At 59.3% G+C, this 458,836-nt stretch carries 427 protein-coding genes, 6 tRNA genes, 1 other RNA gene and 1 riboswitch (1 of these 435 cut by a window edge); of the genes, 261 read left to right on the top strand and 173 right to left on the bottom strand.

Going from position 1 to position 458,836, the window contains the following annotated elements; translation table 11 throughout:
• Together WC392_02170 and WC392_02165 are read left to right on the top strand one after the other, a co-directional pair.
• Nucleotides 1–475, top strand: partial view of a c-type cytochrome gene (locus tag WC392_02170; protein MFA5241161.1) — the 3' portion only. Its footprint begins 248 nt before the window's first position; 475 of the gene's 723 nt are visible here — the last part of the coding sequence; its start codon lies beyond the left edge, outside the window; the stop codon is at nucleotides 473–475.
• A gap of 6 nt (nucleotides 476–481) precedes the next feature.
• Nucleotides 482–1,252, top strand: a complete 771-nt coding sequence (locus tag WC392_02165) for a hypothetical protein (GenBank protein ID MFA5241160.1) — start codon at nucleotides 482–484, stop codon at nucleotides 1,250–1,252.
• On the opposite strand, the gene menD is transcribed toward WC392_02165, so the two are convergent.
• The 35 genes from menD to WC392_01990 all read right to left on the bottom strand — a co-directional run bounded on the left by menD (nucleotide 1,206) and on the right by WC392_01990 (nucleotide 33,637).
• Nucleotides 1,206–2,891, bottom strand: a complete 1,686-nt coding sequence (gene menD, locus WC392_02160) for a 2-succinyl-5-enolpyruvyl-6-hydroxy-3-cyclohexene-1-carboxylic-acid synthase (protein ID MFA5241159.1) — start codon at nucleotides 2,889–2,891, stop codon at nucleotides 1,206–1,208. The two genes, WC392_02165 and menD, sit on opposite strands and share 47 nt — an antisense overlap.
• A complete protein-coding gene (locus WC392_02155; protein MFA5241158.1) occupies nucleotides 2,884–4,209 on the bottom strand; it encodes an isochorismate synthase in 1,326 nt (441 codons plus the stop codon). Before WC392_02155 ends, menD begins: the two co-directional genes overlap by 8 nt.
• Nucleotides 4,210–4,235: 26 nt before the next feature.
• A complete protein-coding gene (locus WC392_02150; GenBank protein MFA5241157.1) occupies nucleotides 4,236–5,468 on the bottom strand; it encodes a fatty acid--CoA ligase family protein in 1,233 nt (410 codons plus the stop codon).
• Nucleotides 5,469–5,471: 3 nt separating this feature from the next.
• On the bottom strand, nucleotides 5,472–6,203 hold the full coding sequence (locus WC392_02145; protein MFA5241156.1) for a class I SAM-dependent methyltransferase: 732 nt from the start codon (nucleotides 6,201–6,203) through the stop codon (nucleotides 5,472–5,474).
• A 39-nt stretch (nucleotides 6,204–6,242) separates the two neighbouring features.
• Nucleotides 6,243–7,070, bottom strand: a complete 828-nt coding sequence (locus tag WC392_02140; protein MFA5241155.1) for an ABC transporter permease subunit — start codon at nucleotides 7,068–7,070, stop codon at nucleotides 6,243–6,245.
• A gap of 118 nt (nucleotides 7,071–7,188) precedes the next feature.
• On the bottom strand, nucleotides 7,189–7,620 hold the full coding sequence (locus WC392_02135) for a nitrous oxide reductase accessory protein NosL (GenBank protein ID MFA5241154.1): 432 nt from the start codon (nucleotides 7,618–7,620) through the stop codon (nucleotides 7,189–7,191).
• A complete protein-coding gene (locus WC392_02130; protein MFA5241153.1) occupies nucleotides 7,617–8,483 on the bottom strand; it encodes an ABC transporter ATP-binding protein in 867 nt (288 codons plus the stop codon). Before WC392_02130 ends, WC392_02135 begins: the two co-directional genes overlap by 4 nt.
• A gap of 82 nt (nucleotides 8,484–8,565) precedes the next feature.
• Complete coding sequence (locus WC392_02125) at nucleotides 8,566–9,534, bottom strand: NapH/MauN family ferredoxin-type protein (protein MFA5241152.1); 969 nt, start codon at nucleotides 9,532–9,534, stop codon at nucleotides 8,566–8,568.
• Entirely contained in the window at nucleotides 9,534–10,373 is an 840-nt protein-coding gene (locus WC392_02120; protein MFA5241151.1) for a 4Fe-4S dicluster domain-containing protein, read from the bottom strand. Before WC392_02120 ends, WC392_02125 begins: the two co-directional genes overlap by 1 nt.
• A complete protein-coding gene (gene nosD, locus WC392_02115; protein ID MFA5241150.1) occupies nucleotides 10,370–11,713 on the bottom strand; it encodes a nitrous oxide reductase family maturation protein NosD in 1,344 nt (447 codons plus the stop codon). The genes WC392_02120 and nosD overlap by 4 nt, the downstream gene beginning before the upstream one ends.
• Before the next feature lie 170 nt (nucleotides 11,714–11,883).
• The gene (locus tag WC392_02110) at nucleotides 11,884–12,858 is read right to left on the bottom strand and encodes a hypothetical protein (GenBank protein ID MFA5241149.1); all 975 of its coding nucleotides are present in this window, start codon (nucleotides 12,856–12,858) and stop codon (nucleotides 11,884–11,886) included.
• A 156-nt stretch (nucleotides 12,859–13,014) separates the two neighbouring features.
• Nucleotides 13,015–13,746 carry a c-type cytochrome gene (locus tag WC392_02105; GenBank protein ID MFA5241148.1) on the bottom strand — a complete coding sequence of 244 codons (732 nt, stop codon included), beginning with the start codon at nucleotides 13,744–13,746 and terminating at the stop codon, nucleotides 13,015–13,017.
• A 65-nt stretch (nucleotides 13,747–13,811) separates the two neighbouring features.
• The gene (locus WC392_02100; protein ID MFA5241147.1) at nucleotides 13,812–14,132 is read right to left on the bottom strand and encodes a cytochrome c; all 321 of its coding nucleotides are present in this window, start codon (nucleotides 14,130–14,132) and stop codon (nucleotides 13,812–13,814) included.
• A 161-nt stretch (nucleotides 14,133–14,293) separates the two neighbouring features.
• The gene (gene nosZ, locus WC392_02095) at nucleotides 14,294–16,588 is read right to left on the bottom strand and encodes a Sec-dependent nitrous-oxide reductase (protein MFA5241146.1); all 2,295 of its coding nucleotides are present in this window, start codon (nucleotides 16,586–16,588) and stop codon (nucleotides 14,294–14,296) included.
• Between the two features lie 173 nt (nucleotides 16,589–16,761).
• Entirely contained in the window at nucleotides 16,762–17,175 is a 414-nt protein-coding gene (locus WC392_02090; GenBank protein MFA5241145.1) for a thioesterase family protein, read from the bottom strand.
• Between the two features lie 28 nt (nucleotides 17,176–17,203).
• Nucleotides 17,204–17,686 carry a hypothetical protein gene (locus WC392_02085; protein MFA5241144.1) on the bottom strand — a complete coding sequence of 161 codons (483 nt, stop codon included), beginning with the start codon at nucleotides 17,684–17,686 and terminating at the stop codon, nucleotides 17,204–17,206.
• 99 nt (nucleotides 17,687–17,785) lie between these two features.
• Nucleotides 17,786–18,847 carry an o-succinylbenzoate synthase gene (gene menC, locus WC392_02080; GenBank protein MFA5241143.1) on the bottom strand — a complete coding sequence of 354 codons (1,062 nt, stop codon included), beginning with the start codon at nucleotides 18,845–18,847 and terminating at the stop codon, nucleotides 17,786–17,788.
• Nucleotides 18,831–19,355, bottom strand: coding sequence for a TlpA disulfide reductase family protein (locus WC392_02075; GenBank protein MFA5241142.1), 525 nt, complete (start codon nucleotides 19,353–19,355; stop codon nucleotides 18,831–18,833). Before WC392_02075 ends, menC begins: the two co-directional genes overlap by 17 nt.
• Nucleotides 19,352–20,233, bottom strand: coding sequence for a 1,4-dihydroxy-2-naphthoate polyprenyltransferase (locus WC392_02070; GenBank protein ID MFA5241141.1), 882 nt, complete (start codon nucleotides 20,231–20,233; stop codon nucleotides 19,352–19,354). Before WC392_02070 ends, WC392_02075 begins: the two co-directional genes overlap by 4 nt.
• Before the next feature lie 2 nt (nucleotides 20,234–20,235).
• The gene (locus tag WC392_02065) at nucleotides 20,236–20,523 is read right to left on the bottom strand and encodes a HigA family addiction module antitoxin (GenBank protein ID MFA5241140.1); all 288 of its coding nucleotides are present in this window, start codon (nucleotides 20,521–20,523) and stop codon (nucleotides 20,236–20,238) included.
• A gap of 9 nt (nucleotides 20,524–20,532) precedes the next feature.
• Nucleotides 20,533–20,811 (bottom strand): type II toxin-antitoxin system RelE/ParE family toxin, encoded by a 279-nt coding sequence (locus WC392_02060; GenBank protein ID MFA5241139.1) that lies wholly within the window; start codon nucleotides 20,809–20,811, stop codon nucleotides 20,533–20,535.
• A gap of 28 nt (nucleotides 20,812–20,839) precedes the next feature.
• The gene (locus WC392_02055) at nucleotides 20,840–21,112 is read right to left on the bottom strand and encodes a hypothetical protein (GenBank protein MFA5241138.1); all 273 of its coding nucleotides are present in this window, start codon (nucleotides 21,110–21,112) and stop codon (nucleotides 20,840–20,842) included.
• Nucleotides 21,109–24,012, bottom strand: a complete 2,904-nt coding sequence (locus tag WC392_02050) for a DNA methyltransferase (protein MFA5241137.1) — start codon at nucleotides 24,010–24,012, stop codon at nucleotides 21,109–21,111. Before WC392_02050 ends, WC392_02055 begins: the two co-directional genes overlap by 4 nt.
• 179 nt (nucleotides 24,013–24,191) lie before the next feature.
• Nucleotides 24,192–25,013, bottom strand: coding sequence for a 1,4-dihydroxy-2-naphthoyl-CoA synthase (gene menB, locus WC392_02045; GenBank protein ID MFA5241136.1), 822 nt, complete (start codon nucleotides 25,011–25,013; stop codon nucleotides 24,192–24,194).
• 107 nt (nucleotides 25,014–25,120) lie between these two features.
• A complete protein-coding gene (locus WC392_02040; protein MFA5241135.1) occupies nucleotides 25,121–26,950 on the bottom strand; it encodes a VWA domain-containing protein in 1,830 nt (609 codons plus the stop codon).
• Nucleotides 26,951–27,100: 150 nt separating this feature from the next.
• Entirely contained in the window at nucleotides 27,101–27,553 is a 453-nt protein-coding gene (locus tag WC392_02035) for a CBS domain-containing protein (protein ID MFA5241134.1), read from the bottom strand.
• Nucleotides 27,554–27,880: 327 nt separating this feature from the next.
• The gene (locus tag WC392_02030) at nucleotides 27,881–28,267 is read right to left on the bottom strand and encodes a type II toxin-antitoxin system VapC family toxin (GenBank protein MFA5241133.1); all 387 of its coding nucleotides are present in this window, start codon (nucleotides 28,265–28,267) and stop codon (nucleotides 27,881–27,883) included.
• On the bottom strand, nucleotides 28,264–28,506 hold the full coding sequence (locus WC392_02025; GenBank protein ID MFA5241132.1) for a type II toxin-antitoxin system Phd/YefM family antitoxin: 243 nt from the start codon (nucleotides 28,504–28,506) through the stop codon (nucleotides 28,264–28,266). The genes WC392_02030 and WC392_02025 overlap by 4 nt, the downstream gene beginning before the upstream one ends.
• A 69-nt stretch (nucleotides 28,507–28,575) precedes the next feature.
• A complete protein-coding gene (locus tag WC392_02020) occupies nucleotides 28,576–29,544 on the bottom strand; it encodes a 4Fe-4S binding protein (protein ID MFA5241131.1) in 969 nt (322 codons plus the stop codon).
• Nucleotides 29,535–29,963: a hypothetical protein gene (locus WC392_02015; GenBank protein MFA5241130.1), complete on the bottom strand. Its 429-nt coding sequence runs from the start codon at nucleotides 29,961–29,963 to the stop codon at nucleotides 29,535–29,537. Before WC392_02015 ends, WC392_02020 begins: the two co-directional genes overlap by 10 nt.
• Entirely contained in the window at nucleotides 29,944–30,726 is a 783-nt protein-coding gene (locus WC392_02010) for a CbbQ/NirQ/NorQ/GpvN family protein (GenBank protein MFA5241129.1), read from the bottom strand. Before WC392_02010 ends, WC392_02015 begins: the two co-directional genes overlap by 20 nt.
• A 122-nt stretch (nucleotides 30,727–30,848) precedes the next feature.
• The gene (locus WC392_02005; GenBank protein ID MFA5241128.1) at nucleotides 30,849–31,130 is read right to left on the bottom strand and encodes a cytochrome C oxidase subunit IV family protein; all 282 of its coding nucleotides are present in this window, start codon (nucleotides 31,128–31,130) and stop codon (nucleotides 30,849–30,851) included.
• Nucleotides 31,131–31,140: 10 nt separating this feature from the next.
• A complete protein-coding gene (locus WC392_02000; GenBank protein MFA5241127.1) occupies nucleotides 31,141–31,728 on the bottom strand; it encodes a cytochrome c oxidase subunit 3 family protein in 588 nt (195 codons plus the stop codon).
• Between the two features lie 59 nt (nucleotides 31,729–31,787).
• Nucleotides 31,788–33,167, bottom strand: coding sequence for a cbb3-type cytochrome c oxidase subunit I (locus tag WC392_01995; GenBank protein MFA5241126.1), 1,380 nt, complete (start codon nucleotides 33,165–33,167; stop codon nucleotides 31,788–31,790).
• Between the two features lie 44 nt (nucleotides 33,168–33,211).
• Complete coding sequence (locus WC392_01990; protein MFA5241125.1) at nucleotides 33,212–33,637, bottom strand: cytochrome c; 426 nt, start codon at nucleotides 33,635–33,637, stop codon at nucleotides 33,212–33,214.
• Nucleotides 33,638–33,878: 241 nt separating this feature from the next.
• On the opposite strand from WC392_01990, the gene WC392_01985 reads away from it, so the two are divergent.
• Together WC392_01985 and WC392_01980 are read left to right on the top strand one after the other, a co-directional pair.
• A complete protein-coding gene (locus WC392_01985; GenBank protein MFA5241124.1) occupies nucleotides 33,879–35,003 on the top strand; it encodes a hypothetical protein in 1,125 nt (374 codons plus the stop codon).
• Nucleotides 35,004–35,073: 70 nt separating this feature from the next.
• Entirely contained in the window at nucleotides 35,074–35,328 is a 255-nt protein-coding gene (locus WC392_01980) for a DUF2249 domain-containing protein (GenBank protein MFA5241123.1), read from the top strand.
• Here WC392_01980 and WC392_01975 read toward each other — a convergent pair.
• From WC392_01975 to WC392_01955, 5 genes are all read right to left on the bottom strand, one after another.
• Nucleotides 35,315–36,625 (bottom strand): hypothetical protein, encoded by a 1,311-nt coding sequence (locus WC392_01975; GenBank protein ID MFA5241122.1) that lies wholly within the window; start codon nucleotides 36,623–36,625, stop codon nucleotides 35,315–35,317. The genes WC392_01980 and WC392_01975 overlap by 14 nt on opposite strands.
• Before the next feature lie 124 nt (nucleotides 36,626–36,749).
• Complete coding sequence (locus tag WC392_01970) at nucleotides 36,750–37,004, bottom strand: DUF2249 domain-containing protein (GenBank protein MFA5241121.1); 255 nt, start codon at nucleotides 37,002–37,004, stop codon at nucleotides 36,750–36,752.
• Between the two features lies 1 nt (nucleotide 37,005).
• Nucleotides 37,006–37,446 (bottom strand): hemerythrin domain-containing protein, encoded by a 441-nt coding sequence (locus WC392_01965; GenBank protein ID MFA5241120.1) that lies wholly within the window; start codon nucleotides 37,444–37,446, stop codon nucleotides 37,006–37,008.
• 116 nt (nucleotides 37,447–37,562) lie between these two features.
• Entirely contained in the window at nucleotides 37,563–38,786 is a 1,224-nt protein-coding gene (locus tag WC392_01960; GenBank protein MFA5241119.1) for an NnrS family protein, read from the bottom strand.
• An 84-nt stretch (nucleotides 38,787–38,870) separates the two neighbouring features.
• Nucleotides 38,871–39,986: a GGDEF domain-containing protein gene (locus WC392_01955; GenBank protein ID MFA5241118.1), complete on the bottom strand. Its 1,116-nt coding sequence runs from the start codon at nucleotides 39,984–39,986 to the stop codon at nucleotides 38,871–38,873.
• Between the two features lie 190 nt (nucleotides 39,987–40,176).
• Between WC392_01955 and WC392_01950 the strand changes: the two genes are divergently transcribed.
• From WC392_01950 to WC392_01930, 5 genes are all read left to right on the top strand, one after another.
• A complete protein-coding gene (locus WC392_01950) occupies nucleotides 40,177–42,207 on the top strand; it encodes a ribonucleoside triphosphate reductase (protein MFA5241117.1) in 2,031 nt (676 codons plus the stop codon).
• A gap of 9 nt (nucleotides 42,208–42,216) precedes the next feature.
• Nucleotides 42,217–42,408 (top strand): anaerobic ribonucleoside-triphosphate reductase, encoded by a 192-nt coding sequence (gene nrdD, locus WC392_01945; GenBank protein ID MFA5241116.1) that lies wholly within the window; start codon nucleotides 42,217–42,219, stop codon nucleotides 42,406–42,408.
• Nucleotides 42,353–43,171: an anaerobic ribonucleoside-triphosphate reductase activating protein gene (locus tag WC392_01940; GenBank protein ID MFA5241115.1), complete on the top strand. Its 819-nt coding sequence runs from the start codon at nucleotides 42,353–42,355 to the stop codon at nucleotides 43,169–43,171. The genes nrdD and WC392_01940 overlap by 56 nt, the downstream gene beginning before the upstream one ends.
• A gap of 47 nt (nucleotides 43,172–43,218) precedes the next feature.
• Nucleotides 43,219–43,905, top strand: a complete 687-nt coding sequence (locus WC392_01935; protein ID MFA5241114.1) for a Crp/Fnr family transcriptional regulator — start codon at nucleotides 43,219–43,221, stop codon at nucleotides 43,903–43,905.
• Between the two features lie 221 nt (nucleotides 43,906–44,126).
• Nucleotides 44,127–45,662, top strand: coding sequence for a 2-isopropylmalate synthase (locus WC392_01930; GenBank protein MFA5241113.1), 1,536 nt, complete (start codon nucleotides 44,127–44,129; stop codon nucleotides 45,660–45,662).
• 106 nt (nucleotides 45,663–45,768) lie between these two features.
• On the opposite strand, the gene WC392_01925 is transcribed toward WC392_01930, so the two are convergent.
• Together WC392_01925 and wrbA (WC392_01920) are read right to left on the bottom strand one after the other, a co-directional pair.
• Nucleotides 45,769–46,140, bottom strand: a complete 372-nt coding sequence (locus tag WC392_01925; protein ID MFA5241112.1) for a DUF2069 domain-containing protein — start codon at nucleotides 46,138–46,140, stop codon at nucleotides 45,769–45,771.
• Nucleotides 46,141–46,165: 25 nt separating this feature from the next.
• Nucleotides 46,166–46,765, bottom strand: coding sequence for an NAD(P)H:quinone oxidoreductase (gene wrbA, locus WC392_01920; GenBank protein ID MFA5241111.1), 600 nt, complete (start codon nucleotides 46,763–46,765; stop codon nucleotides 46,166–46,168).
• A 62-nt stretch (nucleotides 46,766–46,827) separates the two neighbouring features.
• On the opposite strand from wrbA (WC392_01920), the gene WC392_01915 reads away from it, so the two are divergent.
• Nucleotides 46,828–48,054, top strand: coding sequence for a YihY family inner membrane protein (locus tag WC392_01915; GenBank protein MFA5241110.1), 1,227 nt, complete (start codon nucleotides 46,828–46,830; stop codon nucleotides 48,052–48,054).
• Nucleotides 48,055–48,167: 113 nt separating this feature from the next.
• On the opposite strand, the gene WC392_01910 is transcribed toward WC392_01915, so the two are convergent.
• Entirely contained in the window at nucleotides 48,168–49,781 is a 1,614-nt protein-coding gene (locus WC392_01910; GenBank protein MFA5241109.1) for a hypothetical protein, read from the bottom strand.
• Nucleotides 49,782–50,017: 236 nt separating this feature from the next.
• On the opposite strand from WC392_01910, the gene WC392_01905 reads away from it, so the two are divergent.
• The 5 genes from WC392_01905 to WC392_01885 are packed head-to-tail and all read left to right on the top strand — an operon-like array spanning nucleotide 50,018 to nucleotide 53,598.
• Nucleotides 50,018–50,587 (top strand): YqhA family protein, encoded by a 570-nt coding sequence (locus tag WC392_01905; protein ID MFA5241108.1) that lies wholly within the window; start codon nucleotides 50,018–50,020, stop codon nucleotides 50,585–50,587.
• A complete protein-coding gene (locus WC392_01900; protein ID MFA5241107.1) occupies nucleotides 50,577–51,038 on the top strand; it encodes a TlpA disulfide reductase family protein in 462 nt (153 codons plus the stop codon). The genes WC392_01905 and WC392_01900 overlap by 11 nt, the downstream gene beginning before the upstream one ends.
• Nucleotides 51,039–51,047: 9 nt before the next feature.
• Nucleotides 51,048–51,563 carry a thioredoxin family protein gene (locus WC392_01895; GenBank protein ID MFA5241106.1) on the top strand — a complete coding sequence of 172 codons (516 nt, stop codon included), beginning with the start codon at nucleotides 51,048–51,050 and terminating at the stop codon, nucleotides 51,561–51,563.
• On the top strand, nucleotides 51,560–52,840 hold the full coding sequence (locus WC392_01890) for a TolC family protein (protein MFA5241105.1): 1,281 nt from the start codon (nucleotides 51,560–51,562) through the stop codon (nucleotides 52,838–52,840). The genes WC392_01895 and WC392_01890 overlap by 4 nt, the downstream gene beginning before the upstream one ends.
• Nucleotides 52,837–53,598 carry an efflux RND transporter periplasmic adaptor subunit gene (locus WC392_01885; GenBank protein ID MFA5241104.1) on the top strand — a complete coding sequence of 254 codons (762 nt, stop codon included), beginning with the start codon at nucleotides 52,837–52,839 and terminating at the stop codon, nucleotides 53,596–53,598. Before WC392_01890 ends, WC392_01885 begins: the two co-directional genes overlap by 4 nt.
• Here the strand turns inward: WC392_01885 and WC392_01880 are convergent.
• From WC392_01880 to WC392_01870, 3 genes are all read right to left on the bottom strand, one after another.
• A complete protein-coding gene (locus WC392_01880) occupies nucleotides 53,585–54,007 on the bottom strand; it encodes a bacteriohemerythrin (GenBank protein ID MFA5241103.1) in 423 nt (140 codons plus the stop codon). The two genes, WC392_01885 and WC392_01880, sit on opposite strands and share 14 nt — an antisense overlap.
• 33 nt (nucleotides 54,008–54,040) lie before the next feature.
• On the bottom strand, nucleotides 54,041–54,649 hold the full coding sequence (locus tag WC392_01875; protein ID MFA5241102.1) for a lytic transglycosylase domain-containing protein: 609 nt from the start codon (nucleotides 54,647–54,649) through the stop codon (nucleotides 54,041–54,043).
• An 83-nt stretch (nucleotides 54,650–54,732) separates the two neighbouring features.
• A complete protein-coding gene (locus WC392_01870) occupies nucleotides 54,733–56,451 on the bottom strand; it encodes a proline--tRNA ligase (GenBank protein MFA5241101.1) in 1,719 nt (572 codons plus the stop codon).
• Nucleotides 56,452–56,652: 201 nt separating this feature from the next.
• Between WC392_01870 and WC392_01865 the strand changes: the two genes are divergently transcribed.
• Genes WC392_01865 through WC392_01845 form a run of 5 tightly spaced genes read left to right on the top strand, consistent with a single transcriptional unit; the run spans nucleotide 56,653 to nucleotide 67,677 of the window.
• Complete coding sequence (locus tag WC392_01865) at nucleotides 56,653–62,268, top strand: hypothetical protein (protein ID MFA5241100.1); 5,616 nt, start codon at nucleotides 56,653–56,655, stop codon at nucleotides 62,266–62,268.
• Nucleotides 62,269–62,280: 12 nt separating this feature from the next.
• Nucleotides 62,281–64,254, top strand: coding sequence for a fibronectin type III domain-containing protein (locus WC392_01860; GenBank protein ID MFA5241099.1), 1,974 nt, complete (start codon nucleotides 62,281–62,283; stop codon nucleotides 64,252–64,254).
• Nucleotides 64,255–64,280: 26 nt separating this feature from the next.
• Nucleotides 64,281–65,996 carry a hypothetical protein gene (locus tag WC392_01855; GenBank protein MFA5241098.1) on the top strand — a complete coding sequence of 572 codons (1,716 nt, stop codon included), beginning with the start codon at nucleotides 64,281–64,283 and terminating at the stop codon, nucleotides 65,994–65,996.
• A 20-nt stretch (nucleotides 65,997–66,016) separates the two neighbouring features.
• Entirely contained in the window at nucleotides 66,017–66,886 is an 870-nt protein-coding gene (locus tag WC392_01850; GenBank protein ID MFA5241097.1) for a hypothetical protein, read from the top strand.
• A 2-nt stretch (nucleotides 66,887–66,888) separates the two neighbouring features.
• The gene (locus WC392_01845) at nucleotides 66,889–67,677 is read left to right on the top strand and encodes a polyamine aminopropyltransferase (GenBank protein ID MFA5241096.1); all 789 of its coding nucleotides are present in this window, start codon (nucleotides 66,889–66,891) and stop codon (nucleotides 67,675–67,677) included.
• 56 nt (nucleotides 67,678–67,733) lie between these two features.
• Here WC392_01845 and WC392_01840 read toward each other — a convergent pair whose 3' ends face one another.
• The 9 genes from WC392_01840 to WC392_01800 form a co-directional block, all read right to left on the bottom strand.
• The gene (locus WC392_01840) at nucleotides 67,734–68,642 is read right to left on the bottom strand and encodes a diguanylate cyclase (protein MFA5241095.1); all 909 of its coding nucleotides are present in this window, start codon (nucleotides 68,640–68,642) and stop codon (nucleotides 67,734–67,736) included.
• A 30-nt stretch (nucleotides 68,643–68,672) separates the two neighbouring features.
• Nucleotides 68,673–69,860: an iron-containing alcohol dehydrogenase gene (locus tag WC392_01835; protein ID MFA5241094.1), complete on the bottom strand. Its 1,188-nt coding sequence runs from the start codon at nucleotides 69,858–69,860 to the stop codon at nucleotides 68,673–68,675.
• A gap of 205 nt (nucleotides 69,861–70,065) precedes the next feature.
• The gene (locus WC392_01830; protein MFA5241093.1) at nucleotides 70,066–71,268 is read right to left on the bottom strand and encodes an ABC transporter permease; all 1,203 of its coding nucleotides are present in this window, start codon (nucleotides 71,266–71,268) and stop codon (nucleotides 70,066–70,068) included.
• A gap of 12 nt (nucleotides 71,269–71,280) precedes the next feature.
• Nucleotides 71,281–72,486: an ABC transporter permease gene (locus WC392_01825; GenBank protein MFA5241092.1), complete on the bottom strand. Its 1,206-nt coding sequence runs from the start codon at nucleotides 72,484–72,486 to the stop codon at nucleotides 71,281–71,283.
• Nucleotides 72,483–73,157 carry an ABC transporter ATP-binding protein gene (locus WC392_01820; protein ID MFA5241091.1) on the bottom strand — a complete coding sequence of 225 codons (675 nt, stop codon included), beginning with the start codon at nucleotides 73,155–73,157 and terminating at the stop codon, nucleotides 72,483–72,485. The genes WC392_01825 and WC392_01820 overlap by 4 nt, the downstream gene beginning before the upstream one ends.
• Nucleotides 73,154–74,335 (bottom strand): efflux RND transporter periplasmic adaptor subunit, encoded by a 1,182-nt coding sequence (locus WC392_01815; GenBank protein MFA5241090.1) that lies wholly within the window; start codon nucleotides 74,333–74,335, stop codon nucleotides 73,154–73,156. Before WC392_01815 ends, WC392_01820 begins: the two co-directional genes overlap by 4 nt.
• A gap of 84 nt (nucleotides 74,336–74,419) precedes the next feature.
• On the bottom strand, nucleotides 74,420–75,019 hold the full coding sequence (locus WC392_01810) for a CBS domain-containing protein (protein MFA5241089.1): 600 nt from the start codon (nucleotides 75,017–75,019) through the stop codon (nucleotides 74,420–74,422).
• Between the two features lie 181 nt (nucleotides 75,020–75,200).
• Entirely contained in the window at nucleotides 75,201–75,701 is a 501-nt protein-coding gene (locus WC392_01805) for an RNA pyrophosphohydrolase (GenBank protein ID MFA5241088.1), read from the bottom strand.
• Between the two features lie 103 nt (nucleotides 75,702–75,804).
• Nucleotides 75,805–76,041 carry a VF530 family protein gene (locus WC392_01800; GenBank protein MFA5241087.1) on the bottom strand — a complete coding sequence of 79 codons (237 nt, stop codon included), beginning with the start codon at nucleotides 76,039–76,041 and terminating at the stop codon, nucleotides 75,805–75,807.
• 73 nt (nucleotides 76,042–76,114) lie between these two features.
• On the opposite strand from WC392_01800, the gene WC392_01795 reads away from it, so the two are divergent.
• The 35 genes from WC392_01795 (at nucleotide 76,115) to WC392_01625 (ending at nucleotide 121,918) form a co-directional block, all read left to right on the top strand.
• Nucleotides 76,115–76,819, top strand: a complete 705-nt coding sequence (locus WC392_01795; GenBank protein MFA5241086.1) for an rRNA pseudouridine synthase — start codon at nucleotides 76,115–76,117, stop codon at nucleotides 76,817–76,819.
• A 505-nt stretch (nucleotides 76,820–77,324) separates the two neighbouring features.
• On the top strand, nucleotides 77,325–79,238 hold the full coding sequence (locus WC392_01790) for a phage tail sheath subtilisin-like domain-containing protein (protein ID MFA5241085.1): 1,914 nt from the start codon (nucleotides 77,325–77,327) through the stop codon (nucleotides 79,236–79,238).
• A 170-nt stretch (nucleotides 79,239–79,408) separates the two neighbouring features.
• Nucleotides 79,409–79,918: a phage tail protein gene (locus WC392_01785; protein MFA5241084.1), complete on the top strand. Its 510-nt coding sequence runs from the start codon at nucleotides 79,409–79,411 to the stop codon at nucleotides 79,916–79,918.
• Nucleotides 79,918–80,721, top strand: coding sequence for a hypothetical protein (locus WC392_01780; GenBank protein MFA5241083.1), 804 nt, complete (start codon nucleotides 79,918–79,920; stop codon nucleotides 80,719–80,721). The genes WC392_01785 and WC392_01780 overlap by 1 nt, the downstream gene beginning before the upstream one ends.
• 9 nt (nucleotides 80,722–80,730) lie before the next feature.
• A complete protein-coding gene (locus WC392_01775; protein MFA5241082.1) occupies nucleotides 80,731–81,651 on the top strand; it encodes a hypothetical protein in 921 nt (306 codons plus the stop codon).
• Between the two features lie 3 nt (nucleotides 81,652–81,654).
• Entirely contained in the window at nucleotides 81,655–82,680 is a 1,026-nt protein-coding gene (locus WC392_01770; GenBank protein MFA5241081.1) for a DUF4255 domain-containing protein, read from the top strand.
• The gene (locus WC392_01765; GenBank protein ID MFA5241080.1) at nucleotides 82,677–84,023 is read left to right on the top strand and encodes an ATP-binding protein; all 1,347 of its coding nucleotides are present in this window, start codon (nucleotides 82,677–82,679) and stop codon (nucleotides 84,021–84,023) included. Before WC392_01770 ends, WC392_01765 begins: the two co-directional genes overlap by 4 nt.
• The gene (locus WC392_01760; protein ID MFA5241079.1) at nucleotides 84,011–84,265 is read left to right on the top strand and encodes a hypothetical protein; all 255 of its coding nucleotides are present in this window, start codon (nucleotides 84,011–84,013) and stop codon (nucleotides 84,263–84,265) included. Before WC392_01765 ends, WC392_01760 begins: the two co-directional genes overlap by 13 nt.
• Nucleotides 84,259–84,903: a hypothetical protein gene (locus WC392_01755; protein ID MFA5241078.1), complete on the top strand. Its 645-nt coding sequence runs from the start codon at nucleotides 84,259–84,261 to the stop codon at nucleotides 84,901–84,903. Before WC392_01760 ends, WC392_01755 begins: the two co-directional genes overlap by 7 nt.
• Nucleotides 84,904–85,191, top strand: coding sequence for a hypothetical protein (locus tag WC392_01750; GenBank protein ID MFA5241077.1), 288 nt, complete (start codon nucleotides 84,904–84,906; stop codon nucleotides 85,189–85,191).
• Nucleotides 85,192–85,194: 3 nt separating this feature from the next.
• On the top strand, nucleotides 85,195–86,325 hold the full coding sequence (locus WC392_01745) for a hypothetical protein (protein MFA5241076.1): 1,131 nt from the start codon (nucleotides 85,195–85,197) through the stop codon (nucleotides 86,323–86,325).
• Between the two features lie 7 nt (nucleotides 86,326–86,332).
• Nucleotides 86,333–87,151, top strand: a complete 819-nt coding sequence (locus WC392_01740) for a phage baseplate assembly protein V (protein MFA5241075.1) — start codon at nucleotides 86,333–86,335, stop codon at nucleotides 87,149–87,151.
• A 13-nt stretch (nucleotides 87,152–87,164) separates the two neighbouring features.
• Nucleotides 87,165–87,542 (top strand): GPW/gp25 family protein, encoded by a 378-nt coding sequence (locus tag WC392_01735; protein ID MFA5241074.1) that lies wholly within the window; start codon nucleotides 87,165–87,167, stop codon nucleotides 87,540–87,542.
• Nucleotides 87,543–87,549: 7 nt separating this feature from the next.
• On the top strand, nucleotides 87,550–88,725 hold the full coding sequence (locus WC392_01730; GenBank protein ID MFA5241073.1) for a hypothetical protein: 1,176 nt from the start codon (nucleotides 87,550–87,552) through the stop codon (nucleotides 88,723–88,725).
• Entirely contained in the window at nucleotides 88,722–91,460 is a 2,739-nt protein-coding gene (locus WC392_01725; protein ID MFA5241072.1) for a putative baseplate assembly protein, read from the top strand. The genes WC392_01730 and WC392_01725 overlap by 4 nt, the downstream gene beginning before the upstream one ends.
• A complete protein-coding gene (locus WC392_01720; GenBank protein ID MFA5241071.1) occupies nucleotides 91,457–92,950 on the top strand; it encodes a phage tail protein in 1,494 nt (497 codons plus the stop codon). The genes WC392_01725 and WC392_01720 overlap by 4 nt, the downstream gene beginning before the upstream one ends.
• A gap of 264 nt (nucleotides 92,951–93,214) precedes the next feature.
• Nucleotides 93,215–97,585 (top strand): DUF6519 domain-containing protein, encoded by a 4,371-nt coding sequence (locus WC392_01715; GenBank protein MFA5241070.1) that lies wholly within the window; start codon nucleotides 93,215–93,217, stop codon nucleotides 97,583–97,585.
• Between the two features lie 34 nt (nucleotides 97,586–97,619).
• Entirely contained in the window at nucleotides 97,620–98,879 is a 1,260-nt protein-coding gene (locus tag WC392_01710; protein MFA5241069.1) for a DUF4157 domain-containing protein, read from the top strand.
• 182 nt (nucleotides 98,880–99,061) lie between these two features.
• A complete protein-coding gene (locus tag WC392_01705) occupies nucleotides 99,062–101,332 on the top strand; it encodes a DUF4157 domain-containing protein (protein ID MFA5241068.1) in 2,271 nt (756 codons plus the stop codon).
• A 58-nt stretch (nucleotides 101,333–101,390) separates the two neighbouring features.
• On the top strand, nucleotides 101,391–103,889 hold the full coding sequence (locus WC392_01700; GenBank protein MFA5241067.1) for a DUF4157 domain-containing protein: 2,499 nt from the start codon (nucleotides 101,391–101,393) through the stop codon (nucleotides 103,887–103,889).
• A complete protein-coding gene (locus WC392_01695; GenBank protein MFA5241066.1) occupies nucleotides 103,886–104,302 on the top strand; it encodes a hypothetical protein in 417 nt (138 codons plus the stop codon). The genes WC392_01700 and WC392_01695 overlap by 4 nt, the downstream gene beginning before the upstream one ends.
• 260 nt (nucleotides 104,303–104,562) lie before the next feature.
• The gene (locus WC392_01690; GenBank protein ID MFA5241065.1) at nucleotides 104,563–104,853 is read left to right on the top strand and encodes a co-chaperone GroES; all 291 of its coding nucleotides are present in this window, start codon (nucleotides 104,563–104,565) and stop codon (nucleotides 104,851–104,853) included.
• 114 nt (nucleotides 104,854–104,967) lie between these two features.
• A complete protein-coding gene (gene groL, locus WC392_01685) occupies nucleotides 104,968–106,614 on the top strand; it encodes a chaperonin GroEL (GenBank protein ID MFA5241064.1) in 1,647 nt (548 codons plus the stop codon).
• A gap of 156 nt (nucleotides 106,615–106,770) precedes the next feature.
• Nucleotides 106,771–106,983: a 30S ribosomal protein S21 gene (gene rpsU, locus WC392_01680; protein ID MFA5241063.1), complete on the top strand. Its 213-nt coding sequence runs from the start codon at nucleotides 106,771–106,773 to the stop codon at nucleotides 106,981–106,983.
• An 18-nt stretch (nucleotides 106,984–107,001) separates the two neighbouring features.
• Nucleotides 107,002–107,448 (top strand): GatB/YqeY domain-containing protein, encoded by a 447-nt coding sequence (locus tag WC392_01675; GenBank protein MFA5241062.1) that lies wholly within the window; start codon nucleotides 107,002–107,004, stop codon nucleotides 107,446–107,448.
• A gap of 84 nt (nucleotides 107,449–107,532) precedes the next feature.
• Nucleotides 107,533–109,257 (top strand): DNA primase, encoded by a 1,725-nt coding sequence (gene dnaG, locus WC392_01670; GenBank protein ID MFA5241061.1) that lies wholly within the window; start codon nucleotides 107,533–107,535, stop codon nucleotides 109,255–109,257.
• A 61-nt stretch (nucleotides 109,258–109,318) separates the two neighbouring features.
• Entirely contained in the window at nucleotides 109,319–111,226 is a 1,908-nt protein-coding gene (gene rpoD / locus WC392_01665; protein MFA5241060.1) for an RNA polymerase sigma factor RpoD, read from the top strand.
• An 8-nt stretch (nucleotides 111,227–111,234) separates the two neighbouring features.
• Nucleotides 111,235–111,311, top strand: a tRNA-Ile gene (locus WC392_01660).
• A 277-nt stretch (nucleotides 111,312–111,588) separates the two neighbouring features.
• Complete coding sequence (locus WC392_01655; protein MFA5241059.1) at nucleotides 111,589–113,028, top strand: ATP-binding protein; 1,440 nt, start codon at nucleotides 111,589–111,591, stop codon at nucleotides 113,026–113,028.
• Complete coding sequence (locus WC392_01650) at nucleotides 113,025–115,076, top strand: N-6 DNA methylase (protein ID MFA5241058.1); 2,052 nt, start codon at nucleotides 113,025–113,027, stop codon at nucleotides 115,074–115,076. The genes WC392_01655 and WC392_01650 overlap by 4 nt, the downstream gene beginning before the upstream one ends.
• Nucleotides 115,070–116,383, top strand: coding sequence for a hypothetical protein (locus tag WC392_01645; GenBank protein ID MFA5241057.1), 1,314 nt, complete (start codon nucleotides 115,070–115,072; stop codon nucleotides 116,381–116,383). The genes WC392_01650 and WC392_01645 overlap by 7 nt, the downstream gene beginning before the upstream one ends.
• A complete protein-coding gene (locus WC392_01640; protein MFA5241056.1) occupies nucleotides 116,380–119,535 on the top strand; it encodes an HsdR family type I site-specific deoxyribonuclease in 3,156 nt (1,051 codons plus the stop codon). The genes WC392_01645 and WC392_01640 overlap by 4 nt, the downstream gene beginning before the upstream one ends.
• Nucleotides 119,522–120,295 (top strand): SprT family zinc-dependent metalloprotease, encoded by a 774-nt coding sequence (locus tag WC392_01635; protein ID MFA5241055.1) that lies wholly within the window; start codon nucleotides 119,522–119,524, stop codon nucleotides 120,293–120,295. Before WC392_01640 ends, WC392_01635 begins: the two co-directional genes overlap by 14 nt.
• A 25-nt stretch (nucleotides 120,296–120,320) precedes the next feature.
• Nucleotides 120,321–120,914 carry a hypothetical protein gene (locus tag WC392_01630; protein ID MFA5241054.1) on the top strand — a complete coding sequence of 198 codons (594 nt, stop codon included), beginning with the start codon at nucleotides 120,321–120,323 and terminating at the stop codon, nucleotides 120,912–120,914.
• On the top strand, nucleotides 120,911–121,918 hold the full coding sequence (locus WC392_01625; GenBank protein MFA5241053.1) for a DUF262 domain-containing protein: 1,008 nt from the start codon (nucleotides 120,911–120,913) through the stop codon (nucleotides 121,916–121,918). Before WC392_01630 ends, WC392_01625 begins: the two co-directional genes overlap by 4 nt.
• Before the next feature lie 576 nt (nucleotides 121,919–122,494).
• On the opposite strand, the gene lepB is transcribed toward WC392_01625, so the two are convergent.
• The 3 genes from lepB to WC392_01610 all read right to left on the bottom strand — a co-directional run bounded on the left by lepB (nucleotide 122,495) and on the right by WC392_01610 (nucleotide 125,306).
• Nucleotides 122,495–123,400 carry a signal peptidase I gene (lepB, locus tag WC392_01620; GenBank protein MFA5241052.1) on the bottom strand — a complete coding sequence of 302 codons (906 nt, stop codon included), beginning with the start codon at nucleotides 123,398–123,400 and terminating at the stop codon, nucleotides 122,495–122,497.
• Between the two features lie 214 nt (nucleotides 123,401–123,614).
• Nucleotides 123,615–124,061 (bottom strand): peptide-methionine (R)-S-oxide reductase MsrB, encoded by a 447-nt coding sequence (gene msrB, locus WC392_01615; protein MFA5241051.1) that lies wholly within the window; start codon nucleotides 124,059–124,061, stop codon nucleotides 123,615–123,617.
• A 102-nt stretch (nucleotides 124,062–124,163) separates the two neighbouring features.
• On the bottom strand, nucleotides 124,164–125,306 hold the full coding sequence (locus WC392_01610) for a GNAT family N-acetyltransferase (GenBank protein ID MFA5241050.1): 1,143 nt from the start codon (nucleotides 125,304–125,306) through the stop codon (nucleotides 124,164–124,166).
• Between the two features lie 83 nt (nucleotides 125,307–125,389).
• Between WC392_01610 and WC392_01605 the strand changes: the two genes are divergently transcribed.
• Complete coding sequence (locus WC392_01605; GenBank protein ID MFA5241049.1) at nucleotides 125,390–126,859, top strand: YdiU family protein; 1,470 nt, start codon at nucleotides 125,390–125,392, stop codon at nucleotides 126,857–126,859.
• Nucleotides 126,860–127,042: 183 nt separating this feature from the next.
• Nucleotides 127,043–127,645 (top strand): DUF938 domain-containing protein, encoded by a 603-nt coding sequence (locus tag WC392_01600; GenBank protein MFA5241048.1) that lies wholly within the window; start codon nucleotides 127,043–127,045, stop codon nucleotides 127,643–127,645.
• Between the two features lie 91 nt (nucleotides 127,646–127,736).
• Here WC392_01600 and WC392_01595 read toward each other — a convergent pair whose 3' ends face one another.
• From WC392_01595 to WC392_01580, 4 genes are all read right to left on the bottom strand, one after another.
• The gene (locus tag WC392_01595; protein MFA5241047.1) at nucleotides 127,737–127,949 is read right to left on the bottom strand and encodes a type II toxin-antitoxin system HicB family antitoxin; all 213 of its coding nucleotides are present in this window, start codon (nucleotides 127,947–127,949) and stop codon (nucleotides 127,737–127,739) included.
• A gap of 4 nt (nucleotides 127,950–127,953) precedes the next feature.
• Nucleotides 127,954–128,250: a type II toxin-antitoxin system HicA family toxin gene (locus tag WC392_01590; protein ID MFA5241046.1), complete on the bottom strand. Its 297-nt coding sequence runs from the start codon at nucleotides 128,248–128,250 to the stop codon at nucleotides 127,954–127,956.
• A gap of 78 nt (nucleotides 128,251–128,328) precedes the next feature.
• Nucleotides 128,329–128,742 (bottom strand): type II toxin-antitoxin system VapC family toxin, encoded by a 414-nt coding sequence (locus WC392_01585; GenBank protein MFA5241045.1) that lies wholly within the window; start codon nucleotides 128,740–128,742, stop codon nucleotides 128,329–128,331.
• Complete coding sequence (locus WC392_01580; protein MFA5241044.1) at nucleotides 128,742–128,969, bottom strand: type II toxin-antitoxin system prevent-host-death family antitoxin; 228 nt, start codon at nucleotides 128,967–128,969, stop codon at nucleotides 128,742–128,744. Before WC392_01580 ends, WC392_01585 begins: the two co-directional genes overlap by 1 nt.
• Before the next feature lie 134 nt (nucleotides 128,970–129,103).
• Here WC392_01580 and WC392_01575 point away from each other — a divergent pair, with 134 nt between their 5' ends.
• Together WC392_01575 and clsB are read left to right on the top strand one after the other, a co-directional pair.
• Nucleotides 129,104–129,898 carry an endonuclease/exonuclease/phosphatase family protein gene (locus WC392_01575; GenBank protein ID MFA5241043.1) on the top strand — a complete coding sequence of 265 codons (795 nt, stop codon included), beginning with the start codon at nucleotides 129,104–129,106 and terminating at the stop codon, nucleotides 129,896–129,898.
• The gene (clsB, locus tag WC392_01570) at nucleotides 129,895–131,049 is read left to right on the top strand and encodes a cardiolipin synthase ClsB (protein MFA5241042.1); all 1,155 of its coding nucleotides are present in this window, start codon (nucleotides 129,895–129,897) and stop codon (nucleotides 131,047–131,049) included. The genes WC392_01575 and clsB overlap by 4 nt, the downstream gene beginning before the upstream one ends.
• A gap of 12 nt (nucleotides 131,050–131,061) precedes the next feature.
• Here clsB and WC392_01565 read toward each other — a convergent pair whose 3' ends face one another.
• From WC392_01565 to aroC, 7 genes are all read right to left on the bottom strand, one after another.
• Nucleotides 131,062–131,670 (bottom strand): TetR/AcrR family transcriptional regulator, encoded by a 609-nt coding sequence (locus tag WC392_01565; GenBank protein ID MFA5241041.1) that lies wholly within the window; start codon nucleotides 131,668–131,670, stop codon nucleotides 131,062–131,064.
• Nucleotides 131,671–131,803: 133 nt separating this feature from the next.
• Entirely contained in the window at nucleotides 131,804–132,007 is a 204-nt protein-coding gene (locus WC392_01560) for a DUF2892 domain-containing protein (protein ID MFA5241040.1), read from the bottom strand.
• A gap of 12 nt (nucleotides 132,008–132,019) precedes the next feature.
• Complete coding sequence (locus WC392_01555; protein ID MFA5241039.1) at nucleotides 132,020–133,186, bottom strand: outer membrane protein transport protein; 1,167 nt, start codon at nucleotides 133,184–133,186, stop codon at nucleotides 132,020–132,022.
• 36 nt (nucleotides 133,187–133,222) lie between these two features.
• Nucleotides 133,223–133,819 carry a hypothetical protein gene (locus WC392_01550; protein MFA5241038.1) on the bottom strand — a complete coding sequence of 199 codons (597 nt, stop codon included), beginning with the start codon at nucleotides 133,817–133,819 and terminating at the stop codon, nucleotides 133,223–133,225.
• 256 nt (nucleotides 133,820–134,075) lie between these two features.
• The gene (locus tag WC392_01545; GenBank protein ID MFA5241037.1) at nucleotides 134,076–135,230 is read right to left on the bottom strand and encodes an MFS transporter; all 1,155 of its coding nucleotides are present in this window, start codon (nucleotides 135,228–135,230) and stop codon (nucleotides 134,076–134,078) included.
• Between the two features lie 75 nt (nucleotides 135,231–135,305).
• Entirely contained in the window at nucleotides 135,306–135,878 is a 573-nt protein-coding gene (locus WC392_01540; protein MFA5241036.1) for a Uma2 family endonuclease, read from the bottom strand.
• 17 nt (nucleotides 135,879–135,895) lie between these two features.
• Entirely contained in the window at nucleotides 135,896–136,996 is a 1,101-nt protein-coding gene (aroC, locus tag WC392_01535) for a chorismate synthase (GenBank protein ID MFA5241035.1), read from the bottom strand.
• A 65-nt stretch (nucleotides 136,997–137,061) separates the two neighbouring features.
• On the opposite strand from aroC, the gene WC392_01530 reads away from it, so the two are divergent.
• Genes WC392_01530 through WC392_01520 form a run of 3 tightly spaced genes read left to right on the top strand, consistent with a single transcriptional unit; the run spans nucleotide 137,062 to nucleotide 138,214 of the window.
• The gene (locus WC392_01530; protein ID MFA5241034.1) at nucleotides 137,062–137,226 is read left to right on the top strand and encodes a hypothetical protein; all 165 of its coding nucleotides are present in this window, start codon (nucleotides 137,062–137,064) and stop codon (nucleotides 137,224–137,226) included.
• The gene (locus WC392_01525; protein MFA5241033.1) at nucleotides 137,223–137,354 is read left to right on the top strand and encodes a hypothetical protein; all 132 of its coding nucleotides are present in this window, start codon (nucleotides 137,223–137,225) and stop codon (nucleotides 137,352–137,354) included. The genes WC392_01530 and WC392_01525 overlap by 4 nt, the downstream gene beginning before the upstream one ends.
• 14 nt (nucleotides 137,355–137,368) lie before the next feature.
• On the top strand, nucleotides 137,369–138,214 hold the full coding sequence (locus tag WC392_01520) for an SDR family NAD(P)-dependent oxidoreductase (protein MFA5241032.1): 846 nt from the start codon (nucleotides 137,369–137,371) through the stop codon (nucleotides 138,212–138,214).
• A gap of 42 nt (nucleotides 138,215–138,256) precedes the next feature.
• Here the strand turns inward: WC392_01520 and WC392_01515 are convergent, their stop codons facing one another.
• From WC392_01515 to WC392_01495, 5 genes are all read right to left on the bottom strand, one after another.
• Nucleotides 138,257–139,882 (bottom strand): methyl-accepting chemotaxis protein, encoded by a 1,626-nt coding sequence (locus WC392_01515; GenBank protein ID MFA5241031.1) that lies wholly within the window; start codon nucleotides 139,880–139,882, stop codon nucleotides 138,257–138,259.
• A gap of 449 nt (nucleotides 139,883–140,331) precedes the next feature.
• Entirely contained in the window at nucleotides 140,332–141,987 is a 1,656-nt protein-coding gene (locus WC392_01510) for a FecR family protein (protein MFA5241030.1), read from the bottom strand.
• Nucleotides 141,988–142,015: 28 nt separating this feature from the next.
• Nucleotides 142,016–143,368, bottom strand: a complete 1,353-nt coding sequence (locus WC392_01505; protein ID MFA5241029.1) for a porin family protein — start codon at nucleotides 143,366–143,368, stop codon at nucleotides 142,016–142,018.
• Nucleotides 143,369–143,470: 102 nt separating this feature from the next.
• Nucleotides 143,471–145,684 carry an adenylate/guanylate cyclase domain-containing protein gene (locus WC392_01500; GenBank protein ID MFA5241028.1) on the bottom strand — a complete coding sequence of 738 codons (2,214 nt, stop codon included), beginning with the start codon at nucleotides 145,682–145,684 and terminating at the stop codon, nucleotides 143,471–143,473.
• Between the two features lie 71 nt (nucleotides 145,685–145,755).
• Nucleotides 145,756–146,622, bottom strand: coding sequence for a YicC/YloC family endoribonuclease (locus WC392_01495; protein MFA5241027.1), 867 nt, complete (start codon nucleotides 146,620–146,622; stop codon nucleotides 145,756–145,758).
• A 72-nt stretch (nucleotides 146,623–146,694) separates the two neighbouring features.
• Here WC392_01495 and WC392_01490 point away from each other — a divergent pair, with 72 nt between their 5' ends.
• From WC392_01490 to WC392_01445, 10 genes are all read left to right on the top strand, one after another.
• A complete protein-coding gene (locus WC392_01490; protein MFA5241026.1) occupies nucleotides 146,695–147,645 on the top strand; it encodes a serine/threonine-protein kinase in 951 nt (316 codons plus the stop codon).
• Between the two features lie 7 nt (nucleotides 147,646–147,652).
• Nucleotides 147,653–147,970, top strand: coding sequence for a protein phosphatase 2C domain-containing protein (locus WC392_01485; protein ID MFA5241025.1), 318 nt, complete (start codon nucleotides 147,653–147,655; stop codon nucleotides 147,968–147,970).
• Nucleotides 147,892–148,569, top strand: a complete 678-nt coding sequence (locus WC392_01480) for a protein phosphatase 2C domain-containing protein (protein MFA5241024.1) — start codon at nucleotides 147,892–147,894, stop codon at nucleotides 148,567–148,569. Before WC392_01485 ends, WC392_01480 begins: the two co-directional genes overlap by 79 nt.
• A 67-nt stretch (nucleotides 148,570–148,636) precedes the next feature.
• Nucleotides 148,637–149,353: a ribonuclease PH gene (gene rph / locus WC392_01475; GenBank protein MFA5241023.1), complete on the top strand. Its 717-nt coding sequence runs from the start codon at nucleotides 148,637–148,639 to the stop codon at nucleotides 149,351–149,353.
• 182 nt (nucleotides 149,354–149,535) lie between these two features.
• Nucleotides 149,536–150,126 (top strand): RdgB/HAM1 family non-canonical purine NTP pyrophosphatase, encoded by a 591-nt coding sequence (gene rdgB, locus WC392_01470; GenBank protein ID MFA5241022.1) that lies wholly within the window; start codon nucleotides 149,536–149,538, stop codon nucleotides 150,124–150,126.
• Nucleotides 150,123–150,611 carry an isochorismatase family protein gene (locus WC392_01465; protein MFA5241021.1) on the top strand — a complete coding sequence of 163 codons (489 nt, stop codon included), beginning with the start codon at nucleotides 150,123–150,125 and terminating at the stop codon, nucleotides 150,609–150,611. The genes rdgB and WC392_01465 overlap by 4 nt, the downstream gene beginning before the upstream one ends.
• 16 nt (nucleotides 150,612–150,627) lie before the next feature.
• Nucleotides 150,628–151,818, top strand: coding sequence for a radical SAM family heme chaperone HemW (hemW, locus tag WC392_01460; protein MFA5241020.1), 1,191 nt, complete (start codon nucleotides 150,628–150,630; stop codon nucleotides 151,816–151,818).
• A gap of 71 nt (nucleotides 151,819–151,889) precedes the next feature.
• Complete coding sequence (locus tag WC392_01455; GenBank protein ID MFA5241019.1) at nucleotides 151,890–152,501, top strand: TetR family transcriptional regulator C-terminal domain-containing protein; 612 nt, start codon at nucleotides 151,890–151,892, stop codon at nucleotides 152,499–152,501.
• A 62-nt stretch (nucleotides 152,502–152,563) separates the two neighbouring features.
• Nucleotides 152,564–153,166 (top strand): nitroreductase family protein, encoded by a 603-nt coding sequence (locus WC392_01450; GenBank protein MFA5241018.1) that lies wholly within the window; start codon nucleotides 152,564–152,566, stop codon nucleotides 153,164–153,166.
• Between the two features lie 264 nt (nucleotides 153,167–153,430).
• Nucleotides 153,431–153,850: a hypothetical protein gene (locus WC392_01445; protein ID MFA5241017.1), complete on the top strand. Its 420-nt coding sequence runs from the start codon at nucleotides 153,431–153,433 to the stop codon at nucleotides 153,848–153,850.
• 88 nt (nucleotides 153,851–153,938) lie between these two features.
• On the opposite strand, the gene WC392_01440 is transcribed toward WC392_01445, so the two are convergent.
• A complete protein-coding gene (locus tag WC392_01440; GenBank protein MFA5241016.1) occupies nucleotides 153,939–157,277 on the bottom strand; it encodes an EAL domain-containing protein in 3,339 nt (1,112 codons plus the stop codon).
• A 305-nt stretch (nucleotides 157,278–157,582) separates the two neighbouring features.
• Here WC392_01440 and WC392_01435 point away from each other — a divergent pair, with 305 nt between their 5' ends.
• From WC392_01435 to folE, 3 genes are all read left to right on the top strand, one after another.
• Complete coding sequence (locus tag WC392_01435) at nucleotides 157,583–162,700, top strand: PAS domain S-box protein (protein MFA5241015.1); 5,118 nt, start codon at nucleotides 157,583–157,585, stop codon at nucleotides 162,698–162,700.
• Nucleotides 162,697–163,824 carry a two-component system response regulator gene (locus WC392_01430; protein MFA5241014.1) on the top strand — a complete coding sequence of 376 codons (1,128 nt, stop codon included), beginning with the start codon at nucleotides 162,697–162,699 and terminating at the stop codon, nucleotides 163,822–163,824. The genes WC392_01435 and WC392_01430 overlap by 4 nt, the downstream gene beginning before the upstream one ends.
• A gap of 89 nt (nucleotides 163,825–163,913) precedes the next feature.
• Complete coding sequence (folE, locus tag WC392_01425) at nucleotides 163,914–164,555, top strand: GTP cyclohydrolase I FolE (GenBank protein ID MFA5241013.1); 642 nt, start codon at nucleotides 163,914–163,916, stop codon at nucleotides 164,553–164,555.
• A gap of 6 nt (nucleotides 164,556–164,561) precedes the next feature.
• Here folE and WC392_01420 read toward each other — a convergent pair whose 3' ends face one another.
• Nucleotides 164,562–164,981, bottom strand: coding sequence for a transcriptional repressor (locus WC392_01420; GenBank protein MFA5241012.1), 420 nt, complete (start codon nucleotides 164,979–164,981; stop codon nucleotides 164,562–164,564).
• A gap of 124 nt (nucleotides 164,982–165,105) precedes the next feature.
• Between WC392_01420 and WC392_01415 the strand changes: the two genes are divergently transcribed.
• Nucleotides 165,106–165,336, top strand: a complete 231-nt coding sequence (locus WC392_01415) for a hypothetical protein (GenBank protein ID MFA5241011.1) — start codon at nucleotides 165,106–165,108, stop codon at nucleotides 165,334–165,336.
• A gap of 3 nt (nucleotides 165,337–165,339) precedes the next feature.
• Nucleotides 165,340–165,780, top strand: a complete 441-nt coding sequence (locus WC392_01410) for a hypothetical protein (GenBank protein MFA5241010.1) — start codon at nucleotides 165,340–165,342, stop codon at nucleotides 165,778–165,780.
• 6 nt (nucleotides 165,781–165,786) lie between these two features.
• Here WC392_01410 and WC392_01405 read toward each other — a convergent pair whose 3' ends face one another.
• Entirely contained in the window at nucleotides 165,787–165,969 is a 183-nt protein-coding gene (locus tag WC392_01405; GenBank protein MFA5241009.1) for a hypothetical protein, read from the bottom strand.
• Nucleotides 165,970–166,066: 97 nt separating this feature from the next.
• Here WC392_01405 and tpiA point away from each other — a divergent pair, with 97 nt between their 5' ends.
• The 24 genes from tpiA to hemF all read left to right on the top strand — a co-directional run bounded on the left by tpiA (nucleotide 166,067) and on the right by hemF (nucleotide 187,679).
• Nucleotides 166,067–166,825 carry a triose-phosphate isomerase gene (gene tpiA, locus WC392_01400; GenBank protein MFA5241008.1) on the top strand — a complete coding sequence of 253 codons (759 nt, stop codon included), beginning with the start codon at nucleotides 166,067–166,069 and terminating at the stop codon, nucleotides 166,823–166,825.
• Nucleotides 166,826–166,854: 29 nt separating this feature from the next.
• Nucleotides 166,855–167,190, top strand: coding sequence for a preprotein translocase subunit SecG (secG, locus tag WC392_01395; protein ID MFA5241007.1), 336 nt, complete (start codon nucleotides 166,855–166,857; stop codon nucleotides 167,188–167,190).
• A gap of 44 nt (nucleotides 167,191–167,234) precedes the next feature.
• Nucleotides 167,235–167,319, top strand: a tRNA-Leu gene (locus tag WC392_01390).
• A gap of 152 nt (nucleotides 167,320–167,471) precedes the next feature.
• A complete protein-coding gene (locus WC392_01385; GenBank protein ID MFA5241006.1) occupies nucleotides 167,472–167,828 on the top strand; it encodes an NADH-quinone oxidoreductase subunit A in 357 nt (118 codons plus the stop codon).
• Nucleotides 167,819–168,295, top strand: a complete 477-nt coding sequence (locus tag WC392_01380; GenBank protein ID MFA5241005.1) for an NADH-quinone oxidoreductase subunit B family protein — start codon at nucleotides 167,819–167,821, stop codon at nucleotides 168,293–168,295. Before WC392_01385 ends, WC392_01380 begins: the two co-directional genes overlap by 10 nt.
• 22 nt (nucleotides 168,296–168,317) lie before the next feature.
• Nucleotides 168,318–168,911 (top strand): NADH-quinone oxidoreductase subunit C, encoded by a 594-nt coding sequence (locus WC392_01375; protein MFA5241004.1) that lies wholly within the window; start codon nucleotides 168,318–168,320, stop codon nucleotides 168,909–168,911.
• On the top strand, nucleotides 168,904–170,163 hold the full coding sequence (locus WC392_01370; protein MFA5241003.1) for an NADH-quinone oxidoreductase subunit D: 1,260 nt from the start codon (nucleotides 168,904–168,906) through the stop codon (nucleotides 170,161–170,163). The genes WC392_01375 and WC392_01370 overlap by 8 nt, the downstream gene beginning before the upstream one ends.
• Nucleotides 170,164–170,171: 8 nt before the next feature.
• Nucleotides 170,172–170,645, top strand: coding sequence for an NADH-quinone oxidoreductase subunit NuoE (gene nuoE, locus WC392_01365; protein ID MFA5241002.1), 474 nt, complete (start codon nucleotides 170,172–170,174; stop codon nucleotides 170,643–170,645).
• Nucleotides 170,645–171,910 (top strand): NADH-quinone oxidoreductase subunit NuoF, encoded by a 1,266-nt coding sequence (gene nuoF, locus WC392_01360; GenBank protein MFA5241001.1) that lies wholly within the window; start codon nucleotides 170,645–170,647, stop codon nucleotides 171,908–171,910. The genes nuoE and nuoF overlap by 1 nt, the downstream gene beginning before the upstream one ends.
• A 30-nt stretch (nucleotides 171,911–171,940) precedes the next feature.
• The gene (gene nuoG, locus WC392_01355; GenBank protein MFA5241000.1) at nucleotides 171,941–174,301 is read left to right on the top strand and encodes an NADH-quinone oxidoreductase subunit NuoG; all 2,361 of its coding nucleotides are present in this window, start codon (nucleotides 171,941–171,943) and stop codon (nucleotides 174,299–174,301) included.
• A gap of 4 nt (nucleotides 174,302–174,305) precedes the next feature.
• Nucleotides 174,306–175,334, top strand: a complete 1,029-nt coding sequence (gene nuoH / locus WC392_01350) for an NADH-quinone oxidoreductase subunit NuoH (GenBank protein MFA5240999.1) — start codon at nucleotides 174,306–174,308, stop codon at nucleotides 175,332–175,334.
• 22 nt (nucleotides 175,335–175,356) lie between these two features.
• Nucleotides 175,357–175,845: an NADH-quinone oxidoreductase subunit NuoI gene (nuoI, locus tag WC392_01345; protein MFA5240998.1), complete on the top strand. Its 489-nt coding sequence runs from the start codon at nucleotides 175,357–175,359 to the stop codon at nucleotides 175,843–175,845.
• 21 nt (nucleotides 175,846–175,866) lie between these two features.
• Entirely contained in the window at nucleotides 175,867–176,514 is a 648-nt protein-coding gene (locus WC392_01340) for an NADH-quinone oxidoreductase subunit J (GenBank protein ID MFA5240997.1), read from the top strand.
• 10 nt (nucleotides 176,515–176,524) lie between these two features.
• Nucleotides 176,525–176,830, top strand: coding sequence for an NADH-quinone oxidoreductase subunit NuoK (gene nuoK / locus WC392_01335; GenBank protein MFA5240996.1), 306 nt, complete (start codon nucleotides 176,525–176,527; stop codon nucleotides 176,828–176,830).
• A gap of 64 nt (nucleotides 176,831–176,894) precedes the next feature.
• A complete protein-coding gene (gene nuoL / locus WC392_01330) occupies nucleotides 176,895–178,886 on the top strand; it encodes an NADH-quinone oxidoreductase subunit L (protein MFA5240995.1) in 1,992 nt (663 codons plus the stop codon).
• 25 nt (nucleotides 178,887–178,911) lie between these two features.
• Nucleotides 178,912–180,396 carry an NADH-quinone oxidoreductase subunit M gene (locus tag WC392_01325; protein ID MFA5240994.1) on the top strand — a complete coding sequence of 495 codons (1,485 nt, stop codon included), beginning with the start codon at nucleotides 178,912–178,914 and terminating at the stop codon, nucleotides 180,394–180,396.
• Between the two features lie 11 nt (nucleotides 180,397–180,407).
• Complete coding sequence (gene nuoN / locus WC392_01320; GenBank protein MFA5240993.1) at nucleotides 180,408–181,856, top strand: NADH-quinone oxidoreductase subunit NuoN; 1,449 nt, start codon at nucleotides 180,408–180,410, stop codon at nucleotides 181,854–181,856.
• Nucleotides 181,853–182,146, top strand: a complete 294-nt coding sequence (locus WC392_01315; protein MFA5240992.1) for a DUF2818 family protein — start codon at nucleotides 181,853–181,855, stop codon at nucleotides 182,144–182,146. The genes nuoN and WC392_01315 overlap by 4 nt, the downstream gene beginning before the upstream one ends.
• Nucleotides 182,147–182,318: 172 nt before the next feature.
• Nucleotides 182,319–182,903: an NUDIX hydrolase gene (locus tag WC392_01310; GenBank protein ID MFA5240991.1), complete on the top strand. Its 585-nt coding sequence runs from the start codon at nucleotides 182,319–182,321 to the stop codon at nucleotides 182,901–182,903.
• Nucleotides 182,904–182,941: 38 nt separating this feature from the next.
• The gene (locus WC392_01305; protein MFA5240990.1) at nucleotides 182,942–184,066 is read left to right on the top strand and encodes an MlaE family lipid ABC transporter permease subunit; all 1,125 of its coding nucleotides are present in this window, start codon (nucleotides 182,942–182,944) and stop codon (nucleotides 184,064–184,066) included.
• Complete coding sequence (locus WC392_01300; protein ID MFA5240989.1) at nucleotides 184,066–184,848, top strand: ATP-binding cassette domain-containing protein; 783 nt, start codon at nucleotides 184,066–184,068, stop codon at nucleotides 184,846–184,848. The genes WC392_01305 and WC392_01300 overlap by 1 nt, the downstream gene beginning before the upstream one ends.
• Nucleotides 184,833–185,753, top strand: a complete 921-nt coding sequence (locus WC392_01295) for an MlaD family protein (protein ID MFA5240988.1) — start codon at nucleotides 184,833–184,835, stop codon at nucleotides 185,751–185,753. Before WC392_01300 ends, WC392_01295 begins: the two co-directional genes overlap by 16 nt.
• A gap of 10 nt (nucleotides 185,754–185,763) precedes the next feature.
• On the top strand, nucleotides 185,764–186,381 hold the full coding sequence (locus WC392_01290; protein MFA5240987.1) for an ABC-type transport auxiliary lipoprotein family protein: 618 nt from the start codon (nucleotides 185,764–185,766) through the stop codon (nucleotides 186,379–186,381).
• Between the two features lie 377 nt (nucleotides 186,382–186,758).
• Nucleotides 186,759–187,679, top strand: coding sequence for an oxygen-dependent coproporphyrinogen oxidase (hemF, locus tag WC392_01285; GenBank protein MFA5240986.1), 921 nt, complete (start codon nucleotides 186,759–186,761; stop codon nucleotides 187,677–187,679).
• Here hemF and purB read toward each other — a convergent pair.
• Both purB and WC392_01275 read right to left on the bottom strand, forming a co-directional pair.
• Complete coding sequence (gene purB, locus WC392_01280) at nucleotides 187,676–189,046, bottom strand: adenylosuccinate lyase (protein ID MFA5240985.1); 1,371 nt, start codon at nucleotides 189,044–189,046, stop codon at nucleotides 187,676–187,678. The genes hemF and purB overlap by 4 nt on opposite strands.
• Nucleotides 189,047–189,304: 258 nt before the next feature.
• Nucleotides 189,305–189,943 carry a hypothetical protein gene (locus tag WC392_01275; GenBank protein MFA5240984.1) on the bottom strand — a complete coding sequence of 213 codons (639 nt, stop codon included), beginning with the start codon at nucleotides 189,941–189,943 and terminating at the stop codon, nucleotides 189,305–189,307.
• Between the two features lie 202 nt (nucleotides 189,944–190,145).
• On the opposite strand from WC392_01275, the gene WC392_01270 reads away from it, so the two are divergent.
• The 6 genes from WC392_01270 (at nucleotide 190,146) to WC392_01245 (ending at nucleotide 194,970) form a co-directional block, all read left to right on the top strand.
• Nucleotides 190,146–190,454 (top strand): hypothetical protein, encoded by a 309-nt coding sequence (locus tag WC392_01270; protein ID MFA5240983.1) that lies wholly within the window; start codon nucleotides 190,146–190,148, stop codon nucleotides 190,452–190,454.
• A gap of 259 nt (nucleotides 190,455–190,713) precedes the next feature.
• Nucleotides 190,714–191,316: a restriction endonuclease gene (locus WC392_01265; protein MFA5240982.1), complete on the top strand. Its 603-nt coding sequence runs from the start codon at nucleotides 190,714–190,716 to the stop codon at nucleotides 191,314–191,316.
• Nucleotides 191,309–192,136, top strand: a complete 828-nt coding sequence (locus WC392_01260) for a tetratricopeptide repeat protein (GenBank protein ID MFA5240981.1) — start codon at nucleotides 191,309–191,311, stop codon at nucleotides 192,134–192,136. The genes WC392_01265 and WC392_01260 overlap by 8 nt, the downstream gene beginning before the upstream one ends.
• A complete protein-coding gene (locus WC392_01255; protein MFA5240980.1) occupies nucleotides 192,136–192,885 on the top strand; it encodes a J domain-containing protein in 750 nt (249 codons plus the stop codon). The genes WC392_01260 and WC392_01255 overlap by 1 nt, the downstream gene beginning before the upstream one ends.
• Before the next feature lie 26 nt (nucleotides 192,886–192,911).
• Nucleotides 192,912–193,451 carry a phosphoribosyltransferase family protein gene (locus WC392_01250; GenBank protein ID MFA5240979.1) on the top strand — a complete coding sequence of 180 codons (540 nt, stop codon included), beginning with the start codon at nucleotides 192,912–192,914 and terminating at the stop codon, nucleotides 193,449–193,451.
• Nucleotides 193,452–194,541: 1,090 nt separating this feature from the next.
• Complete coding sequence (locus WC392_01245) at nucleotides 194,542–194,970, top strand: EamA family transporter (protein ID MFA5240978.1); 429 nt, start codon at nucleotides 194,542–194,544, stop codon at nucleotides 194,968–194,970.
• A gap of 222 nt (nucleotides 194,971–195,192) precedes the next feature.
• Here WC392_01245 and WC392_01240 read toward each other — a convergent pair whose 3' ends face one another.
• From WC392_01240 to WC392_01215, 6 genes are all read right to left on the bottom strand, one after another.
• A complete protein-coding gene (locus WC392_01240; protein ID MFA5240977.1) occupies nucleotides 195,193–195,501 on the bottom strand; it encodes a type II toxin-antitoxin system PemK/MazF family toxin in 309 nt (102 codons plus the stop codon).
• A gap of 14 nt (nucleotides 195,502–195,515) precedes the next feature.
• Nucleotides 195,516–195,740, bottom strand: a complete 225-nt coding sequence (locus tag WC392_01235; GenBank protein ID MFA5240976.1) for an antitoxin MazE family protein — start codon at nucleotides 195,738–195,740, stop codon at nucleotides 195,516–195,518.
• Nucleotides 195,741–196,020: 280 nt separating this feature from the next.
• Entirely contained in the window at nucleotides 196,021–197,178 is a 1,158-nt protein-coding gene (locus tag WC392_01230; GenBank protein MFA5240975.1) for an HPP family protein, read from the bottom strand.
• Nucleotides 197,179–197,384: 206 nt separating this feature from the next.
• Nucleotides 197,385–198,950 (bottom strand): diguanylate cyclase, encoded by a 1,566-nt coding sequence (locus tag WC392_01225; protein MFA5240974.1) that lies wholly within the window; start codon nucleotides 198,948–198,950, stop codon nucleotides 197,385–197,387.
• A gap of 106 nt (nucleotides 198,951–199,056) precedes the next feature.
• On the bottom strand, nucleotides 199,057–199,464 hold the full coding sequence (locus WC392_01220) for a hypothetical protein (GenBank protein MFA5240973.1): 408 nt from the start codon (nucleotides 199,462–199,464) through the stop codon (nucleotides 199,057–199,059).
• Between the two features lie 115 nt (nucleotides 199,465–199,579).
• Nucleotides 199,580–199,655 (bottom strand) — tRNA-Lys (locus WC392_01215).
• 55 nt (nucleotides 199,656–199,710) lie between these two features.
• Here WC392_01215 and hslO point away from each other — a divergent pair.
• From hslO to ccmI, 12 genes are all read left to right on the top strand, one after another.
• Nucleotides 199,711–200,595, top strand: a complete 885-nt coding sequence (hslO, locus tag WC392_01210; protein MFA5240972.1) for an Hsp33 family molecular chaperone HslO — start codon at nucleotides 199,711–199,713, stop codon at nucleotides 200,593–200,595.
• A 20-nt stretch (nucleotides 200,596–200,615) separates the two neighbouring features.
• Nucleotides 200,616–201,008 carry a S4 domain-containing protein gene (locus tag WC392_01205; GenBank protein ID MFA5240971.1) on the top strand — a complete coding sequence of 131 codons (393 nt, stop codon included), beginning with the start codon at nucleotides 200,616–200,618 and terminating at the stop codon, nucleotides 201,006–201,008.
• A gap of 1 nt (nucleotide 201,009) precedes the next feature.
• Nucleotides 201,010–201,558, top strand: a complete 549-nt coding sequence (locus WC392_01200) for a hypothetical protein (protein MFA5240970.1) — start codon at nucleotides 201,010–201,012, stop codon at nucleotides 201,556–201,558.
• A 159-nt stretch (nucleotides 201,559–201,717) separates the two neighbouring features.
• Nucleotides 201,718–202,332 carry a cytochrome c biogenesis heme-transporting ATPase CcmA gene (gene ccmA / locus WC392_01195; protein ID MFA5240969.1) on the top strand — a complete coding sequence of 205 codons (615 nt, stop codon included), beginning with the start codon at nucleotides 201,718–201,720 and terminating at the stop codon, nucleotides 202,330–202,332.
• Between the two features lie 7 nt (nucleotides 202,333–202,339).
• The gene (ccmB, locus tag WC392_01190; GenBank protein ID MFA5240968.1) at nucleotides 202,340–203,008 is read left to right on the top strand and encodes a heme exporter protein CcmB; all 669 of its coding nucleotides are present in this window, start codon (nucleotides 202,340–202,342) and stop codon (nucleotides 203,006–203,008) included.
• Entirely contained in the window at nucleotides 203,008–203,751 is a 744-nt protein-coding gene (gene ccmC, locus WC392_01185) for a heme ABC transporter permease CcmC (GenBank protein ID MFA5240967.1), read from the top strand. The genes ccmB and ccmC overlap by 1 nt, the downstream gene beginning before the upstream one ends.
• A complete protein-coding gene (gene ccmD / locus WC392_01180) occupies nucleotides 203,748–203,942 on the top strand; it encodes a heme exporter protein CcmD (protein MFA5240966.1) in 195 nt (64 codons plus the stop codon). The genes ccmC and ccmD overlap by 4 nt, the downstream gene beginning before the upstream one ends.
• Entirely contained in the window at nucleotides 203,939–204,421 is a 483-nt protein-coding gene (gene ccmE / locus WC392_01175; protein ID MFA5240965.1) for a cytochrome c maturation protein CcmE, read from the top strand. The genes ccmD and ccmE overlap by 4 nt, the downstream gene beginning before the upstream one ends.
• The gene (locus WC392_01170; GenBank protein MFA5240964.1) at nucleotides 204,418–206,343 is read left to right on the top strand and encodes a heme lyase CcmF/NrfE family subunit; all 1,926 of its coding nucleotides are present in this window, start codon (nucleotides 204,418–204,420) and stop codon (nucleotides 206,341–206,343) included. The genes ccmE and WC392_01170 overlap by 4 nt, the downstream gene beginning before the upstream one ends.
• Complete coding sequence (locus WC392_01165) at nucleotides 206,340–206,864, top strand: DsbE family thiol:disulfide interchange protein (protein ID MFA5240963.1); 525 nt, start codon at nucleotides 206,340–206,342, stop codon at nucleotides 206,862–206,864. The genes WC392_01170 and WC392_01165 overlap by 4 nt, the downstream gene beginning before the upstream one ends.
• Entirely contained in the window at nucleotides 206,861–207,349 is a 489-nt protein-coding gene (locus WC392_01160; GenBank protein MFA5240962.1) for a cytochrome c-type biogenesis protein, read from the top strand. The genes WC392_01165 and WC392_01160 overlap by 4 nt, the downstream gene beginning before the upstream one ends.
• The gene (gene ccmI, locus WC392_01155; GenBank protein MFA5240961.1) at nucleotides 207,346–208,623 is read left to right on the top strand and encodes a c-type cytochrome biogenesis protein CcmI; all 1,278 of its coding nucleotides are present in this window, start codon (nucleotides 207,346–207,348) and stop codon (nucleotides 208,621–208,623) included. Before WC392_01160 ends, ccmI begins: the two co-directional genes overlap by 4 nt.
• 249 nt (nucleotides 208,624–208,872) lie before the next feature.
• On the opposite strand, the gene WC392_01150 is transcribed toward ccmI, so the two are convergent.
• Entirely contained in the window at nucleotides 208,873–209,802 is a 930-nt protein-coding gene (locus WC392_01150; protein ID MFA5240960.1) for a tRNA-dihydrouridine synthase family protein, read from the bottom strand.
• A gap of 282 nt (nucleotides 209,803–210,084) precedes the next feature.
• Here WC392_01150 and WC392_01145 point away from each other — a divergent pair, with 282 nt between their 5' ends.
• Complete coding sequence (locus WC392_01145; GenBank protein ID MFA5240959.1) at nucleotides 210,085–210,261, top strand: hypothetical protein; 177 nt, start codon at nucleotides 210,085–210,087, stop codon at nucleotides 210,259–210,261.
• 95 nt (nucleotides 210,262–210,356) lie between these two features.
• Here the strand turns inward: WC392_01145 and WC392_01140 are convergent, their stop codons facing one another.
• The gene (locus tag WC392_01140) at nucleotides 210,357–210,947 is read right to left on the bottom strand and encodes a hypothetical protein (protein ID MFA5240958.1); all 591 of its coding nucleotides are present in this window, start codon (nucleotides 210,945–210,947) and stop codon (nucleotides 210,357–210,359) included.
• Nucleotides 210,948–211,128: 181 nt separating this feature from the next.
• Here WC392_01140 and WC392_01135 point away from each other — a divergent pair, with 181 nt between their 5' ends.
• Nucleotides 211,129–211,710: a uracil-DNA glycosylase family protein gene (locus WC392_01135; protein MFA5240957.1), complete on the top strand. Its 582-nt coding sequence runs from the start codon at nucleotides 211,129–211,131 to the stop codon at nucleotides 211,708–211,710.
• Here the strand turns inward: WC392_01135 and WC392_01130 are convergent.
• On the bottom strand, nucleotides 211,640–213,880 hold the full coding sequence (locus WC392_01130; GenBank protein ID MFA5240956.1) for a YgiQ family radical SAM protein: 2,241 nt from the start codon (nucleotides 213,878–213,880) through the stop codon (nucleotides 211,640–211,642). The genes WC392_01135 and WC392_01130 overlap by 71 nt on opposite strands.
• 254 nt (nucleotides 213,881–214,134) lie before the next feature.
• Between WC392_01130 and WC392_01125 the strand changes: the two genes are divergently transcribed.
• Nucleotides 214,135–214,899, top strand: a complete 765-nt coding sequence (locus WC392_01125; GenBank protein MFA5240955.1) for a GNAT family N-acyltransferase — start codon at nucleotides 214,135–214,137, stop codon at nucleotides 214,897–214,899.
• A gap of 21 nt (nucleotides 214,900–214,920) precedes the next feature.
• On the opposite strand, the gene cysS is transcribed toward WC392_01125, so the two are convergent.
• The 23 genes from cysS to gyrA all read right to left on the bottom strand — a co-directional run bounded on the left by cysS (nucleotide 214,921) and on the right by gyrA (nucleotide 239,086).
• Nucleotides 214,921–216,318, bottom strand: coding sequence for a cysteine--tRNA ligase (gene cysS / locus WC392_01120; GenBank protein MFA5240954.1), 1,398 nt, complete (start codon nucleotides 216,316–216,318; stop codon nucleotides 214,921–214,923).
• Between the two features lie 54 nt (nucleotides 216,319–216,372).
• Nucleotides 216,373–216,801, bottom strand: coding sequence for a type II toxin-antitoxin system VapC family toxin (locus tag WC392_01115; protein MFA5240953.1), 429 nt, complete (start codon nucleotides 216,799–216,801; stop codon nucleotides 216,373–216,375).
• On the bottom strand, nucleotides 216,785–217,060 hold the full coding sequence (locus WC392_01110; GenBank protein MFA5240952.1) for a hypothetical protein: 276 nt from the start codon (nucleotides 217,058–217,060) through the stop codon (nucleotides 216,785–216,787). Before WC392_01110 ends, WC392_01115 begins: the two co-directional genes overlap by 17 nt.
• A 115-nt stretch (nucleotides 217,061–217,175) precedes the next feature.
• A complete protein-coding gene (murJ, locus tag WC392_01105; GenBank protein ID MFA5240951.1) occupies nucleotides 217,176–218,714 on the bottom strand; it encodes a murein biosynthesis integral membrane protein MurJ in 1,539 nt (512 codons plus the stop codon).
• A gap of 3 nt (nucleotides 218,715–218,717) precedes the next feature.
• The gene (gene cysM, locus WC392_01100; GenBank protein ID MFA5240950.1) at nucleotides 218,718–219,608 is read right to left on the bottom strand and encodes a cysteine synthase CysM; all 891 of its coding nucleotides are present in this window, start codon (nucleotides 219,606–219,608) and stop codon (nucleotides 218,718–218,720) included.
• Between the two features lie 38 nt (nucleotides 219,609–219,646).
• The gene (locus WC392_01095) at nucleotides 219,647–220,642 is read right to left on the bottom strand and encodes a GGDEF domain-containing protein (protein MFA5240949.1); all 996 of its coding nucleotides are present in this window, start codon (nucleotides 220,640–220,642) and stop codon (nucleotides 219,647–219,649) included.
• A 22-nt stretch (nucleotides 220,643–220,664) separates the two neighbouring features.
• On the bottom strand, nucleotides 220,665–220,979 hold the full coding sequence (locus WC392_01090) for a ComEA family DNA-binding protein (protein MFA5240948.1): 315 nt from the start codon (nucleotides 220,977–220,979) through the stop codon (nucleotides 220,665–220,667).
• Nucleotides 220,980–221,006: 27 nt separating this feature from the next.
• The gene (rfaD, locus tag WC392_01085) at nucleotides 221,007–222,002 is read right to left on the bottom strand and encodes an ADP-glyceromanno-heptose 6-epimerase (protein ID MFA5240947.1); all 996 of its coding nucleotides are present in this window, start codon (nucleotides 222,000–222,002) and stop codon (nucleotides 221,007–221,009) included.
• A 117-nt stretch (nucleotides 222,003–222,119) separates the two neighbouring features.
• Nucleotides 222,120–223,043, bottom strand: coding sequence for a D-glycero-beta-D-manno-heptose-7-phosphate kinase (gene rfaE1 / locus WC392_01080; protein ID MFA5240946.1), 924 nt, complete (start codon nucleotides 223,041–223,043; stop codon nucleotides 222,120–222,122).
• A gap of 80 nt (nucleotides 223,044–223,123) precedes the next feature.
• Nucleotides 223,124–224,446, bottom strand: coding sequence for a UDP-glucose/GDP-mannose dehydrogenase family protein (locus WC392_01075; GenBank protein ID MFA5240945.1), 1,323 nt, complete (start codon nucleotides 224,444–224,446; stop codon nucleotides 223,124–223,126).
• Nucleotides 224,443–225,171, bottom strand: coding sequence for an orotidine-5'-phosphate decarboxylase (pyrF, locus tag WC392_01070; GenBank protein MFA5240944.1), 729 nt, complete (start codon nucleotides 225,169–225,171; stop codon nucleotides 224,443–224,445). The genes WC392_01075 and pyrF overlap by 4 nt, the downstream gene beginning before the upstream one ends.
• Nucleotides 225,168–226,343, bottom strand: a complete 1,176-nt coding sequence (gene lapB / locus WC392_01065) for a lipopolysaccharide assembly protein LapB (GenBank protein MFA5240943.1) — start codon at nucleotides 226,341–226,343, stop codon at nucleotides 225,168–225,170. The genes pyrF and lapB overlap by 4 nt, the downstream gene beginning before the upstream one ends.
• Before the next feature lie 12 nt (nucleotides 226,344–226,355).
• Entirely contained in the window at nucleotides 226,356–226,652 is a 297-nt protein-coding gene (locus WC392_01060) for a LapA family protein (protein ID MFA5240942.1), read from the bottom strand.
• 87 nt (nucleotides 226,653–226,739) lie between these two features.
• Complete coding sequence (locus tag WC392_01055; GenBank protein MFA5240941.1) at nucleotides 226,740–227,024, bottom strand: integration host factor subunit beta; 285 nt, start codon at nucleotides 227,022–227,024, stop codon at nucleotides 226,740–226,742.
• Nucleotides 227,025–227,083: 59 nt separating this feature from the next.
• Nucleotides 227,084–228,796: a 30S ribosomal protein S1 gene (rpsA, locus tag WC392_01050; protein ID MFA5240940.1), complete on the bottom strand. Its 1,713-nt coding sequence runs from the start codon at nucleotides 228,794–228,796 to the stop codon at nucleotides 227,084–227,086.
• Nucleotides 228,797–228,944: 148 nt separating this feature from the next.
• The gene (cmk, locus tag WC392_01045; protein ID MFA5240939.1) at nucleotides 228,945–229,646 is read right to left on the bottom strand and encodes a (d)CMP kinase; all 702 of its coding nucleotides are present in this window, start codon (nucleotides 229,644–229,646) and stop codon (nucleotides 228,945–228,947) included.
• A gap of 7 nt (nucleotides 229,647–229,653) precedes the next feature.
• Entirely contained in the window at nucleotides 229,654–231,012 is a 1,359-nt protein-coding gene (gene aroA, locus WC392_01040; protein ID MFA5240938.1) for a 3-phosphoshikimate 1-carboxyvinyltransferase, read from the bottom strand.
• 102 nt (nucleotides 231,013–231,114) lie between these two features.
• The gene (locus WC392_01035) at nucleotides 231,115–231,981 is read right to left on the bottom strand and encodes a prephenate dehydrogenase/arogenate dehydrogenase family protein (protein ID MFA5240937.1); all 867 of its coding nucleotides are present in this window, start codon (nucleotides 231,979–231,981) and stop codon (nucleotides 231,115–231,117) included.
• A gap of 88 nt (nucleotides 231,982–232,069) precedes the next feature.
• Nucleotides 232,070–233,086 carry a 3-deoxy-7-phosphoheptulonate synthase gene (aroF, locus tag WC392_01030; GenBank protein MFA5240936.1) on the bottom strand — a complete coding sequence of 339 codons (1,017 nt, stop codon included), beginning with the start codon at nucleotides 233,084–233,086 and terminating at the stop codon, nucleotides 232,070–232,072.
• 53 nt (nucleotides 233,087–233,139) lie between these two features.
• Nucleotides 233,140–234,246 carry a histidinol-phosphate transaminase gene (gene hisC / locus WC392_01025; protein ID MFA5240935.1) on the bottom strand — a complete coding sequence of 369 codons (1,107 nt, stop codon included), beginning with the start codon at nucleotides 234,244–234,246 and terminating at the stop codon, nucleotides 233,140–233,142.
• Between the two features lie 8 nt (nucleotides 234,247–234,254).
• Nucleotides 234,255–235,322 carry a prephenate dehydratase gene (gene pheA, locus WC392_01020; GenBank protein MFA5240934.1) on the bottom strand — a complete coding sequence of 356 codons (1,068 nt, stop codon included), beginning with the start codon at nucleotides 235,320–235,322 and terminating at the stop codon, nucleotides 234,255–234,257.
• 5 nt (nucleotides 235,323–235,327) lie between these two features.
• Nucleotides 235,328–236,410, bottom strand: a complete 1,083-nt coding sequence (serC, locus tag WC392_01015) for a 3-phosphoserine/phosphohydroxythreonine transaminase (GenBank protein MFA5240933.1) — start codon at nucleotides 236,408–236,410, stop codon at nucleotides 235,328–235,330.
• Between the two features lie 108 nt (nucleotides 236,411–236,518).
• Complete coding sequence (gene gyrA, locus WC392_01010; GenBank protein ID MFA5240932.1) at nucleotides 236,519–239,086, bottom strand: DNA gyrase subunit A; 2,568 nt, start codon at nucleotides 239,084–239,086, stop codon at nucleotides 236,519–236,521.
• 426 nt (nucleotides 239,087–239,512) lie between these two features.
• Here gyrA and WC392_01005 point away from each other — a divergent pair, with 426 nt between their 5' ends.
• The 3 genes from WC392_01005 (at nucleotide 239,513) to WC392_00995 (ending at nucleotide 243,325) form a co-directional block, all read left to right on the top strand.
• Entirely contained in the window at nucleotides 239,513–240,901 is a 1,389-nt protein-coding gene (locus WC392_01005; GenBank protein ID MFA5240931.1) for an outer membrane protein transport protein, read from the top strand.
• A 110-nt stretch (nucleotides 240,902–241,011) separates the two neighbouring features.
• Nucleotides 241,012–241,902 (top strand): hypothetical protein, encoded by an 891-nt coding sequence (locus WC392_01000; GenBank protein MFA5240930.1) that lies wholly within the window; start codon nucleotides 241,012–241,014, stop codon nucleotides 241,900–241,902.
• Between the two features lie 82 nt (nucleotides 241,903–241,984).
• Nucleotides 241,985–243,325: an outer membrane protein transport protein gene (locus WC392_00995; protein ID MFA5240929.1), complete on the top strand. Its 1,341-nt coding sequence runs from the start codon at nucleotides 241,985–241,987 to the stop codon at nucleotides 243,323–243,325.
• Nucleotides 243,326–243,716: 391 nt separating this feature from the next.
• Here WC392_00995 and hrpA read toward each other — a convergent pair whose 3' ends face one another.
• The gene (hrpA, locus tag WC392_00990; protein ID MFA5240928.1) at nucleotides 243,717–247,670 is read right to left on the bottom strand and encodes an ATP-dependent RNA helicase HrpA; all 3,954 of its coding nucleotides are present in this window, start codon (nucleotides 247,668–247,670) and stop codon (nucleotides 243,717–243,719) included.
• A 183-nt stretch (nucleotides 247,671–247,853) separates the two neighbouring features.
• Between hrpA and WC392_00985 the strand changes: the two genes are divergently transcribed.
• From WC392_00985 to WC392_00975, 3 genes are all read left to right on the top strand, one after another.
• Nucleotides 247,854–248,147 carry a TusE/DsrC/DsvC family sulfur relay protein gene (locus tag WC392_00985; protein ID MFA5240927.1) on the top strand — a complete coding sequence of 98 codons (294 nt, stop codon included), beginning with the start codon at nucleotides 247,854–247,856 and terminating at the stop codon, nucleotides 248,145–248,147.
• 102 nt (nucleotides 248,148–248,249) lie between these two features.
• The gene (locus WC392_00980) at nucleotides 248,250–248,600 is read left to right on the top strand and encodes an STAS/SEC14 domain-containing protein (GenBank protein ID MFA5240926.1); all 351 of its coding nucleotides are present in this window, start codon (nucleotides 248,250–248,252) and stop codon (nucleotides 248,598–248,600) included.
• A gap of 73 nt (nucleotides 248,601–248,673) precedes the next feature.
• Nucleotides 248,674–249,363, top strand: coding sequence for a Bax inhibitor-1/YccA family protein (locus WC392_00975; protein ID MFA5240925.1), 690 nt, complete (start codon nucleotides 248,674–248,676; stop codon nucleotides 249,361–249,363).
• A 62-nt stretch (nucleotides 249,364–249,425) separates the two neighbouring features.
• Here WC392_00975 and proB read toward each other — a convergent pair whose 3' ends face one another.
• The 4 genes from proB to rplU all read right to left on the bottom strand — a co-directional run bounded on the left by proB (nucleotide 249,426) and on the right by rplU (nucleotide 252,368).
• Nucleotides 249,426–250,544, bottom strand: coding sequence for a glutamate 5-kinase (gene proB, locus WC392_00970; protein MFA5240924.1), 1,119 nt, complete (start codon nucleotides 250,542–250,544; stop codon nucleotides 249,426–249,428).
• Nucleotides 250,545–250,547: 3 nt separating this feature from the next.
• The gene (obgE, locus tag WC392_00965) at nucleotides 250,548–251,645 is read right to left on the bottom strand and encodes a GTPase ObgE (GenBank protein ID MFA5240923.1); all 1,098 of its coding nucleotides are present in this window, start codon (nucleotides 251,643–251,645) and stop codon (nucleotides 250,548–250,550) included.
• Between the two features lie 113 nt (nucleotides 251,646–251,758).
• Nucleotides 251,759–252,019: a 50S ribosomal protein L27 gene (gene rpmA / locus WC392_00960; protein MFA5240922.1), complete on the bottom strand. Its 261-nt coding sequence runs from the start codon at nucleotides 252,017–252,019 to the stop codon at nucleotides 251,759–251,761.
• Between the two features lie 37 nt (nucleotides 252,020–252,056).
• The gene (gene rplU / locus WC392_00955; GenBank protein MFA5240921.1) at nucleotides 252,057–252,368 is read right to left on the bottom strand and encodes a 50S ribosomal protein L21; all 312 of its coding nucleotides are present in this window, start codon (nucleotides 252,366–252,368) and stop codon (nucleotides 252,057–252,059) included.
• Between the two features lie 168 nt (nucleotides 252,369–252,536).
• Between rplU and ispB the strand changes: the two genes are divergently transcribed.
• Together ispB and WC392_00945 are read left to right on the top strand one after the other, a co-directional pair.
• Nucleotides 252,537–253,505, top strand: a complete 969-nt coding sequence (ispB, locus tag WC392_00950) for an octaprenyl diphosphate synthase (GenBank protein ID MFA5240920.1) — start codon at nucleotides 252,537–252,539, stop codon at nucleotides 253,503–253,505.
• 16 nt (nucleotides 253,506–253,521) lie between these two features.
• Nucleotides 253,522–253,598 (top strand) — tRNA-Pro (locus WC392_00945).
• Between the two features lie 140 nt (nucleotides 253,599–253,738).
• On the opposite strand, the gene WC392_00940 is transcribed toward WC392_00945, so the two are convergent.
• Complete coding sequence (locus tag WC392_00940; protein MFA5240919.1) at nucleotides 253,739–255,085, bottom strand: sigma 54-interacting transcriptional regulator; 1,347 nt, start codon at nucleotides 255,083–255,085, stop codon at nucleotides 253,739–253,741.
• 333 nt (nucleotides 255,086–255,418) lie between these two features.
• On the opposite strand from WC392_00940, the gene WC392_00935 reads away from it, so the two are divergent.
• The 14 genes from WC392_00935 to WC392_00870 all read left to right on the top strand — a co-directional run bounded on the left by WC392_00935 (nucleotide 255,419) and on the right by WC392_00870 (nucleotide 267,652).
• Nucleotides 255,419–256,693, top strand: a complete 1,275-nt coding sequence (locus WC392_00935) for an FAD/NAD(P)-binding oxidoreductase (protein ID MFA5240918.1) — start codon at nucleotides 255,419–255,421, stop codon at nucleotides 256,691–256,693.
• 136 nt (nucleotides 256,694–256,829) lie between these two features.
• On the top strand, nucleotides 256,830–257,036 hold the full coding sequence (locus tag WC392_00930; GenBank protein ID MFA5240917.1) for a hypothetical protein: 207 nt from the start codon (nucleotides 256,830–256,832) through the stop codon (nucleotides 257,034–257,036).
• Nucleotides 257,037–257,082: 46 nt separating this feature from the next.
• Nucleotides 257,083–257,730, top strand: coding sequence for a rhodanese-like domain-containing protein (locus WC392_00925; GenBank protein ID MFA5240916.1), 648 nt, complete (start codon nucleotides 257,083–257,085; stop codon nucleotides 257,728–257,730).
• Nucleotides 257,731–257,772: 42 nt separating this feature from the next.
• Entirely contained in the window at nucleotides 257,773–258,456 is a 684-nt protein-coding gene (locus WC392_00920; GenBank protein ID MFA5240915.1) for a rhodanese-like domain-containing protein, read from the top strand.
• A gap of 87 nt (nucleotides 258,457–258,543) precedes the next feature.
• A complete protein-coding gene (locus WC392_00915; GenBank protein MFA5240914.1) occupies nucleotides 258,544–259,359 on the top strand; it encodes a PhnD/SsuA/transferrin family substrate-binding protein in 816 nt (271 codons plus the stop codon).
• 88 nt (nucleotides 259,360–259,447) lie between these two features.
• The gene (locus WC392_00910) at nucleotides 259,448–261,952 is read left to right on the top strand and encodes a heavy metal translocating P-type ATPase (protein ID MFA5240913.1); all 2,505 of its coding nucleotides are present in this window, start codon (nucleotides 259,448–259,450) and stop codon (nucleotides 261,950–261,952) included.
• Between the two features lie 2 nt (nucleotides 261,953–261,954).
• Nucleotides 261,955–262,119, top strand: coding sequence for a cbb3-type cytochrome oxidase assembly protein CcoS (ccoS, locus tag WC392_00905; protein MFA5240912.1), 165 nt, complete (start codon nucleotides 261,955–261,957; stop codon nucleotides 262,117–262,119).
• 144 nt (nucleotides 262,120–262,263) lie between these two features.
• Entirely contained in the window at nucleotides 262,264–263,694 is a 1,431-nt protein-coding gene (ccoN, locus tag WC392_00900; protein MFA5240911.1) for a cytochrome-c oxidase, cbb3-type subunit I, read from the top strand.
• A 20-nt stretch (nucleotides 263,695–263,714) separates the two neighbouring features.
• Nucleotides 263,715–264,335, top strand: a complete 621-nt coding sequence (ccoO, locus tag WC392_00895) for a cytochrome-c oxidase, cbb3-type subunit II (protein MFA5240910.1) — start codon at nucleotides 263,715–263,717, stop codon at nucleotides 264,333–264,335.
• A gap of 4 nt (nucleotides 264,336–264,339) precedes the next feature.
• The gene (locus tag WC392_00890; protein MFA5240909.1) at nucleotides 264,340–264,525 is read left to right on the top strand and encodes a cbb3-type cytochrome c oxidase subunit 3; all 186 of its coding nucleotides are present in this window, start codon (nucleotides 264,340–264,342) and stop codon (nucleotides 264,523–264,525) included.
• Between the two features lie 7 nt (nucleotides 264,526–264,532).
• Nucleotides 264,533–265,435, top strand: coding sequence for a cytochrome-c oxidase, cbb3-type subunit III (gene ccoP / locus WC392_00885; GenBank protein MFA5240908.1), 903 nt, complete (start codon nucleotides 264,533–264,535; stop codon nucleotides 265,433–265,435).
• A gap of 89 nt (nucleotides 265,436–265,524) precedes the next feature.
• Nucleotides 265,525–266,973, top strand: coding sequence for a cytochrome c oxidase accessory protein CcoG (gene ccoG / locus WC392_00880; protein ID MFA5240907.1), 1,449 nt, complete (start codon nucleotides 265,525–265,527; stop codon nucleotides 266,971–266,973).
• A complete protein-coding gene (locus WC392_00875) occupies nucleotides 266,973–267,488 on the top strand; it encodes a FixH family protein (protein ID MFA5240906.1) in 516 nt (171 codons plus the stop codon). Before ccoG ends, WC392_00875 begins: the two co-directional genes overlap by 1 nt.
• A 32-nt stretch (nucleotides 267,489–267,520) precedes the next feature.
• Nucleotides 267,521–267,652, top strand: coding sequence for a DUF3149 domain-containing protein (locus WC392_00870; GenBank protein MFA5240905.1), 132 nt, complete (start codon nucleotides 267,521–267,523; stop codon nucleotides 267,650–267,652).
• A gap of 15 nt (nucleotides 267,653–267,667) precedes the next feature.
• On the opposite strand, the gene fnr is transcribed toward WC392_00870, so the two are convergent.
• Both fnr and queG read right to left on the bottom strand, forming a co-directional pair.
• Nucleotides 267,668–268,435: a fumarate/nitrate reduction transcriptional regulator Fnr gene (fnr, locus tag WC392_00865; protein ID MFA5240904.1), complete on the bottom strand. Its 768-nt coding sequence runs from the start codon at nucleotides 268,433–268,435 to the stop codon at nucleotides 267,668–267,670.
• A 2-nt stretch (nucleotides 268,436–268,437) separates the two neighbouring features.
• Entirely contained in the window at nucleotides 268,438–269,547 is a 1,110-nt protein-coding gene (queG, locus tag WC392_00860; protein ID MFA5240903.1) for a tRNA epoxyqueuosine(34) reductase QueG, read from the bottom strand.
• On the opposite strand from queG, the gene tsaE reads away from it, so the two are divergent.
• Both tsaE and WC392_00850 read left to right on the top strand, forming a co-directional pair.
• Nucleotides 269,535–270,029, top strand: a complete 495-nt coding sequence (gene tsaE, locus WC392_00855; protein ID MFA5240902.1) for a tRNA (adenosine(37)-N6)-threonylcarbamoyltransferase complex ATPase subunit type 1 TsaE — start codon at nucleotides 269,535–269,537, stop codon at nucleotides 270,027–270,029. The two genes, queG and tsaE, sit on opposite strands and share 13 nt — an antisense overlap.
• Nucleotides 269,993–271,432 (top strand): N-acetylmuramoyl-L-alanine amidase, encoded by a 1,440-nt coding sequence (locus WC392_00850; GenBank protein ID MFA5240901.1) that lies wholly within the window; start codon nucleotides 269,993–269,995, stop codon nucleotides 271,430–271,432. Before tsaE ends, WC392_00850 begins: the two co-directional genes overlap by 37 nt.
• Nucleotides 271,433–271,562: 130 nt before the next feature.
• Here WC392_00850 and WC392_00845 read toward each other — a convergent pair whose 3' ends face one another.
• From WC392_00845 to WC392_00815, 7 genes are all read right to left on the bottom strand, one after another.
• Nucleotides 271,563–272,768 (bottom strand): NAD(P)/FAD-dependent oxidoreductase, encoded by a 1,206-nt coding sequence (locus WC392_00845; GenBank protein MFA5240900.1) that lies wholly within the window; start codon nucleotides 272,766–272,768, stop codon nucleotides 271,563–271,565.
• Nucleotides 272,765–272,998 (bottom strand): hypothetical protein, encoded by a 234-nt coding sequence (locus tag WC392_00840; protein MFA5240899.1) that lies wholly within the window; start codon nucleotides 272,996–272,998, stop codon nucleotides 272,765–272,767. The genes WC392_00845 and WC392_00840 overlap by 4 nt, the downstream gene beginning before the upstream one ends.
• A gap of 105 nt (nucleotides 272,999–273,103) precedes the next feature.
• Nucleotides 273,104–273,646, bottom strand: coding sequence for a hypothetical protein (locus WC392_00835; protein ID MFA5240898.1), 543 nt, complete (start codon nucleotides 273,644–273,646; stop codon nucleotides 273,104–273,106).
• A 348-nt stretch (nucleotides 273,647–273,994) separates the two neighbouring features.
• Entirely contained in the window at nucleotides 273,995–275,290 is a 1,296-nt protein-coding gene (locus WC392_00830) for a type II toxin-antitoxin system HipA family toxin (protein MFA5240897.1), read from the bottom strand.
• Nucleotides 275,280–275,540, bottom strand: coding sequence for a helix-turn-helix transcriptional regulator (locus WC392_00825; protein ID MFA5240896.1), 261 nt, complete (start codon nucleotides 275,538–275,540; stop codon nucleotides 275,280–275,282). Before WC392_00825 ends, WC392_00830 begins: the two co-directional genes overlap by 11 nt.
• 327 nt (nucleotides 275,541–275,867) lie before the next feature.
• Nucleotides 275,868–276,278 carry a type II toxin-antitoxin system VapC family toxin gene (locus WC392_00820; protein MFA5240895.1) on the bottom strand — a complete coding sequence of 137 codons (411 nt, stop codon included), beginning with the start codon at nucleotides 276,276–276,278 and terminating at the stop codon, nucleotides 275,868–275,870.
• Nucleotides 276,278–276,529 (bottom strand): AbrB/MazE/SpoVT family DNA-binding domain-containing protein, encoded by a 252-nt coding sequence (locus WC392_00815; protein ID MFA5240894.1) that lies wholly within the window; start codon nucleotides 276,527–276,529, stop codon nucleotides 276,278–276,280. Before WC392_00815 ends, WC392_00820 begins: the two co-directional genes overlap by 1 nt.
• 392 nt (nucleotides 276,530–276,921) lie before the next feature.
• Here WC392_00815 and WC392_00810 point away from each other — a divergent pair, with 392 nt between their 5' ends.
• Nucleotides 276,922–278,058: a Fic family protein gene (locus WC392_00810; GenBank protein MFA5240893.1), complete on the top strand. Its 1,137-nt coding sequence runs from the start codon at nucleotides 276,922–276,924 to the stop codon at nucleotides 278,056–278,058.
• Nucleotides 278,059–278,231: 173 nt separating this feature from the next.
• On the opposite strand, the gene WC392_00805 is transcribed toward WC392_00810, so the two are convergent.
• From WC392_00805 to amrB, 16 genes are all read right to left on the bottom strand, one after another.
• Nucleotides 278,232–279,131 (bottom strand): nucleotidyl transferase AbiEii/AbiGii toxin family protein, encoded by a 900-nt coding sequence (locus WC392_00805; GenBank protein MFA5240892.1) that lies wholly within the window; start codon nucleotides 279,129–279,131, stop codon nucleotides 278,232–278,234.
• A 110-nt stretch (nucleotides 279,132–279,241) separates the two neighbouring features.
• A complete protein-coding gene (locus WC392_00800; protein ID MFA5240891.1) occupies nucleotides 279,242–279,868 on the bottom strand; it encodes a DUF6088 family protein in 627 nt (208 codons plus the stop codon).
• 409 nt (nucleotides 279,869–280,277) lie between these two features.
• The gene (locus WC392_00795; GenBank protein MFA5240890.1) at nucleotides 280,278–282,245 is read right to left on the bottom strand and encodes a DUF2075 domain-containing protein; all 1,968 of its coding nucleotides are present in this window, start codon (nucleotides 282,243–282,245) and stop codon (nucleotides 280,278–280,280) included.
• 2 nt (nucleotides 282,246–282,247) lie between these two features.
• On the bottom strand, nucleotides 282,248–282,469 hold the full coding sequence (locus WC392_00790) for a helix-turn-helix transcriptional regulator (protein MFA5240889.1): 222 nt from the start codon (nucleotides 282,467–282,469) through the stop codon (nucleotides 282,248–282,250).
• 428 nt (nucleotides 282,470–282,897) lie between these two features.
• Nucleotides 282,898–283,257, bottom strand: a transfer-messenger RNA (tmRNA) gene (gene ssrA / locus WC392_00785).
• 67 nt (nucleotides 283,258–283,324) lie between these two features.
• Nucleotides 283,325–283,972, bottom strand: a complete 648-nt coding sequence (locus WC392_00780) for an HAD-IA family hydrolase (GenBank protein ID MFA5240888.1) — start codon at nucleotides 283,970–283,972, stop codon at nucleotides 283,325–283,327.
• Between the two features lie 13 nt (nucleotides 283,973–283,985).
• Nucleotides 283,986–284,705 carry a bifunctional 2-polyprenyl-6-hydroxyphenol methylase/3-demethylubiquinol 3-O-methyltransferase UbiG gene (gene ubiG, locus WC392_00775; protein ID MFA5240887.1) on the bottom strand — a complete coding sequence of 240 codons (720 nt, stop codon included), beginning with the start codon at nucleotides 284,703–284,705 and terminating at the stop codon, nucleotides 283,986–283,988.
• A complete protein-coding gene (locus tag WC392_00770; GenBank protein ID MFA5240886.1) occupies nucleotides 284,698–286,020 on the bottom strand; it encodes a TRZ/ATZ family hydrolase in 1,323 nt (440 codons plus the stop codon). The genes ubiG and WC392_00770 overlap by 8 nt, the downstream gene beginning before the upstream one ends.
• 63 nt (nucleotides 286,021–286,083) lie before the next feature.
• The gene (locus WC392_00765; protein MFA5240885.1) at nucleotides 286,084–286,764 is read right to left on the bottom strand and encodes an OmpA family protein; all 681 of its coding nucleotides are present in this window, start codon (nucleotides 286,762–286,764) and stop codon (nucleotides 286,084–286,086) included.
• 106 nt (nucleotides 286,765–286,870) lie between these two features.
• Nucleotides 286,871–288,454 carry a glycosyltransferase family 39 protein gene (locus WC392_00760; protein ID MFA5240884.1) on the bottom strand — a complete coding sequence of 528 codons (1,584 nt, stop codon included), beginning with the start codon at nucleotides 288,452–288,454 and terminating at the stop codon, nucleotides 286,871–286,873.
• A gap of 118 nt (nucleotides 288,455–288,572) precedes the next feature.
• The gene (rpmE, locus tag WC392_00755) at nucleotides 288,573–288,776 is read right to left on the bottom strand and encodes a 50S ribosomal protein L31 (protein MFA5240883.1); all 204 of its coding nucleotides are present in this window, start codon (nucleotides 288,774–288,776) and stop codon (nucleotides 288,573–288,575) included.
• A 116-nt stretch (nucleotides 288,777–288,892) separates the two neighbouring features.
• On the bottom strand, nucleotides 288,893–289,915 hold the full coding sequence (locus WC392_00750) for an AI-2E family transporter (protein MFA5240882.1): 1,023 nt from the start codon (nucleotides 289,913–289,915) through the stop codon (nucleotides 288,893–288,895).
• Nucleotides 289,902–290,945: a lipopolysaccharide heptosyltransferase II gene (gene waaF / locus WC392_00745; protein ID MFA5240881.1), complete on the bottom strand. Its 1,044-nt coding sequence runs from the start codon at nucleotides 290,943–290,945 to the stop codon at nucleotides 289,902–289,904. Before waaF ends, WC392_00750 begins: the two co-directional genes overlap by 14 nt.
• A gap of 22 nt (nucleotides 290,946–290,967) precedes the next feature.
• The gene (gene amrS / locus WC392_00740; protein ID MFA5240880.1) at nucleotides 290,968–292,074 is read right to left on the bottom strand and encodes an AmmeMemoRadiSam system radical SAM enzyme; all 1,107 of its coding nucleotides are present in this window, start codon (nucleotides 292,072–292,074) and stop codon (nucleotides 290,968–290,970) included.
• Complete coding sequence (gene amrA / locus WC392_00735) at nucleotides 292,071–292,685, bottom strand: AmmeMemoRadiSam system protein A (protein ID MFA5240879.1); 615 nt, start codon at nucleotides 292,683–292,685, stop codon at nucleotides 292,071–292,073. The genes amrS and amrA overlap by 4 nt, the downstream gene beginning before the upstream one ends.
• On the bottom strand, nucleotides 292,675–293,484 hold the full coding sequence (gene amrB / locus WC392_00730) for an AmmeMemoRadiSam system protein B (protein MFA5240878.1): 810 nt from the start codon (nucleotides 293,482–293,484) through the stop codon (nucleotides 292,675–292,677). The genes amrA and amrB overlap by 11 nt, the downstream gene beginning before the upstream one ends.
• Nucleotides 293,485–293,572: 88 nt before the next feature.
• Here amrB and ispD point away from each other — a divergent pair, with 88 nt between their 5' ends.
• From ispD to thpR, 3 genes are read left to right on the top strand one after another with little or no spacing between them, the layout of a single operon-like run.
• Nucleotides 293,573–294,268: a 2-C-methyl-D-erythritol 4-phosphate cytidylyltransferase gene (gene ispD, locus WC392_00725; GenBank protein ID MFA5240877.1), complete on the top strand. Its 696-nt coding sequence runs from the start codon at nucleotides 293,573–293,575 to the stop codon at nucleotides 294,266–294,268.
• A complete protein-coding gene (gene ispF, locus WC392_00720) occupies nucleotides 294,265–294,738 on the top strand; it encodes a 2-C-methyl-D-erythritol 2,4-cyclodiphosphate synthase (protein ID MFA5240876.1) in 474 nt (157 codons plus the stop codon). Before ispD ends, ispF begins: the two co-directional genes overlap by 4 nt.
• A 5-nt stretch (nucleotides 294,739–294,743) precedes the next feature.
• The gene (gene thpR / locus WC392_00715) at nucleotides 294,744–295,313 is read left to right on the top strand and encodes an RNA 2',3'-cyclic phosphodiesterase (GenBank protein ID MFA5240875.1); all 570 of its coding nucleotides are present in this window, start codon (nucleotides 294,744–294,746) and stop codon (nucleotides 295,311–295,313) included.
• Here the strand turns inward: thpR and WC392_00710 are convergent.
• Nucleotides 295,290–295,730, bottom strand: a complete 441-nt coding sequence (locus tag WC392_00710) for a host attachment protein (protein ID MFA5240874.1) — start codon at nucleotides 295,728–295,730, stop codon at nucleotides 295,290–295,292. The genes thpR and WC392_00710 overlap by 24 nt on opposite strands.
• Nucleotides 295,731–295,951: 221 nt before the next feature.
• Nucleotides 295,952–296,992, bottom strand: coding sequence for a tRNA 2-selenouridine(34) synthase MnmH (mnmH, locus tag WC392_00705; protein MFA5240873.1), 1,041 nt, complete (start codon nucleotides 296,990–296,992; stop codon nucleotides 295,952–295,954).
• Nucleotides 296,993–297,010: 18 nt separating this feature from the next.
• On the opposite strand from mnmH, the gene selD reads away from it, so the two are divergent.
• Nucleotides 297,011–298,051 (top strand): selenide, water dikinase SelD, encoded by a 1,041-nt coding sequence (gene selD / locus WC392_00700; GenBank protein MFA5240872.1) that lies wholly within the window; start codon nucleotides 297,011–297,013, stop codon nucleotides 298,049–298,051.
• 16 nt (nucleotides 298,052–298,067) lie between these two features.
• On the opposite strand, the gene WC392_00695 is transcribed toward selD, so the two are convergent.
• A complete protein-coding gene (locus WC392_00695) occupies nucleotides 298,068–298,247 on the bottom strand; it encodes a hypothetical protein (protein ID MFA5240871.1) in 180 nt (59 codons plus the stop codon).
• 141 nt (nucleotides 298,248–298,388) lie between these two features.
• Between WC392_00695 and WC392_00690 the strand changes: the two genes are divergently transcribed.
• The 3 genes from WC392_00690 (at nucleotide 298,389) to WC392_00680 (ending at nucleotide 302,631) form a co-directional block, all read left to right on the top strand.
• Nucleotides 298,389–299,066 (top strand): response regulator transcription factor, encoded by a 678-nt coding sequence (locus WC392_00690; GenBank protein ID MFA5240870.1) that lies wholly within the window; start codon nucleotides 298,389–298,391, stop codon nucleotides 299,064–299,066.
• Nucleotides 299,063–300,418 (top strand): ATP-binding protein, encoded by a 1,356-nt coding sequence (locus WC392_00685; protein MFA5240869.1) that lies wholly within the window; start codon nucleotides 299,063–299,065, stop codon nucleotides 300,416–300,418. The genes WC392_00690 and WC392_00685 overlap by 4 nt, the downstream gene beginning before the upstream one ends.
• Nucleotides 300,419–300,642: 224 nt before the next feature.
• A complete protein-coding gene (locus WC392_00680) occupies nucleotides 300,643–302,631 on the top strand; it encodes a TonB-dependent receptor (GenBank protein MFA5240868.1) in 1,989 nt (662 codons plus the stop codon).
• 158 nt (nucleotides 302,632–302,789) lie between these two features.
• Here WC392_00680 and WC392_00675 read toward each other — a convergent pair whose 3' ends face one another.
• From WC392_00675 to WC392_00665, 3 genes are read right to left on the bottom strand one after another with little or no spacing between them, the layout of a single operon-like run.
• Nucleotides 302,790–303,368: an FRG domain-containing protein gene (locus WC392_00675; protein ID MFA5240867.1), complete on the bottom strand. Its 579-nt coding sequence runs from the start codon at nucleotides 303,366–303,368 to the stop codon at nucleotides 302,790–302,792.
• Between the two features lie 33 nt (nucleotides 303,369–303,401).
• Entirely contained in the window at nucleotides 303,402–303,866 is a 465-nt protein-coding gene (locus WC392_00670) for a hypothetical protein (protein ID MFA5240866.1), read from the bottom strand.
• 27 nt (nucleotides 303,867–303,893) lie between these two features.
• Complete coding sequence (locus WC392_00665) at nucleotides 303,894–305,288, bottom strand: Fic family protein (GenBank protein MFA5240865.1); 1,395 nt, start codon at nucleotides 305,286–305,288, stop codon at nucleotides 303,894–303,896.
• A gap of 126 nt (nucleotides 305,289–305,414) precedes the next feature.
• On the opposite strand from WC392_00665, the gene WC392_00660 reads away from it, so the two are divergent.
• Together WC392_00660 and WC392_00655 are read left to right on the top strand one after the other, a co-directional pair.
• Complete coding sequence (locus tag WC392_00660; protein MFA5240864.1) at nucleotides 305,415–305,573, top strand: hypothetical protein; 159 nt, start codon at nucleotides 305,415–305,417, stop codon at nucleotides 305,571–305,573.
• Nucleotides 305,570–305,989, top strand: coding sequence for a site-specific recombinase resolvase (locus tag WC392_00655; protein MFA5240863.1), 420 nt, complete (start codon nucleotides 305,570–305,572; stop codon nucleotides 305,987–305,989). Before WC392_00660 ends, WC392_00655 begins: the two co-directional genes overlap by 4 nt.
• 250 nt (nucleotides 305,990–306,239) lie before the next feature.
• On the opposite strand, the gene WC392_00650 is transcribed toward WC392_00655, so the two are convergent.
• A tRNA-Met gene (locus WC392_00650) sits at nucleotides 306,240–306,316 on the bottom strand.
• Nucleotides 306,317–306,385: 69 nt separating this feature from the next.
• On the opposite strand from WC392_00650, the gene WC392_00645 reads away from it, so the two are divergent.
• From WC392_00645 to WC392_00585, 13 genes are all read left to right on the top strand, one after another.
• Nucleotides 306,386–306,462: transfer RNA gene (locus WC392_00645), tRNA-Arg, on the top strand.
• A 248-nt stretch (nucleotides 306,463–306,710) separates the two neighbouring features.
• Nucleotides 306,711–307,007, top strand: coding sequence for a helix-turn-helix transcriptional regulator (locus WC392_00640; protein MFA5240862.1), 297 nt, complete (start codon nucleotides 306,711–306,713; stop codon nucleotides 307,005–307,007).
• Complete coding sequence (locus WC392_00635; protein MFA5240861.1) at nucleotides 307,004–308,332, top strand: HipA domain-containing protein; 1,329 nt, start codon at nucleotides 307,004–307,006, stop codon at nucleotides 308,330–308,332. Before WC392_00640 ends, WC392_00635 begins: the two co-directional genes overlap by 4 nt.
• A gap of 245 nt (nucleotides 308,333–308,577) precedes the next feature.
• Nucleotides 308,578–309,012 carry a type II secretion system major pseudopilin GspG gene (gene gspG, locus WC392_00630; GenBank protein MFA5240860.1) on the top strand — a complete coding sequence of 145 codons (435 nt, stop codon included), beginning with the start codon at nucleotides 308,578–308,580 and terminating at the stop codon, nucleotides 309,010–309,012.
• Between the two features lie 6 nt (nucleotides 309,013–309,018).
• Nucleotides 309,019–310,209 (top strand): type II secretion system F family protein, encoded by a 1,191-nt coding sequence (locus tag WC392_00625; GenBank protein ID MFA5240859.1) that lies wholly within the window; start codon nucleotides 309,019–309,021, stop codon nucleotides 310,207–310,209.
• An 11-nt stretch (nucleotides 310,210–310,220) separates the two neighbouring features.
• A complete protein-coding gene (locus tag WC392_00620) occupies nucleotides 310,221–311,903 on the top strand; it encodes a GspE/PulE family protein (GenBank protein ID MFA5240858.1) in 1,683 nt (560 codons plus the stop codon).
• Nucleotides 311,884–312,711, top strand: coding sequence for a hypothetical protein (locus WC392_00615; GenBank protein ID MFA5240857.1), 828 nt, complete (start codon nucleotides 311,884–311,886; stop codon nucleotides 312,709–312,711). The genes WC392_00620 and WC392_00615 overlap by 20 nt, the downstream gene beginning before the upstream one ends.
• Nucleotides 312,712–312,713: 2 nt before the next feature.
• A complete protein-coding gene (locus WC392_00610) occupies nucleotides 312,714–313,247 on the top strand; it encodes a PilN domain-containing protein (protein ID MFA5240856.1) in 534 nt (177 codons plus the stop codon).
• Nucleotides 313,244–313,798, top strand: a complete 555-nt coding sequence (locus tag WC392_00605; protein MFA5240855.1) for a hypothetical protein — start codon at nucleotides 313,244–313,246, stop codon at nucleotides 313,796–313,798. Before WC392_00610 ends, WC392_00605 begins: the two co-directional genes overlap by 4 nt.
• Nucleotides 313,795–314,301 carry a hypothetical protein gene (locus WC392_00600; protein MFA5240854.1) on the top strand — a complete coding sequence of 169 codons (507 nt, stop codon included), beginning with the start codon at nucleotides 313,795–313,797 and terminating at the stop codon, nucleotides 314,299–314,301. The genes WC392_00605 and WC392_00600 overlap by 4 nt, the downstream gene beginning before the upstream one ends.
• Nucleotides 314,298–316,298 carry a secretin N-terminal domain-containing protein gene (locus WC392_00595; GenBank protein MFA5240853.1) on the top strand — a complete coding sequence of 667 codons (2,001 nt, stop codon included), beginning with the start codon at nucleotides 314,298–314,300 and terminating at the stop codon, nucleotides 316,296–316,298. Before WC392_00600 ends, WC392_00595 begins: the two co-directional genes overlap by 4 nt.
• A 1-nt stretch (nucleotide 316,299) precedes the next feature.
• On the top strand, nucleotides 316,300–316,803 hold the full coding sequence (locus tag WC392_00590) for a type II secretion system protein (GenBank protein ID MFA5240852.1): 504 nt from the start codon (nucleotides 316,300–316,302) through the stop codon (nucleotides 316,801–316,803).
• Nucleotides 316,778–317,212, top strand: a complete 435-nt coding sequence (locus WC392_00585) for a type II secretion system protein (protein ID MFA5240851.1) — start codon at nucleotides 316,778–316,780, stop codon at nucleotides 317,210–317,212. The genes WC392_00590 and WC392_00585 overlap by 26 nt, the downstream gene beginning before the upstream one ends.
• 325 nt (nucleotides 317,213–317,537) lie before the next feature.
• On the opposite strand, the gene WC392_00580 is transcribed toward WC392_00585, so the two are convergent.
• Both WC392_00580 and WC392_00575 read right to left on the bottom strand, forming a co-directional pair.
• A complete protein-coding gene (locus WC392_00580; protein ID MFA5240850.1) occupies nucleotides 317,538–319,010 on the bottom strand; it encodes an alkaline phosphatase PhoX in 1,473 nt (490 codons plus the stop codon).
• A gap of 541 nt (nucleotides 319,011–319,551) precedes the next feature.
• Nucleotides 319,552–320,589, bottom strand: a complete 1,038-nt coding sequence (locus WC392_00575; protein ID MFA5240849.1) for a metallophosphoesterase — start codon at nucleotides 320,587–320,589, stop codon at nucleotides 319,552–319,554.
• Between the two features lie 488 nt (nucleotides 320,590–321,077).
• Between WC392_00575 and WC392_00570 the strand changes: the two genes are divergently transcribed.
• Nucleotides 321,078–323,063: a bifunctional metallophosphatase/5'-nucleotidase gene (locus WC392_00570; GenBank protein ID MFA5240848.1), complete on the top strand. Its 1,986-nt coding sequence runs from the start codon at nucleotides 321,078–321,080 to the stop codon at nucleotides 323,061–323,063.
• Nucleotides 323,064–323,271: 208 nt separating this feature from the next.
• Here WC392_00570 and WC392_00565 read toward each other — a convergent pair whose 3' ends face one another.
• The 3 genes from WC392_00565 to WC392_00555 all read right to left on the bottom strand — a co-directional run bounded on the left by WC392_00565 (nucleotide 323,272) and on the right by WC392_00555 (nucleotide 326,514).
• Nucleotides 323,272–323,898: a lytic transglycosylase domain-containing protein gene (locus WC392_00565; protein MFA5240847.1), complete on the bottom strand. Its 627-nt coding sequence runs from the start codon at nucleotides 323,896–323,898 to the stop codon at nucleotides 323,272–323,274.
• A gap of 237 nt (nucleotides 323,899–324,135) precedes the next feature.
• Nucleotides 324,136–324,864 carry a hypothetical protein gene (locus WC392_00560; protein ID MFA5240846.1) on the bottom strand — a complete coding sequence of 243 codons (729 nt, stop codon included), beginning with the start codon at nucleotides 324,862–324,864 and terminating at the stop codon, nucleotides 324,136–324,138.
• A 66-nt stretch (nucleotides 324,865–324,930) separates the two neighbouring features.
• Nucleotides 324,931–326,514 carry an alkaline phosphatase gene (locus tag WC392_00555; GenBank protein ID MFA5240845.1) on the bottom strand — a complete coding sequence of 528 codons (1,584 nt, stop codon included), beginning with the start codon at nucleotides 326,512–326,514 and terminating at the stop codon, nucleotides 324,931–324,933.
• A 346-nt stretch (nucleotides 326,515–326,860) separates the two neighbouring features.
• On the opposite strand from WC392_00555, the gene WC392_00550 reads away from it, so the two are divergent.
• The 54 genes from WC392_00550 (at nucleotide 326,861) to WC392_00285 (ending at nucleotide 399,154) form a co-directional block, all read left to right on the top strand.
• Nucleotides 326,861–327,832 (top strand): EpsD family peptidyl-prolyl cis-trans isomerase, encoded by a 972-nt coding sequence (locus WC392_00550; protein ID MFA5240844.1) that lies wholly within the window; start codon nucleotides 326,861–326,863, stop codon nucleotides 327,830–327,832.
• A gap of 51 nt (nucleotides 327,833–327,883) precedes the next feature.
• On the top strand, nucleotides 327,884–328,585 hold the full coding sequence (locus tag WC392_00545; GenBank protein ID MFA5240843.1) for a CAAX prenyl protease-related protein: 702 nt from the start codon (nucleotides 327,884–327,886) through the stop codon (nucleotides 328,583–328,585).
• A gap of 65 nt (nucleotides 328,586–328,650) precedes the next feature.
• The gene (locus tag WC392_00540; GenBank protein MFA5240842.1) at nucleotides 328,651–329,748 is read left to right on the top strand and encodes an outer membrane beta-barrel protein; all 1,098 of its coding nucleotides are present in this window, start codon (nucleotides 328,651–328,653) and stop codon (nucleotides 329,746–329,748) included.
• Between the two features lie 444 nt (nucleotides 329,749–330,192).
• Nucleotides 330,193–330,987, top strand: coding sequence for a polysaccharide export protein EpsE (gene epsE, locus WC392_00535; protein MFA5240841.1), 795 nt, complete (start codon nucleotides 330,193–330,195; stop codon nucleotides 330,985–330,987).
• 17 nt (nucleotides 330,988–331,004) lie between these two features.
• On the top strand, nucleotides 331,005–332,393 hold the full coding sequence (gene epsF, locus WC392_00530) for a chain length determinant protein EpsF (GenBank protein MFA5240840.1): 1,389 nt from the start codon (nucleotides 331,005–331,007) through the stop codon (nucleotides 332,391–332,393).
• Nucleotides 332,393–333,343: a chain length determinant protein tyrosine kinase EpsG gene (gene epsG, locus WC392_00525; protein ID MFA5240839.1), complete on the top strand. Its 951-nt coding sequence runs from the start codon at nucleotides 332,393–332,395 to the stop codon at nucleotides 333,341–333,343. Before epsF ends, epsG begins: the two co-directional genes overlap by 1 nt.
• A gap of 5 nt (nucleotides 333,344–333,348) precedes the next feature.
• Nucleotides 333,349–334,251, top strand: a complete 903-nt coding sequence (xrtB, locus tag WC392_00520) for an exosortase B (protein ID MFA5240838.1) — start codon at nucleotides 333,349–333,351, stop codon at nucleotides 334,249–334,251.
• Nucleotides 334,252–334,287: 36 nt separating this feature from the next.
• Nucleotides 334,288–334,980 carry an exosortase-associated protein EpsI, B-type gene (gene epsI, locus WC392_00515; GenBank protein ID MFA5240837.1) on the top strand — a complete coding sequence of 231 codons (693 nt, stop codon included), beginning with the start codon at nucleotides 334,288–334,290 and terminating at the stop codon, nucleotides 334,978–334,980.
• 22 nt (nucleotides 334,981–335,002) lie between these two features.
• On the top strand, nucleotides 335,003–336,124 hold the full coding sequence (gmd, locus tag WC392_00510) for a GDP-mannose 4,6-dehydratase (protein ID MFA5240836.1): 1,122 nt from the start codon (nucleotides 335,003–335,005) through the stop codon (nucleotides 336,122–336,124).
• Nucleotides 336,125–336,134: 10 nt separating this feature from the next.
• Nucleotides 336,135–337,115 carry a GDP-L-fucose synthase gene (locus WC392_00505; protein MFA5240835.1) on the top strand — a complete coding sequence of 327 codons (981 nt, stop codon included), beginning with the start codon at nucleotides 336,135–336,137 and terminating at the stop codon, nucleotides 337,113–337,115.
• Between the two features lie 141 nt (nucleotides 337,116–337,256).
• The gene (locus WC392_00500; protein MFA5240834.1) at nucleotides 337,257–338,045 is read left to right on the top strand and encodes an FkbM family methyltransferase; all 789 of its coding nucleotides are present in this window, start codon (nucleotides 337,257–337,259) and stop codon (nucleotides 338,043–338,045) included.
• Between the two features lie 156 nt (nucleotides 338,046–338,201).
• A complete protein-coding gene (locus tag WC392_00495) occupies nucleotides 338,202–339,566 on the top strand; it encodes a glycosyltransferase family 4 protein (GenBank protein MFA5240833.1) in 1,365 nt (454 codons plus the stop codon).
• Nucleotides 339,563–340,696 (top strand): glycosyltransferase, encoded by a 1,134-nt coding sequence (locus WC392_00490; GenBank protein MFA5240832.1) that lies wholly within the window; start codon nucleotides 339,563–339,565, stop codon nucleotides 340,694–340,696. Before WC392_00495 ends, WC392_00490 begins: the two co-directional genes overlap by 4 nt.
• Nucleotides 340,693–341,982 carry a glycosyltransferase 87 family protein gene (locus WC392_00485; protein ID MFA5240831.1) on the top strand — a complete coding sequence of 430 codons (1,290 nt, stop codon included), beginning with the start codon at nucleotides 340,693–340,695 and terminating at the stop codon, nucleotides 341,980–341,982. Before WC392_00490 ends, WC392_00485 begins: the two co-directional genes overlap by 4 nt.
• A complete protein-coding gene (locus WC392_00480; GenBank protein MFA5240830.1) occupies nucleotides 341,969–343,105 on the top strand; it encodes a hypothetical protein in 1,137 nt (378 codons plus the stop codon). Before WC392_00485 ends, WC392_00480 begins: the two co-directional genes overlap by 14 nt.
• Nucleotides 343,106–343,130: 25 nt before the next feature.
• Nucleotides 343,131–344,591, top strand: coding sequence for a lipopolysaccharide biosynthesis protein (locus tag WC392_00475; GenBank protein MFA5240829.1), 1,461 nt, complete (start codon nucleotides 343,131–343,133; stop codon nucleotides 344,589–344,591).
• Between the two features lie 2 nt (nucleotides 344,592–344,593).
• On the top strand, nucleotides 344,594–345,997 hold the full coding sequence (locus tag WC392_00470) for an O-antigen ligase family protein (protein ID MFA5240828.1): 1,404 nt from the start codon (nucleotides 344,594–344,596) through the stop codon (nucleotides 345,995–345,997).
• A complete protein-coding gene (locus tag WC392_00465) occupies nucleotides 345,966–346,850 on the top strand; it encodes a glycosyltransferase family 2 protein (GenBank protein MFA5240827.1) in 885 nt (294 codons plus the stop codon). The genes WC392_00470 and WC392_00465 overlap by 32 nt, the downstream gene beginning before the upstream one ends.
• Before the next feature lie 2 nt (nucleotides 346,851–346,852).
• Entirely contained in the window at nucleotides 346,853–348,154 is a 1,302-nt protein-coding gene (locus WC392_00460) for an endo-1,4-beta-xylanase (protein ID MFA5240826.1), read from the top strand.
• A 27-nt stretch (nucleotides 348,155–348,181) separates the two neighbouring features.
• On the top strand, nucleotides 348,182–349,444 hold the full coding sequence (locus WC392_00455; GenBank protein MFA5240825.1) for a glycosyltransferase: 1,263 nt from the start codon (nucleotides 348,182–348,184) through the stop codon (nucleotides 349,442–349,444).
• 230 nt (nucleotides 349,445–349,674) lie between these two features.
• Nucleotides 349,675–350,910 carry a hypothetical protein gene (locus WC392_00450; protein MFA5240824.1) on the top strand — a complete coding sequence of 412 codons (1,236 nt, stop codon included), beginning with the start codon at nucleotides 349,675–349,677 and terminating at the stop codon, nucleotides 350,908–350,910.
• 386 nt (nucleotides 350,911–351,296) lie between these two features.
• Entirely contained in the window at nucleotides 351,297–352,727 is a 1,431-nt protein-coding gene (locus WC392_00445; GenBank protein ID MFA5240823.1) for a UbiA family prenyltransferase, read from the top strand.
• Nucleotides 352,728–352,824: 97 nt separating this feature from the next.
• On the top strand, nucleotides 352,825–353,190 hold the full coding sequence (locus tag WC392_00440) for an EamA family transporter (protein ID MFA5240822.1): 366 nt from the start codon (nucleotides 352,825–352,827) through the stop codon (nucleotides 353,188–353,190).
• Between the two features lie 10 nt (nucleotides 353,191–353,200).
• A complete protein-coding gene (locus WC392_00435) occupies nucleotides 353,201–354,340 on the top strand; it encodes a glycosyltransferase family 4 protein (GenBank protein ID MFA5240821.1) in 1,140 nt (379 codons plus the stop codon).
• A 26-nt stretch (nucleotides 354,341–354,366) separates the two neighbouring features.
• Complete coding sequence (locus tag WC392_00430; protein MFA5240820.1) at nucleotides 354,367–355,209, top strand: class I SAM-dependent methyltransferase; 843 nt, start codon at nucleotides 354,367–354,369, stop codon at nucleotides 355,207–355,209.
• Nucleotides 355,210–355,215: 6 nt separating this feature from the next.
• The gene (locus WC392_00425; protein ID MFA5240819.1) at nucleotides 355,216–356,394 is read left to right on the top strand and encodes a glycosyltransferase family 4 protein; all 1,179 of its coding nucleotides are present in this window, start codon (nucleotides 355,216–355,218) and stop codon (nucleotides 356,392–356,394) included.
• 148 nt (nucleotides 356,395–356,542) lie between these two features.
• Complete coding sequence (locus WC392_00420; protein ID MFA5240818.1) at nucleotides 356,543–357,310, top strand: WecB/TagA/CpsF family glycosyltransferase; 768 nt, start codon at nucleotides 356,543–356,545, stop codon at nucleotides 357,308–357,310.
• 42 nt (nucleotides 357,311–357,352) lie between these two features.
• A complete protein-coding gene (locus WC392_00415; GenBank protein ID MFA5240817.1) occupies nucleotides 357,353–358,519 on the top strand; it encodes a nucleotide sugar dehydrogenase in 1,167 nt (388 codons plus the stop codon).
• 42 nt (nucleotides 358,520–358,561) lie between these two features.
• Nucleotides 358,562–359,557 (top strand): NAD-dependent epimerase/dehydratase family protein, encoded by a 996-nt coding sequence (locus tag WC392_00410; GenBank protein ID MFA5240816.1) that lies wholly within the window; start codon nucleotides 358,562–358,564, stop codon nucleotides 359,555–359,557.
• A 253-nt stretch (nucleotides 359,558–359,810) separates the two neighbouring features.
• Entirely contained in the window at nucleotides 359,811–360,839 is a 1,029-nt protein-coding gene (galE, locus tag WC392_00405) for a UDP-glucose 4-epimerase GalE (GenBank protein MFA5240815.1), read from the top strand.
• 156 nt (nucleotides 360,840–360,995) lie between these two features.
• Nucleotides 360,996–361,562, top strand: coding sequence for an FxDxF family PEP-CTERM protein (locus WC392_00400; GenBank protein ID MFA5240814.1), 567 nt, complete (start codon nucleotides 360,996–360,998; stop codon nucleotides 361,560–361,562).
• A gap of 445 nt (nucleotides 361,563–362,007) precedes the next feature.
• Entirely contained in the window at nucleotides 362,008–363,339 is a 1,332-nt protein-coding gene (locus tag WC392_00395) for an undecaprenyl-phosphate glucose phosphotransferase (protein ID MFA5240813.1), read from the top strand.
• A gap of 26 nt (nucleotides 363,340–363,365) precedes the next feature.
• Nucleotides 363,366–364,826 (top strand): mannose-1-phosphate guanylyltransferase/mannose-6-phosphate isomerase, encoded by a 1,461-nt coding sequence (locus WC392_00390; GenBank protein ID MFA5240812.1) that lies wholly within the window; start codon nucleotides 363,366–363,368, stop codon nucleotides 364,824–364,826.
• Between the two features lie 31 nt (nucleotides 364,827–364,857).
• Complete coding sequence (locus WC392_00385; GenBank protein ID MFA5240811.1) at nucleotides 364,858–365,055, top strand: hypothetical protein; 198 nt, start codon at nucleotides 364,858–364,860, stop codon at nucleotides 365,053–365,055.
• Between the two features lie 27 nt (nucleotides 365,056–365,082).
• On the top strand, nucleotides 365,083–366,048 hold the full coding sequence (locus WC392_00380; protein ID MFA5240810.1) for a trypsin-like serine protease: 966 nt from the start codon (nucleotides 365,083–365,085) through the stop codon (nucleotides 366,046–366,048).
• Nucleotides 366,049–366,168: 120 nt separating this feature from the next.
• Nucleotides 366,169–367,092: a peptidyl-prolyl cis-trans isomerase gene (locus WC392_00375; GenBank protein ID MFA5240809.1), complete on the top strand. Its 924-nt coding sequence runs from the start codon at nucleotides 366,169–366,171 to the stop codon at nucleotides 367,090–367,092.
• Nucleotides 367,093–367,575: 483 nt separating this feature from the next.
• Nucleotides 367,576–369,768: a S8 family serine peptidase gene (locus WC392_00370; GenBank protein MFA5240808.1), complete on the top strand. Its 2,193-nt coding sequence runs from the start codon at nucleotides 367,576–367,578 to the stop codon at nucleotides 369,766–369,768.
• Nucleotides 369,765–370,367 (top strand): archaeosortase/exosortase family protein, encoded by a 603-nt coding sequence (locus WC392_00365; GenBank protein ID MFA5240807.1) that lies wholly within the window; start codon nucleotides 369,765–369,767, stop codon nucleotides 370,365–370,367. Before WC392_00370 ends, WC392_00365 begins: the two co-directional genes overlap by 4 nt.
• Nucleotides 370,345–370,968 (top strand): hypothetical protein, encoded by a 624-nt coding sequence (locus tag WC392_00360; protein ID MFA5240806.1) that lies wholly within the window; start codon nucleotides 370,345–370,347, stop codon nucleotides 370,966–370,968. Before WC392_00365 ends, WC392_00360 begins: the two co-directional genes overlap by 23 nt.
• Nucleotides 370,969–371,435: 467 nt before the next feature.
• Entirely contained in the window at nucleotides 371,436–372,206 is a 771-nt protein-coding gene (locus WC392_00355; protein MFA5240805.1) for an ankyrin repeat domain-containing protein, read from the top strand.
• A gap of 40 nt (nucleotides 372,207–372,246) precedes the next feature.
• Entirely contained in the window at nucleotides 372,247–373,032 is a 786-nt protein-coding gene (gene epsA, locus WC392_00350; GenBank protein ID MFA5240804.1) for an XrtB/PEP-CTERM-associated transcriptional regulator EpsA, read from the top strand.
• 79 nt (nucleotides 373,033–373,111) lie between these two features.
• Nucleotides 373,112–373,903: a DsbC family protein gene (locus WC392_00345; GenBank protein MFA5240803.1), complete on the top strand. Its 792-nt coding sequence runs from the start codon at nucleotides 373,112–373,114 to the stop codon at nucleotides 373,901–373,903.
• 68 nt (nucleotides 373,904–373,971) lie between these two features.
• On the top strand, nucleotides 373,972–374,688 hold the full coding sequence (locus WC392_00340) for a type II secretion system protein (protein ID MFA5240802.1): 717 nt from the start codon (nucleotides 373,972–373,974) through the stop codon (nucleotides 374,686–374,688).
• A gap of 710 nt (nucleotides 374,689–375,398) precedes the next feature.
• A riboswitch (cyclic di-GMP riboswitch) is annotated at nucleotides 375,399–375,475 on the top strand.
• A gap of 165 nt (nucleotides 375,476–375,640) precedes the next feature.
• Complete coding sequence (locus WC392_00335) at nucleotides 375,641–376,441, top strand: hypothetical protein (protein MFA5240801.1); 801 nt, start codon at nucleotides 375,641–375,643, stop codon at nucleotides 376,439–376,441.
• Nucleotides 376,442–376,592: 151 nt separating this feature from the next.
• Nucleotides 376,593–378,083, top strand: coding sequence for a hypothetical protein (locus WC392_00330; GenBank protein ID MFA5240800.1), 1,491 nt, complete (start codon nucleotides 376,593–376,595; stop codon nucleotides 378,081–378,083).
• A 175-nt stretch (nucleotides 378,084–378,258) separates the two neighbouring features.
• On the top strand, nucleotides 378,259–379,911 hold the full coding sequence (locus tag WC392_00325) for a POTRA domain-containing protein (protein ID MFA5240799.1): 1,653 nt from the start codon (nucleotides 378,259–378,261) through the stop codon (nucleotides 379,909–379,911).
• A 7-nt stretch (nucleotides 379,912–379,918) separates the two neighbouring features.
• A complete protein-coding gene (locus WC392_00320; GenBank protein ID MFA5240798.1) occupies nucleotides 379,919–390,661 on the top strand; it encodes a filamentous hemagglutinin family protein in 10,743 nt (3,580 codons plus the stop codon).
• Between the two features lie 203 nt (nucleotides 390,662–390,864).
• Nucleotides 390,865–392,682: a MotA/TolQ/ExbB proton channel family protein gene (locus tag WC392_00315; GenBank protein MFA5240797.1), complete on the top strand. Its 1,818-nt coding sequence runs from the start codon at nucleotides 390,865–390,867 to the stop codon at nucleotides 392,680–392,682.
• Between the two features lie 15 nt (nucleotides 392,683–392,697).
• Nucleotides 392,698–393,102, top strand: a complete 405-nt coding sequence (locus WC392_00310) for a biopolymer transporter ExbD (GenBank protein MFA5240796.1) — start codon at nucleotides 392,698–392,700, stop codon at nucleotides 393,100–393,102.
• A gap of 10 nt (nucleotides 393,103–393,112) precedes the next feature.
• Nucleotides 393,113–393,751 carry a TonB family protein gene (locus tag WC392_00305; GenBank protein MFA5240795.1) on the top strand — a complete coding sequence of 213 codons (639 nt, stop codon included), beginning with the start codon at nucleotides 393,113–393,115 and terminating at the stop codon, nucleotides 393,749–393,751.
• A gap of 107 nt (nucleotides 393,752–393,858) precedes the next feature.
• A complete protein-coding gene (locus tag WC392_00300) occupies nucleotides 393,859–395,394 on the top strand; it encodes a putative porin (GenBank protein MFA5240794.1) in 1,536 nt (511 codons plus the stop codon).
• A gap of 19 nt (nucleotides 395,395–395,413) precedes the next feature.
• Nucleotides 395,414–396,064: a hypothetical protein gene (locus tag WC392_00295; protein ID MFA5240793.1), complete on the top strand. Its 651-nt coding sequence runs from the start codon at nucleotides 395,414–395,416 to the stop codon at nucleotides 396,062–396,064.
• A gap of 370 nt (nucleotides 396,065–396,434) precedes the next feature.
• Complete coding sequence (locus WC392_00290; GenBank protein ID MFA5240792.1) at nucleotides 396,435–398,276, top strand: EAL domain-containing protein; 1,842 nt, start codon at nucleotides 396,435–396,437, stop codon at nucleotides 398,274–398,276.
• A gap of 113 nt (nucleotides 398,277–398,389) precedes the next feature.
• A complete protein-coding gene (locus WC392_00285; protein MFA5240791.1) occupies nucleotides 398,390–399,154 on the top strand; it encodes a hypothetical protein in 765 nt (254 codons plus the stop codon).
• Nucleotides 399,155–399,285: 131 nt separating this feature from the next.
• Here WC392_00285 and WC392_00280 read toward each other — a convergent pair whose 3' ends face one another.
• From WC392_00280 to WC392_00255, 6 genes are all read right to left on the bottom strand, one after another.
• Nucleotides 399,286–400,602: a TolC family protein gene (locus tag WC392_00280; protein MFA5240790.1), complete on the bottom strand. Its 1,317-nt coding sequence runs from the start codon at nucleotides 400,600–400,602 to the stop codon at nucleotides 399,286–399,288.
• A gap of 138 nt (nucleotides 400,603–400,740) precedes the next feature.
• Nucleotides 400,741–402,048 carry a glycosyltransferase family 2 protein gene (locus WC392_00275; protein MFA5240789.1) on the bottom strand — a complete coding sequence of 436 codons (1,308 nt, stop codon included), beginning with the start codon at nucleotides 402,046–402,048 and terminating at the stop codon, nucleotides 400,741–400,743.
• A complete protein-coding gene (locus WC392_00270) occupies nucleotides 402,036–403,025 on the bottom strand; it encodes a hypothetical protein (protein ID MFA5240788.1) in 990 nt (329 codons plus the stop codon). The genes WC392_00275 and WC392_00270 overlap by 13 nt, the downstream gene beginning before the upstream one ends.
• A gap of 163 nt (nucleotides 403,026–403,188) precedes the next feature.
• On the bottom strand, nucleotides 403,189–404,283 hold the full coding sequence (locus tag WC392_00265) for an HlyD family efflux transporter periplasmic adaptor subunit (GenBank protein MFA5240787.1): 1,095 nt from the start codon (nucleotides 404,281–404,283) through the stop codon (nucleotides 403,189–403,191).
• A 2-nt stretch (nucleotides 404,284–404,285) separates the two neighbouring features.
• Entirely contained in the window at nucleotides 404,286–405,272 is a 987-nt protein-coding gene (locus tag WC392_00260) for a hypothetical protein (GenBank protein ID MFA5240786.1), read from the bottom strand.
• A 61-nt stretch (nucleotides 405,273–405,333) separates the two neighbouring features.
• Complete coding sequence (locus WC392_00255; GenBank protein MFA5240785.1) at nucleotides 405,334–406,581, bottom strand: NAD-dependent epimerase/dehydratase family protein; 1,248 nt, start codon at nucleotides 406,579–406,581, stop codon at nucleotides 405,334–405,336.
• A gap of 382 nt (nucleotides 406,582–406,963) precedes the next feature.
• Between WC392_00255 and WC392_00250 the strand changes: the two genes are divergently transcribed.
• The 14 genes from WC392_00250 to WC392_00185 all read left to right on the top strand — a co-directional run bounded on the left by WC392_00250 (nucleotide 406,964) and on the right by WC392_00185 (nucleotide 425,322).
• Nucleotides 406,964–407,539, top strand: coding sequence for a PEP-CTERM sorting domain-containing protein (locus tag WC392_00250; protein MFA5240784.1), 576 nt, complete (start codon nucleotides 406,964–406,966; stop codon nucleotides 407,537–407,539).
• A gap of 222 nt (nucleotides 407,540–407,761) precedes the next feature.
• Nucleotides 407,762–408,382, top strand: a complete 621-nt coding sequence (locus WC392_00245) for a lytic transglycosylase domain-containing protein (protein MFA5240783.1) — start codon at nucleotides 407,762–407,764, stop codon at nucleotides 408,380–408,382.
• 9 nt (nucleotides 408,383–408,391) lie between these two features.
• The gene (locus WC392_00240; protein ID MFA5240782.1) at nucleotides 408,392–408,775 is read left to right on the top strand and encodes a response regulator transcription factor; all 384 of its coding nucleotides are present in this window, start codon (nucleotides 408,392–408,394) and stop codon (nucleotides 408,773–408,775) included.
• Between the two features lie 355 nt (nucleotides 408,776–409,130).
• On the top strand, nucleotides 409,131–414,224 hold the full coding sequence (locus tag WC392_00235) for an SdrD B-like domain-containing protein (protein ID MFA5240781.1): 5,094 nt from the start codon (nucleotides 409,131–409,133) through the stop codon (nucleotides 414,222–414,224).
• Nucleotides 414,225–414,285: 61 nt separating this feature from the next.
• Nucleotides 414,286–415,485, top strand: a complete 1,200-nt coding sequence (locus WC392_00230) for a multicopper oxidase domain-containing protein (protein MFA5240780.1) — start codon at nucleotides 414,286–414,288, stop codon at nucleotides 415,483–415,485.
• A gap of 20 nt (nucleotides 415,486–415,505) precedes the next feature.
• Nucleotides 415,506–416,798 (top strand): multicopper oxidase domain-containing protein, encoded by a 1,293-nt coding sequence (locus WC392_00225; GenBank protein ID MFA5240779.1) that lies wholly within the window; start codon nucleotides 415,506–415,508, stop codon nucleotides 416,796–416,798.
• Between the two features lie 17 nt (nucleotides 416,799–416,815).
• Nucleotides 416,816–418,729, top strand: coding sequence for an Ig-like domain-containing protein (locus tag WC392_00220; GenBank protein MFA5240778.1), 1,914 nt, complete (start codon nucleotides 416,816–416,818; stop codon nucleotides 418,727–418,729).
• A 256-nt stretch (nucleotides 418,730–418,985) separates the two neighbouring features.
• The gene (locus tag WC392_00215; GenBank protein ID MFA5240777.1) at nucleotides 418,986–419,495 is read left to right on the top strand and encodes a hypothetical protein; all 510 of its coding nucleotides are present in this window, start codon (nucleotides 418,986–418,988) and stop codon (nucleotides 419,493–419,495) included.
• Nucleotides 419,496–419,511: 16 nt separating this feature from the next.
• The gene (locus WC392_00210; GenBank protein MFA5240776.1) at nucleotides 419,512–421,497 is read left to right on the top strand and encodes a S8 family serine peptidase; all 1,986 of its coding nucleotides are present in this window, start codon (nucleotides 419,512–419,514) and stop codon (nucleotides 421,495–421,497) included.
• A gap of 227 nt (nucleotides 421,498–421,724) precedes the next feature.
• Nucleotides 421,725–422,351, top strand: a complete 627-nt coding sequence (locus WC392_00205; protein MFA5240775.1) for an SCO family protein — start codon at nucleotides 421,725–421,727, stop codon at nucleotides 422,349–422,351.
• Nucleotides 422,352–422,358: 7 nt separating this feature from the next.
• A complete protein-coding gene (locus tag WC392_00200) occupies nucleotides 422,359–423,984 on the top strand; it encodes an ABC transporter substrate-binding protein (protein ID MFA5240774.1) in 1,626 nt (541 codons plus the stop codon).
• Nucleotides 423,985–424,157: 173 nt separating this feature from the next.
• A complete protein-coding gene (locus WC392_00195) occupies nucleotides 424,158–424,544 on the top strand; it encodes a cupin domain-containing protein (protein ID MFA5240773.1) in 387 nt (128 codons plus the stop codon).
• Nucleotides 424,545–424,583: 39 nt separating this feature from the next.
• Nucleotides 424,584–424,928: a 4a-hydroxytetrahydrobiopterin dehydratase gene (locus WC392_00190; protein ID MFA5240772.1), complete on the top strand. Its 345-nt coding sequence runs from the start codon at nucleotides 424,584–424,586 to the stop codon at nucleotides 424,926–424,928.
• A gap of 163 nt (nucleotides 424,929–425,091) precedes the next feature.
• Nucleotides 425,092–425,322 carry a hypothetical protein gene (locus tag WC392_00185; protein MFA5240771.1) on the top strand — a complete coding sequence of 77 codons (231 nt, stop codon included), beginning with the start codon at nucleotides 425,092–425,094 and terminating at the stop codon, nucleotides 425,320–425,322.
• Between the two features lie 3 nt (nucleotides 425,323–425,325).
• On the opposite strand, the gene WC392_00180 is transcribed toward WC392_00185, so the two are convergent.
• The 3 genes from WC392_00180 to WC392_00170 all read right to left on the bottom strand — a co-directional run bounded on the left by WC392_00180 (nucleotide 425,326) and on the right by WC392_00170 (nucleotide 427,191).
• Nucleotides 425,326–426,246, bottom strand: coding sequence for a hypothetical protein (locus tag WC392_00180; protein MFA5240770.1), 921 nt, complete (start codon nucleotides 426,244–426,246; stop codon nucleotides 425,326–425,328).
• A gap of 416 nt (nucleotides 426,247–426,662) precedes the next feature.
• Nucleotides 426,663–426,938, bottom strand: a complete 276-nt coding sequence (locus WC392_00175; protein MFA5240769.1) for a BrnA antitoxin family protein — start codon at nucleotides 426,936–426,938, stop codon at nucleotides 426,663–426,665.
• Nucleotides 426,913–427,191, bottom strand: a complete 279-nt coding sequence (locus tag WC392_00170; GenBank protein ID MFA5240768.1) for a BrnT family toxin — start codon at nucleotides 427,189–427,191, stop codon at nucleotides 426,913–426,915. Before WC392_00170 ends, WC392_00175 begins: the two co-directional genes overlap by 26 nt.
• A gap of 231 nt (nucleotides 427,192–427,422) precedes the next feature.
• Here WC392_00170 and WC392_00165 point away from each other — a divergent pair, with 231 nt between their 5' ends.
• Nucleotides 427,423–428,619 carry an FAD-dependent oxidoreductase gene (locus WC392_00165; GenBank protein ID MFA5240767.1) on the top strand — a complete coding sequence of 399 codons (1,197 nt, stop codon included), beginning with the start codon at nucleotides 427,423–427,425 and terminating at the stop codon, nucleotides 428,617–428,619.
• Between the two features lie 210 nt (nucleotides 428,620–428,829).
• On the opposite strand, the gene WC392_00160 is transcribed toward WC392_00165, so the two are convergent.
• From WC392_00160 to WC392_00145, 4 genes are all read right to left on the bottom strand, one after another.
• On the bottom strand, nucleotides 428,830–430,287 hold the full coding sequence (locus WC392_00160) for a catalase (GenBank protein ID MFA5240766.1): 1,458 nt from the start codon (nucleotides 430,285–430,287) through the stop codon (nucleotides 428,830–428,832).
• Between the two features lie 31 nt (nucleotides 430,288–430,318).
• Entirely contained in the window at nucleotides 430,319–430,951 is a 633-nt protein-coding gene (gene wrbA / locus WC392_00155) for an NAD(P)H:quinone oxidoreductase (GenBank protein MFA5240765.1), read from the bottom strand.
• Nucleotides 430,952–430,959: 8 nt separating this feature from the next.
• Nucleotides 430,960–431,370 carry a hypothetical protein gene (locus WC392_00150; protein ID MFA5240764.1) on the bottom strand — a complete coding sequence of 137 codons (411 nt, stop codon included), beginning with the start codon at nucleotides 431,368–431,370 and terminating at the stop codon, nucleotides 430,960–430,962.
• 143 nt (nucleotides 431,371–431,513) lie between these two features.
• On the bottom strand, nucleotides 431,514–431,864 hold the full coding sequence (locus WC392_00145; GenBank protein MFA5240763.1) for a hypothetical protein: 351 nt from the start codon (nucleotides 431,862–431,864) through the stop codon (nucleotides 431,514–431,516).
• A 264-nt stretch (nucleotides 431,865–432,128) separates the two neighbouring features.
• On the opposite strand from WC392_00145, the gene WC392_00140 reads away from it, so the two are divergent.
• Nucleotides 432,129–432,566, top strand: coding sequence for a DUF4426 domain-containing protein (locus WC392_00140; protein MFA5240762.1), 438 nt, complete (start codon nucleotides 432,129–432,131; stop codon nucleotides 432,564–432,566).
• Between the two features lie 40 nt (nucleotides 432,567–432,606).
• On the opposite strand, the gene WC392_00135 is transcribed toward WC392_00140, so the two are convergent.
• Nucleotides 432,607–432,906 carry a TusE/DsrC/DsvC family sulfur relay protein gene (locus tag WC392_00135; protein ID MFA5240761.1) on the bottom strand — a complete coding sequence of 100 codons (300 nt, stop codon included), beginning with the start codon at nucleotides 432,904–432,906 and terminating at the stop codon, nucleotides 432,607–432,609.
• A 191-nt stretch (nucleotides 432,907–433,097) separates the two neighbouring features.
• Here WC392_00135 and WC392_00130 point away from each other — a divergent pair, with 191 nt between their 5' ends.
• From WC392_00130 to WC392_00095, 8 genes are all read left to right on the top strand, one after another.
• A complete protein-coding gene (locus tag WC392_00130) occupies nucleotides 433,098–435,206 on the top strand; it encodes a PAS domain S-box protein (protein ID MFA5240760.1) in 2,109 nt (702 codons plus the stop codon).
• Entirely contained in the window at nucleotides 435,199–435,822 is a 624-nt protein-coding gene (locus WC392_00125; protein ID MFA5240759.1) for a response regulator, read from the top strand. Before WC392_00130 ends, WC392_00125 begins: the two co-directional genes overlap by 8 nt.
• A 511-nt stretch (nucleotides 435,823–436,333) precedes the next feature.
• A complete protein-coding gene (locus WC392_00120; protein MFA5240758.1) occupies nucleotides 436,334–437,053 on the top strand; it encodes a sensor histidine kinase in 720 nt (239 codons plus the stop codon).
• 200 nt (nucleotides 437,054–437,253) lie between these two features.
• On the top strand, nucleotides 437,254–437,550 hold the full coding sequence (locus WC392_00115) for a DUF2282 domain-containing protein (protein MFA5240757.1): 297 nt from the start codon (nucleotides 437,254–437,256) through the stop codon (nucleotides 437,548–437,550).
• Nucleotides 437,551–437,557: 7 nt separating this feature from the next.
• Complete coding sequence (locus WC392_00110) at nucleotides 437,558–438,427, top strand: DUF692 domain-containing protein (GenBank protein MFA5240756.1); 870 nt, start codon at nucleotides 437,558–437,560, stop codon at nucleotides 438,425–438,427.
• Nucleotides 438,399–439,184 (top strand): DNA-binding domain-containing protein, encoded by a 786-nt coding sequence (locus tag WC392_00105; protein MFA5240755.1) that lies wholly within the window; start codon nucleotides 438,399–438,401, stop codon nucleotides 439,182–439,184. Before WC392_00110 ends, WC392_00105 begins: the two co-directional genes overlap by 29 nt.
• Entirely contained in the window at nucleotides 439,175–439,651 is a 477-nt protein-coding gene (locus tag WC392_00100; GenBank protein MFA5240754.1) for a DoxX family protein, read from the top strand. The genes WC392_00105 and WC392_00100 overlap by 10 nt, the downstream gene beginning before the upstream one ends.
• A gap of 25 nt (nucleotides 439,652–439,676) precedes the next feature.
• Nucleotides 439,677–441,959, top strand: a complete 2,283-nt coding sequence (locus WC392_00095; protein ID MFA5240753.1) for a bifunctional diguanylate cyclase/phosphodiesterase — start codon at nucleotides 439,677–439,679, stop codon at nucleotides 441,957–441,959.
• On the opposite strand, the gene WC392_00090 is transcribed toward WC392_00095, so the two are convergent.
• Nucleotides 441,956–443,380 carry a diguanylate cyclase gene (locus WC392_00090; protein ID MFA5240752.1) on the bottom strand — a complete coding sequence of 475 codons (1,425 nt, stop codon included), beginning with the start codon at nucleotides 443,378–443,380 and terminating at the stop codon, nucleotides 441,956–441,958. The two genes, WC392_00095 and WC392_00090, sit on opposite strands and share 4 nt — an antisense overlap.
• 47 nt (nucleotides 443,381–443,427) lie before the next feature.
• The gene (locus WC392_00085; GenBank protein MFA5240751.1) at nucleotides 443,428–443,652 is read right to left on the bottom strand and encodes a hypothetical protein; all 225 of its coding nucleotides are present in this window, start codon (nucleotides 443,650–443,652) and stop codon (nucleotides 443,428–443,430) included.
• 264 nt (nucleotides 443,653–443,916) lie between these two features.
• Between WC392_00085 and gspG (WC392_00080) the strand changes: the two genes are divergently transcribed.
• The 12 genes from gspG (WC392_00080) (at nucleotide 443,917) to WC392_00025 (ending at nucleotide 454,706) form a co-directional block, all read left to right on the top strand.
• The gene (gene gspG / locus WC392_00080; protein ID MFA5240750.1) at nucleotides 443,917–444,363 is read left to right on the top strand and encodes a type II secretion system major pseudopilin GspG; all 447 of its coding nucleotides are present in this window, start codon (nucleotides 443,917–443,919) and stop codon (nucleotides 444,361–444,363) included.
• A 24-nt stretch (nucleotides 444,364–444,387) separates the two neighbouring features.
• Nucleotides 444,388–445,578 (top strand): type II secretion system F family protein, encoded by a 1,191-nt coding sequence (locus WC392_00075; protein MFA5240749.1) that lies wholly within the window; start codon nucleotides 444,388–444,390, stop codon nucleotides 445,576–445,578.
• On the top strand, nucleotides 445,575–447,275 hold the full coding sequence (locus tag WC392_00070; protein ID MFA5240748.1) for a GspE/PulE family protein: 1,701 nt from the start codon (nucleotides 445,575–445,577) through the stop codon (nucleotides 447,273–447,275). Before WC392_00075 ends, WC392_00070 begins: the two co-directional genes overlap by 4 nt.
• On the top strand, nucleotides 447,256–448,101 hold the full coding sequence (locus WC392_00065; GenBank protein ID MFA5240747.1) for a hypothetical protein: 846 nt from the start codon (nucleotides 447,256–447,258) through the stop codon (nucleotides 448,099–448,101). The genes WC392_00070 and WC392_00065 overlap by 20 nt, the downstream gene beginning before the upstream one ends.
• Before the next feature lie 5 nt (nucleotides 448,102–448,106).
• The gene (locus WC392_00060) at nucleotides 448,107–448,640 is read left to right on the top strand and encodes a hypothetical protein (GenBank protein ID MFA5240746.1); all 534 of its coding nucleotides are present in this window, start codon (nucleotides 448,107–448,109) and stop codon (nucleotides 448,638–448,640) included.
• Entirely contained in the window at nucleotides 448,637–449,272 is a 636-nt protein-coding gene (locus tag WC392_00055; protein MFA5240745.1) for a GspMb/PilO family protein, read from the top strand. Before WC392_00060 ends, WC392_00055 begins: the two co-directional genes overlap by 4 nt.
• Nucleotides 449,269–449,802 (top strand): hypothetical protein, encoded by a 534-nt coding sequence (locus tag WC392_00050; GenBank protein MFA5240744.1) that lies wholly within the window; start codon nucleotides 449,269–449,271, stop codon nucleotides 449,800–449,802. Before WC392_00055 ends, WC392_00050 begins: the two co-directional genes overlap by 4 nt.
• A gap of 110 nt (nucleotides 449,803–449,912) precedes the next feature.
• Nucleotides 449,913–452,369, top strand: coding sequence for a cohesin domain-containing protein (locus tag WC392_00045; GenBank protein MFA5240743.1), 2,457 nt, complete (start codon nucleotides 449,913–449,915; stop codon nucleotides 452,367–452,369).
• The gene (locus WC392_00040) at nucleotides 452,366–452,848 is read left to right on the top strand and encodes a type II secretion system protein (GenBank protein MFA5240742.1); all 483 of its coding nucleotides are present in this window, start codon (nucleotides 452,366–452,368) and stop codon (nucleotides 452,846–452,848) included. The genes WC392_00045 and WC392_00040 overlap by 4 nt, the downstream gene beginning before the upstream one ends.
• Nucleotides 452,849–452,852: 4 nt before the next feature.
• Nucleotides 452,853–453,236, top strand: a complete 384-nt coding sequence (locus WC392_00035; GenBank protein ID MFA5240741.1) for a prepilin-type N-terminal cleavage/methylation domain-containing protein — start codon at nucleotides 452,853–452,855, stop codon at nucleotides 453,234–453,236.
• A complete protein-coding gene (locus WC392_00030) occupies nucleotides 453,236–453,772 on the top strand; it encodes a type II secretion system protein (protein MFA5240740.1) in 537 nt (178 codons plus the stop codon). Before WC392_00035 ends, WC392_00030 begins: the two co-directional genes overlap by 1 nt.
• A gap of 277 nt (nucleotides 453,773–454,049) precedes the next feature.
• Nucleotides 454,050–454,706: a response regulator transcription factor gene (locus WC392_00025; protein MFA5240739.1), complete on the top strand. Its 657-nt coding sequence runs from the start codon at nucleotides 454,050–454,052 to the stop codon at nucleotides 454,704–454,706.
• A 19-nt stretch (nucleotides 454,707–454,725) separates the two neighbouring features.
• On the opposite strand, the gene WC392_00020 is transcribed toward WC392_00025, so the two are convergent.
• From WC392_00020 to WC392_00010, 3 genes are all read right to left on the bottom strand, one after another.
• Nucleotides 454,726–456,081 carry a histidine kinase gene (locus WC392_00020; protein ID MFA5240738.1) on the bottom strand — a complete coding sequence of 452 codons (1,356 nt, stop codon included), beginning with the start codon at nucleotides 456,079–456,081 and terminating at the stop codon, nucleotides 454,726–454,728.
• A gap of 93 nt (nucleotides 456,082–456,174) precedes the next feature.
• Nucleotides 456,175–456,543: a hypothetical protein gene (locus WC392_00015; protein MFA5240737.1), complete on the bottom strand. Its 369-nt coding sequence runs from the start codon at nucleotides 456,541–456,543 to the stop codon at nucleotides 456,175–456,177.
• 77 nt (nucleotides 456,544–456,620) lie between these two features.
• Nucleotides 456,621–457,037 carry an AF1514 family protein gene (locus WC392_00010; GenBank protein ID MFA5240736.1) on the bottom strand — a complete coding sequence of 139 codons (417 nt, stop codon included), beginning with the start codon at nucleotides 457,035–457,037 and terminating at the stop codon, nucleotides 456,621–456,623.
• Between the two features lie 392 nt (nucleotides 457,038–457,429).
• Here WC392_00010 and WC392_00005 point away from each other — a divergent pair.
• Nucleotides 457,430–458,836: hypothetical protein (locus WC392_00005; protein ID MFA5240735.1), on the top strand; the 1,407-nt coding region annotated here is incomplete at its 3' end.

The raw sequence follows: 458,836 nt of genomic DNA, 5'->3' as shown, positions 1-458,836 counted from the left end.
GGCAAGCCAGCTGGAAAGTTTCCGTGCCCGGAAGCGCATCAACTTTCCAATGTTCCCCTATACAGAGGAACGCGATTTATCGGATGTGGATATCCACAACATTTCCGCCTATCTGGCATCCATCAAGCTACCTACCAAACCCCCCGTATTCAAGGGCGATGAGGATGGTTTGACCCGTTTGCAGATGATGGAAAAAGTCATGATCATCGGGCGCTCCGAAGGCGATATCGAGAATGGCGGCAAGGTCTACAAGAAGGAGTGTGCCTCCTGCCATGCCAAGGACGGAGGGGGGCGGGGATCGTTCCCGATGCTGGTGGGGCAGTACACCAATTACCTCATGAAGCAGATTACCGGCTATATCAACGGCGAGCGTCCGCACGATGAAGAGGATTCACGCGGCATCCTGGCCCAGTTGAAGGACACGGATATCCGCGACATTCTGGCCTATCTCACTTCGATCCAGCCGCAGGAATAAACCGGGATGGCGGGCAAGATATTTCTGGCGGTGCTTCTTAGCCTGTTTTCCTGCCTCGCTTGCGGGGATCAGCCCTTGCCCGGCGGCAATGCCGGTCAGGATATTGAAGAATGGTTCCACACGCTTTCCCGCATGGCGCCGGATCGCCTTGCGGAACTGGATGGGCGGACTTTTTCCTTTGCCGTGGATCTCGACAACAGCCCCGGCTTCAGCATGGATTTTGAAGCGGCAAGCGGCACGCTCACGCTGCTGTACCGCATGGCATTCAACAATGTCGCGGAAGGATGGAGCTGGGAACCGCTGGCCAATCCGGAAAGTAGCGATTATTACCGCGTCAAGTTTCTACCCCTGAAATCCACCCAGCAGGAAAAGGCCGGGCCGGTTGAAGTGGAAATTTATCCGGGGAAAAGGCTGGAAGTCCGGAATGTGTGGCGTTATGACTATTTCCTGGCCTTCGAAAATCTCTATGATTTTTATCCGCGCGCGGTGGATGACGATGCCGGTTTTGGTGCCAGGATCAAGACTTCTGGACTCCCCGCGCGGGCGCATCTGAAAATGCTCGCCGTGTTTCGTCTGAAAGCACCTTATCACTCCGAGAGCAACACGTTCTGGAAAGCCGATTTTGCCGATCCGGTGGACCTCACCCTGAGGAAGCGTTACCTGATCGGACAGCTCGAGGAAATCCGCTTTGTGGATAGCGAAACGGGGCAGGTCTACCTGCGCCAGCAACCTACTCCGCCACAGCCGCCCAGTAAGCCTGATGGCGCGCTACACTGACCTCCCGCTCAACCATCACCTCGATCAGATGCGCGCCGCCCGCGAGCGCACCCGCCAGGGCCGTAGGGAAATCCGCTGCCCGGTTGACCTTCTGATAGCCTAGCCCGTACATTCTGGCCGCATGGGCAAAATCCAGCCCGAGCGGCGTCAGCCAGGCTCGCTCGAAATGCTCCAGTCGAGACTGCGGCAGATATTCGAAAATTCCGCCACCGCCGTTGTTGCACACGACAAATACCACATCCAGTCCCCGTGCGGCCAGCAGGCCGTTCATATCGTGATAGAACGCCAGATCGCCGAGCAGCGCCACCACCGGTGAGCTGCTGCCGGCTGCCAGGCCAGCGGCGGTTGAGACGTTGCCGTCGATGCCGCTCGCGCCGCGATTGCCAATGATCCGCAACCGCTTGGCGCCGCTGCCGGAATAGGTATCGAGATCGCGGATTGCCATGGAGTTGCCGCTGAAAAGTGTAGCGCCATCGGGTAGCAGGTCCACTATGGCACGCACCACTCCGGCTTCCAGCGGCGCATCCTGCTGCGCCAGCCTGGCGGCTCGCTGCTCTCCGGCCTGAAATGACGCCAGCCAGGATGCGGGTGCGGCAAGTTCGATCGCTATTTCCAGCTGACGGCACAATACGGCGGGATCAGCCCTCAAGACTCGCGTGGCCTGATGCAGCGGATCGGGCCAGCGGCCGTGCGCATCCACCACGATGTGATCCATGCCCGGCTGTGCCACAAGAAACTGCTGCAAGGTTTTGGAGACCGGCATGGCGCCGAAGCGCAGCACCCAGTCCGGGCGCAGGCTATCGTGCGCACTGCCGCGGCGCAAAAAAGCGTCGTAACGGCAGAAGATGGATGCCTGCTCATGGCTGCCGAAGCGCAGGCCGGAAAGCGGATCGGCCAGCACCGGGCAGGCCAGTTTGCCAGCCAGTGCGGTGACTGCCGCAGGGAAGCCGGGGCCATGATCTCCGCCGCCGCACACGATCAGGCCTTTTCTTCCCGCCAGTTCGCGCGCCAGCGTTGCGGTTTCCTCGGCGGGCAGGGACAGGAGCGGATGGCTGACCATGACAGGTGCCATGCTTTCCGCTTGTACCGAAGCAAGGGGTACCAGCGGCTCGCGCAGCGGCACGTTGACATGCACCGGGCCGGGCAGGGGCCAGCGGCACTGGTCTGCCACCCGCGCGGTCAGCGTGCGCAAATATTTCAGCATTTCCTGTCGAACATCGGCCGGAGGCAGCTCGTGGAAGGCGCGCACATGGCCGCCGAAGAGGTGCATCTGGTCTATGGACTGGTTGGCGCCGCAATTGCGCAACTCGGCCGGGCGGTCGGCGCTGAGCAGGATCAGTGGAATTGCGCCCATGTCCGCTTCGATCACGGCGGGATACCAGTTGGCTGGTGCCGAGCCGGAAGTGCAGATCAGGATGACGGGTTGGCGGCAGGCCTTGGCCAGCCCCAGGGCAAAGAATGCGGCGCTGCGCTCGTCCACTTGTATCCAGTTTTTCAGACCTGTATGGTGCAGACAGGCCAGCGCCAGCGGCGTGGAGCGCGAGCCGGGCGAAATCACCGCATGCGTCACCCCGCCCGCGGTCAGACCATGGATCAGGTGGCTGGCCCAGACCAGGTTTTCGCTGGCTGCTTCAGCCATGCCCGGCTCCTAGCGCATGCAGCATGGCAGCGAACTTGGCTTCGGTTTCGGCCAGTTCCCGCTGCGGTTCGGAGCCGGCCACGATGCCTGCTCCGGCATAGAGGTGTGCCACTTTTCCCTGAAGATGGGCACAGCGCAGCGCCACTGCAAATTCGCCATCCCCGTTTGCATCCAGCCAGCCGATGGCGCCGGTATACCAGCCTTCGCGCTGTTCGCCCTGCTGCGTCAGCCAATCCAGTGCGGCCTGTCGCGGGTAACCGCCGACAGCAGGGGTGGGGTGCACGCGCTGCAGCAGATCAAGCAGGCTGACCCCCGTTTTCACGCGGCCGCGCAAGCTGCTCCACAAATGACGCAAATGACCAAGGTGCAGAATCCGCGGGGCATTGGGAACCTCCAGGCGGGCGCACAGTGGACGCAAGGCCTCGGCGATGGCCTGCACGACCAAGCGATGTTCGCGTCCGTTTTTCACGTCGGCGAGCAATTTCCGGTCTGCGGCTGGCGTGGCTTGCCCCTCGCCCCATGACGTGCCCGCGAGCGCATCGCAATACACTTCCCTGTCCTGTAGCCGCACCAGGGTTTCCGGGCTGGCGCCGAGGAACACGCCGCCATCCGCCGTGCCTGTGGCAAACAGGGTGCACGAGGGATAATGCTGTTCCAGATCCGCCATGGCCCGGGCCGGGTCGAAGTTCTGCCCGGTGCGAAACGATACCCGGCGGCTCAATACCACCTTGTCCAGCTTGCCCTTGCGAATATCGCGCACGGCCTGTGCGGCCCGCCCCAGCCATGCCTGATCAGTCTGGGCGTCGTCGAGGCGCTGTAAAGGGCCAGCCGCATGCGCATCGCCTTGCTGAACAAGCGCAGTCATCAGCTGGCGCAAGCGCGCAATGGCGGAGGCTGTGGCTGCGTCATCGGGGGGGGCAGGAAAAGTGAATGTCAGCGCACAAGTTTCACCTTGCCGGCGCAGCAGCAGTTCGGGCACGCTCAGCTGCGCGGATGGCAGTGATGCATGGCTGTCCGGCTTCGCCGCAAAGGCAAAACCGCCCAGTGCAAGAGGATGCAGACCGGTATGATCGGCGTCTTCATGGCGCCAGTGTTTGCGCCAATCATCGAATGTCCCGCTCAGCCTGGACCAGCGTTCCTCGCCTTCAGCCCGGAACGCCACTGCCGCGCCTAGCCCCAGAATTTCATGTTGTGCGGCCGGTCTGCTCCAGTAAAACAGTTCATGAAAGGCGCCGGGCAAGCCGGTGCAGTGGATTTCGGGTGCGGCCAGCGTGACGCTGAGGAGGCCGGTGCCGGTATTCTCCGCGTGCTGCAGCACGGCCTTGAGGCGGTTTTCGATCTGCGTCAGAAAGTCCGGGTCATCGGGGCGGAAACGTTTCGGCCTAGGGGCTGATTTTCCACGGCAAGGGCCAGTGCAGGCAAGTGCTTCCGCTCCAGCTTGCCCATGGCATTGCGCGGCAGCGCGGCAACGGCAACGAAGCGGCGAGGGCGCAAATGACTGGGGAGGTGTTTTCTGCACCAGTCCTGCACTGTGTTGCAAGTGACGCTGCCAACCAGCAGGGCGGTAAGGCGGTCGCCCCACACTTCGTCGCTCACGGCGGTGACCGCGACATCGCTTACGCCCGGGCAAGTGAGCAGCAGGCCTTCCACTTCGGCAGGGTGGATATTGACGCCCCCGCTCACCAGCATGTCGTCGTGGCGGCCCAATACCACCAGATTGCCGCGTTCATCGAAATAGCCCCGGTCGCCGCTGACAAACCAGCCATCAAGCAGGCCATGGCCGGCCTCATGCGCGGGATTGGCATACCCCCTCATCACGCTGGGTCCACGCACGCGGATGCGGCCTTCACCCTTTACCGGCTGTCCGTTTTTATCAATGATTTCTACGCTTATTCCCGGCAGCGGCGGGCCGGCCATGCCCTCGCACCAGTCGCCTGGAAATGCGGCCAGCGTTGCTATCTGCGAGGCAGCTTCGCTCATGCCGTAGCTGGGACAGATGGGCCAGCCTGCCTGATGTGCCCGCTGCGCCAGATTTGCCGATAAAGGGCCGCCGCCGATCAGGGCATATTTCAACTGTAGCGGCGGCGGGCCGGTTTCCAGCAGGCGGGCGAGCATGGCCGGCACCAGGGAGATATGGGTCACGCCATGGTGTTCCATGTCCTCTCTCACCCGCGCCGCATCAAACCCCTGGTGCACAAGTACGGTGGCGGCCGCTTCCGTGCAGCGGTAAAAAATGGCGATGCCGCCGATGTGATGAAAAGGCAGGCAGGCCAGCCAGATATCGCCCGGTTCCAGTGGAATCCGGCTGCGGCTGGCTCGCACCGATGCCTCCAGATTGGCCGCGCTCAGCATCACCTGTTTGGGCTCGCCCGTGCTGCCGCTGGTGGCGACAAGCAACTCGGCGCTGCCGGGCAGTTCCGCCTGTTTTAGCAACATTGCCAGGCGTTCCGGCAGGCAGTCCGGCCTGGCCGACAAGAGGGCCGAATAACTGAAAATCTGGCCCTCCACCATCAGCGCCGGGGCGTCCGGCTCGCTTGCTGCGGCACGCTCAAGCCAGCGGGTGAGCAGGGACTTCATGGTTCAGAAGGGTTTGCTGCCACGATGCAGGCAGGCGATGCCGAAGGACAGGTTACGGTAGTTCACCGTGGTAAAACCGGCCCGTTCCATGATGCGTTTCATTTCCTGCTGATCCGGAAAGCGGCGGATGGATTCGATCAGGTAGGTGTAGGCTTCCGGGTCGCGCGCCACCCAGGCGCCGAGGCGGGGTATCACGGTGAAGGAAAAGAGGTCGTAGAAAGGCTTGATGGGCGCCCAGGGGCGGGAGAATTCCAGGCACAGGAAGCGGCCTCCGGGCTTGAGCACCCGCAGTGCTTCCTTCAGCGCATCGTCCAGGCTGGTGACGTTGCGGATGCCGAAGGCGATGGTCATGGTATCCACCGTGTTGTCTGCCAGGGGAATGCGTTCCCCTGTGCCTGCCAGCCAGCGTAAGGCAGAAGGTTTGCCCATGCGGCCGGCATTCATCATCGCCAGGCTGGGATCGCACACCATGATTTCCGCCCCGCCCGCGGCCATGAGCGCGGCTACATCACCCGTGCCACCCGCGAGATCCACCACGAGCTGTCCCGGCAGCGCAGCGGCTTCGCGCGCCAGGCGCCGCTTCCACAGCCGGTGGATGCCCATGCTCATGAGGTCGTTCATCAGGTCGTAGCGCGGCGCCACGCTGGTGAATACGCGCCGGATCAGACGGGTGCGCTCGTCCTCGGCGACGCTCTGATTGCCGAATGTGCGTGAAATATCGTAGCGGTCAGCCATCAGCGATCAGCTTTCAGCAAAACCACCGCTGACAGCTACTCACGGCAGGTCGCCGCGACGGAACGTGAAGTAGCCGGCGGTTGCGCACAGGGTGCCGATGACAAAAGGGTAAACCAGGCCGTAGATCATGAAACCGGTTGTTCCCATCGTGTCCATGATCACGTAGGCAGCCGGCCCCAGTACGATCAATTGCGGATCGAACAGCATCAGCGCGGCGGTGCGGAATACCTGGAGCGGGTTGGCCAGCGCGACCATGACGGCCACTTCGGGAGCGGCATGGCCCTGGATCATCACGCCCAGCAGGATCAGGTCGAGGAACAGCAGCATCGCTAGCCATACGACGAAGGCGGCGCCCTGGGCCACGTCGGTGGACCGCGCCAGGGTGGAGATCAGCATGGCGATGCCGAGAAAACACCATGCCATCGCGGCCAGCAATCCGGTGTAGTAGAGGAACATGTTCCAGGGGACTTCGATGTTCTGCACCAGCGACCATAATGCAGCACCCAGCATGGCCAGGAACACCGGCAGGAAGACCACGAGGTAGCGCCCCAGCAGCTTGCCCCAGAACCAGGCGCCCAGCGATACCGGCAGGGAAAGCAGATATTCGAACACGCCTGCCTCGCGGTCGCCCGCGACCGAGCGCACGGTGGAAATGAGCACGAAAATGGGCAGGATGGCCATGCACAGCTGGATATAGGTCACCAGCAGGCGCGACAGCCCGATAAAGCCCAGCACGCGCGATTCGGTCAGGCCGAAGGCGAACAGCATGGCGACAATGCCGCCGAATACCAGGCTATAGATCATGAACCAGCGCGCGCGCAGCGATTCAACCACATCGAGTTTGGCGGTAAGCCATAAGTTTTTCATTCAAATTTCCCAAGACAATGATTCGAACCACGGAGCGCACGGAGAACACGGAGTCACAGCAGCAATACTCGTCTTTCTCAGTGCCCTCCGTGTTCTCCGTGGTTAATCGCTTTTAATGCTATTTCCCTTTTGCCAGAACCTGTTTTCTGGCTTCCTCGTAATTCACGCTGCCCGGCTCCGGCAGCGCCACCGCGCCGAAGCCGTAAGCCATGGGCGTCATCTTGTTGGGTATATACCAGGCTGTGCGAGCCTCAATCCACTTGTTGGAGCGCATGTCCATGACCCAGATCTCGGTGGCCGGATCATCGGCCCAGGGCTTGTCCTTGAGCCAGAACACCACGCAGCCGAAGTCGTCGAACTTGTAAGCCTGATGCTTCGGTCCGCCGCGTACCTGGGCGGCATAACGCTTGTCGCTCAGGGCCATGTTGCAGCGTACGCAGGTGTCGCGGTCCCATTTGACATCCACCGGCCCGGTTTTTGGTTCCTGCTGGCAGGCGCCCAGCAAGCCCAGCAACAGCGCCATGGCGGCCAGCCTGGGCAGATGGCTCACGCTTGCTCCCCAACATTTTCATCGAGGCTGATCTTGGTCAGAATGCCGACATAGCGAGACAGCATCCCGATAAAGCGCAGCCGATCCGGTCCGGCCACGCTGCCCTGCCATTCCAGTCCGTTGCCGATATCCTGGAAATTCCAGCCTAGCAGCGCTTTGGAAATGGACTCCTCGGTACGTCGCAAACTCAGGCGGCAGGCCAGCATGCCGGTCAGGGAAACATCGTCCGCCACGCGATCATCCAGCACTACCTTGCCACGGTCCAGCTCGATCACGCGATTGACCAGCGCCGAAACTTCATCCAGGCGGTGGCTGGAAATCAGCATGGTGGTGTTTTCCAGACGCTCGGCCAGCAGACCAAAGAAAATCTGGCGTGCTTCCGGGTCGAGGTTGGCGGCGGGTTCATCCATGATCAGGATGTTGCTGTCGCGTCCCAGGGCAATGGAGATCAGCAGTTTCTGTTTCTGCCCGCCGGAGAGTTTGACGAAAGGCTGGGATTTCATCTTGTCCAGATCCAGGCCAAGGCGCCGGGCAATTTCTTCCATGCGTTGTTTTTCGCTGTTGCACACCGCGGCTGAAAAAGTCAGCAACTGCCCCACCGGCATTTTTAGCGGTGGCGGCAACTGGGGCACGAAGCCTATTTTCCCGAGCACCTGCTGCCGGTTAGGGCGCGGGGCCAGTCCTTGCACCGACACGCTGCCATCGTAAGTGTATTCGCCCAGCAGGCAGCGAATCAGGGTGGTTTTCCCGGCGCCGTTGGAACCCACCAGCGCGATGCGCTCGCCCGGCATGATAGAGAGTTCGAGCTCATCCAGAACGCGGTTGCGCTTGAAGGTTTTGGAAACTTTCTTGAATTCGATCATTTTTTGGCTTTCGGCATTTGGCAATCAGCTGTCAGCTTCCAACTTTCAGCAATACCCCCGCTGACCGCTGACTGCTTGATTTTTACATCAGTTTTCTAAGACCCTTGATTTCGAAACTCAAGGCGCCGCTTGGGCAGACATCGATGCACATGCCGCAGCGGGTGCAGTCCGCACCGATGTCCAGCTGGGCCGCCGGCGCGCGCCCCTTGACGATGCAATCGAGCACGTGCGGCACTTCGCAGACCTTGCGGCATTCGCCTTCATGATGGCAATTGGCCAGTTTGTAGGTCACATGCAAGGGTGAAAACACGCCGGTTATGCCATAGGTCAGACCAATCGGGCAGACGTAGCGGCACCAGGCGCGGCGCGAGTAGAACACCTCGAACAGCAACAGCAAAAGTACCCAGCCCAGCGCCAGTCCCGGGCCGTAGATCAGGGCCCGGCTGACGATGCCGGTTGGCGAGATGGCTTCAAATACGGTGTAGCCGGTGATGAGCGCCATCAGGGCAAACAACACCCAGAACACCGTGCGTACGCCGCGATGAAAAGCATGGTCGGTAATCTTCTTTTTTTCCACCAGATACACATGCAGCCGTTCCGCATTTTCCGCCAGGAAATGGTAGGGGCAGACCCAGGAGCAGAAGGTGCGTCCGCCCAGCAGCAGCCACAGAACAAAAACCGTACCGGTGCCGATCAGCAGGTTCACGATGATGTGCTTGTGCGCCAGCATCACCTGCAGGGCGGAATTCAGGTCTATCAGGTGAAAGCCCAGCAGGCGCGATGCGGTCAGCGCGCCTTCCAGTATCTGGATGTCGAGCCAGAAGGACACGGTGAACAGAAGGTTGATTGCAAGCAGCGTAATCCAGCGGCGCTTGAGCCAGACATGTTTCTTCTGGTGCTCACGCGCCTCGAGCTTCAATGCCTCGAAATCCAGCTTCTCGTTTTTCTTGTAGAAATGTATGGTCTTGGCTTCTTCGGTGTATTCGACTGGCTCCGGTTTGCGCGGATCGCCACCCAGCATTACCCGTGCCGATTCAAGGTATTTATTCATCAGACACTCCACCCTTTGCGCGCTTCAACCACGATGGCCGCAGTCTCTGGCGGACACACCATTTCGCATACCCCGCAACCGACACATGGCTCGTGTACCACGGGTGTTTTGATCGAAACGCCTTTTTCGACCACGGTTTCAAGTGAGATCGCGCCCTTGATCGGACAGGTGCGCACGCACAGGTCGCAAAGTTCCAGATCGTAGGGATGATCACGCAGGGGGATGGGTTTCCAGCGGTCCACTTCCATGAATCGCATCGTTCCCTCGAATGCTGCTCCCCGTGCTGCGCCCTTGATGCCTTTCCCTTGCCGGGCCAGGCAATTCTCCGGCCGGACCAGTACGGCAAGCCCGGTGCGTTCCTTCAGGTTCAAAGTCGGTTCGGGGTCTTTTTCCTTGGCAAGCAGGATGGGCGGGTTCGCCATGACCATCTCGCCGCGGGTTGGCAGAAAACCGGGTTTGTCGTAGGCCAGCGAACCGGTGGGGCAGGCCAGAATGCACTGCACCGCATCGCAGGAGAAATCGCAAGCCTGGCTGCGCGAATCGATATAAGGCACCCCGACGCCGAAGCCCTGATCGAGATCGTCAAGCTTGATCGCCTGTACGGGACAAACCTGGACACACTGTCCGCACTTGATGCAGGACGAAAGGAAATCCGCCTCTTCCAGCGCGCCTGGCGGTCGCATGCGCTGTTTCCATGCCCGGGCCACCGGGATGTAGCCTACAGTGGAAATGCCCAGTATCGCTGTGCCCAGAACAATCGAGCGCAGAAAGCGCCGCCGGGCTTCCAGCTTGCGCTTGTTGATCAGGGGATTGCTTGGCTTTGGCTTCTCGGTATTCATTTTTTACCCCGCTTCCAGGGACTGTTAAACAGTGGTTTTTCATCTTTAAGCAACAGGGTCGGGCTTGAAAACGGCGCCAGACGTTCAAGGAAATCAAGTACCTCAAGCGCAGGCGATATCTTGAAAAAACGTGCCTGCGGGATTTCCATCCATAAGCGGTCCGCATAGTCATACAACTCATAGGAAGTATCACCGATGCCGTCGTTATTGCGGTCGAATCCCTCGTATTCATCCCAGAAATTCCCGCGCCAGGTATTGCGCTGGCCCGACCCGGCTCCGCCTACGGAAAGGGTGGAAATATTGCCTTCGAAGCTGTTGCCCACGACTTCATAGCCGGCAAGGTCGCTGTTGAAGGCAATGGCGATTCCGTTGTAGGCAAGCCGATTGTTCTTCAGGATGATCTTGCTGTCAGGCTGGAAGGGAGACAGGTCCGCCGACAGGCCGAGCGCGCAATAGATGATCTCATTGCCTTCGAGCAGTGCGTCGCTTGCTTCCTTGAAGCCGATGCCCATTCCGGTTGCGCCGGTGGCATGCGAAATCACGTTGTTGCGCACCAGCGAATGATCGCTGTACATCAGGTATACGCCCACCGCGTTATCGTAAAACCGGTTGCTTTCTACCACGTTGTTGTGGGCGAACATGAAATGGATCGAGTAACGGCTGCGCGCCCCGTAATTATGGTAAAACTTGTTGCCATTGGAGTACCAAACCACCATGTCGCGCGAATCAACCACCTGATTTTTTTCGATGCGGTTGTTCATGCTGTACCACAGGCGCAAGCCATCCCCCCGCACGCCCAGATCCGCCGGTTTGGAACGGATGCGATTGCCGCGCACCGTATTGTTGTTGGACTGTTTCAGGTCGATACCGAAAAGGCAGTCATCAATAACATTGTTTTCGATCAGATTGTGGTGGCCGCGCACATTCAGGCAGGCATCGTCGCTATCGTGCGAGCTTCCCGACCCCTTGAGGTGCAGTCCGCGCAGTGTGACACCATTGGTTTCAACCACGAACACCGTGCTCTTGTTGCCTCCATCGATGCTGACTTTGCCGCCGCCATCGATTGTCAGCGGCTTGGTAAGATGCACCGGGCCGGAGTAATTGCCAGGCTTGGGGCGCAGTATGGAACCGGCGGGCGCGGCATCCACCAGTTCCTGAAAAGGCCGAAGTCCGTGGATTCGTTTGTCGCGCAGATAAAGCGGAACCAGGTGCACCGGTTTGTCGACATCAACGCGTGGCATGTTGTTCATGTCGGCGCTCAGGCCGACGCTTCTTTCTGCTTCATCGTCACCGCCAATCACGTCGCTGCACAGCCCGGTCAGCGGTATCGCCGGTAGCAATAACAGAAAAAATAATCCCCACAACCTCATGGCTAATTCACACCCTCGATATGGGGACGTCTTTTACAAACAGATTGGTCTGTAGACATAGATGAAACTCGGAACAGATTCTGGATAAAGTCCATTTCTGTGCGGCAGGAGTTTGCCGCACAGAAACTCCTGGGATTCACCTAGTCAGTGCCTGGCTGTTCGCGCATCTGCTTGCGGCGGATCAGCAGGGCAAGCAAACTTGCCGCACTGGTGCCCAGCAGCATTGCATATCCGTAGTAGGGATAGGAATAGGTGCTGAATTGAGCCACTTTGCCTTCACCAAATACGGTCGGCATGAACGGCTTGACGGTAAATGCGCCCCAGGGATGCAGATTGTGGCCGAAGAACCACAGCCAGCCGGCATAATCCAGCACGAAGAAAACCGGCAACAATGCTGGAACCAGCGCCAGAATCAGGGTGAAGCCACGAATTTTCCATACGCCAAGCAGAAGAATCACCATGGCAACAATCAGCCCGCCAATCGAAACCTGGGTGGCCATTTTCAGATTCGCTACCCAGCGGCTCAGCACCTCGGGTTGATTGAAAAAAGTGGCTGCGGCATCGTGATAAACCACGGCAAATTTGTCCAGATTTCCCAGCACGAGCTGGTCAGTCACCATCCAGGCGCTCACGGCGGCAAAGCCTGCCCCAAGGACGATAATTCGCATCCTGCGTTGCGCCATCATGAAACCAAGCAGCATCACGGCCATGAAGCCGAAGATGAATTTGGCCAGGCGGAGTTCAACCGGGGAGCCGGTGAGAATGGGGTACATGCCTACGTAGTGGTTGATGGTGTTCATTTCATGCACGCAATCGAGGCCTACCTCTTGCTCTCCGGTCGAAGAAGAGCCATCGCGGTGCGACAGATCGTCGCCAAGATCGGCCTGAATGGTTTCCTGAGCCATCCGCGTGGATTCAGCAGGCGCTTTGCAGCCGTTGTAAACACCATCAAAGTGGAAATGTATGCGGATGCCGTCCGGGAAGGCTTCCTTGGGGTAGTTCGGGGCGGTTAGCGATACCCACCAGATCGGGCTGAAATAGGCCCCTATCATCAGAACAAGGGCAATAAGGGTTAGTATTCTGACTTGCGTCATCTGTTTTTGCGGACTGTTCATTTTTTATCTCTCGTTAGGCTTCAAGCGTTAAAACAGGTCGCCTCGCCTCCGTGGAAGTGGATTGCCGTGCGGGCCGGCATCCCTTCTCTGATATTTGGTGCTGCTTCCAGGCAACGGGGAGCGGAAGCGTGTCTCGCTTCCGTCCCGAAGTGGAGATTACTTCTTCTTGGCTTTGCCGCCTTTACACATTGCGCCCGGCATTGTCATGCTCGACTGGTAAGCGGAAATCGCTACCAGTTGCTCGTTGGTGTAAGGCTTGATGATCTTCACCATGTCAGGGTTGGCATTGCGGCGGTGCCCGTCACGGATCTCGGTCATCTGGCGCAGCAGATACTTGTAATGCTGGCCGGCGATCACTGGGTAGAATTTTTCCTTGTTGCCTTCGCCATTCTTGCCGTGGCATTCCTGGCATTGCTTCTCGTAGAGGTCCTTGCCCTTGGCAACCTGCATGGCGGCATCAGCACCTTCATATTTGCCATGGTCAACCGGGATACACAGTTTCTCGATATAAGCCGCCACGTCCGCCAGTTCCTGCGCGTCGGTCAGGGTCTGGGCGAATGGATACATGGTAGGGTTGTCGCGCAGGCCGGCACGAATGTCAGCCATCTGCTTGATGACTACGGTGGTGTGCTGACCAGCCAGTTGCGGGAAAGTACCATCGGGGCGGCCTGCGCCGGATGGCAGGTGGCAGGCGCCGCAGACTTCATAGGCTTCCTGGCCGGCTTTAACGTCGCCCTTTTTGTGCAACGCTTCAATTTTCTCGCCTTCCTGGGCGTTCCATACATAACCCTTGCCTTCGATACCCTCTTTCTTTGGTGCAGGGGCGCTTGCCAGTGCGATAGTTGGTGCCAGTACCAGTGCGATTGCTATTGCTAAGCTTTTTTTCATTTGGTTTCCTTTCTTGATTCGATTAAACGGTAATTACGGGCATTTTCCTGCCCAAGCGCCGAAGCTTAGGGTTTCAGCTTTGAAACATACTCGGCAATTGCTTTGATCTCTTCATCGCTCACGATGACCATCACGCCCTTCATGGCTGCGCTGTTACCGTTGGCACGCGTACCGCTCTTGATGTCCGCCATTTGTTTTTCAATGTACTTGAGATTCTGGCCGGCAATTTTCGGATAGTCAGGCATCAGTGTCTTTTTGCCGTCCTTGCCGTGGCAAGCGGAGCAGGTCTTTTCCGCATACAGCTTGGCACCATCCAGTGCATGGGCCGGTATTGCGGCAAGCGCCATTGGCAGGGCACATAGCGTCATCAGGGTCTTCATTTTCATTGCAGCGTTCCTCCTTTAGGAAAATATTAAAACAAAATTAACCACACTATAAACAATATAGCTTAGCCGCGCCACAAACATTGATATGAATCAATTATTCGGTGTCTGAAAAAGCAACGGGGAGCATCATGCTCCCCGCTACTTCAGGTATTACCTGTTACTTATTTCACTTTCTTGGCGCCATTCTGTTCCAGGAAAGTCTTGGCACGCAGACCGATGTCAGCAGCCTTGACCTGGTACTGCCACCACTGGCCAGCCCAGAGGGTTGCATTCTGCCAATCGCTCTTCTTGGCAGCTTCTTCCATCTTGGCCTTGGCTTCCTGCGCTTTGTTGAGCTGGTCGGTAGCGTCTTCAACCAGTGCAACTACCGGTGGGAAGTCCTTGTAGTTGACGCTGGTGATGTAACCCACCACGCTGTCGATCACGGCCTGGGTTTCTACGTTGGTCTTGACTTGCTTGTCGTAGTCAGCCTTGGTGTAAACGGCTTTTGCGTCAGCAACCTTGACTTCCTTGTAACCCTTAGGCTTGACCAGCAGGTAACCTTGCATCTCCAGGTGCAGCGCGGAGCAGAACTCGGTGCAGTAGTAAGGATACACACCTTCCTTGTCAGCCTTGAACTTCACCTGAACGGTCTTGCCCGGTTCGATCGAAGCATGCACGTTGTAGGTGCTCACCGCGAAGCCGTGGGTTTCGTCCTGAGCGCGCTCAAGGTTGGTCAGGTTGACGGTAACTTCGTCGCCCACTTCAACTTCAATGGTTTCAGGTGTGATGTGCGAACGGATCAAGGTGCCGAATACTTCGACCTTGTTGCCTTTCCTTACGGTCTTCTCTTCACCTGCGCGTACCATGCCTGGGTGCGGCTTGTCGGTACGGCTGTCAGTACCCACTTTGTAACGGATACCTGGCTTGAGCGTTTTTGCATCGATGGCTACTACATAGTGCGGCTCACCCAGCGGCAAAGGCATGTCGTACAGGAGTTGCATCTTGTCGTTGGCAATGTCGATCAACTGGTGGTTTTGCGGATGCAGAGGACCAACCGGATTGAAACGATCGATGGACAGCTTGTTCAGCGCCACCAGGTAACGGCCTTTAGGATCTGCCGAGTCGCCTTCCATGGTCATCAAGTGACCGATGTTGTAATGGATGGAGAGCTTGTCCAGTACCTTGCCTTCGCAGTAGTTCCACTTTGCTACCTGTGAATCCACATACAGGGAGGTGTAGGCCACGCACTGCTTGGAGTCATACTGGGTATGCAAAGGGCCCAGACCCAGTTGAACCTGCTTGTGCAGTGCGTCCTGCATGGCGATCACAGGGATGCCGTAGGGATCCTTGCTCTCGAACTTGCCAGCCTTGATTGCAGCCTGGATTTTCTCGAAGCTGAACACGGAAACGTGGGTGTCCAGTTTGCCGGAAACGGTGATGAACTTGCCGTCTGGAGTTACGTCCACGCCGTGCGGGCTCTTTGGTTCAGGAATCAGGAACAGGATGCCTTCCTTGATCGAGGTTTCCATCATCAGCACGTTGTGTCCGTTGATCTTCTTGGCTTTGCCTGCCTTGACCAGCTCGGCGGCTTTTTTCCAGTTGATCACGTGCATGTAGTCGGTGTCTTTTGCAGAGCAACCGGCTTCATAAGGTGGGCGGCCTTTTTCGATACCGCCAACATAACGCTCGGTACAGAAGGAGTTGGTGAAGGACCAGCCGTCGGATACCAGTTTGCCGGCATCGGACAAGTCCTGGCTATACGGTGGCAATTCGAGGGAGAAGGACTGCTTGGGATCGAGCTTGCCTTCCTTGCGGTCGAATTTCCAGTAAGTCACGCCGCCGCGGTATTCTTCGTTGAAGCGCTCCAGCGGAACAAATTTCTTGTTCGACAGCGGGGTTGCGTACTGAGCGGCTTCGATTACGTATTCGCTGTTCGGGGTAACGAAAGCGCCACCGTGCTCCGATTTGTAAATCGGGTTGACCACGATCTGCTTGGTTTCGAAATCGCGCAGGTCGATCACTGCCAGACGCGGGTTGGCCTTGTCGTTGATGAACAGGAACTGGCCGTCATACTTGCCGTTGGTTTCGGAAAGTGCCGGGTGGTGGGTGTCGCCCCAGTTGATTTCCTTGCCGTCGATATTGCCTTGACGCAGTACTTTCTTCGAGCTTTCATCGAAGCCGTAACCCTGCCATGGCTCAGGCGTGAACACGCCGATGTATTTCAGGATGCGCATGGACGGAATGCCATACACGATCACCTGGCCAGACTGACCGCCGGAGCTGAAGGCAATGAAATCATCGCGCTTGCCGGTGGGGACGTAGGTTTTGGATGCTGCCAGCAGGTCCTGTTGCGACAGGCCGCGGCGCTTCATGACATCCTGCAGTGACTCGGCGGCCCAGGCGCTGCTCGCAGCCCCCAGCCCCAATCCAGCTGCAACCAGCAGCGATGTCGTTCGTAGACTGAACGGTTTCATCTTTTAGGCTCCTTTTTTAAGTTGAACTTCTTGACGGTTCTGCATTACTAAATGCAGTGCGACATTTTGTCACAGCATTATGTCCGCCATTAGACACCCACTCCTTGATTCAGGTCAAGAATTGATGCGTTCTTGAACGTTCGCCTGGTTGGGCGGAATTGCCGGGAATAGGGTCAGGAAGTCAATTCTTTGCAGTAGGGCTGGAGTAAATGACGGAGGGATGGTGGCAATTTGCCGGCGGTATTGACGTGGGGGTCGAGATAAACATGCACGGTGCGGACCCTGGCAAGCAGGCCCGCGGCGGTTTGAAATGCATAAACTACGGAAAATGAGGTTTCACCCAGGGCTTCGATTTCCAGGATCACGGTGATCTGCTCCCCGTGACGCAGCGGCTGGAAGTAATCCGCGTCGGCATGAACAACCGGCAGCCGCTCACCGGCACTGATCATGGCGCAGAGATCCAGGCCCAGATGAGCCATGAACGCTTCATAGGCATCGTGCGCATGGACAAACAGGCGTGCGAAAAACATCACGCCGGCGTGATCCACGTCGTGCAGGCGCACCTCGAAAACGTATGAATGATTCATGCCAAAATTCCCTGTGCCAGGAAACGCCCTAGAATGCCGGTTGATCCTTTGGGAGTATAACCCTGCTCAGGAAATCCCAGTTCATCCGTATCAGGACATCGTTGCTCAAGCGCAAAGCTCTTTGCGCAGAGCGGATTTTGTCGAGCAAGCCGGTGATTTCGCCGGCGAATCCCGCGCTGGCGAAATGCTGGTGCCATTCATCGCCATCCAGGTCTTCCTCATCGATGTCGCGCCAGAAAAGCTTGGTGAAGCGCTCGTAGGGCACCGCTTTGCCGGCAAGGATGTCGTTCCTGATATCGCGCGCCCAGCGGCTTCGTCTCTTCATCAGCCCGCCCGCGCCCTGGTGAACGGTCACGGTCAGGTAGGCGTGGATATCCTCTGGCCGTTTTATCTGGACAAGTTCGAGGAAACGCGCCCTCTCCGTGGAATCCGCAATCAGGTCCCGAATCGCCGAGGTCGAGATTTCGAGGCTGACACCGGTTTGAAATGAGTGAATTTTGTCGAGGTACATCAGATTTTCCTCCGGAAAGAAAAATTCGATTGGAAAATCGTGGCAAGGTTCATTTTGGAAGAAATAAACCTGGGTCCTTGAAGAATGCGCGGCTGATGGTCAAGGCGAAAGAGGGGGGCAATGCGGCTTTTCAATCCCGGGTATAAAGCCAAGTCCGGGTCTTATGCCCACTATCAGCGCACCGCGTTCGGGACGCGGCGCGCAGCCGACATCCTGTTTCAGCCAGCTCGAAGTGGCAAGGCCGTGATGCAGGCCATTGTTCAAGGCCGCGGCAAGATGCAGCGCGGCGAGGGTGCCAGCAGCGCTGTCCACGCTGGTGGTCACCACGCAGGCCATGCCGGCCTTGCGTGCCCGTTGCGCCGTCTCCAGCGCAATCTGCAAGCCGCCCAGAAGCATGGGTTTGAGCACCAAACGCTGCACCGGCGCAGCGGAAAGCACCCGTTCCAGGTTCAGGTCAGGCAGGGATTCATCCAGTGCCAGCGGGATTGCAGTCTGCGCCTGCAGGGTTGCGAGACCGGTCAGGCCGGGCTGTGCCAGCGGCTCTTCCAGCATATCCAGCGGCAGGTCGGCCATGCCCGCGATAAAGCGCCGGGCATCCGCCATGTTCCAGGCGCGATTGGCATCCAGGCGCAGCGCGATGCCTGCCGGCAGATCCGCGGACAGCCGCCGCAGCATGGCCAGTTCATGCTCGACAGGCGCCATGCCGACTTTCAATTTGAGCACCTCAAAACCCTCGGCGATGGCAGCCAGAGCGCGCGGCAGCGTACCCGCATCCAGGGCGCCCAGGGCGGCATTGCAGCGCACCCGCTGCGCGGCATCAAGAGCCAGCCAGCACGCCAGGGGCTGACCGGCCTGCTGCGCGGCCAGGTCGCCGAGTGCCACATCGGCTGCGCAGCGCACGGCGGGGTGCAGGCGGGCGGGGAGCAGGCAGTGCCGGGCTGCTTCCATACCCATGCCCGTCAGGGCTCGCGCCAGTGCTTCCAGTTCTTTTCTGGCATCGTGCGCCGGCAGAGGGGCGCAATCGCCCCAGCCGGTCAGGCCCGCATCGGTTTCCAGCCGCAACAGCCAGCCATGCCGCGTGGTGAAACCGCCCTGCGCGCTGGCCCACTCTGCCCGTAACGGCAGGTGATAGGGGATGATCCGGCTAGCGCGTATCCGCACCAGCCTGCTCAGTACTTGCGAGTGCCGCCTGCAATGCCTGCTCGATGCGTGCGGCGCTCATTGGCCCGCGGCGGGTGTCGACAATATTGCCCTGTGCGTCGAGCACCAGGGTGAAGGGCAGGCCCGCCACCTGGTTGCCCAGCTTCTGCATCAGGGCGATGCCCCGCTCCTTGCCGGTCACCAGGGGGTAGTTGATGCCATAGGTGCGGGCAAAGTCCTGCACCAGTGCGTTGTTGTCCTCCACCGCAATGCCGAGAAAAGCCACGCCACGCTCGCGGTATTGCTCCTGTGCTTCTATCAGGTCCGGAATTTCCTTGCGGCAGGGCGGACACCAGGTCGCCCAGAAGTTGATCACCGCCACCTTGCCCCTGAGCTGCTCCAGCGCGAATGGCTGGCCCGCCAGATTATTGAAAGACGCCTGGTACAGCGGCGCCGAAGAAATCCCGTCCGCTGCCCGGACACCCGGAGAAAGGCACAGGGCCAGCAGCACAAAAATCACGAGTTTCATAACATCATTCCCATACTTAACAGAACACCAAACAGCAGCTGTAATTGCGCCGTCTGGGCCAGAATCTGGTTGAAAACCGGGCCCACTGGCTCGGTGGCAAAACGCTGCAGCAAGCGCATGGCCCAGGGCAGGGACAGGAAGGGCAAAGCCGCGCCCCACTGCATGCCGGTCAGATTGGACAGTACCGGCATCAGGAGATAGGGCAGAAATAGCAGCAGGCCATATTCGATCTGGCTGCGCCCGCGTCCCAGGCGCACCGCCAGGGTGTTTTTGCCGACCTCCCTATCCTTGTCCAGATCGCGGTAGTTGTTGACCACGATCACCGCTGCCGCCAGCATGCCAAGCATTGAGGCGGCGATGAAAGCGGCCCAGTCAAGGCGGAAAGTCTGTAGATAGAAGCTCCCCATCACCGCCCCGAGCCCAAAAAAGAGATACACGAACACCTCTCCCAGCCCGGTATAGGCCAGCGGGCGAGGGCCGCCGGTATAGGCCCAGCCGGAAGCCAGCGCCGCCAGGCCAAGCAGCACAATCGGCCAGCCACCATGCCAGACAAGATAAATGCCGCAGACAAATGCCAGGGCAAAGCAGCCAATCGCCGCCATTTCGGCCTGGCGTGCGGTCAGCCAGCCGGACGCCACCGCCCGGGCCGGGCCCAGCCGCTCCGGCGTATCCGCGCCGCGCGCGAAATCCGCCGCATCATTGTGCAGATTGGTGCCGATCTGGATCAGCAGCGCCGCGACCAGCGCCACGGAAGCGGGCAGCCATAGCACCGTGGCTGTTTCCAGCCAGGCCAGCGTGGTGCCGGCCAGTACCGGCGCAAAAGAAACCGAGAGCGTCTTGGGGCGTGCGGCCAGCAGCCAGGCGTGGAGCGGTTTCAACCTCAGGCTGCCACGCGCAGTGGCGCCACATGCTGGCGGGGGCGTTGTTCCGCTTGCCAGAGATCGTAGCTTGCCTGCATGCGCAGCCACAAACCGGGAGGCTGGCCGAGCGCTTCGGAAATTTTGATGTCCATTTCAGCCGTGATTCCGGCATGCTGGTTCAATAACCTGGAAAGGTGAGGCCGGGATAAGCCCAGGTGAGCAGCCAGCTCTCCCACGGTGAGACCGAGTTCCGGCAGCACATCCTCTTTCAGAATTTCGCCCGGATGGGGCGGATTGTGCATACGCATGGTGTGCTCCTAGTGATAGTCCAGATAATCCACGAGTTCAACTTCCCCGTTTTCGAAGCGAAAAATGACGCGCCAGTTCCCGCTCACCGTTACCGACCAGAAGCCGTTCAGAACCCCGCTGAGCTTGTGAAGCCTGAACCCCGGCACATCGACTTGCCCGATGACCAGAGCCGCATCCAGAACGCCGAGAATGCGCTTCAAGCGTGGCGCATGATCCGGGCGGATACCCGCTTTGGAGCCTGTTTCATAGAAAACCTGAAGCCCGGCATGGCGGAAGTTTTTAATCATGGCAAATTGTAGTCTGTATGCTTACACGTTACAAGCTCGGTGCCAGCATGTTCATGTTGTAGTGTTTGAGTTGGCGCTGCACCTGCCGCTTGCCTTCGGTTTGAACTGCTAAGAAATCCTTAGCAGTTGCCTCGGCGCTCAGCTCTTCGTCGCTGTAGATGTTGCGCAGGTGCATCAAAATGTTTTCGGGCGTGGTGCCTAGTAGCTCGGCCAATTGACGCTGCGTCAACCAGACGGTTTCCTGCGCCAGCTTGACGGACACGGCTCCATTTTCGGCTTCGTAAATGACGATGTCGCTCATGTGTTTTCTCCCCGCTGGCGTGGTTTTCTGGTTTTTCCGCTAGACGCTGCCGGGAGCAAGGACGTGAGTTGCTGATAGCGCTCGAACAGAAACGCCACGCGCTCGGCTTCGGTTTTGAAGCCGCTTTTGCCATAGGCGGCGTCAACCGCCTTATCCAGCGCCTGATGCGCCTTAAGCAGCGCGGGCGGCATGCTGAGCGGGTCGTAGAGATCGGCCAGGGTGGCTCCCCCATCCCCTGCCCTTCCCCCGGAGGGAGAAGGGTTCATATAGAGGGCGCGGGTGTCGAGGACGGCCTGGGCGGCGGCTTCGATCAAATCCCCCCTGCCCCCCTTTTTCAAAGGGGGGTGTGCTTCGTTCAAGGGCGCGGCAGTTCCCCCCTTTGCAAAAGGGGGGTTAGGGGGGATTTGGATTTCTGGCCAGGGGAAGTTGTTGTAAACGATGCTGGCGGAGTAACGGTAGCGGCTTTCCAGCCGCCCGCAAACAGCGCGCACCCAGGCGTTGTGCATGGTGGAGGTGAGGATGCCGAAGTGGTAAAGAGTGGCATTGGGAGCGATTTTAACCAGATTGCTGGCAAGCGTTTCGGGTTGCTCATAGCCAATAGGAATGAACAAACGGCGCTCCGAGGATACTTCCGGGAGCACCAGATAAGGCCCGGTCGGCATGTTCTCCACATGAAACCGCGTTGGCGTCTCCGCCAGTTTTTGCGTCGGCGCGCTCTTGCTGGCCAGGCGCAGCGCTTTGACCGCCAGCACCCGCTTCATCGCCTCCGGCATCGCGCGCAGCTGTTCCGGCGGGCAGTCACCCAGCCACAGGCACCAGCGCTCATAACCATTGATGAACTCGTCGGCGCCGATCCAGCGGCGGAAGAACGGTGCGGCGGCAGGCTCCTTTGCCACAAAGGCGGCTTTTTCATCGGAGGTAAACAGGTATTGCCCGCCATCGATGGGTTTGTTGCCGATGCCGATTTCCGGTGCCGCGCAAATTGGTTTCGAGCGGCGCGGCAGCACCATGTCCGGCGCATCCACCAGGTAGGGGTTGATGTTGGCCGCTCTGACGGCATGGGGTTCACCTTTGATGTCGTCATACTCGAACAGGGTTTTTGCCGCCACGTCGCCCAGCCCGAAACCGACGATGACGCAATGCACGGCGGCATTACCGCGCGCCTCGTTGTTCCAACTAAAGGTGCGGTGCGCGAAATGAATCTTGATGCCTTGCGCCAGTAGCCAGCTCCATAGCGCGCCGGCTTGTTCACCCTGGGTGATGCTGTTGGTGGAGACGAAGGCGGCACGGATGCACCCCCTCTCCCCCAACCCCTCCCCCGCAAGGGGGGAGGGGAGTTTCATGTACCTCGCCGCCTTGACATACCAGGCCGCGACAAAATCCAGCAGCCCCGCGTTATTGATGTTGCCAAAGGCGTGCGCCGCATCCGCGCGCTGGGTGTCGCTCATGTATTTGGCGCCGATGAACGGCGGGTTCCCCATCACGTAGCTGCATTTCTCCGCCGCCACCACCTCGTTCCAGTCCAGCGTCAAGGCGTTGCCGCACACGATGCTGGCGCTGGCTTTTAACGGGATGCGGGCGAAGTACATCCCGAACTCTTCCGACACGCGCAAATTCATCTGATGGTCCATCAGCCACATCGCGACCTGGGCGATCTGGGCGGGGAATTCCTCGATTTCGATGCCGTAGAATTGGTCCACATCGAGGTTGATGAGGCTGTGCACGTCCAGCGTGAGCTGTTCGCTGGCGCGCGAGGCGCGCAGGACTTCGAGTTCCAGCAGGCGCAGTTCGCGGTAGGCGATGACGAGGAAGTTGCCGCAGCCGCAGGCGGGGTCGAAAAATGTCAGGTCGCGCAGTTTCTTGTGAAATTCGAACAGCTTGTTCTTGTTGCTTTTGGCCTTGTTGAATTCGGCCCATAGCGCATCGAGGAACAGCGGCTTGATGAGCTTGAGGATGTTCTTTTCGCTGGTGTAGTGCGCGCCGAGATTGCGGCGCGCCTGTTTGTCCATGATGGACTGAAACAGCGAGCCGAAAATGGCGGGGGAAATGCGGCTCCAGTCGAGCGCGCAGCAGTCAAGCAGGGACTGGCGCATGGCGCTGTCGAAGCCGGCCATGGGCAGCGTTTCCTCGAACAGTTTGCCGTTGACGTAGGGAAAGGCGGCGAGTTGTTCGTCGAGATTTTTCAGACGCTGGGTTTCAGGGGTGTTGAGCACCTGAAACAGGGCGCTGAGGTGATAGGCCAGATCGCTGCCATCAGCGCTGGTGCGCTGTTCGATGTAGTCCTGAAACTGCTGGCGCTCGAAGATGCCGGTGTCTTCGCCAAACAGGCAGAACAGCAGGCGCACCAGGTAGAGTTCCAGCGGGTGGCCATCAAAGCCGGTTTCGCGCATCTGGTCGTGCAGCCTGCCCATGCGTTCGGCGGCCTTGATGTTGACCGGGTCCTGCTCCTGTATCTTGTGGGTCTGATACCCGGCGATGAAGCCGAACAGGCGCACGTTCTTGTGCAGGTCTTTGAGCTCGAATTCGTGCTGTTCGTTTTCTTCCAGATCGTAGAGGCGAAAGCGGGCGAAGTCGGAGACCAGCACATATTTGGGCAAGTCGCGTTCCACAATGCCGGGAAAGTAGTCCAGCGCCTGGGTGTAGGCCTTGTCGAGATTTTTGCCGCGCGATTTGTGTTCGACCAGCAGCACGCCTTTCCAGAACAGGTCGATGAAGCCCTGCTTGTCGCCCAGCTTTTTGACCGGCTCCTCGAACGAGGCAAGCCGTTTGCGGCTGATGCCGAAGATGTTGAAAAAGCCGTCCCAGAAGGATTTGGCTTCGGCATCTTCCGAGGATTCGTTTTGCCATTCCCGGGAAAACCCCAGGGCGCGGCTTTTGATTTCGTTCCAGCTTAGGGGCATGGTTTTAACTCGTTTATTAAGGCTGGCTACCCATGTCATGTAGGTTGGGTTAGGTGCGTTTTTTGCACCGTAACCCAACAAACCCAATTCTCCTTAAAAAAACCGGATTTGAATTTTTGGGTTTGTTGGGTTACGCGATAAGGCCGCTAACCCAACCTACATTTTGGTGCTCAGTTGGTTCATGGCCGGCGCGGGAATTTGCTGAAATCCGGCGCGCGTTTTTCCAGCCAGGCATTGCGGCCTTCCTGGCCTTCCGGGGTCATGTAGTAGAGGGCGGTGGCGTTGCCCGCCAGTTCCTGGATGCCGGCCAGGCCGTCGGTGTCGGCGTTGAAGGCGGCTTTCAGCATGCGCAGCGCGGTGGGCGAGTGCTGCAGCATTTCGCGGCACCATTTGACGGTTTCGGTTTCCAGTTCGGCCAGTGGCACTACCGCGTTCACCAGCCCCATCTCCAGCGCCTGACTGGCGTCGTACTGGCGGCACAGGAACCAGATTTCCTTGGCTTTTTTCAGCCCTACCGCGCGTGCCAGCAAGCCGGCGCCAAGGCCCGCATCAAAGCTGCCGACGCGCGGCCCGGTCTGGCCGAAGCGGGCGTTGCCGGCGGCGATGGTGAGGTCGCACACCAGGTGCAGCACGTGGCCGCCGCCGATGGCGTAGCCCGCCACCATTGCCACCACGGGCTTGGGCAGGCGGCGGATCTGCATTTGCAGGTCGAGCACATTGAGATGCGGCGTGCCTTCTTTATCGTGGTAGCCGCCATCGTCGCCGCGTATCTTCTGGTCGCCGCCGGAGCAGAAGGCCTGCTCACCCGCGCCGGTGAGGATGATGGCGCCGATTTCCGGGTCGAGATGCGCCTGCTGGAAGGCCTGCATCAGCTCCTGAACCGTCTGCGGGCGGAAGGCGTTGCGCACCTCGGGACGGTTGATGGTGATGCGGGCGATGCCTTCCGCCTGGTGATAGAGAATGTCCTGAAAACTGCCTGCTGGTTGCCAATCCATGTATATGCCTGAGTGCCCTTGAAAGGGGAAATTATGTCATAAAAGCTAACCCCTCCCTGCCTCCCCTTGTCAGGGGAGGAGCAAGCACCCCCCCTGACAAGGGGGATGAGGGGTTAGCTCGTCAGCTGCGCATACAGCATCGGCAGTTCGCGCGGCAGTTCTTCCGGTTTGCGGATCACCACGTAGCCGTTGACGCCGAACAGGTGCGGCAGATAGCTGCTGCCTTTTTCGTCGATGGTGACGCAGAAGGGGCGCAGGCCCATCTGGCGCGCCTCGTGGATGGCGACGCGGGTGTCTTCGACGCCGTAGCGGCCTTCGTACTGGTCGAGGTCGTTGGGCTTGCCGTCGGTGAGGATCAGCAGCAGGCGCTGCGTCGCCGCCTGTTTGACGAGCAGCTGGCTGGAGTGGCGGATGGCGGCGCCCATGCGGGTGTAGAAGCCGGGTTTGATGGCCTGGATGCGGCCGCGTACTTCAGCGTTGTATTTGTGCTCGAATTCCTTGAGTACATGAAAGCGAATGTTTTCGCGCTTGAGAGAGGAGAAGCCATAAAGCGCGAAACGGTCACCAGTGGCCGAAAGCGCTTCGGAAAACAGGAACAGGGTGTCGCGGATGACGTCGATGACGCGGGCGTGATCGCTGGCGTAGGCATCGGTGGAAAGCGACAGGTCCGCCAGCAGCAGGCAGGCGAGGTCGCGGTCGCGGTATTGATGCGCCTTGTATAGCCCCTGCTCGCGGGCCTGCAAACCGCCGATACGGTCGGCACTGAATTGCACGCAGGCATCGAGGTCGAGTTCAGTGCCGTCGAATTGTCCCTTGAGCCACACCTTGGCCGGGGCCAGCGCCTCGAACTGGCTGCGCAGGCGGCGTGCGGTGGCGCCGAGATGCGCCGGAAGCGGAAGTGGCTCGGCATTGCGTGCCACCATGGGCTGCAAGCGGCAGTGTCCGGGCTGCATGAGGCGCTTTTTGTAATGCCATTCCGGCAACAGGATGCCGCCGCCGAGCGGCTGGTCATCCGCTTGCTCGGAAGGCAGGTCCAGATCGAATCGCAGCCGTGAGGCAGTGGCCTTGCCATCCTGCGCCACGCTCAGGTTATCCAGATCTTCGGCGGCGCTTTCGTCGGGGGCTTCGTCTTCCTCGGTGGGGCGGTTGATCTTGATGTATTCGGCCCAGCTGAAAATACTTTCTGCGCGGAAAAACATCATGAAGCCATCTTTTCCATCCGGCATTTCGACCCGCTCCGCCTTGTAGCGGCGGTCTTTTTCGTTTTTCTTGCTCTCGCCGCCTTCATGGTTTTCGGGTTCGTTGCTGCTGCCGCCGCTGGCGGATGCGCTGGGGGGCGGGGTGGGGTGCAGCCACAGGTGGACCGGCTGGGGAGGGCGCTTGGCGCGGGCCATTCGCTCTACGCTGCCGGGGTGCCGCAGCGCAGCGCGAATGGCCGTCTCCTGTTCGCGTTCGCCCTGCGGCAGGCGTTCAGGCAGCGGGCGCTGGGCCAGCACGGCATCGACCAGGCGGTGGTAGCGGGGAGCCAGGCCGGGAAAGCGGGCCAGAACATCCAGTGTGGCTTGCTGGTTGCGCCGTATCCAGGGCTGTGCTGGATCGGATCCGGTGGCGGCCAGGGCAATCAGCCAGAGATATAAATCGCGGTTCAATCCGCGCTGGGGGAAAAGGTCGATTGACGTGGGCAGGTTCAGCGTTTCCCCATCCAGCCAGGTCAGTTCGGCTTTGGTATTGCTGCCGGCAATGCGTTGCAGCAGGCTGCGTTTTGCGCCGTGTTCTGTCGCGGTCGAGGATTTGACGGCCAGTCCGCTGTCGCCACCCCAGGCGCGGAACACGATGCCGGCGGTCTTGCTGATTTGCTCCAGCGTGACCGCTTCAAGGGGGTAGCGCTTGTCCGCCGCGCCGGTAATGAGTTTGTGCCAGAGGGCGCCGACCTGTTCTTCCATTTGCTCAAGCCGTCATGTGTGGGGAAGAAGGCAGTTTAAAGAATTCGGCGCGCGGTGCCTTGATGCAAAGCAAGGCGCCGGCAGTCTGTTGTGAACACCCCGCCCCGTCGTTGTGGCGGAATGCCTGTTCGCCGGCAGCGGAAAAATAAATCACTTTTCCGCTTCATCCTCCGGCCAATCCTTGATGTAGCGCTTGAGCAGCCTGTTTTCGAATTCCACATTGCTCAAGGCGGAACGGGCGACATCGTAGAAGGAAATAATGCCCATCAGCCCGTTTTCATCCACGACCGGCAAGTGGCTGATATGATTTTCGGTCATGACTTGCCGCACCTGGTCGACGGAATCCTCCGGGTGGCCGACGATGGGGGAGACGACCATCACATCGCGCACCAGGGTGTTGCACAGGTTGCACTTGGCCTTGCTCAGTCCGCGTACCAGGTGGCGGTCAGTGAGCAAACCGATCATCTTGTCGTGCTCTTTTACCACCAGGGAGCCGATGTCGTGCCGGGTCATGAGCGCAACCGCCTCATGGATGAACTGGTCGGGAGCGATGCTGTGGATTTCGACGTTTTTCTTTGCCGCCAGAATTTCGCGAATACTCATGGTTTGACCCTCCGGTAGTGACTCTTGAATCATGCCGAATATTCGGGCAGGAAGCAACGCGCCCTTTTTGCTGACGCATGGGGCCTGGATCAGCGCTTTTTTTTCGGTTGATAACAATGCGCCGGGATGTCGATGTGATGGCCGAAATCCCGTGCCGACTTGTCCAGCGAACATTCGTCCTGAACCCATTTCAGCAAGGGGCCGCGCGGGTTGTTGGCCTGCACCTGTGAGCCCGTGTAGGGCGGATTAGCGTAGCGTAATCCGCCGAATGTGCTCTACCATGCGGCGCAATGCCCTTCGGGTATTGACGCCCTGCGTTTCATTGCGTCAAACCACGCGTACAGTCGACCCGTAGCGGGCCAGTTTGGCGTCGCTCGTCAGCAGTACCAGCGGTTCCGTCCGGCTTTGCGCCACCAACAGGCGGTCGAACGGGTCGCGGTGGTCGTCGAAAAGCGGCAAGGCGGCAACGGACAAGAGATGCTCGTTCTTGATGTCCAGCCATTCGAAGCCGGAAGCTTCGGCCGTTTTGACGAATCGCGGCAAGTCGATCTCCAGCTTGCCGATGGAAATCTTGATCGCCATTTCCCATAGCGAGGCGCGGCTGATTGCCACCGGTTCGGCCGTGCTTTCGACCAGTTCCCGCGCCTCGGCGGGGACGCGCTGAGCGCGAATCAGCCACCACAGTGCCAAGTGGGTGTCGAGCAGCAATCTCATGCGGCATGATCTTTCAGGCAATTAAAAAGTTCGTCGATGGGTGCATCGAAATCGTCGGCGATCCTGCCTTCGCCCTCCATCGCGCCGGGTGGCGCGATCCTGCGCTTGGGCGGCGCGTAGGGGATGAGGCGGACGATGGGCGCACCGGCCTTGGCGATCACCACGTCCTCTCCGGCTTGCACTTGTTCGAGCAGCTTGGAAAGCTGGGTCTTGGCTTCGTGTATGTTGACGAGTTGCAAGGCAATCTCCCGAAATCGAGTTAGCTAGGTGTTAGTCTATCCGGGTTCTGCTTGCATGGCAAATACGTTTTATTTCTTTTTGCCCGGTTCGTAGCAATGCGCCGGGATGTCGATGTGATGGCCGAAATCCCGTGCCGACTTGTCCAGCGAACATTCGTCCTGAACCCATTTCAGCAAGGGGCCGCGCGGGTTGTTGGCCTGCACCTGTGAGCAGGCGTTGGCGCATTGCCCGCACTGGGTGCAGGTGAACATGAGGCGCTTGATGCTGCGCGGCCGGATGCGCATCGGGCAGACGTTGTCGCAGGCGGCGTTGCAGTCAATGCAGGAGGCCGCGCGGCGGCGGTCGAAGCCGATTACCATTGCCTTGTGGTTGCCCATCCAGGCGAGACTCTGAAACAGGCCGATGGCGCAGGCGTAGCGGCAGAAGAGGTGGCGCGCGAACATGAATTCGACGAAGAAGGCGAGGGTGGCCGCAGTGAGAAAAACGCTCTGGTTGCGGGTCAGCGTCCCGTTCCAGAGGTTGCCGTAGATTTCTGCCGGGGGGAGCAGGTAGGTCAATAGCGCGATGGCCCACAGGAAAGCGAAGCCGATCACCAGCGGCAGCAGCACCAGCCAGTAGAGGGGGTTGGCTTTGGTGAGGGTGCCGTCGGCATTCTTTTCCGGCAGCACGTGGTGGTCCCACAGGCTTTGCTTGCCCGTGGCGCGGCGCATGAGCTGGTTGATGGTCTCCACTACCGAGAAGTGGGGACACAGCCAGCCACAGTAGAGGCGGCCCCATTTCCAGGATATCCACACGCCGAGAGCGATCGTCCCGAGTATCGGCAGGCCGCCGCGCAGGATCAGGCGAATTGCGGCTTCAGTGGCGTCGATGCGCCCCGCGGCGAAGTCGTCCAGCCCCAGCGTCCAGTGCATGCCGAGGAAAAAGAAATGCTTGAGGTTGAGGTCGAGGCGGAACAGGTCGAATACCGGCGCCAGCAGGAACAGGATGAAAAACCCGGCCTGGAACATGAGCCGTTTTTGCTGGGTATTCAGCCGCACGGCCGACCGATCAGCGGATAGACATATTTCTGCCCCGCCATGGCCTTGGCGAGACCGAGTATGCCCAGCAGAACGAGAGTGGAATGACAGGTGGTGAAGTAGATGATAAGCACCGTCCAGGTATTGGCCGAGGTGTAGCCGCCAAGCAGCAGAATGGCGAGGTTGGCGATTACCAGCAAAATCCCGGCCCAGATGCTGGCGGAAACGGTCTGTTTCAAATGGCATACGGCGAGCGAGGGCGCGCTCGCACGGTGTTTGAAGTATAGCCAGACAAGAATGGCGAAGCTGAGACCGGGTGCCAGCAGCAGGTTGGCGATGTAGAGTGCTTCAGCCGCTACAGCAAGCGTTTGCCCGGGCGGGGCTTGATATGGATCACCACCTTCCGGGGGCGCTTCGCTATCATTTTCCAAAAGTGGCATAGACGATCTCCATCAGTGCTTCGGCGGTCTCCTCGTCGTCGGTAAGAGGTTCCACCAGCGCGGCCCGGCAGGCATCCACCGGGTCGAAGCCGCTGCCGATCAGGGTGGCGGTGTAGACCAGCAGGCGCGTGCTTGCCGCCTCTTCCAGATCGTGTTCCTTGAGCGCGCGCAGGCTGTTGGCGAGGTTGACCAGTCTCTTTGACAGCATGGCATCGGCTCCGGTTTCACCGATGACGATCTGCTGTTCCAGTTCGGCCCCCGGAAAATCGAAGCGCAGGCTGACGAAACGCTGGCGCGTGCTGGGTTTCATGCCCTTGAGGAAATTCTGGTAGCCGGGGTTGTAGGACACCACCAGCATGAATTCGGGCGGCGCTTCGAGAATTTCACCGGTGCGCTCGATCGGCAGGATGCGCCGGTCGTCGGATAGCGGATGCAGTACCACGGTGGTGTCCTTGCGCGCTTCCACCACTTCATCCAGATAGCAGATTCCCCCTTCGCGCACGGCGCGGGTGAGCGGGCCGTCGTTCCAGTAGGTCACCCCGTCGCCGATCAGATGGCGCCCAACCAGGTCGGCCGCGGTGAGGTCGTCGTGGCAGGCCACGGTGTAGAGCGGCAGCCCGAGCCGCGCCGCCATGTGCGCCACGAAGCGCGTCTTGCCGCAGCCGGTGGGGCCCTTGATCAGGAGCGGCAGATGGTTGCGGTAGGCGTGCTCGAACAGTTCGATTTCATTGCCGTGGGGTTTGTAGAAAGGTAGGTCGCTCATATTCAGTCGCCGAAAATTAAACACGGGGCTCACGGGGCTCACGGGGTTTCAAGGGTTTCCCCCGTGCTCCCCGTGAGCCCCGTGGTTTATTGCCGTTTAGACTAACTCAAAAAGATGGGCAGTTACTTGACCGTCATCAAGTAAGCAATGGTAATCAATGAAGATACCAGCAGCAGCCAGCCCAGCACAATGCCGCGCCACAGCCAGCGGGTGCGGCGCAGCCCCATGAAGTAGCTGGCGACCATTTCCACCTTGATCACGGCGGTGCCGAGAACGGTAAGCATGACTGCTGTGCCGCTCCAGCCGGTTTCGCCAATGGCGTAAGTAACGCAGGTAAGAATGATCAGCGCCAGCCAGATGAGCGTGCAGGGGCGGATGAAGTGGGGTTTGTGGGGAGTATTCATCTGTTTGCCTTTAGCGGATCACATAAACCAGCGGAAACAGGATGATCCACAGCAGATCCACCATGTGCCAGTAGGAGGCGCCGGTCTCCACGCCAATATGGTTTTCGGCAGAGTAGCCAGCGCGCAAGGCTTTCACCATGACCGCAGCCAGAATCACCATGCCGAGAATGACATGCATGAAATGGAAGATCGTCAGCGACAGGTAAAACATGTAGAAAGTGTTGGTGCTGAGCGAAATGCCGGCAGCAAACGTGGCGTTGAACTCGGCGATCTTGATGGCCAGGAACACGAACCCAAGCCCAATGGCGGAGGCGATCCAGCGTGCGCAGCTGTTTGACAGTCCCTGCTTGATGGCCGCGACCGCGCGTACCATGAAATAGCTGCTGGTGATCAGCACCAGGGTGTTGATCGCGCCGGAGGTGCGGTTGAGGTGCTGTTGCGATTCGTTGAACAGCTCCACATTGTTTGCCCGCGCGAAGGCGTAGGCAACGAAGAAGACGCCGAAAGCCAGCAGTTCGGCGAAGATGAAAACCCAGATTGCCAGATCGCCAGGTGGCGTGGCATGGATTTCATGAGTGGTTTTTGGATTGTTTATCAAAATAGTATGGTATTCAGGTAAAAAAAGAGGGGCCCGAAGGCCCCTCCCAGGAGGAACGATTAAGCAGCTGTGTGTGCTTCGCCTTTCTTGCAGAAGAAGCTCCAGATGTACAGCACCAGACCCAGCAGGAACACGAAGCCGGTGATCTCACGCAGCCAGTAGAAGATCATGATCTGATCCTGTGCCGCCATGAAGCCCATCGGTGTGTCACCCATGCGCTGCAGCCAGACTTGCAGGATGCCAGCGGCGGTGAGGAACAGCGTGATGAACACGATGGATACCGTCATCAGCCAGAACGCCCACATTTCCATGGTCTGCGCAGCACCGGAGTTGGCGGTGCGGCCGCGCATCATCGGCATGGCGTAGGAGATCATGGCCAGGGTCACCATCACGTAGGCGCCGTAGAACGCCATGTGGCCGTGGGCGGCGGTGATCTGCGTGCCGTGGGTGAAGAAGTTCACCGGAGCCAGGGTGTGCAGGAAGCCCCACACGCCAGCGCCGAGGAATGCCATCACGCCGGTTCCCAGGGCCCACAGGGTGGCGGCCTTGTTGGGGTGCTCGCGGCGGCGACGGTTCACCATGTTGAAGGCAAACACGGTCATCATGAAGAACGGGATGGGTTCCAGAGCGGAGAACACGGAACCGAACCACTGCCAGTATTCAGGCGTACCGATCCAGAAGTAGTGGTGACCAGTACCGATGATGCCGGTGATCAGGGTCATGGCAATGATGATATACAGCCATTTTTCGATCACTTCGCGGTCAACGCCCGTTACCTTGATCAGAACAAAAGCCAGCATCGCACCCAGGATCAGCTCCCACACGCCTTCCACCCAGAGATGCACGGTCCACCACCAGAAGAACTTGTCCAGTACCGGGTTGGATGGGTTGTAGAAGGAGAACAGGAAGAATATCGCCAAGCCCCACAGGCCAATCAACATCACCAGGCTGATAGAGGTTTTGCGTCCCTTCAACACGGTCATGCTGATATTGAACAGGAAGGCCAGTGCTACGATCACGATGCCAACCTTGGTGATTAGCGGTTGCTCGAGGAATTCCCGGCCCATGGTGGGCAGGAGATCGTTACCCGTCATCGAGGCCAGCGTGGCATAAGGCACCATCAGATAGCCGACGATGGTGAGCGCGCCCGCCACCAGGAAGATCCAGAACATGAGCAGCGCCAGCTTGGGACTGAACAGCTCGGTTTCGGATTCCTCCGGGATCATGTAATACGCCGCGCCCATGAAGCCGAACAGCAGCCATACGATCAGCAGGTTGGTGTGGACCATGCGGGCCACGTTGAAAGGGATCGCCGGGAACAGGAAGTCGCCGACAACATATTGGTAGCCCATGATCAGGCCGAACAGAATCTGTCCGACGAACAGGCCAATTGCGGCAATGAAGTAAGGCTTCGCCACCGCTTGGGATTGGTATTGCATATTAATTCCTCCTAAACCTTGAAATTGTCAGAGAATCCAGTGGATTAACCTTCAATGTTCGGCGGCCACTTGTTGGTGTTGACCTCGGACATCCATTTCAGGAATGCGACCATGTCATCCAGTTCCTGATCGTTCAGGTTGAAATTTGGCATCTGGCGGCGGCCAGGTACGCCGGTGGGCTGAGCCTGAATCCATGCCTTGATGAATGGGCCGCCACGACGGGCGTAGACATTGCCCAGTTCAGGAGCGAAATATGCGCCTTCTCCCAGCAGAGTATGGCAACCGATACAATTGCGTGTTTCCCATATATGTTTGCCTCGTACGACCGAATCGGTGATGTTTTCCCGGTGATCGCGCTGCGGCAGGGTCTGCATGGTGTCAAAGGTCAGGCCGAGAAACAACAGGAAGAAAAATACAGCTCCCCCGTAGAAGATGTTCCGCGCCATCGCCTTGGTAAATGTTTCGCTCATATTACCTCCTGATTAGCTTGTGGTTATTGGGTTCCAGGCTGTTTACGTGTTGCCGCCTCCCGCCGGTGTTCGTGACGGGCAGCCGCGTAACGAATCGCCTGGAACGCGGCATGGAAAGACTAACCGAGCATGAGGCCCGAATCCTTGACGTGGATCAAGGTTGATGGTCTTAAGGAACTTTTGCCAGTATTTTTTGACGCCGCGTTATGATGGCGGTGTTCTGTATTCGAGAGTTGGCTTCATGCTTCTGGTTTTTCTGGTCATTACGGCGGTTCTGGCGATGGCCGGCGCACTGGTGCTGCCGATTTTCACGGATCTGCACCGGGCTGTCCATATCCACCTGGTTTTTGCGTTGGGCGTGATGCCCATGATCATGGCGGCGATGACCCACTTTGTCCCGGTACTGACCCGAACCGGAGGTGCGGCGCGCCAGGTCGAGCTGCTGGCCGGCCTGGTCTGGCAGGCCGGGGTGCTGGCGACCGCCTTTTTTGCCTTCAGCCTGCCCGCATCTGTTCGCCTCCTGGCTGCCTTGCTTGCACTGCTTGCCGTTGCGCGCATGGCAGGCTGGCAGTGGATGCGCGCCCGGGCGGCGCTGGGTAGCCCTCACCCCGGCGTGTACTGGTATCTGGCGGCATTGCTCTGCCTGGCGGCAAGTCTGCTGGCCGTGGTGGCGATGGATGTGTGGCCGGAGCAATTGCTGGCTTTCAAACGCCTGCATTTGCATTTGAATCTGTTCGGTTTCGTCGGCCTGACGGCCATTGGAACCCTGCAAGTCCTGCTTCCTACCGCGGCGGGGCGGCCGGATCCCGGGGTGGCAGGGCGGCTGCGGGCTGATCTTCCGTTCGCGCTGGGCGGAACATTGTTGATCGGCTTCGGTGCCGCCTGGTTGCCGCTTCTGTCCTGGCCCGGACTGATTCTGTGGCTGTTGCCATTGGCTCGCCTGGGGCGCTCCTGGCAGCAGAATTTCCATGCCGGGATTTTTTCATGGCATGGCGCCACCCCTTTGCTTGCCATGGCAGGCGTGAGTTATTGCCTGGCGCTGCTGGCGGGTGGCCTGCATGCCGCCGGCTGGGTGGAGTCCGCTTCTGCCGGACATCTGCTGGTTTTTGCTTTCTTGTTTTCGCTGGTAAGCGGTGCCATCGGGCAATTGCTTCCTCTCTGGCTCAGGCCGGGGCGGCAGACTGAATGGCATGCTTTGGCTCGCCGGTGGTTGACTTATGGCGGCGGAGCAAGGGCGCTTCTGTTGCTGGCTGCTGGCCTGCTGGTGCTGGCCGGGGTGCGTTGGGGGGCTGTATTGGCGCTGGCAGGTTTGCTGCCCCTGGTGCTGACTGCCCTGTGGACGGTGCTTCAATCGCGGCGTGCTTGATTTTGATCAAGGAGGGAGGGTTGTTGTATGTTATACCCTACTGATTTGATCGTGAATAAAGGAAAGCACAATGGCACAGTTCAATATCCTCCAACCTGAATCCATATACCCTTTCGATGCACGCTGCGTGGCCAAGCGCTTTCGTCATGCGGCTATTTTCGGCGCCCTCGATGCGCTCAATCCAGGCGAGACCATGCGTTTCATGAATGATCACGACCCGCTGCCGTTGCTGGAGCAGATGCGGCAGCGTTATGGCGACGGAATTGAAATTCAGTATGTGGCGCGGGAGCCGGAGCTTATTTCGATCAATTTCACCCGGCGTTAGCCGTTTGCCGAGACTGCCTGATGAGAGCATTTGCATGGCGATAAATGCGCCAGGCGGATGCCAGGTTCAGCCATAGCCACAGGCTGGATGCGCCAAACAACACGGCGGCGGGGTAGAAAAATATCGAAGGTTGCAGTGCCGCGGCAATGAGTGCGGCGAGGGCAGTGAAATGCAGCCACATTTGCCGCCGTGTCCGGATTTCGGGCAATATCTGCCTGACATTGGGTGCGATGGGATCTCCCGGCTTGCGCTGGCTTTGCAGGTGAAACCACACCAGAAACGGCACGATCTTGTAGAGCATGCCGTTAACCAGCGACATGGCGAAGCCGACGATCATCAGCAATCCCAGCAGCAGCCCGTATTTCCCGCTTTCCCCCCATTGGAAAATTTGTCCCGCCAGCCAGAGGGTAATGGCGAGCAGCATGCACAACATGCCTCCACGCCAGAAGCTCATGGTCACGTCCGGCATCTTGCGCTTCCTCCTGCTTTGCAGGTGCAGGGTGGCGATGGCAAAAAAGGCGAGTCCGCTTGATAGGGCTATGCCCAGCGGCAGCCGCAATGCCGGAAAGCTCAGGCTAAGTGGCAGCAGGAGCAGGAGCAGGAAAAGAATGGTGGCGAGCCAGCGTGTCGCAAAGCTGGGGTAGGCAGGGGTGAGCTGGAACATGGGGACTACCTGGAATGCCACGCCGGCGACCAGTAGCCCGGCCCAGCCCAGCAGGCCCCAGCTGAGGTGCAGGTTGGTGAACGGTTCGCGTGCCTGTAACCACCAGGAATAGGCGTGGTTGCTCAGTAGCAGCAATCCGAGTATGGCTGTTGCGGCAAGCATCAGCGCGGCCAGGCGCATTGCACGGGCCGTCATGTTGTTTGCCTGTGCCTTGCGCAGGGTGAAGAGGATCAGCGCCGCGAATGCCGGCAGCGCTATTCCGAGCAGGGGCAGCGCCGCCCGGAGCGCCGGTTGTGAGCCAAGAACCAGGCCGGCGCAGAGCAGGATAATGCCTGCTGTGCCCAGTGTATGAATGATTCTTGCCGCCCATAATGGGTGGCGAATCGGTGTGCCGGCCACGACGGGCAGCATCTGCATGATGGCGCCCATCATGATCAGGCCCAGAAAGCCCAGTGTCAGCATGTGCGTTGCGCCCAGTAGCGCAGGGTGCCAGCGGCTCAGCAGCATGTCCGGTCCCTGCCACAGTAGCAGCAGGGCGGCGGCGATGGAAAACAGGGGGGCGCTCAGAAAGAAACGTAGCGGCACCGAAATCGGGGGCGCCTGGTCTAGCGATAAACCGGCCGGCTGATTCATCTTGTATTCGTGAGGGGTTAGGAGTGAGGTGTGAGGAGGAAATTCATAACCGAAAGAACCCCGCGCGCTCCATGTGATCTTGGCGTCAAAAGTACGTGCCTAACCCGTTTTTTCATCTCACTCCTCACTCCTCACTCCTCACTCCTCCCGGGCTTGCATCCTTGTGCCAGATGAGGATTTCGTAGGTGCCGTCTCCGCGATCCATTTTCTGATAGGCAAAACCCCACTCCTGCAGGATGGGAAAAAGCATTCTGGGCTCGCGATGAATCAGGAGTCGCAGACGCTCGCCCGGAGGCAGCTTTTCAATGGCTTCCAGTGTTAGCTCCAGCGGTTCCGGCGGTTCCAGCCAGAGCGCATCGAGGAGGTGCTCCCGTGCCATGCTATCCGTTTACGGCGCGCATGCGCATTATCATGTCCTCTGCCTCGCCAGCCAGGACCTGATCCGCCATGTGGTAGAGCATCTGCTCCTCTTTCATGTTGTGTTGCTGCATGATGATGAGCAGGGTTTCGCAGTCGCCGAGAAAGGCATCGGAATCCTGGCGTGCCAGCGCGTCGGCCAACTGGTTGAGCAGGTCGGTCATCTGGCGGTGCTCCATGCGCATCACCTGGGTGGGGCCCTGGGTCATGCCGGTACGAGCCTCGAAGGCCGGGAACAGCACTTCCTCTTCCATGGCGAAATGGTGCCGCAGCGCATCATGGAAGCGCGCCCAGGCCTCAGCCGCCACAAGCCAGTCCCCTTGCGCAACGGCAGCCTCGGCAGCGGAAAACAGCGTGTCGCAATGATGGTGGTCGGGCGTGAGAAAGGCGCTGATGCTGGTCATGGGTTCGGACTCCGGCGGAGAAATGCGATTCGTCATTGTCCATGCGCCAGATGTCAGGCGCATTGACTTGAATCAAGGAAGATGTGGCTGCGGGGAAGGGGCGGGTATAAAGGCGCTTAACCCGGTTTGTGATCGATTCGCGGGCGCCAGTAAAGCGGGCCATATTTGGCAAACCAGATCCCGTAAGCGGCGAGCCAGATTCCCGCTGCCAAGGGGTAAAACAGGCTGGCCGGGAGTCCTAGCAGGTCGGGGGCGATGCGCGCCGTGGCCGTGAACTGAAAACCCAGAAACAGGGCCCAGGTCGCGGCGTCAGCCTCGAGTTCCCTGCCGGAGTGGCCGAGGGTCACCCTGGAAGCCATGGCGAGGATCATCGAGGCGAAAAATCCTATGGTCAGGGCGTGCAGTGGGGCCAGTCCGAAAGGCGCCGAACCGGTGACAAAGAGCGTCAGGCTTTGCACGCCGTACAGCAGCATGGCGATTGAAAGCCAGGCGAGGCTGACATGCAGCACTGCCAGCAGCTTGATGCTGAAGCTGCGCAGCAGACCCCAGGTATAGGAAAAATAGAGTGAACAGGCGAGCAGGGGGAAGTCGGCCAGCCATAGCAACTGCGGCTGTTGCGCCAGTTCCAGCGCGCCATGCAGCGTGGCGCAGGCAAGCATGAAATACAGCGCCCAATAAGGACGTACCAGAGTGTAATTGTCCAGTACCCGGCTGGAGAAGAAGGGAATCATCTTGTGGGACACCGTGAGCAGGATCGGTAGCATGAACCACCAGATTCCAGCGTGGCGCGAGAATGCCAGGGCAGAGGAATTATCGCTGGCGAGCCAGATCAGATAGGAGAGAACGCCCAGCCAGCCCATGATCAGGGCCAGGCTGGTGACGACAGGGTGGCGCTTGTCGTTATGCCTTGCCGTGAACAGCACTCTCAGCAGTGCATATAGGGCGATGCCCCAGCCTGCCAGCAGAAACGCGGTGCCTGCAAGCAGCAATGCCTTGCCTGCAATTAGCCCGAGGTAGAACAGCGCCACCCCGCTGGCCAGGCACAGAAAAGAGGGTACGTAAAAGCGTGCCGGAATCTTTTCCCAGTTCATCCAGTTGGGATAGGTGGTCATTAGAAAACCAAAGATGAAGAACGGGAAAAATCCGTACAGCATCAGAAAAGCGTGAGCCCAGGTTGGGGCAATGCTCCAGACCGGTGCGGCATAGATGCCGCCATAGCGGCCGAGCAGGTCGAATATCCACCACAGCAGGGTAAGCACTCCCTGGGCGGCACCGCCCAGCATCATCATGCGGTGAGGGGCGGCGGTAAAGGTGTGCCAAGTTTTTTGGAAAGTTGTCATGGCGCGCATTCTAGTCCGATTCGGGGGGCTGGAAAATGAGCCAGGTCAATTCTCCAGAAAACAGCTTGTTTCCAGATGCGCCGGTCAATTTGCCGCGCAGGAGACGATGCGGTCCTTGCCGTTCTGTTTTGCCGTGTACATGCGCTGATCGGCAATTTCAACCAGTTTGCGCCAGTCGTTGGTGCTGTCCAGGGTACGTTCCGCGAGGCCGATGCTGGCCGTGACCGGGGCGCCGTCCGGGCGCGTGTTCAGCCCGCGCACGCGCAGGCGTTCGAGCACTTTCTCCGCCTCGCCGCAATAGGTGCTGGGCAGAATCAGCAGAAATTCCTCCCCGCCCCAGCGCACCAGCATGTCTCCGGTGCGCAGACCGGCCCGAATCGCGGTCGTGGCGGCGATCAGGACCTTGTCTCCGGCCTCGTGCCCGTAGTTGTCGTTGACGCTCTTGAAATTGTCCAGGTCGACGAAAGCCACCGATAGCGGCGAATTGCTGCGCGAGGCAATGATGAACTGGATTTCCAGCAGCTCCTCGCCGCTCATGCGGGAAAAGGAGCGGGTAAGGGGGTCGTGCACAGCCTGCCGCACCAGCGCGATCATGAATCCCAGCTGGCTCATGCCACTCATGGTCGCTACCGCGGCAATCATGCCGGACAGCCATACGGTGCTGATGAGATGGCTCAGATTGAGCATGTCCAGCCCCCACAGGCTGGAGGCCAGTTCGGCGCCGAGTACCGGCAGGGCGAACACCATGCCCTCGATCGCGGTCAGCGGGAACATGCCGAGACCGGCAACCATTACGAATGGCAGGAAGGCATACACGCCGGCGATGGTGGATGACAGTCCATTGACGTCGGTTTGCTGCATCACGGTGTAGGAAAAAATATAGAACGCGGTAGGGATGAGATACAGGGCCGTCAGGGCGATGTAGGTGTCGCTCACACGGGTGGAGCCGCGGAACGAGATGGCCAGCAATCCAAACGCCGCGCTGGCGGCAAGCCTGCCGATGGCCAGTTCACCCCAGGCGGGCCAGGGCAGGATGTAGGCATCGACAGCGATCCATAGCGAGGTGAGCAGCGCGAACAGCGCTGCGATGATGCGCACACGCAGCAGGATCATTTCGGCGCGCCGTGTTGCCAGGAGCGGCATGTGTTTGCCCGGCCAGAATAGCCAGATCAATTCTTCGTTCGCGAGATTTATTTTCATAAGACTGGTTTATGTATTTTGTTGTTAATGACTGTTTTTGGCAGGCTATCATAAAATTTATGAGCGCATTCGAGAAAAGTAAGCGGATAAAAATGTCACAAAATCTATTGACCTGATTACTACATGGAGTATATTTGAAAAAAAATATCGCAACATATTGTGTGTTGCGTTGTGTGGAGGAGACTAACAGATGAGTGTGGAGCTAGTGGATTCTGGGGTATTGAGCTTGCCACGTGCGGTAATCAAGCGCGATGGTTCGGTTGCGGTATTTGATGGCGACAAGATTCGTTCCGCCATTGCGCGCGCTGGCGCGGTCAGTGGTGAGTTCGACGCTGGCGAGGCGGCGCTTTTGAGCGCCCAGGTGGCCAAGGTGCTGATGCATAAGTACCGTAACGAGCCGCCCAGCATCGAAAATATCCAGGACGTGGTCGAGCAGGTGCTGATCTCCGCCAACCATCTCAAGACCGTTCGCGCTTATATCGTCTATCGCGAGCAGCACACCAAGCTGCGCCAGGACAAAAAGACGGTAGTGGATGTCGGCAGCTCCATCAACGAATACCTTGAACAGCTTGACTGGCGCGTCAACGCCAATGCCAATCAGGGTTACTCGCTGGGCGGCCTGATTCTCAATGTTTCCGGCAAGGTGGTGGCCAATTACTGGCTTAACCACGTCTATCCGCCGGAAGTGGGCGTGGCCCACCGCGAGGGCGACATTCATGTGCATGATCTGGACATGCTGGCAGGCTACTGCGCTGGCTGGTCGCTGCGCACCCTGCTGACAGAGGGCCTGAACGGCGTGCCGGGCAAGGTCGAGGCGGGACCGCCCAAGCACATGTCCAGCGCAGTGGGGCAGATTGTCAACTTCCTTGGCACGTTGCAGAATGAATGGGCCGGTGCCCAGGCATTCAGCTCCTTCGACACCTATATGGCGCCCTATATCCGCATAGATAATTTACCCTATGCGCAGGTCAAGCAATATATCCAGGAGCTGATCTATAACCTCAACGTGCCATCGCGCTGGGGTACGCAGACGCCATTTACCAACCTGACTTTTGACTGGACCTGCCCGGACGATCTGAAAGAGCAGGTGCCGCTCATCGGCGGCAAGGAGGTTTCATTTACCTATGGCGATTTGCAGGTTGAAATGGACATGATCAACCGCGCCTATATCGAGGTCATGACTACGGGCGACGCCAAGGGCCGGGTGTTTACTTTCCCCATCCCGACCTACAACATGACGCCGGATTTTCCTTGGGAATCGGAAAATGCCTCACTGTTGTTCGAAATGACCGCGAAATATGGCCTGCCGTATTTCCAGAACTTCATCAATTCCGAACTCAAGCCCAACATGATCCGCTCGATGTGCTGCCGCCTGCAGCTCGACCTGCGCGAGCTGCTGAAGCGCGGCAATGGCCTGTTTGGCAGCGCGGAGCAGACGGGTTCGGTCGGTGTGGTTACCATCAATTGCGCCCGTCTGGGCTTTCTTTATAAAGACAATGAGGCCGGCTTGCTGGCGCGCCTGGACGAGCTGCTGGAAATCGGCAAGAACAGTCTGGAAATCAAGCGCAAGGTGATCCAGCGCCATATGGACGCGGGGCTCTTCCCCTATACCAAGCGCTATCTCGGCACGCTGCGCAATCATTTCTCCACGCTGGGCGTGAACGGCATCAATGAAATGATCCGCAACTTCACCGATGACGAACACGATATCACCAGCGAATACGGTCACGCCTTTGCCGTGCGCTTGCTCGACCATGTGCGTACCCGGATGCTGGCTTTCCAGGACGAAACAGGCCACATGTACAACCTCGAGGCCACCCCGGCGGAAGGCACTACCTACCGCTTTGCCAGGGAGGACAGAAAGCGTTTCCCGGATATTATCCAGGCGGGTACGCGGGAAATGCCTTACTACACCAATTCTTCGCAACTGCCGGTGGGCTTTACCGATGATCCATTCGAGGCGTTGGAGCGGCAGGATGAGTTGCAGAAGAAATATACCGGCGGCACCGTGCTGCACCTCTACATGACCGAGCGCATTTCCAGTGCCGAGGCGTGCAAGAACCTGGTCAAGCGTTCGTTGGAGCGGTTCCGCCTGCCTTATATCACGATCACGCCGACTTTCTCGATTTGCCCGACACACGGCTATCTGGATGGGGAGCACAAATTCTGTCCCAAGTGCGACGAAGAAATTCTCGCCAAAAAACGTCAACAAACCGCCTAGGAGAACACCATGACCGATCTGTCCCAGCAAACCAACCTCAAACCCGAACTCGCCCTCAAGGATGAAGAGCGCCAGCCTTGCGAAGTCTGGACGCGAGTGATGGGCTACCATCGCCCGATGGCCTCTTTTAACGTGGGTAAAAAGGGTGAATTCCACGAACGCCAGTATTTCTGTGAATCCCGCGCAAATCTCGCCAACTGATAAAGCGCCGCAAGACGGCACTGCGTGCTCTTCTCCCCCTTGCGGGAGAGAGCCGGGGGAGAGGGGGGCTGAAGCCCTGCAAGTTGGCGGCCTGACGCCGCTCACTACGACCGACTATCCCGGGCAGCTTGCGGCGGTTGTTTTTTGCCAGGGCTGCCCTTGGCGTTGCGGCTATTGCCACAACCCCCATCTTATTCCACGCACCGGCGAGACAGGGGGATGGCTTGACGTCGTGTCCTTTCTGCGCAGGCGGCAGGGACTGCTGGATGCGGTGGTGTTTTCCGGCGGTGAGCCGACGCTGCAGTCCGGCTTGCCTGAAGCTTGCGCGGCTGTCCGGGAAATGGGTTTCAAGGTTGGGCTTCATACGGCCGGCCCCTATCCGGAGCGCCTGGGAGCCGTTCTGCCCCTGCTCGACTGGGTAGGGATGGATATCAAGGCGCCATTTTCGGTTTATGACCAGATCACCCAAGTGCCGGGAAGCGCTGCCCGCGCGCGCGAAAGCCTGCATCTGTTGCTCGGGAGCGGGGTCGAACATGAAATTCGTACTACCCTGCACACCGGTTTGCTGCGTCATGACCAGGTGCTGGAGCTGGCTCATGAACTGGCCGGGGCCGGCGTGCGGAATTTCGTTCTGCAGATATTTCGAACCCAGGGATGTGCCGAACCGCTTCTGTGCCGGGGTGATGGCGGGAATTTCGCATGGGATACATTACGCGCAGAGATTCAGCCCATGTTTCAGCGCTTTTCTATTCGAGGTGCTTGATCATATAATTCCGTTCGAGTTTGTATCTGCCACGGATCGGAATTGCCTTGAATAACCAAATCAAAATCCCTGCCATCCTGGCGAATATCCCCCTGTTCCGGGAGATGTCGCCCGCCGAGGTCGAGCGTATTGCCCAGGGAGCACGGGAGCAGCATTTGGCGCGCGGCGATATGCTGTTTCAGCGCGGCACGCCATCGACGGGCTTTTATGTGGTGGTTTACGGCCAGGTCAAACTGGCGCTCTCTTCGCCCCAGGGGGTGGAGAAGGTGGTGGAATTGTTCGGCCCCGGGCAAAGTTTCGGCGAGGCTGTCATGTTCATGGGCAAACCTTATCCGGTCTATGCCCAGACCCTGGCGGATTCGCTGTTGCTGCACATTTCCAAGGCCGTGGTATTCGAAGGTATCGATAACGACCCGGCCTTCTGCCGCAAGATGCTGGCTGGCCTGTCGATCCGCCTGCACCGCATGATTCATTATGTGGAGTCATTTTCCCTGCGCTCCTCCGAGCAGCGCGTGATTGGTTACCTGTTGCAGGATCTCGAGGAGATACGGGAAGGAAAGGACATTCATATTGCCCTGCCCGCCAACAAGAACGTGATTGCCTCGAACCTCAATATCACGCCCGAAACCTTTTCCCGTATCCTGCACCATCTGGCTGAAGCCGGGTTGATCGAGGTCAAGGGCAAGGACGTGTGCATCAGGGATGTGGCGAAACTGCGCGCTTATGACGAGTAATCATTGGCTTGCATGATTTCGCGAAACCATTTATATTTTTGTCCATGAACTTCCTTGCCCGCATCCAATCCGAATTCCTGCTTACAGCCGCCAGTGGTCTGGCTCTGCTGCTGCGCTTCGCGCGCTAATCACATCCCACCCCTCTCTTTAAGTTATACAATGCAGGCCTGAAACGCTGCCGTTTCCGGCTGATGATTTATAGATTTCCATTGGAGTCTGTCATGAAAGACAAATTGATCATATTCGACACCACCTTGCGTGATGGTGAGCAGAGTCCCGGCGCGTCCATGACGCGCGAAGAAAAGGTGCGCATCGCGCGGCAACTGGAGCGCATGCGGGTGGATGTCATCGAGGCCGGCTTCCCGGCAGCATCCAACGGCGATTTCGAGTCGGTCAAAGCGGTGGCCGACGCCATCAAGGACAGCACGGTGTGCGGTTTGGCACGCGCTCTGGAGCGTGATATCGACCGTGCCGGCGAGGCTTTGAAAGGCGCAAAATCCGGCCGCATCCATACCTTTATCGCGACTTCGCCCATCCACATGGAAAAGAAATTGCGCATGAGCCCCGACCAGGTGGTCGAGCAGGCGGTCAAGGCGGTGAAATGGGCGCGCAAGTGGACCGACAACGTCGAATTCTCCCCCGAGGACGCAGGCCGTTCCGACCCGGATTTTCTTTGCCGCGTGCTCGAAGCGGTAATCGATGCGGGAGCCGGCACCCTCAATATTCCCGATACCGTGGGCTACAACATGCCGCACCAGTTTGGCGCCCTGATTGCCAGCTTGCGTGAACGCATTCCCAATGCGGACAAGGCCGTTTTTTCGGTGCATTGCCACAACGACCTCGGCCTGGCCGTGGCCAATTCTCTTTCGGCCGTGCTCAACGGCGCACGCCAGGTGGAATGCACCATCAATGGCCTGGGTGAGCGCGCGGGCAATGCCTCTCTGGAGGAAATCGTGATGGCGGTGCGCACGCGCCAGGACGTGTTCAACTGCGATACCCAGATCGACACCACCCAGATCGTGCCCGCCAGCCGCCTGGTGGCGAGCGTGACCGGCTTCGCGGTGCAGCCCAACAAGGCCATCGTCGGCGCCAACGCTTTTGCGCACGAGTCCGGGATTCACCAGGACGGCGTGCTCAAACATCGCGAAACCTACGAAATCATGCGCGCCGAGGACGTGGGCTGGAGCGCCAACAAGATGGTGATGGGCAAGCATTCCGGCCGCAACGCCTTCAAGACCCGTTTGGCCGAGCTGGGCATCGAGCTGGATTCGGAAGAGGCGCTTAATGGCGCATTTGCCCGTTTCAAGGAACTGGCGGACAAGAAGCACGAAATATTCGACGAGGATTTGCAGGCGCTGGTGAGCGACGAAGCCGCCGCGCTGGAGCAGGAACACTTCAAGCTGGTGTCCTTGAAAGTGTGCTCGGAAACTGGCGAAACACCTCACGCCACGGTGGTGGTTGCCGTGAACGGGGCGGAAATACAGGCTGAAGCGGATGGCGGCGGGCCGGTGGATGCGGCCTTCAAGGCGATTGACTCGATCATCAAGAGCGGTGCCGAGCTACAGCTGTATTCGGTGAACAACATCACCAGCGGCACCGATGCGCAGGGTGAAGTGACCGTCCGGCTGTCCAGGGGCGGGCGCATCGTCAATGGCCAGGGTTCGGATACCGATATCGTGATTGCCTCGGCCAAGTCTTACCTGCACGCCCTCAACAAGCTGCACAGCAAGCTTGAGCGGGCGCACCCGCAGGTTTGAGAAAGGCCTGCAAGGCAGCGAGGGCGCTGGAAATTGGCGTCCTTTCCAGCGCCCTCGCTGACCTTCCTTTGTCCGGCACGGGCCAGCATTCTTGCAACCGCAGCAATTATTTGTGGTGTGCCTCGCTTACCGGGCCGCCGCCGTGAGTTTTGCTGAGCCGGGCGTAAAAAATCGCACTCAGATAAAACACGCTGCCCAGAAAGATTTCAATCCCGCCCAGCACCGCGCTCAGGCCTTGATCTGACCAGGCGCGCACCGCCCCCTCGGTGAGATAAAGCAGGATCAGCATCGAGGCCCACTGGTAGGTATAAACCTTGCCGCGCAGGATGCCGAACAGGGGCAGCAGGAGCGGTGCCGCCTTGATCACCAGCAGGGTTCCGCCGGGTCGCAGCGGCGCGAGCCAGCCTTCCCAGGCGAGGCATAGCATGATCAATGCGATCAGGCTGACGATAGCGGAGTAGTGAAGCGCGGTTTTCATGTGCCGGGGTTTCCGGTCAGGCCGGTCAGAGCGGACGCGACAATTTCAGTGCCGTTTCTGCCAGCCGCTTGCCGAGAGCAAGGCACAATTTGCGCTCTTCCTCAGTGAATGGTTTGTTGCCATCCACGCCAGCGACATGGCTTGCACCATAGGGGGTGCCACCGGAAGTGGTGGCGCTCAGCTCCGGGTTGGAGTAGGGCAGACCGGCAATCAGCATGCCGTGGTGCAGCAGCGGCACCATCATCGAGAAGAGCGTGCTTTCCTGCCCCCCGTGCATGCTGGCGGTCGAGGTGAACAGTGCAGCAGGCTTGCCGATCAGGGCGCCTTTCAGCCACAGCGGCGTGGTGCCGTCCCAGAAATGTTTCATTGGCGCTGCCATGTTGCCGAAACGGGTAGGGCTGCCCAACGCAAGGCCGGCGCATTCCTCCAGGTCTTTCAGTTCTGCGTAAGGCGCGCCGGAATCCGGGATGGCATCCTCCACCGCTTCGCATACCGTGGATACACGAGGCACGGTGCGAATGCGCGCCGTGGCGCCGGGCACCTGCTCCACTCCGCGCGCGATCAGTTGCGCCATTTCTTTCACCGAACCGTGCAGACTGTAATACAGCACCAGAATTTCATTCATTGCGCATTCTCAAGAACAGTTAATTTGCCTATTATACCCGGACCCACTTTTTGTATTTCTCCATGTCCCGCCCAATTCGCGAATTCCTCGGTTTCATGCGTTTTCTGGTGCAGCGCTTCGACGAAGATCGCTGCATACAGATTGCTTCCAGCCTGACATACACCACGCTGCTGTCGCTGGTGCCGTTGATGGTCATTGCGTTTACCGTGATTTCGGCGTTTCCGGTGTTTTCCGGGCTGATGGTGCAACTCAAGATTTTCCTGCTCACCAATATGGTGCCTGAAGTGGCGGGCAAGATCATCACGGTTTACATGCAGGAATTTTCCGAGAAGGCGGCGCGCCTGACCGCCGTGGGCGTCGCGGCCCTGGCGGTGACCGCCCTGATGTTGATGCAGACCATCGAGCATGCGTTTAACCTGATCTGGCGCGTGACAACGCGGCGCCGTCTGCTGCAGCGCGTGCTGACCTATTGGGCGGTACTGACCTTGGGGCCTTTGCTGCTTGGCGCCAGTCTTTCGCTGACTTCCTATCTGGTGAGTTATTCGCTGGGTTATGTGGAATTTATTCCGTCCCTGGGTGTGGGGGTTCTGAAGGTTGTGCCGCTGGTGATTACCTCTCTGGCGTTTTCCCTGCTTTATTTTGCCGTGCCCAACCGCTATGTGCCCTTTCGCCATGCCCTGGCGGGCGGGGTGGCGGCTGGGCTGGGGCTGGGGTTGATGAGCAAGGGGTTCACCGCCTATATTCTGCATTTTTCCGGCTACACGCTGGTGTACGGTGCCTTCGCCAGCCTGCCGGTATTTCTGTTGTGGGTTTATCTGTCCTGGCTGGTGGTGGTGAGCGGGGCAGTGTTGGCCGCCTCGCTTCCTTACTGGCAAGGCGGCATGTGGCAGGTCGAGCGTACTGCCGGGCGGCGTTACTTCGATGCCCTGCGTATATTGCAGGCGCTGTGTCATGCCCAGCACCGCGGCGAGATTTTGAACCTGGCCGCTTTACAGCGTGAAACCCGGGTGGCGCTGGAAGAGCTGGAAAATATTCTGCTTCGCTTGCTTGATGCCCGCTGGGTGGCACGCACGGCTGGCCAGCGCTGGCTGCTGTCGGCCCACCCGGGCGACATTGCGGTGCGGGAAGTGTTTCGCCGTTTTGTGTTCAAACCGGATGATGATCTGCCCGCCGAAAGTGATGCAAATCTTGCTGCATTGAGCGGGCGTACCGCGGCCAGCCTGGAGCTGGCCCTGGCCGGCTCGCTGGAAGATTTGTGCGCTACCTCTGCCGTCCAAGAGAAGATGTAAACGGCGTTTCACCGCAAGGGACGCAAAGGTTACGCAAGGTAAAACAGTGCAAGGTATCTGAAACCCCTCGCGCCCTTTGCGGTTCAAGGCTTTTCAGGTTTTTGAACGCCTGGTTAAGCCTGAACCTGGGTGAATTCGAACAGGTCGAAAGTGGCAGTCTGTTCCAGCAGCCGGGTGGCACGCACATTTTCCGGGGTGCCGTTCTGGTCCAGAAGAAATTCACGCTGCGGAAAAAAACCGCCGCGCAGGCAGACCAGGGTCGCGGGTTGCTTCAGGGCGGGAATCTCGGGCAGCAGCAGCGCGGGCTGAAACGGCGCGCCGCTGCTGCTGGTGATCAAAGGCCGCAGCATGACCGGGGTGGCGGTGGGCGCGAGCATCTGGGCGCCGAGTTGCAAATGGTTGGGGTTTTCGCTGCTGACCCAGCGCACCACGCCGATATTCCAGGCTTCATTGTCCTCGGGCCTGAGTCCGATGATTTCACCCACCCGTACCTGAACATCGGTTTTGGGGTCCTTGGCAAGCGCCAGTCCGCCTGCGCTTTCGTTGATGATCAGCCAGTTCCTGGATACATAAGTCTGGAGGCTGGTTTTGTCCAGCGGTGAATTCGCCAGTTCCAGGGTGATCCCCGTGGTTTCGCGCCCGGCAGCTTCGTCCGCCTTGCCAGCCACGCCGCCGCTGAGGTCTCCGCAGAGGAAGTGGTGGATGGAGCGGATGCCGGCACAGATTTCCATTTTGGCATCGTGCTGGGTGCGGTTGAACAGGCGCTTGGGCGCGATGCCCCAGTGTTTGAGCATGCGCCGCAGCAGGTTGGGATAGCCAAAATCCTTGGCGGCGTAAGGCAGAAGTAGCGTCTTGGGATTGGCGCCCGTTTCCAGCTGGTTGATCTGCTGGTGCAGCAGTCGCGCCAGTTCGAGGGTGTTGAGCAGGATGTCGGTGCGCGCATCGGTAACCGTGGAGTCATGCGCCAGCGCGCGCGGAGGTTTGTCGCTGTCCAGCCGCACCAGAAAGTAACCGGATGGGTTGCTGGTCTGCATCAGCGGTTGCAAATGCGCCTGGCCGCCAAATTGGGTGAGATACTCCAGCACCTTGTTGACTTCGCCCTGCATCAGCCGGTAGGGGTCGAGCAATGCGAGCAACAGGGCCTGCTTGTAGGCCAGATTGACGCTGCTCTGACGGCCTGGCTCGAAAATGGTTTCGTCCTGTATGCCCTGTTCCACGGCGTAGGTGAACAGGATATGCATTTCCGCCCAGACACCGGCGGGCGTCGGCGCGTAGGTCTGGTAACACACCACCAGCATCCGGCCCAGGCTACCGATAGCCCGTTCGACCACCAGCGGCAGTTGCTTGTTGCTGCCGAAGCTCAGCTTCCGGCTGGATTGCTCGAGCAGTATGATTTTGTAGCCATACGCCAGCTCGGTCTGCAACTGGCGTGCCTGGCTGGCCATGAGCCTGGATTTCTCCGGCAGCGGCAGGGGCTGGCCGGAAAACTGCGCCTCCAGTGCTGACATCTGGCTGGCGATCGCGGTGCGGTAGAGTTCGAGCAACTTGAGCCGGATGTCATCGGCAACCTTGCTGCGGTTCAGCGCGCTCAGTGCGTCCAGAATGGCGCGAGGGGTTTCATTCAGGTTGGTCAGCGGGAGTGCGGCCAGCCATTCTGCAACTTGCTTGGGCTGGGTTTCTACGGTTAAATTCTGTTCCAGTCCGGGAACCGATAGTTTAATGGCCATGAATTGCGCGTCTCCTGAATCCTGCCAGATTTATGTTTTTCTTGATTCTAGAAACAATTGCCGGGTTTGTAAAACATTAAGCAAGGTAAAATAAGCCGGAATGGCTCATTCGTGGATGAAATGGCTGTTTTTTTCATGGTGTGTTCTGGTATTGCCATTGGCGTGGCATCGCTGGATGTAGGGTGCGATTTTTGCCATCCTCTATTTTGAATATCTGCTTTAGGTGAAGCAACAACATGATGAATCTGCTTGAAAAAATTTTTGAAGGTGCTCTATGGCGCAGCCGCTACGTTGTCCTGTTTGCCGTGGTGGCGAGTTTGGCGGCGGGCTTTGCTATTTTTTACATGGCCACCGTGGATGTGTATTACCTGATCGTGCATATTTTCCACTATGCCGACCCCAGCCTCACGGGCGAGGCACGCAAGGTTCTGCACGATGACACCATTACCCACATCGTGGAGGTGGTGGATGGCTATCTTTTGGCCACGGTGATGCTGATTTTTTCCCTTGGCATGTATGAGTTGTTCATTAGCGATATCGATGAGGCGCATGGCAGCAAGACCTCGAGCAAGATACTGGTGATCGAAAGCCTGGACGATCTCAAGGCCCGCCTGGCGAAGGTAATTCTGATGATCCTGATCGTGACCCTGTTCGAGAGCGCGCTCAAGATGGAGATGAAAACCACGCTCGACCTGCTTTACCTGGGCGGCAGCCTGGCCTTGATCGGCTTGTCCTTGTACCTTACCCATGCCGCGGATTCACATGGTGGCGCGAAGCATGTGAGCGAGGCCGTGCATGAAAAATAAGCGGCTGATCCGGCTCTTGCTGGGATGCATATTGTTCGCCATGGCGGGGCTGGCCGCGGCAGCCGGCTTCACCTTCCAGGACACTCAGGGCAAGCAGCATTCCCTGGCCGGCTACAAGGGCAAATGGGTGCTGGTGAATTTCTGGGCTACCTGGTGCCCGCCTTGTGTGGAGGAAATCCCCGACCTGAGCGCCCTGCACGACAAGCACAAGGATCTGGTGGTGCTGGGGGTGGCCATGGATTACCGCAACGGGCAGGAGGTGAAGGATTTCGCCGAGCAATTGTTCGTTTCCTACCCCGTCATCCTTGGTACTCAAGCCTCTGCCTCGCAGGTGGGGCCGATCAGCGGCCTGCCGACCACGTATCTGTACAATCCCCAGGGCAAGCTGGTTGCGTACAATGTGGGCGCCATCACACGCAAGGCCGTAGAGAACTACATCACCAAGAAATAGGAGCGAGTCATGAAGAAAGTCCTTCTGGGCCTGATTTTTTGCCTGTTTGTGGCGCCAGCCTGGGCCGAGAGCCGCGATGTGCAGCAGCACTTCTTCAATCAGCATCTGGGTGATTTCAAGGCCGAGCTGGATGTGGCAAAAGCCGAGGGCAAGCAGGGCATTCTGCTGATGTTCGAGATGGAAGACTGCCCATTCTGCCATCGCATGAAGCAATCCATTCTCAACCAGTCAGAGGTGCAGGACTACTATCGCCAGCATTTCCTGATTTTCAGCGTCGATAGCGAAGGCGCCAATGCGCTGGTGGATTTTTCCGGCAAGGCGGCCACGGAAAAGCAGTTTGCCCTCGATCACCGGGTGCGTGCCACGCCGGTGTTCCTGTTCTTTGACCTCTCCGGCAAGATGCTGACCCGCTTTACTGGCGCCGCCAAGGACAGCAAGGAGTTCATGGCGCTGGGGCGCTATGTGGTGGACGGCGCATACAAGACCATGCCGTTTGCCAGATACAAGCAACAGGCCGCCAAATGAGGCGTGCGCTGCTGGCGATCGGCTTGTTGCTTGCCGGAGGCCAGGCGCTGGCGCAGCCCTTGACGCTGGAACAGGCGCTGGCCTCCGTGGCGGCAGCCCATCCTGACCTGCGCATGGCCGAAGCGGACCGCGCCATGGCGCTGGCCGAGCGCGACCTGGCCGGCGCGCGCGGCGACTGGAATCTCAACCTCGAGGCCGGCTTGCGCCAGGCAAAACCGAGCATCGGCCCGGATTCGGTGAGCGACAACACCCTGCGGCTCAGTGCGCGCAAATCCCTTTATGACTTTGGCCGCACCGCGCTGGCCGGGCAGGCAGCGGAGTCCATATTGGCGGCGCGCGAAGCGGCACTGCTGGATACCCTTTCGCGGCGTCGCCTGGATGTCATGACGCGGTTTTTCGATGTCTTGCTGGCGGACATGCAGTTTGCCGCCGACAACGAGTACATGGCCGTCGCCTACGTGAATCTGGACAACGCCCGCCATCGCCTGGAAGTGGGCCAGACCACCGCCGCCGATCTGGCCGAGGTCGAGAACGGATACCAGGACTCGCTGATGAGGCGTAATGCCAGCTTGTTGCGGCAGCGCATTTCCCGCGCACAGCTGGCCTCCGCCATGAACCGCTCCGGCCAGTTGAGTGCGGATCTGGCTGACCCGGAGCTGGCCGGGAATGATCGCCCCCTGCCCGAATATGAGGTGCTGCTGCCGCTGATGCGCGCGCACAACCCGCGCCTTGCCGCCATGCGCGCCCAGCTGGAAGGTGCCACACAGCGTATCGGGGCGGTGCGCGCGGATAAATCGCCTCTGCTCGATCTCGAACTGGAAGGCGGGGGGTACAGCCGTGAAGCCGCGACCCGCGATAATGTGCGAGCGGGTGTGGTGTTGACCTGGCCCTTCTACACCGGCCGCAGGGTGGATGCGCAGATGGCGAAGGAGCAGGCGCTGTTTCAGCGTCTTCAGGCGGAAACTGAAAAGCTGGCGCTGGAACTGGAACAGACGTTGCTGGAAAGCTGGCTGGAAATCGGCGAATTGCAGCGCACGACACGCACAGCAGCAAAAAAGCACAGCGACTATCGTGACCTGGCGCTGGAACGCGCACGCGGGCAGTACGAAGTGGAGCTGAAAACTAACCTGGGGGATGCCATGGCGGCAACCATGGTGGCGAAACTGCGTGAACGCAAAACCGAATATCAGCTTGCCCTGGCTTTTTCCAGGCTGGAGGCATTGCTCGGCCAGCCCATGGAACATGTCAGTACGGAAAATAAAGGACAAACCCAATGAAAAAATGGCTTTTGGCGGCAATCTGTTTCGCCGCTGGCGCGGCACAGGCTGCGGAAGTGACCGCAGTGTTGCAGTGGTCGCAGCGGGTCGAACTTTCTCCGCCGGTCTCGGGCGTGGTGCAGACTGTGAATGTGGTCGTGGGGGAGCGCGTGCGACAGGGGCAGGTGCTGCTCAGGCTGGATGAGCGGGTTTATGCCGGCCGGGCGGATGAAGCCGCCGCCATGGTTGCGCGTAACAAGGAAGATGCCGCCGAAGCGCAACGAGAGCTGAAGCGCGTACAGGAACTGTATGACCGCACCGTGATATCCGTCTCCGAGCTGGAGCAGGCCAGGTTGCGCCTGGCCAGGGCGGCTGCCCAGTTGAAGGAATCCCAGGCGCGTCAGCGGCAGGAGCAGAAAAACCGCGAAGATACTCAGTTGCGCGCCCCTTTCGATGCGGTAGTCGTGGTGCGTCAGGCGGAACCGGGGCAGGCCGTGGCGGCGGCATTGCAGCCGCAAAGCTTGCTGGTGGTGGCGCGGGCGGGCGAGATGCTGGCTCGGGCGCAAGTACAGGAGACGCAGCTGGCAGGCCTGAAAGCGGGCCAGGAAGTCGAAGTGAACGTAGGCAAACAGCGCTTTCGCGGCAAGGTCAGAACCATGGGGCTGGAGCCGACGACACGCGACAAGTCGGGACTGCCGCTTTATCCCCTGGATGTGATGTTTGTGCCGGGTGAAACACAATTACGCGCCGGTGCCGCGGCGACACTCAGTCTGCCTTGATTCCCCGTTCCGCGAAGTATTGGCTGATCGCCCGGTCTTCGTGCAGGATGTGATTTTCGGTGAAATCGGTGAGGAAGGCCGTGACCAGGAGGGTACGGTTGGCGTTCTCGGGCGTGATCGTTTCCATCAGATTGACGGCCTCACGCAGCAGCCTCTCATGCTCGGCCGCATGCTGTTCCACGCCGGGAAAGCCGTGTTGGCGCATCAGGTCTTCCTCGTGAGCAAAGTGTTCCGCGGCGAAATCGAGGGTTTTTTCCATCTGCCGGCGCACCTGTTCGCAATCGCAGCCATGCGCCACTGCGTCCGATAGTTCATTGACCAGATTTATCAGCCCGCGATGTTCGCTGTCCATGGAAGGGATGCCCAGTGCGTGGAGGCTTTCGTTCCAGACAAGATGAAACTTCTTCATGCTACGGACTCCTTAGGTCGTCTTCAGTAGCTTTCAGGATGCGGGACGTTTTTCGTCCTGGCTGGAGATGCGGGTGCCTGGCGTGTTGTAGGCCCAGTGATTGCGCCAGGCGCCAACCACCAGGGTAGGATACTCGGGACGGCCGAGGCTGCCATTGTAACGCCCCAGGGCGCGGTAGAGATCGCCCTTCTCGATGTCAAGATAATGGCGCAGGATGGTGCAGCCATAGCGCAGGTTGGTGCGCAGGTGAAACAGGTTGTTTTCCTCGCTCCCGATCAGCTTGACCCAGAACGGCATGATCTGCATGAAGCCGCGCGCCCCGGCACTGGACACGGCATATTTCTTGAAACCGCTTTCCACCTGGATCAGGCCCAGCACCAGTTGCGGGTCGAGCCCGGCGCGGGTGGCTTCATAATGCACGGATTTGAGAAAATTATGGCGGGTGGATTGGTCCGGCATGCGTTTTTCCAGCCGGCGCGACATCTCGCCAAGCCAGTTTGCCTCTTCCACGGCGGAAGAAAATGCCATGTGCCGCGGGATACTGTCACTCACCGCCTTGTAGAGCGAGGCTCGCACGCTGGCGGAGAGCGGCTCGTAAAGCTGCGCCCCGGCGTGAACCGTGGCCGGCAGTAGAAAGAGCAATAGCGCTATCAGCTGTAGGTCGGGCTTCAGCCCGAGAGGTCGGGCTGAAGCCCGACCTACAGCGCACGATTCCACGATCCGGGTTAATAGTCGTTGCATAACTTCGATTTTACGAATTCCAGCGCCGAATTCAAGGCGATGGCCTGCGCTTTTTCATCGCGCCGCCCCTGGTATTCCAGGTTGCCTTCCTTCAGCCCGCGCTCGCCCACCACGATGCGGTGCGGGATGCCGATCAGCTCCATGTCGGCGAACATCACGCCGGGGCGCTCGTCGCGATCGTCGAGCAGCACTTCGATGCCAGCGGCCTTGAGTTCGCCATACAATTTTTCTACAGTATCTTTCACTAGTTCGCTGCGCCCCATGCCGATGGGCACGATGGCCAGCTCGAAGGGAGCGATGGAATGCGGCCAGATGATGCCGCGTGCATCATTGTTCTGTTCGATGGCAGAAGCCACGATGCGCGATACGCCGATGCCGTAGCAGCCCATTTCCATGATGCGCTCCTTGCCCGATTCGTCGAGGAAGGCGCAGTTCATGGCGGAAGAATACTTGTTGCCGAGCTGGAAGATATGGCCGACTTCGATGCCGCGGCACAGTTCCAGGGTGCCTTTGCCGTCCGGGCTGGGGTCGCCTTCAACCGCGTTGCGGATATCCACGATCTCTTTCAGTTCCGGCAGGTCGCGGCCGAAATTCGCGCCGCTGAGGTGGAAGCCGTCCTCGTTGGCGCCGCAGACGAAATCGCTCATCACGGCCACGGCACGGTCGGCGATGACCGGGATGTTGAGTCCGACCGGACCTAATGATCCGGACTTGCAGCCGGCGGCAGCGAGAATCTGTGCATCGCTGGCAAAGCGCACCGCCTCGGGGAGCTGAAGCAGCTTGCCGGCCTTGACCTCGTTCAGCTCGTGGTCGCCGCGCAGCAGCAGCGCCACCACGCCGCCATCACGGCCTTCGACCAGCAGCGTCTTGACGGTTTTTTCCGCCGGAACCTTGAGGAAATCGCACACTTGCTCGATGCTGTGCTTGCCCGGCGTGGCGACCTTCTGCATGGACTGGCTGGGAGCGGGGCGCGGCGTGGCGGGAGAAACGGCTTCGGCCAGCTCCACGTTGGCGGCGTAATCGGAAGCAGGACAGAAGGCGATGGCATCCTCGCCGGAATCCGCCAGCACGTGGAATTCGTGCGAGCCGGAGCCGCCGATGGCGCCGGTATCCGCCGCCACGGCGCGGAATTTCAGCCCCAGGCGGGTGAAGATGCGCGCATAGGTGTCGTACATCACGGCATAGGTCTGCTCCAGCGAGGCGCGGTCGGCGTGGAAGGAGTAGGAGTCCTTCATCACGAATTCCCTGGCGCGCATCACCCCGAAGCGCGGGCGGATTTCGTCGCGGAACTTGGTCTGGATCTGGTAGAAATTGATTGGCAGCTGGCGGTAGCTCTTGATCTCGCGCCGCGCGATGTCGGTGATGACTTCCTCGTGGGTGGGGCCGAAGCAGAAATCGCGTTCGTGGCGGTCCCTGATCTTCAGCATCTGCGGCCCGAACACGTCCCAGCGTCCGGTCTCCTGCCACAATTCGGCGGGTGTGACGGCCGGCATCAAGAGCTCGATGGCGCCGCTCCGGTCCATTTCCTCGCGCACGATATTTTCCACCTTGCGCAGCACCTTGAGGCCCAGCGGCATCCAGCTGTAAAGGCCGCTGCCCAGGCGCTTGATCAGGCCGGCGCGCAGCATCAGCTTGTGGCTGACCAGCTCGGCTTCGGTCGGGGCTTCCTTGAGGGTGGAGAGGAAAAATTGGGAAACGCGCATGGTGATGTTCCGGATTCTGAAAAATCCTTAATTCTACCGCCATCGGCCCTGACATGACATCCTTAGATAGCGCATTGTCAGGACAAATGAATTCTGCTATAAAAAGACTCATCAATCCCGAATTTGCGTGCGTCATACCTTGCCTTGGTTTTATTTTGGGCGGTGGCGCATGGGTGACCTTGAATGGCCGGATCAATAATAATGCGGAAGCGCTGGCGGGCAGAAGAAAGGGAGGTGGCAATGACATGCGATGAAGCATCGGCCGGCCAGTGGCGCGGGGCGGTGTGGCTTCTGCCCGAGTTATTGTTTCTGGTGTTGCTGGGCATGATTCCGGGCCAGCTTTCCTTTGCGGCTGACATGCGGCCCACGATTACCTTGCCGCCATCGGTGACTCGGCTTCCTGGCGCAGCCCCCGCCATCAAGGCTCCGCCTCCGGCGGCACAAACCAGTGCGCCCGCCATTCAGTCGGTTGCCCCGTCCACCTTGATGCCGGGGCAGAACTACACCCTGCAATTGCTGGGACAGGATCTCCGCCCCGGCATCAAGGTGGATTTCGGCAGCGGCGTCACCCAGACTTCCCCGCTCATGTTCGCAGCCGAAGGCGGGCGCAATGCCCAGGTGAATGTCAGGGTCGAGCCGGGCGCCGCGCCGGGTGTGCGCCAGGTGATGCTCACCGCGTCATCCACTATTGCGGTTTCGGCACCGCAGCCGCAGCCTGCCCGCCTCACCATTCTGCCCGGGCCGGGCGTGGCAGGTGTAGCCGGGCTGGCCGCCCCGCTTCCCGGGATGAAGCCGCCATCCGCACCGCCGCAGACGCCGATGTCCAACCCCGTTTCGGTGATCCACTTGCAGGTCGTGCCGAATCAGTGGCAGGCCGGGAAAAACTACCAGCTCACGCTGAATGGCAGCGATTTTGTGAACGGCATGGAGCTGCGTTTTGGCGATGGCGTCAAGGTCAAAACGCCACCGAAAATCATCACTTCATCCCTCGCCCGGATGGAGGTGGAAGTCGCCTCCAATGCCCCGCCGGGGGTGCGCCTGGCCGGGGCGCGCATGGCGCCGAACCAGGCGTGGAGCATGACTTCCGCCAGCGTCCAGGTGCTGCCCGGCTTCAAGCTGATGGATGTCAAACCCAAGCTGAAGGCGTTCGATGCCAGCTTCAAACCGGGCCGGATCGAGCTGAAAACGCCGGGATGGTCTGCCACGGCCAAAACCGACCCCGCAACCGGCACCAAGATGTCCTGCGCGCGGGATGGCGTTGCGCTGAGCGGTGAATGCAACATGGCCGATAGCGCGCCGCTGCTGCAGGACGATCTGGTATTCCGCTGGCAGGAGAAAAACCCGGGTACGGCGGAGTATTTCGAGTTTCGCATTCTGAACAAGAACGGCAAGGTGCTGATGCGCAAACGTATCGAGGGCGGCACGGCGACCTGGCCGGGCAGCTCGCAACCGACCCGATTGCCGCCGCCGACCTACTACCAGCCCGACCCGGACTTCCTCGACACGCTGCTCAATCCCGCTGCCGGGCCGGTCAGTGCCGCTTCTTCGGGCATGGCCAGGAGCGGGGTCAAGGTCAAGGCCCCGGGCAGTGCAACATATTCCCCTGCCGGGTCCGGAGGGGGCGCGGCACAGCAGGAAAGCGCGCCTGCCATGAACTATCCGAGCGCAACCGAGCTGCTGTGGGAAGTGGCGGGCTATCGCGTTTACCTGAGCAACGGGGTCGAGCAGAAGGCGGCCATGGAAAGCGCGGAGCCCATTCTCCTGGCGGCTGCCAACATCCCTGTGCCGGGCATTTCGGATGCGAGCAAACAGGCCATGCCGGGTGCCCAGGCACAGCCGGGCGAGCCTGTCGAAGTCGAGATTTCCGACCGCTGGCCGCTCAGGAAGCCGAACCGGCCGAATGGATTCGGCGCCTGTCCGCTGGTGCCCCAGGCGCAGCCGGTGCTGCGTGCCCAGAATATGGACAAGGGGGGAGGCGATACGGGTGTGGCCGCAGTGGCGCACCCATTTGAGAGCTGGATACTCTCGGGCAAGGTGGCGCTGGCCAATTCGCCTTACGAATCCCATCCCGGCGTGGAACTGGAGCCGTCCAAGTCGTCCGGTTCGTCGCAATCCGGCATGGGTACGGCGACGCTTCCATCGATTGCCAAATACCGCTTCGACAATCTGTTCGTGGACTGGGGCGACGGCACGGTGGTGCCGCTGGTAGGGAAGCCGGACGACCCGCTTTACAACGATCAGGACAAGAAAGGCGTCAACGGCGATGTCGGCATGACGCTGCCGACCCAGGAGGAGTACAACACCTACTCGCATACCGTGGCGATTGGCAACAAGGAACATGCCGCGCGGCGTGAAAACTTCTTTACCCACCAGTACACGCGCACCGGCTATTTCAATATCCGCGTCTATCAGCTGGCGGAAAGGGACGTGCAGCAGGTGAATCCAGGTGATCTGGCGGATGCCTATGATCATCCCCCAGGTTCGGCAGGGCTTGGGGCTTACGGCCAGCTGCGCCGCACCGGCAGCGCATTGCAGGCCGGGGATAATGACGCCAGGGCAAAGGATATCGCCGAGCGCGCCTATGTGATGATGTGCCAGACCGTCAACATCATGCCCTACCTGGACCCGGTGGCTTATGGGCCGCTGCACCTGGAGTCGGTTGACATCGTGTCGTTCGGCCCGCCGCAGCGGGCTCAGTCGCCAGGCGGCAAGATCAGCGCCAAATCCGGATTGACCAAGAGCAATGCGGCGCTCAAGAGCAAAACCGCGGCATCGCTGTCTGCTTCCGGCCCGGGCAATGTCAAACTGGTCAGCAATTCCGCTGCCCAGGCAGTGCTTCAGCTTGACGATGGGGTGGACGCCACGTGCAGCGGCTGCAACAAGGCATTTACCGCCCACGCGGTGCTGAATTATTTTGGCAGCGGCGCGGTGGATGCCGTCTGGAAGGTGAAGCTCAAGAGCAAGGGGGGCGTGCAATCCTTCCCGGCAACCGGCCCCGGCACGGTCGAGCGTTCGCCGGCACGGGAAGGGAACCCCAAGGACTGGAAAGATCCCCTGCCCGGTACGCATGACCTGTATTCGCCGGCGCTGCCCGTGGACCCGGCGGATGTCTATGAAATCTGGGTCGAGGTCAAGGTCAAGCCGGAACCCTTGTTCGATCTTGCTGCCAGGCTTCAGGGCCGGGGCGGCGTGGCGGATGTGAATGCGCTGGCGGCGCGGAGAGGCGAGAAAGCGGTCAAGGTGGGCTTCCTGCGGCCAAGCCGGGAGGGCGGAAAATCCTCGCCGCCGGTGCTGTATGCCAACGATGCCAAAATCTCTCCGGCCATGGTAGCGGCAAGCCCGAAATTCTCGGCCACGCCCTTGCGCCTGGCGGGTGACCTGGTCCTGGATGGCCAGCAGGTGAAATCGCCGAGCAAGAAGTACAAGGTGGTGGCGATTGACCCGAGCAAACCGTGCGAATTCTATTTCGCTGGCGAGCAGGGCGACAAGTTCAGCATTTACCTCGACCAGCAGAACCTGCCCAAGGAATCCGGCGGATCATATAGCGGCAGCGGGACGCTGGATCTCAGGCTGACCAGTTCCAGCAGTGGGGCGACATTGATTCCGAATGTCGGTGTTTCCTTCCAGAACTGGCAGGTGGACAAGGCCAATAACGTCGCGCCGGGCACCAAGCTGTCCCAGGCAGTGTCTTCCGGACCTATTTCGGCCATGGGGCTGACCGACGTGTCGGTGACGAAGATCGAAGGTACGGCAGGGCAGGAAATGAAGGCCACCCTGAATGCCAAGCTGGGCGACAGCTTCTTGCTGTTTGCCGACAGCGGTGAGGTGCCGTCATGGAAGGCCACTTCCAGCCTGCGGCAAAGCGGCGACTGGAGCGCCAAAACCAAGCTCGACAAGAAAGTGGCGCTGGGCTGGAGCGGCTTTTTCCTGAAATCCAGTGAGGTCACCCTCGATCTGGACCGCAGCAGCGGAACCGGTCCGGATGCCTGCAAGGGCGGCGCCTCGGGCGGCGACTGGGTGGGGGTGAATTTTGGCGCGGCGGATATCGAGATCAATACCTCCGACCTGGCTCCGGTCACCATCCAGAGCAGCAACTGGGGGGTGACCAACCATGCCTGCGGCAAATTCTCGCTGGTGAATGATCCGCGCCTGACGAACCTGAGTGTCGGCAAGGGCACCATCAGTTTCAACAAGGTTTCGCTGGAAGCCAAGGCGAGCGGGACATTCGAGGCGCATTACAACATCGATGTCCAGTTGCCCTTCCTGAATGCCCTGCTGCACAGCGATGACGTGCAAGTCCTCTCCAGCAACCAGAAGGAAGGCAGCTTCGAATTCGCCAGCGTGAAGCCGAAAGAAACCGTGCAGCGCGATTTCGGCCCGATCCACCTGAGCGCCAAGCCGGACAGTTTCCGCTTCGGTTTTGACAAGGCTGGCGGCTGGCGTGCCATCGTCAATCCGGAGCTGAGCTTCAAGGCCGAGGGAAAAGCCTTCACTTCCGAGCCGGTGACCGTGCCGGATATGCGCTTCAGCATGAACGGACGCGCCTATTTCGACGAGAACGGCACGGCCACCCGCGATATTCCCATGGGCGGATTTGCCGATCTCGGCAAGTCCAGGCTGGAATTGAAGTCGCTGCATCTGGCCGGCGGCGCCAGCGGCAACGAGCGGCTGAAAATGGCCTTCAACGGCCAGGTGCGCCTCTCTCCCTCCCTGCCGGCCGCGGATGTGCAGGCGACCTACCGGATCAGCGGCGACAGCTATGAGGGCAGCGGGCCGGTGAGCTCTCCCTTCAACCTCAAGGTGGCATTCCCGGCCGGCCAGCCGGTGACCGAGGCCAGCATCGACCCGGTTTATGACCCGAAACCCAATCCCGGTACGCGCTACACCGGCAGTGTCGACATCGGCATGTTCGGCGGGCCACCGATCAAGGGCGAATTCCTGCTCGGTTACGAGGGCAGCACGGATTACTGGCTGACGCGGCTTGAAGTTCCGCTGGGTGCCAGCGGAGTGTCGCTGTCGCCGGTGCCGTTGAGCCTGTACAGGATACGTGGCGGGCTGGGCTATCACGTTAGCGGCGATTCCCTGCAGGGTGGGAAACCGATTGGCCAGGCCGCATTTTCTTCCAGTGCCGACACCTCGTTCATGGTCGGCATGCGGGTCGGGACCTCGGACAAATTCACGGTCATGATGGATGGCGATTTTACCGTGACCACCGGTGCCAGCGCCGGCGCGCGCATGGATTTCCGTGCCTGGCTGCTCAAGGCCAGCCAGAGCGGGGACGGCGATTTCACCGGCTTCTTCAAGTATGGCGGCGGCAATTTCGACGGGCGGCTGTGGGGCAACCTGGACATGCTCAGCGGCGCCATCCGTTTCGATCTGGGCAACAGCGAAAATAATGCCGCGGTGGACCTGCATGTCGGCGGCGGCAGCTGGCACGTATTTGCAGGCAAGAATACCGGCCCGCGCATCCGGGGGCACATTCTGGTTGCGGATGCGGATTCCTACCTGATGCTGGGCTCGGAGACCGGGCTCGCGGTGGGTGGGGCGCAACACGTCTATCTCGGCGTGGGGGCCTCCTCGGTGGCATCGGCGTATGTGAAGGGCTACATGGACATGGGCCTGCAGATCACCACGCAACCCAGGGTGGTTGGCGATTTTGCCGCCGGGGTCGAGGCCGGGGCCTGCATCGCCGGCGGCTGTTACGACGCGGGCGTCACCGCCGCCGTGCATGCCGAAGCCTTTCCGGTGGACGTCCGGGCCAAGGCCAAGATCGAAATACCGCTGGCGCCGGATATCAGCTTCACGGTGCATTTGTAAGGGGCAGCAAAGATGGCACGAATTTTCTCATTCTGGCTGGCCATGCTGGCGCTGCTGCTGGCGGGCCCGGCCTGGGCGGTGGATGCCAAGGATGCGACGGGCGGCATGTTTGCCGCATCCGACGGCAAGGGCGAGGTCAGGCTATGGTGGTTTCCGCCTGTTGGCCGCTGGCCTGCCGGCGGCTGGCGCCTGCTCGACGCCGCCAGCGGACAGGTGCTGGCGGAGCGCATTGCTCCCGGCGAGGCGGAAGCGCTTGCCGCCCTGCCGCAGAAGGATGCCGAAAGCGTGCGCCAGTTGCAGGATGTGCTCGCCAAGGCCAGCAAGCCCGAGGACGTGAATCTGGTCTACGGGCTGCTGGGCGCCCGCGCCATGGCGGACTGGCCGTATGCGCGTGCCCTCGGCTTGAACTGGGTGCTGCCGCAGGCCGCGCCGGGCAAGCGGGCCTACCGGGTGCTTGGCCTGGAGCGCAACGGCAAGCCAGGGAATGTCTCCTTTACCAGCTCTCCCGTGGATGGCGCGGTTGCCAGCCCTCTTGCCGCCGCGCCAGTCGAGCTCAAGGCCACCGCACAGGAGGGAGGCGTGGCGCTGTACTGGTCTCCGGCCCGTGCCGAGCGCAATCTGCCGGTCATTGCCTATGTCGTTGAGCGGGATGAGACACTTGTTACACTTAAGCCGCTGGTGCGCGGCCTGCGCTGGAATGTGTTGCAGCCGGCGCTGCTGGACCGCAACGCGCCGCTCGAGAACGAGCTGACTTATCGTGTTTTTGCCGTGGATGCGCTCGGCCGCAGGAGCGAGCCGGCCAGCGTCAAGCTGTTTGCCGCCGATTTCAGGGCGCTTGAGCCGCCATTCGAATTCAATGCCGCAGCCGACCGGGACGAGGTCACCCTGCGCTGGAAAGGCAGCGGCAACCCCCATACCGCGGGATATGTGATCGAGCGCGCCTATCTTCACGATGGTCCCTATGAAACCCTGACGCCCCAGGGATTGCGCGCCGACGTCGCGCGCCACACCGACCGCAACCTGCGCCCCGGCACGGCCTACTACTACCGCATGCGCGCCATGGGGCCGCGCGGCGATCTGGGAAACCCTTCGCGCGTGGTGATGGTGCAGACCGCCGGGCGCCAGGCGCCGCCAGCCGTTTCCGGGCTGAAGGCGGAGGTGGGACGCACTCGCGTGCATCTGGCCTGGGAGCCGGTCAGTGCGGCGGTGGCCGGCTATTTCATCGAGCGGCGCGGCGAGGGCGAGGACCAGTGGCTGCGCCTCAATGGCCTGGTGCGCCCCGAGCCGTTCTACGATGACTATTACGGTCCGGGCAGAAGCGGGGAGTTCCGTTACCGCATCGTCGCGGTCGGCTACGACAATCAGGAAAGCCGCCCCGGCCGGGATGTGAGCGCGGCCCTGCCTGACACGGTGCCGCCTCCTGCGCCCCACATTACCTCGGTTGATGGCAGCAACGGCAAGGTGACGCTGGGCTTTGCCCCGGCGGGGCGTGAAGAGGATACGGAGCAGTTTCTGGTGCTGCGCGCCCTTGCGCCGCGCGAGCCCGCCCTGGTGCTGGGCGATCCCTTGCCGCGCAAGGCGCGCAGCTTCGAGGACACGCTGGTCGAGGCCGGAAAAGTCTACTGGTATCAGCTGGTGGCGCTGGACAAGAGCGGCAACCGCAGCGATCCGGGCAGCGCGGTGGCGGTGCGGGTGGGCAATGCGGAAATCCCGCCGGCCCGCAAGCCGGAAGTGACGCGGGTATCCGAACCCTTCCCCCATGCACTGGTACGCTTCGCCGCCCCCCCGGCTGGCCTGGAGGTGGTGATACAATTCAAGACAGCGGCTGCCGATGCCTGGATCGTTCTGGCCGGGCCGGTGGCGGAGGGCGGGGAGGCAACCCATGCCAACCTGCCGCGCGGCCGGAGCGAATACCGGGCGGTTTACCAGGCAGCCAACGGCGTCCAGGGGAAACCTTCGGAGGCGGCTGAAATTACACAGCCATGAACAAGTTTGAAAAAAGGCACGGGATCATGACATTCAGGCGAGGTAGCAAGGGAAAGGGTTTCCAGCGTGGCTTGTTGCTGGCGCTGGCGGCGGGGTGCGGCACGGCGGCCGCGGCTGATCTGGGCAATACCGCCGTCCTGGCGGGTAACAGCGAGGCGTTGCAGGCCTGGCAGCAGGGCACTGGCGGCCAGACGCCGGACCTGGTGCAGCAGGCGGATGGCGGCACCACCATCGAATGGCATGGCGGGATCACGCTGGACAAGTATGTGAACAGCTCTTCCGGCGGCAACACCTTGACGCCCACCAGGGGTGGCAGCTACTACAAGGCGGAAGTGCAAGGCGATCTGCGCGGGACCGCCGCCGATGGCGATCTGAGTTACCTGCAGCTTTCCCTGACCAATACCGATGACCGTTCCGTGCTCTCATCCCATCCCACCCAGATCAACAGCCTGCTGATGGGCCGTGCGGGGAAGGATTATCAGGTCACGCTGGGCGACGTGGTGGCGAGCTATTCCCAGCTGGGCACCAGCCTTGGCCTGCGCGGTATCGGGGGGCAGAAGATGTTCGGACAGTCATCCATGTTCTCCGCCAGCGCCGGGGTGCTGGCGCAAAGCTGGGAGGCGCTGACCAACACGGTGCCGCGCACCCAGTTTTTGCGCAATGTTTATGCGGGCAAGGCTGAAACCGCGTTCGGCGAGACCTGGCGCGGTTACGTGACCACTCAGGGTTATTCCGACGACACCGGCAGCCTGGGGCAGGGCATGTCGCTGCTTGCACCCGCATCCGCGCGCACCACCACGGCCGGCTTTGCCTACCAGCAGGGGCAGCTCGGCGTGCAGGGCGAAGCCGGTGTGAGCCGCTGGCAGGAAGAGGGGCAGCAGGAACACGATGACAATGCTTTCATTGTCGATGCCAACTGGCGGGTGGAAAGCGTGGGTTTGCGTGCGGGCCATCACAATATCGGCAGGTACTATAGTTCCCTTTCAGGCATGGCGGCTCCGGGCGTCCAGGAAACTTATGTCGCGGGTGACTGGTCCGCCGCGCAGTGGGTGACGTTTACCGCCGATGCCCGCCATTCGGTCAATGAAGGCGCCATGAATACCATCAATGCGCAAAAAACCGATGCGCTGCTGGCGGGTGCATTCATCAACTTCGGCCAGGACTGGCCGGGCTGGGGCATGATGCTGAACCACTCCGAATCCAGGGGCGAAAGCGCCAATAATGGCGCCAGCACCGAAAATAAAGGCAATGGCGTTTCGCTGTTTTACTATGGGCAAGTCTGGAATGGCAGCCTCGGATATAACGAGCAAAATGTCAGCAGCAATGCGGCGCCCGGCGCGAATGCCCAGGCCACCGGCTGGGTGGGAACGGTGGGCAGAAACTGGAGCGATGATTCCGGTGTGGCCGGCGGCATGTGGATGCTGGGTACGAACCTTACGGCTTCAATGCAGGAGCAGCGCCTCGATAGCGGGGGCAGTACCCGTTCCACCATATTCGGTCTGGGCGTGTCAGCCCAGCGTAGCGGCTGGGGCTCGCTGAATGCCAGCCTGTCGGACGGGACGACAACGCAGACCACGGGCGGGCCGGATTTGCGCATGAGAACCTATCAGGTCGATGCAGCCTATCCGTTCAAGGGTCAGAATTCACTGCGGTTCTATCTCAGAAGCAACCGCAATGGCGGCAGCACGGCTGCCACCTATAACGACAGGACGGTCGGCTTGCAGCTGGTCTACATGCTATGAACCGGGAAGGGAGTCTATCCATGAGAAAAAAATTGCTGGCGAGTGGTCTGGGTTTGCTGTTGCTGGCGGGTGCCGGTTTTATTCAAAGCGTATCGGCGGCGGAGGAGATTGCGAGCGAGCCAAAGCCTGCTGTCGTAAAGCCGGTCGCCGATCTGGCCGAGGCACAGAAGGCGCAGCTTGCACTGGACGAAGTTATCCGCGCCTACGAGATGGGTAACGTCAACCTGATTCGCACCCGGCTGGACCCTGCCATGATCGGCTATCAGCGCCTGATCGACGGCATCATCCAGGACGGCAATGCGTTCAAGCAGATCCGTCTGCACCTGTTCGATACCCAGGTGGTGGCGGGGCCGGATGTCGCGGTGATCCAGACCAGCTGGGAGAAGCGTTTTCTCTCCGTCACCAGTTTTCAGCCGGGCATCTTCAGCGGGCGCAGCATGTTCCTGATGCATCGCGGCAAGGAAGGCTGGCGCATGGCGGCGGTTTCGGGCGATAACCCCTTCTCCAGCCAGAGCGGTGTGCTGGGGCAGCTTACTTTTGGGCCGGCCATGATTCCGGGGGCAACCATCCCGACCGCCTTGGCTGCGCCAGGATTTATTCCAGTGCAAATTGCGGTGACCGACCCTGATCTTGCCGGCCAGAATACGCTGACCGTGGAAATTGCGAGCGCGCAGGGTGACCGCATAAATGTCACGTTGACGGCGGCCAGCCCCGGCTACTTCATCTACAACGGGCCAGTCTCGATGCAAAAATCGCCCAGCAACAATTTCGCTGATCAGGTTCTGCAGATCATTACCGTGCCGACCATGCTGAGCGTGCGTTACCTCGACAACAACCCCGGCAGCAATCGTCCTCCCAGCATGCTGACCAGAAGCATCGCTGTCCAGTAAGCGTGGGATTTCTTTCCAAATGGCGCGCCCGCAAGGGGGCGGACGAGCCGGGCGCGGTCGATGTGAGCGAGCGCGACGGCGTGCGCTATCTGCATCTGGGCGGCGTCACGGTGCAGAGCGCAATGCGCGTCAATGCGCCAAACGGGCTGGAGCTGGCCTATACCCGGGCCATGATGGGCTTTCTGCTGTTCCATCCCGAGCCCCGCAATATCCTGATGATCGGTCTGGGTGGCGGCTCGGTGGCCAAGTTCGTGTATCACAAGCTGCCCGCGGTCCAGACCCGCGTGGTGGAAATCAGTCCCCAGGTAGTGACGGCGGCACGCAACCATTTCTTTGTGCCGGAAGCGGACGAGCGTCTACAGATCGATATTGGCGACGGCGAGGATTACGTGCGCAATCACCCTGCCGGCTGCGACGTGCTGATGGTCGATGGCTATGACGACCGCAGCCTGGTGGAAGCACTGGCGAGCCAGCGCTTTTTTGACGATTGCGCGGCAGCACTGACGCCGGACGGGGTACTGGTGGTGAACCTGTGGGGTAGCGACAAGCTGTTTGATGTGTACTTCAAGCGCATCGAAGCCAGCTTCGACGGCCTGGCGCTCTCGATGCCTACCGGAAGAATGAGCAATATCATCGTGTTCGGGTTCAAGCGCAGCCCGGGCAATCCGCGCTGGCAGGAGCTCAGGGAGAGGGCCAAAAGTCTGGAGGAGGAATATGGCCTGGAGTTCCCCGACTTCGTCACTGCCCTGCGCAGCCTCAATGTCCACAGCGAAAAGCGTTTATTGATCTGAACACCAGAGAACCGGGCAGCGCGTTCCGGCTTTCCTGACACCGGGAGGGTTTGTTTTCAGGGGGCTTCGGGTTCCATATTCCAGATACATACCAGGTTACGGCCATTGGCTTTGGCGCATAACAGGGCGTGGTCGGCGTGCTCGATCGTGCTGGCAATATTTTCATCCGGATTCATCGTGGCGAGGCCAAACGAAGCGCTGACATGGAGCGTACCCTTGCCCTTCAGTTTGATCGGAAGCGCCGCCAGTTCACTGCGCAAGCGCTCCATCAGGGCCTGTGCGTCTTCTATCGTGGTGCTGGGAAGACACAACAGAAACTCCTCACCCCCATAGCGGAAGACCGAGTCGTATTTCCGCAATCCGTTATTCAGGAGCTGGGTCGCAGCCTGCAATACCATATCCCCTGCCGGGTGGCCGTAGGCGTCATTAACCTGTTTGAAGTTATCCAGATCCATCATGCATATGCAGCATGACTGATCGTTGCGCTTCATGCGCTCGTGCTCTTCCTCGAGCTTGTGCTGCATGCTGCTGCGGTTCCACACGCCTGTCAGGTGGTCCACCACACAAACCTGGTTAATGATGTTTGCCTGAAGTTTGCCCACTTCAAACTTGAACTGAAGCGCCGCATCCATGAACTGATTGTATTCGTCGGGCGAAATCATCTGGCCATCCCGGCTCTTGAGCAGAAGCGCGCGGGCATGGTCGTGAACGGATTGATGCAGCGTACCGATTGTCTCGAAACCGCCCTCTTCCTGAAGTTCGGGATGAGGCTGGCCGTAATACCATAGCCCAAACTGGCAACGGCAATGGGCGTCAGCCAACGTGTCTTCCCTGTTGGATGCGCTGTTGCAGACCAGGGAACGATGCAAGGCCTTGAGCCAGGAGGAGTGCTTGTGGATGCCTGCGTCGAGTTCGCGCAAGGCGTTTAACAACTCGGCAGTGTTGGCGGGCAAGGAAGTCTGCATGGAGGGGGGCTTCAGCAAGTGAGCCCTGAATTATAGGCGCGCATGCAGGATATTGGCTATTTCCGGATCAGATAGGACAACGGGATTGGTCTTCATGCTGCTGCCACGGCTGTTGGTGACGATGTGCGCTACATCGGTTTCGGTCACGCCAAATTTGCCCAGGCGCGGCAAGTGCATGCGCCCGGTCCACTCAGCCAGGGCCTGCAGCAGAAACCTGCGCGCCCCGGCATCGTCCATATGGGCCATGCCGTGCAGCAGGCGCCCGGCACGGGCATATTTCACCAGCGCCGGATTGGCTGGTTCGCGAGCTTCCATGACTTCGATATTTACGCGCGTTGCCGCTTCAAGCAGGGTGCCGCAGGCCACGCCGTGGGGAATGGGGAAAAATGCGCCCAGCGGGGCAGCCAGCCCGTGCACCGAGCCCAGCCCGGTCTGGGCCAGGGTGATGCCGGAAAGCAGTGCGGCATAAGCCATTTTTTCGCGTCCCGCCGCAGCCCCTGCCCCGCCCTCATACCAGGCCAGCAGCCCGTCGCGCACAGCCTCCATGCCGGACCACGCGAGCGCATCGGTAAACGGGTTGGCCTTGCTGGAAACCCAGGACTCCAGCAGCTGGGTGAAGGCATCCATGCCATTGGCGGCGATCAGGTGGGCCGGACAGGAGGCGAGCAGGTCCGGGTCAACCACCGCATACTCCGGCACCAGCTGTTCGTCGCGGAAGGATTTCTTGAAGCCATCCGGGCCATGCGTGGAAAGCACCGCGTTCCTGGTGGCCTCCGAGCCGGTGCCCGCCGTGGTGGGCACCGCGATAAAGGGCGTGGACGGGCCGTGAAAGGGTAGTTCCGGGCCCACGCCTTCAAGGTGGTTCATCACCGAATTGCCCGGCCCGAGCAGGCCGGCTATGGCCTTGGCCGCATCCAGCACGCTGCCTCCGCCAATCCCCAGTACCACGTCAAACCGGCTGCCTCGCAAGGCGGCTACCCCATCGTCCACCAGCTGGGGAGAGGGCTCGCCGACGACCCTGAAAATTTCCCAGGCAAACCCCTGCTCCCGCAGCACCGCACTCAATGCCGCCCACTGGGGCGTGGCGCAGAAAGAAGCGCCGCCGGTCACCAGCAACACCCGCTTGCCGTACCTGGCCAGCAGGGCAGGCAGTTTCATGATGCTGCCGGCGCCAAACTCGATGCGCGGCAGACGGGCGATGGAAAATAGGTCAGACATGCAGACTCCCTGATTTGCTGAAAACAAGCGTGATAATTACCCTGAAAACATCAGCTCTACAACCACGGAGGGCACGGAGAGCACAGAGCAAGGCTGTTTGCGAAAAAACCATGGCCTTACCCAACGGATGAATGCCAAATCTCATGCAATCTATTGCTCTTGCTCCGTGTTCTCCGTGCCCTCCGTGGTTACTGCTTTTTCAAGTTCATTCGGAGCGCAGCGCTTCCACCGGGTCCAGCATGGCGGCGCGACGCGCTGGTATCACCCCGGCCAGCAGGCCGATTATGACCGCAACCGCTTCGGCCAGCAGGACGTAGGACCAGGGCGTATGCACGGGCAGGGCGGAAAATGTCACGTGCAGCAATTGCGCCAGGCCTACGCCCAGCACCAGGCCGGCCGCTCCGCCCGCTGCGGCCAGCAAGGCGGCTTCAGCGAGGAAAAGCGCGAGAATCTGGCCGCGTCTCGCGCCCAGGGAGCGCAGCAGGCCGATTTCGCTGGTGCGTTCGGTGACGGCCATGGTCATGATGGTCAGGATGCCGACGCCGCCCACCAGCAGGGAAATTCCACCCAGCGCTCCTACCGCAAAAGTCAGAACGTCCAGCACCGAGCCCATGACTTCGAGCATTTGCTGCTGCGGCGTAATGGTGAAATCCTCGCGCCCGTGGCGTGCCAGCAGAACTTTGTTGATTCCCTCCACCACGGCATCCAGCGGCGCATTGCTGTGATAGGTGAGGTGGATTTCCATCAAACCGGCACGATTGAACAATTCCAGCGCGCGGGAAACGGGGATATATACCGTATCGTCCAGATCGAAGCCCAGCACCTGTCCCTTGGCTTCCATCACGCCGATCACGCGATATCGTTCGCTGCCGATGCGAATGCGGCTGCCGAGGGGGTTTGCCGCGCCGAACAGCTCCTGCTTTACTTTCGCGCCCAGCACCACGAAGGCGCGCGCCGCGCGCGGGTCGTCGGGCGGCAGAAAATTGCCGGACTGCACCTTCATGCGAAAGGTTTCCGCCATTTCGTGGCCAACGCCATACACCGTCACGCGCCGCGACTTGCCTCCGGCTTCCACGTCGGCATTGCCCTGGGCGCTGGGGTCCACATGTTCGACGTGGGGCACGCGCCGCAAAGCCTCCGCATCCTCGATGCTGAGCGGGCGCACCGAGCTGATGATGCCGGCAGAAGGCCCGCCGCGCGTGGAAGACTTGCCTGGCGCAATGTTGATGAGGTTGGTGCCGAACTGGGTAAATTCGGCAAGCACAAAGCGGTGAATGCCTTCGCCGATGGAGGTCAGCAGAATGACGGCCGCGATGCCGACGGCAATCCCCAGGGCGGTGAGAAAGCTGCGCATGCGATGCGCGATGATGGAACTCGCAGTGAAGGGCAAAAAATCCTGAATCAGCATATCCGCTTCCTGCTAGTGCCGTGCCAGCGATTCGACCGGGTCCAGCCGGGAAGCACGGCGTGCCGGTGCCACGCTGAACAGAATGCCCGTGACCAGGGCGGTGCCGAACGCGGCCACCACTGCCCACCACGGCGGCATGAGCGGCAGCACCGGGTAAATCCGCCCCACGATATAACTGCCGGCCATGCCGAGCACCAGTCCAGCCATCGCGCCAGCACTGGACAATACTGCCGCTTCGGCAAAGAACAGTGCGCGAATCTGTGCCGGGGCAGCCCCGATTGCCTTGAGCAGGCCGATTTCCTGCCTGCGCTGCGACACCGCGATCAGCATCACATTCATGATCAGAATGCCGGCCACTGCCAGGCTGATGGCGGCAATCCCCGCGACGGCCAGGGTCAGCGCACGCAGAATCCGGTCGAAGGTGGCGAGAACCGCATCCTGGGTGATGACGGTCACATCGCGCTCGCCATCATGGCGTTTCGCCAGGATTTCCTCGGTATCGCTCCTGGCGCGGGCTATGTCTTCCCTGCTCCTGGCTTCGACCAGAATGCGAAACAGGGACGAAGTGTTGAACAGTATCTGGGCCGAAGCAACGGGAATGATCACCAGTTCATCGGTGTCGAAGCCCATGGATTGTCCTTGCGACGCCAGCACGCCGATCACGCGGAAGCGCCGGTCGCCGATGCGCAGCCACTCGCCCACCGCCTGCCGGGTGCCGAAAAGCTCCGCCTTGACCTTGGCGCCCAGCACGCACACCGGCGTGGCCTGGCGCGGATCGCCGCCGGGCAGGAAACGGCCTTGCCCCATGCTCATGTGGCGGATTTCCAGCATTTCCGCAGTAGAACCCAGCACCGGGGTTTCCCGGTTACGGCGATGCGTGGTCACCAGCGCCGAGCCCACGGTAAGCGGGGCAATCCGGCGGATGGCGCGGCTGCGGGTCAGGGTCAGCGCGTCATCGAGCGTGAGATCGCGCGGGGTCTCCCCCAGCAGCATGCCGGGATTGCCCGTGGTCTCGGAACGCCCGGGAAACACGATCACCAGATTGGTTCCGAGAGAGGAAAACTGGCCGACGACATAGCCCCGCGCGCCCTCTCCCAGCGAGGTCAGGACCACGACCGCCGCTACGCCGATGGACATGGCCAGCACCATCAAGAGGGTGCGGGTACGGGCGCCGGCCAGGCTGGCAAAGGAAAAGCGCAGCACATCGGCGAGGTTCATGTCCGCTGATCCGCGACGATTTTACCGTCCACCATGCGCAATTTTCGCGTGGCGCGGTTGCCGATTTCCGGATCGTGGGTGACGAGAATCAGGGTTACGCCCCGCGCCGCAAGGCCTTCCAGAATGTTCATCACCTCCTGGCCGGTTGCGCGATCGAGGTTGCCGGTGGGTTCATCCGCCAGAATCACCGCCGGGTTCATCACCGTGGCGCGGGCAATCGCAACACGCTGGCGCTGTCCGCCAGAGAGCTGGTCGGGACGGTGAGTGTCCCGGCCGGTCAGCCCGAAATCCTCGATCAGACGTGACACCCGGCTTTTGCGCTGATCCGCCGGTACACCCGCCAGAAGCAGGGGCAACTCGATATTTGCAGCCGCTGAAAGCCGGGGGATGAGATGAAAAAACTGGAACACGAAGCCGATTTTCTCGCGCCGCACCTGAGCTTGTTCTTCGTCGGAAAGCCCGGTCACATCACGCTCGTCGAGCCGGTAAAGACCCGCGCTGGGGCGATCCAGCAGGCCGATCAAATTGAGCAGGGTGGATTTTCCGGAGCCTGATGGCCCCATCAGGGAGAGATATTCACCCGCGCCAATGGACAAGTTGATATCGCGCAGGGCGCGCACTTCCTGATCGCCCACCTGGAAAACGCGCTGAATGCCCTCGAGGCGGATCATGGCTGGACTTTGCTTGCCTGCTCCACCACGACACGCGCGCCCGCCTTGACGCCGGGCCGGTCCAGGGAGGTCACGATCCTGTCGCCTTCCTTCAGGCCATCAGCCACTTCGGTGTATTCCCAGTTGGAAAGGCCGGTCCGGACCTGGCGTTCTTTCACGATGCTTTCCCCCGCGCCGGCCACCAGCACCTTGTTGCCCTCCAGCAAGGCTGCGGTCGGAATGCGGATCACGTTGGCACGGCGCGTATGAACGATCTCGACATCGGCGCTGTAGCCCACCAGCAGACCTTTTGCCGTCGCGGGGTCGTCAAACTGAACTTCGACTTCCACCGTTCGCGCCTGTTTTTCCAGGTCCAGCACATACGGTGCGATACGCCGCACCTTGCCGGGGAAATGACGCCCGGCAATGGCATCCAGGGTAATGCGTCCTTCCATCCCGACCTGCACCTGCGGCGCATCCACCTCGTCAATCGGGGCGCTGACGTACAGGCAGGAATCATCGATCAGGTCAATCGCGGGCGGCGTCGGGATGCCAGGTGGCGAAGGCGTGGTAAATTCGCCCAGCTCACCGGTTACTTCGGCCACGATGCCGGCAAACGGTGCGCGCAACTGGGTTCGATCCAGCATGGCCCGGGCAACGGCAATGCGCTCCTTCGCCTGCCCCGCATCGGCACGGGCCGCCTCGCAAGTGGCCTGGCGCGCGCGGGCTTCGGACTGAACCTGATCCAGACGCGCCTCGGAGATAAAGCCGCGCGACTTGAGCTGGCGTGAACGCGCCGCCTCGCGCTCGAACTGCGCGGCAACGGTGCAGGCTTCGTGAATTCTGGCCTGGGCGGTATTGAGCTGTTGCCGTGACAATTTTTCCTGCGCCACCAGATCTTCGCTCCACAACTCGAGCAGTACTTGCCCTGCGCTGACGCGCTCGCCCTCGTGCACCATCAGGCGCACGATCTGCCCGCCTGCCGCGGGCGCCAGGCGGGCGCGGCGGCAGGCTTTCACCGTGCCGGCACGGGTGTTGGCCACGTTGGCCTCAACCGTGCCGCGCTCCGCCGGCGAAACCAGAACAGCAACAGGCTTCGGGCGTGTCCAGTACCAGGCGGCGAGCGCCAGCAGAATCACCGTTACAAGGAAAAGAACCAGGCGAAAGGGAAAAGCGCGGGGTTTTATGGGGGCGGTCATGCTGCAAAAATACCCCAAGCCCGCGGTGATAACAAGACAAAACGGGGCCGAAGCCCCGTTTTTAAATGATAATTGGCGGCTCTGTCAGGCGCTTGCCAGCAGGGCCTCGATTTCGGCGAAAGTCTGGGCAATTTCGGTCGTGGGGATGTCGATATCCAGCTGTCGCGCGATCTGCGATGCGGAGATGATGCCGCGTATCACCTGCCGGTTTTCCTTTTCGTTGAAGTCCACCACCAGGGCATGGGCGCGGCCCGTCTGCTTCAGAGTGGCGGCGATATTGCCAACACGGCTCCGGTTGATGTCGTCCATGCGGATCACTTCAAGCTTGTTCTGGGATGTCATGATGTCCTGCACCAGGATGTCATGGTAGGTGCCGCCATGCTTCTGGATATGCTGGATCGGCTTGGCGCCATAAGTGTCCGTGGAGGTGATCAGGCCCACCACGGTGTCATCGTCATCCACCACCAGCAACAGACGCACGCCACGGTGCTTCATGCGCGAATTGGCGGCATCGATGGGCGCTTTTTGGGCAATCGTCACCGCACTCACCTTTTTCAGATCTGTCATCACGGCGATGGCAGGATCATCCAGCCGGATCAGATTGAAAACCCGGTCGGTACTGTGGAAAGAGGTTCCATTTTCCAGCGTGGTTGAGGCAATCGGGGTGTATTCGATATTGTTCACGCGCATCTCCTCTGGTGATTTCATGACAAATGTCAGGTACCGCTTTGGGCCTTATCCTACTCGAATGGCTTTGTGCGTTTAATCAAAAGATTTGATGATGGAAGTTTAATATTCTTATCTTTAAGCATGAAACAACGCGAAGCGCTGTTTCATGATCCGGGGCGGCGCTTTGCCATGGCCGTTAGCCGGAGAGGGTGTCTGCCTGCCGGTCAGCCTCAAGGAAGGCGGACAGTTCGTTCAGCGCCAGGCGGTAGACATTCCGCTTGAACTCGATCACTGATTCAAGCGGAATCCAGTAATGATGCCAGCGCCAGGCGTCGAATTCGGGGTGGCTGGTGGCGCGCAGCCGGACATCGCAATCCCGCCCGACCAGACGCAGCAGATACCAGATCTGTTTCTGCCCCTTGTAGCTGCCGCGCCATTCGCGCTTGACCCAATGCTGTGGCACGTCATAGTGCAGCCAATCCTGAGTGCGGCCGAGAATCCGCACGTGCTCCGGCATCAGTCCTACTTCCTCGTGCAACTCGCGATACATCGCCTGGTCCGGCGCCTCGCCGGACTTGATGCCGCCTTGCGGGAACTGCCAGGAATGTTCCCGGATGCGCTTGCCCCAGAATACCTCGTTCCTGGCATTGCATAGCACAATGCCAACGTTAGGGCGGTAACCGTCCTGGTCTATCATTTTACTTCACTCTGAATTCGTCTGATTGCTGCAATTTTTTCACATTTTGCCCCGCATTGAAAGCCGCAGTGCCTGGGCGATTACTTAAGGACGGGGCGGGCAATCAAATCAGTGCCTTAGTTTGCTGCAAATACAATTGCTCCACTTTTTTGCGCGCCCACGGCGTTCTGCGTAAAAACTTCAGACTGGATTTGATGCTGGGATCATGCGTAAAGCAGCGTACTGGCACGGCGGCACCCATCGCTTCCCAACCCATGGTCCCGGCTAGCCGCGTGACGATCGCTTCAAGGGTAACGCCGTCCAGGGCGGGAAGGCTGGCTGATTTTTTGACGGTATCCATGTTTGCATTTTACAGGTGGCAGCCCGGCTTGCGCGTTTACAATGCGGTTCTTTAGTTTCAGGTTGAATTTTTCATGACAGACTCCGTTCGTCTTGCAAAACGCCTCGCCGAATTAGTCCCCTGCTCCCGCCGGGAGGCTGAGCTATATATTACGGGCGGCTGGGTGACGGTTGACGGTCAGGTGGTGGAAGAGCCGCAGTTCAGAGTCTTGCAGCAAAAGGTTGAGCTCCACCCGGAAGCCAGCCTCACGCCGATTGAGCCGGCGACCTTTTTGTTGCACCAGCCGCCGGATACCGGCTCCGGGCAGCAACTGATCTGTGCCACTACGCGGGCGATTGACGACCCCTCCGGCATCCACATGCTGAAGCAGCACTTTGCCCGGCTGACGCAGGGCGCGCCATTGGAGAGCAATGCCTGCGGCTTGTCGGTATTTACCCAGGACTGGCGAGTGGCGCGCAAGCTGATCGACGATGCCGCCACGCTTGAGCAGGAATTCATTGTGGAAGTCGCGGGGGATATTCGCCCTGATGGCCTCAAGCTTCTCAACCACGGACTCGATTTTAATGGCCGGGCACTGCCCCCGATCAAGGTCAGCTGGCAAAATGAAACCCGGCTGCGTTTTGCCCTCAAGGGCATGCAACCCGGCCAGATCGTCCATATGTGCAAGCAGGCCGGGCTACAGGTGTTATCCATGAAACGGATCAGGATCGGACGTGTGTCGATGGGAAAGTTGCCGCCGGGGCAATGGCGTTATCTGATGCCGCGCGAGCGGTTTTAACCCGGATAGGCGCACCATGAACAAGGGCATGCATTGTGCATGCCTTTGTTATTTGCAAAGCCGGGGTGCGTGGCCGGGACAGCATGCCTGATCGCTTGCACCCCGGTGCGGCAAGAGACTCTTTTTCGCTACTTTGCGAACCTTCGCGTCCCTGGCGGTGAAATGCCGTTTCAAGTTTATATCCCTGCCAAAGCTTTGAACCAAGGGAAATTCCGGCCTGTCTAATACGATTGTTTTGCCCGGATTCATTTCGTGGCCGATTGTGTATAAAAATTAATTTGACCTAGATAAGTTATTTTTATACATTGCCGTTACGTAATCGTATTGCAATGCAAATCGTATTAAATTCTGATAATCGCATGCATTTCTTTTTGCGTCGCCAAAGCGGCTTCTTTTGCATGTAATGGCAACAGGAAGAAAGTCTCGTTCCTGATGTCCCGGGCTGGTTTTTGCTGATTATCATCGAATGGTCACTTGTCAGTTATGAGCGAGGAGGAACAAAGGTATGCCCAGCTATCTACATCCCGGCGTCTATATTGAAGAAATCCCCAGCGGTTCCAAGCCGATTGAAGGTGTGGCTACCTCCAATGCGCTGTTCGCGGGGTACACCAACAAGGGGCCGATCGGGGAGGCCTCGCTTATATCCAAATGGGATGATTATGTCGATTCCTATGGCGGCATCGCGTCCGAGAGCGACGCCATGGGTCTGTCGGTCAACATGTTCTATCTCAACGGGGGGCAGGCGGCCTACATCGCCCGCCTTGCGGCTAACGCTCTTGGCTCGGCTCTGGGCGCGGCCCAGATGCTGGGGCGTGCGACCGGACCGGCAGCGGGCATCAATGTCCTGACGGTGAGCGCAAGCAGCGCCGGGGCCTGGGGTGATGACGTTCGCGTCAAATCGGTCAATGCCGGCGACAATTACCGCTTCAAGCTGGAAGTGGGCGGCATGGAAGATGGCTCCTTTGTTCCTGGAGAGGTATTCGACGGGCTGAGCATGGACAGCAGCGACAGCCGCTATGTGCTGACCGTGGTCAATGCCCAGTCGAAGCTGATCCGGGTGGACCTGGCCGGACCGCTCAAGAGCAACCCCAATACCTATTACCGGAAAGGCAGCAGCGAATCCGGCGATCTGGCCGCCATCACCTGGACCGATGTGCATCAGGGCATGAAGCTGACGCTGAACATCGACAACCTGGGGGCGCGCACCATCACGCTTGGCCCGCCGCCGGGCGGGTCGTACAGCACCTCGACCAAGGTGCGCGATGAATTGCAGCGCTGCATCCGCGAGCTGGGTTCGGAAAATGCCTATCAGAACGCGGGCGCCGCTTTCGCCGCCAACAAGCTGACGATCACGTCGGGGACGCAGGGCGCGGATTCCGCGGTGGTGGTGCGCCCCGGCGAGCTGGCAACGCTGCTCAAGCTGGGCGTAGGCGCGGGTGGCACGGAAATCCACGGCAGCTTCGACGTGATTCCGGTCACCATGGCAGCCGATGTGGCGCTGGCTGGCGGCGACGATGGCGATCCGCCGGGCCTGGCCGACTACCAGGCCTTCTTCAGCAAAATGAAGAAAGTGCGCGATGCCAGCATCGTGGTGCTGCCTGGGCAGTATCTGCCCAAGGATGGTTCGGGCAATGTCATCATCGACGCGGCGATCGCCCATGCCGAGGATACCAAGAACCGGATGGTGGTCATCGACCCCGAGCCTGGTTTCGAGCTCGATCAGGCAGGCAAGGCCAATACCCTGATCACCACCACTTCTACCTACGCCGCCATGTACTACCCATGGGCCAAGGTGCGCAACCCGTTCTATAACGCCGACACCAATCCGGCTGCACCGGCGACGCTGCTGGCGGCGCCATCGGCCATTGCCGCTGGCGTGTGGGCGCGCATCGACGGCACGCGCGGGGTATGGAAGGCGCCGGCGGGGGTCGAAACCGGCCTGCGCGGCCTGGTGGGGCTGGAATACGTTGTCGACGATAGCGACCAGGACCAGCTCAACCCGCTCGGGGTGAACTGCCTGCGCCGCTTTCCCAATTACGGATCGGTGGTATGGGGGACGCGTTCCCTGTCGACCAAGGCCAATCCCGAATGGCGCTATGTGCCGGTGCGACGTACCGCGATCTTTATCGAGGAGAGCCTCTACAACGGCATCCAGTGGGCGGTGTTCGAGCCCAACGATCATCGGCTGTGGGGTTCGCTGCGCGCCAATATCGGCGGTTTCATGAATGGCCTGTTCCGCGCTGGCGCATTCCAGGGCGAGAAGGCCAACGACGCCTACTTCGTGCGTTGCGGGCTCGGCGACACCATGACCCAGGACGATATCGACCGCGGGCAGGTGATCGTGATCGTCGGATTCGCGCCACTGAAGCCGGCGGAATTCGTGATCGTGCGCATCCAGCAGAAAGTGGCGCAGCAGTAATCACCCTGGACAACCAGGCCGCCGTTCTGTGCCAGGGCGTCCCTCTCCAGTCGAGAGAGACAGCGTGAGGGGGCCGCATGCTTTTGCAGTGTGCCCCCCTTCATCCCCAGCCCTTTTCCTGATGGAAGAGGGGGCAAGAGGACGAATTCAAGTCAAGGAGGAGAAGAAACATGGCCGCACCGACATTTCCGGTTAACACCCACCGTTACGATCCGTACCGTACCTTCAAGTTTCAGGTCATCATCGATGGCCGTCCCGTCGCCGGTCTGACCAAGATGGGCGCGCTCAAGAAAAAGACCGAGGCGGTCAAATGGCGCAGCGCGGGTGATCCCTCGCACGAGCGCATCATGCCCGGCGGCACCAGCTACGAAGCGGTAACGCTGGAGCAGGGCCTGACCCACGACCCGGTTTTCGAGAAATGGGCCAATCTGGTGAACAGCATTCAGGGCGATGCCGGGATGTCGCTCAAGAACTACCGCAAGGATATTGTCATCAATGTGCTCAATCTGCAGGGCCAGGTGGCGATCTCCTACAAGCTGTACCGCGCCTGGGTATCGGACTACCAGGCGCTGCCGGAGCTGAACGCCACCAGCATGAACACGGTCGGCATCCAGACGCTCACGCTGCAGCACGAGGGCTGGGAGCGCGATACCTCCGTGCCGGAACCGGTTGAGTCGTAATGCTTCCGGGAGGCGTACAGTACCAGGACAGCCTCCGCCGTGATTATGATTTTCGCCCGCTGACCGGTGAGGTCGAGATGGGCCTGGCGGAGGCGGTGGCGCGCGCGCGCGACCTGCCCGGCCAGGTGACGCTGGCCTTGCAGGCGACGTTGGCGCATGTCGGCGGACGGCTGCCCGATACCGCCGTGATCGACGGCATGAGCGTGGGCGATCGCCAGTTCCTGATGACGCGGCTGGCGGGAGTGCTGGGCCTGGATCAGGTCTGGCTGACGGCGAGTTGCCGCCACTGCGGCGAGTCTTTCGACTTCCCGCTGAATTACGCCCAATTGCCGGTCAAAGAGGCAGGCAGCGGCTTCCCCGGCGCGCATATCAGCACCGCTCAGGGCATGCTGACCCTGCGCGTGCCCAACGGCATGGACCAGCGCGTCGTGCTGGGAATTGCCGGCCTGCAGCTGGCGCGGCAAACCCTGGCGAAACGCTGCGTGACAGCCTGGGATGGCGGCAATCTCTCCTCGCTTGAATTGAACGCCGGTCAGGTGGCGGCCATTGAAGCGGCGCTGGAATCGGTTGCTCCCGAAATCGCCACCGAGGTCATGGCGCCGTGTCCGGAGTGTGGCGCCAACAACCGGGTAGGCATCGATCCGTATTTCTGCCTCAGCCGCGTCAGCCAGGATCTGTTCGCTGATGTCCATCGCCTGGCGTCGCGCTATCACTGGAGCGAGGCCGAAATTCTCGCCCTGCCGCGCTGGCGCCGCCAGCGTTATCTGGCGCTGATCGACCGCAGCCGCGGCATGACGCAGTAGGGGAACAGCATGGGATTTTTCAGCGACATCATCAGCGACGCGCAGCGGGCACCCACGGCGGCATTCCGGCCCGGTTCCGGGCCAGGGGGAGAGAATGTTCTGGAACATTCGCTTGATGATCCCGGCCATGTTGTGACTGAAGCGCACCCGCAATATCAGGCTGAAGAGATGGCCGCTGCGCCGCGGCCTGATGCGAGCCATGGGGCCCGGAATCCGGATGGCGCCGTCCAGCCGCCAGCGATACCTGATTCCGGCCGGAGCGGGAGAGAGGCGGTTGTAGCGGCTCGCGGCAGGGTTGCAGAACCGGATTCATTAACTTCCGTGGCTATCCTTGCCACGGGCGGAAAAAAGACCGTGCCATGCATCGAGCCCCAGAACCCGCAGGTACATATCGAGGCTGAGCCAGCAGGGTTTGCCATGGCCGATGCAAGCGCCCCGACGCAGAGGCCGGCTCCTGGCAGTGGCATCGTGGCTGTACCGGATCTGGCCGTGAAGGCCGGAGACGGACCCCTTGAGCAGGAACAGCGGCAAGTCGCAATGCCGCGGCAGCCGGAAGGAATGGATTTGCAGCTTGTTGCGCCACAACGCGCCGCTGCCGGAGTTGAGGCGGTTGCTGCCGCACCTGTAAGTCGAGTGGCAACAGAGGCGGCATCATCACCAGACATTGCAGAATATTCCACGCTGGCACAGCAGGAAGCCGCGATTCAGGGCAGCGTCGAGTCGCGTCCAGTGACGCCTGCGCCAGCGGCAATGGACGTCTCGCCTGCGCGGCGCCCCGGGCCGGGCCAGGGTGCAACCTTGAATACCGGACCCCAGGTGCATATCGGCCATATCGATATCGTGGTGCTGGCGCCCGAGCAGGCGGCACGGCCACTACAGCCGCCTGCGTCCGCGGACCTTGCCAGCCGCCACTATTTGCGGAGATTGTGAGCGATGGCCCTGCCTCAATCTACCCTCTCGCGCGTCTGCCGCAGCATTGCCGACTTCCTGGCAACGGCCATGAATGCCAACTCCAACAACATCCGGGTCCTGATCGGCAACCCGGCATCGGCGGCCCAGGCGTCGGCGAACGATCATCGGCTCAACCTGTTTTTCTACCGCATCGAACCCGCCGGCATGTTCAATGTTGCCGCACCCGATGAAATCTGGCGCATGCGCATGTATTGCCTCATCACCGCCTTTGGCCGTGCCGAGAATCAGGTCAGCGCGGGAGAGAACGACATGCGCCTGATCGGAGAAGTGGTGCGCATTTTTCACGAGCAGCCGCTGATGGGCGTCCTGAACCTGGAGGGCGAGCAGGTGCGCATGGAAGTGCTGCACAACCCCATCGGCCTGGACGACCTCAACCACCTGTGGGGCACGCAGGGCGATGTGGCGCTGCGGCCGTCGGTTGCATACGAGCTGTCGCTGGCGCCGATCATCCCGCATCAGCGCGATAGCGGCAGCCCGCTGGTGGGTAGCACCGGCGCCCAGGTGTACGGCAACATGGATGCGCGCCACGCGCCCTTCAGCGCCGACGGGCAGGTGTGGGAGCCGGAAGTTGCAGCACGCCGCGTCAATGGCGTGCTGGAAGACTGGGTGCCTTCGATCTGCCTGGTCTATCAGGGCCGCTGCGTGGAGAGCCTGAGCTTTGCCCTGGGCAGCCCGGCGCTGGCGGGCTTTACGCCCCGGGTATGGATCGCGGGGCCGGCGGGCAGCGCGGTGACGCTGCGCTGGGAGACTTGGGACAGCGGCAGCGGCTGGGCTGTCAATGGCGCAGAGGTGAATGCCAGCGCGAGCGGCGAAATGCTCGACCCGGCACAGGCCGCAACCGCCACGACCCACCCGGTCGCCCTGCCGTTCAACAATCACACCGGCCAGGCGGTGCTTTATGCCGAGCGCAGCTATGTGCGCGGCAGCGACGGCGCCAATCTCACCGTGCGCAGCAACCCCGTGCTGATCAATCTGTATCAATCATGAACGCCGTCGTCGAACAACTCGCCCTGCCCAGTCTGCGCCCCGAGTGGGAGCGGATCGAGCTGCTGGCCTACAGCCTGGGCCAGGAACGTCAGGGCAAGGCGCTGACGGAAGCCCTGCTGGAGCGCCTGAAACAGCTGCAGGGCGAGGTGGAGCGGCTGCGCCGCCATGCGCATTCGCCCTGGCGCGCCCTGGCGAGCGAGGAATGGGAGCCGCTGGCCTACGACCTGGCGGCGCTGGTCCTGGGGCCGGAGATCGAACCCCGCATCGGCTGGCTGTACCAGCAATTGCAGGCGGGAACCCAGCACAGTTATCCCAGCGTGGCCCTGGTGCGCGAACTGCTGGCGCTGGACGAGGACGAAACCCGTGATTTGCTGGGCTGGCTCGAAGAAAGCTCACCCTTGCGCCGGGCGCATGTGATCCGTAGCGAGGGGCAGGGGTGGTACGCCGCGCTCATGGCCGGGCCCGGCATGACCGCACGCCTGATGGGCTGGCCTGAGCCGCAAGCGGCGCCGCCCGGCGCCACGCGGGTATGGCAGGCGGCGCGCTGGGAGGACCTCATCCTGCCGGCCGAGGTGATGGTCCAGCTGCATGAATTCCTCTACTGGATCGAGCAGCGCGACACCGTTGGCCGCCAGTGGGGCGGGGACGTCGGCGGCGGGCCGCTGGCGCTGTTCTGCGGCCCCTCCGGCACGGGCAAGACATTCGCCGCGGCGGTGATCGCCAACCAGCTGGGCTGGCCGCTGTACCGCGTCGATCTGGGGCGGCTGGTGAGCAAATACATCGGCGAGACGGAAAAGAACCTCAATCGCCTGTTCGATGCGGCTCATGGCAAGGCGCTGGTGTTGCAGTTCGACGAGGCCGACAGCCTGTTCGGCCAGCGCGCCGAGATCAAGGATGCGCGCGACCGCTACGCCAACATGGAGGTGAGCCACCTGCTGGCGCGTATCGAGGCGCACCAGGGGCCAGTAATCCTCACCACCAATCTGCGCCAGAACATCGACCCCGCCTTCATGCGCCGCTTCCAGGTGGTGGTGGAATTCCCGCGCCCGGATGCGGCTGGCCGCGCGCTGCTGTGGTCCCACCTGCTGCCGCCGCGCGCGCCGCGCCTGCCCGATGTCGACCCGCTGTTTCTCGGGGCGGCGCTGAGCCTGACCGGCGGCTCGATCCGCAACGCCGCCCTGCATGCCGCGTTTGTCGCCGCGGGCACGCAGCGGCCGATCGGCTTGCCCGAGATCGCCCTGGCGGTGTGGCGCGAGCTGGCCAAGGACGGGCGCGAACTCAACCCTGCGGACCTGGGCGCCCTGGCGCCTTGGCTGCCCGAGGAGGCGACATGGAATTCATGAATCTCACCATCGACCGCATCCGCCTGCAATTGCCGCCCGGCCTGGAACATCGCGCCGATGCCATCGCCCGCCGCCTGGGAGATGAACTCGCCCGCCTGCCCTGGAGCGGCAGCTTGAACGTGTCGCAGGTGAATCTCCCGGCGCAGAGCGTGCAGCCGGCCTGGAGCGACCAGCAGATCGCGCGCCATCTGGCGGTGGCGGTGCAGGGGCAAATCGCGAGGCAGGGGGGGGAATCATGCTGAAGGTGAGCAAGGCGGCGCTGGTGGAATATGGCCTGTCGCTGCCGCCGCTGGCGCTGGTGTTCGATTTCAATCCCAGGACCCTGTCGCGCACCCGCACCATCCAGCTGCGCAGCGGCAATGCGCCGGGCACGCGCGGCGGCTACGATTTCTTTCTGCCGACCGAAACACCCCGCGCCTCGCAGGGGGTCACGGTGCAGCCCGAGACATTCAGCATCGAGATTCTCATCGATGCCACCGACCGCCTGATGGAAGGCGGCATGGCCGAGACGGTCGGCATCGAGCCGGAACTGGCGACCCTGCGCTCCATGCTCGAACCCAAGTCGCAGGGGCCGGGGGGATTGCAGATGCTGTCCAGCCTGGGCCTGGGCGGCGGGCGCGCCTTCCAGCGCGACGAATCGGCCTCGGTGCTGCTGTTCGTGTGGGGCACGCACATCCTGCCGGTATTTCTCACCAGCGTGCGGGTGGAAGAAAACGCGCACCTGCCGTCGCTGGTGCCCTACCGCGCCAACGTGTCGCTCACCATGCAGGTGATCGAGGGCAACAATCCCTTCTTCAAGACGGAGAAGGTGCGCCAGTTGGCGATGGCGGCCCTGAATACCGGGAATACCATCGCTACGGCGATAGGAGGAGGGTTCTAGATGTTTCTCAAAGGCTCGCGTTATGAAAATGCCAGGGCGTTCGAGGCTGGCGAGGATGGCAGCCGTTTTCCCGGCGTGCGGCCGCGCGTCATCGGCGCGGCAAGCGGCGTGGTCGAGCATGTGGTCAAGAGCGGCGACCGCCTCGATCACCTGGCGCGCCACTACTACAACGATGACCGGCTGTGGTGGCGCATTGCCGATGCCAATCCGGAATTCGCCCATGCGGCCATGCTGCTGGCCGAGGAGCAGGTGGGCCGGATCATCCTGATTCCGCGCGCGAGGGAGTAGCCGATGCTGCTCGACATGCTCAGCGGCAAGAAGCGCGAACCGGCCGAATGCATCATCACGGTGATGGGCCGGGAGATCGCCGATTTTTACCCCTTCCTCAGCGAGGTGACGGTGGCGGCATCGCGCAATGCCGCTGCCACCGCCCGGCTGCGCTTCGAGACGCGGCGCGACGAGCATGGCCGCTGGTCGGTGCAGGATGCGGGCGTGTTCGCGAGCTGGGCCACGCTCAGGATCGAGGCCGCTTTCGGGTCACGCCGCGAAGAGGTGTTCCGCGGCTACGTGCGCGAGGTGGCGGCCGACTATCCGCGCAATGCCGGCGAGGCCAGCGTCACGGTGGAATGCCAGGATGATTCGCTGGCGCTGGACCGTGAACAGCGCCGCCGCAACTGGGGCGCGGATGCGCCGGCGACCGACCTGCTGATTCTCGCCGCCATCGCCGGGGATTACGGCCTTGCCCCCCATCCGGATTCGGGCAGCGGCCAGTCCGGCCTGGTGCTGAACCAGGACGCGACGGACATCGCCTTCCTGCGCGAACGCGCCGAGGCCAATGGCTACGAGCTGATTTTCCATGCCGGCCAGATCTACTTCGGCCCGCTGCGGGTGAGCGCGGCGCCGCAGGAAACCGTTCTGGTCTATGCCGGGCCGGACACCCACTGCAGCCGTTTTTCGGCGCGTTCGGACGGCCACCGGCCGGAGCGGGTGATGCTGCAGCTCGCCGCCAGCGAAGGGGACGCGGTCAGCGAGCAGACGGTCGCGCCAGACCTGCCTCTCATGGGCACGCAGAGCGCCGAGAGCCAGGGTGCCGGACTGCGCGACTTCACCTGGCGCATGAGCCGCCAGGGCGGGCGCAACGAATCCGAGCTACAGGCCCGCGCCCAGCGCCAGGCCAACGAGAATGCCCTGCGCGTGCGCGCCGAGGGCGATCTCGACGGCACCCAGTACGGCCATGTGCTGCAGGTGGGCCTGCCGGTGGCGGTGGACGGCGTGGGCGACTGGCTGGCTGGAACGTATTACGTGGATAGCGTGAACCACCGTTTTTCGGCGGATGGCTACAACCAGGGCTTCACCCTGCTGCGCAATGCCTACGGCGACAACGTGCCGACGGCGGGCAGCGTACTGGCCGGGGTGCTGTGAAGGAATCATGATGGATGAACTGCTGCAACAACTGGCACGCCAGATCCAGAACAAGTACTACGGCAAATACCGGGGCTTTGTCGTGGACAACAGCGATCCGGAGCAGCTGGGCCGGATCAAGCTGCGCGTGCCCTCGATCCTGGGCGACAGCGTCACCGGCTGGGCCTTGCCGTGCCTGCCGTTTGGCGGCCTGGCCGATCAGGGGCTGTTCATGGTGCCCGAGGCCGGTGCCCAGGTGTGGGTGGAATTCGAGGAAGGCGAACTGTCGCATCCGATCTGGACCGGCACCTTCTGGCAGGCCGGCGGCGACGTGCCGTCCGAGGCGGCGCTGGCGCCGCCGACCACGCGCCTGCTCAAGACGCCGTCCGGCCACCGCCTGCAGTTCGACGATGCCTCCGGCCAGGAAAAATTCATTCTGCACCACCCCGCCGGGAGCGAGATGAGCATTGATTCGCAAGGCACGATCCTGCTTACCGACGCCAACGGCGCCAAGGTCACGCTGGATGTCCAGGGCAGCAAGGTCGAAGTGCAGGATGCCAGCGGCAACAAGCTGACCATGACGGCGAGCGGCACCACGGTGCAGGACGCCAATGGCAACAAGATCGAAATGAGCGCGTCCGGCGTCAACGTCAAGGCCTCGGCCACGGTGACGGTGGAAGGCTCGGCGGTGATGCTGGGCGGCCAGGGCGGCGAACCGGTGATCAAGGGGCCGAGTTTTCTGGCCCTGTTCGCCACCCATATCCACCCCACGGGCATGGGGCCCTCGGGGCCGCCCATCCCGCAGGGCGAGATGAGCAGCCTGTCCAGCAAGGTGATGACGAGTTGAAAGGAGATTAGCCATGCCGCGCCTGATCGATCCGTCCTATCTGGCTTTTCCGCTGCGCATCGGCGCGGCAGGGGCGGCCACGTCCAGCCGCCGCGATCACGTGCGCGAGCAGATCGTGCAGGTGCTGTTCACCGATCCGGGGGAGCGCGTGTTCCGTCCGGAGTTCGGCGCGGGCATCCGCGCCGTGATCTTCGAGCCGAATGACTCGGTGCTGGCAGAGATCCTGCGCAAGCGCCTCACCGATTCTCTCGGCGATGCCCTGCGCGGCGAGGTCGATCCGAAATCCCTGCAAGTCGAGCTGCGCCGCGAGGAGGAAAAAATGTTTGCAGTGATCAGCTACGCCCTGTCCACCATCGGGCAGGGCGAGTCCTATGAAATTGCGTTGACGTGAGGCAGCCATGGCCGAGACTCCAGTTCCGCTATTGAATTTCGCGGGCGTCTGCCCCGATTGCGGGGAGCGCAAGGTATCCCTGCCGCTGCCTTTGCCCAGGGTGGGCGATGACTTCGACTGGTCTGTGCGCGATTACGACGGCTTCCGCCTGTTCATGCTGGAAGAGCTGGCGGCGCGTTTCCCCGAGCGCACGCGCTGGACGCCGGCGGACATGGAAGTGGTGCTGGTCGAGCAGCTGGCGGCAATGCTCGACCAGCTCTCCGACATGCTCGACCGCGTTGCCGGCGAGGGCTATCTGGCGACAGCCCGCCGCCCCGAATCGGTGCGGCGCCTGTTGTCGATGATCGCCTACGATGCCATCCGCCTGGCCCAGGCCCATGGCGAGATCGACCCCGGCGAAGCCGACCCGGTCGAACAGAGAAAACTGCTGGAGGCCTACTGGTTCAGCAATCCGGCAGCGATGGAGCAGGCCCGCCGCGCCGGTCCGCGCGAGATATTCACCCAGCGCCGCATGGTGACGCTGGAGGATTACGCCCATCGCCTGGAAGATCATCCGCTGGTGCTGCGGGCCGCGGCCTCGCAGCAGTGGGGAGGATCGTGGTTTGTGGTGCGCGTGGCGCTGATCAACTGGCGCAATACCCCGCTCGATGTCACGCCGCCCGGGCTGCCCGGCAAGCTGAAAAGCGAAGTCGAAATCTTTCACGCCGAGCGCGGCCTGTGCGTGCCGGACTGGGATGCCAATCCGAGCTTCCGCTCCATCCTGCGCCCCTTCCTGGATGCCTATCGCATGGTGGGGCAGGAGGTGCTGTTGCTGGACGCGATCCCGGTGGGGATCAGTCTCTCTGTCTCGCTGCGCGTCAAGCCGGAGTTTTTCCAGTCCGAGGTGCGCGAGAGCGCCCGCCAGGCGCTGGGCATGGAACCGGGCGGCTTCTTCGAGCCCGGCAGGCTGCGCTTTGGCGAGGATCTGCATGCCAGCGATCTGGTGCAGGCGCTGATGGCCCTGGATGGCGTGGCCCATGTGTGCGTCAACCGCTTCAAGCGCATCGGCAGCCAGTTCGCCGATCAGACCGAGACCGGCCATGTCGAACTCAAGGGCCTGAAGATCGCCGTGTGCGACAACGACCCCGCCCGCCCCGAACGCGGTTATTACCGGCTGGTCATGCATGGAGGACGCCTGGGATGAGCTACGACCTGACCCGCTGGAACCGCGCCGGCCTGAAGAAATTCCGCTACGTGGACGGCAACGCGGCGACTTATCTCGAGGATCTGCGCCAGGAGCTGCTGGCGCGCTTCCCCGCCTGGAGCGCGCTGGATACCGGCATCCCGGCCAGCGAGACCACGGCGCAGCGCAATGCCCGCCTGGAGGCGCAATATGGCGCGCTGCAACGCGAGTGGGGCTGGGAGATCGGGCGCAGTTTCGCCCGTGCCGCGCATGTGCTGACGGAATACCTCGACGCCTGTGCCAACGAGGGCTACCTCGGCACGGCCACGCAATGGGAAAACGTGCGCCGGCTGGTGGAGATGATCGGCTACCACCCGGCTCCACCGGCCTCGGCCAGCACGCCGCTGGTGCTCCTGGCCAAGCCCGGCCAGGGCGGCACGCTGGCCAGGGGCTTCCAGGTCAGTCACACCCCCAAAACAGGTGCGCCCATCCTGTTCGAGACCCTGGACGATATCGAGGCCGCTGCATCCCTGAATGAACTGCATCCGCATCACTGGGACTGGTCGCCGGCGCCCTTGTCCGGCGCGCAGTGGCAGCTGGGCGGGAAGCAGGAAGTATCGGCCGGCGCGCTGGCATTGCTCCACAATGCGGCGACGGGCACATGCCATGTGGTGAAGGCAGGCGCAGTCAGCGCCAGCGGCCAGCTCACCCTGGCGGCCGTCAATACCGGCGACGACTGGAGTGGCTGGCACAGCGGCGATGCCTGGCTGTGGTTCAATCCGGCCAGCATCCACAAACCCAGCCTCAACGGCAGCGGCGTGATCCGCCTGCCAGAAGGGCATGGGCTGGCAGCCGGCGAGCGCATCGCCTGGCAGCAGGGCGGCTGGCGCTACGACACCGTCGCGGCAGTGGATGGACAGAGCGTGAAACTGGCCGGTACATCGTTGCCTGGCGCGGGCACGGCGCTCTATCGCGTGCAGAAAATCAGTGCCGACAGCACCGCTGTCTTGCGTTTTCCGGCGCAGTATCTCGACATCAGCACGACGGCGAGCGGCGCTTCCAGCCCGCCTTCCAGCGCGCTCATCAGCACCCACAGTTCCTCTGAATACGGATTCACCAGCAGCTACAAGCAGATCGAGGCCACGGCTGGCATTGGTGCACTCTACATGGTGCCGCAGGGCGCGGCGGCGGCTGCCAGCGTCGCGGCGGCGCTGCCGGCAGGCGATTTCGTGTTTCCCGGCAGCCCGGGCGATCTTGCCGGCGGCGACCGGGTGATCGGCGAAACCGCTCCCGGCCAGTACAGCGTGCTGGTGGTGAAGGAAGTCCTCAGGCGCGAGGCCGATTTCACCCTCCGCTTCGTGACTGCCCCCGTTACGCTGCTGCGCCTCTATGGCCCGATGCAGGACAGCCTTCGCCCGCAGGATTACAACGTCAATGCCACGGCCCTCGCCTCGCCATTGCTGCTGGAAATGCCCGCCAGCGGCACTTGGCCTGTCCTGCTCAAGGCAGGCCGCCGCGTGGTGCTGGAACAGCTCGACGGCAGCGGTGCCAGCCTCAAGGGCTGGGCGGCGAAACTGAGCGCCGTGGACCCCGCCAGCGGCGCCATCACGCTCGACGGCATGCCTCCTGGCGCTGACGGCTACACCCTGGGCAATACCGTGGTGCGCGCCAACGTGGCGATGGCCGGGCACGGCGAGGGCAAGCCGGCAAAAATCCTGGGCAGCGGGGATGCCACCCGCAGCTTCCAGGATTTCACGCTGGCCGAGAAGGATGTCGCCTTCATTGCCGACAGCGCCATGGCGGCAGGCGTGGCGGCCGCCATCGAAGTAAAGGTTGGCGAGCAGGCCTGGCAGCAAGTCTCCGCCCTGGACGATTCGGAGCCCACGGATGCGCATTACACCGCCCGTCTCAGCGAGCAAGGCCATGTCCAGATCGCCTTTGGCGACGGACAGCATGGCCGCCGTCTGCCCACCGGCTCCAGCAACATCCGGGTGAGCTACCGCAGCGGCGCCGGGCTGGGCGGCAACCTTGCCGCCGGCAGCCTGGAAAAACCGGTCAAGCCGCATGTGCTGATCGACAAGGTGCGCCAGCCAGTCGCGGCCAGCGGCGGCAATGACCGCGAGCCGGTCGCTTCGCTGCGCAGCAATGCCCCGGCAGCGCTGTTTACGCTGGAGCGGGCCGTTTCGGTGGAGGATTACGGACGCCTGGCCGAGCGCAACAGCAGCGTGTGGCAGGCCCGCGCCCTGCGCCTGCCCAACCAGGGCGCGCAACAGGAGCGCATCCGCGTCGTGGTGGTGCCCGCCGGTGGCGGCGCGCTGGGCGAGCTGGCCACCACGCTGCGGGATTTTCTCGAAGCCCACGATCTGCCGGGCACGCGGGTCGAGGTGGTCAACCATGTGGCGGTGCCGTTCGATCTCGACATCTCCGTTCAGGTGGACAGCAGCCAGTATGTGCCCGAGGAGGTGCAGGCTGATGTTCAGGCCGCGCTCCTTGCTGCTTTTGCCCTCAAGCAGAGACGGCTGGGACAGCCGCTCTACCCCAGCGAGGTGATCGCGGTGGTGGAGGCGGTGGAAGGCGTGCTCAATTCCCAATGCCTGATCGGCGGCTCGGCCTTCGCCGCCATCACCCCGCAGCCGCGCGTGCTCAAAAGCGCTGGCGGCCAGATCCGGCTCGTTCAGCCCGCGCCTGAACAGGTGCTGATCCTGGACGCGGCCCTTTCGAGCGTGACGGTACAGACCAGGGAGTTCGTATTATGACCACCACAGTGCACGGCTCCCGCCTCTATCAGTCCCTGCCGGCGATCTACCGCGAGCGCGACAACGGCGATCTGGAAAATTACCTGGACGCGTTTGGCGGCCTGCTCGATGCCATCCAGCACACCCTGGAGCAATTGCACGCCGACAGCTTCCCTGATACGCCGCCCGAGGGCCTGGCCTGCCAGGACTGGGTGCTGCCGTATTTTGCCCGGCTGCTGGATGTGCGCCTGGTCTCGCACGAGGCCAAGGGACGCCGCGAGGAAATCGCCCGTGGCGTGGCGTGGCGTCAGGGCAAGGGCACGCCGTGGGTGGTGGAGGAGATTGCCGAAGCGGTGGGCGATGTGGAGGTGGAGATCGCCGAGGGCTGGCAAAGGGTGGCCACCACGGCCCGGCTGAACATGCCCTTGCTGCCGGCGCGCGATTTCGGCGTCAGCCCCGAGCCGGACATGAACATTCCGTCGGAGGCCGCGCGCCACCCCGGCCTGGCTGCGCTGACGCTGGATCTGCGGCATCCTTCGCGGGCGGTTCAACATCCGGCGGCCTGCCTGGGCGGCAGGGACTGGGTGCAGGGCACCCCGCAGGGCATGCCGTGTTTCCCCGGCAGCTACGACGATGCCGCGCGCCGCACGGTGGACTTCCGCACCCCGGACTGGCGCCAGGGGCATCATCACCCGCGCACCCTGCTGCTGTACGCCGAGCCCCAGCCGGGTTTCTTCCCCGGCGACATCACCGAGATCAAGTGGGCAGACCGCGCCAAACCGGAATATCAGGCGCTGGTGGAAATTACCGAGGATGCCGCCAGCTATCGCATCCGCAACAGGAGCAAGCAGGCGATCCGCTTCACCGGCCCGGCCACCCTGTCAGCGCACAAGGATTACCACATCGAGGGCTTTGCCTTTTCCGCCACCGTCAATTGCCAGCATGGCCGCCTGTTTCTCCGCAACGTGGCCGCGCCCAGAGTGGTGGCGCAGTTTTCCGGCTCCGCCGTGGCGGCGCTGAGCGCGCGCGATTGCCTGTTCCGCGATGTCAGCACTGCCACCGGCCTGATGCGGCTGGAGTATTGCACCGTGCTGCGCAAGACCGTGTGCGAGTGGCTCGATGCCAGCGACTGCATTTTTGCCGGCATCGTGCAGAAGGATCATCCGACCCAGGAAAAACCACCCCAGGCCGGCTGCATCCGCTACTCGCGCCTGTCGAAAACGGACATGGGCGCCGTGGCGGTGTTCCGCTGCAGCACCGCCAAGCCGCTGTTTTTCACCAGCCATTACGGCGATCGCCCCTGCGGCGTATTGCACCCGGCCTGCCTGGCGGAGATTCGCCACGGTGCCGAGGACGGCGGCGAGATGGGCGCGTTCCACAGCCGCGGCTACGTGCTGCAGTGGGAGGCGATGGTGAGCAAGTTGCAGGATTTTCTGCCGGTAGGGATCGAGGCGGTGGTGATTCCGGCCACCAGCCTGGCCTGTCCGGCGCCGCTGAAGAAACAGGGCTAGTGTCTGAACCCATTGATTACGCAACATGCGCTGCAAAGGTGTAGGTTGGGTTAGCGGCTTTATCGCGTAACCCAACAAACCCAATCTTCAACACCGATGCTTGGATGATTTGGGTTTGTTGGGTTACGGCGCAAAAAACCGCGCCTAACCCAACCTACATGACTGCAGGAATAGGGCAAGCCGCCTGACGCCGCCGAAAGCGGCGCCGACCGAATGCAATAACACCGGCCACGGAACGTGGCCGGGCAGAGAGAGGAAAAGAGGATGAAAACGCAGATTTCCCGCAACACCTTCAAGCCCGGGCAGCGTTATTCCGGCGTCTATCAGCAACAGGGGCGCATGCTCACCGATGCCGACTGGAACGAGCTGATGGACGTGATGAAAACGCGCGTCGACGAGGCCATTCGCGACGCCATCGGCAGCGGTGCGCCGCGCGACCGGGGGCTCGCGGTGCTGGATAACTTCAGGCTGCAACCGGGCCATCTCTACGTGGACGGCATTCATGCCGAATTGCCCGGTACGGCGGCGCTCGATTTTGCCGCGCAGCCGGATTTCAGCCAGGCGCAGGCGCTGCCCTTGAGCGGTGGCTCGGCGCCGAGCGGCTACGTGCTGTATGCCGATGTGTGGGAGCGCCCGGTGCTCGCGCTCGAAGATGGCGAACTGCTGGACCCCGGCCTGCACGGTGCGGATACCTGCACCCGCACGCGCACCATGCTGCAGGTGAAATGGTGCCCGGCCGGGGTCGATCCTGCCGACCCGGCGGTCAATCCGCCGCACGGCAATGCGCCGCTCACCCTGGCCCTGTGGCGTTCGACCTCCGCCGCCGACCCGTGCGACCCCTGCGCCAGCGAGGTGGCCCTCGATGCGCGCGTGGGCAATTACCTGTTCCGCGTCGAGGTGCACGACTGGCAGGGAAATAACGACGGCAGCGGCGAGCTGACCCTCAAGTGGTCGGGCGAGAATGGCGCCGAGCAGCACAAGACCGGCCAGCTGCCCATGGACTTCGATCAGGGCGGCTGGATCTACGAATTTTTCAACCTTGCCTGCGAACAGAATCCCGGCGTGCATCTGGCCACCGGCTTCAGCGCCAGCCGGGGCCAGCTGCTTGCGCCCTATCCGGCGGCCGCGCCCGCGGGCTGTCCCTGGGTGCGGCGCTGGGACGGCTACTGCGTGCTGGCACGTTCCAGCGGCGGGGCATGGTCGTTCACGGAAGGCAAGGACAAGGGCGTTTCCCTCTCCACCGGGCTGGGAGAGGAGGCCCACGGCCACGTGGCGCTGGGCGCCGGGCTCGAGCTCAACCTGATGTCGATGGCGCTGGCGCTGGAGCTCGGCAGCCGGGCCTTCGTCGCCGGAGATTACTGGCTCGCGGCCGTGCGCGAGGCGGTGCACCAGCCGGGCGATGTCCTGCTCGACGGTGCCGCGCCAGAGGGCATCGTGCATCACTATCTGTGGCTGGCCGGCGTGGATGCCGGCGGCCAGGTGCAGGATTTTGCCAGCGACCAGGCGCGCCGCCGCTTCGAGTTTCCGCCCCTGGCCGATCTGTGGGCCGAAAATGTGGGCTATGAAAACACCGGCTGCAAGGAAACCCCCGCCGAGAACGTGCAGGAGGCGCTGGACTGGCTGTGCCAGCAGCGCGATCTGCGCTTCCACAACAAGCATCTGCACGGCTGGGGCATTGTCTGCGGCCTGCAGGTGGAATGCGGTCCTGACACGCTTCCCGATGCTGGCGAGGACGAAGGCCGCCGCCGCAAGGTGTCGGTGCGCAAGGGTTACGCCATCGATTGCGATGGCCACGACGTGGTCATGGAAGGGCCGGACAGTTTCGATCTTCTCGCCCTGGTCGAGGCGCACGATAGCGCCAGCCCCGCCAAAGCCATCCTGAAAAACGGCGAGGGCAGCGTCGCGCTGACGGTGGCCCGTGGCGCCGATGGCGAGGTCGAATTCAAGGTCGAGAAATACGACCCCAAGAAGGAGAACAACTGGGAGGCCCTGCTCGACGGCACCCTGCTGATGGATTTCTACCAGCACTGCGTCAAGGACCTGGTGGAGGCTTTGCAGGACGAGCTGAGCGCCGACCCCGAGGAGAAGAATGCCCTGGTGGGCCCCACCCTGCGCCGCTGGATCACCTTGCTGAACCTGGCCATCCAGATCTTCAATTACGACAACGGCCGCTATGTGTTCCTTTCGCACAAGGAGCACGAAATCCTCCGGAAATTCTACCTGCGCCTGCAGGAGCTGCTGCGCAGCAAGACCTTCTGCGCCATGTTCGAGGGCGACGTGTTTCCGGATTATCCCTTCCCAGAAACCAGGCTCTCCACCATTTTCGCCAAGGGCTGGCACACCCGCCTGCGCCTCGCGCCGGAAGGCAGGCAGGCCTTCACCTGCGGCGCCGCCAACAACACCATCCATGAATTCAATCTGGAAAAGGAGGAAATGACCCAGATCATCGAAATGCCGGCCGGAGAAGGCGCGCGGGTGGTGGATGTGGCGGTTCACCCCGAGGGCAAGCTGCTGGTCGCCATCGCCAGCCTGGCCAGCGGCGACACCGTGATCGGCATGGCGGATATTGAAGGCGAGGGCAAATACGCCTGGCGGCCGGTGCGCGTATTGTGCGGGTTGAAGATGTCCAGTCTGGCGTTCTCCGCCAAGGGCGACGAGCTGTGGATGATCGGCATGGGCGCTGGCCTGTTTGCCTTCAAGACTGATGCGATCCTGAGCGAAACCGGGCGCCCGGAGCCGAGGTACCAGTTCAACGCCTGCGGCCATGTCAGCATCGACCTCGCCTCGCAGCGCGCCGTCGCCACTGCGAGTTCGGGCACTGCCGTGGGCGGGATTTACAACCGCGTGGTCGGCATGAAGCTGGACGTCGCCGGCAGCAATCTTGCACCGCAGTTTTCCCGGGCCCTGACGCGGCCCGATACCGGCGCGGTCGTTTATGGCAGCGACGATGTGCTGCTGGTCCCCGCCAAGGATTCCGGCGCTGGCGCCATGCTGTGCGTGGTCACCAATCCCTGGGACAACAAGGACGAGAACAAGCACATCCTGGTCTATGACTTTTCCGAGAACGCCCTGGAAAGCATCCCGTTCCACAATCTGCTGGTGGAAAAAACTATCGTGCGCCTGGCCTGGCACATGCCTTCCAGCCGTCTGCTGGCGAGCCTGGAAGACGGCTATCGCCTGCAATTGTTCAACCTCGCCAACGGCCAGACCTCCACCCTGCGCCATCCGCTGCAGATCTCGCCGGTGTCCATCGCCGTCAATGCGCCGAGCGACCGGGTTTATGCGCTCAACGGCCTCAGCAACACCATCAGCGTGATTCCCGGCGATGAGCTTGAAACCAGCCAGGACTTTCTCGACAAGCTGGAAGGGTATCGTGGCGAGGCGCTGGCGGCATTCTGGGGGCTGTCCGGCAGCCTGCTGCAATACCTCAAGGACTGCTTCTGCCACCACCTGCTGATCAAGTGCCCGGAGTGCGAGGACGACGACAGGCTCTACCTCGCCGGTATCGAGGTACGCGAAAACAGGATCTACAAGGTGTGCAATTTCGCCAAGCGCAAATACGTCAAGAGCTTCCCGGCCATGTCCTACTGGCTGTCGCTGGTGCCGGTCGCCCCCTTGCTGAAGAAAGGCGTGGAGGAGCTGTGCTGCCTGGTGTTTCCCGACCTGTTCGACAAGCTCTATCAGAAACATGCCATCGGCAGTTATACCCATGCCTATGCCAAGACCGGCAATCAGGTCGAAAGCAGCGTGCTGCGCAAGGGCATCCAGATGTTCCAGGGCGCCGATTTCAAGACCCTGTGGAGCGCCGAGAAGAAGAACCTCAATGTCTACAAACTGCTGGCCAGGGATTCGATACTGAACCGGGTCGAGGCAAGCGCCATTACCCAGCCGGGCCTGGACCGCACCCAGGTGCTCGAAACCGATGTCGACGATGCGCAGCAGCGCCTGGAGCGCCAGGGCGTGCAGGTGGAGTCGGTGAAAACCTATGACCGCATGCAGGACGCAGGCAAATTTGCCGCCTACCGCCAGGCCCCGGTGCATCTGCCGCCGGACGCCAGAGTCACGCTGTATGAGCAGGACGGCAAGGTCATGTTCTATACCCTGGCCGAGGAAAAGGGCGTCGCCGGCATTTCGCCGGAGGCCATGGCCGAGATCGACAGTTACGAGCGGCGCAAGGCGGCGCTGCGCGATCTTGCGGAGGTCAACGCGGAATACGCCAGGGTGGAGGCGCGCCGGGCCGAGATGGCCAATCTGGGGAGCAGCCGCGAGGAACTGGAGGCGCTGGAAAAGCACAAGGGCCAGATGCAGCAGGAAGTCGGCGCGCTCAAGGTCGAGCTCGCCGGGCTTCAGGCCCAGCGCAGCGAGCTTTCCGGCGCCGTGGCGGGCATGCGCGGCGAGATGGAAACCCTGGTCGTCCGGCAGAAGGAAATACTGACCGAGCTGGTCAGGGCGCAGCCGGTGCGCGCCCTGCCCGAGGTCGATGCCGACACCGCCAAGCGCCTGACCGAGGCGGGCGTCCTGACCTTGGCGGACCTGGCCAGGGCCGACACGGCGACCTTCAACCGTGCCAATATCGATGCTGCCACGGCCAAGCAGCTGGTCAAGGCGGCTGAGCTCAAACTGACCCTGCGCTGAGCGGCCAGGCGTTTTTTGCGCGAGGACTTGCACCATGGCTGACCTGCACTGCACGGCAAACCGCACCCCCGTCACGACCGGGGGCGCGCCAACTGGATACAACCAGCGTTTCCGGGTGCGGAATGCGCTGCGCGGCGTCCAGGCCAAGCTCAGGGTAAGCCAGCCGGGCGATGCGGCCGAGCGCGAGGCCGACACCATCGCCAACGCTATTACGGCCACGCCCGGGGCGATGGTCCAGTTGAAATGCAGCGCCTGCGAGGAAGAGGAAAAGCGCGAAATCCGGAGGAAAGGCAGCAGCCCGGAAAGCGCTGCGCCGGCGGCCGGAGAGGATGTCGTTTCCGTCCTCGGCCCGGGGCAGCCGCTCGATGCGGTAGCGCGGGATTTCTTCGAGCCGAGGTTCGGCATGGCGTTCCGCGCCGTGCGGGTGCACACCGGCGCGGCGGCGGCCGAATCCGCCCGCGCGCTCAACGCCCGCGCCTATACGCTGGGCAAGGATATCGTGTTCGGCGCGGGCGAATACCAGGCGCAGACCGAAGAAGGCAAGCACCTGCTGGCCCACGAGCTCACGCATGTGGTGCAGCAGCAAGGCGGTGACGCCGCCATCATGCGTCAGGCAAGCGCCCCTCCGGGCCCCGAGGCAAGTTTCCCGGCAACCGTATTTACGCCAGGCATCAGTCATGATCACCTGCCAACAGGTAAATGGGCGGATGTGCAAAAGGATTCGAGCGCCTTTACTCCCATGGGTTTTGCCTGTTCCTTTTATTCGCCAGCCAAGGTGCTGTCATTGGCGCGCGATCATGAGATGAGCGATTGGCCTTTGGCACAAAAACACCTGGATCACTTCCTGACTGGTGGAGGAGTGGACCTTCCTGTGGATATCGCCGATATTGTCCGCCGGGATGTGGGCGTGCAGGGCGCCATCGCCGGGGCAATGACATCCTCGCCGCTGTCGGGGTCGCTCAAGATCGAGCAATATCACTATGACGTTGAGGATTTTCAGTATGCGCTGGGCGCGATTGACATCCTGCAATATGAAGTGGATAGCGCGAGTGGCATGGTTCACGTCTGGTTCAAGGACCGTTATGAGTTTCATCCTTCCGGTTATGGCTATTCTGCCCTGCCCGGCGATTTCAAGCGTGACACCAACTGTGTGCATGCTGCCGCGGTCGAAATGAAATCCAGCGGCGCCGCTGATTACTGGATGGTGGGTGATGCGCTGGTGCCGCTCAGCCTGTTTGGCGGGAAGAAAACCTATAGTTTCGGCACCAGCGAACGACAGGAGTCGAGCAGCTAGCTCACGAGTATTAACCCAGCTAGTTCATTAGCCGTTTGGGTATCGGAAAATCAAAGAGTTGTAGGTCGGGTTTTAACCCGACATGTCGGGCTGAAGCCCGACCTACGCCCAAATGGATTATCTGGGTTAACGGCACAACGGGCCGGGAAGACTGATGTTTTTCTTGGCGGGGGGTCTCCATCATGGCTGACGAACACTGCACGAAAATCCGCATTTCTGCGGTGGCTGGCGCCCTCATTGGTTTCGCGCAGCGCCCCCGCGTGCGAGGCGCCCTGCGCGGCGCTCAGGCCAGGCTCGCTGTCAGCCAGCCACACGATCCGCTCGAACGCGAGGCCGACCGGGTGGCCGATGAGGTGGTTCATGGGGTGGCAGGCGCAAATATCCATCCGGCTGGCGCCGAAGTGCAGCGCACGTGCAAGGAGTGCGAGGATGAGTTGCGCGAGAAAAAAATTCAGGCCAGGCCCATTGCCGGGAATATGCCCGCTGTGGCGGATGAGCTTACGGAGGGCATGGCCAGCCTGCAGGGTCGCGGCGTGCCACTGCCGCCCTCGGCGCGCGGCTTTTTTGAGCCCCGTTTCGGCCGTGATTTTTCTGCTGTAAGCATCCACAGCGGTGAACCGGCGGCGCGCCTGGCCCGCTCGGTGGGCGCGCGCGCCTTTACCCTGGGGCGCGATATTGTTTTCGGCGCGGGCGAATACGCTCCCAGCTCCACGGCTGGGCAGCACCTGCTGGCGCACGAGCTCACCCATGTGGTGCAGCAGTCATCGGGCAGCGCCCCATCCACCCTGCAGCGCGACGCGCTTCCGGCGCAACCGGACGAGCGCGTCACGGCCTGTCTGAGTCAGACGGATGACATCCTGCCCGGGCGGGTCGGGTTGCTGATGCATCTCGATCGCTCGATCCAGCTCTTGGACGCGCTGGGGCCGGAATATCAACCCCTGGAACGGCAGATCCGCCAGAGCCCGGAGGCGCGGCGCTTCGTGTGCGAAGCGGGGGTGCCGGGGGTCGTGGCGCTGTGGGACACGCGCAGCGCCCAGGGCGCGCTGGATGTGGCCGCCGCCCGCCAGGCGCTGCGCAGCCAGCCCGGAAGATACGACAGCTTCGTCATGCCGCGGCGGCGCCAGGAACGGCGGCTGGCCGAGGCCGGGCAGGGCGCGCGCGCAGTGGGCGAGTGGGCTGGGGACACTACCCGCAGCCAGAACCTGGCCAGCTCAATACTGATACCCACCCTGCCCGCGCCGCAGCGCGGCAATCTGCAACAGTCCGTCACCCGCCTGCAGGAGGCGCTGCCGCACATGGAGACCGCCGCCACGCGCAGCAGCGGCTTGTCCGGCAATCTCAACGCGCTGGACAATCATCTCAGCGCCGCGCGCCGCGAAATCAACGGCGAGTACGGGGTGATGCGGGCGCGCATTGCCCTGCGCCAGGCCGATACCGAGATGGGAACGATCATGACGGGCCTGCGCGACACGCAGGCCCGCGCCAATATCGACGCGCTGGCCAATGAAGGCGACCGGGTGCAGCGCGATTTGACCGCGCTGATCGCGCTTGGCGAGGGCATCAGCCAGGAGGCTATCGATACCGTGCGCGAACAGGCCCGCCGCCTGCGCACCCATGTGCGCGATAGCGCGAGGGAATTGGGGCTGTGGCCGGGTTCAGCGCGCAAGGTGATGTTCCTGCTGCGTTACCTGATTGCATTCAGCAGCCAGGGCTTTGCCAATGCGCCCGGCGCCGCCGACATCGGGCTGCACCGGGCCCAGCTCGACTTGATCGGCGAGGACCTGGAACGCCTGTTCGGTAGCGGCCCGATGGATCGCGGGCTGGAATTCATCGCCGCTGCCGCCCGGCGCATCAAGGCGCAGCTGGATGTGCGTGGCGGCATGGATCAGGCCCTGGGGCGAGCTACCGCCCTGGTGCCGTCCCAGACGGACACACAGGCTTATTTCACGAGCCTGAGAGAGCAGCCCAATGCCGCTGTCCGCCAGACCTATGAACGATTTGCCGGCGCTTTCTTCGAGCATGGCGTCGTCACGCGCATGGGGGACCTCGCCGTGGCCAATATCGACGACATCTTTGCCCGCCCACCCGGAGCCGTTGGCGTGCGCAGCCTGGTGTGCAGCGGTTATGCGCTTCTCGGCGCGCGCCTGCTTGAACTGGCGGGCGGCCGGGTCGAGCGCTTCATCATTGGCGTGCGCGCCAGCGATCAACAGCTCCGGGCCGGCAATACGCTGGACGATGCCCATGCGCTGGCGCAGATAAGGCGCAAAGGGGAGCGGTTCTTCGTTTCCAACGACTCCGTGGTGAACCGGGAGCAGGATGGCATCGGCCCCAATGCCGTGGCCTGGACGCGGCCCGACAACCCGATTTACACCGGTCGCGGCAACACCCTCGCTGCTGCGGTCCGAAGCGCCCAGCAGAGGCTGAGCCAGCGTATCCGGCAGCTGGGGCCGTGAGCGCTGCCTGTACTGGCGCGAACCATGACCAGCTTATGCAAGAGGAGCAGGAGTAATCATGCACACCACGCAATTTGCCAATGCCCGCGCCACGACAGCTGCCGTGGCGGCCAGCCCGGCCTTGTCCCCGCGTTCGCCGGTGCGCCAGGCATTGCGCGGCATTCAGGCCAAGCTCAGCGTCAGCCAGCCGCATGATCCGCTGGAACGCGAGGCCGACCGGGTCGCCGATGAGGTGATGCATGGGGTGGCCGGGTCCGGCATCCATGCAGCAGGGGATGAAGTGCAGCGGATGTGCACCGAGTGCGAGGAAGAGCTGCGCGAGAAAAAATTACAGGCCAAGCGCATGCCCGGAGACCTGCCCGCTGTGACGGATGGCTTCGCGGCGGACATGGCCGGGCTGCAGGGGCGTGGCATGCCACTGCCTCCCTCGGCGCGCGGTTTTTTTGAACCCCGCTTCGGCCACGATTTCTCGGCTGTGAGCATCCATAGCGGCGAACCGGCGGCGCGACTGGCCCGTTCGGTGGGCGCGCGCGCCTTTACCCTGGGCAGCGATATCGTGTTCGGCGCGGGCGAATACCAGACGCAGACCGAAGAAGGCAGGCACCTGCTGGCGCACGAACTCACCCATGTGGTGCAGCAGGCCGGCCCGGGTGTCACGCCACAGGTGCAGCGCCAGTGCGACCCGACAGTGCTCGCCGGGCGCGCCGTGCCGGTGTTTTTTCCACAGCAGCTCACCATTATGCAGGTGTTCAATGGAACCTACTCCTTGCGCCGCTGGAGCGACTGCCCGGCGGCCATCGGGCTGATCCAGCAGGCACTGGCCGATCTCGGCTACGATCTCGGCAGCTACGGCCCGAATAGCGACGGTGTCGACAAGATATTCGGGCCGGTGACGGAACAGGCGGTGATCGATTTCCAGACCGCGGAGTCGATTGCCGTGCCTGAGCCCGGGGTGGTCGAGCAGGCCACCCTGCGCTGCCTCGACGAGGTGCGCTCGCATCTGACGGTGCCAGTGCGGCTGGCGGGAAGCGTGCCGGAAGAGCAGTACCAGGTCGGCGGGGAGGTCACTGGCGGGCGCGACGAGGACATCTTTTTTGCCCGCGGCTCGTCCTCGCTCGACGCGACCGATACGGCCAAGGTCCAGCGCCTGACCGGCAGCCATCGCGGCTGCACCCTGACCCTGCGCGGCTTCATCAGCGAGGATGAGCGCATCGACTTCGGCGACCTCTTGGCGACTGCGCGCATCAATGCCGTGGATGCCGCTTTCGCCGCCGCCGGGCATGGCAACCCCGGCGTATGCACGCCGCCCGCGGCTGTGCTGCGCATTCCGGACCCGCAGCCCGGCGCCAGCGGCCGGGTGCTGATCTACCAGACCCGGCGCAAGGTCGAGGTCGTGCCACCGGGCGCCGCCCCCACCACGCAGGTATGCTGTTCGCCCACCGTCACCACCAATTGCGTGCAGGCGAACCCGCCCCTGACGCCGGCGGAAACGACCCAGCTCAACGCTGCCATCACAGACGGCCTGGGTCTGATGGACACGGCCATCGCCAAGCTGGTACCGGGCGACGCCGACGGCGATAGCGCCCTGACCACGTTTTTCGGCACGCCTGCCCGGCGTGACCAGGTGCGCGGCAAGCTGCGCACCTGGCGGCGCCACATCGATGGCGTGGTGCGCGTGCGCCGCCAGCGCGGCACGGATTGCGATGGGGGCTGCTCCAATACCATCGCCTACAACAATGGCGTGGGCGCGACTTCGAACAAGACCTTCTGCGACCTGTTCTTCGATCCGGCCATTGACGAATACGCGGGGCTGACCCCGGCGCAGAACCGGGCCCTGATCCTGGTCCACGAATCCGGCCACGGCTCGCTCGATACGGTGGACTATGCCTATGACGCCAACCGGCTGATTTCCTTCATCGGCCCATCGAGCCTGGCGCTGGAAAACACCGACAGCTTCGTGTTCCTGATCCGCTGCCTGGCGGGCTTGCCGGATAGTTGCGCGCCGCCAGTGCGCGGCGACACCGCGCCGGGGATGAGCGATGCGGAGCGAACCCGGGCGCAGGAAGGCCTGGCCTGGCTGGAGTCCTGGCTGATCTGGGCGGAGCAGGATGCCAGCAATGCCTACGACACCATGGACACCTCGCGCAGCAGCGGAGGCTGGACCAATTCCTATTACGAGCAGGTGTTCTACCTGCTGGCCGGGGCCTTCGACATCCGCCGCCCGCGCCGCGCCCTGCCGACCATGCGCGAGCAGACCACGGTGGCCGCCATCTGGAACCGCCTGGCAATCATGGAGGCCGCCGCCGGGCGCGATCTCCAGATCCGCAAGGATATCGCGCCGGTGCCCTGGCAGCGCTGGGTGCCGGGTGCTCGTGGCCCCAGCCAGGCGCTGTTCCTGACCGACCAGTACCTGTCCCTGGCGACGCCGCGCGCCCGTGTCGAGATGCTGCTGCCCATGATCATCGAGGCGACGCCAGCGATCGATGCCGCCCTGCGCCTTGCCTACGCCACATTCATCCGCAACACCGTGCGCGACAACTGGAGCAACCAGCCATGAAACGCGACCCCCCCCCGCTGGGCGGGCCGTGCCTGCCGCTGCCGCAGGTGAAGGGCATCGTCGTCAGCCGCGATGGCCGGTTGAGCTGGGAGGTGGCGACGCATGTGGTAACGGAACTGGATCTGGATGGGTGCAGCTCGCCCGTGATGTTGGTGCCATGTAATGAACCCGGCCTCCATCCCGACACCATGCGCTGGGATATTTATGTCCTGCGCGGAGAGTGCGCCCACCCGGTTGGAACGATCGATGGCCTGAACGACCCATTTGAATTGCCAGGCTGGTCTTGTGGGTTGAGAAATATCGGCACCATGCAGCCGAGCCTGCTGGCTGCCGGCCAAAACCATGGACAGGTCATGACACGTTACGCTTTTGATGGAAAAGGATATCGCGCTGGCAGGCGCGAGCGCAGGTAAGAGGCCAAACAATTTCCGGCTGTGGCGCGTTATCCATGAAGTTTGCGGTCACTCTCTCAAATATCCACACGATACCTTATGAATGGCTTCCGGTTTGACAGGTAAATCAGGTGGTTTTGTTGGTGAACGGCATGGTTGTCATGAGAATGCCCTTGAAATATGAAGATGCAATCCCTATTATTAGCACTCGCCAGACGTGAGTGCTAACAACTCCGTCGCCATGGAATTTCAAAAAGTTAAACCAACAGGAGATTCAAGCAATGAAAATTCGTCCTTTGCATGACCGCGTGATCGTCAAGCGCCTGGAAGCCGAAGAAAAAACCTCGTCCGGTATTGTGCTGCCCGGCAATGCGGCAGAGAAGCCGGACATGGGTCTGGTTCAGGCCGTGGGCGAAGGCAAGGTGCTGGATAACGGGACACTGCGCGCGCTGTCCCTGAAAGTGGGCGACAAGGTGATTTTCGGCAAATACTCCGGCCAGGCCGTCAAGGTTGACGGCGAAGAGCTGCTGGTGATGCGCGAAGAAGACGTGATGGGTGTGATCGAAGGCTAAATAACCGCGTAGCCCGGGTTAGGCCGCAGGCCGTGAACCGGCACATCGCAACATGGCGGGTTACGCTGCTACGCAGCTAACCCACCCTACATTTAAGATCAGGAGATTTAGAACATGGCAGCTAAAGACGTAAAATTTGGTGATGACGTACGTCACCGCATGGTGGCAGGTGTCAACATTCTGGCTAACGCAGTCAAGGTAACCCTCGGTCCTAAAGGCCGCAACGTGGTTCTGGAGCGTTCTTTCGGCGCCCCCACCATCACCAAGGACGGCGTTTCCGTGGCCAAGGAAATCGAGCTGAAAGACCGCTTCGAGAACATGGGCGCACAGATGGTGAAGGAAGTGGCTTCCAAGACTTCCGACGTGGCCGGCGACGGCACCACCACTGCAACCGTGCTGGCTCAGGCCATCCTCAAGGAAGGCATGAAGTATGTGGCTGCCGGCATGAATCCGATGGATCTGAAGCGCGGTATCGACAAGGCCGTCGCTGCGACCGTTGAAGAGCTGAAGAAAATTTCCAAGCCTTGCACCACCACCAAGGAAATCGCTCAGGTGGGCAGCATTTCCGCCAACTCCGACGCATCTATTGGCGAGCGTATCGCCGAGGCGATGGACAAGGTAGGCAAGGAAGGCGTGATTACCGTGGAAGACGGTTCCGGCCTGGCTGACGAACTGGAAGTTGTGGAAGGCATGCAGTTCGATCGCGGTTACCTGTCTCCTTACTTCATCAACAATCCGGACCGTCAACTTGCTTTGCTGGAAAATCCCTTCGTCCTGCTGCACGACAAGAAAATTTCCAACATCCGTGATCTGCTGCCGGTACTGGAGCAAGTCGCCAAGGCTGGCCGTCCGCTGCTGATCATCGCTGAAGACGTGGACGGCGAAGCGCTGGCCACCCTGGTGGTGAACAACATTCGCGGCATCCTCAAGACTGTTGCGGTCAAGGCGCCGGGCTTCGGCGACCGCCGCAAGGCCATGCTGGAAGACATCGCCATCCTCACCGGCGGCACCGTGATCGCTGAAGAAGTGGGCCTGACCCTGGAAAAAGCCACGCTGACCGATCTGGGCCAAGCCAAGCGTATCGAAGTGGGCAAGGAAGAGACCATCATCATTGACGGCCATGGCGACACCGAGAATATCGAAGGCCGCGTCAAGCAGATCCGCAAGCAGATCGAAGAGTCCACCAGCGATTACGACCGCGAGAAGCTGCAGGAACGCGTGGCCAAGATGGCCGGTGGCGTGGCACTGATCAAAGTCGGCGCCGCGACCGAAATGGAAATGAAAGAGAAGAAAGCCCGCGTGGAAGACGCACTGCACGCTACCCGTGCAGCCGTTGAAGAAGGCATTGTTGCTGGCGGCGGTGTTGCCCTGCTGCGTGCCCGTGCCGCGATTGCCGGACTCAAGGGCGCCAACGCCGAACAGGATGCCGGCATCAAGATCGTGATGCGCGCCCTGGAAGAGCCGCTGCGCCAGATCGTTGCCAACTGTGGTGACGAACCTTCCGTCGTGGTCAACAAGGTTATGGAAGGCAAGGGTAACTACGGTTACAACGCCGGTACCGGCGAATACGGCGACATGGTGGAAATGGGCGTGCTCGATCCAACCAAGGTCACCCGCTATGCGTTGCAGAATGCTGCTTCCGTATCCGGCCTGATGCTGACCACCGATTGCATGGTCGCCGAACTGCCGAAGGACGACTCCGCCGGTGGTGGCATGGGCGGCGGCATGGGTGGGATGGGCGGCATGGAAGGCATGATGTAATTTCCGTTTCGACTCAGCAGCAAGCGTAAGTGACAAGGGCCGCAAATCATGCGGCCCTTGTTTATTGTATAAAGCAGCGATCAGGGTTTGGAAAAACAGGCTCACTCTGTTAGAATCTCCGCTTTTCCCATTTAATTTCTGTCGAGAAAGACTGATATGCCAAGTGTCCGCGTAAAAGAAGGCGAACCGTTTGACGTCGCATTGCGCCGTTTTCGCCGTACCATCGAACGTTCCGGTCTGCTCAACGAACTGCGTGCCCGCGAGTTCTACGAGAAGCCCACTGCCGAGCGCAAGCGCAAAGGCGCAGCTGCCGTGAAGCGCCACTACAAGCGCCTGCGCAGCCAGATGCTGCCGACCAAGCTGTACTAAGCAAGACTTCTCCCGCTCATGAGTCTCAGAGAGCGCATCACCGAAGACATGAAAGCGGCGATGCGCGCCAAGGATGTGCCGCGTCTGTCGGCTATCCGTCTGCTCCAGGCCGCCATCAAGCAGCGCGAAGTGGATGAGCGCATCGAGCTGGATGATGCGCAAGTGGTTGCGGTGATCGAGAAGATGCTCAAACAGCGCCGCGATTCGATTTCCCAGTATGAAGCCGCCAAGCGCAACGATCTGGCGGATGTCGAGAAATTTGAAGTATCGGTGCTTCAGGCCTACATGCCGCAGGCCCTGTCCGATGCCGAAGTGGAGCAGCTGGTGGTGAACGCAATTGCCGCCTCCGGTGCTGCTGGCGTAAAAGACATGGGCAAGGTGATGGCCGCTGTGAAGCCGCAAGTGGCGGGCCGGGCCGACATGGGCCAGGTCTCCGCCCTGATCAAGGCAAAACTGGGCGCTTGATTGCTCTTTTTGCGGTTTAGGGCTTGATTCAAAAGCGCCAGGATTGTTCCTGGCGTTTTCCATTTTCAGGGTTTGCGCCAGCTTTTGATTCCTCAGTCTTTCATACAGGATCTGCTGAACCGCCTCGATATCGTGGATGTGGTCGAGCGCTATGTGCCGCTGAAAAAGGCGGGCGCGAACTACATGGCCTGCTGCCCGTTCCACGGCGAAAAAACCCCTTCCTTCAGCATTAGCCCCACCAAGCAGTTCTATCACTGCTTTGGCTGTGGCGCTCATGGCACCGCCATCAGTTTCGTCATGGAATACCAGGGGCTGGGTTTCGTGGAGGCAGTCGAGGATCTGGCGCGCAGTGCCGGCATGACGGTGCCGCAGGAGGCCGTGGCCGAAAAGCAGCGCTCAGCCCAGAGCGCGGACCTGGCGGAAGTCATGCTGCAGGCTACCAGCTATTACCGGGAAGAGCTGAAGCGCGCTCCCAAGGCGATCGAATATCTCAAGCGGCGCGGCCTTTCCGGAGAAGTTGCGGCACGTTTTGGCATCGGTTACGCGCCGCCGGGATGGCAGAACCTCAGGGATGTTTTCCCCGATTATGACGCCAAGGCCCTGGTGCAGGCCGGGCTGGTGATCGAGGGCGAAAACGGCAAGCGCTACGACCGCTTCCGCGACCGCATCATGTTCCCCATCATCAACCCGCGCGGCGCGGTGATCGGTTTCGGCGGGCGCGTGCTGGATCAGGGCGAGCCCAAATACCTCAATTCCCCGGAAACGCCGCTGTTCGAAAAAGGGCAGGAACTGTACGGCCTCTACCAGGCGCGCAAGGCGATTCGCGAGGCCGATCGCGTGCTGGTGGTGGAAGGCTACATGGATGTGGTGGCGCTGGCGCAGAACGGCATCGAGTATGCGGTGGCGACGCTGGGTACGGCGACGACGCCGACCCATGTGCAAAAGCTGCTGCGCCAGAGCGACAGCATCGTGTTCTGTTTCGATGGCGACGCCGCAGGCAGAAAAGCGGCCTGGCGCGCGCTGGAAAACAGTCTCGGGCAAGTGGCGGACGGCAAGCATCTGAGCTTTCTGTTCCTGCCCCAGGGCGAGGATCCGGATTCGTACGTGCGCAGTGCGGGCAAGGCGGCATTCGAGGCCATGCTGGGCGAGGCGCTGCCTTTGTCGCAGTTCCTGCTGCGCGAGTTGACGGCGCAAGTAGACATGCAGACCCAGGAAGGCCGCGCTCATTTGCTGCAACAGGCCCGTCCGCTGCTCTCGCAGGTCGCCGCGCCAGCCTTGAGCCTGATGCTGCGCAAGCGCTTGGCGGAACTGGCGGGCATTTCCCAGGCGGAGCTTGAGGATCTGTTCCAGATTAAAACCGTGCAAACGCCCAGGGCGCTGCCGAGGGCGAAGCGAAATCCGCCTTCCCTGGTGCGGCAGATGCTCCAGCTGCTGCTGGTGCGGCCGCAACTGGCTCAGGGGGTGGAGCCTGAACAGGTGGAGCGTGAGGGCGATGAAGCCACTTTGCGGGCTTTGCTTGATTTTCTTGCCGAGAGCCCGCAATTAAAGGATGCGGCTCCGGTTATCGAGCATTTCCGGGGTTCTGCCCATGAAATGAAGCTGCGCGACGCCGCAGCGGAAGTCATGAAATGGGAAGACCGCTTCGCGGAAGGCGAAATCGAGGCGGAATTTTCCGGTGCGCTAGCGCAACTGAAGCAGAAGGTTGAGCTAAAGGAACTCGAGGCATTAAAAGCTTTGGCACGCGATCAGGGTCTGAATGAAACACAGAAAGCGCGACTGCTGCAATTATTGCAGCGCGGCCGCGAGTGAAAATTGATACGGAAGTAGGGTATAATGCCCTGTTTTGTTAAACGCTTTTTCGGGACTAGGTATGGCGACAGAAAATGACAATGTTGATAACCGCGTGAATGATGCAGACGCGCGGCGCATGCGCTTGAAAAGCCTGATTGTACTGGGCAAGGAGCGTGGTTATCTGACCTACGCCGAGATCAACGATCACCTGCCTGACGATATGCTCGATGCCGAGCAGATCGAGGGCATCATCAGCATGATCGGCGACATGGGCATTGCCGTTTATGACGAGGCTCCCGATGCAGAAACCCTGCTCATGTCGGATGCCACTCCCGCCGTTGCCGACGAAGATGCGGTAGAAGAGGCCGAAGCGGCGCTCTCCACGGTAGATTCCGAATTTGGCCGGACGACCGACCCGGTGCGCATGTACATGCGCGAAATGGGTACGGTTGACCTCTTGACCCGCGAAGGTGAAATCGAGATTGCCAAGCGTATCGAGGATGGCCTCAAGCACATGGTGCAGGCCATTTCCGCCTGCCCCACCACGATCGCTGAAATCCTGCGCCTGGTGGACATGGTCGAGCGCGAGGAAATGCGTATTGATGAACTCGTCGATGGCGTCCTGAATGGCCAGAGTGCGGATGAATTCAGCGAAGAAATAGCTGAAGCGGCCGAAGCGACAGAAGAGAAAGAAGGCAAGGAAGAAGAGGGTAATAACGACGAAGACGAAGATGGAGACGAGGGCGCCGCCATTGCAGCCGCTAATCTGGCCCAGCTCAAAGTCGATGCGCTGGAGCGCTTTGCCGTGATTCGCGAAGCCTTTGCCAAGATGCAGCTGGTGCTGCAGAAAAAAGGCTCCCGCAACAAGGCTTACAAGGAAGTCCAGGAGCAGATTTCCAATGAATTGATGGCGATCCGCTTTTCCGTCAAGCAGGTGGAGGCGCTGTGCGACGGTTTGCGTGGGCTGGTGGAAGAAGTGCGCAACCACGAACGCACCATCATGGATTTTGCCATCAGCAAGGGTGACATGCCCCGCGCCCACTTCATCAAGGTATTTCCCGGCAATGAAAGCAACCTGGAATGGGTAGTGGAAGAAATCGCAGCCGGAAAGGCTTACAGCGAAAAGCTCGGCCGTTTCCAGCATGCCATCGTTGACCAGCAGCAACGCCTGATTGATGTGCAGACCAGAGTTGGCATTCCGCTCAAGGAACTGAAGGAAATCAACCGTCAGATGACCACCGGCGAAGCCAAGGCGCGCCGCGCCAAACGCGAAATGATCGAGGCCAACCTGCGCCTGGTCATTTCCATTGCCAAGAAATACACCAACCGCGGCCTGCAATTCCTCGACCTGATCCAGGAAGGCAACATCGGCCTGATGAAAGCCGTGGACAAATTCGAATACCGCCGCGGCTACAAATTCTCGACCTATGCCACCTGGTGGATTCGCCAGGCCATCACCCGTTCCATCGCCGACCAGGCGCGCACCATCCGCATCCCGGTGCACATGATCGAAACCATCAACAAGATGAATCGCATCAGCCGCCAGATCCTGCAGGAAACCGGGCAGGAGCCCGATCCCGCGATCCTGGCCGAAAAGATGGAAATGCCGGAAGAAAAAATCCGCAAAATCCTCAAGATTTCCAAGGAGCCGATTTCCATGGAAACCCCGATTGGCGACGACGAGGATTCCCACCTTGGCGACTTCATCGAGGACGTGTCCACCCTTGCGCCAGCGGACGCGGCCATGTACGCCTCCCTGCGCGAAGCCACCAACGAAGTGCTGGGTTCCCTCACCCCGCGCGAAGCCAAGGTGCTGCGCATGCGTTTCGGCATTGAAATGAACACCGATCACACCCTGGAAGAAGTGGGCAAACAGTTCGACGTGACGCGTGAGCGGATTCGTCAGATCGAAGCCAAGGCGCTGCGCAAGCTGCGCCACCCCACCCGCTCCGAGCGGCTGCGCAGCTTCCTGGATAACGAAGGCTAAAGCTTACCGGGCCTGTAGCTCAGTTGGTTAGAGCAGAGGACTCATAATCCTTTGGTCCACGGTTCAAGTCCGTGCGGGCCCACCACTTTAAAAAGCCTGACCTTTATCGGTTGGGCTTTTTTCTGCCTGTCGCTCCAGTACTGGCGAGGCAGATGTCGAAGGCGGTTTGCTTGATGTTCATCGTTGGCTCCGTGATGTGATTGACGACGCCACCATGAACGCGCTGTTCAATCTGGAAGCCAAGCTATTTCCGAGTCCGGTCGATCGGAAAATCGGCCCGAAAATATTCAATTCATCCTTGAATGCGCATTTTTGTTAATGTGTAGTTGCATTGCGCGCATTACGCTGTTAGGATTTACCTCATGAGAGTATCTAAAGAAGAGCTTGTCGCCGTCCTGTCCCAGTTCAATCCCTGGTGGCGTGACGAGGCGATTTCCGATCTGCCCAAGTGGCGGCGGGCGGCGTTCCGGGAGTTATACGCGTGGACGACCAACCCGCCCGCCCCCCGGGCTGTCCTGCTTTCTGGCGCACGTCAGATCGGCAAAACCACGTTGATGTTACAGGCTGCTGATGCCTTGTTGCGCGAAGGCGTACCGCCCGCCAACATTCTTTATGCAACCTTCGACCACCCGATCCTGAAACTCGCCGGAATCGAGGCGGTGCTGGAGGCTTGGCGCGAGCGGGAGCCCAAGGTTGATGGCCCTGAATACATCTTCCTCGACGAGGCCCAGTTCATCCGCGATTGGGGCACGTGGGTCAAACACCAAGTGGACTTCGCCAAGCATCGGCGGATTGCCTTTACCGGTTCGGCGACGCCACTTGTCGAGGCCGGACAGGAATCAGGCGTCGGCCGCTGGCACACGATCCGGCTGACCACGCTCTCGTTTTACGAATACCTACAAATCAAGAATCTGTCACTCCCGGCACTGCCTCGCCTCAAGTCCCTGCGCGATCTGTTCGACTGGCCACAGCCAGACCTCTACCGCGTCACCGAATCTGCCGCGCCCTATGTCGGGCATTTCCACGAATATCTGGTACGTGGTGGATTTCCGCAGACGGCGCAAGTCGAGAGCATCACCCAGGCCCAGCGCCTGCTGCGCGAGGACATCATCGACAAGGTGCTGAAGCGCGACATGACCGCACTGTTCGGTGTGCGCCGCGTGCTGGATCTCGAGCACACCTTCCTCTACCTGTGCATGCACGATGGCGGACTGCTCGACATGGTCGATCTCTGCGCCAATCTGGAGGTCAAGCGGCCGACGGCGCAGAGTTTCATCGAATTGCTGGAGGCGACCCACCTGATATACCGCCTGCCGCCATTTGGGTACGGTAAGGATGTGCTGCGGGCGCGCTTCAAAATTTACCTGGCCGATGCCGCCATTGCACCGGCCGTCATGCTCAAGGGCAAGGCCATCCTTGAAGATCCGGCAGCGCTGGGCGTGGCAACCGAAACGGCGGTCTTCAAGCACTTATTCGCCCGCTACTATTCGCAGAACGTGCGTTTCACCTACTGGCGCGGCAAGAAAGATCGGGAAGTTGATCTCGTTGCCGAGGTGGACGGTCAGATTATTCCCTTTGAGGTGAAATACCGTGCACAACACACCGGCCTGCGCGACCTGAAAGGCCTGCTCGAACTTTGCCAGCAGAAGTCCATCGACCGTGGCTATGTGGTCACCAAGTCACTGGACGACTTCGGCACGATTCCCGACTTGCCCGATACCAACACCCGAATTCTGCGCATTCCCGCGCCGCTGCTTTGCTACTGGATGGGCGAGTCCGAACTTACCCCGGAACAACAATGAGACTGACACAACAACAACTCGAGGCTCACCTGTGGGGCGCTGCCAATATTCTGCGCGGTAAAACTGCCGGGCAGGACTACAAGAATTACATCCTGTCACTGATGTTCTACAAGCGGCTCTGCGACCAATGGGAGAACGAGGCGGACGATGCCATCGCGGTGCTCGAGCGCCAGCAGGGCAAGCAATTCACCGATGCGCAGAAGGCAGTTTTTCGGGCGCGTGGCGAGCACCGATTTTCCATTCCTGACGGCAGTCGCTGGGGTGACGTACTGGCCGAATCGGTGAACCTCGGTGAGAAACTCACGCAGGCCATGCGCGCGGTATCCAGCGCCAATGAAGAATTGAAGGGCGTATTCACCGTCGACTGGAACCAGCCGGCACCGGATGGCAGCGGCAAACCGCTGATCCCCAACGAGGTGGTGCACGCGTTGATCCAGCACTTCGAGTCACACGACCTCTCCAACGCCAGTGTTCCGCCTGACATTTTGGGGCGGGCCTATGAGTACCTGATCAAGCAGTTTGCCGACGATGCCGGTGCCAAAGCGGGCGAGTTTTTTACGCCGCCCGAGGTGGTGGATACCTTGGTGCGCATCTTGGAGCCGCACCCGGGCGATACCATTTACGACCCCACCTGCGGTAGCGGCGGCATGTTGGTGCACGCGGCGGATTACCTGCGCGAGAACAGCCACCACGCCACATCAGCCCAATATTTCGGCCAGGAGATGAATTGGGGCAATGCCGCCATCGGCAAGATCAACTCCGTGTTGCACGGTCTGGAGGCAACCATCGCTGCCGGTGTCAGCACCATCACAGACCCGGCCTTCAAGGATGGCGAAGGCAAGGTGCGCAAGTTTTCGCTGGCGCTCGCCAATTTCCCGTTCTCTGATGAGTTCTGGTGGTTGAAGCCGGAACAGCAGACGGACGACAAGAAGAAAAAGGACAAGCTCAAGAAGGAGATTTTCGGCAAGGAAGGATTCAAGGACCCGTTTGGTCGCTTCGGTCGCGGCGCTGCTTTCAAGGCCCCGCCTGCCGCTTACGGTGATTACGCTTTCATCCTGCACATCCTTGCCTCGCTGACCGATGACGGCCGCGCCGGCATCGTCTGCCCACAGGGCGTGCTTTTCAGGGGGCAGCCCGAAGTGGAGGAGGAAACCGGTGAGTTCGACGATGACGGCAATCCCATCATCAAGCGCCGCAAGGCCGACGATGAGCACCTGATCCGCAAGTCCTTGATTGAGTCGCGGCTGATTGACACTGTGATTTCCCTGCCGCTCAACGTGTTCTACGGCGCTGGCGTGCCGGCATGCCTGCTTATCCTGAAGAAGCAGCGGCCACCAGAGCGGCACGACAAGGTACTGCTGGTCTACGCCGCTCGTCATTTCCGTGAACTTTCCAATCAAAACGAATTGCGTCCGCAAGATGTGATGCGGATGTTGGTACACGTACAGGCCTATGGTGATGCAACCAAGGTGCCCGGCCTGGTGGCGAAGCAAAGCCAGCGCATTCGCGAGCAGATCAACACCCGCGAGCACGATCAGATCGAACGACTGGAAGCGGAATATGCTGATCACGCGACGCGCCTGGCCAAGCTGGAAACTCAAGTGGCGGAAACTCGGGCCGAGTTTGCCAAAATCACCGCAAAGGTAGCCAAGAATAAAGCCGAGGCGGCCTTAGCCAAGCTCGAAGGACAGCGCGACAAGGCTGCCGCCAAGGTTGCCGAACGCGATGAAAAGATCGCCGAAGCCCGGCGCCGAGCCGAGGACGACCGGCGCGATGTGGAGCAGGTCGGTACGGAATTGGGGGCGCTCTACGGCAATGCAGACGAACTGCTTAAGCATGCCCGTGTCGTTGGCATCGACGAGATACAAGAGAACGATTTCAACCTTAACATCCCACGCTACGTGGATACCTTCGAGCCGGAATCAAGGGTGGTGGTGACGGAAGCGCTGAGTTCGTTGAGAAACGCTGAGAGTTCGTTGCGAAGTGCTGAAACCGAGTTGCTCTCTTTGCTGCAAAAATCAGGCTATGTGAAAGTGCAGCCATGCTGACGCTGAAGCAAGATACGATGCTCGGTAATGTCCCACCCGATTGGGGCGTGAAGCCACTCAAGGCCCTGCTTCAATCAAACGCCCCCGGTGATTGGGGCGATGATGGCGGCCCCCATATGTTTCGCGTGCTCCGCTCCACGAATCTGACGAATGAGAGGCGACTCGACCTTTCGGATATCGCGGTGCGTGCGTTGAAACCGGAAAAGGCAGAACTGCTCGCACCGCGCAAAGGTGATCTTCTGCTGGAACGGTCAGGTGGTGGCCCCGATCAACCAGTAGGACGAATTGGCCACGTTGGCGAGGACTTGCCTGGACACGCCTTTTCCAATTTTCTGCATCTGTTGCGCCCGGATGCTTCAGCGATTTCACCAGCGTACTTGAGCTGGGTACTCTTTCGAATCAATCGGACCGGGCGCATCTTACGTTTGGAACAACAGACAACGCAGATGCGGAATCTCAACTTCCGCGACTATCTGACAATGCCACTGCCCGTTCCACCTTCCGGCGAGCAGGCCGCCATTGCCAGCGTATTGGATTCAGCAGATGATGCAATCAATCAAGCTCGTACGGCTGTTGAGCAGGCATCTACGCTAAGGCGGGCACTGATGCAGGTGGCCTTCAATTGCGAAATGACATCTGAGCCTCGCAAAAATACTGATGCAGGAAAAATTGCACAGTCCTGGGAAGCACTCAAAGGCAAACAGGCGTTTTCGGTAGTCACGGGCGGCAATAGCAGCGTTTATGCCTTGAAGCCATTGCGCGGGTCTGAGGTCGCCGATGCTTGGTTCATGAAAGTGGGCGACTTCAACCTGACTGAGAATGCGCGGTGCATCACGCGAACCAAGATTGGCTTCGTGGCTGGCAACAATCCGAGTTTCAAGCTTTTGCCCATTGGTACCATCATCATTGCCAAGCGGGGGGAGGCAATTATGAAAAATCGCGTACGCACAACAACCGTTCCCGTCGCGCTTGATCCAAATCTGATGGCGCTGAAGGTGCGCGACGACATCAGCCCTGAGTTTTTTCGCTATCAATTGGAATGGCGAAAACTGGCGCGTTACGTCGAGAGTTCCGGCGTGCCTCAACTCAACAACAAAGACCTGTATCCGCGCTGGTTTGTTCGGGCCCCGGACGACCAGCAGAAGGAAATCGTCGCGGTGCTATCGGCCGCTGAGCATCGCGAGGATGCCTTGCGCGACAAACTCTCTGCACTCGAAACGCTCAAGAAATCCTTGATGCACGACCTCCTCACCGGCACCGTGCGCGTCGATCCCGCACTGTTCAACAAGGAAGAAAGAATGATATGAGCGAAGCCGGCTACGTCGAACTCCCCGTAATCCAATGGCTGTCCGGTTACGGCAGCGCCACTCCCGGTGACAAGGGGTTGGGCTGGACCTATCGCGGCGAAGCTGAGATGTCAGCATTCGGGCGGCCATTGGAAGACCCGCTGGTGGAGAAATTGCTGATCGAGGCCGTTCTTCGCATCAATGCCCATGTGACGACGCCGGCCCAGGCCTTGCTGGCCGTGAATGCTTTGCGCAACACGATGACCAAGCCAGACAAACTCACCGCCAACCGCGAAACGCTGGACCGCCTGCGCGATGGTGTGAAAGTGGAATTGGTGCCTGGCGATGATGCGAAAACCGTTTACTTCATCGAGTTCGATCCGGCCAAGCAGCAGCTCAACGACTTCACCGCGACCAACCAATACCGCGTGCAGGGCGTCAAACAATGCCGCGACGACACGGTGCTTCTGGTGAACGGCATTCCGCTGGTAATCGCCGAATACAAAAGCTACCTCACGAGCGGCAAAGATTGGACCGAGGCGGTGCATCAGCTCCAGCGCTATCAGCGCCAGGCTCCATTGATGCTAACGCCGAACGTATTCTGCGTGGCGGCCGATGAGGATGCGTTCCGCTATGGCACGGTGCTGTTCCACGATGCCAAGAAAGAGGACATCGAGCGTCACCTCGACACTTGGGGGCCGTGGCTATCGCAGTACCCAGAGAAAAAGGGCTGGTGGAATGAGCCCGAGGCTGACAACCCTGATGATCCACTGGAAGTGCCGGTGAAGGGCTTGCTGCGTTTGAAGCCGTGTCATGTGCTCGATTTCCTGCAGCATTTTGTGGTGTTCGAGACGAAGAAAGGCAAGACCATCAAGAAGGTGGCGCGCTACCAGCAGTTCGAGGCCGTGAACGATATCGTGGATCGCACGCTGTCCCTGATCGGCGCGCGGGCCAGTGCACAGGATCGCACCGGACTCGTGTGGCACACCCAAGGCTCGGGCAAGTCGCTGACGATGGTATTCGCCGCCTACAAGCTGCGGCGTCAGGCGGCGCTGAAAAATCCGACCGTGATGATTGTCGTCGACCGGCGTGATCTGAAAACCCAGATCTCCGATGACTTCGACGCTTGCGACTATCCCAACGTCGAGAAGGCAATGGGCGTCGAAGATTTGAAGAACAAACTCAAGGCGGTGTGGCGCGGCACACTGGTGACGACGGTTCAGTCGTTCCAGAAAATGGGCGACCTCAAGCCATTGGATGAGGACAACATCATCACGCTGGTCGACGAGTGTCACCGCTCGCAGAAGGGCAATACGGCCGAGAGCTACGCCATGACAATGCGCGTGAAGCTGCCCAATGCCTTCCGCTTCGGCCTCACCGGCACACCCATCGACCGTGCGATGATCAATACCCACCGCGATTTCGGACCGGTGACCGACGGCGAGCAGGAACGCTACCTCAGCTACTACGGTATCAAGCGCGCAATCAAGGACGGCGCAACGCTCGAGGTGCATTACATCCGCGACAAGGTTCCGTTCATCGTCGCCGAGAAGGAACTCAGTCTTGGCTTCGAGCAGATGTGCGAGGAAATGGAGCTCGAGGACGAGGAGGCGAAAGACCTGATCCAGCGCCAGCGTTCGCAATGGAAGGAACTGGCCCGCCATCCGGATCGGGTGGAGATCGTGCTCGACAAGATGCTGGAGCACTTCTTGGCCTACCCGGACCCAAGCGGCTTCAAAGCGCAGTTGGTCGGTGTGGATCGGACGGCGTGCGTTCGCTTCAAGGATGCGCTGGACAAGAAACTCAAGGCGCGCGGTCTGCCGCCTGAGTGGTCAGACGTAATCATTTCCGAGGGCCAGAATGATGACGAGGATTTGGCACGCTTCCATTACGGCAAGCAGAAGCAGGATGATCTGATCGACCATTTCAAGCTCACGCCGAAGCAGTGGGAGGAATGGAACCGCGAGGCATTCGGCGAGGAACGCAGTAAATGGCGGCCGCCGCTGAAAATCCTGATCGTGTGCGACCGGCTGCTGACCGGCTTCGATGCGCCGGTGGAACAGGTGATGTACCTCGACAAACCGCTGCGCGATCACAATCTGCTGCAGGCCATCGCCCGTACCAATCGGCCACTGCCGGCAATGGACAAGCGCACCGGCGTGGTGGTGGATTATTTCGGCGTATTCGCCAATCTGGCCAAGGCACTCAACTTCGACGAGAACATCCGCGAGGAAGCGCTGATCGACTGGGATGCGTTGAAGGCGACCGTTCCGGGAGAAGTGGCGCGCTGCATGGAGAGCTTCAAGGGCATCACGATTGCCGATACGCGAGATTGTCTGCTCGCCGCGCTTCGGGCCATCAAGGACTCGGATGCGGCGAAAATATTCGAGCACAACTTCAAGAGCCTTGAGCGTCTTTGGGAAGCCGTGTCGCCCGATCCCTGCCTGTACGAACATCGCTACGTCTACAACTGGCTGTGCAGTATCTACATTGCCTATCGCCGCCGGCAACGTGGTGCCGATAAGAAAGGCACTTTCGGCGAATTGTCTGCGAAAACCCGTGAGTTGATCGAGCAGAACACGACATTCATGGACATGGCGCTGGCGCTGCCAGTGTTCAAAATCGACAAGGACTATGTCACCAAGCTCGACGAACTCCCCAGTGCGGCTGACAAGGCCGCGGCCCTGGAAGCGATTCTGACAGCGGAACTGGCCGAGGACGATCCGAGCTTCACCTACCGGCAACTCGGTGAGCGCCTGGCGCGCATCAAGGCCAAGAAGGATGCTGCCGACAAGGCTGCCGAGGAACGGCTGAAGGCCTTGCAGGAAATCGCTGATGACAAAGCCAAGTCTGACGAGGAACCGGATCGACTTGGATTGACACAGCCCGGCGAGTACGAGTTGTTCACTGTTCTGCGCGAATTTGCCACCAATAAGGATGAGCCATATCTGGCCGACTGCGCTCGACGGATGGTGGCTCACCTGCGCGACAATCAATTGCTGCTGCCAGGCTGGAGTCAATCCAAGGGAGGGCGGATGCGAGTTGAGCAGTCGCTGCTTGCTGAATCCTGGAATCCCGCCTACGCCGAACTTGGATTCAATCCGGATGACGCCAATCCGCCTTTCTTGCAGCCAGCGGTCGACGAATTGGTAAACACCGATGCCACCAGCTGAAGCGATTCGCGCCAGCACGCTGCAACACATCCTGCTCGACGGGCAGGATGTGGAGTGTCGGATTGTTTGCTCGAAAACCGCCAAGAAGCTGAGAATAAAAGTGAAGTCCGATGGGCTTGAAGTCATCGTGCCAGATGGCCGGGATGTTCACGAGGGCATCGCCTTTGTGGCCGATAACCAAGCTTGGGTAGTCGATCAACTGGAGCGCGCCAGGCAACTTCGTGCTGTGAGACGCCCGGAAAAAAGAATGCAGGGACAGGTTCTGTTTCGGGGTGAACCGGTTCCGATCAAGGTGGTCCGAATTGATAGCTGGATGGCACCCAATAAAGTAGTTCTTGAGGAAGGTGCGATTTCCATCCTCTGCGGTTCGAATGCAAGAACACCCGCGCCGAAATCGCTGGAAAACTGGTTGCGCAAGCAGGCCAGAGAGAATATCGAGAGGCACTTGGCCGACGTTGGCAAGCGTGTAAAGCGTGCGCCGAATCGCGTCTACGTGATGGGGCAGCGCACCAAGTGGGGCAACTGTTCGGCGCTTGGCAATCTGTCGTTCAACTGGCGGCTGATTATGGCTCCCGACTATGTGCTGCGTTATATCGTCACTCACGAAATGGTGCACTTGGCTATTCCGGACCATTCGCAGCGCTTCTGGCTGACCGTCCAAAGCATGTGCCCGAATGCTGACAGGGCACGGCAGTGGCTTGTAGCCAATGGTCACCGGCTGACAGTTGATCTGTCCGAACAGTTTTCGGCGCTCGGCTAACGATGGACATGCGCAAGGAAAAAACATGATCGGCGGTCTAGATATGCATCGGCGCATTCTGAGTTTCAAACAAGACCTTGTCGATCTGCAGCCTTTGGACGTAATCCGCAAGAACATCATATATGGCCACCCTGCAGCTATTGCCGATCCGGCATATTTCGCATTGCGAAGTACGGTCGCCGCAAAGTATGAAATTCATCCGAATGAGGTCTTGGTTGTAGGTTCTGCAAAGCTCGGATTCAGCATTGCGCCCAGCAAGCGCTATCGCCCATTTTGTGACGAGTCGGATATTGACGTGGTCATCGTTTCCGACAGTCTTTTCTCACGCATATGGCGAGCTGTCCATGACTATGAAAACCATGGGGGCTATTGGGAGCGTGGAAGAGAGTTCAAGGATTACCTGTTCCAGGGATGGATACGGCCGGATAAGTTGCCTCCATCGCATTCGTTCGAATTTGGAAACGACTGGTGGGAATTTTTTAATGCGCTGTCCTCATCTGGAGACTACTCATCCGTAAAGATCAGGGGAGCGTTGTACAAGGATTGGTATTTCCTCGAGGCCTACCAAATGCGGGCGGTCAGTGGTTGCGCCGATGAAATAGGGAAGGAGAAAAAATGAAGACCAGTGCGACAAATAAACGTATTCGAGAACTCCTAACTGGCATCAAGGACCAGACTCTTGTGCCGAGACCCGAGTTCCAGAGGCGACTCGTCTGGACAAACCGGCACAAGCAGGAGTTCATCAAGACGGTACTTCAGGAATATCCGTTTCCTGAGATTTACGTGGCAACTGGCGACGTCAACCCTGATACTGCAGAGGGATCTCAAATGCTGGTTGATGGCCAGCAACGGATATCAACACTCTATCAATACTTCACAGGTTCCCCTGATTTCAGGTTAGGTGACGTCCCTGCATACAGTTCGCTGCAGCAAGACACGAAGCTGGCGTTTCTCGAATACGAGGTCGTTGTACGTGACCTCGGGAAGAAAACCATCGATGAAATAAAGGAAGTGTTCACCCGAATCAACTCGACCAAGTACTCACTGAATGCAATGGAGATCCACAACGCCCGATTCGACGGCGCATTCAAACAGTTTGGCGAGATGCTGGCAGGCCATGAATTTTTTGAGCTGCATGGCGTGTTCAAGACCAACGATGTCAAGCGGATGGGCGATCTGGTTTTTTGCCTAACACTTGCAATTACGATCTTGAGCACTTACTTCAATCGGGATGATGACTTAGAGGAATACCTCGAAAAATATAATGACGAATTCCCCGGAGCGGATAAAGTCTTTTCGGAATTAGCTTCCACATTCCAGTTCGTTGCGTCTCTTCAATTGGAAGTCAACAGTCGTGCCTGGCGAAAAGCGGAATTGTTAAATCTGCTGGTTGAGACCCACAGACAGATGACAAAGGAATCGATCATCTTGGACCCAGCAAAGGTTCGTGAAGATTTGACCCAACTGTATAGTCGAGTGAATGCCGTTGGCAGCGGAACCACGGATTCCGATGAGGTGACTAGCTACTACAAGGCTGCCATCCAAGCAACAAATGACAGGTCGAATAGGATTATGCGGGGTACCGTTATAGGGACGGTCTTGAAACATGGACTTGTTTTTTGAGGGTGGCTCGACTTTTGTCACCAAACTCCCCATTCGATGGACAGACAACCGCAGTATTACCCATTGGCCCCAATAGCGAGTCGTTCGGTTGTAACTGCACACCACCAAAAAATGCATTAAGGTCACTCTTCGGGGGTGGCCTTTTTGCTTTTATGGGGCACCTCAGTGGACGGTGTAGCAAAACATGTCGATATTCTTTATGTTTGTCGACATGTTTATTGTTGATGTCGATATCAGCGACACGTTAAGCAAGTGTATTCGTATTCGTGTAAATCATCGACACGTCAGGCCACTTCCCAAGAAACCGTGAACAACCGGTTGGGTCCGGTTTTTTGGGTGAGACGGTGTTCCAGCGATTCGATCAAGGTGATGGGGCGGAACGAAAGAGATAAATACAGACTGTGAGCTGTTAATCTGATTTACAGCCTGATGTTTGTATTGCAGCAGGACTCATCGGAGGTAAAAGTGATTTATCCAATGAGGTGATAACTATGTGGCACGTAACTATTTTTTCCGCCGTCGCGAAGTAAATCCCAAGAGGGCCCAGGTCAGCTGAGCCCATTTCGTTACTGGCAATTACTTCAGGGCCTTGGCCGTCCTGTCCCACTGAATGGTGTTTTGAGCAAGGTTCCACGACCAGAACACCTTGGTGGCTTTGCCGCTAATCCTGTTTTTGCCGATAAATCCGAGAACGCGGCTGTCTATAGCAAAATTCCGGTTATCCCCCAGCGCGAAGTAGGTGTCCGCGGGGATCTGCCTGGGGCCGAATTTACTGGCTTCTTCGCCCATGTTGATTGTGCTTATCTCGTTGCTGTAATAGGCATAGGATTCAACCTGTTTTTCGCCATTCACAAGCACATCCTTGCCGCGAATTTCAAGTGTGTCACCTGGCCCGGCGATAATCCTGCTGACGACCTGATCAGCCATGATGCTCGTCAACTGGGTAGACTGCTGCCTTGCCTTCCGCTCAAGGTTGATCAGTACGATATCTCCCTTTTCCGGGGAAGCCAGCTTGTTGATGACCAGGATATCGTTTCCCAGGATAGTGGGCTCCATGCTGTCAGAAGTGACATAAAAGGCACGGACCACATTCTTGCCCACGAAGAAATCCATGAGGGGGTTTGCTGTAACGAGCAGGAGCAGAAATATTCCCGCATAAGCTTTTGCACTGTTGAACCAGGCCAGACGGTAATCCTGGGGCTGTTCTTTGGCGCAGCGAAACGCATCCAGCGCAATCAGCACGACACCGGCAAACGGAACGGACAGCAAAAGAATGCCGGCAAAGCGGTTCTCCACGTACATGAATGCGATAGCGGCCAGCCACGAGACGATGATGAGCGCGAGGTAGGAAATGACGCCTCGGGTCAGGTGGCCGGCATACACCTGGCCCAATCCGGGGCAAATCGATATCAGAAGAGCAATTTGCGGCTCGCGTGGTGCGATTGGGGAAGCTTCATTACCGCTGCGCGCGTTATTTTGCATTATGCTTTTCATGACAAACCCTTAATGGCAAATTGATTTCCGTCGCGCGGCATTATACCAAATTCATGGCGTTGCACTTTCAACCCGACGCCCCTTCCCTCGCTTGCGGGGGAAGGTTGGGAAGGGGGGGGCGCGATTGGCCGGTTGGATCAGCCCGGGGCGGGCCTCCTACATTCCGGGATATTTAAGGGCCGGGTTAATAACGCGCTCAAATTTACTCGAACAACTTGCGGTATTCCCCGTAGCCTTCCTTTTCCAGGTCTTCCCTGGCGATGAAACGCAGCGAGGCCGAGTTCATGCAGTAGCGCTGGCCGGCCGGGGCGGGGCCGTCGTCGAAGAGGTGGCCGAGATGCGAGTCGCTGTGCGTGCTGCGTACCTCGGTGCGGGTCATGAAGTGCGAGCGGTCCTGGTGCAGGGTGACGTTGGCCGGATCGAGCGCCCGGGTGAAGCTCGGCCAGCCGGTGCCGGAATCGAACTTGTCGCGCGAGCTGAACAGCGGCTTGCCCGACACGATATCGACGTAGAGGCCTTCCACCTTGTTGTCCCAGTAGGCGTTGCGGAACGCCATCTCGGTGCCGTTTTCCTGGGTGACGTGGTATTGCTCCGGGCTGAGGCGCTGCTTGAGCTCCTCGGCAGTGGGTTTGTCGCGGTTGACTGACATGGTCTATTTCTCCCTTTAATCTAAAAAACCTTTTGGAACCACGGAGCACACGGAGAGCACGGAGTAAACATACCAGATGGTTTTTCTCCGTGTTCTCCGTGGTTAACAGCCTTTCTCTGCTTGTTTGAACGGACTCCTCTCGTTGAGTTCGTCCATGTAGAAATTCATGCCGCGCGTTTCGCGCTTGAGAAAGTCGTCCACCGCCTGTGCAAAGCGGGGGTGGGCCAGCCAGTGCGCGGACCAAGTGGTTTCGGGCAGGAAGCCTCTGGACAACTTGTGCTCGCCCTGGGCGCCGCCCTCAAAGACTGGGATCCTGTTTTCGATGCAGAATTCGATGGCCTGGTAGTAGCAGGCCTCGAAGTGCAGGCCGGAGTGGTATTCCAGCGCGCCCCAGGAACGGCCATACAAGGCTTCGCGGCTGAAAAAATTGAGCGCCCCGGCGATGGGCTGGCCGTCGCGCAGGGCGATGATGAGCAGGATATTGTCCGCCATGCTGGCGCCGATGCGCCGGAAGAAATCCAGGTTGAGGGCTTGCGGCGAGTTGTATTGCAGGTGGGTGCGGGCGTAACAACGCTCGAAGAATGTCCAGTGCTCATCCTTGATCGCGTTGCCGGTCAGGCGCTCGAAAGTGATGCCCGCCTCCTTGACCTTGCGCCGCTCCTGCCGGATGCGCTTGCGCTTGTCGTGGCTCATGCCGACGAGATAGGCGTCGAAATCGGCATGGCCGGGGTTGCGCCAGTGGAACTGCACGCCCTGGCGCAGCATCATGCCCTGCTGCCGCATCTCCTCTACCTCGGATTCGGGCGGGAACAGGCAGTGCAGCGAGGAAACGCCCATTTCCTGCGCCAGCCGCAGGGCCGCGTGCAGCAAGGCTGAACGCAGCTCCGGCGTGGGCGCCAGCAGGCGCAGGCCGGTCACCGGCGTGAACGGCACGGCGCACAGCAGCTTGGGGTAGTACTCCAGGCCCGCGCGCTGGTAGGCCTCGGCCCACGCCCAGTCGAACACAAATTCACCCCACGAGTGGGTCTTGAGATAGAGCGGCATGGCGCCGACCAGATGATCCCCCTGCCACAGCGTCAGGAACTGCGCGTGCCAGCCGGTCTCGGGCGTGGCGCAGCCGCTTTCCTGCAGGGCGCTGAGAAAGGCGTGCGAGAGAAAGGGGTTGCTGCCCGCCAGCGCATTCCACTGCGAGGCGGGAATCTCGCGGATGGATTCGATAATGCGGAGGGTGGGGATTTGCGGCAATTTTGTTCAACCAATGTTAGCGAGACTTGATTCTAGCCGAATCGGACAAAGTTTACTAAATCACTAAGGTATAATTCTGTCCCATGAAAAAACTAGACCAGCTCAATTTCGAGAACAGCTTTGCGCGCCTGCCGCAGACTTTCCACAGCCGCCTCAAGCCGACCCCTTTGCCTGCGCCCTATCTGGTGAGCTTCAACGCCGATGCGGCGCGATTGATCGACATGGATCACACTGAGGCGGCGCGCGCCGATTTTGCCGAGCATTTCATCGGCAACCGCCTTCTGCCGGGCAGCGATCCGCTGGCCATGCTCTACGCCGGCCACCAGTTCGGCCACTACGTGCAGCAGCTGGGCGACGGGCGCGCCATCCTGCTGGGCGAGGTGAAAAACCGGGCCGGGGAGGCGTGGGAGATCCAGCTCAAGGGCGCCGGCACCACGCCCTATTCGCGCAGCGGCGACGGGCGCGCTGTGCTGCGTTCCAGCATCCGCGAATACCTGTGTTCGGAAGCCATGCACGGCCTGGGCATCCCGACCACGCGCGCGCTGTGCATCGTCGGCAGCGACCAGGAGGTGTACCGCGAGTCCATCGAGCGCGCCGCCGTGGTGACGCGCATGGCGCCCTCGCACGTGCGCTTCGGCTCGTTCGAGGTGTTCTACTACCGCAACCAGCATGAGCCGATCGCGCAGCTTGCGGATTACGTCATTGCCCGGCATTTCCCGCACCTTGCCGATTCTCCGGACAAGTACGCGCAATTCCTGAATGAAGTGGTCGCGCGCACCGCCCGGCTGATGGCCAAATGGCAGGCGGTGGGTTTTTCCCACGGGGTGATGAACACCGACAACATGTCCATCCTCGGGCTGACTTTCGACTACGGCCCGTTCGGCTTCATGGACAGCTACAATCCGGCTTATGTGTGCAATCACTCCGACCACGAAGGCCGTTATGCCTTCGACCAGCAGCCGCACATCGGCCTGTGGAATCTCGCCTGCCTGGCGCAGGCGCTCACGCCGATCATTTCGGTGAGTGACGCCAATGCCGCGCTGGAAGGTTACGAGCCGGTTTTCACCGCGCACTACCTGGAACTGATGCGCCACAAGCTCGGGCTGGCCACGGATCATCCGGACGACCTTGCGCTGGCCAACAGCCTGCTGGACATCATGCACGCCAGCCAGGTCGATTACACCAGCCTGTTCCGCAGCCTGGGGCAGTTCCGCTCCGAACCCGGCGCGGAAAATGCCAGGCTGCGCGACCAGTTCATCGACCGCGCCGCCTTCGATGCCTGGGCTGATACCTACCGCGCCCGCCTGCAAATGGAGCAGAGCGCGGATGCCGAACGCAAGTGGCGCATGGATGGCGTCAACCCGAAATACATCCTGCGCAATTACCTCGCCCAGGTCGCCATCGAGAAGGCCGAGCAGGCGCGCGATTTTTCCGAGGTGGAGCGCCTGCTGGCGCTGCTCAGACGCCCCTTCGACGAGCAGCCGGAGATGGAAAGCTACGCCGCCCTGCCGCCGGACTGGGCGCGGCAAATCGAAGTAAGCTGCTCGTCGTGAGCCTGAAGATCCAGAAAAACCTATTAACCACGGGGATCACGGGGAAAGATCAGAAAAATACTTGATCAATCCCAGGCATGTGCTTGGCGGTGTGTCGATTTCACAGATTCTTGTTCTTCCCCGTGCCCCCCGTGTGCCCCGTGGTTAAAATGCTATTTCTAAAATAATCAACGAACCGATACCATGAAACCCTACGCCGAATCCTGTGAACAGAACCGCGACCCCATCCTGGCCGTGTTGCGGGAGGTTTTTGCCGAGCGCAAAAACGTGCTCGAAATCGCCAGCGGCACCGGGCAGCACGCCGTGTATTTCGGCCAGGCGCTGCCGCACCTGAGCTGGCAGACCAGCGAGCTGCCCGAAAATCACCCCGGCATCCAGGCTTGGTTGGATGAAGCCCGGCTCCCCAACGTGCTGCCGCCGCTGACCATCGACCTGAATGACGCCGCCTGGCCGCTCGCAACCGCGGTTGACGCCATCTTCAACGCCAATACCGTCCACATCGTTGCGTGGCCCGCGGTGCAGCGCATGTTCGCCGGCATCGGCCGCGTGCTGGTGCCGGGCGGGCTGGTGTGCCTGTATGGCCCGTTCAACTATGGCGGAAATTTCACCTCGGAGAGCAACGCGCGTTTCGACGCCTGGCTCAAGGCGCGCGACCCTCAGAGCGGGGTGCGGGATTTCGAAGCGGTCAATCAGCTGGCTGTGAGTCAGGGCCTGACCTTGCTGCAGGATATCTCCATGCCGGCCAATAACCGCAGCCTGGTGTGGCGAAAGGTGGATGCGGGTTGACTACGCTATAGAAAAGCCCATTTTTGAATTTTTCTACAGCGACAACGTGAAGCTAAAGATCGCGCCGCAGGGAGCGAACTTGAACGCAGGTTTAGGCTGCGATTTCAAGGTACTCGACGATGCTTGACGGTTGGGGAACGGGCAGACCATCTTCAATGAGCCCCTCGATGTGGAAGCCGATGGCTTCGCGTATTTCGCGCTCAGTTTCTTCGACGGTAGCGCCGGTAGCGACACAACCGGGTAAATCCGGCACATAAGCTGAATAATTATTTTCAGCCTTCTCAACAACGATTGCGTAACGCATAGGATTAGTCCTTTAACTGAGCCTGCTTGAGGATGCTATTCAACGTACCGGGCGCCAGATCATCACTTGGTTTTCCGGGCACGGTGACACGGCCACTCTTGACGGGATGCTTGAACTGGCGATGACTGCCGCGCGTTGCTGCGAGGTACCAGCCATCTGCTTTCAACTTCGCCAAGATTTCGTTTACTTTCATGCGGGAAGAATAGCAGATTGCCGAGATGCTGCAAAAAATGCCTACCGGCTGATTTTCACCGTATTTTGCACGCACCGCCTCGATTCGCAACCCGGCTTCGCTCTTCAAGAATCATGGATAGGTGTGATTTTTCTTAATTCCTGATTTGCTGTGCCTGAACGGTTTTGGGTTTCCCTTCCAGTCGCTCTATACCGCCTCGACCCGCAACCCGGCGCGGGTAGCAGCTTCGCATTGCCGCGTATCTGCAGATATGAAAACATCGGCTTTCAGGGCCACGGCGCTGCCGATGTGTATGGCGTCCATGCCGCGCAGCACGCTGGTTTCGAGAGCGGATATCGCATGGCCCAACACTACCGGAGCCAGGTCGCAAACGGCAGCGTCCTCGATGTCAGCCAGCAGCAATGACTTCAATTGCAGATATTGCGTGCCGGTGATTTTGTCCTCACGGTGCAGCCGGCAAAAGGCCGAAATGATCTCGGGCAGAGCGATGCCGGACAAGCCGATCTCTGTTGCCCGGTCGCACCATTCAAGCACGGCATCGGTTCCTGTTTCACTGACATAGCGCTTGACGAAGGCAGAGGTGTCGAAAAAAACGCGCATCACAAGCCAGCTTCGCGCTCTTCGAGGATCATTTGGCTGATGGAAACGCCATCCAGCACCAGGGGTTGCGCCTTGCGACGTTTCCAGGAAGGCAGTTCGGCAACAACCGGGATAATGTCGGCGATGGGTTTGCCGTTGCGCAGCACGCGTACGGATTCGCCCGATGCGACAATGTCGAAATACTGCTTGGCGTGGTTGCGTACTTCGGTGAATGTCGCTAGTTTCATGGCAATCTCAATCTGTACAGAATGATGAAAGTATAGATGCACATTCCGCTGTCTGTCAGGGTTTTTTAATTAGTATTAACAAGCCCTGACTATCTGGTTTAAGATTGCAGTAACCCGTTCCTGCAACCGAGTCCATGATGGCCCCACAAGAGGTGCCGCAAGGTAGTGAAGCAAGTGCTGTCAATTCATTGCACATTGCGACCTACAACATCCACAAAGGCTTTTCCCAGTTCAATCAGCGCATGGTGCTGCACGAGCTGCGCGATCGTCTGCGCGGCATGCAGCCGGATGTGGTTTTCCTGCAGGAAGTGCAGGGGGCGCATCACCTGCACGCGGAGAACCATGAGGACTGGCCGGATGAGTCGCAGTACGAATTTCTGGCCGATTCGATCTGGCACGATTTTGCCTACGGCAAGAACGCGGTCTATCCCGAGGGGCATCATGGCAACGCGATTCTCAGCCGCTTCCCCATCGTACGCTGGGAGAATGTCGACATCTCCGCCCACCGCGCCGAGCAGCGCGGACTACTGCATGGCGAAATCCAGATTCCCGGCTGGGAACACAAGCTGCATTGCATCTGCGTGCACCTCGGCCTGTTCGCGCGCTGGCGCAGGAAACAGCTGCATTTGCTGCGCGACCATATCGAGCGCCTGGTGCCGCCGGATGAGCCGCTCATCATCGCCGGGGATTTCAACGACTGGCGCATCGAGGCGTGCCGTTTCATGCTGCGCGAGATGCATCTGAAGGAAGCTTTCGAACAGGTGCATGGCATGCCCGCGCGCAGCTATCCCGCCTCCCTTCCGGTTCTGCGCCTGGACCGCATTTATGTGCGCGGTTTGAAAGTCAAAACGGCCCAGGTGCATTTTGGCCGTCCATGGTCGCGCATTTCTGACCACGCGCCCCTGTCGGCCACGCTCACTCGCGCATGACCCAGTTCGTAGACGGCAACCGGATTACCCTGCTGCAAAACGGCACGGATTATTTCCCCGCGCTGGAAGAGGCGATTGACCGGGCAGTGCGGGAAATCTATCTGGAAACCTATATTTTCGAAAATGACGGCACCGGGCGGCAGATTGCCGCGGCACTGAAGCGCGCGGCGCGGCGCGGTGTCACTACGCACCTGCTGCTGGATGGTTACGGTGCGAAAGACCTGCCGCGCGAGATGATCGAAGACATGCGTTCCGCCGGCGTCCAGGTGCTGAGTTACCGGCCCGTGCTGGCCAAGTTCCGGCGCAGCAGCTACCGCCGCCTGCATCGCAAGATTGCGGTGGCGGACAACCGCATCGCTTTCGTCGGCGGGATCAACATCATCGACGACATGGATACGCCGGGCCAAACACCGCCCCGCTATGATTATGCCGTGGCGCTGGAAGGGCCGCTGGTGCAGGCTGTGCATGCGACGGCCAGAAAACTGTGGGGGCTGGTGGCCTGGTCCCAGCTGAAACGGCGGCGCCGCCGCCAGCAGCGCGATCCGCTGGTTTTGCCATTTGCGGATGGCGTGCGCGCGGCTTTCCTCTTGCGCGACAATATCAACCACCGGCGCGATATCGAGGACGCTTACCTGGATGCGATCAATCAGTCCGGGTCTGAAGTGATTATCGCCAATGCCTATTTTTTGCCTGGACGCCGCTTTCGCCAGGCGCTGATTGGTGCGGCAAAGCGCGGCGTGAAAGTGACCCTGTTGCTGCAGGGGCGGGTGGAATACCTGCTGCTGCACTATGCCACGCGTGCCTTGTACGGCGTTTTTCTGGATTCCGGCATCGAGATTTATGAATATCAGCGCAGCTTCATGCATGCCAAGGTGGCGGTGATCGACCGTCATTGGGCCACGGTGGGCTCTTCCAATATTGATCCCTTCAGCTTGCTGCTATCGCGCGAGGCGAACGTGATCGTGGATGATGGCGGTTTCGCCGCCGAACTGGGCGCGAGCCTGGAACAGTCCATGGCCGAGGGCTCGCGGGTCGTGACTTACGATAGCTGGAAAAAGCAGCCACTCCATTTGCGCCTGCTATCGTGGCTGAGTTATGGCGGGGTGCGTCTGTTGATGGGAATGGCGGGATATGGGCGTCGCCGTGGCTAGTGTTAACAGGCCCTAAGCTCGGGGCGTCCAGCCTTCGAGCAAGGTGGTAGTGACTATGTCGGCCTGTTCTGACAGGACGAAACGCTCCCCGCCCGTGAGTACCCAGCGTAGCGCCAGGCCCTGAACAGCGGCGATCAGCAGGCAGGCAGCCTGCTGCGGGATGAGGTCGGCGCGGATCTCGCCGGCTTCCTGCGCGGCGCTGATCATGCCGGCAATAAATCTGAGGAAAAACATCACCAGTTGATCCATGCGCTGCCGGAACAGGGGGTCTTCGTTCTGCAATTCCTCTGCAAACAGCAGGCGCGGAATGCCCGGCTGATTCTGGATGAAGTCGAGATGGGTGCGAATTACCGTTTTGATGCGTTCGAGCGGTGTCATCTTGTCCAGCGCGAGGCCCATCAGTTCTTGCTGGAGCCCTTCCTGAATGGAATCCACCAAGGCAACAAGAACATGGCTTTTGTTGCCGAAATGCAGAAATAGCGTGGGTTGGGCAATGCCTACCGCTTTTGCCAGCGAACGTGTGGTCAGCCTGGAAACGCCTTCATGACGAATAATTTCCATCGCTGCCTTGATGATGTCGTGACGGCGGATTTCAGCGGATTGGCGTTTTTTTGCAGCCATGTTTTTTCTTGCCTCGGGAAGAAAACTACTGCTAATTATAGATGGATTTTATGGGAATATCGTAATGGCAAAATAAAACCGGCAGCAGGCCGGAAGCCTGCTGCCGGAGCATTGCTCTTTCCTGGTTTCAATCTCAAGAACAGCAGCTTCCTTCCTTGACGCCGGATTTCTTGAGCATGAAAGCCATCGGGCAGAAGCCGGTTACGCCGCTTTGTGCCAGATTGGCGCCAACAAAAGCGGTGAGCCACAGCCAGGCGGGGTCGGAGAAGTGCGCCAGCGAGATGCTGATCAGCACCATCAGGCCGGCTACAAAGTGCACAATGCGGTCAACTGTCATGATTTCTCCTGATTAAAATTTGTAGCTGAGCTGGACGTTGACGATGTTCTGTTCCAGCTCGATCTTGTTGTTGGTGCCGGTGTTAGAGGTGATCTCGTTGTGGAAGGCATGGGCGTAAGAGAGCGAGGCAGATGCCTTGTCGCTAAACTTGCGCGTCACACCGAGCGAAAGGTGCTTTTCGGTGATGGCCAGCGAGCCGATGTTGCTGTCCACGTCCTCTGCCCCGATGGGTGACTTGCCATAGTTGAAACCGGCACGAATCGTGGTTTTTTCATCAATTTCCTTCTGCACCCCGATGGCGTAAACGGTCTGGTCGCTCCAGCCGAAGTTCATGGTTGCGTTGGGGTTGGTCGGCATCTGGAAGGGGACGCGGTCAAGTACGTCACTGAAGCCGATGTGCTTGACGTCCGCCTCGATCAGCAGGCCCGGCATGGGCTTGAAGGCCACGCCCAGCGCGAAAATCTGCGGCATGTCCATGGTCATGCGGTAGGTGCCGGCGTTGGTGTTCCACTCGAACTCGTCCATGCTGGTCTTGCTGGTCCAGCTCGCGCCCACTTGAACCGCGTCATTCACCTTGTAGATCATGCCCGCGTTCATGCCGTAGCCATAGACCTGGGTCTGGGGCAGGGAAAGGATGCCACTGGGGAACATGCCGTTATATATGGCCAGGCTCTGGTAGCCGATCTGTAGCGCGGCGCCGAGAGAAAGCTGGTCGCTGACCTTGTAGGCGAAGCCAGGGGCGATCTTGAAGGACTGCTTGGTGGTGACGAAGGCATGCGTTGCCGGTGCAATCGATGCATCGGCAAAATCGACGCCGCTGCCGGAAGTGCCGCCCATGCCCATGCCAAAGAACAGCCTGTCGCTGACGTTGAAGGCGACCGCGCCGGACGGCATGAGATAGTAGTCGGAATCGCTGTCCTTCCCGTTGACCTTGCGTGGCGGGTTGAGCAAGCCCACGCCCATGTCGAAACGCACTTCCTTGATACCCAGTTCAGCTATGCCGGCCGGGTTGGTCAGGATGGTTCCCGCGTCCTGCGGTGCGGCCACGACGGCGCCACCCATGCCCCACTGGGTGGCGGTAACGCCCAGCATCTGGTCACCGTTGGTGGCGTGTGCGCTGTGTGCCATGGCAAACATGATCCCGGATACGGCGCCGGCAATAATTTTTTTATTCATCATTATTTCTCCTCGGAGTGTGTATGGGTATTGGCTGGGTTATTTGCTTGCAGGGGCCGTCAGGTAAGCCGAATTGCCTGGTACGCCGCGGAATTTCTGATGGCAGGCAACGCAGCCGGTCATGATTTCACTCATGTACGATGCTGCTTTGGGCAGGTCACCCTTGTCCGCGGCATCCGCCAGTTTCAGTGCGCTGCCTTCAACGATTTCATTCATTGCCGGGAGTACGGAAAGATCGTTGGTGTTGACCTTGTCCAGAGGGAAATAAGCCAGCAGGCCGCCCTTGGGAATGCGGTGATTTGCCAGGCGGCGCGCGGCTTCGGCGGCCTGCTCGGCATTGTCGGTCGCCAGGGCGGAGGCAATGCTTTGGTATTCGGAAAGGATCTCATGCATGATCTGGCGCAGGTTGGTTTCCTTGGCGCGGCGGGTGTGGCCGGCGTGCAACTGCTGAATCGTTCCCTTGAGTTCCGGCGACAGGGCCATCACTTTCTGGCGCAGTTCTGGAGAGTAGACTTTCATCATCTGCTGCATTTCTACCGGCATGGGCGCCGCAGGCTTTGGCGATTCGGCTGATGCTTGGCTGCTCAACAGGATGCTACTTGCCAGAATGAGGCTGATGGGAAGTGTTTTTTTCATGAGGCATCTCCAGGTTTGGGTATAGTTTTGCGTTATGGACACATAATCTGATCTTATGATCACGTGTTCGAATGATTATATTGCGCGCCTGGATTTTTGTGCAAGCTAAAAAGTGTTTTTTTATTATCGTGAGCGGACGCTCAAGCCATAGGCTCATGATTCATATTGAAAATACGGCTGAGCTGCCTGGTTGCCGGTAATCCTGGTACTGGCAGGGGCGGGGTGACGCCTTATCCTGATGGCGGGATAAGGGGCTTCAGGATTTGTTTTCGGCCAGTTCCGATCCGAGTTTCCAGTACACCAGCAGAAAGGCAATGGCGGCGAAAGCGGCGGCGATGGTGAAGGTGATCTGCGGCCCCAGCACATCCCAGGTGTAGCCGGCATAGAGTCCGCCCAGCGTGCCGCCAGCACCGAAGGACACGCTGTTGTAAAGCGCTTGCCCCTTGGCCTGATGCTTGCCCCGGAACAGGCGGTGAATCACCTCGATGGCCGCTGCCTGGTAGGAGCCGAAAGTCGCTGCGTGCAGCAACTGGGCGGCAAGAACCAGCCCGAACCAGCCAATTCCCCAACCGATGACGAGAAAGCGCAACACGCCCAGGGCAAAGCTCACCAGCAGTATCTGGTTCAGGCTGAAGCGGCGCATCAGGCGTGGCATCCACAGAAAAACCAGGATCTCGCTGATAACGCCCAGCGCCCATAGCCAGCCCACGCTGCTTTTCGAATAGCCGTGGTCCACCAGGTAGATGGAGTAGAAGGTGTAGTAAGGGCCATGGGCGGCGGCATTGAAAAAGCTGGCGGCAAAAAAAGCCAGCACCACGGGTTGCTTGATGATGTGCCAGGCCGAAAATTGGTCGGTATGGTGGGGTATTACGCGGGCTTCCGGGATATGGCGGGCAAATAGCGCCAGCCCGATCATCATGCCGAGAATTGCCCATAACAGAAAGCGGATCGGCACGAAATCCAGTACGTAGCCCAGGCCCACGACGGCGAGAATGAAGCCAACCGAACCCCACAGGCGGATGCGGCCATATTTCTCGGTGCGTTCGCCCAGATGACTGAGCGTGGTGGCTTCCACCAGCGGCAGCGATGCGCTCCAGAAAAAGCTCATCAGCGACATCACCACAAACAGCCACAGGAAGCTGGTGCCGAAAAATACGCCGATATAGGACGCCAGGCTGAGCGTTGCGGCCACTTGCACGATGGCCACCCGCTTGCCGCTATGGTCTGCCGCCCAGCCCCAGATGTTGGGCGCAAACATGCGCATCACCTGCAGCAGCGACATCAGGATGCCGATCTGGAAAGCAGTGAAATCGAGCGATTTCAGGTACAGGCCCCAGAATGGCGACATGGCGCCAACGAAAGCGAAGTAAAAGAAATAGAAGCCGGACAGGCGCCAGTAGGGGAGGGGCATTTAATGCAGGTCGGCCTTCAGGCCGAGATTTCGGCCTGAAGGCCGACATGGATCAGATTCAACATGAGGGATGACTTACAGGGAGAAATCCACGTCCTGATAGGCCTCGCCAATCGGGAATGCCAGGTTCAGGCTGTGCAGGGTAACGCTTTCGCCCGCGCCATAGGGGTGCATGATCCATTCGCCGTTACCGGCGCGGCGGTAACATTCGATGCTCTCCTGTTCTGTATCCACCAGCACGTATTCCTGCAAGCCGGGCAGTTGGCGGTAGCTGGCGAATTTCTTGTCGCGGTCGAACAGGGCGGTGGAGGGCGACAGTACCTCGACCACCAGGATCGGCTCGGTCTTGATGTAGTCGCTGCGGCGGTCCGCTTCCGTGCAGGTGACCATCAGGTCGGGATAAAAATAGGCGTTGGCCGTCTCTACTCGCAGCTTGAGATCGATAGCGAATACCTGGCATGGCCCGCCGCGCAGATGGTTGCGAAAGGCTTGCGCGAGATTGAGCACAATGATGTTATGTGTCGAACTGGTGCCCACCATGGCGAATACCTCGCCCTTGAGGTACTCGTTGCGCGTGTCGCTGGCCATTTCAACCGCCAGATAGGCTTCCGGCGTGATGTAAGCGGGATTTTCCTGCGGCAGGCCCATTGCAATACTCCTTGGAATTACCCGATTCTACCCGGTAACTTTGGTGTCGCGCACACTACATCCGCATTCTGCGCTCGATGTCTCAGGGCCTGGTCCATCAGCACGATGGCCAGCATGGCCTCGGCGATGGGGGTGGCGCGGATGCCGACGCAGGGATCGTGGCGGCCGTGGGTTTCCACCATGATGGCCTCACCCGCCAGGTTGATCGAATGGCGCGGGATGCGGATGCTGGAGGTGGGCTTGATGGCGATATGGGCGACGATGTCCTGGCCGCTGGAAATTCCGCCCAGGATGCCGCCGGCGTGGTTGCTGGCAAAGCCCTGCGGGGTCAGCTCGTCGCCGTGCTCGGAGCCTTTTTGCGTCACGCAGCCGAAACCGGCGCCGATCTCCACGCCCTTCACCGCATTGATGCTCATCAGCGCGTAGGCGATGTCGGCGTCGAGGCGGTCGTACACCGGCTCGCCCCAGCCCACCGGCACGTTTTCGGCCACCACGGTGAGCTTCGCGCCGATCGAGTCGCCCGCCTTGCGCAGGGAGTCCATGTAATCTTCAAGCTGCTGGGTATAACTGCTGTCGGCGACGAAGAAGGGATTCTGGCTCACCTCATCCCAGCTTTTGAAGGGCACTTCAATTGGTCCCAGCTGGGACAGGTAGCCGCGGATCACGATGCCGTGGCGCTCCTGCAGCCATTTTTTGGCCACCGCGCCGGCGGCCACGCGCACCGCGGTTTCGCGCGCGCTGGAGCGGCCGCCGCCACGGTAATCGCGGAAGCCGTATTTCTGGGTATAGGTATAGTCGGCATGGCCGGGGCGGAAGGTCTCGGCGATGTTGCCGTAATCCTTGCTGCGCTGGTCCTCGTTGCGGATCAGGAGGGCGATCGGGGTGCCGGTGGTCTTGCCCTCGAATACGCCGGAAAGGATTTCCACCGTGTCCGACTCGCGCCGCTGGGTGACGTGGCGCGAGGTGCCGGGTTTGCGCCGGTCCAGATCGAGCTGGATGTCTTCGGCTGTGAGCGCCAGCCCCGGCGGGCAGCCATCCACCACGCAACCGATGGCCGGGCCGTGGGATTCACCGAAGGAAGTGACGCAGAACAGGGTGCCGAGAGTGTTGCCGGACATGATTCAGACTCGAAAAAAACAGACTTCAAGTTTAACATATGCGCTTCGCCTCTGATAAATGCGCCATGAACAAGAAAGCCGCCGACCTGTTGCTGGAACTGCTGCAAAAGAAGCAGCACAAGGCGCTGCAATGGCAGCAGGTGGAAAAAACCGTGAGCAAGCTGGCGAATAAACAGAATCGCTGGCAGCGCTTCAACCGTTATGTCTGGGACAAAAAGGGCAAAGAATGAAAGCGATTTTGATGACCGCCGCAGGCGGGCCGGAAGTGTTGCAACTGGCGGATGTTCCCGTTCCGGATCTGCCCGGCCCTTTCCATCTTCGCGTGAAGCTGCATGCTGCCGGGGTGCTGGAAATCTGAAAACGGGGCTGGGAATGGACAAGAAAAGCATACTGATTACCGGCTGTTCCACTGGCATCGGCCTGTGTGTGGCGGAAGGTTTGCAGAAGCGCGGCTACCGGGTTTTCGCCACGGCGCGCAAGGCGGCGGACGTGGAGATGCTGGCGGCGCGCGGGCTGGAGAGCCTGCAACTGGATATTGCCGATTCGGCCTCGATTACTGCGGCGGTGGACGAGGTTTTGCGCCGCACCGGCGGCACGCTCCATGCCCTGTTCAATAATGCGGGCTACGGCCAGCCGGGGGCGGTGGAGGATTTGCGCCGCGAGGTGCTGCGCGCGCAGTTCGAAACCAATGTGTTCGGCACGGTCGAGCTGACCAACCGGCTGATTCCGGTAATGCGCGCCCAGGGGGGCGGGCGCATCATCATCAACAGTTCCCTGCTCGGCTATGTTTCTCTGCCGTTTCGCGGCGCCTACAACGCGAGCAAGTATGCCCTGGAGGGGATTGCGGATACCCTGCGCCTGGAGCTGCGCGGCAGCGGAATCCATGTTTCCCTGATCGAGCCCGGCCCGATCACCAGCCGCTTCCGGGCGAATGCGCACGAGATGTTCCGGCGCCATGTGGATGCGGAAGCGAGCCACTTCCGCAATACCTATCGCGCCATGGAAAAGCGGCTGACCAAGCCCGGCCCGGCCGCGCCCTTCACCCTGCCGCCGGAGGCGGTGCTGGAAAGAGTGATTCATGTCCTGGAAAACGGCAGCCCCCGCATCCGCTACCCGGTGACCTTCCCGGCCTACCTGTTCGCCATTCTTAAACGCCTGCTGCCGGGCCGCACTCTGGACCGCGTGCTGGGCAGGGTGGGCGAGGGCGAGAACAGGTAAAGGAATCTCCTTGGAGTAATGACGAATAAATCAGCGTTTCCTTTAGTTGTTTTTGATCAATTCGAAATGGCTCACCAGTTCTTTCAGGCTCACTGCTGTTTGAGCCAGTTCCCCGGTGGCTTTCCAGGCATGCTGGGCGGAGTTGGTATTCTGCTCGATGAGTGATGAAACCTGCGCCATGTTGCTGGTTACTTGCTCGCTGGCGATGGCCTGTTCCCTGGCTGCATCGGCAATGTGCCGTGCCATGCTGGTGACTTCGCCGCTGGAAGAGCTGATGCGGCCGAGGGCGGACAGGGATTCGCGCATCATGCCGGTGCCTTCATCCACTTTATGGACAGCCTGTTCCATGGACCCGACGGCCTGACGCGTAGCCTTCTGTATCTCGCTTACCATGGCGGTAATGTCGGCGGTGCTGTTGGTGGTGCGTTCGGCCAGTTTTCTTACCTCGTCCGCCACCACGGCAAAGCCGCGCCCCTGCTCGCCGGCCCGGGCTGCCTCGATCGCGGCATTGAGGGCCAGGAGGTTGGTCTGGTCGGCAATTTCCTTGATGGACTGGGTAATGGTGCCGATTTTCCCGATTGACTCATTGAGCTCGACAATGGTGGTGCTGGAGGCCTGTACCGCTTCCACCACGCGCCCCGTGGCTTCCATGCTGCTGGTCATGCTGGTGTTGCTCTCTTCCACCAGGTTTTGTGATTCGGTGGCGGAGCGTGCTGCCCCTTCCGCGCTTTCCGCCACTTCTACCACGGACTGGCTGAATTCTTCCGTGGCCGCGGCCACGGCCAGTACGCGGCTGTGCTGTTCCTCGGACTTTTTTACTACCTGCGTCATCTCGCTATTGAGGCTTTTGCACTTGGCCTCTATGGCGCGGGAAGCCACGGAGATTTCGTCCAGCATCACCTTGACGTGCACCTGCATGGTGGCCAGGCCGCTGAGAAGCTGTCCGGTTTCGTTGCGGCCGGAAATGTCGATGTTATCGGTCAGGTTGCCCTGGGCGATATGGTCGAAATAGCGGACGGCATTATGAACCTGCTTCATCGCCGAATTGACCAGCAGGGAAAATGAGCCGAATGCCAGTACGATCCATACCGAAGCGAAGGCGCCGATCTGTGCAATGGCTGTCCAGGTCAATCCCAGTACGGCCTGGCTGGCCACCAGATTCATTCCCATCAGAATAATGAGCAGCGCCAGAAAGCTGACCATGCGGCCCTGGATGGAAAGCCGCTGCCACCAGCTTCCGCTGGTATCCAGCCTGGCCTTGCTTGCGTTGAGCTGCCTGTACAGCTGTTCTGCCTCCTCAATCTGCTGCCGGCTGGGCTCGGAGCGCACCGACATGTAGCCGAGTGTCTGGTCCTTTTTGCGCACGGGTACCACGAAGGCATCAACCCAATAAAAATCTCCGTTCTTGGTCCGGTTTTTGACGACGCCGCGCCATGGACGCCCCTCCTTTACTGTTTTCCACAAATCTTCAAAAGCCTGAGGCGGCATGTCGGGGTGACGAACAATATTGTGGCTCTTGCCGATAAGTTCTTCGCCACTAAAGCCGGAAAGCTCGACAAAATCTTCGTTGGCGTAAGTGATGACGCCTTTCAGGTCGGTTTTGGAAACGAGATACTTTCCCTTGGGGTAGGTTTTTTCGGTTTGGGTGACGGGTAAATTGATTTTCATGGCTCGGGTCTATAAAGGTTTGCGTAACGAGGGCAATGCCACGTTCCGTTCAAAGAGCGTTGCGGGTTGAAGAAATAATGGAATTGAGTGGATTCTGGCCAGAAGCGGCCTGCACAACAGGCGGCAGCAGGTAATGATTAAACCTAGAAACCTCAGTTCGATAACCACGGAGGGCACAGAGAACACGGAGAAAGGCGGTTTGCGGTCACCCATCGGGTGAATGCCAAACATCATGCAATCTATGGTTTTTACTCCGTGTTCTCTGTGCCCTCCGTGGTTAACTGCTTTTTATAGGTTAAATCATGCGGTTCCATGGGGGAAACCATTGTTTTTAAGTGGGGGGGGATATTACTGAAACTTCATTATATTGACAATACTCAACTTTCTGGCGTGAATAACGCCGCTTATCGCGAGCCGTCTTGAATTGCCATTCAGTGTTTCCCTGGAGCTTACTGAATCAGCAGGGCGGTTCCCGACAGGGCCGCGCCTGATGGCAGCGCGGTGGCAGGCGCTGCATTTGCGGAGAATGTGGTCAGGGCTCCGGTGGCAGCGCTTCCGATGAATACGCCGCTGGCTTGCCCCGTGACGGTTGTCGGAACAATCGCGCCATTGACCTTGATTGAGCCATTGACCAGAGGAAGGCCGCCCGGCCCCGTGGTGGACGATTCCTGGTAGAACTGGGACAGTGCGCTTGCGGTGCTCTGGTAAGTCAGATCCCAGGAGCGGCTGGCAACCGTATCCGTGGTGACATTCAGCGTAATGCTCGCGCCACCCGCACTGACCAGCAGGCTGCCGTTCGCCAGATGATACACATTGTTCAATTCGTCGCTGACAGTGCCTGCCCCGGGCACAAGATTAAGGGTGAGGGCGCTTGTCAGGGCGGCTTGTGCCTGGGCGTAGGTGAGTGCATTGTCTGCCCACATCAGGTTCATGACCAGCGGATCGCGTGTGCCGTTGTTGTCGATGAACGAATCGCTTCCCACATATCTTCCCCATCGGACGGTGGTGCCAGCCGCGGCTGCTTGTCCGAAATCGAGCAGGGATGCCGTGCCGGAGGTGTATTGCATGCTGCCGGAAGTGTCGCTTTCCGCAATCAGCACCGGAAGACCGCTGCTGTCGAGCAGGATGGTGCGGCTGGTATTGGGCTCCAGCACCATGGAACCTCCGCCACTCATCCATCCCGTGTAGCAGCTGCCTGCGGTAAGGCATTCCGTGCGCCAGCTGATGTCTGTCCCTACACCGCCATAGCCATATGGCGCTGTATAAATGCCGCTGGATGAAACAACCGCGCCAGGAGATCCGACCAGTGTGGTGGTCGGTTCGGGCGGCGGGGGCAATACGACGCCTGCTATTGCCGTTAACTTATCCGGCGGGGGCGGGGTGGCTTCCGTGGCTGTTGTCGTGCTGGTTGCGGCATCGCCCGCACTTTCTGGTTGCTGGCTGCTCGTTGTTGCGGCTTGTGGCGCTTTGGGCGGCTCAAAAATGGGTGGCATTTGCGGCAGCAGGACCCCCGGGGTGTTCAGACTCGGTGCATAGGCCACCTGATTGGGGAATGTCACCGTCCCGTTTACGACGGTTGCTCCGGTGTTGACCCGGTTGTAGGTGCCTGCCGGCACGGTGGAAAGTTGTTCGCCAGCCGTTGTGATGTGGATGGTTTCGCTATCCGTGCCGCGGATGCCGATGGTGGCAGATGGCGTCTTGATATGGTAATTTTCCTTGTGCAGCTTGCCGACTGTGCCGGTGATGGAACGGAATCCCCCCTTGACCAGCGAAAAGAAGCTCCGCTCGCTGCCGTCCTCCTGGCCATTGAATTTGTATTCATCGATGCGCATCCGGGTGTCCTGACGGATCGCAACAATGCCGCCATCCGTCATGCGCAATTGCGCCGCCGCGCCCCTGGCGGAAATGATGGATTCGCCTTCATTGATTTCCCCGCCTTTTTGCGCCTGACGTTCGTGGCCATCTGCCGCAACGATGCGCACATTGCCGCTGACAAACTGGAATTGACCTGCCGACGCCCAGGCCGTGTTCGACAATACAGGCAGAAGAAGTGCCGGCGCCAGGAAGCAAAGCCGTTGCCACGCAGGCGGATTGAGTTTTTTCATGGTGTTTGTCGTCCAGTCGCTTGGTTTGCTATTTAAAGTCATGTCGCACGGTGGCGGAAATATCCGTGCGGTCATAATCATTCATGGCGATAGTCGATTCGTTGCGCGTGTAGCTGATCTGCGGGCGTACCGTCCAGTTCCTGACGGGCACCCAGTTCAGTCCTATATTCAGGTCGTACTGATGGTCGCGGCGGTAGTCCAGAAACAGCAGGTTGCGGCGGCTGTAGCTGCCATATTTGTACCCGGCCGAGGCGAATACGCTGCTGCTGTCGTTCAGGCGAGTCTGCCCCCCGGCGCGAAAACCGGCGAAATCCTGGTCGCCGTCGATGCGCTGTATCTGTTCAACGGCGTGTTCCGAGCCCGCATAGAGGCTGCCGAACAGGACGCTGCTCCCGCCCTCGTCGAGGGCATGCAGCCAGCCTCCGCCAATGATGGTCTGGTCGACATCATTGGACGACAGGTCATTGCCAAGCTTGTCTCGGTCATAACGCAACTGCGCGTATTGCCCAAAGATGCTGAACTGGTTGCGCGGGTCGGGAATATGGCGCCATTCACCCGTCAGGCCAGTGGTGTCGCGGTTGTAGTGGTCGTCCAGATAAAAACCGCCTTTCTGCAGGGCGAGGCGCAACACGTTTTTGTCTGCGCCGATATTCATGCCAATGCGGCCATCGATGCTGCTGGTGTTGTAGCCGTTCTGCTCGAAATTTTCGCGTTTCTTGCCCTCCAGACCAGCAAACAGGGACAGGCCCTGGCGCACCGGGATGGTCACTTCGCCGCCACCCCCGAAACTCATATAGTTATCCTGCGTGGCCTGATTGCTGGAAACCAGGGAAAATGAAGCGCCAAAGATCGGGATGTACATGGTGCTGTTGCTGCTTGCCACGTTGACGTTGGTGTCATGGCCAAAGGCGGCTTCGACATATCCGGTAAAGCGGGTCTGGGGATTGAGATGGTTTTCGATGGCGGCAAGGTATTGCTCGATAATCGTCCTGGCCAGCACGGGTGGGTTTTGCTTCATGATCTGGCCAAATTCGGTGCCGGCGCGTTCATGGTCGCCCAGCGCGTAGTAGGCACGCGCCAGATCCAGCCGGGCGCCGTAGTGGCTGGGGTTCACGGCCAGCACCCGCTCGAAGGCCAGCGTTGCCTTGTCAGGCCTGCCGCTGTCGAGGGCCGCGGTTCCGAGCAGATAATCGTAGTCCACCTTGCCGGCCATTTCGAATTCCGCCGGTGCAAGCAGGGCGTAGGCATCTCCCGCCCGGCCCGCTGCCATCAAGGACTGCGCCTTGATCATATCGGGCGGGGCCGCCATCGCGTGGCTGGCGGAATAGAGTGTAATCCCGATTATCAGTTTGCCTATGCGGTGAAAAATGGAATATTTCATTTGACCTGACATTCACAGATGGTTAATCGGGCAGTTGCGGGAGATCGTACCCATTTTGAGGTTTTTTTTCGACTGTTTCCATGTTTTCCCACCATGCGTCCTTTATTTCCGGAGGAATACGAACGTGCCGTCCCAGCCTGCAGCGGGCGGATTGGAGCGGAACCGGGCAATACGTTGCTGATACAGGGCGTACACCGCATCAAGCGGCGCAGCCTGTTGCAGGCTGCGCAGGCAGGCCTCCGCCATGTCCCATTCCTGGGCGCGGTAATGGCCTATCGCCTTCCGGAATAGCTGAAGTTCGTCCTGTTTTGATGACGTAATCTTTTCGGCCGGGCCGAGCGGTTCATAGATGCTGATGGGGATATCCTTGCCCTTGACCCTGACCCTGTCGAGTTCACGGAATGCAATGTCCGGCAGCAATGTTTTCGTATCTTCGCTCACCAGGATTCCTACCCCGTAAACCTTGGTCAAACCTTCCAGGCGCGAGCCCAGGTTGACTGCGTCGCCCATGACGGTATACGCCATGCGGAACTCGGAACCCATGTTGCCCACACTCATCATCCCGGTGTTGATGCCGATGCCGATACGGATTTCCGGCCAGCCGCGGGCGAGAAACTGCGGGCGCAAGGCCGTGAGGGTTTCCTGCATTTCCAGTGCTGCCTTTACGGCATGACGCGCATGGTCCGGGTCCGCAAGCGGCGCGCCCCAGAATGCCATGATGGCGTCGCCGATGTATTTGTCTATGGTGCCGCGGTGCTGATGAATGGCGCGCGTCATCGGTGTCATATAGTCGTTCATGAATTTCGATAATGTTTTCGGGTCCAGTCCCTCGGAGATGCTGGTGAAATTGCGCACATCCGCGAACATCACCGTCATTTCCCGGGTCTCGCCTTCCATGGTGAACGACTCGGGGTTGTCGCTCATCTCGTCCACCAGTTCCGGCGGCACATATTGCCCGAAGAGCCCGGAAATCTGGCGCTTGGCGCGCGCCTCGACAAAGAAGCCATAGGACATGCCGAGCACGAACAGTGCAGCGATCATGATGACCGTAGGCGCGAGCGGCATGACCAGGTTGGCGTATTGCCACAGCGCGAGATTGCTGCCCGTGACCCACAGCAATGCGCCCAGCACCAGCAGCGCGGCCTTGACGGGATTGAGCGCGGGCAGCAGGACGGCGAGCAGCAGGCCGAGCAGCAGCATCTGGGCGAATTCGGCACCCTGGGTGTAAGGAGGTTTTTCCTTGATATCGTGATCCAGCATGCCGGCAATCAGGTTGGCGTGAACTTCCACCCCCGGGTACACGGCGCCGACCGGCGTGGACCTCAAGTCCATCAGTCCTGGCGCCGTCGTGCCGACCAGCACGATGGCGCCGGCCATGGTCTCGCCGCTGGCTCGGCCATGCAGCACGTCGCTGGCGGAAACATAGGGATAGGCGCCCTGTTTTCCGCGATAAGGGACCAGCGCGCTGACGTTCTCGTCCACCGGGATTTTCAGCTTGCCGGCACGCAGCCATTCCAGCGCTTCGCCGCCGCTGTCCTGCTCGATCATGGCCTGAATCGGGGGCGTGCCGTAAAGCGTGCGCATGACGGCCAGGGAAAGGGCTTCGTAGTAAGCGCCGCCATGCTCGATCAGCATCGGCACGCGCCGGGCGACGCCGTCAAAGTCGGTGAGTGGATTGAAATGCCCGGCATTGTGCGCGGCGTTCTGAAATTCCGGCAGATTGGCGCCATATCCGCCGGCGGCTACGAAAGTGGAACTGCTGTTGCTGAAGGTGCCGGGTGGAAATGCCGGATCGGGCAGCACGCCGGATGTCCTGTCCCGGAAATTGGTGAAATAATAGCCCAGTACCACCGGGCGCTCAGCCAGTGCCCGGGTGAAAAGGCGATCATGATCCAACTGCGGGCGCAACTGCGCCAGCCGGGACTGGAACTGCGGTATTTCCTTCAGCTCGTTACGGCCTAGCTGTTCGAGCGTTTCAAGTCCCGAGCTGTCATCCTTCTCCGCAAATACCACGTCGAAGCCAACGACGGCTACCTGGTAGCGCTTGAAGAGCTGATCCAGCATGGCCGCCAGTTTGTCCCTGCCCCAGGGCCAGCGCCCTTCCTCGGCCAGGCTTTTTTCATCGATATCGACAATCACAATGCGCCGGTCCAGCGTTTGCGGCATGGTAAGGCGGAGGCGCGCATCGTAGCTGATGGCCTCGAGGTTCTGCATGAACGGGATGTCGATGGTTTTTGCCGCATGCAGGAGGAATGCCAGCAGGAGCAGCATGCCCAGCGAGATGGGGATGGCGTGTTTGCGTAGCGTTTTTCTCATGCTGACTTTCTGTTAAAGGCAGAATTAACTATAGCCGCCGTGCGCCGGAAATCGTGAATGCAATTGAGGCATCACTCAATGTTTTGGATCTGCTCCCGCATCTGCTCGATCAGCACTTTCAGTTCCATCGATAATTTGGATGTTTCCGTGGCAACGGATTTCGAGCCCAGGGTGTTGGCTTCGCGGTTGAGTTCCTGCATCATGAAATCCAGGCGCTTGCCTGCTGCGCCGTTCTGATTGAGGATGCGCTTTACTTCCTGCAAGTGAGCCTGAAGGCGGGAAACTTCCTCGTCTATATCGATTTTCTGGGCAAACAGCGCCATTTCCTGCCGGATGCGATCTTCATCCAGGCTGGCGGCGGCTTCCCTGAAGCGCGCTAACAGCTTTTCCTGATAAGCGGCGCGCAGGCGGGGCAGGTGGGGGAGAGCTTCGGCCACCAGCGCTTCCATTTGTCCGGCGCGTTCGAGGATCATGGCTTTGAGTTTTTCCCCTTCGCGGCCACGGGTGGCGGTGAATTCGCCCAGCGCTTGGTGCAGCAGGGTAATGGCCGCTTGCTGGAGGGCGTCGGCGGGCACGCCTTCCACTTCCATGATGCCCGGCCAGCGTAATATGTCAGCCACGCTGAGCGGCGAGCTGTGCGGGGAAAGTTCCTGCACTGCCTGGCCAAGCTGGACCAGTTGCTGCGCCAGTGTTGCGTTGAGCGCCAGTGGCTTGTGACTGCCGGTGCTGGGGGTGAAGTTCAGCCTGCATTCCGCTTTGCCTCGCTTGAGCAGACTGGCAATGGCCTCGCGCATGGCGGATTCTGCCGGGCGGAACACTTCGTCCATGCGGAACGCTACTTCAAGGTAGCGATGGTTGACGGCACGCAGTTCGAGGTGCAGAGCGCCCTGGGGTAGCTCAAGGTTCACTGCGGCGAAACCGGTCATGCTGTAAATCATGGGTGCTCCAAAAAATACATTACTTTGTTTAAACAATTGTAAAATGGCGCAAAGATTATCATAGTAAGCGTAATGAGCTCCCAACAAATCAATCAAGCGCTCTCCGAGGGCACGCAGCTACTCAATTACCGTATCGCCAAGCAGCTTTCGGGCGGCGGCTTCAGTATTGTTTACCTGGCTTATGACGAAACCGGCACGCCGGTGGCGATCAAGGAATACCTGCCCAGCGGACTGGCCTTGCGCGATGGGGGCGAGGTCGTGCAGGCCACTTCGGTGGATAACCTCAATACCTTCCGCTATGGCATGAAGTGTTTTTTTGAGGAAGGGCGCGCGCTGGCCAAGATTGCTCATCCCAACGTGGTGCGCGTGACCAATTTCTTCCGTGCCAACGAAACCGTGTACATGGTGATGCAGTACGAGCGTGGCAGGACCATGCAGGAGCATATCCAGCAGCACAAGGGACTCATCCGGGAAAGCTTCATCCGCCGTGTATTCGCGCAGCTGCTCAATGGCTTGCGCGAAGTGCATACTCACAAACTTCTGCACCTGGATATCAAGCCAGCCAATATTTACCTGCGCCTTGATGGCTCGCCGGTGTTGCTCGATTTCGGCGCCGCACGGCAGACGCTTTCGAGCGAAAAAAACAAGCTTTCGCCCATGTACACGCCGGGTTTTGCCGCGCCGGAGCAGTACAAGAATCGCGAGCGTCTGGGGCCGTGGTCGGATATCTACAGTGTCGGCGCCAGCATGTTCGCCTGCATGGCCGGTTTCGCGCCGCAGGCTGCCGATGCGCGATTGGAGGACGACAAGATGACCCCCGCCGTCAAGCTGTGGCCAGGGGAATATTCGGAAGCTTTGCTGCAATTGATCGATCAGTGCCTGCAACTGGATTACATGCAACGGCCACAGAGCGTGTTTGCCCTGCAGAGAGAATTGGTCAAGGATGTTCCGCTGGAGGAGCTGCCGCGCAAGAAAACACTGATGGGCAGCATTCGCGCCACCCTGAACAAGGATCTCTTCTGAGTTCGCCATGAAGTTCTCCATCTACCAGTCCAGCCGGCAAGGCGGACGCAAATACAATCAGGACCGGGTGGCCTATTCCTATAGCAAGGAATCCCTGTTGATGGTGGTGGCGGATGGCATGGGTGGACATTTCCATGGGGAGATCGCTGCTCAGATAACGGTGCAGTTGATCGCTGAAATGTTCCAGAAACAGGCCACCCTACCCTCAGGGATCCGCTGTTCTTCCTCGATCAGGCGATGCATGCCGTGCACGAGGCGATCTGTGATTATTCCGCCGAGAACGAATTGCTGGAAAGTCCGCGCACCACCTGCGTGGCGGTGGTGATCCAGCGTGATGTGGCTTACTGGGCCCATGTCGGTGATTCGCGCCTGTATTTTTTCCGCCGTGGGCGGCTGGTGACGCGTACCCAGGACCATTCCCGGGTGCAGCAGATGTTCGAGCAGGGGCTCATCACCGAGGCCCAGATGACCACGCACCCGGAGCGCAACAAGATCTACAATTGCCTTGGCGGCATGATTCCACCCGAGGTGGAGCTCTCCAGGCGCACGCCGGTCGAGCCGGGCGATGTTCTGCTGCTGTGCTCGGATGGTCTGTGGGGTTCTCTTAGCAGCAATGAGATTGGCTCCATTCTGAACACCTATTCGCTGGATCAGGCGATTCCGGAGTTGATGGATCATGCCGAATTTCGTGGCGGGCAGGATGGTGACAATTTGTCCGCCATTGCCATGGCCTGGGGCGGGAAGGGCGCTACTCAGCCCGCGGGCGGCGTGTCCACCGAAATGATGCCGCTGGACAGCTTTACTACCCAGCTCGATGCCTTGCATGCCCCCCGTCCGAAGGCTGGCGAAACCCTCGTGAGCGACGACGATATCGAAAAAGCAATTGCCGAAATTCAGCTCGCCATCAAGAAATATTCAAAATAGACCAATAAAAATCTTTTTCACCGCCTTCGCGGTGAAATGCCGTTTACAGGATAAACCAGGAAAATCCATGCGACCCAGCCAGCGAGGCGCCGACCAGTTGCGCGCCATCACCATTACCCGCAATTACACCAAGCACGCCGAGGGTTCGGTGCTGATCGAGTGCGGCGACACCAAGGTCATCTGTACCGCCAGCATCGACGAGAAAGTGCCGCCTTTTCTGCGCGGCAAGGGCCAGGGCTGGGTGACAGCGGAATACGGCATGCTGCCGCGCTCCACCGGCAGCCGGATGGATCGCGAAGCGGCGCGCGGCAAGCAGTCCGGGCGCACCCAGGAAATCCAGCGCCTGATCGGCCGTTCCCTGCGCTCGGTGGTGGACCTGAAAAAGCTTGGCGAGCGCACCATCCAGATCGATTGCGACGTGATCCAGGCAGATGGCGGTACGCGTACCGCCAGCATCACCGGGGCGTTTGTTGCATTGCACGATGCGGTATCCCTGCTGCTGAAAAAACAGCTGCTTGCGACTTCGCCCCTGACTGATTTCGTGGCAGCGATTTCGGTCGGTGTCTATCGCGGCGTTCCGGTGCTGGATCTGGATTATGCCGAGGACTCCGATTGCGACACCGACATGAACGTGGTGATGACCGGCAGCGGCGGTTTCGTCGAGGTGCAGGGTACGGCGGAAGGCGCGCCGTTCAGTCGCGGCGAAATGGAAGCGTTGCTCGACCTGGCGCAAAGCGGCATCGTCCAGTTGGTGGCGAAGCAGAAGGCGGCTCTGGGATTGTGACTAAAAAACAGGGCAAAGGCATTTAACCACGGAGTTCACGGAGAACACGGAGAACACGGAGTTGAAATAAATATGTGTGCATGTCGCTGGGTATTCACTTGTAGAGTAAGGCATAAAAATTCTTAGATTGCTTTCTCCGTGTGCTCCGTGTTCTCCGTGGTTTTAACTGGGATTTTTTATAAATGAAAAAAATCGTCATCGCATCAAACAACGCCGGCAAGCTGCGTGAAATCGGCGCCATCCTGGCGCCGATGGAATTCGAGGTGCTGCCGCAGTCCGCGTTCAATATTCCCGAGGCCGAAGAGCCTTACTGCACCTTCATCGAGAATTGCCTCACCAAGGCGCGCCATGCCTCCGCGCATTCCGGCCTTCCTGCCCTGGCGGATGACTCCGGAATCTGTGTCGATGCGCTGAACGGCGCGCCGGGCGTGTATTCTGCGCGCTTCGCCGGTGAGCCGAAGTCGGACCAGCGCAACAACGAGAAGCTGATCGAATTGCTGCAAGGGCACACCAACCGCAAGGCGCATTACTATTGCGTGATGGTGCTGGTGCGCTGGCCGGAAGATCCGCAGCCGATTATTGCCGAAGGTGCGATGTACGGTGAGATTATCGATACGCCGCGCGGTGAGGGCGGCTTTGGCTATGACCCTTATTTCCTGATTCCGGAATTCGGCCAGACCGGCGCCGAAATTCCCATGGATGTAAAAAACCGCATCAGCCACCGTGGCAAGGCACTGGCCTCCCTAGTGGAAAAATTGAAGGGCAATCCATGAGCGAGGGTCTGGCGATACAGGAAGGCGATGCGCTGATCGTTGTCGATGTGGTAAACAATCTTCTTTTGGGCGACAGCGCCATTCCAGCAGCGGACGAAGTGATTCCGCCTCTCAAGCGCATTATCGAAATATTTCACCCTCGCGGCCTGCCCATCTACGCTACGGAAACCGAGGGCGCCGAGTGCGCCTCTGCACTGGGCTTGCCAGCATTCACCATGATGATTTCCAGGGCGCCTGCACCGGCCAATATCTCCGGGTTTTCGGGCACCAAACTTGAATTCCAGCTCATGATGTACGGCGTGAAGCGCCTGTTGATCGGTGGCCTGGGCGATGGCGTGGCTGCAACGGCGAGTGATGCGATCAAGCGGGGGCATCAGGTGGTGGTGCTGCGAGATGCCGTGCGCGTTCACCCTGCCGATGAGCAGGCACTTTCTGACCTGGCGGCACTGGGTACGGTTTTTGTTTCTGCCGCTGAAGTAGCCTGAGGCGGTCTCGAGGTCTGTGAAAACTGCGCCGCTTCGCTTTGCCCCTGCTCCTGCCGTGAGCATCGCTGAGCCGCCCCCGCTCAGTCTGTATGTTCACATTCCCTGGTGTGTGCGCAAATGCCCCTACTGTGATTTCAATTCCCATGAAGCGCGCGGCAGCGTGCCGGAGGCGGAATACGTCGCGGCCCTGGTGAAGGATATTGAAACCGCGCTGCCGCTGGTGTGGGGGCGCCGGGTGGTGTCGGTGTTCTTCGGCGGCGGCACGCCCAGCCTGCTCTCCGCCCGCGCCGTGGACGACATTCTCACCGCCGTGCGCACCCTGCTGCCGCTGGAACCGCTGGCCGAGATCACGCTGGAAGCCAACCCCGGCACGGCTGAGGCGCAGAAATTTGCCGATTTTCGCAGCGCCGGGGTGAATCGCCTCTCGCTCGGCATCCAGAGCTTCAATTCCAGACACTTGCAGCTGCTCGGCCGCATCCACGACGGCATTGAGGCGCGCCGCGCAGTGGAGTTGGCGCAGCGCCATTTCGACAATATCAACCTCGACCTCATGTACGCCCTGCCCGAGCAGGGTATGGACGAAATGCTGGCCGACCTGCATGCGGCGATTGCTTTCGGCCCGCAGCACCTTTCCGCCTACCACCTCACCCTCGAACCCAACACGCAGTTTTACCTCACCCCGCCGAACCTGCCAGACGACGACCTGGCGGCGGAAATGCAGCTGGCGGTGGAAGCCGAACTGGCCGGCGCGGGCTACGAGCACTACGAAACCTCGGCCTTCGCGCAAAAAAACCGGCGCTGCCAGCACAACCTCAACTACTGGCTGTTCGGCGATTACCTCGGCATCGGCGCCGGGGCGCATGGCAAGCTCACGCAGCACGACCGGGTGCTGCGCCAGATGCGCTTCAAGCAGCCCAGGGCCTACCTGGAGCACGCCCTGAAAAGCGCTTCGGTGCAGGAGTCGCATACGGTGGCGGTGGAAGACCTGGGCTTCGAGTTCATGATGAACGCGCTGCGCCTGACCGAGGGTTTTCCCCTGGCCCTGTTCGAGGAGCGCACCGGTTTGCCGCCGACGGCGGTGCTGAAGGCGCTGGACGAAGCCGAAAGGCGCGGCCTGGTGGAGAGGGGGCTGGAGCGGGTCCGGCCGACGGAACTGGGACGGCGGTTCTTGAACGAGCTGCTGCAGGGGTTCCTGCCGGAGGCGTAATAAAAAATGGGTGTGCTTGAATTAAAAATTCCACTTGACGCATCCATACCGGTCGGTATGTAATGCGCCTCATGGACTCCAGACAACCCGACCTGACCCGTGACAAGCTGCTGCGCTCCGCTTTTTGCGAAATCCACCGCAAGGGTTTCCAGGCGGCGAGCATCGCCAATATCCTCGAGGATACCGGACTCACCAAGGGAGCCTTGTACCATCATTTCCCCACCAAGCAGGCGCTGGGACTGGCGGTGATCGACGAAGTCATTCGCGGGCAGTTGGACGGCCTGATTTTCAGGCGTTTGCTTGAGAGCGCGCAGCCTGTGGCAGCCTTGCTGGAGGCGATCGCCTGCATGGACCGGGATGCGACGCCCGAGTTCGTGCAGCTCGGCTGTCCCCTCAATAACCTGATGCAGGAGATGAGTCCGCTCGACGAAGCGTTCAAAAGCCGCCTCAACGGCGTGCTGATGCTGTGGAAAACTGCCGTGGAGGATGCCTTCACGCGCGGGAAGGAGCAGGGAATGATCCGCGCCGACGTGGATTGTGCCGCGGTGGCGCTGTTCGTCGTCTCGGCATGGGAAGGCTGCGGCGGGGTCGCCAAGAATTTGCAGTCGCCTGAAGCCTACCGGATGTGCATGAAGCAGCTGCATGCTTATGTGCAGGGACTGATGGTGGCGCGCCAGGCGTAAGGGTTTCATTGTTTTGTGGCAAAGCATACCGAATGGCCGGTATGGATAAAAAGGAGGAAATCATGGATGTGTCCAGGGCAATCGAACTGCGTCGTGCCGTCAAGGCTTATGACGCCGGCCAGCGCATGAGCGAGGCGGAGAAGGAAAAGCTTTTTTCCCTCGCCATGCTCTCGCCAACCGCATTCAATATCCAGAACTGGCGTTTTGTCGTTGTGGCGGCCCCCGAGTTGCGCAAGCAGATCCGCGCCGTGGCCTGGGACCAGGCTCAGGTGACAGACGCCTCATTGCTGGTGGTGCTTGCCGCCGACCTCAAGGCGTGGGAAAGAGATCCGGCACGCTACTGGAGGAATGCGCCCCAGCCTGTGCAGGACTATCTGGTGCCGGCCATTGATCAGTACTATCGCGGCCGCGAGCAGGTGCAGCGCGACGAGGCGATGCGCTCCTGCGGCATCGCCGCCATGAATCTGATGCTGGCGGCGAAGGAAATGGGTTATGACTCCTGCCCCATGGACGGCTTCGATTTCGACGCAGTGGGCAAACTCATCAACCTGCCACCGGATCACGTAATCGCCATGTTCGTGGCGATCGGCAAGGGCACCCAGGAGCCTTTCCCGCGCGGCGGGCAGCTACCCATGGGCGAGGTGGTGATCACCGACCGCTTTTGACGCCCGGCATCGGCATCCCCCGCACCGGAAAGTTCGAAGGCGAAGCATTCGAAAAGGCTGTGCGTGATCTTCTGTGTCCCCGTACACCTGGCTTCTCGTTGCGCCACTGCCAGGCTATGCTGGATAACACCAAGGGGAAAAACCGCCATCAACATAAGGCGTAGGGCGTTAATTAAGCGAAGCACATTGCGCCACATGAAAACTTCCCCGAACAGTCACCATGCCTGATTGCCGCCGTGCCGGCATCTGGACATTAAAGCCGTAGTGCCCTCAAGCAGCAAGGTGGTTGAAATAACGTGGGCAAGCGGAAAAATAGATCGAGTCGGCCTGACTGGGTTGATCAACGAACTGGCCGCCCTGGCGGAGATTGACAATGCTGCCATTTTTTCTGCTGTTGCGGTAGGCGAGGATGGCTGGTCGCTAATCTGGCCTGACGGCGCTGAAATTGGAACGGATACCCTTTGGCGCATGGCGCGCGAACAGGCTGGAGAGGCTACGCCGATTCATGAGTTCACCGCTTGGCGTGCGCGTAATCGGCTATCGCTGTCTGATGCCACTCTTGCGCTTGGCATTACCCGGCGCATGGTTTCATATTATGAAGCCGGTCGTTACCTGATTCCGCGCATGGTTGGCCTTGCTATCAAGGGCTGGGAAACTGAACATCACCACCTGAGCCACAGATAACGTGTAGAAAAATTGGGGCAACTGCCCGAAGCCGGATAGCGTTTACGAATGTGCTGGAAATGGCTGATTTGCCCCCTTCGGCAAAAGCTCAGACAAGTGACGTGGCGGCCTGATTGGTCTTCAGCAACATCTCGAATTCCTCGGCGGCTACCGGCCTGGAGAACAAAAATCCTTGCCCATGGTTGCACCCGGCATTGGCCAGCAGCTCGCGTTGCGCCTCCGTTTCCACGCCCTCGGCGACCACTGCCATGTCGAGCCGGTGCGCCATCATGATGATGGCCTCGGATAGCACCATGTTGCTTGAGCCGGGTGTCAGATTGCGGGTAAAGGACTGGTCTATCTTCAGGTAGTCGATGTCGAATTTCTGGAGATAGGACAGCGAGGAATAGCCCGTGCCGAAATCGTCGAGCGATATCTGAATGCCTGTCTCATGGAATCGCAGCAGCTTGTCCATCACGCCCTGCTCCGCTTCGAGCAACAGCCCCTCGGTGATTTCAATCACCATGCTTTGCCCCGGCAGATCAAGCGCCTGCAAGCAGGCAGACCATGCCTGGCACGGGTTGCTGGCGCTGCGGAACTGTACGGGCGACATGTTCACGCTGATCTGGAATTCCGCATCGTACAAAGTCCTCCAGCGTTTGGCCTGGCTTGCCGCTTCCCTGAAGACCCAGTCGCCGATTTCGACAATCAGCCCGGATTCCTCGGCCAGCGGAATAAACTCGGCGGGGCTGACGAAGCCGCGTTCCGGATGCTGCCAGCGGATCAGCGCCTCTGCCTTGTGAATACGGCCGGTGGCCAGTTCGACAATGGGCTGGTAATGCACCTCGAACTGGTGGCCCGCCAGCGCCCCGCGCAGGTCATTGGTCAATTTCAGCTTGGCCTGCGCCGTTTGCTGCATCGCCTGGGTGAAGTAGCTGAAGCGGTTCCGCCCGGCATTCTTGGCGGCATACATCGCCTGGTCGGCGTTCTTGACCAGCTCTTCCAGCCCGGCGGCATCGTGCGGATACAGCGTGATGCCGATGCTGGCGGTTATATAGGCCACCTCGCTGCCCAGCCGGAAAGGCTTGGCAAGCTCGTGGAGGATGTCCTGGGTCAGCGCATCGATCCGGCCGATTTCGTTGAGTTCCGTCAGCACGATGATGAATTCGTCCCCGCCCAGGCGCGCCACCGTATCGCTCTCGCGCACACAGGCGCTGATGCGGCGCGCCGCATCCACCAGCAGGACATCGCCCATGCTGTGCCCGAGCGTGTCGTTGATTTCCTTGAAATGGTCGAGGTCGATGTACAGCAAGGCCATGCTCAGGCCGGTGCGATCCGCCTTCCTGGTTTCCTGCGCCAGCCGGTCGTAGAACATGTGGCGGTTGGGCAGGCCGGTCAGTTCATCGAAGTTGGCCTGCTTCCAGACCAGGCTTTCGAATTTCTTCCTGTTGGTGATGTCGTGGATAAAAGCGCTGAACTCGTACTGGTTTGCCGTCCTGATCGGGACGACGGACAATTCGACGGGGAATTCATGCCCGTCGCGGTGCAGCGCCAGCAGCTCGACCTGTGAATTCAGGATCACCCCCTCGCCGGCGGCCAGGAAGTGTTTCAATCCCTGCGTATGTGCTTCGCGGTACTGGGGCGGGATGATCGTTTCGTCCATCGCCCGCCCTATCGCCTCTTCCCGTGGCCAGCCGAAAATCTTCTCCGCCCGGGCGTTCCAGCCGGTGATGGTGCCTTCGGTATCCATCTGCACCACGGCGTCCAGTGCGGTCTCGATAATGGTGTAAAACCGCTCCTTGCTCTCTTCCAGCTCCAGCTCCACGCGCTTGCGCTGGGTGATATCCATCCAGGAACCCACGATCTCAAGAGGGCGCCCGGCCGGGTCGCGGATGATCTGCAATTCATCGTGCACCCAGCGGTAAGCCCCGTCCTTGCGCTGGAAGCGGTATTCGTGGGCATAACGGCTGTCGCGGCCAGCCATCACGGCGGCACGAAAGGCGCCGGCGATGCCGTCGCGCTCTTCGGGATGCATGCCGGACCACCACCAGCCGTCCTCACCCAGATACTCCTCCAGGTCGTAGCCCCACAAGTCTTTTATGTTCGGGCTGGCATAGGTCGGCACCAGGCGTTCGCCGTCGATACGGCAGGCGTAATGCAGCGCGGGGGTACTGGCGAGAATATGTTGCAGGTGAGCGGACAAGCCCTTTATCTCCTGCTCCGCCCGCTTGCGCTCATCGAGCAGGGCGTTGAACCCGTCGGCCATCTTGTTGAAACTGTCGCCGATATGGCTGATCTCGTCGCGCGTATCGAGCTTGACCCGCACGTCCAGGTCGCCCGCGGCAAAGGTTTGTGCGGAATGGACCAGCGACTGGATGCTGCCGATAATGGCGTAGTAGATGCTGACCGAGATATAGACCACCAGTAAAAATATCAGCAATGCGCCGGCAACGCTCGTGAGCAGTGCGTTTTTTGCCTTGGCGATACGTCTCTCGATTAGCGTTCTGGTTGTCGGCAGCAGGGATTCATACATTTGCGCGTAGCCCCTGTCGATCTCCGCGGTGGCCATATCCAGGAAGACTTCCGGAGCGGTGGCAAAACGCCCGGTCAGGATATCCGCCTTCACCAGACCGGCCAGCGTGCGCGCCGAATCGGCGATGCCGCCATACGCCTCCAGGAGCGAATCGCGTACCGCCGGATTGTGGCGCACGGTCTTTCTGATGCTGGTCTCAAGTTCATCGAGCGAACTGTCAAGCTCGGCAATCAGGCTGTTCAGCTTGATTGCCTGGCGCCCGTCGATCTGCTTCCCGGCCAGAATGCCGGTGCCATATGCGCGGAGCTGGCCAAGATGTTCAAGCACATGGGGCAGCCTGTTAACGTTGCTATCGATCAGGTAGAGCGTGGCGAGTTCGCCGTCCAGGGTCAGCGCATAATCATCGGCGATTGACGACTTCAATGACTGGAGCTGTTCGATCATGCGGGTATGCGCGGCGAAGTTCTCATCCACCGTCCAATGGGTTCCCTCCTTGCGCAGCCGCTCCCATCCGGCCTTGAGTAGCCGGAAGTCTTCGCCCGAAGTCAGGCCGGCGGGCAGCGCCTCCTCCATCGCCCTGAATGCCGAGGCTACACTCATTTCCTTGGCGGCAAGCCGGTCTTTCATGGCCTCGTTGCCGCCGAGTAGCGCGACCGAAATCCCGCGGTGCTGCTGGATGACCTGCACGGCGCGGGAAACCGGATCGATCAGCACCAGGCCTTCCAGTTCCCGCTGCGAAGGCTGGATGACCCGATCGAGGCTGACAAACAGGCTGTACACCACAATGGCAACCGCGACCAGCGACATCAGCCACAGCAGGGTAAATTTCCTGGTGTAGCTCATGCGGTTCAGCAGGGCGATGGCGGGCGAAAAGATCAGTTGCATTGTTTTGCCAGTGTCATTATTGTTCGTCATGGCTACCCATCTCTCCCCTTTAACCCGGATTATCCATTGGAATGCATTTGCATGTAGGAGCGGTGTTTTGGCCCTAATGGATAATCCGGGTTTAATCCGTCACGACACTCGACCGGCATTATGTGATTAATCTTCATCACTAAAGGCCCCGGCGCAAGACAATCACGGGCAATTATACTCATTCCAAAGCTTGACGCCCCTCGCCGCATACGCACAAACTTGCGGCAAGAAAAAAACAGGATTCCAAAAGCCGTCTTCGGCGATTTCGTGGACGTCACCCGGCATTATCCGGAGAACAGGACAACATGAAACTCCCCTTCACCCTCGGCCTGCGCGGCCGCCTGATCCTGATCCTGCTGGCGGCGTTCGCCATGCTGCTCGGCATGATTTTCGCGCACACGCTCGACCACCGCGCCGAGAAGCTGCGCGACGCCGCGACACATCTCCAGCACAATGCGCAGCTGATCGCTGCCCGGCAGCAGCGCATCGCCGCGCAGGCCGACGCCATCTTGACCGGGCTGATGTTGCGCCCCGAGTTGCAGCCGGGCGCTTCCGCAGAGAACTGCCCGGAGATCCTTCAGGCGCTGCTCAAGCAGGAGCCGGCATTTATCAACGCCGGCTTTGCACGGCCAAACGGCGAGGCGATCTGCGCGGTGGCGCCTTCTGGCGACGGGGTCAGCTATACCGATCGCGACTGGTTCCAGCGCACCCTCCGCTCATACGAAATGGTCGTCAGCGAGGTGCTGCGGGGCCGCGTCCTAGGTAGGCCAATAATCGTCTTTGCCAAGGCCATGCGCGACGGGGGCGGGAGCACGACCGGCGTGATCTATCTGGCGCTCAACCTGAATCGGCTGCACGAGGAACTGGCGGCCACCCGCCTGCCGGATGGCGCCCGGCTGACGGTAATGGATGCCAGGGGCACTATCGCCGTGCGCCATCCCGACCCGAAAGGGCTGTCTGGAATGAGCATCGCCGATCAGCCGCTGTTCCGGCATATTGCTGCCGCCGGCGAAGGTACGCTTGTCGAGGTGGGGCTGGACGGCGTGCGCCGGATCATCGGCTTTGCCTCCTTCATGGATACGGCATCCGGCCGCATGATCATTTGGCTGAGCGTGCCGGCAGCCGTGATCGAGGCCCCGGCGCGGCAAGAGGCCCTCCTCGCCCTTGGCCTTGCGTTCGTGGTGCTGACCGTTACGCTGGCGCTGGTGGCATGGGGCAGCAACCGGCTGGTGCTGCGCCCGCTGCTGGCTATGTCGCGCGCCGCGCAACGCTTCAGCGCCGGTGATTTCAGCGTGCGCAGCGGGCTGCCATATAGCGGCGACGAGATCGGACTCCTGGCCCGGACCATGGATGAAACGGCCGCCGCCATCGAGGACCGGGAGCGCAGGCTCGTCCGCGCCAACCGCGCCTTGCGCGTCCTCTCCGCCGGCAACCGCACTCTGTTGCACGCCACGGAGGAGCAGGAACTTCTTCGGGAAATGTGCCGCGCCATTGTCGATGCCGGCGGCTACCGCCTGGCCTGGGTGGGCTATGCCGAGGATGACAGGCGCGTGCGGCTGGTGGCTTCCTGTGGCGCCGAGGCGGACTTTCTCGATAATCTGAACATGACCTGGGATGAAACCGCAGCGGGCCGCGGGCCTGCCGGGACGGCGATCCGTCAGGGTATCCCCGTCGTCTGCGGCAATGTCCAGGCCGACCCAGACTGCGTGCCGTGGCGGGAATTGGCGCAGCGTCATGCCTTTGCCTCGGTGCTGGCCCTGCCGTTGCGGCTCGACGGCACCATCATCGGCGCGCTCAGCATTTACGCTGCGGAGCCGGATGTATTCGACGAGGACGTGGTCGAACTGCTGAGCGAATCGGCGGACGACCTGGCCTACGGTATCGCCATGCAGCGCGCGCGCGCCGAGCATGAACGTACCCGGGCAGAATTGCAGCGGCTGGAAAGGCAGCACACGCTCATCCTCGCCTCGGCAGGCGAAGGTATTTTCGGCCTGGACCGGGAAGGCCGCGCCACCTTCATCAACCCGGCCGCCGTCGCGATGCTGCAATGGACGCCGGAAGAACTCGTTGGTCAGCCCATGCACGCCCTGCACCATCACACCCGCGCCGACGGCACGCCCTTCCCCAGCGAGGAATGCCCCATCTACGCGGCCTACCGCGATGGCGTGACGCACCGCGTGGCCGACGATATTTTCTGGCGCAAGGATGGCACCCGTTTCCCGGTCGAATACGTCAGCACGCCGCTGCGCGACGAAGCGGGCGCGCTGGCGGGCGCCGTGGTGAGCTTCAGCGACATGACCGAGCGCAGGCGCGCCGAAACGGCCCTGCGCACGCACGAGGCGCAGTTGCAGACGATCGTCGAGAACCTGACCGAGGGCCTGGTCGTTGCCGGCCTTGACGGGCAGGTGCTGCATTTCAACCGGGCGGCGCTGGACTTGCATGGGTTTGGCTCTCTCGACGAGTGCCGCCAGCACCTGAACAAGTTCGCCGGCACGTTCGAACTTTCGGCCCTCGACGGCACGGTCTGGCCGCTGGAACAGTGGCCGCTGGCCCGCATCCTGCGCGGCGAGAGCCTGAACAGTCTGGAGTTGCGCGTCCGCCACCTCCGGGCTGGCTGGCTGCGCATATTCAACTACGGCGGCACGCTGGTTCGTGACGCCGACGGCCAGCCGTTGATGGCGGTCGTTACCATCGGCGACATCACCGAGCGCAAGGCGGCCGAAGAACAAATGCAGTTGAGCGCGGAACTGCTCGACAGTGCCACCGACCCGATCTTCCTGGTCGATTTCGACGGCAGGTTCGTTTACGTCAACGAAGCCGCCTGGAAAACGCGCGGCTACACGCGCGACGAACTGATGGCCATGACCCTGCACGAACTGGATACGCCGGATCACGCGGAACGGATCGAGGAACGACACCGGGAACTGGCGGAAAAGGGCCATGCCGTGTTCGAAACCGCCCACCGCTGCAAGGACGGGGCCATCATGCCGGTCGAGGTCAACGCCCGTCTGATCGAGACCGGCGGGCGCAAGCTCATTCTTTCTTCGGTGCGCGACATCACCGAGCGCAAGCAGGCCGAGGACCGCATCCGCAAGCTCTCCCAAGCCGTCGAGCAGAGTCCGGAGAGCATCGTCATCACCAACCTCGACGCCGAGATCGAGTATGTCAACGAGACGTTCACCCGTAACACAGGCTACGCCAGCGAGGAAGTGATCGGCCGCAATCCGCACATCCTGCATTCCGGCAAGACGCCGCCGGAAACCTATGCGGACATGTGGGAAAACCTGGCCCACGGCCGGTCGTGGAAGGGCGAGTTCATCAACCGCCGCAAGGATGGCAGCGAATATGCCGAATTCGCCATCATCACGCCCATCCGCCAGCCCGACGGCAGCATCACCCACTACGTCGCGGTGAAGGAGGACATCACCGAGAAGAAGCGCCTCGGCCAGGAACTGGACCGTCACCGCGAGCATCTCGAAGAACTGGTGGCGAGCCGCACGGAGCAACTGACGGAGGCGCGCAAGCTGGCCGAGGCCGCCAATCAGGCCAAGAGCGCCTTCCTCGCCAATATGAGCCACGAGATCAGGACACCGATGAACGCCATTATCGGCCTCACCCACCTGATGAAGCGCGCCGGGGCGACGCCCGAGCAGGCCGAGCGGCTGGCCAAGATCGACAGCGCCGGCCAGCATCTGCTGTCCATCATCAATGATATTCTCGACCTGTCCAAGATCGAGGCTGGCCGGCTGCAGCTGGAAAGCACCGACTTTCATCTCTCCGCGATACTGGACAACGTCCGCTCGCTCATCGCCGAGCAGGCCCGCGCCAAGGGACTGACCGTCGAGGTGGACGGCGACGCCGTCCCCGTCTGGCTCAAGGGCGACCCCACGCGGCTGCGCCAGGCCTTGCTCAACTTCGCCGGCAATGCCGTCAAGTTCACCGAACGCGGCACCATTTTCCTGCGCGCCATCTTGCTGGAAGAGACCGGCGGCCAGCTCACGGTACGCTTCGAGGTGCAGGACACCGGCATCGGCATCGCTCCCGGGATCCTGCCGAAGCTTTTCGCCGCCTTCGAGCAGGCCGATGCCTCGACCACGCGCAATTATGGCGGCACCGGCCTCGGCCTGGTCATCACGCGCCGCCTGGCGAGCCTGATGGACGGAGAGGCCGGCGCCGAGAGCACGCCGGGCGCCGGCAGCACCTTCTGGTTCACGGCCCGCCTGCAACGCGGCCACGGGGTGATGCCCGCCGAGGAGTCCTCGGGCGAAACCGGTGCCGAAACCCGGCTGCGCCTGCGCCATGGCGGCACGCGGCTGCTGCTGGTCGAGGACAATGCGGTCAACCGCGAAGTGGCGCTGGAACTGCTGCATTCCGTCGGGCTGGCGGTGGATACGGCGGCGGACGGGCGCGAGGCGGTGAACAAGGCGCGGGACAACGATTACGCGCTGATCCTGATGGACATGCAGATGCCCAACATGGACGGACTCGAAGCGACGCGCGCGATCCGCGCCTTGCCGGGCTGGGAAGCAAAACCCATCCTGGCGATGACCGCCAATGCCTTCGACGAGGACCGGCGCGCCTGCGCGGACGCGGGCATGGACGATTTCATCGCCAAGCCGGTCGACCCCGAGGCGTTGTTTGCCGCGCTGGTCAAGTGGCTGCCGCGCCCCCATTCACCCTCTCCCCAGCCCTCCCCCGTCAAGGGGGAGGGAGCAGAAGCCCCTCTCCCCTCGCGGGAGAGGGGTTGGGGAGAGGGCGGAGAGGGGGAAGACGCCGTGCCGCCAGCGCCGGCTTCTACAGAAACGGCGGCAGGTGACGAGGCCGAATGGCGCCGTCGCCTGGCAGCCGTTCCCGGCCTGGATCTGGCGCGCGGGCTGGAGATCGTGCGCGGCAAGGCGGCGGAGTATATCCGGCTGCTGCGCCTTTTTGCCAGCGTCCACGCGGAAGACGCGCGGCAGATCACCGAGCGGCTGGCCGTTGGCGACCTGCCGCCGGTGAAGCGTTTGGCCCATGCGCTCAAGGGCTCCGCCGGCAGTATGGGGGCAGCCCAGGTAGCGGCGGCAGCCGAGGCGCTTCACGAGGCGATTCGCCACGACGCCGCGCGGGGCGAGCTCGCGCGCCTCGCCGGCACCCTGGCCGCCGGGCTGACGCCGCTGATCGACGGCATTCGCGGCCTGCCTGCCGATGCCAGCGAGACGCCGGCGAATGCCGATCCGGCGCACATCCGGGCCGTGCTCGCGCAACTGGAAGCCCTGCTGAAAGCCGGTGACATTGCCGCCAACGATCTGGCGCGGCAGGAGGCCGGGCTGCTGCGCACCGTGCTCGGCGCGGCGGCGGAGGATGTCCTGCGCCGCATCGCTGTTTTCGACCATGAGGGCGCGCTCGAAGCCCTGCGCGTCATCGAACCAGGGAGAGTGGCATGAACGACACAACGGATATCACGGCACGGAAATCCGCGATCCTTCTCGTTGTCGACGATAACCCGGACAACGTCGCGCTGCTCGCCGGGCTGTTGCAGGCGGACTACCGGGTGCTGGCGGCGACCTCGGGCCGGCGCGCGCTGGAACTCGCCCGGGGCGAGCTGCGGCCCGACCTGATCCTGCTCGACGTGATGATGCCCGGGATGGACGGCTATGCCGTGCTGGCCGCCCTGCGCGATGATCCCGCCACGCGCGGCATCCCGGTCGTCTTCGTCACCGCGATGAACGCCACGCAGGACGAGGAGCGCGGGCTGGAAGAGGGCGCGGTGGACTACATCACCAAACCGATCCGGTCGCCCATCGTGCTGGCGCGAGTGCGCACCCAGCTCGAGCTCAAGCGCGCGCGCGACTGGCTGGCGGACCAGAACGTTTTCCTGGAAGAGGAAGTGGCGCGGCGCATGGAGGAAAACCAGATCGTCCAGGATGTCAGCATTCACGCGCTGGGCTATCTTGCCGAGATGCGCGACCCCGAAACCGGCAACCACATCCGCCGCACCCAGGGCTACGTGGAGGCGCTGGCGCGGCATCTGCAGGACCATCCCCGTTTCGCCCCCATTCTCTCCGAACAGTTCATCCGGCTGCTGACCAAGTCGGCCCCGCTTCATGACATCGGCAAGGTCGGCATTCCCGACCACATCCTGCTCAAGCCGGGCAAGCTTACCGCCGAGGAATGGGCCGTCATGCAGACTCACGCCCAACTGGGCGCGGAGGCCATCGAACATGCCGAGCGCATCGCCGAAAAGCCGGTGGCCTTCCTCGCCCTGGCCAGGGAAATCGCCCACTGGCATCACGAGAAATGGGACGGCAGCGGTTACCCGGACGGGTTGGCGAGGGAGGCCATCCCCGCATCGGCCCGGTTGATGGCGCTGGCCGATGTATTCGACGCCCTGATCTCGCCGCGCGTCTACAAGGCGCCCATGCCGATTGAACAGGCCCACGGCATCATTTTTGAGGGCCGCGGCCGCCATTTCGATCCGGACGTGGTGGATGCTTTTATCGCCATCCTCGACGAATTCACGGCCATCGCCCAACGTTACCACGACGACGAAACCGCGAATATGGAATAGCCAGTAATGATTATGATAGCCGGCCGCTTTTGACATCCAACTGGCGTGCGTGATAAAAGTGGACCAACCCATTTCACGAGCACCACGCCATGTCCGAATGCTGCGACCACGATAGTTTCGCTTTCCCGCCCCCCGGCGGCATCGGCATCCCCCGCACCGGACAGTTCGATGGCGCAGCGTTCGAAAAGGCGGTGAGCGATCTGCTGCTGGCGTGCGGTGTAACGCCCGATTCGGCGCATACCGGCAAGACCGCCAGGCGCGTGCGCGAGTTGTGGGAAAAACGCCTGCTGGGCGGCTATGATCTCGATCCCGCGACGGTACTGGGCGAGGGCTTCGAGGATGCCCGTGAAGACATGGTGGTGGTGCGCGGCATCGCCGTGCACGGGGTGTGTCCGCACCATCTTGTGCCGTTCCGTGGCGTGGCTCATGTGGCTTACATCCCCGGCGGGCGGTTGCATGGTTTCGGCCGCATCGCGCGACTGGTGGATGCCATCGGGCATCGCTTTACTTATCAGGAATGGATGACGCGGGACATCGCGGAGGCGCTGGTGAGTTTCGGCCATGCGAAAGGCGCGGCGTGCGTGATCGAGGCGGAGCAGCTGTGTCTGTTGCTGGGCGAGGACCGGCGCGGCGATGAGCGCGTCTACACGCAGGCGTTCACCGGCTGTTTCAGGGAGAGTGAACACTTGCGCATGGAGTTCTTGCGCGCGCTCCCGCGTAGCGCGGTCTAGGGCATATCAGGCGCTGGGGCGGACCCGGACAATGATGTCCACACCTTCGGTCACCAGTCCCGCTGGCAACAGAGGAAGGCCGGTGAGGCCAATATCCTCGACATCAATATCGGTCAGTTCACCGGTGGCGGTGTTGTAAAAGTGGTGATGAGGGCGGGTGTTGGGGTCGTAGAAAACCTTGTTAGGATCCACGATTACTTCGCGTATCATCCTCTTTTCCAGGAACAGGTTGAGCGTGTTGTACACCGTTGCTTTGGAAGTTTCGCTGTGTCTGGCATTGGTGATGGACATGACCTGATCTGCACACAGATGCCCGTGATGCGAAAATAGCGCATGGGCAATTTCTATTCTCTGGTGTGTGGGGTTGATGCCGTGTTGCCGCAACCGCTCAACCATGTTGTCGCGTGTATATTCAGTTGTTCTCATACTGAAAATTCTACTCAAAGAATTGGAACGTGTCTAATTCTTCACTTATCTGTAACAATTAACCTTGATTTGCCTCAAGTTTGCCCTCACATTTCTGAAAGTACGAATTAATTCTGGAGAAATCATGCCCTATTATGTTTATAAAGTGACCGCTTTCCCTTTCAAGCAGCTCGATCTTGCCGGGCAGTTTGATGCCTTCAAGGAAGCAAGCGCTCACGCCAAGACTTTGCGCATAGCGCTTGCAGCGGACGACAAAACATCGATTAAGGTCATGTTTGGTGAGAACCAGCTACAGGCGGAAGATGTGCTGAACCAGGAGCGTGAGCCGCAACCTGTTACAGGTGAGGATTATTAGGCGGTGCTGAATGAAGGCGCTTATAAAGCTGCCTATGACGAGAAGGTGAGGCTCTCGTGCCCCTTCGAGAAGGCGATTCTCAGTCGTTGTGCCGGGTGCGATCAGGTGCGCAAGTTTAACATTGCGGAGCGTGAGGCGATTGCGTGCGAGGCAGCGGTGGAACGCGAGAAATGTGTGACCTTGCATGGTCTGCTGCATCAGAATGCTTCATTTGTGCTGAAGCTGATTCATCCGGGCGAACCCTTGCCGCATGCCAAGGAAATCAAGGTGCAATGTGGCGGCTTGCTGGGGGTTCAACGCTTGTTCGACCAAGGAGCAAGTTTGGTTGAAAATATTCATGCTCTGGCAGTTGAGGCGCAACAGCGTTTCGGTACCATGCAGGATGTGCCATATCAGGGCGTGGCCAAAGAAATCGCTGCCTATGAAGGGCGCCGCAGGCGTTAAAGCTGATTACTGGTAAATATCCATAATGCTTTTCAGTTCCGAAAGCACGGACTGAACTTCATCGCTGCTCAGACTCAGTGTTTCAGTCACGGCCTGGTGCTCTTCCAGCGTGCGGATGGTCTCCAGCACGTTCTTGCACCCTTTCTGGCAAAGTTGTTCTACGCAATGTTGTACTCTGTTTTGATCCATGAAAATAGGCTCTGATTGGCTTGCGTCAAGCTCAAGAATTTGACCGGGTAAGGCTTAAACGGTACCATGCGCGCATTTCGTGGACAAGGGGCAAGGAATGCGCGAGAAACTGGTCGCAGGAAACTGGAAGATGCACGGCAGTCTGAGCGAAAACAAGGCGCTGCTGGATGCCATTATTCCTCAGTTGGCAGATTTGAGCCGTGCTTCCTGCGCGGTGTGCGTTCCCTTCCCATATCTTTTCCAGGCGCAGTCAGTTCTGCAGGGCAGCAATGTTTCCTGGGGTGCGCAGAACATGAGCCAGCAGGAAAAAGGCGCTTACACCGGTGAAGTTTCTGCTGCGATGTTGCTGGATTTTGGATGCAAATACGTCCTTGTTGGTCACTCCGAACGTCGAGCCATGTACGGCGAAGATGATGCAGTGGTGGCCGCCAAGTTTGTTGCGGCTCAGAAAGCGGGTTTGACGCCCATCCTGTGCGTAGGGGAGACCCTTGACGAACGTGAGGCCAATATTACCGAACAAGTGGTGGCGCGGCAGCTGGATGCCGTGCTGGCCGCAGCAGGTGTGGCAGCTTTTGCCAAGGCCGTTGTGGCTTATGAGCCAGTATGGGCTATTGGCACCGGGAAAACGGCCTCAACTGAGCAGGCGCAGGCAGTGCATGCGTTCATTCGCGGAAAAATTGCCACTGCCAGTGCCGAGGTTGCTGCCGGGCTGGTAATTCAGTACGGGGGTAGCGTAAAGGCAGCTAATGCGGCACAATTGTTCTCCATGCCAGATATCGATGGCGGGCTGATCGGCGGTGCTTCCCTCAGCGCGGATGAGTTTGTTGCAATTTGCCGTGCCGCCCAGCAGGGCTAATTCGGATTCTAGAGAAGGTTTTTGGTTAAATGGAAACAGTAGTTTGGATTGTTCATGTGGTGGCTGCACTGGGTGTGGTTGGTCTGGTGCTGATGCAGCACGGTAAAGGTGCTGACATGGGCGCTGCTTTTGGTAGTGGCGCTTCTGGCAGCCTGTTTGGCTCGACAGGTTCTGCAAATTTCCTTAGCCGTGCCACGGCGATTCTGGCGGCGGTCTTTTTTGCGACCAGCCTGACCCTGACATATTTTTCTGGCGCCAAAAGCAAACCGGTAGGCGTGATGGAAAGTCAAAAGCAGGTCTTGCCAGTGAATCAACCTGCTATCCCGGTTGGCCCCGGTTCAAAAGCCAAGGATATTCCTAACTAAAAATTTGTTGTGATGCGCTGTTTTGGGCATCACTAAAATGCAATGCCGATGTGGTGAAATTGGTAGACACGCTATCTTGAGGGGGTAGTGGCGAAAGCCGTAGCAGTTCGAGTCTGCTCATCGGCACCATATAAAATATTTATACATGCATTAGTGATGATGTATAATAAGCAAAGTTTATGAAGCGCTGTTATTTAGGTGGGTTTGGGCATTGCGTTGTGACTTCTGGCGCGTTAATGTGGTCTCTCTTCTGAATTATTGAGTTATTCGCGGAGCTGCAAATGTTGGAAAACTATTTTCCAATCCTGTTGTTTGTTGCAGTAGGTCTTCTGGTTGGCGTGGGACCGATGGTGGCCGGTTTTGTTCTGGCGCCCCACCGCCCCGACAGCGAAAAACTCTCCCCCTACGAGTGTGGCTTCGAAGCGTTTGAAGATGCGCGCATGAAGTTCGATGTGCGTTACTACCTCATCGCAATCCTGTTTATTCTCTTCGATCTCGAAATTGCCTTTCTATTCCCATGGGCCGTGGTGCTTGAGGAAATCGGTTTGTTCGGATATCTGGCCATGGTGATCTTTCTCGCCATTCTGGTGGTGGGTTTTGTCTATGAGTGGAAGAAGGGAGCCCTCGAGTGGGAATAGAAGGCGTCTTTGAGAAGGGGTTTGTAACGACCACCCTGGATACGGTCATCAACTATACGCGCACAGGCTCCCTGTGGCCCATGACTTTTGGCTTGGCTTGCTGCGCGGTTGAAATGATGCAGGCGGGTGCTTCGCGTTATGATCTTGACCGTTTCGGAATTGTGTTTCGTCCCAGCCCGCGCCAGTCCGATGTGATGATCGTGGCGGGAACGCTGACCAACAAGATGGCACCAGCCTTGCGCAAGGTGTACGATCAGATGGCGGAGCCGCGCTGGGTGGTGTCGATGGGGTCCTGCGCCAATGGCGGGGGCTACTACCATTATTCGTATTCTGTGGTGCGTGGTTGTGATCGTATTGTTCCTGTCGATGTGTACGTGCCCGGCTGCCCGCCCACGGCTGAAGCGTTGTTGTATGGCCTGATTCAGTTGCAGAGCAAGATTCGCCGCACCAACACCATTGCACGCTAAAGAAAAACAAGAGTCTTAATCCATGAACGCTTTTCTCCAGGGTCTTGCCGGTTCGCTGCAAAAAGCGTTGGGCGGCAAGATTTTATCGCTCACAGAACGTATCGACGAATTGACGTTAGTGGTGCAAGACAAGGATTGGGCCGATGCGGCATTGATTTTGCGGGACCACCCAGAGCTGCGCTTCGAGCAGCTGAGCGATGCCTGTGGCATGGATTACAGCGACTACAGGGATGGCCAATGGGATGGACGTCGTTTTGCGGTGGTCTATCACCTGTTGTCAGTCAGTCTCAATCAGCGCGTGCGGGTGCGGGTTTTTGCCCAGGATGATGAATATCCGGCGGTTGATTCCGTCATGAATCTGTGGTCGACCGCCAACTGGTATGAGCGTGAGGCATTCGACCTGTATGGCATTGTTTTCAATGGTCACGACGACTTGCGCCGCATCCTGACGGACTATGGTTTTGTGGGTCATCCCTTTAGAAAGGATTTCCCGCTTTCCGGAAATGTGGAAATGCGTTATGACCCTGATCAGCATCGCGTGATTTATCAGCCAGTCACGGTTGAAGAGCGGGTGCTGGTGCCGCGTACAATTCGCGAGGACAGCTACAGTGCCTGAAATTAGAAATTACACGCTAAACTTTGGCCCCCAGCACCCGGCTGCACACGGGGTGCTGCGTATGGTGCTCGAGCTGGATGGCGAGGTTGTGATGCGTGCCGACCCGCACATCGGCCTGCTGCATCGCGGCACAGAAAAACTGGCTGAGCACAAAACCTTTCTCCAGTCACTGCCCTACATGGATCGCCTGGATTACGTGTCCATGATGAGTAACGAGCACGCCTATGTGATGGCGGTCGAGAAGCTTTTGCAGCTGGAGGTGCCGCTCCGGGCGCAGTATATCCGGGTCCTGTTCGACGAGATTACCCGTATCCTCAATCATTTGTTGTGGATCGGCGCGCATGCGCTCGACGTCGGGGCAATGACCATGTTTCTCTATGCGTTCCGTGAGCGTGAAGATCTTATGGATTGCTATGAGGCAGTGTCAGGAGCCCGTCTGCACGCAGCATATTATCGTCCTGGCGGCGTGTACCGCGACCTGCCGGATAGCATGCCGCAGTACGAGCTGGGAAAAATGCCCAAGCACAATGCCAGCGATATCAAGTTCATGAACTCCAACCGGCAGGGCTCGATGCTGGACTTCATTGAAGACTTCACTCAGCGTTTCCCCGCCTATGTTGATGAATATGAGACTTTGCTGACTGACAACCGAATCTGGAAACAGCGTACCGTCGGTATCGGGGTGATTAGTCCCGAGCGCGCCCTGGCAAAGGGGTTGACCGGCCCGATGCTGCGTGGTTCCGGCCTGGCCTGGGATATTCGCAAGCAACAGCCCTATGAGGTTTACGACAGACTGGATTTTGATATTCCAGTCGGTGTTAACGGCGACAGTTATGATCGCTATCTGGTGCGTATGGAAGAAATGCGCCAGTCCAATCGCATCATGAAGCAGTGTGTGGACTGGCTGCGCAAAAACCCTGGTCCGGTGATAACGCAAAACCACAAGGTGGCGCCGCCCGGTCGCGAAGCGATGAAATCGAACATGGAAGAATTGATCCATCACTTCAAGCTGTTCAGCGAAGGGATGCATGTTCCTGAAGGTGAGGCTTATTGTGCAGTTGAACATCCCAAGGGCGAATTCGGTATCTATATGGTTTCGGATGGCGCCAACAAGCCTTACCGCCTGAAAATCAGGGCGCCTGGCTTTGCTCACATGCAGGCCATGGATGAAATGGCACGCGGCCACATGATCGCCGATGTGGTGACGATCATGGGGACAATGGACATTGTGTTCGGTGAAATTGATCGATAAGAATTGAAATGTTAAGCCAAGAATCCCAATCTAAAATTGACCGTGAAGTTGCCAAGTACCCTGCGGGTCGCAAGCAGTCGGCGGTGATGTCTGCATTGCGCATTGCCCAGGATGAAATCGGCTGGCTATCTCCGGAAGTAATGGATTTCGTTGCCGCCTATCTCGACATGCCAACAGTTGCGGTTTACGAGGTGGCGACTTTTTACAACATGTACGATTTAAAGCCGGTCGGGAAATACAAGATAACCGTCTGTAGCAATCTCTCCTGTTCCCTGATGGGTGCGGGCGGAGTGGTCGAACATTTGCAGAACAAGCTCGGGATCGGGTTTGGCGAGACTACCGGTGATGGACGTTATACCCTGAAGGAAGGTGAATGCATGGGTGCCTGTGGTGATGGCCCCCTCTTCCTGATCAATAACAAGCGCATGTTTGGTTCTCTTTCCAGCGAAAAAGTGGACCAGATTCTGGCGGAGCTCGAATAATGGCCAATGAAGTCATCTTTCACTCCATTCACCAGCCCGAGTCGTGGAAGCTGGCCAGCTATCTCGCTACCGGCGGTTATGAAACGCTCAAAAAGGTAGTGACGGAAAAGATCGCGCCAGAAGAGATCATCAACCAGGTCAAGATTTCCGCATTGCGCGGTCGTGGTGGTGCGGGCTTTCCCACCGGTCTGAAGTGGAGCTTCATGCCGCGCCATTTTGAGGGTGACAAGTATCTCGTCTGCAATACTGACGAGGGAGAGCCGGGCACCTTCAAGGACCGGGATATTATTCGCTTTAATCCCCATCAGCTGATTGAGGGTATGGCAATCGCTGCCTATACAATGGGAGTAAAGGTCGGATATAACTATATCCACGGCGAGATCTGGGAGGCCTACGAGCGATTTGAACAGGCGCTGGATGAGGCTCGCGCAGCCGGCTTTCTTGGCGACAATCTGTTCGGCACCGATTTCTGCTTTAATCTTCATGCTCACCATGGTTATGGCGCCTATGTGTGCGGTGAGGAAACTGCGCTGCTGGAGTCCATCGAAGGCAAGAAAGGGCAGCCGCGTTTCAAGCCGCCTTTTCCCGCGAGTTTCGGTCTCTATGGCAAGCCGACTACCATCAACAACACCGAAACTTTCGCCAGCATTCCCTACATCATCCGGCATGGCGGGCAAAAATTTCTTGAACTGGGCAAGCCCAATAATGGTGGTACCAAGATATTTTCAGTGTCTGGCCATGTCAACAAACCGGGAAACTACGAAATCGGGATGGGAACTCCTTTTGCCGAATTGCTTGAAATGGCGGGTGGGGTGCGTGCCGGCCACAAACTGAAGGCGGTGATTCCAGGGGGCTCCTCGGTTCCGGTTGTGCCTGCGGAGATCATGATGGATCTTACAATGGACTACGACAGCATCGCCAAGGCGGGTTCTTTTCTTGGCGCCGGGTCGGTGATCGTGATGGACGAGACGGTGTGCATGGTAAAAGCACTGGAGCGCTTGTCCTACTTCTATTTCGAGGAATCCTGCGGTCAGTGCACTCCGTGCCGCGAGGGAACCGGTTGGTTGTACCGCGTCATTCATCGTATCGAAAACGGCCTGGGACGGCCATCCGATCTGGATCTGCTTGCCAGCGTGACACAAAATATTTCCGGGCGCACGATTTGCGCCTTGGGCGATGCTGCAGCAATGCCGGTACAGGGCATGCTGAAACACTATCGCAAGGAATTCGAATATCACATCGAGCACAAAAAGTGCATGGTGTGAGCCGCTAATAAACTAAAACGACACTGAAAAATGGCGCATATCGAAATCGACGGCAAGCAACTGGAAGTAAAAGACGGTAGTACCGTAATGGATGCTGCACGTCAGGCTGGCATTCACATTCCACATTTCTGCTATCACAAAAAGCTCTCTATCGCGGCTAATTGCCGTATGTGTCTGGTGCAGGTGGAAAAGGCGCCGAAGCCCCTTCCTGCATGCGCGACTCCAGTTACGGACGGAATGAAGGTTCAGACCCGCTCGGAATCCGCTATCCGTGCGCAGAAGGGGGTGATGGAGTTTCTTCTTATCAATCACCCGCTAGATTGCCCGATTTGCGACCAGGGTGGCGAATGCCAGTTGCAGGATCTGGCTGTGGGTTATGGCGATGTCTCCTCACGCTACCAGGAAGAAAAGCGCGTGGTTGGAAACAAGGAACTGGGCCCGCTGATTTCAACCGATATGACGCGTTGTATTCATTGCACCCGTTGCGTGCGTTTCGGGCAGGAAATCGCGGGAATCATGGAGCTTGGCCAGGCTGGACGCGGCGAGCACTCCGAGATCATGCCTTTCGTTGAGCGCACGGTAAATTCCGAGCTATCCGGCAACATGATCGATCTGTGTCCTGTGGGCGCACTCACCAGCAAGCCATTCCGCTATACCGCGCGCGCCTGGGAACTGACGCGCCGCGCTTCAATCAGTCCGCATGACAGTCTTGGCGCAAATCTTGCCGTACATGTAAAGAATAACCGCGTGATGCGCGTGGCGCCGCGCGACAACGAGTCGATCAATGAATGCTGGTTGTCCGACAAGGATCGCTATTCCTATGAGGGGCTGAATTCCGCGCAGCGTCTGACTCAGCCCATGATCAAGCGTCATGGCGAGTGGCAGGAATGTGACTGGCAATCTGCTCTGGAGTATGTGGCCAACGGACTGAAACGTATTCGTGACGACCACGGTGCAGCACAGATCGGCGCTCTGGCGACTCCACACAGCACGCTGGAAGAGTTGTACCTGTTGCAGAAATTCATGCGCGGTATTGGCAGCGGCAACGTGGATTATCGTACGCGGCAGTCCGATTTTTCTGCTGATGGCGCAATGACAGGTGCTCCATGGCTGGGACAAAGTATTGCCGGCATACAGGAGCTGGACCGCGCGCTGGTGATAGGCAGCAACTTGCGCAAGGATCATCCCCTGCTCGCACACCGTCTGCGTCAGGCAGTGAAGGCAGGGGCTGAACTGAGTCTGCTGAACCCTGTTGATGACGATCTGCTGTGCCGGGTAACAAATAAACTGATCGTGTCGCCAGCGGACATGAAGAATGCTCTGGCCCAGGTGCTCAAGGCCCTGGCGGAAATCAAACAGCTTGTGGTGCCGCAGGACATTGCGGCCGTTTCGGTTTGTCCTGCAGCGCAAGCCATTGCTGCCAGCCTGGCCGCGGGCAGCAAAAAGGCTGTGTTGCTGGGTAATCAGGTACTGCATCACCCGAGTTACCGGGAAGTGCATGCGCTGGCGCAGGAAATTGCAAATATATCTGGTGCTGCCCTGGGCATTTTGGGCGAGGCCGCTAACAGTGTTGGCGCCTGTCTTGCTGGTGCGGTTCCTTTCGCCGGAGCAATGGGAAAAACTGCAACGGTGGGAATGAATGCCGCCGAGATGTTGCAAAACCCGCGTCTGGCTTATTTGCTGCTCAATACCGAGATTGAACTGGATTGCAATGACCCCCAGCTGGCATCGAAGGCAATGGAAAATGCCGAGTTGGTCGTTGCCATGAGTGCCTATCGCCATCAGGCCATGAATTACGCTGATGTAATGCTGCCAGTGGCGCCTTTCGCCGAGACATCCGGGACATTTGTTAATACAGAAGCCTGTGCACAGAGCTTCAATGCGGTCGTGAAGCCGCAAGGCGAAGCTCGTCCAGCCTGGAAAGTGCTGCGTGTGCTGGGTAATATGTTTAATCTTAACGGGTTCGGATACAACAGTTCGGACGAGGTTCGCGCTGATATTCTTGGGCAAGGAAACTCGGCGCTGCCAGGTGCGTGTAACAATCAATTGCAAGGCACGGGCGAGATCAATGTCTCCCCCGCTGGCAGTGGAGTTCAGCGTATTGCTGAAGTACCCATTTATCAGGCAGATGCACTGGTTCGCAGGGCAGAAGCGCTACAGCGCACTGCAGATGGAGCAGCGCCAGAAGTTTCAATGAGTGGTGCACTGATGGCGCAATTGCAGCTTGAAAATGGCAGCATGGCCGTGGTGCGCCAGGGCCAGGGGAGCGCTGTAATGCGAGTCAGGCAAGACGATAAACTCCCGCTGGGTTGTGCGCGGGTTCCTGCCTCGCATCCGATGACAGCCGGGCTAGGCGCGATGTTTGGCGAAATTGTGGTAGAGAAGGCCTGATTCGATGGAATTCTTTCAATCCCTGTTGGGCCCCGCATGGCCGCTGGTGTGGACGCTGGTCAAAATCGTCGTGATCGTCGGCCCCCTGCTTCTGGCGGTTGCCTATGTCACGTATGCCGAGCGCAAGGTGATCGGTTACATGCAGGTGCGTATCGGCCCCAATCGCGTTGGGCCGCTGGGCCTGCTGCAACCAATTGCGGACGGCGTGAAGCTGATGATGAAGGAAATCATCATTCCCAGTGGCGCCAACAAGAAACTGTTCCTGCTCGGACCGGTGCTGGCGATGGCGCCAGCGCTTGCCGCTTGGGCGGTAGTTCCATTTTCACCAGAACTGGTTCTGGCGAATATCGACGCCAGCCTGCTCTATATCATGGCGATTACTTCCATGGGGGTTTATGGAATCGTGCTGGCTGGCTGGGCATCAAACTCGAAATACCCATTCCTCGGCGCCATGCGTTCTGCCGCACAGATCGTGTCTTATGAAATTGCCATGGGTTTTGCTCTGGTCGGCGTGCTGATGGCGGCGCAAAGTCTTAATCTGGTTGAAATAGTCAATGCACAGAAGGGCTCAACCTTTTTCAGCTGGTACTGGCTACCGTTGTTGCCGATGTTTCTGGTGTACCTGATTTCCTCCGTGGCAGAGATCAACCGGGCGCCATTTGACGTGGCTGAAGGTGAATCCGAGATCGTTGGCTTTCATGCCGAGTATTCAGGCATGGCGTTTGCAGTGTTCTTCCTTGCCGAATATGCAAACATGATCCTGGTAGCCACGCTGTCGTCATTGCTGTTCCTGGGCGGCTGGCTGCCACTTTTCGATATCGCGCCTTTTAACTGGATTCCAGGTTTCTTCTGGCTGATAGCGAAAATCTGTTTCGTACTGTTCCTGTTCCTGTGGTTCCGTGCGACGTTCCCCCGCTACCGTTATGACCAGATCATGCGTCTGGGCTGGAAGGTGTTTATTCCGGTATCTCTCGTTTGGCTTCTGGTGGTGGGCGCAATGATGCAGACCCCGCTGGGTTATTTGTTCCACTGAAGATCAAGACTAAATAGAAATGATGAAACGCCTTAATGCATTCTTCAAGAGTCTGCTCCTGATCGAGCTGCTTCAGGGTATGGCCGTGACCGGACGCTATCTGTTCGCACGCAAGATCACTGTGCAGTTTCCAGAGGAACGGACCCCGATATCGCCACGTTTCCGCGGGCTTCATGCCTTGCGCCGCTACCCCAATGGCGAGGAACGTTGCATCGCCTGCAAGCTCTGTGAGGCAGTGTGTCCGGCGATGGCGATTCAGATCGATATGGAAGAGCGTGCTGATGGAACCCGTCGGACAACACGTTACGATATAGATCTGACCAAGTGCATTTTCTGCGGGTTCTGCGAGGAATCCTGCCCTGTGGACTCGATTGTGGAAACCCGGGTTTTTGATTACCACGGCGAAAAGCGTGGGGATCTTTACTACACCAAACAGATGTTGCTGGCTGTGGGCGATAAACACGAAGCACAAATTGCCAAGGACAAGGCCGCTGATGCGAAATATCGCTAGTTTTTTGACAGGATTCAGTTAATGAATGCGCAAACGCTGATTTTCTACTTTTTTGCCACGATTCTGCTGGTTGCAGCAGTGCGTGTGGTGACTGCGCGCAATCCGGTGCATTCTGCCCTGTATCTTGTATTGTCGTTTTTTACTGCCGCAGCGCTATGGATCATGCTTCAGGCCGAGTTTCTCGCCATTGTGCTGGTGCTTGTGTACGTAGGCGCCGTGATGGTGCTGTTCCTGTTCGTGGTGATGATGCTGGATATCAACTACGATACATTACGCGAGGGTTTCTGGAAAAATCTTCCCTTTGCCCTGCTGGTGGCGGTTCTGATGGCGGCGGAAATGGTGGTGGTGCTGGCTGGCCGGAACTTCTGGGCAAATGGTGCGGGTGTGCCTGATCTTCATGGCCCCGGCTACAGCAATACCAAGGAATTGGGCCGGCTGATCTACACCGAGTATGTGTACCCGTTTGAAATTGCATCGGTCGTTCTTCTGGTGGCAATCGTTGCTGCGATAGCAATCACGCTGCGCCGCCGCAAGGACACGAAGTTCCAGAATCCAGCTGATCAGATCGCAGTGCGCCGCGAGGACTGTGTGCGCATGGTTTCAGTCCCGGCGGATACCAAGCTGATGCAAAAGCAGGAAGCTACACAGCAAACGGAGAAACAATCTTGAGGAACCACCTGTGCTGACTCTATCCCATTACCTGGTACTGGGTGCCATTTTGTTCACCATCAGCGTGCTGGGGATTTTCCTTAATCGCAAGAATGTAATTGTTCTGCTCATGGCCCTTGAACTCATGCTGCTGGCAGTGAACATCAATTTCGTTGCATTTTCACACTATCTCAATGATGTGGCAGGCCAGGTATTCGTTTTCTTTATTCTGACTGTGGCAGCGGCCGAAGCAGCCATTGGTCTGGCGATTTTGGTGGTGCTGTTCCGCAATTTGCGAACGATCAACGTGCAGGACCTGGACCATTTGAAAGGCTAGTTATTTAGTATTCTGCGCTCGGCTCTCGGTGAGGGTCGGGAGTTGATGGCTGAGAACTCAACACATGACTGAAATGCAAAAACTCTATCTGCTCGTGCCACTGGCCCCGCTTGTCGGGGCGGTAATTGCCGGTTTATTCGGCAAGTTGATCGGGCGAACGCTGTCTCATCTTGTGACGATTGCTGGCGTAACCGTTTCCTTTATTGCGTCCGTGTTGATTTTTCAGGATGTGCTGGCAGGTAACACCTTTAACGGCAGTGTCTATACCTGGCTGACTAGCGGCGAAATGCGGTTTGAAGTCGGCTTCCTGATTGACAGGCTGTCTGCCCTGATGATGGTGGTAGTGACTTTCGTTTCGCTCATGGTGCATATCTACACCATTGGCTATATGGCGGAAGACCCAGGCTACCAGCGTTTCTTCAGTTATATTTCGCTGTTTACTTTTTCCATGTTGATGCTGGTGATGAGCAACAACTTCCTTCAGCTGTTCTTTGGCTGGGAAGCTGTGGGTTTGGTGTCTTACCTGCTGATCGGGTTCTGGTATACCAAGCCCACTGCCATCTATGCCAACCTGAAAGCCTTCCTGGTCAACCGTGTCGGTGATTTTGGCTTTCTGCTGGGTATCGGTATGGTACTGGCTTATTTCGGCACACTTGATTACGCAGCCGTGTTTGCCCTGGCTCCGGAAATGGCGGGCCTGAGCGTCAGCCTGCTGCCAGGCGAAACCTTGAGCCTGATGACTGTAATTTGTATCCTGCTGTTTATCGGCGCCATGGGTAAGTCCGCGCAATTTCCACTGCACGTCTGGCTACCCGATTCCATGGAAGGCCCAACACCGATTTCTGCCCTGATTCATGCTGCGACCATGGTGACTGCGGGTATTTTCATGGTGTCGCGCATGTCTCCACTGTTCGAACTGTCCGAAACAGCCCTGTCCTTTGTCATTGTTATTGGCGCCATCACCGCTTTGTTCATGGCCCTGATAGCAATCGTGCAGACTGACATCAAACGTGTAGTCGCTTATTCCACCCTGTCCCAGTTGGGTTACATGACCGTCGCGCTGGGCGCCTCGGCTTACTCTGCGGCGATGTTTCACCTCATGACCCACGCATTCTTCAAGGCTGTGCTGTTCCTTGGCGCGGGTTCGGTGATCATCGCCATGCATCACCAGCAGGACATGCGCTACATGGGTGGCCTCCGCAAATACCTGCCGATTACCTATCTGACCGTGCTGATCGGCGCTATCGCCAATGCCGGCCTGCCACCATTCGCCGGTTTCTTTTCGAAGGACTCGATAATCGAGGCCGTTGCACTTTCGACCATCCCTGGAGCGGGCTTTGCCTATTTCGCCATTCTCGCGGGTGTTTTCATTGGTGGCTTTTATTCATTCCGGCTGGTGTTCTTTACATTTCATGGCGAGGAACGGTTCCGCCATGCGCCTTCCGCCGGACATGGTCATCATGACGATCACGGCCATCATGGATCGGCTGAGCCACACGAATCGCCATGGGTGGTCACGCTGCCCCTGTTGCTACTGGCGATTCCGTCTGTCGCCGCAGGCTGGCTGATTGGCCCGATGCTGTTCGGCGGCTATTTTGGCGACACGATTCATATTTCTGCCGCTCACCATGGCTTGGCCCATATGGCGGAGAATTTTCACGGTGTCCCAGGGATGATGCTGCACGCGCTGGGCACCCTGCCATTCTGGCTTGCTATTGGTGGCGCAGCAACAGCCTGGTTCCTGTATATCCGCCGCCCCGATCTGCCAGCGGTGATCAAGCGCAAATTCAGCCTGATATCCGGCATTCTGGAGAATAAATACGGCCTTGATACCTTCAACGACTTCTTCTTTGCTGGCGGAACGCGCCTGCTGGGCCGGAATTTGTGGAAAGTTGGCGATGTCTGGCTGATTGACGGATTGTTCGTCAATGGCACGGCGCGGTTGGTTGGTTGGTTTTCCGCGTTGATCAGGCATGCGCAGTCCGGCTACATTTATCACTATGCCTTTGCCATGATCATAGGCGTATTTTTGATGATCTCGCTGTTTGTCAGGTAATGAAACAAAGTAATTTAGGGAAGTTATGAGCGAAGGTTCGACATTGTTAAGCTGGGTTATCTGGTTGCCAATCATGGCTGGCGTGCTGGTGCTTGCCACGGGCAGTGACCGGAATGCCCCATTGGCTCGCGTTATTGCGCTGATCGGCGCCGCCGCAAATTTCCTGGTGAGCATACCGCTCTATACAGGATTCAATCGCCTGACCAGTGATATGCAGTTTGTCGAAAAATCGACATGGATCGAAACATTCAATGTTAATTATCACCTGGGTGTGGATGGCATTTCGATGCTGTTTATTCTCCTCACCACATTTACCACTTTGCTGGTGGTGATTGCTGGCTGGAAGGTCATAGAGAAGAAGGCCGCGCTGTACATGGCTGCATTCCTGATCATGTCCGGCTTGATGATTGGCGTATTTTCGGCCCTTGATGCTGTACTGTTCTACGTCTTCTGGGAAGCCATGCTTATTCCCATGTTCATCGCTATCGGCGTATGGGGCGGACCTAATCGGGTGTACGCGGCAATCAAGTTCTTCCTCTATACCTTGCTGGGTTCATTGTTGATGCTGGTGGCGTTCATCTACCTGTATCACAGATCAGGCGGGAGCTTCAGTATTCTCGATTACCATAAATTGCCGTTAGAACTGAACGTGCAAATCCTGTTGTTTATCGCATTCTTTACGGCATTTGCGGTCAAGGTTCCCATGTTCCCGGTCCATACCTGGTTGCCGGATGCTCACGTTGAAGCGCCAACTGGCGGCTCCGTGGTGCTTGCGGCAATCATGCTGAAACTTGGCGCCTACGGCTTCCTGCGCTTCTCCATGCCTATTCTGCCCGACGCCAGCCATGCCTTGTCAGGATTCATGATCACGCTGTCCCTGATCGCCGTGGTCTATATCGGCCTTGTGGCGCTGGCGCAAAATGACATGAAGAAGTTGATTGCGTACTCTTCCATTTCACATATGGGATTCGTGACGCTAGGATTCTTCCTTTTCAACTCGATGGGGATGGAAGGCGCGCTGGTGCAGATGATTTCCCATGGTTTCATCTCAGGCGCAATGTTCCTCTCTGTCGGTGTCATGTACGACCGGATGCATACCCGAAAAATTTCGGATTATGGTGGTGTGGTGAACACCATGCCCAAATTTGCAGCCTTCTTCATGCTCTTTGCCATGGCCAACGCAGGACTGCCCGGAACGAGTGGTTTTGTAGGTGAGTTCATGGTGATTATGGCGGCAGTCAAGGTTAACTTCTGGTACGGTTTCCTGGCCGCAAGCACACTGATTTTCGGCGCGGCCTATACCCTGTGGATGTACAAGCGCGTTGTCTTTGGTGCTATAGCCAATTCACACGTTGAACACCTGACCGATATCAGCAAGCGGGAATTTCTTGTGCTGGGATTGCTGGCTGTAGCCGTCCTCGGGATGGGGCTTTACCCCTTGCCCTTTACCGATGTGATGCATGCCTCGGTCAATAATCTGCTCGCCCACGTGGCACAAAGTAAACTTTAAAGGGCCGCTTCATGACTTTTCCAATGCCCAACCTGATCCCTGCGCTGCCAGAAATTTTTGTTCTGGTCATGGTTTCGTTGATTCTCATTCTTGACCTGTTTCTTTCAGCCAAGACACGCTTTGTAACCTATGCACTGTCTCAGATCACCCTGCTGGGTGCAGCCTGGATCACGGTTTCGACACACGGCGCAGTGCCGGAATATACCTTCAGCAATATGTTCGTGGATGATGCCATGAGCGATGTGCTCAAGTTGATGAGTTATATCGCGGTGTCCGTGGTGCTCGTATATTCACGCACTTACATCAGTTTGCGCGGCATGTTTCGCGGCGAGTTTTTTGCACTCGCGCTGTTCGCCCTGCTGGGCATGATGGTGATGATCTCCGCCAATCATTTCCTGGTGCTCTACATGGGGCTGGAACTGCTTTCCCTGAGCCTTTACGCCATGGTTGCACTGCAGCGTGATTCCGCGGTAGCCACCGAGGCAGCGATGAAATATTTTGTTCTTGGTGCGCTGGCTTCCGGGTTGCTCCTGTACGGCATGTCCATGCTGTACGGCGCGACGGGCAGCTTGAATATCAACCAGATTGCGACTGTGATTCAGCACAGCTCAGGCAACCACGTCATACTTACCTTCGGCCTGGTGTTCATTGTCGCCGGATTGGCGTTCAAGCTGGGTGTAGTGCCTTTCCACATGTGGATTCCCGATGTATACCAGGGCGCACCAACCGCGGTGACCCTGTTCATCGGCTCGGCGCCCAAGATTGCTGCGTTTGCCTTTGTTGCACGGCTTCTGGTTGAAGGTTTTCAAGGGCTTGTTCAGGACTGGCAGGGCATGCTGGTCATCATGGCTTTCCTTTCCATGGCCATCGGAAATATTACCGCCATCGCACAAACCAATATCAAGCGCATGCTGGCTTACTCGACGATTTCTCATATGGGTTTCATGCTGCTGGGCTTTCTATCCGGCACTTTGAACGGCTACAGCTCATCGATGTTTTATGTTCTGGTGTATGTGCTGATGAGCCTGGGCGGTTTCGGCATGATCATGTTGTTGTCGCGCCAGGGGTTCGAGGCCGAGAATCTGGAAGATTTCAAGGGGCTTAATCAGCGCAGTCCCTGGTATGCCTTTATGATGTTGCTGCTCATGTTCTCCATGGCGGGCATTCCACCCACAGTTGGATTCTTTGCCAAGCTTTCAGTGCTACAGGCTGCCCTGCAGGCCGGTTTCGTCTGGCTGGTCGTATCTGCCGTGCTGTTCTCGGTTATCGGCGCTTTCTATTATCTGCGCATAATCAAACTGATGTATTTCGACGCGCCGAAGGATGTAACGCCAATTCGTCCCGAAGGTGACATGGCCATGTTGATGAGTGCCAATGGATTGGGCGTGCTGGCTCTTGGTATTCTGCCTCAGCCTTTGATGGCGCTTTGTGCTTATTCGATTCAGCGCTCATTGCTGTGATAACTGGTGTGGCGGTGTTGCTGTTGCTGGCCCTGGCGGCGGCAAACCTGCCATTTATCGCTGATCGCCTGCTGTTCGTTTTCCCCCTGAAAAAACAGAAAAATATCGCATGGCACCTTCTGGAGCTTGTGGTGCTTTATTTTATCGTGGGTGGGGTGAGCATGCTGCTGGAGTCTAATGCAGCGCCTCTTCATTCCCAGAAATGGGAATTCTATGCGGTCACAACCTGCCTGTTCCTGGTTTTTGCGTTTCCCGGCTTTACCTACCGCTACCTTTGGCGTAAGCGCTAGGTTGCCATTCAATTTCGCAGCTTTCGGGTGTAGGCGCTGCCTGACCACGGCACGCGATAGACAATTTTCCCGTTACCGTTCTCGCACAAATCCAGAATCTGGCTGAACAGTGGTTGCAAGGTTTCGCAACGATGCGACTGTACGTGCTCTTCAAATAACCGCGGAGATAATAATGTCCTCATCTGATGATCTGACAGAAAGCCAGACAAGCAGCCGGACCGTTTATCAGGGTAGTTTGCTGCACGTGAAGGAAGACCAGGTTCAACTGCCAAATGGCCAGTCCGCCAAGCGCGAATACATTCTTCATCCGGGTGCGGTCGTCATTATTCCCTTGCTGGCTAATGGGCATGTAGTCATGGAGCGGCAGTTTCGATATCCGTTGCGCCGGGATGTCTATGAATTACCGGCGGGCAAGCTGGACAGTGGTGAGTCTGCTTTGCTTTGCGGGCAGCGTGAACTGCTTGAAGAGACGGGATATTGCGCTGCGAAGTGGAGATATGTTGCCACCATTCATCCCTGCATCGGTTATTCGAATGAAAGCATGAGCCTGTTTCTCGCCCAGGAATTGACCGAGGGCATGCATCAGCGCGACGGTGACGAGTTTCTCGAGGTGTTCACCATGCCATTGAACGAAGCCATTGAATGGGTACGCGTGGGGCGGATTACCGATGTAAAGACGGTGATCGGGCTTTTTTTGGCGGAAAAAATCCTTAATGGCTGGTTGCCCCCGGAATTTCCGGATATGGCTCAAGCTTAATCCTTGATCTTTTGCCTCCGTCTAAGCAGAATCGGGACATGACGAAACGAACCAGTCAGGGCGAAATTACGATAGATGAGGCGGAGGGGGTAATCCGCTGTCATGGCGCCTGGATATTGCAATTCGCCGATCACCTGAAACGGCGGGTAAGCGCACAGAGCTGGCCGGCTGACAAGGATCTTATGCTTGACTGCACCCAGCTGGAAGAAATGGATACTGCCGGTGCATGGCAGTTGTACCGGCTGGAGCGGGAAGTCAAGCGTGCCGGTTCCCGGCTGACAGTACAGGGGCTGAGCCCCGCCTTTACCGCTTTGCTGGGCATGATCGCGACACGCGCTGAAGGTGCGGAAGCGGTACAGCCTGCCCGGTATGGGCTATTCGAGCGTCTGGGGCGCAGATTTGCGGGCCACATGGCGCAGGTGGTCATGATGTTTGCCTTCGTTGGTGAAGCCACCCTGTCCGCGTTGCGGCTCATTAGACAGCCTTCCCGCATCAGGATCCGGCCACTGCTGCACAATATCCAGAGTGCCGGCTTCGAAGCTCTGCCAATCGTGGGCCTGCTTTCTTTTCTGATGGGTGTGGTGGTTTCCTATCAGGGTGCCGAGCAGTTGGCGCGCTACGGAGCGAGCATTTTCGTGGCAGACCTGGTGGGACTTTCCATGTTGCGCGAGATGTCTCCCCTGCTGACCGCCATCATCGTTGCCGGGCGTTCCGGTTCGGCCTTTACCGCCCAGATCGGTACCATGAAGGTGACCGAAGAGATCGATGCCATGCGCACCATCGGGATCGCGCCCATGGATTTTCTGGTGTTGCCCAAGATCATGGCGCTTTTTATAGCCGTTCCCTTGCTGACTGTATATGCAGACATTCTCGGCATTGCGGGTGGCATGGTGATGGCAAAGACCCAGCTTGGAATCAACTACGCGGACTTCCTGGACAGGCTGGAGGACGCAGTCAGACTTTCTTCCTTTCTTGTCGGTTTGGGCAAGGCACTGGTGTTTGCGGTTATCGTGGGGGTCGTGGGTTGTTTTCAGGGCTTTCAGGTGGGAGGCAGCGCCGATAGTGTGGGCCGGCAAACAACCATCAGTGTGGTCCAGGCGATTTTTCTGGTGATCGTGATGGACGCCGTGTTTTCCGTGCTCTTCAGCTGGCTGAAAATCTGATGGACGAACAGCCTTACATTGTCGAAGTCGATCGCATCTGCACGCGTTTTGGGGCGTTGACCGTCCACGAGAATGTCAGTCTGAACGTACGGCAGGGTGAAATATTTGCACTGGCCGGGGGGAGTGGATGCGGTAAATCGACGCTGCTGCGTGAAATCATTTTGCTGCAAAAACCCGTTTCCGGGGCTATCAAGGTATTCGGCCAGGAAGTGCTGGAGCTGGATGATGAGGGCGTACTGCCCCTGCGCCGCCGCTGGGGGGTAATGTTCGAGCGCGGTGCCCTGTTCAGTTCGCTGACCGTACTCGAGAATGTTGGCTTGCCCCTGCGCGAACATACCCGTCTGGATGATGGCTTGATCGACGAACTGGCCGCGCTGAAGATAGCGCTCACCGGCCTGCCGGCCAGTGCCGGTGCCAAATTTCCCAATGAGCTTTCCGGCGGCATGCGCAAGCGGGCCGCGCTGGCAAGGGCGCTGGCGCTGGAGCCGGAGCTGGTGTTCCTCGACGAGCCCACGGCCGGGCTGGACCCGCTCAGCGCCAGCGGCTTCGATGAACTGGTAAAGAACTTGAAAGAATCTCTCGGCTTGACCATCATGATGGTGACGCACGATCTGGACCTGCTGTGGCGGGTATCTGACCGGGTTGCCGTGCTGGGCGAGAACCGGGTATTGGGAATTGGAACCATGGAAGAGCTGTCTCAGGCGGAACACCCCATCATTCGTGAATATTTTCATGGGGCGCGTGGCCGGGCGGCGTGGGAGCAAGCGTGGAAACAAAAGTAAATTACACCATTGTCGGACTGTTCGTCACATTGCTGTTCGGCGCGCTGGTGGCCGGTATTCTGTGGCTGAGCGGCGGCGCGCAATACCGCAAGAATTACGATACCTACCTGGCCTACATGCAGGAATCGGTGGCCGGGCTGAATCTCAATGCGCCGGTCAAATACCGGGGCGTGGAAGTCGGGAGGGTCAAACGTATTTCTCTTGATCACGGCGAACGCGTGCGCCTGGAACTCGATATCGAGCAAGGCACGCCGATCAAGGAAAGCACCGTGGCCGTATTGCGGGTCCAGGGGCTGACCGGTATCGCCCAGGTTGAACTCAGCGGCGGCAATCGCGATGCGCCGGATCTGAAGGCAAAACCGGGCGAAAAATACCCTGTCATCAAGTCCATTCCTTCGTTGCTGACCCGCCTTGATACCGCAGTCACGGACCTGCTTTCCAGCCTCAACCAGATTTCCGTGGGTATCAGCACCGTTCTGGATGATGGAAACCAGCGCGCCTTCCGCAGCACGGTGGCGGATATGGCAACGCTCGCGGCCACCCTCGCTGCAAACAAGGATGCGATTGATGCCGCCATGCAGGGCGCCGCGCGCACCATGGATAACACGGCAAAAGTCAGTGCCGAATTTCCGCAATTGATCGAGCGCATGAGCAAAAGCGCAGCGGCGCTGGAAAAGATGGCCAATGATGCCTCCCGTGCCAGTGTGGCGGTACGCAAAACCGCCGATGGCGTCAGCGGAGGCATGACCCAGGTCACGGACAGCGTGGTGCCAGAGCTGGAACGTACGGTAACCGAGATGCGGGAGCTAAGCGCAACGCTCAAACGGGTCAGCGAGGAAGTCGAGCGCAGCCCCAATATATTGTTGCTGGGAAAACAGCCGGATAAGCGCGGTCCCGGAGAATGAGGAAAATGTCATGAAATGGATGCGAGCGGGAATCCTGGCTGTTGGCCTGGTATTTACAGCCGGGTGCAATACACTGCAACCGGTCAATAACGGTGAGCTCAGTACTTATATCTTGCAGGCGCAATTCCAGAATGGCCCGGCGGCAGCCAGCGGCGCCCCCATACTGCTGGTGACCCGACCACGGGCGCATCCGGGTTTCGAGAGTTCGCGCATGGCTTATGTCAGGAAGCCTCACGAACTGGAATATTTTTCCCGCAATCAGTGGGTCGATACGCCCGCGAAAATGCTCGCACCCGTACTGGTGCAGGCGCTGGAAGCGAGCGGCGCATTTGCTTCAGTGTCGCAGGCTTCTGGAGGGGTTACGGCACAGCTGCGGCTGGATAGCGAAATCGTGCGCTTGCAGCAGGAATTTACTTCCGTGCCGAGCAAGGTTCGTTTCACCCTGCGCGCGCAATTGATCGATGTGGCAGGGCGGCGCATCCTCGCAACGCGGGAATACGACATCAGCGAGAATGCCGCCAGCAATGATCCTTATGGAGGCGTGGTGGCCGCCAATCGCGCAGTACACCGCGCCCTTAGCGAAGCGGCAGGTTTTTTTGCCGCTGAGGCCCGGGCCCTCAAGCCGTGAACAATCCCGTCCCTGGACGGTGAGTTTTCTTGCGGTCGCCGCAGCGCTGGCGTCCAGCCAGTTCGAAGCCTTGCGCGCGGGTGGTCATGCTCTGGCCCATCCGCGAATGGACAGAAGCAAAACATAAGGCATGATCCTGGAAACCTCGGTTGACCGCTCTATTGAGTGCATAACGCAATGAATTTAATAAATTTCTTCATGAATCTTGGGTTCACCCGTTTGGCGACGCCGCTACATGGTGGATTGCACGGTTTTTGTGGCGCATGGCTGCGTTGCAACTCCTTGGAATGGAACGACCATTCCGCGTCGTTGCGCCTTGCCCTGCACCCCAAAAACCGCACACTCCACCATGTCCAACTGAGGTTTCCAGGATGATTTTGGATACCCAGCAGGTCAATGACTATTTGCTCAGGCTGCAAAGCAGCATCGTCGAGCGTCTGGAACAAGTGGATGGCAAATCATTCCGCCGCGATTCCTGGGTTCGCCCGGAAGGCGGCGGTGGCAGCAGTTGCGTGCTGGAGGAAGGCCGCGTTCTGGAGCGCGGCGGGGTCAACTTTTCCCACGTCCTTGGCCCCAGCCTGCCGCCTTCAGCCAGTGCCCACCGTCCCGAACTGGCCGGGCGCAGCTTCGAGGCCATGGGCGTGTCGCTGGTGCTCCATCCGCGCAATCCACATGCGCCGACCGTGCACATGAATGTGCGCTGCTTCGTTGCCAGGAAGGACGGCACTGACCCGGTGTGGTGGTTCGGCGGCGGCATGGATCTCACGCCTTATTACGGTTATGAAGATGATGCCGTGCATTTTCACCAGAGCTGTTTCGATGCCCTGCAGCCCTTTGGCGGTGCGCACTATCCGCACTTCAAGAAATGGTGCGACGATTACTTCTATCTCAGGCATCGCCAGGAACCACGCGGCATTGGGGGCATTTTTTTCGATGACTTCAGCGAGCAGGATTTTGCTTTCAGCTTCGGCCTGGTGCAGAGCGTGGGCGATCATTTTCTGCCTGCCTACATTCCCATCCTGGAGCGGCGCAAGGACCTGCCCTACGGCGAACGCGAACGGGATTTTCAGGCTTACAGGCGCGGGCGCTATGTGGAATTCAACCTGGTGTTCGATCGCGGCACCCTGTTCGGTCTTCAGTCCGGCGGCCGCACCGAGTCCATCCTGATGTCCCTGCCGCCGATCGTCAAATGGCGCTACGACTGGCAGCCCGAGGCGGGTACGGCAGAGGCCAGGCTTTACTCGGACTTCCTGATTGGCAGGGACTGGCTGGGTGATTCCTGGCGGGTTTCCGCTTAAACCCGCTTTGCCAGCTCCACGGCAATGCCGATGTAGTTGGCCGGTGTCATTTGTAACAGGCGTTCCTTCTCGGCGTCTGGTATTGCCAGCCCCTTGATGAAAACGTGCAGCGTGTCGCGGTTGATGCCGCTCTTGCCGCGCGTGAGTTCTTTCAACTGCTCGTACGGGTTGGCCACGCCGTAGCGGCGCATCACGGTCTGGATCGGTTCGGCCAGCACTTCCCAGTTGTGGTCGAGATCGTCGTCCAGGCGCTGCGGGTTCACTTCCAGCTTGCCCAGGCCGCGCAGGGCGGATTCGTAGCCCAGGAGGGTGTAGCCCAGGCCCACGCCCATGTTGCGCAGCACGGTGGAATCGGTGAGGTCGCGCTGCCAGCGCGAGATCGGCAGTTTCTCGGACATGTGGCGCAGCACTGCATTGGCCAGCCCGAGATTGCCTTCCGAGTTCTCGAAATCGATCGGATTGACCTTGTGCGGCATGGTGGAAGAGCCCACTTCACCCGCCTTGACCTTCTGCTTGAAGTAGCCGAGCGAAATATAGCCCCAGATGTCGCGGTCCATGTCGATCAGGATGGTGTTGACGCGGCCGAAGGCGTCGAACAGCTCGGCCATGTAGTCGTGCGGCTCGATCTGGATAGTGTAGGGGTTGAAGGTCAGGCCCAGTCCCTCGACGAAATGTTTGGCGAATTTTTCCCAGTCGATTTCCGGATAGGCGGAAAGATGGGCGTTGTAGTTACCCACCGCGCCGTTGATCTTGCCCTGGATTTCCACCCCGGCAATGCGCGCCTTCTGGCGTTCCAGGCGGTACACCACGTTGGCCAGTTCCTTGCCGACCGTGGAGGGCGAGGCTGGCTGGCCGTGAGTGCGCGACAGCATGGGCTGGGCGGCGAGGCCGTGCGCCAGTTCGCGCAGGCGGGCGATGACTTTGCCCAGGCCCGGCAACATCTCGCTGTCGCGCGCCGACTTAAGCATCAGGGCGTGGGACAGGTTGTTGATGTCTTCCGAAGTGCAGGCGAAATGGATGAATTCACTCACCTTCATCACCTCGGCGTTACGGGCGAGCCTGCTCTTCAGCCAGTATTCCACGGCTTTCACGTCATGGTTGGTGGTTTTCTCGATATCCTTCACTGCCTGTGCATCGGCCTCCGAGAAAACCGCAACCAGCCTGTCCAGCTCGGCCAGAGTGGCTGCGGAGAAGGGCGGTACTTCGGCGATGGCGGCGTCCCGGCTCAGGGCCTTGAGCCATTCCACTTCCACCCGCACGCGGTGGTGAATCAGCCCGAATTCGCTGAAATAGGGGCGCAGGCCTTCGATCTTGCTGTGGTAGCGCCCGTCCAGGGGTGACAGCGCGGTAAGGGTGGAAAGACTCATGAATAGCTCCTTGATCAATCGCGCAATTTTAGCATGAGCCCGGCTGCTGCCTGTCATTGCGAGCGCAGCGAAGCAATCTCGTCTTTTTGAACTCGCTCACATCAGATTGCTTCGCTGCGCTCGCAATGACAGTTGAGGTATCGATCCCGGATGGCTAACTGCTGGTGCCGTTGGTCAGCTTCGCGTAAGCCGCCAGCAGCCGCTGGTGCATGTCGCAGCCGTTCAGCGCAGTCTCCATGCCATGGCTGTGATCCAATTTCACCAGCAAATATGCTCAACCTTACCCTGAATCGCCGCCTCTTCTTCGGTTGATGGTTCGGTTACGCTGTGTTCTTCGATTTTTCTGGCTTCCCAATCATCGGCAATTTTTTGCTGATCAGCTGTCCAGCTTTGCTTTCGTTCCGGCCAAACCGTATGTCCGAGAAAATGCGAAACAAGAAGCTCCCTGACGAATTGCCCAAGAGGTACGCCGGAGGCCGTAGCCAGGCTTTCCAGATCGGCTTTCATCTTTTTGTGCAAATGCAGCTTTATTGGTGCGATGTTCTTGCCGAGTCCGGGGATGTAATCGACGGAATAGGCGCGGGAAAACAATACCCGCCGCGAGGGTGGTGCTGGGGGTGGCGCGTAATAAAGCCCCGTTTTCTCAAATTGCATGCGCAGCAGCTCGTGTGCTCCGTACAAATAGACAACCAAGAATTCCCGCAAATATTTTGCAGCGGTTATACCCATTTCTGCCGTGCATTCGTCCATCCCCGACTTGAGCGGGACAGGCAGCCACAGTCTTAATTCGGCATCGTTTTCCGCAAGGTCGTTAATGCCACGGTCACCCTCATACAGCTTGGATAAACCACTGGCACCACGTTTCCCTTTTGAAACTTTCCTGTCAAACCATTTCAATAACGTACCAAGCACAAAAATTCCCCTATTTATTTGCTTGCTGCCGAGTGCCTGCCCGAACGAGAATCAGCCAACGCATTTTACGTCCATTGACGTTCATCCGTGTTCAAGACAGGGGTGTTTTTACTTGCAGAGCGAGGGGGCAATGAATGCCGCGAAGGTGGGCCTTCTTGGCTCATCTTGATATTCGAGGAGTAACAAAATGAAAAACTTTTATAAACTGGCAATTTTCGTAGTACTTATTCAATCTGCAACAGCTTTCGCATGGGGTAACAGTTATGAGATCAAAACGGACACATATGGCAGTTCGATAGGAGGGAGCACCGACATCGAAATGCGAAAAAAGAACGACTACGATCCGTCGAATAAATACCGAGGCGAAATCGAAAGTGACGGATCTGTACGCATGAGAAACAACAACGGCGATAGGTTACGCGGCGCCGTCGATAGTGATGGCTACGGAAGGTTACGAGATCAAGATGGAAACACTTATCGAGTCAAGCCGCGTTAGATTTCTTCCCGTACCGCCGTGGGCGATGCGGCACGGAGGGCGCATTGCGCTCGTGCCCGGATTGACCGCAAATAGTGTCTGTGCCATAGTCATTTGCGATTGTTCCGCCCAATGGTTCGGTGCAGGCATCACGAAATGAATTACCATCCAAAGACCAAGGGGACAATACAGGGCAGATGCCGCCTGAGTTGGAGTCACACGCGCTACCCACCAACTACTGGGTGATAAAGCACTAACCCAGACACCTGAATTATTCGTCATGAAAGACCTATTCCTCTACCTGTTTTTCGCTGGCATTGCATGGCTGGTCTGGCAGGTTTTTTCAAGTAAAACTACGCCTCCCGCACAGCCAAGCGAATCGCCATCAAAAGAAGACCCGCAAAAACGCCACCTGCGCAACACGCTGGAATTTGCCAAAACTCAGCATAAGATTCTGTCCAAAGAGAAACGCGAGCAAGACGTGTGGCAACAGGCGTATGGCCACGCCAAGGCCAGCGATCTTGATCTGCACAGCGGCACGGAATTCGAGGAATTTCTCGCCGGATTGTTTCGTGCCCAAGGCTACTCGGCAGAACTTACCCCGGTGACTGGCGATTACGGTGCCGACCTTATTCTAAGCAAAGATGGGCGGCGCATCGCGGTGCAAGCCAAACGCTACATGGGCAGCGTCGGTGTGTCGGCCGTGCAAGAAGCATTGTCGGGACAAGCCTATTACCAATGTGATGCCGCGTGGGTCGCGACCACCGGCACTTTTACCGCCAATGCGCTGGAATTAGCGAAAAAATCCGGCGTTAAAATGATAGGCCGTAGTGACATTGGCAACCTCATGGCGCAGCAAGCTGCGCAGTCAAAAAATGACTGAGCGCGAAAATTCACCAGTCGTAATTGCCGCACAGAATCTGGTTGTGCCAACGTCACAACGCGGTAGCCTTGTGGGGCGTGGGTTGGCTGCACTGTTGAAGGATAATGATTCGCTCTACCGGCAGGCGAGAGTGGTATTTGACCGATTAGAAGGAAGCAGACATTGGAATGCCAACAATCCTGACTTATTCGCCGCTTTCAAAATCTTTCAGCGACTGGCCGATGAAAATTACGGCAAAGCCTATTACCCGCTAGCCATTCTCTACAGCGGACGTAAAGATATTGAGTATGGTGAAGGTCCCGCCCGATACTACACGCAATTGGCTTTTGAGTGGTGCATGACCAATCAAGCCAATGTTGATGCGGAGGTATGGTGCGATTTGGGGGAAATATATCAATTTTGGCACGGTGTTGAAAGAGATGGTGAACTGGCAGAGCGTTGGTATCTCAAAGCGGCTGAGTCGGGTTATGCAAGAGGTCAGTGGGCTCTAGGCTGCCTTTATTGTTTTGATGATAAAGATCATCCAGGGAGCTACTGGATGGAACTTGCTGCTAAACAAGGGAATACCCATTATCAAACAACCCTTGCTCATGCCTATGAAATTCTGTCATCACAATATCGAAAGGCTGTGTATTGGTTCCGTATGGCTGCAGAGGGGGGCGATGCAGAAGGCCAACAGCAACTTGGCAGAATGTATGAGGAAGGTCACGGCGTTGAACAAGATTATGAACTGGCCGTGTATTGGTTTCGTAAGGCCGCTGAGCAGGGGTATGAAGATGCTCAGCTTAATCTTGAAGAACTCGGTATTGATTGGAAATAATGATGCTCCCCGAAGAACAAGAACTCGCCCGCCTGGAAGGCGAACAAGCCGCGCTTGAAGAGCAGGTCACTTCGGCTGAACTGGCGCTGGAAACCGCCAAAACAGAAACCGCGCAGTTCCAGCACCGCTATTACCAAACCGTGGGGCGGCTGTATGCGCAGTTGGATGAACTGGAAGCACAAATTGCCAATGCGCACGTTGCACAATTCCCCGACGATGTCGCCGCTCAAGCCCATGCGCAGGCCGCGCAGGAGCAGGCCAGAAAATCCGCCGAGGAAGCGGGCTTGGTCGAGGCGCTACCCGTCCCACCGCCGGAGATTACGCCGGAACTCAAGCTGGCATACCGGCAAGCCGCCAAACTGATGCACCCCGACCGCGCCACCACGGAACCCGAGCGCTTACGCCGAACCTCGCTGATGGCGCAAGTGAACCGGGCTTATGAGAGCGGCGACCAGAAGGCCATAGAGAAACTAATCAAGGAATATGGCCAAGACCCCGAGGCGATTGCCGGTGCCGATGTGGCTTCGCGCATCGTTAAAGCCATCCGCCGCATCGCGCAACTACGCCGCCGTTTGAGCGAAGCGCAGCAGGAAATGGAAGCCCAACAGCAGACCGAGATTTTTCAACTCAAGCAGACCATCGAAGAAACCGAAGCCATGGGCGGCGACCCTCTAGGGGATTTGGCGCAACAATTGATGCAGGAATTGTCCGAACGGAAAATTCAGTTGGAAATTGCGCAGCAACAATAACCCTCAAAGAATGGATTGACCACCCAATGGAGGAAGACAAAATATGCAGTGCTCTAGCCGGCAAGCGCGAGTGGGAAGCAAGATTGCTATCTGCGCTATCTGATAGCACGAAATTCAACAAAATTGTTGAGGCGTTAAAAGAATTGTATGACTCTTACGAAACTGAAGCTGATCAGGTTGCCTGTTTTGAAGCACTTGGATTTCCTCTCGGAGCTAGTGTCGCGCATGAACTGAAGGCCGGATTAGTGCTTGTCAGAAAGACGGGGCCTGATGTGCTTTCTCCGGATTTTGAAACCGAAAAGTTCTGCGATTACGATAACAAACAAAAAATCTTCAAAGTCCTTAAATCAGCTGTCCCACCCGGAACACGAATCCTGATCGTAGACGACCTTTGTGAGAAAGGTGAACAGTTAAAGGCTGCCGCTGCCATATTTAAGCGTCTAGGTGCAACGGTAATTGGTGCAGTGTTCATCGGCTGTCGCCGCGTTGACAATGGTTGTGGGGTTTCCATTCGCTGCTTGAAGGACGAAGATGTTGTCGAATTGCTACCTTACTTACAGAAATAACATACTAAGGAGCACACGGGGTCGGTTCTAACATTCCAACGGGGTCCGATGCGCGGGATCAGGTCTTCGATGCGCGGGGTCAGGTCTTGCAAAATCACATGCGATGCCACGGTTTCATGCCTTGATTCGTGGCACTGAGCCACATGGTTTTGTGCGCTTCGCGAATGTTTGATGCCGGGGCCGCCCGGCTGCGGGTCCATTTCTTTTGCTTGCCCAAAAGAAAATAGACGAAAGAAAAGGGCACCCCGCTGCGCCGCCCTACGGGTTCCTTCGGATTGACAGGCAAATTGGGCGGCTGCGCAACTCGCCCTAGCAGGGCACACAAGACGTGCCCTGCCGCGGAACTCGGACAGGGCGCAGCCGACTGCCCCCAATTCGCCTGCCAATCCGAAGCGGCGCAGAGGGGAGGGGGTGGCTGCTCCACGTTGGGCATCCGGAAAAATCTTCAGCGCGATGTGCATGGTAAGGGCGCACCCTCCCCTTCAAGGGGAGGGTGTACAGACCTGATACAGGGTGGGGATAGGTTTGATGCTGATTCCCCTCGGTCCACCGCCGAGCAGCACAGGCTAGCCGGGGGCAGTCGGCGAGCACTGTCTGAGCGCGCAGCCGCCCGGCTTGGCGAGCAGCGCAGGGTACCCCGAAGGGGCGGTGGATGGGGGTCGCCTTCTTTGGTTTACCTTTCTTGGCGAAGCAAGAAAGGTAAACAGCCGCCGGGCTGCCCCCGGCAATCAAACAAACAACCAAACACCCGTTTCCCCATCCACCACCCAATCAACCTACTCGCAATCACGGGTTCAGACCTTGATTCATGCCACTGACCCCAAGTGTGCGTGTATAAATAAAAATGTGGATGGTGCGGCGTTCACCGAATTGCGGGTTCGCGTGGATTTAGACACATGACAATTCGCTGCAGCGGACGGACCCGATGGGCCGCCGCTGAGCTCAGACGTAAGACACCACAAACCCTGCCACGCTAGAGCGACCGGTTCTCACCTGGCTAGCTCCATCGACATGCGACAAGCACCTTCATTGCGCCTGCCGAAGTGTTTGTGTTAATAAAGCAGGCTTTTGAATTAGAGATGGATTGGGAATGACTCAAGGATTCGTGTTCACCCTGCTGGCCCTGCTGCTTTATGGCGTATGGGGATTTTCCTACAAGCTGCTGTCCATCAAAGAAATCCAGGGGGAGTGGGTGGTTGCGCTGGTCATGCTCTGTGGCGCGGTCATCTCCGCTTCGATTGCCGTGTCCCGCTCGGACCCTTTTCCTGTCGACAAGATCAGTGGAAATATGACATGGCTTTTACTCGCAGCCCTGAGTGGCGCCGTGGGGAACATATTACTGGTAAAAGCCATGTCATTCCCGGGCCTTAGCTCCGGCGTCGTCCTGGCCATTACCGGAGCCTATCCCTTGGTGGCTGCGCTCCTCGCCTATTTCTTTCTGGGGGAGCAACTCACGGGCGTACAAGCCACAGGCACTGCTGCGATTGTCTTTGGTGTGGGGCTGCTCATGTTCAAGTGAACCCCGGCTGCACATCATCACTGCGGGCAACTGTGGGAACTACGTAGCTGCATCAATCATTGCCGCGAGAATCGGGGGTCAGGTCTAGATAAGATGCAAAGTGACACTCCATCCGCATCACCTCCCGCCCCCTGCCACAATGCCGTATTTCCGTCTGGCGCGTGATGCTTGATTTCCGCCAATGGTGATGTTTGGCCGGGTTAAAATTGCGGTCAGTTATTCTCACTTGGCAATACCCAAAAACACCGCCAGGCAACGCTCAACCTCAACCATCGTATCCGCATCAATGCGTCCGAAGGCCTGTCCCAGCTTGTCACGTTTCATGGTCATTGCCTTGTCCACCATGACCTGCGAAGGCTTCTGCAAACCGTTTTCCACGCTTGGCTGAACCGTAATACGGAACAACGGTGCATTGACCAAAGTGCTGGAAACCAGCAAAACAGTCACCGTTGCCTGTTCGTCGAACTGGTCGGCCTGAATCACCAGCGCCGGTCTTGGTTTGCCAAAATCGCCCTGCATGGCGATCGTCACCAAGTCGCCCCGCATCATTCCGTCCAGCCGTCCACGTCCGCCAACGCTTCATCCATGAAGTGCAACATGTCCGTGTCGGCCATGTCTGCCTGAGCGGCCAGGCGTGATTGGCGGCGACATTCCTCCGCGAAGTCTGGGCGGCGCGTATCCGGCACCCAAATCTGAACTGGGCGAAGACCCGCCATCCGTAGTGCATCGCGGTGCTTCTGAACCCGTGCATTAATATGTGTAGATGCCATATGAACTCTCCTCGATGTATGTTACATGCAACAATGTACGCGCATTTATCGTTACATGCAACAAGCGTTTGGCGAATCAACAGGGTCTACCATTGAATTTGCAGATGACGCCCGTTGGGATAAAGGGGACGCAACCTTTAATTGCTAAAAAAACTAGCGATGACGAATAAAAGGGTAGCGTCCCCTTTTTCTTCCTAATTTGTTGAATTCCTTTGCGTTCCTTCGCGCCCTTGGCGGTTCATCTGCTTGATGGAGACTGGCCTCCAGGTGCGGTAGCTGTTCAGCCCTGCTTCGTTCCGCCCGCGTACAGCGCCGCGATCAGGTCGGACTGGGTGACCATGCCCACCAGCCGCCGTTCGGCGTTGACGATGGGGACATGGTGCAGGCCGTGGTCGGAGAGCAGGGGCACCAGTTCCAGGATGTGCATGTCCTCTCCCGCCGTGAAAGCGGGCGTGGCCATGATCTGGCCCACTACTTCGGGTTTTTCCGAAGTCAGGCCGGGGGTACGGCGGATGAACTTGATCAGCTTGTCTTCGAAGGTTTCGTAGGTCTTGAGGTTGGCGCGCTTGAGGAAATCCACCAGCGAGATGATGCCGATCACGCGCCGTGCCGGGTCCAGCACCGGGATGGCGCCGATCTTGTGGAAGCGCAGTTGCGCCCAGGCTTCCTCCAGTTCGGTGCCGAATTCGACCGAGGTGATGTCGCGCGACATGATGTCACCGCAGGTGATCTCGCCCATCTTGCGCCGGTAGGCGTGCATGTCGGCCCGGCGGTAGACCTGGTTCAGGTCCGCCTCGCTGACGTCGAGGTAAACGTCCATGTCGCGCAGGGCCTGCTGCAGGTCGTTCTTGTCGATGCCGATGCGGTCGAGCGGCCTGGGATCGTCGTGCTGGTGTTTCTTGTCCCGGGCCGGGAAGGCGCGGGCGGGGTAGCGGCGCCCCAGCAGGTTGTTGAGTATCAGCGCCATGAGCAGCATCAGCAGGGCATTGAGCCCCACCGGCGCAAGCACGAAGGAAAAGTCGCTGGCCAGGCCGTGATTGCTGCCCAGCACGGCCATCAGGGCAATCGCGCCGCCCGGCGGATGCAGGCTGTGGGTGAGATGCATGGCGAGGATGGAGAGGGAAACCGCCAGCGCGGTGGCGATCCACAAGTCCGGCACCAGTTTGGCGCAGGCGATGCCGATGAAGGCGGAGATCAGGTGCCCGCCGACCAGCGGCCAGGGCTGGGTGAGCGGGCTGTGGGGGGCGGCGAACAGCAGCACCGCCGAAGCGCCCATGGAGGTGACCATGATGTGCAAGCCGCTGCCCTGCAGGAACTGGCTGCTGACCAGCCCCACGACAAGGGTGGCGGCAAAGGCGGCAAAGGTGGCGCGTAGCTTCTCGCCCAGGCTAAGAGGCGTGGATTCCGAAATCAGGTAGGGCAGGAATTTTTTCAGCATCGTGGCGTAGGCGGCTTGTCTGGTTTCCTCATCTTAGCCGATGTCGGGTTTGAATGGTTTACCGTGCGCGTTGAAATGGCTCGCTCTGCAGGGCATTCAACCCCTAACCCCCCCCAGGGGGGTGTGGACAGGGGAGGAGGCAAGCGGCTTCCCCCCTGACAAGGGGGGACTGAGGGGGGTTGGAGGCCGGGAGGGGTTGGGCGGCATCAAGCCGGGCAGGCGACGGGTTCGGGCAAATCCCCGAATACCCGGGTGCAGTTGCGTCCTTCCTGCTTGGCGCGATAGAGCACCTTGTCCGCATTCGCAACAATCTCTCCGGCGGAATAGCCGCTGTCGGGATGCCCGCAGACGCCGATGCTCACCGTCACGCCGATGCTCTCGCCGTTGGGGAGCGGGATTCTGGATTGTTCCATGGCACGCCGGATCCTCTCTGCAACACAGTAGGCGCCGGCCTTGTCGGTTTCGGGCAGCAGGATGGCGAACTCCTCGCCGCCGAAGCGCGCCACCATGTCCACGGTGGTCCGTACCTGGCAACGCAACAGGCCGGCCAGAAAGCGCAGCACCGCGTCTCCGGCCGGGTGGCCGTAGGCGTCGTTGACCCGCTTGAAGTGGTCCACGTCCAGCATCAGCATGGAGTAGCGGTTCTGGTAGCGCGTGCTGCGCGCGGTCTCGATGCTCAGGCGCTCGTCGAAGGTGCGCCGGTTGCTGAGCCCGGTCAGGCCGTCCATGCTGGCCAGGTCTGTCATCCTGGCGTGCAGGCGGGCGTTGTTGACCGCGCCCGCCGCCAGGTTGGCGAAAGTGGTGAGCAGTTCGATCTCGTCATTGCGGAAATCGTCGCGGTCATCGCGATACACATACAGCACGCCCAAGTGCTGGTCGTGGAAGGTCAGCGGCAGGCAGGCGAAGGAACGGATCCCCTCTTCCCGCGCCAGATCGCTGAGCGGGTAGCGGGTGCCGGGCTGGTCGTTGCTGAGCACATGGGCGCCGGAGGTGAATGCCTGATCTGCCAGGCCGCCGCGCCGGAAAGCCATGCGGCTGACGAAGCGCTCGGACAGCCCCTGGGTCACCCAGTCCTTGAACAGGCCTTCGGCCTGGTCGTAAAAGGCGATGCAGGAAGCGCGCGAATGGGTGAAGGCGATGGCGCAGCGCATCACTTCGTCGAGGACTTCGCGCAGGCTGAGCGAAGAGGTGAGTGCGGCGGCCACCTGGTTGAGCGCAGCCAGTTGCGACATCTTGAAGCTGATGTTCTTTTGCCGGTCGTGGATATAGGTATCGATGGCGATGCCCATGTCGAAGAAGACCACCTTGAGCAGGGCGCGCATGTTCTCCAGGGTGGCGTGATCGGCAAGGCCGCCCGCCTTCCACAGATGGGGAAAAAGCATGGAAAGATATTTGTGGTAGGCGCCAAGATACCATTTGGGCCCCAGTCCGATGCGCTGATGCGCGATGCCGATGCGCAGGCGGTCGCGGGCATAGCTGCCGCCGTATTCACCCGCGGTCAGGCCGTCGAGATACTGGCTCTGGGTTTGCTTGAGGCGCTCGACATAGCTGTCATCGCCGAGCAGTGCGCGGGTCTCGCCGAAGGAAAGGAGGTGGTCGTAAAAGGCATCGACCACCTCCGCGCGCGCATCCTTCAGTTCCTCGTGCAATATCCTGAGGCGCGCGATGTCGGTGTCGTCGAACTCCAGGAAAGCCTTGCGCGCCTTGACTTCTTCATCGGTAATGCCCATTTCGATGGCGAGTTCATATAGTGCCGGGTCATCAATTTGCATGCGGTATCACTCCAAAATTGCCGCGCCATTATAGCAGCATCAATTTTATTTATGAGTTAGCAAGAGCAGATTTATCAGTAGTGAGATGCTGAGGGGGGTGCTTAAGCTAATCCACGCAACCCTTGCCAGCGTGGTAGGCCCGGAATAACGCGTTTTTGAGCGCCTGATGCTGTTCAAGATGGTCAATGCCCAATTCACTTGCGGCAATTGCCTGCAAACGGACCAGGATCCGGTTTTCCCGCCAGTGAGCGGCAAATGCCTCGGCATCAAACACCCCGCTGCTCAGGAACCCGGCAGCCAGCCCCTGGGCGTTATCGAAAACAATCTCCGCCTGCTCCATGACTTCGTAGAGATAGGAGTAGGTGTCGATGCCATGTTTTTCAGCCAGGATCGCATGCAGCGGCGGAATGGACCCGTGATGTTCGAGTAATTCGTCCAGGGCTATTGTCGCAAATGGAGCATATGACTCTCCCTGGAAAGAAAATTCGACATGGGCATCGATGCTGTTTTTCATGTTGTTTGCCAGTGCTGATTATTAATGGAGAAGTGCGCGCCCGGCTTGCTGCATTCTCTGGAATGGCGCGGAAATGAAAAGGGGTTACAGTTTCCTGTAACCCCTTTTTTTCATCTGGTAGGACGTGGCAGATTCGAACCGCCGACCAACGGATTAAAAGTCCGCTGCTCTACCGACTGAGCTAACGTCCCAAACGAAGCGCGCATTTTACTTTATTTATCCCCTTTGTCAATCAGGATGTAGAATATGGCGCTTATTTCAGCCTTGGAAATTGCCTTGGAAAACCGGGATAGTCTGCAACGATTCATGTTTGAACACGCCGCCGTGCGTGGCGAAATTGTCCATCTGGATACGGCTTGGCAGGCGGTGCTGGAGCGTCGCGAATACCCGCCCGTGTTGCGCGGGATGCTGGGTGAGTTGATGGCTGCCGCAGCCCTGCTGGCGGCGTCACTCAAGTTTTCCGGCTCCATAATTTTGCAGATGCAGGGCGACGGGCCGGTCAAGTTGCTGGTGGTCGAGTGCATGAGCGATCTGACCATGCGCGCGATGGCACACTGGGAGGGCGAGGTCGCTGGCGGCTCGCTGGCGGAATTGCTGGGCCAGGGGCGCTTTGTCATGACCATTGACCCGCGCGACGGGCGCAAGACCTATCAGGGCGTTGTCGACCTGGTGGGGCAGTCGGTGGCGGATGCGCTGGAAGATTACATGAGCCGTTCCGAACAACTGGATACTCGTCTCTGGCTGGGTGCGGATGAGCAGTGTGCGGCCGGCATGCTGTTGCAGAAGATGCCGGAAAAAAACGAAGGCGATCCGGATTCATGGCAGCGAGCGGTGCATTTTGCCTCTACGATGACGCGCAAGGAATTGCTGGGTCTGCCGGCACAGCAGATTATACATCGCCTCTATCACGAAGAAGATGTGCGTGTGTTCGATCCCCAGGAGGTGAGTTTCCATTGTCCCTGCTCCCGCGAGCGCGTGGCTGGAATGCTGCGCATGCTCGGGCATGAGGAAGTGCGGGCGATGTTGCAGGAGCAGGATGCGATCGAGGTGGATTGCGAGTTCTGCAACAAGCATTACGTCTTTGACAAGGTGGATGCCGAGCAGGCGTTTGCCATGGATGCGCCCGCCTAGGCGTCGCAGAACCTGCATTGATGTCCCATGCCCCGGCAGAAGCCAAGGTCCGCATCGATAAATGGCTGTGGGCCGCACGTTTTTTCAAGACGCGCTCGCTGGCCTCGCAGGCGGTGGATGGCGGCAAGGTGCATTGCAATGGCGAGCGCATCAAGCCAGCGCGAGCCGTGCATGCCGGCGATGAATTGAGTATTCGCCAGGGCCCTTATGAAATCACGGTCAAGGTGCGCGCCCTGTCGGAGCGCCGTGGCCCGGCCAGCGAAGCGGCGCTGCTGTACGAGGAAACCCCTGAAAGCATTGCGGCGCGCGCTGTCCTCAAGGAACAATTAAGAGTCGAGCCCGTTTTCGAACACAAGGGCCGTCCTACCAAGCGGGATCGCCGCCATATCATCCGCTTTACCGAAGGTCATTGAAATGTCAGTTTTACCGGAAAAATCCCAGCAAATCCTGCAAATCCATGCGGCTCTGATTCATCGCGTGGTGATGGCGTGCCACCAGCGTGATTTGATCCCCACGCTGGCGCCGCTCATCAAGGTGTCGGAGGAAAATGGCTGGGTCGCGCTCATGAAGGCAATACGCCAGATACTTGACGGCAAGCGGGACACGAGCTTGCTGAATGGCCTGGATGAAGAGGATCTCATCATTGCCGGGGCGATTCTGGAGGGCATCAAAAACCCGGCCACGCTCCCGGACCCACAGGCCAGGGCGGATTCTGGCGCAGCCGCTCCGGGGCTGGCGGCAATAATCAAGGCTTCGGCCAGCGGGGATGCGCAGGCTTTGCAATTGCTTGCCAGCATGGCTGAGCAGATGAGTGGCGCCGGTGGAGATATGGCGCGCCTGGCAGCAATCATGCGCCGCCTGGTGAATGGAGAGCGCGATGCGGATTTGCTGACTCGGGGCATGGAGGCTCAAGGCAAGGGGCTGGTGATGTCGATACTCAAAGAGCTGGAAAAGCCTGCTTGAATAGACTGAACCCTGCCACTCCTGGGGCCCGTTCCAAAACACCAAATTTTGTGAGCGTCTGATTGTTAATGGGCCCATTTTTAGATTTTATCCAGTACAATTGCTCCTTTTTTGGCGGCTTGCCGGCAGGACGCTGGTTCAAGATTAGGGTGTTTATTGATGCTGGAAGGGAAAGACCTCGCCTGTGTTCGAGGCGAGCGTACGCTGTTCAGCCACCTGAATTTTATTTTGCGCGAGGGTGAACTGTTGCTGGTGCAAGGCACTAACGGCAGTGGCAAAACCAGCTTGCTGCGCATGGTGTGTGGCTTACTGGCGCCGGAATTCGGCGATATTCTGTGGCGCGGCGAAAAAATTGACGCGGCACGCGAAAGCTATCACGCCGAGATGGCCTATTTCGGGCATGCCCCGGCGGTCAAGGAGGATCTGAGCGCTTTCGAAAACCTCGATTTTTCCTGCCGGCTGGCCGGGGTTCCTTTGGGCCGGGACGAAGTCGAGGGTGCGCTTGGCTATCTTGGTTTGGGCCATTGCCTGAACCTCCCCGCGAAATCGCTGTCCCAAGGGCAGCGTCGGCGCGTTGGGCTTGCCCGGATGCTGCTGGTCAAGGCTAAATTGTGGATTCTGGACGAGCCGCTGACCGCGCTTGACCAGGCTGCGCTGCAATTGGTGCAGTCCCTGATTGGTGAGCATTTGCAGCGCGGTGGCATGGTTCTGCTGACCACTCACCAGCCAGTCATGATTCCGGGTATTGAGCCCAGAATCTTGCAGTTGGCGTAATAAATATATGATGCAAACAGCTTTTGCTTTATTGCGGCGCGAGTTGATGCTGGCCATGAGGCGGCGCGGGGATGTGCTTACCGTGCTGTTTTTTTTCGTGATCGTTGCCAGCCTGTTTCCGCTTGGCGTGGGGCCTGACACCCAGCTGCTGCGCCTGATGGGCGGCGGCGTGGTGTGGGTGTCGGCGCTGCTTGCGGCCATGCTTTCGCTGGGCCGGCTGTTCGCCAGCGACTACGCCGATGGCACGCTGGAGCAACTGGTTTTAACGCCGACACCGCCTGTGGTCTGGATCACCGTTAAAGTACTGGCGCACTGGCTGGTGAGCGGGGTGCCGCTGATTCTCGTGGCGCCGGTGCTGGGAATCCAGTTCGGTTTGTCGACCGAGGCACTGGGCGTGCTGATATTTTCGCTGTTGCTCGGTACGCCGGTGCTGTCCCTGATTGGTGCGGTCGGGGCGGCCTTGACCCTGGGTTTGCGTGGCGGCGGCGTGCTGGTTTCTCTGCTGGTGCTGCCGCTCTATATCCCGGTGCTGATTTTTGGCGCTGGCGCGGTGGATGGTGCAATGTCTGGGCTGGGCGCGGAAGCGCACCTGTCATTGCTGGGTGGTATTTTGATTTTGGCCTTCTTGCTGACGCCTTGGGCGGTGGCGGCGGCATTGCGGATTTCGATTGAATAATGAACAGCATTAACTGGTACAAATATTCTTCTCCGGCGACTTTTTACAACCTTGCCGGCAGGTTGGCCCCATGGTTTTATGCCGCAGCCGCTTTGCTCTCGGTGGCCGGGCTGTACATCGGGTTCGTTCTTGCCCCCACGGATTTTCAGCAGGGCGAATCCTACCGCATCATCTTCATCCATGTGCCCGCCTCCTGGATGTCGATGTTCATCTATGTGGTGATGGCCGTCTGGGCGGCGATCGGGCTGGCATTCAATACGCGCCTGTCTTTCATGATGATGAGCGCGCTGGCGCCCACCGGGGCCATGCTGACTTTCGTCGCGTTGTGGACGGGAGCCTTGTGGGGCAAGCCGACCTGGGGCGCATGGTGGGTATGGGATGCGCGCCTGACTTCGGAATTGATCCTGTTCTTTCTCTACATCGGCTTCATGGCCCTGCAGGCCGCGATTGACGATCCGCGCCGCGCCGACCGCGCCGGCGCCCTGATCGCGCTGGTAGGCGTGGTCAACGTGCCGATCATCTATTTTTCCGTCAGATGGTGGAATACCCTGCATCAGGGCGCTTCGGTAAGCGTGGCCAAGGCGCCGAGCATGGCCACCATCATGCTGACAGGCATGCTGGTGATGGCATTCGCGGTATGGATGTATGCCATTGCGGCGGCGCTGTCACGGGCACGAAGCATCATTCTGGAGCGTGAACGAAATAGCCAGTGGGTTGCCCAAATGCTGGAGTCCAAGGTATGAACTGGAATAGCTGGTCCGAGTTTTTCCACATGGGCGGATATGCCCTCTACGTGTGGGGGTCTTATGCAGCGGCAGCCGTCCTGGTCGCCGGCGAGGTACTGCTCCTGAGGGCGCGGCGGCAAAATGCCTTGAAGCAGGCGCTGCGCGCGGTGAAATATGGCAAGGCTGAAAAGGATACAGATAGCCAATGAAGTCACGACATAAAAAACTGATTCTGATTGCCGTGGTGTTGCTGGCGCTGGGCGCGGTGGCAGCGCTGGTCCTCAACGCCTTCCAGAGCAATCTGGTGTTTTTCTTCTCCCCGACCCAGGTTGCCAACGGCGAGGCGCCGCTCGAGCGGGCATTCCGAATTGGCGGGCTGGTCGAGGATGGCAGCTTGCGCCGCGAGCCTGACGGCGTGACCGCGCATTTCCGCATCACCGATACGGCGAAGACCATTCCCGTGACTTACAAGGGACTCCTGCCCGACCTGTTCAAGGAAGGCAAGGGCGTGGTGGCGGAAGGGCGCATGAATCCCGGCGGCGTGTTCGTGGCCGAGCAGGTGTTGGCCAAGCACGACGAGAACTACATGCCACCCGAGGCCGCAGACGCCCTCGAACAGGCGCAAAAATCCCAGAAAACCCTGATCACTCCACAAGACTCAGCTTCAACGCAGAAAGGTAAACAATGATTCCAGAACTTGGCCATTTCGCATTAATTCTGGCGCTGCTGCTGGCGCTGGTTCAAGGCGTCCTGCCGCTGGTGGGGGCTGCGCGCAATAATCCGGCCTGGATCGCGGTCGCCAGGCCGGCTGCGCGAGCGCAGTTCCTGTTTGTCGCCATCGCTTTTTGCGCTTTGGCCTGGTCGTTTCTGAGCAACGATTTTTCAGTCATAAACGTAACCCGCAACTCCCATTCCCGCCTCCCCGAAATTTACCGTTTCACCGCCACCTGGGGTTCGCATGAAGGCTCGATGCTGCTGTGGACCTTTATCCTCGGCATGTGGACCGTGGCGGTCACCCTGTTCAGCCGTCATCTGTCCGATGACATGGTGGCGCGGGTGGTTGGCGTGATGGGCCTGGTCAGCTTCGGCTTCCTGCTGTTCATGCTGGCGACTTCAAATCCTTTCCTGCGCATGGATATGGCCATGGACGGTTCCGATCTTAACCCGCTGCTACAGGACCCGGGCATGGTGGTTCATCCGCCGATTCTGTATATGGGTTATGTCGGATTTTCCGTGGCATTTGCCTTCGCGATAGCCGCGCTGCTGTCCGGCAAGCTGGACGCCAGCTGGGCGCGCTGGTCGCGTCCCTGGACCACGGCGGCATGGGCGTTTCTGACCATCGGCATCATGATGGGCAGCTGGTGGGCTTATTATGAACTGGGCTGGGGCGGCTGGTGGTTCTGGGATCCGGTAGAGAATGCTTCGCTGATGCCCTGGCTGGTTGGCACGGCGCTGATCCATTCCCTGGCCGTGACCGAGAAGCGTGGCAGCTTCAAGGCGTGGACGGTGTTTCTGGCCATCGGCGCATTTTCCCTGAGCTTGCTCGGCACCTTCCTGGTCCGTTCCGGTGTGCTGTCCTCGGTCCACTCCTTCGCCACTGACCCGACACGCGGCCTGTTCATTCTGATATTCCTGGCTTCGGTGATTGGCAGCTCACTGTTCCTGTTTGCCATGCGCGCTTCCAAGGTCGGTCTGGGCGGCCGTTTCGCACTGATTTCACGTGAATCGTTCCTGATGGTGAACAATATCCTGCTCCTGACGGCGACCGGTTCGGTGCTGCTGGGCACACTTTACCCGCTGTTCCTCGATGCGCTGGGGCTGGGCAAAATCTCGGTCGGGCCACCCTATTTCAACTCCGTATTCATTCCTTTGGTCACGCCGCTGATTTTCCTCGCGGGCGTCGGACCGCTGACGCGCTGGAAGCAGGTGAATGTGCCTGAGCTGGCTCACCGTCTGAAGTGGGGCTTCGGCGCCAGCGTGGTGGCGGCATTGCTGTTGCCGTTTACGCAGGGTACGTGGCAGCCGATGGTTTCCCTCGGGATTCTGCTGGCTCTCTGGATCGTTGTGACCGTGGCCATCGGCGTGCGTGCCCGGGTGCGCACCAGCGCAGGCTGGTCGGCGAACTTTTACGGCATGCATCTGGCTCACCTGGGGGTGGCGGTGACCGTCATAGGCGTGACCATGGTGTCGTCCTATCAGGTCGAGCGCAATATGCGCATGGCCGTTGGCGAAACAGTCACGGTGCAGGGCTACACCTTCCGCTTCGACGGCGTCACGGATATAACCGGGCCGAATTACACGGGTGCGCGCGGCACGCTTGAGGTAAGCCAGAACGGCAAGCCATTCACCACGCTGCACCCGGAAAAACGCATTTACGTGGCTTCCGGCATGCCGTTCACCGAATCGGCGATCGATTACGGCTTGACGCGCGACCTGTATACCGCCCTTGGCGAGCGCCTGGAAGACGGCGCCTGGAGCGTGCGCTTGTTCCACAAGCCGTTTGTGGTGTGGATCTGGATCGGCTCGGTGCTGATGGCCCTGGGCGGTTTCATGGCGATTACCGACCGGCGTTACCGCGCCTCGCGCAAGAAGGGGAGGGCCGCAGCATGAAGCGTTTTCTGATTCCACTGGGTATTTTTATCGTGCTGGTGATTTTTCTCGGCATCGGTCTCAAGCTCAATCCGCGTGAAGTGCCATCGCCGCTGATCGGCAAGCCTGCACCCGATTTCAAGCTCGCCCTGTTGTCCGACCCGGCCAAACAACTGAGTCCGGCGGATCTGCATGGCAAGGTCTGGCTGTTTAATGTCTGGGCTTCATGGTGCGGTTCCTGCCGCCAGGAGCACGATCTTCTGCTCAGCCTGGCGCGGCAGGGCAGCGTGCCGATCTACGGCATGGATTACAAGGATCAGGCCAGCGATGCGCGTGCCGTGCTGGCGCGTTTTGGGAACCCCTATGTCGAGACGGTTATGGATACCGATGGGCGGACGGGGATGAATTATGGCGTGTATGGGGTGCCAGAGACCTATCTGGTCGATAAAAAAGGCGTCATCCGCCTCAAGCATACCGGCCCCCTGACACCGGAAATCCTGGACAAAAAAATTCTTCCCCTGGCGAAGGAGTTGCAGCAATGACACTTGTAATGAAACTCGCGCAGCGAGCCGGGATGGTCGCGCTTGCACTCTGGCTTCCCTTGTTTGCCGTTGCTGGCGAGGCCGTGCCGATTGCCGAAGACCCCGTGCTGGAGCAGCGCATGATCACTCTTTCCGAGGATTTGCGCTGCCTGGTGTGCCAGAACGAATCGCTGGCGGGCTCCCGCTCGGACCTGGCACAGGATCTGCGCCAGGAAATCCGTGACCAGCTGAGAGCCGGTAAAAGCAATGACCAGGTGATCGAATATCTCACCGATCGCTATGGCGATTTCGTGCTTTACAAACCGCCGCTCAAGCCTTTGACCTGGCTGTTGTGGTTTGGCCCCTTCGTGCTGCTGGCTGGCGCTGGAGGCGGTTTCTATTTTTACCTTAAACGGCGCGGCGTGCGCCTTGCCGGTGAATCCTTGTCCGCGGAAGAAAAGAAACGCGTGGAAGCTCTCCTTGGCAACAACGGAAACAAATCATGAGCAATTTCTGGGCTATTTCACTGTTCTGGGTACTCTTTCTCCTGTTCATCGGGGTTGCGCTGGCATTCATTCTGCCCTCTCTGTTGCGGCGCCATATCCAGTCAGATCACGTCGACCGCAAGGCTGCCAACATTGCCATCTACCATGATCAGTTGGCGGAACTGAAGGCCGATCTCGAAAGCGGCGAACTTGAGCAACAACTCTACGACGATGCACGGCTTGAAATCGAGAAACGTCTGAGCGAGGACGTCCCGGTGGAAGCCGCTCCGGTGGCAGCCAGCCAGACGGGCCGTGGCTTGGGCTATGCGCTTGCCGGGGCGATCCCGTTGCTGGCGATCGGGATTTATGTTGCCCTGGGCAACCCCGATGCGGCCATGATGCAGCGCAGTGCCCCGCCCCCAATGGCCGAAAAAGGGCAGCACGATGCCGCCCCCATGATTGCCGCGCTTGAAGACCGGCTGAAAAAAAATCCTGATGATATTCCTGGCTGGCACATGCTGGCGCGCAGCTATGGCGCAACCGGGCAATATGGCGAGGCGGCGCGGATTTTCGCTAAAATCAGCGAGCTCCTTCCCGGTGATGCCGGCGTGCTGGCGGACTACGCCGACGCATATGCCATGACGCAGGGCGGAAACTTGCAGGGCAAGCCGCAGGAGTTGATTAATCAGGCGCTGAAGCTGAACCCGCGGGAAGGGAAGGCGCTGAATCTTGCAGGAAGCGCTGCATATCAGGCCCAGGACTTCTCCAAGGCAGCGGCCTATTGGCGCAGCTTGCTTCAGCTCATGTCTCCGGATGATGCTTATGGCGATCAAATCAGGGCGGCAATCCGGGATGCCGAGAGGGCCGGCGGTTTGGCCGGGCTGGACAACCTGTCTGTGGCAAGCGCCCAAAGCTCTCCCGCACAAGCCGTTGAAACAAAGACCGGAACGGCTGCGGCCATTTCAGGTACGGTTTCGCTGAGCGGTGAATTTGCCGGCAAGGTAGCCCCTGGCGATGCGGTGTTCATTTACGCACAGATGCCTAAAGGCCCGAAAATGCCGATAGCCAGTCTGAAAATCGAAGCCAGACAGCTTCCCTATCGTTTCACGCTGGACGATTCGCTTGCCATGACGCCCAATGACAAACTTTCAAATCACGCCGAAGTCATGCTTAGCGCGCGCGTATCGAAGTCGGGGCAGGCCATGACGCAAAGCGGCGATCTGCTTGGCCGGGTCAGCCCCGTCAAGCTCGGACAGCAGGACGTCGCGATCGTCATCGACAAGGTTCTGCCTTAACTGTCATGGCGAATCGCCGCCTTAGATCATGAACCAAAAGTAGGCGTCTCTAGGCGACAGGTGAAATGTGAAACCGCTCGGGCTTTGCCCTTGCTGTGAAGCGTGAAATGTAATACCCGATGAAGCTGGGTACGAGGAGCAGGCATCTGCGATGCACTGAGCTTGTCGAAGTGCGGGTGTTTTTACATTTCACGCTTCACAAACAAAGCGTAGCGAGTGACTTCACGCTTCAACAAAACGTGTTTTACGTTAACGCCCCAGCAGCATTCTTCCCACTGCATCCGGATCGCGCTCGGTGCGCAAGGTCTGGTGCAGCATGTCTGCCTCCGGGTAGGCGCTGCGCAGCATGCCCAGCCACTGTTTGAGCCGCCCTGGCGCGTGTTTTGCCTCCACCCGGCAACGCAGGCGCTGATAGTAATCCACCACCCACGGGAGCAAGGCGGGCCAGGGCATGGCCGCCTCTCCTGTCCTGATGCGTAGCATCAGGTCCGGGCGGACGATGGCGCCGCGCCCGATCATCACGTCGCTGCAACCGCTGACCTGGCGAATGTTTTCCCAATCCTCCGGCGACCACACTTCTCCATTCGCCACCAGCGGCAGTTTCACGGCCTCGCGGATGCGGGCCAGCCACTCCCAGTGCGCGGGCGGGCGATAGCCGTCGGTCTTGGTGCGGGCGTGGACGGTGAGCTCGTCGGCGCCAGCTGCTTCGATGGCGCGGGCGCAGTCCAGCGTCAGCGAGGTATCCGTCAGCCCAAGGCGCATCTTGGCAGTGACGGGGATGTGTTGCGGCACGGCGCGGCGCGTGGCGGCGACGATGGTGTGTATGGTTTCCGGATATTGCAGGAGGGCCGCGCCGCCACCGTGACGATTGACCATGGGGGCAGGGCAGCCAAAATTGAGATCGATGCCCGGTGCGCCAAGAGCCGCGATGTGTGCGGCATTTTCAGCCAGGCATACCGGGTCGCTGCCCAGTAACTGCACGCGTACCGGCACCCCGGCACGCGTGCAGCCGCCGTTGGCCAGCTCCGGCACCGTGCGCAGGAGCACGCGCTCGGTCAGCAGATGGTGGGTGACGCGCACGAACTCGGCAACGCACAGGTCAATGCCGCCCAGGCGGGTCAATACATCACGCATGTCCTGGTCAGCAAGCCCCTCCATCGGGGCGAGAATCAGTCGCATGGCTTTGTTCGGAAGTTGCAAGGCGCTCATTCTAGAAGAAAAGCACACGGCTTGCTGGACGGATTCCGGAGATAAATACATGGGCGGTTCCACGTCGGGCTGCATTACCGGGCAATGAAACATCTTGTTACGCTTTGTTACCCGCGTGATATAGCCCGGAAACCTATTTTCCCTACCATGCATCACATCGACGGTCACAACAGCGTTTCAGCCATTTGGCGGGTGAACGCGACGGGTTGAATGATTCGTTGATTACTTTCTTAATTTTACAGGAATTGATTTATGAAAAAAGCACTTCAAGTTGCTGTACTTGCCTCCCTGCTGACTTCATTTTCGGCTTTTGCACACCATCCTGCCGAAGACATCGTCGATGCGGATACTTGGGAGATGATTGACCAGAATCTGGTGGATGTGGATTCTCCTCATCTGGATCTGGATTTCACGGATATGGGCAGTTAATCAGGGGAAGCCGGGGTGAAATCCCGGTTTTTTTCCATAACGCCCGTCGAAGGATGGGCGTTTTTGTTTCCAGGCCGGACTCATGCCCGGAAATGTCAAAGGTCGTGCAGCGGGTGAAATATGGTATTTCGTATGGCGCCTTCCAGAAACTGAAGCTTTGCATCCGTACCGGGCGAATTTTCCAACGCTGAGCGAATGGTGTAGGAGAATGTCGCCAATCGTACGTGTTGCGGCGGAATCGGGCGTGCAACGTACCACCAGTAATGCGTAACAGCCTGACCCTGCTCGGTAGTGCGCTCGATAATTTTTGCTATTGCATTTCCATTCGGCAGATTATCGACTTCGGAGGACTTGATGTCTTTCAGAATACACAGCGCCTTGGCCCCTGAATTTGCTGTAACCATTTTGGGCAAATTCACGGTGATCACATTGATCCGCAGCTTTCCAGTGTTTTCGCCTTTCTCATAGAATATCCCGTCGCCCTCGGGTTCGTATTCCTCTACCCAGTGTTTGGGAATAGAAAAAGTAATAATGCCGTCGCGATACTTGATTTCCTTGGTTTTTACGGCTTCGCCACCCACAGTGGCCGCGGATGCATGAGATAGGGCAAACCCTGCCAGAACGCAGAAAATGCCAAACCGCAGCGTTCGCGCGGCATTTTTTTCAATAAAATCATGCGAAAACATAATTCTTGACCTTAAGAAAATTGAAGGCATAGCGCAGTGTATGCCTCATTTGTCATGATGCCGGATAAAGTGGCGCAATGCGACGGTCCGTTTGCTGCATTGCATTATCGTGGTCGTGCGGCCATGCTGTCAGAATTACGCATATCCATTTGCATGGCAAGCCACATTAACCTCGCTCCCCATGAGTCTTGATAATTTACTGGAAAAAATCCGCGCCTGCCGCTTGTGCGAGGCGCATCTGCCGCTCGGGCCGAAGCCGGTTCTGCGTGCGGCTGGCAGCGCGCGGCTGATGATCGTGGGGCAGGCGCCGGGGCGGCGGGTACATGAGTCGGGGATTCCGTGGAACGATCCTTCCGGAGATCGCTTGCGTCTGTGGCTGAACATGTCGCGCGAGGAGTTTTACAACGAGCAACGCATCGCCATCATCCCGGCGGCTTTCTGCTATCCGGGTACCGGCGCCAATGGCGACCTGCCGCCGCGCCCGGAATGCGCGCCGCTGTGGCACCCGCAGTTGCGTGCCCAGTTGCCGCAGGTGCGGCTGACCTTGTTGATCGGCAGCTACGCGCAGGCCTATTACCTCGGCAAGCATGCCCAAAAGACCCTTGGCGCCACGGTGCAGGCCTGGCAGGAATACCTGCCGGAATTTCTTCCCCTGCCGCATCCCAGCCCGCGCAATCAGCGCTGGTTTGCACTCAACCCCTGGTTCGAGCAGGACGTTTTGCCGGCTTTGCGGCAGCACGTGGACGCGCTGTGGCAGGCGTAGGCTTTTTCGCCGCCTGAGCCTGCTGGCCGGGGCGGCGCGTGCCTTCCGCTGCGATCCCGGTGCCGGCGGGTTGCCAGTGCGGCACCAGGTGCCGCTTGCCGTTGCCGATCAGGTCGCTGCGCCCCATGCGCTTCAGGGCTTCGCGCAGCAGCGGCCAGTTGTTGGCATCGTGGTAGCGCAGGAAAGCCTTGTGCAGGCGGCGCTGGCGCTCGCCCATGGGAATGGGCACTTCCTCGCTCTTTCGCGTGACTTTCTTCAGCGGGTTGCGATGGGTGTGGTACATGGTCGAGGCCAGCGCCATCGGGGTGGGCAGGAATGCCTGTACCTGGTCCGGGCGGAAGCCGTTGGCCTTGAGCCATAGCGCCAGGTTGAGCATGTCCTCGTCGGTGGTGCCGGGGTGGGCGGCGATGAAGTAGGGGATGAGGTACTGTTCCTTGCCCGCTTCCTTGGAAAACTTCTCGAACATCGCCTTGAACTTGTCATAGGTGCCGATGCCCGGCTTCATCATTTTCGACAGCGGGCCGGGTTCGGTGTGCTCGGGGGCGATCTTGAGGTAGCCGCCGACGTGGTGGGTCACCAGTTCCCTGACGTATTCCGGGCTTTTCACCGCCAGGTCGTAGCGCACGCCGGAGCCGATCAGCACGCGCTTGACGCCGGGAATGGCGCGTGCCTTGCGGTAGAGCTGCACCAGCGGGCCGTGGTCGGTGCCCATGTTGACGCAGATGTCCGGGAACACGCAGGACAGGCGGCGGCAGGCGGATTCGATTTTCGGGTCGCGGCACTTGAGCCGGTACATGTTGGCGGTCGGGCCGCCCAGGTCGGAAATCGTCCCGGTGAAGCCCGGCGTCTTGTCGCGGATTTCCTCGATCTCGTGCAGGATCGAGGCTTCCGAGCGGCTCTGGATGATGCGCCCCTCGTGCTCGGTGATGGAGCAGAAAGTGCAGCCGCCGAAGCAGCCGCGCATGATGTTGATCGAGAAGCGGATCATCTCGAAGGCCGGGATGCGCGCCTCGCCATAGGACGGGTGCGGGCGGCGGGCGTAGGGCAGGCCGTAGACGTGGTCCATTTCCGCCGTGGTGAGCGGAAGCGGCGGCGGGTTGAGCCACACCTCGCGCTCGCCATGCCCCTGCACCAGGGCGCGCGCGTTGCCAGGGTTGGATTCGAGATGCAGGATGCGCGAGGCATGGGCGTAGAGCACTGCGTCGTCCTTGACCTGTTCGTAGGAGGGGATGCGGACGAAGGTGTGGGTGCGGTCGAGTTTGGGCTTGGGGTGGAAGTGCATGGGTGCTTCAACCCCTAACCCCCCTCGATCCCCCCTTGTCAGGGGGGAGGCGACGGTTTTCTCCTCCCCGGTCCACCCCCCCCTGATAAGGGGGGATGGGGGGGTTGGGAGGCCGGGAGGGGTTGGGCTTGGTTTTTCGTCGTAAGGATTGGGATGCGCCGCCACTGGCCCCGGCATGTCGAGATGGCTCGAATCCATCTCCGTCCAGCCCTCGGGTATTTCCTTGCGCATGAAGGCGGTGCCGCGCAGGTCGGTGATGTCGGCGATCGCTTCCCCGGCAGCGAGGCGGTGGGAAAGATCCACCAGCGCGCGCTCGGCGTTGCCGTAGATCAGCATGTCTGCCTTGGAATCGGGCAGCACCGAGCGTCGTACCTTGTCCGACCAGTAGTCGTAATGGGCGATACGGCGCAAGCTGGCCTCGATGCTGCCGACCACGATATTGGCCTTGGGATAGGCCTCGCGGCAGCGCTGCGAATAGACGATCACCGCGCGGTCGGGACGTTTGTTGGGCTCTGCGTTGGCGGTGTAGGCGTCGTCGGAGCGGATCTTGCGGTCCGAGGTGTAGCGGTTGACCATGGAATCCATGTTGCCGGCGGTGACGCCGAAGAACAGGTTGGGCTTGCCCAGCTGCTTGAAGGCCGCCGGGCCGTGCCAGTCGGGCTGGCTGAGGATGCCGACGCGGAAGCCCTGGTCCTCCAGCAGCCGCCCCACCAGCGCCATGCCGAAGCTGGGGTGGTCGATGTAGGCGTCGCCGGTGACGATGATGATGTCGCAGCTGTCCCAGCCAAGCGCGTCCATCTCCGCGCGCGAGGTGGGCAGGAAAGGCGCGGTGCCGAAGCGTTTGGCCCAGTATTTGCGGTGGGAGGTGATGCTGGGGGCGGTTTGCATGGATGCCATTTTACCCTTAAAAAACCATTGAACCGCAAAGGACGCAAAGGGGCGCAAAGGAATTCGAGTGCTTGAATATATGAGCGGCCTGGCTGGCGAGGCCATTCATAAATGGTGTTCCCTTGCGAACCTTTGCGTCCTTGGCGCTGAAATGCCTTTTTTGCCCGGTCACAAAAACTTAAGCTGGCTGTCACTTATCTGTCACTGCCTCTGTTTATCGTTCGCTCATACAAAATTGGAGAGGAGAGAACGAGATGTTGCTGAGTCAACAGACAGAAGTGGTGAAGCGCCGCGAGGCCAAGTTGTTTTACTGCTTTGCCCGGAGTGAAGCCGATATCGAGGAAGCGCAGCGCCTGCGCTATAAGGTCTTCGCCGAGGAGATGGGGGCGCGTCTGCCTACCCGCAAGGCCGGCGTTGATCAGGATATGTTCGACCCCTACTGCGACCACCTGCTGGTGCGCGATAGCGACAGCAACGAAGTGGTCGGCACCTACCGCATCCTGAGCCCGGAGCAGGCGAAGAAAATCGGCGGTTTCTATTCCCAGAGCGAATTCGATCTGACCCGCATCGCCCATCTCAGCGATCGCATGGCGGAAGTCGGCCGCTCCTGCGTGCATCCCGATTACCGCAGCGGCGCCGCGATCACCCTGCTGTGGGCCGGCCTGGCTGAGTACATGATCACCCGGGGTTACGACTATCTGATTGGCTGCGCCAGCATCAGCATGGCGGACGGCGGTCACAGCGCCGCGAGCCTGTATCACCGCATCAGCGTGGACAACATGTGCCCGGTGGAGTGGCGCGTGTTTCCGCGTCACCCGCTGCCGCTGGATGCCCTCAACCGCGACCTGAACCCGCCCATGCCGCCGCTGATCAAGGGTTATCTGCGTACCGGCGCCTATATTTGCGGCGAGCCGGCCTGGGATCCCGATTTCAATACCGCCGATGTGCTGGTGCTGCTGCCACTGGCGCGCCTGAACCAGCGTTACGCGCGTCACTTCATGGGTCAGAAGGCGGCCTGAACGATGGAATTTTCTGACGCTTCAGGCGCGACGCCACAAGGTCTCGCCACCGGGCTTGTCTTCGAGGACGATGCCAGCCTGCAGGAGATTGTCGCGGATGCGATCCGACTCGGCGAAATTCCGTGTTTTGCGAGCTTCAGCACGGGCGGCAATCTGCTCCTCGATCTCCTGTGGCGTTAAGCCGCTGCCGGATTCACCACCCAGGCCGCCTTGCAGGAACTCGCTGGGGTCGCGCTGCAGCAGGCCCAGTACTCCGCCTAGCGACTTCAGCAGTGCAGTGTTCACGGGGTCGCCGGATTTGTTGGCTTCCGTCGCCAAATCAAAAAGTTCGGCAATGGCCTCGGGCGTGTTGAAATCGTCCTCCATTGCTGCCCGAAACTTGGCTGCAAAAGGGTCGCTCCAGTCTACTTGGTGAGGAGTAAGGAGTGAGGAGTGAGGAGGGGTGTTGCTGAGCGCGGTATAAAGCCGCGTCAGCGCGCCTCTGGCATCGTCCAGGTGCTGGTCGGAGTAGTTCAGCGGGCTGCGGTAATGGGCGCGCAGGATGAAGAAGCGCACCACTTCCGGATCGTATTTCTGCAGCACTTCGCGGATGGTGAAGAAGTTGCCCAGCGACTTCGACATCTTCTCGTTGTCGATCCGCACGAAGCCGTTGTGAATCCAGTAGTTGACGTGCTGGTGGCCGTGCGCGCCCTCGGACTGGGCAATCTCGTTCTCGTGGTGCGGGAACTGCAGGTCCGCGCCGCCACCGTGGATATCGAAATGTTCACCCAGCAGCGCGTCGCTCATCACCGAGCACTCGATGTGCCAGCCCGGCCGTCCCGGTCCCCACGGCGAATCCCAGTTTGGTTCGCCGGGCTTGGCCGATTTCCACAGCACAAAATCAAGCGGGTCGCGCTTGCCTGCCGCCACGTCCACCCGTTCCCCGGCGCGCAGGTCGTCCAGCGACTTGCCCGAAAGCTTGCCGTAGCCGGGAAAGGCATGCACCGCATAGCACACGTCGCCATTGTCCGCGACATAAGCCAGCTGGTTTGCGATCAGCTGCGAAATCATCGCGATCATGCCCGGCACGTACTGGGTGGCGCGCGGTTCGTGCGCCGGCTTCTGCACCCCCAGCGCGGCGGCATCCTCGTCCATGGCGGCAATGAAGCGCCCCGTCAGCGCGGAAATGTCCTCGCCGTTTTCGGCGGCACGCCGGATGATCTTGTCGTCGATGTCGGTGATGTTGCGCACATAAGTGACGTCCAGCCCTTCCGCCCCGAGCCAGCGCTGGATCATGTCGAACACCACCAGCACCCGGGCATGGCCGAGGTGGCAATAGTCGTACACCGTCATGCCGCACACATACATGCGGGCCTTGCCGGGTTCGATGGGGATGAAGTCCTGCTTGGCGCGGGCGAGGGTGTTGTAGATTTTCAGCATTTTATTTATGAAAAATTCGGGTTGATTCTGTCAGGAAAAAGGAAATGGGGCCGGTCAACGCTCGCTTAGCCAGTTTTCCGGTGTCATGGCATGGGCGCCTGCCGGCGCGCGCGCCAGAAGTTCCCTGTCCCAGGATACCAGTGGAGCTCCCAGCTGGTTCGCCAGCGCGGCATAGATTGCATCGGCGCCCCGGATGAAACATTCCAGCGCGACGTGCTCCGCTGCCAGCGCCAACGATTCGTCAACCGGGTAGATGCGGATAGGTGTCCAGACCCGGATTTGCTCCATTATCCGGGAAGCAAGCGGCGAATTCCTGCCCGGGCGGGAAAAGGCCGCCGCCATTTCGGGAAACAGGATGGCGGGTGCGCAAAGATGCACACTGCGTTCAATCGCCACGCGCAGGAATTCCAGGCTTGTTGCGTGCTGCTCTTCATCCGCCTTGAATGCGGAAACGAGCACGGAAGCGTCAATAATTGCGAGCACTGCGGTCTTCAAAAAGCTGTTGCATGGCCGGTTTGCCGCACTTCCAGTCGGTTGCGTTGTCCTGTGCCAGACGCCCGATTTCAGCGGCAAAGCGCAGCGCCCGCTGGCGTGCGGTTGCCTGGTCGTCTATGTCCACGGCCTGGCCCAGCTCGTGCACTACTGCTCCGGTGATCAACTGCTTCAAAGTCATGCCACGGGCAACGGCTGCCGCCTTGGCCTGACGAAAGAGATCGTCGGGTATTTCAATGGTGGTTTTCATGGCCGGATATTTTAGGGGAAAGACAATTCATCATACCCATAAATATGGGTGGCGGCAAGGCGAGGGAGCGATTCACCCGGCCCCCCCGGCGGACGTGATTCCGCGGTTTCCCCCGCTATTCCGCCCCGCGTTTCACGAAATCCCGGGGCTTTACCCCCACCAGCCACAGCGCCGCGAAATAGGCGCTTGCCCCGGCAATGACCACCCATCCCAGGTGCAGCGCCCGGGTTACGATGCTGCCGCCTAGCCAGGCGGCTTCCGGGCCCATGGCGAACCACAGGGTGGCGGCCATGACCGCCAGGGCGATGGCGACCCGGAAAAGGAAGGCGGTCCAGCCGGGCTGGGGCTGGTAAATCCTGTGCTTGCGCAGATGGTAGTACAGCAGGCCGGCATTGAGGCAGGCACCCAGGCCAATGGCCAGCGCCAGCCCGGCGTGCTGGAGTTTCCAGACGAAGGCGAGGTTCATGAGCTGGGTGGCGAACAGGGTGAAAATTGCGATCTTGACCGGGGTGCGGATGTTCTGCCGCGCATAGAATCCCGGGGCCAGCACCTTCACCATGATCAGGCCGAGCAGGCCGGCGCTGTAGGCGACCAGCGCCTCGCGCGTCATCCACAGGTCGTGGGCGGAAAATTTGCCATAATAAAACAGCGTTGAAATCAGCGGCACCGCCAGCATCGCCAGCGCCAGTGCCGCGGGCAGGGCCAGCATCAGGGTCAGGCGCAGCCCCCAGTCGAGCAGGCTGGAGAACTTTTCGGGAGAGTCGTCGGAGTAATGCTTGGCCAGCGAGGGCAGCAGGATGGTGCCGAGCGCCACGCCCAGCATGCCGGTGGGGAATTCCATCAGGCGGTCGGCGTAATAGAGCCAGGACACGCTGCCGGTTTCGAGGAAGGAGGCGAAGATGGTGTTGATCAGCAGGCTGATCTGGGCGATGGAGACGCCGAACACCGCTGGGCCCATCAGTTTCAGGATGCGCCATACGCCTTCGTCTTTCAGGTTCAGGCGGAAGCGCGGCAAGAGACCGATTCTGGCCAGAAAAGGGAGCTGAAAGCCAAGCTGCAGCACGCCGCCGAGCAGTACCGCCGCCGCCAGCGCCATCACCGGCGGATGCAGGTAAGGCGCGAGCCACAGCGCGCAGCCGATGAAGGAGAGGTTGAGCAGCACCGGGGTGAAAGCGGGCACGGAGAATTTGCTGTAGGTGTTGAGGATGCCGCCCGCCAGAGATACCAGCGAGATGAAGAAGATGTAGGGGAAGATCCAGCGCAGCATTTGCACGGTGAGGTCGAATTTCTCCGGCGTGGCGGCAAAGCCGGGCGCGCTGATCCAGATCACCACTGGCGCGGCGAGAATGCCGATGACGCTCACGCCCAGCAGGATCAGCGCCAGCAGGGTGGCGACATGATCCACCAGGTCGCGCGTGGCATCGTGGCCGCGGCGTGTCTTGTACTCGGCCAGGATGGGCACGAAGGCCTGGGAGAAGGCGCCCTCGGCGAACAGACGGCGCAGCAGGTTGGGCAGCTTGAAGGCGACGAAAAAGGCGTCGGTTGCGATCCCTGCACCGAAGGCGCGGGCGATGATGGCGTCGCGCAGGAAGCCGAGAATACGCGACAGCAGGGTCATGCCGCCAACGGCGGCGAGGGCTTTGAGCAGGTTCATGCGTCAGGCGGGAAAGATGCCGGTGGAGAGGTAGCGGTCACCCCGGTCGCAGACGATGGAAACGATGATGGCGTTCTCGGCCTGGGCGGATACTTCGAGTGCCGCCGCCAGCGCGCCGCCCGACGAGATACCGGCAAAAATACCTTCCTCCCTGGCGAGGCGGCGAGTCATGTCTTCCGCCGCGTTCTGGTGGACTTCGATGATCTGGTCCACCAGGCTGAAATCGCAGATGCTGGGCAGGTATTCCGACGGCCATTTGCGAATGCCCGGAATCTGCGAGCCCGCCGCCGGTTGGGCTCCGATGATCCGGATATCCGGATTCTGTTCCTTGAGATAGCGCGAGCAGCCCATGATGGTGCCGGTGGTGCCCATGCTGCTGACGAAATGGGTGATTTTCCCCTCCGTGTCGCGCCAGATTTCCGGGCCGGTGCCCTCGTAGTGTGCGAGCGGGTTGTCGGGGTTGGAAAACTGGTCGAGGATGATACCCCTGCCTTCGTCCCGGAGCCGGTGAGCGGTATCGATGGCCGCTTCCATGCTGCCTTCCCGTGGTGTAAGCACAATCTCGGCGCCAAAGGCGCGCATCACCTGACGCCGCTCCATGCTCATGTGTTCCGGCATTACCAGCACCATTTTGTAGCCGCGCATTGCCGCCGCCATCGCCAGGGCGATGCCGGTGTTGCCGCTGGTGGCCTCGATCAGGGTGTCGCCGGGCCTGATTTCACCTCGTGCCTCGGCGCGCATGATCATGGACAGGGCCGGGCGGTCTTTTACCGACCCCGCCGGATTGTTGCCTTCAAGTTTGACCAGGATAGTGTTCGAGGTGTTGCCGGGGATGCGTTTGAGCCTGACCAGCGGGGTGTTGCCGACAAAATCTTCAATGGTTTTGAAATTCATGTTGATCCATTCTTTCAGAAATAATTAAGCGCGCATTGCTATGTTTGCACTGGAGGCTCCTGCTCCCTGGCAGTATTCTGGTAGAGATGGTCGAGTTCGGCATCTATCCCGGCCATGGCGATGCAATTCTTGCCATGTTCCTTGGCATGTTTTACCGCGCGCCCGGCACGGGCGTAGTAGGTTTCACGCTTTTCGTCCGGTTGCAGCAGGGCAACGCCGAAACTCGCGGTGAGGGGGCGCAGCAGTGGCAGGATGAGCAGGGATTCCATATCCATGCGCAGACGCTCGGCCACGATCATGGCACCCATTTCATTGGTTTCCGGCAGCAACACGGCAAATTCCTGGCCGCCATAGCGCGCGACCAGGTCCAGGGTCCTGGTCGCGCCGTTAAGGATGGTGGCCACATGCTGTAGCAGTTCGTCGCCGGTTTTCCGCCCGAACTGGTCATTGATGCTGTCAAAGTTGTCCAGGTCCAGCAACACCAGGGCAAGCGGGCGGCGGTAGCGCTCCCAGCGGAGGATTTCCTCGTTCACGCGCGAATCGAGCAGCTTCAGGTTGGCCAGGCCGGTAAGCCCGTCATTGCGCTTGATGGCTTCAACTTCCTCTTTCATTTTCTGCAAGGTGTGGTTGCGCCTGGAGAGCAGTTTGCGGTTTTCTTCCAGTTCCTGGTTGAGGCGCTCGTTTTCGCTGCTGAGAGACTCGAAAGCGGAGATGTCCAGTTCCGCTGCGAGCATGAATAACTGGTTGCGGCGGAAAATCGAACCGGCAAAGGCCCGGGTCAAGCCCTGTCCGATATTGAGGGTGATCAGTCCGGTGTAAAGCAGGCCTGTTTCGTCCGGCTGCATTTTCACCAGTTGGTCGAGCGACGGTTCGACAAGGCGATGTGCCACGTTCTCGCTTGTTCCGGGCGTCAGGCTAAAGCGAAATCCTTCGTTGGCCTCGATGATGTCGCCGTTGCTGTCGAACATGGCCACGGCAATCGCGCGTAGTGGATCAAGCCAGGGCGGGATGAAAGCGAAGCGGGCCGAATTCACGCTGGAATGCTTCTCGAGGAAATCATGGTTGCTTATTATGCACGTTTTTTCCGTCGGACCTCAGCGCGGCTGCGCTGGCTTTGCTGACAGTGAGTTCGGCACGCATCCTGGCAACGGTTTTTGGGCCGAATCCAGTCACTTTTTTCAGGTCGTCCACGTTGCGGAACGGCCCCATCTTGCGGCGGTAGTCGATGATGGCCCGGGCTTTCGCCGGGCCGATGCCTTTCACCGATTCGAGCTGCGCCTGGGTGGCGCTGTTGAGATCCACCAGCACGCCTGCCCGTGCCGTGCCCATGAAAGCCAGGCAGGCCAGCAAAACGATCAGGAATCTTTTCAATCTGAGGCTCCCGCCGGGTTGAGGTGCTCAGCGCTGTTTCAGCAGGTGCTCGACGTAGCGTTCCACACCCTGTTCCACGGTGTAGAGCGGGGTTTCGTACCCGGCCTGGCGCAGGGCCGAGATATCGGCCTGGGTGAAGCTCTGGTACTTGCCCTTGAGCGCTTCCGGGAAGGTGACATATTCGATGATGCCCTGCTGCTGCAATTGCTCCAGGGTCAGCGAGGCTTCGCCTTTTGCCTTGCGGCAGGCGTTGACGGCGGCCACGGCAACGTCGTTGAAAGCCTGGCTGCGGCCGGTGCCGAGGTTGAAAATGCCGGACTGGTCCGGGTGGTCGAGGAACCACATGTTGATCTTGACCACGTCCTCAACCGACACGAAATCGCGCCGCTGCTCGCCGTGGCCATAGCCTTCGCAGCCCTCGAACAGCTTGACCTTGCCCTCGGCCTGGTACTGGTTGAAGAAATGGAAGGCGACCGAGGCCATGCGCCCCTTGTGCTGCTCGCGCGGGCCGTACACGTTGAAGTAGCGGAAGCCCACGATCTGGCCGGTTTTTTCTTCCCACATCCGGCGCACGTACTGATCGAACAGGAACTTGGAATAGCCGTAGACGTTGAGCGGGCTTTCGTGTTCGCGCGACTCGCTGAAAATGCTGCCGCCGCCGTAGACGCTGGCGGATGAGGCGTAGAGGAAAGGAATTTCCTCGTTCTGGCAGTGTTCCAGCAGGGTGATGGAATAACGGTAGTTGTTCTCCATCATGTAGCGGCCGTCGGTTTCCATGGTGTCGGAGCAGGCGCCCTCGTGGAACACGGCTGTCATGGAGTCGTCGAACGCCCCGTCCAGTACGGCGTCGAGGAAATCTTCCTTGTCCATGTAATCGGCAATTTCGCAGTCCACCAGATTCTTGAACTTGTCGGCCTTCTTCAGGTTGTCCACCGCGATGATGTTGGTCTCGCCGCGATCATTGAGGGCCTTGACGATATTGGCGCCGATGAATCCCATGGCGCCGGTGACGATGGTGTACATGATTCTTCCTTATTCAATAATATGAACCACGGCGCACGGAGGGCACGGAGAAATTAACGCCCAATTTCACTGACATGCAATCTCCGTGTTCTCCGTGCGCTCCGTGGTTAAATGTTTTCATCCAAACAATTCCTCGTGACTCACCACCGCCGTGCCCAGCTTGCCGACCACGATGCCGGCGGCGCGGTTGGCGAGCTGCACCGCTTCTGGCAAATCCGCCCCGGCAGCGAGCATGGTGCCGAGGGTGGCGATTACCGTATCCCCGGCGCCGCTGACGTCGAATACTTCGCGCGCCTGGGTGGGTTCGTGCAAAGTCTCTCCTTCGCGGTACAGCGTCATGCCTTCCTCGCTGCGCGTGACCAGCAGGGCGGCAAGGTCAAGCTGGCTGCGCAGGGCCTGGGCCTTGCGCGTCAGTTCTTCCTCGTTGTGCCAGCTGCCCGCGACCTGCCTGAATTCGCTGCGGTTGGGCGTCAGCAGGGTGGCGCCGCGGTAGCGCTCGTAGTCTTCCCCCTTGGGGTCCACCAGAACCGGTTTGCCGCAAGCACGGGCCAGTTCGATCATGCGCCGGATGTGCGTCAGGCCGCCCTTGCCGTAATCGGAAAGGATCACCACGTCGGAGTCCGCCAGCATGCGTTCGAAATCGGCCAGCTTGTTCTGCAGCACCTCGTGGCCCGGCCAGGTTTCGAAATCAATGCGCAGCAACTGCTGCTGGCGGCCAATGACGCGCAGCTTGATGGTGGTGTCGAGTTCCGCATCGCGGTGCAGCACCACCTTGATATTCTCATGCTCCAGCAGCCGGGCCAGGCAGTCACCCGCTTCGTCGGTGCCCGCCACCGAGAGCAGCGCCACCTGCGCGCCCAGGGCAGCGGCATTGCGCGCCACGTTGGCCGCGCCACCAGGGCGCTCCTCGGTCTTGCCGACATGCACCACCGGCACCGGCGCTTCCGGCGAGATGCGGCTGACCTCGCCGAACCAGTAGCGGTCGAGCATGACGTCGCCGACCACCAGGACGCGAGCGCGTTTTAGCTCCTCACTCCTCACTCTTCACTCCTCATATACGATCTTTCACGCGATGTATCGCGAAGAAAGTCGGAATCCCGCGCAAGCGGGACCCTCACCTTTTACAGCCGTCCAATCGGGAAATATTCCAACCCCTGTTCGCGTACCGCTTTCGGCTCGTACAGGTTGCGGCCATCGAAAATGACCGGGTTTTTCAGGCTGGACTTGATGGCGGCAAAGTCCGGGGCGCGGAATACTTTCCATTCCGTGGCAATAGCCAGCGCGTCGGCCCCGACCATGGTTGCCATGGGCGAGTCGCACAGGGTGAGGCGTTTGTCGTCGCCATAGATGCGGTGGGTTTCTTCCATCGCCGCCGGGTCGTAGGCGGCAACCGTGGCGCCACGCTGCCACAGGCCTTCGATCAGCACGCGGCTGGGCGCCTCGCGCATGTCGTCGGTGTTGGGCTTGAATGCCAGGCCCCAGAGCGCGAAACGCTTGCCGGACAGATCGTTGCCGAAGCGCTCGGTGATTTTCTTGAGCAGGATGTGCTTTTGCAGGTCGTTGGCATCTTCCACTGCTTTCAATACCTGCAGCTCCAGTCCGTTGGCACGCGAGGTACGTTGCAGCGCCTGCACGTCCTTGGGGAAGCAGGAGCCGCCGTAGCCGCAACCGGGGTAGAGGAAGTGGTAGCCGATGCGCGGGTCGGATCCGATGCCGTGACGTACATGTTCGATGTCGGCACCAAGGATTTCCGCCAGGTTGGCAAGCTCGTTCATGAACGAGATGCGCGTTGCCAGCATGGCGTTGGCGGCGTACTTGGTCAGCTCGGCGGATTTGACGTCCATCACGATCAGGCGTTCGTGGTTGCGCTGGAACGGGGCGTAGAGGGCGCGCATCAGTTCCGTCGCCTTGGCATTGTCGGTGCCGACCACGATGCGGTCAGGGCGCATGAAGTCTTCCACCGCAGCGCCTTCCTTGAGGAATTCGGGATTGGAAACCACGCTGAAATCGAGGCCCGAAGCGCGTTTCTGCAGTTCTTCCTGCACCGCGGCGCGCACCTTGTCGGCGGTACCGACCGGCACGGTGGACTTGTCGACTATGACCTTGTATTCGTTCATGTGCTGGCCGATGGCGCGGGCCGCAGCGACCACATATTGCAGATCGGCGGAACCGTCCTCGTCCGGCGGCGTGCCCACGGCGATGAACTGGATCACGCCATGGGCGGCGCTTTCCGCGACATCAGTGGTGAAGCGCAGGCGCCCGGCAGCCTGGTTGCGCTGAACCATGTCTTCCAGGCCGGGTTCGTAAATGGGGATCTGGCCCTGTTTGAGCATGCCGATCTTGCGTTCATCCAGATCCAGGCACACCACGTCATTGCCCACTTCCGCCAGGCAGGTGCCGGTCACCAGTCCGACATAGCCGGTTCCAATAATGCTGACTTTCACTTCAGTTCTCCAATGTTTGCAATCTCTTGTCCGATCGCCTGCAATGCCTGCAAGGGATCTGCTGCCTGGGTGATGGGGCGTCCGATCACCAGATAGTGCGCGCCCGCGCGCAGCGCATCGGCCGGTGTCATGATGCGTTTCTGGTCGTCCTGGCTGGCGCTGGCCGGGCGTATGCCGGGCGTAACCAGACAGAACCCCGCGCCCAGTTCCTGCCGCAACATGGCCGCTTCCTGCGCCGAACAGACCACGCCGTCGAGATGGCAATCATGGGCCAGTGCGGCCAGGCGGCGCACCAGTTGCTGCGGTTCCTCGCTGATTCCCAAATCGGCCAGGTCGCTTGAACCCATGCTGGTCAGTACCGTGACCGCGATCAGCTTGGGCCGCTGCGGCACGCTTTCCAGCGCTTCGCGCGCGGCGTTCATCATAGCACGGCCACCAAGGGCATGAACATTGACCATCCATACGCCGAGGCCGGCCGCAGCCTTGCATGCCTGGGCGACGGTATGGGGAATATCATGGAATTTGAGATCGAGAAAAACGCCATATCCCTGGCTGACAAGTTGCTCCACCCAGGCCGGGCCGGCCGCGGTAAACAGTTCCTTGCCCACCTTGAGTTTGCACAGGGTGGGGTCGAGGCGCGCCACCAGTTGCGATGCGGCTGCGGCGCTGGAGTAATCCAGTGCGACAATGATTCTGGGGTCTGTGATTTGTTGCGCGTTTGTCATGATGGAGTGTCCTGATCTTCCTTGCGCTTGGGTGGCAGTGTTTCCCAGCCACCGCAGGCGGGGCAGCGCCAGTGAAAAAGCCGTGCCTTGAAGCCGCAGCTTTCGCAGCGGTAGAGGGCGAGGCGCAGGCTGTGCTGGTGAATCAGATTTTTTACCAGTGAAATGTCCTGCCTGCGCTCGGCTGGGGCATCCAGCAGCGCAGCTTCCAGCAGCTTGTCCAGTCCCAGCAGGCTGGGGTTGCGGCGCAACTCGTCGCGAACCAGCTCATAGGCGGCGCGCGGGCCCTCAAGTTCAAGCACGGCCTGGAATGTGGTATTGAGCAAATCGATGGAAGTATGATGGGTCAGATAGCCGCGCAGCAGAATCAGGGCTTCGTTGCTTTGTCCCAGCGTACGGTAATTGTCGAGCAGTTTTGCAGCGGTGAGCGTCAGGTATTCCGGGTTCTGGGTTTCGATTCGCTTCCAGAACTGAATGGCCTCTGCATGGCGTCCCGCCTGTGCTTCCAGGTCGCCCAGCATGATATTTGCGCGGGCACAGCTACGGGAACTTTGCAATGCCTGGTTGAGGTGAGCGCGAGCGGCATCCGGATTGCTCTGGGCGGTTTCATTTGCTGCCAGCTCGCAGAAAAATTGCGCAATTTCCTTGTTGAAAGAAGTGGGCGATGTCGCACTCAGTTGTCCCGCAATGGCAATGGCGTTATTCCAGTCCCGTTCGGTTTCATAAATTTCCAGTAAAAACTTGAGCGCCTGTTCGGCGTAGGCTGTTTGGCGCAAGTCGCTGAAAATTTGCTCGGCACGATCCAGCAGCCCCGCTTTCAGATAGTCCTGGCCCAGTTCGAAGCTTGCGCTAAGTCTTTTTTCGCTGTCCAGCCCCGTGCGGTCAACCAGGGTCTGGTGCATGCGGATGGCGCGTTCGATTTCTCCGCGGCGGCGAAACAGGCTGCCGAGGGCGAAATGAAGTTCCACGGTTTCCGGATCGGCGCGCACAACTTCAATGAAAGACTCGATCGCCTTGTCCTGCTGTTCGTTGAGGAGAAAGTTCAGCCCCCTGAAATAGGAAGCCGGAAGGCGGCGGGATTCGGACTGCAGATGTTTGATGTCAATCCGTGCGGCCAGCCAGCCGAGGCTAAAGAACAGGGGGAGCGCCAGTAGCCACCAGAATTCGAATTCCATCGTCAGCTTGCCCTAGGGGTTGGGCTGGACGGGGGCGTCCAGGGTGGTGGTTGTGAAGGTCTGCGAGAGAGCCTTGGCTTCTCGCCGCAATTTCTGGATTTCGCGCCGCTGTCTGAATACCAGTCCGAGCGTCGCGGCAATGCCGGATGCCGCGCCAAGGCTGAATGCCGTCACCAGGATCAGCGCCAGCGGCGCTTGCCACTGATAGCCAAGAAAATAATGCATGGTGATGCTATTGCTGTTCTTGAAAGCAAAACCGAGGGCCAGCAGAAATAGTGCAATGCCAGAAATCAAGGACAAATAACGCATGTCTTAAATCTTCATCAAGAAAAAAGCGGCATGATCTTGCGATTATGCCGCCATATTGGCTGACCGGTCAGGAGCCGGGAAATTACTTTATTCCGGGTAGTCCACACGTTCACGCAGTTCTTTGCCTGCCTTGAAGTGGGGGACATATTTTTCCGGCACACTTACCTTGCCGCCGGTTTTTGGATTGCGCCCGACGCGTGGCGGGCGGTAGTTCAGACTGAAGCTGCCAAACCCGCGAATTTCTATGCGTTCACCCTGGGCCAGGCTGGTCGCCATGGCTTCGAGTACAGTCTTGACCGCAAGCTCTGCGTCTTTTGCTACAAGCTGGGGGTAGCGAGCCGCCAGCTTATTAATCAATTCTGACTTGGTCATGAGTTTTCCCTGCGAGGACGGTCCGGCCAGGGCGAACCCCAGCCGGATTTACCCGATTGTTACTGACCGCTGTTTTTATTGTCCAGCTTGGCTTTCAGCAGGGCACCCAGGTTGGTGGTACCGGCGCTGGCCGCACTTTGCTCGCTGGCCATTTTGCTCATTGCGTCGGTTTCATCCGCCATGTCCTTGGCCTTGATGGACAGGCTGATGTTACGGTTCTTGCGGTCCACGCTGATGATCTTGGTCTCGACTTCGTCGCCTTCCTTCAGGTGGCTGCGAATATCTTCAACGCGATCACGGGAAACTTCAGAGGCGCGCAGGTAGCCTTCCACTTCGCCGTCCAGTGCGATGACCGCGCCTTTGGCGTCAATGGTCTTGACCGTGCCATTGACGATGTCGCCCTTGTCATGGGTGGAAACATAGTTGGAGAAGGGGTCGCCATCCATCTGCTTGATGCCCAGGGAGATGCGCTCTTTCTCGGCGTCGATGGCCAGCACCACGGCTTCCACTTCGTCGCCTTTCTTGTAGTTGCGCACGGCTTCTTCACCCGGCATGTTCCAGGACAGGTCGGACAGGTGTACCAGGCCATCGATGCCACCAGGCAGGCCGATGAAGATGCCGAAGTCGGTGATCGACTTGATCTGGCCCTGAACTTTGTTGCCCTTCTTCTGGCCAGCGGCAAATTCGTCCCAGGGATTCGGTTTGCATTGCTTCATGCCCAGGGAGATACGGCGGCGCTCTTCGTCGATTTCCAGAATCATGACTTCGACTTCGTCACCCAGGCTCACAACCTTGGCGGGGTGTACGTTCTTGTTGGTCCAGTCCATTTCGGAAACGTGTACCAGGCCTTCGATGCCCTGCTCGATTTCCACGAATGCACCGTAGTCGGTGAGGTTGGTAACCTTGCCGAACATGCGGGTGCCTTGCGGGTAGCGGCGCGACAGGTTGACCCATGGGTCGTCGCCCAGTTGCTTGATGCCCAGGGAGACGCGGTTCTTTTCCTGGTCGAACTTGAGAATCTTGGCTTCCACTTCGTCACCCACGGTGAGGACTTCGGAAGGATGCTTGACGCGGCGCCAGGCCAGGTCGGTGATGTGCAGCAGGCCGTCGATGCCGCCCAGATCCACGAATGCGCCGTAGTCGGTGATGTTCTTGACGATGCCCTTGACCACTGCGCCTTCTTTCAGGTTTTCCAGCAGAGCCTGACGCTCGGCGCCCTGGCTGGCTTCCAGCACGGCACGGCGCGATACCACCACGTTGTTGCGCTTGCGGTCGAGCTTGATGACCTTGAATTCCATCTGCTTGCCCTGGTAGGGCGTGGTGTCCTTGACCGGGCGGATGTCCACCAGCGAGCCGGGCAGGAAGGCGCGGATGCCGTTCACGGTGACGGTCAGGCCACCCTTGACGGAGCCGCTGATGACGCCGCTGACCAGTGTGCCTTCTTCCATTGCCTTGTCGAGGTCGTTCCAGGCGGCCATGCGCTTGGCTTTTTCGCGCGACAGTTTGGTCGAACCGTAGCCGTCTTCCATGGCTTCGATGCAAACGCTGACGAAATCGCCAGGCTGAACTTCGATTTCGCCCAGGTCGTTCTTGAATTCGTTGGCGTCGATCACGCTTTCGGACTTGAGGCCGGCATTGACGATCACCACGTCGTTGTCCACGGACACGACTTCAGCGGTAATCAGTTCACCTGAACGCATTTCCTGGCGTTGCAGGCTTTCTTCAAACAGGGCGGCAAAACTTTCGGAGGAGGCAGGAGCAGCAGTAGTCATAAAAAATAAAATCCACTAACCCGTAATGAGCCACGGGGCAAGTTGTTGATTGTCAGAATCGGCAGTATTTACAAAAAGATAAAACGGCGCGTCTGGTTCGGCTTTCAAGCCGATAAACGCGCCGCTTAGAATTCCGCAAAACCTAAATTCATGACGCCTGACGGACGCTATCCTGATATTGCGCCAGAACTTCGGTCACCGCTTCGGCGATGTTGATAGAACTGGTTTCAAGCAGGTGGGCATCCGCAAATTTCTGCAGGGGGGCAACACTACGGGCACTGTCGCGCGCATCGCGTTGTTGCAGATCCTGCAAAATCTGCGAAAGATTAGCATGCATTCCTTTTCCCATCAACTGTTTATAGCGCCGTTCCGCTCTAACCTCGGCGCTGGCGGTGAGGAAAATTTTGAGCGTGGCGTCAGGAAACACTACCGAGCCCATGTCGCGTCCATCCGCCACCAGGCCTGGCGCCGTGCGGAAGCTGCGCTGGAACTCCAGCAAGGCCTGGCGCAGGCGGGGCAGTGTAGCGATGCGGGAAGCTGCATTGCCGGAGGCCTCGGAACGCACGTCATCGCCCACTTTTTCACCGGCGAGCCAGATTTCGCCATTGTCGAAACGCACATCGAGCTGGCTGGCGAGCTGAGCCAGTGCGGCTTCGTCCTCCAGGGCGATGCCGGCGCGCAGCGCCGCCAGGGCGGTAACGCGGTAAATGGCGCCGCTGTCGAGATAGTGAAATCCCAGTTCTTTTGCTACCAGTGCGGCAACGGTGCCCTTGCCCGAAGCGGAGGGACCGTCGATGGCGATGACGGGAATGGGTGAGGGGTGAGGAGTGAGGAGTGAGGAGTGGTGCATTTGTGGCTCAAGAATTATGGGCAATGGATTGCAGGCTGTTGAAGTAGTCCGGGAAGGTCTTGGCCACGCACTTCGGGTCGTTGATGCGCACCGGCACACCGCCTAGCGAGATCAGCCCAAAACACATCGCCATGCGGTGGTCGTCATAGGTGTCGATGACTGCATTCGGCGTCAGGGTGGCGGGGGGGGTGACGCGGATAAAGTCCGGACCTTCCTCCACAGTCGCGCCGACCTTACGCAATTCGTTTGCCATGGCAACGATGCGGTCGGTTTCCTTGACGCGCCAGCTGGCGATGTTGCGCAGGGTGGTGGTGCCGTCGGCGAACAGGGCGGCTACCGCCAGGGTCATGGCGGCGTCGGGGATGTGGTTGCAGTCGAGGTCGATGGCCCGGAGTTTGCCCGTGCCGCTGGATTCGATCCAGTTGTCGCCCATCGTGATGGTGGCGCCCATCTGTTCCAAGGCTTCGGCAAAGCGCACGTCGCCCTGGATGCTGGTCCTGCCCACGCCCTCGACGCGCACCGGGCCTTTGCCGATGGCTCCGGCGGCGAGGAAGTAGGAGGCGCTGGAGGCATCGCCTTCGACATGAATCTCGCCCGGACTGGTGTATTTCTGCCCGGCGCGGATGGTGAACACCTGCCAGCCCTGGCGCTCCACTTCGACGCCGAAACGGCGCATCAGGTTGAGTGTGATTTCGATGTAGGGCTTGGAAATCAGTTCGCCGATCACTTCGATGTTCACGTCCTGCCCGGCCAGCGGCGCAGCCATCAGCAGCGCGGTGAGGAACTGGCTGGAGACATTGCCGCGAATTTTGACTAGCCCTCTCCCCAGCCCTCCCCCGGAAGCGGGGGAGGGGGTCTTGGTTCCCTCTCCCGCTTGCGGGAGAGGGTTAGGGAGAGGGTTGGCCGGCTTGATGTTCAGCGGCGGGAAGCCTTCGTTGCCGAGATAGCGGATATCGGCGCCGAGCTGGCGCAGGCCGTCCACCAGGTCGCCGATGGGGCGCTCGTGCATGCGCGCCACGCCGCTGAGCTGGTAGTCGCCCTGGCACAGGGCCAGGACGGCAGTCAGCGGGCGGAAGGCGGTGCCGGCATTGCCCAGGAACAGGGCGGCACTTTTGACGGGAAACGCGCCGCCCACGCCGTGCACGCGATAGTCGCGGCTGGCGCCGTGCTGTTCCCATTGCACGCCGAGCTTCTTCAGTGCTTCCAGCATGTGGCCGGTGTCGTCGGACGCCAGCAGTGCCTTGACCTCGGTCACCCCTTCGGCCAGCGCGGCCAGCAGCAGGGTGCGGTTGGAAATGCTTTTTGAGCCGGGCAGGGTGATGCTGCCGCTGACGCGGGCGATGGGAGAGAGATCGAGGTATTCCATGTCGTGATGAGCTTATCGTAGGATGGGTTGAGCGCAGCGAAACCCATCGGTTGCGTTATCGGGAATGGCATGCAGGATGGGTTTCGCTGCGCTCAACCCATCCTACTCCTTGCCGGCCAGCCATTCGGCGCGGGCGGTGCGGGCGTGGCCGAATACTTCTTCCAGTGCTTTGCCGTCACCCTGTTCCAGCATGCCGCGCAGGCGGTCGAGCTGGGACTGGTAGGTGTCGATTTCCCGGATCAGCGCATCCCGGTTGGCCAGGCAGATGTCGCGCCACATTTCCGGGTGGCTGCCGGCTATCCGGGTGAAGTCGCGGAATCCGCCCGCCGCATAGCTGAACAGCTCCCTGGCATTGGCGCGGAAGGCGATGTCTTCCACCAGGGCAAAAGACAGCAGATGGGGAAGATGGGAGACTGCGGCGAAAATCTCGTCATGCTTTTGCGCAGGCATGGTGTTGACGATGGCGCCGCAGGTCTGCCACATGCGGGCAATCCGGGACACGGCTTCGGCATCGTTTTCAGGCAGAGGCGTAACCACGACATTACGACCCTGGAACAGATCGGCAAAGGCCGCGGCGGCGCCGCTCTTTTCTGCGCCGGCGATGGGGTGCCCGGGAATGAAACGGCTCAGATGCTCCGGCAGATGCTGCCGGGCGCAGGCGATGACATCGCGCTTGGTGCTGCCGGCATCGGTCACGATGGTGCCGGGCGCCAGATGGGGCGAGAGTTCCTGCATGGTCGGCTGCATGGCGGCAACCGGCACGGCCAGCACAATCACGTCGGCCTCATGCGCGGCAGCGGCCAGGCTGGTTTCAATCCGGTCGATGATGCCAAGCGTGCGCGCGGTTTCGAGGTTTTCCCGGCTGCGCCCGACGCCGACGATCTCCCCGACGGCACCGGCCTGGCGCAAGGCCAGCGCCAGCGAGCCGCCGATCAGGCCGACACCGATGATGACGAGTTTGTTGATCATTTAGAAGCGATTAACCACGGAGGGCACGGAGGGCACGGAGACTGGAAAAGATTTTCTCTGTGTGCTCCGTGCACTCCGTGGTTCATTTTTAGATGGTCCGCCCGATCGCGTTGGCAATCAAGCCCAGCGTGCCCATCAGGTCTTTCAGTTCCTGCGGGGTGAGGGCCTGGTCGGCGTCACACCAGGCTTCACACGGGGCCGGGTGCATTTCCACCAGCAGGCCGTCCGCGCCCGCGGCAATGGCGGCACGCGACAGGGCTGGCACCATCCACGCCTTGCCGCCGGCATGGGAGGGGTCGACGATGACTGGCAGATGGGTTTCCTTTTTCAAAACTGGAATCGCGGTGACGTCCAGCACGTTGCGGTAGTAGGTTTCAAAGGTGCGGATGCCGCGTTCGCAGAAGATGATGTTGTGGTTGCCGCCGGCGGCGATGTATTCCGCTGCCATGAGCCACTCGGAAATGGTGGCGGACATGCCGCGCTTGAGAATCACCGGTTTGTTGACCTTGCCGACTTCCTTGAGCAGATCGAAGTTCTGCATGCTGCGGGTGCCGATCTGGATCACGTCCACATCGTGTTTCATGAAAGTTTCCAGTTGGCGGGCATCCATCAACTCGGTGACCATGGGCAGGTTGTAGCGTTCCGCGGCCTTGCGGAACATGGTCAGGCCTTCCTCGCCGTGGCCCTGAAAAGCGTAGGGGCTGGTGCGGGGCTTGAAGGCGCCGCCGCGCATCAGGCGGCAACCGGCTTCATGGACGTATTGGGCTGCGGCATCCATCTGCGGCTGGGTTTCCACCGAGCACGGGCCGGCGATGATCTGCACCTGGTTGCCGCCCAGCTTGATTCCCTTGATGTCGATAACCGAATCCTGTTTGTGCCATTCGCGTGCCACGATCTTGTAGGGTTTGACGATGTGCATGGACTGTTCCACGCCGGGCAGGGCGTCGATCAGCTCCTGATCCAGCTTGCGCTCGTTGCCGATGGCGCCGATCACGGTGCGTTCCGTGCCGCGTGAAATATTGACTTCGAGGCCCGATTCGTGGATTTTTTTGACGACGCCCTCGATTTGTTCTTCTGTGGCGCCATTGTTCATGACGATGATCATTTTGTTTCTCCGTTAGCTGTATTCGTTATAACTTGGGTTCGGTTATGCACTATTCAATCAAGTGCCGCGAGTGAATGTTCGAGTGCCTGCAGGAATCGGGCATTCTCCGCTTCCAGGCCGATGCTGACGCGCAGGTATTCCGCCATGCCGTAGTTGGCAATGGGGCGCACGATGACGCCCTGTTTCAGCAGGCTATGGTTGATGGCGGCCGCATTGCCTACCTTGACTGCCACGAAATTGCCCGCGGACGGGATATGGCTCAAGCCCAGGCGACCGAGGCCGGCGGTGATCTGCTCCATGCCCTTGCGGTTGATCTCCACGCATTCCGCCAGAAACGCTTCGTCCTGCATCGCCGCCACCGCGGCTGCCTGCGCCATGCAGTTGACGTTGAAGGGCTGGCGCACGCGGTTGAGCAGGTCCACCACTTCCGGGTGGGCCAGCGCGAAGCCGACGCGCAGGCCGGCCAGCCCATAGGCCTTGGAAAAAGTACGGGTGATGAGCAGGTTGGGGTATTTTTTCAGCCAGGCTATCGAGTTGCTGCGCTCTGCTTCAGGCAGGTATTCGGTATAGGCCTCGTCCAGCACCACCAGCACGGTGTGGGGAACCTGGCCGAGGAAGTGCTCCAGCTCCGCGCTGCCCAGCAGCGTGCCGGTGGGGTTGTTGGGATTGGCGATGAAGATGACGCGCGTATCGTCGCCAATCGCTTCCAGCATGGCCTTGAGATCGTGGCCATGTTCGCGCGCCGGGGTTTCGATGCCGCGCGCGCCGGCAGCCTGGGTGGCCAGCGGATAGACGGCAAAGGCGTACTGCGAATAGATGGCGGAAGTGCCGGGCGCGAGGAAGGCGCGCGCAGCCAGTTCCAGCAGGTCGTTGGAGCCGTTGCCGAGCACGATCTGGTTCAGCGCCACGGCGTATTTTTCCGCCAGCGCCGATTTGAGCAGGAAGCCGTTGCCGTCCGGGTAGCGCGCGATTTCCATCAGCACGTTTTCCATCGCGGCCAGGGCGCGCGGGCTGGCGCCGAGCGGGTTCTCGTTGGACGCGAGCTTGACGATGTCTTCTTCCGCCAGGTGCATTTCCCGCGCCAGCTCGGCGATCGGTTTGCCGGGCTGGTAGGGCGCAATGGCGCGCACGTAGGAGGGTGAAAGGTTACAGAGTTCCATGGTGGCCTTTACAGGACAGCGGCCGGGTAGGAGCCGAGAATCTTCAGGAAGGCAGCTTTGTCGCGCAATTCCAGCAGCGCCCTGGCGACTTTTTCGTCCTGGTGGTGGCCCTCGATATCGACAAAAAACATGTATTCCCACAGGCCGGTGCGCGAAGGCCGGGATTCCAGCTTGCTCATGCTGACGCCGTGATGGGCGAGCGGCGCCAGCAGTTCGTAGACGGCGCCGGGCATGTTTTTCGAAGACAGCACCAGGGAAGTCTTGTCCTTGCCCGAAGGGGCCGCGTCATGCCCGGCGATCACCAGGAAGCGGGTGGTGTTGTTGGGCTCGTCCTCAATGTTCTCCGCCACTTTTTCCAGGCCGTAAACCTCGGCTGCGGCCTCACCGGCAATGGCAGCGGCGTTCTCGTCCTCGGCCGCCAGTTTTGCCGCCTTGGCATTGCTTACCACCGGAATGCGTTCCGCCCCGGGCAGGTGCTGGTTGAGCCACTCATGGCACTGGGCAAGGGACTGGGCATGGGAATAGACCTTGACCGTCTTGGCCGTGGCGCCGGGCTTGCGCAGCAGAAACTGGTGTACGCGCAGGTCGACCTCGCCGCACACCTTGAGCGGGGATTCCAGCAGCAGGTCCAGCGTGGTGCCCACCGCGCCGCCGGTGGAATTCTCCACCGGCACCACGCCGTAATCGGCCGTGCAGGCCTCGACGTTGCGGAACACCTCGTCGATAGAAGCGCAGGCGTCCGTTTGTGCGGCGTGGCCGAAATGCTTGACCGCCGCGGCCTGGGTGAAGGTGCCCTCGGGCCCGAGAAAGGCCACCTTGAGCGGTTTTTCCAGCGCCAGGCAGGCGGACATGATTTCGCGGAACAGCTTGGCGACCGATTCTCCCGCCAGCGGGCCGGGATTGTTTTCCTTCACCCGGCGCAATATCTGCGCCTCGCGCTCGGGGCGGTAGACCAGCCCGCCGCCCTTGAGCGCGCCGATGGCCTGGGCATGCCGGGCGCGGTCGTTGATGAGCTTGAGCATCTCGTCGTCGATGGCGTCGATGGCATCGCGGTGCTGGCGCAGTTCCTTATCCATGCTGATCACCCATGTTGGCGCTCGAAATCCTGCATGAAGGAAACCAGTGCCTGCACGCCTTCCAGCGGCATGGCGTTGTAGATCGAGGCGCGCATGCCGCCGACCATCTTGTGGCCCTTGATGGAAACGATGCCCTGTTTTTTTGCCTCGGCGATGAATGTCTCGTCCAGGCCCTGCCTGTTCAGGGTGAAAGGCACGTTCATGCGCGAGCGGCAGGAGACCTCAACCGGATTGTGGTAGAGGCTGCTCTCGTCGATGGTCTGGTAAATCAGCCTGGCCTTGGCGATGTTGGCCTGCTCGATGGCGGCGAGGCCGCCCTGTTTCTTCAGCCATTGGAATACCAGTCCCGCCACGTAGATCGAGTAGGTCGGCGGGGTATTGAGCATGGAGCCGTTGTCGGCCTGCACCTTATAGTCGAGCATGGTCGGGATGCTGGCTGGTGCCTTGTCGAGCAGATCCTCGCGCACGATCACCAGGGTCAGTCCGGCCGGGCCGATATTTTTTTGTGCGCCGCCGTAGATCAGGCCGTATTGGGATACATCGACCGGGCGCGACAGGATGTGCGAGCTCATGTCGGCGACCAGCGGGGCAGATGCGCCCAGCGTGGCGATGTCGTGCATTTCCACGCCATGCACGGTCTCGTTGGTGCAGACGTGCAGGTAGGCCGCATCCGCTGACAGGCTGATTTCTTCGGCGCCGGGCAGACGGGTGAAGTTGCTGGCCTCGGTGGTGGCGGCAAGACGCGCGCTGCCGACCTTGCCGGCTTCCTTGAAAGCCTTTTTCGACCAGGCGCCGGTGACGATGTAGTCGGCCGAGCGTCCGGCGAGCAGATTCAGCGGGATCTGGGCGAACTGCATGGTCGCGCCGCCCTGCAGGAACAGAACGCGATAATTGGCGGGAATGTTCAGCAGCTCGCGCAGGTCGGCTTCAGCCTCGGCGATGATGCCGGAGAAATCCTTGCCGCGATGGGTCATTTCCATCACCGACATGCCGCTGCCGTGCCAGTTCAGGAGTTCGTCGCGCGCCTGCTCCAGAACGGGCTGGGGCAACATGGCGGGACCGGCGCTGAAATTGTAGAGTCGTTGCATATTTGGATTAAAAATCTAAAAACAATTGAACCACGGAGGGCACGGAGGACACGGAGCTAAGTCTTAAATATTTTCTCCGTGCTCTCCGTGAGCTCCGTGGTTAATAAATCACTCTTCCTCTGCTTCGCCAGCCTCGTCGGACTCTTCCGATTCGACCACTTTCTGCAATCCGGTCAGTTTCTCGCCCTTGTCCAGGTTGATCAGCGTCACGCCCTGGGTGGCGCGGCCCATTTCGCGGATTTCGCGCACACGGGTGCGGATCAGCACACCACCGGTGGTGATCAGCATCAGTTCATCGCTTTCTTCCACCAGCGTGGCGGCAACCACCTTGCCGTTGCGTTCCGATGTCTGGATCGCCATGATGCCCTGGGTGCCGCGCCCGTGGCGGGTGTATTCGGTGATCGGGGTGCGTTTGCCGTAGCCGTTTTCAGTGGCGGTCAGGACCGACTGGTTCTCGTTTTCCGCCACCAGCAGGGAAATGACTTTCTGTTCCTTCTGCAGGCGCATGCCGATCACGCCGCGCGAATTGCGGCCGGTATCGCGCACGTCACTTTCCTCGAAGCGCACCGCCTTGCCGCCGTCGGAGAACAGCATCACGTCGTGCTGGCCGTCGGTGATGGCAACGCCGATGAGGAAGTCGCTCTCGTCCAGATTGATGGCGATGATGCCGCGCTTCATCGGGCGCGAGAAGTTGGTCAGTGGCGTCTTCTTGACGATGCCGCTGGAAGTGGCCATGAAGATGAAATGATTTTCGTCGAATTCCTTGACCGGCAGGATGGCGTTGATTTTCTCGCCTTCTTCCAGTTGCAGAAGGTTGACGATGGGACGGCCGCGCGAGATGCGGCTGCCCTGCGGGACTTCATATACCTTGATCCAGTACACCCGGCCATGGTTGGAGAAGCACAGGATGTAGTCGTGGGTATTGGCGACGAAAAGGTTGTCGATGAAATCCTCTTCCTTCATCGCCGTCGCCTGCTTGCCGCGTCCGCCGCGTTTCTGCGCCTTGTAGTCGTCGAGCGGCTGGGATTTGATGTAGCCGGTATGTGAGAGCGTGACCACCACGTCCTCCGGTGTGATCAGGTCTTCCATGCTCAAGTCCTGGGCATGGGCGATGATCTCGCTGCGGCGGCGGTCGCCGAACTGGGCCTTGACGGCATTCAGTTCGGTGACGATGATTTCGGTGACGCGCTCCGGCCGCGCCAGGATGTCCAGCAGGTCGGCGATCTTCAGCATCACGTCCTTGTACTCGCCGACGATTTTGTCCTGCTCCAGCCCGGTCAGGCGTTGCAGGCGCAGTTCCAGGATGGCCTGGGCCTGGGCTTCCGACAGGCGGTAGCCCTGGGCGGAAAAGCCGAATTCCGGCGCCAGGCCTTGCGGGCGGGAGGCATCGGCGGAGGCGCGCAGCAGCATTTCTTCCACCAGCGGCGAGCGCCAGGTGCGCTCCATCAGGCCCTGTTTGGCGATGGCCGGAGTGGCCGCGGCCTTGATCAGGGCGATGATCTCGTCCACGTTGGACAGCGCCACGGCCAGACCTTCCAGGATGTGGCCGCGCTCGCGGGCCTTGCGCAGTTCGAACACGGTACGGCGCGTGACCACTTCGCGGCGGTGGCGCAGGAAGGCATCGAGCATCTGCTTGAGGTTCAGCAGGCGCGGCTGGCCATCCACCAGGGCCACCATGTTCATGCCGAAGGTGTCCTGCATCTGGGTGTCTTTGTACAGCTGGTTGAGGATCACTTCCGGCACTTCGCCGCGTTTCAGCTCGATCACCACGCGCATGCCGGACTTGTCCGACTCGTCGCGCAGGTCGGAAATACCCTCGATTTTCTTCTCGCGCACCAGTTCGCCGATCTTGATGCATAGATTGGCCTTGTTCACCTGGTAGGGCAGTTCGTCGACGATGATGGCCTGGCGCTCGCCCTTTCCGATGTCCTCGAAATGGCAGCGCGCGCGCATCACCACCCGGCCGCGGCCGGTGCGGTAGCCTTCCTTGACGCCCACGGTGCCGTAAATAATTCCGGCAGTGGGGAAGTCCGGCGCGGGGACGATCTCGATCAGCTCCTCTATGCCGGTTTCCGGTTCGGCCAGCAGCTTGAGACAGGCATCCACTACTTCGTCCAGGTTGTGGGGCGGGATGTTGGTTGCCATGCCGACTGCGATGCCTGAGGAGCCGTTGATCAGCAGGTTGGGTATCTTGGCTGGCAGCACCAGCGGTTCGAATTCCGAGCCGTCATAGTTGGGTCCGAAATCGACGGTTTCCTTGTCGAGGTCCGCCAGCAACTCATGGGCGATTTTCGTCATGCGGATTTCGGTGTAACGCATCGCGGCGGCGTTGTCGCCGTCCACCGAACCGAAGTTGCCCTGGCCGTCCACCAGCGGGTAGCGCAGCGAGAAAGGCTGCGCCATGCGGACGATGGTGTCATATACCGCGGTGTCACCGTGGGGATGGTATTTACCGATTACGTCGCCGACGATACGCGCCGATTTTTTATAGGCCTTGTTCCAGTCGTTGGATAGTTCGTGCATGGAGAACAGCGCACGGCGGTGCACCGGTTTCAGTCCGTCGCGCACGTCCGGCAGGGCGCGCCCCACGATCACGCTCATGGCGTAATCGAGGTAGGAACGGCGCATCTCTTCTTCAAGGCTGACCGGGATTGTTTCTTTGGCGAATTGATCCATAAATTTTAAGTGTTTGCTCTATCAGACGGCAGAATTTGAACTCGCGATATTAGCACGCGAGGGTGTTTCAGGCCATATTCAATGGCGAAGTGGCGCTACGCAAAGTAATTGGTGGAGTTTTCAGAGTATATAGCCTGCATCAATGTCTCGGGCGTGGTGCAGCGTCCGAATAATCAGTAACCCATCTTCATCCGGCACATACTGCTTTCTCCGTGCGCCCCGCAGTTGAAAAGCTTGTGTTGCGTTATGTCCGTTATCAAGTGTTGCGCGCACGCAACAATTTGAGCTGGAATGCTGACGGCACGCTTGTCTGGTGTGGTTTTTTATGTAACATTGACGCAACAAAAAAAGCGGCACCAAAGTTGATACAGAAACCGTTACACAGCATCAACAATAAACTTTTCTCAATCACGAGGGGATAACAGCATGAAACTTAAAAAAATTGTGGGTGTACTGGCCGCTATCGGAATTGCAGCACCGGGCGTTGCCCTGGCAACCAACGGCATGTTGATGGAAGGCTACGGCCCGATTGCAACCGGTATGGGTGGCGCATCCATGGCCTATGACAACGGCGCTGGCGGCATGGCAAACAACCCTGCAACCATCGGCCTGATGGCTAATGGCACCAGCCGTCTGGATGTCGCGATTGGTGGTTTGCACCCTGATATTACTTCGACTTGTACGACTGCCCCGTGCGCCGGCGCGAAAGCCAAATCTGGTGGTGATGCCTACTATATGCCGGCTGCAGGCTGGGTGAAGAAAGACGGCAAGCTGGCATATGGCGTTGGCGTGTTTGCGCAGGGTGGCATGGGTACGGAATATGGTACGAGCACTTGGGTGAGCGGCGGCACAGGCTTGCCCAGCCGCTCCGAAGTTGGCGTGGGTAGCCTGATTGTACCGATTGCTTACGATGTGACTCCCGACCTGAATATCGCTGGCTCGCTGGATTTCGTCTGGGCGGGCATGGATCTGCAAATGGCAATGTCTGCGGCCCAAATGGGTGCCCTGGCAGCTGGGGGCAATTTGACGGGAGCCCCAATGGCAACTCTTGGCGCTTTTATGGGTGGTGCGAACAACGTCGGATACTTTGATTTCTCAAATAGTGACGATTTTAGCGGCAGGGCGCATTCCACTGGCTGGGCCGGGAAACTGGGCATGACCTACAAGGTCAACAAGCAGATGACCATCGGCGCAACCTATCACTCCCAAACCAGCTTGAATGACATGGAAGCTGACGGCGCGCAGATGCGAATGATCGATAATTCTGGATCAATGGGGCCTGCAGGAACAACCTATACTTTGACAGGCAAGGTCAAAATCGTTGACTTCCAGTTCCCGGAAACTTTTGGTTTTGGCGTCGCTTTCCAGGCTAATGACAAGCTGATGATCGCAGCTGATTATAAGCGTATTGGCTGGGAAAAGGTCATGAAAAACATGCACATGACGTTCGCTAGCTCGGACATGGGTGGCGTTACCATGGACATGAAGCTGCCGCAAAACTGGAAAGATCAGGATGTGTTCCAGCTGGGTGTGGCATATAAGGCAACCGATGCGCTGACCCTGCGCGCCGGCGTGAATATTTCCGACAACCCGGTTCCGGAGGCTTATGTCAATCCGCTGTTCCCTGCAACCATCAAGGAGCATTACACCCTGGGTGCTGGCTATGCGTTCAACAAGGTGTCCGAAGTGAATGCTTCGTACTCCTATGCGCCTAAAGTGACTGTGACCTCTCCGGCAGTAGCAGGCGTTTCGAACGGCTACAGTATCGAGCACGCGCAAAACAACTGGCAACTGATGTACAGCCACCGTTTCTAAGGTCCAGCTGAACACCTTGTTGTGTTGAACTGAAAGGGCTGAGCAGTTACACTGTTTCAGCCCTTTTTTTATGCGGCTATTGAATAGAATAAACATGGAGAACTATCAACATGAAAAAAATATTAGGGGCTTTGTTGTTGACTGTGTGGGCGCCGCTGGCGTTCGCGATTACACCTTATATTTCCGGCGATAAGGTGACGGGCGGTGATGTGAATGCCGTGATGGGCCAGGTGGAGAAGAAACTGACTGCGGAAGGTTTTACCGTGGTGGGCAAGTACTCCCCCAAAGGTGTGAGCACGCATGGCGTGGTGGTGGTGACCGATAAGGGCATGCTGGATGCGATTCATGGTATTGGTGGGGCGGCCGTTGCGGGTGCTGCCGTGCGCGTGGGTGTAAAGGCCGATGGCTCGGTCAGCTACATGAACCCTGATTACTGGTATCGTGCCTTCTTGCGCAAGCAGTTCAGCTCCGCCGAGCCGGCCGTAAAAGCGCTGCAGGCAAAATTGCAGAAGTCGCTGGGTGCCGGCAAGGGTTTCGGCGGTGATGAGCCAGCAGGCGATCTGCCCAGCTATCGTTACATGATCGGCATGGAGCGCTTCGAATCCGACAAGAACGAACTGAAATCACATGCCAGCTTCGAAGCAGCGGTAAAAACCATTCAGGATAATCTGGCCTCCGGCAAAAACAAGACTTCCAAGGTGTATGAAGTCGTTCTGGCCGACAAGAAAATTGCTGTGTTCGGTGTTGCCATGAATGACGCCAAGACCGGCGAAGGTGTCTGGCTGAACAAGATCGGTACCGACAACATTGCAGCGATGCCATATGAAATCTATGTGGTAGGCGGCAAGGCGAATGCCCTGTATGGCCGCTATCGCATCGCGTTGGGCTGGCCTACGCTTGGCATGGGTTCTTTCATGAAAATCAGCGATTCCCCGGATGAAATTCTGGAAACTCTGACTGGTGTTGCCGGTGGCACGTACGAGAAGTCCGGTGCTTTTTAAGCTTTAATTTTTCCTGTTGGCTTTGGCCGCTAGGTAAAGCTCCGCGAAAGCGGGGCTTTTTTATTGAAAAAATGAGGTTGGTATGCAACAAAAAAAATTGGTTGTGGCTATGGTATTCATGGCAATTCCGGGGGTCGCATGCGCCACCAACGGGATGAACATGGAAGGCTATGGTCCAATTGCGCTGGGCATGGGGGGCGCATCAATAGCCTACGATAACGGCTCTGCTGCAATGATGAATAACCCCGCCACCCTGGGGTTGATGGAGGATAACCATCGGCTGGATCTGGCGCTGGGTATTCTTGCTCCTGATGTGAATGCCAGCATGAGCGGTAATTCTGCCCATTCTTCCGCAGATTCATTTGGTGGTCCCGCTCTGGGGTGGAGCCGCCGGCATGACAAGCTGACCTTTGGCATGGGTGTTTATGGTCAGGGGGGCATGGGGACTGAATATGGCGCAAACAGCTTTATGAGCATGGGCACTGGACTTGCGACACGCAGCGAACTCGGGGTTGGTCGTGTGCTTTTACCCATAGCCTACAATGTTTCTCCTGATTTCACCGTGGGCGGGTCGATTGATTTTGTTTGGGCGGGACTGGATCTGCAAATGGCGATGCCTGCACCTCAGATGACGAGCCTGGCTACAAGTGGAAATCTGTCCGCTAGTGGTAATGGCGCTCCAGGTCTTAACCCTTGGATGGGTGTTGCAAGCAACGTAGGGTACTTCGATTTTTCCAATAGCAATGATTTTTCCGGTAAAGCGCATTCCACTGGCTGGGCCGGGAAGCTGGGGATGACTTACCAGGTCAACAAGCAGCTGACCCTCGGTGCGACTTATCACTCTAAAACCGATTTGGGTGATATGGAAGCTGATGGCGCCAAAATGTTGATGGTTGACACACTTGGGGTAAATCCAACGGCGACTTTGACAGGCAAGATCAAAATCGTGGATTTCCAGTGGCCTGAAACCTACGGCGTGGGTTTGGCATATCAGGCAACCGGCAAGCTGATGGTCGCTGCGGACTACAAGCGCATCAGCTGGGCAAGCGTAATGCAGAACTTCCACATGGTGTTCTCCACTACTGACTTGAATGGCATCACCCTGGACATGAAACTGCCACAGGAGTGGAAGGACCAGGATGTCTGGATGTTGGGCCTCGCATATCAGGCTACCGATGCGATGACCTTGCGCGCCGGTGTCAATATTGCCGATAATCCTGTGCCTGATGCCTTAATGCATCCTTTGTTCCCGGCGATTGTCAAGAATCACTATACGGCCGGGTTTGGCTACCGTTTCAGCAAAGTATCCACGATTGATTTCGCTTACAGCTATGCGCCGGAAGTGACCAGTACTAATAGTTCTGGGGTAACTGTGAGCCACGGGCAAAATAACATGCAGTTTATCTATAGCTACCGTTATTGAGTATTGAGTATGCTATCCAGAGAAAAAAACCGGCTTGTTGCCGGTTTTTTTTACTTGTCAGCTATAGAAATTGTTTATCTTTGAATTAAATGGCAAGAGCTTGACAGAATGCTTTATTCACACCCTCTTCCTGAAAAGATATTGTCATGCCGCACGTAAGGGCGGGCGCAGAATCGTTACGACAAGCCATTGTTTATAAAGGAGTAATAAATTGTTCATTTACTGCGCGATGTAGAAAAAAACGTATTCGCTCAATGGGTTTAGATGTTCTGTTGAAGACTATCCACAGAGTTATCCACAGATTCTGTGGGTAACAAAATAAGTCTATTTAATTGAGTGGCTTGCCGTCTATTCCGTAAGATTACTTTAACGTTGAGTGCTAACTGGCAATTTATTCTTTTGAGGCTGCTTCCCATTGTTTTTCAAGCCTTTTTACGGAGATTGGCTGGATGGTTTTGAGTTCCTGGGCAAACAGCGATACGCGTAGTTCTTCCAGCATCCAGCGGAAGTCCTGGAGCGACTGGCTGTTTGCTTCCCCTTTTTTTTCATTTTGCGCTGTTTTTTCCAGGTAACGGCGGTACAGAGGGGCAAGTTGCTCGCGGTTCAGCCTGTCGCGCTCTGTTGTGCTGGAAAGTTTATCCAGCCGTAAAGAGATGGCCTTGAGGTAGCGCGGATAGTGACGCAGCCAATTAAGCGGTGTGTGCGTGAGGAAGCCAGGATAAATCAGTTGAGCCAGTTGAGCTTTCATATCCGAGATGGCCTCTGCCCATTGCTTTGCGGTTTGCAACTTGTGCAATAAAACGTGGTACTCGGCGAGAATTTCGCTTGCAAGTTTGCAGATCTGGTTGGCTCCAGTCACCAGCAGGGGGCGAGTTTCGTCACGTCGCTGATTGAACTGGGCTTCATTGCGGACCGGTGGTTTGTCACCGGTCAGGATATGTTCCGCAATGGCTTGCTGTAACGAGTGCTTGAGTTCGTCACATGAACCCAATGGCAAATAGTGCAGGCAGGTGGCTTTATTGACGGGTAGTGATTTCTCGAGAAAACGGGCCTGTTCTGGCATCTGTAGCAGGAGCAGGCGTGCCAGCCCAGTCTGCATGGCCTGTGCGGCTTTGGCCTCGGTGTCGAACAGACGTAGCGAGATATGGTCATCTTGCGCCTGCAGAGCCGGGTAGCCGAGCAGCGTCTGGCCTTGGCGCTGGAATTCCAGTCTTTCCGGTAGTTCACCGAAATCCCAGCAGGTAACTGAATCGCGCTCGAAAGACGATGACATTGCTGTGACGAAGCATTTCTCTGCCTTGCTGCCCAGGCGTTGCCGCAGTTCCGCGAGGTTACGGCCACTGGCGATTTCATCTCCATTTTCGGAGATGATGCTGAAATTCATTTGCAAATGCGTTGGCAGCAATTCCTGTGGCCATGCTTCAGGCGGTATGCTGATTTTCTTGCGGCGCGCCAGAAATTCAGTCAGGGCAACGGTCAATGCCTGGTCGCGGGAGGTGATCTGATTCAGTGCTGCAGTGGCAAATTCAGGCACAGGCACACAGGCGCTGCGAAGCTTGTGCGGCAGGCCGCGAATCAGCCAGGTGATTTTCTCGCGCAGCAAACCCGGCACCAGCCATTCGCAGCGCGCCGCGCTGATCTGGTTAAGCGCTGGCAGCGGAATGGCAAGAGTCACGCCATCAAGGGGGTGGCCATGCTCGAAGCGGTAGGACAGGTTGAACGTACTGCCGCCGAGATTGAGCGTGGGTGGAAACAAGTCTTCCGTGATATGCCCAGCTTCATGGCGCATCAGTTGTTCGCGGCTGAGATAAAGCAGGCGAGGCAGTTGGCGTTCCGCTTCATGGCGCCACTTGTCAAATGCTGCGCCGTTGTGAATGCCGGGCGGAATCAGAGCGTCGTAGAACTCGCATATACGTTGTTCGTCCACCAGAATGTCCTGCCTGCGCGCCTTGTGCTCCAGTTCCTCGATTTCTTCAACCAGCTTTCGATTGTGAATGAAGAAAGGTGCCTTGCTATGGAATTCCCCCTCCACCAGGGCGGCGCGGATAAAAATCTCGCGTGCTTCCGAGGGATGGATGGGTCCGTAATGGACTTTGCGCCTGGGCTCGATCACCAGGCCGTAGAGTGTGACACGCTCATAGGCAGAAACACGTGCGGCTTTCTTTTCCCAGTGCGGGTCGAAATAATTGCGCTTGATGAGGTGCCCCGCCAGCGGTTCGATCCATTCCGGCTCGATGCGGGCAAGAGTGCGCCCATAGAGGCGAGTGGTTTCGGTAAGTTCGGCGGCCATCAGCCATTTTGGGTTAGCCCCTCCCGGCCTCCCCTTGTCAGGAGGAGAATCCACCGCTTCCCCCCTGACAAGGGGAGATTGAGGGGAGGTGGGTTTGAACAGCACCGAGCCCGGAAAAATGGAAAATTTGATGCCGCGCGCGCCCAGATACTCGCGGCCCTCGCTTTTCTGGCCAATATTGCCGAGCAGGCCGGTGAGCAGGGCGCGGTGGATCTGGCCGTAATCAGCTTCGATCTCGTTGGGGCGCATGCCCATTTCCTTGATCATCACCGCCAGCTGGCCGTGGATGTCGCGCCACTCGCGCATGCGCAGTGCGGACAGGAAGTTGTCGCGGCAGAGCTGGGCCAGCTTGCGGCTTGACTTCTTGTGGATCAGGGCTGCTTCGTAAAAGCGCCACAGTTTGAGAAAGCCGAGGAAGTCCGAGCGCTCGTCCTGGAAACGCCGGTGCGCCGTGTCTGCGGCTTCCTGAGTTGCCAGCGGGCGCTCACGCGGGTCCTGGCTGGATAGCGCGGCGGCGATGATCAGCACTTCGGCGAGACTGTTTTCTTTTTGCGCGGCCAGGATCATGCGCGCAATGCGCGGATCGATTGGAAGCTGGGCCAGCTGTTTGCCCAGGGGCGTCAGCTGACGCGCTTCATCCATGGCACCGAGTTCTTCCAGCAACTGGAATCCGTCTGATATGGCGCGCGGATCAGGGGCTTCGAGGAAGGGGAAGGCATCGACGTCGCCTAGCCCCAGCGCCTGCATGCGCAGGATCACGGCTGCCAGGTTGCTGCGGCGGATTTCCGGATCGGTGAATGCCAGGCGGGCGTTGAAATCCTCCTCGCTGTAAAGGCGAATACAGATGCCCGCGGCCACGCGCCCACAGCGCCCGGCGCGCTGAGAAGCGGAGGCTCGCGAGGTTTTTTCCACCTGCAGGCGTTCCACCTTGGCGCGTACGCTGTAGCGGCGAATGCGGGCATAACCAGGGTCGATCACATAGCGGATGCCTGGCACGGTGAGAGAGGTTTCCGCCACATTGGTTGCCAGTATGATGCGTCGCCCACCGCCAGATTTGAAAATCTGGTCCTGCTCTGCGCTGGACAAACGGGCGAACAGCGGCAAAATATCCGTATCGGGGAGGTGGTGCTTGCGCAGCGCTTCCGCCACGTCGCGAATCTCGCGCTCACCCGGCAGAAAAATCAGGATGTCCCCGCCGTGTGATCCAGTCTCATCCACCGCATGGAGGATGGCCAGTTCCAGCGCTTCTTCTCTGCCGTTATCTTCCTCGACCTGAAGCGGGCGATAACGGACCTCGACCGGATAGGTTCTGCCTGATACTTCAATTACGGGTGCGCCATCAAAATGATTCGAAAAACGTTCCGCATCGATAGTCGCGGAGGTGATGATGAGCTTCAGGTCGGGACGGCGGGGCAGGATGCGTTTGAGGTAACCAAGCAGGAAGTCGATGTTGAGGCTGCGCTCGTGAGCTTCGTCGATAATGATCGTATCGTAGGCATCGAGAAATCGGTCGCCCTGAGTTTCGGCAAGCAGGATGCCGTCGGTCATGACTTTGATGTAATTGTGTTCACTGACATGATCGTGAAAGCGAACCTGGTAGCCAACCGCATTCCCGGTCTCGGATTTCAGCTCAGCCGAAATGCGCGTGGCTACGCTGCGGGCTGCAATTCGCCTTGGTTGCGTGTGGCCGATCAGTCCAGCAACGCCGCGCTTGAGTTCGAGGCAGATTTGCGGCAACTGGGTGGTTTTGCCGGAGCCGGTTTCGCCGCAGACGATGACAACCTGATTGGCTGCAATTGCAGCAGCGATGTCATGGCGCTTTTCGTTTACAGGTAGTTCGGCGGTGAAAGAGGGAACAGGGATGCATTCAAGCCGGCTGATTCGCCTTGCAGCTGAAGCCTGAATGCGGGCGCTGAGACTGGTCAGTGCGTTATCTTGTAATTTTCCGCTGCGCAGAGCAGTTTCAAGCTGATTGAGTTCGCGCCTGAAACGGTGCCGGTCACGCTGCATGCATTTTGCGATTTCGGTGGAAAGGGTGCGGAAGTCAGGTGGCACGGAAGGTAAGCTGAACTAGATCGGTGCAATTATACATTGAACATGAAACCCTATTGTTGACTATTTCAATCAGGTATGTTTTAATGATTACACATTTTATTCAATGTCTAAGTTATAGATCGTCTTTGTTTTATATGGCGAGATCAAGGCAAAATTCAGTAACTTTATTAAGGGGTATTAAACATGGAACTTCCTGTACGAGATGGTGATGGTTATTTGACGGACATGAATGTCTGGACCGAGGATATTGGCCGCGCAATGGCAGAGGCTGACGGCGTTGAGCTTGATGATGTGAAATGGAACCACATCATGAAAGCGCGTGAATATTTCGAGGAAACCAGTTCGGTGCCACCGATCCGGAAATTTGCCAAATATATCGATGAAGACCAGAAGGTGATTTTCAGCACCTGGATGACGGGCCCAATGAAGCCTATCACCAAATATGGCGGTTTGCCCAAACCTACCGGCTGCGTTTAAGTTAGCTGTTGCCCGCACAAAGGCCCGGGATGCTTTGCTTTCCGGGCCTTTGCTTTTTTACGATAGAATAGGCCCATCTGGATATATTGGAAGGGTCATGAAATGATTGCCATTGAGCATCACGATCGGGTCGTCAAGGTTTCCGTGTTTGGTGAATTCACTCTCGCCGATTACAAACAGATGGAAGATGCGGTTACTTTTGAGACGAAATTCAAGGGCAAGGTCAACCTGCTGGTGGATTTACGCGACATGGCTGATTTTACACTCGATGTGGCGTGGGAAGATGCGCGCTTCAACTGGCAGCATGCCCATGATTTTCAGAAAATCGCGGTTGTCACCAATGGCCGGTTGGTGGCGTGGAGTGCCTGGCTGGCGCGCGCCTTCGTCGATGCCGAGATTCAGATCTTCGAAAACTATGATCTTGCCAGCGACTGGGTGGACGCGGAAAGCTGAAATATTGAAACTTTATAATGTCTTCTATAGTCTTACCGGCTGAATTTCCCGTATCAACCAAGGAGAGTATTTAATGCAACCTGAATTACGCATGCCTACCCAAACGGCTGGTCTGTCGCTAACTACCCACAGGGTATTGCGCAATACCTACATGATGCTTGGCCTGACCATGGTCCCAACGGTGATCGGTGCAGTCATCGGCATGAGCATGAATTTTTCTTTTATGGCTCAAAGCCCGATTCTGGGAATGATAGTCATGCTGGCAGTCATGTTCGGCCTGTTCTGGGGTATTTCCAAGAACCGCGATAGCGGCGTGGGCGTGGCCTTGCTGCTGGCGCTGACTTTTTTCATGGGGCTGATGCTGGGCCCGATCCTGCAGGTAGCCCTGCACCTGAAAAACGGTGCGCAACTGGTGGGCCTGGCGGCGGGAGGCACGGGCGTGATTTTCCTCGCGCTGGCTTCCTATGCCACGGTATCAAAGAAGGACTTCAGCTTCCTGGGGAATTTCCTCTTCGTCGGCCTGATTCTTTTGATCATCGCCTCCCTGGCCAACATGTTCTTCCAGGTTCCGGCGGCTTCCCTGGCCATTTCCTCGATCGCGGTGCTGATTTTCTCCGGCTTTATCCTGTTTGACGTGAGCCGCATCGTGCAGGGCGGCGAGACCAACTACATCATGGCAACCCTGGCCCTGTACCTGGACATCTACAACCTCTTCGTCAACCTGCTGCAATTGCTGATGGCGTTGAGCGGCGAGAAGGATTGAGCGTATCCCGCATCAACAAAAAGGGCAGCCTCGGCTGCCCTTTTTGTTGATGCCTCGTCGTGCTAAAGCAGTACCAGATTATCTCTGTGGATCAGTTCCAGTTCGTCCACGTAGCCCAGGATAGATTCGATCTCGCTGCTGGGGTGACGCATGATTTTCCTTGCTTCTCCGGAGGCGTAGTTGACCAGGCCGCGGGCAATTTCCTGGCCATTCTGGTCAATGCAGGTCACCACTTCGCCGCGATCAAAGTCACCGCTCAGATCGCACACGCCGATGGGCAGCAGGCTTTTGCCTTCCTGGCGCAATGCCCTGGCGGCGCCTTCATCCAGCATCACCTTGCCGCGCACCTGCAGATGATCGGCGAGCCACTGCTTTCTTGCGGCAATGGGCATGGTTTCGGCAATCAATTGCGTACCGATGGCTTCGCCGCGCGCAAGGCGTACCAGTACTTCCTGTTCGCGCCCGGAAGCGATGATGGTGTGGGCGCCGCTGCGGATAGCCCGTTTTGCGGCGAGGATCTTGGTCAGCATGCCGCCGCGGCCGATATCGCTGCCCGCCCCCCCGGCCATTTTTTCCAGTTCCGGATCGCCCGCGCGGGCTTCCTGAATCAGGGTTGCGGTCGGATCCTTGCGCGGGTCTGCACTGAACAGGCCGGATTGGTCGGTCAGGATTACCAGGGTGTCGGCTTCGATCAGGTTGGTGACCAGGGCGCCCAGGGTGTCATTGTCGCCAAAACGGATTTCATCGGTGACCACCGTGTCGTTCTCGTTGATGATGGGGATGACATTGAGTTCCAGCAGCGTGCGTAAGGTGGTGCGGGCGTTGAGGTAACGCTTGCGGTCAGAAAGGTCATCATGAGTGAGCAAAATCTGCGCGGTGTGCAGTCCATGCTGGCGGAAGCAGCTTTCATAAACCTGCACCAGCCCCATCTGGCCGACGGCGGCGGCAGCCTGCAATTCGTGCATGGCGCTGGGGCGCTTCTTCCAGCCCAGGCGCTGCATACCTTCGGCTACCGCACCGGAGGAGACGAGCACCACCTCCCGCCCCATTTTCTTGAGTTCTGCGATCTGTGCTGCCCAGTTGGCAATGGCGACATGGTCGAGGCCTGCGCCGCTGTTGGTGACCAGGCTGCTGCCGACCTTGACGACCAGACGCCGGGAATTTTCAAGTATGGATTTCATGTTTTATTCGGTTGCGGCGGGTGTTTGTTGTTCTGAGCCGGGCGATTCCGTGCTCTTCTCGGTTTGTTCTTCCGTGTTGTCCAGCGGAGGGCGATTCTGCTCCAGATGTTCCATGATGGCGTAAGTCAGTTCCCTGCAACCTTCGCCTGTCAGAGCTGAAATCATGAAACTTTTTTCTTGTCCGCCAAATTCGCGCAGGAATTTCTGCAGGCGCTCGCTACGTTCATCGGTATGGATTGCATCCATTTTGTTTAATACCAGCCAGCGGGGCTTCTGGTAAAGACCTTCATCGTATTTGCGCAATTCCTCGATAATCGCGTGCGCTTCCCGCACTGGGTCAACCGCTTCGTCGAAGGGGGCAATGTCCACCAGATGCAACAACAGACGGGTGCGTGCCAGATGGCGCAAAAATTGATGTCCCAAGCCAGCGCCTTCGGCGGCGCCTTCGATCAGGCCGGGAATGTCGGCAATGACAAAGCTGCGCTCGCTATCCACGCGCACCACGCCGAGGTTGGGATGCAGTGTGGTAAAAGGATAATCCGCAACTTTGGGCTTGGCGGCGGAAACGGCGCGAATGAAGGTGGATTTGCCGGCGTTGGGCATGCCTAGCAGGCCCACATCGGCCAATACCTTGAGTTCAAGCGCCAGTTCAAATGTTTCACCTTGCTCTCCTGGGGTGCACTGGCGCGGAGCACGGTTGGTGCTTGACTTGAAGTGCAGATTTCCAAGGCCGCCTTGCCCGCCTTTGGCAATCCGTGCTTTCTGACCGTCGCTGGAAAGGTCGGCAATGGTTTGCCCGGTTTCGAAGTCGGAAATAACCGTGCCCACCGGTACGCGCAAGATCATATCCTCTCCGCCCTTGCCATAGCGATCGCTGCCATGGCCGTTCTCGCCGCGCTCTGCGCGGTAGACGCGCTTGTAGCGATAGTCGATCAGAGTATTGATGTTGCGGTCTGCAATAGCATAGACGCTGCCGCCCCGGCCGCCGTCACCACCGTCAGGCCCGCCATTGGGAATATACTTTTCACGCCTGAAACTGGAGGCGCCGTTGCCGCCGTTGCCCGCGTGGACCTCAATCTTGGCTTCATCTATGAATTTCATGTAAATACCGTAGGGCGTATTAGCTGCTGGCGTAATACGCAGGGTGGAGCCAAAAACAAAAAGGCCCTATCTTTTCCGATAGGGCCGTATCGCATCGCCTGGTGCCTGTTAAATCAGACAGCCGGGATGATGCTCACCATGGTGCGACGCAGTGCGCCTTTGACCGCAAAGTGCACGTGACCGTCAATTTTGGCAAACAGGGTATGATCCTTGCCAATACCAACGTTGTCGCCAGGATGCATCTGGGTGCCGCGCTGGCGCACAATAATGCTGCCGCCGGAAACCAGTTCACCACCGAAGCGTTTTACGCCGAGGCGTTTGGAATGGGAGTCGCGGCCGTTACGTGAACTGCCGCCTGCTTTTTTATGTGCCATGAGTTTTCTCCTTGAGCAGAGCTTTTAGTGCCAGCTCTTACTGGGCGATTTGGTCGATACGGATTTCGGTGAAATTCTGCCGATGTCCCTGGGTTTTACGGTAGTGCTTGCGACGGCGCATTTTGAAAATAATTACTTTTTTCGCACGTCCCTGGCTCAGAACGGTAGCCTTCACCGTTGCACCTGCTACCAGAGGAGCCCCTACCGTTACCGCTTCGCCATCCGCGACCATCAATACTTGATCCAGTACGATTTCGCTGCCGATGTCTGCCGGTATCTGTTCTATTTTAAGTTTTTCGCCAGCGACGACGCGATATTGCTTGCCGCCGGTTTTTATGACCGCATACATGTTTAGCTCCATTGCTTCACTTTTGAAATGAACCCGGAATTATGCCTAAGCTTATGATAGCGGTCAAGATTTGTTTGCTATTCGTGGTTACGCCATGGCTGGGAACGATATCCCCTCTTGACACTTTATTGTGAACATTCCTAACATTCGTATTTTTCGGACTATTTCGTGCCAATCGAAGCCATACGCGGCTGCATCGAAGCAGATATGCATGCTGTAGACGCGGTTATCCGCCAGCGTCTCCATTCTGAAGTCGTGCTGGTCCGCCAGATCAGCGAATACATCATCAATAGCGGCGGCAAGCGCTTGCGTCCGGCCCTGGTGCTTTTGTCCGCGGGTGCATTTGACTATCGCGGCACAAACCATCATGAACTGGCTGCGGTGGTTGAGTTTATCCATACTGCGACTTTGCTACATGATGATGTGGTCGACGAATCCAGCCTGCGACGCGGGCGGGCAACCGCCAATGCCATGTTCGGCAATGCCGCCAGCGTGCTTGTGGGTGATTTTCTTTACTCGCGCGCATTTCAGATGATGGTAGGGACGAACAATGTACGCGTAATGACGGTAATTTCCGATGCGACCAATGTCATTGCGGAGGGCGAGGTCCTGCAACTGCTCAATTGTCATGATCCGGATATTGATGAAGATCGCTATTTACGGGTGATCCATTATAAAACCGCCAAGCTGTTCGAGACGGCGAGCCGTCTGGGTGCGATTCTGGGTAGTGCAACACGTGAGGTCGAGGATGCCATGGCCGAATACGGCATGCGTCTGGGGACCGCATTCCAGTTGATCGATGATGTGCTCGACTATTCAGGCGATCATCATGAGACAGGTAAAAATGTGGGCGATGATCTGGCCGAGGGCAAGCCGACGCTGCCGCTGATCTATGCAATCAAGCATGGCGATGCGGCGCAGGCGGGTGTGGTGCGCCATGCGATTGAACAGGGCGGTCTGGACGACCTGCAGGGCGTGCTGCAGGCGATTCGCGATACCGGCGCGCTTGACTATACGCGCCAGCAGGCTGAGCGCGAAGTGCAGGCAGCCTGCGCGGCAATTTCTGGTCTGCCCGATTCAAAGTACAAGGATTCTTTGCTACAATTGGCGAAATTTTCGGTTACGCGAAATCACTAGCGTACCGCTGCCATTTCGGGGTGTAGCTTAGCCTGGTAGAGCGCTACGTTCGGGACGTAGAGGCCGGAGGTTCGAATCCTCTCACCCCGACCAATCTGGTTTTAAGCCTCCGTTGAATCCAGATAATCCATTTGGGCGTAGGTCGGGCTTCAGCCCGACATGTCGGGTTAAAACCCGACCTGCAACTCATTGATTTTCCGATACCCAAACGGCTAATGAACTATCTGGGTTGATCAACTTCGCAAGCCGTAGCGAATCAGTTTCCTGTACAGGGTTCGCTCACTAATTCCCAGAATTTCCGCCACCATGCGCCGGTGGCCCTGGTATTGTTCCAGCAGTCTTGCAATATGGCCCGATTCCAGCTCGGAGATCGATGCTAGCCGGGTGAGCGCTCTTCCGCTGTCCGGGCGGGCGCTTGAGGGTCTGGGCGAAGCGCCGTCAGTCCACTGTCCGTTTGTGTCAAAGCGAATGTTGTCAGCCGTAATAAGTCCGTTATCGCTCAATATCAGGGCTTTTTGCAAAATATTGCGAAGCTCCCGTACGTTGCCGGGGTAGTCGTATTCCAGCAGACGGGCCGCAGCGTCGTCACGCAGATGATAATTTTTCCCGCCATTCATGTTGGACAGCAAGGCCTTGGCAAGGGGAGGGATATCGCTGCGTCTTTCCCTCAGAGCGGGCAGCGTCACGTCTATACCTGCAATGCGGTAGTAGAGATCGAGCCGGAATTGGCCCTGGTCGACCATGTCCAGCAGATCCCGGTTGGTGGCGCTGACAATGCGTACATCGGCGCGCAGGGTTTCGGTTCCGCCAACGCGACGGTATTCTCCGCTTTCAAGAACGCGTAGCAGTTTTGCCTGCATCGAGAGCGGAATTTCGCCGATTTCATCGAGGAATAGTGTGCCGCCATCAGCCAGCTCGAATAATCCAAGTTTGCGGCCCACACTCCCGGTAAATGCGCCGCGCTCATGGCCGAAAAGTTCGCTTTCAAATACAGACTCGGCGATGGACGTGCAATCCACGGTGATAAATGGCTTGGCTTCCCGGCTGGAGCGGCGGTGAACGTATTGGGCGGCCAGTTCCTTGCCTACCCCGCTTTCGCCATACAGCAGAATCGATGCTTCCGACTCGGCTACGCGGGTCAGGTTGTCCACGCAGGCGAGAAAAGCCGGGGATTTTCCGATCATGCGCATTTCGTTGCAGTCCATGGCAGTGGAAGGCGCAAAGGGATAGATCGCTTCTCCCAGGTACAGTTCGCCGTTCAGGCCGTGTATCGGGTGGCCCTGAATGCGCACGTGTTCAGGCCGGTTGTGGAGGTCGTAGTGTGTGTGCAGTGCTTGCTGCCCCTCGCCGGTGGCGAATACCTGCTGGTGCGGGCAGGCTTCGCCATTGAGATGGCAGGGTGCAGAGGAGTGATGCGATATCTCGTGACAGGTGTGCCCGACTACCGGTTTGTCGCTGGTGCCGTAGCGTGTGCGGTAAGCGCGGTTTGCGGCGACGATGCGGTAGTTCCGGTCGATCAGGACGAAGGGGTTTTCCTGGGCGTCGATCAGGGATTGTAGCTGGACTGGAATATGGTTCATGGGGCGTGTCATGTCATTATGTCATGACAGTATACGTTAAGCTTCGCACGTCGGGGTATGGGTATTTTGATTTGTTTTTATATTAAACAACAGGTTGTTATTTTGTGGCGGGCATTGTGCTTTCTTGTTGGCGCATATTTTTTTGCTTAATAACATATTAAACAGTGAGTTACCTGGTGTCATGTCATTCTGGCATGAAATTCTTTTCTGCTGTGTCAGTATTTTTTATAAATATCAATGAATACATATTGTTAGTTCTCTGGCATGTTGATTGCTATACATCACGGACTGCTTCTTGTTTTTAATCGCTAATCCGAATTGGAGAATGATCAAATGGCACATATCGTAATTATGGGTGCGGGCCTCGGCGGCATGCCGATGGCTTATGAAATGCGCGAGCAGTTGCGTCCGGAAGACAAACTGACGGTCATTTCCAATACCGGCAGCTTCCACTTTGTGCCATCCAATCCATGGGTCGCGGTTAACTGGCGCACGCGAGAGGATATTCAGTTCCCGATCGCCCCCTATTTTGAACGCAAAAATATTGCCTTTGTCCCTACTGCGGCCAAAAGGGTTCATCCTGAGAAAAATCAGGTGGAATTGGCTGATGGAAAGATGGTCGACTATGACTTCCTGGTGATAGCCACCGGCCCCAAGCTGGCGTTTGATGAAATTGAAGGCCTGGGCCCAGAGGGGCACACTCAATCCATTTGCCATGTGGATCACGCGGTCAAGGCGGGAGAGGCCTGGGATCAATTCGTCAGGGACCCCGGCCCAATCGTGGTGGGTGCGGCTCAGGGGGCCTCCTGCTACGGCCCGGCTTATGAGTTTGCCTTTATCATGGACACTGACTTGCGCCGTCGCCGCATCCGGGACAAGGTTCCCATGACATTCATTACTGCCGAGCCTTATATCGGCCACCTCGGTTTAGGTGGTGTGGGTGACTCAAAAGGTTTGATGGAATCCGCCATGCGCGACCGGCACGTCAAGTGGATCACCAATGCCAAGGTGACCAAGGTCGAGGCCGGCAAGATGTTTGTGGCTGAGCATGACGATCTGGGCAACATCAAGAAGGAGCATGAGTTACCGTTCAAATTCGGCATGATGCTACCGGCTTTCAAGGGGGTCGATGCCGTGTTTGGAATCGAAGGTCTGACCAATCCCCGTGGCTTTATCCTGATCGATCCCTACCAGCGCAACCCGAAATACCAGAATATCTATTCGGTGGGCGTATGCGTGGCGATTCCGCCAGTAGAGGTAACCCCTGTGCCAACCGGCGCGCCCAAGACCGGCTACATGATCGAGACCATGGTGACGGCGGCAGCTCACAATATCCGTGCCGTGCTTGATGGCAAGGAGCCGGATCAGAAGGCTACCTGGAACGCCATCTGCCTGGCTGATTTCGGTGATACCGGCGCGGCTTTCGTGGCCCTGCCACAGATTCCGCCGCGCAACGTGAACTGGTTCAAGGAAGGCAAATGGGTGCATCTGGCCAAGATTGCTTTCGAGAAATACTTTATTCGCAAGATGAAGAAAGGTACGACCGAGCCGCTTTACGAAAAATATGTACTTGGCGCTCTGGGCATCAAAAAACTGAAGGACAAGTAATTGGTTAGGAAAAACGGATAGGAATAAGGACTTGATTGGTATGTATGTACCATTGCTTGCCCGGGTCTGACAGGTAGAATCCAGATAGCTGTTGTAATTAATCAAGATTAATAATTGGCAACCACAGGAGCATGGAATGAAAAAAATTCTGACAATTATATTTTTGGCCTTGGGCCTCTTCGCGATGCCGGTCGTGCATGCAGCGGACGAAGCGCCTGCGGATCCGAAGAAGGAACAGAAAGCGACCGGTGACAAGAAAGATGGCAAAGCCGGAGAATCGGGTGAAAAGAAAGAAGAGAAGAAAGGTGGGGGTGGGGGCGCAGCTGAGCCCGAGTGCAGTTAAATTATAAAAAGTTGTACCTTGCATTAAAACCAATAGGAGGATGGAAATGACTGTTAATAAACTGCTTGCTTCGACCGCTTTGCTGGCCAGCTTCATGCTGCCTGGTATGTCGCTTGCGCTGGATGTGAATATCACTGCTGACATGCCATCGGTGGAGGTCATGCACAATGGCAAGAAGGTGGCCATTCAGCGTAACCAGAATCAGGATAACAATGTTAATCCGGCCTTTGGCAAGACATCGCGCAAATGTCCTCCGTTTTGCATCCAGCCTGGTGAGCTGGCTCCCGGCGTGAGCACCATCGGTGAACTGGAGATGATGAGCTACCTGAAGAAAATGAGCGATGGCGACAAGAGCATCATGGTGATCGATTCGCGTACGCCTGACTGGGTTGCCAAGGGCACCATTCCTGGTGCGGTGAATATCCCTTGGGACAAGCTCAACATCGGCAAATCCGACCCGATCACGGTGCAGGAAATTCTGGAAAAGCAACTGGGTGCCAGGCAGCAGGATGGTTTCTGGAATTTTGATGGCGCCAAGACCCTGGTGATGTTCTGCAATGGATCCTGGTGCGGCCAGTCTCCTACCAACATCAAGGGCCTGCTCAAGATTGGTTACCCCGCGCACAAACTGATCTGGTACCGCGGTGGCATGCAGGATTGGGAGTTGTTGGGCCTGACCACAATCAAGCAATAACCTGGCAATCATAACTATACAAAATTCGCAGGAGTGACGTTTATGAAGAAGAATCTGCTCAAGTTTTCAGGCCTTACCTTTGCCTTGGTTGCCACGCTCGGCATGTCCGGTTGCGCTTCCACCGGCGGCAATACCGCCGCATCCGGCAAACCGCTTGCGGTTGCCATTGCCGACGGCATGCCCTCGGTGGATGTGATGCATAACGGCCAGATGGTGACTATCCAGCGCAACCAGAATCAGGATAACAATATCAATCCTGCATTCGGGAAAACCTCGCGCAAATGCCCGCCGTTCTGCATCCAGCCGGGTGAACTGGCTCCCGGCGTAAAGACCATCGGCGAGCTGGAGATGCTGCAATACTTGCAAAAGGTCAGTGCAGGCGACAAGACCGTGATGGTGATCGATTCGCGTACGCCGGACTGGGTCGCCAAGGGGGCCATCCCTGGTGCGGTGAACATTCCATGGGACAAGCTGAATATCGGCAAGTCAGATCCGATAACGGTGCAGGACATTCTTGAGAAACAACTCGGTGCCAAGCAGCAGGATGGCTTCTGGGATTTCTCCAATGCCAAGACACTGGTGATGTTCTGTAATGGCCAGTGGTGCGGCCAGTCCCCCACCAACATCAAGGGCCTGCTCAGGATCGGCTATCCTGCGCACAAACTGGTGTGGTATCGCGGTGGCATGCAGGAGTGGGAAACGCTTGGGCTGACCACGGTCAAGTAATAAATTCGAATGCTGGCGTCTCTTTCAAGGGCGGCGAAAGCTGCCCTTTTTTAATGTATTGATATGATTGATGGATTAGGGAGGGTCATGATGAAATATTTGATGGCATTAATGATCATGCTGCTGGGAATGCCTGCCAGTGCAGCGGAGCGTCTGCTATTCGGGGTCAATACAGGGGTTCCGGCCCGGGATGAGCAGCAGGATCTTGCCGACAAGTACAAGCCGCTGGCGGACTATCTGGGCACAGTGCTGAAACGTCAGGTCAAGCTGGAGGTTAGTCAAAGCCTGTCTGCCTCGGAGCGGCGCCTGAAAAAAGATGCTTTTGACGTTTTTCTTGGGCCGCCCCAGGTCATTGCCCACGCCATGAAAAGTGCCAACTATGTGCCGGTTGCCCGTTATCCCGGCAAGCTCAAGGCGGCATTCGTGGCTATGGATTCCAGCGGCATCAAAAGCCTGAACGATACCAGGGGAAAGCGGCTGGGCCTGCCGGACAAGGATAGTCTGGCGGCCAATCTGGCGCTGGCCAAGCTGCGGTTTTCGCGGATTACGCCCGAGAGTCATTTTTCCGAGATTTTTTACCAGCGTTTCCAGGATGCGGCGCTTAACGCCCTGCTGATCGGACGTGTCGATGTGGTGGCAGTCACTTCCGGGTTTGCCAAGAGTTGGGTGGCTGAACACCCGGGCTCGCGGGTGATCGAGGAAAGCTACGAAGTGCCGCATTTTGCTTTTGCCCTGCGTGAAGATCTGGGTGAGGCGGAATCCCGGCTGATTCGCCAGGCTTTGCTGGATGCGCCCAATACTCCGGAAGGCCGCGTCATGCTGGAAAAAATGGGCCGCAAGGATGGGTTCATCGCGACCAGCAAGGACGATTATGCGCCCTTGATACGGCTGTTCGGGTTTTAACCCGGATGGTTTGACATGGGTTTCCATACGCAAGTTTGACCCAGGTCATAACCTGCGAGGGCCGGATCGCTTACAATACCGTGCCTTCATGAATTCACCAGCCCAACCGGATTGTACCGCCGGGGAATGTTTCCACTGCGGTCAGCCCATTCCTCAAAATGCCCGCTACCCGGTGGAAATCGAGCATGTTTCGCGCGAAATGTGCTGCCGCGGCTGCCAGGCGGTAGCCCGGGCAATCGTGGATGGCGGGCTGGCGGATTATTACCGCCACCGCACCGCCAAATCCGGCACGGCAGCGCTGGACGCATCCGAAGTCGTGCCGGAATGGCTGCGCCAGGCCAGGCTCTACGATTTGCCGGAAGTGCAGCACAGCTTTGTGCGCCAGGAAGCAGGGGAGGTGCGTGAAGCTTCCCTGATTCTCGAAGGTATCGTCTGCGCAGCCTGTGTCTGGCTGAACGAGCATCATATTTCCAGCCTGCCGGGGGTGCTTTCGGTCGAGGTCAACTATTCCACCCATCGCGCACGGGTGCGTTGGGATAATGCGCGCATCCAGTTATCTGAAATTCTCCATGCGGTAGCAGCCATCGGCTATACCGCGCACCCCTTTGATCCCGGACGTCAGGAGCAGCTTTTTCAGAAAGAGCGCCAGGCTGCCCTGCGCCGCCTGTTTATTGCCGGCATCGGCATGATGCAGGTGATGATGTATGCAGTGCCGATGTACCTGGCCACGGGTGACGGCAGCATGCCTGCGTGGATCGCGAGCATGATGCGCTGGGCGAGCCTGGTGCTGACATTGCCTGTAGTGGCTTATTCTGCGTGGCCTTTCTTCCTGGGCGCCTGGCGTGATTTGAAATTACGTCAGGCCGGCATGGACGTGCCGGTGGCCCTGGGTGTCGGTGCCGCCTTTCTCGCCAGCGTTTATTCGACCTTGACCGGGGAAGGCGAGGTGTATTTCGACTCCGTCAGCATGTTCGTGTTTTTCCTTCTCTCCGGCCGCTTTCTCGAGATGGGGGCGCGACGCAAGGCTGCGGATGCCGCCGAGAGATTGGTCAAGCTGCAACCGGCGATGGCCAATCGTCTCGTGGCCTATCCCGAATCCTGGAAAGATGAGCTGGTGGCGGTGAGTGCTCTGAGCCTGGGCGAACATGTCCTGATCCGGCCCGGCGAGGCTGTGCCGGCAGATGGGTTGGTGACGCAGGGGGCAAGCCAGGTGGATGAATCCCTGCTGACCGGCGAAAGCAGGCCCGTTGCCAAGGATGCCGGGGAGCGCCTGATTGCGGGCACGGTCAATGTGGATAGTTCGCTGGTGATGCGTGTGGATGGTCTGGGTCAGGATACGGTGCTTTCAGGGATTGTTCGCCTGCTGGACCAGGCCATGGCCGAGAAACCGGCGCTGGCTCAATTGGCGGACCGGGTGGCGGGCTGGTTCGTGCTGGCATTGCTGCTGATTGCGGCTCTTACCGGTACGATCTGGTATTTCATCGAACCGGCGCGGGCATTCTGGATCACGGTGGCGGTTCTGGTCGTGAGCTGCCCCTGCGCCTTGTCGCTGGCCACGCCTGCCGCGCTTACGGCCGCCACCGGCAGCCTGACCCGCCTGGGTTTGTTGGCGACGCGAGGCCACGCGCTGGAAACGCTAGCCCGGGCGACACATTTCGTATTCGATAAAACGGGCACTCTGACCCTCGGCAAGATGAGCTTGCTGGAAACGGTTCCTCTTGGGGCATTTTCCGGGACGCAGTGTCTGCGGATTGCCGCTCAGCTGGAGCATGCCTCGGAACATGCCATTGCCCGCGCAATTTCCGCTGCTGCGGAAGGGGATGGCCTGACATTGCTGGCCGGCGAAACGGTCAATATTCCAGGAAGCGGGGTGGAAGGGGTCGTTGGCGGGCAGCGCTACCGCCTTGGCCGCTTGAATTTTGCCGCGGAGCTGTGTGGAGGGGCGGTGCCGCCAGACGCTTTATTGGTTCGTAACGGGGCCACGGTGGTTGCGCTTGTGGATGAGTCCGGCTGGCTGGCATTGTTTGTTCTGGGCGATATGCTGCGACCCGATGCGGCGGACCTTGTATCCGGTTTGCAGCAGCGAGGCAAAGCGGTGGTGCTGCTGTCCGGCGACCAGGAAGACGCCGCGCTGCAAGTGGCAAACGAACTGGGCATCGTGACTGTCCGGGCTGCCATGACGCCTCAGGGCAAGCTGGATTATGTGCGTGCGCTGCAAGCCGAAGGGGCTGTGGTGGCGATGGTCGGCGATGGCGTGAATGATGCGCCGGTGCTTGCGGCAGCCGATGTCTCCATCGCCATGGGAGGCGGCACCCAGGTGGCGCGAGCCAGTGCGGACATGATTCTGCTGTCGGAGCATTTGCTTCACTTGCATGCCGGTCTGGATGTTGCCGTCAGAACCCGGCACGTTATCCGTCAGAATCTGACATGGGCTTTTGCCTATAATATGCTGGCGATTCCGCTTGCTGCTCTGGGATATATTACGCCCTGGATGGCGGGTATCGGCATGTCGGCAAGTTCGCTGCTGGTGGTACTGAATGCCCTGCGCCTGGTTCAATCCGGGCCGGGCGCCGCAATAACAGTCAGGAAGTGACCATGGAAATACTTTACTTGCTGATTCCCTTGAGCGTTGTCCTGATCTTTCTGATTGTGGGCATCTTTCTGTGGGCGGTGAAGAGCAGGCAGTTTGAAGACATGGAAGGACCCGCTCACCGGATTTTGATGGATGACGATCGTCCGCCCCCGCCCCCTGAATCCTGAGTTCTGAATCGGGAAAAACATGCGGCATTCAGCCGCAGAAAATGCACCAAGTTTGATCCAGCGCAAAAAACCCTTCTGCTGATAACGATATTATTCCGGACCAGAATGTCCCAATAGCTTTTTATCGTAATCAGGAGGAAATTTATGGAAGCGCAAGCCACATATAATTACAAGGTGGTACGGCAATTCTCCATCATGACGGTGGTGTGGGGAATTGTCGGCATGCTTGTAGGCGTGATTATTGCCGCTCAGCTGGTCTGGCCGGATCTCACATTCGGGATCTCATACTTGTCATATGGCCGTTTGCGACCGCTACATACCAACGCAGTGATTTTTGCCTTTGGCGGGTCGGCACTTTTTGCGACCTCCTATTATGTTGTGCAGCGCACCTGTCATGCCCGGCTTTTCAGTGACGGACTTGCAGCCTTTACCTTCTGGGGATGGCAGGTCGTGATTCTGCTGGCAGCTATTACCCTGCCGCTGGGGATTACCTCTTCCAAGGAATATGCTGAACTGGAGTGGCCGATCGACATCCTCATCACCCTGGTGTGGGTCAGTTACGCCGTCGTGTTCTTTGGCACCATCATGAAGCGTAAAACGTCGCACATTTATGTGGCAAACTGGTTCTTTGGCGCTTTCATCCTGACCGTGGCGTTGCTGCACCTGGTCAATAGCGCAGCACTGCCTGTGTCCCTGTGGAAATCCTACTCCGCCTATGCCGGCGTGCAGGATGCGATGGTGCAATGGTGGTACGGCCATAACGCTGTGGGCTTCTTCCTGACTGCGGGCTTCCTCGGCATGATGTACTACTTCGTGCCCAAGCAGGCAGGCCGTCCGGTGTATTCCTACCGCCTCTCCGTGGTGCACTTCTGGGCGCTGATCTTCACTTACATGTGGGCGGGCCCGCACCATCTGCACTACACCGCCCTGCCTGACTGGACCCAATCCATCGGCATGCTGTTCTCGCTGATCCTGCTGGCGCCGTCCTGGGGCGGCATGATCAACGGCATCATGACCTTGTCCGGTGCCTGGCACAAACTGCGCACCGACCCCATCCTGAAGTTTCTGGTGACTTCGCTGTCGTTCTACGGCATGTCCACGTTCGAAGGCCCGATGATGGCCATCAAGAGCGTGAACGCGCTGTCGCACTACACGAACTGGACCGTGGGCCATGTGCACTCGGGCGCGCTGGGCTGGGTGGCGATGGTGTCGATCGGCTGTATCTACTATCTGATTCCGCGTCTCTTTGGCCGCGAACAGATGTACAGCATCAAACTCATCACCGCGCATTTCTGGATCGCGACCATCGGCGTGGTGCTGTATATCGCCGCAATGTGGATCGCCGGGGTGGCGGAAGGCCTGATGTGGCGTGCGGTCAACCCGGATGGCACGCTGACCTACAGCTTTGCCGAAGCGGTGAAAATGACCTATCCGTTCCTGGCCATCCGTTTGCTGGGCGGCCTGATGTTCCTCAGCGGCATGCTGATCATGGCCTACAACGTGTTCAAAACGGTTGCGGGCGCCAAGGCGGTGAATGATGCGGCAATTCCCGCAGTCGCCGGCGCTCACGCTTAAGTACAGGGAAGGAGAAAACAATGAGTGCAACTTCATCGCATGAGTTTCTGGAAAAAAACATCGGCCTGATGATCGTGCTGATCCTGCTGGTGGTGAGCGTGGGTGGACTGGTGGAAATCGTGCCGCTGTTCTTCCAGAAATCCACCACCCAGCCGGTGGCGGGCCTCAAGCCGTATTCCGCGCTGCAACTGGCCGGACGTGACATCTATCAGCGCGAAGGCTGCTACAACTGCCATTCGCAGATGATCCGTCCGTTCCGTGCCGAAACCGAGCGCTATGGTCACTACTCGGTGGCGGGTGAGTTTGTTTACGATCACCCGTTCCAGTGGGGCTCCAAGCGTACCGGCCCGGACCTGCATCGCGTCGGCGGCCGTTATTCCGACGACTGGCACCGTACCCACCTCGACAACCCGCGCGACGTGGTGCCTGAGTCCAATATGCCGGCCTACCCGTGGCTGGCCAAGGCCAGCCTGGATGGGCTTGATATCAGGCCCAACATGAAAGTGCTGCGCACCCTGGGCCTGCCTTATAGCGACGAGCAGATCGCCAAGGCCAATGATGAGCTGAAGGGCAAGACCGAACAGGACGCCCTGATCGCCTATCTGCAGAACCTGGGCACGGCCATCAAGAGCACGAGGTAAAGCCATGGACATCAACGATCTCAGATCAATCGTGACGGTGGTGTCGTTCATTACCTTCCTCGGTATCGTTGTCTGGGCCTTCAGCGGAGGCCGCAAGCCGGCGTTCGATGAAGCAGCCAGGCTACCGCTGGACGATGATGAATTTGAACGGGTTAATGTGAATTCCGTGCCCCGGGCAGCGGAACACTAAGGAGGAAATGATGAGTGATTTTGTAAGCGACTTTTGGAGCCTGTTCGTCGCCGGGATTACCCTGGTCAGCGTGATTGGCTGTGCCGTATTCCTGAAGGCGGTGAGCATCAAGCGCACCTCGGGGCAGGTGGATACGACAGGCCACCTGTGGGACGGCGACCTGGCGGAATGGAACAATCCGCTTCCGGCATGGTGGAGCTGGTTGTTTTATATCACAGTGGTTTTTTCACTGGTCTATCTGGTGCTCTATCCCGGCCTGGGCAGTTTCAAGGGGATCTGGGGCTGGAGCTCGGCGGGGCAGTGGGAAGGCGAGATGAAGCACGCTGCGGAAACCTATGACCCGATCTTCAACAAGTTCCTGAAACAGGATCTGAAGACGGTTGCAGCCGATCCGGAAGCCAAGCAGATGGGGCAGCGCCTGTTCGTCACCTACTGTTCCCAATGCCATGGTTCCGACGCGGGTGGCTCCAGAGGGTTCCCCAGCCTGGGCGACAAGGACTGGCTCTATGGCGGTGATCCGGAAACCATCAAGGCCAGCATCATGAATGGCCGTACCGGCATCATGCCGCCGCATGGGCCAGTGCTGGGCGATGCGGGTGTCAGGGAGGTTGCCAATTACGTGTTCTCCCTGTCAGGGAAAGTACATGATGCCAACCTCGCTGCGGCCGGCAAGCCCAAGTTCGAGCAGATTTGTGCTGCCTGCCATCTGCCTGCGGGTACAGGCATGCAGGCGCTGGGCGCGCCCAACCTGACCGACAAGGTGTGGCTGTACGGCGGTTCCGAGAAAACGGTCATCGAGACCATAAGCAAGGGCCGTAACGGCGTGATGCCGGCATGGAAGGATTTCCTTGGCGAGGCCAAGGTTCACTTGCTGGCTGCCTACGTGTATGGTTTGTCAGAAGGCAAGTAAGTTGTTGTAGTCGGGCCGGGCCGAATGGGACTATCCATTTGGCCCGATTCTTCCAGGGAATTCCTGCATGGCTTGCCCGGAGGCAGGCCATGCAAGAATTTCTTCAGGAGCCGGTTTTGAATCAGGCAAGAAATACCTCGACCTCTCCGGTCGAGGATGAAAGCGATGAACTGTACGCAGTGCGCAAGAAAATCCAGCCACGTTCGGTGAGTGGTATTTTTGCCCGTCTGCGCGTGTGGGGCGTGGTGCTGACCCAGCTGGTCTACTTTGGCCTGCCGTGGCTGACATGGAATGACCGTCCGGCAGTGCTGTTTGATCTGCTGACGAGAAGATTTTATATTTTTGGCACGGTGTTCTTTCCCCAGGATTTTATCTACCTGACCGGCTTGCTGATTATTTCTGCCCTCGGGCTGTTTCTTTTTACTGCCGTGGCCGGGCGTATCTGGTGCGGCTATGCCTGTCCGCAGACGGTTTATACCGAGCTTTTCATGTGGATTGAACAGTTCATTGAAGGTGACCGGCAGAAGCGCATCAAGCTGGACAAGGCGGAGTGGGGCAGGCGCAAGGTTTTCCTCAAAACGGCAAAGCACACTATCTGGATTGCGCTGGCGCTGTGGACCGGTTTTACATTTGTGGGTTATTTCACGCCCATCCGGGAACTGGCTGTCTTGTTCGTCAGTTTTGGCATGGGGCCGTGGGAAACCTTCTGGGTGTTTTTTTATGCTTTTGCCACTTACGGCAATGCTGCCTGGATGCGAGAGCAGGTGTGCCTCTACATGTGCCCCTATGCGCGTTTCCAGAGCGTGATGTTCGATCCGGACACCCTCATTATTACTTACGATGAGCAGCGCGGTGAGCCGCGTGGGCCGCGCAGGAAAGGGTCTGACTATCGTGCCGGTGGCAAGGGCGCCTGCGTGGATTGCGGCATCTGCGTCCAGGTTTGTCCGACCGGCATCGATATCCGCAAGGGCTTGCAATACGAGTGCATTGGTTGCGCCGCCTGTATCGATGGTTGTAATCAGGTCATGGACAAGATGAACTACCCGCGTGGCCTGATCCGCTATTCAACGGAAAATGTCATGCTTGGCAAGTTTTCCGAGCGAACCATGCTGGCTCATGTGTTCCGGCCGCGCGTGCTGGTGTATGCCGCCATTCTGGTTGCCATTACGGTGGCGCTGGGCGCCGCCCTGTATCTGCGCACGCCGCTCAAGGCCAATATCATGCGTGACCGCATGACACTGGTGCGGGAGGCCGACGATGGGCTGCTGGAAAACGTCTATCACATGCAGATCATCAATATGGATGAAAAGCCGCATCGTTACATACTCACTGCTTCCGGCCTGGAGGGCTTGAAAGTGGTGACAGGTGAAGCGCAGCCTCTGGAAGTGCATGCGGCAGAATCGCATACGATTTCGATCAGCTTGCGGGTTGACCCGAATGATGTGAAGCCGGGCTCTACCCCGGTTTATATACAGGTGCAGGATGTTGATAATCCGGCCTTTTCTGTCAGTGAAAAAACCAGTTTTATAGTGAGGTGATGATGACCGCCACGACTCAACCCAATAAACCCTGGTATCGCGAACCATGGCCCTGGATTTTGATGGCAGGGCCGATAGCTGTGGTGGTGGCCGGCTTTGCGACGGCCTGGATTGCCGTTGCGACTGATGACGGCCTGGTGGAGGACGATTATTACAAGAAAGGACTGGCAATCAATCAGACCATCGCGCGTGACCAGATGGCGCAATCCCTTCAACTCAAGGCGCAGGTAATGGTGGGGAGTGATGCCACACAATTGCGCGTAATGTTGCAGCAGGGTGATGGCGGTGCGCTGCCGTCAACCCTGAGGCTCAAGGTATTGCATCCGACCCGCTCCGACATGGACCATGTGGTGATCCTGGAGCAAGGCGCTTCGGGCTACTACGAAGGGCAGGTGAAAGCCCTGGAGCCGACACGCTGGAGATTGGTTCTGGAAGATGCGGACAGTCGTTGGCGTCTGAGCGGTAAATTGCATTTTCCCAGGGAAAATGTGGTTGCATTGCAAGTCAACGGCTAGTTTTTTGTCAATGAAGCAATAGGGAGGATGAAATGGTAGTGATGGATCTGCTGTTCAAAACGGATACCGGCCTGCTTAGCATGTTCACGATTGGCTTTGTGCTGGTGATGGCGGTGTTTTTCATTGTCTGGTTCATCCGGAAATCGGGTGATCCCAACGCCTGAATGGGGGGCGGGTGCTCAGTTCTTGCAGAGGCGGGTGCCGCGTCCGACGATCTGCTTCAGGCGGGGCAGGTCATTGAGAGTGAGGTGCTTGTTCTTCACGCCAATCGTGCCTTCTTCCTGAAGCTTCGACAGGGTTCGGCTGACAGTCTCCAGTTTGAGCCCGAGGTAGCTGCCGATTTCACCGCGCGTCATGCGCAGCTGGAACTGGACCGGCGAATAGCCGCGTGTCTCGAAGCGCTGGGACAAGTTGATCAGAAAGGCGGCAATGCGCTCATCCGCGTTCATGCTTGAAAGCAGTGCCATCAGGTCATGGTCGCGCGCAATCTCGCGGCTCATGATTTTGTGGAAGTGGTGTTGCAGGGCGGGAATTTCCCGGCACAAGTTTTCCAGTGCCGGATAGGGAATTTCGCAGATTTCGCTATCTTCCAGGGCAATGGCATTGCAACAGTGACTGTCGTCGCAGATGGCATCCAGACCCAGCAGATCGCCATTCATGTGAAACCCGGTGACAAGATCCTGACCATTCTCGCTGCTCAGGACGGTCTTGAAAAAGCCGGTGCGCAGGGCATAGAGTGAGCGGAATGGATCGCCAGAGCGGTAGAGATGTTCGCCGCGCTTGACCCGCTTGCGGCGGTTGATAATGTTGTCCAGTTGCTGGGATTGCGGTCCCTTGAGTCCGGAGGGGAGGCACCACAGCTCGCGCAGATCGCAGGCAGAGCAGGCGGGTTTGGGGTAACGCACATCAACGATATCGGCAAACAGCTTGTGTGCTTTCTGTTGCATATTTAGTTATCGAGCCGGTTTTCTGAATTGCGCCAATCATCGCATGGTTGACCGTGTTGTGCCAGCGCCCAGGCAATATGCTCCCGCACCAGTTCCGATGGATAGTCCCAGCGGTTGGTTAACGCCTGCAATACTGCATCGCAGGTTGGGGCATTGCCCAGGGCGACCGCGATATTGCGCAACCAGCGCTCGAATCCGATGCGGTGGATGGCGCTACCCGCAGTTTTATCCCTGAATTCTGCTTCACTCCATGCAAAAAGCGCGACCAGGCCGGGTGCGTCGAGTCCATGGCGCACCATGAAATCCTTCTCCATGCTCAGTTGTGCATGGCGGTTCCAGGGGCAAACCAGCTGGCAGTCATCGCAGCCGTAGATGCGGTTGCCCATTAGCGCTCGCAGTTCCAGGGGGATGCTGCTTTTCAGCTCGATGGTGAGGTAGGAAATGCAGCGCCGCGCATCCACCTGGTAGGGGGCGATGATCGCCTGGGTGGGGCAGGCGCCGATGCAGCGGGTGCAGGTGCCGCAATGGCTTGACTGCGGCGGGTCGGGAGGCAGGGGCAGGTCGGTGTAAATCTCGCCGAGAAAGAAGCGCGAGCCATGATCGCGCGACAGCAGCAGGCTGTGTTTGCCGCGCCAGCCCAGCCCGGCCTGGGCAGCCAGCTCGACTTCCATCACCGGGGCGCTGTCAGTGAAGACGCGGTAGCCGAACGGCCCGATGGCTTCCTGGATGCGGTCAGCCAGCTTTTGAAGTCTGTTGCGCAGGGTCTTGTGGTAGTCACGTCCCAGCGCATAGCGTGAAATAAAGGCTTTGTCCGCGCTGGCGAGGACTTCCTCGCTGTCGCGGGCGTCCGGTGGCAAATAATCGAGTCGTGCGCTGATCACGGTCAGCGTGCCGGGCACCAGTTCGGCAGGACGGCTGCGCTTCACGCCGTGGCTTGCCATATAATGCATCTCGCCGTGGTGGCCATGCGCCAGCCATTCCAGCAAGCGCGTTTCAGCCTGCGCAAGCTGTGGTGAGCTGATGGCGACGGCCTGGAAGCCCAGTTCCTTGCCCCATGACTTAATTTTTTCGCTCAGTTTGCCGTAATCAGAATCAGAACATGAAACCTGCACAAGCATCCAATATGGAATTGTCGCGATACCTCGCGGATGAAAACAGCACCCTTGAACTGGGTGCGGAACTGGCTCTGGCGCTGCATCCGGGGTTGGTCATCTATCTCTCCGGAGACCTCGGTGCAGGGAAAACCACCCTGGTCCGTGCCATTCTACGCGGGCTGGGTTATGAGGGAAAAGTAAAAAGCCCGACCTACACACTGGTTGAACTTTACGTTGTTTCTAGTTTAAACTTATACCACTTTGATTTATATAGATTCGCCGATCCGGAAGAATGGGAAGGGTCGGGGTTTCGGGAATATTTCAATCCGGCCGCCGTATGTCTGGTGGAATGGCCGGAAAAAGCCTCGGGTTTTTTGCCCCCGGCAGACGTGGAAATTCAGTTCCAGATCCAGGATGACGGACGGGATGTGGTGCTGATGGCGGTATCGGAGGCAGGCAGGCAATGTTTAAACCGGCTTCAGAACATGAACAACCTCTGAGTGCGTGGAAATTATCCCGCCGCAGCCTGTTTTCGCTGTGCGGCCTGGGATTGCTGTGGGCAACGTTTCTACTGGCCCTGTTTGCGGTGAATACGGTAAACGCGGCACCCGTGGTTACCGCAGCACGGGTCTGGCCTGCTGCTGAATATACGCGTATCACCCTGGAGCTTTCCCAGCCCGTCAAGTTTTCCTTCTCCTCCATCAAGGATCCAGAACGTCTAGTGCTCGATCTTGAAGGTGTCGAACCCAATGCTGTTCTGAGCGGGCTTTCAGCCATGATCGGAAATGCCGACCCCTACGTCAGGCTGGTTCGTGTAGGGCGTTTCAAGCCCAATGTGGTACGCGTGGTGCTGGATCTTAAAAGTGAGGTCAAACCATCGGTATTCACGCTTCCTCCTGTTGGCGAATACGGCAACCGGCTGGTCGTCGATATTTATCCATTGCAGGCGATTGACCCCCTGATGGCGCTCGTGACTTCGCCTCGCCAGGCTGCGGGTGGCATGCCGGAGGAGGCGCAGGGAGAAGAAAAAGTGGCTATGGCGCCACCCGCTCCAGCTCTCCCCGCAGTGGCTCAACCTGTTCCGGAAGCAGTTGAACAGCCAAAAGAAGTCATGACGGAGTGGAAAAAAGAGAGCGTCGCAAAGCCCGCCAAGGCGAATAAACACAAATCCGATCTGCAGGTCACCCGGCTGGTCACGATTGCCATTGACGCCGGGCATGGCGGCGAAGATCCTGGCGCGCGCGGTGCGCGTGGCACAAACGAAAAAGATGTAACGCTCTCGATTGCCAAACGCCTCAAGGACATCGTGGACAATGAGCCCAATATGCGTGGTGTGCTGATCCGGGACGGCGATTACTTCATTCCACTCAACGGCAGGGTTCTCAAAGCGCGTAAAGTCAGCGCGGACCTGTTTGTATCCATTCATGCCGATGCCTTCACCCGCCCCGAGGCGCGTGGCTCATCGGTATATGCGCTGTCGGAGCGCGGTGCCACCTCGGCTGCGGCGCGCTGGCTGGCAAAGAAAGAAAATGATGCCGATCTGATCGGTGGCGTTAACCTGGATGTGAAAGATCCCTATCTGGCGCGTACCCTGCTTGATCTGTCGCAGACCGCGACCATCAACGACAGCCTGAAGCTGGGCAAGGCGGTGCTGGGGGAGCTGGGTGGGATCAATGCCTTGCACAAGGGCGCAGTGGAACAGGCAAGCTTCGCGGTTCTCAAGTCGCCCGATATCCCCTCCATTCTGGTGGAAACGGCGTTTATCTCCAACCCGGAGGAAGAGCGGCGCCTCAATGATGATGCCTACCAGGACAAAATGGCCAAAGCCATTCTTGCCGGGATTCGCAGTTACTTCACCAAGAATCCTCCGCTGGCCAAGTCCAGGCTGGCCCAGGCAGACTAGTGTCTGAACCCATTGATTACGCAACATGCGCTGCAAATGTGTAGGTTGGGTTAGCGGCTTTATCGCGTAACCCAACAAACCCAATCTTCAACACCGGATCTATGATTTGCAGTGCCAGGCTGTCTGCATCCTAGGAAAACTGCCCTGCGACCCAGCCCGATGACCATGCCCACTGGAAGTTGTAGCCCCCCAGCCAGCCGGTGACGTCCACCACTTCGCCGATAAAAAAGAGCCCCGGCAGCGCCTTGGCTTCCATGGTTCTGGAAGACAGCGCATTGGTATCCACCCCGCCTAGCGTCACCTCTGCCTTGGCATAACCCAGCGTACCGGAAGGCATCAGGGCCCAGCCCTTGAGCGCCTCGGCTATGGTGCCAATGTCACGCCTGGATAGTTCATTGATCGGCCGCTCCCAGCCGAACAGCGCGCACCATTCATGCGCGAAACGGCGCGGCAGGTGTTCCGTCAGCAGCCTGGAAAGCAGTGCCTTGCTGTGGCGGTGTTCAGCCAGCCAGGCTGCCGCGTCGATATCAGGCAGCAGGTCGATCTCGATCGGCTGCCGTTTGCCGCCGCCGTATTCCTGCATCTGCCAGTAACTGGAAATCTGCAGGATGGCCGGCCCGGAAAGCCCGCGGTGAGTGAGCAAGACATTTTCGCGGAATGAACCGCCATTGCACAGTGTCGCGGCGTCGAGCGTGGAACCGGCTAGCGGCTTGAGCGGAGCCAGTGTTTCGGGTGCCAAGGCCAGCGGCACCAGTGCCGGTTTTGGCGCCACCACGGCCAGGCCGAACTGCTCCGCCAGCCTGTAGCCGAAGGGACTGGCCCCGATTTGTGGCACCGCCAGGCCGCCCGTGGCGACGACCAGCGACTGGCAGCGGAAGGTGCCGCGCTCCATGGCCACGGCAAAGCGCATGCCGTCCATGCCCTCGATCCGTGTCACCTGCCGCACGGCGCAGGACATGGCCCATTGCACCCCGGCGTCGTCGCAGGCGTCCTTCAGCATGTCGATGATGTCCTGCGCCGAATCGTCGCAGAAAAGCTGGCCGTGCTCGCGCTCGTGGTAAGGAATGCGGCGGCGCTCCACCATCTTGATGAAATCGTGCTGGGAAAAGCGGGCCAGGGCAGAGCGGCAGAAGTGCGCATTCTGCGACAGATAATTTTCCGCCCCCACGCTGCGGTTGCTGAAGTTGCAGCGCCCACCGCCCGAAATGCGAATGCGCTCGCCGAGCTTTGCGCCATGGTCGAGCAGCAGCACGCGCCGCCCGCGCATGCCTGCCTGCGCCGCACACATCATGCCGGCGGCGCCGGCGCCGATCACGATGACATCGAATGAACTCAATCGGCCGGACTTTTCTGGCTGGCGAGCAAGGCCAGCCCCAGCGGGAATGCGCCGGACAGGATCAGCGCGATGCCGGAGACCACCAGTGCCAGCCCGCCATCGGCATTGAGCAGCGGATGCAATTTGTGGAGCAGGCCTGCCATTGCCAAAAGGCCCGGCACCAGGGCGCTTAGGCCAAGCGCCCCGAAAATGATTGTGCTTGCCGGCAGGCGAAATCGTTTAGAGGACAAACCGTGTTACTCCGTTAAGGGGGGCAATTGCTGATGCATCGCGTCTCGGGAATTTTCTTCCCGCCGCAGTCGTTCAAATACAGCGCTAATGTTTATCATACGCGGCTAAAACAATAACATCGCCACGCCCGCCACCAGCATGCCGAAACCAGCGGTCATCAGTGTTTTGTCCGGTTCCACGACGCCCTGGCGGACCTGCACGTCGGCGCTGATCAGGTTCATGCCTGCTTCGCCTGTCTGGCTGATTTCCAGTTGATAGACAGCGCTGGAATCTGCCTTGAATACAGGCATGGCCTCGCTGAAGTTCAACAACGCTTCGTGCTCAAGCGAGGTGGAGGACAGCATGAAGGGCTGGTCGAAAACAGTCCGGCTGCCGGATTTCAATACTGCGCGGTATGAATTGCGCGGCATCTGGGTCGGCGTCATCACCGGGCCGTGATCGGGCTGGAAGCGGAGTATCAGTCCGATTTTCCCCATGTCTGGGCCAAGCTCGATTAGCACCGGATCAAAGTGATTGTCTGCCGCCTGATGTTTCACCAGAGGATACGTGGCGGCCACATTGCCACTCAAAAAGTGGCTGTAGACATAATACCCGGGCCCCAGGACGAGGCCGATGAGCAGCAGTGCAATACTCGTTGAATTTTCCATAAGCTTTCCCAGGTTGAACCAGTGCCAGAAATTCTGCCGGGCTATAAGGGAGGTGCCGTGCATGGATCAAGATTCTCAGCGCTTCATGCTCGCCTCGGGGTGATCCTGTTTCATATAAACAAAAACGACAGCCATGTAGTGTCGTTTTTGTTCGATTTGGTGGTGAGGCGGCCGCTCCCGTCAAACCTGGTCAACTCAGCCATTTTGGCTTGCAAAAGCTGCTACGAAGAATCGCGAAAAACGGCAGAATTAGTCGCCAGTCTAACAGAGGAGGAGAGTCGGGCACATCGGAAATGCGGACGCTGGTTCGATTCCAATGGGGAATCGAACCAGCGTCCATCCGGCGGTTCAGGCAGATGGTTCGGCGGCCGCTTCATTTTCGGCGGTGGGGCCGGTGAGCCGCCGAATCGTCAGAGCGCAGCGTTGTTCAATCAAGGCAATGATTCGTTCAACCACTGCCTTTCCGGTAAAGCCGAGTCCGGGGGCAGATCGGAGTTCGAGCGCGGTGGGTGGCAGTGACTTTGCCAACTCCAGAATGCGTCTTTTAGCCTGTGCCTTGGCAAGGCCTACGCCTTCTGCAAACTGATCCCAGTGCCGCGCCTGGACTTCGCTGAACTTGTACCTGCTGCCGATTTTCATCGCCATCTTCGGTGTCAACGTTGGATACACCGCTGTCGATAGCGTGTCGTAGAACGGCGCCAGAATGGGTGTCTTGCCTGAGTACAGCAGTGAGAAATTCTTGGCGTGCGCATCATGATTGCCGATCAGCGCATTGAAGATCACGTAATCGAACAAGCGCAGGATCTGCGGCGCACTGGGGCGCGTCGCACGGCGCACCAGATTGAAGCATTGGGCCAGATCGGGGCCACCCTCATTTTGGTATTTCATTTCAGGCACCACGCCAAGCGCCTGGCAGAAATCCTCCTGATGAAGGCGTTGCCGGTGCTCTGGAGCATCCACGACCCGGTCGTAGCGCTCAACCAGCAGGAATGGGCGATCCAATACAGCATGAACTTTCGATTTCGCCGGCTTGAGCTGCATGGCCTCAGCCAGTGCCATGCAAAATCCCTCGTTGATCACACTGTCCTCAACGGCGTGGATGGCGGGCTTCAAGATGTGGGAGCTGGGCGTGCCATTGAGGGGCAGCCCAATGCGGGCGCCATCGAAAACCACCGGTAGTTTGTCCTGGGCACCAGCCAGGGAAAGCCGCAAGCCGTCTTTGCCTGCCAGCATGGGGCGACGCGGCAATTCATCCAGGATGGCAACGACTTCCTCGTCGCTCAGCCATTGAACGTCATCGTTGCGTGTAGGCACAGGCAAAGCCTGCCCCGGCTCAAGGAACGTCACGGCCCCGGCGCATTCGCCACCGATGTGGCCCAGCAGCGCAAAGTCGTTCTGGCCAGAAACCTGGAACTGTTGCGCAATCAGGCGGCGCATCTGCCCCTCTGGCAGCAGACCGGCAAAGAAGGGGCGAGATTTGCGATCGTCGAACGGCTCCGCTTTCAGGGGCAGCGAGTTGGACAAGGCAACGGCGTCTGGACGCGATAGCCAGTCGGGTGCATAGCAAAAACTCAGTCGACCATCAACCAGCGCCAGGGTGCCGACACGGTCGGCGAATAACCAGACTTCCAGCTCATGCGCCATGGCCGCGGTCCTCACCTTGATCGTCGGCCGCAACGGAGGGCAATCCGCTCAACTGGATCTCTCCACCCAGGGCATCAATGACCCGCAGCACGTTTTCAAGTCGCAAGGTGGGCTTGCCTGCTTCAAGGTCGACGATGAAGCGCACGCCAACTCCTGCCGCGAGGGCTAACTGGGGCTGCGTCAGCCCGAGCTGCTTGCGAGCGGCACGAAGTGCATCGCCGAGTTGTTGAGGTGATCGTATGGATGTCATGGCTTGCTCAATTTCCCGTTCGGGAAATTATCAGCCAGAATTAGCCTCTGCGCAAGCTATATTTCCCGATCGGGAATGTTGTGTGTGCTTAGGCCGTGATCCAGCCATATATTTCCCGATCGGGAAACTAAAGGTGAGTCTCGCATCCAAAATAGACACCCATTTACACCCAATCTGGCGGGGTTGGGTGCGATTTTCTACAAATACCCCCAGATTGTCCGGCTTTTGCCGGATGTCTCTGGACTCAAACCGAAAACAGCACCGACAACTGGCCTGTGGGATGGGCGGCGTCGCGTGGGCCGATGGCGGAATGTCACCATGGCACAACTACGGCACAGGGTATTCAACGATGGGAGCCAATCCTGCAGCCTTTGCTCGTTTCTGCAAATGTTGGTCAAAGGTGAGAAAAGCATGGCAACGGCCTGAACGGGCAAGATGGAGTGCATCGGCAAAATCAAGCCCTTGTTGATGGGTTGTCAACGCAGAAAGCACAATTTCCCTATCTTCAATCATCACATTTTCAAGTCCGCACAGCGACTGGAAAACATTTTGAACATCCTCCCGTGACAGTTCGTAAAACCCTCGCATCACCCACTCGAATTCCAATATGACCGATGATGAAACAAATACCGGGCTGGACAGGGCGGTTACCGCAGCGGGTTTCTGTAATGCTGCTTCAGCGTCATCCGGATCATTGATGAAGAACCGGGCAAGCACATTGGTATCGACCGCCTTCATTAGCGAGCCTTGCCTGTAAGTGTCGCCGGATCGAAATCTTCCAGCCGCCGCGGCTTTCCTTTTGAATGCGCCGTCACCATGCCAGCGCAAGCCTCGAGCGTGGTTTTTTTGACCGGATGGGAAACGACAAGCCGTAATCCATTCGATTCCTCGATGATCTCTATTTGAGTGCCAGCCATCAGGCCAAGGCGCCGCCGAATATCTGCGGGTAATACGACTTGTCCTTTTGAAGAAACCGTCATGGTTGCCATATTGACCTCGTGAACTTTTATTACTATGAACTATCACTATAACATAACGACTTACCATGTAAGCTATCGAGCGCATCTGGAGAGAAAAATGGCCCGGAGAGAGAAAAATCAGGCCAATTTCGATGCGCCCCGGAAAGGTCGAAGTCCGCAAGAATCCGCAGGAACCCTCGGGAGTGCGCGGGAGGACGAAAGTACGCAATACCGGCGTTCTGGCAAGTTGCGAACCACTGTAGATTCGTGCGAAAAGCAGGGGTTGACAAGCCAATTCGATCCAATCCTGGAATTGAACCCGCGTCCACATGTGTTCTACTGCGGAGAATATCACATTTATTCTCCGCGCATGATGCGGTGAATAACTTGCCTTTGTGGAGAAGGCGCCCCATAATGTCCGCATGAATAGCGGAGATTACACTTACATCTGGCAAGCCAACGATTGGCCAAACTGGCATTACGACCTGGCTTCCCTGGCTGGGCTGTTAGCCGATGTCTGTCATGCCCAAGGACTGCTGCTCGGCCGTTTGGCCGACGTCGGCATGGCATTGCGCGACCAAGCCAGCCTGGTGGCATTGACCGAGGATGTCATCAAAACCAGCGAAATCGAAGGAAAGCAACTGGATGTCGAGTCCGTTCGCTCTTCCATTGCCCGCCGTCTTGGCGTCGACATCGGCGCGCTTGCGCCAGTGGATCGCCATGTTGAAGGCGTGGTCGAAATGGTGCTGGATGCGACGGCTCGTTGCGATGCAGAGCTGACCCAGGACCGGCTGTTTGGCTGGCATGCTGCCTTGTTCCCTACCGGCTATAGTGGACTTGCACAAATTCGCATCGGTACATTTCGGGACGACGCAAGCGGCCCCATGCAAGTTGTGTCCGGCCAGATTGGCCGCCAGCGGGTACATTTCGAGGCGCCACCGGCCGATTTGCTGGATGTGGAGATGGTGCGATTTATCGAATGGATTAATGCCAGTACCAAAGACCACCCGATCCTGAAGGCTGGCATGGCGCACTTGTGGTTTGTCACCCTGCACCCGTTCGACGATGGCAATGGCCGTATCGCGCGGGCTATCGGTGATCTGTTGCTGGCGCGTGCCGACGGCAGCCCTCAGCGTTTCTATAGTCTGTCGGCACAAATCCAACGGGAGCGCCGTGATTACTACGACATCCTGGAGCGAACACAAAAGGGTTCGCTGGACGTGACGCCATGGCTTAAGTGGTTTCTGGAAAACTTGAACGTAGCGGTCAATACTGCACAGCACACCCTGGATGCCGTGCTTGCCAAGACACGCTTCTGGCAACGCTGGGCCACCACACCGCTGAACGAGCGGCAAGTGAAACTGCTCAATCGCTTGCTGGATGGCTTTGAGGGCAAGCTCAACAGCAGTAAATGGGCGGCCATTGCCAAGTGCTCGCCGGACACAGCCCTGCGTGACATCAATGAGCTGCTGGCCCATGGTGTGCTGCGCAAGTCTGCGGCGGGTGGTCGTAGTACCAGCTATGAGCTGAATGAATTGGCCGGGGGGCAGCACAAGTAATTGCCGCCAATTCCACACGTATTCCTTCTGCGCCAAAAAGACACCCGTTTACACCCAATCCATCGAGCCCCAAGCTTGGGGCTTGGCTGCTGGGCAGAACAGCGTCTTCATGGACTCCCACCAACCCGTTCGGAGTCCTACATGGAAATCATACATTTCAACCAATGCCTGCTTCAACCATCGCTGCACCCATTGATCGCTGTTTCCAGCGCGCGCAGGCGATCGACGATGGCATCGAAGGCGGGTGGCTCGCCGATGAACATGCCGGCACCGATCATGCGCTGGAAGTCATCGCCCAGCGCGGCCAGCGCAGCATCTTCCGGAATTAGCCTGAGCTGCCCGACCAAACATGCGTCATAGTTGGCGTAGCTGGCGTTGTAGAAGACTTTCTTGTGCTTGACGACATCTGCGAGCAGGGCACGATCGTCCACAGCGGCCTGCCCATGGGGAAGATCGGCCAGCATCGCCAGGTCGTACCAGTGGCGTGACAGGCGCTCGGCGCTGGCACGGAACTCGTTGCGCTGACATTCGACGTGCATCAACGTCGCCTTTTCCCAGAACGTCCGTGCCGGGGACAGCACACTCACTTGCAAGCTTGGAAATTCGAGTGCGGGGACGTACTCGGCAATGTCAGGTTGAACAACATGTTCCTCGTTCGGCTCCGTGATGTTGCGACCGCCAAATTCGATCAGCACACTGTTGCCGACATAGTTTCCGGCGGTATCCAGCACGGTCGGGTAGTGGACGCGCAACTGCTCGCCGTCGTCGCTGATCTCGACACGGCCGTGGTCGACGCCGAACTCGGCTGCCAGCATCTCCTGGAAATGAGGAACGACGACACCGTGGGCGTGCTCGCGCACAAAGGATTTCAGCGAATCACTGAACTTACGCAGTTGGCTGTTCGACACGCCCGATGCGAACGGATCGAAGCTGCTGTCCAGCCCGCGATAGTCGAGCGTGATGTCCACGTCCTCGGAGAACCGGGCGATCGCATCGAACACCTTGGACAGCGATGTGCCGCCCTTGAACGCCATGGGCAGTCGTCCTGGCATCGTGAACAGGGTCTGCAACACCCAGCACACCCAGACGTCCTTCTCCAGAACGACGGGTGCTAGTGAAAGCTGCGGCCCGAGCGCGCGGTAGATCTGCGATCTGCTCGTTTGGCGTCAGATGCAAGAACGACTCAGGCATGGGCGTTCAATGCAGCACGCTCGTGCCTGAAGATGGCGTCACTCATCCACGCTGGCATCGAGCTGGTTACGGACTTCAGTGCTTCAAATTCGCTGCTTGAGAGCTTGCGCCGGATCTTCTCGATCAATGATGGCGTCACTTCCGTCTTGCCCAGGTACCACATCGCGGCCAAGGCCAGGCCGGCAGGCCGACCGGCCAGGGTCAGCTTGCGCTGACAGACGTGCTGCAAGCGGATCTCCATCTTGCCGACACGAATGCGTTTGGACGGCCCCGAGGTCGAGAACACGGACTGGGTTGGAACCTGCGTGGTGAGTTCGAGCCGGCGAGCGGCTTCTGCGCCATGAACCTGGATGATGGAGCCCGTGGTCTTGGCGATTGTCTCGGCTACCTTGAGCGGTTCCGGCATCACCTTGCTCACAAAACGGCTGACTTCGGGCCGCACGAAGACACCGCGTGTCACGCGCTCGATAGCTCCCGCCTTGACCAGACGAGACAGGGTCTGATCGACGGACGCACGCGTGCCACACTCCAGGAAGACTGTCGGGGTGAAAGGTTCCCCGCCCGGCATTCCTTCGATGCGCTGACGAATCAGTTCGGCGGTTTTGGTGATCGTGCTCATGTATGAAAAAATACGCGAGTTTCTGACAAAAAGCAAGAGTGATGGCTCGCCATGTTTGGCATTAGTTCCGTCCCGGTAGGCAATGCTGAAGCTCAACCACTTGAATCGTCCTCGCGTAACTCATTGAGCGACAAGGGCTCAGGCTAAGGCTAAGGCCTTTGTGGACTTCTGGCGTGTTTTCGTGTCACCTGGTTGAAATCCGCACCCTGCGATTTTGCGACAGCCAGCAGACGGGCTCGAACGGAGGCAGCGAGGTCTTTCTTCATCCCACAGCCTCAAGGTATGGGCGCATCACGTTGGCGACACGACAGATTTTGGCGTAGCGCCAAAGATCATCGGCGCTGACCTTCTTGTGTGAACGGGCATCCTTCAGTGCTTCGAGAGCAACGTCGAGCTATTTAGGACTTATTCAATTGTTTAATATTTCGATGCCACAACTCATCAAATAGGTAAAGGTGTCATCAAAAAATTCTGATTGCCGCGTCGAGTCTTCATCTTCGCCGTGCGGTAAAAATATCACCACTCCTTGGCGTGCGCGCGTTAACAAAACTCGATAGGCATTTTCTAGGTAGCGCTTTTGCTCTTCTTGATGGCGTTGCTTCCAAGTTGTCCCGGTAAATTTCCAGTGCTCAAATTGTCCGTTGCGATATCGATAATCTGCATCCCAGCCCACTAAACACCAGTCTAATTCCAAGCCCTGAATATCAAATTCAGTGGCAACGTCTTCCAGAAAATGGCAGGAGCGAACGTCATCTTGATCATTCAAGAACCAATCTGCAGCTGATATGCGATTCTTAACAAAGATACCTTCAGGTTTAAGTCTTATCGCGCCGGACGATGCAATCAATCCTTTCGTTTCATTGGCACGGGCTTGTGCTTTTATCCAAGCTTTCGCTTGATTGAAATCTCGGGTAATTTTGACGGGAAACTTATGCTTGAATTGTCGGTAGTATTCAGCGGCATCTTTTGCTTGGTTGTGGATCAGATGGTGAATCATATGCGACAACTTCTCGGCACGAAAAGACCGCATCGAGGTGGCCAAGTGTAAACTTGGCTGCATATAGGCATGATTAACGTTGGTAAAGCAAACATCACCACCCGCATATTCAATCTGGGATAGTTTGTCTGAGTAATGTATATCCCAATCTGAAAATTTAGCTGATAAAGCGTCAATCCAACCCTGTAGTCCTGCCTCGCCCGTGTTTATTTCTTGACCACCGCCAATCAGGGCTACGATAACGCACCAGTCTTCATGTCTATCCATCACGCTGATCAGGAAGTCTGGCTCTGACTGATTGAAGCTTTTTTGCCCTCTCTTTTGCACCATAAATTTTGACGTATTTGGCAAATCCCATGCTCGTTGCGCTTCGTCAAAAATTACTACTCTCTCATCAGGGGCCTTACTGAAATCCATTAAATATTCATCTCTAAAATGATGAATATTTTGGATCATTTTTCCAACGCTCCTCAAAGCTTCTGATTTAGTCGTGCCAGAATTACGTTTTACCCGGTCTCTTGCAAGGGCTTCACGTAATACGTCAACTAAAGGGCCATTTCCCGAAAGAAAAACGGCGTGTTCGTCATCAGAGACGCTTGTGTTTGAGGTGGCGATATTTAGCCCGACCAAAGTTTTTCCAGCACCGGGAACGCCAGTAACAAAGCAGATGGTCTTGCGTTTGTTTATGCGGGCAGCGTGTACGATGCCTTGAATAGCTTTTGAAGTGATGCCTAAATTTTGGTCGCCGGCATCATTGCGAGCAATGTCATCAACATCATGATTTGAATATAGGGCTTGGGCTGCTTCAATTATGGTTGGCGTTGGCTTATACGCAGAATGCAACCACTCTTCGTATTGGATAGGCTGACAAGATTGAATGTGCCTGATGCAATGCTCAAGTGTCGCGTACAAATTGTTCTGGTTGGTCGTGATGGGGGCATAGACATGATCCACTTCGACTGGCGTTTTAAATTCCGTTTTCTTAGCCTCGGTGGCAACTAAAATTGGAATGATTGTTTTATCGTGACTACCTTCGTGAAAATGGTGTAAATCAATAGCGTAGCCATGAGCCTGTCGAATATCTTGCGGTAGATATCGATTGGCCCCCACCTTAAATTCAATGACAAAGATTAAATTTTTGTAGATCAAGACAGCATCTGCACGCTTCCCCATTCGGGGAATCTGCATTTCGAAAAGGATATGGCCTTCTCTCAACGGTTGTATTGCATCCTGCAAAATTTCAATTTGTCGTGCCCATGCACCAGTTTGCAAATGTTCTAAACTCTGCGGATGATTTTGTGTGATTTTGCCAATGATCGAATCAACAGGCTCTATGAGAAAGTGCACGACCTCTGCTGAATAATAGGCGCGATGCGACATGATTATTCAGCGTCCGAATGGAATAGTTCGGCAGCAGGAACGTTTAACGCTTGAGCAATGCGGAAGATGTTGGTTAGGCTTACATTACGGACGCCACGCTCGATACCGCTGATGTAGGTGCGATCCAGTTCAGCAATCATTCCTAATCGCTCTTGGCTCAGGCCTCTTTCCAGACGCAATTTTTTTAAATGGAGACCAAAGCCAATCAGTAATTGATTCGCCATATGCTAGCCCATGTGATTGTGTGGACTAATCATGCTTTGGTGTGACTTATTGGTCTACGGACTATGAGTCACGTATCGGTATTCATTTTTGAGAAATTTGACCGCATCTAAAGGGAAGACACAGGGTCAGGTTCAATAAAATTGTGTCGCAGAGAGGCATTGTGTTCAGCGCGGGCTCCAAAGACAAGGGCCATAGTTGAAACAAATCATGTTGAATGAAGCCGCCTGTCGGCGGCGGATTTTTTGGTGGCGGGGGGATTGCTCGTCTTTCGCGTTGTATCCGCGAAAGCCTCGGTCCTTTGGGCCCGCCATGCTGAGCATGGTCCCCTGCGCGAGCAGTGCTCGCTGGTCGAACACAAGGGGGTCCTCATCCACCGCGCCACCACCAAACAAAAACGGCACCCAAAGGTGCCGTTTTTGTTCGATTTTGGTGGAGGCGGCGGGAATCGAACCCGCGTCCGCAAGCCCTCTACAGGCAGTTCTACATACTTAGTCCGATTATTTGGTTTTAACCCTTGTCACGCCAATCGAACAGGCTGGACTCAGGCGAGTTACCTTAATTTAGCAACGATCCAAGTAACCCGGATCGCCGCGATCTCATGTGAATGACTCTGCCGTCAGTTGCCTGACACGGCCCATGAGAGAACCGTTGCAGAGGCTAAGCCTAAGCGGCTACAGCGAAGTTTTCGTCGTTTGCGACTAGTTTTTTCCAGTTGTATTTACGAGGTGACTGGCCCTCGGTATGCCCTACGCTGCTTTGCAACCCACGTCGAAACCGGGTCGCCCCCATGCTTCACATTGACTGGCTCTGATGTGGAAAGTTCAATATGAGGCTGGATTTTATCACAAAGGCCGTTACAGGAAGTTCAATAGTTCCGCAGGGCGCTCGATGGAGCCTTGCGCACCCCACCGATCCGGATGATCTTCTGCGCCGAGGTAGCCATAACGAGCGACAATGGGGAACATGCCGGCTGCGATGGCGGCTTCCATGTCGCGCTCGGCATCGCCTACGTAGGCGCATTGCTGGGGTGCCACAGCAACTTCACGGCTGGCGCACAGCAGGGGTTCGGGGTGTGGTTTGGGGTGGGCGCAGGTGTCGCCGCTGATAATGCTGGCTGCGCGTTCGGAGAGGCCCAGTGCCGCCATGAGCGGGTTGGTGAAACGGGCGGGTTTGTTGGTGACGATGCCCCACGCAATGCCTCTTTGCTCGAGAGCGCTCAGGGTCTCGGCCATGCCTTCGAACAGGCAGGTAAGGCGGCACAGATTGGCCGTGTAGAGCTCCAGGTATTCTGCTCTCATGCCGGGGAAGTCCTGATCTTCCGGGCTCAGGCCAAAGCCGGCCTCGAGCAGGCCAACGGTGCCGTGGGAGGCATAGGGCCGGATCTGTTCGTGCGGGAGTGGTGGCAGGCCATGTCTCCTGCGCTGTTCGTTGAGCGCAAAACCCAGATCCAGCGCGGTGTCGGCAAGGGTGCCGTCGAGGTCGAACAGGACTGCCTTGATCATCTGGTCGCTTTTGTTACTCTGCTTCGCGGTGGGAGGTTATCAGGTAGTTGATGCTGGTGTCGTCGCCGAGCGAGTAGACCTTCGATAGCGGGTTGTAGCTCATGCCGGTGATCTGATCGACATTCAGGCCAGCGGTGCGGCAGTGTCGCGCCAGTTCGGAAGGTTTGATGAATTTGGCATAGTCGTGGGTGCCGCGCGGCAGCATGTTGAGCACGTATTCGGCACCAATTACCGCAAACAGGTAAGACTTGAGATTGCGATTGAGGGTTGAAAAAAACACGTGGCCGCCGGGCTTGACCAATTGGGCGCAGGATTTGACGACGCTTAATGGATCGGGTACGTGTTCCAGCATTTCCATGCAGGTGACCACGTCGAAGCTGCCGGGCGACTGCTGCGCCAGTTCTTCCACTGCGATCAGGCGATAATCGACCTTCTGGCCGCTTTCCAGCAGATGAAGCTTCGCCACTTTGAGGGCTTTTTCGCCGAGATCGATGCCGGTTACGCTGGCGCCACGCGCTGCCATGCTTTCCGAGAGAATCCCTCCGCCGCAGCCGACATCCAGCACCTGCTTTCCTGCCAGACCTGCAAGGCTGTCAATGTACTCAAGGCGTAGTGGGTTGATGTCGTGTAGTGGCTTGAATTCGCTATTGGGGTCCCACCAGCGGTGAGCGAGCTGGCTGAATTTGTCGAGTTCCTGATGATCGGCGTTTTGTGTCGTGGATGAGTCAATCATGTTTCTTGCCTATTCTTTCCTGCCAAAGCGCGGCTTGCGCAGACAAATGCTGCTGCGAGAGTGTGCGCAGGTTGCTGTTCTCTACAACGGGGGCGCCGTTTACCCAAACATGGGTAACATGTTCACGGCCAGCCGTGTATACCAAATGTGAGATCACATCATAACATGGCATGGTTTCCAGGCTATCAAGCCTGATAGCGGCTATGTCAGCAGCCTTGCCGGGCTCCAGCGAGCCTGTCCGGTGCTCCAGTCCCAGGGCGCGTGCTCCGTTGAGTGTGGCCATTTGCAGTGCCTCGAATGCGGACAGGCAATCCGCTTTTCCGCTGACTCCCTTGGCAAGCAAGGCGGCCATGCGCATTTCCTGAAACATGTCGAGCCGGTTGTTGCTGGCGGCTCCATCGCTGCCGAGGCCGACGTTGATGCCCTGTTCCATCATGGCGCTGACCGGGGCGATGCCACTTGCCAGTTTGAGGTTGGAAGTGGGACAGTGGGCTATATGGCAACCCTGGCGGGCAAGCGTTTCCATTTCACCGGGTTTCAAATGGACGGCATGCACTGCAATCAGGTTGGGTGCCAGCAAGCCCAGATTCTCCAGGCGTTGCAACGGTCTGAGATGGTGCTGCTTCAGGCTCTGCTGGATTTCAGCATCCGTTTCGTGGAGATGGATGTGAATCGGCAAATCCAGTTGCTCGGCATAGGTCAGCACCTTGCTGAGTGTTTTGTCGCTGACCGTATAAGGCGCGTGCGGGGCAAGTGAGAAGGAGAGTAGCGGCTCCGGCGAAAACTGGTCACGGATGGCCAGACCCTTGTACAGGTAGGTGTCCGCATCGCTGGCATAAGGGGTGGGAAAATCCAGTGCAATCAGGCCAATGGTGGCTCTCATTCCTGATTGGAGGGCGGCATTGGCGGCTGCGTCCGGAAAGAAATACATGTCGTTGAAGCAGGTGATGCCGCCACGCAGCATTTCCGCACAGGCCAGAAGCGTTCCATCATGCACAAATTGCGTCGAGACATGGCGGTTCTCTGCTGGCCAGATATGCTGCTGCAACCATTCCATCAGCGGCAGATCATCGGCCAGGCCGCGCATCAGGTTCATCGCCGCATGCGTGTGAAGATTGATCAACCCGGGGATGAGGGCATGCTCTCCGAGCGTGACTGTGCTATTGGCGGAAAACTGCGCATGAGCTTCGGGTGTGGGCAGGATCGCGGCAATGTTCCCGGCACTGATCACCACGCTATGGTAGTTCAGGGCCTGATGCGCCGGTCTGACAGGAATCACCCAGCGTGCGTCAATAATGGTATCGGCTTGTTGCATCTCGAAATCTGGCCAAGAAAAAAGCCCCGCATAGGCGGGGCTTTTCATGAAAGCTTAACCCATTTATTTCTGGGTTGGCTTCTGTACTTTAACTTCAACCATCACGCGACGATTGGGTTGCAGGCATTCGACCAATTTCTTGTTCTTGCCGCTTTCCTTGCCTTTGACGTCGCTGCAAGCTACTACAGGTTCGGCTTCACCTTTAGCGGCAGTTTCGATGCGGCCAGCATCAATGCCCTGGCTGACCAGATAATCCTTGACCGCAGCGGCACGGCGCTCTGACAGCTTCTGGTTGTAGGAGTCCTTGCCGACGCGATCGGCATGACCGGTCACCAGAACCACTTCAACTTGCGGATACTGCTTCATTTTGCCGACCACTTCGTCGTTCAGCTTCTGCTTGCCATCAGCGCGAACCACGGCTTTGTCGAAGTCAAACAGAGTTTCGGCTTGCAGGGTGATCTTGTCGAAGGCCGGTTTTTCAGGGCCAGCGGCTACCACCGCAGGAGCCGCTGCTGCTGCGGCTTTTTGCTCTTTCTTGACCAGATCAGGATCACATTCTTCAATGGCCATGGCTGGAGTCCAGTAGCCGGTTTTCCAGCATTGATTGAAGTTGTTTTTAACTACATTGCCACGGGTGTCAATCAGGTAACCTTCCTTTTCCACCGAGTGAGCAAATGCGGTGCCGGAAATAGCCAGGCCCAGAACCAGGCTCAGGGTGATTTTTGCGATTTGCGTGTTTTTCATGATTTTTCCTTATTGACTAGTTTAAACAATATAACTTTTAGAACGAATACAGTTTAGATGCTGCCATTAGGACATAAATGGCAAAATAATTCAAGTTTACGGGTATTTAGCGCTTATGAAACAAGGAATACAGTTCCGGATTATTTCCATGACGGCGTCCCTGCCAGATCAATTTCCACCCCGGGCCAGGTTGCTCCTGTAAATTTGCGCTACCTTGAATCAATTTCAGCTCGCAATGGTTGTCATCAATTTCTTCGCGCAGGGTGATGGTGCCGGCAAAATAATGCAGCAGGGCACGCTGTGGTTCCCCGAGCTGTTTGCTGCTGATGCAGTTGAAATTTGGTGGCAGGCTATTCTGTAAGGATGAAAAAATGGCGCGATAACTTTTGTCTGCATCGAGCCATGGCAGCCAGATCGTGGCGAGCAGCCCCCATACCAGGGTGATGCCCAGGGCGGAATTGACAATCCCGCGCAGTGCGCCACGTTTCATGCGAGCTACGACTGCAAGCCATGTGATGCTGAGCGCTATGGCAAAAAATAGCGCCAGACCACTGAAATGCACGATATAGCCGGGCTGGCGCTTGTCAAACCAGTGGGCGACTTCAGCCGGATATCCGGTCAGAGTGGCCACCCATCCGAGCCACAATAAACCGGTAAACAGGCTGAAAGTCATCACGCTGAACCAGTCCAGTGAATTGGCCGCACCCCGGCGCAAGGAGTTGACGGCCGCAGAGGCTAGAATCGCCAGTGGTGGCAGCAGCGGCAGGGCATACACATCGCGTGCCATGACGGCGGTGCTCAGAATAAGCAGCGTTACCAGAAAGGCAGTGAGCGGCAGGGCAATGGCGGGAACAAGTCCCTCTTTCCAGTTGTGGCGCCACAAAGTCCAGAGTGCCAGGGGCAGGGCGGGCCAGGCGAACCAGGGCAGGATGGTGAGGTAGTAGCCAGGCTGGTGGCCGGTGAGGAGGGGGGTGGCGCCGGTCAGGCGGCCCAGGTTGTTGGCCCACAGCCATTCCATGAATAATTCAGGTGCGCGCTGGTAGAGCAGAAACGGCCATACGGTGAGCCAGGGCAGGGCGGCGATAAGCGCGATGGCCAGGCACATGGCATAGCGGCGGCTGCGCCAGGCGCTGGACAGTAGTGGCAGGAGCAGGGCGGTCAGCGCGATGACTCCGGGTTCGAACAGGCCCTTGGACATGAACCCGATGCCCATGCCGCTGCCGATGATGACGCCCGCGATGGCCGGGCGGCGCGGCGCCAGTGCCAGACCGTAAAGAGCGATTGCAACGCCCGCCAGCAAGGCCGTGTCAGTGATGAGCTGGTGAGTACGCACTACCAGGCCGAAGCAGGCGATCATGATCAGGGCGGTAATGCGGCCATAGCCTTTGCCCCATAGCTCGCGTCCGGTCAGGCCGGTAAAGATGAGTGTCAGGCCCATGTAAAGTCCGCTGGCGAGGCGGGCGCCATCGTGCAGCGGCAGCCAGCCGGAAAACATTTGGGCAAGTGCGGCGGCGGTGAGGTAGTAGAGCGGCGGTTTTTCCACGAAAGGTTCGCCGGCCAGCATGGGAATGACCCAGTCACTGCCTTGCAGAATCGAATAGACAAGCCCGAAGTTGTAGGCTTCGTCGGACTTCCATGGGTCGTGGCCCATCAGCCCAAGCAGTGTCCAGAGTGCGCAAAGCGCTATCACCCATCCTAGATGGATGGGTGGTGGTTGTCGGGGAGGGTCAAAAAATGGCATTTGCAAGCGCTACGCAACAAAAAAGAAAGGCAGCCTGGGCTGCCTTTCTGCTGAGTCGGATGCGAATTTATTTCATGCCATACTTCTGGCGGAACTTCTCGACACGACCGGCGGTGTCAATGGTCTTCTGCTTGCCGGTGTAGAAGGGGTGGCATTGTGAGCACACTTCAACGTTCAGGTCTTTACTCATGGTAGAGCGGGTTTTAAAAGTAAAACCGCAGCTGCAGGTCACGTTGATTTCATTGTAGTTTGGGTGAGTATCCGGTTTCATGATTCAAATCCTTGCCTGTTGCTTTTGGGTCAGGGCCTTTTGGTGGCCGCGAAAAATCGTGTAATTATCCATGAGGGGTTGTCGTTTGGCAAGGTATTTGTGGTGAAAGAAACTGGTCAGATCAGGTTCTTTCGCACCAGTTCGCTTTTCAGGTAAGCGTAATAAATTGGCGCCGACACTACGCCCATGATGCCGAATGCCGCTTCCATGACCAGCATGGCGAGCAACAGTTCCCAGGCATGGGAGCGGATCTGGGTGCCGATGATACGGGCGTTAAGGAAATATTCCAGCTTATGGATCACGATCAAAAACAGCAGGGAGGCGATGGCGATTTGTAGCGATTGCCCCAGGCTGACGACGACGATGACGGAGTTTGAAATCAGGTTGCCGATTACCGGCAGCAAGCCGGCCAGGAAGGTGATGATGATCAGGGTCTTGGTCAGGGGTAGATTGACGCCAAACATGGGCAGCACTATGGCCAGGTAAATTGCGGTGAAAGCAGCGTTCAGCGCAGCGATTCTGACCTGGGCGAACACGATGCGGCGGAATGCATCGCCGAGTAGTCTGACGCGCTCGGCCAGGGCGCCTGAGAGAGGGCGGTAGCGGTGTTGTGCCGTCACTTCACGCAACGAGATCATGGCGCCGATGATCAGGCCGATTAATACATGAACCAGGGTGCGCCCCATTTCCTTACCCACGGTTTGAACCTCGCCGGCGTGGGTGCGCAGCAGTTCCACCACGGCGGCCTGGATGCCCTCGGCGCTGGTGGGCAATTTTTCCACCATCCAGTCAGGCAGCATGGTGCGGGAACCTTCGATGATTACCGCCATCTTTTGCAGCAGCGCGGGAATTTTGCCGGTATCGCTGTGGAAAAATGCCATCAACCCGATTGTGGCGAGCGTGATCAGGGTTGCCATCAAGGCCGCCAGCAAGGCCACCGCGACGATCTTGGCAGGCCGTCCGCCAAAGCGGCGCAGGTTGATGCGCGCTGCAAGCAGGTGGACCAGTTCGTACATCAGCAGCCCCGCCAGCAGCGCTGGCAAAAGGTGCGCGTAAACAATAAAAACAAGCAACACGGCCGTGATCAGCCAGGTGGCGATTTCGATGTGATCAGGGTTGAGCTCTTTAACCGGCGCCATGGTTTTCCTCGTGGATGGCGGTGCTGATCTGCTCCAGCACGCGTTGTGGTGTCAGTTTCATCAGGCAGTCCAGATGGCCGAGCGGGCAGGTGCGCTTGAAACACGGGCTGCATGGCAGGTTCAGGCTGAGGATACATGCCTTGTGTGACAGCGGTGGGGTAAAGCCGGGACTGCTGGAGCCATAGAGGGCGACCAGCGGCTTGTCCAGCGCGGCGGCAACATGCATCAGGCCGGAGTCGTTGCTGACAATCACGCTGGCCGAGGCGAGCAGGTCCACCGCTTCGTTGAGGCTGGTCCTGCCGCACAGGTCGAGGCACGCGCCCGTGCTCAAACGTGCCGCCTCGGCGCCGGCCTCGGCATCCTTGGAGGAGCCCACCAGCCATACCTGCCAGCCCTCCGCGTGCAGCAATTTCCCCAGCGCGGCGAAATGCGCTGCCGGCCAGCGCTTGGCCGGGCCATATTCGGCGCCCACGCACAGCGCGGCAACGCGCGGCTGGGGCTGGAGGCCGAGCCGGGCCAGGGTGGCGAGGCGCTGCTGCTCGTCTGTGGCCAGGCCGGGCTGGGGAAGCGGATTGGGCAGGGGCTTGCCGGGGCGCTCTGCCAGCGCCACGAAGCGCTCCACCATCAAGGGCAGGCTGGCCTTGTCCAGCTTGCGCGCATCGTTGAGCAGGCCCCAGCGCATTTCGCCGCGATAGCCGGTGCGCCTGGGAATTCCGGCGAAAAACGGCACCAGGGCGGATTTCCACGAGTTGGGCAGCACGATGGCCTGATCGTAATGCCGCTGATGCAGCGTTTTGCCTAATTGATAGCGGGCTGCCAGATTGAATTCGCCATGCCCGAAGGGGTTGGCGATGGCTTCATGCACTTCCGCCATGCGCGCCAGCAGGGGCAGGGTCCAGGCCGGCGCCAGCACGTCCAGCTGCAGGCCGGGGTGAAGCTGGTGCAGGCGTATGAACAGCGGCTGCGCCATGACCATGTCGCCCACCCAGGAAGGGGCGACGATCAGGATTTTGTAGGGGGGCTGGGCCATGAGGCCGCAGTTTACCCAATTTCTATGCGTGCCGGTGAACCGCCACCGGAATCTGTCTGCGCCCGAACTGGCCGGCCAGGTCAAAGTGCTCGAAACGCCCGGCGATGGCCGTGCCGCAGTGCGGGCAGTGGCCGTCATCGCTCAGATGGTAGGCATTGATCTGGTACCAGTCGCGCTCGATCAGCGTTGCCTGGCACTTCGGGCAGTAGGTGCTGTCGCCCGCCGGGTCGTGCACGTTGCCGGTGTAGACATAGTGCAGCCCGGCCTCCATGGCGATCTTGCGCGCCCGGCTGAGGGTGGCGCCCGGCGTGGCCGGAATGTCCATCATCTTGTAATCGGGGTGGAAGGCCGAGAAGTGCAGCGGCACGTCCGGCCCCAGTTCCCTGGCGATCCACTGCGACAGCGCGGTGATTTCCTGCTCGGAATCGTTCTGGCCGGGGATGACCAGGGTGGTGATTTCCAGCCAGCACTTTGTCTCGTGGTGGATGTAGGCGAGCGTGTCCAGCACCGGCTGCAGATGGCCGGCGCACAGGCTGTGGTAGAAGTTGTCGGTGAAGCCTTTCAGATCCACGTTGGCGGCGTCCATCTTGGCGTAGAAGTCGCGCCGTGCTTCGGCGTTAATGTAGCCGGCCGTGACGGCGACGGTCTGGATGCCGCGCGCATGGCAGGCATCCGCCGCGTCCATGGCGTATTCGGCGAAAATCACCGGGTCGTTGTAGGTGAAGGCCACACTCTTGCAGCCGTGATGCTCGGCGGTGCGCGCGATTTCTTCTGGCGAGGCCCGGTCCATCAGGCGGTCCATGTCGCGCGCCTTGCTGATGTCCCAGTTCTGGCAGAACTTGCATGCGAGATTGCAGCCCGCAGTGCCGAAGGAGAACACGCTGCTGCCGGGGTAGAAGTGGTTGAGCGGTTTTTTCTCGATCGGGTCGATGCAGAAGCCGGAGGAGCGCCCGTAGGTGGTGAGGACCATCTTGCCGCCGATATTCTGGCGCACGAAGCACAGGCCGCGTTGGCCCTCGTGCAGCTTGCAGTCGCGCGGGCAAAGGTCGCACTGGATGGTTTTTTCATCGAGCGTGTGCCACCAACGGCCAGGGTGGCTGGATTCGGCGTGACTGGATTCGGCGTTCATGAGGATTCCTTCCATTTGTTCACGGTATAGCGGAACAGCTTCACGCCCTTGTCCCAGAAGCCGGGCGACAGCCCCGCCTTGTGCTTGAGGTGGGCCATGAACTCGGCGGGCTCTGGCAGCTGCTCCCACACCTGGGGCAAAAAAGTGGAGCGGTAAGGCCCATATTCGAACACGATGCCATCCACCAGTGGCCGCAATTGCGCCAGTGCGTCCTGCTCGCTGCTGAAGTCGATGGGAGCAAGCGGCGAGAGCAGCGACACTTCGACCCGGGTGATGTCCAGCTCGTCCGCGCCCAGCGGCGCAAAGCGCGGATCGCGCAGGGCCGCGGCCAAGGCATTGGCCTTGATATCCGCCAGCAAGGGGCGATGCGCCTCCAGGCTGCCGATGCAGCCGCGCAATTCGCCCTGCTGGGTGAGGGTGACGAAGGTGGCGCCCGGCTCCTGCAGCCAGGGGGCGGATTCGTCCGCCTGCATGGGCTTGCCGAGCGCGCCGGAAATCGCCGCGCGGGCGATGGCGAGCAGGATTTGCCCTTGTTTTATTTGAAACTCGCGCAGCGAGCCTTCGTCCCTCTCTCCCAGCGGGAGAGAGTCAGGAGAGAGGTTAGTGGACATGGCCGGACTCTTCAAAGGCAAATGCGCCATAACCCACCACGCGGTTGCGGTCGCCCGCAGTGTCGCCGGAATTGCGCAGATCCAAGAGGTGCGGCTTGAGGTGGTGGCGCCTTGCGGCCAGCAGCAGGCCGTTAACCGGCGTGCCGCCGCATGCCTGCTCGTGGCTGAGCGGCGCGTCCAGGGCCAGGATGGCCTGGGCTGTCTCATGGTCCACGCGCCTGGCCGTATCATAGGGCAGGTAGTGGGACAGGTCGGAGCTGATCACGATCAGGGTTTCCGGGCCGCCCCACAGCTGTTCCAGCACTTCCGCCACTTCCTCTGGCGTGGCGTCGCCCACGGCCAGCGGCACCAGGCTGAAATCGTCCAGCACCATCTGCAGGAAGGGCAGCTGCACTTCCAGCGAGTGCTCCCAGGCATGGACGGGAAAGCTCTCGACCACCTGCGGCAGGCTGGCGGCCTGCTTCATGGCCTGCCGGTCCAGCGCGATGCTGCCCAGCGGGGTTTCAAAGCTGCCCACGCCGGGCAACGCCAGTCCGCGCACCGGCACGCGGTGCACCGGGCCAAGCAGCACCACGCGCCTGATCTGGCGGCGTAGCGGGATGAGCCGGGCATAGGCGCTGGCGGCGATGGGGCCGGAATAAATATAGCCGGCGTGGGGTACAATCAGGGCCTTGGGCGGCGTGGCGTCTTCAGCAGGCGCGGCGACTGCGGCCAGCATGGCCTGGATGTCGTGTTTCAGAATGCCGGGCTCGCCGGGATAGAAAGCGCCGGCAACGGCGGCGGGGCGGACTTCTTTCATGCTTTCCCCTCCTTGCCTTGAGTGACAGTAAAATGGGGACGACCAAGACCTTAATCCATCATACCCCTGACACTCTACGGATCAATAGATGACCAACTTTTATGCTTTGATTCCCGCCGCCGGCTCCGGTTCACGCATGGGGGCGCCAAGACCGAAACAATACCTGGAAGTGGCGGGGCGCCCCCTGATTTACTACGCCATCGCCCGCCTGTGCGGCTGCAGGGAAATCGAGCGGGTGTACGTGGTGCTGGCGCGTGACGACGAGCGCTGGGGCAGCTATGACTGGGAAGCCTTTGCGCCCACCCTGGTGCCGCTTTTCTGCGGCGGGGCGGAACGTTTCGAGAGCGTGCGCAACGGCCTCCGGGCGATTCAGGATGACGTGGACGCCGACGACTGGGTACTGGTGCACGATGCCGCCCGGCCCGGCCTGAGCGAGGAAGCCCTGGCGCGCCTGATCGCCGAAGGCGGGACAGACGAAGTGGGCGGGCTTCTGGCCGTGCCGCTGGCGGACACCCTGAAGCGCGCCGATGCCGCGCAGCACGTCGCCCACACCGAGCCGCGCGCCGGCCTGTGGCAGGCGCAGACCCCGCAGATGTTTCGTCATGGCGCCCTGCTTGAAGCCCTGTCGCAGCCGGGGGGGCATGTGCCCACCGACGAGGCGCAGGCGATGGAGCTGATGGGGCGGAAACCCAGGCTGGTCCTGGGCGATAGCCGGAATTTCAAGGTGACTTACGCGCAGGATCTGGAAATGGCGGAATTGCTGTTACAAAAGGAGGCAAGATGAGAATCGGTCAAGGTTTCGATGTGCATGCCCTGGTGGAGGGGCGCAGGCTGGTCATGGGCGGGGTGGAAATCCCTTATCAGCTGGGTCTGGCGGGTCACTCGGATGCCGACGTGCTGCTGCATGCCATCTCTGATGCGCTGCTGGGGGCGGTGGGGCAGGGCGATATCGGGCGGCATTTCCCGGATACGGATCCCCGCTTCAAGGGCATCGACAGCCGCCACCTGCTGCGCGAAGTGATGCGCTTGGTGGCGCTCCAGGGCTTCCATGTGGTGAATATGGATGCCACGATCATCGCCCAGGCGCCCAGAATGGCGCCGCATATCCCGCAGATGGAGGCCAATATTGCCGCCGACCTGGGGGTGTCCACCGATGTCGTCAACGTCAAGGCGACCACCACTGAAAAACTGGGCTATACCGGTCGGGGCGAGGGCATTGCCGCGCAGGCGGTCTGCCTGCTGATGAAAGGCTGAAGAAGGTGCCGGGAGAGGGTGGACAGACAGCCCGGCTGTTTTTCGCCCTGTGGCCGGATGCCGGGGTGCGGCGCGCGCTGGACCAGGCAGGCAAGCAGCTGCACGCCGCTTGTGGCGGGCGCCGCATGGGGGCGCCGAACGTGCATCTCACCCTGGTGTTCCTGGGCAACGTGGCGCTAACGCAACTGGACGAACTGCGTGCCGTGGCCGGGCTGGTGTCTGGCCCCTCTTTTTCCATGACGCTGGATCGTCTCGGCTGGTGGCGCCATAACCGGGTGGCCTGGGCGGCACCGCAGGAAACGCCGCAGGCGCTGCAGGACCTGGTTATTCAACTGCAGGACGGCTTGCGCAACGCAGGCTTTGCTTTCGACGATCGCCCCGTTTTTGCGCCGCATGTCACGCTGCTCAGGAATGCCCGCTGCAATGAGGTGGAGATGCCGTCCCTGAAAGCTCTGGAGTGGGCGGCTGATGAATTCGTGCTGGTGGAATCGGTAACGACCGATGCGGGCGCGGCCTATGAAGTCATAGGCCGCTGGGGACTTTCAAAGGTATCAGAGAAAAATGATGCTCTCTAGGTGGCCAGCCAGTTCTTTCTCGGTGGCCTTGGTGTAATCCTTTTCCACGTCTTCGCTCACCAGCTTGCTCACGTGGCTGTTGATGCAGCCCTTGAGCAGGCCCAGAAAGGCTGGTGCTGCCACCAGAATGGCGCGCTTGTAACTGTTGGAGGTGCGTCCGCTGTCCATTTCGTGCGCCAGTTGCTGGGCGAAGCGTTCCGCCTCGTTGTGTTTCGGGGAAGTGGCAGGGACAAACGAGCCATGGCCATCGCCTGCGCCGGGATTATGGCCGGGGCGGTCGGAGACCAGGTTGGCGGCTTTTTCGCGGCTTTCCGGGTGAGCGAGTTCCTTGATCAGTTGCAGCCCTTTTTTCGGGCCGTGATTGGCATACAGACGTGCGATGCTGGCATTTGCGACAAGAATCCAGGTGGTGCTCATGATATTCAACACTCCTGATGGTGATTCCAGTTGACCGGGTTGGCGATCGCCTGGAGTTGAGATTGAAATTCCATGCGTGAGCGCGGTAACACTTGCCCACCATGTTCGTACAGACTAGCACTTTTATTTCGCTGGTCAATTGAGACAGATCAATTTCACCGTGGCCATGTTATGAACGCGGCGTGCCGGTCGAGATGCAATATTACCCGCTGGCGCTGCGGCTAACCCTTGAGGATATCCTTTGCCGCAACCTGCATCGCTTCCATGCTCAGGCTCTGGGGCTGGAGGATGAGCCCCGCGCTGTAAAGCGGGTAGTGCTTGAGCGTGGAGCGGGTATAAGCCGGGTCGTAATGCTGCTCCAGCAGTTCCGCTACCAGCGTGTCCCATTCGCCCTGCTGTGCCATGTGCTGCCAGCGGGCGATGCGTTCCTTGCCATGAATGTCGGACAGGAACGCAAGTTTTTGCCCCAGTTCGTCCGGGTCGGCGAGAAAGTGCGTGTATTCCTCTTTCAGCAGTTCGACGCGTTGCGCGATGTTTGCTTCGACACGGATGCACTGGCTCTGCCACATGGCGGCGATCAGGGATTCCGGCACGCGGACATTGCCGATTTTCTTGCTTTCGGCCTCGACATGGACCGGCAGGGCAGGGTCGAAGCCGTGCAGTTTCGACCAGATCAGGCTTTCGAAATATTTTTGCCCCGGCTGCGGCGTGCCGGGCAGGTTGCCGAGCAGCGAGCCGCGATGGTTGGCCAGGTCTTCCAGATCCAGCACCTGGGCGCCTGCGCCGTGCAGCGCCTGGAGCAGGCGGCTCTTGCCCGAGCCGGTGGCGCCGCATACCACGCGCCACTGGAAGCGTGCCGGCAGGGTTTGCAGGTCTTCCAGCACCTGGCGCCGGTAAGCCTTGTAGCCGCCGTCCAGCTGGCCGCTGTGCCAGCCCACCTGCCCCAGCACATGGGCCATCGCGCCGCTGCGCTTGCCCCCGCGCCAGCAATAGACCAGCGGGCGCCAGTTTTTCGGCTTGCTGGCGAAAGCCCGCTCCAGATGCATCCCGATATTGCGCGACACCAGGGCTGCGCCGGCTTTCTTGGCGTCGAAGGAGGAAACCTGTTTGTACATCGTGCCGATACGGGCCCTTTCCTCGTCGTCGAGCACGGGAAAATTCAGTGCGCCGGGAATGTGGTCCTCGGCAAATTCGGAGGGCGAGCGGACGTCGATAATCTCGTCAAACTGGCCCAGCTGTGCTAGGTTTACCTCTTTAAGCAATTTCTTGACTCTGAAAAAATGACAGCAATTAAATTAACACAGTTCTCCCATGGCGGCGGCTGCGGCTGCAAAATTGCGCCCGCCCTGCTAAGCGAAATTCTCGCCAACATGCCCAGCCGTCTGGTTCATCCCGATCTCATGGTGGGCACGGAAACCGGAGACGATGCAGCGGTCTATCGTCTCAACGATCATCAGGCAATTGTTGCCACTACCGATTTTTTCATGCCCATTGTCGATGATGCAGTCGATTTTGGCCGTATCGCGGCGGCCAATGCGCTGTCTGATATTTACGCCATGGGCGCGCAGCCGATCATGGCACTGGCTATAGTCGGCATGCCGGTGGGCAAGCTGCCGGCTCATGTGATTCATGACATTCTGGCTGGCGGCGAGGCGGTGTGCGCGGCGGCCGGGATTCCTGTCGCCGGCGGCCATTCGATTGATTCGCCCGAGCCGATTTACGGCCTGGTGGCCCTCGGCGTGGTGCATCCCGGCAAGCTGAAGCGCAATGCGGGCGCGCAGGCGGGCGATGTGCTGATCCTCGGCAAGGGCCTGGGCATCGGCATCATGAGCGCGGCGCTGAAGAAAGGCGAACTGTCGGAGGAGGGCTACCGCCAGATGCTGGAGAGCACGACCCAGCTGAACGTGGCGGGCTCGACGCTGGCTCACATGCAGGGCGTGCATGCGCTCACCGATGTCACCGGCTTTGCCCTGCTCGGACATTTGCTGGAAATCTGCCGTGGCTCCCGGCTGGGGGCCGAGATTGAATTTGACCGCCTGCCGATCCTGCCAGTGGCGCTGGAACTGGCAAAACAGGGCTATGCCACCGGCGCGGCGGCGCGCAACTGGGATAGTTATGGAGAGGAAGTGACGCTGCCTGAGGGCATGGCGGAATGGAAAAAGAATCTGTTATGCGATCCGCAGACCAGCGGTGGTTTGCTGGTGGCTTGCGCGCCCGAGTCAGTTGCCGATGTGCTGGATTTGTTTCAACAGCAGGGCTTCGGCTACGCCCGCGAAATCGGGCGAATGGCGGCTGGCGAAATCAGGGCTACCGTCCGCTAGGGAGCGGCGGTGCCCGCTAGTTCATGGAGTACAGGCGGGGTTTTGCGGCTCTTTGCTCATTGCTCCGGCGGCTTGTTTCGCGCCGCCGTTCGGGTCCGGAATAGTCGCTGCCGGAATGCCTGCGGCGATCGTCAAGACGGCGTTCCAACGGGATGAATTCGACTTCGTAAACCGGGAGGGCTGACTTGCTTGCCATGATTTCCTCCATCACTTTATCGCGAGTTTGCATTGATAATGTAGCACATTGATTGGAAAGCGGAAGTGAAGATTTGTTCATGTTGTTTTTGTAATAATTGGTTTAGCATTTTGTCCTTCCCTCTATGGACCCGGATTCTGCATGACTATCCTTATCGTTGAAGACGATTCCGCCGCCGCGCTGCTTTTGCAGCAAGGCTTGGCGGGGCTGGGCTATCGCTCGGAAATTGCCCGTGATGGAGAGCATGGCCTGGAAATGGTCCGTGGCGGCGGCTTTGACCTGTGGATCGTGGATGTCATGATGCCCAGAATGGATGGACTGTCCATGCTGCGGATCCTGCGTGGCGAGGGTGACAATACGCCGGCGCTGGTGCTGAGCGCGCTGGGTGAAGTGGATGAACGGATCGAGGGCTTGCGCTCCGGTGGCGATGATTATCTGGTAAAGCCCTATGATTTCAACGAGTTGCAGGCACGCATCGAAGCGTTGCTACGCCGCGCGCGGAGCGGTCCGGCACAGGAAACGGTGCTGGATGTGGGGGATCTGAAACTGGATCTGCTGACCCGTAAGGTCACCCGTGGCGGGCAGGATATTTTTCTCAAACCACGCGAATTGCGCCTGCTCGAATATCTTATGCGCCATGCGGGCCAAGTGGTGACCCGCACCATGCTGCTGGAGAATGTGTGGGATTATTATTTTGACCCCCAGACCAATGTGGTGGATGTCCACATCAGCCGCCTGCGACACCAGATCGACAAGTATTTCCCTTCCCCCCTCCTGCACACGGTGCGCGGCGAGGGCTATCTGCTTCGCGCGGAATGAAATTTTCCGACTCGGCGCCGGTACGCCTCATTTTTCTATTGCTGGTGGTTTATGCACTAAGCGCCGGGCTGATCTTTTTCTTCCTCGATTATCAACTCACCTCTACCCTGACCAAGGGAGTGGATCACACCCTTTCTGAAGAACGCAACCTGTTGCAGCTGCAATACCGTGACAGTGGCACGGCAGGCCTGTACCGCGCGATCAAGAGCGAAATCGAGAGCGAGGGCAGCCAATCTCATGGCTTCCGCATCCTGGATCAGCACAAGCAGATTACCTATCAGGCTGGCGGCCTGTCCCTGCCTCTGGACAAGGCGTTTCCCGGCGTGCGGCAGATGGATGTCGATGCCAGCGACGGGAAGAAGCACCCGGCGAGAGTGATCTCTTTTTCCCTGGGCGATGGAATGACTGCCTTTACCGCGGTCAGCATGGACCCGGTGTTCGCGCTGGTCAGAAAATTCCACCGGACTTTCCTTCTGACTGCCGGCATGGTGTCCCTGTTCGGTCTGGGCGTCGGATTGTGGCTGGCGCGACGGTTTCGTGCCCGGATTGATGCGTTCAACCGGAATACCAATCTGATCATGCAGTCCGGTGATCTTTCCGGTCGCATGCCGGTCAGCGGTAACGATGAGCTTGCGGTGCTGGCCGGCAACATGAACGCAATGCTGGAGCGGATTGAACGGCTGGTACAGGGCATACGCCAGGTAAGCGATAATATTGCGCACGATCTGCGAACGCCTTTGACGCGCTTGAGTGCCGATGTCCAGGTGGCATTGCAGCAGGAAGATGCCGGGATGCACCACGCGGCGTTGCAACGAGTCCATGGCGAGCTGGACAAGATGCAGGGCGTTTTCAACTCCCTGCTTGCCATCAGCCGGGCGGAATCGGGCGGAATGCCGGTAAAACGTGCGGTGGTCGACTTCTCCGGATTGCTGAATGAGCTGGTCGAGCTCTACGAGCCCTCCGCCGAGGAGCACGGCCTGGTACTGCATGGCGAGGTGGTTGAAGGTTTGCAGATCTACGGTAACCGCCAGCTTCTTGCCCAGACGATTTCGAATCTGCTCGACAACTCGCTCAAATATGTTCCGTCGGGAGGGGAGGTCAGGTTGAGTGCACAGCGCCAGGGTGATCATGTCAAAGTGGCGGTGGAGGACAGCGGACCGGGCATTCCTCCCGAAATGTGCGACAAGGTGTTCGAACGTTTCACCCGCCTCGATCCGAGCCGCACCATGGCGGGGTCGGGGTTGGGCTTGAGCCTGGTCAAGGCCTTTGTCGAGCTGCACCATGGCCGTATCTCCATCTCCAAAAGCACCCTTGGGGGGAGCGCCTTTCTGCTCGATTTTCCTGCCGCCTGATCCCCCCGTCAAAGACGATTTGCGCTTTCTGGCCGGCGCTGTAGAATGCTCTGGCATCATTCACCTGGATAATGATGCCCGTCAGTTTTTTTGGATTCCATTGCGTGCAGGCATTTTCCAGCTTCAATCAAAATTTCGATACAACCCGGGGTAAAACCCCCCATCTGTCGCATTCTCCAGTCAGTTTGCCTGTGCCCGGATTCCTGTGTTTTCTCCGGGACTTGTTGCAACTCCTGTTGGTTGTGCTTTCTGCCGGCCTGGCCCAGGCTGCCGGGGCAACCAGCGAGCAGGAGTTTCTCACGGCACTGCCTATTGTTCTGACGCCCTCGCGCCTGCCCCAGCCTATCGACCAAGCGCCGGCCGCAGTGACGGTGATTGACCGGCAACTGATCCAGGCAACGGGTTACCGGGACATCCCGAGACTGTTAAGGCTGGTGCCGGGCATGCAGGTTGGCCAGGAACGGGGAGGCTCGCACTGGGTGACCTACCATGGCATGGGCAATGATTTCCCGGCATGGATTCAGGTGCTGGTGGATGGCCGCTCTGTCTATTCTCCCGGTAATTTCGATGGCGTGGACTGGACCAGTCTGCCGGTGACTATCGACGAAATCGACCGCATCGAGGTGGTGCGCGGCACCAATTCGGTAGCCTATGGTGCCAACGCTTTTCTCGGCGTGATCAATATCATCACGCGCCACAGTGCGGATGCGCCGGGCACGAAAGCGACCGCTGGCGCGGGATCGTCAGCCATCAGGGACGCGGGCCTGGAGCTGGGCGATAGCTCGGAATCAGGCAGCTTGCGCCTGAATGCCACGCACAAGCAGGATGAAGGCTTTGAAGGACTGCATGACGGGAAACGCGTTACCCTGGCCTCCCTGCGTGCCGACAGGCGCATCAGCAATCACGATGAAATCATGTTTCGCCTGGCGGCCAGCAGCGGCAGCCGCGAACTGGGCTACCCCGATTCGACTTTCAATAATAATGGCGAACGCAGCTCGGACACCCTTAACGCCACCTTGCACCTGCAATGGCAGCACGCGCCAACACCCGGCGAGGAGTGGCTGCTGCACTACTACCGCAACCAGGACCGGACTCGCGAGGAATGGGCCGCCTCGGCACCGGCTTATGGCGTCAGTGTCGTGCCCCTTGATCGCAACCGCAGCAGCGTGCGCGACAACCTGGAGCTACAGCATCGCCTGACCTTGTCCGACACCCTGCGGACCTTATGGGGCGTGGAAGCGCGCCATGATCAGGTGGAATCCTCCTTTCTCTATTATGGAAATGCCAATCAGAGCTCCAGTCTTGCGCGCCTGTTCGGCCAGGCCGAGTGGCGCTTCAGCCCGGATTGGAGCCTCAATGCCAGTGCCCTGGCGGAAAAAATCGACAGCGACGCGCCGAATATCTCGCCACGCCTGTTTACCAATTGGAAAGTCACGCCCCGGGATACCTTACGCTTCGGCTACGCCCATGCCTGGCGTCCACCCACCCTGTTCGAACGTTATGGCGATGTCCGTGCAATGCATCAGGGTGTCCTGCTGGTCCATCCCTACCTGCCTAATCCCGATCTGCAACCATCCCATATCGATAGTCTGGAGATAGGCTATCTGAGCCAGTTCCAGACCTGGAACACGCGCCTTGATGCGCGCCTTTTCAATGAACGGATCGAGAATTACATTACCCGTGTAGCGCAGCCCGGCTACAGCGTGCCATCGCTGTCCTCGACCCTGCCTTCCGCCCGCTATGAAAACCTGGCTACGCCGGTCACCCTGCGCGGGCTGGAATATCAACTCGACAGCCGGCCCCTGCCGGGCACCAAGCTGCTGTTCAGTCATACCCTGATCGATCGCTCCAGTAACGATGCTTCCTTCACCAAATTGACCGCCCCCTACAGCGCCAGTCTGAGCTGGCTGCAGGACTGGGGCCGCAGGTGGTCGAGCACCCTCACCCTGCTGCGCATGGGCCCGATGGCCGGCGGCACCGGCTTTGTGGCGAACAGCCAGTACGTGTCCCGCCCTTACACCACGCTGGATGCGCGCCTTGCGCATATTTCAAAATTTGGCGGCACCCCGCTGGAAATTGCACTGGCTGGCACCAACCTCGGAGGGCGGCACCAGGAAATCGCCGACCGCTCGGAGCAGTACCTGCATGGCAGCGATCCGGTCAACCGCACCTCTCCCATGGTGTGGCTGACTTTTACCTTCAATCCCAAATAGGCCTGAAAACCCCCGCCCGGACAGGCAAGCGATCGCTCATATCCCCGGAAAGCAAAAGGCCCGCAGCAGTGTGCGGGCCTTTTGATTCTGGTGGTGCGTAGTTTACTACCGAACTACGCGCTATTGGGGTCAATGAGCACGTCTGCGGGTAACTGCGGCTACCCGGCCCGGTCACGTAGCAACCAGTCCTCTTCCCCGAGAATACGCTCTCGGGTGTAACCGATCGACGCCAACTCGGCAACGATCTCTCGTTTTGCACCCCTGTATATTCGGAATGGAAATATCTGGTAGGTATGCAGCGGCGAAGTAAACATAGGCTGCCAGACGAAATAGCCGTCCTGTGCAAGCACCCGATCATTGCGGTAGATCGCTGTACGGAAGCGGGGGTACTCGAGGCTGTCTTCAACTGTGAAATATTCCTCCAGCGTCAGTTGCGTCTCGTCCTCGCCGCTGATGATAGGGCCTGTTCCTCGAAATCGTTCGGGGTTCGGCGTATCTCCGCGACCGGGTTGATAGGGGAACATATAGAGCTTCCCGTCGACTGATTCGTCAACTGAGCCATCCCAATCAGCACATGCAAAATACAGGGCGCAGAATATTGACGTTGTGACATCAATCATCCGCGTGGCATCAACATCGTCGTAGTGTTGCATCAGGTGCCACCAGCCCGCATCCTCCGTATCCAAGGTGGGACCGTCGCCGAAGATTGCTTTCCTCTTGCCTGTATCGCCAAGCACGTCTTGCTGGAAGCGTCGAATCGCAGTGAGCTCCTATAGCGTAACCCTTGAGCAGTCCTCGATTGTTGGATTATGGTTCCGTGCAACTCGTGGAAGTAATGCCCATCCAAATCGATGCTCTCCCCGAAAGAACATCGTATTTCCGAACTGATCAAGTGCACGCTTGATGCCGTGACACTTCATCAGTGCTTCAGCGCATGAGGCGATGTAGCCTGCCCCGTACTGGTTGAAGCGAAAAAGCTCTTCTTCGACTATTGGAAGCCAGCCATCGCCCACGTGAAAATCGCGGGTGCCATCGGCGGTTTCCGGCACGCGTTCGGGGAGTGAGTCCAGTGGCGTTGACCATAGCGCTGAGATTGCCTTCCCAATCGCATCATGGATATCAGCAGCACTCTTGCCCATCGCTCGGTGATGCTCGTGCGCAAGAATGTCGAAGCGATTTAGCCAATGCACCAAGATTTCTCGCGACGCCTCTGTAGGCCTGCTTCTCATCGTCATTCGCTCCCATAGTCAGAATGTCTGACCTCAGTCACCTGTCCCTTTGGCAATCCACTCTTCGAGCTCCAGTGGCCTGAGTCCGAAACGGACGGCGTTTCCGGCGTGCATGGTCTTGAACTCATCCAGGACGAGTTTGGCAAAGCCTGCCTGATCGTCGGGCACGACCGATGCGGGCATCGACTGACGGACCGCTTCTATCGTTGCTGGCAGGCCACCCCGGACGATGGTACACACCGCTTCAGCCAGCGCGGCCCGGTAACGCAGCCTGAAGGTATCGGGCGGCACAAGTTGAGTTTTGACCGCCACATACTGCTGGCAAGAGCGTTCGTAGGCCCAAACGAACACGTCACGTAGCAACTCGATGCGGTTCAGTTCATATACGCCCAGCAAGGCGTCGACATAGGCCCGCTCCGGCACATCAATAAACGATAGTGGACTCAGGTTGCCCTTGATAAGCGGAATGTTGGCTGCCAAGCGAGATACGCGCTTGTTTACATCCTCGAAGGGCTGGAGATAGGGCAGATGGACCATCAGGAAGAACGCCTGCTCGAAGAGGTCTTCAATTTCGGCAGCCATGCCGAGCACAATCCCAAACAATTCTTCGATGCGCTGCGGTAGCGCTATTGGTAGGTAGACGCTGCCACCAATTTCAACTGCACGGTTACGTAGCTTGCCGCACGCCATCGGGTCGGCAAGTAGGCCATCGGACAGGAACGCGTGAACGGCAATGATGGTTTCGGCATTCACGGCCACACGATCAGCGTCATGAACCAGATACTCGATAGCCATCTTGTGGTTCAGAATCATCTGGGTTTCGATTGCATCCTTGCCTTCGGCGACTTCTCCGAATTGAATCAATCGTTCCGTGTCGAGCCGGTTGTAGGTATTGCCCTCCAGGCGCGACGAGGCCCACGACAGATCGATCAGCAGGCGGTTGAGAATGTCGCGGGCGAAAGTGCCGGCCGGTGCATGATCTGCCAGAGATCGCCCCAGGGTATGCAGCTGCTCGCGCAATTTTTCGGGCAAGTACCAAGTGGCGTTTGGCCGGTAGGCTTCTAGGAATGCGATGTTGTAGCTAACAGGATGGCGCCCTTGGATCGGCTGGCGCACGTAGGCCTTGATTTCCTCTCCCTCGGGAGAGGTCGAGACATAGACCTCGCCTCGTGCCTCCATGCGATCACTTTCTTCTGTGGCCTTCAATGTGCCCGTGATGGGCGCAAGCCGATACTTGAATGACTTCTGCTTTCTGCCGCCGATGACACGTCCCTCGGCGATCAAATCAGCAAGGCGGCGCTGAAGCGTTCGTCGTGACAATCCGTCGCCAATGACTACCAATATCTCATCAAGATCGGCTCCATCAGGAAATCGACCGACAGCCTCGGCTATCTGGTCAAACTCCTCTGATCGAATCACTTTTGGCATGGCCACCCCTTTATTTGTCGCGCGACAGAGTATCGCGCCATTTTATTTGGCACGCAATACCTTTTCGCGACAAATAAAACCCCTTTAGTGGCGCGCCACACACATCCGGCGGAAAACGTCTTTCATGTGACGTGGGAATGGAAGATCAAGCCGCCTGCGCGCAAGGGCACCTGGCGGGACACCGGCTGGCACACCCTGGCCGGCGAGATGCGTCCGGGCACGATTGGCGGTGAATTACTGGAACTTGAACAGCAGCAGGAGAATGGAGTGGAGGTGGTGGCATGACACGGATCATCCAGACGGGTGCGGCCGTCAATCGGCAGGGCGCGAAATTGACGACCTTCATCCCGGTGCGCATCAAGCGGCACGGTGGACGCAAGGTAGTGATTCCGGCGGCGGCCGGAGACAAAATGCCGGAGCACGACGCACCGATCCTGACGGCGCTGTCCAAGGCGTTTCACTGGCAGCGACTGATCGACGAGGGCATCGTCAGTAGCGGATCGGACATTGCCCGGCGCGAGGGACTGCATCAGACGACCGTGAATGAATTGCTGCGGCTTACGCTGCTCTCGCCGACGCTGGTGCGCAGCATCCTCGACGGCCATCAGCAGATGACCTTGAGCTTGCTCTGGTTGAAGAACAATTTGCCGCCGTCGGATTGGGATGAGCAGCACGCATTGTTCGATGGACTGGACGCGTAGAACGGGTTTGCAAGGTTTCTGGCCAGTGCAGTTGCTGCACAACCACCGGCCCGAAACCCGCGTGAAATCGAGGGGGCGAGCATCGACCAGCCACAGGTCAAATGGAGAAAAGAGGGGCGTCGGAGGGCCGGTGGGCGGAATAACGCACTGCCAGGTTGATGGCGAAACACCAGACCCCGCCGAAAGCCCCGCCAGTGCTGGCGCGGCGGGCAGAAAAAAGCCCAACCGATAAGGGTTGGGCTTTTTAAATTGGTGGTGATAGGTGGACTTGAACCACCGACCCCAGCATTATGAGTGCTGTGCTCTAACCAACTGAGCTATATCACCTAAAGAGAGCGGCATTTTACTTTTTGCACCGGATTTGTCAAGTCGGGTATAATCCAGCGCTCAAATCACGCGCCCGTAGCTCAGATGGATAGAGTATTGGTTTCCGAAGCCAAGGGTCACAGGTTCGACTCCTGTCGGGCGCGCCAACCCATGACGAATCTGGGCACCTCTAACGGGGTGCCCATTTTCATTTCTGAGTTGGGGTGGGCGGGTAAGGAGTTGGCGGAACGCCGCGCCAAGGGTTGAGTTACCTGCAAATTATATGGGCAAACCGGTTATTTCCCAATAAGAGAAACAATTTTGACATTTGCCGGGATTGCACGTATGTTTCCATAAGAGAGAAATATATAAAATTCCCCGGTAAATGTTTAATTGTTACTCATATGTGGAAACTATGGCTCGTTCGCTAGCGGTACCTGTTACTATCAACGGTCCGGAAATGGGCGGCACTACCGCGCTTGGGCGCGCTATACGGGCGCAGCGCCTTGCCGCAGGTTTGCGAATCGACGATGCCGCGGCACTTTGCGGCGTTTCAGTTGCCCTGCTTTCCCGTCTGGAAAACGGCGCCGCTGGCGTATCGGTTGGCCGTATATTTAAGGTTCTTGACGCACTGGGACTCGCCTTGCTCGTTATCAACAAGCCTGAAGTTCCACGTGTTTTAGCTGCACTGGCGGAACCGGCTAGCGCATGACCGCTTCAAACCGCCACAACTTGTATGTGTTTGATGCCAACCGCAGTGTTGGCATTATTGGCTACGACTCACGCGAAGAAAGTTTTTCGTTTGCCTATGAGCCGCAGTGGTGTGCTGCCAAGGATGCTTATCCACTGTCGCCGTCTATCCCGCTGACAGGCCCGGAACCATCCTCGGGCACTGTGCGCCGTTTTCTTGAAAATCTCTTGCCCGAGGGCAAAGCGCTGGAAATTGTTTCGACGACACACCAGATATCGAAGAACAATATTTTTGGCCTTGTGCGCCAGCTTGGGGCCGAGACATCGGGGGCGCTATCATTTTTACCGGAAGGTGTGCTCCCTGAATCGCGCTCGACCCGTCTGCGAGAAATTCAACCGGACGAATTGCGGCAGCGTATCGAGGCGCGTGCACAGGTGCCATTCGCCGTGTGGGATGGGCGTGTACGCATGTCGCTTGCCGGCTGCCAGGACAAATTGGCTGTTTACGTGCATGAAAACCGATTTTATCTGGTGGAAGGCGCGCTGGCATCAACTCACATATTGAAGCCGGAACCCCTTGATAGCCGACTCCATGGGCTCGTTGCCAATGAGCACTTTTGCATGCGGCTTGCCTCGCGCTTAGGGCTGAAGACTGCTGAAGTCAGCATAGTCCGCGTGCCGCACGCGGTGCTTGTTGTCCGGCGCTTCGACCGCGAAGTTAACAATGACGCTGTGAAGCGGATTCATCTTGTAGACGCATGCCAGGCGCTCGACCTGCCGGTTTCCTATAAATATGAGCGAATCTTTGGATCAGGCAAGGATGTCCGCCATGTTCGGGATGGCGTGAGTTTTGAATCCCTGTTTTCGAAGATTGTCGACTACACGACACAAAAAGCACTGACACGCCAAGCACTTGTGCGTTGGGCTATATTTCAGTATCTGATTGGCAATGCGGATGCACACGGCAAGAACGTGTCCTTCTTTTGCGGCTCAAGCGGGCTGGCAATCGCGCCATTTTATGACTTGGTCAGCGTTGTGCAATATCCGGAACTGGACCACGAACTTGCGATGGGTTACGGAGACGAATTCAGACTTGAGGATATAACCCCCTTCGCATGGGCGGATTTTGCTAAACGAGTGGGACTTCAGCGTTCCTTCCTCGCACGGGAAATGACCCGCATGGCAGATTCAGCTCTTAAAGCGGTGCCTGAGCAGGTGGCTGAGGGAGATTATGTTGACGAGGAACAAGACCTGGTTCTTCGCATCAGTGACTTTGTTGCGGTACAGGCTCAAAAACTGCGCCTTGCTGCCAAATCAATGACACAAGTGGACTCGACTTTGCTTTAGCCGAGGCGCACAACGTCGCGCCAGCCGACCGCTATGCGCTCGAAAGTCAGCGCACCGGATTTTTCCGGGCCATCAGTCCGCACTTCCAGCACCACCTGTTCCAGAATGTGACCGTTGCAAAACGGCTACACAGAGCCCCTTTGTTAATACAACTGTCACACAGCCCCTTTATATTGTGTCGACTTCTTGCACGCAATTGAACCGGCTGGAAATTCCCCATTAATACTTTAAAAATTAAATTGACCATGAGAATTGGCGCGCCCGTTTGCTGTCCGTATAGCCGTGGATTCACTTTGCTGGAGCTCCTCGTGGTCATGGTCATTATCGGGCTGCTCGCCGGTTACGTGGGGCCCAAGTACTTTGCCCAAATCGGAAAATCCGAGATAAAAACAGCCAGGGCGCAAATCGATGCGCTCGGCAAGGCACTGGATCAGTACCGGCTCGACACCGGCCACTATCCACCCACTGCGCAAGGTCTGGTCGCCCTGGTTACCCAGCCTTCCGGCGAAACCAAATGGGATGGCCCCTACCTGCAAAAGAACGCGGTACCGCCCGACCCCTGGGGTAATCCCTACGCCTACAAATTCCCCGGTGAACATGGCGACTATGACCTGCTGTCGTATGGCCATGATGGACAGCCCGCAGGGACGGGAGAAGCAGCAGACATCACCAACTGGTAACCGATAATGCGCTACGAAGTTAAGGCATTAAAGGATGGCGATGCCGTCTCCAGACTGACACTGGATGCGGCAAATGCGCAGGATGCACGCGCCCAGGCTATTGAGCAGGGTTACGAGGTGCTCTCTGTACGCACACTGGGCGGCCTGCATCTCTCGCTGGGAAGCAGGCAGGCAAAATTCCCGCTGCTGCTCTTCAGCCAGGAACTGCTGGCCCTGCTCAATGCCGGGCTCAGCCTCATGGAGGCGTTGCAAACCCTGGCGGTAAAGGAAACCCGTCCCGATGCCCGCAAGGTTCTTGACCAGGTCATTGCCGGGCTTTATGAGGGCCGAAACCTGTCTGCGGCTCTGGAGCGTTTTCCGGCAGCATTTCCTGCACTTTATGTGGCAACGGTCAGGGCCAGCGAACGTTCGGGTGGATTGCCGGAAGCCTTGTCGCGCTACATCGAGTACCAATCCCAGCTGGACCAGGTGCGAAAGAAACTCGTCAGTGCTTCGATTTACCCGGTCCTGCTGATTTCGGTCGGCCTGCTTGTCACGCTGTTTCTGCTGATCTATGTGGTGCCCAAGTTCAGCAAGATTTACCAGGATACCGGTACCGAACTGCCTCTTCTGTCGAGGTTGCTGATTCAATGGGGCAGCCTGCTCGAGGCGAACGGTTCGCTTCTCGCCATTGCTGCCGCCGGAACCGTCACTGCTGGAATTTACTGGCTGCGCCAGCCGGCCACGCGCAAATGGTTCGTTTCGATGTTGTGGCTGATTCCACAACTGGGAGAACGCATGAAAATTTATCAGCTTGCACGCTTCTACCGGACGCTCGGCATGCTTCTGCGCGCCGGCATCCCGGTCGTGGCCGCCATGGAAATGGCTGCCGGCCTGCTGCCGCCCATCCTTCAGGCTCCGCTGGGTGGCGCTGCCCTCAGCATCAGCGAGGGCCGTCCGGTTTCCCACGCCATGGAAGCCAATGACCTGACGACACCGGTGGCGCAAAGGATGCTTCTGGTCGGCGAACGCACCGGCAAGATGGGCGAAATGATGGACAACATCGCCGCCTTCTACGACAACGAGATGGCACGCTGGGTGGAGTGGTTCACGCGCCTGTTCGAGCCGCTGCTGATGATCATCATCGGCCTGATCATCGGCCTGATCGTGATCCTTCTTTACATGCCGATTTTTGAACTCGCGGGGAACATACAGTGAGCGGAGTCGCCGTGGCGAGCAAACCTGTGCTGAGAATCACCTCTTCGCTATTGCGCGAAGCGAGGATCGACGCCGCCCGCACCAGTCTGCGCATGGTTGAAATCCTGGAAGAGAAGACCGGCCTGGCGCCGCATGAATTTGTTGAAGTGCTGGCCCGGACGCTGAATTACCCAGTGCTGGGCATGGATGATCTGCATCGCCTGACTCCGGCTTTTGACATCCTGCCCTTCACGCTGGCGCAGCAAAAGGATTGCATCGCCTTTCGCGACCCTGAAGGAAAATTGCTGCTTGCGATCGGCGACCCTTACAACCAGGCCGTACAGGACTGGGTTGAAGAAACCATCCGCGCGCCTTTTACTGGATACCTTGCCCACCACGCCGATCTTGCCGCCTATCTGTCCCGGCAGGAGGATTCGCTGCGGGCGATGGATGGCGTACTGGGCGAAGAGAGCAAGGAAACCGGCGACCGCAGCGGCATCGAAGACCTCTCCCTCAAGGCGATCAGCGAAGACACCAGCCCGGTCGTCAAACTGGTGCGCTCGACGCTCTACGACGCGCTGAAAATGGGCACCAGCGACATCCATCTGGAAAAAACCCCCACCGGCCTGGCCATCCGGTACCGCATCGACGGGGTTCTGGCGACAGTGGGCGAGATCGCCGGAAGCGATCTCGCCGAACAGGTCATTTCCCGCATCAAGGTCATGTCGGAGCTGGACATCTCGGAGCGGCGGACCCCCCAGGATGGGCGCTTCAAGGTTTCGGCCCAGGGACGGGACGTTGACTGCCGGGTTTCCATCATGCCCAGCATCTTCGGCGAGGACGCGGTGCTGCGGATACTCGACAAGGAAGCGCTGTCCGACCATATGCGCGGCTTGCGCCTCGACTATATCGGCTTCGACAGCGATTCGCTGACGCGCCTGCGGCGCCTGTGCAACGAGCCTTACGGCATGATCCTGGTAACGGGCCCGACCGGCAGCGGAAAAACCACCACGATCTATGCCGCCATTTCCGAAATCAACCACGGCCTCGACAAGATCATCACCATCGAGGACCCGGTCGAATACCAGCTTCCGGGGGTGCTCCAGATTCCCGTTAACGAAAAGAAAGGCCTCACCTTTGCGCGCGGACTGCGTTCCATCCTGCGCCACGACCCGGACAAAATCATGGTCGGCGAAATCCGCGACTCGGAAACCGCCCAGATCGCCGTTCAGGCCGCACTGACCGGCCACCTGGTCTTTACCACCGTGCACGCCAACAACGTATTCGACGTGATCGGCCGCTTTCTCCACATGGGCGTGGACCCATACAACTTTGTTGCCGCCATGAACGGCATTCTGGCGCAGCGGCTGGTCAGGATGAACTGCCCCCACTGCGCCGAGCCGGTGCAGCCGGATGAGGAATTGCTGGCGCTTTCAGGCCTTGCCGATGCGGAACTGACTTCTTACCGCTTCAAGGCGGGCAAGGGTTGCGGTCAATGCCGCGGCTCGGGATACAAGGGGCGCAGGGCGATCGGGGAACTACTCAATCTCAATGACGAAATCCGTGAAATGATCGTTGCCCGGGAGCCCATCCGCCATCTCAAGGAAGCCGCGCGCCGCAACGGCACGCGCTTCCTGCGGGATGCCGCGCTGGACCTGGTGGCCACCGGAGAAACCACCTTGCAGGAGATAAACCGTGTCACCTTTGTGGCGTGACCAGATTCATATCGGCCTGAGCCCCTCGCATGTCGCGCTGCTGCGCTACGGCAGGGGCCTGAAGCCACGGCTGACGGCAAAAACCGTAGTGGCATGCCAGCCCGTTGCCGGCGCGGCGCCATGGAGCGGCGCGCTGACGGCGCTGGATGGCCTGCTGAACAAGCCGGAGTGGCAGCGCGCGGATGCCAGCGTGGTGTTTTCCAACGGCTTTGCCCGCTTTCAATTACTACCCTGGAATGAAGACATCTCCAGCGCGGAAGAGCAACGGTCTTTTGCGCGCCACAAGCTGGCCGCTGTATATGGTGACTGTAGCGAATGGGAAATACGCATTGCCGAGGGGAAGGCCGGCACGGAAAACCTCGCATGCGGCATGCATCCCGGGCTGCTGAATTCGCTCACGGCATGCTGCCATAAGCACACTGTCCGGCTGCGTTCGCTACAGCCCTATCTGATGGCTGCCTACAACCGTGCGCGTAAAGAACTGGCGCAAGGGAATGTCTGGTTCGCCGTAGCCGAACCGGAGCGCGCATGTATCATGCGCCTGGAGAATGGCGCGTGGCGCAGTGTCCACAGCCGATCACTCAAGGCGGACACTACCCCGGCCGCACTGGTGACCGTGCTCGAGCGCGAAAAACAGCTGGCCGGCCTGAGCGAGCAACAGGACAAAACACTCCTGTACGCTCCGGGGCTTACCACAGCCAGCCTTTCCGCAATCACTCAAACAAAATTCCAGCTGCTTGGCCCCTCCCTGGAAGCCGGCCTCGACTGGCACACCGGAACTCCTTTTGTCATGGCCGCGAGCGCCTGAGCATGGCAGCCCCAATACTGACACTGGATTTCAAGCGTGATGCGTTTGTGCGCAAAAACATCGGCATCTTGCTGCTGTTGGGCGGAATTGGCGCAGGCATTGCCGTGGCACTGGCCTATGCCGTGGCTGACAAGGCACTGCTCCAGGTCAGGCAACAAACTGCGGAGCTGCGCCGGCAAGGTGCGCCAGAAGCACAACCACAAAGCACCATGGACGTCACCCAGCTGGCGGCAGAGGTCAAACATGCCAACGAGATCATCCGGCAGCTCAATATGCCATGGGACAAGCTTTTTATGGCGCTTGAATCTACCGCACACAAGGATGTGGCACTGCTCTCAATACAGCCGGACATTCGCAAACAGATGCTCAATATCAGCGGAGAAGCCAGGAATATGGAAGCCATGCTGGATTACCTTTCCCAGCTGCGAGGCCAGGAAACGCTGGCGAAAATTGTCTTGAGCGGCCATGAAATAAAATTGCAGGACCCGGACAAACCTGTGCGCTTCAGCCTGTCAGCCAAGTGGGTAACCAGATGATGAATGCCGCCATTCTTGCGGCAAAGCATTTCCTGCGCCGGTCCGGCTGGGCGGGCATGCTTGGTTTGGCCATTTTGCTGGGCAGCCCGGTCTTCTATGCGGCAACGGTGTTGCCGATGCAAAAACAGCTTGAAGCACTTGAATCGGCAAAGCTGCAGCTACGCCGCGAACTCGCGCAATCCCGGCGCAAGGAAGTGCTGCCTGCCCCTACGGGAGAAATGCAACTCAAGGCTTTCTACAGTCAGTTTCCATCGTTGAACCGTAGCGACGAGTGGCTGGCAAAAATCTATGCGGCCGCGGATCAGCAGCATATCGCGCTTGAAAGCGGTGTGTACAAGCTGACGAGCCTGGAAACAGGCAACATCCAGCGCTACCAGATCACTTTGCCGATCAGAGGCAGCCACGTGCAGATCCGGCGTTTCCTGGCCTTGCTTCTGGCCGAGGTTCCTGCCCTGTCGCTCGACGATATCAGCTTCAAGCGCGAAACAATCGATTTGCCGGTGGTCAATGCGGTGATAAAACTGACGCTTTTTCTTGGCGGGGAAGCATGAACGGGTCGCAAAAAAAACGCTGGGCGGTGCTGCTGGGCCTGCTTGCAATCAGCACGGCATCGGCCTTCTGGGCGCCCGATGAAAATGAGGAAGACCAATCGGCCGTACCGGTAAAGAAACTGTCCCAGGAAAAAAATCGCGATAAACGAAGCCGCGTGGATGCCTCCGAATTGCAACTGGAAAAGCTGACGCGGACAAGCTCGCCGGAAGATGCCAGCGACATTTTCACAAAAACATCCTGGTATATCCCGCCGCCTTCACCCAAGCCCGCGCCGCCCGCCCCGCCTTCTCCCCCTCCGGTTCCCTTCGTCTATCTGGGGAAAATGCTGGAAGACGGCAAAGCGCTGGTGTTCCTGGGCAAACAGGAGCGCAACCTGGTCGTCAGGGAGGGTGACGTGATCGAAGGAACCTACCGTGTAGAGAGCATCCTCCCCCCCGTGATGACACTGACTTATCTGCCGCTGAACATGCAACAGACATTCCCGATTGGAGCATTTAATTGAAACCCTGCATTAACATGACCGTCAGGCGCCTGGCGCTTCTGCTTTTGATTTTTTCCCTTGCGGGATGCGCCGGAGAACGCGCCTTTCGTGAAGGCAAATCGCTGCTGGCGGAAGGCCGGACCGAGGAGGGGTTGTCGCAGCTGGAAACCGCCCTCAAGGAAAATCCGGGCAACATCGAATTCCGCACCCAACTCTACCGGCAGCGCCAGCTTTACATCCAGAACCTGCTTACCCAGGGTGACAACGCACGGGCCGCCGGCCGCTTCAGTGAAGCGGAGGCTGGGTATCTTCAGGCAATGAAATTCGAGGATGGCAACCAGCGCGCCAGCGACGGATTGAAGGCCATCGAAAGCGGAAAACGCCGTGTTGCGATGGGGACCAAGGCGGAAGGCCTGTTCAAGGCCGGCGATACGGCTGCCGCGGAGAGACTGGTCAGCGCCATTCTCGGAGAAGACCGGGCCAACCCCGGCGCACTGGAAATGAAGCGAAAAATTGATGAAAAAACCAGGCAAGACAGAAGCGCCTCCTCGGGGCTGAATTCCAGTTTCAAAAAACCGATCACAATCGAGTTCCGGGATGTCAATCTGAAGAGCATTTTCGAAGTCATTTCCCGCACCGCGGCCATCAATTTTGTTTTCGACAAGGACGTGAAGCCCGACCTGAAGGCCACCATCATGATCCGCAATTCCTCTGTTGAAGATGTCGTCAATATGCTGCTCGTCACCAACCAGCTGCAGAAAAGTGTGCTCAACGACAACACCATACTGATTTACCCGAACACGCCCGCCAAGGTCAAGGACTACCAGGAGCTCATCATCAAGAGCTTCTACCTGACGAATGCGGACCCGAAACAGATGATGAGCGAAATCAAGACGGTGCTGAAAACGCGCGACATTTCCATCGACGAGAATCTCAACTTGCTGGTAATGCGGGACACCCCCCATGCCATCCGCCTGGCCGAGAAACTGGTTGCGCTGCATGACAGGGCCGAACCCGAGGTCGTCCTCGAAGTGGAAATACTGGAAGTGAAGCGCTCCAAGCTGACCGAGCTGGGGCTGCAATGGCCCAACAAATTCACCGTCGTGGCACCTGCTCTAACCACCACCACGGCAACGGCCTACGGCAATATCACGAACTCCACGCTCAACGCGGGGCAGCTTACCGTCGACAACCTGAGCAACCTGAACAGCAGCCAGATCGGCATTCCGAACCCCGTCCTCAACCTGCGCGGCGAAGACAGCGACACCAACCTGCTCGCCAACCCGAGAATCCGCGTGCGCAACCGCGAGAAAGCAAAAATCCATATCGGCGACCGGGTCCCGGTCATCACCACCACCGCCACCGCCAACGTGGGCGTGGCGGAATCCGTCACCTATCTGGATGTCGGCCTCAAGCTTGAAGTCGAGCCCCGGATTTACCTTGATAACGACGTGGCGATGAAGGTCAGCCTGGAGGTCAGCAATATCGTGCAGCAAATCAAGAGCAGCACCGGGACGCTGACCTACCAGCTCGGCACCCGCAATGCTTCCACCACCTTGCGCTTGAGGGACGGCGAAACCCAGGCGCTTGCCGGGCTCATCAATGACGAAGACCGGGCCAGCTCAAGCAAGGTGCCGGGGCTTGGAGATATTCCCGTTCTGGGCCACCTGTTTTCGAGCCGGCTGAGCAATGGAAGCAAAACTGAAATCGTCCTGCTGATCACGCCACGCATCGTCAAGAACCTGGTTCAGCCCGATGCCGCAGCCATGGAATTTTCCTCCGGAACGGAAGCATTTGCCGGTGCGCCAGCTCTGGCCATCAGGCCGGTGGGCGCATTTTCCGTGTCGCCAGGACAACGCTCTGCCGCCCAGCAGGAACCCCAGCCGGCGCCTGAGCCAACCACGGAGCTGGCCCCCGCACATTCCGCAATGCCCGGCATTCCGCCGGTAAAAACGCCTTCCCCGGCAGTGCAGCCCGTGGCCGTGCCGGAGGATACGAAAAAGTTTGACGAGGATTGATATGGCTCGCCACCGCTGCGGACATCCATCAGGAATCCTGACCCCCGGCTTTACGCTGATCGAACTGGTGGTTACGGTGGCCATTGTCGCAGTGCTCGCTTCCGGCATCATGCCGTTGATCGAGCTGACCGTGCAACGCAACAAGGAGCAGGAACTCAGGTCGGCGCTGATCATGATCCGGAACGCGATTGATGGGTACAAAAAAGCCGCTGTCGAAGGACGTATCGCCAGGTCGGCCGATGACTCCGGTTACCCCAGGACACTGGGATCGCTGGCCGACGGCGTGGAGGATAAGCAAAGCCCAGTCAAGGCAAAAATCTATTTTCTGCGCCGCATTCCGCGTGATCCGATGTTCAACGATCCCAACATCCCCGCAGCAGAAACCTGGGGCAAGCGAAGCTATGCAAGCAGCCCGGATAATCCCCAGGAAGGCAACGACGTTTTCGATATCTATTCCCTGAGCACGGAAAGAGGACTCAATGGCATCCCCCATCAAGAATGGTAAAGGCCATTTCTTCCACGTTTGCTCCGGATTGCAAGCACGCAAGGACGAAGGGTTCACGCTGATCGAGTTGCTGGTAGTCATGGCGATTATCGCCACCCTGCTGTCCATTGCAACGCCCCGTTACTTTCACAGCATTGAAAAATCCAGGGAAGCCGTGCTCAGGCAGGATCTGAACATAATGCGCGATGCGCTCGACAAATTTTATGGCGACACGGGCAAATATCCGGCAACGCTGGAAGACCTGGTCGCCAGGAAATATATCCGCGCCATTCCGGACGACCCCATAGCCGGTAATGCCACCAGCTGGATTGCCATTGCACCGGACGACCCTGTAAAGGGGGGCGTTTACGATGTCAGAAGCGGCGCCCCTGGCAACGCTCGCGATGGCACGCTTTTCAGCGAATGGTGAACGGCCAGGCGCCACTCAGGTTTATCCAATGGAAAAGGCCGCAATAGCGGCCTTTTCGGTACAACACTTACCAACAGGATGACTTAAGCACGACTCCCGTTTTTAACCCCGATTTATCCCATAAAAAGCAGTTAACCACGGAGTTCACGGAGAACACGGAGCAAAAACCATAGATTGCATGATGTTTGGCATTCACCCGATGGGTGAGGCCATAAATGACCGCAAACTGCCTTTGCGAGTTGGGCGACATGTCGCCCATCCCTGCTTACCCCGCTTCTCCGTGTTCTCCGTGCCCTCCGTGGTTATCGAACTGAGGTTTCCAGGCTTATTTCTTGACCTTGAAGCCGCTGATTTTGATGATGTCGTCGGTACCATAATCATCAACTTTCGGCATGTTGGTATCGTTGGAGTGCTGAATCGATACGTAAGCCGTCGAACCATCGGCAGAGAAGATGAAGCCGGTTGGCTCAGCGCTGGAATCCTTCACTGACAGCATTTTCACGCAACCATCCGCCTTGATGTCGCGGTCAGCACCATCTGGCAGACAAGCAAAGATATCGCCATTGGAGTGGTCCTCGATCACGTACAGATTGCCGGTCTTGGGCTGGAAATCCAGATTGTCGAAGGAATTGAAATCGGCATCCCCTTCAACAAGACGGTTCACCACCACCGTGCGCCTGGCGCTATCGGCAATCAAGGGCTCGTTGTCCACGCCGCACACCACTTCAGCGTAATTGACGGCGCCTTCGTTACCGGTGTTGGTCCAGCAGACACGGACTGCTTCCGGATTGGCGGCATCGGCATACATCGGATCCTGATGCAGGTCTTCAGGGCGATAGAAACCGGTAGCGCCATTCAGGTCAGCATCGATCCGTGCAGTCGCTGCATTGACAGGCACCCAGGCGGCATTGCCGATTTCGCATCCCTGACCAATCTGCTGTTTATTGTTCACGCATGAAACCTGCATCGCATAAACGGAACCAAAGGCCAGGGGCGAGTCGGCCAGATTGCCGATTTTATCATTGCCGGTACGGGGCGTCAGGGGCACGAATTTGAAAATGGCGCCGCCATCGACATCCGCAGCGGCAGTGCCGGGGCGCAGCTCATCACCGGCTATCACGACACCGCTCGGCAAAACTGCCAAACCTTCCCAGGCCATGGCCGGCAAGGCGGTACGCTTGACGATGTTCGCCGGGTCGGTTACAGCGCCAGTACTGCGGTCAAGCACGGTCTGATTGGTCACGTTGAGCGGGTTGAGGATTTCATAGGCGCCGCCATCGGTTTTTTCTTCAGTGGCAAGAATCGTGCCCCATGGTGTGGTACGGATGCCGTCGCAACCGCTCATGCCGCGCAGGATCGTTTCAACTTGCCCGGTCGCGAGATTGATACTCTGAACGGATGGATTGTATTTGCCTGGAACCACCTCGGCACGGCTGCCTTCGATACAGGAAATCAGATGGGTAGGTTTTTCTGCGGGGAAAAACGCCATCATGTCAGTGCTGTTCGCAGCGTTGCGAGTCAGGTATTCCACCTTCAAGCCTTTGGCCACCAGCACCTGATCCATGGCTTTCTGTTCCAGCGTCCGGTAGGCACCGGTGGTGGCGGGTGCGGATTCCTGCAACGGCTGGTCGAAACCGAACAGCTTCTCGGATTGTGCGTGTAGCAGGTGCTCCACCATGGCGCCGAAATCTTTCTTGTAAGCAAAACCGTCGAAATCGTCGTCTGCCAGTGCGACATTGGCGGAAAACGCCGAAGCCAAAGCAACGGCAAGTGCGGAACGCATGAACATGTGATTCATTTGAAAACTCCTTAAACAACATTAACAAGTGACAAGTTGGAAATTAAAGCAGTGGCATCGTGATCCGAGCCTGAACTGCGAAGCCAGCTTAACCAGACAATGTGACAGGAGGATTCAGCTGGCCGAGTATTTCGGCCCATGGCGATCACTTATCTTGGACGAACGTAATCGCGGATTTAGGTGGAGCGTGGCCGGTCATTTCGGCTGAGATTAAGCTGGAAAAAGCGGTTGGCCACGGAGTGCACGGAGAACACGGAGTCAAAACAAGGTATTGCGGAATATTGGGCATTTCACCCATCGGGTGAGTGCCCGGAAGACAGCAAATTGCCTTTGCGAGTTGGGCGACAAGTCGCCCATCCCTGCTTACCCCGCTTCTCCGTATTTTCCGTGCCCTCCGTGGTGATTGATCTGAATTTTAGGATTAATAAACCAGGCCCTGTACAGCCACGTTTTTCGGGGGCGAAGTGCCCTGGGGATAATTGCGGTGGCAAGGTGCCCCCTTCGGGGACACGTGCCACGCCAATTTTAGTTCACACGAGAATTAGCGCGTGAACAAATTGTCCCGAACAATCCGCGATTCAATGTGAAACACGTTGAGATCGCGCGGGTTGACAAAGACCTCCACCCAATGCATGTCCTGCGCGCCAAAATTTTCCACGCGTGAGAGGTTCTCCACCATTGCCATGCCCGTGGGCAGGATCGGCGCGCTGTAGGGCTTGTCGAGGCGGAAGTAGTGGGTGTCGCCGTGCGCCACCAGCACCGGCTTGCCGAAAGCGATGGCATGCTGCGTGATGCGGTCGATCACCTTGTTGAAACCTTGCCGCTTCCGATCAGTCGTGAGCAGGTCGAGATTCATGTTGGCCTGCATTGCGATCATCACGCCGGCGCTGCGGTGCGCTTGTGCCTGCGCGAACACTTCGTCGATCCAGGCCAGCGCGGCGGTCTCGCGCGCTGTGACTTCGGCCAAGCGGTCGGGTCGCGGTGTGTCGTAGCTGTCGCTCGAATCGATCTGGTTCCAGGGGTCGAGTCCGTTGTTGCTGCCGACCACGTGGACAGTCGCCATCATCGCCCCGTTAAAGCTCCACATTGTATTTTCAACGTAGTCGCCGTAACCGGCCATGTTCGCCTGCGTGCGGACGCGGAAGCGATGCTGGCCGCTGCTGAGTCCATGAAGCGGATAGAAGATTTCGCGGAACTTGGCAAGCCGCTCGGTCGGCAGATACCCGCCGTTATTGGTGCGATGACAATCGGTCCAGTCGTTGTCGCCGGGCGTGACGATGACGCCGTCATCCAGCTTCTGGAACTGGTTGTAGCGCTTTTGCAGCAGCTCGTCGTCGCAGCGCTCGCTGCCCGCCTTGACGTCGCCGGTATGCACCACAAAACGCACACGCGGCGCATGGTTGATGCTGTCGATTACATTGTCGAACTTGGCTTCGGCCGCGACACCATAAGGCACGTCGCCGATCAACGCGAACGATTGCTCAAGGCCGGGTGAGCTAACCACGCCATTCGCGCCGACAGGCGCGACGAGCGAAAAACACAAAGCGGCGGCAAGGCCGGTGAGAAGATACGATTTCATAAGACGGGTTCTCCAGTGGATGTGAAAATCAATGACGGCGGTGCGTGGCGAAGCCAACCAACCCCAGCCCGGCGAGCAACAGCGCGTTACTGCGAAGCCAGCTTATCCAAACCATGTGACAGAAGGATTCAGCTGGCCGGGTATTTCGGACCATGACGATCACTTTCCAGCGTCGGCGCAGGCAATCAGCCTATCGCCACCACCTGACCGGCGAATGTTTCTCTTGCACAGGGTGCGCCGGGTAACTACACCTTCAAGACTGCCGCAAATTGGCTTTCTGGCATGACCCGCCATGCCATTGATCTGAGTCCCGGGAAATAGGGGCATACGCAGGGAAGTCCGCTCCATGGCCCGGGCTCTATAGTCCTAACGACTCATTCAAACGCAGCGGTGCCATCGAGTGCCTGACATATTGCTTCGTAATAATTCATTACGCCGGCCGGGTTGCATACGGTCCATCAAATGCAGATCAAATTCAGGAGAAATTCATGCACCATGTCATCAAACCTTTGGCCATCGCGCTGCTGCTGGCCTTCAATGCCAACGCACACGCCACCTGCATGGATGAACGTGGCACCGTATTCACGGGTGCCATCAATAGCGGCGTGGTCAACAAACCCGTCGCCGGCTCCTGCCTTAACGATCTGATTGTGGATAGCATCGCTGAAGGCGCTAACTGGGGTAGCCACGGTGAATTCGTCGCCACACTGTCGAGGCAGAGCCGGCATTGGCAATGGAGCAGGCTGATCACGGAACAGGAACGCTCCAGGCTGATGCAGGCAGCAGCCCGTTCCGATGTAGGCAACACGATGTTGGTAACCATCGCCGCTTTTAACGATTTTCACGGCAACCTGCAAAGCCCCGGCACCTATAGAAACACCTCCAATGTCGCTCTCCCTTCCGGCGGTATCGACTACCTCGCGGCCTATGTCCGGAATATCCGGGCCAAATCCCCCAACAGCGTTACCGTCTCCGCCGGTGACCTGATTGGCGCTTCCCCCCTGACTTCTGCATTGTTCCATGACGAACCCACCATCGAGGGCATGAACATCCTGGGGCTGGACTTCAATGCCGTGGGCAACCATGAATTCGACGAAGGCCGTGACGAGCTGCTGCGCATGCAGAATGGCGGCTGCCATCCCACAGACATCAATTCCTGCAAAGGTGAGCTGGTCGGCACACCGTACCCATTTGAAGGAGCAAAATTCAACTTCCTGGCTGCAAACGTGGTCGAAAAATCCGATGGCGAAACCCTTTTTCCTGCCTACGGCATCAAGAATTTCAAGGGCAACAAGGTCGCTTTCATCGGCATGACACTGAAAGGCACGCCCAGCATCGTCACGCCCAGCGGCATTTCCACTCTGGAGTTCAGGGACGAGGCCGATACCGTCAACGCACTCATTCCACGGCTTGAAGCCAGGGGTGTCAAAGCCGTGGTGGTGCTGATACATGAAGGCGGCGTAACTACCGGCAATTACACAAACTGCCCCGGCATTTCCGGACCCATCGCCGATATTGTCAGCCGCCTGGACAACGCGGTGGATCTGGTAATCAGCGGCCACACCCATCAGGCCTATCTGTGCAACCTGCCCAACAGCGCCGGTCGAGCCATCCCGGTTACCAGCGCGGGCAACTATGGCCGGCTGGTCAGCGAAATTGAGCTGACCCTGAACACCGCAACCCGCGATGTGATCGAAGTGAATGCCAGCAACCTGATCGTTGATCGTACCCCGGGTGTTGTGACGCCAGTGGATAGCCTGACCACCCTGGTAAGCAACTATGCAGCGCTTGCCGCACCTATCGCGAACCAGGCCCTGGGCAACATCACCGCCGCCATCACTCGTACCATGAACGCCGGTGGCGAATCGGCTTTGGGCGACGTGATTGCCGACGCCCAACTGGAATCCACAGCCCCCGCGGAACTGGGTGGCGCGGTGATTGCCTTCATGAATCCGGGTGGTCTGCGCGCTGACTTTTCCTACCCTGCCAGCGCCGCTGGCGAGGGCGATGGCGTGGTGACTTATGGTGAGGCCTTCACCGTGCAGCCGTTCGGCAATTCGCTGGTGACCAAGACCCTTACCGGGCAGCAGATTTATGATCTGCTGGAGCAGCAGTGGGGCGCCATCCAGCCTTATTCACGCATTCTGCAAGTGTCCGGCGGGTTTGGCTACCAGCATACTTTCGACACCACGGCGGCCAATTTCGCCGCGCAAAAAGGCGGGCATTTCGTCTGTGACGGCAGTGTCAAGCTTAATGGCGTGGCCATCGACAAGCTGGCCAGTTACCGGGTGACGATGAATTCCTTCCTGGCCAGCGGCGGCGATAATTTCAGCGTGTTCAACCTGGGCCTCGATCAACTCGGTGGCGCATTGGATCTGGACTCCATGCAGGATTACTTCACGGCACATAGCCCTGTGGCTCCGGGTCAGCAGAATCGTATCGTCAAGGCCGTCACCTGCCCGGCAGCGATATAAACCTGGAAAAAGCAGATAGCCACAGAGCTCACAGAGTTCGCAGAGAGAAATCGGCCTGTTACATCTTGTTTGCGGCTCACCCGGCGGGTGGGACTGGCAAACGTGGACAAGCCCCTGACTTCTCTGTGCTCTCTGTGAGCTCTGTGGCTTGAACTGAGGTTTTCAGGATAAACCAGCAAGCGCAACCCATTACATTCCAGCCTGCCTCTCAGCCGGGGAAGGCGCGCCGGTACTGCTGGTAAAACGCCATCACCCTGGGAACATAAGCGGCCGTTTCGCGGAAGGGGGGAATACGATTGCCATACTTGATCACGTTGTTCTCGCCCGCATTGTAGGCCGCAAGAGCAAGCTGAATATCGTTGTTGAAAAGCGCAAGCAGGTCGCGCAGGTATAGAGCGCCGGCGCGGATATTTTGTGCCGGGTCATAAGGGTCAAGCGCGCCATAACGCCTGGCCGTAGCCGGCATGAGCTGCATCAGCCCCATGGCACCCTTGCCGGACACAGCGCGAGGGTTGTAGCCGGATTCCACCGTGATCACTGCATGCAGAAGCGCAGAATCAAGCTGGCTGGATGAAGCCGCATGGCTGATCTCCCTCGCATACAGATTGCCATTATTGCGCCGGTGCGCATTTCGGGTTCTGACTTGCGGCGCAAGCGATGGCGTGTCAGATTCCGTTCGCATCAGCAGGGTGTAACGCCGGTCATCCGGCATATTGCTGAAATGAGGCACCCCTTGATCGTCGGTGAATGCGTAGATGTCCGCCTCGGCCTCACCCATCCAGGACAGCGACAACAGGGTGATCGGCATAAGCAGCCAGGTATGAAGGGGGGGCATGAGGAGCATTTATCCTGGAAAAAGCGGATAGCCACAGAGAACACAGAGTTCACAAAGAGATATCAGCATGTAAATCGTAGGTCGGGCTTTAGCCCGAAATTTCGGGCTGAAGCCCGACCTACGAGCTGTTGATTTCCTTCATGTCAAATCTCTAACGGATAATCTGGCTTAAAAACGGCATTTCACCGCCAAGGCTAAAAATCCGAAACAGTGTCGAACCTGATTTACCCTTCACCCCTACAGATGTCCATGCCCATGCTGGTGGCCATCCTGCCGCATCACTTTCTGGACGAATGGATCGTATTCCATGTCTCCCAGATCGCTCGCATCCAGCCTGGCATAGGTGTCGAGCACCGATTCGTCGCCCCAGTTCCAGGCAGCCGGAGCCTTTGCATGGATCTCGCGCAGCACCAGCCGGGTAGCCGTTTTTCCTTTGCCCCGTTCCAGGCGGGCTGGAAGCTGAAGTTCCGGCAGCCACCACAGGCGGGTGCGAACTCCATCGATATTGCCTTCCAGGATCAGGGCGCGCTGCCCCATTACTTTGCGCTCGCCGGTCTTGCGCAGTTTGGTGACTTCTTCAGGGCTGATGATGGAGGCTAGTTGCGCCCAGCCCGGCTCCATGTGGAGCGTCTTCAGTTGTCCGTCGTTGTAATTGAGGGTTTTCCGGTCTTCCGCAAATACCCGGGTGTATTCGATCCGGCCCTGTTCATCGCGGGCCCATACCTCGCCCTGACGGCTGCCGGCATTAAAGGTAACGATGCGTTGTGGCTCGCGGATCATGAACCAGTCGGCGCCGCGGCCGGCCGTGTGCAGCTCGAAACGCGCCGCCAGGGGTGGCATCGATGTTGCCGCTGGCGCAACGGACATTGTCTTTGCGGGCTCGTTGTCCGGATGGCGATGGTCTGCGGCGACTGCCGCAATGGAAATGGTGCTCAACAGGAGCAGGGTGATTAATTGGGTTTTCATGGCGCTCTCTAAACGAAAAAAACCGGGGCGCGAACGCCCCGGTTGCTACATGGGAACAAACTTTACTCAGAAGCGGGAGTCATGCTTTTTATCCTGCAAGCGGAAAGCCTCTTTCATTACATGGTAGATCCAGTTCTGTTCCATGGAACCACGTACCAGGTAGGCACCTGGGCCACTGGCATAGACGGGGACGTCTTCACCAGCGTGGGTCTCGGAACCCATGGGGATTGCAGCCTCCTGCAGGAAACCCAGCGCGGTGGTGTCAACGGCGGTCAGGTCAGGACGCTTCTGGCCGGTGGCCACGGCATCACGCCAGCCGGGGCCGTTGGTGTAGCCCAAGGTGGTGTAGGGCAAGCCCAGTTTGTCCACGGAGTTCACCGGCGAATTGCCATCCACATCTGGAACTTCCTTTACCAGACCGAGGATGTCATTGCCGCGGTGGGGATAGCCGGCGATGGTGAAGGTGTGGCTATGGTCAGCAGTCACGATGATCAGCGTTTCTTCCGGATCGGTCATCTCGTAGGCCGCCTTTATGGCCTTGGCGAATTCGATGGTATCCAGCATGGCGCGCTTGGCGTTGCCGGCATGGTGGGCATGGTCGATACGGCCAGCTTCAACATGCAGGAAGAAACCCTGTTTGCTCTTGTTCAGCATCTCGATGGACTTGGCAGTCATCTCGGTCAGGGAAGGCTCGCCAGCGGTATCCGCAGCCCGGTCTGCCTCGTACTGAACGTGTGAACGCTCGAACAGACCCAGCAGGAAAGGTGTGGAGGCAGGATTGGCGGCGTCAAAGCCAGCCTTGTCCCAGACAAACTGGGCACCTGGGGCGACAACATTACGGCTGCTGACCCACTCGGCGGTCAGATCGCGGCCATCCTTGCGCTGCCCCTTCTTGGTGGTGTATTCAGGGTCAATCTGGGTATTCATGCGGAACTGATCACGGCCGCCGCCCAGCACCACTTTCAGGCTGCTTTTCACGGCAGGGGAGGCTTCGATCAACTGGCGGGCGATATCTTTCACGCCACAACCGGCTGGCAGGTTGGCATCGGATTCCCAGTCACGCACCGGAGTGTGGGCGTAGGTGGCTGCCGGGGTGGCATGAGTAATACGGGCGGTAGAAACGATACCCGTGGCCTTGCCGGCTTCAGCAGCCTGTTCGAGAATGGTGGGCACGGATTTCGCAGCAACGACGGCAGCATCGCATTCGCCGCGAGCGGTGGTGTGATTCACCGACAGCATGCCTTCGCGAGTCTTGTAGCCGGTGACCATGGCGGTCATGGTAGGAGCGGAGTCGGAAGTCTGCTGATCCCAGGAATAAGTCTTGGACAGGGCCACATAGGGAAGTGTTTCGAAGAACAGGCGGTTTTCCTCGCCGGTGGCACCTTTCATCTGGCCTTCCAGGATGCGGGAGGCGGTGACGGTGGAAACCCCCATGCCGTCGCCCACGAAGAGGATCACATTCTTGGCGTGGTGTTTGTTGGCGTGGAGTTTCTTGCTATCGGCAACAAAGGCCTGACCGGCATTCCACCAGTCGGATACAGTTTCCGGGCCCTGAACCACTGGTTCAGCGGCAAAGGCCGGAACGGTGGCGGACAGGGTGAAGGTCGCGGCCACGGCGGTGGCGACCAGCTTACGAGCAAAATGGTGCATTTTCGTTTCCTTAAAGTTGAGCGAGACGTTTAGGATGAAACACATATGGGTTCTATGCGACGCCACGAACTGTACTCAAGGCGTGTTACAAGAATTCAATCGCGGCAAAGGCTTTGCATAGGTAGAAGGAACTACTCCTCAAATTGGTGCCTGGCTTACCCCGGTTTTTCGCCTCCTTGCCTGAAATAATCCTGCAATAATCTCCGCCTACCATTGCCCTGCTCGGGCTACCCGGGCGTCACTGAATAACCGGTCCTTGCGAAAAACCCCTGTCTTGCCAAATTGAGAGCCTGGTTATAGGCCGGATTTCGCATCCGTTAAACGATTACAAATTCTGGAAAAAATAATGCGAATTGCGCTAAGAATTCTTGCTGTCATCGTGGCGATCCTCGCCATCGGAGGTTGCGGAAAGAGCAGCTCAACCTCCACCAACAAGGCCGGACAGGTTGTTGCCAAGGTGAATGGCGATGAAATAACGATTCACCAGGTGAATTTTGCCTTGTCCCGCATGGGTGCGATCAGCGAGGCACAGGCGAAAGAAGCCAGCAAGCAGGCGCTGAACGGTTTGATCGACGAGGAACTGCTCGTCAAGAAAGCGGTGGAGATGAAGCTCGACAGGGATCCAAAGATCACACAGGCAGTGGAAAGCGCGAAACGCCAGATACTCTCCCAAGCCTATGTCGAAAAACAGGTGCAGGGATTGGGCAAGCCCACGGAGAGCGAAGTTCACGATTACTATGCAAAACATCCCGAGTTGTTCGAGAAGCGCCGTGTTTTCCGTTTTCAGGAGTTGATGTTCGAAGCCAAGCCGGAGACGTTGAAAGCCGTGAAGACGCAGCTGGAGCAAGGTAAGCCGCTAGTCGAACTGGCGCGCTGGCTACAGGAGCAAAAAATCCAATTCAGCGCCAATGAATCGGTGAAGCCGGCCGAGCAGTTCCCGCTGGAAACTCTGCCGCGTATTCAGGCGCTCAAGGACGGCCAGATCATTGTCCTCCCCGCAGGCAAAGCTGTTGTTGCTCTTCAGCTTGTCGTTTCGCGCGACCAGCCGTTGAGCGAAGAGCAGGCGAAGCCCCTGATCGAAAGATACCTGAGCAACAAGAAGCGCATCGAATCCGCTCAGGCCGAGGTCAAGAAACTGCGCGACACCTCCAAGATTGAGTACCTGGGCGCATTTGCCGATACCGGAAAAATCGCCAAACCAGTGGAGGCCGCAAAAGGCACGGTTGCGCAGCAGGCGGCTGCAACGGATCAGGGGGCTGCCGCATCCGTCAAGGCGGATAAGGATTTTCTTGAGAAAGGCTTGAGCGGACTCAAGTAAAGATGCGCCATACAGGGTCGCGGAGCGATGGAAGCTCATCTCGCGGCCTTGGTGCGCGCCCCATTTCTTATGAAAAACCCTGCACTGAGCCGTGTCCTCCCATTCCTGATTTACCTGCTTTTTTTGGGGGTGGCGGATTTATTGGCCTATCTTTTGCAATCAGGCGGCGGCCAGGCGGCCACCTGGGATTTGCGCTGGCTCTATCCGATTAAAACCGTAGCAGTGGCCTTGGTGCTGCTGTGGTTCTGGAAAAGTTACCAGGAACTCTCACTGCCGTTCCAGATCCCGTTCTGGCACTGGCTTGCGGCGGTGCTGACCGGTGCCTTCGTTTTCGTGCTGTGGGTCAATCTTGACCAGGGCTGGCTGACGCTGGGAAGTGCATCGGGTTTTAACCCGGGCGCCGAAGACGGCGGCATGGATTGGCGCCTGGTTTTCATGCGTTTATTGGGCGCCATCCTGGTGGTGCCCCTGATGGAAGAATTGTTCTGGCGCTCATTTTTTATGCGCTGGCTGGAGCGAATGGATTTTCTGAGCCTGGAACCCATCCTGGTGAGTTTGAGGTCGGTCGTGATAACGTCGGTTGCGTTTGGCTTCGAGCATCACCTGTGGCTGGCTGGAATCATGGCGGGTTTGGCGTATGGCTGGCTGTACAAGCGCTTCAACAACCTCTGGATCCCGGTGGCCGCGCATGCGACGACCAACGGATTGCTCGGGATCTGGGTGTTAAGCACCGGAAACTGGCAGTTCTGGTGAGAGCGATATTGGCTGCCCGAAAGGCGTTATTCATTTTGCCGTTGCTGGCCGTTCCGTTTCCGGCCATGGCTTTGCCCGAAGACAACCTGCGGTCTTATGTGGAATACCTGACATTCCACGACAGCAATTATTTCCGGCTGGCTAACGACGAACAGGCGCGGACACTGCTCGGTACCACTGATACTGCTGTCACAGGCAGGCGGATCGGGGTCGGTGTTGATGCCGATTGGAAACTCAGCCGTCAGACCCTGGCGCTGCGCACCAATCTGAACCAGACCAGTTACGATCGGCGGGAACTGCAAAAACAGAGTAGCGGAAGTCTTCTGGCGCGCTGGAACTGGGTGCTGGGCAACAATTTGACCGGAGAGCTGAGCTCCCGGAAAACCCGCGAACTTCTGTCCCAGGCCGATTTGAATAATCTGGGCACCAATACTCAGGACACGCAAAACACCGCATTCAATGCCCGGTACCGGATTCACCCGAGCTTTTCCTTGAGCGGTGGAGTTGGCAGGTACGCGGTCAGTTTCAGCAACCCGGCACGGGCCAATCTCGATCACGACGACAAGATAGCCAGTCTGGGCTGGTTATTCCAATCCAGTCTGGGCAGCCAGTTTGGCATGGATTACCGCCGCACCGACGGGCAATATTCCAACAGAACGGCAACGGACGATGATTTCGAGCAGACTGAACTGAATCTGCAGGGCGGATGGTCGCCCGGCGGGCTCAGCCGCATCAGTGGTCAAGCCGGCTATACCCGGCGAATAGAGGGCCCGGTTGTACTTGATAAGCCGACATGGCGCTTGTCCGCGGACTGGAATGCCGGTGGGAAGGTATCCCTGAGCGCGGCGGTGCAGAGGCAGGTGCAGACATCCGACACCGTCACCACTTCCACGGCCAGTATCAGTGATAGAGCCGACCTGAATGCGACATGGGCGCTCACACCCAAAATGGCGCTGACTGCGTCAATATGGGAGGGCAGTCAGAAGTACCCGGACATCTCCCGCACGGACCGTCTGAAAACCGGCAGCGTGAGGCTGAACTACCAGCCTGACAGAAGCATCCTGTTCGGCTTGACTTACGAGGCAGGGCAGCGGGATTCGAGTAACGATGTGGCCGACTTCCGCTATCAGAGCGTGACCGCGAGTCTACGAGCAGCGTTTTAACGTGTAACAACGCGAAGCGTTGCCTAAGGAAGCGCTGATTTAATCGTCATTGCGAGGAGCAAAGCGACGAAGCAATCTGTAACTTATTGATTGCCAAAGAACAAGATTGCTTCGCTGCGCTCGCAATGACGGGGCTACGGAATAAATCAGCGTATCCCTAACGGGCATGGCGAAGCGTCGTTTCATGATCCGGGGCGGCGTTTCGCCATGTCCGTCAGGCCGTTCCTGCATGGCCGCTGACCAGCGGGCCTTGGCAATACTGTTGTAACAATCCGAAACCATACTGCCATTTTTCCAATTTGCACTTAAGCGGACAAAATTAGAAACGAGTGCAACTTCCTGTAATCAAGTGTCCTGGATCTTCACTGGCACTGGTGCGAAATATTTGTATGGCATGGGCGGCTTTCACCCTTGCATGCTGGATTCATCGGAAAAACCATATATATGATCAAGTTGTTGCGTTATTTACCGTTTTTGTTTGCGCTGCTGCTGGCGTTGCCTGCCTGGAGTGAAAGCAATGATTACAGGATTGGCACCAGCGACGTGCTGAGCATTACTGTCTACAGCCATCCTGATCTCACCACGGAAGCACGCGTGGGCGGGGGCGGCACCATTTCCTTTCCGCTGATTGGCGAAGTCAAGCTGGCAGGCAAAACGCCTGTCGAGGGCGCGGCAGAGATTGCGCATCGCCTGTCCAGTGGGGGGTTCATTCTTGAGCCGAATGTCAATCTCAATGTCGTGCAGTACCGCAGCCAGCAAGTTTCCGTGCTGGGCCGCGTGAACCGTCCTGGAAAATTTCCATTGGAAAAGATCAGCCGCGTGTCGGATGTGCTGGCACTGGCTGGCGGCATCGGCTCTGATGGCGCAGACACTATCACGCTGATTCGCGAGAAGGATGGCAAGACCCAATATCGCGAAATCGATGCCATTGCCCTGTTCATGGCAGGTGGGCAAAAAGACGATGAACGGGTCCAGGACGGAGACATCATCAACGTGCCGCGTCAGCCCCTGTTTTACATCTACGGTGAAGTGCAACGCCCGGGATCATACCGGCTTGAGCAGAACATGAGCCTGGTGCAGGCCCTGACAATGGGTGGCGGTGTTAACCTGCGTGGTACCCAGCGCGGGATCAAGATACTGCGTCGCGATGCCGATGGAGGAATGCAGAAAATAGAGGCACAGCTTTCGGATCCCGTGAAGCGTGATGACGTGATTTACGTCAAGGAAAGCCTGTTCTAGGGCATATAGAGACGGTCATGAACATCATACAATTCCTGCTAATTCTTAACGCGCGCAAATGGATCATCCTGGGCATACTGCTGGCGACAGTGACAGTAACCACCATTGTGAGCCTGCTGTTACCCAAGGAATACACTGCCTCCACCAATCTGATAGTGGATTCCAAGAGCAAGGATCCCCTGACCGGGCAGTTGCTTTCTTCCCAGATGTTTCCTGGTTACATGGCAACTCAGGTTGAGGTCATTAGAAGCGCAAATGTCGCGCAGAAGGTCGTGGATGACCTCAAGCTGGCCAACTCTCCCCAGGTGCATGAGCAATTCATGGAGGCTACCGAAGGCAAGATATCAATCGAGGAATGGATGGGTAAGCGCCTGCTGAGCGGCCTGAGCGTTGACCCCTCACGCGAATCCAGTGTGATCACGATTTCATTCAAGGGCTCGGATCCCCGGTTCGCGGCACTGATCGCCAATGCCTTTGCCAAGGCTTATATAGACACCAATCTGGAGCTCAGGGTGGCGCCGGCCAAATTGACTGCTGCCTGGTTCGACCAGCAGATCACCCAGTTACGCGACAACCTCGATAAAACCCAGCAGAAACTCACGGCCTATCAGCGCAAGAACGGCATCGTCGAATCCCAGGAACGGCTGGATGTGGAAACGCGCCGCATGGAGGAAATATCGGGCCAGGTGGTGGCGGCACAGTCCGCATCATTTGATGCCAACTCGCGTGCGCGTGACAGCAGCAGCATGCCCGAGGTGGTCAACAGTGCCGGGGTGCAAAATCTCAAGTCACAACTGGCACAAGGTGAAATCAAGCTGTCTGAGGTGGCCCTCAAAGTGGGCAAAAATCATCCGGAATACCAGCGCGTTCAGGCCGAAGTCGATGGCTTCAGGGTCAAGCTCGATAACGAAATCAAATCGGCTTCCCGGGGGGTAGGGGCAACAGCCACTGCTGCTCGCCAGCGATTTGACGAACTGGGCGGGGCTTTTGCAAAGCAGAAAATACGAATTCTTGAAATGAAGCAGCAGCGCGAGGAGGTCTCGCTGCTGTCACGCGATGTGGAGAATGCCCAGCGTATTTACGACTCAGCCCTGCAGCGCTATGGGCAGAGCCGCATGGAATCCCTTTCGACCCAGACCGATATCGCCGTATTGAACCCGGCGACCACCCCTCTGGGTTCGTCCAAGCCGAAAGTGCTTTTCAATGCGCTGATTTCCGTGTTTTTGGGGACTTTGCTTGGCGTAGGCGTCGGCTTTCTCGTTGAGATCTCGGACCGGCGCGTGCGTACCGGGCAGGATATCGTTGAGGGGCTGGACATACCGGTGCTGGCTATCGTGGCGAAGCCGGGGCGCGGTCTGGTATTCCTGCGCCGCTGGTTTATCCGCGCACGCCCTGCAATGGCCTGATGAATGAAATCCGCGATCCCGCCAATACACTGACCCGACAGAACCTTAAAGCCGAAGCCCACATGAATTTACTATCAAGCGCCATAGACAGCGGACGCATCGTCGAACAGGTGTCCGGTAAAAACACGGATGCCTCAATCGGAAAGCTGCTGCAAGAAGCCGGCAAGCTCAAGCCGCAGGACATGGATCGGGTGTTCAGCTTTCAACAGGAGCATAACCTCCGTTTTGGCGAGGCAGCCGTCAAGCTGGGGCTGGTCACCGACGTGGATATTCAGCACGCTCTCGCATTCCAGTTTGAATATCCTTATTTGCCTGATAGCCGTGAAGGGCTCAGCCAGGAACTGGTTGCCGCCACAGAACCCTATAGCAAGGAAGCCGAGGCCCTGCGTTCGGCACGTTCCCAATTGTTGTTGCGCTGGTTTCAGGAAGGCCGCAAAACCCTGGCAATTGGCTGTGCAAGAGAAGGTGAAGGAGCGAGTTATCTGGCGGCCAATCTGGCCGTGCTGTTTGCCCAGTTGGGCAGAAAAACCCTGCTGATCGACGCCGACTTGCGGCAGCCACGACAACATCATATTTTCAATCTTGGAAATAGCATGGGGCTTTCCGACATCCTGGCCGGGCGTGCAACAGCATCGCTCGCGATCCCGATCAAGCCGTTCCCGACGCTGTCCGTACTCACCTCAGGGTCGCCCCCTCCCAACCCTGCCGAGTTGCTCGTGCGCCCGGCATTCGGCGCACTGCTGGCGGGTCTTGAAAGCAGCTATGACGTAATCCTGATAGACACGACACCTGCACAGCACACATCCGATTTTCAGACTGTCGTCGCGAAGGCGGGAGGAATGTTGATTGCAACCCGTCTTAATGTGAGCCGAGTTGCTCCGTTGGCTGAGCTTAAGGAAAAAATCATCATGACCGGTGCTCACGTGATCGGCGCAGTGGTGCTGGACTGAATGACATGAATACCATCGCATCCCGGCTACCCGGAGCGGACACTCCAATAGCCATTGTCGAAACATGGTGGCCGGTATTGCTGGGCCTGGTCGCCTTGTATTTCCCAACCTACTGGATGCTGGCCAACGGATTGTGGAATTCGGAAGATTACGCTCACGGTCCAATCGTGCTCATCGTGGTCATGTTCCTGATCTGGCAGAAACGTTCCATGCTGTTGTCAAGCGCTGCTGGCGGCCGCTCAGCTGACCCTGTAAATGCGGCATCAGGCTGGGTATTGCTGATTTTTGGCTTGCTGGTCTATGCAGTGGGGCGTTCTCAAAGCGTCCTGGTGCTTGAGGTCGGCTCCCAGATCCCCGTTATCCTGGGAGCGCTGCTCATCACGCAGGGGATGCGTACCGTCAAGGGACTCTGGTTTGCACTGTTCTTCCTGCTGTTCATGATTCCCTTGCCGGGATTTGTTGTGGATGCAGCAACCGGCCCGCTCAAACAGTACATCTCTGTTCTGGCAGAGCAATTTCTCTATTTATTTGGCTATCCCGTCGCCCGCAACGGTGTAACGCTGACCATTGGTAATTACCAGCTGCTGGTGGCGGATGCCTGTTCCGGGCTGCACTCCATGTTCAGCCTGTCTGCCCTGGGGATGCTATACCTTTATCTGATTCCGTCGAGCAGAATGCGCAGCCTGATCCTGATCGCGGCCATCCTGCCAATTGCCTTTGTCGCCAATGTGGTGCGCGTCATCATTCTGGTGCTGGTTACCTATTATTTCGGGGACGAGGCAGGGCAGGGTTTCATGCATGGCTTTGCCGGCATTCTGCTGTTTATCCTCGCCTTGTTGATGCTGTTTGCGCTGGATGGACTGCTCGGGTTCTTCCTGCCGAATCGCACTTCATCAAAACTTCCGTAATGCCGTGCGCTTGCCTAATATCCTGGATGACATTTCATGAAAGCCATTAGCGCCAAGCATTTCATCATCGGTCTTTGCATGCTTACCGCAGCTGGCCTGGCCATGGCACTCAAACCCACTGCCCGTATTGCCGACAAGGCGCCGTCAATCGACCTGGAAACAATGATTCCCAAACAATTCGGGGATTGGACAATAGACAAAGCCGTCATGCCGTTGCTGGCCAATCCCGAAACAGAAGCGCTACTCAGCAGGATTTACAACCAGACGTTGTCACGCACCTATACCAATGCACGTGGTGAACGCATCATGCTGTCGATTGCTTACGGTGGCGATCAGAGCAATGCCATGCAGGTCCATAAACCGGAAGTATGCTATCCGGCACAGGGTTTCGAGATACTGAAAAACAGCACCGCCACTTTCTCCACCGGGAGCGGTGTCATCCCTGTCAGACGGCTGGTTGCCACGCAGGGACAAAGAATCGAACCCATTACCTATTGGACCACGATTGGTGACGCTGTCGCGGTCAATAGCGTGAAGTGGAAGCTCAACCAGCTGAAATACGGTCTTACCGGAAAAATCCCGGATGGCCTGTTGTTCAGGGTATCCAGCATACAGTCCGATGACACTGCGGCTTACAAAATGCAGGAAGATTTCGCCCGGGCGTTGCTGGGTGCGCTGACACCCAGCGGAAGGCAACGCCTTATCGGCCACCCGGCCCCAACCACCTAACCTGGTCAACATCAACCACATCATGAAAAAAATTGCGCTTATCACCGGCATCACCGGTCAGGACGGTGCCTACCTGGCAGAATTCCTGTTGAAAAAAGGCTACGAAGTTCACGGCATCAAGCGCCGTACCTCGCTTTTCAATACGGATCGCATCGACCATCTTTACCAGGATCCGCACGAAAAAGACCGCCGCTTCGTCCTGCACCACGGCGACATGACCGACTCCAGCAGCCTGGTCCGCATCATCCAGCAAGTCCAGCCGGACGAAATCTACAACCTGGCCGCGCAAAGCCATGTCGCGGTATCGTTCGAAGAGCCCGAATACACCGCCAACTCCGACGCCCTGGGCACCCTGCGCGTGCTCGAAGCGGTCCGTATCCTCGGCCTGGAGAAAAAGACCCGCTTCTATCAGGCCTCCACCTCCGAACTCTACGGCCTGGTGCAGGAAACCCCGCAAAAGGAAACCACCCCGTTCTATCCCCGCTCCCCCTACGCGGTCGCCAAGCTCTACGCCTACTGGATCACCGTCAACTATCGCGAAGCCTACGGCATGTATGCCTGCAACGGCATCCTGTTTAACCACGAATCCCCGGTCCGGGGTGAAACCTTCGTCACCCGCAAAATCACCCGCGCCCTGGCGCGCATCAAACTCGGCCTGCAGGATGCGCTCTATCTCGGCAACCTGGACGCCAAGCGCGACTGGGGCCACGCCAAGGACTACGTCGAAATGCAGTGGCTCATGCTGCAACAGGACAAGCCGGAAGACTTCGTCATTGCCACCGGCGTGCAATACAGCGTGCGCGATTTCGTCAATGCCGCCGCCAAGGAACTGGGCATGCAGATCCGCTGGGAAGGCGAAGGAGTGGATGAAAAAGGCTACTGGGAAAACCGCGCCGATTTTCACCCCTCACCCCTCACCCCTCACCCCTCACCTGTCGTCGCCGTCGATCCGCGCTACTTCCGCCCCACCGAGGTTGAAACCCTGCTCGGCGACCCCACCAAGGCCAAGGAAAAACTTGGCTGGACCCCCAAAGTCACCTTCGATGAACTGGTGGCCGAAATGGTGCGCGAAGACCTGAAAGCCGCCGAGCGGGATGAACTGGTCAAGAAGAACGGCTATTCTGTCCTGAATTGCCACGAGTAAGGATCTGTTGATGAAACCGCAGGATAAAATCTACATCGCCGGTCACCGGGGTTTAGTTGGCTCTGGCCTTATTCGCCGTCTGAATGCGGAAGGGTATGCCAACCTGCTAACCCGAACCCATGCCGAACTCGACCTGACCAACCAGGCCGCGACGGAGGCCTTCTTCGCGCAGGAAAAACCCGACTACGTCTTTCTGGCCGCAGCCAAGGTCGGCGGCATTCATGCCAACAACACCTACCCGGCCGATTTTATCTATCAGAACCTGGCCATTCAGACCAACATCATTCATGCCGCCTATCTGAATGGTGTCAAGCGCCTGATGTTCCTTGGCTCGTCCTGCATCTATCCAAAACTCGCACCCCAGCCCATGAAGGAGGAATACCTCCTCACCGGCCCGCTGGAACCGACCAACCGGCCCTACGCCCTGGCCAAGATTGCGGGCATCGAAATGTGCTGGAGCTATAACCGGCAATATGGCACCCAATACCTGGCCGTCATGCCCACCAACTTGTATGGCCCTGGCGACAACTACCATCCGGAAAATTCCCACGTTATCCCCGCGCTGATCCGCAAGTTTCATGAAGCCAAGGTCAACAACCAGCCAACCGTGACCGTCTGGGGCAGCGGTACGCCCAGGCGCGAATTCATGTACAGCGAAGACATGGCCGATGCCTGTGTTTACTTGATGGGCCTGCCGGATGAGAAATTCAGCACCTTGCTCGGCAGTGACGAAGCGGCCACTGGCATCTTCATGCCGCCGCTGGTCAATATTGGTGTGGGTCACGATCTCACCATTCACGAACTGGCCAAAACGATCAAAAACGTGGTCGGCTTTGATGGCGAGATCGTCTTCGACAGCACCAAGCCCGACGGCACTCCGCGCAAGCTGATGGACGTGGGGCGTTTGAATGCCATGGGCTGGAAGGACAGCACCACCATGCAAAACGGCCTGGCGGTGGCGTATCAGGATTTCATCGACGCAAACAAATGACCACGACCGACACGCCATGCCGGCGATGTTCGTTCATCGAAACGTTCGACTTCAACTTCGGCTATATGAGTCTTTGCATGAGGATGACATGCCAAGACTCTTGAAGAACTAATTTAATTTCAACCAAAGAAAGAGGTTTTCATGTCGAATTTCGGTGGTCAAATTGCCAAGGTGATTAGGATGGCACGAGTCGCGCTGACGCCTAGAGGAATGCGCATTCAAACTCGCTTCCCGGATGGGCTTATGGTAACGGGACGGAATATTAAGGGTTATGGTGGCAGAGGGATTTACATTTCACGAGAAACCGTCGAACCGGAATTTGGATTTCTAAACAGCTTCGTCAATAAAGACGATGTTTTTGTGGATGTGGGCGCAAATACTGGCATCTATACACTCAAGGCTGCCAAAGCTAGTGGGCCGGGCGGGACCGTATTGTCACTAGAGCCATTTCCAGAAATGCTCGCGGATTTGTCCTACAACGTCAAATTAAATGGGTTCGCCAATGTTCGGCAAAGAGGTCTGTGTGCGGCGGGTAGAACCGCCCCCGATTCATTCTGGACAAATTTTGGAAAGCCCAACTCATTTAGTCTCGTCAAACGCGATCAATACGCTTCGACATTCTCGGTTTTGAAAGTAAGTCTAGATGACCTGTTTGTAATGGAGGGGCTGGCACGATGCGATTACATCAAAATCGATGCGGAAGGAGCAGAACAAGAAATCATTGAAGGAGCGCGCCATATTATTGAGACTTATCGGCCTGTTATTCAGGCAGAAGTCTCTATTGCCAATTTTAATGTGGAGCTCGATGGTTATGCTGTTTTCCAGGCAAGTTATCCGAATGGCACTCTATCGCCCAACAAGATTTTTATCCCGAAAGAAAGCTCAAAGATCAAGGTTGCCTTGGAATTGGGGTTGGCGGAATGTGGCTAGAAGAGTCTCCTGTAGTGCTTGCTGGAAAAACCTCGGGTTACATGGCGACTAGAGGGGGGAGCGCAGCCTACCACCCACCCTTTGTTTGTCTTGAGTCGCTAGTTTGTCGAATGATCGGAGGGCTGTTCTCTAATCCGTCGATAGGTCGCACTCCGCATGAGCCTCGTCGGCAAATCGTTATCAGTCCTGCTCTGGGCCGCGCTGGCGATGATCACGAACTTCAGTTTCAACCCCGGCCAAGATATGGTCGATAGTCAGAAACTTATGCGCATAGGGATAGTTGGACCACTGGGCACTCCCGACATCGAGCATTTGCTTGACGGTGATACAAGCCATCTTCCTCGTGAGATGAAAGGCGCATCACTGCTGGTCACACTGATCGAAGCGCTGATCCGGAGCGGCCATGAGGTCGTAGCGTTTACGACTGATCCGGCATTGGAACCCCGTCGACAGAACCGCGTGATTGCACGAGGTCATCAATTCACAGTGCACTATGTGCCGCGGAGGCGCCACAGCTTGCGTCCGGATCGGGGCGCAAGGGGGCGGATGCTGGATTTCTTCGCGCTTGAGCGCCATGCGTTGACAGATGCCATCCTCGAAGAACGCCCGGACGTTGTCCATGCGCATTGGAGTTATGAGTTTGGCGCGGCAGCACTGGATACAGGTTTGCCGTGTTTGCTGACTTGCCATGATTCCCCCTGGGCCATTCTGAACATGCAGCGCGACCTCTATCGGGTGGGCCGGCTTTTAATGGCGAAGTCTGTACTCCGCCGAACTCAACACGCGACAGTAGTCTCGCCTTACCTGGTTGGTGCGCTGCGTGGCATGACAGGTGCCTCTCTCAGTGTCGTGCCGAATCCACTCCCCGATGCGGTGTTAGAGGCGGGTCATCCCCGTTCCGCGCCAGATTTTGTGACCCGTCTGCCCCAGATTGCCATGCTGCTGAATGGGTGGACGTCGATAAAAAACCCGGAACCCGGCATGCTCGCAATGAAGCGCGTTTGTGATGAATATCCGGGCGCAAAAATGCACCTTTACGGCCCCGGTTTTGGGCCGGATGAACGTGCCTGGTCATGGGCGGTTGAGCATCACATGGAAGAGGCGTTCGTCTTCCACGGCTGGACACCTTATGCTCAGACGATGCGTGAACTGGCCGAAATGGATATCCTGCTGCACCCCGCCCTGGAAGAATCCTTCGGCATGACGATAGCCGAAGCGATGGGGCTGGGTTTGCCTGTTGTTGCGGGTCAAAATAGCGGCGCGGTGCCTTGGGTATTGGGTGCCGAAAATGGCGGAGGCACCTTGGTGGATGTCCGGTCGCCCGAAGAAATAGCGGAAGCGCTGTTGGAAATCCTGGCCGATCCCGCACTGTATGCGAGCTATTCCACTCAAGGACGTGCCCGAGCCAGCATGCATTTTTCCTCTTCTGCGGTCGCTCAGTCCTATCTCGAACACTATCGCCAAGTGTTGGCAGGGGCTGGCGTCGTGCCAGCAGAATCGCCCGATGAGGTGACCGCGTGAAAGTTCTGCATGTGCTCAATGAGCTGCGGCCTTCCGGCGCCGAGATTATGTTGCGTATCGCCGCTCCGCTATTTCGGGAAAACGGTGTCGAATGCGAGTTGCTGGCTACAGGCGATTCAATAGGCCCATATGCAACCGTGCTGGAAGCGGCGGGCTACCGTACACACCATATTCCGTTTGCCCGTTCGCCAGCGTTCTTTATGGCTGTGGCGCGCTTCGCCAAGCGCTCCGGTTTTGATCTGATACACCTGCATGCCGAACGCGGGTTCATCGGTTACGTGCTGGCTACGCGCATGGCAGGGCCTGGAAGACTGGTCCGCACAGTGCACAACAACTTCAATTTTGGCGGATTCTTGCGCGTGCGGCGCGGGATGGAGCGGCGGCTGGCGGAGAGGCTGGGGGTGAGTTTCATCGCCATCGCCCCCGGGGTGGAGCAGACCGAGCGCAGCTTGTACGGCACATCGCCGCTACTTATCCCGAACTGGTTCGACAGCACGCATTTTCATCCGGTCACGCCAGAAGAACGCACGGCGGCGCGCGCCGCGTTCGGTGTTCGTGACGGCGAATACGTGATGGTGAGCGTGGGCAATTGCTCGGTGGTCAAGAACCACACCGCGCTAATCGAGGCCCTGGCACGCTGTACGGAATTTCACTGGCGATATCTGCATGTCGGGCTGGAAGAACCGGGGGAGCCCGAACGCGCATTGGCAAAAAAACTGGGCGTGAGCGACCGCATCCAGTTTATCGGCGCGGTGGACGATGTGCGTCCTGTCCTGCATGCCGCTGACCTGTATGTGATGCCGTCGCAATTTGAAGGGCTGGGAATTGCAACGCTGGAAGCCATTGCGGTGGGTTTGCCTGCGCTGCTGACGGAAGTGCCCGGCCTGGTTGATTTTCGCCAGTACCTTGAAGATATTCACTACTGCGAACCTAGCGCGGACGGCATCGCCGCAGCGTTACAGCCTCTGCTGCAAAAGGGCGCGGGCCTGGAAGCCGGGCGTGCCGCTCGCAGTGCCGCCATACATCAGGCTTTCGGGGCAAAAAGGGGAGTGCTTGCCTACAGCGACCTCTATTCACGAGTGATGGCAGGGGCTGCTGGCGCGGCGCCCGCGCATGGGAGCGAAGCATGACGAATGACATCAACACTGCCGGCAATCCTGGATTGCAGGCCAACCCGCGCAGCCAGGCGGTGCGCTGGCAGATTGCCGGACTGGTCATCCTGTCCTTGCTGGCATTCTTGCCGCGCCTGGCCATGCTTCCAGGCAATAACCTCGATCTCATCGACCATTTTCTGCCCTGGCTGGAAAGCATCCGTACCCAGGGATTCTGGGCGGCGATCGCGACTCCTTTCTCGCGTTACGGTTACACCCCTTTCTACAGCTACACCCTCGGCCTGGCCGATGCACTATTCCCTGCGGGAACCGATGGCAAGGTGGTCATCAAGTCGGTTTCCATCCTGTTCGATTACATCACGGCCGGCATCATGTTCCTGATTGCCCGCATGCGCTGGCCACAGGGGAATATTCCCCTGCTGGCTTATGGGGCCGTGCTTTTTGCGCCTACCGTGCTGCTCAATTCTGCGTGGTGGGGGCAGTCGGATATCGTGTATTCCAGCTTTTTGCTTGCCTGCATGGCGGCATTGTTCGCACAGCGCCCCGTGCTGGCCATGCTTGCTTTTGGCGTGGCTTGCGCGATCAAACTGCAAGCCGCATGGCTGGGGCCGTTCATCCTGCTGATGGCGCTGCGTGGCGAGATTCGCTGGTGGAGCTTTGCCCTGATCCCCTTGACTTACATCGTCATTGCCGTGCCGTCGCTGGCAGCCGGGCGTTCGCTGGTCGAGGTGCTTACCATTTACCTCACCCAGGCTGGAACGCAGACCGCCTACTCTCATGGGGCTCCAAACCTGTTAATGCTGCTCGATTATGCTGTCAGGGGGCAACTGCTTGCCAAGGAGCATCTGGCCTGGCTAAGCAAAGTGCTGATCTTGATTGCGGCTGCCGCGAGCCTGTGGTTCGCCATGCGCGGACGGACGGCCGGCACCCGGAAACTCGATGCCGAGACCTTGCTGGTTGCAGCCCTGGTCTCAACGCTCCTCGTCCCCAGCCTGTTGCCTCACATGCACAACCGTTATTTTTTCCCCGCTGACATACTCAGCATCGCGCTTGCTGTCTGGATTCCGCGCTACTGGCCGGTGGCCGTGTCGATACAGGCTGCCTCGTTCTTTGCCTATATTTCCTGGGTGTTTGGCACCTGGATGCTTGCGCAACCGGTGCCGCCGGTGCTCGACTGGATTTTCACCAACAATCTTCAGCCCGTTACCGGATTGCAGTTACTGGCCGGATTCATCAATGCAGGGCTGCTGATATTCCTGTGGCGCAATATGGAAATCCGGCTTCACCATCATGCAGCTCGCTGACCTTCCGCAATCATCGATCCAGCAGGCCGGCCATCCCGCGGGAATTCGGCTCTGCGTGCCGAGTGTTGCCGGGCGTGGGGCTGGGTTGGGGAACGAGTTCTATCCATGGGCCAAGGCCTGGCTTGCGGCGCAGGCAATTGGCGGCATCGCCTTACCCCCGGCCTTCGGCATGAACCCGCGGCAATACTGGCGTTATTTCGGCACCTCGCGTCTGGACTGGATTAGCCACCGTGTGCTGTTGCAGACGCTGCCGCGTTACACCTTCACCGAGCAGGATTACCTGTCAACCGGGGAGCATGATTTTCGCAAGGCTGTTGCGGTGTTTGCCGAGCGTCTTGGATGGAATGAAAAGCGTTTGTTTGCGCTTGAAGTGGGCGGCATGTGGGGCGGATTTCTGGCCGTTCGCGAGGCGCGCGATTTCATTCTTGCCCGCTTGTATGCGGCGCGCGGCACAGCGGAAAACCTTACCGACTGGCGCATGCGGCTGGACCCCGGACGGCTGGTGGTCGCAGTGCACATCCGGGCAGGTGATTTCAAGGCAGCCAACGAGAACATCGATTATCGCGGCTGCTTCAATCGCTCGCTGCCATTGGACTGGTACATCGCGGTGTGCGATCAGTTGCGCCGGGAATTCGGAAACAGGGTGCAGTTCCAGCTCTTTACAGACGGCCAGCCAGAGGCGCTGGAACCATTTATCCGGCGTTTTTCCCCGGTCACCGGTTTTCACCAGCGGGATTCGGTATGCAGCGATTTGCTGGCCATGGCGAATGCCGATCTGCTGGTCTGTTCGGTATCCACCTTCAGCTTGTGGGGCGCGTTTCTCTCGCATGCGCCCTATCTGTGGTTTGCGCCGCAGCTGCAGGAAGAACAGGGGATGCTCAGCCTGTGGGGACATGAGGCCGCGCAGCGCCCTCCCGCCGGTGCAACGGCGCAATTCCGGGCGCGGGTGGCTGCCGATAGTTCAGCCTGCCACCCGCGCGGCGTCCCTGTTTCCAGGCAGGGCGAGATCCCGTCCGATCTGCTGAGCCGGCTTGAGCTTGGGCTGAATTCCCGGCGAACGGAAACCGATCTGGCCCTGTACGGCGTAGTGCCGCTCGCCGGGGCTGCCGCATGTGATTGCTGATCGCGCCTCGCTTCTGGGCAAAGCCATGCACGCATTCAAATGGAATGTGCTGGGTGTGGTCATGCGTATCCTGCTGCAGTTTGGCGCCATGATTGCGCTTGCCCGACTTATCGAACCAGCTGATTTCGGGTTTTTTGGCGGCAGCCTGCTGGTCTACGGCCTGGCTGTTCTGATGGCTGACCTGGGGCTCGGCATAGCGCTGGTGCAGCGGCATGAGTTGACCGTGGATATTCGTCGCGCCGCCTGGGGACGGTTGCTGCTTAGTCATATGGGCGTGGCAGCCTGTGTGTATCTGGGTGCGCCGTGGTTCGCCGATTTTATGGGGGCTCCTGACCTGCAGGATGGCATTCGTTCCATGGCACCTGTTGTGCTGATTACGGCCTTTATGGTCATGCCCATGGTGGAACTGCGCCGCCGGATGGATTTCCGTCGGATGCAGATGGCGCAGGTGGCAGGTTATTTCGTGGGGTACGTGCTGATCGCAATCCCGCTGGCTTTTATGGGGTGGGGAGGATGGAGCCTGGTGATGGCGCTGGGGGCGCAACAAATTGTGATGGCGGTCATCTGTATTCACGCTGCGCCGCAGCCGCTGCGACCACGCTGGGCAACGCTGCCGCATGGACTGCCGGCGTTCGGTTTACGCGTGGTGGTCAGTAATATGGCCAACTGGGTGACGGAAAACCTGGACAACCTGCTGGTGGCCCGTTTCAAGGGGCTGGCGGCCTTGGGTGTGTATTCGGTGTCTTACAGTCTGGCCCGCACTCCGGTCAACCATGTGGTCAACATGATTCAGCAGGTCGTATTCGCCACCAGCAGCCGCGTGCAGAATGACGATGCGTCTTTGGCGCGCGGTTATCTTGCCTTGCTCAAAGCAGTCGGGCTGGTCACCCTGCCGGTGTTTTTTGGCGCTGCAGTGGTGGCTGACAGCGTAATAGAGGGCCTATATGGTGCGCGCTGGGCGCAAGCGGGGCCGGTGTTTGCAGCCTTGTGCGTGGCCATGCCGTTTCATGCATTGATGGCGGTAGCTGGCCCCATTTTGTGGGGGCGAGGGCGCACCGGTGTGGAGTTGAAAGTACAGATTTGGGTGGCTGCAACACTCCTGCTGGTGTTGCTGGTGCTGAGGGACCAATCACTTGCAGCGCTGGCCTGGGGGGTGAGTGGCGTGTACGCAGGCCGGGCTATCTGGATGACAAGCGCGCTGGCGCGAGATCTGAATATCGCTCCTGCACGCATCTTGCGCGCACTGCTCAGCCCGGTCTTGCTGTCAGTAGCGACCATGATTGTGTTAAGTCTGCTTGACTACCTGTTCGCATCCACATCCAGCGCCGTGTCGCGGCTGGCAGGGCTCATCTGCGGCGCTGGAGCCGGGCTGCTGCTGATCATGCTCTGCTGCCCGCAACGCCTGCTGGGCGAGGAACTGGCTTTTCTTTTTGCGCGCGTGCCGTTTCTGCGGCGTTTGCGTTCTATTCGTGGCATGGAGTTCTGACCATGGAAGTTTTCTACGAAGTGTTCTACACCGTGCTCGGCTTCTTTTTCCAGACGATTCCTTTCGTGATGGCCGTCGTTCTGGCACTGGCAATTTGCTTTTTCGTGGTTGGCTCCTATGGCAGTCCTGTTTTCCCGGTTTGGGTGGGGATGGTGGTTTATGTGATGAGCCAATTGGGTGCAAATGCCGCACTGCGGCTGGGCCTCAGCCTTTCCCTGGTGGATTTGTATTTTCTGCTGCTGGGGCTGGTGGTCGCCATCCGGCTGCTGGCCGGGCACCTGCCTGCACAGGACAGGGTGGCGCGCCTCTGGATGCTGATGGCCGCGGTGTGGGGGCTGTTGTTCGTTGTGGGGCTGGTGCAATTCAAGACTTCAGCCGGTGTGGAATTCCGCTCGACCTTCTACATGCTGGCTTCCGTTTTTTATCTGATGAGCTTCCGCATCACGGCGGCGCAAGCCGGCCGGATATTCCAGGCGCTTTACTACACGGCACTTGCCCTGGCATTGCTGGCGGCCTACCGCTGGGGTGCTTACGCCATGGGGGCAACCGGGGACTGGTTCGATCCGCATGCCCCCCTGCGGGTGCTGGATGCCGGTGCCACGATGGTGATTGCGGTGGCCATGCTGCCCGGTCTGGCGATGTGGATGAAGCTTAACGCCCCGCGCCAGGCCATGATGTTCACGGCGCCCCTGCTGCTGATCGTGGTGATGGTTCTGGCGCACCGCACGGTCTGGATCGCCACGCTTGCCGCCCTGGGCGTTGCCTGGTGGCTGGCTGGCCGCCGCCGCAAGGGGGGGTCGGCCGGGCTGATGGTGCCGCTTGCGGTTGGCGCCCTGGTCCTTGGCGCTGTGTTTACGCTGGCGCCGAACTCTACCGTGACGCATGAATTTGAGCGTTCCGTGGCGGAAACGCAGCAAAAAAACAGCACCATCGCCTGGCGGCTGGATTCCTGGAAATCCATGGTGGATGACTGGGTGGCCGGCGGTCCGCTGGTCTGGCCCGCCGGCAAGCCATTCGGCTCCGGCAACCGGCGCTATATCGAATCCCAGGGCATGGAAACCAACGTGGCTGCGCACAGCCATTATGTGGGCATGCTTGTGCGCGGCGGCATCGTGGTCCTGTTCGCCTATTTCGCGGTGCAGATCGTGGCGCTGCGCCGGTTGCTGAGCCGCCCGGTGGCGGCGCCGGACTGGCTGGGTGGCGAGCTGCCCGCCTTGTTCATTATTGCCGGCATGGTGTACGCCATATCCTATAGCCCGGATTATATGCAGGCTTTGTTTACCGGGCTGGCCTATGCCCTGGCGCAACAGGCTGGACCCATGCCTTCCGCCGCGCGTTCATCAACCGTCCCATTTCCTATTCCGGTCATTCCCCATGCGTCTCGCCGTCTTACTGACCTGCCATAACCGCCGCGACCAGACGCTGGCCTGTCTGCGCGCCTTGCACGCCTGTGCTCGCCCGCCCGGCTGCGAATTGGCCGTGTATCTGGTGGACGATGGCAGCCGCGACGGCACGGGGGAAGCGGTGCGCGCCGAATTTCCCCTGGTCAGCCTGATCGATGGAGACGGCAGCCTGTTCTGGAATGGCGGCATGCGGCGCGCTTTCGGCACGGCCATGCAACAGGACCACGATGCCTATCTGTGGCTCAACGATGACACCATGCTTTATCCCCATGCGCTGCAGAATGTGCTTGCCTGCGGAGATGAACTGGCATCGGCGCACGGCGGGCGGCGCGACATCATCGTCGGCGCCACTTGCGATGCAGTCAGCGAAAAACTCACCTACGGCGGGCTGGTCAGCCGCAGCCGCTGGTCACCGCACTATTACGTGCATCTGCCCGTGGCCGACCGCCCGCAGCCTTGTCAAACGCTCAACGGCAACTGTGTGCTGATTCCACGTGCCGTGGCGCAGGCGATCGGCAATATCGACGACGCTTTCGTTCACGCGATCGGCGACTGGGATTACGGTTTTCGGGCGCGCCGCGCCGGATTCGGTATCTGGATGGCGCCCGGTTTTGCCGGGACATGCAGCCAGAACCCCGCTTCCGTGACGCCGCCCGAGGAAGCGGCCAGCATCCGGCTGCAATTGCGTAAAACTTGCGGCCCCAAGCGCGTGCCTCCCCATGCCTGGGGGACGTTTGTGCGCCGCCACTGTGGCCTGTTCTGGCCGCTGTATTTTGTCCGGCCCTATGCGGCAGCGGTGCTGCGGGCGGCTGGAGTCAAGTTCAGGCGCCTGTTTGTCCAGGCGGCGAGGGGGTGAAGATGGAGCGCCTGCCAGCTCGCCGTGATTTTTTACGTATCTCCGCTGCGGGTGCGCTGGGGGCCTTGTTCCCTGCGCTCGCCCCTGCCGCCAGCGCTCCGGCAGCGGCAGCGCTGCACCTGGTGCAGCCCAATTTTTTCGGCCTCCACATGGTCTGGCCCACGCGCAGACCCTACGCCGAGAATTTCCCCACCGTGCCGGTGGGGGCGTGGCGGGCAATCCTGCCAGAGTTGCACTGGTTCAGCCTGGAGCCGCGCAAAGGGGAGTGGAAATTCGACAAGCTGGATATTGCCATGCGCCTCATGGAGTCACGCGGGGTGGACGTGTTGCTCACCTTGGGCCAGACGCCCGCCTGGGCTTCATCCAATCCAACAAAAAAGGGAGCATATGTTTTTGGGCAAGACGCTCCACCCCGCAGCCTTGCCGACTGGGAAAACTATGTGCGCACAGTGGCGCAACGCTATCGCGGGCGTATCCGCAATTACGAACTGTGGAACGAACCCACGGTGCGGGAAGTCGATGGGGACAGGGCCGATTTCAGCGCAGGCCAGCTGGTGGAACTGGGGCAGGCTGCCCACCGCATCCTCAGGGAAATCGACCCCCAGGCCAGGCTGACCACACCTTCCATGGTGGGCGGCGAGAAGGGAGCCGAGCGCATGGAGGCCTATCTGGCTGCGGGGGGAAATCGCTGTGCCGATATCGTGAGCTTCCATTACTACGGCCTGCCCGAACAGATCCCGCAGTATCACGCCGCCCTGCTCAAGGTCATGGCACGCCATGGGCTTGCACACCTGCCAATGTGGAATACAGAATTCGGTTTCCTCATCGCCGACCCCACCAGCCCCAACACCTTTCCACTCGGCGGCGGATCGTTCTCCCGTGTATTGCCCGAGCAAGAGGCTGCCGCCTGGCTTGCGCGTTCGCTCATCATTGCGGCGTCGCTCGGCATCGAACGCTTCTACTGGTTCATGTGGGATGGCAAGAATGTGGGTCTGACGACTTATGTGGGGCACCGTATCAACGCCGCCGGCGTGGCCTATGGCACGGTGGCGAGGTGGTTGACCGGCAGGCAGATTGGCCAGGTGCAACGGGCGGGGAACGTGGCTTCCTGCACTTTGGCCGAGCATGGCACAAGCATCGGTCAACTGGCCTGGACTCACGACTACAAGACGGTGCGCTGGCCGGTTCCGAAAAGCTGGAATGCGGTGACGATAGAGACGCTCGATGGTCAGCGTCAGAAAACCCCTTCCACCGGTGAAATCGAATTGTCGGCCAGCCCTGTGCTGATTCGATCTTCGAGCTGACCGCCTTACAGGAGAATTATCCAGATCATGAAAATACTGGTATCCGCATTTGCCTGTGCGCCTAACGCAGGAAGCGAAGGCGGCGTTGGCTGGCGCTGGGCCGAGGAGTGGGCGCGTGAACATGAGGTGGTGGTGATTACCGACACCACGCGCCGCGCTGCCATTGAGGCGCATCTGCTTAACCATCCGCTGAACAATCCGCGTTTCGTGTATTTCCGCCCTTGGTGGCTACGCTGGATGCCGCTGAATTCCCTGACCGCGCAGGTGCTCTACCAGCTATGGCAGATTGCCTTGCTGCCGTACGTACGGCAGCTGCATGGCGTGGAACCGTTCGATTTGGCGCATCACGTTTCATATGGGGTGTTTCGCCAGCCTTCGCTGATCGGCCACGCTGGCATTCCTCTGGTGTTTGGCCCGGTGGGCGGGGGGGAGGACGCGCCCTGGCGGCTCAAGCAATCCATGAGTCTTGCCGAGCGAGTGCGCGAATTTTTGCGCAGCCTGCTGAATCGGTTTGCGCGCATCGATCCCTTGTTGCGCTGGGGGCTCAAGGGCTGCGTGCTGATCCTTGCCAAGACCGGCGATACCGCACGCGCCTTGCCTGCTGGCTTCGAGAGTCGCACGGTTGTAGCCCTGGAAATCGGCACCTTGCCGCGTGATGGCATGGCGCCACGCCAGGCCCCTGCCGGGCGGCCGTTGCGCCTGCTGTTTGCCGGTCGCTTGCTTGGCTGGAAGGGTATTCACCTGGGGCTTGCATCAATTGCCCGGGCGCGGGCTGCGGGCGTGAACGTCGAGTTTCACGTGGTGGGCGGCGGCCCATCTGAAGGGCATTTGCGCCGCCAGGCAGAGAGGCTGGGTATTGGGGAGGTAGTAAAGTGGTTTCCCTCGATTCCGCAGTCCGAGTTTATCGCAAAGTACCGGGAAGTCGATGCGGTGCTGTTCCCAAGCCTGCACGACTCGAGTGGCAACGTGGTCATGGAGGCACTTTCTTTTGCGCTACCGGTGATTTGCCTTGATCTGGGCGGGCCTGCTGAGATCGTGGCCGATGAAAGCGGGTGCGTGGTGCGTACGGCGGGGCTCGATGAAGCGGGCGTGATCGCTCACATGGCAAGCGCCATCGAACGCCTTGCACGGGATGCGGGTGAGTACGAGCGACTTTCTGCCGGGGCGCTTGCGCGTGCGGAGGAACTCGCTTGGGACAAGCAGGTTACGCGTATCAAGGGATTGGCGCTGGATTGTGTTTCTTCTGCGCGAGCCGATGCAGTTGAAACCGTGGCTGCGCCTTGCAAATGAAGGGGGAAGGGTCTGGATTCTTATGGCGCGGCCATGCCAGGTGCCTCTCTGCAATGGCATCCAGTTGGTAGGGTTGCAGTTGCGCACTGTTTTTTCACTGGTTTTCACCCCCGTTTTGCTCTGGATAAATCGGCATCTCCTGGTACTTGGGATCGTGTGCCTACCATGGTAATGGCAATAATCAAAGGAGGTCACAGTTGCTTAAGGATGTTATTTCTGTGGTTCAGAACATGAAGCACAGCACATGGATATCCCTTCTGGGGTGGATGTTTGGTGTGTTGATTGCTTATGGGATGGTCATCCATCTCATGTTCGTCATTGATCCGCAACCGATTGAGTACCGTGAAGGCGCAACGCTATACCTGACGCATCAGTTGCAGTCGCTGGTAAATATCTACGATTTCAAGCGCCAGCCTTACGATCTTAATGTTTATGGGCCTGCCTACTATTGGATGGCTGCCCATCTCTCGCCAGTTTTCGGCACGGACTTTAGCGCCCACAGAATACTGTCCTCTGTTTTCATTTTCGCAAGCTGCGCCCTGATTTTTTGGGGTTTTCGTGCCGGGCGCTACGGCATGGTTGTTGGCCTGGTGGCAGCCAGCGTCTGGTATGCCCACACGCTGCGTTTGTATGGCATCGGTGCGAGACCGGATGCGATGGCGATACTGCTCTATATGCTCTCTGTCTTCGTACCGTGGCGACTAGGCTTTTCGCGCAAGTCCATAATTTTCTCCGCTGCTTGCAGCATTCTTGCCTTTTTCACCAAACCTTATTTTGCCGCGGGGATTATCTACGTTATTGGCTACCTTCTGCTACGTCGGCATCTGCGTATGGCAGCCCTCTCTACGATTCTTTTTGCGGCAGCATTCCTGGCACTACTGGGCTTGGCAGCCTCCATCGGCGACGCGTATTTATATAACACGATTTTCGTTAACCTTGGTTATTCTGGCTCCTGGAACTGGCCCCACATACTGGCTCAGGTTTGGCGCTTCAGTGCAATCAATTTGCCTCTTCTGCTCTGCTTGGGGTACGCCGTTCTCGCCCCCAAGTCAGGGAGTTCAAATAGCGGTTCAAAATTTTCGCTGCAATTGACTGGTGCCCCGCATGATTTGCAATACCTGCTGTTTGCTGCTGTGTGCTCGCTAGTAATACTGCTGCGTCTCGCTCACAACAGTGGCAGTGGAGAATATTTTATTCATTTGCTGTCGCCGATTTTTCTGGTTTCCGCATACCTGTTCCTCGCTTCGCGCGGCCTGACGGCCGCTGTACTAATCGCAGGAATATTGCAGGTGGCGATTCTCCTGCCGCACTTCCCGCATTTTCATGCGCGTGAGTGGCAAGCGGTGCAGGACACCATTGCGAAGGAAGCGAGTGTCCTGCATTCTCCAACTACCGTTACGTTCGCCATGGCACGCGGTGAAACGGTGTTCGATTCAGGTCAGACAGAGTTTTTCGGGGGGGGCTGAAAAAAAGTGAAGGGTACTACCCACAAGCAGGCAAGGCCTGGACGGATTTTCAGACAGATATTCTGGGGCGCGTTGCACGGAAGGAATTTTCTTTGATCCTGCTTAACGCCAATATGCCAGCGATTATCGAGCGTGACAGGCTAGGACAGTTCTACAGCCTCTGTGGCACGTTGCCTGCCCCGATATACCGTAATCCGAAAAATGTGCTGGAGCTGTGGCGTCCTTCCTGTCTTGCTAACGCTGGTAGTGTCATACCCTGACCGGTGCCTTCATGTTTGGGCTCGGGTCGGATGCGTTTCGCATTACGTCTCGTGATCAGCTTGGTGCCCACCATAGAACTGTAATGTTGAAACGGTAAGATCGCGCTTTTCAATCGAGTCATGTTCATGACTGAAATGCCATCTCCCAAGCCGCTGTTCGTTGATCTCGATGGGACCTTGCTGAAGACCGATCTGCTGGTCGAGTCATTTATCGATTTGGTCAAACGCAAGCCATTATTGGCTCTCATGGCGCCTTTTTGGCTCTTGCGCAGCAAATCCTGGCTGAAGCACCGGATTGCTGATGAGGTCACAGTTGATCCGGCCGGTCTCCCTTACCATGGAGAAATGCTTGATTACCTGCATGCCCAGCGCGAGACGGGACGGGATATGTACCTGGCGACTGCGTCGAACATCCGCTATGCCGAGGCGGTAGCTGGCCACATCGGGGTGTTCAGCGGCGTATTGGGCAGTGATGCGGTGCTTAATCTTTCTGGTGCCCGCAAACTGAAGGCCATTCGCGAAGTGGCGCCGCAGGGATTCAGCTATGCTGGAAACGACCGGGTGGATTTGCCGATCTGGCATGCCGCGGATGCGGCCATTCTGGTCAACACGCCCAGGAGCGTGGCGCAACAAGTGCGCCGGAACAAGCCGGTGGAAAAGGATTTCGGCCGCTACTCGGCGGGATTCAAGGGGATGCTGAAAGCGATCCGCCCCCACCAGTGGATGAAAAACATTCTGGTGTTTCTGCCTTTGCTGCCTATCGCCAACAGCGCGGGCATGTCGATGTGGATGGCTGCCGTACTGGCGTTCGTGGCGTTCAGTTTGTGCGCCTCCAGCGTGTATTTGCTGAACGACCTGTCTGACCTTGCGGCGGACCGCGCGCACCCGCGCAAGCGCAAACGGCCTTTTGCCTCGGGCAGCGTGCCTGCCTTGACCGGTCTGTTGATGGCCCCATTGCTGCTTGGATCGGCATTTGCAATAACGTTGTGGATGCCCTGGCACTTTGCTGCCGTGCTGGGGATTTACTGGGTATTCACCACGGCCTATACGTTTTTCCTCAAGCGTTATGCCCTGATCGATGTCATCACGCTGGCCGGTCTCTATACGCTGCGCGTGCTGGGCGGTGCGGCGGCGATTGGAGTGGCGCCATCCTTCTGGATACTGGCGTTTTCCATGTTCATATTTTTCAGCCTGGCCATGGCCAAACGTTATGCCGAGCTGCTGGCGATGCGTGAATTGGAGCGCGAGGGCGCACAGGGCCGGGGGTACCAGGTGGCGGACTTGTCCACGGTGCAGTTGATGGGGGTGGCGTCCGGCTATCTCGCCGTGCTGGTGATAGCGCTTTATATCAACAGCCCTGAAATTATCGGGCGATATCTTCACGTGCAACTGTTGTGGGGCGTGTGTCCGCTGCTGCTGCTGTGGGTGAGCCGAATCTGGCTGAAGTCCGCACGGGGTGAGATGAGCGACGACCCGCTGGTGTTTGCCGTGCGCGACCGCGTGAGCCGCTATGTGTTGGCGATGGCCGTGGCCCTGGTTCTGGTGGCCTTGCTGTAATGGTTTGTATTGATGCTGCGGCTGTCACGCCGCGCATTTGCTGCGCTTGAGGAGAAAATATGAATTGTGCTGCGCTGAATCATGAATCGTGTGTGCCATGTCGCTAAAAGTCCTGATCCTGATCCTGCTGAGCGTGGGGCTTTCAGCCATTGCCCAGATTGCGATGAAAGCCGGTGTTTCCGGCGCTGCAACGCAGTCATCGGCCAGCATGCTCGGTTCGTATGTCGCGATGCTCACCGCGCCCAAGGTGCTGCTGGGGTTGGCGTGTTATGGGCTGGGGGCGCTGATTTGGTTGCGTGTGCTGTCGATGATGGACGTGAGTCAGGCATATCCGTTCGTGGCGTTGGGGTTTGTGCTGACCATGGCGCTGGGATTTTTAATGCTGGGCGAGACGCCGCACCCGACACGGCTGGCAGGCGCAGGCTTCATTATGATTGGAGTCTGGCTGGTGGGCATGCGCTAGGGCTCCGGGCTTGAATAATCTAGCCAACCAGGCGCCGAAATCGGTCTGCATTGTTCAGCGCCGCCTTACCCATTACCGCATCCCTTTTTTTGAAGCGCTGCGCGGGTTGCTTGCCGAGCAAAATATCCGGCTGGAATTGCTGGTTGGGCAAGGCACTCCAGCGGAGGAGATAAAACAGGATGCGGGCGAGTTGCCTTGGGCTAAATCGATCCCAACGCATTATCTGGCTGGTGGACGGCTATGCTGGCAGCCAGTGCGGCGTCATCTTGTGGGGGCGAATCTTGTCATCGTCACCCAGGAAAACAAGCTGATCCAGAATCATTGGCTGTTGTTGGCACCGCGCCGTTTCAAACTGGCTTTCTGGGGGCATGGCGCCAATCTGCAAAGCGACAATCCCAATGGCCTCAAGGAGCGCTTCAAACGCTGGACGACCAACCGGGTGGACTGGTGGTTCGCCTACACGCAAATGAGCGCCGACCTGGTGGCAGCGGCAGGGTTTCCCGGTAATCGAGTCACTGTGCTGAACAACGCGGTGGATACCTCGGAACTGCAACGGCAGCGACAATCGGTTACGCCGGAGGAAACGCAGGCCTTGCGCGAGTCGCTGGACTTCGGTGCTGGGCCGGTTGGCGTCTATGTGGGCTCGCTCTATGCCGACAAGCGGCTGGATTTTCTGTTTTTGGCTGCCGAGGCGATTCGCAACGAGGTCCCCGATTTCCACTTGCTGATTGTGGGCGAGGGGCCGGAGCGCGACAAGGTGCAGGCCTGGTGTGCTGCCAACCCATGGGCGCGCTGGGTGGGCGCGCGCTTTGGTCGGGAGAAGGCCGCTTATATTTCGGTGGCGCAGGTGATGCTGAATCCGGGACTGGTGGGCCTGGGCATACTGGATGCATTCGTGTGCGGCGTGCCCATGCTGACCACGGATTGCGGGATTCACAGCCCTGAAATCGCCTACCTGGAGAATGGCGTCAACGGCGTGATGACGGCGGACGATCCGGATGCCTATGTCGAAGCCGGCGTGCGTCTGCTACGCGATCCGCAGGCATTGGACGGCTTGCGCGCTGGGTGCGCCGCCAGTGCGCAGGAATACACGGTGGAAAACATGGCGCGCTGGTTTGCGGATGGGGTGGCAAATGCGCTTGCTGCCTAATTCATTACTCATGGTGGGAGGAAGATATGGCTGCTGATGCGGGTGATGCCGGGATGGAAGTCTATTTCTCCGGCAAGAAGTTATACGGCAATGATTTTTCCCAGGATCAGATTGATGCCTGGTTCGCTGATGAGGCAGAAGGTTATTTCAATCTGACGCAATCCGGCGAAGGGGCGTATGCGTATGGCTATCATGCCCCGAACAAGAGGCATGGGTATTCAGCTCTGCCGAAACGCCGTTTTGGCCATGTATTGGGCATTGGGTCGGCATATGGCGATGAGCTTGAGCCGATACTCGCACACAGCGATCGGGTTACCATTCTTGAACCATCGGACGGTTTTCAGAGCACCGTGCTGAATGGTGTGCCTGTGAGTTATGTCAAGCCAGTTGCTTCGGGAGACATGCCATTCGATTCCAGTAGTCTCGACCTGATTACTTGTCTCGGGGTTCTGCATCACATCCCGAATGTCAGCAAGATTGTGGATGAGTTTTATCGTGTCCTGAGGCCGGGCGCTTACGCACTGGTGCGTGAACCGATCATTTCCATGGGCGATTGGCGCAAGCCGCGTACCGGCCTGACCAGGCGAGAGTGCGGTATTCCCTTGCCGGTTTTGCGGGATTTTGTGGAACAAGCCGGATTCAAGGTGGTGCGCGCGCGCAAATGTATGTTCTCACTTACTTCCAGGATGAGGCATGTGGTTTCCGGGCCGGTATTCAACAATGCGCCAGTCGTTGAACTTGATGCGTTGTTGAGCGCGTTGCCGATTTGGCTCAATGTTTATCACGCACGCAATGCTGTACAAAAACTGCGCCCGACGGCGGTTTTCTATGTGCTGCAAAAGCCACTGCCCGGTGGGCGTGACGCCTGAGGCGATATGCGCATTCTTATTGCCCACAACGCCTACCAGCATCGCGGCGGCGAGGATACGGTGGTCGAGTCGGAGATCGCCTTGCTGCGGTCGCATGGCCACGCAGTGGAAACCTATTTCCGCAGCAATGATGACGTGAGCGGCATGCCATCGCTGGCGCTGGTGCGCCAAACGCTGTGGTCTTCTCGCACCACGCATGATCTGGCGGATCGGATCAATGATTTTCGGCCGGACATCATCCACGTCCACAACACCTTTCCGCTGATTTCGCCTTCGCTCTATTGGGCGGCGGATCGGGCCGGGGTGCCGGTGGTGCAGACGCTGCATAACTTTCGCCTGATGTGCCTGAACGCCATGTTCCTGCGCGAAGGGCGGGTGTGCGAGGACTGCCTGGGCCATCTGCCGTGGCGGGGGGTGGCGCGCAAGTGTTACCGGGGGTCCGGTGCCGCATCGGCGGTACTGGCGGGCATGCTGACTTTGCACCGGGGGCTGGGGACGTATCGCAACAAGGTGGCGCGTTATATTGCGCTCAACGATTTCTGCCGGCGCAAGTTCATCGAGGGCGGGTTGCCGGCGGAGCGCGTGGTGGTGAAGCCGAATTTTGTGGCCTGGGCCGAAGGCCGCCCTCACCCCAACCCTCTCCCAGGGGGAGAGGGGGAAAGAAAAGGTTTGCTGTTCGTGGGGCGGTTGTCGGTCGAAAAAGGCGTGGCGGCGCTGGCCGAAGCCATGGCGAGCTTGCCCGATGCGCAGTTGCGGGTGGCGGGCGACGGCCCGGAAGCGGGCTTGCTGGAGGGTGTGGCGGGCGTGACCCGCCTGGGCAGCCTGCCGGGCGACGCAGTACGCCAGGAAATGGGCCGCGCGGCTGCATTGGTGGTGCCGAGCATCTGGTATGAGACTTTCGGTCTGGTGATTATTGAGGCCTTTGCATGCGGCACGCCGGTGATTGCCAGCCGTATCGGCGCGCTGGCCGATATTGTGCGTGAAGGTGAAACCGGCCTGCTGTTCGAACCAGGCAATCCGCGCGATCTGGCTGACAAAATGACTTGGGCTCTGACGCATCCCGGGCAGATGGCCGAAATGGGCCGCAAGGCGCGGGCGCAGTACGAGGCGGAATTTTCGGCGGAAGTGAATTACCGGCAGTTGATGGAAATTTATGTGAGTACTTTGGGAGCCTGTCGGACTTGAAGATTCGAAGCGAAACGATTTGCAGCCGGTTTCCTTGAATTGTAGGTCGGGTTTTAACCCGACAAGTCGGGCTGAAGCCCGACCTACGCCCAAATGGATTATCTGGGTTTAAGTCCGACAGGCTCCTAACCGAGCGGGAGGGGGTGAGATGAGAACTGAAGAACGGGTTACAGGCAAGGTATTGGGTGCATCGATCGATGCTGTTGTTTGGGACGAAGCGCTGGATCGAATTCAGGATTGGGGGGCTCGGCGGGAAAGCCGCTATGTCTGCATCTGCAACGTGCATTCGGTGATCACTGCCTCGCAGGATGAAGCGTTCGGACGCATAGTGAACGCGGCGGACATGGCGACTCCAGATGGCGCTCCGGTGGCGTGGATGTTGCGCCAGATGGGGTTTGCGGGGCAGGCGCGCATCAGCGGACCGGATTTGATGTGGGCGTTGTGCGAGCGCTGCGCAGCGGAGAACCTGGCGGTATATTTTTACGGCAGCACCGAGGCCACGCTGGAGCTGCTGGAAAAGCGGCTGCAGGCGGCGTTTCCAGGCTTGCGGATGGCGATGGAGCCGCCACCGTTTCGTGCGTTGACTGCGGAGGAAGACGCGGCAGCGGTCGAGCGGATCAACGCCAGCGGCGCGGGTTTCGTGTTCGTCGGCCTGGGCTGCCCCAAGCAGGAACTCTGGATGTCCGAACATCGGGGCCGGGTGAATGCGGTGATGATTGGTGTAGGGGCAGCGTTCGATTTCCACTCCGGCAAGGTGACGCGCGCACCGCGCTGGATGAGGGATAACGGTCTGGAATGGCTGCACCGCCTGGCGTCGGAACCAGGGCGGTTGTGGAAGCGTTACCTGGTGACGAATACCTTGTTTATACTTGGCGCGGCCAGGCAGTTGTTGCTTGGCGCCAAGGCTGAGCGCTGAGTATCGCAGCCTCTTGTTTCTTTTATCTCGGGAATATTTGTCATGAAAATCGCCATCGCCGGTACTGGCTACGTCGGCCTCTCCAACGCTATCCTGCTCGCGCAACACAACGAGGTGGTCGCGCTTGATATCGTTCCCGAGAAGATCGAGATGCTTAATCGCAAGGTCTCGCCCATCGTGGACAACGAGATCGAGGAGTATCTGACCCACAAGCCGCTCAACTTCCGGGCCACGCTCGACAAGCAGGATGCTTATGCGGGAGCCGAGTTCATTATTATCGCCACCCCCACCGACTACGATCCGGAGACCAATTATTTCAATACCCGGTCCATCGAGGCCGTCATCCAGGACGTCATGGAGATCAATCCGGCCGCTGTGATGATTCTCAAATCCACGGTTCCAGTCGGCTACACTGCCAAATTGATGGCGCAGTTCAAATGCGAAAACATCATCTTCTCGCCAGAATTCCTGCGCGAAGGCAAGGCCCTTTACGACAATCTCCATCCCTCGCGCATCATCATCGGCGAACGCTCCAGCCGCGCCGAAACCTTCGCCAACCTGCTCAAGCAAGGCGCCATCAAACAGGACATCCCTGTGCTGTTTGCCGATCCCACCGAGGCCGAGGCAATCAAGCTGTTCGCCAATACCTATCTCGCGATGCGAGTGGCCTATTTCAACGAACTGGATACTTACGCCGCTACCCACGGACTGGATACCAAACAAATAATCCAGGGCGTCAGTCTCGATCCCCGCATCGGCGGCCACTACAACAACCCATCATTCGGCTATGGCGGCTACTGCCTGCCCAAGGACACCAAGCAACTGCTCGCCAACTACCAGGATGTGCCCCAGAACCTGATGCGCGCCATCGTCGATGCCAATACCACGCGCAAGGATTTCATCGCTGACAGTATTCTCAGGCGCAATCCCAGGGTGGTCGGCATCCATCGCCTGATCATGAAGAGCGGGTCGGACAATTTCCGCGCCTCCAGCATCCAGGGGGTCATGAAGCGCATCAAGGCCAAGGGCATCGAGGTCATCGTCTATGAGCCGGTGCTGAAGGAGGCGGAGTTTTTCCATTCCGAAGTGGTTAATGATCTGGCCGAATTCAAGCGCAGGTCGGATGTCATTGTCGCAAACCGCGTTACCGGCGACATCCGCGATGTGGCGGAAAAAATATTCAGCCGGGATCTGTTCGGCCTGGATTGACTGGCGGTGCGTGGAGCACTTGGCAAATTAGGGAGATAAAGCATGAAAGTTTTGGTTATAGGCGGCGCGGGGTTCATCGGTTCGCACACGGTCGATGCGTTGCTGGCAAGGGGTTTGAGCGTGCGCGTGCTGGACAATTTTTCGAGCGGCAAGATGGAGAATCTGCCTGCATGCTCCAGCCTGGAAGTACAGCGCGGCGATATTCGTAATGCGGAGGACGTGCAGCGGGCGATGCGCGACGTGACGCATGTGCTGCACCTGGCGGCGCAGGTGTCCGTGCAGGCTTCGGTGGAAGACCCGGTGAATTCCTGCGCCAGCAATATCATGGGCTTCGTGAACGTGCTCGACGCCGCCCGCCGTGCCGGGGTGGGGCGCTTTGTGTATGCCTCCAGCGCGGCGGTCTACGGTGTGCCGCGGGTGTTGCCGTTGAGCGAGACGGCGCCGGTGTGTCCGCTTTCGCCTTATGGTCTGGAGAAGTACATCAACGACCAGTATGCAGCCATGTACCGCGAGCTTTACGGCATGAACTGTCTGGGGATGCGTTATTTCAATGTTTACGGCCCGCGCCAGGATCCGCGCTCACCCTATGCCGGGGTGATCAGCAAGTTTATAGATTGCGTGAGTCAGGGGGTGGCGTTGCGGGTGCATGGCGACGGTTTGCAGACGCGGGATTTTGTGTATGTGGAAGATGTCGCCCAGGCCAATCTGCGGGCGCTGGAAAGCGATTTGGACGGCGTGTGCAACATCGGCACCGGCCAAACCGTGACATTGCTGAAGTTGATCGAGGCCATCGGGGTTATCGCTGGCTGCGAACTGACCGTCATGCATGAGCCGCCGCGCGAAGGGGATATCCGGGATTCGGCCACTGCCGTGGGACGTATGGAGCAAGAACTGGGTGCGTTCGCCACGACCGGGTTGCTGGAAGGATTGGCGGAATTGATGGGTGTGTCGGTGGACGTGATAAGGTTCAGGAATCAAGGTTCAATGGCCGGGGTGATCCGGGAGGCTGGTATCGGGATGGCTTCGCTGCACTTGTAATGGCAGGGCTGTGGAACCCCAAACCCCCTCCAGCTCCCCCTTGTCAGGGGGAGAGCCCACCTCCTCCCCGATCTGCCCCTCCCCTGAAGCGGGTCAAGCAGGCAATCCGCGTAGCGGATGCTCGCACAAGGGGAGGATGGGAGGGGTTAGGGGTAAAAGGCGAGGCAATTTTGCGAGACGTTTCATCATCAGGGGTGGCTACTGTCATGCCCGTTAAGATTGATCAGCGGTTCTTTAATTCAGGGAATATGACATGAAGGGCAAGACGATTCTGGTGGTAGGCGGAGCAGGGTATATCGGCACGCACATGGTCAAGGGCTTGTTGCAGGCCGGATATCAGGTTGTGGTTCTGGACGATCTCTCCAAAGGTCATCGCGAGCTTGTGCCTGGCGGCGAGTTTGTCTGGGGCGATCTGGGCGACCCGAAGCTGCTGGATAGTGTTTTTTCCCGGCGTCGAATCGACGCCGTCATGCATTTCGCGGCCTATTCCCTGGTGGGCGAGTCGGTCGAGAAGCCGCTGGATTACTACCGCAACAATTTCTCGCGAACGGTCGAGTTGCTGGATGCAATGATCCGCCACAAGGTCAAATGCTTCATCTTTTCCTCTACTGCGGCTGTTTATGGCGAGCCGCTGCAAACCCCCATCACCGAAGATCAGCCGAGCAACCCCACCAATCCTTACGGCGCCAGCAAAGTCGCCGTGGAACGCATGCTGCAAGACTGCGATGCCGCATGCGGATTGAAATACGTGGCACTACGTTACTTCAACGCTGCCGGTGCGGATGCGAGCGGCGAAATCGGCGAGCGCCACGAGCCGGAAAGCCACCTGATTCCGCTGATTCTGAAAGTGGCAACCGGCGAGCGCGAGAACATCAAGATTTTCGGCACCGATTACCCCACTCCGGACGGTACCTGCGTGCGCGACTATGTGCATGTGAGCGATCTCGCACAAGCCCATTTGCTGGCTCTGGAAGCACTGCTTTCGGGCGGAAACAGCGCTATCTACAATCTGGGCAACAACAAGGGGTATTCGGTGCGGGAAGTGATCGAGGTCGCCCGAAAGGTGACCGGTCATCCTATCCCGGTGCTGGAAACCGGGCGGCGCGCCGGCGATCCGGCGGTGCTGGTTGCCAGCTCCGGCAAAATACGGCAAGAGCTAGGCTGGCAGCCGGGCTACGAGGATCTTGAGACCATTGTGAAAACGGCATGGGTCTGGCATCGAAATGAGGCGGATGCTCTCCAGTCCGTCAAAACCGGCATGACAGGGGGGTGGTTTGCATGATTTTTGTGGCGCAAGGCATGTGGAATAGGCCGTTCGGACTATAAATCCGGCCTTGCGCGATACAGCTATGTTCACACAGAGCCTGTAGTGTGCACTACCCGGATAGTGCGGAGTTGTTTGCGCCATTCTGCAGTCTTTTCGATCAGAGGAAAAATCATGAGTACAAAATTCTCAATTTCAGTACGGCAAATTGTTTTCGGATTGTCGAGCTTGCTCGCATTATCGGGACAGGCGATGGCAACGACATCGGATTTTGGAGCTCAGGATGCTCCATCCAGCCTGAATTTCGGGCACACCTTTACCGCTCCGCAGAGCCAGTTCCAGAACGATTACACGTTCAGCATTCCGGATGCATCGGTCAACTCGATTTTATCCACGATCAGTCTCGGTAACTTTTTTGGCATAAGCAATCTCCAGACCAGGCTCAGTAGTGACATTAGTGTGACCGCCATCACACCACTTCAAACGTGGTGGAGCAGCACAACGCCGATAACCATTGGTGGCGTGAGCGGAGCCGTTTCAGTGATCGGCCCGGTCGTTTTGAGCGCGGGTCAGTATGTTCTGGAGGTCAGTGGAGATGTTGTCGGAACAGCTGGCGGCAGCTACTCGGGAATATTGAATATTTCTCCCGTTCCTGAAACGGAAGTATGGGTATTGATGCTTTCCGGCCTGGGCCTGATTGGCCTGCTCGGCGCTCGCCGCAGACGAAATGAGGGCATGTAGGTTGGGTTAGCGGCCTTATCGCGCTTGTCCTCGGGTGATTTGGCCGGGGGTAACCCAACAAACCCAAACTTCGAAACCTGTTCTTGAATTTTGGGTTTGTTGGGTTACGGCGCAAAAAACGCGCCTAACCCAACCTACATGAGGCGCGTCGTTCAGTCTTTCAGGCCGTAATTCAAACTCGCCAGCGGTAACGCCGCTCTTCACGCCGTCCGCCCGGACACGGCGATTTATCATGTCATAAATCTAAAATATATCGCTGATAGAGTTCCCCTCTCAATTCAAGCGCAGTGTTGTTTGGCACAGGGCGCGTTCTTGCCGTCATTCTCCCGATGTTCTGAAGCGTCACTCTGAAAAGACTGGATTCGCACCGCACATGTCGACACGATTTAATATGCTCCAAGGTGAGAACAATTTCCTTTTCAGGAAGCAGCTATCCTTGCTTTCCCTGATCAAGCTTCTGCTCGACCCCTTCGTTGCCATCCTGATGCTGGTCACGGTGGCGGCGGTGTGGGGCGAAGAGTTCAGGGGGCCATACCTGGTTTTTTCCCTGATTGTTTTCTCCCTCACCTTTCCCGGCAAGTGGCCGTCGTTGAGCCTGAAGTCTTTCGGCAACGAGATCGCCATGCCCTGGCTGACCACGGTGGGAATCCTGTTTCTCTTCGGCCTGGCCTCCGGTTACAGCGACGTATTCCCCGAGGATCTCGTCGCTACCTGGGCTTTGCTGACCCCGGTGGCCCTGTTTTTCGCCCACAGGGTCATGCACCGGCTGGTGCCGAGTATTCTGGAAATGGAAGGAAGCATGCGCAATGCCGTGATCGTCGGCGCAAGCGAACTGGGCCAGACCTTGGCGCGCGAGCTGAACAACGGGTCGCACCTGGGGATTACATTCGAAGGCTTTTACGATGATCGCTCACCATCGCGGATCGGAACGATCACGCATGGGAAGATACTCGGGGGCATGGATAATCTGGTCGAGCGCGCTCAGTACGGCGGCATCGACATTATCTACATTGCCCTGCCGATGGCGTCCCAACCCAGAATATTGAAGTTGCTTGACGATCTTCGCGATACCACCGCATCCATTTATTTCGTGCCGGATATTTTCGTTTCCGACCTGATCCAGGCGCGCATCGATCATATTCACGGGATTCCAGTGGTGGCGGTATGCGAAACGCCGCTCTACGGTATTAACGGTTTGTTGAAGCGGGCGAGCGATTTAGTCATCGCGAGCATCATCCTGTTGCTGATTATGCCGGTGATGATCGCAATTGCGATCGGGGTAAAACTGGGCTCGCCCGGCCCCGTGCTTTTCCGCCAGCGCCGCTACGGCCTGGACGGGAAGGAGATCGTGGTCTGCAAGTTTCGCTCCATGACGGTATGCGAGGATGGTCCCACGATCGAGCAGGCAAAACGCACGGATAAACGCATTACCCCATTTGGTTCCTTCCTGCGCCGCACTTCCCTGGACGAGCTGCCGCAATTCCTTAATGTCCTGACCGGCCAGATGAGTATCGTTGGGCCGCGCCCTCACGCAGTGGCCCATAACGAGCTGTACCGCAAACTGGTCAAAGGCTACATGATCCGGCACAAGGTCAAGCCGGGCATCACTGGCTGGGCGCAGGTGAACGGCCTGCGAGGGGAAACCGAAACAGTCGACAAGATGCAGGCGCGCATTCAGTACGACATCGATTACCTGCGCAACTGGTCGATAACTTTTGATCTCATGATCATTCTAAAGACCGTTCTGGTGGTAGCGAGAGATCGCAATGCCTATTGAACTCAATTAACCGGACCCCGCTCACCATGCTGATACCCATCATTCTCTCCGGCGGAGCCGGCACACGTCTGTGGCCGACTTCCCGCGAATCGCACCCCAAGCCCTTCATGAAGCTCCCCGACGGACAGAGCCTGTTGCACAAGACTTTTGCCCGCGCAGCTTCGCTCGAAGGCGTGAGCGAAGTGCTGACCATCACCAACCGCGAGTATTACTTCAAAAGCCGGGATGAATATCAGCCCGCCAGAAGAAAATTTCCCGGTGTAAGAGACACCTTCCTGCTCGAACCCTTCGGCCGCAACACCGCCGCCGCCATCGCCCTGGGCGCCTTCAAGATCGCTGCCGAACACGGCAACGAGGCCACCCTGCTGGTTCTGCCCGCAGACCATTTGATCGAAGACCATGGCGCTTTCGCCGCAGCGGTAAAACAGGCTGCGGAGTTTGCGGAACTTGGTCAACTGGTCACCTTCGGCATCGTCCCCACCGCCCCGGAAACCGGGTTTGGCTACATCGAGGCGGAAGGTAACGTCGTCAAACGTTTCGTGGAAAAGCCTTCCTATGAAACCGCCCAGGAATATGTCAGCTCCGGCCGCTACCTGTGGAACTCCGGCATGTTCTGCTTCAAGGCCGGCACGGTTCTGGAACAATTCAAACTCCATGCGCCTGAAATTTACCAGCACGCCCAACAATGCTGGGAAGCCACCCGAGCAGCAACCCCGAACAACACCGCCATGGTCGAAATCGACCCGGACACCTTTGCCGCCATCCCCGAAAACTCCATCGACTACGCCCTCATGGAACCCGCATCGCTCCCTTCCCCCCGCGTGGGAGAGGGGCAGGGGGGGAGAGGGAGTGTCGTTGTTGTGCCCGGCCGCTTCGGCTGGAGCGATATCGGCTCGTGGAACGCCATCAGCGAACTCTCCGCACCCGACAACGCGGGCAACCGCGTCATTGGAGAAGCCGTGCTGGTCGATGTCGGCAACTCCTTCATCCAAAGCGAAGGCCGCATGATTGCCGCCATTGGCCTCGACAACATCATGATTATCGACACCCCGGATGCCCTGCTCGTGGCGAACCGGGACCATGCCCAGGACGTAAAAAAAGTGGTGCAGCAACTCAAGCTGATGAACCACGACAGCTACAAACTGCACCGCACGGTTGCCCGCCCCTGGGGCACCTACACCGTGCTGGAAGAAAGCACGAATTTCAAGATCAAACGCATCGTCGTCAAACCGGGCGCTGCGCTTTCGCTGCAAATGCACTACCACCGCAGCGAGCACTGGGTGGTGGTGAGCGGCACGGCGAGCATCGTCAACGATGACAAGGAGCTGCTGATCAGAACCAATGAATCCACGTATATCCCCGCCGGTCATAAACACCGCCTGGTCAACCCGGGACTGATGGATCTGGTGATGATCGAAGTGCAGAGCGGCGAATATCTGGGTGAAGACGATATCGTGCGTTTTGATGATGTGTACGGCCGGGCGTGATTCTCTGCGGCCCGGACGCCGGTTGCCTGATATGGGATATTGGACCGCACCTTTCAGTGAAAGCGAAGCTGACTCCGAGGAAGAAGGCGCGCTCGATCAGGATGCCGATTTTTACCAGCAGGATACGCCGGGCAGAACGCTGGATGGCCTGCGCAAAAGGATTCCCGGCATACACGAGGGCTATCCTCCCGATGGAATGGGCCTGGATGATCATGATGATTTGTCCTGAAGCGATGAGGTCAGGCCGGTGAGCGCCGTGGCACGTCCCGGTTTTGCCATTTTCCGGCTGCTGGCCCTGCTGACCGCGCTCTGCTCCGGGCCGGCATTCTCGATCATGGCCGGTGACCCGGCGGCAGATCCGCTGGATTCGCCACCGCTGCGAGCCGACCCCAATGTCGCGTCTTCGCCCTGGGGCGGGGTGGGCAGCATTTCGGTCAAGGGCGGCACCTACAGCGCGGTCGCGATCTCCCCGCACTTCGTGCTTACCGCTGCGCATGTTGTTTCCGGCGCGTCAGCAAACGATATCGTATTCAACCTGAATTCGACCGGAGACATGGCTTACCGGATTCCTGCCGCCGCCACCTACGTCCACCCGTCGTACAGCGGATTTCGCAAGGACGGCATCGCGTTCAACGATATCGCACTGGTGCGGCTTTCTTCCGGCCTTCCGCCGTCAACGCCTATCTACGGCCTGCTCTCGGAACCGGCTGAGATCGGCACCATCATCACCCTGGTCGGATATGGCGCCTCCGGGAACGGAGCAAAGGGGATCACCGTGCCGGCTGGCGCCACGGTGAAACGGGTGGGGCAGAACGTGATCGACCTGTTTCTTCCCGCGGCCAGACGTTTCGAATTCCCCAAGGCCTATCTGTTCGATTTCGACGACCCGGCCGGACGCCTGGGCGCGATGGGAGGGCCTTCGCTCGGCAATAAACTGGAGACGACTCTCGCCAGCGGTGACTCCGGCAGCCCCGCGCTCGTCTACGAAAACGGGCGCTGGCTGGTCGCCGGGATCAACACTTTTCAGCTGAGTCAGACGCATGGGGCCGTGCCTCCCCATTTCGGCTCCCTTGCGGGTGGCATGTGGGTGCCGGCGTACACGGACTGGATCAAGCAGGTCATATCCACCCCAGTGGAAAAGGAGACGCAGTCCGGCTATGTCTGGCTGGCCGGATTCGCCGCGCTGCTGGGAGGATTCGGGCTGCGCAAGGAGCGCTCATGAGCGCTGTCTGGCCGCTTCAGCCAGGGTTTCCAGGGTGATGCCTGTTGTCATCAATGATTAATAATTGACCCGTATCATTTCGCCGCTCATTCCTCCCACGTTCAAACCGAAAAGCCAGCCATGAAATCAATCAGCAAACATATTCCCGGCAAAACTCCTTCCATTTTTCTGTGTGCGGCCCTGTTCTTGTCCGCCACTGCCGCTGGCGCCGCAGATGCAAAGCCGGATGCCAAGGGTGAGGTGGTTGCCAAGATGGGAAACCTTGAAATCAGGCGGGGCGAGGTCGAGCAGATACTCGGCTTGAAGGGGAGCGAAGCATTGCCCTCGATGGCGCAGATCGATCAGGCGTTGCGCGGGGAATTATTGCGGCGCAAGGTGCTGGAGGAAGCAAGGCGCAAGGAATGGGACAAGCGGCCGGAAGTCAGACAGCAGATCGAAGTGGCGAAGGAGGGGGTGGTCGTGTCCAGTTTTGTCAACAATCAGGCACGTCCATCCGCGGACTATCCATCGGAACCGGAAATCAAGGCCGCGTACGAAGCCAATAAATCACGCTTCATGCAGCCCGCCCGGTTCCATCTTCAGCAGATATACGTGGCGGATAACAGCACCGGCCCGAAAGAGTCTGAAGCCGCTGCCCAACGGGCTGACGAACTGTGGAAATTGGCTCGGGAAACGGGCGCGGATTTTTCCGGTCTCGCCCGCAAGCATTCGGTGCATGCCGAAAGCGCGGCCAGGGGGGGCGATATGGGGTGGCTGGCGGATGATGCGCTGATACCCGAAATCCGCACCGTCATCCAGGGACTTGGCGCCGGTGAAATCAGCAAGCCGGTGAAGGCGCAAAATGGCTGGCATGTGTTGAAGCTGCTCGAACGCAAGGCGTCCGCCCAACAGACGCTCCCCGAGGTCAGGGATAAGCTGGTGCAGCACCTGCGCATGAACAAGGGGGCCGAAAACGAACAAAAGTACCTGAAGCAACTAGTCGAAAAAACACCCGTCACAGTCAATGAAATTTCTCTTTCCACCCTGAAAGGCGCCGCCAGGTAGTTCCCCCGGCGCGAATTCGGCCACAAATCGCGGCGAGCCCCCGGCCAAAGCACCCGAGGACAAGGGCGCCGCTCCCACAGTGGTTTTTGGCTCTAAATAATAATCCGGGTTAAATCGAATACGGTTTATTTAATTGGGCCAGATGTAGGTTGGGTTAGCGGCTTTATCGCGTAACCCAACAAACCCAAATATTCAAAACCGGTGTTTAAAGGGAAGATTGGGTCTGTTGGGTTACGGCGCTAAAAGCCGCGCCTAACCCAACCTACATGTGGCCCCATCGTAGCGGCGCATGCCCGATTCGTGAACCTAACGGACTAGTATTGGGTGCGCCCGCCCCAGGCGAACTGTCACATTTTTCCTCTACAGTAGGGGCAGGGCATGCCGGGTTTCTCAGCCCCCGTAGTGGACCGGAATCCCCATCGGGGGCAATGACCGCTTGTTCAGCGGTTCAATGGGATAATGTTGAGGCAAGGGATCAGCAGTATGTGCAGGACTTCTGCGGTATTTTTCCTGATGCTCGGCATCCTGTCCGCGCTCATGCCCCGAGAGGCTGACGCAGCGGAGCCGGACGCATTGCAAAAAGCGCCCGCGGCCATTATTCAGAAGATTCAGCGCGGCGAGCAGCAGGACCTGCTCGTTCTGTTCGATGATGCCGCCGTTCAACGGGAAGCCGCCGCTCTGCGCAGCAAGCGCGGGCTGAAGACGGACAGCGATGAAATCCAGGCCGTCAAGGCAGACCGCTACAAAACGCTCAGGCAATCCGTACTCGCTGCCCTGCCACAGGGCCAGCATGCACTTCTTCTCGGTTACAGCCACCTTCCCATGGCGTTCATCCGCTTCCGGACGCCAGGGGCGCTGCAAACGCTGCTGCAGCGCCCCGATGTCATCGCCGTTTATCCGGACGAGAAAAAATATACGCAGTTGAGCCAAAGCCTGCCCATGATCAGCCAGCCTCTCGTTAGCGCTGCGGGTGACAGCGGAAACGGCACCACGGTAATGGTGATCGATACCGGCGCGAACTACACCCTGCCAGACCTGGGCTCGTGCACGACTCCTGGGGTGCCCGCCAGTTGCAAGGTGAATTTTTACCAGAACATCGCAGATTCCAGCGTTGCGCTGGATTCCTTCGGCCACGGCACCAATGTCTCCGGGATCGTGGCAGGGGTCGCCCCTGCCACGAAGCTTGCCGTGATCAACGTGTTCGGAAGCAACGCCTATACCTCGGATTCCCTGATACTGGCTGCCATCGACTGGGGCATTGCCAACAGGACGGCGCTTAACCTCGTCGCCATCAACATGAGCCTGGGCGATTCCGTCAAGTACATCTCGCCCTGCAGCAATGCCGCCACCAATCCTTATGTCACGCCCATTGCAAGCGCCAAGGCCGCGGGCATCGTTACCGTGGTCGCATCCGGCAACAACGGCTACACCAATGGCGTGACCATGCCGGCATGCACGCCGGGCACCGTTTCCGTGGGGGCGGTTTACGATGCCAACGTGGGGAGCATGAGCTTCGCGGCATGCACTGACACGACCACCGTGGCCGACAAGGTTGCCTGTTTCTCCAACAGCGCCAGTTTCCTGACGATTCTGGCCCCGGGGGCACTGATTTCCTCCGCCGGTTATAGCTATGCCGGAACTTCCCAGGCCACGCCGCATATCTCCGGTTCCGTGGCGGTGCTGCGTGCCGCGTTCGGCAGCGAAAGCGCGGACCAGACCATCGCGCGCATGACCGGCACAGGGACGATGATCACCGACCCTCGCAACGGCATCACGAAACCCAGAATCAACCTGCGTGCCGCAGCGTTGCCAGGCAACGACCTGTTTGCCAGCCGGGCGCCGCTCACGGGCAATTCGGGCGCCGCCGCCGGGCACAGCATACTTGCCAGCAAGGAGGCCGGCGAACCCGATCATGCGGGCAATGCCGGTGGCGCATCGCTATGGTGGAAGTGGGTGGCGCCAGCGAACGGCCAGGTATCGCTCGATACCCATGGCAGCTATTTCGATACCCTGCTGGCGGTCTATAGTGGTGCCAGCGTCAGCGGACTGACCCCCGTCGCCGCCAACGACAACGACAGCAGCCCCAACAACACCAGCGGTTTGCTGTTTCAGGCCTACGCCGGCACCGAATACCAGATTGCCGTGGACGGGTTGGGGGGCCAGGCCGGCGACATCCAGCTGAATTTCTACCTTAACGAAGCGGCGCAGGCAGACCTGTCCATCTCGCAAAGCGTCACCCCATCCAACCCCAGGGTGGGAGACTCCGTGACCTATACCCTGACGGTCACCAACAATGGCCCGCAGTCCGCTACCAACGTGGTGCTGACCGATACCCTGCCCGCATCCGTCAATTTGCTGTCCGCTTCATCTTCCTGCCTGATCGCCGGTCCGGTCGTGACGTGCAATCTGGGAACCCTGGCGAACGGGGCCAGCAGCACCGTGATTCTGGTCGCGAATGTATTGACGGATGGCAGCATCACGAACAGCGCAGGCGTCACTTCCGATGTGACGGATAGCGTGGCCGCCAACGATACGGCATCCGTTCTGATCCTGGCTGCTCCATTTGGCAACTCCGACAGCGATATTCCCACGCTGCCGGAATGGGGCGCGATCCTCATGGCCATGCTGCTGATGGGCGCGGCATTTTCAAGAAGGCCGGAGCGCCCGCTTGCATGAGGCGCGCAGTCCCGTCGCGAATGGACATGCCTGATCATCCCGCTGCCGGAGAGGGCAAGCCAGGCGCCGCTCCCGGCAAACGCAGCATGCGCCGCGAGTTGAATTTCGCTGCCCTGTTTCTCGTGCTTTTTTTTGCCCTGCAATTTGCCTACTCCCTGACTCGCGGCAGCGCCGTGGAAACCGTTGTTATCGACCTGGCCACGGTCAAGCCCAGCGCGGCAGCCATCGCCTGGATCGCACCGCTGGACCAGGCACGTGCAGAGGGGCACCGCATCGTCTCCAGCCATGGCTCGCTTTCGGTGCTGAACGGTTGCGAAGGAACGGAAAGCCTGTTTCTCCTGCTGGCGGCGATTCTCGCCTATCCCATGCCGCGCTACGCCAAGCTCAAGGGAGCGGCACTCGGCACCGTGCTGATTTACTCACTCAACCAGGCGCGCATCGTGGCGCTCTATTTCGCCCATGGAAACAGCGCGGAGGCCTTCAGCCTGCTCCACGGCTACGTGGCGCCGGTACTGATCATCCTGCTGGCCAGCCTGTTCTTCCTGTGGTGGATCGGCAGAAAGGAGTGCCGGACGCATGGACCGCTCGCGCCTGCCTGAATTCGGCCTCATGCTCGCCGCGGCCTATGGTGTGCTGCTGGCGGCGGCTTACCTGGCGGGCAATGCCTGCCTGGATGCGCTGATACCGGTTTATCGCTGGGAAATCGGCTGGCTGTCCGTGGATTGGCGAATTACCGATTTCCGCCTCGCGCAATCGCACGGCGAACAGGTTTACAGCCTCGGTCTCGAACAGGTTAATTACCTGTTCGCCGGGTCTCGCCTGCTTCCCCCCGGCGGCAGCGTCAGCAGCTCCACCCTGGCCGGCCACACCCTGCAGCAGGCAGTGATTTTCCTTGGTCTGGTATTCGCCTGGCCGGCGAGCGGGCTCGCATCCCGCATTGCACGCAGTGTCGCTGGCGTGCCGCTGTTGTTGCTGGCGGTCATGCTGGACGTGCCGCTGGTGCTGATCGGCAGCGTGGATGATCTGATCCACGCCAATCTGGCGCCGGGATCCAGCACGTTCTTCATGGCATGGATGAATTTCATGAACGGCGGGGGAAGGCATGCCATAGCCGTGGCGGCAGCCTTGTGCTGCGTGGCGCTATACCCCGGAAAGCCATTAAGCCTCGCAAGTGACCAAATCAAATGTAGGGCGGGTTAACAACCCGCCAAGCGTTGCGCAGCAACACCACTCGTTTTTAAAAGGAATGATTGGGTCTGTTGGGTTACGGCGCAAAAAGCCGCGCCTAACCCAACCTACTTGCTATACCCCGGAAAGCCATTAAGCCTCGCGGGTGACCAGATCAAATGTAGGGCGGGTTAGCAACCCGCCAAGCGTTGCGCAGCAACACCACTTTTTTGCGGGTCAAATTTCCTGTAGGCGCAAAAACATTGTTCTTACCATGAAAACGTGTCAAAACGATGATATTCAGCCAATTTAAAATGATCCGAACGGCTCATCAGGAAACCGGAAACGCGCATGAATAAATGCTCTCGGCGCTGCCTGATTACGTGAAAAAACCGCCAAATACACCTCCCGAATTAAAACTTAATCAAACCTTCATAAATAGTTAACGGCATTCCAAATATGATGCCGCTCTCGACAAAAATTAAGAACTCAAAACCGACATGAGCAAGAAAGCATATCGACGCAACATGCTTGCCACCGGCCTGGTTTTATTCATGCTGGCATCTTCCGCAACTGCCGGCGCTGCCACCGATGTTGATCTCAGCCTGATCGAAGCGGCCGCGAGGAACGACACGCGGATATTCAACATGATGCTTGAAATGGGCGCGAACCCCGAAGTTCAGGACAAGGGTGGAAATAGCGCGCTCCTGATGGCGGCGTATCACGCCAACCGCAACATGGTGCGCCGTTTGCTGGAAATGCGCGTCGAAGTCAATGTCAAGGGCAGCATCGGCTTCACCCCGCTGGGTGCGGCGGCCATGAATGCCGACCCTGTCATCGTGCAATTGCTCATCAAGGCCGGGGCGCGGCTCGATGTGCGGGACGATGCGGGCAACACGCCGCTGCTCAACGCACTTCTTTTCCAGCGTGATGCCAATGTGCAGGCGCTCCTGGCCGCTGGCGCGGACGCCGGCAAAACGGATACCCAGGGCCGGAGCCCGCTGATGGTGGCGGTGCAGGCGGGCCGTCTCGATTATGTGAACGCTTTGCTGGACAAAGGGGTCGATCTCAACCAGGCCGACAAGGAGGAAACCAACGCGCTATTTGTGGCCATATTTGAAGGTCACGACGAAATCGCGCAGAAACTCATTGCAGCGGGTGCCAACGTCAAACTCACGGCCAATGGCTACCCGCCGCTGCACTGGGCAAGCGTCATGGGCAGAGCGGAACTCGTGGCCACGCTGGTGAACGCAGGCGCAGCCGCAAACTGATCGCCATTTACCCAGCCGCCTCCGGAAAAACCATACCGCCATGCATTTAAACGGGCACCTGAATCACACGCTCAAGGGCGAAGACCAGGAACATCTGGTTTCGGTGATCGACAGTTCTCTGCGCGTGATGAACCATCATCATTTCTTCTCCTGGACCCAGGGCATCGTGCAGAGTCTGGTGCCGCATGAAATCCTGGTCTGCGGCATTTCGGCTGGAGCCGAGTCGCCGATGAACTTCAAGCGATTTTCCAGTTCCCGCTACTTCGACGACGCGTGTTTTTCGGAGGTATGCCACCCGGAGGATGGTCTGTTGACGAGGATGATTTCACACTCGAACGTGACCGGGCACCCCTGCATGGTTGGAACGGGTGCAGGCAGCCTGCATCACGACGAAGCATGGCTGCCCTTGCTGGAAAAATCGGAGCTGCGCAACGCCGCGGCGGATGGTCAACGCGGCCCGGACGGCCTGTTGAAAAGCTATTTCTGCTTTTCCAGGGTCGAAATCCCGCTCAGTTCGCGCCTCGCCTATCTCCTGCAATTGCTGGTGCCATTCCTCGATGCGGCATATTCCCGCGTACTCAGCAACGAAGAGCCCGTTCCAGCCAGCAACGAATTGATCAGCGTGCCGCCCGTAACGGCCCGCGAAGTGCAGATACTCAATTACATCAAGCTGGGCAAGACCAATCAGCAGATTGCCGAGGCGCTGAATCTCAGCCCGCTGACCGTCAAGAATCACGTGCAGAAAACCCTGAAAAAGTTGAACGCCCACAACCGCGGTCATGCTGTTGCGCGGGCGATCAACTTCGGCCTGCTCAAGGCACAATGACACGGAACATTGGGGCCAAGGGGCATGGGCAAATGCGCCGCCCATTTTATTTATTGAATTCAAACTGGAAGGAAAAAACATGTTGAAAGCCACACAATTCGTTGCAGGCCTGGCCCTGATGGCAGCCGTCCATGGCGCTTTTGCAAGCGATGCCGGAGACCTGAAGAGCCTGATTGAAGGCAAGATGCCCGGACTCAATGTCGCGGTGAGCGAGAATGACCCGGCGGTGGAACAGATCAGGAAATCCCTGGCGGAAAAAATGCCGGAGGTCAGGATAGGCGCAATCACCAGGGTGCCGTTTGGCGGCCTGTACGAAGTGGTCGTCAACGGAATCAACCTCTTCTACACCGATGAAAAAGCACAGGTGGGATATTTCGGCGGCAGCATGGTTGACCTGAAAACCCAGGCCAACTTTACCCAGAAACGGATGGCTCAACTACGCACCATAGACTTTGCCAGCCTGCCTCTGGACAAGGCCATCGTCAGGGTAAAAGGCAACGGTTCGCGCAAGCTCGCGCTGTTTTCCGATCCGGAATGCCCTTACTGCCAGGATCTGGAAAAAGAGCTGAAAGACATCAATGACCTGACCACCTATATTTTCCTCTTGCCCCTGACGGAAATTCACCCTGACGCGCAGCGCAAGTCGGAATTGGTCTGGTGCGCCAGCGACAAGGCCAAGGCCTGGGATAGCATGATGCTGGAGAACAAGGAGCCTGCCGCGGATCAAGCCAAATGCGCAACGCCGCTCAAGGAAATCGCCGAACTGGCCACCAGGCTATCGATCAGCGGCACTCCCGGCATGATTTTTCCCAACGGAAGGTTGATACCCGGCGGTCTGCCGCGTGAGAAGATCGAGAAACTGCTGAACTGAACGCCTTGAAATTTGCGGCGCAGCGCCGTTCGTGCGGCGGGTACAGCTATCTTGGCGTCCTCTTCCTCGTGGTCTTCATGGGCGTTGGCCTGGCAGCGGCGGGAACGCAATGGCACCAGGTCCGGCAGCGGGAAAAGGAGCGCGAACTGCTGTTCGCCGGCAGCCAGTTCCGTCAGGCCCTGGACCAGTATTATCAGAATTCGCCGGGCAAGCTCAAGAAGTACCCCCAAAAGCTCGAAAACCTGCTGCGGGACGATCGCTATCCCGACGTCAGACGCTATTTGCGCAGGATCTATCTCGACCCCATGACCAAGAGCACCGAATGGGGCCTGCTCAGGGGCGCCGGTAATGGCATTGTCGGCGTATACAGCCTGTCCGCCGAGGTGCCGGTCAAAACCGCCAATTTCGACACGGCCGACGGCGCGCTGGCGGACAAGCGGCATTATTACCAATGGTGGTTCGTCGCGGAGAAGGGAAGTGTGGTCAACGTGGCTGCCGCAAGCAATGCGGCCTCGCCCGGCGCCGCCCAGACTTCAGCCTCGACCGGCACCGAGACGGCGCCAGCCGGCATCCCGCAGAATGTGCCCGAGAGCGCGGCCGAGAGTGCGTCCGACCCGGCCCTCCCAGGCGAGCTCCCGCTGGAAGAGCAGCGCGACACACAATGCAACAGCACATTCATCCGTGCGCGCACCGCCTGCTTTGCCATCGCGAGAAAGAGCGGCATGGCGTCCGCCAGCACCTGTTTTCAGGCGGCGAGCACGCAATATTCGCAGTGCCTGAAATAAACCCGGATAAGCCATTAAATCGTAGGTCGGGCTTTAGCCCGAAATTTCGGGCTGAAGCCCGACCTACAAGCTGTTGATTTCCTTCATGTCAAATCTCTAACGGATAATCTGGGTTTAACCAGGATTGTTCATTGGCATGCTCGTGCATGTAGGAGCGCCGCCCCCGGCGCGAATGCGGGCGTAAATCGCGGCCAACCCCCTTCCCAACCTTCCCCCGCAAGCGGGGGAAGGGGCGATCGTCTCCCCTCCCGTTCGCGGGAGGGGATTGAGGGGAGGGCTGGCGCCGCTCCCACAGTGTCCGGGTTTAAAGAGAATGCAGGTTGGGTTCACCCGGCTAAAGCGCCCGAGTACAAGAGGCGCAGCTTTTGCGCCGTAACCCAACAAACCCGACCAAAAGTAGGCGCCTCTAGGCGACATCAAAAACAGGTTTTGAAGATTGGGTTTGTTGGGTTACGCGATAAAGCCGCTAACCCAACCTACATGGACTGCATTTGTATTGGGCCCATGATCCGTTCGGCTCATATTCGCATTTTTCCGCATCGTTTCCGCGTCATCTGCCCTTGTTAGTCTTGCCGCAATCGCCGATGAACAGGCGTATTCAGGACAGCATGATCTGAATGGCCTATGAAATCGCGGGGTTGGTCCGTAAGCCGCGTAACAAACCCCAGGTAAGGTGCGCATGTCTGTTCAGAAACAAGTGCAGGCCACTTCCAGAATTGAGCCACACCCGCCGCGAGGCGGGGCCGGAAAGCCACGGGTCTTCATGCAAGACAGCCGGGCCGCCGTCTAAAAGGCCAGGATGTTCCGTTCCGCGACCAGCCGGGAACGGGCAAAGCCGGGCCGGTACACGGGGGGCTGCAATAGCCCCGGTTTCTCATGAAGCCTGCCGACTTTTATTGACTTTGACTTTGACTTTAACTTTTTTGTCTTGATTTAATTTAGGGAGAGAACCATGAAATTGAAATTCAAACTTATCGTTGCCGCCGCCGCCCTTGCTGTTGCCGGCCAGGCCAGCGCCGCGATTTCCACTTCTGCAAGCGGTAACGGCGAGATGTTCCTGTCGGTGTACGACGCCAATGCAAACATGTCTTACACCAAAGATCTGGGCATCACCATTGACGCCTTTCTTGCTGGCTCCAGCAGCAACCTGAGCTTTGCCTCCGACAGCCTGCTCGACGGCTTCAAGACCGCCGGCGTTCTGAACTCGGGCATCACCTGGGGCATCGGCGCTACGGACAAGTCCGGTGTTAACCGCATCCTCACCACCACCAACGCGCCTACCGGCACGGCTTCCGGCCAGATCGGTTCCCTTAACGGCGGGCAACTGAGGACTATGGCGGCGAATACCGACGTGTACCTCATGGCAGTCAATGATCGCGCAGTAGCAGCTTTTGGCGGCAGTACCAGCACAGCCGTCAATTCCGCCATTACCGCCACGCCTGCGGATGGCTCGTACGTTCCCACGAATAATGTCGACACATGGGCCGGTGCACAAACTGTTTTTCACAGCATGAGCAATGTGGGTACGGCGCAGAATTTCTTCCTGCTCAGCACGGTTGGTACTGGCAGCACTACCAAAATCCTGGTTAACCAGTTCACGAATACCTATGGCAACTCCACCTGGAACCTGGGCACCGACGGCACGCTGAGCTACATGACTGCCGCCGCCGTGCCGGAAGCCGACACCTGGGCCATGTTCGGCGTGGGTCTGCTGATGATCGGCGCCATCGCTCGCCGCCGCATGCAGTCATAAGCCGCTACCGCGGTGTCATCCCGGCGGCCGGTTTTGCGGCTGCCGGGACGGCAACGGTTCACCCGGCAATCACGCAGCACGCAGCACGCATGACGTTTTATCCCGGGTTTTTTCTATCTTGAGAAGTCTTGTCAAATTTTAGGAGTCACACATGAAACTGAATAAAATCGCCGCATCCTGCGCCCTGGCGCTGGCCGCCATGTCGAGCCAGGCTTTCGCCCTGACCGCATTCGAAACCCCTGACCTGGACGTGTTCCTGTCCGGCGCTTCCGCTCCGCAAAACATCCTTGGCGGTGTTGCCAACGCAATTTTCGATGCCGGCTACATCACGTTTTACGACGATAACGGCACGACTGTTAACACTGCAACCCTGACAGACCACTTCTCCGACGACGGCAAGGGCTACCGCGCTTACTTCGGTACGGTCAAGGCCGGCAACGGTACTTTGTCCGGCAAGAAAGTGATCCTGCAGCACCGCGCCAAGGGCGGCTCGGTCTGGGGTGTTGACCCGGTGGCCCGCAAACAGGGTATCGCCAACCTGAACGTGAGCGCTGGTTCTTGCGAAATGCAGACAGCCACCAAGTACGCCTGCGCCGCACGCGGTGAAGACACCAGCCACGCCACTGCCCTGCCTAACCGCGTGCCTGATTTCGGCGTGTCCGATGTCGAACCCAACATGTTCAAGGCTCCTTACAATGTCGAACCCGGCGCCAGCCAGTTGACCGCCGCTGAAGCCGCCTCCCTGACCAACTTTGGCACCAATGCCGTGATGTTCGGCGTGCCGGTGAACGCCAGCGTGCCCGCCACCTCCTACATTAGCAAGGCCGCCCTGGGCGCCCTGCTGACCGGCGACGTGCAGGACTGGACCCTGGTGGACGCAACCGCCGCTCCCGTGGGCGGCACACAGGTAGTCGTCTGCCGCCGCGTGCAGGGTTCCGGCACCCAGGCCAGTTACAACAACGTGTTCAGTCATTTCCCTTGTGAGACCAACTCCATCGCCGGCAGCGGTAGTATTCCTCCAGCGGAAGCCGCCAGCAGCGCTTCCATGGTGCTGGGCACGACCGGCACGGGTACTGCGGCCGATCCGTTCATCCTGAACCCGGCTGACGGCTACACCGTGGTGGAAGGCGCTTCTTCCGGCAATGTGCGCGACTGCCTGACCGCTGCCCATAAAGGCAACGCTGCGCATGGTGGTAAAGACCTGCCTGTGTTCCAGGCTGGCGATCAGCAGTACTACAAGATCGACTTCACCACTGGCGGCTACGGTGCAGTGGGCATTCTGTCCATGGACAGCGCCGGTCTGGAAAACGGCTGGACTTTCCGCAGCCTGGACGGCGTCGCACCGACCAAGGACAACATGCTGCTCGCCAAGTATGACCTCGTGATGGAGCAATCCATTCAGTACCCTGCCACTACCCCGGCTGGCCTGAAAAAGGACTTCATGAACCTGTTCATCACCAAGGCGAGTGATCCTGTCATCCTGAACGGCATCAGCTCCATCGGCGTGCGCAACTCCGTTTCCGCACTGCCAGTCGGCAGCAACACGCCGGTTGTCAACACCACCACGGGTCTGGTCACCAACAACGTGATGGTCGGTACGCGTAACGGCAACTCCTGCACGCCGATCCGCAAGCTGTATTAATTAGCGGACGGCAAGCCCGCGCAATTCAGCGCGCGGGTGCAATTAGCTGGTACAGATTCCCCCGCCGCGAGGCGGGGGAATCTGTTTATTTATGGGCTGCACGGGATAGCCGCGCGCTGGCGCGACGCTAACCGGTAATCAGCCTGCAACACTGGTCGGCAACAATGACAGAACAATGAATATGATCGCTGCAACCCCACTCTCCCCGCGCCGCCTGCTTGCTCTGGCGACGCTTTTTCTTGCGAACCCCGTCCTTGCCGCTGAAGCGCCACAACAGGCTGACGCGCCCGCTGCGCAAGCCGCTGCGCCTGCTGCCGCCAATGCGGCGGAGCAGGCCGAAGGGCGTTTCGACGTGATGGAGTTCCAGGTGGAGGGGAATACGGTGCTGCCGGCGGTCGAGATCGAAACCGCGGTTTATCCCTTCCTCGGCCAGGGCAAAGCCATCCAGGACGTGGAACAGGCGCGCGGCGCGCTGGAAAAAACCTACCACGCGGCGGGCTACCTCACGGTGCTGGTGGATATCCCGGAGCAGGACGTGGCGAACGGCATGGTTCGCCTCAAGGTGACCGAGGCAACGGTGTCGCGCCTGCGGGTGGTCGGCTCGCGCTATTACTCGCTGGGTAAAATCCGTGAGGCAGCGCCCTCGCTGGCGGAGGGGGGGGTGCCGTATTTCCCCGCCGTGCAGAAGGAACTCGCCGCGCTCAATACGGCGCCTGACCGCCGCGTGACGCCGGTGCTGCGCGCTGGCAAGTCGCCCGGCACGGTCGAGGTGGATCTCAAGGTGGACGACAAGCCGCCCCTGCATGGCAGCATCGAGCTCAATAACCGCTATAGCCCGAATACCACCCGCACCCGCCTGGCGGCGATGCTGCGCTACGACAACCTGTGGCAGCGCCAGCACAGCCTGACCCTGAATGCGCAGGTAGCGCCGGAAAACATCAAGGACAGCAATGTTCTCTCGGCTTCGTACCTGATGCCGCTCACGCCCGAAACCATGCTCGCCGCCTACGCGGTGCGCTCGCGCAGCGACGTGGCCACGACAGGCAGCATGAACGTGATCGGAAACGGCGATATTTATGGGCTGCGGGCGATCTTCTCCTTGCCGTCGCGGCAGAATTTGTTCCATTCGCTCACGCTCGGGGCGGATTACAAGTCATTCGGCGAAACCCTGGTGCTGCAAGGGGCGGACAGCATCAACACCCCCATCACCTATGTTCCGATGATGGCGCTGTACAGCGCCACCCTGCCCGGCAAGAAGGGGGTGACCCAGTACAACATGGGGATCACTTTCGCCTTGCGCGGTCTCTTCGGCAACAATGAAGCGGATTTTGAAAACAAGCGCTACAAGGCGCATGCCAACTTCTTCGTGTTGAAGGGCGACGTGCAGCGCACCCAGAATCTGCCGCGCGGCTGGAGCCTGTTCGGCAGGATGGATATGCAGATCGCCAGCCAGGCGCTGATCAGCAACGAGCAGTTTGCTGCCGGGGGTGCGGAAAGCGTGCGCGGCTATCTGGAATCGGAACGCATGGGCGACAACGCCGTGCGCGGCTCCCTCGAATTGCGCGCAGCCAACCTGCTGAGCGGCGGGGAAGGGCCGGTTAACCAGCTCTTCCCGCTGGCCTTTGTGGAGGGCGCCGAGCTCAGACTGCGCGACCCGCTGCCCGGCCAGACGCAGCGCTTCTCACTGGCGAGCGCGGGCCTCGGGCTGCGCTTCAAAATGCTTAACGGCCTGATGTTCGATATCGACCTGGCGCGTCCCCTCAAGGATGGTGCTTACACTATGGCAGGGGACAACCATGTACATGCGCGGCTGGCTTATGGATTCTGATCGTACAATGCGTCGCAGCAATACTCCTCGCGTGGCGCTTCCGCGCATTCCCCGCTTTACCGCTAGCGCCAGCGCGGCAGTGCTGGCGGCCAGCGGGGTGCTGTGGCTGGCCGGCGCGGAGATCGCCGGTGCGGCGCCGATGGTGCCTCCGGCCTTGCTGGCCCCGCTGCCCGGCACGCTACCCAATCGCCCCGGGGGCGCCCCATCCTATCAGCAGCCGACCGTGAAATCCGGCCCGCAAACGGATGCCGTCTACGACATCACCGGCAATACCGGCACCATCAGCCAATCCACTGCCAGGGCCATCCTGGAGTGGAATAACTTCGATATCGCCAGCGACAGCGCGGTGGTCTTCAGGTCCACCCAGCCGGGCCAGGATTTCGTGACCCTGAACCGGGTGCTCGACCCCAGCGCCAATCCGAGCCAGATTTATGGCTCGATCACGGCCGATCACGGCCAGGTTTACCTCATCAACCGCAACGGCATCCTGTTCGGCAGCGGGGCGCAGATCAACGTCAGCGCGCTGGTTGCCTCGGCCCTGAATATCAGCGACAGCGACTTCACCAGGGGCCTGCTTCCCAATGTGGATATGAACCAGAACCACCCGTTCAACTGGGATGGCGACAGTTCCGGCCTGGCTGCCTTGAGCGGCAAGGAAGGTTTTCTCTCGAGCCTGGTGCGGGTCGAGAGCGGCGCCAGCATCAATGCGGCCGAGGGCGGTTTCGTCATGCTGCTCGGGCCGAGGGTGGCCAACAACGGCAGCATCTCCACGCCCGGCGGGCAAACCGTGCTGGCCGCGGGCGCTACCGTTTATCTGGGCTCGGCGCCGGCATCGGGTGAAGGAACCACGCAGGAAAATGGCTATCGCGGTTTCCTGGTGGAGGTGGACCCTTACAAGGATCAGGAGGGCGTTCCGGTTCGCGGCGAGGTATCGAACTTCGTCAACGGTTTGATCAATGCGCCGCGCGGCAACGTCACCCTGGTGGGCTACGCGATCAACCAGAGCGGACGGATTTCCGCGACCACGTCGGTGAACCAGAACGGTACGGTGCGGCTGCTTGCGCGGGATACCATGGATGCCAACAGCAAGTTCGGATCGAACACCGGCAGCGTGGAGCTCGGCCAGGGCAGCACGATCGAGATTCTGCCTGAAGAGACTTATTCCGAGACGCTGTCCGCAACGGGCGAGAAGACGCTCAGCGTGAACACGATTCAGGATGCGCAGGCTTTCCATTCCTCCATCGTGGACGTGGTGGGCGGCAGCATAACCATGCTGGAGAACAGCTCGATCAGGGCGCCTGGCGGCCTGGTCAATCTTTCCGCACAGACGCACGGCACCGACTTCAATGCGGCCAAATCGGAACTGGGCAATGCTTCGCGCGTTTACATGGCGGCGGGCAGCGTGATCGATGTCTCGGGCACCGAGGGTGTGCAGGTGGCGGCGGAACGCGACGTCATCGAGGTGGAACTGCGCGGCAGCGTGGTGCAGGACAACCCGCTGTTGCGCGACAGCCCCCTTTATGGCGAAACGGTCTGGGTGGATATCCGCAAGGGAACCTCGCTGCTGGATATCTCCAGCTATGTGGCGCAGATCGGCAGGACGGCGGGCGAGAAGACCAGCGCGGGCGGCACGGTCGCCATGCAGTCGGAAGGGGACATCGTCCTGCGCGAAGGCTCGACAGTCAACTTTTCCGGCGGCAGCATCGACTATTCCGGCGGGGCGGTCAGGGCCAATTCGAAGTTCATTTCCAACGGAAGGGTGTACGACGTCGCGACGGCGTCGCCTGACCTGGTTTACAGCGGCATTCTCGGAACCTTCACGGTCGAACACGCGAAATGGGGCGTGACGGAAACATTCAACGGGCCGGGGCAATGGGTTTATTCCCCGGCTTACCGGGAGGGCCAGAACGCAGGTCAGGCCACTTTTTCCGGCTTCGGCATGGCATTGAACGGCACCCTGCTCGGCAAGGCCGCTGCGGGGCCGACGCAACTGGCCGCAGGCAGGAATCCCTTGCCCGGCAAGCTGTCCATCGTCGATATCAGCAATATCAGCAATCTGGCCGCATCGGCTTACATGCCGGTGATGTTCGCGGCGCAGAAGGCGTTGCTGCCGTCCGGCTTTACGCCGGATGGCGAGTCGCAAAGCGGGAAAACCCTGACCATCTCGACCGGGTTCCTGCGCGATGGCGGCATAGGCCGCCTCGAGGTCACAAGCAACGGCAAGATTCGCGTGCCCGAGGGCGTATCCCTCGACGTGACGCCGAGCAGCGGAATGAGCAAGGGTGCCGCTGTAAGCAGCAGCGTTACCCTGAAAGGCAGCGCGGTCGATATTGCCGGATCCATCAGCGCGCCATCCGGGAAAATTTCCCTGAAGAGCACCGCTGGGGCCATCACGCTTGGCCCGGACAGCACGCTCGACGCCAGCGGCGCATGGATCAACAATACGCCTGCCGCCGCGTCCCCCACGGATATGGCCCCGCTGCTGATCAATGGCGGTTCCGTCAGCCTGAATGCAGAAGGTCCGGACGGCAACGTGACACTTGCAGCGGGTAGCCTGATCGACGTATCTGGCGGTGCGAAAGCGGATGCCAGCGGCAAGCTGACGGGCGGCAAGGGCGGCAGCATCACCATCAATAGCGGTTCCATCCTGCCTGGCAGCGGCAATGCGCCGGATATGGTGCTCGACGGCGAATTGCGCGGTTACGGCGTGGGCACGCAGTTGAGCGGCGGCAGCGGCGGTTCCCTCACCCTCGGCGCACAGTCTGTGCGCATTGCCCCGGACGCCGGGGCAACCCCCTCTGCCACGCCCGGCGGCGAGTTGAATCTCGATCCAGATTTTTTCCGCAAGGGCGGTTTTGCCAGCTATACGGTCAACGGTCAGAACGGCCTGAAAGTGGCCGCCGGCAGCGATGTGCGCCCGCAGGCGGCAAGGCTGGTGCTCGATCAGGATGCGAAGAAGCAGCGTAGCGGCGCCGGTGTTTACGGTTTCAGCCAGGCGATGTTCCTGCCCGAGGCGCAACGCCAGGCGGCCAGCATTTCCCTGTCCGCGGGCGACCGCTATTTCGGCGTCCTCACCCTGGAGCAGGGCGCCGCAATCCGTGTGGACCCGGCCGCCAGCGTGAATCTCTCCGCGGGCAAGCAATTGACCGTGCTGGGCAGCGTGGACGCCCCGGCCGGCACGATCGGCCTGAGTCTCAATGCATTCGACAAATTAAGCGATATCTACGATGCCAGCCAGTCGATCTGGCTCGGCGCTTCGGCACGCCTGAGCGCCACCGGCTATGCCCAGTATGCCGTCAACAACACGGGATTGAGGCAGGGCGAAGTGCTGCGTGGCGGCAACGTCAATATCAATGCCGGCGTGGGCTATGTGGTGGCGGAAAGCGGCTCGGTGGTCGATGTTTCCGGCCTGGCGCCGGTCACGCTCGACATCCTCCAAAAAAACGGCCGCCAGACTATTTACGTTCCCACCCAGGTGGCTGGCGACGCGGGTTCGATCAGCATCACCGCGCGCGAGGGCATGTTCCTGGACGGCAAACTGCTCGGCGCACCGGGCGGTGGACAGGCGGCAGGCGGTACGCTGGCGCTGACGCTGGCGCGGGCCGCCAGCGAACGGGCGCCCTCTCCCTTCCCGGTTGATCCGGTCAGCATCGTGGTGCAGAACGAGGGCGCGTCGATTCCGTTGCGCGCCGACGGCTCGAAGCTGGAGGCGGGTGACTGGATCGATACGGCGTACCTCCCCAACTCGGCCCCTGCGACGCTTGCCCCCGGCGGCAATCCCGACAGCAACGGCAAGGCATTCATCAGCGCGGAGGCCGTGAAGGCGGGCGGTTTCGACAGCCTGCTTCTGACCAGCCAGGACAAGATCGAATTCAGGGGCGGCGCGGAACTCTCCCTGCGCAGCGGCATCACGCTCGATGCGCCCGAACTGGTTTTCAAGGACAAGGCGGGCGCAAGCAATCAAGTGAATCTGACCGCGGCCTATGTTTCCATGGGCCCCGGCAATGCCATTCCGATCGCGGATGTTCTTCAAAGCCCCGCCGGAAACCCCACGAGCGGAAATGGCCTGCTCACGGTCAATGCCAACCTGATCGACTTGCAGGGAACCAGTACCCTGCAGGGCTTCGACAAAGCCGGTCTCTACAGCAAAACCGATATTCGCCTGAAGGGGGTCACCAATTCCGGAGCGGATGCTAAAAATCTGGCCCTTGATGCCGGGCTGAGCAGCGGCGGCGACATGCAGTTCACCGCGAACCAGATTTACCCGTCGAGCTACACCAACTTCACCCTCGCCGTCCTCAACCCGGATGGAAGCACCAAGCCGGACGGCACCATCACGGTGAAACAGTGGGCGCCCGGACTGGACAGCCCGGTTCTCTCCGCAGGCGGGAAACTGACCCTCATCGCTGGCGCAATCGACCAGCAGGGCGTGCTCAAGGCGCCCTTCGGCAGGATAGTGCTGGGGGATGGCAGCGGCACGGTTCATCTCGCGCCGGGAAGCGTGACCTCGGTTTCCGCGGAAGGCCTGATCATCCCGTTCGGCCAGACCCAGCTGAGCGGTACATCCTACCAATATGGCGGCAAGGCCCTGAATGACGCCCCGCCCGAAAAGAGCGTGCTGCTGGACGGCGACAAGGTGGATGTGGATAGCGGCGCCACCATCAACCTGACCGGCGGCGGCGACCTGTATGCCTACGAATTCATCGCGGGCACGGGCGGTTCCACGGATGTGCTCAACCCGGCCACCGGGACTGCCTATGCCATCCTGCCATGGCTGAAATCGGCTGCGCCTTATGACTATCAGGAATACCATGCCCCTGCCATAGACGCCGATGGCAAACCCATTAGCGTCAGCCCCAATCTCAAGCCCGGCGACAGCATCTACCTTGCAGCCTCCAACGGCCTGGCCGCCGGCTACTATACCCTGCTGCCGGCACGCTACGCGCTGCTGGACGGGGCCTACCTGGTGAAGCCGGTTGCCGGCTACCGGGACATGTCCGCGAGCCAGAGCTTCAAGCAGGCGGACGGAACAACCATCGTGCCTGGTTACCTCACAACGACAGCGTACGACGGCAGCCGCATCAACGATTCCAGGGCTTCGGGCTTCTCCGTCGCGCCGGGTGACTGGGCGCGCAGCCGCTCGGAATACAGTGACACCTACGCCAGTAATTTCTACGCCGCCAACCCTGCCTTCCAGGCGCCGTCGGATGCAGGCCGGCTGTCGGTTTCCGGGATTTCAGACATCATCCTGCAAGGGACGATCCTGGCTTCCGCGGCAAGCGGCGGGCGGGGCGCGGAGGTGGACATCAGTTCAAACAATATCGTGATCGGCAGCGGCACCCATGCCAACGCGGTGACGCTCGATGTGGAAACCCTGAACAACCTGGGCGCGGCCAGCCTGCTCATCGGCGGTATCCGTAGCCGCAGCAGCGACGGGGTCACGGTCGTGGTGGGCGCAGGTAATGTCACGGTTGCCGATACCGCCACGCCTGGCGACACGGCTTCGGAGGACAGGAACAGCCTGCACGCGCCGGAAGTCATCCTCGCCGCGAGCGATCAGGTGACGGTGAAAGCCGGAGCCACGGTAGCAGGGTCGGGTGAGTTCAGCGGCACACCGAAAAACATCAGCATTGCGGGCAACGGTGCGCTGTTGCGCGTCTCTTCGGGCGACCAGGTCAGCATCGCACGCCCCGGCAGCGACACCGCCCTGGCTACGGGTAACCTGACCGTGGAGAGCGGGGCGTACGTCAAGGCGGCCAAATCCATGCTGCTGGATGCCACCAACGATTCGAAGGTCGCCAGCGGGAGCACCATCCTCGGCGACTCCGCTGCGCTTGGCGTGAGTTCCAGCCTGATCAGCATCGGCGATGTCGGCAACGTAAACAAAGGGCTGGCTTACTCCAATGCCGACCTGGCCCAGTTCGACACGCTCAGCCGTCTTTCCCTCATCAGCTACAGCACGCTTGACATGCATGGCAAGGTGGATTTAGGCAACAGCAAGCTTGACCTCGATCTGCAATCCGGCGGCATACGCGGATTCGAGGGCGCCACGGCAGAGAAGAACGTCTCCATCACGGCGAACACGCTCACCCTTTCCAACCTCAGCGGCACTGCATTCACCAGTCCCGGCGGCAATGGCGACGGCAGCCTCGGCGTGACAGCGCAGAAAGTGGTGCTGGGCAAGGGCGGTCTGGCGCCGGCCGATGCAAATGGCATTCAGGCGCTGCGCGGTGTGACTATCGAGGGCTTCGACAGCGTGACGCTGGCAGCGAACGAAATCACCGGGACCGGCAGCGGCAGCCTGGACGTAAAGGGCACGCTTACCCCCCTCACCCTGCAGGCCGCGCGCCTGACCGGGGAGGGCGCGGGCGTGCGCCAGAGTATTACCTCGACCGGAACGGTTGCCTATACCCGGCCATCGTATCTGGACCCGGCCTATCTCGCCACGCAGTCCGTGGAGAAACAAAACGAGCTGCTCGGCAACTTTAACAGCCTGCTTGCCTCCCTGCGCCAGACGGCGTCGCCGCTCGACACCCGTTTTGAAATCAACAGCAGCGGCGGGGCAGTCCTGGTGGATGGCGTGGCCGATCTCCCGGCCGGCGGTTTCAAGGCCAGTGCGGCCCAGGACGTGACCCTGGGCGGAAACGCGCAAATCAATGCGGGCGGAGTCGCGAAGCAGTTCGTCGATACCGTGGCCTATGCGCCGGGCGGCAACGTGGTGCTGACATCCGCTGGCGGCAACGTGATCATCGAAACGGGTGCGCAGGTGGATGTTTCCGGCGCGGATGGCGGCGACGCCGGTTCGCTCAAGATCAGCGCTGTTGCCGGCAGCGCCAGCCTCGACGGCAGCCTGAAGGGCTATGCCCATGCGGACACGCAGGGCAACAGCGGGTTGCAGGGCAGTTTCAGCCTCGATGTCGCAACCCTGGAGAGCGGTTTTTCTGTGCTGAACGACAAGATCGCGGCCGGTTTCGATGACGCGGGCAATGCGAGCGGCGGTTTCGCCGAAGCAGTCGATGTGCGCGTGCGCAGCGGGAACCTGAGCGTGGCGGCGGCTGACGTGGTCAAGGCGCACCAGTTCACCCTCGAAGCCGACAACGGCAAGATCGACGTGAAAGGCACCATCGATGCGAGCGGCGACAAGGGCGGCAGCATCGGGCTGTATGCGTCCGGCGATGTGACACTGGCAGAAGACGCCATCCTCCTGGCTTATGCCACCAAGCCGGGCAACGATACTGCCGGGACAGGCGTGGCGGCCGGCACGGCGGGCCAGGGCGGCAAGGTGGTGCTCTCTTCCGCCTCCGGCTGGGTCGATGTCCAGCCGGACAGCACGATCGACGTTCATGGCGGCGGCAACGGCGCGCAGGACGGCAGCATCCTGCTGCGGGCGAAGCGCAATGACGGCAACACCGATGTCAACGTGAAGCAGATCGCCGGCACCATTAGCGGCGCGAGCGAAGTCGTGGTCGAAGGATACAAGACTTACGAGCGCACATCGATTTCCGCTGCGGATGTCTCCACGAGCGGCACGCTGTACACGGACGCCAGAGACTTCATGGGCGCGGCGGGCGACAACGCCAATGCGAATGCCATCAAGAGCAGAATCGACGCGGCTGGCGTTGTCGCGAACTTCCATGTCAGGCCGGGTATCGAGGTGAAAAGCAGCGGCGACCTTGAGCTCGACGCTGTATGGGATTTGCTCAATTGGCGTTTCGACGGTGAACCGGGCGTGCTGACGCTGCGCGCCGGCGGTGATCTGAACATCAACCAGAGCCTGTCAGACGGCTTCGACAGCACGAAAGCAATTGGAATCAACCTTACGGTGGAGCAGAAGTTTGTTGGCGCTCCGCTGGTCGACACCACGTCCTGGTCCTACCGGCTGGTGGCGGGCGCCGACCTGGGGGCGGCCAACCCGCTGGCAGTCGAGTCCCTTGCCTTGCTGCAAAGTGGCAAGGGCAGTTTGAATGTCGCGAAGGGTATCCCCCGCACCACAAACGATGGCACTATTACCAATAGTCTTGCCAGCAAAATAACGGCGATCCGCACCGGCAGCGGCGATATCGATATCGCGGCAGGCCGTGACGTGGTACTGAAAAATGCCGAATCGATGATCTATACCGCCGGCCGTCCGGACAGCCTGCTGGCCGGAACGAAAGACAGCAAGGGCCTGATCCAGCCCGCCAATTTCTACCCCGATACGTATGGGCTTTTGTTGGGGACGGTGTCAGCGGCGGGCAACTATCCAAAATCTGGCGGGGATATCACCATCCGGGCGCAAGGCGATGTGGAAATGAAGCTGGCCGATAATTCGACCACGCAATTGATCGGCGACTGGCTTTTCCGCCGTAGCGGTGTGGATGCCAATGGCAATATTGCGTCGGCAACACCGACAACATCGGCAACAAAAGACATTGCCTCCGGCTACGCCAACCTCAGCACATCCTGGTTCGTCTATTTCCCCGAGTTCGAGCAGAATGTCGGCGCGCTGGGCGGCGGCGATGTGAGCGTGGTAGCCGGCGGCAATATCAACAACCTGTCGGTGGTTATTCCCACCACCGGGTGGATGAGCGGCAAGGCGGGCGACCCCGCCCTGCTGTCGAATCTCCATGTGAATGGCGGCGGCGACCTGACGGTGCGCGCCGGCGGGGATATTGCGGGCGGCTTGTTCTACGTGGGGCAGGGCAAGGGCACGATCAGCGCGGGGGGGGCCTTGCTGCCATGGACGAAGCAATTGAAGGGCGATACCACTCTTTACACCATCCTCGCCCTGGGCCGGGGTGAGTTCGAGGTGCAGACGGGTGGCGGCCTGAATATCGGCGCGGTGCTCAATCCCACGGTCGTGGGGCAGATTCCTTGGGATACCAAGAGCTCTTCCTCTCTCATTAGTGACAAAGCCCATGCCTACTTCTACACCTACGCGGCGGACAGCTCGGTCAGCCTCAACTCCCTCTCCGGGGATGTCAATCTTCTCAACGACACCGCCGCGATCGAGGCAGCGGCGCCGCAACTTTACGCCGATAGCTCTGGCCTGAGCGTCTACCCGCCCACCCTGCGGGCCGCCGCGCTGCAAGGGGATGTTACGGTGAATGCCCTGACCCTGTTCCCTTCGGCAACGGGCAATCTGGAGTTGCTGGCAAATGGTTCAGTCATCCTGGCGGGCAATCTGACCGTCTCCGACGCCGATCCCGCTTTGCTGTCGTCACCCATCTTTTCCTTTACCGATGGCGGTGTTTTCCCTGTTGCAACCATTCCCTTGCCTTCCCAGGACCTGTCTTTCAGCACCATGCTGCATGAGGGAGACAACAATCCCATCCGCGTCTATGCGCTGGAGGGGGACATTAGCAGCAAGGACGATGCTTCACACTTCGCCTACAAGATGACGTTCCCAAAACAGTCGCGACTGGTGGCCGGTCAGGACATCATCAACTTCAACCTGATCGCACAGAATCTGGCGAGCACCGACGTCACCGGCCTCACCGCCGGACGTGACGTGCTGATCGCGTCCACCCTGGATGCTGCCGGCAACATTGTGACAAACGACAAGAAGGGCGTGACGATCGGCGGACCGGGCCGGCTGGAGGTGGTCGCCGGCAGAAATGTGGATCTTGGCACCTCGGATGGCCTCGTCAGCCGCGGCAATCTCGACAATGCCGCCCTGCCGCATGGCGGCGCGAGCATCGCGGTGAGCGCGGGCGTGGCGGGCGAGGCGGCCTACAGCCTGTTCGTGGAGAAATATTTCAGTGCCGCTGAGCGCCGGGAACTCGCTGACTATGTGCGCACTTCGCTCAAACAGCCAGCGCTGACAGAAGCGGAGGCGCTGGCGGCATTCGGTGATCCGGCGAAGTTCCCCTACGGCCAGAGTACCCTTCCGGCCGCCGTGGTTTATGCCCAGGAAATACGCCGGATGTTCTTCGATGAATTGAAGCAGGCGGGGATAGAGCAGAGTAAGGGCGGTAACTACGATCGCGGCTTTGATGCCGTGGCAGCCCTGTTCCCGGCGGCCACGTCGCCCGGGGACATCAACCTGTTCTTCAGCCAGATCAAGACCGTGCAGGGTGGCGGCATCGATCTCATGGCGCCGGGCGGGCTGGTGAATGCCGGTCTGTCCAGCACTACCGGGGTCGACAAGAAGGCCCCGGAACTTGGGATTGTCACGGTGGATGGCGGCAGCATCCGCAGTTTCTCGCGCGGCAATTTCCTGGTTAACCAGTCGCGGGTGTTCACGCTGGGCGGCGGGGATATCCTGATCTGGTCGTCCGAGGGCGACATCGACGCCGGCAAGGGCTCGAAGACGGCGAGCGCCACGCCACCCCCCACCATCACCACCGATCCAAAAACCGGCCTGGTCACCGTCGATACGAGCAATGCCGTCAGCGGCAGCGGTATTGCCGTGCTGCTGGCGAAACCCGGCATCAGTGCCGGCAGAACGGATCTGATCGCGCCCATGGGGACGGTGAATGCAGGCGATGCCGGCATTCGCGCGGCAGGCGACCTGAATATCGCGGCGCTGCACGTGGTGGGCGCGGAGAACATTCAGTTCGGCGGTGTGGCAACGGGGGTTCCGGTAGCGAATAGCGGCGCCCTGGGGGCGGGGATGAGCGGCGTTACCGCTATTTCCGATGGCGGGGCTGCCAGCGAAGTCACCAGGGGCCTGACTACGAGTTCCGAGAGCCTGCAAAAAATCAAGCAGGCCATGGCGGATTTCCGGCCGACTTTTATCACGGTCGAAGTGATCAGTCTGGGTGATTAATGACCACGTTGTTCCGCAGTTCCTTAAGGAGCCGCTGATTTATTCCGTAGCCCCGTCATTGCGAGCGCAGCGAAGCAATCTTGTTTTTTGGCAATCAATAAATTGCAGATTGCTTCGGCGCTTCGCTTCTCGCAATGACGATTGAGTCTGCGCTTCCTTAACGGTTTCATAGCTTTGTAATACAGAAAATGGAAAATAGACCGATGCATACAACCTTCAAAAAAACCATTACCGCAGCGCTTGCGTTTGTGCTTGCCGCCATGACGATCAACCCCTTGACAGCGTTCGCATTTGGCAATGGAGACTGGGGGGGGCGCAAGAAAATTACCCTCGATACCACGGAAAGCGGGTCCGCCATCCAGCAGGCGCTGCCGCAATCCCTGGTGCTGGTGCGTCTGCACAGCGGCAATTTCATGTTTGCCGATGTCAAGCCGGATGGAGGGGATATCCGATTTGTGGCGGCGGATGACAAGACGCCGCTCCAGTACCAGGTCGAGAAATTCGATGCGGCAAACGATGTTGCGCTGATCTGGGTGCAGGTGCCGAACCTGAAGCCGGCCTCGAAAACCGATTACATCTGGATGTACTACGGCAACGAGAAAGTCGGCACTGGCGAAGATGCCAAGGCCCTGTTCGACGTGAACCAGGTGGCGAATTACCATTTCTCGGAAAATGACGGCGCGCCTAAAGACCAGACGGCATATGCCAACAATTCCGCACGTTTCACCGCAACGCGCAATACCGGCTCCCTGATCGGTTCGGGCGCGAGCTTCAACGGCAGCAGCTTGATGAGTATTCCGGCAGCGCCTTCCCTCAAGTTCGGCGGCAGCAACGGCTTTACGTTTTCGGCCTGGGTGAAAATCGCCGCACCGCAGAAGGGTGCGCTGTTGTTCGAGCTGCGCGAGGGAGGCAAGCGCATTGCCGTTGGCATGGAAGGAACTCAGGTCTATGCGCTGGCGGATGCGGGTGAAGGCGCCAAGGAGACGCCACGTACCGCCGAGATTGCGCCAGGCCAGTGGCACCATGTCGCAGTGGCCGGGGAGAAACGCCTGACGGTTTATGTGGATGGCAAGGAAGTTGCCGCAATCGATGCGAGCCTGCCTGAAATTCAGGGCGAAATAGTCGTTGGCAATGGATTCAGCGGCGATCTCGACGAACTCGGCCTGGCAAACGTGGCCCGCACGGCGGACTGGGTGAAAGTGAATGCCAGAGGGCAGGGCCCCGATGCCCAGATGGTGAGCATCGGCGAGCCGGAAAGCGGTGAGAGCGGCGAGAGTGGCGAAGCTTCCTATGTCACCACGATTCTGCATTCGGTGACGCTGGATGGCTGGGTGGTGATTGCGATTCTGATGGTGATGGCTGCCATCAGCTGGATGGTGATGGTGGTCAAGGCGCTGGTGATCAACAGGGCGGAGAAAGACAACAGGCAGTTCGTCGCCGCATTTCACGAACTGAAGCTCAGCGAAACGACCCGGCTCGATCAGGCCGATAGCGATGAAGACAGTGATCTGCGGGAATCCGCGTTGAGCACCGCGCTGTTCGGCAAGCACGATCACTACCAGAATTCCACGCTTTACCGCATTTACCATACCGGTGCGCAGGAACTGATTCACCGCTTCGGCAGCAAGGCGGACCGGCACAAAAAGGTTCTGTCGCCCCAGGCTATCGATGCCATCAAGTCGAGCCTGGATGCAACCCTGGTGCGGGAAACCCAGAAACTCAACAGCCTGATGGTGCTGCTTACCATCGCCATCAGCGGCGGACCTTTCCTCGGCCTGCTCGGTACGGTGGTGGGGGTGATGATCACCTTCGCCGCGATTGCCGCTACCGGCGACGTGAACGTGGCCGCCATCGCCCCCGGTATCGCCGCCGCGCTGGTGGCTACGGTGGCGGGCCTGGTCGTCGCGATTCCAGCACTGTTCGGTTACAACTACCTGGGCAGCAAGATCAAGAACCTGACTGCGGACATGCACGTTTTCGTTGATGAATTCGTCGGCCGTATCGCGGAAACGCATAGCTAAAGGGGCTTGGCATAAATGAAAGCTCAGGAAGGTAACGAACCATACGACGAGATCAACATTACGCCGATGCTCGATCTCGCGTATGTGTTGTTGATCATTTTCATCATCATGACCACCGCATCGGTGCAGGGTATCGTGGTGAACCTGCCGAAGGCGAGTGCCACACCCAACCTCGCCAAACCGAAGACCAAGGCGATCACGATCCGCGACGATGGCCAGATTTTTCTCGATACCTACCCGGTCACGATGGGCGAACTGGAAAGCCAGTTGCGGCAAAACAAGGCCATCACGCCGGATCTGCCGGTGGTGATCAAGGGTGACGCCAAGGTGCAGTACGAAAAGGTTATCGACGTGCTTGACCTGATGGGGCGGCTGGACATTACACATCTCGGCCTGGTGACGCAGAAGCTGGTCAAATAGGCGCGCCAACATGAAAACCAAGAAGAGCCTGCGGAGCCGGCTGCCCGTATTGGCGGGCGGAATATTGCTGCTGTTGTTCATGATTGCCGTGGTGCTGATGATCCGCAGTTTCATGAAAAATGAAGACAAGCCGGACAAGCCCAGGGTTCAGCAGATTTCCATCCTCAAGCCGCCGCCTCCCAAGCCCGAAGAGAAGCCGCCGGAACCCGAGAAACAGGAAATCAAGCAGGACGTGAATATTCCCGAGCCGCAGCAGGATGCGCAACCCGATGAGCCGCCGCCCGGCCAGAGTCTGGCGCTGGACGCGGCGGGTACGGCGGGTACGGACGGCTTTGGACTCGGCGCCAACAAGGGTGGCAAGAGCCTGATCGGCGGCGGTGGCGGCAGCCGCTTTGGCTGGTACACCGGTACGATCCAGCAGGCGATCCAGGATGCCATGACGCGGAACCAGCCGAAAGGGGAGTTCCGTGCAATCGTGAAGCTGTGGGTCAATTCCGACGGCAGCATCAAGCGCTACGAGCTGGCAGGCTCTTCCGGCAAGGCGGAGATCGACAGTGCGATAGAGTCTGCCCTGGAGCGTCTCAAGGGCTTGAAAGAGCCACCAGAAGACATGCCGCAACCGATCAAGCTGCGCATCAGTTCCCGGTAATGGAACAGCGGCTGAACAAGCACCAGGGGGCTGCTGATGAATCGTGATTTATCAGTGCTCCAAACAAAATCAGGGAACAGAAGGGTTCGAATAACATGAAGCAAAACATGAAATTGAAACTGATCACCGCCAGCCTGGTGCTGGCATTCGCCGCTCCGTCGGGCTGGGCTGGCGAGCGGGAAGAGCTCGAAACGCTCAAGCTGACAACGCTGAATCTAATCAACATGCTGGTCGATCAGGGTGTGTTGACGCGGGAAAAGGCCGATACCCTGGTGCTCCAGGCCGAAAAAACGGCCGTGGAGAAGGTGGCGCAACAGAAGAAGGCCGATGCGGGCGTGGTGCGTGTTGCGTATGTGCCTGAAACGGTCAAGCGCGAAATGCGTGATCAGATCAAGCAGGAAGTGCTGGCGCAGGCCAGAGGTGAGCGCTGGGGCGATCCGGGATCGCTGCCCGGGTGGCTGAGCCGCATTTCATGGGAAGGGGATTTCCGGCTGCGCTACCAGGGCGACAGCTATCCGTCAGGCAACGCGGACCCGCTCGAACTGGATTACTGGTATGGATTCCCCAGTTCCACAAGCACTATCGGCAACTCTAGCGAAGACCGCAATCGCTTGCGCCTCCAGGCGCACCTGGGGATGCAGGCCAAGGTTTCCGATGCCGTCACCGCAGGCATTCGTCTTGCCACGGGCAATAACCAGGATGCGGTTTCCACCAACCAGACGCTTGGCAACACGGCCCAGAAATATTCGGTCTGGGTCGACAGGGCGTATCTCAAGGTCGATCCCTACAACTGGTTGAGCATTTCCGGCGGCCGGATAGCCAACCCCTGGTTTGGCACCGATCTGGTGTGGGACAAGGACCTCAATTTCGAAGGCATTGCCGCCAGCTTGCGGCCAAAACTCAGCGATACCTATACCGGTTTCCTGACCATGGGCGCTTTCCCCTTGCAGGATATCGCGCCGACCACCAACGACAAAAGCGCCAGCAAATGGCTTTACGGCGTCCAGGGCGGAATGGAGTGGAAAGGATTATCCGGATCGTCAGCCAAGATCGGACTTGCGCTTTACGATTACGAGCATGTGGAAGGAATACCGGACACTGCGGTTGGAGCGCTGGATTTTGACAACACCCGGCCACAGTTCCGCCAGAAAGGCAACTCGTGGTTCATGACGGCTACGGATGCAAGCCCCAAACTTGCTTCCAGATTCAGGGAGATCAACCTGACCGCCTCCATGGATGTCGCAACATTCGATCCGGTTCATGTCATCGTCACAGCGGACTACGTCAGGAATATCGGATACGACCAGAATGAAATTCTTCAGCGTACCGGCCTGTCGGCCCCTGCCCCGCAGGTTAAAGGCTATCAGACCCAGCTTACCCTCGGCTATCCGAAAATCCAGAAGTTCAACGACTGGCAGGCCTTCGTCGGCTATCGCTATTTGCAGCAGGATGCCGTGCTGGATGCCTTTACCGATTCGGACTTCCACCTCGGCGGCACCAACGCCAAGGGTTATTTCCTCGGCGGAAGTTACGGTTTGGACAAGAACACCTGGATGTCGCTTCGCTGGTTAAGCAGCAACCAGATCGACGGACCTACCTTGGCGATCGATACCCTGCAAATGGACTTGAATGCGAAATTCTAAAATGAATAACCGGAAGATAATGGTTTTACGTTTGTTGCGCCATGGGGCGGTTGTGGCATTCCTGGCCGTTTCCTGGTTGCCCGATGCAATGGCAGGCAACAACAAGGAGTCAAAGGACCGGCAGGCGTTGCGTCGTGTTCAGGTGCAACTGAATGAGGTTCGGCAGCAGAAATCCTCGCTGGAGCAGGAAAAGTCCGTGCTGGCCGGACAGGTGGAGGAGATGAAGAAGAAATCGCTTGGTCTTGAATCCGGCGCGGCCAGGGCAAATGCCCGCTTGACCACCCTGGACAAGAAAATGGAAGGCATGAACAAGGATAAGGACGAGCTCTCGGACAAGCTCCAGAAGTCCGCCAGTGAGTTGCAGGAGATGACGAAGAAGCAAGCGGAAGCGATGCAGACGCTGCAACGCAAGGATCAGGAAATCGTGCGTCTGGAGACCGCTGTTTCGCGCCAGACCCGCCAGGTCGAGGCGTGCGAGACAAAAAACACCAGGCTCCACCAGCTCAATGTCGAGTTGATGGACAAGTATCAGTCCAAGGGCATATTCGGCGCGTTGCTACAGGCCGAACCTTTTACCCAGATGAAGAGTGTCGAGGCGGAAAATCTGTTGCAGGATTATCGGGACAGGCGGGATGAGGAAAAATTCACACCCGTGCAAAATCCGCGCTAAATGCGGATGCAGCAGCATTCTGGTCGATTCGCGGCAATATAAATAGCACCCTGACTTATCCTGGAAACCTCAGTTCGATAACCACGGAGGGCACGGAGAAAAGCGGTTTGCGGTCATATATGGCCTCACCCAAGGGGTGAATGCCAAACATCATGCAATCTATGGTTTTTACTCCGTGTTCTCCGTGAACTCCGTGGTTAACTGCTTTTTATAGGATTATTGATCCGGCACGAATTATCCGTAAAGCCGCTAACCCAACCTACATGTGGTCACATTAAATAAATAGTATCGCCTCGACGCTGTCTGAAAAACAAGATTGCTTCGCTCCATTGAGAAATATTGGCAGCACTCACAAAGCCAAGGCCATACCATGAATCTCGCTAGGCTCAGTAAAGAAAAAGTAGCTGAAAACATCAAACTGTGCAGAGGCGAGCTGGAGCAGGCGATCGCCTCGAGAAATTTTTCGACGCGATTCAGACAGGTCGCTTCGCTCAAGTCATGCCAGGTATTTGGCTATTTTGCCCGCGTGTATGGCCCTCCGGACAGCCCGATGCGGGATATGGCGCACTATTTCGCTGTTGCGCGAGAAATGGGCCTGGTAGACAAGCTGAGCAGCCGCTATTTCGAATCCGTGTTGTCCAGCTTCAAAAACAACGTTATCACGGGCGAGCTGCTGTTGCCTCTCCCCGAAATCTGCCTGGGTGATTTCAGTGATGAAATTGCGCATCTCCTGGTGAAAGCACTGAAAAAGCATGAAGTCCCGGCGCAGCGAGTGATACTGGTCTATCCCCATAGCTCACCCTTCTTGCGGCCGATTGGCCATTCGGCCAGCAAAAACCTGATGAAGGAATTGCGCCATCTCGGATTTGGCTTGGCTGCTCAGGGGATAGGATGCACTCTGGATGAGAGCGTTTTTCTTGCTGATTGGCAGCCAAGCGTGCTGTTGCTGGATGAACAACATTTTGAGGACATGGATTTCCAGGCTGCATCGATTGAACGTCTGCGCACCTTGATCGAGATCGAAACCAGGCGGGGCAGGCAGGTGCTGGCACAAGGCATCACCACATCGAGCCAACTCCATAAGATCCGTGGGCTTGGTATCGAGTTGGCTTCGGGCGATTTCATAGGGAAATTCACCTCCAAACCCTGTGACAAGTTGTCTGCCGCTGCCTGCCAGGCGATCAGCAAGAGCTGCGGCTCCATTAGTAAACCGCAGGAATTCATTCCCTTGCTCGAACGGCTGCTGATCAAGCGCTCGCCAGTCAGCACGGAAACCCCAGCCGAGGAGGTTTTCAAGTTGTTTGAAGCCGAGGCCAGCTTGCGTGCCATCGCGGTAGTCAAAAACGGTTTGCCGGTGGGACTTATTTCCCGCTACGACATGATCGATAACATGGCACGGCCATTCCGGCACGAACTATTCGGCCGCCGGCCCTGCGATCGCTTCATGGACCCCGATCCACTTGTCATGGACGTGGGCATCAATCTGGCTGAATTGACCGATATGGTGATCCGCGCCGATCCGCGCCATCTGGTTAGTGGTTTCATCATTACCAGGTGCGGGAGCTATCTCGGCATGGGCTCCGTGCAGGATCTGATGCGTGAAGTCAGCGCCATGCAGATGGAGGCGGCGAAGTATGCCAACCCCCTGACACAATTGCCGGGCAATGTTCCCATCAACCGGAAAATTGACAAGCTGCTGGGGGAGCGCGCCGAGTTTTTCGTTGCCTATTGTGATCTGGACCATTTCAAGCCGCTCAACGATGTCTATGGCTATGCAAAAGGTGATGAGATCATACTGTTGACGGCGCGCCTCTTGTCCGAGGCTGTCGAGCCGGAAACCGATTTCATCGGCCACATCGGAGGAGATGATTTTGTCCTGATTTTTCGCAGCAAGGATTGGAAAGCACGTTGCGAAAAAGCCCTGAAACGCTATGAGAAAGAAATTCAGGCTTTCTTTCCTCCTGGCGATATCGAACAGGGTGGTTATACTGCCACCAACCGCAAGGGGGAAATGGAATTCTTCGGCCTCACCAGCCTCTCCATCGGCGCGGTCAAGATCGAGCCTGGCGCTTATGCCAGTTATCTCGACGTGGCAACCGTGGCAGCCGAAGTAAAGAAGAAAGCCAAGGCGATTGCGGGCAACAGTTTTTATGTCAACCAGCGCAGAATCCTGCCGCACAGCTACACAGAGGCCGGCACGTCAGATTCATGATTTTCGAATTGCCAGCCTGCTGGGCAAGCAGTGGCCCGGCGTGCACAAAATGCTTCCGTTCGTTCTGCCGGTCGATGTATTGTGGCCATGATAATTTTTAAGCCGGAATGGCGATGAATCTGCCGAAATGCCCAAAATGTGGCCACGTCCGTTCACCTGGCGAAAGCGCTGCGCCGGGAATTTGCCCCGAATGCGGCCTGGTTTTCGAGAAATGGGCGCAGCGCCATGCGTTCGTGCCGTTCAGCCAGCGCACAGCGGAAGAAACCGGGGAGCCGGCCTGGCGCGCGGCGCTGCGGGAGCGTCTGGAACATGTGCCGGAGCACGTCGACGCAAGCTACCTTTATGGCCGCGCCGCCTTGCTGCTGATGTTTCTCGTCTGGGGCATCCGTCTGGCCTTGATGGACTACCGCTATGGGGAAATGGGCAGTTCGTTCATGCATGCCATTTTGTTGCCGATTCACGAGGCCGGGCATGTATTTTTTATGCCCTTCGGCCAGTTCATGGCGATTCTCGGCGGCAGCCTTTTCCAGTTGATGTTGCCGCTGATCGCTGCCGCCACCGTGTTGTGGCAGAACCGCGATCCTTTCGGCGCGGCGCTGGGTGTGTGGTGGTGCGGCGTCAGCATGATGGACCTGGCCGCCTACATATATGACGCAAAAAGCCCGCAATTGACACTGCTCGGCGGCCGGACGGGCGAGGATGGCCCTCATGACTGGATTTACCTCCTCGACGTATTTGGCAAAGTGCAGCAAGCGCAGTCCTATGGCGCCATCATTTACTGGTTCGGCGTTCTGCTCATGCTGGCCGGGCTGGCGTGGGCTGCCCGCGTGTTGTGGCGCATACGGGCGCTCAGGGACGCGGAAGCTGTCACCCATTAGCCCTTGCTAGGGAACCCCTGAACAAGTGGTCATTGCGAGGAACGAAGTGACGAAGCAATCTCGCAACTCTTTGAAAAACAAGATTGCTTCGCTACGCTCGCAATGACCTCACGTACTTGTTCAGGGGTTCCCTAGCTACGTGGCACCGGCTGCTCTGAATCCGCTTCAGCGCAGCTGTCGGGGGCCAGCAGCAGAAGGTCGCTGGTTTTTTGCAGCGACTGGCTGTGGCTTTCGATTTCTGCCAGGGCGGCTTGATATTCCTGGGAAATTTTCTGCATCAATTCATTGAAGACAGGGTGCGGCAGCCGCTCGAACTGCATTTTTGCTTCGCGCAGGGCTTCGCGGGCTGTCTGGGCCTGGCTTTTCGCCACCTCCAGCCGGTTCCGGGCGAGCTGGAGGTTTTCGTATGCCTGCGCGGTGTCGAGCTGGAGATCCAGGCGCGCCTGCTCACTCAGCATCTGGTTCACCACCAGGGCGGCATTGAGCCGGTCACGGTTGGCGCGTTCGGCTTCCTGAAAGCCGGCCGGCATGCTGATGCTGACGCCAGCGGTGGCGGCGTAGCCCTGCCTGTCGTTGGCGAGTTCGCTGGTGTAACCCAGGCCCAGGTGGAGGGCCGCATTCACGCTGCTGCCGGCGCCGATCTCGCGGTTATAGGCAAGGGCTTCACGCTGGGCAGCGAGCTTCCCGAGCTCCGCCGAGTGCCGTTCAGCCGACTGGTTAAGCCCCGCGCTGGAGAGGCAGGGCTGAGGAAGGACCGGCTGCACGGACTGAAATGCGCCAATCCGCTGGCCCACAATCGAGTGCATGGTATTCAGGGCCACGCGCTGCAGGGCGCGGAAGCGCTGCAGCTCATCCCCGGCAGCCGCCAGGCTGTTGCTGAAATGCAGAAATTCGCTGCTGGTCCACATTCCCTTTTCATGCAGCTTGCTGGCCGCGGCTTCGTTGGCGCGCAGTGATTCGAGGTACTGCGCGGCCAGTTGTTCGGCCTGGCTGTATTGCCAGTACAGGATGTACTGCTGGCGCAACTGGTGCAGCAATTGACGCCGCATGTCATCGAAGTCGATCGAACTCAGCCGGGTTTGCGTTTGCGCGGCCCTGGTCGCCTCGAGCTGCTGCGCCCGCCCGCCCAGCAGCGGGTAGCTCAGGGCGACATGCGGTTGCAGGGCGTCGTAGTTGCGGGTCAGATTGCTGGTGACGATCTGCCTGTGATGCCCGGCATCCAGCCTGCCGGAGATTTGCATCCCTTCCCTGGATTGCTGCTGGCGCAATACATGTTGCGCATAGTCGATTTGCGTTTCCATCGCCTTGAGGCGCAGCGAGGACGCAAGATTCTCTTCCAGTTTCGACAGCGGCAGTGCTTCGGCGAATGACGCTATCGGCGCCATGGCTGCGCCCAGCAGTGCCGCCAGCAGTGCGTGGCGCAAGGCGCTTTTATTGATCCGGTACATTTTATTCCGGACTGTAGGTCGGACTTTAGTCCGATTTTTCGGGCTAAAGCCCGACCTACAATGGAAATAAGTTCGTTCCGTATCAATAGTATTTGCGGTCGTGTTTGCTGTGCCGGACATGCAAGCCCCCTTGTAGCGCTACCAGTGCGGAATCCTGGCCCAGATTCTCTCCGGCACGTAGGGATGCCAGAGACGGATGCGCAGAAACTCCCGCAGCATGGAAAGCAGCTCCACCAGGTGAATGGGCAGGCGGTAAAAAGGGTAGAGCGGCGCCAGCCACAGCATCTTGAGGCGGGGCGTGGCGGCGATGTCATGGGCGATCAGCAGCTTGATGAAGAGGAAGAAAGTGGTCAGCCAGTACACCACCGTCAGCAGCGCCGGCGTGGAGAATGGATCGGTCAGGATGAAATAGACCACGCCCCACAGCGCAAGAAAGGGAAGGATGACGCGGAAAATCAGAACGTCGCCGAAAACCAGCGCGTTGACCCAGCCGAAGCGCCAGAAATGATAGAGATCGCCCTGCTTGTGCAGGCGGATCTTGATCATGTTGCGGCTCCAGCGGCTGCGCTGGCGCAGCAGCCAGCCATAGTGGCCGGGCACATCGGTCCAGACGATGGCGTCCAGCGCAAAACGCAGTTTCCAGCCCTGCTTGCGCAGGCGCAGCGTGAGGTCGGTGTCGTCCCCCAGCCCGGAGTCGTAGCCGCCCAGCTGACGCATGGCGACGGTGCGGAACATGCTGCCCGCGCCGGGCAGGATGGACAGCATATTCAGCGGCGCGCGCCACAGCCTGGAAATGCTGACGTTGAGCGCATATTCGCATTCCTGGAAGCGCGTGACCCAGTTGCGGGCCGCATTTCTCACGCGCAGATTGGCGGACACGGCGCCAACTTTCGCGTCGGCAAAAGGGGCAAGCAGGTGCTGGATGATGCCGGGCTGCAACTCGCAATCCGCATCCGGTATGAAAATGTAATCGCCGCGCGCCAGCGTCAGACCGATATTCAGGCTGCCGGGCTTGCCGTTGTGGTTCCGGGCTTCGAATACGCGCACCCGGCCGGTTTTCTCCCATGCGCGGGCGCGCGCCACGCTGCCGTCGGCGGAGAAGTCGTCAACGAAAATGACTTCCAGGTTGTGATAGCCGCATTGCAGCGCGGACTGAATCATTTTTGCAATGCTGTGCTCCACATTGCGCCCCGCGATGACGATAGAAACCAGCGGATTTTCTGGCAAACCAGGGCCTTGCCGGGCGATCAGGGCACGCGGATAAAACACGCTGGTCAGCCACAGCAGGATATCGGGCAGCACGAAACGCAGCAGGAGCAGCACCAGAAACCAGAAATACAGATTGGCGGAAGTCAGCAGCTCGCCCAGAACGCGCGCCATCCCGCTCATGTTCGCCAGGCTGAGGGGCGAGAAGAAATAGGCCGGGAAGCCGTTCAGCTGTTCCATGACTGTTCCAGCTGGCTGGCCAGATCGCGCGCCGGATCAAGCTCGACAATGCCTGCCCGCAGGCCATCGCCCGCCCCGGCCAGAAAGCGCTGCAGCCAGATATCCGCTCCGGCCCGGTCCGTTGCCGGCAGCAGGATCATCAGGCGCTCCTCGTTGTAACGCCCGATCTTGTCGGAATTGCGCAGGCTCGCCGCCATGTGAAAGATCAGTTCTTCCGTTCCGGCGCCATCGCCCGGAGCGAGCCGCAGCATGATCAGGCTGAAGGCCGTGCCATAGCGGCTCGCGCGGCGCATCTCGTCTTCGAGCAGGAACATGAAAACATGGCGGCGATAGATCGGCTGGCCTTCACCTTCGAGCAGCAGTTCTTCCTCCCGGGCGAACAGGCGCCCATTGTTCAGGGCTGCCATGCCGAGCGAATTCAGGCGGAAGCTATGGATGTCCCTGTGCAGCAGCTGGTCACCCGGGGTGCGCGCCTGGCAGGCCATGCACAGGCCTTCCACTTCAGGCACCTGGAAAGAGGCGTGGCAGCTGTGGCAGGTGAAATTTTCACCCGGCACATCGTGGTCCGTGCCCAGGTCTTCCAGGCGGCCGTGGCATTTCGGGCAGATTCGCCCCTTGCCGTCATGGGCAAAGGCGGCGGCCGGCCCCACATAGCCGCAGCGGAAATGGTGCAGCAGCGAAAGCGGCGAGATATGCGGGGATTTGCACGCGGAGCAGGCCTCGCGCACGTTGACATGATGGCTGCCGCAGGCCGGGCAAACGCTCAGGCGGTCGAAAAATAGTTTGTCCAGGTAGTCGGCCGAGGCGAGAGATTCGAGGTCCTGCAGCATCTGCCCGGCAACGCCGCTTTCGGATTGCGGGAAATGGCTATATCCCTGGGCATGCCCAGGCTGCCACTGCGGCAGCAAATGGCCGCCGCATTGCCGGACCTGCTGCAAGACCGCCATGGGATCGGTGTACTGCATATTCCTGGTCATTGGCCTTTCCTCCTCCTTCTTCCGTTCGTGCTAGAAAAGTTTGTTTTAATCGTCATTGCGAGGAGCGAAGCGACGAAGCAATCTGGAACTGGTCGATTTTCGTGAATCGAGATTGCTTCGCTACGCTCGCAATGACGGGGCGGCGAAATAAATCAGCGTTTCCCTAGCTCTTTCCCCACAGCCACTCACCCCACGATGAAACGGGGATTCTGACCTGTACCCTGGCAGCGAAAATCAGCTTTTCCCGCAGTGCCGGGTCGAGCTTGTCCAGGTTATCCAGGGTGATTTTCACCGGGCGGTACTGGGACCACTGATCGTGCTGCCAGAAATAGCGAGTCAGCGACTCGGGCAGTTTGGCCGCTTCCGGCGTCAGCGCCGCGATATGCCCCGGCAGGGTTTCCGCAATGCCGGGGATGCGGATGTAGGCGGGCATGCCGACGCTGAGGCTGGCGATTTCCGACGGATCGGTGAAGACCATCACATAGGCCCGGTCGATGTCGAAAATGCGGTAGATCGGCGTTCCCGCCTCGACCACGGCATTGGGATGCGCTGTGCAATCGAGTACCTGGCCGGATGCAGGGGCGAGCAGCGCTTGCGCGCTGACGCGCTTCCTGGCCTCTTCCAGCAGGCTCAGTTGCTGCTGCAGGGAAGCGACTTTTTCCACGCTGCCTTTTTTGGTCTGGGCCAGATCCAGCTGCGACTTCTGCCAGGCCTCGCGTAGCGCCGCCGCTTCCGCAGCGGCGCGCTGCGCGTCAGAACGCGCGGCGTCGCGCGCCACCCGTCCGATGGCGCGGGCAGCGTGCAGCTCGTCATAGGCCCGGGATAGCGCCCGGGCTTTTTCTGCGGAAGACGCGGCGGCCAGATGATTTTGCCGCGCCATGCGGACTTCCACGGCGGCAGCGGCAGCGCCCTCGTTCTGGTTGATCTGTTCCAGATGCAATGATGCAAGCCGGGTCTGGTAGTCCGAGGAATATTGCTCGTCCAGCATGAAATTGCTCACGACGACCAGCGGCTCGCCAGCTTTCACCTTGCTGTAGCAGCTGGTGATCTGCCGGGTGATCTGGGCGCGGTAGAGCGGGGCGACGGGAATCAGGTCGCCATGCAGCAGGCCTTCCACGCGCAGGTTGGCAGGCGGCACCACGGCCGCATACAGGAAGGTGCCGCCCAGCAGCGGAACAAGGGCGATCCTGGCCCAGCGCTTTTTGCCTGCCGCCGTTCCGGGGGTCGATTTTGGCTGGGATTTGCCGCGGAAATGCATGCTTATCTCCTGGTCAGGATGGCGGGCAGGGAGGGGTAGTCGTTGATCGCAATGCCGCGATAGAGCGGCGCATGCGTTTCCAGGCGCGCATCGAGCTCAAGCAGGGCCGCGCTGAACTGCCCGAAAGTGGCACCGGCATGGCTGATGGCTTCGCTTGCGCCCCGATGCGTGGTGACCCCGAACCACCAGGGTTTCTTCAGCGCATCCAGCTGGCCCAGCGCTTTTGCGGCGATGCGCAGGCTCGCGCCGGGAGCGCGGCGGTAGGCCATCATGACCACGGCGTCAAGCTTGCCGGCGGCGCTTTCCAGCATGGATTTTCCTGCCTCGTCCGGGGCGGCAATGTTGGCATGGAACGGAACCACGGCAGCGATCAGCGGGAGCTTCATGCTCTGGCTGGCCTGGCGTATGTTGCCCAGCATGTCCAGATAGCCGTGGATGAGCTGTTCGCGCGCGCCCGTTTTCCATTCCGGCAGGGTGTGCGGCTCGATGTCCAGGCACAGGCCGTCGAACAGCTGGCTGCGCTGCTGGAAATCGAGCAGCTCGGCCACCGCCCCGGGTATTTGCCATCCGCGCCTGCTCCACCCGGGATCACCAGCCACGGCGTAGAAAGCGATGCCGGCTGCGCGGCAGGCATGGATGGCGGCGCTTTGCTTCTTCCCGCCCGCGAACAGTTGCGCCCGCTCGCCCGGGGGGATCGAGTAAAACACGCTGCGGAAATTGAATTGCCGCAGCAGCGCCACGACCGGGTCCGCTTCCGACAGCGGGGTGCGCCACACCCACAGGCTTTTGGGTATGGCGCCAAGAACCCCCTCTCCCCTTGCGGGAGAGGGCTGGGGAGAGGGGGGGCGCATGGATTTCTCACCCTCTCCCCAGCCCTCCCCCGTCAAGGGGGAGGGGGCGCTAGCTTCCCTGAGTGCTCCGCCGGACTGCCCCGAAACGGCGAGGCCGAATCCCGTGGCCAGGTACTTGAGGCATTGGCGGCGCTGCATGGTCATTCCCCTTTGTGCCCGAACGGCGCGCAAACCAGCGATTCAGCCGGAGATCGTCTTGCTAGGCCGCTGCGACCGCGCCATCGAGGTTCAAGCCGATGGGGGCGTCATTCAGCCTTGCGGCCTGATCATTCCCCTGAACGGCTTGCCGCCACCCGTGCTTCCAGTCCACCTTGGGCAGAATGGAGGATTCATTGACCCGGGCAGCCGCATTCACCGCCTTTTCCAGCATCTGCCCGATGACGCCGTTGTTCAGCAGGTGCGGTTCCAGGCCCAGGCCCTCCAGGCCGGAATGCACGGCGTGGTAATAGTGTTTCTCCTGTTCCACGCGCGGGTTGCGCAGGTGCTGTATTTCCACTCTGATGCCTTGAGCGGCGGCGCTTTCCTGCACCCGGTACGCCAGCTCCATGATGGAGAACTGCTCGGTGAACTGGTTGAAAACGCGGAATTCGCCGCTGCCCGCGGGATTGGCGACCGCCAGCTCGATGCAGCGCAGGGTGTCGCGGATATTCAGGTAGCCCCGGATCTGGTTGCCGCTGCCGTACACGGTGAGCGGCATGCCGATCGCGGCCTGCACCACGAAGCGGTTCAGCACCGTGCCGAAGATGTCGTCGTAGTGAAAGCTGGTGCACAGCTCCGGATCATCGCCGGTCTCGTCGGTATCGATTCCGTAGACCACGCCCTGGTTCAGGTCGGTGACGCGGAAGTCCCACATCCTGCTGGCGAATTCCAGATTGTGGGAATCGTGGACCTTGGACAGGTGGTAAAGCGAGTGGGGTTTCTTGGGGTAGAGCACCCGGTCCTGGCGGCCGTTGTGCGTGACTTCCAGCCAGCCCTCTTCGATGTCGATATTGGGCGTGCCGTATTCCCCCATGGTGCCGAGCTTGACCAGGTGGGCCTGCGGGCAGTATTCGCGCATGGCGAACATGACGTTGAGCGTGCCGACCACATTGTTGCATTGGGTATAAACGGCATTTTCCTGATTCAGCATGGAGTAGGGCGCGGATGGCTGTTCGCCGTAGTGGACGATGGCATCCGGGCGGAAATCATGGCAGATGTCGCGCATGACCTGCCCGTCGTCGGCGATGTTTCCGATCACCGTCATGATGTGGCGGGATTTCTTCCGGCGCCAGTGACTGGCGCGCTCCAGCATCGACGGGACGGGCTCCAGCGGCGCCGCCCCGACCTCGATCTCCCAGCTGCGCTTGGCCATGTTGTCCACCACCATGACCTCGTGGCCGCGCGCGGAAAAATGCATGGCCGTCGGCCAGCCCAGATATCCATCTCCACCCAGAATGCAAATCTTCATGATCCTTCTCCCTGTCCCGTAACGATTGGGCGCTACACGGTTAAATTTATAATCCAGGGGGACGGGTCAACAGAATGGGGTGAACACCCTATTCTGTAGTAGGTTGCTTTACTGAATACACGGTAGAAAAACTTCGGGTGGGGGGGATTATGTGATTGAAACTGACCAGGGGCCATCTGAACATGTGTGCGATGTCATTTTTGGTGTCGAGTTTTCTTACACAGATTGTTTTCAATAGGCACAAAGCAGGATGCCAGAAAGAATGTAACTATATGTTAAACAATAAAAACAATTGAAATGGTGATTCATGGAACGTAATTTGCTTATATAACTTTACAAGGTGAATAAGCCGCAGAAAAAAATTTAATTCGAGGAGAGCAACATGTTATCGACAATGACGAACAAGATAGCCTTAGGCGCTATGTTTTTTGGGTTACTTGCCCCGCTTCCGTCGCAGGCTTATGTGGTGACATTCGATGATGTCGCAAATGCAAGTTCCACACCCTTCACCTCCGGCGGTTTGAATTTTTCCGGGTCCAGTACATATGTCTGGCAAGGTCCCGGCTATGGGGCTGACAACGGCACGCTTAGCCTAATCTCCGGGTTCAGCAACAGTTTCACGATTACGAAAAATGGCGGCGGCACCTTCACCATAGACCAACTGGACGCAGGCCTGAGTTGGTACACAGTGGCGCAGTACCCCGGGGCGTCGGCTGCGTATGATGTTTCGGTGGGCACGGACGTCATCACGCTGGACACTTTTTACAAGACCTTCAATTTCAGCAATCTCACCAATTTGAGTTCGCTCACCGTGAGCTACGCCCCCTCCGACGGATATTTCGCCTTCGATAACATCGTATGGCACGACTCATCTTCAGTGCCTGAACCCGCCACACTCGCCCTCTTGGGGCTTGGCCTCCTCGGCCTGGGCGCGGCCCGGCGCAGGAAGCTGCTCTGATCTGGTATTGGCTCATGCGATAACGGGGGCTGCGGCTCCCGTTTTGCATTCATGGAGCCTTGTGCAGGGGAGTGAATTGATCCAGGACCGGCGCAGGTAAATCGCGCTGTCCCATGCGGAATCCACCGGCTTAACTTACAGCATCCAGCGTATTGCCTGCCATGGATCGATTGCCTAAGGTGAAAAGCACAGCAGCATGCTGATTTTCACCACAGGTGAGCCATGAAATTTCCGGGATATGTTCTTGCCTCGCTGTATCTGCTCGGCTCCGGTGTCTGTGCGGATGCGCGGGCCGATATCTATGCCTATACCGCTGCGGACGGCAGCGTGAGCCTGAGCAATGTGCCGGCGGACAGCCGCTTCAGAACCTTCGTTTTCGAGCGGAACCGGGCGGACGCCCCGGCTTTCACGTCCGCGCCGGCAAGGCAGCCGCTCATCCGCGCCGGCAAGGTCCGGTTTGAGCGGATGGTCGAGGAAGTCGCGCGGGCCCATGGCCTTGAGGGGGCGCTGCTGCATGCCGTGATCTCGGTGGAGTCGCAATACAATCCACGCGCCGTTTCCAGGAAGGGCGCCGCCGGGCTGATGCAGCTCATGCCGGCGACGGCCAGGCGCTATGGCGTTTCGGACTCGTTCGACCCGGCGCAGAACCTGCATGGCGGCGCGAAATATCTGCGCGATCTGCTGACCCTGTTCAACAGTGACATGAGCCTGGCGCTGGCTGCCTACAATGCCGGCGAAAATGCGGTAATCCGGCACGGCAACCGCATCCCCCCATTCCGCGAGACCCGGAATTATGTTCCGCGCGTGCTGGACTATTACCGTCAGTACCGGGTCAGGGTTTAAGCGTCCCGGATGAGGAAAAAACTCAATACCCTGATCGTCGATGACAATGACGCCTTCCGGCAGTCGTTGCACCGGGTGCTTGCGCGGCATTTTCCCGCCATGCGGGTGGCCGAGGCGGCGGACGGGGAGGACGCCCTGCAGCGCGTGGCGCAGCGGCTGCCCGATCTGATCTTCATGGATATCAGCCTGCCGGGAAGGAATGGCCTCGCCCTCACCCGGATCATCAAGAATGTTTATGTTCATCCCATGATCTGCGTCATCACCAGTTTCGACCTGCCGGAATACCGCGATGCCGCGCTGCATAGCGGAGCGGATCATTTCATCCTCAAGGACGAATCCACCGAGGCCGCGATCGTCTCCATCGTGGACGGTGTGCTGACCGCTAGGCACTGATTTTCACACGCCCCGCAGCTCTCCATTTTTTCAAATAGATACGGGATTGCTTCGTCACTTGTCTGGTGTTGCTACGCAACGCCTGGCGGGTTACGCAAAAAGCGCTAACCCACCCTACATTTGGCTCTGTAGCCCATGCTGCCCGGGCGGTGCGCAGCTACAGTCATTCACCCATCTTCAAGTGGAGTTCCGGCCGTAGCGAAATGCAGTCTTTGCCTCGGTGTCAATTTGCCGCACTTCATGAACAATTTGTCACATGGATTTCAGCGGCGTTGGCAGTCGGCCATGCCGGAAAATCCGGTCCAGGAAAATTTGCAGTCAAGTGAGTGAGGGAGGCGTTATGGAAACCCATGCCATGAACAATTTTAAAGGGGTGCTGCAGAAAGCGTGGCGGCTGATTATCGCCGCGCTGCTGATGTGCGTATTGCCGCAGTATGCGGCGGCTCTGACCATCAACGTGGTTGGCCCGAACAACGAGCCGGTGACGGGTTTCCGCTGGCTGGTCGAGGAAGACAGCACCAGGGATTCCCGGCCCGGCGTGCCGGCTGACGGCAGCAACCTGGCATTGAGCTTCCACGCCAGCTACATGCCGGTGACGGGCGCCGGCAACAGCATCGATCCTCTCAAGTCTCCGGCGGCCCTCGCGCTCGACTCGCAGAAGCGCTATTACGTTTCGGTGCTGCCGGATGCCGGTTACCAGATGGGGGGCGCCGCAGTTGCGCCGGGACAGACGGCGGTGAATATCGTGGTGAACAAGGCCCCGATTCCGACCGCGCAGATTTCCATCTTTGTCTTCAATGACAACCAGCCCATCAACGGCGCGCCCGACCTGCCGCAGGAAACCGGGCTGGCGGGCTTCTCCATCACACTGAAGGAGGCTGGCGGCACCTATGGCGCTTCCGGCGGCCAAGTTACCCAGGATGCCTTCGGCAATCCCATCGGCACCGAATACCAGAAGAACCCCGATGGCACCCCGGTGATGGTTGGCGGCGCGCCGGTGGTCAGCATCAGGGGCAGCGGCTTCATCAAGTCCGGGGCGGATGGCACGGTGCTGATCAAATACCTGGCACCGGCCAAATACACGCTTGAAGTGATTCCGCCGGCCGGTTCGGGGTATATCCAGACTTCCACCATCGAGGGCACCAAGGGCATCGATGCCTGGGTGAAAGCCAACGAACCCAGCTTCTTCCAGGAATTCGGCCCGCCCGGACACCATGTCTTTTTCGGCTTCGTCAAAACCGCCCTCCGGGATGCCTCGGTGCTGAACGGCGCCAGCACGGTCAGCGGCAAGGTGGTCAACATGCACATGTCGCGGCCGCCCAATTTTGCCTTTTACAACGGCGCGCCTTTCCCGCAGTGCTGGATCGGCCTGAACGAGCTTGCCGTGGCCGGCGGGCGCGCGGTCTTCACCACGCCCTGCAATCCGGACAGCAGCTTCACCATTCCCGGCGTTGCGGCTGGCACCTACCAGCTGGTGATCTGGGACGAGAACCTGGATATCGTCATCGCCTCCAACAATGTCACGGTGCCGCCGGGCGGCGGCGCGGTTGACCTGCAGGAAGTGCCGGTGTTCAACTGGTTCCACCGCCTCGAAAGCCGGGTGTTCTTCGACGCCAACAACAACGGCTTCCGCGATGCGGGCGAGGCGGGCATGCCGGGGCAGGCCATCAATATCCGTTTTCGCGACGGCAGCGTCTACCAGTCGCAAGTGACCGACATGAGCGGCGAGACCAGCTTCAATGAAGTGTTCCCCTTCTTCAACTGGCTGGTGGCGGAAGTCGATTTCGCCCGCTTCAAGGCCACCGGCGCCACTGTCGTGGTGGACGCGGGCGGCCCTGTTTCGCCGCATGACGGCTGGACCATGCCTTCGTGGGACAAGCTCAATCCCCAGCCGCAGTCCGAAAATGGCGGCCTGCCTTATCGCACCCAGACCGGACCGGTCCTGGTGCAGGGCTTCCAGGGATTCCTCGGCCAGACCAACGTGATCGAATGGGGCAAGAACAACTACGGCCCCAATGAAAACGGCGGGATTTCCGGCATCGTGCGCTATGCCACGACCCGCGCCGAGGAAGATCCGCGCTATGCCGCGGCGGAGAACTGGGAGCCGGGCATTCCGCGCGTGCAGGTCAATCTTTATCGCGACTGCAACGCCGACGGCATCATCGACAAGCCGGACTGCACCGCGATCACCGGGCTGAATACGGCCACCGGCGTGGTGCTGGCCGATGCGGACAACTGGCCATTCGGCAATTTCCCCGGCCCTGAAGATCTCGACCGCAACAGCAACGCCGTCTTCGACACCGGCGACAGCATGGATATCGCCACCACCGACAGCTGGGACGACAGCCTGCCCAGCGGCTGCCAGGGCGAGCCTTTCGTGTCCAATGGCCATCTCACGGACTGCTACGACGGCCTGCGCAACTTCAACCAGGTGCGCCCGGCGGTGTTCGACGGCGGCTATGCCTTCGGTGGCGGAGCCGGGAAACCGGAACTGCCTCCCGGCCGCTATATCGTGGAAGCGATCACGCCTCCCGGTTATCAGCACGTGAAGGAAGAAGACAAGAACGTCGATTTCGGCGATACCTACCTGCCCGGCACCCTGGCGCTGCCTCCCGCCTGCGTGGGCGACGTGCGCGCCGTACCGGCCGAGCTGACCCTGTTCCCCGGCGTGCCTTCGGCCTATGCAAGCCAGCCGCGTCCGCTGTGCGACCGCAAGGCGGTCGACGTGGCCCAGGGCAAGAATGGGGCGGCGGACTTCTTCATGTTCACCGAAGTGCCGGTCGCCAGCCATATCGTCGGCATGATCCTCAACGATCTGGCCAACGAGTTCGACCCCAATGCCCCGACTTTCGGCGAGAAACAGGCGCCTGCATGGCTTCCGGTGTCGATCCGCGACTGGAGCGGGCGTGAAATTTCCCGCGTGTATGCGGACCAGTGGGGCACCTTCAATGCCCTGGTGCCATCCACCTACTCCATGAACCTCCCCATGCCCTCGGGCGTGGCACCCAACATGATCACCACCTGCATGAACGATCCGGGCCCGGTTCCCGGCACCGACGCGAGCGGCAATCCGGCCATGGTGATCGACCCGTACTTCAACCGCCAGTACAGCCAGTTCTGCTATACCTTCCAGTACCTGCCGGGCAAGACCACCTACCTGGATACACCGGTGCTGCCGGTGGCCGCATTCGCCGGGCCGGGCCAGTTCCCCGTGGATTGCGAATTCCCGGACGGCACGCCGCTGATCTACTCGGTCGAGGGCAGGACTGCGGCAGACATCAGCCAGAACGGGCCTTTTGTACCCGTCCCCAGCACGCTTGTTGCCAGCCAGCCGAAGCTGAGAATTGTCTCCGCTGGCACGGTGCAAGTCCCCAACCCGGCCTATGACGGTACCCCGTTAACGCTCAGGAATATCCCGCGCGACTTCGGCTTTGGCGCGGCCCAGGGCGCCGGCAAGGTCACCCTCGGCGGACTGAGCCTGCCGGTTATTTCCTGGAGCAACGGCATTATCGAGGTGCGCGTTCCGAGAACGGTCGGAACCACCAACGGGACCACCGGGCAACTGGAAGTCACGCGCGACAATCTCAAGACCTCCAGCCTGGGCGTGACCGTCACGGTCGGCACACCTGGCGGTACCACGGTCAGGGCGATGCTGCCGGGCACGAAAATCCAGGCAGCCATCGATGCGGCCAATTCGGGCGACCTGATCCTGGTTCCTCCCGGCCGCTACGACGAGCTGGTGATCATGGACAAGAAAGTCCGCCTGCAGGGCTGGGGCGCGCTGTCCACGACCATCAACGCCGCCAAGGTACCGGCGGAGAAGCTGACCAACTGGCGCACGCTGGTCAACACCAAGTACGCCAACGGCACGGCTGCCCGCACCTTTGACCTGGTGCCGGGCCAGACGACGGGGGTCAATGCGCCCGACAACGAGCCCAACCTGTTCAATACCGAAGAGGGCGCGGGCATCATGGTGCTGGCCAGGAGCAACGGCAATGGCGCCTTTACGTCCGGCACGGCGCATGCGCGCATTGACGGTCTCGGCATCACCGGCGGCGACACCGGCGGCGGCATCTTCGTCAACGGCTACGCCAATTACCTGGAGATCAGCAACAACAGGATCGCCGGCAACAACGGCCTCTATGGCGGCGGCGTCCGGCTCGGCCATCCCGCCCTGGTCGACGCCAACGGCAACCCGAGCGACAGCCAGAACGACTTTGTTTCCATCCACAACAACCATATCGCACAGAACGGCGCGGAAACCGCCGGAGCGGCAGGCGGCGGGGTTGCGCTGTGCACCGGCAGCCAGAACTACAACGTCAGCGGCAATTACATCTGCGGCAACTTCAGCGCCGGTCACGGTGGCGGTATCGGCCACCTGGGCTGGAGCGGCGGCAGCACGATTGCCAACAACACGGTGATATTCAACCAGTCCTTCAACCAGGGGGTGAATGTTTCCGGCGGCGGCATCTTTGTCGGCGGACAGCCGCCGCTGAACGGCGCCGGGCTTTCACCGGGCGCAGGCAAGGTGACCATCAGCGGCAACCTGATCCAGGGCAACCAGGCCGGGGCAGGCGACGGCGGGGGCATTGCCGCCCAGTTCGTCAACGGCCAGGACGTGAGCCGTGCGCCCAACAGTCCGGCAGGCTGGTACCCGCTGACCATCGCCAACAACATCGTGGTGGACAACATGGCAGGCATGGCGGGGGGCGGCATCTCGCTGCAGGACAGCATCTACGCCACCATTGCCAACAACACCATTGCCAACAACGACAGCACGGCCACGGCGGGCGCGGCATTCGCCGCCAACAGCCCGAACCAGTCGACGCCGCAACCAGCGGGGATCGTCTCGCGGGCGAGCAGCACCCTGCTGTTCAGCACCATCGGCAACGGCAACAGCGCGCGTCCCTACAAGGTCGAGCACTCGAACCCGGCGCTGGTGAACAACATCGTGTGGCATAACCGCTCGTTCTACTGGGCGATCGACAACACTGTCTCACCGGCGGTCTTCGGCCTGCGCCCCAGCATCGGTGCTGGCGGCGAGGCGCCAGTGTACTGGGATCTGGGCGTGCTGGGCACATCAGCCCCGGCCTTGCTCAACCCGGTGTTCAGCGTGCTGACCGATACCACCGGCTATGCCGCATCCAACCTGAGCGCCGATCCGTCGTTCGTGGCCAGCTATGTCAATGGCCAGCCCGGGCAAACCATCCAGCAGCCGGAGCTCACCACCGGCATCGCCACCGCCGCGGCCTTTGACGAAGGCGGCAACTGGATCGACGTGCGCTTCGGACCGCTCACCCCGTCCGGCAACTACCACCTGAATGCGGGCTCCCCCGTCATCGACATGGGAAGCCAGGCGCAGTGCGCGACACCGGCCAACTGCCTGATCGACATCGACCGGCAGGTGCGTTCCAACCCGCCGGACATCGGCGCGGACGAGTGGCAGTAAAACCAGGGCAATTCGGCCCGCCGCAAATCCACAGCGGCGGGCCGGTACAAGGAGAAAGATCATGAGCACCGCAAATCTTTTCAAACTCGGCGTTTCCCTGGCGGCGGCCGCCTTCTGGACTGCCTCGCTCCCTGCCGCTGCCGCCGTCTTCGTGCAGTGTCCGGGGGATGTGAATGGCGATGCCATTCCGGATAGCCCCGGCGATCCGGAAGTGGTGTGCAAACACCTCACCGCCAGCGACGGCTTCGCCACCATGGCCGACGGCAATGTGCTCTACACCTTCGGTTTCCACGATGTCACCGGCGTTGCCCCGGCCCAGGTATTCGCCCAGGGCGAGATGGCGGCCGAATTCCCGGCGCCCACCCTCGAACTCAGGGAAGGCAACCGGTTTTTCCTCTCCATGACCAACGTCGGCATGCTGATGCGCCCGGACCTGTTCGACCCGCATACCATTCACTTCCACGGCTTTCCCCAGGCCGCACCGGTCTTCGACGGCATGCCGGAGGGCTCGTTCGGAGTGAACATGGGATCGAGCATCACCTATTTCTACAACATCGTGGAGCCCGGCACTTTCCTCTATCACTGCCACATGGAAGCCACCGAGCACATGCAGATGGGCATGCTCGGCAATCTCTACGTGCGGCCCGCCCAGGACGGGCAGGCCAGGGTGTACAACGGCAAGACCTACACCCAGTTCGCCTATAACGATGGCGATGGCTCGACCGGCTACAACAAGTCCTATCCCCTGCAATTGAGCGGGTTCGACCGCAAGTTCCATGAAGACCACATCGCGGTCCAGCCGCTGCCCTTTGCCACGCTGCGCGACAGCTACACCATGATCAACGGCCGCGGCTATCCCGATACCGTCGATCCGAACCCCCTGACGCCCCCGGCGGAAAACGGCGGGCTGGCATCGCAGAAACTCAGCTCGCTGATCCAGCTCAACCGCGCCAGCGAGGGCGAAAAGCTGCTGCTGCGCCTGTCCAATCTCAGCGTCACCAACTATTACACCGTCACCATCCTCGGCTTGCCGATGCGCGTGGTCGGCGGCGGCGCCCATATCGCGCGCGGGCCCGACGGCAAGAACCTCGCCTATGACACCAGTTCCGTCACCCTGGGTGGCGGCGAGTCGGCGGATGTCCTGGTCGATACCTCGGGTGTCCCGGCGGGCACCTATTTCCTGTACACCACCAATCTCAATTACCTGAGCAACGACGTGCAGGATTTCGGCGGAATCATGACCGAAATCCGCGTCAACTGATGCACAAAGAGGAGGACGACATGAACCCGAAGACCAGCAAATACCCGCGCTTGCTCACCGCCGCCATGACGCTGCTGCTGTTTGCGGCGAGCAACATGGCCTGGGCCGTGGTGGACGGCGTCGCCGCCAGCACCTTCAACCTGACCGCCAGGGCGGACTATATCTCCAGCGCGGACGGCAACGTGCACTACGCCTGGGGCTACGCCAACGGCAACGGCCGGATGCAGTACCCGGGCGTGACCATGATCGTCAACCAGGGCGATACCGTCACCGTCACCCTCAGCAACGAGCTGCCGGTGCCCGCGCCGGTATCCATGGTCTTTCCCGGCCAGAGCAACGTCGTCGCCAGCGGCGGCACACCCGGCCTCATGACCAGCGAGGTGCTGCCCGGCGGCGGCTCGGTGACTTACAGCTTCGTGGCCGGCAATCCCGGCACCTATCTTTACCACAGCGGCAGCAACCCGGCGCTGCAGGTCGAGATGGGGCTGCTCGGCGCGCTGATCGTGCGTCCCGCAAGCCCCGATCCGCTGCGCCAGGCTTACGCGCATCCCGGCACCAGCTTCGATCATGAATACCTGTTCCTGATCACCGAGATGGACCCGCTGATCCATGCCCAGGTCGATGCCCAGGTGATGGCCAACCCGGCCAGCGTGCCGGTCGTGGATACCAGCGCTTTCCGCCCGACCCTGTGGTTCCTCAACGGCCGCAACGCGCCGGACGTCATGCTCGACGCCAACGTGCCGTGGCTGCCGACCCAGCCCTACAACTGCCTGCCGCGCATGCATGCCGGCGAAAAGATCCTGATGCGCGTGATCAATGCCGGGCGCGACCTGCACCCCCTGCACACCCATGGCAACAACACCTGGCTCATCGCCCGCGACGGGCGCCTGCTGGAAAGCGCGCCGGGGATGGGCCCCGATCTGGCCGAGTCGAATTTCACCCTGCGCACCGTGCCGGGCGAAACCTACGATGCCACCTTCGAGTGGACCGGCAAGGGCCTGGGCTGGGATGCCTATGGGCACGCGCCGGGTGATACGCTGGCCCCGAACGAATACGCCGCGGATCACGGCAAGCCCATTCCGGTGATCCTGCCCAATATCCAGGATCTTTCCTACGGCGCGCACTACAGCGGCAGCCCCTACCTGGGGCAGTTCGGCGCCCTGCCGCCGGGGCAGACCCCGCAGGGTGAAAACGGCGGCTACTTCCACATGTGGCATTCCCACAACGAGAAGGAAATCACCAACGACGATATTTTCCCCGGCGGAATGATGACCATGCTGGTCATCGAGCCAGCCGGCGTGACCATACCGTAATCCAGGGAGCAGCAATCATGAAAACGAATCTGCCACAGCTGAAAAAAATCGCGCAGGCGCTGGCGCTGGCGGGGATGGTCACGCTTGCCGCCCCGGCACTTGCCGCCACCTACAACCTGCGTGCCGAAGCCGTCTCCCTGACCATGCCGGACGGCGCGGTCATCCCAATGTGGGGCTATGCCCTCGACGGCGCGTCCTGCGCGGCCCCGCCCTGCGCCGCGACGGTTCCCGGACCGGCCCTGAGCGTGCCGCCGGGCGACACCACGCTGACCATCAACCTGACCAACAACCTGCCGCAGGCGACTTCCATCGTCATCCCCGGCCAGCTGGCCGCCATGGCCCCGGTGTATACCACCAACTCCGGCGGCAAGACCGTGGTGCAGTCCTTCACCCACGAAGCAGCGGCGGGCGGCGGTACCGCGAGCTATGCCTGGAACAGCCTGAGGCCGGGCACCTACCTGTATCAAAGCGGCACCCATCCCCAGGTGCAGGTGCAGATGGGGCTCTACGGCAGCCTGAGCAGCGATGCGGCGAGCGGTCTGGCCTACCCTGGCATCGCCTACGACAACCAGCTGCTGCTGCTGTTCAGCGAGATCGACCCGGCGCTGCATGCGGCCGTCACCACGCCCGGCGGCTATGGGCCGGGCACGCCCATGAGCAGCACGCTCGACTACCAGCCAAAATATTTCATCCTCAACGGCAAGTCCTTCAGCGCGGACGAGGAGCCGCTGCCGCTCCCGGCCGGGCAGCGGACCCTGCTGCGCTTCATCAATGCGGGCCTGATGACCCATGTGCCGGTCATCAACGGCATGGACATGCAGCTGGTGGCGGAGGACGGCAACCCGTATCCCTGGCCGAAAACCCAGTATTCGGCCCTGCTGCCGGCGGCCAAGACACTGGATGCAGTCGTGATCCCGCAGCTCGCGCCCGGCGTGGCATCGGCCAGCTATCCGCTTTACGACCGGCGGCTCTATTTGAACAGCGGCGCCAGCCCCGATCGCGGCATGTTTGTCAAACTGGTGGCCGCCAACGGCGTCCATGCGCCGCTGATGACCTCCGTTCCGGTCACCACGGCCAGCACCGGCAGCCTTTATGCCTACCAGCTGACGGCCAGCGACCCGGATGGCGGCGCCCTGGTCTTCTCCCTGGTCAGCGCGCCAGCCGGGATGACGCTCGACGCGGCCGGGCTGATCTCGTGGACCCCGGCCAGCATCGGCACGCAGCCGGTGACCGCGCGGGTGACCGACCCCACCGGCTTGCGCTATGACCAGGTTTTCAATATCAGCGTCACTTCGGTCAATCGCGCGCCGCTGACCGGCGACGACGCCGCCACGGTCCTGGCGCGGCTGGCAGGCGCCACCTATCCGGCAGTCGAGATCAACGTGCTGGCCAACGACAGCGACCCGGATGCGCCCGCCAATACCATCGACCCGGCCAGCGTGTTCCTCTCCACCACGCCCGACAAGGGCGGGACGGCGACGGTCAATGCCAGCGGCACGATCTCCTACCGTCCCGCCGTCGGCTTCACCGGCATCGAAACTTTCCGCTACAAGGTCAGGGATACGCTGGGACTGGCATCCAGCCCCGGCGCCTATGTGCGCGTCACGGTCAATCCCGCCAACCAGCCTCCGTTGCTGCTGGACGATACCGTCACCGCGCCCAGGCGCCAGGGCACGGCTGCCGCCTACCCGGCGGTGATCATCAGCGTGCTGGCCAACGACAGCGATCCGGACGGCAGCATCGACCCGGCCACGGTGTGGATCACGGTCGGCCCCAACAAGGGCGGAACGGCCACCGTCAACGCCGACGGCACCATTTCCTACCGCCCCAGGGCTGGCTTCAGCGGCACCGAAACCCTGCGCTACAAGGTCAGGGACAACCTCGGCCTGGCAGCACCGGTCGCGGCCTATGTGCGGATCAATGTTCAGTAGCCGGGTACGGGGGGTGACCAACCCGGAATGGGCATGTAGGAGCGCCGCCCCCGGCGCGAATGCGACCGCAAATCGCGGCGGGGGCGCCGCTCCTACAACGGGTGTTTTGGCCGGGAGCCGGGGCCCGGCGCGACCCCCCTCTCCCCTTGCGGGAGAGGGCTGGGGAGAGGGGTAATGCATTGATTTCTCACCCTCTCCCCAGCCCTCCCCCATCAAGGGGGAGGGGGGCAGGGGGGATTAACTGGAGCACAACATCATGAACTTGCTGAAAAACCGCATCACCAATGAAGACAAGGATTCAGAGCCGGTTTTCTGGAGCATGCTGGCCCTGCTTTGCGTGATTTTTGCCGTACTCGTTTTTTCCGGCTGTTCCAGCACGGCGGCGCGCCAGGGTGCCGTCTCCGGCGCGGATGCCGAAGATTGCACCCATATCGAAAGCCTGGGGATCCGCATCAACGGCGTGCATCTTTCCGCCGCCGGCAGCATGCTCGATTTTCGCTATCGGGTCGTGGATGCCGCCAAGGCCGCGCCCCTGTTTGAGCGCAAAATCCGCCCCTATCTGCTCGACGAGTCGAGCGGCGCGGCTTTCGGCGTGCCGGAATCGCCCAAGCTGGGGCAGATGCGCACCACGCGGCGCAACAGCGCCGCCGCCGAGGAAAGGGATTACCACATCCTGTTCGCCAACCCAGGCCACGTGCTGCGGCCTGGGCAGAAGGTATCGCTGGTGATCGGCGACACCAAGCTGGAAAACCTGCTGATCCGATAGTTGCGAGGAGAGCGCCATGAACAAGGGGGAAAAGTTTCGCTTGCACTGCCTGGCTGGAACGGCGCTGCTGGCATGGCTGGGCGGCAGCATGGCCGGGGCGGCGGTGCTCGATGCCGGGCTGGAAAACGAGCTGTCCGTGCGTGCTTCTTATGAGGAAATCCCGGTCATCATTTCCCTCTCCGACAAGGTCAATCCCCGGCTGTTCAAGGTCCGCAACCGCCACCAGCACGACCCGGAACACGTCCGGGCGCTGCGCCAGAAAGCCGCGCTCACCCAGGCGCCGGTGAAGCGCTTTCTGGAAGACCGGGGCGGGAAACGCATGCGCGAGCTGTGGGCCATCAACGGCATTGCCGTGAAGGTCCGCGCCGATGCGATCCGTGCGCTGGCCTCCCGGCCCGGCATCGAGAGCATCCGCCTCGACGCGCAGCTCCAGGCACCGGTCGTGACCCTGGGCGCCGCCGCGCTGCCGGAGTGGAACCTGGGCGCGGTGCAGGCGCCGGAGCTGTGGTCGCTGGGCCATACCGGCAGCAATGTCGTCATTGCCAGCATGGACACCGGCGTGGACCCGAACCATCCGGACCTGGCGAACAACTGGCGCGGCGGCAACAACAGCTGGTACGACCCGCATGGCGAGCATCTCGTGCCTTTCGACCTGAACGGCCATGGCACGCAAACCATGGGCATCATGGTGGGCGGGTCGGTGGGCGGCACGGCGATCGGCGTTGCGCCGGATGCGCGCTGGGCCGCGGTCAAGCTTTTCAACGATGCCGGACAGGCAGCCTACAGCGATATCCACCTGGCCTTCCAGTGGCTGCTGGACCCGGATGGCGATCCCGCGACCGCGGATGCGCCGGACGTGGTGAATGCCTCCTGGGGGCTGGCGGGCACTACCGGCCAGTGCTTCGCCGAATTCAATCCCGACATGGAAAACCTCAAGGCGGCCGGGATCGCGCTGGTCTTTGCCGCCGGCAACGACGGCCCTGCGCCCATGAGCAGCGTGAGTCCCGCCAACAATCCGGCCGGGTTCGCCGCCGGGGCGGTGGATTCGACCCTGACCATTGCCGGTTTCAGCAGCCGGGGCGTGTCTCCCTGCGATGGCGGCATTTACCCAAAAATGACCTCGCCCGGCGTCAACGTCAACACCAGCGACCTGTCTTTCGGCGGGCTGCCGCTGTATGCCGTGGTTTCCGGCACATCCTACGCGGCGCCGCATACCGCCGGCGTCATGGCACTGCTGGCGGGGGCCTTTCCCGGCGCCAGCGTCGCGGACATCGAAGGCGCGCTCCTGCAGGGCGCCCTCGACCTCGGCGTGGCCGGGCCGGACAACAGCTATGGCTACGGCATCACCCATGCCCGGGCGGCCTATGACCTGCTGCTCGCCGCCGCCAACCAGCGGCCCGTGGCGGGCAACGATGCCTACCCGATGATCCAGGGCGGCACGCTACAGGTGAACGCGCCCGGGGTGCTGGCCAATGACAGCGATCCGGATGGCACTGCGCTGACGGCGCTGCTGCTCAGCCCGCCCGCCAGCGGCAGCCTGACGCTCAATGCCGGCGGCAGCTTCAGCTTTACCCCGGCCGCCGCCTTCACCGGCATTGCCCATTTCACCTATCAGGCCCAGGACAGCAAGGGCGCTGTCAGCGATCCCGCCACGGTATCGCTCAGCGTCACTGCCAACCGTCCGCCAATCACGGCTGACGATGCGGCCAGCGCGCCGCTGCGCGGGAAAGCGCCTTATCCGGCCGTGGTGATCAACGTGCTGGCCAACGATTACGACCTGGACACGGCTATCGACCCCGCCAACACGATCAATCCCGCCAGGGTCTTCATCACCTCGCCGCCCAACAAGGGCGGCTGGGCTGCCGTGAACGCGGACGGGACCCTCAGCTACCGGCCAAAAGCCGGTTTCAGCGGGGTCGAGACTTTGCGCTACAAGGCGAGGGACACCCTGGGGCTGGCATCGAATCCTGGGGCATACGTGCGGATCACGGTGAATTATTGATCCGGTCGTCAAATTCACGGGTAGGAGCGGCGCCAGCCCTCTCTCCAACTCTCTCCCAAAGGGAGAGAGGGCGATTGTCCCTTCCCCTTCAAGGGGAAGGTTAGGATGGGGATGGGAGTTGGCCGCGATTGGCCGGTTGGATCGGCCCGGGGCGGGCCTCCTACACCCCCGGATATTTAAGGGCCGGGTTAATAGCACGGCGATACTGGATGCAGGGGAGAAATCAAATGAAAACAGACCACCAGCAATGGGCACGCAGGATAAGCGGGACACTTGCCGCGCTGTCCTTCGGGATTGCCAGCATGGCACTGGGCGGCGAGCACGACCACCACGGCCAGGGCATGGACGCCATGCGCGGCATGTATGCGCGCTCGGCCGCCGCTTATCACATACCCGACCTCAAGCTGGTGGACATGAACGGCGCAGTGGTTTCCCTGCGCGAAGGGCTGGGCGGCAACGAGCCGGTCATGCTGAATTTCATCTACACCAGTTGCAGCGCGATCTGCCCGGTGATGAGCGCCACCTTCCATCATGTGCAGGACCAGCTGGGGGCTGAGCGCGACAGGGTGCGCATGGTGTCGATTTCGATCGACCCCGAGCACGATACGCCGGCGGCGCTGAAAGCGTATGCCGGCAAGTTCCGCGCGGGCCCGCAGTGGCGCATGCTGACCGGCAGCACGGAGAGCAGCATCGCCGTCCAGCGCGCCTTTGGCGTCTATCGCGGGGACAAGATGAATCACGCTCCCGCCACCTTCATCCGGGCGGGCGGCGCGGACAGGCCCTGGGTCAGGCTGGACGGCTTTGCCAGCGCGCCCGACATCATCCGGGAATACCGTCAGCTGGCGCCCAGGTGAGGATGACATGCGGCCATGGAGCCTGATACTGCCGCTGCTGGCCATGCTGTTCGGCGGCGCGTCAGCGGCGGCGGAGCCCGCGCAGGCCGGCCAGGGCATCTATCGCGAAGGTCTCCTCCCTTCCGGGGCGCCCTTGCGGGGCCGGGCTCAGAACGGAGTGGAGCTGAGCGGCATGGACGCCGCCTGCGCCAGCTGCCACCGTCGCAGCGGGCTGGGCGGCAGCGAGGGGCGGAATGCGATTCGCCCGATTGCCGGGCGCCTGCTTTTTTCCCGTCCGGAAATCGGCGGATCGGAGCGGGAGCGTGCCCTGTTCCGGGTGAAGGATCCCCGCCCGCCCTATACCCTGGACAGCCTGGCGCGCGCCTTGCGCGAGGGGGTCGATCCGGGCGGCCGCGCGCTTGATCCGCTGATGCCGCGTTTTGCCCTCGCCGATGCCGAGGTCGCCGCGCTGGCAGCCTACCTCCAGGGGCTTTCCCTGGACCCGGCGCCGGGTGTTACGGACAGCGAGATCCACTTCGCCACCATCATTGCACCGGGCGTCGCGCCGTCCCGCGTGCAGGCGATGCGCGACGTGCTGCATGCCTTCCTGCGCGACAAGAACAGCGGTACCCGCCAGGAGAGCCGCCGCAAATCCATCGGCACCGAGCGGATGTATCGCGTTTACCGCAAATGGGTGCTGCATGAGTGGGCGCTGTCCGGCCCGCCGGAGAGCTGGCAGGAGCAGCTTGCGGCGCGCTACCGGCAGCAGCCGGTATTTGCCGTGCTGAGCGGCATTGGCGCGGGCAGCTGGCGCCCGGTGCACGAATTCTGCGAGCAGGCGGGGATTCCCTGCGTGTTTCCCAACGTGGATTACCCGGAGCTTGCCGGGAGCGGCTATGCGACGCTCTATTTTTCGCGCGGGGTCGCGCTGGAGGCCGAGGTGCTGGCCAGGCATCTGGCGGAGAGCGGGCGGAAGGAGCGCATCGTGCAGGTGTTCCGCGACGATGCCGCAGGCCGCGTGCCGGCCCGGGCCTTGCGCGCTGCCCTGCAGCGCCGCGGCATCCATGAGATTTCCGATCATCCGGTGTCAGGCGAGGGGCCCGTGCCAGAGAAGTTCTGGTCGCAACTGCTCCCGGAAACCAGGCCGGGCGTGCTGGTGCTGTGGCTCAACGATGAGGACATCACGCAGCTGCATGGCCAGGGGAAAGCGCCGCCCGGCATGGAGAACATCTATTTGTCCGGCAGCCTGATCGCGCGGCCGTGCCGGGTTCTGCTGTTCGGCAGCTGGCTGGACAGGATGCGCCTGGTCTATCCCTTCGAACTGAGCGAACGCCGCGCGCAGCGCCTGTCGCGCATGAATCACTGGCTCGAGGCCAGAAAGATTCCGCTGATTGACGAGCGCATCCAGTCCAGCACCTATTTCGCGCTCACCGTCGCGGGCGATGCGCTGTCCAGCATGGGGGACAATTTTTCGCGCGATTATTTCATCGAGCGCATCGAGCAGATGACGGAACAGTCCCCGGCATCAGCCGTCTATCCCCGCCTCAGCCTCGGGCCGGGACAGCGCTTTGCCTCCCGCGGCGGCTACGTGGCCCGCTTCCCGGGCGCGGGCGAGAGCATGCTGATGCCGGTGAGCGAGTGGATTGTGCCGTGATCCTGCTTCTCCGGGTTAAATCCGGGTTCCATTGGAATGCTCGTGCATGTTGGAGCGCCGCCCTCGGCGCGAATGCGAACGCAAATCGCGGCGAGGGCGCCGCTCCCACAGGGGTGTCTGGGTTCTAATGGATTATCCGGGTTAAAAAACGCATTTTAAAAGGAGAAAGCACCATGCGAATCGCCAAACGAGATATACCAGTCAGAATCGATGTGCCAGGAGCCGTAGCCAGGCAAAAGACGGAATTCGGCGATGCAACCGGATACGGCATGATCAGCGGCGAATATTTTTCTCTCGGCGCCGGGACGGATATAGCGCCACTGCTTCAGGGGCTGGAAGGCGACCTGTGCCAGTCTCCCCACTGGGGCTACCTGTTGCAGGGTGAACTCACCATCACCTATGCGGACGGCACGCATGAAAAAATAGTCAGCGGCGACCTGTTCTACTGGCCTCCCGGGCACACGGTCAAGGTTGGCGCAGATGCCGAGGTCATCCTGTTCAGCCCGCAGCACGAGCACAGTGAGGTCATCGATCACATGCTTGACAAGATGGCAGGCTGAGATGGCCGAAATCGAATCCATATCACCCAGGAGGCAATCATGAACACCGAACTCTCGTGCGATCTGGCCGGGAAAAGCTGCAAGCCGTGCGAAGGGGGCGTTCCCCCAATGGAACAGGCTGAAATCGAGCGCATGCTGGAGGCCCTGGACGGGTGGGAGCGGGCGGGCAAGGAAATCGCCAGGACTTTCCATTTCAATAACTACTACGAAACCATGGCGTTCGTGAATGCGACGGCCTGGATCTCCCATCGCGAAGACCACCATCCGGATCTGGAGGTTGGCTACAGCCAATGCCGCGTGCGCTATTCCACCCACGCGATCGGCGGATTGTCGGAAAACGATTTCATTTGCGCCGCGAAAATCGACAGCCTGCTGAAAACATGAGCGCCATCCCCGTGAACGCAATGAGTTGCTTGCTGCCAAACAATTATCAAGCCTTGAGGAAACGCTGATTTAACTCACGCCAACAAGGCTGACGACGTGGCGGCCAGAGCAGCCGGCGGCAGCCACTTCTGGATGGAAACAGAAAATTCGAAGGAGAAAGATCATGAGCATCGTAGATTTCATGATTCACCTGAACCCCGAACTTCCCCTGATTGAACGTAATCAGCTGGAATCCGAAATTGCCGATATGGACGGGGTGGTCTCCGCCCATTTCAGCCCCAACCATCCCCACATGCTGGAGGTGGCCTACAACCCTGATTCCGTATGCTCGGATGCGTTGCTGGAATGTGTCAGGCAGCGCGAAGGCATAGTGGCGCAAAAGGTGGGCTTGTAGCGTTCATTGCGCCACCATCACCAGCCTTTGCTCGGCCCGCCGGTCTTCGCGCGGGGGGTAGGGGATGCACCCCACGATATTTCCCTTGTCGTTGCGGTAGATCAGTTCCTTGCTGCGCAGGTCGTATTCCGGGTGGCGCAGATCGTTCCAGTGGTTGAGGAAATGCACGTAGAAGGCCGGGAACAGGCCTTGCGCGGGCTTGTTCTTGCGCAGCGCGAAGACATATTCCGGCTGGTCCTTCAGTTCCTGGCCGTCGTGGCAGTACTGCACCCAGACATATTCCCCGGTGACGATCAGGTTCCAGAAAGGCTGCTCCTCGTAAAACTTGAGCGTGACCTTCTTGCCGGCGGCGGCCAGACTGGCGAGGCGCTCGATGGTGGCTTCCGTTTCCTGGCGATAGGAGGCGATGGATGCCTCGCTGCCGAGCGACTGTATGCGCCGCTTGGCTCCGGCGCCGTAGGGGTTCAGCAACATCACCCGCAGCTCGTAGCTGTCGTCGATGAAACGGTGCAGATTGCGCCTTTCCGAGACGAAAGTGTCGTAGCCGGTGATGGACATCACCGACACATCCCGTGCGCTGCTGATCCGGTTGCTCAGGTTGCGGCTGCTCCAGCGCGAGAGCCAGCTATCCCCTTCCTGCACATGCACCAGCGAGGCGATACGGTTCATGCGCAGGCTGCGCCGTCCTTCCCGGGCGACCAGCACCAGATTGAACAGCAGCACCAGAACGGCGGCAAAACCGATCTCGGCAATCAGCAGCAGGTGTGAATCCCCAGCCACCATGGGCCACCAGGTATAGAGGATGAATTTCGCCGCCAGCGGCAGGGAAAAGGCGATGCCCACCGCCAGAAGCGTGACTGCGGCGTGGCTGAAGATGTGTTGCAGGGTATTGGAAAAACTGGGGAAATGCATATTGCGATCCATGATCGAATCTCCTTCAGGCAATATATGGGCGATGGGACCGATTGATCCGGCCATTTAATGTTTGAACTGTAGGGCGGGCTTTCTCGCCGGAACGAGATGCGAAGCATCCATTCCCGGCGGGGATGCCCTTAACGGGTACAGTCCGATTTGTCGGGCTAAAGCCCGACCTACAATGGAAATGGAAAACGAAAAAAGGGGGGGTGTGTCGAGATGAGTGAGAATCATTGGAACACATTTTTTTTCATGTGTTCATTACAAGCCGTACACGAAAGCCGCCTGGTCAGGCTGGGCGTGGGCTGCAGCGCGGCTGGCCCATTGATTGTCGGTTGGAGGGTTTAAACCACCGGCTTTAGGGGCATCCGATGCGCCAGCAGTGGCTATTTCAAGCGCACACCTTCAGCCCTTGGCGGGACTGCTCACGCCGGAGAATGGTTCTTGAGCCACTCGCGCAGGGCAGCGTCCACTCGGGTTTGCCAGCCCGCGCCACTTTCGCGAAATTGCTCTACTACTTCCCGGGACAGCCGGATGGTGATGCGCTCTTTGGTCGGCGTTTTCTGCGGCCCACGCACAGCCAGTTTCTTTCTAAGCGACAGCGGCAATACCTCAGCGGCTGGCTTGAATTTCGTCATCTCTTCTGCGGTTAGTTCGCGGACTTCGCCGTCCGCGTTAATCAAGGGTTTGCGGCTTGCCATGTCTGTTTGCCTCTCTCTCATTTGCCTTGCGGAAGCTGATCACCCGAATGCCCGTCTTGGTCTCGGTGAAGCACAGCACATGCAGCCGACGGTCCAGGTAGCACAGCGCGATGTAACGGGTTTCGCCATATTCCTTGCGGGTATCGGGGAAAACCAGCGCAGTATTGAAATCGATTTCCGCCACTCGTTCGAACGAGAGCTGGCGCGATCTGATATTCCTCTCGTTCTTGATCGGATCAAAGTCGATGTCCATGGGTTAAAGTGTATGCACAAATAAGTGATGAGTCAATGTTTTGTATGCACAAACTGCACTGCCTGCGCTTCATCTCCGCAAAGGCTGTTGTGGCAAGCAATTACGCAAATATGCCAGCCTGATGCGCGCTGTTTCTACCGGATTGCCCCCATCGATATGCAGCCGAATACTGTATGTCGTTTCGCACGCAAATAGGCAAACATCACCCTATTGAACGGCAACAGGTGAGACATGAGTAAATTCGATTATGTCATCGTGGGCGGCGGGCTGGCGGGTGCCTCTGCCATCCAGGGGATACGCGAGCACGACAGCCGGGGAAGCATCCTGCTGATCGGCGAGGAAGCGCATCTGCCCTATGACCGTCCGCCGCTCTCCAAGAAGCTGTGGTTCGGCAAGGGCAAGGTGGATGACATCTTCATTCACCCGCAGCGCTTTTACCAGGACCATGGCGTCACCCTGGCGCTGGGGGGCAGGGTGGAAAAACTGGATCCGCATGACAAGTCCATCACTGCCGTGGATGGCGGCAGCTACCGCTTCGGCAAGCTGCTCCTGGCCACCGGCACCCGGCCGCGGCGCATCGCCATTCCCGGCGGCGAGCACGAGGGCATCTATCATTTTCGTACCCTGGACGATTATCTGCGCATGCATGGCGAGGCCCAGGTCAACAAGTCGGTGCTGATCGTCGGCGGCGGATTTATCGGCTCGGAACTCGCTGCCGCGCTGAATATCAACCTCGAAGTCACCATGATCTTCCCCTCGGCCACGCTGTGCCGCCGCGTCTTTCCCGATTCCCTGGGCAAGGCGGTGCAGCGCCATTTCCAGGAGCGCGGCATCCGGGTGATTCCTTCGGATACGCCGGCCTCGATCAGCAAACACGGCAACATGTTCCGTACGGAAACCGTCAGCGGCAGAAGCCTGGAATCCGACCTGGTGATCGTCGGCATCGGCGTGGACCCGCGCATCGAGCTTGCCCAGGCAGCCGGTCTGGAAGTGGGCAACGGCATCGTGGTGAACGAGTTTCTCGAATCGTCCCATCCGGACATCTACGCGGCTGGCGACAACGCCTTTTTCCCCTACCGGGCGCTGGGAAAACGCATGCGCATCGAGCACTGGGACAACGCCCTGGTGCAGGGGCGCTGGGCTGGCTGGAACATGGCGGGCGCGCACGAGGCCTATACCTACCAGCCGTATTTCTTCTCCGACCTGTTCGAACTGGGCTACGAGGCCACCGGCGAAGTGGACACCAGCCTGGAAACCTTCGCCGACTGGCAGAAGGAAAACCAGACCGGGGTCATCTACTACCTGCGTGATGGGCGCGTGCGGGGAATCATGATGTGCAACCTGTGGGGCCGGGTCGATGCGGCGCGGGAGCTGATCAGGAAGGGCGCGCAAATGACGCCTGAAAGCCTGCGCGGGATGATCCGCTGAGCCTTGTCATTGCGAGCGCAGCGAAGCAATCTTGTTCTATTCAACCCAGATAGTTTATTAGCCGTTTGGGTATCGGAAAATCAATGAGTTGTAGGTCGGGTTTTAACCCGACATGTCGGGCTGTACTCGTTATCTACGCCCAAATGGATTATCTGGGTTCAACGACAAAAAGCAGATTGCTTCGCTGCGCTCGCAATGACGTAGCCTCCCCTAGCCGTCGATCTCCTCGATCCTGATCCCCAGTCCCTGCGCCACGCGGCTGCCGTAATCCGGGTCGGCCCGGTGGAAGTGCATGGCCTGGCGCACCTGGATCTTGCGCGGCACCGTTTTCAGCGCGCCCACCAGGTTGGCGATGAGCTGCGCCTTCTGATCCGCGCTCATGAGGTGGTACAGCTTGCCTGCCTGGATGTAGTCCTCGTTGCCGTTGCGGTGGCTGTAGCGGCTGGCGTCGCCGCTGATCTTCAGCGGCGGCTCCAGCATGCGCGCATCGTCCAGCGGCCCGTCGAAGCTGTTGGGCTGGTAGTTGACCGCGCCGCCGGAATTGCCGTCGAAGCGGGTCTGGCCGTCGCGGTGGTAGGTATGCACCGGGCAGCGCGGCTTGTTGACGTCGAGCGCGGCATAGTTGACGCCGATGCGGTAGCGGTGCGCGTCGGGGTAGGACAGCAGCCGCGCCTGCAACATCTTGTCCGGCGAAGCGCCCATGCCGGGCGGCATGTTGCCCGGCTCGAAGGCGGCCTGTTCCACTTCCGCGAAGTAGTTCTGCGGGTTGCGGTTCAGCTCCATGACGCCCACGTCGATAACCGGGTAGTCGCTGTGCGGCCAGACCTTGGTGAGGTCGAAGGGGTGGATGGCATAGTTCTCGGCATCCCTCTCCGGCATGATCTGTATCTGCACCTTCCAGCGCGGGAACTCGCCACGCTCGATGGCGGCGTGCAGGTCGCGCCGGTGGTAGTCCAGGTCCTCTCCGGCGATTCTGGCGGCCTCTTCATTGTTCAGGGTCTGGATGCCCTGCAGGGTCTTGAAGTGCCATTTCACCCAGTAGCGCTCGCCGTGGTTGTTCCACAGGCTGAAGGTGTGGCTGGAATAACCGTTCATGTGGCGGTAGGAGGCGGGGATGCCGCGGTCGGAAAACAGGATCGTGACCTGGTGCAGCGATTCCGGCGAGAGGCTCCAGAAATCCCACTGCATGGTGTTGTCGCGCAGGCCGGTGGCGGGGTCGCGTTTCTGCGAGTGGATGAAATCGGAAAACTTGAGCGGATCGCGCACGAAGAACACCGGGGTATTGTTGCCCACCAGATCCCAGTTGCCTTCCTCGGTGTAGAACTTGAGCGCGAAGCCGCGCGGGTCGCGCGCCGTGTCGGCAGAGCCCATTTCCCCGGCCACGGTGGAGAAGCGCGCGAACATCTCGCAGGTGTTGCCCACCCGGGAAAACAGCTTCGCCCGGGTGTATTTCGAGATGTCGCCGGTCACCGTGAAGTTGCCATAGGCGCCCGCGCCCTTGGCATGCACCACCCGCTCCGGCACGCGCTCGCGGTTGAAGTGCGCCATTTTTTCCATCAGCTGGTAATCCTGCATCAGCACCGGCCCGCGCGGGCCGGCCGTCTGGGAATTCTGGTTGTCGGCCACCGGCGTGCCGGCGGCGGTGGTCATGTAGGGGCATTGGCTCATTTCGTTCTCCACTCCTGTTGATGGACGGCGCTCAGGCTTTGCTGCTCCGTCCCCGCGCCAGCGCGGCGGCAATCTGCGCCACGTGGTGACCCTGGAAACGGGCCATGGCCAGCTCGTTCTCGCTGGGCTTGCGGCTGCCGTCGGGGCCGGCGATGGTGCTGGCGCCGTAGGGGGAACCGCCGCTGATTTCGCTCATGGTCATTTGCCGTTGCTCGCTGTAGGGCAGCCCGGCGATCACCATGCCGTGGTGCAGCAGCGTGGTGTGGAAGCCGAGAATGGTGCTCTCCTGGCCGCCATGCTGGGTTGCCGTGCTGGTGAACACGCTGCCCACCTTGCCGATCAGGCTGCCGTCCATCCACAGCTTGCCGGTCTGGTCGAGGAAATTGCGCATCTGCGCGGCCATGTTGCCGAAGCGGGTCGGCGTGCCGAAGAGGATGGCATCCGCTTCCGCCAGTTGCGCCGGAGCAATCAGCGGCACACGGGAAAAGGCGGATTGCGCCGCCCCGGCGCCGCTGGCCTTGAGCTTGTCCTCCGGCACCAGTTCCGGCACGCGCCACAGGCTGACCTCGGCGCCATCAACCGTGCTTGCTCCGGCTGCAACCGCTTCCGCCATGAGATGAATGTGTCCGTACATGCTGTAAAAAACCACTTGAATTTTCATCATGCAACTCCTCAGGAAAACCAGCGCAGGAAGGCGGCTGCTGTCAATGCTGTGGCGGCAAGGCCGGCCAGTATCAGCCAGACGCCGCGGTGCCAGGATTCGGGCCGGTTTGCCGCCTGCAGCAGATAAAGGGCGGCCAGGACGAAGCCGGAAGCGGCGCAGGCCACCTTGATCGCCAGGGCGGCCAGCGCCACTGCGCTGAGGTCCGGAAACTGCCCGTAATAGTAAAAGCTGATCGCCCCGAATGCCGCGCCGCTCGCCATCTGGGCGGCCCACCCCGTCAGCGCCAGCCACGCCATGGCGCGCTCGCGCTCCGGGTGCGGCGCCAGCCACAGGGCCGCCAGCGCGCCCCCTGTGACGGCAGTGGCGCCGAAGTTGTGCACCACCTGGGTCAGGGCATATCCCAGATTCTGGAGGTCCATGTTTTTATCCTGAAAGCCTTAGTTCAAGCCACAGAGGACACAGAGAGCACAGAGAACGCCGGGTTTTCCGCATTTCGTAAGCTCACCTGAACTGTCTGGTTTTTCTCTGTGCCCTCTGTGGCCAACCGTATTTTCCAGGAGGGCTATTGCACGCTCACCTTGACGCAGTGCTCCACCCCGATCGGCACGTGGGCCTTGTTCACCACCTTGATGCACAGCCCGTGTGCTCCCGGCGGCAGGGATTCAAGCGCGTGGCTGCCGGAAAGCTTGCGCAGGATGGCGGCTTCCTTGTTGTCGACGTAAAGGTGAATGTGGTCCCCGCCCGGGCCGGGGGCAACTTCGTAATCGATGCGGTTCTGGGACATGGCGTCCAGTTTTGCGCCGTCCTGCGGGGAAATGATTCTGGCGTAGGGGGCGTCTGCCGCAACACAGGTCAAGGGCAACGCGGCTGACAGTGCCAATGTCACGCCGCAGCATAGAAAATGAAAGCGCATGATCTGTCTCCTGTCCACGATTTGGGTAGTGCGAGAGAAAAGTGTAGGCGGGCAAGCGCCGCAAGGCACTGCGTGAAACACTGTATTTCGCCATGTTGCGGCATTTATCCTGAAGGGGGGGGTTCTGCATGAAGCAGAATAATCAGGTTATATCGCGCCGGTAATCAGTAATTCCCATTATTGAGCACATGACATGGCATTGCCATAATTCGTATGCTGGGGGAGAAGCGGAAGTGAAACGCTTAATTTAGCAGGAGGTGCATCATGAAAACGCTGACCAACAAGTTTCTGTTCTGCCTGATAGTGCTGTCGTTTCCCGCTCATGCCGAGATTCAGAAGTTTGGCGATGTGGACGTCAACTACAACGTGGTGACCACGGACACTCTTGCCCCCCAGGTGGCAAGGGCTTATGGCATCCAGCGCAGCAAAAATCGTTTGCTGCTCACGGTCGCGGTGAGCAGGATGGACGAAAGGAATATTCCCCGGCCGGTCAGTGCGGATGTCACGGCGCATACCGTCAACATGATCGAGCAGCAGCGGCAGATCAAGATGAGGAACATCAAAGAGGGCGAGGCCATCTACTATATCGGGGATTTCAGCTTCGCGACGCCGGATTTCCTGCGGTTTACCCTCAACGTGGCTGAGCCCGGCGCGGCCAAACCCTGGAAAATCGAGTTCCAGCGCAACTACGAACGTTACTGAACGCTTTTTTGCGGGGGCCTGCCGCAGGCGGCAGGCAGGGCTACATGTATGCCCTGGCTTCCTCGCCGGGATTGGGCAGGCCGGCAATGCGCCAGGCTGCCTTCACGCTCTGGAACAGCTCGGGAAGACAGCGGTGCTCGAAATGGTGGACATGGCAGACATGACTGACCGCCGGCAGGCCGCCATCGAGGTAATTCTTGCGCAGGAAGCGGATGATGGCCCAATGATCCTCGCGCAGTTCGCCCACCCCGTCTTCCGCGGCGATGCGCCGCGCAAGATCCTCGTTCCAGCTCCATGGGTCGGTCAGAAAGCCGTCTCCATCAAAACTCTCCTTGTTCATGCCTGCTCTCCTTGGTCGATGTGTCATTCATCAAGCCAATAATAGAATTTCTGGCTGGTCATGCCATGGGCAGGTAACCCGCTTCTGCATGATGCTTCTATTTATTCCCGGACTGAAAATCATGTAGTATCAGGCTGCGTTTCCCTCCACCTGACCCGGCTGCTTTGTTGCCAAGAGGCCCGCAGATGAGCGTGTTTGCATTCGCAACCCGGAGAAATCTCACCCCCTATATCCCGCTGCTGGCGTATGTGTTGTTCGCCTGTTTCATTGCGCTGGCCGGGTTTCAGGGGTTTCACAAGATCGAAAACCTGATCGAAGTGGAAAAACTCCATAATCTCGGGGCGATTGCCGACTTGAAGGTCGAGCAGATTGTCACCTGGCGGCGCGGGCACATCAGGCGGGCCGAGGCTTTTTCAAACGGTGCGTTGCTGGCGACCGAGTTCGAACAGTGGCAGCAAGCGCCTTCCGGCCTGCAGGAGCAGAAATTGTTGCGGGTGCTGGCCGGTCTGCAGCTGACTCATGGCTATGCGACAGCCTCGCTCCTTGACCGGCAGGGCAAGGTCAGAATCACGACCGGCAAGGCCGGTGTGCTGGATGATGCTGACACAAGGCTGGCGCTGGAGGCGATGAAGGGCCGGCAGCCGCTATTTTCGGATATTCACGGCAGCGGCCCCGGAAGCCAGGTTGTCAGCCTTTCCCTGGTGGCCCCGCTGCTGGATGCAAAGATAAAAAATGGCCAGCTGGCGGGCGCCATATTGCTGCAAATCGACCCGTACGATTTCCTCTATCCGCTGGTCCAGGCCTGGCCCAGCCCAAGCCCTAGCGCCGAAACGCTGCTGACCCGGAAGGAAGGCGGCGAGGTGGTGTTCATCAACGAATTGCGCCATCGCAAAGGGGCGGCGTTATCCCTGCGTATCCCGCTGTCGGCGGCAAGCCTGCCGACCGTGATGGCGATCCATGGGGAGGTCAGCACGAAGAGTGGCCTCGATTACCGCGGCGTTCCCGTGGTTGCGGCGATGCGCAGTGTGCCCGGCACTTCCTGGTTCATGGTTTCCAAAGTGGACAAGGACGAGATTTTTGCCCCCATCCATCAGCTCAAGCAGTGGGCCGCGAGCCTGGGGCTTGCCTTTGCCGTGCTCGGAGGCCTGTTTTTCTTTGCCTGGCTGCAGGGTGTTCATGCACGGCAAAAACAGCTCAAGGCGGAACATGATGCGGCGCTGGAGCGCGAATTGCTGCTCAAGCATTTCGAGTATCTGACCCGCCACGCCAACGACATGATTATTGTCCTCGACGAGGCGGGGCAAATTATCGAGGCGAATGAAAGAGCCCAGAAGGTCCTTGGCTATGGGCGGGAAGAAATGCTGCAAAAACATGTCCTGGCGTTGCACGATCCGCTCGACAAGCCAACCATTCCGGGCAAACTCGAAATGCTGAAGCGTGATGGGGAATTGCGCGTGGAGGGGCGCTATCAGCGCAAGGATGGCAGCATCTTCCCGGTGGAAATCAGTGCGCGCGTCATCGAGGTGCAAGGTGTTCGCTATATGCAAGGCATCATCCGCGATCTCACCGAGCACAAGCAGCTGGAGGAGATGCGTGCAAAAATCGAGCATGCCGGGCGCCTCAACGTTGCCGGTGAAATGGCTTCCAGTCTGGCGCACGAACTGAGTCAGCCGTTGACCGCATGCAACAATTACCTGGATGTCTGTCTGCGCCGCATGGATGAAGAGCTGTGGGGCCGGGAGAAGCTGCGGGATACCTTGACGCTGGCCTCCGTGCAGGCCGAACGGGCAGGAAGAATCGTCAGCCACCTCAAGGACCTGGTGCGCAAGCAGGGGCACGAACGCGCCCTGGTCGATATCAACCTGGTGGCCAGGGATGTCATGACCCTGGTGGAGGATGAAGTCAGGCGCCTTGGCATATCCCTGCACATGACACTGTTGCCCCTGCCCAGGGTGATGGCATGCAGGGTTGAAATCGAACAGGTATTGCTCAACCTTTACCGGAATGCCATCGAAGCGATGAGCGCCTGGCCGATACGCCAACTGCGCGTATCCACGCGCCTGAGTGAAGCGGGTTATGTGCTGATTGCGGTGAGCGATACCGGCAAGGGCATCCTGTTGAATGAAATGGCGAACCTGTTCAGCCCTTTCCAGACCACGAAAAAGGATGGGCTGGGCCTGGGGCTGGTGATCTGCCGCAGCATTGTCGAAAATCACGGCGGCCAGATATGGGCGGATGCAAATATGAGCCTGGGCGCCGAATTCTGTTTTACCCTGCCGGCCGGAGCCGAACATGAGTGAAAACACAACAGGGCAGGCAACGGTATTCGTGGTGGATGACGATGAGGCCATGCGCGACTCGCTGCATCTGCTGCTGGAATCGGTGAACCTGAATGCCAGGCCGTTTGCGTCTGCACGGGATTTCATGCGGTCCTGCGACCCGAAGCAGCAGGGCTGTCTGTTGCTGGATGTGAAGATGCCGGACATGAGTGGCATGGCGCTTCTGGAGACGCTCAAATCCAGCGGCATCGTACTGCCGGTCATCATGATTACCGGCCATGGCGATGTGCCCATGGCCGTGCGCGCGCTGAAACACGGCGCCTTTGATTTTATCCAGAAACCCTTCAAGGCGCGGGAGCTGCTCGAACGGGTTCGCGCCGCGCTGGAGCTGGACCAGAAAAACCGCCTCCGCATCAGTGAGCTCAATCTGCGCCGTGCCGCCTTCAGCGCGCTGACCGATCGCGAGATGGAGGTGGTCGATCTGGTCGTGGCCGGGAATTCCAGCAAGCTCATTGCCAGGAGCCTGGGCATCAGCCCGAAAACCGTGGATATCCACCGTGCCAACATCATGCGCAAACTCAATGCCCATACGGTTGCCGAAATAGTCCAGCTGCGCCTGTCCCTGCGGGACGCCTGATTTATTCCACCGCCCGGCCTGCCTTCATCCTATAAAAAGCAGTTAACCACGGAGGGCACGGAGAACACGGAGAAGCGGGGTAAGCAGGGATGGGCGACTTGTCGCCCAACTCGCAAAGGCAGTTTGCGGTCATATATGGCTTCACCCATCGGGTGAATGCCAAACATCATGCAATCTATGGTTTTTACTCCGTGTTCTCCGTGCCCTCCGTGGTTATCGAACTGAGGTTTTTAGGATAAATCCGCGCTCCTCCTAGGTGATTCTACCTATTGGATTCCATCCCGATCCGCTACATGATGTACTTGAATAATTGTGGAAATTTCATGTAGATGGCAGATGTTCCTGGAGTAAAAATGGTTTTTACCTTCATTGCCGGGGATCTGTGCTACGACTACGAAGCCGGGGTGATTGAACTGTGTATGAGAATGCGACAGATCCAGTGATACAGGATTGGCAAGACCTCGTTACGATGCGGCCGGAGGAGATCAATGCGTGTGCAAGCGAGTGTGGCATGACGACCGCGGCATGGTGCGCCTCGCAGAATGAATTGCAGCGTCTGTCGGCACAGATGCTGGAGATTCAGGAAAGCGAGCGGCGCCGGATTGCCACTGATCTGCATGACGTGCTTGGCCAGTCGCTGGTCATGATCAAGCTTGGCGTGGAGGAATCGCTGCAATTGCTGGCCGCAAACGAAACCGGAGCCGCCGCCGAGTCGCTGCGGCGGCTGAAATTCAGGGTCAAGGATGCGTGCGGCGAGGTGCGCCGCGTTGCCATGGACCTGCGCCCATCGACCCTGGATGATCTTGGCATCCTGGCCACGCTATCGTGGTTTTTTCGGGAATTTGGCGCGGCCTGCCAGGACATGATAGTGGAAAGGGATTTCAGCATCGAGGAAGGCAACGTGCCGCTCCCGCTCAAGATCACCATCTTCCGCATCATTCAGGAGGCCACCAGCAATGTGCTCAAGCATGCCAATGCCAGCCGCATCAGGGTGAGCCTGAAAAAAACCGGTGAAGCGCTGTGTCTTTCGGTCGAGGATGACGGGGATGGCTTCGATCCGGCGGAGACGGCCAAATACTGTCCGCTCGATAAAGGCTTGGGCCTCCTGAGCATGAAAGAGCGGGCCAAACTCTCCGGCGGGCAATATGAACTGGCATCGGAGCCGGGGCAGGGGACGCGTATCTGTGTGCTGTGGCCGCTGGATAACTGTAAAAAGCGCATGAACTTCTAATACCCGTATTCCCCGCCTGTAGCCTGGGGTGCTCACTGTATTCACATCCAGTCTGGATTGACCCAACATGAATCAGGGTCACGAATCTTCTTTCCCATAAAATTCCGGTTGCAAGATTTCGATCCGCCCTTCGGCCAATGCATGCGAGGGATAGCTCTCTCATGTCATTCGTCGCCTCAATATTCGCATGGAGTCGACTCATGAAAAACTCAGATCTGATCATTCGTTCCGCTTTTACCGGCCTTCTTTCTCTCGGTCTCGCGACCATGGGCGGGCAGGTGTATGCAGCGCAGCAAATGGAGAAATGTGGCGGCATCGTCAAGGCGGGCAAGAACGATTGCGACTCTGCCGCGAACGCCTGTGCCGGCACGTCCAAAATGGACTCCGATAAATCGGCATGGATCCTCGTGCCCAAGGGAACCTGCGCCAAAATTGTGGGTGGCATGGATGTCAGCAAGGACCCCAACAACAAGCCTGGCGGTGCCGGCAAGAGTTAATCCGGCCATGTTTTATTCCGCCCCGGGTGGCGAACAGGCGATTCCGGCCCGTGCCGGGATCGGCCTGCGCGCGCCTCACTACCGCGAGGTGGTTGAAACCAGTCCTGATATCGGCTGGCTGGAAGTGCACAGCGAGAACTTTTTCGGGGCAGGCGGGCAGCCCATTTATTATCTGGAACAGGCTCGCGCCCGTTATCCTCTGAGTTTGCATGGGGTTGGACTCTCTCTGGGTTCTACCGGGGAACTGAATCTCGAACATTTAAGCAAGCTGAAAATGCTGGCCGATCGCTTTGAGCCTGCGCTGGTTTCCGAACATCTGTGCTGGAGTTCTGCTGGCGGGCGCTATCTCAACGACCTGCTGCCGCTGCCTTATACCGAGGAGGCGCTTGCCATGGTGAGCCGGAACATACGCGAGGCGCAGGATTTCCTGGGAAGGAGACTCCTGATCGAGAACGTCTCCAGCTATCTCCAGTTTTCCCATTCCACCATTCCGGAATGGGAGTTTGTCTCTCAGGTGGCAGCCTTGTCCGGATGCGGCATTCTGCTGGACGTGAACAATATTTACGTCAGCGCCGTGAATCACGGCTTCGATGCCCTGCGCTATCTGGAAACCATTCCGCCCGAAGCGGTCGGTGAGATGCACCTGGCCGGCTTCGACAGCAACGGTGATTGCCTCATCGATACCCATGGCAGCCCGGTCTCCGACGAAGTATGGGCGCTTTACCGGCGGGCCGTACAACGCTTTGGCCGGGTGCCGACCCTGATCGAATGGGATACCGATATCCCGCCGCTTTCCGTTCTTCTGGGGGAAGCGCGCAAGGTCGACGCGATTCTTGAGGAGGGCATCGATGCTTCCGTTGCGGCAGCTTCAGCTTGATTTTACTCAGGCCATCTTTGGCGAGATGTCCACTGGTCTGGCGAATAGCATCCAGGGCGATGGTCTTGGCGCCGGTCCGCGTCTGGAAATCTATCGCAACAATGTGTTCACCAATCTGCGGGAAGCGTTGCGGGCGGTTTACCCGGTTATCGATCGCCTGGTGGGCGAGGCATTTTTCAACTACGCAGCAGACGCGTTCATCCATACCCATGCCTCCGCAAGCGGCGATGTCGAGGATTATGGAGTGCAATTCGATGTGTTTCTGGCGAATTTTCCTGCTGCGCAGGGACTGGCTTACCTCCCCGATGTCGCCCGGCTCGAATGGGCCTGCCATCAGGCCTTTTATGCGGCGGATCAGGCATCGCTATCCATAAAAGGGCTGGCAGATATTCCGCCTGAACAGTTCAAACAGTTGCGCTTCAGGATGAACCCGGCAAGCGCGCTGCTGGCATCCGGCTACCCGGTGCAACGTATCTGGGAAGTCAATCAGCCGGGCTTCGCGGGCGATCAGGGCGTTGACCTGGCACTGGGCGGGGTGAAGCTGCTGATCATCCGCCGTGGCTTTCAGATCGAATTGCAGGCGCTTGGTGCCGGGGAGTTCTCCATGCTGGAAAGCCTTGCCGCAGGTTGCACTGTGGCGGAAGCCTACGATCAGGCCGAGCGGGTGGAGCCTGAATTCGACTTCATGCTGTTCCTGAAACGGCATCTCTCAGGCGGCACGATGGTGAGTTTCTATGGTAAAGAGCCATGTCACTGATAACCAAAACAGCCGATCTTGCAATGCTGGCCGGCAAGGGGCTGAATTTTCTGAGCCCGGCGCTGGATTTGCTGATTCGTCTCTGGGTTGCCAATGTTTTCTGGCAATCCGGGCTGACCAAGATCATGAGCTGGGACAGCACCGTGTTCCTCTTTACCTACGAATTCCGTGTGCCTTTATTGCCGCCGGAAGTGGCTGCAATGCTTGCAGCAGCCATTGAGCTGTCATTCCCGGTGCTCCTTGCGCTGGGCCTGGGAACCCGGTTCGCAGCCCTGTTTCTGTTCGTGTTCAACATGATGGCGGTAATTTCCTACCCCGGCCTGAGCGAGGTGGGGCTGAAGGATCATATGTATTGGGGGTTGCTGCTGCTGGTGACGCTGCTGCATGGGCCGGGGAAAATTTCGCTCGATCATTTCGTCTGCAGGAAATTCTGCGCTGACCCGAGCGGGCAGGGCAGCCAGCCTTAGGCAGTTCAACTCATGGGAGGACGTGATGGATCCAAGCCTCCGCAAAAAAATGCTCGCCGTCTACGCCGTGGTGATCTTCCTGGGCGTGTCACTTTCAACGCTCATTTATTGGCAGGGCCAGTCGGCGCTGCGGACGACCATGTTGCTGATCGATCAGGATCAGCCAGCGCTGGAAAGCCTGGCCAGTTTCAAGATTGCGGTGGTTGTCGAGGAGCCCATCCTCTACGAATACTATGCCACCACCGACCGGCAGCGTTTTCAGCAGCGTTATCGGGATAACAGGGAGGAAGTCGAGCGCGGCCTGGGCTTTGTACGCGAGACTTTCCCGCGCAGCATCCAGCTTGCAGCGATCGAGGAAAAGGACGCATTGAGCCGAAACTTTACCAGCCAGCTCGACGAAACGCTGAAAGCCGAAAACATCGACTGGGACAAAGCCCGCCTGTTGCTGTCTCTGATCAGTAAACTGTCTGTCGAAATCAACGAGAATCTCGATTTTCTGGTGCAGTCCATCCAGCAAGGGGTCTTTGCCCGTGGCGCAGAGATGGAAAGCGAACACAAAAAAATCTTCAAGCTGGTGGTCGCATTCAGCGTCGCCATTTTCCTGATCGCCGTTCTGGTCGGCTATTATGTCAATGCCTATATTGCCGAAGCACAGGCGCGCAGGAAACTGGCCCTGTTTCCCGAGCGGGACCCGAATCCGGTACTGCGCCTGTCGTTGGATGGGCAGATTAGCTACGCCAATCCGGGAACGGTGGAAATGCTGAAGAAAATCGGCGCGGATCCGTCCGCTCCACTCAGCCTGCTGCCGGCGGATTTGCCGCAGCGGCTGGCGGCGCCGGTGGCATCCGGGAAAGCGCACGAACACTGGGAGTACGATATTGCCGGGCGAACCTTGCAGTGCGAGATGCATGTGCTGAAAGAGTTCAATGCGGCCCATGTCTATATCACCGATATCACGGAGCGCAAGCAGGCGGAGCAGCAGTTGGTCTACCAGGCTTTTCACGACCCGCTCACCGAGCTGGAAAACCGCCGCATGTTTCAGCAGCGGCTTGAAAAAGCCATATCCGGAGCCGGGGAGAATGGCCTGATCGGCGTTTTGCTGCTGAACCTGGACCGTTTCCGGCCGATTATCGAAAGCCTTGGACATGCAATGGGCGATGCGGTCTTGCAGGTGGTGGCTGGAAGGTTGTCGCACCTGCTCGAACAGTGGGGAGATGCCTCGCCTGCCGGCACCCTGTACCGTTTTGAGGGGGATCTGTTCGCAATCCTGATTTCGCCCATGGATGCGCCCGAGGCGCCGAATTTGCTGGGGGAGAAAATCGTTGCCGCGATGAAAGCGCCGCTGCATGTCGATTCCCGCGAATTTTTTCTTGCTTTCAGCATCGGCGCTGCGGTGTTCCCGCATGACGGCAAGGATGTCGTCGCGCTGGTGAAAAATGCGGACAGTGCGCTACACCGGGTGAAGCAGCGTGGTGGTAACGGCATCCAGTGCTATGACCGGGAAATGAATGCGCAGGCGCTGGAATGCCTGGAGCTGGAAAACTTTTTGCGCTACGCCGGCGAGCGCAAAGAGTTCGAATTGTTCTACCAGCCGCAGGTGGATATTGTGTCCGGCTGCATCATCGGCATGGAAGCGCTGATCCGCTGGCACCATCCCCAGCGGGGTCTGCTGCTCCCCTCGGAATTCATTCCGCTGGCGGAAGAAAGCAGCCTGATCATCCCCATCGGCGAATGGGTATTGCGCACTGCCTGCGCCCAGACCCGGGCGTGGCATGATCAGGGCTTCGGCGAATTGACGGTTGCCGTCAATGTTTCCGCGCACCAGTTCCAGAGCGGCAAGCTGCCAGCGCTGGTCAGGCAGGTGCTGGACGAAAGCGGTCTGGCCCCGGAGCGGCTGGAGCTGGAGGTGACCGAAAGCGTGGCAATGTACGATGTGGCGCTGACCATCGCCACGCTGAACGAGATCAGGGATGCCGGCGTTCATCTGTCGATTGACGATTTCGGCACTGGCTATTCCTCCATGAGCTACCTCAAGCGCTTTCCCATCAGCAAACTCAAGATCGACCAGTCTTTCGTGCGTGACATGGCCGCCGATACGGAAGATGCCGCTATCGCTGCCGCTGTTGTTTCGCTGGGTCACAGCCTCAGGTTCAAGGTGATAGCAGAAGGGGTGGAAACCGGGGAGCAACGTGAGTTGCTGGCCAGTTACCAATGCGACGAGGCGCAGGGTTATCTCTTCAACCGCCCTGTGCCTGCCGAGGAATTTGCCCGCCTGTTGCACGAAAGGCGCTGCCTCGCGCTGGTTTAATCAGCAGATTGGTGCAAGGTTCCGTTTTGCATTCCAGCGTTGTAGCGCAGATAGCCGTTTCGACCCGTTTCCTTGATCTTGTACATGGCGGTATCCGCATGGCTGATCAGGCTATCCGCATCCTCGCCATCTTCGGGAAAAATGCTGATGCCGATGCTGCCGGTAATCTGCAATTCATGGTCGTCGATGTCCACGGGCCGGGCAAAGCTTTCGAGAAATTTCCTGGCGACATGGATCGTGGCATCCGGCTTGGAGATGGCCGGCAAAATCACGGTGAATTCATCGCCACCCAGCCTGGCCAGTGTATCGCCGTCGCGCAGGCAGGCCTTCATGCGTTCCGTCACGGCTATCAGCAAACTGTCGCCGATCTTGTGCCCCATGCTGTCGTTGATTTGCTTGAAGTGATCGAGGTCGATGAACATCAGCGCCAGCATGTGGCCGTCGCGGCGGGCCTGGGCAAGTGAAATGTTCAGCCGGTCGAGAAACAGGCGCCGGTTGGGCAGCCCGGTCAGGCCGTCATAGTAGGCCAGGTAGTGGAGGCGCTCCAGGATGTGCTCCTGGGTATGCGCATCGGAAAAAATGCCTACGTAGTGCGTCACTTTCTGCTTGCTGTCCCTGACCGCGCTGACGCTCAGCCACTCGGGGTAGATTTCGCCGCTCTTGTGCCGGTTCCATACCTCGCCCTGCCATTTTCCATGTGTATCCAGGGTTGCCCACATTTCCTTGTAGAAACTCTCGTCATGGCGGCCGGATTGCAGCAGGGCGGGGGTGCGCCCAATCGCTTCATGGGCGCTGTAGCCGGTGGATTTCTCGAAAGCCGGGTTGACCGAGCGGATGATGCGATGCGCATCGGTAATCATGATGCCTTCCGCGGCATTTTCGATCACGCGCGCCGTCAGGCAGGATGCTTCCTCTGCCTTGCGGTGATCGCTCTGGTCGGTCAGCACCGCATGGCAGCAGAGCGGCTGATGCGGTCTATCCATGATCCGGCTTTCAAGGTGCAGGTCGCGCAGGATGCCGCCGGGCGTCTTGATTCTCAGGTCGATGGCCAGTTTGTCCCGTGAGCGGAATACCTCGCGCAGATGGCTCAGAAACAGGGGTCTTTCATCTTCCGCCAGCCAGGCAATGAAGTGCTTGCCGGGCATGCTCGCGCGCTCCCTGCCCAGCAGGTTGGCCCCGGTCTGATTGATTTCCAGGGTGCGCCCCTTGTCGTCAAGGGTGAGGTAGCCGACGGGTGCGCGGTCGTAAAGCTCGTCGTGGCGCGCGCGCATTTCCTCCAGTTGCTGCTGCATTTCCTGCGCCTCAAGTTTGCGCTGCCCAAGCTCGGCCTGATGCAATTTCAGCTCGCGCAACAGGCACTGTGCATCGCTCACGCTGCACGAAGTGGTGTTGACTGCCGGACTTTCATCATGAGGATTCATACCCGCCTCTGCAGATATTCCGAATAACTTTCCCATCATTCCCGCGCTTAGCGCAGCCATACCGCTTTCAACTTGCGGCAATTGCGGCGCCATTGGCAAATTTCCGCGCAATCGACACTTTTGTCCGTGGCGAAGCACGGATCATCGCCGCGCAGCGCCTGGATTTTTCTGATCAGTACGGTTTGCGATGCATGTGGCGCACTTTCCTTGATTCCGGAGTCCCTTGCCAGTTTTTGCAATTGCGCGAAGGCACTGATATCCGGCAATTTCATGAGCACTCCTCTGCTTGGTTAATCCTGATTGGAGTTACTTTAGCTTGGTGCCAATGATGGAAAAATGAGCAATTACCCTGCTTTCCCGGCGCAAAGAACTGTAGTTTTGAAACCCGCGCATGTCCGGCTGAAGGCGGCCCGGCTACGTGGTCAAGCCGATCGGAAAATACGCTGTACTACGTACAAACGAATACAGTCATCGACCCAGATGAAGTTTACGTTCGCAGCGTTAAGGTAAGTCCATCGCCAATGGGACGCTCGCAAATGGGAAACATCCGCTTGAATGCCGCATTGCGCCGCCTGCCACGGGCTGGCCGGGGCTTCACCCTGCTCGAACTTCTGGTGGTCATGGTGATCATCGGCTTGCTGGCGGGCTACGTGGGGCCGAAATATTTTGCCCAGGTCGGCAAATCCGAAATCAAGGTGGCCAGAGCGCAGATCGACGCGCTGGATAAATCCCTGGACCAGTACCGTCTGGATACCGGGCATTACCCTTCCCAGGAGCAGGGGCTGGAGTCGCTGGTAACCCGCCCGGCGAGCGAAGCGAAATGGGATGGACCGTATTTGAAGAAGGGCGTCCCGCCTGACCCCTGGGGCAGCTCTTATGTCTACAAGATACCCGGCGAACATGGGGAATACGATCTCCTGTCCCATGGCCGGGACGGGCATCCGGGCGGGGCCGGGGAAGCGGCGGATATCGCCAACTGGTGATGATGGTTCTGGGGGAGATGTGCGATGCGCTACGAAGTCAAGGCACTGCGGGGAAGCGAAGGGCCGACGGCCCTGACGCTGGATGCGCCTGATGCCAACGACGCAGCAACTCAAGCCGTGGCACAGGGCTATACGGTTATCGCGGTCAAGGCAAAGCAGTCGTGGCAGACCTGGCGCCAGCCGCGCAAGGCGAGTTTTCCTCTCGTGCTGTTCAGCCAGGAACTGCTGGCGCTGCTGGATGCTGGCCTGGCGCTGGTGGAGGCGCTGGAAACCCTGGCTGAAAAAGAGCAGCGCCCCGAGGTGAAAAAAACCCTGGCCCAGATCGTTGCCTGGCTGTATGAAGGGCATCCGCTGTCCTACGCCCTGCAGCATTCGGCGGCGAATTTCCCGCCGCTCTACGTGGCCTCCGTGCGCGCCAGCGAAAAGACCGGTGCGCTGCCGGAAGCGCTGGCCCGCTATATCGCCTATCAGTCGCAAATGGACAGCGTCAAAAGGCAGGTGGTCAGCGCCTCGATCTATCCCGTGCTGCTGGCCGTCGTGGGCGGCCTGGTGGCGATGTTCCTGATGCTCTACGTGGTGCCGCGCTTCAGCCACATCTATGCCGGCATCGGCGGCGATCTCCCCTTCATGTCGCGTCTCTTGATGCACTGGGGGAATTTTATCGGCAATCACGGCCTTGCACTCCTGGGGGCCACGGTTTTCAGCTTTGCGGCACTGGGCTATGCCGTCACCCGGCCGTCTTTCAGGCAATGGCTGAGCGGCAGGCTGTGGCGGCTTCCCGCCCTGGGCGAGCGTTTGCATCTCTACCAGCTGGCGCGTTTTTATCGTTCCCTGGGCATGCTGCTGCGTGGTGGAATGCCGGTGGTCAAGGCCTTGCAGATGGTTTCTGGATTGCTGCAACTGTCCCTGCGCGGTCAGCTGGCGCTGGCGGCGGCGAGCATCCGCGAAGGACAGCCGATTTCGTATTCGATGGAGCGCTACGGCCTCACCACCCCGGTGGCGCTGCGCATGCTGCGCGTGGGTGAGCGCAGCGGAAGGATGGGAGAAATGATGGAGCGCATCGCGAGCTTTTACGAGGAAGAAACGGCGCGCTGGGTGGAGCGCTTCACCAAGCTGTTCGAGCCGCTGCTGATGGTATTCATCGGCCTGCTCATCGGCGGCATCGTGGTGCTCATGTATTTCCCGATTTTCGAGCTGGCGGGGAGCATTCAATGAACCTCGCCGACCCCATGCCCGCCAGCAGCGCCATGCCATTCACCCCGCAGCAGGTGCGCGCGGCGCGTCTCGAAGCCATGCGCGCGGCGCGCCGCACCATCGAAGTGCTGGAAGAACACGCCGGGCTGGCTGCGCCATCCTTTGTCCAGGCCCTGGCCGAAACCCTGCACTATGCCGTGCTGACGATGGAAGACCTCAACAGTTTGAGCCCGGCTTTCGATGCGCTGCCCTTTGCCGAAGCGCTCGAACATGAGTGCATCGCGCTGCGGGATGAAGGCGGCGGCCTGATCCTGGTCATGGGCGATCCTTTCGATGCGGGACTGCAGGGCTGGGCGGAAGAGCGCATTGTTTCCTCCTTTGGCTGGAAGCTCGCCCACCGCGCCGACGTGGCGGCCTACCTGGCGCGCCACGAGGAAACCCTGCACGCCATGGACAGCCTGCTGGCGGCGGATGAGAAGGACACAGCAGCCGGAAGCGGTGGCGATGAACTCTCGTTCCGGACCATCAGCGAGGACACCAGCCCGGTGGTCAAGCTGGTGCACTCGACGCTCTATGACGCGCTGAAAATCGCCGCCAGCGACATTCACCTGGAAACCGGCCCCGCCGGGCTGGCCATCAAGTACCGCATCGACGGCGTGCTCACCACCATCGGCGCGGTGGCCGGGCTGGATCTGGCGGAGCAGGTGATTTCGCGCATCAAGGTGATGTCCGAGCTCGATATCGCCGAGCGCCGCGTGCCCCAGGACGGGCGCTTCAAGGTTTCGGTGCGCGGGCGCGAGGTGGATTTCCGCGTGTCCATCATGCCCAGCATTTTCGGCGAGGACGCGGTGCTGCGGATCCTCGACAAGCAGACCCTGACCGACCAGCTCAAGGGCCTGCGCCTCAGCTATCTCGGCTTCGACGACGAATCCATCGACACGCTGCGCCGCCTTTCCAGCGCGCCCTACGGCATGGTGCTGGTGACCGGCCCGACCGGCAGCGGCAAGACCACGACGCTGTATGCGGCGATCACGGAAATCAACCACGGCCAGGACAAGATCATCACCATCGAAGACCCGGTCGAGTACCAGCTGCCGGGCGTGCTGCAAATTCCGGTCAACGAAAAGAAGGGGCTGACTTTCGCGCGCGGCCTGCGCTCCATCCTGCGCCACGATCCGGACAAGATCATGGTGGGCGAGATCCGCGACCCGGAAACCGCGCAGATCGCCATTCAGTCGGCCCTGACCGGGCACCTGGTTTTCACCACCGTGCATGCCAACAACGTGTTCGACGTGATCGGGCGCTTCATGCACATGGGCGTCGATCCCTACAGTTTCGTCTCTGCCCTCAACGGCATCATGGCGCAGCGGCTGGTGCGCGTGAACTGCCCCCACTGCACGGCGGAGGTCCAGCCCGGCGAACAGCTGCTGAGCGATTCCGGCATCAAGAGCCATGAAGCGGCAGGCATGTATTTCCGCGCCGGACAGGGCTGCGGGCAATGCCGTGGCACCGGCTTCAAGGGGCGCCGCGCGATCGGCGAGATCCTGGTCCTCAACGACCCGATTCGCGAACTCATCATCGCCCGCCAGCCGATCCGCCTGATCCGCGAGGCGGCGCGGCGCAACGGCACGCGCTTCCTGCGCGAGATCGCGCTCGAGATGGTGAGCCGGGGTGAAACCAGTTTGCAGGAGATCAATCGTGTCACCTTTGTTGCGTGATGAACTGCGTATCGTGCTGTCTCCCGGCCAGCTGGTGCTGGTGCGAATTGCGCGTGAATTCACGCGCCGCGGGCTGGTGCGCCGCGTGCTCGCCAAGGAGCTCATTTCCTGCGACCCCGCCGTCAGCCAGGAAGCGCCCTGGGACGCTGCCATCAGGGCGCTCGAAGCGGCGCTGGCGGGCCAGGCAAAGCGCAAGGTATTTGCCACGCTGATCCTCTCCAATCATTTCATGCGCTATGCCCTGGTGCCGTGGAGCGAGGCGCTGAGCAACGATGCGGAGCAGATGTCCCATGCGCAGCACTGCTTCCGGCAGGCCTACGGGGAGGCCGCCGCGAACTGGGAATTGCGCCTGAGCCCCGCACCGGCCGGCATGCCGCAGCTTGCCAGCGCAGTGGATGTCCGGCTGCTTCAGGCATTGCGCCAGATTTTTACGCGCGCCGGGGTGGCGCTCCAGTCGGTGCAGCCCCAGTTGATGGCGGCATACAACAACTGCCGTTCGCGCTTGCAGGATCGCAGCGCGTGGCTGGTGCTGGTCGAGCCGGGATGCCTGTGCCTTGCCCTGCTGCAGCAAGGGCGCTGGGCCAGCGTGCGCAGCATGCGCATCGGCGCGGACTGGCGCGAGCAATTGCCGCAGCTGCTGGAACGGGAATCCTGCATGGCTATGCCGGAAAGCGTGCCGGAAGCGGTTTTTGTGTGGGCGCCCACGCAGGAAGATGCGGCGTTTCCTGACAGTGGCCGCTGGCAGATGAACCCGCTGCAACCCGTCGTGCGGGGCGGCCTGGCGCCGGAATATGAAGGCCGTTTCGCCATGGCCTTGAGCGGGTGATGACCATGTCCGCCCTGCGTCTCGATTACCAGCACAACCAGGCATTCCCGTGGAGCGGGGCGATTCTGCTGGCGCTGGCGCTGGGCGCGCTGCTCATGAGCATGGCCTGGTATCTCGAACTGGAGAGCCGGGCCGCCGGATGGGAGGCAAAAGCCGCGCGCCTGGAAGGGCCGGCGCGGCGGCAGGCGCCGGATGTCCGCTCCGGCGCGCGCGCGGCGGAAAATCTGGCGCTCGATGTGCAGCATGCCAACGAAGTGCTGCGCCAGCTCAGCCTGCCATGGGAAGGGCTGTTCCAGGCCGTGGAAATGTCCGGCGGCAGGGACGTGGCCTTGCTGGCGCTGGAGCCGGAGACTGCAAATCGCAGCGTGAAGATCGGCGGCGAGGCGAAAAACATGGCGGCCCTGCTGGATTACATCAAGCGCCTGGAACAGCGCGAGGTGTTCGGCGCCGTCTACCTGCAAAGCCACCAGGTCCAGCAGCAGGACCCGGACAAGCCGGTACGCTTTGCCCTGCTTGCCGCATGGCGGGAGAAGCCGTGAAATCCCGCCTGATCAATCAACTGAGTTCGCTGTTCCGGCCCTTGTCCGCAAATTCCGGGCCTGCGCCCGCCTTGCCCTGGCCGAGCCGCGTGCGCTGGGCATTGCGGCGCTGGCTGGGTGCGCTGGGATGGCCCGGCATGCTGGCTGCCGGGGTGCTGGCGATGTGCCCTGCGTTCTATCTTTCCGCCATCCAGCCCGCGCAGGAGCGGCTGGAGACAGCGCAGCACAGCGTCGTTTCCCTGCATAAGCAGCTGGAGCTGTCGCGCCAGTTGCCGGGCGGCAAGGCGCACAGCCCGGCGGAACAGCTGGCGGCGTTTTACCGGCTATTCCCGCCCGAGCGCAGTTCTCCCGAGTGGCTGGAGAAGCTGGTGGCGGTGGCAGAAAGCAATGGCATCAGCCTGAATGAAGGGGAATACAAGGCCAGCAACGACAAGACCGGCAGGCTGGTGCGCTTCCAGATCACCCTGCCGCTGAAGGGCGAATATCCGCAGATACGCCGCTTTCTCGCGGCCCTGCCGGCGGAGCTTCCGGCCATGGCGCTGGAAAACGTGCAGTTCGAGCGCAGCAAGGTGGCCGACCCCAACGTGGAAGCCAGAATCAGGCTGGTGCTGTTCCTGGGGCGGCAGCCATGAGCGCGCGCGCGTGGCAGGCATGGGGGAAATGGGCCTTCATCGGCGTTTCCGTCACCGCGATCGTCATGACGGCGGCCTCGGACGATGGCAGCGAAGCGCCGCAGAAAGCGCAAGCCAGGATGCCGCCCCCGGTCAAAAATGCGCTGCCGCAGCAGGGCTTGCCCGGGGCGCCCCGGGTCGAGCTGGAACGCATGATCAGGCCTGCGCCGCCGCAGGAAGGCGAGGCTGGAATCGGCAATGTTTTCGGCGCCACCTCCTGGTATGTCCCGCCGCCGCCGCCCCCTCCGGTCAAGCCGCCCCCGCCGCCGAAACCGGCCGCGCCAGCCATGCCTTTTACCTTTCTCGGGCTTTACGAGGAGGGTCCGGGGAAGGTCGTCATGCTGGTCAAGGGCGACCGGATTTTTACCGTGGGTGAGGGCGACGTGATCGAAAATACCTACCGCGTCGAGCGGGTCTCGGCAGGGGTGGTGGAGCTGACCTACCTGCCGCTGAATATCCGGCAATCCATCAGCACCGGTGCCGCATCATGACGGGAGAGCAGAACATGCGCATACTGAATTCGCCGCTTGAAGTCGAGTTTGTGAAGGGGGGATTTTTTCGCCCCCTCTCCCCAACCCCTCCCCCGCAAGGGGGGAGGGACTTGAACCCCCCTCTCCCCAACCCCTCCCCCGCGAGTGGGGAGGGGCTCGAACTCCCCTCGCCCCTCGCGGGAGAGGGGCAGGGGGAGAGGGGGAGAAGGGGTAACTATAACGCGTTCCATGATTTGAACCGGCGCTTCACCCCACCCGCCAGGCGCAATGCCGCGCTTCTCCTGCTGGCCGCGGCCCTGCTCGCGGGGTGCGCGGGCCAGCGTTTGCAGCAGGAGGGTTTGACGCTGCTGGATGAAGGGCGCGTCGAGGAAGGCCTGGCAAAGCTGGCCGAGGCCAGCAAGGCCGAGCCTGACAATTTTTCCTATCGCACCGCACTGGTGCGTAATCGCGACCAGATCGTCAATCGCCTGCTGGCCAGCGCCAATAGCGAGCGCGCCGCCGATCGCCTGGATGCGGCGCAGGCAATCTACCAGCGCATCCTTAAAATCGATCCCGCCAGCAGCGGGGCACGGGATGGGCTGGAGTCGCTGGTGATGGAGCGGCGCCATGCGGTCATGCTCGCCGAGGCCGCCAGCCTGTTCAAAAAAGGCGAGCTGGATGCCGCGCAGTTGAAGCTCAAACCGGTGCTGCTGGAAAACCCCAGGCACGGCAAGGCGATTCTGCTGCAGCGCCAGATCGACGAGCAGGCAGCGAAGGGTCTCATGGCCGAGCCGGCCCTGCAGGGGAAATTCAAAAAGCCGGTGACCCTGCAATTCCGCGATGCCAACCTGAAAATGGTGTTCGAGGCGCTGTCGCGCACCAGCGGCATCAATGTGCTGCTCGACAAGGATGTGAAGCCCGATCTCAAGACCTCGATTTTCGTCAGGGATGTTTCGGTGGAGGATGCGATCGACCTGATCCTGCTGCAGAGCCAGCTGGAGAAAAAAATCATCAGCGACAACACGGTGTTCGTCTACCCGAACACCCCGGCCAAGCTCAAGGATTACCAGGACCTCAAGATCAGGAGCTTCCATCTCACCAATGCCGACCCCAAGCAGATGCTGACCATGATCAAGACGCTGCTGAAGACCAAGGATATTTTCATTCACGAAAAGACCAGTTCCATCGTGATGCGGGACACGCCGGAGGCCATCCGGCTGGCGGAAAAAATGGTCGCCGACCAGGATATCGCCGATCCGGAAGTGATGCTTGAAGTCGAAGTGCTGGAAATCACCCGCTCGCGGCTGTCCGAAATTGGCATCAAATACCCCAGCCAGATGACGTTCACCGCAGCGGGCAGCACAACGGGAAGCGGGAGTACAACGAGCTCGGGCCCGACGCTGGAGGCGCTGCAAAACATCAACAGCAGCAATATCCTGACCAGCCCCGCGCTGGCCGTCACGCTCAATCTGATGCTGCAGGACGGCGACACCAACCTGCTCGCCAGCCCGCGCATCCGGGCGCGCAACCGCGAGAAAGCCAAGATCATGATCGGCGACCGCGTGCCGGTCATCACCAATGCCGTGACTCCGGTTTCGACCGGCACGCCGGTGATCACCGGCAGCGTGCAGTATCTGGACGTCGGCCTGAAGCTTGAAGTCGAGCCCGAGATTCACCTCGACAACGAAGTCGCCATCAAGATCAGCATGGAAGTCAGCTCCATCGTCAAGGAGGTGCAGAACCTGGTGTCGGGCACGCTGTCGTACCAGGTCGGCACCCGCAATGCCTCGACCGTGCTGCGTCTCAAGGATGGCGAGACGCAGATTCTCGCCGGGCTGATCAGCGACGAGGACCGCAATAGCGCCAGCAAGGTGCCGGGGCTGGGGCAAATGCCCCTGCTCGGGCGCCTGTTCTCAAGCCACAAGGATGACAACCGGAAAACGGAAATCGTGCTTTCCATCACGCCGCGCATTGTCGGCAACAGCCGCCTGCCGGATGCCAGGGAAGTGGAATTCTGGGCCGGCACCGAAGCCAGCCTGCGCAGCAATCCATTGCTGCTGCGGCCGCTCGGCAAGGTCGCGCTCAGCAGCTCGGGTGGCACGGCCAGCGCGCGTGCCCCGGCAGCGGCGCCACGTTCGGCCGCGCCGGCCAAGGCGGCTGCCGCAGCCCAGCCGCTGGCGCTTTCCTGGCAAGGCCCAAATCAGGCGAAAGTTGGCGACAGGATCAGCCTGACGCTCACTACGCCTTCCTCGCCGGGGGTGGAAAATCTCGGTTTCCTGGTCGGCTTCGACCCGTCGGTTCTCAAGGCGCTTGATGTCGTTGAAGGCGAACTCATGAAGCAGGGCAACCTGCCTGCGAATTTCAGCAAAACCATCGATCAGGCCAGCGGCCAGATCCTGGTCGAGCTGGCCGGAACCGGCTCCGGCGGCGCAAGCGCGGGCGGCAGCGTGGCCACGCTGGTGTTCGAGGTGACGGCCGCCACGCCGCAGTCGCAAATCACGGTGAGCCGCATTGCTTCATCCGGCGCGGGCGGCGAGGCCCTGGCATTCGCCGCGCCCGAGCCGCATACGCTGGCGGTGGCGCAATGATCAGGCGCGCCCCGGCCGGATTCTCCCTGATCGAGCTGGTCATCACGGTGGCCATCGTCAGCCTGCTGGCGAGCGTGGTATTGCCGATGGCGGAGCTGGCGGTGCAGCGCAGCCGGGAAAATGAATTGCGCCTGGCCTTGCGGCAGATCCGCAGCGCGCTCGATGCCTACCGGCAGGCAGTGGACGAAGGGCGCGTGACGCAAGGCGTCCAGCTATCGGGTTATCCGCCGGCGCTGAAAGTGCTGGTGGACGGGGTGCAGGATGCCAGCAGTCCGGACGGCAAGAGGCGGATTTTTTTCCTGCGGCGCATTCCGCGCGACCCGACCTTCAACGATCCGGCCAGGCCGGACGAGGAAACCTGGGGGCTGCGCAGTTACGCAAGCAGTTTCGATGCGCCGGAAGCGGGGGAGGATGTCTTTGACGTGTACTCGCTGGCGCCCGGTACCGGGCTGAATGGCATCAGCTACCGGAACTGGTGAGACCATGACCTGCCCAGCGAAAAATACCGGCTTCACCCTGATCGAGCTGGTGATCGTCATGGCGGTGATCGCGCTGCTGTTGAGCCTCGCCATGCCGCGCTATTTCAATAGCGTGGAGAAATCCAGGGAGGCCGTGCTGCGCGAGAATCTTTCCCTGACGCGGGGCGCACTGGATAAATATTACGGCGACAACGGCAAATATCCCGATACGCTGGACCAGCTGGTGAGCCGGAAATACCTGCGTAGCCTGCCGCTGGACCCCATCACCGACAGCAGCGCGACCTGGGTCATCGTGGCCCCCGATGTGCCGGAAAAGGGGGTTGTTTTCGACCTCCGCAGCGGCGCTCCCGGAACTGCGCGCGATGGCACGGAATACAAGGACTGGTAATGCAGGAAACAGGTAAAAGAAGCCGGGAAACCCGTGTATGCTTGCGGCATGCGCGCCGTGAAGGCGGGTTCACCTATTTCGTGCTGCTGGCGGTCATCGCCGCCATGGGGTTCGTGCTCGCCACCGCCGGGGAAGTCTGGCACATGGTGCTGAAGCGCGAAAAGGAACAGGAGCTGCTCTTCGCCGGCGACCAGTTCCGGCGTGCTTTCAATTTGTATAATCTGCATACGCCGGGCAATGCCAGGCGTTTCCCGCTGAGCCTGGACGAGCTGCTGAAGGACCCTCGTCATCCCGGAGTAAAGCGCTATCTGCGGAAAATTTATGCCGACCCGATAACCGGCAGCAGCCAGTGGGGATTGATCAAGGGGCCGAACGGGGAGATTTTCGGGGTGCACAGCCTGTCAGAAGAGGAGCCGCTGAAGAAGAGCGGTTTCCGCCTGGTGGACGCGAAGTTCGAGGGGCGTGCAAAGTATTCGGAATGGGTGTTCATGTATGACCAGGGGCAGGCTTCCGGCGGCGTGTTGAAGCAGCATTGAAACGGGCCGTCAGCTATCATCCAAAAGACCTCAGTTCGATAACCACGGAGGGCACGGAGTACACGGAGAAGCGGGGTAGGCAGGGATGGGCGGCTTGTCGCCCAACTCGCAAAGGCTGTTTGTGGAAGTTTATGACCTCACCCAACGGGTGATAACAAATATCATGCAATCTATTGCGATGCACTGAGTTTGCCGAAGTGTTCTTGCTCCGTGTTCTCCGTGCCCTCCGTGGTTAACTGCTTTTTTAGGATCTATTGTGAGAAAGGTGGAGAGAATCATGTCGAAAAAACAGCGCATTCTGATCGTCGAAGACCATACCCTGCTCCGGGCCGGCCTGCGGGCATTGCTGACCCAGGACCCGGATATCGAGATTGTGGGCGAGGCGGACAATGGCCGCGACGCGGTCCAGTCGATCGGTACGCTGATGCCGCATCTGGTGCTGATGGATCTTTCCATGCCGGGCATGAACGGTATCGAGGCGATACGCGACATCAAGCGGCGCTACCCGGAAACCCGCGTGCTGGTGCTCACCATCCACAAGACCGACGAGTACATCCACGAAAGCCTGCGCGCCGGCGCCGACGGCTATATTCTCAAGGATGCCACGCACGACGAATTGCGCGTGGCCATCCGCAGCGTGCTGAACGGCAAGACCTACCTGAGTCCCGATATCTCGGGCAAGGTGATCAACGGCTACCTGGGAGCGGGCAGTTCTCCCGGCCCTTCCAGCACCTGGGACTCTCTCACCCACCGCGAGCGGGAAGTGCTGAAACTGGTGGCCGAGGGGCATCCCAACAAGTACATCGCCGATTACTTCTGCCTGAGCGTCAAGACGGTCGAAAAGCACCGCTCCAACCTGATGAAGAAACTCGACCTGCACAATGCGTCCACGCTGACCGCCTATGCGATAGAAAAGGGTCTGGTTGCGACCTGATTTTCCACGGGCAAGCGGCTCAAGCCATTCCCTGGATTGGCCAGGACGAGGTCAGGGTGATTGTCCCGATCAGATCCTGCGTGGCCGAGAAAATCCCGCTCGACAGCAGCGTGCGCTCCTGCTCCTCGGCAAAGCGCAATTGCAGGTCCGGGCGCGGTTCCTGCCGCGCCGGTAAATCTTCCGGAGCGCCGCTGATTTTTAGCGTGACAGAATCGTTTTCAATCCGCAGGGCAAGTTGAATCCAGTGGGTATGCGCATGTTCCGCGATGTTCTCGAATGCTGACTCGATGATGCGGTAGATGACGATTTTCAGCGCTGCGGGGATTTTTTCATCCGTGTCCGGAAGCGCCAGTTCAACCTGGATCCCCGGGTGCAGACGCTCGAATTCGCGGCAGAACCAGTTGATCGTCGGGGTCAGCCCGAGATCGTCCAGGCTGGAAGGCCGCAGTTCCGTGGCGATGCTGCGGACCTCCTGAATGGCGCCCTGAATCACCGGCACGATCGATTCCAGGGCCTTGGCATTCTCGTTGCCGGTGCCGATGAGGAACCGGCTGTTCTCCACGTTGGCCTTGATCGCCGCGAGGGTCTGGGCCAGCCCCTCGTGCAGTTCAAAAGCAATTTTCTTTTTCTCCTGCTCGTCGCTGTCCAGCAAGCGGTTCGAGAGTATTTCCAGCGTCGCCGCTCTTTTGCGGATGCCTTGTTGCTGCCTGTCAAGATGCTGGTTGGCGCGCCGCACAACCAGCACCAGGGTGACAAACAGGGTGGCCATGATCAGCTCGCCGCCCAGCAGGATGATGAACAGGGAACGCTCGTTCTCGTGCACCATCTGGTTCACGTCGGTATAGATCTCGAATACGCCCAGAGTCGGCCCAGCCCGGCCGCTGCGCACCGGAATGTAGGTCTGCAGCAGGTTGTCTTCCTCGGTGACCTTGTCGAAGGGGTTGAAACGGTCGCGGTAAATGAGGCTGCTGGCAAGCGTGCCGCCGATCGCCGCCATGAAGCCGGCATTCCTGCTCTGATCTGTCCCGATCTGGCTGGGGTTGGACGCAAAGGCAACCACTCCGTTGCGATTGTAAATCTTGAAGCGGATGACCGGCGTGTCACGCATCACGTTTTCGATGGCGGCGGCCAGTTCGGCCGGGAATTTCTGCGGCGCGGCTCCTTGCGGGGTGGCGCTCGCCTCCGCATCCAGATATCGCATGAGTGCGGGCCGGATGGAATTCAGCGCCGTCTGCGCCAGTGCGGTATTGCTCTTTTCCGCAAGCTGGCTAATCCAGTGGATGGTTACCTCGCGGTAGAACAGGGTAAGAAGGGCCGCGGTGATAAAAATGCTGATGAAGCTGGCTATCGAATAAAAACGCAGCAACTTGAACATTTTGCTCCCACAGCTTCAGACAGGTAACGATTGGGCTTACTTTGCCGCAGTTCCTGTCAGGGTACAAGCCGAATTTACCGCTAGCTGAGTACGCTATTCCATGCAGCCATAGAAAACCGCGCAGCCCACGTTTCCATCCCATCCCCCGGGGTGGGTTGAATCAATGATGTGTCTGGCCCGGGCAATCTCGTCCGGCGTCCCATGCGCCACAATGAGCATCCTGTCGGCTTTCAGCTCATCTTCGTAATCAGGGATGTTCTCTCTGGGAATGCAGCTGAATTGCTCGCCGCCAAGTTCGCGCAGCGAAGTCAAAACTTCAGCCCCGGCCAGGGGGTTGTCTTCATCCCTGGCGACGATGGAAAGTTTGCTCGTGTCGAACCCCGCATCCTGAAGTTTCAGGACAGTAGCCCTGGCCAGGTTGTGGTTCGCATAAGTGGCAATAAGTGAATTGTATGCTGACATGATATGTCTCTCCTTGCCGGCAAGCGCTGGGCTGGCCGATCTGTCCGCCTCAAGGGAATGGCCCGGCTTGAAAGGCGCTAGGTCAACTTGCTGGTCCAGTCGTCCAGCACCACGCATGCTTCTTTGCTCGGATCATGCGGATCGCGCAGTGCATTGATCTGGCACAGATACTCGTTGCCGCTCTTGTCCTGCAGGTTGATGTAAGGGCTGGGGCCGTATGGCTCGAAGGCGCTGGAATCCGCAAAGATGAAATCGAACTCGCCATTGACGTCGATCTCAAGCTTGCCGCCATGGCTTTCACCGTAGTCGTGCCAGCGGGTATTGATGTCGGCGCCCTCGATCACCGGGGACATCCGGGATGCCTTCTTGTCGTGCCAGGCAACCATGACCGGCTCGATGATGTAGGGGTCCTTGTCGGCTAAAGTGGCAGCCAGTCCGCTGGCCATCCTGTAATCCAGATCCATGCCCGAATAGTCGATGTGAGCTGCTTTCATTTTGATCTCCTTTTATTTCAATAACGAATCGAAGTGATGCTGTATCGAGTTCGCGAAAACTCTTCGCTTCTCATGGGCACTGGCTTCAGCTTCGCAAGCTTTCATTCGTTGCCTGGACGGCCAATGTCCATGTGACAAATATAGCGCGATAGTTGATCAAAACAATCGGGTATTGACTGTAGATTGAAATACATCCAGTCTCAGGGAAGGCCTGGACAGGGGAAGGTCTTTTCCTGACGTATTGTTTAAGCAAAATTCCGGGGCAAAAGAGTAGTATTGAAAAAATAAAGCCGCTTCTGTCATGGCCTTGTGCCTTCACACGATGTTTGTCATAAAATCGAGGTGATTTTTGTGATCTCTGCGTTTTGGAACGTCTGCCCGGATTAACAAGCATGTCAATTGACAAACAAACCATCTTCGAAAAAACCCCCAAAGGCGTTATCGAATCCAAGGGGCGCTGGGGTATCTTTGCAAGTTCCGCGCAAAAAATACTCGCGCTGATAGATGGAATTACCACGACTGAACTGGTGCTGGCGGCATCAGGGATGAAGGAAAAGAAATTCCTGATCGAAATGGAAGGACTGTTGCGGGACAGGCTGATTCGCGAATCCTGGGCAGTCCAGAACCCTCAGTTCACAATCAACGCTTCGCCGCTCGCGCCTCAGGGCATACACGTTGCTGTCGAGGATACCCAGGTATTCATGGAGGCAATGGCGAAACAGAAATCCGCCAACAAGATGGACGTGGAAGAAGAGTTGCTGTCATTTGACGATGTTGAGGAAAAACTGCGCAGGGAATCCAGCCAGTCGGCTCAAAGAGAGGAAGCCGAGCAACTGCTGCAGATCGAGGAAAAAGTAAAGGAAAGCGCCAGACGCAAGGCGAAAGAGCAAGAAGAAACCAAAGCGCGCGAACGGGCTGAGCGCAAGGCCAGGGAAGAGGCGGAACGTCAGGCCCGTGAAGAAGCGGAGCGCAAGGCCAAGGAAGAAGCCGAGCGCCAGGCTCGTGAAGAAGAGGAACAGCTCGCGAAAGCGGAAGCAGAACGTGCTGCCAGGGAAGAGGCGGAGCGTTTGGCACGGGAAGAGGAAGCACGCCTCGCCCGTGAAGAAGCCGAACGCAAGGCCAAGGAAGAGACCGAGCGCCTGGCTCGTGAAGAAGAGGAAAGGCTCGCGAAAGCGGAAGCCGAGCGTGCCGCCAGGGAAGAGGCGGAGCGTCTGGCCCGGGAAGAGGAAGCACGCCTCGCCCGTGAAGAAGCTGAACGCAAGGCCAAGGAAGAGACCGAGCGCCTGGCTCGTAAAGAAGAGGAACGACTCGCGAAAGCGGAGGCAGAACGTGCCGCCAGGGAAGAGGCGGAGCGTCTGGCCCGGGAAGAAGCTGAACGCGCGGCTCGCGAAGAGGCGGAGCGCAAGGCCAGGGAAGAAGCCGAGCGCCTAGCTCGTGAAGAAGAGGAAAGGCTCGCGAAAGAGGAAGCCGAGCGTGCTGCCAGGGAAGAGGCGGAGCGTCTGGCCCGGGAAGAGGAAGCACGCCTCGCCCGGGAAGAAGCTGAGCGCAAGGCCAAGGAAGAGGCCGAGCGCAAGGCTCGTGAAGAAGAGGAACGACTCGCGAAAGAGGAAGCCGAGCGTGCCGCCAGGGAAGAGGCGGAACGTCTGGCACGGGAAGAGGAAGCACGCTTGGCCCGGGAAGAAGCTGAGCGCAAGGCACGGGAAGAAGCTGAACGCGCGGCTCGCGAAGAGGCCGAGCGCAAGGCCAAGGAAGAGGCCGAGCGCAAGGCTCGTGAAGAAGAGGATCGACTCGCGAAAGAA

It is taken from the genome of Sulfuricella sp. (assembly GCA_041651995.1).
Taxonomy (GTDB): domain Bacteria; phylum Pseudomonadota; class Gammaproteobacteria; order Burkholderiales; family Sulfuricellaceae; genus Sulfurimicrobium.
This window is presented reverse-complemented; position numbering and strand designations above follow the sequence as displayed.

What these genes read in the sequence shown, in the direction of transcription:
- WC392_02165 (MFA5241160.1), top strand. Translation starts at nt 482, where the DNA reads ATGGCGGGCAAGATATTTCTGGCGGTGCTTCTTAGCCTGTTTTCCTGC.
- menD (MFA5241159.1), bottom strand. Translation starts at nt 2,891, where the DNA reads ATGGCTGAAGCAGCCAGCGAAAACCTGGTCTGGGCCAGCCACCTGATC.
- WC392_02150 (MFA5241157.1), bottom strand. Translation starts at nt 5,468, where the DNA reads ATGAAGTCCCTGCTCACCCGCTGGCTTGAGCGTGCCGCAGCAAGCGAG.
- WC392_02145 (MFA5241156.1), bottom strand. Translation starts at nt 6,203, where the DNA reads ATGGCTGACCGCTACGATATTTCACGCACATTCGGCAATCAGAGCGTC.
- WC392_02140 (MFA5241155.1), bottom strand. Translation starts at nt 7,070, where the DNA reads ATGAAAAACTTATGGCTTACCGCCAAACTCGATGTGGTTGAATCGCTG.
- WC392_02130 (MFA5241153.1), bottom strand. Translation starts at nt 8,483, where the DNA reads ATGATCGAATTCAAGAAAGTTTCCAAAACCTTCAAGCGCAACCGCGTT.
- WC392_02125 (MFA5241152.1), bottom strand. Translation starts at nt 9,534, where the DNA reads ATGAATAAATACCTTGAATCGGCACGGGTAATGCTGGGTGGCGATCCG.
- WC392_02120 (MFA5241151.1), bottom strand. Translation starts at nt 10,373, where the DNA reads ATGAATACCGAGAAGCCAAAGCCAAGCAATCCCCTGATCAACAAGCGC.
- WC392_02110 (MFA5241149.1), bottom strand. Translation starts at nt 12,858, where the DNA reads ATGAACAGTCCGCAAAAACAGATGACGCAAGTCAGAATACTAACCCTT.
- WC392_02105 (MFA5241148.1), bottom strand. Translation starts at nt 13,746, where the DNA reads ATGAAAAAAAGCTTAGCAATAGCAATCGCACTGGTACTGGCACCAACT.
- WC392_02100 (MFA5241147.1), bottom strand. Translation starts at nt 14,132, where the DNA reads ATGAAAATGAAGACCCTGATGACGCTATGTGCCCTGCCAATGGCGCTT.
- nosZ (MFA5241146.1), bottom strand. Translation starts at nt 16,588, where the DNA reads ATGAAACCGTTCAGTCTACGAACGACATCGCTGCTGGTTGCAGCTGGA.
- WC392_02090 (MFA5241145.1), bottom strand. Translation starts at nt 17,175, where the DNA reads ATGAATCATTCATACGTTTTCGAGGTGCGCCTGCACGACGTGGATCAC.
- WC392_02085 (MFA5241144.1), bottom strand. Translation starts at nt 17,686, where the DNA reads ATGTACCTCGACAAAATTCACTCATTTCAAACCGGTGTCAGCCTCGAA.
- WC392_02075 (MFA5241142.1), bottom strand. Translation starts at nt 19,355, where the DNA reads ATGAAACTCGTGATTTTTGTGCTGCTGGCCCTGTGCCTTTCTCCGGGT.
- WC392_02065 (MFA5241140.1), bottom strand. Translation starts at nt 20,523, where the DNA reads ATGCGTATGCACAATCCGCCCCATCCGGGCGAAATTCTGAAAGAGGAT.
- WC392_02060 (MFA5241139.1), bottom strand. Translation starts at nt 20,811, where the DNA reads ATGATTAAAAACTTCCGCCATGCCGGGCTTCAGGTTTTCTATGAAACA.
- WC392_02055 (MFA5241138.1), bottom strand. Translation starts at nt 21,112, where the DNA reads ATGAGCGACATCGTCATTTACGAAGCCGAAAATGGAGCCGTGTCCGTC.
- WC392_02050 (MFA5241137.1), bottom strand. Translation starts at nt 24,012, where the DNA reads ATGCCCCTAAGCTGGAACGAAATCAAAAGCCGCGCCCTGGGGTTTTCC.
- WC392_02040 (MFA5241135.1), bottom strand. Translation starts at nt 26,950, where the DNA reads ATGGAAGAACAGGTCGGCGCCCTCTGGCACAAACTCATTACCGGCGCG.
- WC392_02035 (MFA5241134.1), bottom strand. Translation starts at nt 27,553, where the DNA reads ATGAGTATTCGCGAAATTCTGGCGGCAAAGAAAAACGTCGAAATCCAC.
- WC392_02030 (MFA5241133.1), bottom strand. Translation starts at nt 28,267, where the DNA reads ATGAGATTGCTGCTCGACACCCACTTGGCACTGTGGTGGCTGATTCGC.
- WC392_02015 (MFA5241130.1), bottom strand. Translation starts at nt 29,963, where the DNA reads ATGCCACTTTTGGAAAATGATAGCGAAGCGCCCCCGGAAGGTGGTGAT.
- WC392_02010 (MFA5241129.1), bottom strand. Translation starts at nt 30,726, where the DNA reads ATGAGCGACCTACCTTTCTACAAACCCCACGGCAATGAAATCGAACTG.
- WC392_02005 (MFA5241128.1), bottom strand. Translation starts at nt 31,130, where the DNA reads ATGAATACTCCCCACAAACCCCACTTCATCCGCCCCTGCACGCTCATC.
- WC392_01995 (MFA5241126.1), bottom strand. Translation starts at nt 33,167, where the DNA reads ATGCAATACCAATCCCAAGCGGTGGCGAAGCCTTACTTCATTGCCGCA.
- WC392_01990 (MFA5241125.1), bottom strand. Translation starts at nt 33,637, where the DNA reads ATGAGCGAAACATTTACCAAGGCGATGGCGCGGAACATCTTCTACGGG.
- WC392_01985 (MFA5241124.1), top strand. Translation starts at nt 33,879, where the DNA reads ATGCTTCTGGTTTTTCTGGTCATTACGGCGGTTCTGGCGATGGCCGGC.
- WC392_01980 (MFA5241123.1), top strand. Translation starts at nt 35,074, where the DNA reads ATGGCACAGTTCAATATCCTCCAACCTGAATCCATATACCCTTTCGAT.
- WC392_01975 (MFA5241122.1), bottom strand. Translation starts at nt 36,625, where the DNA reads ATGAATCAGCCGGCCGGTTTATCGCTAGACCAGGCGCCCCCGATTTCG.
- WC392_01970 (MFA5241121.1), bottom strand. Translation starts at nt 37,004, where the DNA reads ATGGCACGGGAGCACCTCCTCGATGCGCTCTGGCTGGAACCGCCGGAA.
- WC392_01965 (MFA5241120.1), bottom strand. Translation starts at nt 37,446, where the DNA reads ATGACCAGCATCAGCGCCTTTCTCACGCCCGACCACCATCATTGCGAC.
- WC392_01960 (MFA5241119.1), bottom strand. Translation starts at nt 38,786, where the DNA reads ATGACAACTTTCCAAAAAACTTGGCACACCTTTACCGCCGCCCCTCAC.
- WC392_01955 (MFA5241118.1), bottom strand. Translation starts at nt 39,986, where the DNA reads ATGAAAATAAATCTCGCGAACGAAGAATTGATCTGGCTATTCTGGCCG.
- WC392_01950 (MFA5241117.1), top strand. Translation starts at nt 40,177, where the DNA reads ATGAGTGTGGAGCTAGTGGATTCTGGGGTATTGAGCTTGCCACGTGCG.
- nrdD (MFA5241116.1), top strand. Translation starts at nt 42,217, where the DNA reads ATGACCGATCTGTCCCAGCAAACCAACCTCAAACCCGAACTCGCCCTC.
- WC392_01930 (MFA5241113.1), top strand. Translation starts at nt 44,127, where the DNA reads ATGAAAGACAAATTGATCATATTCGACACCACCTTGCGTGATGGTGAG.
- WC392_01925 (MFA5241112.1), bottom strand. Translation starts at nt 46,140, where the DNA reads ATGAAAACCGCGCTTCACTACTCCGCTATCGTCAGCCTGATCGCATTG.
- wrbA (MFA5241111.1), bottom strand. Translation starts at nt 46,765, where the DNA reads ATGAATGAAATTCTGGTGCTGTATTACAGTCTGCACGGTTCGGTGAAA.
- WC392_01915 (MFA5241110.1), top strand. Translation starts at nt 46,828, where the DNA reads ATGTCCCGCCCAATTCGCGAATTCCTCGGTTTCATGCGTTTTCTGGTG.
- WC392_01910 (MFA5241109.1), bottom strand. Translation starts at nt 49,781, where the DNA reads ATGGCCATTAAACTATCGGTTCCCGGACTGGAACAGAATTTAACCGTA.
- WC392_01905 (MFA5241108.1), top strand. Translation starts at nt 50,018, where the DNA reads ATGATGAATCTGCTTGAAAAAATTTTTGAAGGTGCTCTATGGCGCAGC.
- WC392_01900 (MFA5241107.1), top strand. Translation starts at nt 50,577, where the DNA reads ATGAAAAATAAGCGGCTGATCCGGCTCTTGCTGGGATGCATATTGTTC.
- WC392_01895 (MFA5241106.1), top strand. Translation starts at nt 51,048, where the DNA reads ATGAAGAAAGTCCTTCTGGGCCTGATTTTTTGCCTGTTTGTGGCGCCA.
- WC392_01890 (MFA5241105.1), top strand. Translation starts at nt 51,560, where the DNA reads ATGAGGCGTGCGCTGCTGGCGATCGGCTTGTTGCTTGCCGGAGGCCAG.
- WC392_01885 (MFA5241104.1), top strand. Translation starts at nt 52,837, where the DNA reads ATGAAAAAATGGCTTTTGGCGGCAATCTGTTTCGCCGCTGGCGCGGCA.
- WC392_01880 (MFA5241103.1), bottom strand. Translation starts at nt 54,007, where the DNA reads ATGAAGAAGTTTCATCTTGTCTGGAACGAAAGCCTCCACGCACTGGGC.
- WC392_01870 (MFA5241101.1), bottom strand. Translation starts at nt 56,451, where the DNA reads ATGCGCGTTTCCCAATTTTTCCTCTCCACCCTCAAGGAAGCCCCGACC.
- WC392_01865 (MFA5241100.1), top strand. Translation starts at nt 56,653, where the DNA reads ATGCGGAAGCGCTGGCGGGCAGAAGAAAGGGAGGTGGCAATGACATGC.
- WC392_01860 (MFA5241099.1), top strand. Translation starts at nt 62,281, where the DNA reads ATGGCACGAATTTTCTCATTCTGGCTGGCCATGCTGGCGCTGCTGCTG.
- WC392_01855 (MFA5241098.1), top strand. Translation starts at nt 64,281, where the DNA reads ATGACATTCAGGCGAGGTAGCAAGGGAAAGGGTTTCCAGCGTGGCTTG.
- WC392_01850 (MFA5241097.1), top strand. Translation starts at nt 66,017, where the DNA reads ATGAGAAAAAAATTGCTGGCGAGTGGTCTGGGTTTGCTGTTGCTGGCG.
- WC392_01840 (MFA5241095.1), bottom strand. Translation starts at nt 68,642, where the DNA reads ATGCAGACTTCCTTGCCCGCCAACACTGCCGAGTTGTTAAACGCCTTG.
- WC392_01835 (MFA5241094.1), bottom strand. Translation starts at nt 69,860, where the DNA reads ATGTCTGACCTATTTTCCATCGCCCGTCTGCCGCGCATCGAGTTTGGC.
- WC392_01830 (MFA5241093.1), bottom strand. Translation starts at nt 71,268, where the DNA reads ATGCTGATTCAGGATTTTTTGCCCTTCACTGCGAGTTCCATCATCGCG.
- WC392_01825 (MFA5241092.1), bottom strand. Translation starts at nt 72,486, where the DNA reads ATGAACCTCGCCGATGTGCTGCGCTTTTCCTTTGCCAGCCTGGCCGGC.
- WC392_01820 (MFA5241091.1), bottom strand. Translation starts at nt 73,157, where the DNA reads ATGATCCGCCTCGAGGGCATTCAGCGCGTTTTCCAGGTGGGCGATCAG.
- WC392_01815 (MFA5241090.1), bottom strand. Translation starts at nt 74,335, where the DNA reads ATGACCGCCCCCATAAAACCCCGCGCTTTTCCCTTTCGCCTGGTTCTT.
- WC392_01805 (MFA5241088.1), bottom strand. Translation starts at nt 75,701, where the DNA reads ATGATAGACCAGGACGGTTACCGCCCTAACGTTGGCATTGTGCTATGC.
- WC392_01800 (MFA5241087.1), bottom strand. Translation starts at nt 76,041, where the DNA reads ATGGATACCGTCAAAAAATCAGCCAGCCTTCCCGCCCTGGACGGCGTT.
- WC392_01795 (MFA5241086.1), top strand. Translation starts at nt 76,115, where the DNA reads ATGACAGACTCCGTTCGTCTTGCAAAACGCCTCGCCGAATTAGTCCCC.
- WC392_01790 (MFA5241085.1), top strand. Translation starts at nt 77,325, where the DNA reads ATGCCCAGCTATCTACATCCCGGCGTCTATATTGAAGAAATCCCCAGC.
- WC392_01785 (MFA5241084.1), top strand. Translation starts at nt 79,409, where the DNA reads ATGGCCGCACCGACATTTCCGGTTAACACCCACCGTTACGATCCGTAC.
- WC392_01780 (MFA5241083.1), top strand. Translation starts at nt 79,918, where the DNA reads ATGCTTCCGGGAGGCGTACAGTACCAGGACAGCCTCCGCCGTGATTAT.
- WC392_01775 (MFA5241082.1), top strand. Translation starts at nt 80,731, where the DNA reads ATGGGATTTTTCAGCGACATCATCAGCGACGCGCAGCGGGCACCCACG.
- WC392_01770 (MFA5241081.1), top strand. Translation starts at nt 81,655, where the DNA reads ATGGCCCTGCCTCAATCTACCCTCTCGCGCGTCTGCCGCAGCATTGCC.
- WC392_01765 (MFA5241080.1), top strand. Translation starts at nt 82,677, where the DNA reads ATGAACGCCGTCGTCGAACAACTCGCCCTGCCCAGTCTGCGCCCCGAG.
- WC392_01760 (MFA5241079.1), top strand. Translation starts at nt 84,011, where the DNA reads ATGGAATTCATGAATCTCACCATCGACCGCATCCGCCTGCAATTGCCG.
- WC392_01755 (MFA5241078.1), top strand. Translation starts at nt 84,259, where the DNA reads ATGCTGAAGGTGAGCAAGGCGGCGCTGGTGGAATATGGCCTGTCGCTG.
- WC392_01750 (MFA5241077.1), top strand. Translation starts at nt 84,904, where the DNA reads ATGTTTCTCAAAGGCTCGCGTTATGAAAATGCCAGGGCGTTCGAGGCT.
- WC392_01745 (MFA5241076.1), top strand. Translation starts at nt 85,195, where the DNA reads ATGCTGCTCGACATGCTCAGCGGCAAGAAGCGCGAACCGGCCGAATGC.
- WC392_01740 (MFA5241075.1), top strand. Translation starts at nt 86,333, where the DNA reads ATGATGGATGAACTGCTGCAACAACTGGCACGCCAGATCCAGAACAAG.
- WC392_01735 (MFA5241074.1), top strand. Translation starts at nt 87,165, where the DNA reads ATGCCGCGCCTGATCGATCCGTCCTATCTGGCTTTTCCGCTGCGCATC.
- WC392_01730 (MFA5241073.1), top strand. Translation starts at nt 87,550, where the DNA reads ATGGCCGAGACTCCAGTTCCGCTATTGAATTTCGCGGGCGTCTGCCCC.
- WC392_01725 (MFA5241072.1), top strand. Translation starts at nt 88,722, where the DNA reads ATGAGCTACGACCTGACCCGCTGGAACCGCGCCGGCCTGAAGAAATTC.
- WC392_01720 (MFA5241071.1), top strand. Translation starts at nt 91,457, where the DNA reads ATGACCACCACAGTGCACGGCTCCCGCCTCTATCAGTCCCTGCCGGCG.
- WC392_01715 (MFA5241070.1), top strand. Translation starts at nt 93,215, where the DNA reads ATGAAAACGCAGATTTCCCGCAACACCTTCAAGCCCGGGCAGCGTTAT.
- WC392_01710 (MFA5241069.1), top strand. Translation starts at nt 97,620, where the DNA reads ATGGCTGACCTGCACTGCACGGCAAACCGCACCCCCGTCACGACCGGG.
- WC392_01705 (MFA5241068.1), top strand. Translation starts at nt 99,062, where the DNA reads ATGGCTGACGAACACTGCACGAAAATCCGCATTTCTGCGGTGGCTGGC.
- WC392_01700 (MFA5241067.1), top strand. Translation starts at nt 101,391, where the DNA reads ATGCACACCACGCAATTTGCCAATGCCCGCGCCACGACAGCTGCCGTG.
- WC392_01695 (MFA5241066.1), top strand. Translation starts at nt 103,886, where the DNA reads ATGAAACGCGACCCCCCCCCGCTGGGCGGGCCGTGCCTGCCGCTGCCG.
- WC392_01690 (MFA5241065.1), top strand. Translation starts at nt 104,563, where the DNA reads ATGAAAATTCGTCCTTTGCATGACCGCGTGATCGTCAAGCGCCTGGAA.
- groL (MFA5241064.1), top strand. Translation starts at nt 104,968, where the DNA reads ATGGCAGCTAAAGACGTAAAATTTGGTGATGACGTACGTCACCGCATG.
- rpsU (MFA5241063.1), top strand. Translation starts at nt 106,771, where the DNA reads ATGCCAAGTGTCCGCGTAAAAGAAGGCGAACCGTTTGACGTCGCATTG.
- WC392_01675 (MFA5241062.1), top strand. Translation starts at nt 107,002, where the DNA reads ATGAGTCTCAGAGAGCGCATCACCGAAGACATGAAAGCGGCGATGCGC.
- rpoD (MFA5241060.1), top strand. Translation starts at nt 109,319, where the DNA reads ATGGCGACAGAAAATGACAATGTTGATAACCGCGTGAATGATGCAGAC.
- WC392_01655 (MFA5241059.1), top strand. Translation starts at nt 111,589, where the DNA reads ATGAGAGTATCTAAAGAAGAGCTTGTCGCCGTCCTGTCCCAGTTCAAT.
- WC392_01650 (MFA5241058.1), top strand. Translation starts at nt 113,025, where the DNA reads ATGAGACTGACACAACAACAACTCGAGGCTCACCTGTGGGGCGCTGCC.
- WC392_01645 (MFA5241057.1), top strand. Translation starts at nt 115,070, where the DNA reads ATGCTGACGCTGAAGCAAGATACGATGCTCGGTAATGTCCCACCCGAT.
- WC392_01640 (MFA5241056.1), top strand. Translation starts at nt 116,380, where the DNA reads ATGAGCGAAGCCGGCTACGTCGAACTCCCCGTAATCCAATGGCTGTCC.
- WC392_01635 (MFA5241055.1), top strand. Translation starts at nt 119,522, where the DNA reads ATGCCACCAGCTGAAGCGATTCGCGCCAGCACGCTGCAACACATCCTG.
- WC392_01630 (MFA5241054.1), top strand. Translation starts at nt 120,321, where the DNA reads ATGATCGGCGGTCTAGATATGCATCGGCGCATTCTGAGTTTCAAACAA.
- WC392_01625 (MFA5241053.1), top strand. Translation starts at nt 120,911, where the DNA reads ATGAAGACCAGTGCGACAAATAAACGTATTCGAGAACTCCTAACTGGC.
- lepB (MFA5241052.1), bottom strand. Translation starts at nt 123,400, where the DNA reads ATGCAAAATAACGCGCGCAGCGGTAATGAAGCTTCCCCAATCGCACCA.
- msrB (MFA5241051.1), bottom strand. Translation starts at nt 124,061, where the DNA reads ATGTCAGTCAACCGCGACAAACCCACTGCCGAGGAGCTCAAGCAGCGC.
- WC392_01605 (MFA5241049.1), top strand. Translation starts at nt 125,390, where the DNA reads ATGAAAAAACTAGACCAGCTCAATTTCGAGAACAGCTTTGCGCGCCTG.
- WC392_01600 (MFA5241048.1), top strand. Translation starts at nt 127,043, where the DNA reads ATGAAACCCTACGCCGAATCCTGTGAACAGAACCGCGACCCCATCCTG.
- WC392_01595 (MFA5241047.1), bottom strand. Translation starts at nt 127,949, where the DNA reads ATGCGTTACGCAATCGTTGTTGAGAAGGCTGAAAATAATTATTCAGCT.
- WC392_01585 (MFA5241045.1), bottom strand. Translation starts at nt 128,742, where the DNA reads ATGCGCGTTTTTTTCGACACCTCTGCCTTCGTCAAGCGCTATGTCAGT.
- WC392_01580 (MFA5241044.1), bottom strand. Translation starts at nt 128,969, where the DNA reads ATGAAACTAGCGACATTCACCGAAGTACGCAACCACGCCAAGCAGTAT.
- WC392_01575 (MFA5241043.1), top strand. Translation starts at nt 129,104, where the DNA reads ATGATGGCCCCACAAGAGGTGCCGCAAGGTAGTGAAGCAAGTGCTGTC.
- clsB (MFA5241042.1), top strand. Translation starts at nt 129,895, where the DNA reads ATGACCCAGTTCGTAGACGGCAACCGGATTACCCTGCTGCAAAACGGC.
- WC392_01565 (MFA5241041.1), bottom strand. Translation starts at nt 131,670, where the DNA reads ATGGCTGCAAAAAAACGCCAATCCGCTGAAATCCGCCGTCACGACATC.
- WC392_01560 (MFA5241040.1), bottom strand. Translation starts at nt 132,007, where the DNA reads ATGACAGTTGACCGCATTGTGCACTTTGTAGCCGGCCTGATGGTGCTG.
- WC392_01555 (MFA5241039.1), bottom strand. Translation starts at nt 133,186, where the DNA reads ATGATGAATAAAAAAATTATTGCCGGCGCCGTATCCGGGATCATGTTT.
- WC392_01550 (MFA5241038.1), bottom strand. Translation starts at nt 133,819, where the DNA reads ATGAAAAAAACACTTCCCATCAGCCTCATTCTGGCAAGTAGCATCCTG.
- WC392_01545 (MFA5241037.1), bottom strand. Translation starts at nt 135,230, where the DNA reads ATGCCCCTCCCCTACTGGCGCCTGTCCGGCTTCTATTTCTTTTACTTC.
- WC392_01540 (MFA5241036.1), bottom strand. Translation starts at nt 135,878, where the DNA reads ATGGGCCTGCCGCAGGAAAATCCCGCTTACATCACGCCGGAAGCCTAT.
- aroC (MFA5241035.1), bottom strand. Translation starts at nt 136,996, where the DNA reads ATGTCCGGCAACACTCTCGGCACCCTGTTCTGCGTCACTTCCTTCGGT.
- WC392_01530 (MFA5241034.1), top strand. Translation starts at nt 137,062, where the DNA reads ATGAACAAGAAAGCCGCCGACCTGTTGCTGGAACTGCTGCAAAAGAAG.
- WC392_01525 (MFA5241033.1), top strand. Translation starts at nt 137,223, where the DNA reads ATGAAAGCGATTTTGATGACCGCCGCAGGCGGGCCGGAAGTGTTGCAA.
- WC392_01520 (MFA5241032.1), top strand. Translation starts at nt 137,369, where the DNA reads ATGGACAAGAAAAGCATACTGATTACCGGCTGTTCCACTGGCATCGGC.
- WC392_01515 (MFA5241031.1), bottom strand. Translation starts at nt 139,882, where the DNA reads ATGAAAATCAATTTACCCGTCACCCAAACCGAAAAAACCTACCCCAAG.
- WC392_01510 (MFA5241030.1), bottom strand. Translation starts at nt 141,987, where the DNA reads ATGAAAAAACTCAATCCGCCTGCGTGGCAACGGCTTTGCTTCCTGGCG.
- WC392_01505 (MFA5241029.1), bottom strand. Translation starts at nt 143,368, where the DNA reads ATGAAATATTCCATTTTTCACCGCATAGGCAAACTGATAATCGGGATT.
- WC392_01500 (MFA5241028.1), bottom strand. Translation starts at nt 145,684, where the DNA reads ATGAGAAAAACGCTACGCAAACACGCCATCCCCATCTCGCTGGGCATG.
- WC392_01495 (MFA5241027.1), bottom strand. Translation starts at nt 146,622, where the DNA reads ATGATTTACAGCATGACCGGTTTCGCCGCAGTGAACCTTGAGCTACCC.
- WC392_01490 (MFA5241026.1), top strand. Translation starts at nt 146,695, where the DNA reads ATGAGCTCCCAACAAATCAATCAAGCGCTCTCCGAGGGCACGCAGCTA.
- WC392_01485 (MFA5241025.1), top strand. Translation starts at nt 147,653, where the DNA reads ATGAAGTTCTCCATCTACCAGTCCAGCCGGCAAGGCGGACGCAAATAC.
- rph (MFA5241023.1), top strand. Translation starts at nt 148,637, where the DNA reads ATGCGACCCAGCCAGCGAGGCGCCGACCAGTTGCGCGCCATCACCATT.
- rdgB (MFA5241022.1), top strand. Translation starts at nt 149,536, where the DNA reads ATGAAAAAAATCGTCATCGCATCAAACAACGCCGGCAAGCTGCGTGAA.
- WC392_01465 (MFA5241021.1), top strand. Translation starts at nt 150,123, where the DNA reads ATGAGCGAGGGTCTGGCGATACAGGAAGGCGATGCGCTGATCGTTGTC.
- WC392_01455 (MFA5241019.1), top strand. Translation starts at nt 151,890, where the DNA reads ATGGACTCCAGACAACCCGACCTGACCCGTGACAAGCTGCTGCGCTCC.
- WC392_01450 (MFA5241018.1), top strand. Translation starts at nt 152,564, where the DNA reads ATGGATGTGTCCAGGGCAATCGAACTGCGTCGTGCCGTCAAGGCTTAT.
- WC392_01440 (MFA5241016.1), bottom strand. Translation starts at nt 157,277, where the DNA reads ATGACGAACAATAATGACACTGGCAAAACAATGCAACTGATCTTTTCG.
- WC392_01435 (MFA5241015.1), top strand. Translation starts at nt 157,583, where the DNA reads ATGAAACTCCCCTTCACCCTCGGCCTGCGCGGCCGCCTGATCCTGATC.
- WC392_01430 (MFA5241014.1), top strand. Translation starts at nt 162,697, where the DNA reads ATGAACGACACAACGGATATCACGGCACGGAAATCCGCGATCCTTCTC.
- folE (MFA5241013.1), top strand. Translation starts at nt 163,914, where the DNA reads ATGTCCGAATGCTGCGACCACGATAGTTTCGCTTTCCCGCCCCCCGGC.
- WC392_01420 (MFA5241012.1), bottom strand. Translation starts at nt 164,981, where the DNA reads ATGAGAACAACTGAATATACACGCGACAACATGGTTGAGCGGTTGCGG.
- WC392_01415 (MFA5241011.1), top strand. Translation starts at nt 165,106, where the DNA reads ATGCCCTATTATGTTTATAAAGTGACCGCTTTCCCTTTCAAGCAGCTC.
- WC392_01405 (MFA5241009.1), bottom strand. Translation starts at nt 165,969, where the DNA reads ATGGATCAAAACAGAGTACAACATTGCGTAGAACAACTTTGCCAGAAA.
- tpiA (MFA5241008.1), top strand. Translation starts at nt 166,067, where the DNA reads ATGCGCGAGAAACTGGTCGCAGGAAACTGGAAGATGCACGGCAGTCTG.
- secG (MFA5241007.1), top strand. Translation starts at nt 166,855, where the DNA reads ATGGAAACAGTAGTTTGGATTGTTCATGTGGTGGCTGCACTGGGTGTG.
- WC392_01385 (MFA5241006.1), top strand. Translation starts at nt 167,472, where the DNA reads ATGTTGGAAAACTATTTTCCAATCCTGTTGTTTGTTGCAGTAGGTCTT.
- WC392_01375 (MFA5241004.1), top strand. Translation starts at nt 168,318, where the DNA reads ATGAACGCTTTTCTCCAGGGTCTTGCCGGTTCGCTGCAAAAAGCGTTG.
- nuoE (MFA5241002.1), top strand. Translation starts at nt 170,172, where the DNA reads ATGTTAAGCCAAGAATCCCAATCTAAAATTGACCGTGAAGTTGCCAAG.
- nuoF (MFA5241001.1), top strand. Translation starts at nt 170,645, where the DNA reads ATGGCCAATGAAGTCATCTTTCACTCCATTCACCAGCCCGAGTCGTGG.
- nuoG (MFA5241000.1), top strand. Translation starts at nt 171,941, where the DNA reads ATGGCGCATATCGAAATCGACGGCAAGCAACTGGAAGTAAAAGACGGT.
- nuoH (MFA5240999.1), top strand. Translation starts at nt 174,306, where the DNA reads ATGGAATTCTTTCAATCCCTGTTGGGCCCCGCATGGCCGCTGGTGTGG.
- nuoI (MFA5240998.1), top strand. Translation starts at nt 175,357, where the DNA reads ATGAAACGCCTTAATGCATTCTTCAAGAGTCTGCTCCTGATCGAGCTG.
- WC392_01340 (MFA5240997.1), top strand. Translation starts at nt 175,867, where the DNA reads ATGAATGCGCAAACGCTGATTTTCTACTTTTTTGCCACGATTCTGCTG.
- nuoL (MFA5240995.1), top strand. Translation starts at nt 176,895, where the DNA reads ATGACTGAAATGCAAAAACTCTATCTGCTCGTGCCACTGGCCCCGCTT.
- WC392_01325 (MFA5240994.1), top strand. Translation starts at nt 178,912, where the DNA reads ATGAGCGAAGGTTCGACATTGTTAAGCTGGGTTATCTGGTTGCCAATC.
- nuoN (MFA5240993.1), top strand. Translation starts at nt 180,408, where the DNA reads ATGACTTTTCCAATGCCCAACCTGATCCCTGCGCTGCCAGAAATTTTT.
- WC392_01310 (MFA5240991.1), top strand. Translation starts at nt 182,319, where the DNA reads ATGTCCTCATCTGATGATCTGACAGAAAGCCAGACAAGCAGCCGGACC.
- WC392_01305 (MFA5240990.1), top strand. Translation starts at nt 182,942, where the DNA reads ATGACGAAACGAACCAGTCAGGGCGAAATTACGATAGATGAGGCGGAG.
- WC392_01300 (MFA5240989.1), top strand. Translation starts at nt 184,066, where the DNA reads ATGGACGAACAGCCTTACATTGTCGAAGTCGATCGCATCTGCACGCGT.
- WC392_01290 (MFA5240987.1), top strand. Translation starts at nt 185,764, where the DNA reads ATGAAATGGATGCGAGCGGGAATCCTGGCTGTTGGCCTGGTATTTACA.
- purB (MFA5240985.1), bottom strand. Translation starts at nt 189,046, where the DNA reads ATGAGTCTTTCCACCCTTACCGCGCTGTCACCCCTGGACGGGCGCTAC.
- WC392_01270 (MFA5240983.1), top strand. Translation starts at nt 190,146, where the DNA reads ATGAAAAACTTTTATAAACTGGCAATTTTCGTAGTACTTATTCAATCT.
- WC392_01265 (MFA5240982.1), top strand. Translation starts at nt 190,714, where the DNA reads ATGAAAGACCTATTCCTCTACCTGTTTTTCGCTGGCATTGCATGGCTG.
- WC392_01260 (MFA5240981.1), top strand. Translation starts at nt 191,309, where the DNA reads ATGACTGAGCGCGAAAATTCACCAGTCGTAATTGCCGCACAGAATCTG.
- WC392_01255 (MFA5240980.1), top strand. Translation starts at nt 192,136, where the DNA reads ATGATGCTCCCCGAAGAACAAGAACTCGCCCGCCTGGAAGGCGAACAA.
- WC392_01250 (MFA5240979.1), top strand. Translation starts at nt 192,912, where the DNA reads ATGGAGGAAGACAAAATATGCAGTGCTCTAGCCGGCAAGCGCGAGTGG.
- WC392_01245 (MFA5240978.1), top strand. Translation starts at nt 194,542, where the DNA reads ATGACTCAAGGATTCGTGTTCACCCTGCTGGCCCTGCTGCTTTATGGC.
- WC392_01235 (MFA5240976.1), bottom strand. Translation starts at nt 195,740, where the DNA reads ATGGCATCTACACATATTAATGCACGGGTTCAGAAGCACCGCGATGCA.
- WC392_01230 (MFA5240975.1), bottom strand. Translation starts at nt 197,178, where the DNA reads ATGCTGAAAAAATTCCTGCCCTACCTGATTTCGGAATCCACGCCTCTT.
- WC392_01225 (MFA5240974.1), bottom strand. Translation starts at nt 198,950, where the DNA reads ATGCAAATTGATGACCCGGCACTATATGAACTCGCCATCGAAATGGGC.
- WC392_01220 (MFA5240973.1), bottom strand. Translation starts at nt 199,464, where the DNA reads ATGAAAAACAGCATCGATGCCCATGTCGAATTTTCTTTCCAGGGAGAG.
- hslO (MFA5240972.1), top strand. Translation starts at nt 199,711, where the DNA reads ATGGCGCTTATTTCAGCCTTGGAAATTGCCTTGGAAAACCGGGATAGT.
- WC392_01205 (MFA5240971.1), top strand. Translation starts at nt 200,616, where the DNA reads ATGTCCCATGCCCCGGCAGAAGCCAAGGTCCGCATCGATAAATGGCTG.
- WC392_01200 (MFA5240970.1), top strand. Translation starts at nt 201,010, where the DNA reads ATGTCAGTTTTACCGGAAAAATCCCAGCAAATCCTGCAAATCCATGCG.
- ccmA (MFA5240969.1), top strand. Translation starts at nt 201,718, where the DNA reads ATGCTGGAAGGGAAAGACCTCGCCTGTGTTCGAGGCGAGCGTACGCTG.
- ccmB (MFA5240968.1), top strand. Translation starts at nt 202,340, where the DNA reads ATGATGCAAACAGCTTTTGCTTTATTGCGGCGCGAGTTGATGCTGGCC.
- ccmC (MFA5240967.1), top strand. Translation starts at nt 203,008, where the DNA reads ATGAACAGCATTAACTGGTACAAATATTCTTCTCCGGCGACTTTTTAC.
- ccmD (MFA5240966.1), top strand. Translation starts at nt 203,748, where the DNA reads ATGAACTGGAATAGCTGGTCCGAGTTTTTCCACATGGGCGGATATGCC.
- ccmE (MFA5240965.1), top strand. Translation starts at nt 203,939, where the DNA reads ATGAAGTCACGACATAAAAAACTGATTCTGATTGCCGTGGTGTTGCTG.
- WC392_01170 (MFA5240964.1), top strand. Translation starts at nt 204,418, where the DNA reads ATGATTCCAGAACTTGGCCATTTCGCATTAATTCTGGCGCTGCTGCTG.
- WC392_01165 (MFA5240963.1), top strand. Translation starts at nt 206,340, where the DNA reads ATGAAGCGTTTTCTGATTCCACTGGGTATTTTTATCGTGCTGGTGATT.
- WC392_01160 (MFA5240962.1), top strand. Translation starts at nt 206,861, where the DNA reads ATGACACTTGTAATGAAACTCGCGCAGCGAGCCGGGATGGTCGCGCTT.
- ccmI (MFA5240961.1), top strand. Translation starts at nt 207,346, where the DNA reads ATGAGCAATTTCTGGGCTATTTCACTGTTCTGGGTACTCTTTCTCCTG.
- WC392_01150 (MFA5240960.1), bottom strand. Translation starts at nt 209,802, where the DNA reads ATGCGACTGATTCTCGCCCCGATGGAGGGGCTTGCTGACCAGGACATG.
- WC392_01145 (MFA5240959.1), top strand. Translation starts at nt 210,085, where the DNA reads ATGAAAAAAGCACTTCAAGTTGCTGTACTTGCCTCCCTGCTGACTTCA.
- WC392_01140 (MFA5240958.1), bottom strand. Translation starts at nt 210,947, where the DNA reads ATGTTTTCGCATGATTTTATTGAAAAAAATGCCGCGCGAACGCTGCGG.
- WC392_01135 (MFA5240957.1), top strand. Translation starts at nt 211,129, where the DNA reads ATGAGTCTTGATAATTTACTGGAAAAAATCCGCGCCTGCCGCTTGTGC.
- WC392_01130 (MFA5240956.1), bottom strand. Translation starts at nt 213,880, where the DNA reads ATGCAAACCGCCCCCAGCATCACCTCCCACCGCAAATACTGGGCCAAA.
- WC392_01125 (MFA5240955.1), top strand. Translation starts at nt 214,135, where the DNA reads ATGTTGCTGAGTCAACAGACAGAAGTGGTGAAGCGCCGCGAGGCCAAG.
- cysS (MFA5240954.1), bottom strand. Translation starts at nt 216,318, where the DNA reads ATGCTGAAAATCTACAACACCCTCGCCCGCGCCAAGCAGGACTTCATC.
- WC392_01110 (MFA5240952.1), bottom strand. Translation starts at nt 217,060, where the DNA reads ATGAAAACCACCATTGAAATACCCGACGATCTCTTTCGTCAGGCCAAG.
- murJ (MFA5240951.1), bottom strand. Translation starts at nt 218,714, where the DNA reads ATGAACCTGCTCAAAGCCCTCGCCGCCGTTGGCGGCATGACCCTGCTG.
- cysM (MFA5240950.1), bottom strand. Translation starts at nt 219,608, where the DNA reads ATGAATTTCAAAACCATTGAAGATTTTGTCGGCAACACCCCGCTGGTC.
- rfaD (MFA5240947.1), bottom strand. Translation starts at nt 222,002, where the DNA reads ATGTACACCATCGTCACCGGCGCCATGGGATTCATCGGCGCCAATATC.
- pyrF (MFA5240944.1), bottom strand. Translation starts at nt 225,171, where the DNA reads ATGACAAACGCGCAACAAATCACAGACCCCAGAATCATTGTCGCACTG.
- lapB (MFA5240943.1), bottom strand. Translation starts at nt 226,343, where the DNA reads ATGGAATTCGAATTCTGGTGGCTACTGGCGCTCCCCCTGTTCTTTAGC.
- WC392_01060 (MFA5240942.1), bottom strand. Translation starts at nt 226,652, where the DNA reads ATGCGTTATTTGTCCTTGATTTCTGGCATTGCACTATTTCTGCTGGCC.
- WC392_01055 (MFA5240941.1), bottom strand. Translation starts at nt 227,024, where the DNA reads ATGACCAAGTCAGAATTGATTAATAAGCTGGCGGCTCGCTACCCCCAG.
- rpsA (MFA5240940.1), bottom strand. Translation starts at nt 228,796, where the DNA reads ATGACTACTGCTGCTCCTGCCTCCTCCGAAAGTTTTGCCGCCCTGTTT.
- cmk (MFA5240939.1), bottom strand. Translation starts at nt 229,646, where the DNA reads ATGCACCACTCCTCACTCCTCACTCCTCACCCCTCACCCATTCCCGTC.
- aroA (MFA5240938.1), bottom strand. Translation starts at nt 231,012, where the DNA reads ATGGAATACCTCGATCTCTCTCCCATCGCCCGCGTCAGCGGCAGCATC.
- WC392_01035 (MFA5240937.1), bottom strand. Translation starts at nt 231,981, where the DNA reads ATGATCAACAAACTCGTCATCATCGGTGTCGGCCTGATCGGCGGCTCG.
- aroF (MFA5240936.1), bottom strand. Translation starts at nt 233,086, where the DNA reads ATGATCATCGTCATGAACAATGGCGCCACAGAAGAACAAATCGAGGGC.
- hisC (MFA5240935.1), bottom strand. Translation starts at nt 234,246, where the DNA reads ATGGAACTCTGTAACCTTTCACCCTCCTACGTGCGCGCCATTGCGCCC.
- pheA (MFA5240934.1), bottom strand. Translation starts at nt 235,322, where the DNA reads ATGGATAAGGAACTGCGCCAGCACCGCGATGCCATCGACGCCATCGAC.
- serC (MFA5240933.1), bottom strand. Translation starts at nt 236,410, where the DNA reads ATGCAACGACTCTACAATTTCAGCGCCGGTCCCGCCATGTTGCCCCAG.
- gyrA (MFA5240932.1), bottom strand. Translation starts at nt 239,086, where the DNA reads ATGGATCAATTCGCCAAAGAAACAATCCCGGTCAGCCTTGAAGAAGAG.
- WC392_01005 (MFA5240931.1), top strand. Translation starts at nt 239,513, where the DNA reads ATGAAACTTAAAAAAATTGTGGGTGTACTGGCCGCTATCGGAATTGCA.
- WC392_01000 (MFA5240930.1), top strand. Translation starts at nt 241,012, where the DNA reads ATGAAAAAAATATTAGGGGCTTTGTTGTTGACTGTGTGGGCGCCGCTG.
- WC392_00995 (MFA5240929.1), top strand. Translation starts at nt 241,985, where the DNA reads ATGCAACAAAAAAAATTGGTTGTGGCTATGGTATTCATGGCAATTCCG.
- WC392_00985 (MFA5240927.1), top strand. Translation starts at nt 247,854, where the DNA reads ATGGAACTTCCTGTACGAGATGGTGATGGTTATTTGACGGACATGAAT.
- WC392_00980 (MFA5240926.1), top strand. Translation starts at nt 248,250, where the DNA reads ATGATTGCCATTGAGCATCACGATCGGGTCGTCAAGGTTTCCGTGTTT.
- WC392_00975 (MFA5240925.1), top strand. Translation starts at nt 248,674, where the DNA reads ATGCAACCTGAATTACGCATGCCTACCCAAACGGCTGGTCTGTCGCTA.
- proB (MFA5240924.1), bottom strand. Translation starts at nt 250,544, where the DNA reads ATGAAATCCATACTTGAAAATTCCCGGCGTCTGGTCGTCAAGGTCGGC.
- obgE (MFA5240923.1), bottom strand. Translation starts at nt 251,645, where the DNA reads ATGAAATTCATAGATGAAGCCAAGATTGAGGTCCACGCGGGCAACGGC.
- rpmA (MFA5240922.1), bottom strand. Translation starts at nt 252,019, where the DNA reads ATGGCACATAAAAAAGCAGGCGGCAGTTCACGTAACGGCCGCGACTCC.
- rplU (MFA5240921.1), bottom strand. Translation starts at nt 252,368, where the DNA reads ATGTATGCGGTCATAAAAACCGGCGGCAAGCAATATCGCGTCGTCGCT.
- WC392_00940 (MFA5240919.1), bottom strand. Translation starts at nt 255,085, where the DNA reads ATGAACCATATTCCAGTCCAGCTACAATCCCTGATCGACGCCCAGGAA.
- WC392_00935 (MFA5240918.1), top strand. Translation starts at nt 255,419, where the DNA reads ATGGCACATATCGTAATTATGGGTGCGGGCCTCGGCGGCATGCCGATG.
- WC392_00930 (MFA5240917.1), top strand. Translation starts at nt 256,830, where the DNA reads ATGAAAAAAATTCTGACAATTATATTTTTGGCCTTGGGCCTCTTCGCG.
- WC392_00925 (MFA5240916.1), top strand. Translation starts at nt 257,083, where the DNA reads ATGACTGTTAATAAACTGCTTGCTTCGACCGCTTTGCTGGCCAGCTTC.
- WC392_00920 (MFA5240915.1), top strand. Translation starts at nt 257,773, where the DNA reads ATGAAGAAGAATCTGCTCAAGTTTTCAGGCCTTACCTTTGCCTTGGTT.
- WC392_00915 (MFA5240914.1), top strand. Translation starts at nt 258,544, where the DNA reads ATGATGAAATATTTGATGGCATTAATGATCATGCTGCTGGGAATGCCT.
- WC392_00910 (MFA5240913.1), top strand. Translation starts at nt 259,448, where the DNA reads ATGAATTCACCAGCCCAACCGGATTGTACCGCCGGGGAATGTTTCCAC.
- ccoS (MFA5240912.1), top strand. Translation starts at nt 261,955, where the DNA reads ATGGAAATACTTTACTTGCTGATTCCCTTGAGCGTTGTCCTGATCTTT.
- ccoN (MFA5240911.1), top strand. Translation starts at nt 262,264, where the DNA reads ATGGAAGCGCAAGCCACATATAATTACAAGGTGGTACGGCAATTCTCC.
- ccoO (MFA5240910.1), top strand. Translation starts at nt 263,715, where the DNA reads ATGAGTGCAACTTCATCGCATGAGTTTCTGGAAAAAAACATCGGCCTG.
- WC392_00890 (MFA5240909.1), top strand. Translation starts at nt 264,340, where the DNA reads ATGGACATCAACGATCTCAGATCAATCGTGACGGTGGTGTCGTTCATT.
- ccoP (MFA5240908.1), top strand. Translation starts at nt 264,533, where the DNA reads ATGATGAGTGATTTTGTAAGCGACTTTTGGAGCCTGTTCGTCGCCGGG.
- ccoG (MFA5240907.1), top strand. Translation starts at nt 265,525, where the DNA reads ATGCAAGAATTTCTTCAGGAGCCGGTTTTGAATCAGGCAAGAAATACC.
- WC392_00875 (MFA5240906.1), top strand. Translation starts at nt 266,973, where the DNA reads ATGATGACCGCCACGACTCAACCCAATAAACCCTGGTATCGCGAACCA.
- WC392_00870 (MFA5240905.1), top strand. Translation starts at nt 267,521, where the DNA reads ATGGTAGTGATGGATCTGCTGTTCAAAACGGATACCGGCCTGCTTAGC.
- fnr (MFA5240904.1), bottom strand. Translation starts at nt 268,435, where the DNA reads ATGCAACAGAAAGCACACAAGCTGTTTGCCGATATCGTTGATGTGCGT.
- tsaE (MFA5240902.1), top strand. Translation starts at nt 269,535, where the DNA reads ATGAAACCTGCACAAGCATCCAATATGGAATTGTCGCGATACCTCGCG.
- WC392_00850 (MFA5240901.1), top strand. Translation starts at nt 269,993, where the DNA reads ATGTTTAAACCGGCTTCAGAACATGAACAACCTCTGAGTGCGTGGAAA.
- WC392_00835 (MFA5240898.1), bottom strand. Translation starts at nt 273,646, where the DNA reads ATGGAAAATTCAACGAGTATTGCACTGCTGCTCATCGGCCTCGTCCTG.
- WC392_00830 (MFA5240897.1), bottom strand. Translation starts at nt 275,290, where the DNA reads ATGGCGCATGAGCTGGAAGTCTGGTTATTCGCCGACCGTGTCGGCACC.
- WC392_00825 (MFA5240896.1), bottom strand. Translation starts at nt 275,540, where the DNA reads ATGACATCCATACGATCACCTCAACAACTCGGCGATGCACTTCGTGCC.
- WC392_00820 (MFA5240895.1), bottom strand. Translation starts at nt 276,278, where the DNA reads ATGAAGGCGGTCGATACCAATGTGCTTGCCCGGTTCTTCATCAATGAT.
- WC392_00815 (MFA5240894.1), bottom strand. Translation starts at nt 276,529, where the DNA reads ATGGCAACCATGACGGTTTCTTCAAAAGGACAAGTCGTATTACCCGCA.
- WC392_00810 (MFA5240893.1), top strand. Translation starts at nt 276,922, where the DNA reads ATGAATAGCGGAGATTACACTTACATCTGGCAAGCCAACGATTGGCCA.
- WC392_00800 (MFA5240891.1), bottom strand. Translation starts at nt 279,868, where the DNA reads ATGAGCACGATCACCAAAACCGCCGAACTGATTCGTCAGCGCATCGAA.
- WC392_00795 (MFA5240890.1), bottom strand. Translation starts at nt 282,245, where the DNA reads ATGTCGCATCGCGCCTATTATTCAGCAGAGGTCGTGCACTTTCTCATA.
- WC392_00790 (MFA5240889.1), bottom strand. Translation starts at nt 282,469, where the DNA reads ATGGCGAATCAATTACTGATTGGCTTTGGTCTCCATTTAAAAAAATTG.
- WC392_00780 (MFA5240888.1), bottom strand. Translation starts at nt 283,972, where the DNA reads ATGATCAAGGCAGTCCTGTTCGACCTCGACGGCACCCTTGCCGACACC.
- ubiG (MFA5240887.1), bottom strand. Translation starts at nt 284,705, where the DNA reads ATGATTGACTCATCCACGACACAAAACGCCGATCATCAGGAACTCGAC.
- WC392_00770 (MFA5240886.1), bottom strand. Translation starts at nt 286,020, where the DNA reads ATGCAACAAGCCGATACCATTATTGACGCACGCTGGGTGATTCCTGTC.
- WC392_00765 (MFA5240885.1), bottom strand. Translation starts at nt 286,764, where the DNA reads ATGAAAAACACGCAAATCGCAAAAATCACCCTGAGCCTGGTTCTGGGC.
- rpmE (MFA5240883.1), bottom strand. Translation starts at nt 288,776, where the DNA reads ATGAAACCGGATACTCACCCAAACTACAATGAAATCAACGTGACCTGC.
- WC392_00750 (MFA5240882.1), bottom strand. Translation starts at nt 289,915, where the DNA reads ATGGCGCCGGTTAAAGAGCTCAACCCTGATCACATCGAAATCGCCACC.
- waaF (MFA5240881.1), bottom strand. Translation starts at nt 290,945, where the DNA reads ATGGCCCAGCCCCCCTACAAAATCCTGATCGTCGCCCCTTCCTGGGTG.
- amrS (MFA5240880.1), bottom strand. Translation starts at nt 292,074, where the DNA reads ATGAACGCCGAATCCAGTCACGCCGAATCCAGCCACCCTGGCCGTTGG.
- amrA (MFA5240879.1), bottom strand. Translation starts at nt 292,685, where the DNA reads ATGTCCACTAACCTCTCTCCTGACTCTCTCCCGCTGGGAGAGAGGGAC.
- amrB (MFA5240878.1), bottom strand. Translation starts at nt 293,484, where the DNA reads ATGAAAGAAGTCCGCCCCGCCGCCGTTGCCGGCGCTTTCTATCCCGGC.
- ispD (MFA5240877.1), top strand. Translation starts at nt 293,573, where the DNA reads ATGACCAACTTTTATGCTTTGATTCCCGCCGCCGGCTCCGGTTCACGC.
- ispF (MFA5240876.1), top strand. Translation starts at nt 294,265, where the DNA reads ATGAGAATCGGTCAAGGTTTCGATGTGCATGCCCTGGTGGAGGGGCGC.
- WC392_00710 (MFA5240874.1), bottom strand. Translation starts at nt 295,730, where the DNA reads ATGAGCACCACCTGGATTCTTGTCGCAAATGCCAGCATCGCACGTCTG.
- selD (MFA5240872.1), top strand. Translation starts at nt 297,011, where the DNA reads ATGACAGCAATTAAATTAACACAGTTCTCCCATGGCGGCGGCTGCGGC.
- WC392_00695 (MFA5240871.1), bottom strand. Translation starts at nt 298,247, where the DNA reads ATGGCAAGCAAGTCAGCCCTCCCGGTTTACGAAGTCGAATTCATCCCG.
- WC392_00690 (MFA5240870.1), top strand. Translation starts at nt 298,389, where the DNA reads ATGACTATCCTTATCGTTGAAGACGATTCCGCCGCCGCGCTGCTTTTG.
- WC392_00685 (MFA5240869.1), top strand. Translation starts at nt 299,063, where the DNA reads ATGAAATTTTCCGACTCGGCGCCGGTACGCCTCATTTTTCTATTGCTG.
- WC392_00670 (MFA5240866.1), bottom strand. Translation starts at nt 303,866, where the DNA reads ATGACGATGAGAAGCAGGCCTACAGAGGCGTCGCGAGAAATCTTGGTG.
- WC392_00665 (MFA5240865.1), bottom strand. Translation starts at nt 305,288, where the DNA reads ATGCCAAAAGTGATTCGATCAGAGGAGTTTGACCAGATAGCCGAGGCT.
- WC392_00655 (MFA5240863.1), top strand. Translation starts at nt 305,570, where the DNA reads ATGACACGGATCATCCAGACGGGTGCGGCCGTCAATCGGCAGGGCGCG.
- WC392_00640 (MFA5240862.1), top strand. Translation starts at nt 306,711, where the DNA reads ATGGCTCGTTCGCTAGCGGTACCTGTTACTATCAACGGTCCGGAAATG.
- WC392_00635 (MFA5240861.1), top strand. Translation starts at nt 307,004, where the DNA reads ATGACCGCTTCAAACCGCCACAACTTGTATGTGTTTGATGCCAACCGC.
- gspG (MFA5240860.1), top strand. Translation starts at nt 308,578, where the DNA reads ATGAGAATTGGCGCGCCCGTTTGCTGTCCGTATAGCCGTGGATTCACT.
- WC392_00625 (MFA5240859.1), top strand. Translation starts at nt 309,019, where the DNA reads ATGCGCTACGAAGTTAAGGCATTAAAGGATGGCGATGCCGTCTCCAGA.
- WC392_00610 (MFA5240856.1), top strand. Translation starts at nt 312,714, where the DNA reads ATGGCAGCCCCAATACTGACACTGGATTTCAAGCGTGATGCGTTTGTG.
- WC392_00605 (MFA5240855.1), top strand. Translation starts at nt 313,244, where the DNA reads ATGATGAATGCCGCCATTCTTGCGGCAAAGCATTTCCTGCGCCGGTCC.
- WC392_00600 (MFA5240854.1), top strand. Translation starts at nt 313,795, where the DNA reads ATGAACGGGTCGCAAAAAAAACGCTGGGCGGTGCTGCTGGGCCTGCTT.
- WC392_00590 (MFA5240852.1), top strand. Translation starts at nt 316,300, where the DNA reads ATGGCTCGCCACCGCTGCGGACATCCATCAGGAATCCTGACCCCCGGC.
- WC392_00585 (MFA5240851.1), top strand. Translation starts at nt 316,778, where the DNA reads ATGGCATCCCCCATCAAGAATGGTAAAGGCCATTTCTTCCACGTTTGC.
- WC392_00580 (MFA5240850.1), bottom strand. Translation starts at nt 319,010, where the DNA reads ATGAATCACATGTTCATGCGTTCCGCACTTGCCGTTGCTTTGGCTTCG.
- WC392_00575 (MFA5240849.1), bottom strand. Translation starts at nt 320,589, where the DNA reads ATGAAATCGTATCTTCTCACCGGCCTTGCCGCCGCTTTGTGTTTTTCG.
- WC392_00570 (MFA5240848.1), top strand. Translation starts at nt 321,078, where the DNA reads ATGCACCATGTCATCAAACCTTTGGCCATCGCGCTGCTGCTGGCCTTC.
- WC392_00565 (MFA5240847.1), bottom strand. Translation starts at nt 323,898, where the DNA reads ATGCCCCCCCTTCATACCTGGCTGCTTATGCCGATCACCCTGTTGTCG.
- WC392_00560 (MFA5240846.1), bottom strand. Translation starts at nt 324,864, where the DNA reads ATGAAAACCCAATTAATCACCCTGCTCCTGTTGAGCACCATTTCCATT.
- WC392_00555 (MFA5240845.1), bottom strand. Translation starts at nt 326,514, where the DNA reads ATGCACCATTTTGCTCGTAAGCTGGTCGCCACCGCCGTGGCCGCGACC.
- WC392_00550 (MFA5240844.1), top strand. Translation starts at nt 326,861, where the DNA reads ATGCGAATTGCGCTAAGAATTCTTGCTGTCATCGTGGCGATCCTCGCC.
- WC392_00540 (MFA5240842.1), top strand. Translation starts at nt 328,651, where the DNA reads ATGGCTTTGCCCGAAGACAACCTGCGGTCTTATGTGGAATACCTGACA.
- epsE (MFA5240841.1), top strand. Translation starts at nt 330,193, where the DNA reads ATGATCAAGTTGTTGCGTTATTTACCGTTTTTGTTTGCGCTGCTGCTG.
- epsF (MFA5240840.1), top strand. Translation starts at nt 331,005, where the DNA reads ATGAACATCATACAATTCCTGCTAATTCTTAACGCGCGCAAATGGATC.
- epsG (MFA5240839.1), top strand. Translation starts at nt 332,393, where the DNA reads ATGAATGAAATCCGCGATCCCGCCAATACACTGACCCGACAGAACCTT.
- xrtB (MFA5240838.1), top strand. Translation starts at nt 333,349, where the DNA reads ATGAATACCATCGCATCCCGGCTACCCGGAGCGGACACTCCAATAGCC.
- epsI (MFA5240837.1), top strand. Translation starts at nt 334,288, where the DNA reads ATGAAAGCCATTAGCGCCAAGCATTTCATCATCGGTCTTTGCATGCTT.
- gmd (MFA5240836.1), top strand. Translation starts at nt 335,003, where the DNA reads ATGAAAAAAATTGCGCTTATCACCGGCATCACCGGTCAGGACGGTGCC.
- WC392_00505 (MFA5240835.1), top strand. Translation starts at nt 336,135, where the DNA reads ATGAAACCGCAGGATAAAATCTACATCGCCGGTCACCGGGGTTTAGTT.
- WC392_00500 (MFA5240834.1), top strand. Translation starts at nt 337,257, where the DNA reads ATGTCGAATTTCGGTGGTCAAATTGCCAAGGTGATTAGGATGGCACGA.
- WC392_00495 (MFA5240833.1), top strand. Translation starts at nt 338,202, where the DNA reads ATGAGCCTCGTCGGCAAATCGTTATCAGTCCTGCTCTGGGCCGCGCTG.
- WC392_00485 (MFA5240831.1), top strand. Translation starts at nt 340,693, where the DNA reads ATGACGAATGACATCAACACTGCCGGCAATCCTGGATTGCAGGCCAAC.
- WC392_00480 (MFA5240830.1), top strand. Translation starts at nt 341,969, where the DNA reads ATGCAGCTCGCTGACCTTCCGCAATCATCGATCCAGCAGGCCGGCCAT.
- WC392_00475 (MFA5240829.1), top strand. Translation starts at nt 343,131, where the DNA reads ATGCACGCATTCAAATGGAATGTGCTGGGTGTGGTCATGCGTATCCTG.
- WC392_00470 (MFA5240828.1), top strand. Translation starts at nt 344,594, where the DNA reads ATGGAAGTTTTCTACGAAGTGTTCTACACCGTGCTCGGCTTCTTTTTC.
- WC392_00465 (MFA5240827.1), top strand. Translation starts at nt 345,966, where the DNA reads ATGCGTCTCGCCGTCTTACTGACCTGCCATAACCGCCGCGACCAGACG.
- WC392_00460 (MFA5240826.1), top strand. Translation starts at nt 346,853, where the DNA reads ATGGAGCGCCTGCCAGCTCGCCGTGATTTTTTACGTATCTCCGCTGCG.
- WC392_00455 (MFA5240825.1), top strand. Translation starts at nt 348,182, where the DNA reads ATGAAAATACTGGTATCCGCATTTGCCTGTGCGCCTAACGCAGGAAGC.
- WC392_00450 (MFA5240824.1), top strand. Translation starts at nt 349,675, where the DNA reads ATGAAGCACAGCACATGGATATCCCTTCTGGGGTGGATGTTTGGTGTG.
- WC392_00445 (MFA5240823.1), top strand. Translation starts at nt 351,297, where the DNA reads ATGACTGAAATGCCATCTCCCAAGCCGCTGTTCGTTGATCTCGATGGG.
- WC392_00440 (MFA5240822.1), top strand. Translation starts at nt 352,825, where the DNA reads ATGTCGCTAAAAGTCCTGATCCTGATCCTGCTGAGCGTGGGGCTTTCA.
- WC392_00430 (MFA5240820.1), top strand. Translation starts at nt 354,367, where the DNA reads ATGGCTGCTGATGCGGGTGATGCCGGGATGGAAGTCTATTTCTCCGGC.
- WC392_00425 (MFA5240819.1), top strand. Translation starts at nt 355,216, where the DNA reads ATGCGCATTCTTATTGCCCACAACGCCTACCAGCATCGCGGCGGCGAG.
- WC392_00420 (MFA5240818.1), top strand. Translation starts at nt 356,543, where the DNA reads ATGAGAACTGAAGAACGGGTTACAGGCAAGGTATTGGGTGCATCGATC.
- WC392_00415 (MFA5240817.1), top strand. Translation starts at nt 357,353, where the DNA reads ATGAAAATCGCCATCGCCGGTACTGGCTACGTCGGCCTCTCCAACGCT.
- WC392_00410 (MFA5240816.1), top strand. Translation starts at nt 358,562, where the DNA reads ATGAAAGTTTTGGTTATAGGCGGCGCGGGGTTCATCGGTTCGCACACG.
- galE (MFA5240815.1), top strand. Translation starts at nt 359,811, where the DNA reads ATGAAGGGCAAGACGATTCTGGTGGTAGGCGGAGCAGGGTATATCGGC.
- WC392_00400 (MFA5240814.1), top strand. Translation starts at nt 360,996, where the DNA reads ATGAGTACAAAATTCTCAATTTCAGTACGGCAAATTGTTTTCGGATTG.
- WC392_00390 (MFA5240812.1), top strand. Translation starts at nt 363,366, where the DNA reads ATGCTGATACCCATCATTCTCTCCGGCGGAGCCGGCACACGTCTGTGG.
- WC392_00385 (MFA5240811.1), top strand. Translation starts at nt 364,858, where the DNA reads ATGGGATATTGGACCGCACCTTTCAGTGAAAGCGAAGCTGACTCCGAG.
- WC392_00375 (MFA5240809.1), top strand. Translation starts at nt 366,169, where the DNA reads ATGAAATCAATCAGCAAACATATTCCCGGCAAAACTCCTTCCATTTTT.
- WC392_00370 (MFA5240808.1), top strand. Translation starts at nt 367,576, where the DNA reads ATGTGCAGGACTTCTGCGGTATTTTTCCTGATGCTCGGCATCCTGTCC.
- WC392_00365 (MFA5240807.1), top strand. Translation starts at nt 369,765, where the DNA reads ATGAGGCGCGCAGTCCCGTCGCGAATGGACATGCCTGATCATCCCGCT.
- WC392_00360 (MFA5240806.1), top strand. Translation starts at nt 370,345, where the DNA reads ATGGACCGCTCGCGCCTGCCTGAATTCGGCCTCATGCTCGCCGCGGCC.
- WC392_00355 (MFA5240805.1), top strand. Translation starts at nt 371,436, where the DNA reads ATGAGCAAGAAAGCATATCGACGCAACATGCTTGCCACCGGCCTGGTT.
- epsA (MFA5240804.1), top strand. Translation starts at nt 372,247, where the DNA reads ATGCATTTAAACGGGCACCTGAATCACACGCTCAAGGGCGAAGACCAG.
- WC392_00345 (MFA5240803.1), top strand. Translation starts at nt 373,112, where the DNA reads ATGTTGAAAGCCACACAATTCGTTGCAGGCCTGGCCCTGATGGCAGCC.
- WC392_00335 (MFA5240801.1), top strand. Translation starts at nt 375,641, where the DNA reads ATGAAATTGAAATTCAAACTTATCGTTGCCGCCGCCGCCCTTGCTGTT.
- WC392_00330 (MFA5240800.1), top strand. Translation starts at nt 376,593, where the DNA reads ATGAAACTGAATAAAATCGCCGCATCCTGCGCCCTGGCGCTGGCCGCC.
- WC392_00325 (MFA5240799.1), top strand. Translation starts at nt 378,259, where the DNA reads ATGAATATGATCGCTGCAACCCCACTCTCCCCGCGCCGCCTGCTTGCT.
- WC392_00320 (MFA5240798.1), top strand. Translation starts at nt 379,919, where the DNA reads ATGCGTCGCAGCAATACTCCTCGCGTGGCGCTTCCGCGCATTCCCCGC.
- WC392_00315 (MFA5240797.1), top strand. Translation starts at nt 390,865, where the DNA reads ATGCATACAACCTTCAAAAAAACCATTACCGCAGCGCTTGCGTTTGTG.
- WC392_00310 (MFA5240796.1), top strand. Translation starts at nt 392,698, where the DNA reads ATGAAAGCTCAGGAAGGTAACGAACCATACGACGAGATCAACATTACG.
- WC392_00305 (MFA5240795.1), top strand. Translation starts at nt 393,113, where the DNA reads ATGAAAACCAAGAAGAGCCTGCGGAGCCGGCTGCCCGTATTGGCGGGC.
- WC392_00300 (MFA5240794.1), top strand. Translation starts at nt 393,859, where the DNA reads ATGAAATTGAAACTGATCACCGCCAGCCTGGTGCTGGCATTCGCCGCT.
- WC392_00295 (MFA5240793.1), top strand. Translation starts at nt 395,414, where the DNA reads ATGGTTTTACGTTTGTTGCGCCATGGGGCGGTTGTGGCATTCCTGGCC.
- WC392_00290 (MFA5240792.1), top strand. Translation starts at nt 396,435, where the DNA reads ATGAATCTCGCTAGGCTCAGTAAAGAAAAAGTAGCTGAAAACATCAAA.
- WC392_00285 (MFA5240791.1), top strand. Translation starts at nt 398,390, where the DNA reads ATGAATCTGCCGAAATGCCCAAAATGTGGCCACGTCCGTTCACCTGGC.
- WC392_00280 (MFA5240790.1), bottom strand. Translation starts at nt 400,602, where the DNA reads ATGTACCGGATCAATAAAAGCGCCTTGCGCCACGCACTGCTGGCGGCA.
- WC392_00275 (MFA5240789.1), bottom strand. Translation starts at nt 402,048, where the DNA reads ATGGAACAGCTGAACGGCTTCCCGGCCTATTTCTTCTCGCCCCTCAGC.
- WC392_00270 (MFA5240788.1), bottom strand. Translation starts at nt 403,025, where the DNA reads ATGACCAGGAATATGCAGTACACCGATCCCATGGCGGTCTTGCAGCAG.
- WC392_00265 (MFA5240787.1), bottom strand. Translation starts at nt 404,283, where the DNA reads ATGCATTTCCGCGGCAAATCCCAGCCAAAATCGACCCCCGGAACGGCG.
- WC392_00260 (MFA5240786.1), bottom strand. Translation starts at nt 405,272, where the DNA reads ATGCAGCGCCGCCAATGCCTCAAGTACCTGGCCACGGGATTCGGCCTC.
- WC392_00255 (MFA5240785.1), bottom strand. Translation starts at nt 406,581, where the DNA reads ATGAAGATTTGCATTCTGGGTGGAGATGGATATCTGGGCTGGCCGACG.
- WC392_00250 (MFA5240784.1), top strand. Translation starts at nt 406,964, where the DNA reads ATGTTATCGACAATGACGAACAAGATAGCCTTAGGCGCTATGTTTTTT.
- WC392_00245 (MFA5240783.1), top strand. Translation starts at nt 407,762, where the DNA reads ATGAAATTTCCGGGATATGTTCTTGCCTCGCTGTATCTGCTCGGCTCC.
- WC392_00240 (MFA5240782.1), top strand. Translation starts at nt 408,392, where the DNA reads ATGAGGAAAAAACTCAATACCCTGATCGTCGATGACAATGACGCCTTC.
- WC392_00235 (MFA5240781.1), top strand. Translation starts at nt 409,131, where the DNA reads ATGAACAATTTTAAAGGGGTGCTGCAGAAAGCGTGGCGGCTGATTATC.
- WC392_00230 (MFA5240780.1), top strand. Translation starts at nt 414,286, where the DNA reads ATGAGCACCGCAAATCTTTTCAAACTCGGCGTTTCCCTGGCGGCGGCC.
- WC392_00225 (MFA5240779.1), top strand. Translation starts at nt 415,506, where the DNA reads ATGAACCCGAAGACCAGCAAATACCCGCGCTTGCTCACCGCCGCCATG.
- WC392_00220 (MFA5240778.1), top strand. Translation starts at nt 416,816, where the DNA reads ATGAAAACGAATCTGCCACAGCTGAAAAAAATCGCGCAGGCGCTGGCG.
- WC392_00215 (MFA5240777.1), top strand. Translation starts at nt 418,986, where the DNA reads ATGAACTTGCTGAAAAACCGCATCACCAATGAAGACAAGGATTCAGAG.
- WC392_00210 (MFA5240776.1), top strand. Translation starts at nt 419,512, where the DNA reads ATGAACAAGGGGGAAAAGTTTCGCTTGCACTGCCTGGCTGGAACGGCG.
- WC392_00205 (MFA5240775.1), top strand. Translation starts at nt 421,725, where the DNA reads ATGAAAACAGACCACCAGCAATGGGCACGCAGGATAAGCGGGACACTT.
- WC392_00200 (MFA5240774.1), top strand. Translation starts at nt 422,359, where the DNA reads ATGCGGCCATGGAGCCTGATACTGCCGCTGCTGGCCATGCTGTTCGGC.
- WC392_00195 (MFA5240773.1), top strand. Translation starts at nt 424,158, where the DNA reads ATGCGAATCGCCAAACGAGATATACCAGTCAGAATCGATGTGCCAGGA.
- WC392_00190 (MFA5240772.1), top strand. Translation starts at nt 424,584, where the DNA reads ATGAACACCGAACTCTCGTGCGATCTGGCCGGGAAAAGCTGCAAGCCG.
- WC392_00185 (MFA5240771.1), top strand. Translation starts at nt 425,092, where the DNA reads ATGAGCATCGTAGATTTCATGATTCACCTGAACCCCGAACTTCCCCTG.
- WC392_00180 (MFA5240770.1), bottom strand. Translation starts at nt 426,246, where the DNA reads ATGGATCGCAATATGCATTTCCCCAGTTTTTCCAATACCCTGCAACAC.
- WC392_00175 (MFA5240769.1), bottom strand. Translation starts at nt 426,938, where the DNA reads ATGGCAAGCCGCAAACCCTTGATTAACGCGGACGGCGAAGTCCGCGAA.
- WC392_00170 (MFA5240768.1), bottom strand. Translation starts at nt 427,191, where the DNA reads ATGGACATCGACTTTGATCCGATCAAGAACGAGAGGAATATCAGATCG.
- WC392_00165 (MFA5240767.1), top strand. Translation starts at nt 427,423, where the DNA reads ATGAGTAAATTCGATTATGTCATCGTGGGCGGCGGGCTGGCGGGTGCC.
- WC392_00160 (MFA5240766.1), bottom strand. Translation starts at nt 430,287, where the DNA reads ATGAGCCAATGCCCCTACATGACCACCGCCGCCGGCACGCCGGTGGCC.
- wrbA (MFA5240765.1), bottom strand. Translation starts at nt 430,951, where the DNA reads ATGATGAAAATTCAAGTGGTTTTTTACAGCATGTACGGACACATTCAT.
- WC392_00150 (MFA5240764.1), bottom strand. Translation starts at nt 431,370, where the DNA reads ATGGACCTCCAGAATCTGGGATATGCCCTGACCCAGGTGGTGCACAAC.
- WC392_00145 (MFA5240763.1), bottom strand. Translation starts at nt 431,864, where the DNA reads ATGCGCTTTCATTTTCTATGCTGCGGCGTGACATTGGCACTGTCAGCC.
- WC392_00140 (MFA5240762.1), top strand. Translation starts at nt 432,129, where the DNA reads ATGAAAACGCTGACCAACAAGTTTCTGTTCTGCCTGATAGTGCTGTCG.
- WC392_00135 (MFA5240761.1), bottom strand. Translation starts at nt 432,906, where the DNA reads ATGAACAAGGAGAGTTTTGATGGAGACGGCTTTCTGACCGACCCATGG.
- WC392_00125 (MFA5240759.1), top strand. Translation starts at nt 435,199, where the DNA reads ATGAGTGAAAACACAACAGGGCAGGCAACGGTATTCGTGGTGGATGAC.
- WC392_00120 (MFA5240758.1), top strand. Translation starts at nt 436,334, where the DNA reads ATGACGACCGCGGCATGGTGCGCCTCGCAGAATGAATTGCAGCGTCTG.
- WC392_00115 (MFA5240757.1), top strand. Translation starts at nt 437,254, where the DNA reads ATGAAAAACTCAGATCTGATCATTCGTTCCGCTTTTACCGGCCTTCTT.
- WC392_00110 (MFA5240756.1), top strand. Translation starts at nt 437,558, where the DNA reads ATGTTTTATTCCGCCCCGGGTGGCGAACAGGCGATTCCGGCCCGTGCC.
- WC392_00105 (MFA5240755.1), top strand. Translation starts at nt 438,399, where the DNA reads ATGCTTCCGTTGCGGCAGCTTCAGCTTGATTTTACTCAGGCCATCTTT.
- WC392_00100 (MFA5240754.1), top strand. Translation starts at nt 439,175, where the DNA reads ATGTCACTGATAACCAAAACAGCCGATCTTGCAATGCTGGCCGGCAAG.
- WC392_00095 (MFA5240753.1), top strand. Translation starts at nt 439,677, where the DNA reads ATGGATCCAAGCCTCCGCAAAAAAATGCTCGCCGTCTACGCCGTGGTG.
- WC392_00090 (MFA5240752.1), bottom strand. Translation starts at nt 443,380, where the DNA reads ATGAATCCTCATGATGAAAGTCCGGCAGTCAACACCACTTCGTGCAGC.
- WC392_00085 (MFA5240751.1), bottom strand. Translation starts at nt 443,652, where the DNA reads ATGAAATTGCCGGATATCAGTGCCTTCGCGCAATTGCAAAAACTGGCA.
- gspG (MFA5240750.1), top strand. Translation starts at nt 443,917, where the DNA reads ATGGGAAACATCCGCTTGAATGCCGCATTGCGCCGCCTGCCACGGGCT.
- WC392_00075 (MFA5240749.1), top strand. Translation starts at nt 444,388, where the DNA reads ATGCGCTACGAAGTCAAGGCACTGCGGGGAAGCGAAGGGCCGACGGCC.
- WC392_00070 (MFA5240748.1), top strand. Translation starts at nt 445,575, where the DNA reads ATGAACCTCGCCGACCCCATGCCCGCCAGCAGCGCCATGCCATTCACC.
- WC392_00060 (MFA5240746.1), top strand. Translation starts at nt 448,107, where the DNA reads ATGTCCGCCCTGCGTCTCGATTACCAGCACAACCAGGCATTCCCGTGG.
- WC392_00050 (MFA5240744.1), top strand. Translation starts at nt 449,269, where the DNA reads ATGAGCGCGCGCGCGTGGCAGGCATGGGGGAAATGGGCCTTCATCGGC.
- WC392_00040 (MFA5240742.1), top strand. Translation starts at nt 452,366, where the DNA reads ATGATCAGGCGCGCCCCGGCCGGATTCTCCCTGATCGAGCTGGTCATC.
- WC392_00035 (MFA5240741.1), top strand. Translation starts at nt 452,853, where the DNA reads ATGACCTGCCCAGCGAAAAATACCGGCTTCACCCTGATCGAGCTGGTG.
- WC392_00030 (MFA5240740.1), top strand. Translation starts at nt 453,236, where the DNA reads ATGCAGGAAACAGGTAAAAGAAGCCGGGAAACCCGTGTATGCTTGCGG.
- WC392_00025 (MFA5240739.1), top strand. Translation starts at nt 454,050, where the DNA reads ATGTCGAAAAAACAGCGCATTCTGATCGTCGAAGACCATACCCTGCTC.
- WC392_00020 (MFA5240738.1), bottom strand. Translation starts at nt 456,081, where the DNA reads ATGTTCAAGTTGCTGCGTTTTTATTCGATAGCCAGCTTCATCAGCATT.
- WC392_00015 (MFA5240737.1), bottom strand. Translation starts at nt 456,543, where the DNA reads ATGTCAGCATACAATTCACTTATTGCCACTTATGCGAACCACAACCTG.
- WC392_00010 (MFA5240736.1), bottom strand. Translation starts at nt 457,037, where the DNA reads ATGAAAGCAGCTCACATCGACTATTCGGGCATGGATCTGGATTACAGG.